Below are 461,373 nucleotides of genomic sequence, written 5' to 3' on the forward strand. Positions count from 1 at the left end.
GGCGCAGGCGGGGCAGCTCTTGTTTCGTTATTTGCCGGCTGGCCGTCATTAATTTCGTGGCAAGTAGTACTTGGAGGAGTGTTGTTTTCCATGACGATTGGCATTGTATTCGGCATGCTTCCTGCAAACAAAGCGGCGAAGCTAGATCCAATCGAAGCATTAAGATATGAATAAAGACATGCGTTCGCATGTCTTTATTTCAATTTAACAAGAACCAAGAAGATTTCTCGTTTTTCTTATTTATTACTTACTAGGGTTGATACGGGCTACGTTAATAATATCATGTATTTTCTCTACCAAATCGAGCATGAGAAATCCGTTTCCTTCAGAGCTTTTTCGATATCCAAGAGGAAGCGTTCTTCTTACAAGTTGAGCATAGATTTCGGCTTCGATTAGAGAGCGGCCAAATTCCTTCTCACATAAGTTAATTAATAAAGCTAAAGCTCCTGCCACGTGAGGAGTTGCCATTGAAGTTCCTGAAAGAGTCGCATATTTACCTTCTAAAAAAGTAGAGATGATGTTAACTCCCGGTGCCACTAAATCCACTTCTTCATTGACGTTGGTAAAAGGAGCCAAGCTTAAGCTGTTGTCCACTGCTCCTACTTGAATGACTTCGTTGTAACTTCCTGGATATGAATATTCAAAAGTTTCTTCGCGATCATCACCTTCATTTCCAGCCGCAACAACGACAGAAACATCTTTATTCACAGCATTTTGAACAGCTTCGTGCAGTTCTGGAACGTCTTGTGGTCCCCCGAGTGACATGGAAATAACTCGTGCTCGCTCATTGTTAGGACCTCGCCATTCGACGGCGTAGTTAATAGCGTCAATAATCCATTCGTAATTTCCCGATCCTTCACCGGTAAGTACTTTTAAGCTTAGGATTTTTGCTTTGGGTGCCACCCCTACTACCCCTTCATTATTGAGCGCAGCAGCAATGGTACCAGACACGTGAGTGCCGTGCCCATTATTATCTTCAAATACAGAAGAATCTCCGTCATAATCCGAAGTGAAGTTTCTTCCTCCGATAATACAATCTTTTAAGTCAGGATGATTTGTGTCAACACCAGTGTCGATAACTGCAATTACAATGCCTTCTCCTTGATTGCTTTGTTCCCAAATAGCAGGTGCTTGAATTAAGCTTACTCCTTTAGGCGTTTCGTTTGTTGAGTCGATAATCGACTCAATTGTATAAGGAATTAATTTGACTTGTAACGGTTGTTGAGTCATAGTCATCCTCCTTAAAATGAATTCCATAAAAAATGGAAGTTACTTAATTATAAATTCCCAACTATTGCTATAAATTAAACGCTTTTAATGCGAATCCTTTCTTTTTGAATAAAAAGACTCACAAAAGATGTGAGAAGAGGAAAAAAGACCCTGAAGACAAGCCCGATAGAGATTTTTAATGTTATCTGTGTATTCACTTTTAATGTTTATCTCACACTATAGAAGAAAGAAACTCCAAGAAAAATCACATAGGACTGGTGACTTTTGATATAATTACGAACGGTATGACATTCTCAAAATACATGATATTTATAAATATATATTAATTTGCAAATTACGAAGGGGCTGAGGATAGTGTCAACTTTAACGTCTCAATCCGTCATTAAATGCGGAAAGTATGAGCTGAATTATGCGGATCGTACGCTTATTATGGGGATTTTAAACGTAAACCCGGATTCATTTTCAGACGGCGGAAAATACTACGATGTAGATAAAGCAGTTGCTCATGCTGAGGAAATGGTAAAGCAAGGAGCAGATATCATTGATATCGGAGGAGAATCAACTCGTCCTGGTTATACAAGAATTAGCGATGAAGAAGAGATTAAACGGATTGTGCCCGTTATTTCTGAAGTGGCTAAGCGCGTAGAGGTGCCGATTTCCGTAGATACATACAAATCGGAAGTGGCCAAACATGCGCTAGAAGCAGGAGCACATATTATTAATGATATATGGGGTGCAAAAGCCGATCCTAAAATGGCTCAAGTTGCAGCTGATTATAATGTGCCCATTATTTTAATGCACAACCGTCATGAGCCCAACTATACAAATCTGATTACCGATATGATAAGTGATTTAAAAGAAAGCATCTCCATTGCAAAAGCTGCCGGAGTTCGCGACGATCAAATTATTTTAGATCCAGGCGTTGGCTTTGGAAAAACGGCTGCCCATAATGTAGAAGCAATTCAGCATTTAGATCAGCTGACGAATATGGGTTATCCGGTGCTGCTTGCTACTTCTCGTAAAGGATTTATTGGACAAATAGTGGATGCTCCTCCTACGGAAAGAATGGAAGGAACCGCAGCTACTGTATATGCTGGGATTGCACAAGGCGTTCAAATAGTTCGTGTTCATGATGTATTAGAAATCAAGCGCTTTGTAAAGATGGCAGATGTACTGGTAGGAAAACATGTCTTTCAGTTTTAATAATCATTAAAGCAGATGCGTAAGCGCTGCTTTTTTATTTTTCCTTGATTTATCCGGATAGAATACATGCCTTTAGATAAATTTAAGTAGCATCAAGGTTTTAAAACTGGAGGGTGAAAATGAAAGCGGTAACGTATCAAGGGCCTAATCAGGTAAAAGTAGCAGAAGTAGAAGATGCGAAATTAGAGAAGAAAGATGACATTGTCATTAAAATAACGTCAACGGCTATTTGCGGTTCTGATCTGCATTTATATCAAGGAAGCATGCTATTGCCTCACGGTTATATTATTGGTCATGAACCAATGGGAATTGTGGAAGAAGTAGGGCCGGATGTTACAAAAGTAAAAAAAGGCGATCGCGTTATTATTCCGTTTAACGTAGCGTGCGGACAGTGTGCCTACTGTAAGGATGATTTAACGAGCCAATGTGACAATTCTAATCCACATTATGATTCTGGGGGCTATTTTGGATATACTGAAAAGTTTGGAAATCATCCAGGAGGTCAAGCTGAATATTTAAAAGTGCCGTTTGGGAATTTCACACCGTTTGTGATTCCAGAATCGTGCGAATTAGAAGATGAATCGCTTCTTTTTTTATCAGATGTGCTTCCAACTGCTTATTGGAGTGTAGAGCATGCGGATGTTAAAAAAGGAGATACCGTTATCGTACTCGGCTGTGGGCCAGTGGGGTTAATGGCTCAAAAGTTTGCTTGGATGAAAGGTGCCAAACGGGTTATCGCAGTAGATCATGTTCCATACCGAATGCAGCATGCAAAGAAAATGAATGCCGTAGAAACCTTTGATTTTACAGAATACCCAGATATGGGAGAGCATTTAAAAGAAATCACAAAAGGCGGAGCTGATGTGGTGATTGACTGTGTAGGTATGGATGGCAAAAAGTCGCCCCTTGAATACATTGAACAAAAATTAAAGCTTCAAGGCGGAACGCTCGGACCTATTCAAATTGCGACAAAAGCCGTTCGTAAATGTGGAACCGTCCAAATCACCGGGGTATACGGAAGCAACTATAACAGTTTTCCGTTAGGAGCATTTTTTGCTCGAAATGTAACTCTCAAAATGGGGCAAGCTCCTGTCATTCCGATTATGCCAAAATTATATGATCAAATTGTAAAAGGAGAATTCGATCCAAAAGAAATTATTACTCATAAAGTCGCTTTAGAAGACGCAGCTAATGCCTACAAAATCTTTAATGATCATCAAGATAACTGCATTAAAGTCATTTTAAAACCTTAAAATGTCATGTCTATTAGATAAAAATTCCTGAGCAGTGAAGCTCGGGAATTTTTTATGTATGTAAAGTGGCGGAGGAAAATAATGAACGATTGGATGGTTGATTTTACATAATTTAGCTTTATGATAGAAAGAGAAGGTATAGCGCTTTCATATTCTGATTAAATTGTGCTGCTTAAAATGAAATCAATAATATCTTAGTATTCAGTCTTATTCAATCACCGAAATATGGAGGAGAGAGTGAATGAAATTAGCATTGCTTCTTGTCATTATTATCGGCGTTGCTGCCCTTGCAGGTACGATCAGTGCTGCAAAGAAAGTAGATGAAGATTACGGGAAATCTAAAAAGAAAAGTATAGTGAATTTATCTATTATTTACGGAGTTGTATTCATAGGATCAATCGTAGGAGTAGCATGGTATATTGCAGTGAGACCATAAATAAAGAGGTTGAGACATAACTAAATGAACCGAATCTAAAGACGAACAAATGAGATACATGAGTTGGACTGCTTATTACACCGCAGTTGATTTCCGGGCAAGGCTTCGCTTTCCGCGGGCGGACGCTGAGCCTCCTCGTCGCTTGCCCTCCAATCAACTACTAGAAAAAACGAAACAGATAAAACGATGTTCACCACAACAAAAAACGAACCATTAATCAAATATGTTGATTAATGGTTCGTTTTGCAATTGAGTTAAAATACTTTTGTCCTAGCCTCTTTATTTTGATTCCAAGGTTAATTCTCCGCTTGAAACAGCTATATCGATAGGGTATTTTCCATTTCCGTATTTTCCTTTTAATACATTCTCTGTTATCGTTGCATTGTTTAACTTAAAATTGTTGTTAATGTCACCGCTGCTTACTTTTCCATTCATTTTAAAACCAGCGCTTTTCGGAAGAACCAGCACGGCATCTCCGGATCCTACATCTACAGACACGGCCTCTTCTAGCTTTTTAAAATCCATATAGAGATCACCAGATCCAATGCGCGCCTGAAGTTTTCCTTGATAGTTTGTTCCTTTAATTTCCCCAGAGCCGACAGCAAATTTAGCCGTTTGGGTCTCGACATTACTCAGCTGTAAATCTCCAGAATTAACATCCGTACGAAGAGAGGTGCTCATCAAGTTTGAAATGCTTGCATTTCCAGAACCTACTTTAATCGAAACATCTTTCAGCTGAAGCGCTTGTTCAGGATGTGTAGCAATTTGAAGGTCCCCCGAACCTACGTTAAGCGCAAGGTTATGGTGATAATCTTTAGGAATGTAGATTGTTACTTTTGTGTTTGAAAAAATAGAAAGCCATTGAAAGGGACTTTTTTGATACGCGACAACTAGGGTGTCTCCATTTTGCTTTACATCTACTTTTCCTTTACCTTCTACTTTTGTTTTAATATCTTGACGATCTTGCGGAACGACCGTTGTACTAATGCTTGGAGAGTCGATTTGAATACGCTGAATATCACTTGATAATGCCGCTTCAGACTTGGACGTCTTGAATGAACTTAACGACCAGGAGGAAGGCGCAAACGCAGTAGAAAAGAGGACTGCCGTACCACCTATCACTAAAATAAAAGCCAATATTTTTTTCACGTTATAACCCGCTTTCTACCTATAATTAAATTTGTTTTCTTCTACCATAAAGTGTAAAATGAAAACCGGTTAATTTCAACGAACAGCAGGATTATTTTTTTCTACGTCTCAAGTCGTAAAAATGAAATGTTTTTTGTGAGGAGTTAAATGAAAAGCGAAGTAGAGATTTAAACATACTCATCAAAGAATTAATTTCTTTATTTCAAAAACAGGAAAATAATTGAGTTAAAAGGATGATTAAATTCACTTTTTTTGTGTGATTTTCCGATGAGTAGTTCAAAAGAAGTAATAAATAAATAGAATTTTCATACCAATTTTATTATTCCGAAAAACTTTTAAAGTGTTGATTATTGAAAAAATAAAGGGTAGAATTTGTTCATATCAATTGAATACAGCTAAGATTACGATCTTGTATATTATCAGTAATATGGTCTGATAGTCTCTACCTAGTAACCGTAAAAAACTAGACTACAAGAAAGTTTGGATATAAGCAGCAAAAAGAAGGGCGTATTATCATAGATACAGCCTTCTTTCAAAGCTCTTACTTTTCATACTTTCTGTTATTGTCAGAATTTATGAAAAGTAAGAGCTTTTTTTGTTTTTCAAATACACACCTGGGAGTGGCTTGCATGTACTTTTTATTAAATTTATTAGGCGTTTTTGTAGTAATGGGCGTCGTCTTCTTATGTTCTCCTAAAAAGAAAGAAATAAAGTGGCGTCCGATTGCTTCACTATTAGTCGTTGAAGTCCTCATTACTTGGTTTATGTTAGGAACTTCAATCGGAACATGGATCATTAATAAGATTGCTTCGTTCTTTACTTGGCTGATTTCCTGTGCCAACGATGGAATTGCCTTTGCGTTTCCATCCGTAATGGGAAATCAAACGGTTGACTTTTTCTTCAGTGCATTACTGCCTATCATCTTTGTCGTGACGTTCTTTGATATTTTATCTTACTTTGGTATTTTAACGTGGATTATTGATAAAGTAGGCTGGGTCATTTCGAAAGTTTCTCGCTTGCCTAAATTAGAAAGCTTTTTCGCTATCCAAATGATGTTCTTAGGAAATACGGAAGCATTAGCAGTTATTCGTAATCAGCTTTCTGTGTTAAAGGACAACCGTTTGCTTACGTTTGGAATTATGAGTATGAGCAGTATTAGCGGATCTATTATCGGTGCTTATTTAACGATGGTTCCCGCTACGTACGTGTTTACGGCAATTCCACTGAACTGTTTAAACGCGCTTATTTTAGTGAGCTTATTGAATCCAGTTCATGTTACAAAAGAAGAAGATATGATTTACGTACCGCCAAAGTCAGAGAAAAAAGACTTTTTCTCTACCATTTCAAACAGTATGTTAGTCGGAATGAACATGGTAATTGTTATTTTAGCGATGGTTATTGGATATGTAGCTCTTACATCTGCGCTTAACGGTATTTTAGGCGTTATTGTAGACGGCTTGACTGTACAAAAGATTTTCTCTTACATCTTTAGTCCATTTGCATTCTTACTAGGGCTAACGGGACATGATGCCATGTACGTAGCTCAGCTGATGGGTATCAAGCTAGCAACAAATGAATTCGTGGCGATGATGGATTTGAAGAAAAATCTAGATACACTTCCACCGCATACGATTGCAGTTGCTACAACATTCTTAACATCTTTTGCTAACTTCAGTACGGTGGGTATGATTTATGGTACGTATAATTCTACGTTATCAGAAGGTAAATCAACGATTATTGGAAAAAACGTATGGAAACTGCTTGTGAGCGGTATCGCTGTTTCTTTATTAAGTGCTATGATTGTTGGATTGTTTGTTTGGTAAAAAGTGAAAAAGCTGTGCTTTCGTCTTCGAAAGCACAGCTTTTTTCTTGTTGTATCATCTATTCATTTGAAGAAAAACGCTTATGAATATCAACAGTAAAAGGAAATCACACTATTCAAGAAAAATTCATTTTACTTTTGCAGAAAAACATTTTAAATCTAGTGAGCATTATGTTAAGATTACAAAAGGCTGTTTCATTTAAATTGAGAACACCGCATAAATATGTAAGTAAATATGCATAGAAAACAAAGGTTTATTAATTTTTTTCTAGGTAATATCTCGTAATAAATAGGTTGAAAGGAAATGTCGTTAATATGATAGAAGGACAACAGCAAACAAATGAATTAAAAAAGACGATGAAAAGCAGACATTTGTTTATGATTTCGCTCGGCGGGGTTATCGGTACAGGTTTCTTTTTAGGAACAGGATACACGATTAGCCAAGCAGGGGCGATTGGAGCTATCCTTTCGTTTATCGTAGGTGGCTTCATTATGTACTTAACAATGCTTTGCTTAGGGGAACTTGCAGTAGCAATGCCAGTTTCTGGTTCGTTTCAGACATATACAACAAAATTTATTGGCCCTGGCGTTGGTTTTGCTTTTGGATGGTTATATTGGTTGGGCTGGGCTGTAACGGTTGCATTAGAATTTTTGTCAGCAGGTCAGCTTATGCAAAGATGGTTTCCTGATTCTCCTGTATGGATCTGGTGTGCTATATTTGCGCTTTTATTATTTTCATTAAATGCACTGTCAGCTAAAGCGTTTGGTGAAGCGGAGTTTTGGTTCGCCAGCATTAAAGTGTTAGCTATTATTTTATTTATCGTACTTGGTGGAGCTGCTATGTTTGGTTTTCTTCCATTAAGCAATGGAGACAGCGCGCCGCTTTTCTCTAACTATACGGCTCACGGCGTGTTCCCTCACGGAATTAGTGCCGTGCTGATTACGATGATTACAGTTAACTTCTCATTTCAAGGTACGGAGCTTATCGGTGTAGCTGCTGGGGAAAGTGAAAACCCAGACAAGACTGTACCAAGAGCCATTAAACAAACGGTATGGAGAACGCTTGTATTTTTTGTACTAGCTGTAGCTGTCTTAGCGGGGATGATTCCGCTTGAAAAAGCAGGCGTAGTTGAAAGTCCATTTGTTGTTGTATTTGACCAAATTGGTATCCCATACGCAGCGGACATTATGAACTTTGTTATCCTAACGGCACTGTTATCTGTAGCTAACTCAGGTCTTTATGCAGCAACGCGTATGCTGTATTCATTGTCAAAAGATAACATGGCAAGTTCAGCTTTCATGAAAGTAAATAAACGCGGTGTGCCGATGAACGCCTTGCTTTTAACATTAGGCATTGCACTTTTATCTTTGCTTTCAGGATTCTTTGCTCAAGAAACAGTATTTGTATGGCTTATTTCTGCAGCGGGTTTAGGTGCACAAATTGGCTGGATTACAATCGCTGCATCACTGCTTGCATTTAGAAAAAGATATATAAATCAAGGAGGGCAAATCGAGGATTTAAAATTCAAAGTCCCTCTTTACCCGGTATTACCTTTAATCGCATTAGTATTAAATACGATTGTACTTGGAAGCATGGCATTTGATGCAGAGCAGCGAATGGCACTGTATGTCGGTATTCCACTAGCGCTGCTGTTTTATGCTTATTATCATGCACGTGTAAAAAAGAAAGTTGATTTATCTATCAGCCGTCAAGAAGTGCAGCTTAAAGACGACAAAAAGGTAATTTTATAAAAATCAAAAAGACGCAAAAGCCCAGGTTTTTGCGTCTTTTTTTATATTTTATTTGTAAACTTAAATTAAAATTAAGTTGACAAATAAAAAGAGATTATTGCAAACTTAAAGCAGCGAACAGAGAAAGGAGGGTGAACATGAAAACGAGAACAATGGCGTATGTTTCTTTATTTGCTGCTTTAACGGCGATTGGTGCATTTATAAAAATTCCTATTCCCTACATACCGTTTACTCTTCAAATTGTTCCTGTCTATTTAGCCGGGGCGCTGTTAGGACCGCGTTTAGGTTTGTATAGTCAGCTATGCTACATAGGTATTGGGTTAATCGGTGTTCCGGTTTTTGCAGAAGGAGGAGGTTTAGGGTATATCTTCAAACCAACGTTTGGCTATTTAATTGGCTATGCTGCAGGGTCATTTATGAACGGCTACCTTATTCAAAAATATGACTTAAAGAAACCTTTTTCTATCTTTTTAGCCAACTTATCTACATTGGTTATTGTGTACGTATTCGGGTGCGTTTGGCTTTACGGAGCAATGAAATGGATAATTGAAAAGCCACTTTCACTGAGTGATACACTTCTTTTTGGAGCTGTTTTGCCAATGCCTGGAGATCTTTTATTGTGCATTTTATGTTCAGTGCTGATTCACCGAATGAAGCCTCAATTTAGCCGTTTATCATCAAAGCGGGCTAAAGCGGGGTAATGAAGACATAGAAAAAAGAGGAGGAAAGAAAGTGGGCAAAGCGTATTTTATTACGGGAACTGGAACAGATATTGGTAAAACGCTGGTGACAAGCATTTTGTATAAAGTACTTAGCCGTCTAGGAATAAAAACGACAATTTGTAAACCGTTTCAAACCGGCTACCAAGATGAAATCGGAGGTTATCCAGATATTCACTTGTTTGAAACAAGGCTCGGAGTAGCAAATACAGGTATTTATCAGTTAAAGCCAGAGACGTCTCCTCACTTGGCTATTAAACTGAGCAATAGGCAAGTAGAGCCTTCAATCGTCTTAAAGCGCATTAATGAATTAAAAAAGGCATTTGACGTAGTACTCGTGGAAGGAGCGGGAGGACTTGCCGTACCTTTAATTGAAGAGGAAACAACGTTTTATATGACAAAAGATTTGATCCTAGATGCACAAATGCCGGTTATTGCTGTTGGAACAACGGAATTAGGAGCTATTCACGATGCGCTTTCTACCTTTTCATATGCAAGTGAGCATCATCTTAAAATCAACGGACTCATTTTTAATCGTTTTAATCACAGCAGTATCATTCATAAAGACAATGTTCGAACGATTGAAAAGCTGCTTCAAGTCTCTTCTTTAATGACTGTACCTGTATTTACTCATATCGATGAAGAGTTAGAAGCATATATTGAGAAATTGGTGAGGCAAAAAAGTGTGATTCAACATATTGAGGAGGTGTTTGACTGTGTCGTATCAAAAAGCTGAGCTGGAAAAATGGGATAAAGAATATGTATGGCATCCCTTTACACAAATGAAAGCTTACCGTGAATCGAATCCCCTTATCATTGAAAGAGGAGAGGGAAGCTATTTGTATGACGTAGCGGGAAACAAATATTTAGATGGATACGCTTCTCTATGGGTGAACGTGCATGGACATAATGATCCGGAATTAAATACAGCTTTACATATACAAGTGGAGAAATTAGCGCATTCTACACTGCTTGGATCGGCAAACGTTCCATCCATTTTGTTAGCTAAAAAGCTAGCGGAAATTACTCCTGGCAGCTTATCGAAAGTATTCTATTCTGATACAGGCTCTGCCGCTGTTGAAATTGCGTTGAAAATTGCCTATCAATATTGGCAAAATCTCGACTCTGCAAAGTACAAAAACAAAAGTAAATTTATCTCATTGAATGAGGCATATCACGGAGATACAATCGGGGCAGTCAGTGTAGGAGGCATGGATTTATTTCATCGCATCTTTAAGCCTTTACTGTTTGAACGCATTCCCACACCTTCTCCTTACATCTACCGTATGGACGGGTTCGAAACCGAAGAGCAAGCTTCAGCTTACTGTATTCACCAGCTGGAGAAGCTCTTGCAGAACAACGGAGAAGAAGTAGCCGGCTTGATTATTGAACCGCTTGTGCAAGGAGCAGCGGGTATTATTACTCATCCTCCCGGTTTTTTAAAACAAGTAGAGCGTCTGTGCAAAGCGTACGGGGTATTGCTCATTTGTGATGAAGTAGCTGTCGGATTCGGGCGAACAGGAACGATGTTTGCATGTGAACAAGAAGACGTAGTACCAGACATTATGTGTGTAGGAAAAGGGATCACAGGAGGATATATGCCGCTTGCTGCTACGTTAACAAGCGAACAGATATTTAATGCTTTTTTAGCTCATCCAGATGAAAATAAAACGTTCTTTCATGGACATACGTATACGGGAAATCAATTGGCCTGTACAGTAGCGCTTAGAAATATTGAACTGATAGAAGAAAGAGAGTTAATCCGTAGTGTAAAAGAAAGGTCGAAAGTTTTTAAACGTTATCTATTAAAGCTTTATGAACTGCCTAACGTGGGAGACATTAGACAAAGAGGATTAATGGCAGGAATCGAGGTTGTCAAAGACCGCCAAACAAAGTCTATTTTTGAAGATAAAAAAGTGATGGGAGATATTATTTTAGCGGCTCGCCAAAAAGGTTTAATTATCAGAGAGCTAGGTCCTGTAATTACGATGATGCCTATTCTTTCAATGACGGACGAAGAATTAAAAACAATGGTTGAAATTGTATATGAATCAATTAAAGAAGTAATCGCACGCTATACAGTGAGTTAAATAAAAAGAGACTAAGACAAAAATATTTTATTTAATTGAAAAAAGATCCGAACGATTTATCGTTCGGATCTTTTTTCAATCAATAAATGTTTTTAATACTTGATAGTCGCAGTGATCGCACATGCTGATTTTCATCTTTTAATAGAAGAGTTTGTTCGAGCAAGTTTAAGTTTTGAATATAACCTTTGACCGTTTGAACAAAACCGTTGTTTTGATAGTTAATAGTTAGTAATTTATTCGTTTTTAATGCTTTTAAAATCATACCTGTTTTCTCCCTTCTTATATCGCAGTTGACGAAAAACTACAAAATAATGAAGAAGCATAGGAGGCTTGTATTATTTATAAAAATTACTCTATTTTTTATAAATGCTCTCCTGCTACTAATAGTAGAGAATGATGGTGAAAAACAGATGAAAGATAAAGAATAAGGTTTGATTTATTGTAATGAACTGACTTTTCCTTTACAAATACCTATTTCAAATTTCTTTTTAGTGATAAAATACTGTTAGTGAAATAACTACTTCTTTTCATTAAAGGGTAAGAACGGGTTATATTGATAGAGTTTTAGTTCTCTATTTCTAGTAATGAAATAAGAGATAGAGAAATAGACTAATAAAAATCAATCAAGGAGTTTTTGTATGGATCAGAGTTTTATTTTAAATCTTTTAGAAATTTTACTCATTAACATTGTACTGAGTGGCGATAACGCAGTCGTGATTGCTTTAGCTTGTCGGAATCTTCCGGACGAGCATCGAAACAAAGCGGTTGTTTTCGGTACATTAGGAGCGGTTGTATTACGTGTAGGGCTAACGTTTGTCGCTGTATATTTATTAACAATCCCATTTTTAAATTTCATCGGAGGCCTGCTGCTTCTATGGATTGCGATTAGTCTTTTAAAAGGGGAAGATGACGGAGATATTAAAGCGAATTCAACTCTAGCAGGTGCTATTAAAACAATTATTATAGCGGATCTTGTTATGAGTTTAGATAACGTAGTAGCGGTTGCGGGTGCGGCCAACGGCAGTATTCTACTCATTATCCTTGGTCTTGTTATCAGCATTCCGTTAATCATTTGGGGAAGTCAGCTTTTAATGAAAATCATGGAAAAATTCCCGATTATCATCATTGCCGGAGCAGCGCTTCTTGGCTATACTGCTGGTGAAATGATCTTTAAAGACAAAGCGGTAGGACATGTATTAGAAGGGTTAAATCCGCATTTGCATACAATTGTTCCTATTTTGTTAGCTATTTTAGTTGTTGTTGTTGGGAAACTTAGCGGACGTTCTAAAAAAGAAACGCATTAATCCTAAAAAAGAGGCTGGGACAAAAGTATTTAAGATGAAATGAAAAAAGAACCACTAATCAATTTTGATTGGTGGTTCTTTTTTTTGTTGTGGTGAACGTAGGCTTCATTTGTTTAGATCCTTCTAGAAGTTGATTGGAGGAAAAGGCGAAGACTCCTGCGGGAAAAGCGGAACAGATGAGACCCCGCAGGAGCGTACGCGACGAGGAAGCTCATCGGCCGCCCGCGGAAAGCGAAGTCTTGTACGGAAATCAACTGCGGTGTCATAAGCGGTTCAGCTCATGTATCCCATTTATTCGTCTTTAGATTGGATTCATTTGGCTATGTCTCAACTTCTTTTTTATTATTTAGCTAATGGAGGTGCGGAATTAACGTCTTGTATCGTCTCTACAGGAGGATGAAATTCATTTTCCATTTTCGATACAACTACAGTTGCTACACCATTTCCAATTAAGTTTGTAATGGCACGAGCTTCCGACATGAAGCGGTCTACCCCGATTAACAGCGCGATTCCTTCAACTGGAATCATTGGGAATGCAGCAAGCGTAGCTGCTAGTGTAATAAATCCAGAGCCAGTAACTCCGGCCGCTCCTTTAGACGTTAGCATTAAAATACCAAGTAGCGTAATCTCTTGCATTAACGACAAGTCGACTCCATACGCTTGAGCGATAAAGATAGCAGCCATGGATAAGTAGATTGCTGTTCCATCTAGGTTAAATGAGTAACCAGTTGGAATGACAAGTCCTACTACAGATTTTGAACATCCGTACTTCTCCATTTTGTCCATCATTTTTGGCAGTGCAGATTCCGAAGAAGACGTACCTAATACAAGTAGAATTTCTTCTTTAATAAAAGCAATGAATTTAAAAATATTAAATCCATAAATCTTAGCGATGGTTCCAAGTACAAATACAATAAATAAGAACATAGTAATGTAAACAGATCCCATTAAGAAACCGAGTTTTTGAAGAGAGCCTATTCCAAAGTTACCGATCGTATAAGCCATCGCTCCGAACGCCGCAATAGGTGAAAGTTTCATAATCATATTAACAATGCCAAAGAAAATATCTGTACAGCGTTCAAAGAATGTAATGACAGGAGCCGCTTTTTCGCCGAGTGTAGCTGTAGCCATTCCAAATAGTACGGCAAAGAATAAGATTGGCAATAATTCACCATTTGCCATTGCGCCAAATACGCTGTCTGGAATAATTCCCATGATAAACTCCATAAAGCCATGCTCCGCTTCAGCTGCTTGCTGCGTATATTGAGTAACATCAGCTCCGCTTGCGCCATTGATATTAAAGCCAGCCCCAGGCTTGATAAAGTTTACAACGATAATTCCAATTGCTAAGGCAAAAGTAGTGACAATCTCAAAGTATAAAAGAGCTTTACCTCCAATTCGTCCCACTTTCTTTAAATCTCCCATGCTTCCGATACCGATGACCACTGTTAAGAAAATAATTGGGGCAATCACCATCTTAATTAATTTAATGAAGATATCAGCCAATACTTTTAATTTAGCTCCAAATTCAGGAAACATAAAGCCAATTGCAATACCAAGAAGGATACCAATGACAACTTGAACGGTTAGGTTTTTAAAACTTAATTTCATATGTAATGCTCCTTTCGAGAATGTTTTTGTTAACGCTTACATTATTCTTATCCTTATATTAACTGATAATTTTAACTATTTATATTTCTGGTGATAATGTTCTTTTTGGTCATTTTGGTCAAAAAAAGTGATGAACATATAGTCATCACTTTTTGCTTTCGATATTTTTTATTTGCTGAATGATATCAAGCGTTTGTTTTGTTGCATTGGCTTCAAACGATTGATAAAGAGAGTTAAACTGCTTTTTCCATTCGGCTTTCTGTGTATCATTTAAGTAATAAACGCGCATGCCAGATTTATTTTTTATTTGCTGCAGCTGTTCATCGTTCATCATTTTTGATTGAGTCCAAATCCAGTTCGTTGTTTCTACCATGGCATCACTTAATAGTTGTTTTACATCTTCAGGGAGGCTGTCCCAATATTTTTGATCCATTAAAACAGCATAGCCCAAGTATCCATGGTTGCTGATGGTCATATATTTTTGCAGCTCGTACAAACGTTTTGAATAAATATTAGAAATCGTATTTTCCTGTCCATCAAATTCCTGTCGTTCAAGGGATTGATATACTTTATTAAACGAGACAGCCTGAGGCTTAGCGCCAAGAAGTTCGAATTGTTTTTTGATTACTTCACTTGGCATAATGCGAAATGTTTGACCTTGAAAATCTGCTGGATGGAGCAAAGGTTTTGTATTGCTGGTCATTTGTTTAAAGCCGTTGCTCCATAAAGCAAGCCCTTTAATGTTTTTCTCTTGCAGCGTACTCAACAAATCCTGTCCGATTTTCCCGGTAAACACTTGTTTTGCCTCGCTGTAATCATCGAAAATGAAGGGGAGATCAAAAAGTTGCCACGTAGGGGAAAGGTCGGTTAGCTTTGAAATAGAAGGCGCAATCATTTGTACATCGTTTCGGCGCAGAGCGGCAAGTTCTTCGTCGTCTGAATACAACACACCGTTTGAATATACTTCAATTTTAACTTTACCATCCGATTTTTGATTAACGATTTCAGCGAATTTTTGAGCGGCTAAGCCTTTTGGAGTGTTCTCAGCTACAACGTGGCTAAAATTAATCACAATTTGCTTATTTAATCCTTTTTGCTCATCGTCATGATACACATTATCCTGATTTATAACCGTATACTGCAAAAAAACATAGATCATCAAGAAAACGCTAACAATGATACTTGCCCCTATAAACATCTTCAAAATGTCCAACCCCGCGATTCAATAATTTTTCTCTACAAATATTCTAACACGCAATTTCTCAACGTGGTAAAATTAAAATAAACTTCAATCAGCAGTAGGTGTTCCGCTATGATGCGCTTATCGATGCAAACGAAAATGACGGGGCTAATCTTTTTTATCGTGGTCTTTTCGTTGTTTTTAGCAAGTATTGTCGTGATTAATAATTTTGTGCAGTCAAAAGAAAATGATTTAGAGCAAAGGGCTTTGATCACTTCGAGAACAGTTGCTGAAATGCCTGAAATTCGAGAAAAAATTGAAAAAGATAGCAAGAACATTAATCAAATTGTAGAGCCGATTCGCATTATTCACGGTGCTTATTATGTAGTGGTGATGAATATGAATCACGAACGTTTGTCTCATCCTTTGCAAAGCATGATTGGGAAAATTTCTAAAGGAGAGGACGAGGGCCAGGCGTTTGCAGAACATACTTATACTGATAAAGCAAAAGGAGAAGGCGGGATGGTCATTCGTTCTTTTGTTCCCGTTGTAAACGATCAGCATGAACAAGTAGGAGTCGTTGTCTCAGGCTACCTTCTTCCGAAATTTACAGAGGTTATTTTAAGTTTGAAAAAAGAAATTTTTCTCATCTCAGGTCTCGCTCTTTTTTTTGGAGGATGGGGAGCGTGGGCGCTTGCATCTCGTATTAAAAAAGAGATGTTTGAGCTTGAGCCTCATGAAATTGCTCGTTTGTTTGTAGAACGAACGGAGACTTTTAATGCCATGCATGAAGGAGTCATTGCCATTGATAAAGAGGAGAACATCACTATTTTTAATCATAAAGCGAAAATTATGATGGATGTACCCGATGAGGTAATTGGGAAAAAGATCTATGATGTGATTCCAGATACAAGACTGCCAGAAATTCTGCAGCTTAATCAGCCTGTTTATAATCGAGAGCTTCAAGTTCGCAATTTAAATATTTTAAGCAATCGTGTGCCGATTAAGGTTAATAATCACACAGTCGGTGCGGTCGCTATTTTTCAAGACAGAACAGAAGTTAAAAAATTAGCTGAAGAGTTAACAGGGGTTAAATCATTTGTAAGCGCTCTTAGAGTTCAAAACCATGAATACATGAATAAACTTCATACCATTGCAGGGCTTATCCAACTTGGAAATAAAGACAAGGCTCTTCAGTACGTTTTTCAAGTGTCTGAACAGCAAGAAGAGCTCACCCAGTTTCTTCATAAACATATTAAAGATGAAAGTATATCGGGATTGCTGTTAAGCAAAGTCAGCCGTGCCAAAGAACTTGGAATTGAGTTAGCTATCGATCGCCACAGCGAGCTTCACTCATTTCCTCCTTACTTAGATCATCATGATTTTGTGATTATTATTGGTAACTTAATTGAGAACGCTTTTGATTCGTATCATCATATGGAGCGTCGTGAACGGAAGGTCTATATAAGTATGGAACAAAATGACGGCATTCTTTCTATATTAGTTGAAGATAACGGATGTGGCATGAATGAGGATCAAGCAGAGAGAATCTTTGATGAAGGTTTTTCAACCAAAGCAAAGGAAACTAGAGGAATTGGTTTGCATTTAGTAAAACAAATTGTTGAAAAAGGAAACGGTCAGATCGAAGTAGAGTCAGAATTAGATGTTGGCACGACTTTTATCATTACATTCTTTTTATAGGGGGAGTGGGAAATGAATAAAAAAGAATGGACGGTGCTTCTCATAGAAGACGATCCTATGGTACAAGAAGTGAACCGCCAATTTATTGAACAAGTTGAAGGATTCATCGTTATCGCTGCAGCTTCGAATGGTTTAGAAGGTATACAGCTCATTAAACAGCATCAGCCTGATTTAACGATTATTGATATGTATATGCCTAGTCAAGATGGCCTAACCACCTTACAGCAAATTCGAGCAAATGGCTATAAAACAGACGTGATAGCAGTTACGGCTGCAAGTGATATTGAAACCGTACGAAAAGTTCTTCAGTACGGCGCGGTGGATTATATTATGAAACCGTTCAAGTTTGAACGAATGAAGCAAGCGCTTGAGCAGTATCGTTCGTTTCAAGTTAAAATAAGTCAAAAAGAATATATTACTCAGTCTGAATTAGATTCTATGCTGTTTCAGCAATTCGAAGAAAAGGCCGATTTTCTTCCAAAAGGGCTAAATGCGGTTACGTTAAGGAGGATACAACAATATCTTTCCGAACAGAGGCATCCGATTTCTGCTGAAGAAGTGGCGGACGGCGTAGGAATTGCGCGTGTTACGGCAAGAAGGTATTTAGAGTTTTTAGAACAGGAAAACGAGCTGAAATTATCAGTTGAATACGGCAGAGTGGGGAGACCTATTAATCGCTATATGTTAAAAATAAATTAAATCATACAGAACAGCTTTTATTTGGAAAAGCTGTTTTTTTGCGTTAGAAAGTATATCTTTTTCTCTCCTAGAACAAATTAAGGTATACAGTTTTCGCTATCCAAAGAATACTTCGTGCGGTCATTAATTCATAAAATGTCCCTGAAAAAGGATTAATGGCGGAAAAATTGGGGAATATGCATTTTGACATTTAATTTTAGCACAGGAAGGTTTTGAAACATGGACATATTTTTAGCTGTCTTACCAGCCATATTTTGGGGAAGCATTGTGCTTTTCAATGTGAAACTAGGCGGAGGACCTTATAGCCAAACGCTTGGAACCACGTTGGGAGCTTTGATTTTCTCTATCGGTATTTATATTTTTGTACACCCTACGCTTACACCTTTAATCTTTGGCGTTGGAGTTGTATCGGGATTATTTTGGGCAGTTGGACAAAGTAATCAGCTGAAAAGTATTGATTTAATCGGAGTTTCTAAAACGATGCCTATTTCAACTGGGCTTCAGTTAGTTTCCACTTCATTATTTGGAGTAATTGTGTTTCACGAGTGGTCTACAAAAACTTCAATTATTCTTGGTGTGCTCGCTCTTATCTTTATTATTGTAGGGATTGTTTTAACATCACTTCAAAGCAAAGAAGAGAAAGAGGCTGAAGAAGGAAAAGGAAACTTCAAAAAAGGAATTGTTATTTTATTAATTTCAACCGTTGGTTATTTAGTTTATGTTGTAGTAGCCCGTCTATTTAATGTAGACGGATGGTCGGCTTTATTACCTCAAGCAATTGGTATGGTTATTGGAGGAGTATTGCTGACGTTTAAGCATAAGCCATTTAATAAATATGCAATTCGCAACATTATCCCAGGTCTTATTTGGGCCGCTGGTAATATGTTTTTATTCATCTCGCAACCTAAAGTAGGCGTAGCGACAAGCTTTTCGCTTTCTCAAATGGGAATCGTCATTTCAACACTAGGCGGGATCATTATTTTAGGTGAGAAGAAAACGAAGCGTCAGTTAGTTGGGATTATTATTGGAATTATACTGATCATCATAGCAGGAGTCATGTTAGGGCTCGCCAAAAGCTAACTAGGAGGGTATTAACAATGTATAAAGATTTAGAAGGAAAAGTAGTGGTCATAACAGGTTCATCTACAGGTTTGGGAAAATCAATGGCGATTCGTTTTGCGACAGAAAAAGCCAAAGTAGTTGTGAACTATCGTTCTAAGGAAGACGAGGCTAACAGCGTTTTAGAAGAAATTAAAAAAGTTGGCGGAGAAGCAATTGCTGTCAAAGGTGATGTAACAGTTGAGTCTGACGTTATCAATTTAGTTCAATCTGCTATTAAAGAGTTTGGAAAGCTAGACGTTATGATTAACAACGCAGGGTTAGAAAATCCGGTTTCATCTCATGAAATGTCTTTAAGCGATTGGAATAAAGTCATTGATACGAACTTAACGGGAGCTTTTTTAGGCAGCCGTGAAGCGATTAAATATTTTGTGGAAAATGATATTAAGGGAACAGTTATTAACATGTCGAGTGTTCACGAGAAAATTCCTTGGCCATTATTTGTTCATTATGCAGCAAGTAAAGGCGGTATGAAGCTTATGACTGAAACACTGGCATTAGAATACGCTCCAAAAGGTATTCGTGTAAATAACATTGGACCAGGAGCGATTAATACACCGATTAACGCTGAGAAATTTGCTGATCCTGAGCAGCGTGCAGATGTAGAAAGCATGATTCCAATGGGATACATCGGAGAGCCGGAAGAAATTGCAGCAGTTGCTGCATGGCTAGCTTCTTCAGAGGCGAGTTATGTAACAGGAATTACGCTCTTTGCTGACGGCGGTATGACACAGTACCCATCATTCCAAGCAGGACGCGGATAAGAAAAAACGCACTCTATGATAGAGTGCGTTTTTTTAGTTTTCCTGAGCTTTTTTTGGGTTCTTAGGAGCTGACTGGTGTTGAATTCGCAAAAAAAGCAAAATTAAAACGATGCAGCCAGTGATGCTGTACATCCCGAGAATAAGCGGCTGCTGTGTATCTGTTCCAGAAGTAATGCCGTGATACAGTGCTAGCAAATAGCCTGGAAAAGCAAGAAAATGAATGGCTTTCCATGTTTTTCTCCCAAGCTGTTTTATAAAGTCGGATGTACTAATTAGTACGAATAAAATGTAGAGTGAAATAGTACCAAGACCTGTGCTAATTGGTTTGTAATCGGAAGTGAACGGAATTAAAATGTCAGAAAGTGAAAAATGAATAGATTGATCAAATGATAAAACAAGTCCGTGAATCATTCCAAATAATAACCCGAACCACCCTGATGATTGATGAACCAGCAAAAGCTGTTTTTTTCGTTTTGGTTTAAAAAACGAAAAGCTGTGAGAAATGCCAGCGGCAACCGATACAAACATTAGTAAATAAGAAGTTAAGCCGGCTGCCCGAATGGTGTTCCATACGGGAAAATGAGCACTAAATTGCGCGAGGAGAGTAGCCATAATGGTATACCTGACCTTTCACATGTTTTTCGATTAGTACGTTGCCTTCTTTTGTAACCGCAATTACTTCTAAAGAAGGGTGATGCATTTTAGCTAACCTTAATCCAGCGTCCCAGCCGAGAATAAGTATGCACTTTGCATAGACTTCAGAAATGGTTAAGTCTTCTGAAACGACCGTTACTTGCAGAAGCTCTGATGAACTAGGCTTGCTGATTCTGCCGTCAATAATATGATGGTGAGTGTGTCCGTTCACTTTCCACGAACGCTTGCCTACACTGCTTGTGGCAATACCGCTGTTGCTTTTTACTTTAATGGTCGTGAGATTTTTTGATGCATCAAATGGATGAGAGAGAGAAATGGACCAGTGCTTGCTAGCGGGCCCCCACGTTACAATATCTCCGCCTCCATCGATTGCTCCAAGTGAAGTTCCTTTTTTCTTTAATTGATTCGCCATTTGCTGAATGCTCCAACCTTTTGCGATTCCTCCTAAATCCAGACCGATACTAGAAGCAAGCTGAATACTTCTCATTCCTTTATGAATCATAATAGGGTTAACAGCATCAAAAGCTGCTACTTCTTGAGGTAGCTGATTGTTAGGCAGTTGTTCAAAGCTTTGGTCATATCCTAGAGTTTGAATAGAATGATACAGAAATGGGTTGAAAATTCCGTTTGTCTCATTGTAATAGTAATAGGCTGCTTTTACAGCTTCATACAGCATTTTTGACGGTAGAAATAATCTTCCGTTCAGCGAATTAAGCTGTGAAAGCTCGCTTGTTGGAAGAAAGCGGCTTAGGGTTTCTTCTACAAGATAACACCAGCTCTCTACTTTTTGGCTGACAGGTGTTTCAAGCTGATATACATTAAATGTGGTATTCATCGCTTTAAATGAGTAGCTCATTTCATCACATCCTTAAGAAGGTCTTGTTTGCATAGAAGAATCATTATTGTTGCCCCAATTATCCTGACCACTTGTGGAATCATCATTTGACCACTGATCTTGCTGATTACTCGAATCATCGTCTGACCACTGATCATCTTCACTGCTTGAATTATCGTCTGACCACTGATCATCTTCACTGCTTGAATTATCGTCTGACCATTGATCACTTTGTTTGCTAGAACTGTCATTTGACCATTGATCTTGCCCGTTAGTTCCATTGTCCGTATTGGAGTCAGATCCTGAATCTGGAAATAGATCCGTCTCATCTTCCGTTTGAGTTTGCGATGAATTATTGGCGGATGTATCGTTATTTAGTGCTGTAGATGTTGAATTTGTTTGATCATATTTTTGAGAAAGCCCTACAAATGTTGTAAATGCAGCAACGCTCGATAAACCAACCATCCATTTTGTCCATTTATTAGTTGCCATTGATATGCTCCTTTTATCTTTCCTATTTTGCAACTGAACACTGAAGAAAAACTGAAGTGGAAGGTAACATACATCGTTCAATTGTTATAGTTCAATATAGACAGAAAAAATGAAAAAATAGTGAAATAGATGTAGGTTGGATTATTTTTGTGGGGAATTCAATGAATTATTAGAATAAAAAAGGGTTGTTCTTTTTAGAACAACCCTTTTTTATTCAGCGATAAATCTTACTAATCGATACGTAATAAACCGTTAACTGTACAAGAGAAAGAAGCAAAAGAACGGCAATGGGATAGAAGCTAAAAGAATTAGGTAACAGCGGATAAAAAGCGATTAAGATAGCGCCTATAGGAATAGAAAATAGAAGAAAAACAAAGGCTTTTTTACAAGCTTCTGCTGTTATCATCTTTTCACGTTCATCTTCCTCTGCAAATTCAAAAGGAAATAATAAAGGCGAAACGTTCTTCGTCTTTTTACGCGCTCGGTAGTAAAAAAAGGACACGATTAAAAGCACAATTAAAGAAGCGAAAGAGTCTATAGACATGGTAATTTCCCACGGGGGTTCAGGGTGGTTCATAACTTCACTAAATTGAATATTTAGGCTTAAAAAATCATATAAAAACCAACCTACGCATAGCAGAGACACTACATTCAACAAATAAGATTTAATAACATTACTCAACATTTTTCTCCTCCTTTTGAAGTGTAAAAACATCTTCCATTTTTAATTGAAAGACATCACAAATTGTTAAACCAAGTAGTAGGGAAGGAACGTAATTTCCCTTTTCAATAGCTGCAATGGTTTGGCGAGTGGCTCCAACTTTTTCAGCTAAATCTCCTTGCGTATATCCATGTTTAGCTCTAAGCTCTTTTACGTGATTAATAAGAGTCAATATGATCACCCGCTGCCTTTTTAATAAATTTGTTAAGTTGATTTAACATTATGTAAAGTTAATTTAACATCAATTGGATGATTTTTCAATATATAATGGATAAAAAATACAAAAAAGATCCTAGAAGAATTCTTCAGGATCTTTTTTGTTAATAAATTTCTTTAATGCCAGACAAACGAATGGAAAAAATGTTTTGTTTTTCATCTCGTAGGGAGAGGGTTTGGTCGGTTAGGTTTAAATTTTGGATTTTTCCTTTGAAGGTTTGAAGCAGGCCATTTTCGTAATAATTCACGGTTACATGTTTGTTTTTCTTTAACGCTTTTAAAATCATTTATTCATCTCCTTTCATGTGTGCATCTGTTATGAAAAGAAAGCTGTGGCTTAAGCATAAGAATTTGGAGAATGCTCAAGGCAGAATTATTATTATACAGCAAGATGAGAATAGTTTGTAGATAAATTGTGAAAAAATGCACAAGTTTGCAGTGCGGGTGTTGCAACAGAATACAGTATATGAGGAGAGGAGGGGTTTTATGATAAAAAAGGTGATTTTAGTTTATTTATTTGTGGGTATTAGGTAAACTAGTAGATGAATTTAAAGAATCTATCTATAGTTGTGAAGGCTAGGATTTCATTTAATTTTCATTTTCTATGAGTATAATGATAAAGGTTTTCTATATGTTCTTTGTGAATCTACTCATAAACTAATCGAGAAAGGAAAATCAAAATGAAGCGAATCGTTTCTAAGCCGCTGCACTATTTCATATTAGCCGCTGTTTTAATGTGGATAAAGTCGTATGTGGCTTATAAAACTGAATTTAACTTAGGCGTAAGCGGCGTAATGCAGCAAATGCTGCTGTTTATAAACCCTGTAAGTTCAGTGCTGATTTTTTTAGGAATCGGCTTATTTTTTAAAGGAAAGAAAGCAGGAGCTTGGATTCTTGCAGGCAGTTTCATCATGACGCTGCTGTTGTACAGCAACATTCTCTATTATCGTTTTTTTAACGATTTTGTAACTCTTCCCACACTGTTGCAGACAAGTAATGCAGGAAGTATGGGCGGAAGCATTATGGATTTATTAAAAGCACATGATGTTTTTTATTTTGTTGATTTTATTATTTATCTTTTCTTCTTTTTTAGTAAAAAAATTGACTGGCATAATGAAAAAGTATCGGTTAAGAATGCTGTAACCATTCTTTCTTTAGGATTCATGGTTTTTTCTGTCAACTTAACATTAGCAGAAATTGATCGCCCGCAGCTTCTATCTCGAACTTTTGACCGCAATTATCTAGTAAAGTATTTAGGCGCCTATAATTATACGATGTATGACGGTGTTCAGACTGCTCAAAACTCTAAACAGCGAGCTTTTGCAAGCAGCAATGACTTAACGAACGTCGTTAATTTTAAAAACAGTCACTATGCGGAGCCTAATTCCGTTTACTTCGGAAAAGCTAAAGGGAAAAATATTATTAAAATTCATTTGGAATCATTTCAGTCTTTTTTAATTGATTACAAATTAAATGGCCAGGAAGTGACACCGTTTTTAAATTCGTTGGCCCATGGAAATGACTTTACGTATTTTGATAACTTCTTTCATCAAACAGGACAAGGAAAAACATCAGATGCTGAGCTGATGATGGACAACTCTCTATACGGCCTTCCTCAAGGTTCTGCCTTTGTACTAAAAGGAAGCAATACGTATCAGGCAGCACCAGCTATTTTAGATCAAAAAGCTGGCTATACGAGCGCTGTACTGCACGGAGACTATAAGACGTTTTGGAACCGTAACGAAATTTACAAGCAGTTCGGTGTGGATAAGTTTTTTGATGCAAGTTATTACAATATGACGGGTGAAAATAAAATTAATTATGGCTTAAAAGACAAACCGTTCTTTAAAGAATCTGTTCCAATGCTGCAGTCTTTACCACAGCCGTTTTATGCGCATTTAATTACGTTAACAAACCATTTTCCATTTTTACTTGGAAACAATGAGGCAAGCATACAGCCAGCTAACACGGGCGATGCGACAGTTGACCGCTATTTCCAAACGGCTCGTTATTTAGACGAATCATTGCAATCTTTCTTCCAAGAACTGAAAGCTTCTGGGCTTTATGATAATTCTGTGATTATGATTTATGGAGATCACTACGGTATTTCTGAAAATCATAATGCGGCAATGGAAAAAGTAATGGGAAAAGAAATTACACCTTATGAAAATGCTCAGCTGCAGCGTGTACCTCTATTCATTCACGTTCCTGGAGTAAAAGGCGGAGTTAATCATACGTACGGTGGAGAAATTGATGTTGTGCCAACTCTTCTTCATTTAGTAGGGATTGACAGCAAAGAGTTTATCCAATTTGGTACAGATTTATTTTCTAAAGGTCATGATGATGTAGTAGCGTTCCGCAATGGCAACTACGTATCTCCGAAATATACACTAGTGGATGGAACGTATTATGATTCTAAGACAGGCCAAGCGCTTAAAGAAAATAATCAAATGAAAGCTTATAAACAGAAGGTAGCGAAAGAACTGGAGTTATCTGATCAAGTGCTTTATGGAGACTTACTTCGTTTCCACAAGCTGAAGGATTTCCAAACAGTCGACCCTTCGAAATATATGTACGGGAAAGAAGAAACAGAAACATCAGCTAAATAAAGCTAAAATCAAAAGAACATGATGACTTCTGCAAAGCAGAATGAGCATCATGTTCTTTTTTACTGTAAACTATTCATCAATAAATTTCTTTAATTCCCGATAAGCGAATAGAGAAAGTATTTTGCTGTTCATCTTTTAATGAAAGCGTTTGGTCTGTTAAATCTAGGCGCTGTACTTTTCCTTTAAACGTTTGAAGCAAACCGTTTTTATAATAGTTAATTGTAACGGCCCCGTTTTTTCTTAATGCTTTTAAAATCATTTTCAAAACTCCTTCCATATTTAAAATGTGTATGATTAACGAGCTGTAACATTCATTTTCATTTGCATATTTTTATTATACACAAAAATAGAAAGCGTTTTCACTGAAAGTTTGAACACTTTGTGAAAACTTTAACAGAGAATGTGACAAATACATACAGAAACTGATTTATTTGTCGTATTCATCATAAAACACATTTATGAAAGGAGTGTTAAGAACGTGTTAAAACTTTATGGATGGAAAAATATTATAAGATGTCGTTTGAAATGTCGTAGTGAATCCATTCACCGTTCGTTACATTTCCTCCCATTTTTCTGTAAAGCGTTTGAGCTCTTGTATTATCGTAAGCCGTTTCCCAAGACATGGCTGCATACTGATGTTCTTTTGTATACTGGTGACTAATCGAAAATAACTTTTCCCCAATTTTTTGACCTCTTGCTTTTTCAGTAACGTACAAGTCATTTAAAATCGCTACAGGCTTTACACGCGTGGTGCTAAATGTAAAATAAAGCGTTGAAAAACCTACTGCCTCGTCATTTTGAGTCGCGATAAACTGAACGCCAGTATCGGGACGTTGAAACAAGTGATCAATTAAATTTCTCAGCTGTTTTTTGGCAGGCTGAGGGCGCTTGTAAAAATCAACAATGTATTCGTTCATTAATGAAATAAGTGCTTCCATGTCAGCAGCATTAGCTTGACGAATTGTAATAGTAGTAGTCATTAAATCTTCTCCTTTTTAATTAGATGATCTACACTTATAGTAAAAGAAATGTATCCCCTCTAAAAGAGCCAGATTTAAAAAATAAGATAGGGACAGATGAAAGGAGCTAGCGTGAAGTTCACACCTTTATTAAACCGAAGGAATGATATGCCTTTATATCACCAGCTATATGAATATATAAAAAAAGAAATTGTATCCGGCAGGGTGAAAGTAAATGACAAACTGCCTTCTATCCGGTCTCTTGCTGATTACTTAAACGTAAGTCGAAATACTGTAGATATGGCCTATCAGCAGCTTTTAGCTGAAGGATATGTAGAAAGCAAGCCCAAAAGTGGACTGTACGTAACGAATACACAGTTTGATTTACTGCAAACAGATAGAAAGCCGACTATATTTTTACAACCTCACTCAGAAACAAAGTCGTGTACCTATGATTTTCGGTATGGAAAAGTTGATAGCCGTTTGTTTCCCTTGAATGAGTGGAAAAAACGATACAATGAAAGTCTTCAAACTTATAAAGAAGCGCTGTTCACGTACCAAGAAACTCAAGGAGAAGAATCACTGCGAGAAGAAATTGCGACGTACCTTTATCAGTCAAGAGGAGTGGTTTGTTCGAAACATCAAATTATTATCGGAACAGGTACTCAGCAATCACTCAGTTTGCTAGCGCAGCTGTTAAAGCCAAGCATCAGAGATATTGCCTTTGAAAATCCTTGCTATGACGGGGCTAGCTTTGTATTTAAACAGCATGGATTCTCCTTAAAACCTGTGTCACTTAATAACAGAGGCATAAACATCCAAGAGCTTTATGATAGCCAAGCACGCGCTGTTTATGTCACACCATCTCATCAGTTTCCATACGGAATGATCATGCCTGTTTCAAGAAGAATAGAGCTTCTTACATGGGCGAATGACTGCAGTGGATTTGTTATTGAAGATGATTATGACGGAGAATTTCGTTATAAAGGAAGTCCCATTCCTTCATTGCAAAGCTTGGATACTAAAGGGCGCGTCATTTATACAGGGACATTTTCAAAATCTTTTATGCCTTCTTTAAGAATCAGCTACCTTGTATTACCGGAAGTGCTTCTAAAGGAATATCATGAACGTTTCTCTTTATACGAGCAAGCTGTTCCAGCCCTTCATCAGTGGACGCTCGGACTGATGATGAAAAACGGAGAGTGGAGTAAGCATTTAAGAAGAGTGAGAACTGCTTATCAACTCAAACACGGTACTCTTTTAGCAGCTTTACAGAAGGAGTTTAACAAAAACATCACGGTGTCAGGAGAATATGCAGGTTTGCATATCCTTGTCCGCGTGCACAACGATATGAACGAACAGCAGTTAATTAACGCAGCTCAAAAGCAAGATGTCTCTGTCTACGGCACTTCTCGTTATTGGCTTACGGAATCACCTCAACAAAAGACTCATCTATTATTAGGTTTTGGAAGTTTGGAGAGAGAAGAAATAGAAGAAGGAATAAGGAGGTTGAAAAATGCTTGGTTATAAGCCTCTCCTCATTTCTTCGATTTCTTGACAAAAGCTGCCTAGTCCTTTAGACTTTTTTGCATATATTTTAAATTATCTGAAAGGAGGATAGGGTAATCGAAGCTAACTGCTAGTGGACAACCCTAGATCAAACAATGAATCCTATCCAACAAATTTTACATACATTTCCTGTGATTGTACTAGATGGTGCAATGGCAACTGAACTGGAGAGATATGGCTGTGATTTGAACGACAGCTTATGGTCTGCAAAAGTGCTTATGGAGCAGCCGGAATTGATTAAGAGAGTGCATCAAGATTACTTTGCAGCAGGAGCTGACTGTGCAATTACTGCAAGCTATCAAAGCACGTTTGAAGGTTTTGCAAAACGTGGTTTAAGTGAAGCAGAGGCGCGCGAGTTAATTCAAGCATCTGTAAAAATTGCGGCTGAAGCAAGAGATGAATTTTGGCAGAAAGAAGAGAATTGTCTTAATCGCCCAAAACCAATTGTCGCCGCTTCGGTAGGTCCTTACGGAGCATTTTTAGCAAACGGGTCGGAATATACTGGACAGTATGACGTAACAGAAGAAGAGTTAATGGAATTTCATCGTCCTCGTATGAAAGCATTAATTGAAGCAGGAGCAGATGTGTTAGCTTGTGAAACCATTCCTAATCTAATGGAAGCAAGAGCCATTGCGAGGCTGCTAGAAGAATTTGAAGGAGCGTACGCATGGATTACGTTCAGCGCAAAAGATGACCTGCACATTAGCAGCGGAACATTAATCTCGGAGTGTGCACGCTATCTGGATTCCTATAAGCAAGTAGCAGCTATTGGAGTTAACTGTACGCCGCCTCAATATATTTCTTCACTTATTAAAGAAATTAAATCTCAAACGGATAAGCCAGTCATTGTGTATCCAAATTCAGGAGAGCATTATGATGCTGAATCTAAAACATGGAACGGGACATCTGCAGGCGAAACGTATGGCTGCAGCGCTCACAGCTGGTATGAAGCAGGTGCTCAGTTAATCGGAGGGTGCTGTCGCACAACTCCAGATGATATCAAAGGCATTACAAAATGGGCTAGAAAATAACGGATTGAAAGAAAGAGAATGTGAGAAAAGCTGTTTCGCTAACCTTAAACACGAACGATCTATCAAAAATAGATAGTTCGTGTTTTTTTATGGTCATGGTGAACGTAGGTTTCGTGTGCGCAGTTCCTTCTAGCTGCTGGCTGGAGGGCAAGGCGAAGACTCTCGCGGAAAGCGGAGCCTTGCACGGAAATCCACAGAGGTGTCATAAGCAGTCCAGCTCATTTATTCCCTTTTTCCATCTTTAGATTGAATTCATTTTGTTATGTCTCAATTTCTTTTTTCTTGTAAAATAAAAGAATACAAGTTGAAAAATCTTTATTTGAACGAAAGAAGGGATGATGAAAGTGAAAGATATTAAAAATATTTATTGTGTGGGCCGAAACTACGCACTGCATGCAAAAGAATTACATAATGATATTCCAACATCACCTTTTTTATTTTCCAAACCTACTCACGCTCTTGTTGAAGCAGCTGGACAATCAATCACTCTTCCTCGCGACCAAGGAGAGGTGCACTTTGAAACCGAACTGATTCTTCATATTGGACAACTTTACAAAGAAGGCATAACAGTGGATGAACTTGTTGACGAGATGACGATTGGATTAGATTTGACGCTTCGGGATGTGCAGAGCGAATTAAAACAAAAAAAGCACCCTTGGCTGCTTGCAAAAGGATTTAAACATTCAGCGGTCGTGGGAAACTTTATTCCGTTTGAAGGAGTAGAAGCATCTAAGCAGAAAGACTTTTCGTTAGTGAAAAACATTGAACGCGTTCAGCTGGGAAATATCAAAGATTTGATTTTTGACTTACAAACGATTATTGATTTTACAGGAAAACATTTTGGTCTTGATAAAGGAGATCTTATTTTTACAGGTACACCTGAAGGAGTAGGTCCGCTTTCACATCAGGATCATCTTTCACTTAAATGGGGGCAGCAAGAGCTTGGTTCTTGCATCGTTTCCCTTCGTTAATAAAAAGAGCTTAAAACAAAGGTAGTTTAGTTGAAGGAAGATCCGAACGGTGAATCGAGATTCTTGATAGAGAATCCAACCCGTTCGGATTTTTTATTGTGATGGTGAATGTAGGATTCACGTATTTCGTTGTTTCTAGAGGTTGATTGGAGGGCGAGACGAAGACTCCTGCGGGAAAAGCGGAACAGGTGAGACCCCGCAGGAGCGGAAGCGACGAGGAGGCTCACCGGCCGCCCGCGGAAAGCGAAGTCTTGCACGGAAATCAACACAGGTGTAACAGGCGGTTCGCCTTATTTATCTCATTTGTTCGTATTTAGATTGGCTTGACTTCGCTATGTCTCCATCTCTTTTTTTATGAAGTCTTAATTTTTTAGCTTTCAGAATGAATTTAATATCCAATGGGAAAGCTGTTTCTATCTCCTTTAGAAAACGAGGTCCTCAGCATGGTGCTCTTAATCTTTACAACGGTGATTTCTATTTTGAGTGTACTAGTCATGCCAAAACGTATCAGCTGGATAGAAATGTACACAACTTCTTTGTTTGTTATGTTTTTAGGATCGGTAGCAGATATATATCTTGATGTTAAATATAATCTTTATGGCTTTTTTAAAACAGGAGTAGATTTTGAATATCTTTTAGTCTTTATTTTTATTTATCCTGCGACGAATAGTGTATTTTTAAATTTTTATCCTGGGAGCAAGAGTTTGGCTAAAAAAGCTTTATACATTACAGTGTGGGTAATTCTTACAACACTGTTTGAATACATTTCTGCCCAAACAGAAGTGTTTTATTATAACGAATGGAAGACGCTATACTCGTTTTTTTGCTATCCTTTTCTTTATATAGCAATGGCTTTAAATTTAAAAATGATACGCAGGCTCCAGGTTATCGATAAGCAAAAATAGAAATAAAAAAAAGTAATGATAAATCATAAAAAAATGATATTTTATTAATGGCTACATATGTAATATAGTAAAAATAGAAAATAAACGAGGCAGCATATAAGCAGGGTTAAAAAACATCAAAACGGGAATCTTGACATTAACTTCATGTTTTTAACCATGTATTGTGAATGAATATACTTAATGCTAAATAATATGTTGTAGAAGGAATTTAGTAAAGGAGGGAAGAAGATGTTTAAGCGTAGTGAAAAAATCCAAATTCATGGCGTAACGTTTCATGGAGTCATGAGTGCGAAGCAAAAAGCGGCCCTGCACGAAATTGCTAATGTAACAGACGAAAAAGACTGGGATGGGCTAAAAGGTGTGTACTGCTTAGGCAGTGTAAAGGTGCAAGGAAAAGATGTGTTAGGTGTGTACTATGGCCAATTTAATGATAACCTTCCAAAGGAGAAGCGCAAACTTCAGTTTGAAATTGACTATATTAAATATACAGTAACGGAATGTCCCATTGTCTTTATCGATACAACAAAAAACAAAAAGCCTCATCAATTTGCTTTTATCATTCTGCATGAATTAGGCCATCATGTGGATCGTATGACAAATGGAACGCTTTTAAAAGAAGGAAATAGAACGCAAGAAATGTTTGCTAATACGTATGCCTTAGAAAAATATTCAAAAATAGAAAAGTTCCAAACAAAGAAGTTAAAAAAGATTCCATTTTTAGAGGAATCTCTTACTCAGTGGAATAAAACTCCTCATCCTGGAGCGTATTCTCTTAGAGTTCAAATTGAATAATTCACGAGAATAGTTCCTCTCTCTCCGTTTTTTATTTTCCTACCTTTTTCCTCTTCCTGTCTTTTATCCTCCCAATGAACAAAAAGGATTTAATTACCCATAAAGTTTTAAAAGTTTTTATAGTACGAATTATTTACACTATACCCTCCTGTAAATTATGATTATTTTAAGAAAAAACAGAAAATTTTAAAGTTTTAAGGTACAACTTAATAGTGAACAAGCGATGTTGTAATCGTATAGACGAACTGGCATACATATGCGAGTCATACATACAAACGAATCGCTTCCACTGTTATGAAAGCGGATTCAAAAATAGGAGGGGTAATAATGTTAGCTATTCTTGGGTTTTTGATGGTTTGTACATTTATGTTTCTGATTATGACAAAACGATTAACGCCGCTTATTGCTTTAATGGTTATTCCAGTATTGTTTGCAATCATAGGGGGATTCACAAGCGGTATTGGAGAAATGGCTTTAAATGGTGTAAAAGAATTAGCACCTACAGGCGTTATGTTAATGTTTGCTATTTTATATTTTGGGATTATGATTGATGCTGGTTTGTTTGATCCAGTTGTAGGAAGAATTTTGAAAATCGTAAAAGGTGATCCACTAAAAATCACAATTGGTACAGCTATTTTAGTTCTTATTATCTCATTAGACGGAGACGGAACAACAACATATATGATTACGCTTTCAGCGATGCTTCCGCTTTATAAAAAGCTAAACATGAAGCCAATGATTTTAGCCTGTATCGCCATTATGGGTAGTGGAGTTATGAACTTAACACCTTGGGGTGGACCTACTGCTCGTGTGATGAGTGCATTGAAGTTAGATGCTTCACAGGTGTTTACACCACTGATTCCAGCCATGATTGGCGGAGCTGTTTGGTTGTTATTCACGGCTTACTATTTCGGGAAAAAAGAGCGCCAGCGCTTAGGTGTTATTGATATTCAAGACGTTACAAATGCTCAAGTAGCTTTTGCAGAAGCAGCAGCCGCTGAAGGAATCGAGTACAAGCGTCCGAAGCTTTTATGGGTAAACTTTGCTTTAACAGCTCTATTATTAGTAGGACTTATCACAGCAGTTATGCCGCTTCAAATTCTATTTATGATTGGATTTGCAATCGCTATCATGATTAACTATCCAAATTTAGAAGTTCAAAAAGAGCGTATTACTGCACATGCTGGTAATGTACTTGCTGTTGTGTCTCTTGTATTCGCAGCAGGCGTATTCACGGGTATTTTATCAGGTACCAAAATGGTAGATGCAATGGGTAATAGCTTAGTAGGATTAATTCCAGATGCGTTAGGGCCTTACATGTCTGTGATTACTGCCATCACAAGTATGCCATTTACATTCTTTATGTCAAATGATGCTTACTACTATGGGATTTTACCAATTATTGCTCAAGCAGCTTCAGCATACGGTATTGATGCTGCAGAAATTGGCCGTGCTTCATTGATTGGTCAACCTGTTCACTTACTAAGTCCTTTAGTTGCTTCTACGTATCTATTGGTCGGTATGGCAAAAGTCGAGCTTGGTGAATTTCAGCGCTTTACTTTAAAGTGGACGATTGGAACAGCTATGGTGATGCTTTTAGTAGCTATTATTACAGGAGTTATTACGCTGTAAAGATCAGGAAACTAAAAACTTATCAATTCCGCTTTTGGGATTGATAAGTTTTTTTGTCTAAAAAGCTTTTGGAATAAGGAGCGGATATACAAAAAATTTTGATAAAATAAAAGAAGAATAGAACTATAAGGTAAAGGCTAAAGGTGCGATGAAATGAAAAAATGGTTTCAAGTATCGCTGCAAACAAAAATCGTAGGTTTATCCGCAGCATTAATCATAACTGTTATTGTTCTTTTAGCGAGTATTTTCTCTTACATGCAGTTTGTAGAATCTAAAAGGCAAGCCGAGCAGCTGGCTCTTCAAGCAGCCAAATCAATATCATTTATGCCGGAAGTCAAAGCTGCTTTTCAAAAAAAACAGCCGAGTCGATATATTCAGCCGCTTGCCGAGCAAGTGAGGGAACAAATCGGAGCAGCAAGTATTGTGGTTCAAAACCGTGAGCAAATCATCTATTCTCATTCTAATCAAAAATGGATAGGAAAGAAAAACAAAGAGGCGGTTAACGATAGAGCACTATTATTCGGCGGATATTATACGCTGGACGGAGAGGGAACCACAGGTCCTGCTATTATGGGGAAAGCGCCTATTGTCATCAGTCACGGAAAGTATACGGAAGTCGTGGGAGTGGTGACGGTTGAGTTTTTAAAATCTCATGTTCATGCTCAGCTCATTACGCGTATTCAGCAAATTATCCTATTTTCACTAGCTGTTTTATTGCTTGGTATGATCGGGGGTATTTTTTTAGCTAAAAGTATTAAAAAAGATACTCTTGGTCTTGAACCCCATGAAATCGCTTCTTTGTACCGTGAACGAAATGCAATTTTACTTTCGATAAAAGAAGGAATTATTGCTATTGATCATCAAGGCTTTATTACGATGATGAATACATCAGCTAAAAATATGCTGGGGTTACAGACGGAATATTTACATCATCATATCATTGAAGTATTTCCTTATACGAATATGATTGAAGTGCTAGATACGGGAATAGCCCGAAGTGACCAAGAAATTTTTTTGAATGAAAAAACGTTTATCTTAAACTTAACACCCATTATTGAACATCAGCGAATTGTAGGAGTGGTCGCTAGTTTTCGTGATAAGACAGAATTAAAAAGCTTAATCAATACGATTTCAGAAGTACGAAAGTATTCAGAGGATTTACGAGCTCAAACGCATGAGTTTACGAATAAGCTGTATGTTTTGTCGGGTTTGCTGCAGTTAGGGCAGTACAAAGATGCATTGGAGTTTATTCAAAAAGAATCAGCCGTACACCAAACGCAAAATCGTATTCTATTTGATCAGATATTAGATTCCAAAGTTCAAGCAATATTGCTTGGGAAGATTGGAAAAGCATCTGAAAAGAAAATTCATTTTTCGGTTGATTCGGAGAGTACACTCGATACGCTCCCAGAACATATTGAAATTTCTCATCTCATTATCATTATTGGGAACTTAATTGATAATGCATTTGAAGCCGTGAGTCAGCGGTCTAAAAAAGAAGTGTCGTTTTTTATTACCGATATTGGTCATGATTTAATTATTGAAGTGATGGATAACGGACCCGGTATATCAGAAGAAGTACTAAATCAAATTTTCACAAAAGGGTTTTCAACCAAAGGTACAGACAGAGGGTACGGACTGGCAAATATAAAGAAAATGGTAGATGAACTTGGAGGATCTATTGAAGTGTATAATCAGCCAGAAGGAGGAGCCATTTTTTCAGTTTACCTTCCAAAAAACTGAATCATGAGAAGTAAGGGGAGAGTCGAAATGTTACGAGTCGCAATTGCAGAAGACGATTTTCGAATTGCTCAAGTTCAAGAGCGATTTTTATTAGAAGTAGATGGTGTAGAAGTCGTAGGCAAAGCGTTGAATGCAAAAGAGACGCTTGAAATGCTAAAGGAGAAGAAAGTTGATTTACTTCTTTTAGACATCTATATGCCAGATGAAATGGGAACAGATTTACTCCCAAAAATCAGAGCCCAGTTTCCACAAGTTGACGTTATCGTGGTAACGGCTGCAACAGAAAAAAACATTGTAGAAATCTGTTTGAGAAACGGCGTCGTTAATTATTTGATTAAGCCGGTTATGATGGAATCCTTCATTAATGCTATTAAACAGTATCAAGAGAAAAAGGAACTGTTTAGTACGCATGAAGAAGTTGATCAATCATTTATTGATGCGTACTTTGGACATGTCAGAACAAAGCCAAAAGCGGATAAATCTCTTCCTTCAGGTATTGATGGTATCACATTACAAAAGTCAAAAGACATTTTAAAAAGCATCAAAGGAATTACGATCGAAGAGATGGGGCAACACATGGGAGTATCTAGAACGACAGCTAGACGATATTTAGAGTATCTAGTATCAACCGGTGAATGTCACGTTGAATATGATTATGGGATTATTGGAAGACCGGAGCGCAAGTACTATTTAGCGTAGCATTAGCCTTGAAGGATGGTATATATGATCAAAAAGCTCATGATAGTGTTTATAAGTGCATTGCTTGTTAGCTGTTCTACTCCCTCTAAAAAAGACCGCATTAGTATGGAAAAAATTGAAATTGTGGCAGCCGGTGCAAAAGGCGGAGGAGCAGATGCAACAGTAAGAGCCATTCAACAAGTGCTAACGGAAAAGAAGATTGTGAAGGTACCCGTTTCTGTTAGTAATAAAATAGGTGGGCAAGGTGAAGAAGGATGGAAATATATTAAACAGAGAAAAGAAGGAAATATTGTTTCCGGGAATTCCAGTTTGCTGATTACAAATAATTTGCTAGGGCAAAGTCAATTAACCTATAAAGACTTTACTCCGCTCGCTATTTTAACATCTGAATGGGAGGTCATCGTAGTTCCTGTTAACTCTCCTATATACAATTTAAAACAGCTCATACGCACGTTAAATCAAAGTGAATCCAGTATGAAAGTGGGAATATCACCTCGATTAGGAAACGACGATCATTTATCGTTCATGCAGCTAAATAAAAAAGCAGGCGTAGACTCTTCCAAGCTTGAGTTTTTCGTTTATAACAGCAGTCATAAAGTAATTGATGCGCTCGTTCATCATCAGCTAGATGTAGCACCCATGTCATTATCAGAAGTAAAAAAGCAGTATGAACAAGGGCAGGTAAGGATACTCGCCGTTTCTTCTCCTAAAAGGCTAGAAGAGCTAAAAGAGATACCGACGTGGAAAGAAGCGGGAATTGACGTAACGTTTAGCCATTGGAGAGGTCTAATGGGACCGCCTAATATGACCAAAGAACAGGTAGCATATTGGAATAAGGCCGTGTATGAAATGGTTCATACAAAAGAATGGGAACAGCTTCTTAAAGATAATGATTTAACCTCTTTTTATAAAAATAGCAGCGGTGCTAAAGTCTTTCTTGAGCAGCAAAGCAAGCTGTATTCTGACTTAATGGGCGGAGCAAATGATGAATAAATACAATAGAAAAAGGTTGGGACAAAAGGATTTTAGATGGAGTGAAAAACGAACCATTGATTAAAGTTTTTAATTCTTGGTTCGTTTTTTTGTTGTGGTAAGTGTAGTTTCATCTGTTTCGTTCCTTCTAGCAGTTGATTGGAGAGCAAGACGAAGACTCCTGCGGGAAAAGCGGAACAGGCGAGACCCCATAGGAGCGTGAGCGACGAGGAGGCTCACCGGCCGCCCGCGGAAAGCGAAGTCTTGCACGGAAATCAACTGCGGTGTCTTAAGCAGTTCCGCTCATATATCCCATTTGTTCGTCTTTAGAATTAGATTCATTTCGGTATGTCTCAACTTTTTTCTGTCAGTGTACATCTTTTAAATCCAAGTTTTGAATGAACTCAATAAAAGCTTTTACAATGTTAATTTTTAAGGAGTCCTCATGATAAAACATCCATGTGCTGCGCGTTAAAGGTACTTGATCTTTAGTTTTTAACGTGTATCTGTAAATCTCTGCAGCATCGTCAAGCAGCATACTCGGCAAAATCGCATAGCCCAGTCCGTTTACAACCATCTTTTTACATGTTTCTGCTTTATCTACTTCAATGCTGACAAGGGGAGGCTGAGAGTAATTTTCAGCCCACCAGTTATCAACGGATGTTTTTAAAAAACGATCTTGATGATAATCAATTCGAGGTAGATTGGGAAGATTGTTTATGTCGACAGGCTGTGCAGACGCAATGCAAATTGTTTCTTTAAAAAGCAGCTCTTTTTGATCTTGCCAGTTATAATCACCTTTTACAAACGCAATATGAACATCGTGCTTATAAAGCAGATGAGCCATGTCGCTGCTCCATCCGGTTGTGACTTTGAATTCAACATCAGGAAATCGCTCTTTAAATAAACGCAATAGCCCAGGGAGCTTGTAGTCAGTGAAAAAGTTAGACACGCCTAGACGTAAAGTCCCGGTTAATTGATCATCCATGTTTAACACATTTTCTTTTATTTTTTGAACCGTAAGCAGCATTTCTTCTGCGCACTTCACTAAATATTCTCCCTGCGGTGTAAACTGAACTCCGCGGCGCCCTCTATTTACAATCTGAACATGAAATTCCTTCTCCATCTGCTGCAGTCTATGCGTAAGCGCAGGCTGAGATATAAATAGCTCCTTGGCTGCTTTTGTAATGTTTTTCTCACGGTACAATACTTGTAGAATAAGCCAATCTCGATCGTCCATACTACCCCTCCAGGAATAAAAAAAATGAATGGTTTATAATAAAATTTCGATATTTTAATTATTTCTAAAATTATACTATAGTTAAGAAGAGAAATGTTCGGTGTAAGAAAGAAAAGCCTTGTAGAAGGAAGGAAGTAGGTATGAACGCAAGAGTTGTTTTTTTACAATCTATATTTTTTATTCTATTAACAAGCGCGGGAGGATTTCTTTTATCGTTAACAGGCTTATCCATTGGCTGGATGCTTGGGACTCTCATTTTAGCTGCTATTCTAGCTTTTCGAAAGCCGCGTTTTTTATCTCAAACAAGCAAAAAAGGCATTCCAAAATATTGGCTGTACGCTGGACAGTGCATTTTAGGGATTGAATTAGGTCAAAAGATTAACTTATCTGTGGTGACTACGTTTCAATCTCACTGGTCCACCATTACGATTATGCTTTTGCTGTCCGTTGTTTTTTCTCTTTTATCCGGTTATTTGCTATGGAAGTTCAGTTCCACAGACTTATTAACAAGCTTTTTCGGTACGACTCCGGGTGGAATGAGCGCCATGCCAGGCATGGCTGAAGAAGTAGGAGCCAATACGGCAGTTGTAAGCATCATTCAAACGATGCGCGTGTTTTTAGTTGTGCTTGCTGTTCCTTTATTTGTAGTCTATTGGGGAAGTAATACAGGACGGCATGCAGTGTCCGTTACCCCGAGTGTTTTTGAGTGGGGATCACTGTTGTGGACAGGCGTTTTAATTGTTACAGCAGTAGTCGGCTATTATATAGGGAAAAAACTAAAATTTCCTGCTCCTTGGTTAGTAGGAGGAATGCTTACTGTTGCAATTGTTCAAACAGCTGCTTCATCGTACGTGGGGTATAATCTTCAAGCATACTGGCCTCATTCTGTGATGATTTTATCGCAAATTTTTATTGCTTCAAGCATTGGTTCTCGCTTTCATAAGGAAATGTTCATTGGAGTAAAAAAAATTATGGTTGTGGCGCTTATTAATACAATTGGTTTAATCGCCGCCATGTTTGTATGTGCACTATTCGTTTCCAAAATAACTGGAATTGAGCTTATCACGTCTATTTTAGCGTTTGCTCCTGGAGGCATTGCAGAAATGGCGACTACATCCATTGTACTGCAGGCTGATTCGACGTTAGTAGTAGCGGTCCAAGTGCTTCGTATTTTAACAATTTGGCTGCTTCTGCCTCCGCTGTTTCGCATGTTTCATCAGTGGGGAGAAAGAAAAAGAATACATTCACACGTTTCATAATAAATATGTGAATGCACTAGGTAGAGTAAGAGAGAGTTTTAAAGAGGGAAATGGGGGGAGAATAGATGAGTAATAAAGAAATGGTGGTCAGTCAGTTCGGGGGGAATGCCGGAAAGTATGTCAAAAGTAAAGGTCATGCAAAAGGCAAAGATTTAGCGGTTTTAGCGGAAATTGCTGAAGAAAATAGAGGAGGAAAGCTGCTTGATGTAGCGACAGGAGGAGGACACGTGGCAAATAAGCTAGCACCTGTCTTTCAAGAAGTAACGGCTTTTGACTTAACTCCTCAAATGTTGCAAAGTGCTGAAGGCTTCATTAAAGAAAATGGTCATGAAAATGTATCGTTTGTTCAAGGAGATGCTGAGGATATGCCATTTCAAGATGACGAGTTTGATACGGTAACGTGCAGAATTGCACCGCACCATTTTCCTAATATTAAACAGTTCATCAAAGAGGTATACCGAGTGTTAAAGCCAGGAGGACAGTTCTTGCTCATTGATAATGTAGCACCGGAAGTGAATGCTTATGACGAGTTTTATAATCGAGTTGAAAAGACAAGAGATCCAAGCCATTATCGTGCTTATAAAAAAACAGAGTGGCTTTCTATGCTTGAAATGCAAGGATTCCGTACAGAAGTGCTGACAACTTTTCCAAAGCGCTTTTTATTTGATGACTGGTGTGCGATGATGAATGTTCCCCAAGAGACAAAGCGTGAGCTTACTCAATATATGCTGAATGTACCAAGCGGATTTAAACAGTTTTTCGAAATCAAAACGAATCAACAGGGAATTGAATCGTTTCAAGGAGAAGCAATCTTTGTAGCGTGCTACAAACATAAATAAAAAGAAGCCAACTCCGGTGAGTTGGCTTCTTTTTTTACTTATGCTCGTTGGTTTGAACGATTTCCAAAATATTGCGTAATACGGTCTAAAATAATTGCTAAAATAACGATTGAAATTCCAGCTTCAAAGCCCGTGCCGACTTCAAGTCGAGAAACTGCACGATATACTTCTGCACCAAGTCCCGGAGCACCTACAAGAGAGGCAATAACGACCATTGAAAGAGATAGCATGATGCTTTGGTTAATTCCTGCCATAATTGTTTTTGTAGCTAATGGAAGCTGTACTTTAAATAATTTTTGTTTTGTTGTTGAACCGTAGGCATTTGCTGCTTCTACTAAGTCAGCGGGTACTTCACGAATACCTAGGTTCGTTAAGCGAATCGTTGGAGGCATTGCAAAGATAACAGATGAGATAACACCTGGAACCACACCAATTCCAAAGAAGAAAAGTGCTGGAATCAAATACACAAATGCCGGCATCGTTTGCATAAAGTCTAAGATTGGCGTAATAATCCGAGCTGTCTTTTCGCTTTGAGATGCCCAAATGCCTAGTGGGATTCCTACTATAATTGAAATTAATACGCTTGTTAAAACGAGGGCTAGTGTGTCCATTGTTTCTTGCCAGTAGCCAAGATTAAGAATAAATAATAGACCAATCATCGATAAAATAGTAAATGACCATTTTTTACTTGAAAACCAAGCAATGATTCCGACAATTAAGATTAAAATTAATGCTGGTGGAAAGGTTAGCACTAGTACAATAAAACTTACAATACCATCGACAATAGCTGAAATAACATCAAAAAACCCTTTGATATTATCATTTAAAAACGTGACAAAATGGTCAATCCAATTGCCAACGGGAATTTTAGGAATACTATTCATTTACGTTCACCTCATTACTATCAGTACCGGCAAGTGCTTCAATCACTCGCTCTTTTTTAATGATGCCGCGCAGACGATGGTTTTCATCTACAACCGGTAGCGGGAAACGGCTGATAACCATTTTGTCGTACAAGTTTTCTAGTAGCGTATCTGTCGTAACAGTCGGAATATCCGTATCTAATACGTCTGCTGTCAGTTTATCTTGTTTAATGGCGCGGCTGATATCATCTGCCGTTACAACTCCTAGAAGAGTTTTTTTCTTGTCTACGACGTAGATGCTTGAATAACCAGCTTCTTGCATAATTTTAAGAGCCACGCGCGGACCACGGTCTACGGTAATGGATTCGGCACGATTCATCACGCTTTCAGCTGTGTATACTTTAGCTACATTAACGTCTTCGACAAAGCGCTCTACATAATCATTGGCAGGGTTTGTCATAATTTCTTCAGGTGTTCCTACTTGAACAACACTGCCGTCTTTCATTAAAACGATGCGATCTCCGATTCGAAGAGCTTCATCAAGATCATGGGTAATAAAAATGATTGTTCGCTCCATTTTTTCTTGAAGCTCCAGCAAAAAATCTTGCATGTCTTTACGAATAAGCGGATCTAGTGCACTGAATGCCTCATCCATTAATAAAATGTCAGGGTCATTGGCAAGTGCTCGAGCTAGTCCGACGCGCTGCTGCATACCGCCGCTCAGTTCACCGGGATATTGATTTTCGTATCCTTTTAAACCTACTAATTCAAGCGCTTCTTTTGCTTTCTTTTCGCGTTCGGCTTTTGGTGTACCTTGAACTTCTAATCCGTATTCTGTGTTATCAAGAACCGTACGGTGAGGGAATAAAGCAAAGTTTTGGAAAACCATGCTCATTTTTTTTCGGCGCATGTCGCGAAGTTCCTCTTTGTTCATTTTTACTACATCGTCACCGTCTAAAATAAGAGATCCAGATGTTGGTTCAACAAGGCGGTTAAACATGCGAACTAAAGTGGATTTACCGCTTCCAGACAGGCCCATAATGACGAAGATTTCACCGGATTTGATTTCGAAGTTTGCTTGATTAACTCCAATTGTCATTCCTGTTTCTTCTAGAATTTCTTTTTTTGTTTTTCCTTTTTGAAGTAAATCAATCGCTTTTGACGGATTCTTACCAAACACTTTGGTTATATTTTGTACTTTTAATTTTACGTGTTCCATATGTCCACCTCAATTGTTGTTTTCTTTTACGTTCATTACTTTTTCGTCCAACTATCGATTAACTTTTTATGTTTTTTTACCCATTTCTGTGCTGCTTCTTCAGGGTTTGAAGATTTTTCAACTTGTGACAGAAGAGGACTGATTAATTTATCGTTCATCTGTGCATTATTCATCCATTTTATGACTTGAGGATTTGTCTTTTTAAATTCCTTGCTTGTCATTGTGTAAATGTTGTCAGGGTCTCCAAACGAGTTTTTAGGATCTTCTAAATATTTGATGTCAAAGTCTGCAAAAGCCCAGTGAGGATTCCACATAGTAACAACAATTGGTTTTTTTGCCTCATAGGCTTTGCGCAGTTCACTGAGCATAGCTGCCTCAGACGATTTTACAAGCGTATAGCTTTTAAGGTTATAATCTTTTAACGCTTGTTCGGCTAATCCGTTAATGCTGGAGCCTGGGTCAATTCCAATAACTTTGTTATCGACATCAGAAGCAACCTTAGCAAGGTCTTCTGTTGTGTTCACGTCTTTCATATAGGCGGGAACCGCAAATCCTAAGCGCGCATTTTTAAGCCAAGGGTCTTCAATGTTTACTTGATCTTTATACTTTTTGTAAAAAGGCGCATCTGTTGTAGGAAGCCATGGTGCAAACGAAATATCAATGTCGTTATTAGCTGTTCCTACCCAAACACCGGCTTTCTCTAAGAAAACAGTTCTAACCTTATAACCTCGATCTTCTAAAATCTGTTTCCATACGTACGTGTAGGCAATGTTTTCAGTATAGTTATTCATGCCGATGGTAATGGTTTTTTTATCTTTAAAGGCGCCATTACCGTTGCCGCAAGCTGAAGTAATAACTAGAAGAAAACAAATCATGCTGATTAAAAATAGTTTCTTCATGCAATGTAACTCCTTTATAAAGTTTTAAATCAATATGACTGATATGTAGAACGGATGCTAAACACAACGAAGTGTATACCCGGTTTTTTTAGGTGGTAAACATAAAAAATATAAAATGTGAAATAGAGTGGGTGATTTTTCGGCGTTATAAAGTTATTTTTAGCTAAAAATGTACATCGTAGTTAAGAGAAAATATGGGAAATAAATGGATAAAATAAGTGACTGTAGAATCAGTCTTACATGTTATCACTCTTTTTTTTACTCCGTCAACTTCAAGTCAAGAGTAATTCGGCAATTGAGCCGTATAAACCGATACGAAAAAATATCTTTTTAATAAAGTTATTTTTTAGGAAGAATAGGTGATTAAAGAGCTTTGCATCAGCTTTTACCTTGAATTGTAAAAGGAAGAAAGATAACAGTGAGACATATAAGAAACGTGAGAGGAAATTGATAAAATAAAAAAATATTTTTGAAGCCAGCATACGGATAAATTTTTGATTGAATTTAAAGATTCAGAAAATTTTATCTTGCATAATTTCAACTTCTTATAGTAAAATGAATGAAAGTCATTCATTTTATAGGTGGAGGGAAAAAGTTGGTTACAAGCACAAGTGAAAAATACGATAAGATTTTACAGGCAGCGATTGAAGTCATATCTGAAAAAGGACTTGATAAAACATCAATTTCAGACATTGTAAAGCGTGCAGGCGTAGCACAAGGGACTTTTTATCTTTATTTCAGATCTAAAAATGCTCTTGTTCCGGCTATTGCAGAAAACTTACTTTCTTTGTCACTTGAAAAAATCAAAGAACGAGCTAAAACAGCAACGGATTTTTTAAGTACATTAGAGGTAATGATTGACGAAACGTATAAAACAACAGATGAATATAGGGATGTTCTTGTTTTATGCTATTCAGGGCTCGCTTTTGACTATTCATTAGAAACATGGGAAGCTATTTATTTACCTTATTACAACTGGTTTGAAGAGGTATTAAATCAGGCTGTTAGAAAGGAAGAAGTCATCAAGCAGCTTAACGTTAAATGGACAGCTAAGACGATGATTAATTTGATTGAAAATGCTGCTGAACTTTTTTATATCGGGCGAGAGCAAGATGTCACACTTGAGCAATCAAAGGAAGAACTTTTTCAATTCTTAAAGCGTTCTCTTGTGCCATCCGTGTAATATTAGCACTGCTGATATTACATCTACTAAAATGACTGACATTCATTCAAAATATACAATTAATTATCAGAATTATAAGTTTTTTAAGGTTTAAAATGACTGACAATCAGTCGTTATTCGATAAGGAGGTATTTTATGGATCGTACAGCCGTTAAAACTTTAACCTTGAATATGTACATAAACGGAGAGTGGAGAAAAGCAGAGAAGCAGCGCTCTACTGTTAATCCAGCGACAGGTGAAGTGATTGGATATGCTGCAGAAGGCAGCGCAGAAGATATGAAAGCAGCAATTGAAGCAGCACGAGAAGCCTTTGACAACGGAATTTGGTCTGAGACTTCTGCATCTGACAGAGCAGCCATCTTATTCAAGATTGCCGATAAGCTTGAGGAAGCGAAAGAAGAACTAGCAACATTAGAAACAATGGATAACGGAAAGCCCTATCGTGAAGCTGAGGCTGATGTGGAAGATGCAGCTGCTTGTTTTAGGTATTACGCTGGGTTAATTACAAAGCCAGACGGTCAAACGTACAGCGTTCCTGCACCTATGCAAGCAATGGTTATAAAAGAACCAATCGGCGTGTGCGGATTGATTGTACCTTGGAATTATCCGCTATTAATGAGCGTGTGGAAAATTGCACCTGCTTTAGCTGCAGGAAATACGATTGTATTTAAACCTTCTGAAGTGACACCAGTTACTCCTACAAAACTTTTTGAGATCTTAGAAAGCGTAGGATTGCCAAAAGGAGTGGCAAACCTTGTTATGGGAGCCGGAGATACTGTGGGAAATACGCTTATTCAAGATAAGCGTGTTGATAAGATTTCTTTTACAGGCGGAACGGTAACTGGAAAACACATTATGCGTCAAGCAGCAGAAAATGTAACGAAGGTATCTTTAGAACTTGGAGGAAAGTCACCGAACATTATATTTGCTGACGCTGATTTTGAAACAGCTGTAGATTATGCCTTGTTTGGAATTTTTGCAGGGAGCGGCCAAATTTGCGCTGCAGGTTCTCGTATTTTAGTAGAAGAAAGCATTGCTGAGCGATTTATCGAACGTTTTGCAGAACGTGCTCAAAAAATTAAAGTAGGAAATGGAATGGACCAAGAGATTGAAATGGGTCCTCTTGTAAGTGAAGAACATATGAAAAAAGTATTAAAGTACATCGAAATTGGAAAGCAAGAAGGCGCCCGCCTTGTATGTGGAGGCAATCGAATCACCAGCAGTGGATTGGAAAAAGGATTCTTTGTAGAACCTACGGTTTTTAGTAGCGTTACGTCAAATATGAAAATTGTGCAAGATGAAATCTTTGGGCCCGTGGTTGTTATTCAAACGTTTAAAGATGAAAAAGAAGCTATTAAGCTTGCAAATGATACGGAATATGGTTTGGCAGGCAGCGTGTTTACAACTGACGGTGCAAAAGCTCTTCGGGTGATTAAAAAGCTGCGTGCGGGCATCACTTGGGTAAACTCGTATCATTTTACGTTTAACGAAGCACCTTGGGGCGGATATAAGCAGAGCGGAATTGGCCGAGGACTGGGCACGTTTGGATTGGAAGAATTTCAAGAAGTAAAACAAATTAATATTAATTTACAAGTAGAGCCAATCGGCTGGTTTAAAAATTAAAAAGTAGAGAAGGAGCGATATTAAAATGAATACAGTGACGAAAAATCAAGAGGTAAACAAAGCATATGGTGAAGTAAACGAATACATCAACAAAGTGCTGGGACTTATTGAAAAAAGCGAAGTGTCAGCTGAAGAAGCACAGTGGATTACGAAAGAAACAGTAGACGGATTTCGCGAGCATGTCAACCCAGGCTTTTTAGAATATCGTAAAACAGTAACGGTGGATACGCAGTTTGCAGCTGTTGAATGGTCAGATGAAGGTTCTTGTTTTACGGATGTAAACGGTAAAAAATACATTGATTGTTTGGGCGGGTTTGGAATTTATAACGTGGGACACCGTCATCCTAAAGTAGTCAAAGCTGTTCAAGATCAGCTTCAGCGTCAAGCCCTTCATAGCCAAGACTTATTAGATCCACTTCGTGCGATGCTTGCTAAAATTTTAGCAGATATTACACCGGGGGATTTGAAGTATTCCTTTTTCACAAACAGCGGAACAGAAAGTGTAGAAGCCGCTTTAAAACTAGCGAAAATGTATAGTGATCGAACAACGTTTATTTCCACAACACGTTCTTTTCATGGAAAAAGTCTAGGTTCTTTATCAGGTACGGCAAAAGGAATGTTCCGTAAACCATTTCTGCCGTTAATTCCAGGTTTCCGTCATGTACCGTTTGGTGATATTGACATGATGCGCAAAACATTTGAAACGTGCGCGCTTGTAGGGGAAGATGTGGCAGCTGTTTTATTAGAACCAATTCAAGGAGAAGGGGGCATTATTCTTCCTCCTGAAAATTATTTAAAAGAAGTGCGTGCACTATGTGATGAGTACGACGCTATCTTAATTTTTGATGAAGTTCAAACAGGCATGGGACGTACCGGTGAAATGTTTGCATCAGAATTATACGATGTTGTACCCGATATTTTATGTCTTGCTAAAGCGTTTGGAGGAGGAGTTATGCCTGCTGGCGCGGTTGTAGCAAAAGAAAAAGTGTTTTCAAGCTTCTTTGATAATCCGTTTATGCACACAACAACGTTTGGAGGCAACCCGCTTGCCTGCGCAGCGGCTATTGCAACTATTAACGTGTTGATTGAAGAACAGCTGCCAAACCGTGCAAAAGAGCTAGGAGAATATTTCCTTACTGGTTTAAAGAAAGCTGCTGAAAACCATGGAGATAAAGTACTTGAAATCAGAGGGCAAGGCTTAATGATTGGAATTGAGTTCCACCAAGATGAAATTGGCTACGCGCTTTCTAAGGGAATGTTTGATGAAGGAATTCTAGTAGCTGGGACGCTTGTAAACTCTAAAACAATTCGTATTGAGCCACCGTTGACTATTGCAGCTGAAGAAGTAGATCAAGTCATTTCTACATTTGAAAAAGTATTAAATGAGCTGAACCACCAATAAATGTAACAAGGAGCAATGAATATGAGTCGTCAAACGTTTCTTATTCCTGTATTGCTTTCAATGATTTTAGTAGTGGAAATGCCTAGCGACTAACTGAAATCATTGAAACGGAGGAGTAAATTATGAAATATCCATTGTCCCCAGATGTCAAACCAGAGTTTTGTACAACGGGCTCATTTATGAGGCTGCCAGCGGAAAGAAAAAATGCAAAAGTAGGGCTAGTAGGAATGCCGTTTGATACGGCAGCATCTTTCAGAGTAGGTGCACGCTTTGCACCTCAAGCCATTCGTCAAGCTTCCATGACGCTGTTTCCTTATCACCCGGTACACGACGTATACCCATTTGATGATACAAATGCCATTGATATTGGTGATGTGCCGGTTATTCCGCACAATATTCACAGAAGCTATGAATTGATGGAAGAAGCGGTAGGAGCTCTTATGGATAGAGGAATCGTTCCAATTGGAATCGGAGGAGATCATTCTGTTACTTTAGCAAGCCTTCGTGCTGCTGCTAAAAGATATGGCCCAGTGGCTATGATTCATTTTGATTCTCATACAGATACGTGGGATACGTATTATGATGAAAAATATTGGCACGGATCTCCTTTTATACGCGCATATGAAGAAGGGCTAGTAGATCCGAAGAAAGTTTTTCAAATTGGTATTCGCGGAACATTAAATCATCCGGGAGATGTTCAAGAAAGCAAAGATCTCGGTTACCATGTAGTAACGGCAAGAGAGCTTGAACATCAAGGGTTTTCATTGATTTTGGAGCAAATGAAGACAGCGATTGGAGATACCCCGTGCTTTTTAACATTTGATATTGATTTTGTTGACCCTTCGTGTGCACCGGGAACGGGAACGCTTGAAGTAGGCGGATTCAGCAGCAGAGAAACGCTGCAAATGATCCGTTCTCTGACGGGATTTAACTATGTTGGATTCGACTTGGTAGAAGTGCTGCCCGCTTATGATCCAACGCAGATAACCTCTTTGCTTGCAGCTACAATCATTCATGATTTTGCTAGTTTAGTTGCAGTGAAAACGAAAAGAGAGTCATTGGATACGATGATTAAATAACAGTTTGTAAGCAGAAATCCCTCTTATTCAGAGGGTATTTCTGCGTGGATATAGCAGGAGATTAGGAATATATAGCTATTTAAAATAAAGCGCTTTCATAATATGATAAAAGAAAAAGATAGTTTGTTAGCAACCCTTACCAACTTAAAGAAATAAATCATATATTTGCTTATAGTAAATGTAACAACTCTTTATATAAAAATGAATGAAAGTCATTCATTTTTATATAAAGAAATTAAATCATATGCATTTATGGGTTAAATTGTCAGAATGTTCTTAATAAAGTGAAGGGGGAAGATAAATGAAACATGAAACAGTAACATTAAAAAGGTCGTTGAAATTATGGCAGATTGTATTAATGGGGATCGGATATATGACTCCGATGGTAGTGTTTGATACGTTTGGGATTGCGTCTGATATGACGAATGGACACGTTCCCACATCTTATATCATAGCCCTTGTCGGGATGCTTCTCACGGCAGTAAGCTACAAAAAGATGATTCAAGTGTTTCCAAATGCAGGCTCAGCCTATACATATACGCAAAAGACAATCAATCCACATTTAGGGTTCCTAGTTGGCTGGTCTGCACTAATGGATTATCTCTTTTTACCGATGGTTAACGCACTTATTTTTCAAATTTATTTATCATCTATTTTTCCTTCGGTACCATCGTGGATTTGGGTTGTCAGTTTCGTCATTATCGTTACGCTGCTAAATTTACGAAGCGTTAATTTCACCGCCAATTTCAATACGTTTCTTGTTGTATTTCAAATGACGATTTTAGTATTGTTTGTTGCTGTTTCAGTCAAAGCGTTGCTAGGCGGAATGGGGGAAGGAACCCTTTTTTCTATGAAGCCTTTTTTTAATCAGAACATGACGTCATCAGGGCTAATAGCGGGAGCGACACTTATGTGTTTTTCCTATTTAGGGTTTGATGCAGTGGCCATGTTATCAGAAGAAACGCCCAATCCTAAAAAAACGATTCCGCGAGCTATTTTTTTAGTTGCGTTAATTGGAGGAGTCATGTTTACCGTGACATCTTATTTTATCCAAGCGGTTTTTCCAACGTTAGAAGGATTCAAGCATCCAGACGCTGCAGCTCCTGAAATTGCTATGTATGTGAGCGGCACGCTGTTTCAAATTGTCTTTTTAGCTGGAGGAATTGCAGGAACATTATCATCAGGCATGTCATCGCATGCAAGCGTTTCACGTTTATTATACGTAATGGGACGGGATCGAATTTTACCTCAGTCATTTTTTGGTTATGTTCATCCTAAGCTGCGCACTCCCTCGCGAAATATTGTATTGGTCGGAGTTGTATCAGCAACTGCCATTTTCTTCAGTCTGGCAACGGCTACTTCATTTATTAATTTTGGAGCACTCATTGCGTTTTCTTTTGTTAATATTTCGGTTATCGCGCACTATGCTGTTCATCAAAAGCAGCACCGGTCGGCTAAGGGATTTTTGTCATACATTGTTATGCCACTATTAGGAGCAGCAGCGATTGGCGTTTTATGGCTTAACTTGGAGCGCAATTCATTTTTACTTGGGATTGGCTGGGCGATTGCTGGTTTAGTTTATTTGGTGTATGCAACGAAAGGTTTTAGAAGGCAGCTGTCTTCCATTGAGTTTAAGGAAACAGAAGAAATGTCACCTTTGATGAAAGTCGGAGAAAAGTAAGGATAGAAACTACCTGTTTAAGCCTATCTTATTAAGGAAGCCACATTTATGGATTACGTATTTTGAACGTGTTACTATGTAAGAACGATAAGATAGAAAAAGGTAGGTAAATTATGATTAAAGCAGTTGTGTTTGATTTTGATGGATTAATTATTGATACAGAATCAGTGTGGTACGAGGTGTACCGCGAAATGTTAGAAGACAGGGGAGTAGATCTACCGATTGCAACGTTTGCTTCTTATGTGGGAACGGATGCTACGGCACTTTACGATTATTTGCTTCAGCAGTTTAACAATGAGTTCACGAAAGAGGAACTGGCTCAAGAATCGTTAAGACGTCATCAAGAAAAAATGAAATCATTAGTAGCCCGAGAAGGTGTAGCAGAGTACTTGGCAGAAGCAAAAGAACTTGGATTAAAAATTGGTTTAGCAAGCAGCTCATATCGCGACTGGGTAACAGCATTTTTAAAAGAGCTAGATTTGCTGCACTATTTTGAAGTCATTCAAACGCGCGATGATGTAGAAAAAGTGAAGCCAGATCCGGCTCTTTACCGAAATGCAATTGAAAAGCTAGGCGTAGAGCCTTCTGAAGCTTTAGCATTTGAAGATTCTTCTAATGGAGCAAGAGCTGCCATGGCAGCAGGCTTGCGCTGTGTGATTGTACCAAATCCGTTAACTAAACATCTGTCATTCGAAAGATATCACTTACATATCGAATCGATGAAAGAGAAAAGTTTAAAAGAAGTGATTCAGTATCTTTGTATTGAAGATTAAAAAGAAAGGACGCTCCTACTGCGTCCTTTCTTTTTTTATAGAATGGGTATAACTTTTTTAATTAAAAAATAACGAATCAGCTTGTTTAAATAGATAAAACTGATATAATGATAACGATTATCAGTTTCAAGAGTCAATTATCTACATAAAGATACAAGCAGGAGGAATGACATTTGAATAAGAAAAAAATAGGACTGCTGGCTTTTATTACAATGCTGGCAATCGGAATGCTTATCGGCTGCAGCAGTACGAACAAGGAAAATTCAGCCGATGAAAAAAATGAAAAAACAAGAGTGGTTAAACATGAGCTTGGAGAGACAAAAGTAAAAGAAAATCCAAAGCGAGTAGTTGTATTAGAGTTAGGTTTTATTGATGCATTGTTAGATGCTGGTATTAAACCTGTAGGAGTAGCTGATGATGATAAAGCAGAACAGCTTATTGATAAAGATGTACTAAAAGAAATCAAAGGATACAAATCAGTTGGCACGCGAGCACAGCCTAGCTTGGAGTCGATTAAACTGTTGAAGCCAGATTTGATTATCGCTGATTCAGAACGTCATAAAAATGTATATAAAGAATTATCGAAAATTGCGCCAACAATTGAATTAAAAAATTTAAATGCTAATTACGATGATTTACTAAATACGGAGTTAAAAGTAGGAGAAGCGGTTGGCAAGAAGGAAAAAGTTGAAAAAGTTGTAGAAGAGCATAAGCAAAAAATGAAAGATTTAAAAGCAAAAGCGCCAAAAAATCCGGGCAATGTACTTGTTATCGCTGATGCAAATGGTAATATTAATGCTAGAACTTCAAATTTCTTTACAACGGGTGTTCTTGAGCAATTAGGCTTCAAAAATGCATTAACAGATCCTACAAAAGAGTACAGTGTAAAAATGACAATGGAACAGCTCGTAAAAGCAGATCCAGACAAACTCATTGTTATGCGAAATGAAAAAGGTCATACGCCTTTAGCAAAACAGCCATTATGGAAAGAGCTAAAAGCGGTTAAAAATAATCAAGTGTATGAAGTTGATGTATTTAAATGGTCTCTTCGCCGAAGTGTACAAGGTGCAAATGGTATTGCAGATGAAGCAGAAAAGTTATTATTTGAAGGCAAATAATAACGAAGAAAAGAACAATCCAGCGGGGTTGTTTTTTTCTTTTTATTGAACTTTCAAATGGAAGGAGGCGCAGTCTACTATGAAAGCTGTTCACGGTTTATCCAAAAGAAACAAATCTCCACTTCGCATAATAGCTATTTTTCTTGCTGTTATCATTCTTTTACTGATTTCTATGTTTTTATCTATTTCCATCGGTTCTATACATATTTCTTTTGGGACGATTAAGCAAGCTTTACTAGATTTTGACGGATCAAAAGAACAATCGATTATTCAAACTGTCCGTCTGCCTCGCTTATTGGTCACGGCATTTGTTGGTGCTAATTTGGCTGTCGCCGGAGCGTTGATGCAAGCATTAACTAGAAACCCATTAGCTTCTCCTGGTATTTTTGGTATTAATGCCGGGGCATCAGCGGCAATGGTATTTTTAACGGTTTTAGTGCCAGGTGTAAGCATGATTGGCGGGGTGTTTGGAGCATTTTTAGGAGGCGCCTTTGCTGCTGTTATTGTCTACGTCATGAGTTCGTTGATTAAAGGAGGAGACAGCGATGTAAAGCTTGCTTTAACGGGTGTCGCTATACAAGGTATGCTTATGTCTCTTACACAAACGCTGCTAATTTTTAATGAAAGCAAAACAGAAGGCGTTATGTTCTGGCTCACCGGCTCAGTTATTGGGCGGGACTGGGGACATGTTCACGTGTTGCTTCCTTTTAGCATTGTAGGTCTGCTTGTTGCGTTTGGTCTGGGAAGAGCGTCTTCTTTGCTATCTTTAGGAGATGATGTAGCTAGAGGACTCGGGCAGCGAGTCTTTGCCATTAGAGCGTTCACTGCAGTTGTTGTGATTGTATTAGCTGGTGTTTCAGTGGCGATTGCGGGTCCCATTGGCTTTGTAGGGCTTGTTGTTCCTCATATGGTGCGCTATTTAATAGGTGTAGATTACCGAGTTGTTTTGCCAATGAGCGCGCTGCTTGGAGCATCTTTATTGCTATTAGCAGACGTATTGTCGCGATTTATTACATACCCGTATGAGACCCCTGTAGGTGCAGTGACAGCACTTCTTGGAACACCGTACTTTATTTACTTAGCGAGACGCAAAAAAACAGAAAGGAAGGCATGAGTATATATGCAGACTGTCAATAAAACAAAAAAGCAGCCATCTCGATTCAAGTCTGTCGGCCTGTTTATCATTCTTTCTGTCTTAATTATAGCGCTGAGCGTGATAAGCCTTAGCTTAGGAGACATTAACATACCTCCTTTAGATATTATTACGTCTTTTATTGGCATTGGCGATCCTGACTTGACGTCTATTTTGGTAGAATTTCGCCTGCCTCGTATTTTGCTGGCTATTTTAACCGGGACCGGCCTAGCTGTGTCCGGAGTCGTCGTACAGTCTATTATGAGAAATCCGCTCGCTAGTCCAGATACATTAGGTCTTTCAAGCGGATCAGGGTTAGCTGCTGTTGCAGTCACTATTTTACTGCCTTTAGCAAGTCCGTCTGTTTTATCAGTCGCTGCGTTTGCAGGAGGCTCCTTTGTCTTCGTAATCGTCTATTTGCTTGCTTATAAAAAAGGAGTAGAACCTATTCGATTTGCGTTAATAGGTGTAGCGGTCAGCGCTTTTTGTTCATCCGGTATTCACTTGTTAATTTCAAAAGCAAATCCAAACGTAAACGCAGCACTCATTTGGCTGAGCGGCAGCTTATGGGGAAGAACATGGGATCAATTGATTGGTTTACTTCCGTGGGTCGTTATACTAGTACCGCTGATTTGGCTGTTAGCTGCTCGGTTAGATTTAATTCATTTAGGCGATGAAGTGGCTCGAGGGCTAGGGGCTAGAGTAGAGCTAATTCGTCTAGTATTACTAGCAAGCGCAGTGGCAATGACGGCTGCTGTTGTATCGGTTGTTGGCACCATTGGCTTTGTCGGGCTTATTATTCCTCATGTGGCCAAACGGTTAGTGGGACCGAGACATAAACAACTGATTCCTACAGCCGCTTTACTTGGAGCTTTGTTTGTACTAGCAGCAGATTTGATTGGGAGAGGAATTGCTCCTCCGATTGAAATTCCGGCCGGATTAATCATTGGCATTATCGGCGCTCCGTATTTTCTTTATTTACTGTGGAGAGAATCTAAAAAATAAGCTCGCGCTTTAGCGCGAGCTTATTTTTATTCCAAGTGAATTTTGGGAAATGGAATATGCGGAGGCTCTTCTAGCCATCCTTGTTCAATACTTATTCTTGATACTTCTTTGGCATATTCCAAAATTTCAGTCGTGAAGTTTGTATAGTTTAAAGCGAGATCTAAACGGGGGCTTGTTGACATCGCAAGCCCGTAGCCACGTACATTTTCAGTAATCATCGCAGCTAGGTGAAACATCATGAGTTTTTCTGAAAATGGAGGAACAGAAGACTTTTCTACTCCGTAATCCCACTTCATTGTGACCGGTATGTTTTCTACCATTAGCGGTTGTGACAGGGATTCAATATGCTGCTGCACAAGCTCTCTACCCTTTAATAAAAAAGCCTGAATGTCCTGAGAAGGAGCTGTTTGAGCAAACCCTAAAATTAAATCCTTTGCAATTAAGTTCGTCTGTATGCTTGACACGATATGAGAAATTTCAATGACGGTTAACGGCCGCTTTTCATCAAAATAGCTTCCTAAGAAGAGTTCTTTATCGTTCATATCAGACGCATCTGCAATAGGAATGGGAGGCAGTTCTATAAAAATTTGTTTTTCTAACAACAAATCTGTAATCGTTTGGTTAAGCTTTTCTGCTTTTAACAGCAAGCTGCGAAAAAAAGATCGTACATCATTTCTTGCGGCAACATCGACGCCCGTAGTTGCTGACAGCAGAAGGACATTTGAAATATGCTTTAAATAAAGCAAATAAAAAGAATCCGAAAATAATTTTGGAGCTTCAGCGTCAAGGTCTTCTTCTCCGAAACCAAGCGGGATTGGCATATTTTCTTTTAAAAAGATAGCAGTGAGCGCATCACTGTTTTTTGTTGTGATATGCAGTGTACCTTGAATCGCTTTTTGAATCTCTAAATCGTCTACATGACAAAGAAATTGTTTGAGCATACAAGAAATCGCTTTATCGTTCATATATTGCTTCCAAATAACAGCCATCTCAGCGGCTGATAGTGGAGAAAATGATTGATTATTCATAATAAACTCCTCATGCTAAGTAATTAACAAGTTTCTAAAAGGTTACCAACTAGTATAAGTCAAAGGAAGTAAGATAAACACTATAGAAAGTAAAAAAGGTATCAACATTTTACTATAAGAGTAAACGTCATGCATAATTTAAAGGTTCTTTTAGCAAAAGAAGGGCGCAGCCGCTTCTTTCTTGCAAAGCAGAAATAAAACCGAAATAATAAATGAAGAAAGTTAGGCAAGAAAGGAGTTTCATTATATGCCAGAAGGTCCAGAAATTAGACGAGCAGCCGACGAAGTGGAAAAAGCGATTATCGGTCTTCCTGTTCGCGAGATATGGTTTGCTTTTCCATCTTTGCAACATTATGAAGAAGTATTAACAGGAGCTCGTATTGAGAGAGTAGATACAAAAGGAAAAGCTATGCTTATTCGTTTTGACAACGGCTATACCATTTACTCACATAATCAGCTTTATGGAAAATGGTATGTTCGTTCATCTTACAATTATCCATCTACAAACAGACAGCTGCGCCTTGCAATTCATAATGAAAAAAAATCAGCGCTGCTGCTAGACCAAAGCTTTATAGCTGGGATTGGCAATTACTTGCGCAGTGAAATCCTATTTGTAGCGGGAATTAACCCTGCAGCTCGTCCCATAGACTGCACGGAAGAACAGCTTAAAAAGGCAGCTGAAGCAACCATTTCTCTTGTAAAACAGTCCTATAAAACAGGTGGCATTACAAATGATGTAAAGCTTGCTGAATCGTTAAAAAAGAAAGGGCAAAAGCGCTCTGCATACCGCCACTGGGTTTTTAACCGTGAAGGAGAAGCTTGTCGAATTGACGGCACGCCTATTCTAAAAGTCCAAGCTGCTTCTAGAAGGCTTTATTACTGTCCTACTTGTCAGAAATAGCAGGATATATTTATTCTGCTATTTTTTTGATGTGAAAATGAATGACTGTTCATTTTTGTGATATAGTTAAAAAGTAAAGTCATAATCTTAAGGGGAGGGATAAGATGGAATGTAAAGCAGGAGATACATTTACGTGGCAAAGAACGTTTCAAGAGGAAGAAATCATGCAGTTTGCGGAGATGACTGGAGACCGGGGCAAACATCATATAGAACGTGACGAAAAAGGGCGGCTAATGGTACATGGGCTTATGACTGCTAGTATTGGGACAAAGATAGGGGGAGACTTAAACTACATTGCAAGAGAAATGGTGAGTGAATTTCTTCGTCCAGTTTTTGCAGGAGATACAGTTACCTGTGAATGTATATTAACTGAAGTAGAAAAAGCAGATGGTTTTCAAAAAGTGAAAATCAAATCAGTGTATCGAAATCAAGAAGGTAAAGAAGTACTGATAGGGACAAGTAATGGAATTATAAGAGATTGAAATAAAAGCGCTAACAAAAAATAAGTTATGAAGGTTGTTAAAAAAGTCACGGATTCGTGGCTTTTTTATTGTTCAATTTCCTTCTTTTGTTGGTTACCATTTACATGTAAACATGGTAATTTAGTAAAGTTGAGTTTCACAAATGGTAAAAATGTGTATTTACTAAGTACATAGATTCTTATTTTTGGAAAAATATTTAAAAAGGAGTTTCTTAGATGAAAAAAATAATGAATACCGGCTTAGCACTATCATTCGCTCTATTGCTTTCGGCATGTGGGATGCCGTCTTCAGAGGAATTAACGGGTGACGTGAAAGAAGCACAAGAAAAGGTGAAAAATGTTCAAGTGAAAGTCAATGGGAAAGAAGAAGGATCGTCTGATTACAAAGTCAACGGAGTACAAGAGTTTGATTTTAAAAGTAAAGCAGGTTACATTAACACAAAAATGAACGGCGAAGAATTGAAGATGTATCATGACGGTAATGAAACGTTAGCTGTGGCTGGAGAAGAAAGCACAAAAGTACAGGGAGAAGAAAAAAAGTACGTTAAGGCTTTAATTAATAACGCTAGGGAGCTTCAACAAAATCCAATACGCTACTACCAAAAATATGATAAAAATCTTCCAAATGAATTTGACGTCACCGAAAAAGGCAAAGAGTATGTATTAACATTTAACGGAGACAAAGACAAAAAGCAAAAAATTGTAGCAGGTGATGCTAAAGCTTATTATAAAATAACAAATCAAGGCAGCGATACTGCTGTAGACCTTGACCAAATTAAAGGAAAAGATTTTTCGCTTATTGTGACAATTGATAAAGAAACGAAGCAAATAAAGAAAGTAGTAAAAAATCAGTCGTATTCAGTTAAAGTAGACGGAAAAACAGAAAACTCAAAGTCTAAGCAAACGTATACGTATACATATAACCAATTAGACAATGTAACAAAACCAAAAGTGGAAGCAAAAGCGGCTGCTGCTTCTAATGGTAGCAGCACCGAAACGCCAAGTAAAGAAAAGCAGGCTGCCTATGCCAAGGAAGCGGGACAATACGTGGATGCTTTAATTCAAGCCACTGTTTATCAAAATACAGATCAATTTGTTGCTAAACATCCGAATCAGCAAGATAAGAAACAGGTAAAAGAAAAAGGGGAGTTCCAAAAGAGTTCGTTTGTAGAGTTTTTTGAAACGAATTTTAAAGGGGCTTTATCATCATTGAGCTCAAATATAACCGATGAGCAGTTAAACGAAGTAAGCAGCGCTTTTCTAAAAGCTCTTTCATCTACAAAATATACCATTAAAGATGCAGCGTATAGTGCTGAAGATGGTGCGTACGTCGTACAAGTCGAAATTCAAGGATTTAACGATGCAAGTGTATTAGCGGAAGTCATGACACCACTTGCAGAAAAATATCAGGCGGGTGAGCTGAGTAACGAGCAGTTAGTAAACGAACTTATTGACGGAGTAGCAAAACGCTATCGTGAGCCAGTTGAATTACTTCCGGCAAAAACAGTCCCTGTACACGTCGTAAGAAATGGTGAAAAAGATTACGAAGTTTTAATGCAAGATGAGTATCTGTTAACATTTGCTCAACAATCATAAATAGACATAAAAAAGGATTTCAGCTATATGCCTGAAATCTTTTTTTATTTTATTTTTTAAAATATAATTTTAAAAAATAAAATAAATTATTGAAATTATATTTTAAACGAATTATAATAACCATAACTTCACTACATGATGAAAAAGGAGCCGAAAAGATGAATGAACAGCTTACGTTATTAACAACAGAGTCTCAAAACGAGCAGACCATGAAGATAGATACGGCTAGTACAAAAGAAATTTTAAACGTAATGAATAAAGAAGATCAAAAAGTGGCGCTGGCTGTGCAAGAGGTACTTCCAGACGTAGAGGTAGCAGTTGAGTTTGTAAGCGAATCGTTTCAAAAGGAAGGGCGGCTTATTTATGTCGGAGCAGGAACAAGCGGACGGCTGGGAGTATTGGATGCTGTTGAATGCCCGCCTACTTTCAGTACCAATCCCAATCAGGTACAGGGACTAATGGCTGGAGGAGAAAAAGCATTTGTGAAAGCAGTTGAAGGTGCAGAAGATAAAGAAGAATTGGGAGCAGCAGATTTACAAAAAATACATTTAAATGAACGAGACACAGTCATTGGAATTGCTGCAAGCGGACGTACGCCTTATGTGATTGGTGCATTGAAATATGCAAAATCTGTAAAAGCTAAAACAGTGGCGCTGTCTTGCAATGGTAATTCACTTATTGGAAAAGAAGCAGATCATAGCATCGAGGTAGTAGTAGGTCCAGAAGTGCTAACAGGTTCCACAAGGTTAAAAGCAGCAAGCGCTCATAAAATGATTCTCAACATGATTTCTACCGCGGCCATGATTAAAGTAGGAAAAGCATATGAAAATTTAATGATAGATGTTCATGTGAGTAATGAAAAGCTTAAGGAACGAGCGATAGGTATTATTTGTAAAATTACAGGTGTTTCTTACGAGCGAGCAAGTCAAACGCTTGAAGAAGCAAATAATGAGGTAAAAACAGCAGTGGTTATGATCAAAACAAATGAAAATTACGACACCGCAAAGATGTTACTGAATAATGCGGGGGGGTATGTGAGAAAAGCGATTGAACATTACGTATAAAGGAGAGAAACGATGTCAACAGGCGGATTAACAATGATTAAAAACACGGTGGCTAAGCTTCCAGATTCGGAGCGGAAAATTGCTGAATATATTTTAAACAACCCGCATACTGTGTTAAACAGTACGGCTGGGGAACTAGGAAGACTAGCGAATGCGAGCAGTGCTGCTGTTATTCGTTTGTGTAAATCTATCGGGGTTAGCGGCTTTCAAGAATTAAAGGTTAGAGTAGCCGGTGATTTAGCTAAAGATACAGAACAAGGATACCGTGATATTGAAACAAATGAAACAATTCAATCTATTGTCAAAAAAACGGCAAGCAACAGCATTCAAAGTCTAAGTGATACGGCTGAGCTTGTGAATTATAAAGAAGTAGAGCGGGCTGTTTTGGCGCTGATTGGAGCAAAAAACATTCATTTTTTCGGAATTGGTGCTTCACATATTATTGCTATAGATGCGCAGCAAAAATTTCTTCGAATTAATAAAAATGCGACGGCTTTTGCGGATAGCCATTTAGCAGCTACACTCATCGCAAATGCAAGTAAAGACGATGTAGTTGTGGGTATTTCTTTTTCAGGAGAGACTCCTGAAGTAAGCAACGTCTTATCTTTAGCTAAAAATCGCGGAGTAAAGACGATTAGCTTAACTAAGTACGGACAGTCTACCGTTTCGTCTTTAGCAGATATTTGTTTGTATACGTCTTATTCTCAAGAAGCGCCGTTTCGAAGCGCAGCAACATCGTCTCGTTTAGCCCAGCTTTATGTGATTGATGTTTTATTTTTAAGTATTGCAGCGCAGCAGTACGACCAGACGATTGAGTATATTGACAAAACAAGAGATGCCATTCAGTTTTTGAAAGATAAGAAATAAAAAAAGAAAACGATTACAAAAAGGGGATTTTGTGGTCTGTTTCCTCAGTGGCGTATCCATCTAAGAGGAAAATACAAAGGGGGATTAACATGTCTTTAGATAATCATCAATTAGCAAAGGCTGTTTTGGAGATGCTTGGGGGAGCATCCAATATTGAAGCGTATACGCATTGTATGACGCGGCTGCGTGTGACTATAAAAGATGATTCAATTGTTAAAAAGGCAGATATACGAAAACTTGAAGGCGTGCTCGGATTAGTGGAAGAAGAAACGCTGCAAATCATTATTGGGCCGGGCAAAGTGAACAAAGTAACAGAAGAATTTGGAAAGTTAATTGATGAATCCGGCGGTATTAACTTAGAAGATCGTGCAGCACAGCGGAAATCGGAGCTGAAAGAAAAAAATGCAACTCCGTTTAAGCTGTTGCTTCGCCGAATTGCAAGTATTTTTATTCCGTTGATACCTGCTCTTGTAGCATCTGGACTTATTACCGGAGTGACAAAAGCAGCTGTGCAGGCGAAGTGGCTTCCGGCAGATTCACAGATTGCTATTCTTTTAACTGTTATCGGAAGCGGTTTATTTGCCTATCTGGGTATTTTAGTAGGTATTAATGCAGCAAAAGAATTTGGTGGTTCGCCAGCTCTAGGAGGCTTAGCGGGCATTTTAGTCATTAATCCTGCCGTAGCTGATATTAAACTTTTTGGTGAAGCACTTTTGCCGGGGCGTGGGGGCTTAATAGGAGTGCTGCTTGCAGCAATCTTTATGGCCGTGTTAGAAAAACGAGTACGTAAATTTGTCCCACAGTCACTGGATATTATTATTACACCAACCGTTACGGTGTTAATTACAGGAATTATTACGTATGTGGTATTCATGCCAATCGGCGGCTTCATTTCAGATGGAATCACAAAAGGTCTTTTAGGAGTTTTAGAGGTTGGAGGAGTTGTAGCAGGCTTTGTTTTAGGGGCAACGTTTTTGCCGCTCGTTATTACAGGACTGCATCAAGGTCTTACTCCGGTTCATTTAGAGCTTATTAATTCGATTGGAGATGATCCGCTTCTTCCTATACTAGCAATGGGCGGAGCCGGTCAGGTTGGTGCAGCTTTTGCTATTTATATCAAAACAAAGAAAAAACGCTTAAAGCGAGCAATTGGAGGCGCACTTCCTTCAGGGCTGCTGGGAATCGGAGAGCCGCTTATTTTTGGAGTCACACTTCCTTTAGGGCGTCCATTTTTAACCGCTTGTCTTGGAGCTGGAATCGGTGGAGCGTTTCAGGCGCACTTCCATATTGCAACTGTAGCAGTGGGAGTATCGGGTTTGCCGCTTACGTTTTTAGTTCATGCGCATCAAATTCTTCTTTATTTACTTGGATTAGTTATTGCTTACGCAGCAGGCTTTATTTGTACCTATTTCTTTGGATTTAACGATGAAATGGCGAGGGAGTTTGAATGATTGGCATTTCGTTTTATTTGAACGATAGAGATGCCAAACAAAGATTAGTAGAAGCGAGTGAATGCGGCGTTACACGCGCATTCACTTCACTTCACATTCCAGAGGAAAAAGGAGATTTGGCTGAACGGGCAAAAGAATTGCTTCATGTGGCTAGAGATTGTGGAATAAGCGTGTATGCAGATGTATCTAAGCATACACCGGTTCATTTAGGTATCGAAAGCCTTATGACTCTATCTTCACTTGGCGTATCAGGTATTAGACTAGACGATGGCTTTAGCGTAGAAGAAACGATTTTACTTGCGGATGAGTTTTATATTGCCCTTAATGCAAGTACAGTGTCAAAACTAGAAATAGAAGCGCTATTATCTGCAGGCCTTCATCATCATCAGCTGCTTGCTTGGCATAATTTTTATCCGCGGCCTGAAACAGGGCTTGAAGAAACGTTTTTTCAACAGCAAACAGATTTATTTAATGAACTTCGTATTCCAGTTTGTGCTTATATTCCTGGAGAAAGCGAAAAGAGAGGACCTATTTATCAAGGACTTCCTACTAGAGAAAAAGACCGTAATAAATGTCCTTTTACCTCTGCAGTAGATTTATACGGATGCGGAGTAACGGAGGTTTATATTGGAGATCCATACGCCAGTTCAAATCTATTAAAACGTTTAGTTCAATATCAAGAAAACCGCATTATTCCGCTACGCATTCGTTCACCTCATATACAGGGAACGTACAGCGTGCGTCCGGATGTATCAAGAGACATTCTGCGTTTGGTTGATACACGATCTGTAGAACCAGTGCTGCCATTTCATACAGTAGAACGCAGAATCGGAGCAATTACAATGGACAATGATGGCTACGGACGTTACAGAGGAGAGGTTCAAATAGCTAAAAGGAATTTGTCTGCAAATGCTAATGTGAATGTGATTGGGTATGTAATAGAAGAAGATCACGAGCTGCTTTCATTAGTGAGACCGGGACAAAAGCTTAAGCTTATCAATGTCTAAAAGGAAAAATGGATTCATCATCGAATCCATTTTTTTATTTAAGCGGAAGAAAAAAGAATTGTCAAACTAAAATGAAAGCGTTATACTGAGTTTAGTAAAACGTTAAACTAAAAATGGAGATGGTCATCTGGTTACAATTAAAGATATTGCAAAAGCAGCAGATGTTTCAATTACGACTGCCTCCCTCATTTTAAACAACAAACCGGGAGCAAGCAGAATTTCTGAAGCTACTAAACTGCGTGTAATTGCAGCTTCAAAAAAATTAGGCTATATCCCCAATATGTCTGCGCGTAACTTGCGGGGACAAGACAAATCAGCGCAGCTAACAATTGCTCTTATTTGGCCAATTGATACGCGCGTATCGTTAGTGGGACGCATTCTTACAGGTATTCAAAACTACATAGCTTCATTAAAAAGCGGCCCTACTATTAAATTATTAGTCGAAACGTTTCAAAATGAAGAAGGTATTTCCTCTGTAAAAGGTCTTCAAACATCTTCATATTTTAACGGAGCGATTATTGCGAATACAACGGCAGCTGATGAGGCTTATATTCACCGATCTAAACCTGGTGTTCCGATTGTTTTATTTAATCGTGTATCATCTATATACTCTGTTATACAATCCAAAAATTATGAAGCGGGCCAAGCGGTAGCAGATCATTTTATTCGTAATAATCATCAACATATCAGTATTTTAGTTCCAGACGTGTCTTCACAGGCTTTAGAAGCAGGAGTAAAAGGCGTAACAGATAGAATTGAACAGACTGATGTTACGTATTGTCACCATTACTGTTCATATACAGAACAAGGTGGGTATGACAGCATCAAACAGCTTATTGAACAAGGAAAAGTTCCAACCGCTGTGATTTGTTTGAGTGATCATGTTGCATTAGGAGCTCTTTCTGCTCTTAATGACTACGGCATCTCTGTGCCAGCTGATTGTGAAGTGATGGGATTTGATAACCAAGAGTTCTCTAAATTTACTAACCCAAAACTTTCGACTGTCAATTTGCCGGTAGAAAAAATGGCCTATTGTGCAGGAGAGCTTTTAGTTAAAACAATTTCTGATCCATATGGGGATGTGGACCAACAGATATTTGATTTGGAAATTATTCATCGTAATACAACGAGAATCAAATAAAAAGCAATGCCATTCATGAGGTCTCTTTAAAAAGAGACCGATTTACAAAAATATAAGAGCAAGCTTTTTATTTTTTATTAGTAAAACGTTGTACTAAAACGTTTTACTAAATATAGAGTAATTCACTACTAACAAAGGGGAGAAGGAAATGAAACATTTATACGGAGTTACAACAGCAATGGTTACACCGTTTACTAAAACGGGTGAAGTAGATTTAGAGAAAGTAGTAAATTTAACAGAGTTTTTAATTTCAAAAGGAGTGCACTGCTTGTATCCGCTTGGTACAACGGGCGAGATGCTTCGTCTATCTGTCAAAGAAAGAAAGCAAGTTGCAGAAACAGTAGTGAAACAAGCGGCTAATCGTGTAACCGTATTCATACATGTAGGAGCTATGAATGAAGAAGATACAATTGAGCTTGCAAAACATGCCTATGAAATTGGCGCCGACGGTATCGGAGTAGTTACGCCTATGTTCTTTGGAGCAAACGATAACGAACTAGAAACGTATTTTATAAAAGTAGCAAACAGTGTCCCGAATGATTTTCCCGTATATTTATATAATATTCCTCAGTGTTCAAGCAATGATTTAACGGCAGAGGTAGCTCAAAAAGTGGCAGATTCATGCAAGAATGTAATTGGTATTAAATATAGCTACCCTGACTATTTACGCGTAAATGATTATTTAAATATTAACGATGGAAACTTTTCTGTTCTTCCCGGAACCGATCGTTTATTTTTAGCAGCTCTGTCTATGGGATGTGAAGGAGTTGTCTCCGGTGTATCGGGCGTTTATCCCGAGCCTTTTGTAGAGACTTATAATGCCTTTAAAGCGAATGATTTAGAAAAAGCGAGAAAGATGCAAAAAGTTGCTATTCAATATTGTGAAGCTCTTTTAAACGGAAGCAACATGTCTTATTTTAAAGAAGCATTAAAATTGAGAGGCATTGATGTTGGTGGCATGAGATCTCCTCAAATAGATTTAACAGAAGAAGAAGTCAAAGAATTAGATGATAAACTAAATAGCATTCGTCCAAAGAGCAGTGTTTAATAATTGGTTCATGTTCTGAATAAACTCATGCATTTCTAGTGAACAGGGCTGTTTGATAATAAGCAAACAGCTCATTCACTATAACGATTAAGGTTATGGAGGGATATTCTATGGCGGTTACATCTAAATTAAATGAAAGCGTTAACAAAGATTTAGGTCCTGTAAAGCAAGATGTAAAAAAGACGAATATACGCTGGTGGCTTATTATTGTATTGCTAATTGGAGCAGTTGTTAACTATTTAGACCGCTCTAATTTAAGCATCGCTAATACCACGATTGCCAAAGAGTTTGGGCTGTCTTCTACACAAATGGGTCTTTTGCTTTCAGCTTTTCTCTGGCCATATGCCTTAGCAAATCTACCAGCAGGCTGGCTGGTTGACAAATACGGGCCGAAAAAAATGTTTGCATGGGCATCAGGCCTATGGTCTGTGGCAACGGTAGCAAGTGCATTTACTAACACGTATTCTGCTCTTTATGCCATGAGAATGCTTCTTGGTGTATCGGAGTCTCCTTTTTTTACTTCAGGAATTAAAGTGACGGAAAGATGGTTTAAAAAAGAAGAGCGCGGCCTTCCTACTTCGATTATTAATACAGGGTCTCAAATTGCTAATGCGATTGCTCCGCCACTTCTAACGGTACTGCTTTTAACAATGAGTTGGAGAGGAATGTTTGTTGTTATAGGAGCAGCAGGCTTTATTGTGATGTTTGTTTGGCTAAAGATATACCGAGATCCGGATTATGTTGCCAATAAAGTGAAAGCTGTCCCTAAAGAAGAAATAAAAATCAGTCATACCTCACAAGCAAAATGGTCACAGCTGTTTAAATATAAAAGCACATGGTTTATGATTATCGGGAATTTCGGAATTATGTTTACGATATGGGTTTATTTAACTTGGCTTCCTAGCTACTTAGAAACAGAGCGCGGTTTTAGCCTAAAACAAACGGGCTGGATTGCTGCTATTCCGTTTCTAGCAGGAATCATAGGAGTGTTGCTTGGTGGTGTAATTTCAGATAGATTTATTCGAAAAGGAATTAATGCAGTAACGGCAAGAAAAATACCAATTGTAGGCGGGGCAATCTTAGCCGCAGCATCGGTAGCACCCGTTCCTTTTATTGATAATGCAGCCTTAAGTATTGTCTTATTGTCGATTGGCTACTTCGCGTCACAGCTGCCATCAGGCGTCATTTGGACTCTAGCGGCGGATATTGCACCAAAGGAACAAGTTGCTTCACTCGGCGCTATTCAGAACTTCGGTGGATTTCTAGGAGCGGCAATGGCTCCTATCGTAACAGGGTTTATATTAGATGCAACGGGAACTTTTACGGCGGTTTTCCTGTTAGGAGCAGGACTGCTTTTAATTGGTGCTATTAGTTATGGCGTATTTTTAAAGAAGCCAATAGCTAACTAGTAATGTCACAAAAACAAAGAGCACACACTGCATGAAAAAGGTGTGTGCTTTTTCTTTTACTACTAAAAAGGAAACTATTTTCATTACCATATCATGAACCTTTCTATTGAATAAAACGCTTTACTATGATAAAACTATTACAGGTAAACATATGATAATAGATTAATTTCATAGAGATACAACACCACTAGGGGTGCTTTCGAAGCTGAGAGAGACGATAAGTCTTAACCCTTATAACCTGAACTAGGTAATACTAGCGTAGGAAAGAGGTATTGTAATGGATGTTTTGTATGGGATTTCCTTACGAACTCGTTATAATAATTTTGTGTACATAAACAAAAACACTTCTTTCCTGCGAAAGAAGTGTTTTTTTATGCGTAAAGGAAGGTGTCATACATGAAAGAAACAATTGATTTGCTTGTCAAACAGGTAGAGGAGCGCAAAGGAGAGTTAATCCAGTTATTAACAACGCTTGTTTCGTATAAAACGCCAGCGCCTCCTGCACGAAATTCTCATGAAGCGCAGCTGTACGTAGCGGATTTTCTTAAAAACTGCGGTTTTTCCATTGATATGTGGGACTTATATTCTAACGACCCTATCGTAGTGGGAACGTTAAAAGGACAAAAATCGGCTGACTATCAAAGCTTGATTATTAACGGCCATATGGATGTTGCTGAGGTACAAGAAAATGAAAATTGGGAAACCAATCCGTTTGAAGCTGTTGTGAAAGACAATATGATAATTGGACGCGGAGTTGCTGATATGAAAGGCGGTTTGGCGGGAGCATTATTTGCTGTGCAGCTTTTAACAGAAGCAGGAATCGAGCTGCCAGGAGACTTGATTTTTGAATCCGTTGTAGGAGAAGAAGTAGGAGAGGCAGGTACGCTGCAATGCTGTCAGAAAGGGTATACAGCTGATTTTGCGCTTGTAGTCGATACAAGTGATTTACATATTCAAGGTCAAGGCGGAGTGATCACGGGATGGATTACGATAAAAAGCAGTAAAACCTATCATGACGGTACACGCCGAAGTATGATTCATGCTGGAGGAGGGCTGTTAGCCGCAAGCGCTATTGAAAAGATGGCAAAAGTGATCGGAGGGCTACAAGAATTGGAGCGTCACTGGGCTGTTACAAAGAGCTATCCAGGATTTTTGCCAGGGACAAATACGATTAATCCAGCAGTAATCGAAGGCGGAAGACATGCTGCTTTTATTGCAGATGAATGCAGGCTGTGGATCACCGTTCACTATTATCCTAATGAATCGTACGACCAAGTATCAAAAGAAGTGGAAAAATATATTATAGCTATTGCAAAAGCAGATCCATGGTTAAAAGATAATCTGCCAACCTTTGAATGGGGAGGCACATCAATGATTGAAGACAGAGGAGAAATCTTTCCGTCATTAGAAATTGATGAAAATCATGCAGGAGTGCAGCTGCTTGCAAATACTCATGAACAAATGGAAGGGAAAAAGCCTCCAATTGATGTGTCAACTAGCGTAACAGACGGGGGATGGCTAGCTGATGCGGGAATTCCCGCCGCTATTTACGGTCCGGGAAATTTAGCAAATGCACATGCTGTGAACGAACAATTAGATATTAATCAGCTTGTTCAATATACAAAAGTGATAGTGCAGTTCATTTATACGTGGCTGCATACGCATAAGGAGTGATCATCATGAAATTTAGTGAACGATTATACGAAAAGCTGCAGCCTATTTGGCGTCAAAATCATAATCATCCCTTCGTACAGGGGATGGGAGATGGAACGCTTGAAAAGGAGAAGTTTCGCTTCTACATGATTCAAGATTACCTTTACCTAATTGATTATGCCAAATTATTTGCGATTGGAGCCATGAAAGCTACCGATCTTCAAACGATGGGGAAATTTGCAGCCCTTTTAGATTCTACATTAAACGAAGAAATGAGTCTGCACCGTGAGTATGCCAAGAAATTTGAAATCAGCGAAAAAGAATTAGAAAAAGCGCAGCCATCTCCTACAACGCTTGCATACACGCACTATATGCTGCACGTTGGTCAAAGTGGAACATTAGCTGAATTAGTAGCCGCTCTTTTGCCTTGTATGTGGAGCTACTGGGAAATAGGAAAAGAACTTAGTGAAAAGCCTGGAGCTAACAATGAGTTTTACCGTGAGTGGATTGAAATGTACAGCTCAGAAGAATTTGGAGAACTGGCGACATGGTGTATCAATTTATTTGACTCACTTACTGAAGATAAATCAGAAGTGGAATTAGAAAAGCTTGAAGAAATTTTCTTGAATACGACGCGTTTTGAGTATATGTTCTGGGATATGGCTTATAACGAAGCGATGTGGCCAATTCATGAATAGGTCTGTGTTATCTTTTCAAAACGTCAGTTTTACGTACAAGAACGGTGATCAAGCGATTTTAAAATCATTAAACTTAGACGTGAAAGAAGGCGAGTTTGTCAGTATCGTTGGAGCGAGCGGCTCTGGGAAAAGTACGTTGTTTCGTCTCATTACAGGTCTTGAACAGCAGAGTGAAGGCGATATCGTGATTAACGGAAAGTCTTATGAAAAGCGACTAGGAAAAGTAGGCTATATGCCGCAGCAAGATTTGCTGCTTCCGTGGCGTACGATTCTAGACAATGCAGCACTGCCTCTTGAGCTTCACAATGTATCAAAAGCAAGTGCTCATAAGCAAGTGTCTCAGCTGCTTGAAGAGTTTGGCCTAAAAGGGTATGAAAACCGTTTTCCAAGTGATTTATCCGGAGGGATGAAGCAGCGCGTTTCTTTTCTTCGGACGGTATTAAGCGGTTCTAACGTGCTGCTTTTAGATGAGCCTTTTAGTGCACTTGATGCAATCACACGTTTATCGATGCAGGAATGGCTGCTTGACCAATGGCAAAAGCGTAAGCATAGCATCTTATTTATCACTCATGACGTCAATGAAGCGCTTTTTTTATCAGATCGCATTTTTATCTTTTCAGACAAGCCAGTAAGTTGTCTTGAAGAAATTCAAGTGCCGCTTAGCAGACCTCGAACGCAAAAAGATCTGAATCAACAGCGAGTGCTTGATGTGAAAGATTATTTAATTGAACAGCTAAGATCGAAGGTGAACACATGAAAAAGTACGGGGCTTCAGTGATTTTAGTAGTCATTTTGATGGCTGCTTGGGAAATTGGAGCACGCATTGTAAACTATCCGTTTATTTTACCAACGCCCAGCGGTATTTTAACGAAGCTTTGGGAGCTGCGAATGGATTTATTGTTTAAGCATTTACCAGCTACGTTATCTATTGTCGTAATTGGGCTTGTAATATCCGTTGTGCTAGGGGTTCTGCTAGCTGTGTGGATGAATTGGAGTCCGCTTATTGAGCGTGCTTTTTATCCGCTTATTATTGCGTCACAAATGATTCCGACCATTGCCATTGCTCCTGTATTTGTGCTGTGGTTTGGCTACTCCATTTGGAGCAAAGTGATTGTGACCGTATTAATTACGTTTTTTCCCATTACCGTTAGCACATTTGACGGGCTTCGTTCTACAAACAAAGAGTTAAAAGAACTCATGTTAACGATGGGAGCAACAAAAAAAGATATTTTCTTTAAGTTGAACATTCCTTCTGCACTGCCTCATTTTTATTCGGGACTCAAAGTAGCGGTTACCTTTAGTATAATAGGTGCTGCCATTGGGGAATGGTTGGGTGCGCAAGCAGGCTTAGGATATTTCAGTCGTCGCATGATGACACAGTTTGATGCAGCTGGTGTATTTGCACCAATTGTGATTTTATCCGCGCTCGGTATTTTATTTTTTATTATTGTAGTAGGTTTCGAAAAACGTTCATTAAAGTGGAGGAAAACAGAATGAAAAAATGGTTTGCGATTAGCTTAAGCCTGCTGCTTGTTTTGATGCTCGCTGCTTGCGGTCAGGACAAGGAAAATAAAGCTGGTGACAGTAAAAAATTAAAAGACGTTACAATTATGCTTGATTGGTATCCAAATGCAGTGCACAGCTTCATTTACGCTGCACAAGAAAAAGGATATTTCAAAAAAGAAGGGCTGAATGTAAAAGTACAATTTCCTGCTAATCCAACAGACTCGCTTAATTTAGCAGCTGCAGGGAAAGTCACGCTTGGCCTTTACTATCAGCCTGATGTAGCAATGGCACGAGCAAATGAAGATGTGCCGGTAAAGTCGGTAGGAGCGATTGTAAGATCTCCGCTAAACCGGGTTGTGGCATTGAAAGATAGCGGTATTAAGCGTCCTAAAGATTTAGAAGGAAAAGTAGTAGGATACAGCGGAACACCATTAAGTGAATCTGTTCTAAAGAAAATGGTGAAAAGCGATGGAGGAGATCCGAATAAAGTAAAACTAGTAGACGTAGGGTTTGAGTTAAATTCATCGCTGATTAGCAAAAAAGTAGATGCTGTAATAGGTGCGTATATTAACCACGAAGTACCATTGCTTCACAAAAAAGGATACAAAACGGTTGACATTGATCCGTCAGATTACGGCGTGCCATCTTATTACGAGCTAGTGGCCGTTACAGGGGATCAAACGTGGGCAAAAGATGCTGATACGATTAAAGCGTTTTGGCGTGCCGCGACAAAAGGGTATGAATACACGGAGAAACATCCAAAAGAATCACTTCAAATTTTGTTAGATAATCAAGATAAATCAAACTTCCCGCTTGAAAAAGATGTGGAAACAAAAAGTTTGAATATCTTACTTCCAAAAATGAAGTCTGAACAAGGATTCGGCAGTCAAACGAAAGAATCATGGCAATCAAATGTTAACTGGTTAAAAGAGTCAGGGTTAATTAAGAAAAAGCCAAATGTAGATGAGATGTTTGAGAATATTGGGGAATCTCAGTAAATAATTTAAGACGAATTTAAAAAAACCTCCTTATACTGAACGTAACTTTCTGAAAGAGAAAGTGAAAAGGTCAAGGAGGTTTTTTTATGGCTTTTACGATAGTAGAGAAGGAAACATGTATTGCTTGCGGAGCATGTGGAGGGAGTGCGCCAGATCTTTATGATTATGATTCAGAAGGTCTTGCTTATGCCGTATTAGATAACAACGAAGGAACAAAAGAAGTTCCTGAACATCAGCAAGATGAGATGATGGAAGCGTACGAAGGGTGTCCAACAGACTCGATTAAAGTTGCAGAGCAGCCGTTTTATGGAGATGCAGCAAAATTCGAATAGGGCTTTTGAAAAAATAAATAATGATAAAGTACATTTAGTTATCTGATAAGTGAATATTTGGTTATATAGAAAGTTCCAAAACAAAAAAGGTCTTGCCTAGGCAAGACCTTTTTCTACTCTAAATTTGCATGCTTTCCGTACATCGTATGAGTATCAAGTTCTTTCTTCTCCATGAAGCGAAGAATCAGCGCATCGTAAAAAAGAAGAAGCGTTTGTTCAAACAGTGACGCCATAGGCTGTACGGTTTGATAACTGCTTTGTTCTTGATCCTTCGGAGCGCCGGGCAGCTTCACGATGAAGTCAGCCAGCTTGCCAAGCGTGGAATCGGGGGAAATCGTGACTACTCCAACTTTTCCTCCAAGTTCTTTTGCTTTTTGAGCAATAGGAATCAAGCTCTTCGTTTCGCCAGAACCTGATCCGATGATTAATAAATCATCCTGCGTGAAAGTGGACGTCACGGTTTCTCCAATGACATAAGCATCAATGCCCATATGCATCATACGCATAGCAAACGACTTGCCCATAAGACCTGAACGGCCTGCTCCTGTGACAAACACTTTTTTAGATGAGATGATGCCATTTACAAGCTGTTCAGCTTCATCGTCAGCGATTAGAGCTGTTGTTTGTAAAAGCTCATTCATAACCGTTTTTAAATGTTCGCTCGTCTGCATAGAAAGCTCCTTAATTTGTAATAAGCTCTTTCATTTGAGAAGCAACTGATTTTTTATCATCTTGGCTCGTGATGCCTCCGCCAACGATAACAAGATCAGGCTGTGCTTTTACTACTTCAGGTAAAGATTCTAATTTAATGCCGCCAGCAACGGCTGTTTTTGCATTTTTTACAACGCTTTTGATTGTTACTAAATCTTCAAAAGAGTTTTGACCAACTGCTTGAAGATCGTATCCTGTGTGTACGCAGATATAGTCAACGCCAAATTCGTCTAGCTCTTTTGCGCGTCCTTTAATATCTTTTACACCAATCATATCGACTAGAATTTTTTTACCTTGTTTTTTCGCTTCTTCAACTGCACCTTTAATTGACATATCTTCAGCCACACCTAAGATGGTAATGATGTCTGCTCCAGCTTGAGAAGCTTGCTGTACTTCATAACCAGCTGCATCCATGATTTTTAGGTCAGCTAATACTTTTAAATTAGGAAATGCTTCTTTAATTTCTTTAACGGCGCGAAGCCCTTCATTGATTACAACAGGTGTACCGATTTCCACGATATCAATATGTTCTTCAACTTCTTTTACTACCTCTTTTGCTTGAGAAATATTAACAAGATCTAATGCTAATTGTAATTCCATTCTACTCCACTCCTTACAGAAATCTATAGATACCTTTTGTGCCTTTTTACATAAAAAGCAGCTGGTGTAGTTATTGTACCCGCAGTTTGAGGTTCTTAAAAGTACGCACTTTTCCCACAAATAGTGTGGGGAATGATAGTATACAGAAGTATACTAATGGACATATCAGTCTTGTAACCGCTTAATTTTCATTAAAAATGCGGATGATATTGAGTAATATCATCCGCATAAAAAAATAAAAACTATGGAATAGAAGGATTCGTTTCCATCATTTAATTAACGTTTCTGCCTTTTGTTCTTGATTGACCAGCACTGTATCACGGTAATTTTTACCCCAATCGTACATGGCTGTCAAAATAGGCATTAAACTTTCTCCTTCTTTTGTAAGTGAGTATTCGACTTTAGGTGGTACGACAGGATAAACTTTACGGTTAACAATTAGATCTTCTTCCAGTTCCCGCAGCTGGTTAACCAGCATGCGCGGCGTAATATCAGGAATAAGCGATTTTAGTTCCCCGAACCGTTTTGTTCCTTCACGTCCTAAGTGCCATAGTATCAGCATCTTCCATTTTCCGCCGATAATAGCAAGCGTTAATTCTTTTTCACAGTTAAATTCCTTATTAAGCTGGCTCAATTGTTTCACCCCTATGACCAATAGTATAAAATTTCTTTTACAGTACTTCTTATTATACCGGTGCTGACAATCCTTTTACAAAAATCCGGCTTGTATCTTTCCATTAAAAAATTTAGCTTTTTTTACTATATAGTTATTCTTGACTAGTGAGATATAAAAGGTGGCCTTTAGTCATGTTTTTTATTTTTAACGAATTCAATTGTTTAAATATAAAAAAAGATGGGAAATCACTCAATAACGATGCTAAAGGAGGCAGTAAAAATGGAAAGAAACCGATCTGAATTACAAAACCCTGCTTTAAGCAACAGCGCAGGCATCAACAACGATGTAGGAATTAATAACAATCCACAGACAGCTAATAGCACTGCTGCTGTTAGCACCACGGGGAAAAGCTACAGCAGCAAGCTAGTAAAAGGTGTTGTTGTCGGGGCAGTTGTAGGTGGATGTATAACATTACTTGATAATAAAACTCGCTCATCTGTTAAAAGAAGAGCCGTTACATTAAAGGACTCTTCTGCAAACATGATTAATCAAGTAAAAGAGAACCCTCAAGAAACAAAAGAAAAAATGGTGCAGCAAATGAAAAATGCATCGAATCTTTTAAAAGATGCAATTAATGATGCCAAACATTTGTACGAGCGTGTAAATGAAGATTTCTTTAAGCAAGCAGAAGATGTGAAAAGCGTTACGTATGATGCAAAATCAACGGTAGAAGATGCTAAAAGTGATTTACAGCAAATTGGTGAAAAAGTGAAAGATGCAACTTCTGAAATAAGTAAGGAAAAGATGACGCCGGACGAAAAACCAGAATCTGAGCGTGAAAGAACATATCAGTCTATTCACTAAGAAGGAGATGTTAACTGTGAGTCAAATGAATGAAGGAACTACAAAAGACATGAATAAAATTGAAGAAACGGTAGATAATTTAGGGACGGAGAAAAAAGAAGCAATTTTGCAGAATTTTGATACGTTTACTGATTATTTAACTCAAAAAGTTCATGTCGGTAAAAAGCTCGGGTTAAATGAGGAACAATTAGCAGCTGCTACAAAAAAAGTGGCTAGCTATTTAGCCAAAAATGAGGAGCCTCGAAACCGAGAAGAAAAAGTCCTTCATGAGTTATGGAAAGTCAGCAGTGAAGAGGAAAAGGAAGTCCTTTCTCATCTCATTTTAAAACTAGTTGCGTAACATTAAAAAAGCATCCCGTCTATCAGGATGCTTTTTTAATGTATTAAGATGATTGATTTTGAGCCTCTTGAATCGTTTTATCCCAGTCAATACCGCAATCATCCGTTGCACAAGAAGATTGCTGTGCGCAGCTTGCACATTTTCCCTGAGTACTCTTGCGGAAGAATTTTGTCATATGATAAAGGGCATACCCAAAAATCAAAACCCCAATTAAAATGTTAATAATCAATGTTATTCACTCCTTTTAAGAAAAACCAAGTACTTTTCCAATAGTGTGTACAAGCAAAGCTACGAGATAAGCGACAACCAAAGGGTAGGCCACAGCAAATGCTGTCCATTTTAATGAGCCGGTTTCTCGTCGAATAACAGCGACGGTTGCTAGACACGGAACGTAAAGAAGAACAAACACCATAAACGTATAGGCTGTTAGCGGTGTAAAGAATGTCTTCATTGTGTCGCCAAGCTGTCCTTCTTGTACTTTATAAATGATGCTCATAGTTGAAACAACCACTTCTTTCGCTAGGAACCCTGTAATCAGTGATGCTACAGCTTGCCATGTCGCAAAACCTAAAGGGATAAATAGAGGAGCGATAGCACCTCCAATAATAGCCATAAAGCTATTTTCCATATCTACTCCAAAACCGCCAGGGCCAGCGTAAGATGATAGCCAGATAAATACAGAGCCAGCTAAAATAACCGTACCTGCTTTTCGGACGAAATTTCGGCCTTTTTCCCACGTGCTTCTCCAAAGAGTCTTGGCTTGAGGTACGCGGTAAGGAGGAAGTTCAACAATAAAAGTTGATTGTTCGTCTTTAAGAAGCGTTACTGATAAAATTTTCGTTACAACAAGTGCTAAAATAATGCCAAGCAAGTACATAGAAAACACCACAGCTGCTCCGTTTTGCACAAAAAACGCACCTACAAACAAAGCGTATACAGGAAGACGTGCTGAACAGCTCATAAATGGATTGACTAAAATGGTCATAAGGCGCTCTTTTCGCTGTTCAATTGTACGCGCGGCCATAATCCCCGGTACGTTACATCCAAAGCTAATAATCATCGGAATAAATGCTTTTCCGTTCAAACCGAAAAATTCCATTATACGATCCATTACTACAGCAATTCGAGCCATGTATCCTGAATCTTCAAGCAGTGAAATGAAAAAGAACAGGACAAAAATTTGTGGTACAAATACCAGTACGCCGCCTACTCCTGCAATAATGCCATCCACAATTAAATCATGAATAAATGGAGCAGCACCAGCTGCATTTAAAAGAGAATCAGCGCCTTCACTAAGCGTTCCGCCAAAGAAGCCGTCCAGTTTATCAGAAAGCGGAACGCCAATCCACGTAAACGTAATATTAAAAATCAAATACATTAAGCCAAGAAAAATAGGGAGACCAAGCCACTTATGCGTCACAATTCGATCGATTCGATCCGTGAAAGTTAAAGGTGTTTCGCTGCCCTTTATGATACACTCGCTCGAAATGCGTTCAATAAATGCTGTACGCACGTCGAAGAAATGCTCGCTAAGCGGCTTGTTTATTTTTTGTGCAGCGGCTTTTCGCAGCTCAAGCAGCTCTGAGTAACTCGCTTTTTCTTTTAATGTTGATTCGATTACGCTATTTTCCGCTAAGAATTGAATGGCAATCCATCTGCTGACGTCCGCTTTTGTTTGAATCATATGAATTGCTTGTTCAGCGGTTTCCCCATAATTTAATTGAAATGAAGGGGCTTTTAAATCTTGCTTCAAAGTAGAGAGCAGATCGTTAATTCCTTTTCCATTACGGGCAACAATCGCTGAAACCGGAATATGTAATGATTTGCTAAGCTTCTCCAAATTAAAAGTCAATCCGCGTTTTTCCGCTACATCAATCATATTTAAGCCGATTACTAATGGCTTTCCATATTCCAATGCTTGAATAGTGAGATGCATGCTTCTTTCAAACTGAGAAGCGTCTACAATATTCAGCATACTGTTAAATTCTCCGGTTAACAAAAAGTTAGTTACCACTGCTTCATCTGAAGAAAGAGGAGTAAAGTCATACACACCCGGCAAATCAACCAGCTGGCTGTTTTGCTTTTTAATAGATCCAACTTTCTTTTCAACGGTTACACCGCTCCAGTTTCCTACGTATTCATAGGAATCTGTTAATATATTGAATAAAGAAGTTTTTCCTGTGTTTGGATTTCCTAAAAGTGCAATTGTACTCATGCTGTCTCAACCTCAATTTTGGCCGCATCGCGTTTTCGGATGCTAATCATTTGACCTTGACATTCAATAATACAAGGTCCTCCTAAGATGGTTTTTTGCTTCATGCATAGTTCGCAGCCTTTTTTTACTCCAAAAGAAAGAAGGCGGCGTTCTAATGATCTATCTAAAAATTCAATGTTTTTAACTTTTACTTTGTCGCCAATACTCACGGTAGTTAAATTCATCATTCAGCACTCCTGTTAATGATAATCATTTTCAATTTGTATCTATCTCGATTATACATAAGGTTCTAAAATCAATCAATGCTTCTAGAGCGTTACAATTAAAAATATATATTTATAACTATATTTTTCAGGTGAAATTATGTACGATTTTAGCAGTAAATTGTCAGGAGGGATGTGAGTGGAGGTAATCATTCGCAAAATGAGAAAAGAAGATATTACGTCTGTTCAATACGTCGCAAAGATGAGTTGGTATGATACATATGAAGGAATTATTCCTAGAAGCGTTCAGAATCGGTTTCTTTCAGAAGCATACTCCAATAAAAGGCTGCTGTGGCGCTTGCGTAATTCGTTCATTTATGTAGCAACTATTGATGAGAAAATCGTAGGATACGCTAACTTTTTCCGACTACAAAACAGAGGGGAAATAGAACTAGGATCTATCTATATACTGCCTGCTTATCAAGGAAAAGGAATCGGTTCGCAATTGTTAGAAAAAGGAATGAAGCGCTCGAAGGAATTAAAAATCGTTTACATTAACGTAGAAAGGGAAAACGGAATAGGCCGTGCATTTTATCAATCAAAAGGTTTCCAGCTTGTGGATGAATTTGATGATGAATTTGACGGGCATTTATTAAGAACGATACGAATGAAACTCATGATTTAAGCCTGATATTTAGTGTGAACGTTATCTTAAAAAGCTGATTTTAAACTTTCTGCTAAAATCAGCTTTTAATTACAGAATAACGATTGACCTTATTCTTGTGAATATGGTAACATTAATCAGAACTTAATGACCGAAAATGTTTTTCGGTCAAACAGTCAGGCGGAAGTAAGGATTATTGGAGGCTAAAAAACATGAATATGATTAAAGGAGAATGGAAAAAAATCTTTTCCAAACCAATGACTATTGTTGTGATTTGCGGATTGTTATTTGTTCCATTACTTTATAATGTCATCTTTTTATCTGCTTACTGGGATCCATATGGAAAAACAGATCAAATTCCAGTTGCAGTGGTAAATGAAGATAAAGGTGCTACGTTAGATGGAAAGAAATTGAATGTCGGTCGTGATTTTGTTGATGATTTAAAGAAAAACGATAAATTTGACTGGAAATTTACGAACAAAGAAAAAGCGTTAGAAGGCTTAAAAAATGAGGACTACTACTTAGTTTTGGAAATTCCAAAGAATTTCTCCAAAAATGCAACAACATTAATGGATGAGAATCCTAAAAAAATGAAATTTATCTACCATACAAATGCCGGAAAGAACTATTCAGGCGCTCAAATTAGCTCAAATGCAGTAGCTAAAATCAATGATCAGATTAAAGAAGCAGTCACAAAGCAGTATGCTGAAACGGTATTTGACAGCTTTAAGCAAGTAGCGGACGGTCTTCAAAAAGCAAGTGACGGTGCAGGAGAGCTAGAAAATGGTTCAAAAACGCTGCGAGATAACATGAAGAAACTAGCAGACAGCACGGTTACGTTTGAAGACGGTACAGCTAAATTAGCAAGCGGGTTAACGGATGCACGAAAAGGAGCAACAGATTTAAATGCTGGTGCAGCTAAGCTACTAAACGGTGCGGACACAATTAATGAAAACTTAGGCAGCCTAAACAGCGGTTTAGGGAAGCTAGAGAATGGAAGCAGTCAATTATATAGTGCTTCTAGTCAATTAGAAACTGGAGCTGTTGGTGTTCGAGATGGGTTGTCAAAGCTACAAAGTGCAACCAAACAACTTAATGATGGAACACAGACACTTCAAGGAAAGCTTCCGCAGTTCACGAGCGGCTTAAACCAAGTGGATGCTGAAGTGAGCAGCGTTACGCAGCAAATTAATCAAGCGGAACAGGAAATCACTCAGATTAAACAGCAGGTAGATTCAAAAAAAGCGGAGTTTGAACAGCAGCAGCAAGCTCTCATTGACAGCATTAACAGCAACGAATCCATTCCCGATGAGCAAAAACAAACGCTGATTGCAGGAATTAAAAAGCTGACGTCTCAGCAGTTTATGGATGAACAGCAGCAAAAAGCAGAGCAGCTAAAAGCAAAAGTAGATAAAGTGCAAGAGTTATCTGCGGCGCTGCAAAAGCTTTCTAAAGGCGGAGAAGATATCCAAAGCGCAATTAATAAAATTGCTGACGGACAAAGTCAGCTGTACGATGGACAAACGAAAGTATATAACGGTGCTGTTAAACTAGCAGACGGAGAAAAGCAGTTCAATAGTAAATTTGCAGAGCTAAACAGCGGTATAGCTGACGCTCATACAGGAGCTGGAAAGCTTGCTGATGGGCAGCAGCAACTTGTGGATGGGCTTAAGAAGTCTGAACAAGGAAGCGCAGCGCTAGCAAATGGTTTAACGCAGTTAGAAAACGGGGCAACCAAATTAGCAAATGGTTCTAAAGAGTTAACAAATGGTTCATCCAAACTATATGACGGTTCATCTAAATTATCAGATGGAACAAGCGAGCTTCATTCATCTTTAGCGGATGGTGCAAAAGATGCAAAAGATGTTAAAGCAGATGATAAAACATACAGCATGTTTTCAAATCCAACGGATTTAAAATCAGATAAACAAAATAACGTAGATAAGTACGGTGTCGGATTAGCTCCATACATCTTATGTATTGGCTTGTTTGCGGGAACATTAATGTTTTCAGCGGTGTACCCAATGAAAGAGCCATCAATTCGACCGACATCAGGTATTTCGTGGTTCTTAAGTAAGTTTAGTGTCATCACTATTGTAGGTATGCTGCAAGCAGCGATTGCTGTTACAGCTCTTCTTTGGGGCTTGCATTTAAACGTAACAAGCATTTGGCACTTCTATATCTTTACCATGATTACAGGTGTAACGTTCTTTACACTGATCTTGTTCTTAACAACAGGGTTAGGAAAAGTAGGGCAGTATTTAGCCTTTATTATTCTGCTGCTTCAAATTGGCGGCAGTGCAGGTACATTCCCTAAAGCACTTGTGCCGGAATTCTTCCAGGCAATCAATCCATACTTGCCTATGACCTATGCAATTCGCGGTTTCCGTGAAATTATTTCAATTGGTGATGATTTCGGCTATGTATGGCATCAGGCTGGCGTACTTGGAATCTTTGCAGCAATCTTCATCACTCTTTCATTGATAATGTTTTATATCAATGCCAGAAAAGAGAAGCATCACACAGAGGAAGAGGCAGCAGCCTAATTTAACTAATAGAAAAAGAGAGTTCCAGTTTAAAAAGGAACTCTCTTTTTCTTTATGTTAGTATAGGTTTACGTGTAAAAGAGGGGAATGTGAATGCATGCAGCTTACAAAATTTGCGGTGTATGAAAGTGATCGTGTGAAAAAGTGGCAGGAAGGGCTGAAAGAATGGGACGGTTCAATATCGGAACGGATGATAAATGACAAAGCGGAAGATGAATTTTGGCAGCAATATCTAGAAAAAATGTCTTTTGATTCAGAAAACGATCCTGTAGTGAAACAGCTTCAGCAAGAACTTCTTGCTTTTTTGAATCCAAGTGACTCTGTCATGGAAATTGGCCCTGGCTGGGGAAATTATACGTTTTCAATTACGGATTATGTAAAAGAACTTACGTGTATGGATTGTTCGCCAAGCATCATCCGCTACTTACAAAAACAATCAAATGCCCGCTCTAATCTAAAGTTCATAGAAGGTAAATGGGAGTATGAGCGTCTAACAGATAACTATGACGTGGTAGTAGGAATAAACTGTTTTTACCGTATGCATAACATTGTCGATGGTCTCTTAAATATGAATGATTCGGCTAATCGTTTGGCGGTTATTGGCATGTCAGCGGGTCCAGAAAAGCCTCATTACGTAGATTTACATAGAAAACTTGGGTACGAGATTAAATGGCGCCGTAAGGAATATATTGACTTACTAAATATTTTATATGAACTGGGCATTTATGCAGATTGTAAGCTGGTTCCTATAACCAAAACGGTAACGTATGAGACGTACGAAGATCTCATCAAGAAGAACTCGACAAAGCTGCTTTCGAAAGATGTTGACAAATTAGAAACTGAGAAGATTATTTTACAGCATGTAAAGAAAATAAATGACACATATGAATATACGTATCAATATCATATGGCTTTTATTTATTGGAAACCGATAAAAAGAACCCGTTGATTTTTATTCAACGGGTTCTTTTTAGTAGTAATAAAGCTGTAATTTAGAATAAATAATATTAAAATCGTCGCCGCTTAGAAGAACTTTCAATTCCAGCTTCTTCACGGTATTTAGCTACTGTTCTTCTTGAAATTTGAATTCCTTCGCTGGAAAGAAGAGACATGAGCTTTTGATCTGAAAGAGGTTTTAATTTATTTTCTTCGGCAATTAATGTTTTAATTTTCTCTTTTATAAAGGCGGTAGAATTGCTTTGTTCTCCATCGGTTCTCTCTAAAGAATTAGTGAAAAAGTATTTTAGTTCAAACAGTCCGCGCGGCGTTTGAATATACTTTCCGTTAGTTGCACGGCTTACAGTTGATTCGTGACAGTCTACTTTTTGAGCAATATCTTTTAAGGTAAGCGGCTTTAGCCCCGAAATACCCATTTCAAAAAAATCTTGCTGATGTTCCACAATGGCTTTAGACACGTTGTAAATCGTCGCATTACGCTGCTCAATACTATTAATTAGCCAAGTAGCTTCATGGATTTTTTCCTGTACGTATCGATCGGTTGTTACGCATGCAGAGCGATGAACCAGTTTTTGGTAGGTGCTGTTAATCTCGATGGGCGGAAGCAGCTCGCTATGAAGAATAACATGATAGCGGCCGTCTATTTTTTGTACCGTTACATCAGGCGAAATGTACTTCGTAAGCGGAACGTAGAAATCTCCTGCTGGACGAGGATTCAATGTCCGCAAGCAGTCAACAATTTCTTGTACTTCGCGCATTGAAATAGAGTATTTTTTTGAAATGTTCCGATATTTTTTGTTAGCAATATCTTCAATATCGTGTTTCACCACATCATATAAAAGAGGAGGCTTTGACTTTTTGGCCTTAATTTGAATAAGCAGTGAATCGACAAAGTTTTGAGCGCCCACTCCGATTGGATCAAAGCTTTGTAAAACGTGAATCATATCGTTGACTTCGTCAATTGAAACGTTAAGCAGTTCGGCTGCCAATTTTGGTTCAATTGCTAAAAAGCCGTTTTTATTTAAGTTTCCAATTAGAAATTGAACGATGTGTTTTTGCTGTGAGTGTAAATGATTTAGCATAGACAGCTGCTCTAATAAATGGCTCTCTAATGTCACAGTTTGATCGGATATATAATTAAACGGATTATACTCGTCATCGGTGTGACCTTTTGAATATGAACGCTGTTCTCGAGTGTTAAATGAATTTTTTTGCTGAGAATCGCCAGCAGACAGTTTAATTACAGGATTTTCATTGACTTGCTCATGAAGATAATGAACTAAATCGGCCGTAGAATAATTTAAAATGTTGATAGACTGACGTAATTCAGGTGTCATGGCCAATTTTAATAGTTGTTTTTGAGATAAATCTAAACCTAATTGCATCATTGAATCACCTATCATTCTTGAGTTTTATTTCGACAATTCTGGCTGCATCGTTCGACATCATCATATATGAAAATGCGAAAGAATTCTATAGTGTTGTCAGATGTTCTTACACAAGGGCGACTCATAAGAAAGAGTAGGGAAATAGATAAAACAACCGAATAGCTCTTCCCAGCAGCTATTCGGTTATTTTAACAAAGCTGCTAGGAGAACTTAGCTGCAATTTGGGGTGTTTCCCATTCTTCTATCTCCCCATGCGCACATCATATTTAAAATTTCTCGTAAGGTTTCGCCTTCTTCACTGAGTGAGTACTCTACTTTAGGAGGAACTTCATTGTATACTTTTCTATTAACTACACCGTCTTTTTCTAATTCTTTTAGCTGTTGAGACAGCATTTTTTTAGTAATAGCAGGCATAGCTCGCTGAAGTTCGCTAAAACGTTTTTCGCCTTCTTTTAAGAGGCATAAAATAACGACTTTCCATTTCCCGCCGATTACTTCAAGTGTTGCTTCAACAGGTACATTGTAGTGGGGTGCTTTCACCGCTAATCCTCCATTCATAAACAGATATGAAATATGGATATAATAATTTAATATCCATAGACCTAGGTTACCGGGAAGGTACCTGGTTACATGAAAGTGCCGTCTTTTGTAAACAACATGTATTTATTATACTGAAAAAGAACTTTTAATTGAAGGAAGAAATGTAAAAGGGGAGATCTTGATGAAAGCTTTACTGCTAGAAGGCAAAGGGAAAGTAAGTGAGATGAAAGTCGGAAATATCCAAAAGCCGCATCCAGCTAAAGGTGAAATTTTAGTTAAAATTAAAGCTACTGCCTTGAACCCTGTAGATTATAAAACAGGAAACGGCGGTAATCCCAGTTGGACATACCCTCACGTATTAGGACTTGATTCAGCTGGCGTTGTCGAGGAAGTGGGAGAAGAAGTCACAACTGTCAAAATCGGAGACCGCGTTGTATATCATAGCGATTTATCAAAAAAAGGCGGGTTTGCACAGTACGGAGTGACAACAGCTCATACGGTTTCCCTTATTCCACAAGGAGTTTCATTTGAAGACGCTGCAGCTATTCCATGTGCGGGGTATACAGCATATCAAGCATTGTTTCACAAAATGAACGCTTCAAAAGGACAAACGATTTTAATTCACGCAGGTGCTGGAGGGGTTGGAGGGTTTGCCATTCAGCTTGCTAAAAATGCAGGTCTTACAGTGCTTACAACCGCATCTTCTGCCAATCATGAGTTTGTAAAAAGTTTAGGTGCTGACTATGCAATCGATTACCGTAAAGAAGATTTTGTGAAAAAAGTGCTGGAGCTTACCGATGGACTCGGTGTAGATTTAGTCTTGGATACAGTCGGGCGTAACAATGCAGACGAGTCGGTAAAGGCTCTTGCTTTTAATGGTCAAATTGCATTTATCGCAGGACCTCCTAATGTAAATGATGCGATTTCGTTTGCGCATCCACTATCGTTTCATCAAGTTGCATTAGGAAGCGTACATCAGTCTAACAACGTAAAAGAACAGCAAAAACTTGCGGAGATGGGAAATAAAATGCTTTTGCTTTTACAAGAAAATAAGCTGAATGCTCTTGTGGAAAAAGTCATTTCACTAGACGAAGTGCCGTCAGCTTTAGATGAACTGGCGACTCGTCGAGTAAAAGGGAAAATTGTAGCTGTGATAGATAAATGATAGAACGAAAAAGAGCTTGAGACAAAAGTATTTTAGTTGAAGTAAAAAACGAACTATTGATCAATAGTTCGTTTTCTCGTCTTTAGATTGGATTGGGTTAAGTTATGTTCCAGCCTCTTTTAAATCGTAAACTGCTGCGTATAGAGCTTGTGGTAAAAACCTTGTTTCTCTAATAGCTCGTGATGATTTCCTTTTTCAATAATCTGTCCGTCTTTTAAGACAAGAATTTGATTTGCATTTTCAATCGTTTTGAGGCGGTGGGCAATTACAAAGCTTGTTTTTCCTTTTAATAGATTACTCATTCCTTTTTGAATATCAATTTCTGTTTTTGTATCAATATTGGAAGTAGCTTCGTCTAAAATTAAAATATCACAGTCAGAGAGCATGGCTCGGGCAATCGATAAGAGTTGCTTTTGACCTTCACTTAAATTTCCTCCACCGGCTGAAATCACGGTATCGTATTGCTGCGGCAGGTGCTTGATAAAAGAATGAGCATTTGCCATTTTTGCTGCGCTTTTCACTTCTTCATCGCTGGCATCTAACCGGCCGAATCGAATGTTATCCGCAATCGTACCGGAAAATAAATAGGTATCCTGAAGAACAATGCCAATTCGGTTTCGTAAATCATGGATGTTATAGTCACTGATGGAACGGCCGTCAATTTTAATGTCTCCGTTTGCGATGTCATAAAATCGTGTGAGCAAGTTAATGATTGTTGTTTTACCAGAACCTGTAGGACCGACCAAAGCAACCATTTCACCTTTTTTTGCTGTAAGTGTAACATTTTTTAAAATCATTTTTTCGTCAGTATAGCCAAATGATACGTTCTCAAAAGCAACGTCTCCTGCAAATTTTGTAACAGAAAGAGCGTTTGGCTTGTTTGTGACGTCCGGCTGCTCATCCATAATCGCAAACACGCGCTCTGCGCCGGCAATAGCCGAAAGAATAGTGTTTACTAAGTTTGCCATTTGACTGATTGGGCGAGAGAACTGACGTGAGTAGTTAACAAATGAAGCGATCATCCCAACTGTAACGCTACCTTGAACAGCCATAAATGCTCCTGCTCCAATCACTAGTGCTAAGCCTAAGTTGTTAATAAAGTTTGTGACAGGACCTAAAAAGCCTGAAAATGTTTCTGCTTTTGTTGCTGAACTTCTCAGCTGTTCATTTCGTTCATTAAAAACAGTTAAAAAATCTTTTTCCTTACTAAAAAGCGTAACAACTTCTCCTCCAGAGATTGCTTCTTCTACAAAGCCGTTTAGCTCACCTAAGTCTTTTTGGCGTTTGACAAAATTTTCACTGCTTCGTTTTAATATTTGTCGAACGATTATAACCATTAATGGAATAACAATCAGTGTGATAATGGCAAGAATCCAGTTGAGCGAGAACATCGCAATGGTAATACCGACTAGAGATAAAATAGAGGACAGAGCCTGAATAACGCTTTGACTCAGAGCGTTATTCAGGTTATCAATATCATTCGTAACCCGGCTCATTAACTCTCCGTGAGCTCGCTTATCAAAAAAGCGAAGAGAGAGAGTTTGAAGCTTTGCAAATAAATCTTGGCGGAGCATTCCGATGGTCGTAAACGAAACGTTTACCATTAAATAGGTTTGCAGCCATGTTAACAAAGATGTCGTAATGTAAATTCCTGCAAGAGTGAGTGACATTCGTATCGTTCCGCTGATATCTTTGGGAATAATATGCTCGTCAATAATAACCCCAATTAAATAAGGGCCTAATAAATTAAGCAGGGAAGTCACAATAACTAAGATGATCGCAGCCACAAGCGGAGGCTTTCGTTTTCCCATATATGACCAGATTCTATATAGTGTTTTTTTCGCATTCTTTGGCTTCACTACAGGACCCTTCATCATGCCTCTAGGGCCGCGAATAGAGCTCATTTGATTTTTACCTTGATTATTCACTAGGCAACACCTCTTTTCCGCCTTGTGCTAGATAAATGTCGTAATAAAGAGAGTGGTGACGAAGCAATTCTTCATGAGTCCCTTGTTCAGCAATTTTGCCTTCATCCATGACGATAATATGATCAGCGTGAAGAAGAGACGAAATTTTAGACGCAATAATAATGACGGTCGCATCGGAAAACTCTTCTTTTAAATGTGTTAGTACCTGCGCTTCTGAGACAGCATCCAACGCGGAAGTTGCATCATCAATGACCAATATAGCAGGCTTTCTAACAAATGCACGCGCGATTGAAAGACGCTGCTTTTGCCCTCCTGATAAGTTGGTTGCTCCTCGCGTTAAAGGATACTCATATTTTTCTGGGAGTTTTTCAATAAACTCCGTTGCGCATGCAAAAGCTGCAGCATCTTCAATTTCTGAGGAAGAAGCATGATCGTTTCCCATTCGAATATTCATATCAATCGTTCCGGTAAACAGTGTAGCTTTTTGAGGAATAAACCCAATGGATGAGCGAAGCTCTTTTACGTCATAGTTTGTCAGATTTTTTCCATCTACAAAAATTTCGCCGCCATCAGGATCATATAAGCGCGAAATAAGTTTTGCAAGCGTCGATTTTCCGCTTCCAGTAGAGCCGATAATGCCAATAGTTTCCCCGTGTTTAGCAGTAAATGAAATATCTTTTAATACGTTTTCTCCATTTTTACTGTAGCTGTATGTAACGTTTTGAAACGATAGATCACCTTTAAGCCTGTTGATTTGAGCAGCAGAGTTTGCTGGAGGAATGTCTATTTTTGTTTTTAAAACAGAATCGATTCGTTCAGCTGAAGGGAATGCACGTGTAATTTGCATCAGCACCATGCTGCTTGACATAAGTCCGTTTAAAATAATCGTTAAGTAATTAATAAAAGCTAAAATCACACCTGCTTCAATTTTTCCTGCTTCAACTTGAAGTCCACCCAGCCATAGAGTAGCTACCATGCCGATATTTACTACAAATAAAATAACGGGCATTAAAAGCGAAATAAGCTGAACAGCACTCATATTAGCTTGCGTCAAGGAGCTGTTTGCTTCTTTAAACTGATTGATTTCATATGATTCTCTTACATACGCTTTTACTACGCGCATCCCTGATAAATTTTCTTGGACTTTTGTGTTTACACGATCAACGCTTCGCTGAACTTTTTTGAAAAGTTTTCCGGCATTCGTGATCACAAACCAAATGCATAAAAATAAAATAGGGACGACCACGACGATAATAGGAAACAAAGAACGAGCGGTTAATAACACGATCACAATACTTCCTGCAAAAAGTAAAGGTCCTCTAACTAATACTTTTAGCGTCATATTCAATGCGTTTTGAACACTCGTTACATCATTTGTCATGACGGTGATTAAGTGACCAGTCCCTAGTTTATCTCTGTTGCTGTTTGAGAGGTTTTCAATCTTTTCAAAAAGCGATTTTCGAATATCGGTAGAAAAATTTACTGCTGCTTTTGTGCTAAGGATGGCGCAGACGATACCAGCAGCTAAGCCAATGATTGCTAACATAAGCATAAGGATACTTCGGGTGATAACATATGTTTGATTGTTGTTTGCAATGCCATAATCAATGATATGCTGCATAATAGTAGGCTGAAGAAGGTCAGCTAACACTTCAATGACCATCAATAGCGGGGCAAACAGCGCGAGCCATTTGTAAGGTTTTAAGTAAGGGTATAAAGATTTAATTGTATTCACACATTGTGGCACTCCTTTCTGTAAAAAATATGGTAACATAGAATAAGTTTAGAAGTTTGTTTCAAGCACCATTTATTATACGCCAATGCAAGCAGAAATCCACTTTTTGAGAGGGTCAGGTATGCAATGAATCAAACATTACGAGTACATCATCCACTTTTTGGATCTTTGTTATATGACTCGGCCTGGGTTGGAGAAAAACAGGTCACTTTCTTTGGACAACAACAACATGTGTTGCTGACAATTGATGGAGATAAAGAGAAGCCATTTCAAAAACGGCAAGAAGAGGCTTTTCAAGCATTTTGGCTTCAAAGCGAATTATTGTTAAAGAGGACGGAAAAAGCTCTTTTTGATTATTATCAACAGGTGCGAGATGAATACAGAACTCAAGTTGAAAAAGACGTGGTAGACTTATTAGTTCCGAATGTAAAAAAGCGAAAAGACATCGGTTTTTTAGTTGAGTGTATTCAAATCTTTGTTCCTGAAGCACCCCATGATACAAGAGAAGTTGGTTTGTTTTTTGAATGTACGTGGGAAGAAGAGCATATGTTAGCTGTAAAGTTTAGAAATGAACAAATTGCCGCTATTGGCTTACAAGAAGATTTATTCTAGTAAAAAGCCTTGAAGCAACCTGCTTCAAGGCTTTTTGGCATTAATGTTTGACAGGCTCTTCGATTCCCATACCTGTATTTGCTTTTACTAAAATCTCATCAAATTTCTTTTCGTCTGCTTTTTTAGACGAAAGAAGTGTTCCTATAAAAGCAGCTAAGAAGCCTAGAGGAATGGAGATAATACCAGGGTTTGTTAATGTGATGAGCGGCTCACCTACAAAGATAGCAGCTCCAGGCTCAGGTGCCCACACGTTTGGACTAATGGCAACTAAAAACAGTGAGCTGAATAGTCCAACCAGCATGCCAGTGACTGCTCCTGCTGTATTAAAACTTTTCCAAAAAATGGTAAGAAGAATAATTGGCAAGTTAGCGCTCGCTGCTACGGCAAATGCAAGTGCAACTAAAAATGCTACGTTCATGTTTTGAGCAAATAATGCAAGAATAATAGATAGAATGGATACCCCAATAGAAGCCCATCGTGCAGCCACTACCTGTTCTTTTTCAGTTGCAGCCCCTTTACGGAGAATATGACTATAAAAGTCGTGAGCGAATGCTGAAGCTGCTGAGAGCACCAGCCCAGCTACAACAGCTAAAATCGTAGCAAAAGCTACAGCTGAGACAAACGCAAAGAGAAAGTCTCCGCCAAGAACTTGAGCGAGCAGGGGAGCTGCCATGTTTCCTGCTGCATTTGCTTTGATAATATCATCGTACCCTACGAATGCAGCAGCACCGAACCCTAAAAAGATTGTCATAATGTAAAAAACGCCAATGATCCACGTTGCATAAATAACAGACTTTCGTGCGGTGATGGCATCTTTTACTGTAAAGAAACGAATAAGGATATGAGGAAGGCCTGCTGTACCAAGAACAAGAGCTAAATTCAACGAAATCATGTCCAGCGGATTTTTGAATTTATTTCCTGGATTTAAAAATCCGTCGCCAAGAGGAGTTGCGGTTTTCATCTCAGAAAACATTTTAGCAAAGCTAAAATCAAATTTTGAAAATACAATAATGGAAATAATGAACGTACCAATCATGAGAAGCAAGGCTTTGACAATCTGCACCCAGCTGGTCGCCGTCATCCCGCCAAATACAACGTAAACCGTCATCAACACGCCGACAATCAAGACAGAATACACGTAATCTAGACCAAGTAATAAATGAATTAATGCTCCTGCTCCAACAAGCTGCGCAATCATATAAAAAATGGAAATGGTGATCGTGTTTAATGCGGCAACTCCCCGCACTTTCTTTTCGTTAAAACGAGCTGCTATCATATCTGCCATCGTGTACTTTCCTAAGTTGCGAAGTGGTTCAGCTACAATGTATAACACGACGAGATAGGCAACTAAAAAGCCGATGCTGTAAAAAAAACCGTCAAATCCAGAAAGCGCTACCATTCCAGCTATGCCTAAAAATGACGCAGCAGACATATAATCTCCGGCAATCGCCATGCCGTTTTGCCAGCCGGTTAAACTTCCATCTGCTGTATAAAAGTCACTGGTCGTTTTTGTTCGCTTGGATGCCGCATACGTAATGATTAGCGTAAGACCTACAATAGCTAAAAAAAGTGAGAAAGCTAGTACGTTCATTCATTTAACCCCCTATTCAATTTGCAGCTTCTTTTTTTATCGTGTCAACAAGTTCATCAAATTTCGAGGCTCTTTTTGTGTATAAAATGCATAGGGCCCAAGTCATCACAAACTGTGCAAAAGCAAATACCCACGCCCAAGTCATAGAAGCAAAAGCTGGTTTGTTTAAGACGGTTGTGTAAGCCGTTAAGATGGGCAAGGTAAAATAAAAAGCAAGAAAAAACAGAGAGAGCGGTAAAATAAAATTGCGTTTTTGTTTCAAAAGCTTTTGAAATGAAGCAGACTGTACAATTTCTGTGTAATCAGGAGAGGAAGAAGCATTGTTTACCTTCTTTAAAGAATTTTCATTCATCGCCAAGCGGAATTCCCCCTTTGATAATAAATAGATGAAGCAAAAAGCTCCATATCACTTGAATTATATTATTTTCGGAATAAAAAGTAAATTCTGTCTTTTTGTGAGAATGGTAACTTTGGAAGTTTTTTAATATACTAAAGCTTCAAACTAAATGCATACTGCCATAATAAAAAACGAACAACATTCAATATAAAGGAGAAATCGTTCACAATAGAAATATTGAAATTAACCCTTAGTTTCTTTTACATATAAGGCTTTTCTTTATTATTTAAACGTTATTTTTTTGTTGGATCTTTTGAAAAATAAAAGAAGATGATGATAAAATCATAAGCACACAATAATGTTAGATAGGAAACAGGTGAAGAAAGTACGCTATTATTTAGAGATGGTTATAAATAGATAAGATATTATGAAAGATTTCTATATGAATGATATTTTTTCTTTATAGTAAACAAACAATGTGACTACTTATATAAAAGAGAAAAGGTGAAATAATGGCATTTGGAATCAAACGCCCGGAACTAAACGCATGGAAAGCAGCTGTTAAGCGAGGAGAGATCGCATTTTTAACTCATTACTGGCTTGATGAGCGTTTTCCACACGCAACTACCGTAACAAAAGTAGGTTGCAGTGACTTAAATAAGCTGATTAAGTGGGGAGAAAAGTATGGCATTCCCGCTAAGTATATTGATAATCGATCCGGCTATCCTCATTTCGATTTACTAGGCGAGCGTCAGAAAGAAATTATGAAAAAGGAAAATCAGCTGGAGCAGCTGAAGCGATTTGAAGAAGTTAACGAATGAAAAGAAAAGTTAATTTTAAAAAACTGTAAAAAAATTCTATTGTTACGGCTTTTTTTATGTTTAAATAGAAAAAACAGTGGAATAGATTAAGAAGAACAATTACGTTATGTATTCTCTCATATAGGGAAAATAACTTGGTTTAGTTTCCTTATTTGATACGATAAAGAGCTTTGTTTTATAATAAAATTGTTGTTCGGATAAAAGGAGGAAGAAGGGCATGTCCGAGGTTGGAACTTTAAAAAAAGGATTAGATATCTTCTCTTTGCTTTTAAACCGTCCGAATATGACTATTCCGGAAATGATGGAAGCGCTCGGTTTTAATAAGAGTACGATGTATCGTCTTGTGAGCACGCTTGAACAAAACGGATTTATTGTAAGAAACCCGTCTAACCGCTATACGGTTTCACCACAACTGGTGCTGGCACTCGTACAAAATACGATGCATACGAACTATGAAATGAATTGGCTCTCTGTTCCTGCTATGCAGAAGCTGAGTGAAGAGACCAATGAGACCATTTACGCGGGAATTCTCCATCATAAACAGATGGTTACAACTCAGGTGGTGAACGGGCAATATAGCACTCGTACACATTCCGAAGTAGGAAATAAAAAGCCGCTTCATGCAAATGCTATTGGAAAGTGTATTCTTGCTTATCAAGAGGACAGCGTGCAAAAATCTATTCTTCACGAACTTTCGCTTGAAGCTTATACAGATCGAACGATCACCGAGCTGGACGAGCTGGAAGCTGACTTAGCTTTAAGTAAGGAAAGAGGATATGCTGTCGATGATGAAGAACGGGAGCCTGGCGTTCGCTGTATTGCAGCCCCTATTTTCAGAAAAGGAAAAATAATGGCAGCTATTGCTTTATCAGGTCCATCCGTTCGTATTTCAGAAGAGAAAGACGAAGAACATGCTGCACTTGTTAAACAGTGCGCAGAACAAATTTCACAAGCAATTACTCTTTACGAATAATTCAACAGTAAAAAAGGGGATGAACAGCAACATGGAAAACTTACAGTCAACGACGACCTTAGCAAACGGCGTGAAAATGCCTTGGTTAGGTTTAGGTGTTTATAAAGTAGAAGATGGTCAAGAAGTTGTAGATTCAGTTAAATATGCAATCAAAGCTGGATACAAAAGCATTGATACGGCTAAAATTTATGAAAATGAAGAAGGCGTGGGACAAGCGATCAAAGAATCAGGTGTTTCTCGCGAAGAACTATTTGTTACATCAAAAGTGTGGAATGCAGATCAAGGATATGACACAACTCTTCAAGCGTTTGAAACAAGCTTAAACAAGCTAGGTCTTGAATATTTAGATTTATACTTAATTCACTGGCCGGTTGAAGGTAAGTATAAAGATACGTGGAAAGCACTTGAAAAGCTTTATAAAGACGGGAAGATTCGTGCAATCGGCGTATCGAATTTCCAAGTGCATCATCTAGAAGACTTAATTGCAGATGCAGAAGTTAAGCCGATGGTAAACCAAATCGAATTTCATCCACTTTTAACACAAACAGAAGTGCGTGAATACTGCAAAAAACAAGGAATCCAAGTGGAAGCATGGTCACCGCTTGCACAAGGTGAGCTGCTTGATAACGAAGTGTTAACTCAAATTGCTGAAAAGCACGGAAAATCAACTGCTCAAGTTATCTTACGTTGGGACTTGCAAAACGAAGTAGTAACGATTCCTAAGTCAACAAAAGAACATCGTATTATCCAAAATGCAGACGTATTTGATTTTGAATTAAATGCAGAAGAAGTTGAAAAAATTAACGCATTAAATCAAAATCATCGCGTAGGTCCAGATCCAGATAACTTTGACTTTTAATGTTAAATTAAGACTAAAACGTCTTGTAAGATAAATAATAAACAAAGCGCTATTGTCATTCATGCAGTAGCGCTTTGTTTATTAATTAGGAAATGTGATGGTTGAACGAGGAGGAAAAGTAATGAAAATGTCAGGAAACACTATTTTAATTACGGGCGGAGCGTCTGGAATTGGATTGGCGCTTGCAGAACGTTTTTTAAAGGAAGGAAATGAAGTTATTATTTGTGGAAGAAGGGAATCAAAGCTGCAAGAAGCAAAAGAAAGATTCCCTTCGTTACATACAAAAGTGTGCGACGTATCAATAGAAGAAAGCAGAGTAGAGCTGGTAAAGTGGGCGACTGAAAGGTTCCCAAAATTAAATGTTATTGTGAATAATGCAGGCATTCAGCAGCGCGTAAATCTTTTACACATGCACGAAGAGTGGCAGTATTACGAAAAAGAACTAATGAGTAATGTAAGTGCTCCTATTCATTTAACTTCGCTATTGATTCCTCATTTCGTTCAACAAGAACGTGCTGCGGTTATTAACGTAACGTCGGGGCTGTCTTTAACACCTGGAGCATGGGTGCCAGTTTACAGCGCAACAAAAGCGGCGTTAAGGTCGTTTACGATTAGTTTAAGACATCAAGTAGAAGAAACAAATACCGAAGTGATAGAAATTCTTCCTCCAGCCGTGAACACGGATTTAGGAGGACCGGGACTTCATACATTTGGAGCACCGCTTGATGACTTTGCTGATTCAATATTTGAAGAACTGAAAAAAGGCAAAATCGAAATTGGCTATGGAGACAGCGCTAAAAGGCTTTATGCTTCTAAAGAAGAAATTGAGAAAGCTACAGCACAGGCTTGGAGGGGGTTTTTAAAGAACAACCCTGAATTTTAAAGTCAGAAAACACAAAGGTTTCTAAACCCTTCAATGGTAGCGGGTCATAAAAAGCGTGTGTCCATAAAATAAATGGACACACGCTTTTTATCATTAACGATCTACCGTTTGTCTAATTCGTTTTTCCATTTTCTCAAGCATGCGGAGGTACTCATCCTGTTCTTCTGGAGTTAGAGCAAAAAGCATGTCTTGCCAAAATAAATTTCGCTGCTCAATTACATAGTTCACTAATGTTTCGCCAGCCTCTGTTAAGGATATCCATACAATTCGGCGGTCTTTTTGGTCACGTACGCGCTTAATGAGTGCATCATCTTCTAATTGATTTAATAAAATGGTAGTAGCCCCGGAGGTTAGCTTTAGATTTGAAGAAATTTCGGCTACCATACGTTTAGAGCTGATTCCAATGAATTTTAGAATTAAAAATTTTGTAATGGTCAAATTATAGGGCTGCTCACTGATTTTATCTTCCAAGAGCTTTCGCTTGAGTTCAAATAATGAGGTTTTAACTTGGTCAAGTTTTTCTAGTTTATCTATTAACTGCTGATCCATCATAATCACCTTTTCTTTATCATTATAGGTGTTAAACAATTGCTGCTAGTTACCTATTGTGGTTTATGTATATAGGGAGTTTGTTCCAAAAAAAGGAGCTGTTTTTGTGTATAACCCTATGCTTATATATCTAACTTTAAAGTAAAGTAAAGTACTTGTAAAGAAACCAAAACTTTTAAGTTGTATTTCAGTTAAAGATGTAGTAAAGTATTCAGTCGGGAAAACTTTATGAAACATAAATGTTTAGTTTTAAAAATAAATTAAAATCAAAGTTATTTACAACTAAATATCTTTGTGATAAAGTTATCTAGCGTAATACTTAACTGAATGAAATATTAAGGAGGTAAAATAAATGTCAAGAGGGCGTTTAATTTTAATGAACTTTATCGGAATTATTGTAGTATTAGCTTTAATTATTGGTGGAGGATACTATTATATTCAGAAATCTAATTATGTATCCACAGACAATGCAAAAGTGTCGGGCGATCTTTATACAGTAGTAGCGCCAGCGGCAGGTAAAGTAGCAAGCTGGAATATTGAAGAAGGTAAAGATGTTTCAAAAGACGATGAGGTAGCTAAAATCCAATCAGAAGATGGAGAAAAAACAGTTACAGTACCAGAGGATGGTAAAATCATCAAAACACAGGTAAAAGAAAATCAAATGGTTCAAGCTGGTCAACAAATTGCTAGCGAAGTAGATATGAATAACTTATTCATCATTGCAAACATTAAAGAAGACAAATTAAAAGATATTGAAGCTGGCGATGACGTTGATGTAACAGTTGACGGAGATACTAAAACAACAATCGATGGAAAAGTAGAAGAAATCGGTTATGCAACAAACTCAATTTTCTCATTAATGCCAAGCTCTAATTCAGACGGCAACTATACGAAAGTATCACAAACAGTTCCTGTTAAAATCTCTATTTCTAACTACTCTGAAAACGTACTGCCAGGTATGAACGCAGAAGTTAAAATCTCTAAAAACTAAGAACGTACATGATTAAGAAGAGAAGAAAGGAGGAAGGAACTGATGTCAGCAAACACGATACAACCAGAGGAAAGCTCAGTTAAAAAGCATATCCCGCTACTAGTCGTACTTATGCTTGGATTGTTCTTAGCAATTTTAAACCAAACGCTGCTAAATGTTGCGATTCCGCATCTGATTACAGAGTTTGGCGTTACGGCTAATACCGCACAGTGGTTGCTTACAGGATATATGCTTGTAAATGGTGCACTTATTCCATTATCAGCCTATTTAATTGAACGTTTTGGCGTTCGTCGCTTATTCTTATTTGCGATGGCCTGCTTTACAATTGGAGCGCTTGTCTGCGGAATCGCGCCGACTTTCTCAATTATGCTAATTGGACGTCTGGTTCAAGCAGTCGGGGGCGGAGTGCTAGCACCTCTAGTTATGACCATTATCGTATTTATTTTCCCTCCTCATATGCGCGGAAAAGGAATGGGTATCTTTGGTTTAGCCATGATGTTCGCTCCGGCAATTGGACCGACGCTTTCAGGATGGGTTATTCAAAACTATGACTGGCACATTTTATTTACGGGAATGGTGCCACTAGGTGCACTCGTACTTATTATTGCAGCTTTTAAATTAAAAGATATTAAACCGCCTCAAAATGTAAAAGTAGATCTAATTTCTGTGTTTACATCTCTTGCAGGTATGGCTTTACTTCTATACGGCTTCAGTGAAGCTGGAAACGATGGCTGGACGGATTCAGTTGTATTATCAACGATGATCGGCGGTATTGTCTTATTAATCATCTTTGTTGTACAGCAGCTTCGACTTAAAAGTCCATTACTTGATGTGAGAGTATTTAAATACAATATTTTCTCATTATCTAATATCATCAGTATTGCCATTACAATCAGCATGTATGCTGGTATGTTCTTATTGCCGATTTATTTGCAAAACATCCGTGGCTATTCAGCGTTTGACTCAGGCTTATTAATCTTGCCTGGTGCACTTGTTATGCTAGTCATGTCACCGATTTCTGGTACGCTGTTTGATAAATTAGGACCGCGTCCACTAGGGATTGTCGGGATGTTGATTACGGTTGTGACAACATTTGAATTTACAAAATTAACGCTTGAAACACCGTTTAGTCATATTGTTATTATTTATATGATTCGTGCATTCGGTATGTCATTATTAATGATGCCAATTATGACAGCTGGTTTAAATCAGCTGCCGGCAAAATTAAGCAGCCACGGTACATCTATGTCGAACACGCTTCGTCAGGTGAGTGGTTCAATCGGTATCAGTTTAATGACTACAATCTTTACAAATCGCACAACATATCATGTGAATGAAATGAGCAGTTCAATGACTACATCTGATCCATTCTTTATGAATAACTTCCAGGTATTTGTGCAAAAGATTGCTCAAACGCTTCACCTTTCTCAAACAGAAGCGCAAAAACAAGCTTTAACAACATTAGCTGGAAAAGTTCAAGCGCAAGCAACTGTACAAGGAATTAACGACGCGTTTTACTGGACAGTTATCATTGCCATTATTGGATTGATTTTAAGTTTCTTCCTACGTGATGTTCGTAAAGATCCAGTGGTAGAAGTAGAAGAGACAGAAAAAGAAACAACAGACGATATTCGTATGTTACCGGCACCAAAAGATATGAACTCATAAGCAACGGAGGGATAAAGGATGAAAATTTGTATCGTATATGATAGTGAAGGCGGACATACAGAGGCATTAGCAAAAGCGATTGCTTCTGGCGCTGAGCTGTCTGGAGAAGCAACTGTATATGTAAAGCATGTCGAAGAAGCAGATGTACGTGAACTGCCTGAAATGGATGCTATTATTTGGGGCTGCCCAGGGCATTTTGGAACAATCAGTTCAGGGTTAAAAACGTGGATTGATAAATTAGGTTATTTATGGGCAGAAGGTAAATTAATTGATAAAGTAGGTGCGGTGTTCTGTACAACAGCTACAACGCACGGTGGCTTAGAAGCAACGCTTTTAAATTTAATTACACCGATGCTTCACCAAGGAATGGTTATCGCTGGCTTACCAGGTAACATTCCAGAAAATGCGCTGTACGGTACTTATTACGGTGTGGGAATTACTTGTCCAATCGAAGGTGACGAATTATTAACAGAGAACGACCAAGCGCTAGGTAAAGCGTTAGGAGAACGTGTTGTTCAAGTGACTAAACGAATGACACAAGGACAGTAGGTGACAGTATGTTAGGTATTTTACTGATCGTTGTAGCTGTGATTCTGGTTGTCCTAATTATTACAATGAATGCTAAAGCATCATCTTCTAAGCGCCAGCGTACAGTTCCACCTAAAAAAGAAGCGGCTGCTTCAAATGCTCCTAAAGAGCCAAAAGTAGAAGAGAAAAAAGTAGCAGAAGAAAAACCTGCAGCACCAAAAGAAACACCAAAAGAAGAGCCAAAAGAGCCGCAGGCGAAGACGGAAACAAGAACATCTAGACATAAGAGAGAAAAAGATGTCATGAACGATGATATGTATCGTCAAGTGCTGCAAAAGTTTAGAGAAGGCGAAAAAGACGACACGGTTTTTACAAAAGAAGAACGTGACGTTATGAATGATGACGCTTTTCGTAAAGCTTTAAGATCGTTTAAGAAAAACGATAATGAATGAGTTTCTTCTATTATAATAGTACGGAATAAAACAGATAGAAAATAGGTCATAAGCATTCCGCGAAACCAGCCGCTCTCCCCAGGTTAGGTTTCGCTTGGAGTGCAGCAGGGGGCTGACATGTTAACATCGACTCCCTGATTATAAGAAAGGGGACGTCAAAACATGGAACAGCTCACATTTATTGAAGAGGTCCAGAGAATTTCGATATCCCTTAACAAAAAGGTAATGACAGAGATAAAAGAAAGGTTACTTTCACAAGGGATTACGCCTTTTCAATATCATATCTTATTAATTATCGGTAAATGCAGTCATATTGGAGTAACCAAGCTGGCAGAGGAGATGCGTGTAAAGCCTAGTGCGATCACTCCTGTTATTACTCGTTTAATAGACTTAGAGTTAGTTTCACGCTATCACTCTAAAGAGGATCGCCGTAAGGTAAACATTGAGTTAACTGCTAAAGGTGAACAAGTGATTGAAGAAGCAAATGAAATTGTGCAAAAGATGATTGCTCATTTCTTTTCTTGCTATGAGCCGAAAGATCAAGAGCAATTTTTGAAATTATTTAAGAAACTAGACGCTAATATCTAATGAAAGAAACATCACTTCTTAATGGAGTGATTTTTTTTTTGATAAAAAGATTGTCAACTTCACTTTTCCATGATATCATTTGTGTAAACGGTTACATATATGGAGGGAGGGAAATAAAGTGGTAACAATTCGTGATGTAGCAAAAGAAGCAGGCGTGTCCGTTGCGACCGTTTCGCGTGTTTTAAACAGTACAGGGTATGTAAAAGAAGACACGCGTGTGCGAGTAATGAATACAATTCAAAGATTAAACTACAGCCCTAACGAAGTAGCCCGTTCGCTTTATACACGTGAATCACGTTTGATTGGTCTATTGCTTCCAGACATCACAAACCCTTTTTTCCCTCAGCTCGCACGAGGAATAGAAGATGAAGTACATAGCCATGGATTTCGTTTAATTCTTGGCAATAGTGATGAGCAGTTAGAGAAAGAATTAACATATCTCCAAACGTTTACGCAAAATCATGTAGTAGGAATGATTACGGCAACAACAAGTTTAGCTCAGAAACTATATGAAGGTCTTACATTTCCCGTCGTGTTTTTAGATAGAAGTTCTGATCAGTATCCATCCGTTTATGCTGATGGTTTTGAAGGCGGGAAAATCGCTGCAGAAGAAATAATCAAAAGAGGAAGTAAAAGAATTACTCTTATCAAAGGTCCAGTAAATGTAAAGCCTGCTCAGGAACGTTTTCAAGGCTCTCTTTCTGTCTTGAGTCAGTCTGATGCAGACTTTTACGTATTAAATACAAATTCTCTAGCATTTGACGATGCGCAGAAATGGGCAAAGGAAATCTTTCAAAAGTACCCTGAAACAGACGGGATTATCGCAAGTAATGACATTGTAGCCACAGCTGTTTTACATGAGGCGTTTCGATTAGAGAAAAGCGTGCCTGATGATCTTCAAGTGATTGGTTTTGATGATATTCCGCAAAGCCGCTTTTCGTTTCCAGCCCTGTCTACAATTCGTCAGCCTGCTTATGAAATGGGCAAGCAAGCAGCAGGTCTGTTAATGAAATGCATTAAGAAAGAACCTTTAATTCAAAAGCAAGTACAACTACCCGTTACGTTTATTGAACGAAATACGACACGAAAGGTTGAGGAACATGGCTAAAGTAACTGTGATTGGAAGTTCATCAATGGATTTAGTAGTAACATCAAATATTCGTCCTGGAGCTGGAGAAACAGTGTTAGGAGAATCATTTAAAACCGTTCCGGGAGGAAAAGGAGCGAACCAAGCTGTTGCAGCAGCCCGGCTTGGAGCGGATGTGAGTATGATTGGATGTGTGGGCGAAGATCATTACGGAAAAGCAATCCTGGAGAATTTCAAATCAAACGGTGTATCTGTAGAAAATGTGAAACCGGTTACAGGTTCAGATAGCGGAACAGCTCACATTATACTCGCTGAAGGAGACAACAGCATTGTAGTTGTTAAAGGAGCAAACGATTATATTACTCCAGACTACGTAGAAAAAGCAAAAGAAAAAATTAAAGAAGCTGATATCGTACTTATTCAGCAAGAAATTCCAGAAGAAACGGTTGAATATGTTGCTCAGCTTTGTCAGGAACTTAAAGTACCGCTTTTATTAAATCCAGCGCCTGCAAGACCATTAAAAGCAGAAGTGATTGAACAAGTTTCTTACATCACTCCAAATGAACATGAAGCAGCGCTTTTATTTGAAGGAAAAGAAAAAGAAGAAGTATTAAAACAGTATCCAAATAAATTGTTTATTACAGAAGGAAAACAAGGTGTACGCTATTTTAACGGCAAGAAAGAAGTATTGGTTCCTTCTTATCAAGTAGAAACGATTGATACAACAGGAGCAGGAGATACGTTTAACGCAGCGCTTGCTGTGGCACTTGCCGAAGGAATGGGTTTTGAAAAAGGAATTCAGTTTGCTAATCGCGCAGCTTCGCTATCCGTCACTAAATTTGGTGCGCAAGGCGGCATGCCGACTCGAAAAGAAGTGGAGGAGAGTCTGTAAATGAAACGTCACGGAATGATTAACAGTCATATTACGAAAATACTAACAGATCTAGGTCATACAGACACTATTGTCATTGCAGATGCAGGGTTACCTGTTCCGCGTGACGTGCCTAAAATTGATTTATCTTTAAAGCTAGGAGTGCCTAGCTTTGAAGATGTAGTAGTAGCTGTGTTAGAAGATATGGCTACAGAAAAAATAGTGATTGCTTCTGAAATGAAAGAAAGAAACCAAAAGGCTTACGAGTTGATGGAAAAGCAAAACATCTTAGTAGAAGAAGTATCGCATGAACAATTGAAAATGTTGACAAGTAAAGCGAAAGTTGTGATTCGTACAGGAGAAGCAACTCCTTATGCAAACTGTATTTTACAAGCGGGAGTTATTTTTTAAAAGAGGTGAACAGCATGCATATTGCAATGAGAGGGATTCATAAAGCCTTTGGAGCAAACCGTGTACTAAGAGGCGTGGATTTTGAATTACATGAAGGTGAAGTTCACGCACTAATGGGGGAAAATGGAGCGGGGAAATCTACGCTGATGAATATTTTAACCGGCCTTCATAAAAAAGATGAAGGGCAGATTCTGATTGATGGCAAAGAGACGTATTTTCAAAATCCAAAAGAAGCAGAACAAAACGGAATTACCTTTATTCATCAAGAGCTGAACGTTTGGCCTGAAATGACGGTGCTTGAAAACTTATTTATCGGCAAAGAATTAAAAACGCCTTTAGGTTTTTTAAAAACAAAAGAAATGAAAGCGTTAGCAAAGAAGCAGTTTGAAAAATTAGCTGTCACCATTCCTCTTGATCAAGAAGCAGGACTTTGTTCTGTCGGACAGCAGCAAATGATTGAGATAGCCAAAGCGCTGATGACGAATGCAAAAGTGATTATCATGGATGAGCCGACCGCAGCGCTTACTGAAAGAGAAATTCAAAAGTTATTTGACGTAATTAATGCGTTGCGAAAACAAGGTGTATCGATTGTCTATATTTCACATCGTATGGAAGAGATTTTCGCTATTTGTGATTCCATTACGGTCATGCGTGACGGACAGACGGTAGACAAAAAGCCGATTCCAGAAACCAGCTTCGATGATGTTGTTCGCAAAATGGTAGGAAGAGAGCTAACGGATCGATTTCCTGCTAGGACATCTCCTAAGGGAGACGTTGTATTTGAAGCAAAAGGCTTGGAGAGAAAAGGTGTATTTCAAGACGTTCATTTTTCAGTGCGATCAGGAGAAATTGTCGGCGTTGCGGGGCTAATGGGAGCTGGCAGAACCGAAATTATGCGCGCTATCTTCGGGCTTGATCCGTTAGAAAAAGGCGAAATTATCTTAAATGGCAAACGGGTCAGTATCACAAAGCCAGACCAAGCCATTAAATTAGGTCTCGGGTTCATTACAGAAGATCGTAAAACAGAAGGGCTCGTTCTGGATTTTTCTATTCGAGAAAATATTGCACTTCCAAGTCTATTCAGCTTTTCGCCAAAAGGCTTTATTGAACAAAAAAGCGAGCAGCAATTTGTAGATTTGCTTATTAAACGTTTAACGATCAAAACCGAGTCGTCTGAGACGAGTGCGGCTAACTTATCGGGAGGAAATCAGCAAAAAGTAGTTATTGCCAAGTGGATTGGCATTGGACCAAAAGTGCTAATTTTAGATGAACCAACTCGAGGAGTTGACGTCGGGGCGAAGCGTGAAATTTATCAGCTTATGAATGAACTGACAGACAGAGGCGTGGCTATTATCATGGTGTCTTCAGAGCTTCCGGAAGTACTCGGCATGAGCGATCGCATTTTGGTTGTGCATGAAGGAAAGATAACAGGTGAACTGACAAGTGAAGAAGCAACTCAAGAAAAAATTATGACATTTGCAACAGGAGGTCAGTAAAATGAAAGCAAACACAGCGATAAAAGAAAATCGCGTTGATAACGTGATGCAAAAGCTAGGTCCGTTACTAGGTTTATTTATTCTTATTGTCATTGTATCGATTTTAAATCCAAGCTTTTTAGAACCTTTAAATATTTTAAACTTGCTGCGTCAAGTGGCTATTAATGCTTTAATTGCATTCGGTATGACATTTGTTATTTTAACAGGGGGAATTGATTTATCCGTGGGCTCTATACTTGCTTTATCAAGTGCGTTAATGGCAGGTATGATTGTGTCAGGTGTAGATCCTATTTTAGCTATTTTAATAGGATGTGTGTTAGGAGCTGTAATGGGTATGGTTAACGGCTTACTTATTACAAAAGGAAAAATGGCGCCGTTTATTGCGACGCTAGCGACGATGACAATTTTTAGAGGATTAACGCTTGTTTATACAGATGGAAATCCGATTACGGGCTTAGGCGAAAACTATTACTTCCAGTTATTTGGCCGAGGCTATTTCCTAGGTATTCCTGTTCCAGCGATTACGATGGTACTAGCGTTTGCTGTCCTATGGGTGATTTTGCATAAAACACCGTTTGGCCGTAGAACATATGCAATCGGTGGAAATGAAAAAGCAGCATTTATTTCAGGAATCAAAGTTCCGAAAGTTAAGGTTATGATTTACTCACTAGCAGGATTATTGGCAGCGCTATCAGGAGCGATTTTGACTTCTCGCTTGAATTCTGCTCAGCCAACGGCAGGTACGTCTTACGAGTTAGATGCTATCGCCGCAGTAGTACTAGGTGGCACAAGCCTTTCCGGAGGACGTGGACGCATTGTTGGAACGTTAATTGGTGCGCTGATTATCGGAACATTAAACAACGGTTTGAACTTACTCGGCGTTTCGTCGTTTTACCAAATGGTCGTAAAAGGAATTGTTATTTTAATTGCGGTATTAATTGATCGCAAAAAGTCAGCTTAGGAGGGAAAAACATGAAGAAAATTTGGCTCGTGCTATTATCATTTTCATTATTACTGTTAGGGGCTTGTTCACTTCAGCCTCCTGAGTGGGCGAAACCATCTGAAAGTAAAAATTTAAAAGATATTAAAATTGGTTTATCCGTGTCTACATTAAACAATCCGTTCTTTGTTTCCCTAAAAGAAGGAGTACAAAAAGAAGCAAAAAAACTGGGCATGGAAGTAGTTGTAGTAGATGCTCAAAATGATTCAGCAAAACAAATTAACGATGTAGAAGATTTAATGCAGCAAGGTGTTAACATTCTGCTTATTAACCCAACGGATTCAGCCGCTATTTCAACAGCTGTACAATCGGCTAATAATGTAGGGATTCCAGTTATTACGCTAGATCGTTCAGCAGAAAAAGGAAAAGTGGAAACACTGGTAGCTTCAGATAATGTAAAAGGTGGTCAAATGGCTGCTGATTACATTGTAAAAAAAGTAGGTGAAAAAGCTCAGGTAGCAGAACTTGAAGGCGTGCCCGGAGCTTCAGCAACTCGTGAACGAGGAAAAGGGTTCCACAACGTTGCAGATCAAAAGCTAGATATTACGGCTAAACAGTCAGCTGATTTTGACCGTACAAAAGGCTTAAACGTTATGGAGAACGTTCTTCAAGGAAACCCTGGTATCAAAGCCGTATTTGCTCACAATGATGAAATGGCATTAGGAGCTATTCAAGCGATTAACAGCTCAGGAAAAGATGTATTAGTAGTAGGGTTTGATGGAAACGACGATGCAATTAAAGCAGTAAAAGAAGGAAAACTAGGAGCAACTGTAGCCCAGCAGCCTGTTTTAATTGGTAAACTTGCCGTAAAGTCTGCTAAAAATGTTCTTCAAGGCAAAAAAGTAGATAAGCAAATTCCAGTGCCTTTAAAACTAGTAACCTCTGAAAAATAATGGCTTTATACGTGTGAAGAAAAAAGACGCTCATTTGATTTATGGGCGTCTTTTTATATATATAAAGTGTAAAAAAGAAGTGAAAAAGTCACAACTTTATAAATAGTGCAGGAATTATGTAGGTGGAATTTATGTAATAAAAAGTAAAAAACACAGAAAAAAGGCGGTAAAACACATAATTTTCTGTGAAAAATTTGTAATATAGCTGTAATAATAAGCGTTTATTTTGATTTTTAAAGAGTAATTTTGCCCCCTTTGTGACAAAAATATATCTTTTTTAATAAACAGTAAACCTCTCTATCAAGGGATTTTGGTGGTAAATTCCCAGAAAGAGATTCTTGTTTATACAGATTATGGGAAACTTTTAACTGTATTGTAACATAAACAGCTAGTTTTTTATGGTATAACTATGTCTATGAGGAAAGGGGACTATTACTTTATGAAAATTTTTAAGCGTATGACTCTTGCAGCAGTCACAGGAATTTTCTTCATGACCGGCATTACAGAGACTCACGCCCAATCGAATGAAGAAGCGCTCCAGACTACTGAAAATAAAATTAAAGAAACAGAAAAGGCTGTTCAACAAAAAGAGAAAGAGAAACAGTCTATCAATTCAGATGTTCAAAACATACAGTCACAATTAAATTCATTACATACAGTAATCTCTAGCAATAAAAAAGAGTTAGCATCGACTGAAAAGCAGATTTCAGAAGCGAACAAAATGATTGAGAAAAAGAAAAAAGAGATCGTTTTGCTTCAGGAAAAAGTGTTAAGTCGTAAAGATATTATTGAAAATCGATTAGTTGCTTTACAGCAGGACGATAAAACAAGCGTTGTTATTGATACATTAATGAATGCTGATAACTTTGGAGATTTTGTTGCACGTATGGGTGCGGTCACAACTTTATTGTCAGCAGATAATGATATTTTAAAGCAGCATCAAAATGACTTAGATCAAATTGAAAAAGATAAAAAAGAAATTGATAAGCAAGAAAAAGTATTAGAAGCAGCAAAAAGTAGCCTAGCGGCTAAACAAGCTGAATTAGATAAAAACGTTGCGAAACAAACAGCAACGTTAACAACTATGCAAGAAAAATACAGTACGGTCGTAAATGAAATTGATGCAGCTTCTTCAGAAAAAGCAAATCTTCAGTCTGAACTAACAGGCATTCAAGATAAGATTGCAAAAGAAAAAGAAGCAGCTCAAAAGCAAGCTGAGCAAGTGGCAAAACAGCAGGCGGCTGAAAAGGCTGAGGCTGATGCAGAAGCAAAGCGTCAAGCTGAATTAGCAACAGCTAAAAAAGAAGTAAAAACAGAGCCGAAACAAGAAGTAAAAACAGCTGCGGCTACAGAGAAGAAAGCAGCCGTTTCTTCAGAAGCAAAAGAAACGAAAAAAGAAGAAAGCACACAAAAGCATTCTGGAAAAGAAATGTATGTAGAAGCAACAGCTTATACAGCTAATTGTGCAGGCTGCAGCGGCGTAACAGCCACTGGACAAAATGTAAGTTCAGGCACTCATAAAATTATTGCGGTAGATCCATCCGTTATTCCATTAGGTTCAAAAGTATATGTAGAAGGATACGGAGTGGCAACAGCAGGTGATACGGGCGGTGCGATTAAAGGATATCGAATTGACGTATTAGTACCTTCTGAGTCAGCTGCAAAAGCATTTGGACGTCGTACAGTGAAAGTAACGGTGCTAAACTAAAGAGAAGATCCGAACGATTTATCGTTCGGATTTTTTCATTTTGTTGGTTTTCAGATGAGATGGATGCAGCTATGTCTCACCCTCTTCTTTGCATGTTTGGTGAGCAAGTTGCTAGCTAATCTATGCTCTTTTCGTTACCATACAATAAAGTAAATGGAAGAAAAGGAGTGGGTAAAATGAAGGTAGTTGATCCAGCGGTACAAAGTGCAAAAGATAATTATCATTTGCTAACAGGTGTCGTCATTCCCCGGCCAATTGCGTTTATTACAAGTCAAAATGATGACGGTGTAGTAAATGCCGCGCCGTTTAGTTTTTTTAATGTAGTTGCGGCAGAGCCTCCGCTGATTGCCGTTTCGGTTTCGAGAAGTGAAGGTCAAATGACGAAAGATACGGCCAAAAATATTAGTGCATCTAAAGAATTTGTAGTTCATCTTGTAGACGAAAACTTAGTGGAACAGGTGAATCAAGCGGCATCTTCTTACCCTTCTTCCGTGAGTGAAGTCGAGGAAACAGGGTTAACACTAGCACCGAGCAAAAAAGTGCAGGTTCCCGGAATTCAAGAAGCCAGCATTCGAATGGAATGTAAGCTTCACCAAATTGTTCCATTAGGAACGGATGAGGCATACAGCTCAGATTTGTTTATCGGTGAAGTTGTGATGTTTCATATTAGTGAAAAAGTGATAGAAAACGATCGCGTTTCTGCAGAACGTGTGAAGCCAGTCAGCCGGCTTGCGGGTTCTAACTATAGTAAATTGGGGCAATTATTTTCCTTAGAACGTCCCAAATAAGCAAGAAAGTGTTACTTATGTAGCAAAAAAATAGTATACATTGGATTTTTTTAAATAAGCGATTGTGTTCTGTTTCAACAATAACAGTACATTCGCTTTTTTTTATGAACGAAAAAGTTAATAGAAACCATAATAACAAAATCAATTTACAAAAAGGCAAAAATGTAAGGTTTTTGCCTTTTATATTTACCATTGAGGAAAAGGGTATTCATTCATATAATTTAGATTAAGTAAATTGTATACGCTTTCAATATACAGAATTATTTTTCAATAATTCTATCTAGAAAGAGACGTGAGCGTTTACAAAAAAACTTGCCACACTAGGAGACGAGATCATAGGAGGGGTATTCATTGAAACGTTGGTTTAGTTTAATCAGTTTTGCACTCATTTTAACCCTAGTACTTGCAGGATGCGGAGGAAAGTCCGCTAATGAAACAAGTGGTAGCGGTGGAAAAGAAGTTGTTGCATGGGCTTGGAATATTAACGTACCGGTATTAAAGAAAGCAGCAGCAGAATATCAAAAAGAGAATCCAGGATTTAAATTAAAAGTAGTGGATATGGGACGTGAAGACGTTTATTCAAAACTAACAACAGGATTGCAGGCTGGCGGAAAAGGTCTTCCTGATATTGTATTAGTAGAAGACGATCGTTTCCAAGGATATTTGGATGCATTTCCAAAAGCATTTTTAAACCTATCTAAAAAAGGGTTCGATAAACAAGAAGATAAATTTCCAGAGTTTAAGAAAGCTCTTTTATCAAAGGATGGAGACATGTACGGCTTCCCGTTTGATGCAGGTCCGACAGGCGTTTTCTACCGCACAGATTACTTTGAAAAAGCAGGCGTAGATCCAAACAGTATCAAAACATGGGATGATTATATTGCGGCTGGTAAGAAAATTAAAGAAAAAGTTGGCGTTGATTTACTAGGTTTAGATTTTAATAATGACGATGGCTTATTCCGAATGGCACTAACGCAGCAAGGTACGTTCTATTTTAATAACAAAGGTAAGCTCAATTTAACTTCTAAAGAAGCGAAAAAAGCGATGGAGTTAAATAAGAAGTTAAAAGAAGCAGGCATTGTTAAAAATACAGTGGGCTGGGATGCTTCAATCAGTGCTTTAGCAGAAGGTAAAGTAGCAAGTTCACCATCTGGTGCTTGGCTATCTGGTTCTATTACGCAGCAGGCTCCAGATTTAAAAGGAAAATGGGGAGTATTTTTATTACCTTCGTTTGAAGAAGGAGGCAACCGTGCTTCTAACTTAGGCGGAAGCAACTATGTGATTTCAGCAAATAGCCAAAAAGCAGATGAAGCGTACAAATTTATGGAATATTTCTCAACAACAGATAAAGTTCAAGAAGAAGCGATGAAGGGCGGATTATTCCCATCATTAAATACCGTATATTCTTCAAAATTATTCACTGCACAAGATGAGTACTTTAACAATCAGACGATTTGGAAAACATTCGCAGATGAAATGAAAGATATTAAGCCGGTTAATTTTACAGGCAATTACTCAGTTGCAAACAGTGAAGCAGTCAAAGCTGTGTCAGAGGTAACAAATGGTAAGGGCGTTACAGACTCGCTTGAAGCAGCTCAAAAACGCTTAGAAAACCGAATTCAAAAATAATCAAGAAGCATAGAAGGTGATTTCTAGAAAATTGCCTTCTATCTCTTCTTCTTGCGGTACTAGGAGGTCATCATGAAGACAAATAAATCATTGCCTTACTTATTTATTGCTCCAGCACTTTTGCTGTTCGCGCTGTTTACCATCTATCCTATTTTTTCATCGTTTATTCTAAGCTTTCAGAGTATGGAAGGCGGAAAGTATGTATTTACCGGTTTATCAAACTATACACGTTTGCTCGGAGATGATATTTTCTGGAAAGCGCTTGGAAATACGGGGATTATTTTAATCGTTCAAGTACCCGTCATGATTTTATTAGCGCTTGTACTAGCTAACGCGTTAAACAGTCAGCTTTTAAGACTAAAAGGTTTTTTCCGAGTTTCATTTTTCTTGCCCGCAGTAACGTCGCTAGTTGCCTATTCTATTTTGTTTTCAATCATTCTTCAAGATGAAGGAATTATGAATACTATTTTAGGGTTTTTCGGTATCAATGCCATTCAGTGGCTGGGAGATCCTTTCTGGGCTAAAGTCTCAATCATCGTTGCGATGACTTGGAGATGGACAGGTTATAATATGGTTATTTTTCTAGCAGCTCTTCAAAGTTTATCTCATGAAGTTTACGAAGCAGCTGATTTAGACGGGGCAAATCGTATTCAAAAGTTTTTCCACGTAACGGTTCCACAATTAAAACCCGTTATCTTGTTTGCTACTATTTTATCAACAATTGGCACGCTTCAATTGTTTGACGAACCTTTTAACTTAACAAAAGGCGGCCCTGCTGATTCCACGATGACGCTAGGCTTATATATTTATCAAAATGGCTTTAAATATTTTGATTTTGGATATGCTTCAGCCATTGCGTACGTTGTTGTATTATTAGTCGGTATTTTAACGTTCTTCCAATTTAAATTTACGGGTGATAAATCATGAGTGTATTAGAGAGAGTAGAAGCAACCGCAGTAGCTACCGTGCCTAAGGTTAAAAAGAAAAGCAACATCATGCGTAAAATAGGATTATACAGCATGCTTGGGCTGTTCACGATTATCTCTATTTTTCCGTTTTACTGGATGATTATCGGCGCTACGAATGAATCGGGAAAAATGTTTACAAACCCTCCAACGCTGAAGCCTGGCGATCAATTTATGACAAATCTACAAAATTTAAATGCTTCAATTGATTTAGGGCGGGTCTTTTTTAACTCAGTATTTGTTTCAGTCGTGTATGTGATTGTAGCTTTAATGGTTTGTTCTACAGCTGCATATGCGCTATCTAAATTTGAATTCAAAGGCCGAAACGCAATTTTTACGACGCTTTTATTGTCCATGATGATTCCATATCAAGCAACGCTCATTCCGCTTTTTCAGCTGATGTCGAATTTTAATTTGCTTGATACGTATTTTGCTCTTATTGTTCCGCAGCTGTGCTTTCCGTTCGCTATCTTTTTATTACGTCAGAACTTTTTAGCTTTTCCAACGGAACTGATTGAAGCAGCACGTTTGGACGGTGCTGGAGAGATGAGAATCTTTTTAACCATTGTGCTTCCTTCTATGAAGCCTGCGATGGCTGCAGCAGCTATTTTCTTATTTATGACACAGTGGAATAACTTTATGTGGCCTTTAGTTGCGACTACATCAAACGAAATGGCTACATTGCCAGTTGCTCTTTCAAGCTTAATTGGATTATCGATTATTGATTACGGTCAAGTAATGATGGGGGTAACGATTGCAACCATTCCAATCATTGTCTTCTTCCTAGCACTTCAGCGTCATTTTATTTCAGGAATGCTTGGAAGTGCAGTAAAATAAAAAGCAGCAGATGTTGAGAAAAAAGTATGTTAGTTAAAGGAGGATCCGAAAGAATCTGATTGTTGATCGAGAATCAAATTCGTTCGGATTTTTCCCTTTCTAGGATGAACGTAGATTTAATTGTAGTTAATTGCTTCTAGGTGTTGATTGGAGGGCAAGACGAAGACTCCTGCGGGAAAAGCGGAACAGGTGAGACCCTGCAGGAGCGTAAGCGACGAGGAGACTCACCGGCCGCCCGCGGAAAGCGAAGTCTTGCACGGAAATCAACAGCTGTGTAACAAGTAATTCATACTAGTTCAATTTGTTCGTCTTTAGATTGGGTTGATTTAGCCATAGTTCAATCACTTTCTTAATGAACAGGGGGAGAGAAGATGGGAGAAATACCTGTAGGAGTACAGCTTTATACGCTGCGTGAAGAAACGAAAAAAGACTTTAAAGGAACTCTTCAAAAAGTAGCTGCTTTAGGATATCAAGGGGTAGAGTTTGCAGGGTACGAAGGATATACAGCGCAAGAAGTAAGAGCATGGTTAACGGATTTACAGCTGAAGGCAGCTTCTAGTCACGTGCCGCTTGAACAATTAGAAGCAAATTTAGAGCAAGTGATTCACTTTGAGCAGCAAGTTGGAAATTCACATATTGTTTGTCCTTATTTAATGCCTGAACGACAAACTGAAAAAGGATATTTCGAACTTATTGATTCTTTAAATTACATTGATGCTTATTGTAAAAAAGAAGGCATGTCGTTTAGCTATCACCATCATGATTTTGAGCTAAAAAAATTGTCAACTGGAAAGTCAGCTCTCCAAACGATTCTAGAAGAAACTGGGGTAAATGTAGAGCTGGACATTTATTGGCTCACTAAAGCAGGCGAAGATTCAGTTGAGTGGATGAAGCACTATCGAAATCGTACGCCTTTTATCCATTTAAAAGATATGACAACAGACGGCGAGCAATTTTTTGCTCCTCTTGGTACCGGAGGGGTAAATGTAAAGGCTGTCATGAAAGAAGGCAATAAAGCAGGCGTAAAATGGTGGATCGTTGAACAAGATCAGTGCATAGAAAGTCCTCTTAGCAGTATTAAAAAAAGCTTAGCATATATCAAATAAAAAAAACGAACAGACGCTGTCTGTTCGTTTTCTATTGATAAGCTGGAGTCCATTCAATTTCTCCGCACTTATTCGTATAATCAATATTTACTTCAAAGTTATGTTTTTCATAAAAATGAATTAATCTTTCGAGATGATCCCAGTCGCGCTCAGCGATATCTCCTTTAATGACATGAACATTTTGATCAACCGCTACTTCTTTTAAATAATTCATACATACAGAGCCATATCCCTTATTAGCGGGACCTTTAATATCACCAATAAAAATCGTGTGATTATCTTCATATACGCCATCGATGGCAAAATCCCAAGCCCCTCTATAGGCTTTTGTGCATTCATTTAGCATAATTTTACATGCGTTTCCGTCATTTTGTGCCGATACAATAACTAACTGATTATCTTCAGGCTGATCGACACCGATAACTTCGTACTTTTTAGCAATTTCTTTTAAATTATCCTGCATGCGAAATAGCTGAAACTCTAAATCATCAAGTGTTTCTTTTAGTTCTTCTGCATTCTGGTTTTTTTCTGTAAGCTGAGTAAACATTTTATACTCCTTTCCGTCTGTTTTCGGTCTAAGTGCGCCTATGACAAAGAGGACACGGTGTATAAAGCGAAACTTTATTTAGCAAAGTATCTGCCTTAGTAAAAATATAAAAAGGAAAGAACCTGATTTGATTGATCGTTCATCAAAACGGCTGCTTTCCTTAACATTCACTTTTAAATTTTTTACAACGTGTATAAGGGTAACAAAGACTCATTAATTTTGTCAATAAGGTTGCGGGTCTATTTGTAAAGAAGATAACAGGACATTTTACTTACCTGGAAAGAAAAATAATGAGTGAAAAAAGAATCATTTTAAAGTAAAATCATTGGAGGAAAAGTATGGTTAAAAAGGAATTGCTTTTCATTTGGAAAAAACATACTTAAAATAAAAGTAAGAAAATATTTCATTTACTTACAAAATATTATAGAAAAATGGATGGAGTAATATGGGGTAAGTGTTAACTATATCGAACAAAGGGTGTATAAGATGGATAAATATCAAATTACATTATTAGCTAATGTGCGTAAGCAGCTGCAAGAGTGGACTGATCAAAATAAAGAAATACCTCATGAAGAGGTGTACCGCTTTTTGCATTCAATTTCTGGAACGTCTGCGACTATTGGACTGCATTATTTAGGAGATCGTTCCCGCGCGTTAATGGAAGCTGTTGAAAAAAAACAGAAAAAAATCTGGGATTACACGGAGTTGAATACTTTTTTATTAGATATTATTAAAATTTGTTATCAAGATGAAATTCAATCCGCAGAAGATATAAATAAACCGCTAGAAATCAGTGAACAAACAGCTAGCATTTTACTTGTGGACGACGATCTTTCAATGCTGATGTATTTAAAAGAACAGTTTGAAAAGCAGGGATGGTACGTATTAGCAACTGCATCTAAAGAAAAAGCCATTACGGCTTTTTACGAATTAAAGCCGGATTGTTTTGTTGTTGATGTACATATGAAAGACTGTACAGGCTTTGACATTCTTTCATTTTTACGTGATAAAACAAAGCAACTGTTCGTCCCGATTGTCATGATGAGCGTTGATAATCAAAAAGAGACGCGTTTGAAGGCTTTTAAATTAGGGGCCGATGACTTTCTTGTTAAACCTTTCGATTTGGAAGAAAGTCTACTTCGAATTGGTCACCATATTGAACGAAAGCAAATGTTTAACTCCTATTTAATGTTTGATGAATTAACAGGAGCCTATAACCGAACGTATTTAAAAGAAATCTACAGTCAGCAGCTATCCAGCTACGACCGCTTAAAAGATCCTTTTTGTTTAGCGATTTTAGATTTAGATTTCTTTAAAAGAATAAATGATCAGTATGGACATCTTATGGGAGACCGCGTGCTGCAAGCATTTGTAGAGTATATGAAGCATGAAATTCGTCCAACAGATCACATTTTTAGATATGGAGGCGAAGAATTTATTCTTTTACTGCCAAAAACCAATATAAAAGAGGCAGAAACAGTATTAAATAGACTGTTGGATTCCTTTGTGAAAGAAGTGTTCACACATCAAAGCAATTCGTTTTATTGCAGCTTTTCCGGCGGAGTTGTAGAAGTTCATAACAATGAATGGCCGTTAGAAAAAGCGCTTCATCAAGCTGATGAAGCATTATATATAGCGAAGGAATCAGGACGTCAAAAAATTGTAGCTTCTTCTCAAAGCAAGCTGGTTAAAAAGCGAACGCTTCGTATGGCTATTATTGATGATGATTCTATCATTCGAACGATGCTGAAAGAGCTTTTAAGTAAGATTGATGTAGGAGATCGTTATGAAGTGAAAATAGAAGTGTTTAAAGACGGCATCGAATTTTTTGAGTCCCAATGGATTCACTCTAGCGATCACTACTTTGTTATTTTAGATGGAATGATGCCTAAGATGGATGGCTTAGAAGTGCTGCAAAAATTAAGGCAGCAGAAACGTCACGATCAGTACACGGTTATTATGCTTACATCACGAAACAGCGAACAAGATATTCAAAGAGCATTAGAACTTGGGGCAGACGATTACATGACAAAGCCATTTAAGTTAATGGAGCTTGAAGCGCGCGTACGTCATTTAATGAAGAAGGTGAAATAAATGGGGATGTCAATTCAAGTGGTATATGCCTTATTTGGCGGATTGCTATTGCTGTTGGTTTGTTTTCTAAGTTATTTACTTATTCAAAAAGCGCGTTTAAACGCTTTCCGGGCAAAAGTAGAATCCTATAAAGATAGTATAAAAGAATCTCTTTTTATTTATTTATACAGAAAAGATGAAGAACATCGGATAGAGCCTAAAAATAAAATAGAGCTGGCGGGTGTAGAGGAACTATTGAGCGGTTTTTCTGCAGCTGTGCAAGGTGATGACATTCGAAATAACATCACGCTCTATGCGGAGAAGGTTTTTACACCCAAATATAAAAAAGAGCTGCATCATTCTAGGTGGAGTGTCAGAATGAATGCCCTTTATGCTATTGAAGATTTTGGTCTTACTACGCTAACAGACCAATTAGTAGAAATGTATGAGAAAAAAAATAGTACAGCGGCTGAAAAAAATCAAATTTTAAAGATTTTAGTTAAGCTAAACCGTCCTGAGTTTGTTATATACATGACGAATGCCTCTAAACCGCTGTCTGAATTTATGTACCGCTCTTTGTTTGGAACTATGAACAGTGAGCAGTTTCAGCAATTTATTAATAAATTTGAAGACCTGCAAGAAGAAATTCAGCTGCCACTTATCGATATGGTCGGTATCAATCATAAGTTAGAGTATATCGATTTCTTAAAAATGCACATGAAAAGTTCATCAGAAGAACTGCGAATTCGTTCGTTGAAATCACTTAACGCTTTATCTTTTCCATTAAAAGTAGAGGAGCTCACGAAACATCTTCAATCAGATATGTGGCAAGAGAGAATGATGGCTACCAAACTAGTAGGCAAAACGAGAGATGAGAAGGGATTGTCACTTCTCGAGCAGTCGCTGAAAGATTCTCATTTTCTTGTGCGTTCGAATGCTGCTCAGTCAATGATGAAAATCCCAACGGGTACAGAATACTTAGTTCATGTATATGAAACGACTGATGACAAGTTTTCGAAAGATATGGCAGCAGAATGGCTTGAAAAGGGAGGAATTACGGTTGTGGAATAGTGTTTGGCATCTTTTTTTGTCCGTTTGCGGATGGGCTGTATTTGCTTATATGATTTTTGTGCTTTGTTTTTATTTTATGATGTTTATCATCTCTGCTTTTCAACTGCGAAAGCAATATCAATTAAATGATGAAGAACCTTATGAAGATTTGCTTGCGGTTAGCTATACAACGCCGTTATCTATATTAGTTCCCGCTTATAACGAATCTGTCGGGATTATTGGAAGCGTGCGTTCGCTGCTTGGAATTGAATATCCGGAATATGAAGTAATTGTAGTAAATGATGGATCTTCAGATGATACGTTAGAAAAGCTCATCGAAGAGTTTTCTCTTGTGAAAATGAATCGAGTTGTGAGAAAGCAAGTGGAGACGAAAGAAGTAAAAGCTGTATATCGTTCTAAATTATACGATTATTTATATGTAGTCGATAAACAAAATGGAGGAAAGTCAGATGCATTAAATGCAGGAATTAATTTATCCAACTATCCTTATTTTTGTTCGATCGATGGTGATTCAGTGTTGGAAAGAGACGCTTTTTTAAAAGTTATGAAGCCAATTATTGATTCAGACGGAGAAGTAATTGCTTCAGGAGGAAGTATTCGAATTGCAAACGGATGTAAAATCGAAAACGGTGCGGTCGTATCGATTGGACTTGATACGCAGCCGCTTGTTGTGATGCAGATTATTGAATATTTACGTGCCTTTCTTATGGGGCGCATTGGTCTCAGTCGCCATAATTTATTACTTATTGTGTCAGGAGCATTTGGCGTATTTTCTAAACGCTGGGTGATTGAAGCTGGGGGTTATTCTCATACAGTCGGCGAAGACATGGAGCTTGTTGTTCGCCTCCACCGACTGATTAAACAGAAAAAAGCCAACAATCAAATTGTTTATATTCCAGATCCTGTATGCTGGACAGAGGCACCTGATGAAATCAAATATTTGCGAAGACAGCGAAACCGCTGGCACCGCGGTTTATTTGATAGTCTTTGGAAGCATAAAGAGATGCTGTTTAATCCGAAATACGGAAGTATCGGAATGATTTCTATGCCTTATTTTGTGTTTATTGAACTAATCGGGCCGGTTATGGAAATGTTAGGCTATTTGTTTATTGTTATTTCTCTAGTTGTAGGCGGGATTTATGTGGAATTTGCGTATTTGCTTTTTCTCTTAATGGTTGTATATGGTTCTCTTTATTCAATGGCGGCTGTTTTGCTAGAAGAGTGGAGCCTTCGCAAATATCCAAAAGTATCTGATATCGCTAAGCTGTTTGTCTTTTCCCTGACTGAATCCTTTTGGTATCGCCCTCTAACTGTTATATGGCGCTGTCATGGATTGTTGGACGTTATTCGCAATAAAAAAGGCTGGGGAGACATGCAGCGAAAAGGAGTTTCACAATGAAAAAATGGTTATTAATCGGCGGCATTATTTTGGTTATGGCAGTAACGGCTTCGCCATTTCTTATTTGGCAGCTAAAGAAACCAACTGATTTGAATGTGCTTGTCATTGATAAAACAGTGCCAGATCAAACGTTTCGAGAGCATCAGGGCTTAATGTGGATGCTGAATCAAGCGAAAGTACGCAAAGACGGGAAGCCTTATGAAATCTCAAAAGATTATGCAGGGTTTTATCCGAATGGAGATAAAACATACAGCATTAAATCTCTGCCAAAAACAAACTCTGCAGATATGATTTATATCACGGACACGTATGGCGTATACAAAGAAGATTTAGGCGTAAAAGCTAAAAGAGGAGATCGTTCTCAGCTGGTGTATGGTGGCATGACTTCTGAAGACGTGAGCTACGTTAAGAAAGCACTGAATGGACGTACAAAAACGCTGATTGGAGAGTTTAATACATTTGGAAGTCCTACTTCTCTAGACGTTCGCAAAGAACTGTATGAATTGTACAATGTTACGTGGTCCGGCTGGATTGGTCGCTATTTTGATGAATTCGGCAGTGAAGAAGTTCCTGCTTGGGTGAAAAGTGCTTACAAAAAGCAGTACAACAAAGAATGGAACCTTACGGGCAAAGGCTTACTGTTTGTTAATGAATCCAATAAGCTCGTTATTATAACGGAAAAAGAATTAAAAGAAAATCCAGTATGGTTTCAATATACAAAACAAGGAAAAAAAACATTGAATTTACAGGATGAATCTGCTTATCAATATTGGTTTGACGTAATTACACCCCAGCAAAAAAGTGATGTGCAGGCTCAGTTTGTCTTTCACTTGGATTCTGAAGGAAAAAACAAGCTAAAGGAAAATGGTATTCCTTTGTCCATACCAGCAGTCGTTCATCATAATAAAGAGCGATATGATACTTATTACTTTGCAGGAGATTTTGCAGATCAAGGAGAAGTACCTTCCATTTATCAAACCTCTTTTTACCCGGTGTGGAAGAAATGGACAGAGAAAATCGGAAAAGAAGATGAGTCTTCTTTTTACTGGACTGTTTATCTGCCTCTTATGAATAAGATTATAGATCAACAGCAAAATGCATCGCAGCCTGCTTCTGTTACTTTTAATGAAAATATGGAAATCTATGAAGATGCTGACCGTAAAGTAGCAGGGAAAGTAGGAAAAGATTATTTGCAAGTTTATCAAAACGGCAAGTGGAAAGATTTGCTGATTAAAGGAGTAAATATGGGCATTAGTAAGCCAGGCCATTTCCCTGGTGAGACCGCTATTTCGAAAGAAGAATATTTGCGCTGGTTTAAAGAAATTGGCAAGATGAATGCAAACTCAATCCGCGTATACACCATTCACCCTCCCGGCTTTTATGAAGCGCTTGCTGAGTATAACCAAAAAGCCAAAGAACCCATTTATCTTTTTCATGGAGTATGGGTGAATGAAGAAGTTTTCTATGATTCACAAGATGCTTTTGCAAAGGAAAATACAAAAGAATTTGAAGCTGAAATGAAAAGGATTGTAAACGTTATTCATGGAAATGCAACACTGCCAAAACGGACGGGACATGCAAGCGGAACGTATACAGCAGACGTGTCTCCTTATGTTTTAGGCTGGATTATAGGAGTTGAATGGGATCCCACGGTAGCCCTTTCGACAAATGAAAAACATAAAGGAATGAAAGATTTTAAAGGGAAGTACATCTATACGGAAAAAGGCAATCCCTTTGAAATTTGGCTTGCGCAGCTTATGGAAAAAACAATTTCCTATGAGCAGGATAAATATGATTGGCAGCGGCCTATGAGCTTTACGAACTGGGTGACGACGGATTTATTGACTCATCCATATGAGCCTTCTGAAGACGAAGATAAAGTGTCTGTTAATCCTAATTTAATTCACACAACTAAAAAATTTGAGCCGGGATTATTTGCTTCTTATCATATTTATCCTTACTATCCTGATTTCTTAAACTATGAACCTCGTTATCTCGCTTATCGCGATCATCGAGGAGAGAAAAATAACTACGCAGGTTATTTGCAAAATATGAAAGAAGTTCATCATATGCCCGTGCTTGTTGCTGAATTTGGCATTCCGGCTTCGCGAGGACTCACCCATAGAAACGTATACGGATGGGATCAAGGCTTTCATACGGAACAAGAACAAGGAAAGATTCTGTCACGCTTGTACGAAGATATTGTTGAAGAAAAAATGGCTGGCGGTATGGTCTTTACATGGCAAGATGAATGGTTTAAGCGAACGTGGAATACGATGGAGTACGACAATCCGAATCGCAGGCCATTTTGGACGAATTTGCAAACGGGAGAACAGCATTTTGGCCTGTTGAGTTTTGATCCAGGAACAAAGCTGAAAGTCAAAGTAGACGGCAAATCAGATGATTGGAAAAAGCTGAACAGCAAGTCGGTATATAAGCCGTCTAAGAAGTTAAAAGCATTGAACATTACAAGTGATGAAGGTTATCTATATCTACACGTGAGTGCAAAAGAGCTGGAAGATCAAAAGCTTTATTTCTTGTTTAACACAATTAACAATCAGGGACAGTCAAAGATTCCTCAAATTCCTTCTTTAAAAACAAAAGGAATTGATTTTGTAGCAGAATTAAACGGGAAAGAAGACAGTCACTTGTGGATAGACAGCTATTACGATACGTATTATTTTTCGTATGCCCATCAGCTTCAAATGATTCCATCTGTAAAAGGAACCGATACAAAAGATAACGGCATGTTTAATCCAATCAGGCTCGCCCTTAACAAAGAATTAGCGATTGGAGAGGGGAAAAACAAGAGAACCATTCCTTTTGACGCCTATGAAACTGGGAAGCTCCAAGAAGGAAACAGCGATCCTAACTCTTCTTCATTTGATTCGCTGGCAGATTTTAAAGTGAATGAATCAAATGGAATTGCTGAACTTCGCATTCCTTGGGCGCTTTTAAATGTAAAAGACCCGAGTCAAAAAGAAATAATGGGAGATATTTGGTCCAAAAAAGGATTAGAATCCAGCGAGAAAATGAAAGGAATTCAAGTGGGAGTCGTAGCTGTTAATAAGAAGAGCAATGACGTGGAAGATACGTTTCCGACTCAGAAAAAAGGAGAACTTTTATTAAAAGATTTTTACTTATACAAGTGGAAAAATTGGGAGTATCCAACTTTTCACGAACGAATAAAGCCGTCCTACTTCATATTGCAAAAAACGTATGGACGACTACAAGCGGAGGAATAACAATGGCAAAAATTTTATTAGCGGAAGATGAAGAAGTGCTTCGTATGTTAGTGGTAGATACGCTTGAAGATGAAGGACATGAAGTGACGGAAGCAGAAAACGGCGAAGAAGCGTTGGAATTTATTAAAGAACGTGATTTTGACTTAATTATTTTGGATTATATGATGCCCGTGTTCACCGGGCTTGAAGTCATTCAGCAGCTGAAAGAAATGAAAGATAAGCGCCATACAAAAGTATTGATGCTTTCAGCTAAGAATCAAGCTGCTGATCAAAGCCGGGTGTTAGAAGCAGGGGCTGCGTATTTTATGTCTAAACCGTTTAGTCCCCTATTGCTAGCCGAACGTGTTGAGGAAATTTTAGATGAACAATAAACTAAAACGAAAAAGTATCTCAACCCAGTTCATCTTCTTAGCAAGTATCCTTTTACTTGCTTTTGCGGCGGGTTCAACTGTACTTGTTGTACGGCAAAAAGAAATTACAGCTGATTATGCCCAGTACAGGGCACAAGTACGGGAAAAGGCACAGCTGCTATCTACAATTGATAAATCAATGAACAGAGCTTTTTTGCAGGCTCGTGGGTTTATTGCATTTGATTCAGAGGATATGTATAACGAGGCTGCAAGTCAGCAAAAAAGTATCGAAGAAAATCTTGATCGACTTTCAGGTCTAGCGGCAGATAGACGTGAACGTACGTTTGTAAATGAAGCGACGGTGATGCTAAACACGTATTTTAATCAAACGCTTCCTTATTTTAAAGATATTTACGACAAAAAAGGCATTGAAGGAGTCCGCTCTAGTCCTGAGCGGAAGGCTGCTTCTAAATCAATAGAACAAATGCAAAAAGAACTTGATGACTACCAAAATGAATTAACTAAAGACTTAAATACACAGTACGATGACACGTCGAGTGACATGCAGAAAAGTCAAACGTTCTTTATTTTATTTTTAGCGTTTACAGTGGTCATTTTATTATTGCTTACACGGGTATTGCTAAATAAGTTTGTAAAGCCGCTGAGTCAGCTAGCATATACGGCAAGCGAAATTGCTGCGGGAAAAGAAATGCCTATGACATTTGATGAACATAGAAGAGATGAAATCGGTATGCTATCTCAGGCCTTTTACAAAATGGTATCGACTTTGCAAAATAACGAACAGGAGTTAACGGCTCAAAATGAAGAGCTGATTGCACAGCAAGATGAGTTGCACAGTCAGCAAGATGAACTTCAGCACGCATTGGAATTGACAAAGGAACGAGAAGGAGAGTTAGAATTGCGCAATTTATTTGTGCATGGACTAACAAATTCTCTTCACAAGCAAGAAGTTCTCACGAGTGCTGTCACAAACATGAGCCGAGTAATGAAAGCTGATCACGGTTTTATTATGCTAACCGATGAAAAGACACATGCTTCATTTGGTCTATCTTCATCAAGTGTTCAACAGATGATGAAAAACCTTCATAATAATTACATTGATCATGTGCAAAAGACGAAAAAATGCATGGTAGTAAAAAGAGAGTGTATAGAACATGAGCGCCTATATCATCGGCAAACATTTTATTTGTATGATGTTATCGTACCGGTGCTGTCTTCACAGGGAGATATGCTAGCCTATATGTTTTACAGCCGCTACGCGGATGAATACACAGAACATGAATTACAGACATTTGAAATATTGGCCAAACAAATTACGATTGCTCTTGAAAAAATTTATATTTACGAAGAGTCTGAGCACGACCGACTGCTATCTCAAGATATTTTAAATTCGATTCAAGAAGGAATGCAGCTTGTAGATACAAGCGGTACGATTCTACAGGTGAATACGAAGATTAGCGAATTGTTTCAATATGAGCATCAAAGCGGGCTTCTTCAGCTCTCTCGCAATCAATGGCTAGATGCTCTCTCTCAAAAAGTCGAAAATATAGGGCAGCTAAGACAATACGTTAAAGCCATTTGTAAGGGAGAGCAAGTAGAAAAGTCTTTTGTTTATTACCTGCACACGGAAGGTAAGCGAAAAGTTATAAAAGTTTATAGCGAATACGTATATCGAAACCGTCAGATGTTTGGCGTATTGTTCGTTCATCGTGATATTACGAAAGAATTTGAAGTTGATCAGATGAAGTCGGAATTTGTAAGCACTGTGAGTCACGAGCTGCGCACACCTTTAGCAAGTGTATTAGGGTTCACTGAGCTTATGCTAAACAAAACATTAAAAGAAGAAAGACAGAAGAAGTATTTAACTACTATTTATCAGGAAGCACAGCGGTTAACTTCTTTAATCAACGATTTTCTGGACGTCCAAAGAATGGAAGCGGGGAAACAAACCTACGATAAAAAGTATCAAGACATTCTGCCGCTTATTAAGCAGGTGATTGAGGTCCAGAACATACAAACAAGTAAGCATGAATTTAATATGATTTCCGATCAAGAGCATTTTACGGTAATGGGAGATAAAGATAAGCTTCTGCAATTGTTTAATAATGTAATTAGCAATGCAGTAAAATACTCGCCCGATGGAGGGAACGTTACAGTTAAAGTGTATCAAAAGGAACACGCTGTTTATATTGATATTCAAGATGAAGGAATTGGTATACCACGTGAAGCGCTAGGACATTTGTTTACCAAATTCTACAGAGTAGATAACTCCGATATGCGCAAAATTGGCGGAACGGGTCTAGGGTTAGCAATTGTAAAAGAAATTGTAAAAGCTCATGGTGGAGACATTACTGTACAATCAGAATGGAAAAAAGGAACAACATTCACGATTGTTCTCCCGCTTCTACATGAAGTTCAGTACGATGAAGAAATGATGATAAGTGCGAATGATAACCGTAAAAGCGTAGTGATTGTAGAAGATGATAAAAGTTTAGCGACGCTTTTACAGGTAGAATTAAAAGAAAGCGGCTTTCACGTTCGGTATTTTAATAGCGGAGAAGATGCATTAAACTCTATTCATCAGCAAAAGCCTGAAGTGGTTGTTCTAGATATCATGCTAGGAGAAAATAAGTTAGACGGCTGGGATGTTTTAAGGCATCTCAAAGAAAATACAGAGACAGAAAAAATTCCTATCTTAATCTCATCTGCTTTAGACGAAAGAAGCAAAGGATTAGAGCTTGGAGTGTGTGAGTTTCTGATTAAACCCTATCAGCCTAGTAAATTATCTAAAACGATTCTCCAGCTGCTTTTGAAAAAACAAGAGCATGAAGGAGAAATTATGATTCCATCAGATAAAGAAGAGTAGAAATTTGGTGAGGCTTCGTTATATGTACGGAGTCTCATTAAACGAAAAGAAAATTAGTAAAGTAATAAAAAAACATTGAAAACGCTATCAAAATGTGGTTTTATAGAAAGTAGGCATAACATGATGACCTTAGAATTACCTTTTTCCACCTCCTTACATGCGTAAGGAGGCTTTTTTGTATAAATATAGTAAGATAAGATAACAAAACCTCATGCAGAATCGTTTATTGACTTTCAGCTCGTTAACAAACTGCTCAAGAAAGTTTGATAGTGAAAGGAGTGAAGCTCTAGAAACGATTTCACAAAGGGAGGATAGTCTCTCCAAGAAGTGAAGGTAGTTCAATTTTTATAATCATAGTATAATAAAAAATACGGTTATAAAAGCTGTGTTTTTTATACATCTTTTATATAGAAGGTAAGATTGAATTTTATATTTTCTTAAAGGAGGTCTTTCCTTGGATATTGCGTATATAATTGCTGAAGAAAGAATTAGACAAGCAATAAAAGACGGTGACTTTGATAAGCTGCCTGGGGAAGGAAAACCATTAAAGTTAGAAGATTTATCACATATACCTGAAGAACTGCGCCAAGCGTATAGGATGTTAAAAAATGCAAATATGATAAGTGATGAACAAGAGCTAAAACGAGATATGGCTACAATAGAAGAATTGATTTCTATATGCACGGATGCTAATGAAGAACAAAGGCTAACAGAGATGCTTACGGAAAAGCGTTTGCGCTTTGAGCAGCTCGTTGACAAGAAAAAGATGACAAGTTCTGCAGCTTACAGGACGTATCAGAATAAAATTTACTCCAAATTTTTTTATTAATGAGTGTAATAGACGAGACGATCGGAGGGTGAGAACTTGCGGCTGTTAATTTTATTGATTAGTATCATATTATTTATTTCGCTTTGTTTTTATATTTTTGCCCCACAAATAAAACGAGGCGCCCAATCGAAAAATGTGCCGGTTTTATTTATTCATGGCTATTTAGGCAGTCAAAAAAGCTTAGGGAAAATGATTAAACGATTTGAACAAAACGGATGGGGAACTAAAGTAGCTTACTGCGTCGTTCAAAAAGATGGAGCTATTCAGTGGAAGCACATTATGAAAGCAAAAGAGGGAAAACTTCCGCTTATTCATATCGTCTTTAAAAAGCCAGATGCCAGTATTGCACAGCAGCAAAAATGGATTGAAGCTATTATGCAAGATGTACGTGATACATATAAAGCATCTTCTGTGGATTTAGTTGGACATAGTATGGGAGGAGTAACAGCAGCAGCAGTTAGTTTGGCTAACCCTCAATATATTCAAAAGTTAGTTACGTTAGGATCGCCGATTCAAGGATTAGATTATCAGGAATTAATGGAGATGTATCCTCATGCACGCAATCATATCGAATCTATGGGGGCTCGTGATTTAGCTTTTCACTCTATAGCGTTAAACAAGCTATACGAAAGTCGTCAAGATTTCTCAAAAGAGATCGACGTTTTTTCAGGAGCAGGAGATGTGGGAGATAAGACAGATGGAGTGGTAACAGTAGAAAGTGCATACGGACTGCAAGAGTTTACCGAACACATTCATCTCCAAACGTTTCATGAAGCACATTCGGATTTACATGAAAGCTCAGAGGTTGATAAAGCTGTTTATCAATTTTTAAAACGAGATTAAAGGGGGATTACGATGCTTTACTTAATTAGACACGGCCAAACAGATTGGAATAAAAACAAACTTATTCAAGGGCATGCTGATATTCCGCTCAACGAAACAGGAAAGCAACAAGCCAAACGCGTAGCGGAACGTTTTAAAGATATCCATATTGATGTAGTCTACACAAGCGATTTGCTTCGTGCGCAGGAGACGGCTAGGAAAATTGCCGCAGTCGCTAAAGTAGAGAAAGTCGAGGTTTGTGAGCAGCTGCGCGAGCGCTCTTTTGGAGAATTAGAATCAAAGAACGTAGAAGTTCTGCATGATCTTGTGCCAAACTATGCGACAAATTGGGGAGAAGAACCTTTATATAATATTGAAACACTCGAAGCCGCTCAAGAACGGATGGTTCGGCGTTTAACGGAAATTATGAAGGAGTCTATTGGAAAGAAAGTAGCAGTTGTTAGTCACGGGGCGGCAATTAATACATTCATTCATCATGTAACAAGCGGAGAACAAGGAACAGGGACTACTATTTTACAAAATACATCGATTACAACTTTTGCTTATGAAAGTGGAAAATGGCGTCTTGAAACAATCAATGATGCCAAACATCTTGAATAAATATACTTAAAGAGGCTGTGACAGTAGTATTTTAGTTGAGGGAGGATCCGAACGATTAATCGTTCGGATTTTTTTATGGTTATGGTGAACGCAGGTTTCATATATGTAAGTACTTCTGGCTGTTGATTGGAGGGAAAGGCGAAGACTCCTATGGGAAAAGCGGAAGGGATGAGACCCCGCATATTAATTTTATATATAAATATTTATACAATTGATTTTAATAAAAATGCATAGTAAAATAAGTTTTATTACTATTCTATTAAAGCGTTTAGTATAACTGGATTTCCTAATATTGTTTAATAAGTAACTATATTTCGGAATAAGATTAATTGATTTGTATAATTTCAAGGAGGATGTAGTATGTCTAAAGATTGGAGTCACTTATTTGAAAGAATGCCTGAATTGCTAGCACCGACAATGGCTAAAGATCATCCGAATTTGCCCGTTGTGAAAGAAGAAGGATGCTATTATTATGGATTGGATGGTAAAGAATATCTCGATTTTACTTCCGGAATCGCTACGACAAATGTAGGACACAGACATCCGAAAGTAGTAAAAGCAATCAAAGACGGAGCAGATCAATTATTGCACGGTCCCTCAGGTGTCATTATGTACGAATCGATATTAAAGTTAGCCGATGAGTTAGGAAAAGTAACGCCGGGCAATTTAGACTGCTTTTTCTTTGGAAATAGCGGCACAGAAGCAATTGAAGGAGCCTTAAAATTAGCGAGACATGTCACAAAGCGTCCGTATGTTATTTCTTTTTTAGGGTGTTTTCATGGACGCTCGATGGGAGCTTTAAGTGTTACAACATCGAAAAGCAAATATAGACAATTTCAGCAGCCTTCGGGACTGACGTATCAACTTCCATATGCCAATCCAAAAGAGTGCTCTGCGGAGCTAGACAGCGATGTATACTTCACTGAAAAGCTTGAAAAAGATTTTGAAATACTCTTTAAGCACCAAGTCACGCCTGAAGAAGTGGCTGCCGTTATTTTGGAACCAGTATTAGGTGAAGGCGGCTATATTATCCCTCCGAAAAGCTGGATGAAGAAGTTAAGAGAGATTTGTGATCGTCACGGAATATTACTTATTTTTGATGAAGTGCAAACAGGGTTTGGCCGTACCGGTGAATGGTTTGCTGGCCAAACCTTTGATGTTGTACCAGATATTATGGCTATAGCAAAAGGAATTGCTTCTGGAATTCCGCTTAGCGCAACGGTCGCTTCTCAAGAATTAATGAAGCAGTGGCCTCTTGGCACACATAGTACAACATTTGGAGGGAATCCTATCGGATGCTCAGCAGCTCTTGCAACTCTTGAAGTGATGAAAGAAGAACAGCTGCTGGATAACACGAAAAAAATGGGCGCTTATGCATTAGAAAAGCTGCATCTTTTAAAGGAAAAACATTCAGTTATTGGAGATATCCGTGGTTTAGGACTTATGATTGGAATTGAAATTGTTAATCCGCATACGGGAGAAGGAGATGGAGACGCTTTATTCGAGATTTTGGACTTAGCTTTAGAAAAAGGCGTGTTATTTTATTTTTGCGGAAATGCAAGTGAAGTTATTCGCATGGTACCTCCGCTTACTGTGACAAAAGAACAGATAGATGACGGCATTCGTATGCTAGATGAGGCTATTACTTCTTTTGAGAAAAAGTCAGCTGTAAAAGCGTAATAAAAAAATATAAAAAATTTATATATTTGTAACCTAGTTGTCATAGTAATGGTAGCGATATCATAGTTTTAGAGGGAAAACAATTTTCTGAAAAGTAGTTGACATCTGTTTGTGCAGCATGTAACATAATATTTATCTTATCAACAATTATCAACAAAATTCGACAAACTTCTTATCAAGAGAGGCGGAGGGATAGGCCCTGTGAAACCTCGGCAACGGACTTTATAGAACCGTGCCAACTCCCACAAGCAGTGCTTGAAAGATGAGAAGAGACCAGGCTTACTAACAATTGTGATCCCAACCTCTTCTTACAGGCACTTAGACACTGTAAGTGGAGGTTTTAATTTTATGACAAGAATATGACATTTAGATAAAAAACAGCAGGTGAAATTACCTGCTGTTTTTATATGCTGTAAAATGATAAATAACCTACCAGAATTCCTAGTAAAAGCACCCCGGCCGTAATACCAATAATCCACCACATCATTTTTTTCATCGTTTATTCCTCATTATCAATTGACTGTAGCTGTAGATCCGCCAGAAGCGCCGGAAGCCGTACCATAAGCGGTTTGTCTTTTGATTCCAGCATTTTTAGCTGCAACTTTCCACTGCCAGTCAATTCGCCCGTAGGCTCGATTATTTTGTACCCAAGATTTTGAGCTCTTTTTTGAAATAGACACAAGGGGGTTTACGTTTTTTGTGACCACACCTCGTACACTTTTGACTGAAGTTACTGAGGAGCTTTTTGTGTAATAATCTACATACACCGTTAGTTTTGTTGTTGTAAATCCAGCCGCTTTATAAGAAGCCGTATAAGCTGCTGTTTTGAATAAAGGTGAAGCCGTTTTTGCTCCGTATGCTGCTGTACTTGCAGCTTCGACCGTGCCGCTGCTCTCTTCAATATCCATTTTGAACAGAGATGGATCCCTTAGTGATTGTACAACTTTTTGTTTTTGTTGACGCGACAGTTTTGAAAATTCATACAGTGAACTTTTATCACCTTGCCCTTTCAAGAACTGCGTGTAAGAAGCAACCGTTAAATGAGCAGGTTTTTCACTAGCCTGAACAGAGTTTGGTACGACTAATAGACATAATAATGCACCTATCAGGGAAAAAGCAAAAAACGTTCTTTTTGTAGCCATATTCATATAAATCCTTTCTAGTACTCTATCTTTATAAATAGATAAGAAGTAATTTATCGTTTTGAAGAAGGGCTGTGTGCTGACATATTAACTGTCATCACGACACGAGCTTGCTGTACAGATTTCATAAAGCATTCGTATAGAGAAGCGAATACTTTGTCCACATCTCCTTCTAAAGCTGTTGCAAAAGGCACGGTTTCGGCAAATACTCCCTGTTGTTTAACTGCGCCAATTCCGCTTTTGATGATGTCTACATAATGCGGCGTATCTAATGGATACAAAGAAAATTGAGTGGATACAGGGAACGAAGCACAAAGCTGTTGGTTTAAAGGCATGTTTTCTTTTGAGTTTATTTTTCTTTCTTCGAAATATTCTTCGTGACGCCCTGTTGAAAACGTGGCATTCAGCACAATATGCTTTTCTGATTTTCCAGCACTTTTATAAATGGCCTGTACAACTTCAAATACGTCTTTGGCAGTTCCTTCAATAAACGTACTAACACGGTCCGTTTTTCGCTGAACTTTAGACATATCCACTTCGTTTAGTGCGCTTAAAATAATATTGATGAAGTTATCGCTCATAACGGAAAGCGTAAAACGACAGCCAACATTTATTTTTTCCAAGTTAATCACCCCTAAAATATAGATTTGTAGTTTTTTAATCATACAAATCATAAAATAACTTTTCTGTTTTGTATAGAAACAGAAGATAGATTCTTTATTTTTAGTAAATATTACATAGAAGAAACGAGAATAAATTGCATAACATGAAAATTAAGGGTGTCAAGAAAAGTCACATAGTGAAAAAGAATAAAAAAACAATGTTAGAACTTCTGACAAAAAGCTGGTATATAGACTGAAAACACCATATTATAAATACAAGATCACATTATTCTCCTGCGATTTCGTATAACCTCTTGAAAAAGGGACTTGGGATTTTATCATAAATCCAACCTCCTAGCTGTATAATCAGCTAGGAATTTTTTTTACCCAAAGTCTCTATCGCCCATGAGGTTATCTGCACTTATTCAACTCAGAGCATGCACCATATATATTTAAGACCAGTGTAAGAAAGATTGCTTGAAGATGTTAGTGTTCGGTTTGAGCTAGAAATAGATAGATGTTACGAAAGAGGGGAAAGAAGGTATGACGCACACATTAATTAAAAATGCAGAGATTATTACGATGAATGAGAAGAATGATATTATTTACGGTGACCTTTATATTGTTGGAAATCGTATTGCAGCCATCGGGAAAAATCTGCATCCGGAAAAGGTAGATAAAGTCATTGACGCAGCAAATAAAACGATTGTGCCGGGCTTTATACATACTCATATTCATTTATGTCAAACGCTTTTTAGAGGGCAAGCAGATGATTTAGAGCTGCTAGACTGGCTAAAGAAGAAAATATGGCCGCTTGAAGCTTCGCATGATGAAGAATCTATCTATTATTCAGCACTGTTAGGGATCGGTGAACTCATTCAAAGCGGGACTACAACAATTGTCGATATGGAAACTGTTCATCATACGGACTCTGCTTTTCAAGCTATATCTAAGAGTGGAATCCGAGCTCTTGCAGGAAAAGTAATGATGGATAAAAAAGGCGACGATCTGCCAAAAGCTCTGCAGGAGACAACGGCTGACTCGATTAAAGAAAGCGTAGAGCTGCTTGAAAAATGGCATAATTCAAATAACGGTCGTATTCGATACGCATTCTCCCCAAGATTTGTGCTGTCGTGTACGGAAGATTTGCTGCGTGAAGTGAGCCATTTATCAGCTGCCTATAATGTTCATGTCCATACTCATGCTTCTGAGAATCAAGAAGAAATTCGCATTGTAGAAGCTGAAACGGGTATGAGAAATATCATGTACTTAGACCATTTAGGATTAGCCAATGAGCGCCTTATTTTAGCGCACTGTGTGTGGCTAAACGATCAAGAAAAGCAAATTATTAAGAATCAAGGAGTAAAAGTCAGTCATTGCCCAGGCTCAAACTTAAAACTTGCATCGGGAATCGCAGATGTGCCCAGTTTATTAGAGCAAGGTGTATTTTTAAGCCTTGGCGCTGATGGTGCTCCTTGTAATAATAATTTGGATATGTTCAACGAAATGAGGCTGGCCGCTACGATTCATAAACCCTCTTACGGACCAACAGCCATGAATGCAAAACACGTGCTCGAAATGGCTACAATCGGCGGAGCGAAAGCAGTTGGGCTTGAAAAAGAAATTGGAAGTTTAGAGGTTGGGAAAAAAGCGGATCTTGCCATTTTAAATTTAAATCAGCTTCATACTTTTCCATCTTACGGCGTAGACCCTATTTCCAGAGTTGTGTATTCAGCAACGCGAGGAGATGTAGAACTAACAATGGTTGACGGTGAAATTGTGATGGAGAATCGCCAGTTAAAAACCATTGACCAAGGAATTGTGCTGAAAGAGGCAAATCATTCGATAGATCGTCTTTTAAAAAGAATTCCACTTTTAATTTCGTAAGATGTAAAACGAAGAAGAGGCTGGGATAAAAGTATTTTAACAAAAGTAAAGCTCGAATTATTAATCGGAGTTATTGATTAATAATTCGAGTTTTTTGTTGTCAAGGTGAACGTAGGTTTCATCTGTTTAGTTGCTTCTAGCTGTTGATTGAAGGACAAGGCGTAGATTCCTGCGATTATTCCATTTATTTGTCTTTAGAATGGATTTATTTAGTTATGTCTCAATCTCTTTTTTGTATAAATGAGTAAAAAGAGTAATCTTGCAACAGACTAAAAAGATAAGAGAAATAAATTTTCAAAATTCCAAACTAACGGAAGATAAAAATTTTTATAATGATAGCGTTTTCCACCTTTGCATATCTACAAATTAAGACTATAATAGGACAAAAGATTTTACTTTGAAACGTAAAATCCTCCTAAATCGTGTCCTTTTTAGGACATTTGAATAGGTAGGATTTTTTATTTTTTTTTAGAAGTAGGGAGGCGCGCGTGTTGGAGCGTAACGGAATATTAGAGCGCTTGTTTAAACTATCAGAGCGCAACACAACACCAAAACAAGAAATACTAGCAGGACTTACAACTTTTATGACGGTCAGTTATATGGTAATCGTCAATCCCATTATCATGTCTGACGCGGGTATCCCTCGAGAAGCGGCTCTTGCAGCTACCATTTATGCCATTGTATTTAGTACGTTACTGATGGCTCTATGGGCAAACTTCCCGATTGTAACCGGTCCAGGGATGGGTTTAAATGCGTTTTTTACGTATTCAGTAGTATTAGGACAAGGATTGTCATGGCAAACGGCACTTGGAGCAGTTTTTATATCCGGGGTCTTATTTTTTGTTTTAACGGTAACAGGAATACGCGGAAAGATTATTGATGCCATTCCGAACGTATTAAAGTCTTCAATAGCAGTTGGAATTGGTCTTTTTGTTGCGTTTATCGGTTTGAAAAACGCTGGATTAGTTGTGGCAAACGAGTCTACTTTTGTAGGGCTCGGAAATGTCATGGATAAAGGCCCGTTACTTGCTATTTTTGGGCTGATATTAGCAGCTGTACTGATGGCTAAAAATGTAAAAGGTGCTCTTATTATAAGTATTTTTGCTACGACAATATTAGCAATGATTGTAGGAGTACAAGCAGTTCCTCATTCTCTGAAAGACGTCTTTTCAGCTACGCCGCCAAGCGTTGGAGAAACATTCTTTCAAATGGATTTAAAGGGTGCAGTTGCCTACGGCATTTTTTCAGTTGTATTTTCTTTCACCATCGTAGAATTATTTGATACGCTAGCGACATTGATTGGACTATCTAAAAAAGCAAACTTAGTAGATAAAAACGGTAAAATTCCAGGTTTAAATCGCGCGCTTGCAGCAGATTCAATTGGTACAATGGCGAGTGCTATTTTTGGAAGCACTGCGTTAAATACGTATATTGAAAATGCAACAGGTATTGCAGAAGGAGGGCGTACCGGCTTAAAGGCATTAACGGTTGCCATCTTATTTATATTTACCTTGTTTTTTGCACCGCTTATTCAATTTATCCCAAGCGTTGCTACTGCTCCAGCACTCATTATTATTGGTTCGCTTATGCTAAGTGACATTCGAAACGTTAACTTCGACGATTTCACTGAAGTTGTTCCCGCTTTCTTAACAATTGTCATGATGCCGTTAACCTACAGCATTGCAGAAGGGTTAGCATTCGGCTTCATTTCATACACAGCGATTAAACTGTTTACAGGACGCCATCGCGAAATTCATTGGATGATGTATGTAATCACCATTGCCTTTTTTATCAATTTTTATATGAGTTCCCATTAGGGATGAAAAAAGACGTAGCATTAAGCTACGTCTTTTTTGTAAAGGCTTGTTGAGGGAACAAACCTTTATTTCATTAAGGTTGATAAATATCCCAAGCTGTTTTTAATGAATCAACGATGTAGTTAGCTACTTCTTCGATATCTAAATTATCAGTTTCAACTTTTGAATGGTGGTTTGAATAGATAGCTTGACGGTCGTAAAATAGCTTTTCAATATCTTCTAAGCTTCTTCCTTGTAAAACAGGACGGCTATCAATAATCAAACTGATGCGTTCTTTCCAAGAATCCCAAGACAAATCTAAAAAGAATACGATGCAGTTAGATAAACAAATCTCTTGAATTTCTTCTTGTAAAAAAGCGCCTCCCCCTAAAGAAATGATTTTTAAGCGCTGCTGTGAAAGTCGACTTATTACTTCTTTTTCTTTTTGTCTGAAGAAAGTTTCACCGTGCTCTTTAAAAATCTGAGAAGTAGGCATATTAAATTCTTTTTCGATTTCTTGATCTATATCAACAAAATCTCTATACAATTTTTTGGCAACCATTTCTCCAATAGTTGTTTTTCCTACCCCCATAAAGCCGATAAACACAATACTTTTCTCTCTAAGAGATATGTCTTTATATGCCATTTTTAAGCCTCTTTCTGATTTTTAAATACAAATCGGATGTTATAGTAAATACTGAAATTATAATATAAATCCTTTAGTTTGTAAAAGCTACTATTCTTCTCTGAAATAAAGAAGAAATTATTTTTTAGGATGCATAGAAAGATACACCCGAGTATCTTTTTTGTGCTCATATTTTGGATTAGCGCTTCGCGTATATTCTTTTGACTGATGTTCTATATGGTAGTTCTGTTCAAATTGTTTGATTACTTCATTAATTTCTTCTTGTGTTCCCATTAATCTTACTTGCAGCATTGTAATGTCTCCTTCCATACACTTTGCTTTTTGACTATATCATGAAATGAAAAAGAAGTAATTTTATTTTTGTTGACGAACTTGTATATACAGGTTAGAATAAAAATATAAAACTTGTATATACAGGTTTGTGGTGAGATTTATATGGGGGATAGGAGATATAGGAGTAAAATGAAAGCGGAAACAAGGGGGAAAAGACATGAATCGAGAATCTGTTGAACGCATTGTAGAAGCCGTTGGCGGAAAAGAAAATATCTCTGCTGCAACGCACTGTGTAACGCGCCTTCGACTTGTTTTAAAAGATGAAGGTAAAGTCAATCAACGTATGCTAGATGAGCACGAATTAGTAAAAGGATCTTTTTCTACAAACGGCCAGTTTCAAGTTGTCATTGGTCAAGGCACGGTGGATAAAGTATATAAAGAAATGGTGGCGCTTACAGGTATAGGCGAGCTATCAAAAGAAGAAGTGAAAAACGAAGCGGCTAAAAACTTAAATCCGCTGCAGCGCGCAATAAAAACATTAGCTGACATTTTTATTCCTATTTTACCGGCCATCGTAACCGCGGGTTTATTGATGGGAATCAATAATGTACTAACAGGAGCCGGAATTTTTTACGATGATAAATCAATCGTAGATGTTCATACACAGTGGAAAGACTTCGCAAGCATGATTAATTTAATTGCGAATACGGCTTTTGCCTTTTTGCCAGCTCTTATTGGGTGGTCAGCTGTTACGCGTTTTGGAGGAAGTCCTTTATTTGGAATTGTCCTTGGGCTCATGCTTGTACATCCTGACTTGCTAAATGCTTGGTCTTACGGAGAAGCATTAAAAAAAGGAAGTATCGATACGTGGAATTTATTTGGCCTGCATGTTGAGAAAGTAGGCTATCAAGGACAGGTTTTACCCGTATTAGTCGCTTCATTCGTCTTGGCAAAAATCGAATTATTCTTACGAAAACGCATACCGGATGGATTTCAACTTTTGATTGTAGCACCTGTAGCTCTTTTAGTAACAGGGTTTCTCGCTTTTATTGTAATTGGTCCAATTACATTTGCAATAGGAAATGTTATTACAGATGCAGTTGTATGGCTGTTTAAAACGGCTCCATTTATTGGAGGGCTTGTATATGGAGGTTTATACGCTCCTCTTGTTATTACAGGGATGCACCATACATTTTTGGCCGTAGATTTACAGCTGATTGGAAGCGTAGGGAGTACGTTCTTATGGCCAATGGTAGCATTATCGAATATTGCACAAGGCTCTGCGGCTTTTGCGATAATGATTCTTTCAAAAAATGATGAGAAATTAAAAGGATTGTCTTTAACGTCAGGGGTTTCAGCGTGGCTTGGCATTACGGAGCCTGCAATGTTTGGTGTGAATTTGCGTTTTAGATTTGCTTTTATTTCTGCAGTGATTGGTTCAGCTATTGCCGGTGTTGTCATATCTGTAGCCGGAGTAAAAGCAACATCGGTGGGAATCGGTGGTATCCCTGCTCCATTATCAATTGTTCCACAGAGCTGGCCGCCTTTTATTATTGGAATGGTCATCGTAATCGTTGTGCCGTTTCTTTTAACGTTAACGCTCGGAAAGCTTCAGAAAAAATCAACCGTTACATCAACGGTCGCGGGTACAGACTCGTTTCAACATAATTCTAAGAATTAAATGGTGGTGTTAAAGATGCAAGAACCTTGGTGGAAAAAATCGGTTGTTTATCAAATTTATCCAAAAAGTTTTTATGATACAACTGGAAACGGCGTGGGTGATATAGCTGGCATTATTGAAAAGCTAGATTATTTGAAAAAGCTCGGGGTAAATGTTCTGTGGCTAACGCCAATTTATAAATCACCACAGCGGGATAATGGATATGATATAAGTGATTATTTTGTTATTCAAGAAGAATACGGAACAATGGAGGACTTTGATCGTTTAATAACAGAAGCGCATAAGCGGGATCTTAAAATTATCATGGATATTGTCGTTAATCATACGTCAACTGAACATGAATGGTTTCAAGAAGCTAAAAAATCGAAAGATAACCCGTACCGAGATTTTTATATTTGGAAAGATCAAAAAGAAGATGGAAGTGCTCCGACGAATTGGGTTTCAAAATTTGGAGGATCAGCGTGGGAGCATGATAAGCTGACAGAACAATCGTATCTGCACTTGTTTGATGTAACGCAAGCGGATTTGAACTGGGAAAATGAGCGTGTGCGCCGCAGCGTGTACGACATGATGACGTTTTGGCTTGAAAAAGGTGTAGATGGATTTCGGCTAGACGTCATTAACTTAATTTCAAAAGATCAGCGCTTCTTAGATGATGATGGTTCGGTTGCACCAGGGGATGGCCGGAAATTCTACACCGACGGTCCTCGCGTGCACGAATATATGCGGGAAATGAATCAAGAAGTTTTTTCAAAATATGATAGTATGACCGTTGGGGAAATGTCATCGACAACCGTTGACGACTGCATTCAGTACTCTCATCCGGACCGACGCGAGCTTAGCATGACGTTTAATTTTCATCATTTGAAAGTTGATTACCCAAACGGAGAAAAGTGGGCCCTAGCAGATTTTGATTTTATTAAATTAAAAGAGATTCTATCAACTTGGCAAACGGAAATGAATAAAGGTGGGGGATGGAATGCATTATTTTGGTGCAACCATGATCAGCCTCGCGTTGTTTCACGCTATGGAGACGACGAACTCTATCATAATAAATCTGCTAAAATGCTCGCTACAACGATTCATTTGATGCAGGGAACGCCTTATATCTATCAAGGCGAAGAAATAGGTATGACAAACCCGAAGTTTTCCTCTATTGATGAATATAGAGATGTGGAGTCATTAAATGTGTATGAAATAAAACGTGCACAAGGAATGGACGAAAATGAAATTTTGGAAATTTTAAAACATAAATCAAGAGATAATTCCCGTACACCGGTGCAATGGAACGATAAGCCGAATGCAGGTTTTACAAAAGGAAAGCCATGGATTCATCCGGCCGATAACTACCGTAAAATTAATGTAGAAAAAGCGTTAGAGGATAAAGATTCAATCTTTTATTTTTATCAAAAGCTTATTGCACTGCGCAAGCAGTACGAGATTATCACTTATGGAAACTATGAATTGATTCTTGGAGAAGACGAGCAGATTTTCGCTTATATCCGAAATGGAGCAGATGAAAAGCTGCTCGTGATAAACAATTTCTACGGCAGCGAAACAGCCTTTGAACTGCCAGAAAATCTAACTTTTGAAGGATATCATAGTGAAATATTGCTGTCTAACTACGAAGATTCACCAAAGGAATTCAAGCGAGTCTTACTTCGGCCGTATGAATCAATCGTGTATCATTTAAAAAAATAGAGAAAAAGTGAAAAGAACGATGGGTGACAATCTATCGTTCTTTTTATACAATTGGGTATATATAGAAAGTAAAATAGGTGATGGCAATTGAAAGAAAATAAATTTATCAGCATTTACGAACAGTTAGTCGATAAAATTAAACGCGGTGACTGGCGTCCTAATACAAAACTTCCTTCTGAAAATGAGCTTGTTGAACAGTATCAAACGTCTCGTGAAACGATACGGAAAGCGTTAAATTTACTCTCGCAAAATGGGTACATTCAAAAAATGAAAGGAAAAGGTTCTTTTGTATTAGACGTATCACGCTTTGATTTTCCAGTATCAGGACTTGTTAGCTTCAAAGAAGTCGCGGAAAAGCTAGGACATACGTCGACTACTATTGTAAAAGAGTTTGAATTAATCAAGGCTGATCAAGATTTGTGCACACAGCTTGGCGCAACGAAAAAAGATCTCATATGGAAAGTAGTTCGAGCACGTGAAATCGATGGAGAAAAAATTATTTTAGATAAAGATTTTTTTCATAAAAAATATGTTCCTCACCTCACAAAAGACATATGCAAAGGCTCTATTTATGAATACTTAGAAAAAGATCTTGGGCTGAAAATCAGCTTTGCTAAAAAAGAAATTTCCGTTGACGAGCTGACGGACGAAGATAAATGTTACTTAGATTTGAAAGATTATGAACATATTGTGGTAGTAAGAAACTATGTGTATCTAGAAGATGCAAGCCTTTTTCAGTATACGGAATCACGTCATCGTCTTGATAAGTTTCGTTTTGTGGATTTTGCTCGCAGAGGTATATAATGGTTCACTGCCCATGAGTTTTTCCTTTTTGTAGATGTTTACAAAAAACTGCTTTGGTATAAAAAACAAAGCAGTTTTCTTATGGGGAAAACTGAAAAAACGTAATCCTTTTGACGATAAAATTCTAAAAAGGTTGAATTTTTATTTAGAGTTTGTTTTAGTAGAACATAAGATTATTTTATATTTGTATAATGTTATTCATACGGTATACAGATTTATTGATCTTTTTTTTATTAGATATATAAGAAAATGTTATTTGAAAATGATAACTTCATTAGTAATTCTAATAAACCTGTCTAACTACAGCATTAAAGGGAGCTGCTCAAACAATACTAAGTAAAAAGGAGGAGACGGAATGAGTAACGATTATCGACTTTATCCTCTTGGTGATAGCGGCATTGTCGTTTCATTTGGAGACGAAATTAATTTCGGTATACATAAACGTATTCAGCAATTTACTGAGGTGCTAGAGCAATCATTATGTAAGGGAATGATTGAATATGTGCCGGCTTTTACGACGGTTACAATCTATTATGATCCTTGGATAATGAGTGAAAAAGGAAGAAGAAATCCTTACACAGCAATATCTACATATATTGAAGAACTGCTTTTCCGCCAGGAAGAAAAATCTGAAGCGGTCGCTAGACAAATTGATATTCCGGTGTGTTACGGAGGAAAGTACGGCCCGGACTTAGAGAGAGTAGCTGCTTTTCATTCATTAACGCCTGATGAAGTTATCTCCGTTCATACAAACGGAGAATATTTGGTGTATATGATAGGCTTTGCTCCTGGTTTTCCTTACTTAGGAGGGATGAGTGAAAAAATTGCGACTCCAAGGAAAGAATCACCGAGAAACAGCATCCCAAAAGGGTCAGTTGGCATCGCAGGAATGCAAACCGGCGTGTACCCAATTGAAACACCTGGAGGATGGCAGTTAATCGGGCGTACTCCTCTTACACTATTTAACCCAGAAAAAGACTCGCCAAGCTTACTTCAAGCAGGTGATCGTATCCGATTTGTTTCCATTTCTGAAACGGAATATGAAGCACAAAAGGAGGTGGATGAAGATGAGTATTAAAGTGATGCGTCCTGGTTTATTAACAACGATTCAAGATATCGGCAGACATGGATATCAAAAGGACGGCATGATTGTCAGCGGGGCAATGGACAAAGTTGCTTTAAGGATTGCCAACTTATTAGTAGGAAATCAAGAAAATCAGCCGGTTATTGAAATTACGTTAATGGGACCAAAAATTGAATTTCAGCAAGATGCTTTAATTGCCCTGACAGGAGGGGATTTATCGCCAACTGTTAATGATGAAGCCGTAAAGATGTGGCGGCCTTTATATGTGAAAAAAGGGAGCGTGCTGCAGTTTGGTGTTCCGACTTTAGGTTGCCGTTCTTATTTATCGGTTTCCGGTGCCTTTAACGTTCCTGCAGTTATGGGAAGTACATCTACTTCGCTTCGCGCTCGGATAGGAGGGCTGCACGGTAAAGCATTACAGTCAGGTGACGAAGTATTAAGCCATCCTCCTACAGAAATAGGGGAAGCAATTATAAAGAAACTGGTGAAAAAGCAAACGGACCGCTCTTTTCAGCAGGCTTTTTGGACCATTCATCCTAAACTTCTTCCTTCATACGAGACGCCTATTATCCGCACGATGAAAGGTGCGGAATTTGATTGGTTTACGAAAGAAAGTCAACAACATTTCTTTAATCAAGAATTTGACGTTACGCCGCAATCTGACCGAATGGGCTATAGACTAAAAGGGAAGAAACTAGTCCTTCAGCAGGAAAAGGAGCTGCTTTCTAGCGCTGTGACGTTTGGTACAATTCAAGTACCAAAAGAAGGACAGCCCATTGTTTTATTAGCAGATCATCAAACGACAGGAGGATACCCTAGAATCGGGCAGGTAGCAACTGCCGATTTTTCGGCGCTGGCACAAGTTTCTCCAGGGCAAAAGGTTTCTTTTCAATTCGTTTCACTGGATGAAGCGCAGCATTTATATATGGAGCAGGAAAAGAAAATCAATCATATTAAAAGAGCACTTCGAATGAAAATATAAGGGGGAAGAAAATGGCTACCGTTGATTTGAACTGTGACTTAGGTGAGAGCTTTGGGAACTATAGATTAGGAAATGATAAAGAAATTTTACGCTATGTAACGTCAGCAAACATTGCTTGTGGCTTTCATGCCGGAGATCCTTCGGTTATGAGAGAAACAGTAAAGCTGGCTTTGAGTGAAAATGTGGCGATCGGCGCGCACCCCGGATTGCAAGATTTAGCTGGATTTGGACGTAGATATATGAAAATTACGCCTCGAGAAGCTTATGATTTGATGGTGTATCAAATGGGGGCTCTTTCAGCTTTTATACGTGCAGAAGGAGGGGCCCTTCATCATGTGAAACCTCATGGCGCTTTATATAATATGGCTGCAGGGGATCGAGACATAGCTAAAGCTATTGCTGAAGCTGTTTATAATGTTAGTGAGGAAGCTATTCTATATGGTCTTGCTGGAAGTGAATCGATTAAAGCTGGAAACGAAATCGGCTTGCGTACGTCTCAGGAAGTATTTGCAGATCGAACCTATCAACAGAACGGCATGCTGACGCCGAGAAACGTTGAAAACGCCGTGATTCAAGATGAGAAAGCAGCTATTTCTCAAGTAATTAAAATGGTCAAAGAAAAGAAAGTATTCACTGTGCAAAATGAAGAGATTCCGATTCAGGCAGATACCGTCTGTATTCATGGAGACGGTGCACATGCTGTTGAATTTGCCAAAGCTATTTGTGACAAGCTAAAAGAAGAACAAATCATTATTCAACCACAATGAGGTGACATCATGAAAAAAGAACGCAACTGGAGCGTGCTCCTCGGAGCAGCATTTTTAATGGCTACTTCAGCAGTGGGTCCAGGTTTTTTAACTCAAACAACTGTCTTTACACAAGCTCTCGCCGCAAGTTTTGGTTTTGTCATTTTACTGTCGATTTTATTAGACATTGGCGTTCAGCTAAACGTATGGCGTATTATTGCCGTCTCAGAAAAAAGAGCACAGGATATTGCTAACAGTGTTTTCCCAGGTCTCGGTTTATTTATTGCTATTTTAATTGTAATCGGAGGCTTAGCATTTAATATTGGAAATGTAGGAGGAGCGGGTCTTGGCTTCAATGCGCTATTTGGTATTTCTCCTAAAGTTGGTGCAGTTATTACAGCCATTATTTCTATTGCCATCTTTTTAGTCAAAGAAGCCGGAAAATTAATGGATCGTTTTGCTCAATTAATGGGCGGAATATTAATTATTTTAATGGTGTATGTTGCGGTTTCTTCCGCTCCGCCAGTAGGAGAAGCGGTATCTAAAACATTTTGGCCGGATCACATTGACGTAATGGCGATTGTTACTCTTGTAGGAGGAACGGTAGGAGGATATATTACATTTGCAGGAGGTCACCGTTTATTAGATGCAGGAATCAAAGGAAAAGCCGCGATTCCGGAAGTAACAAGAGGAGCAGTATCCGGCATTACGATCGCTTCGATCATTCGAATTTTTCTATTTTTGGCAACATTAGGTGTGTTGAGTCAAGGGTTAAAACTGAATCCCGATAATCCACCAGCCTCTGTTTTTCAGTTAGCCGCAGGGGATATTGGCTATAAATTATTTGGTGTCGTCATGGCAGCAGCGGCTATCACTTCAGTTATTGGTTCGGCATATACATCGGTTTCCTTTATTAAATCCTTCAGCAAAAGGATTGAGAAATATGAAAACTGGATTATCATTGCATTTATTACGATTTCAACCCTGGTTTTCTTAACGATTGGTCAGCCGGTCACGCTGCTCATTTTAGCTGGAGCATTAAATGGGTTAATCTTACCTATTACACTCTGTACAATGCTTATAGCGGCGTATAAAAAGAAGATAGTAGGGGATTACAAGCATCCGACTTGGCTTACCGTTTTTGGCGGTTTTGTGGTCGTTATTATGGCTGTGCTAGGAGTCTATACGCTTGTGACTCAAATGGCAAAACTGTGGTAAGAAATTCTATAACCAATTAAAAAAGGGCCAGAAGGCCCTTTTTTAATTGGTTATAGGCAATACATATAAAATGATTGCTAAAAAGTGAAGTACGGTTCCGCCAAGAACAAACATATGCCAAATCATATGGTGAAAACGAAATCCTCGCCATACGTAAAAAACGGCTCCGATTGTATACAACACGCCTCCAACTACAAGAAGGACAATTCCTTGATGGGCAATGTTTTGAGTTAACGAATCCCACGCAAACACAATCATCCATCCCATAAATACGTAAAGAATGGTGGAAATAAAAAGGAATTTCTTCACAAAAAAAGCTTTGAATACAATTCCTGCAAGAGCGATGCCCCATACAATTCCAAAAAGTGTCCAGCCGGTGGTTCCTTTTACTGCGATAAATAAAAATGGAGTGTACGTACCGGCAATAAACAAATAAATAGAAGAATGGTCAAATATCTCAAAAAGATCTTTTACCTTACCTTCCGGAAAGCTATGGACAAGCGTAGAGGAGACATAGAGAAGCAGCATGGTTACTCCGTAAATAGTAAAACTGATAACATGCCAAGGCGTTCCTTCTAACGAAGAAAGTACGATTAAAAGCGTTAATCCCACAATGCTGAGTACGGCTCCAACGCCGTGTGTAATCGCATTTGCAATTTCTTCTCCTCTTGTAAATGTGTGTGTAGTAGCCATTTACAAAATCCTTTCTTTACACAAATTTATCTTCTATTTTCTCAGAGGATCAGTTTTGAACATACCTGCTGAGAAAAAATCCGTAACGGTCAAAAACATGAGTGAAAAGTTCATTGGTTATTTCTTTATTATAGACCATTCTTTTGATTTTATCTATTTTGACTGGAGGTCCGAAAAGAGGAAAGATATATATGTGAATGTTCACTAGCTGTAAAAAGCATGTATAGAAGAAAAAAATGCTTTTTGAAAAAATGGCAGAAAAGTTGTCATGAAGGCATGATTTTGAAATACATATAAAATAAAACTTTTAACAGTCAAGGTTACGATTACTGCTTAGCTCATTTGCAATAGATAAGTAACAAGATTGTAAGAAGGCAGGGGGATGGAAGCAGTGAAAAAAGAAGTTATTTTTGATGAAACAGGCACATACAAATATTCTCTATTATGCAAATGGAGTGAAGTAAACGAACGTAAACTTACGTTTATCTTGTCCTTTCCAGAAAATACGTATGAATACAGCGATGATACAGCTGTATCCAAATGCATAGAACTGGCGCAAAAGTGGGGATTTGGAGTTTTAGAAATCGTTTATTTATTCAGCTATCAAACCGATCATGTTTCGTTTTTACGCATGCTTTCAAAAGAAGAAGCTGTTGGAACAAGAACAGGTGAATATATTCAAAAGGCTGTGGAAGATGCTGAACTAGTTGTGGTAGCTTGGGGTGATCATGGAAGCATTTATAACCGGCAAGAGGAAGTAGAACGCTTTTTGAAACACAAGCCGGTATACTGTTTTGGAAAAACGAAGCAGCAATTTCCTCGCCATATTTTATCCGTCGTGCACCGTACAGAATTACAGAAATACGAAGTGCCGGCTAATCGTGAAGAGTCAGAAGAAGTTTCTTCGTTTATTGAAGACATAGATCAAAGTTTTGGTGGAGAGGATTATTCTCCAATTAAACAACTAACAGAAGAAGAACCGCTTATGTTTATTGAAGACATTGCCAGTATGTATCGATAAAAAGGAAAAGCGAGGTTTATATTCCTCGCTTTTTCGTTAGTATAAAACACCAAGTTTTGTCATATGGTTGTATCAAGAAGCGTGTGTGAAGGGGGAACTTTATGAAGTTGAATGAAGTGTTGCACCGCATCACAACTATTTACAATGAGTTAGAAGAAGAGTGCTTTCAATATATAGGGACTGTGATCAATGAAAATGCAGAGCTGGATATTTCTCGTCTAGAAGAATTAAGTACGCTGTTAAACTTCGTATATGAATGCTCACAGGATGTATTAGTAGGTTCTATTTTAACAAAATTGGATTATGGACAACCCATTTATCAATTTGCTATGTTAAAGCCTATTTCCCTTGAAGGAAATGAAGATAAGTTAGATATTTTATATGAAGAAAAGGTAAAAGTAGAAAGAGCGATTCTAGATGTGTATACAGCTCAGCGAAAGAAGTTATTGACTCAAGCAGCTGAAGACTTAAAAGAACTGCACTACGAGCTGCAAACTTACGTGTATGCTTGCAACATATAAGTGAATCTGTTGAAATAGCAAGGCATATATACAAATAAAAGGGAACATGTTAGGATAAGTAAAAAGAACTCCTAATCAAAGAGTTCTTTTTACTGTAAAATATATGATTTTGAACTAGTCAAGCATAAAGACGGTGGTAATGGCAGTTACCCTTTTCTTTGTGCTTTTTTTATCCGATTGTGTTGATGATGCTGCTTACTGCGTTAAAAAAGTTCATAAGTACCTCGTTTAGCATGTAATATGCCTCCTCTCTTACTCAATATGTACAATCAAATTATCCAATTGTGTTAATGATGCTGCTTACCGCGTTAAATAAGTTCATTAAAACGTCGTTGAACATGTTTGCAACCTCCTTTATGATAGATTCATATAGTAATACGAGAAAACATAAAGTTTGGATCACATTTTTTTAATGTTTTTTTAGAAAAATAGTTAAAAAAAGAGTTTAATGGAGGTTGAAAAAGATGAATTCGTTTACAAACGACGAAAAGCAAGCGGTATACAAAGCGATTTACGGAAGAAGAGATGTACGCACATTTTTGTCTGATGAGATTCCGAATGAAACGGTTTATAACATTCTACAGGCTGCTCACAGCGGACCTTCCGTCGGGTTTATGCAGCCTTGGAATTTTATATTAGTATCTGATACAGAAGTGAAAAATAAACTTGCCTGGGCAGCAGATAAAGAGAGAAGAGCACTGGCTATTCATTATGAAGGTGAAAAGAAAGAAGATTTTTTAGAGCTAAAGATTCAAGGATTAAAAGAAGCGCCGTTAACTATTTGCGTAACGTGTGATCCAACAAGAGGGGGCTCTCATGTTCTCGGAAGAAACTCAATTCCAGAAACTGATATGATGTCAACTGCGTGTGCGATTCAAAATATGTGGCTTGCTTCATATGCAGAAGGACTGGCAATGGGATGGGTAAGTTTTTATAAAAAAAATGATGTACGTGACATTTTACATATTCCTCCTCATATTGATCCTGTAGCGCTCATGTCAATTGGCTATACAGATAAATACCCTGAGAAACCAATCTTAGAACAAGCTAACTGGGAAAAAAGAAGGGATTTAGACAAGCTAATTTATCATAATGTATGGGAAAATGAAAAAGAATAGCGGAGAGAAAATAAAGACATACTAAAAAGCGCTGAAATATAGTAAAATTTGAATATTAAATGATACACTATATATAGCGAAAGCGGATATGAGCGTCTAGCGTATCCGTTTTATTTATATGTATACAAATGACTTGGGAAAAAGAGAGATAGGAGAATTGAAGGTTTCATGAATATTGCAAGAAGTTGGCTTCACAACAAACTTACTGTTCGCATCATTACGCTTATTATTATTACAGTTTTACTTGTCAGCATTAGAAGTATGCTTCAGCTGCTGTTATTTACGTTTATTTTTACCTTTTTAATTGGTCGTCTTCAACAAACGTTAAGAAGAAAGCTTCCGCTTAATTCAACGCTTATACTCATCGTCATCTATATCGCACTGATTGGTGCTCTCGGTATTGTAGGATATGTATATATCCCGGTTATTATGACGCAAGTTACTGAGCTTGTACAGAAGCTGATGTATTTTTACAAGCACCCCCCTGATAATACATTCGTCACCTATATTATCGATAATCTAAAGAGATTTAAATCACCAGAAAATATTCAGCAGAATATTGATTTAGTATACAGCTATTTATCTAATATTGGAAAAGTAAGTGCACAAGTTTTCTTAGCACTCTTGTTAAGCCTATTCTTTTTACTTGAAAAGTCGCGGATTCACCGATTATTTGTCCAACTGGAACAATCTAGGCTGGGCTGGTTTTTCAAAGAAGCTGGCTATTTGGGGAGAAAATTTGTTAATTCCTTCGGCAAGGTAATAGAAGTTCAGTTTATTATCGCTTTTGTGAACAGCATTTTATCCGTTATTGCCCTGTGGGTGTTAGGGTTTCCTAATTTGCTTGCGCTTGGCGTTATGGTCTTTCTACTAGGGCTAGTGCCGGTTCTTGGGGTATTTGTTTCACTCATTCCGCTTTGTACAATCGCTTACAGTTTAGGAGGCGGTGTAAAAGTACTATCTGTGTTAATTATGGTGGTAGTACTTCACGCACTTGAAAGCTATGTATTAAATCCAAAGCTTATGTCATCTAAAACAAACTTGCCAACATTCATTACGTTTATCATTTTAGTATTTGGTGAACATTTCTTGGGCGTATGGGGGCTGATTCTTGGTATTCCTATTTTTATTTTCTTTTTAGATCTCGTAGGAGTAGATTCAGCACAGCAGCTGTCAAAAAAAGAAGAGACTGGGACAAAATGATTTTAGACGAGGTGAAAAACGAACCATTAATCAAGATGTTTGATTAGTGGTTCGTTTCTTTTTTTAACGAGCGTATCGTTTTTTGAATGACTGGATGATCTCGATGCTTAAGTTTATAAGCAAGAAAGATCTGATTTTTTACCGCTAAATGTTCAAGTTCGATTTTCACCTTTTTTTCTTGGAGCGCTTCTTGAATCAAATAGCGGGGAAGCAGGCTGATTCCCATGTGATGCTGAATGGCTTTTAACACTGTTTGAAGATTTGGAATCACATGATGAGGCTGAATTTCAGGCCGTTTTTTAAAATGCTGTCGCCAAAAACGCCTGATAATAGGAAGTTCAAGGCCATAGCTAATCCACCGCTGATTGTATAAAAAATCCTCTATGTCTTCATTGGGTGTCATTTCAAAAGAAGGAGGGACGGTTAAGACAAACTCTTCTTCTTCAATGACCGTATATTCGACTCCTGGTATTTGCAATCTTTGGGTTGTAATCGCAATATCAATTTCGTCGTTTTGTATCTTTTCAAGTAAAACAGAAGCAATACCAAACTGGCTGTAGCAGCGGATACCTGCATCTTTTATTCTTTCTAAAGCTTGTTCGGTAAAATACTCTACGGGAGAACCAATTTTTACGACCGGCAGCGCGTCGGGAGATGAAGCGGTCATTTTTAATTCAATTGAAGCAGCTTCTAGACTTTCAATTAACGGGACAATACGCGTGTACAGTTCTTTACCTTTTTCTGTTGGAATCATCTTTCTTGGTGCACGGATAAATAAACCTTCGCCTATTTCAGCTTCTAAAGCAGCTAAGTGCTGACTCATGGCCGGCTGCGTTAAGATCCTCGCTCTGGCTGCTTCAGAAACGGATCGATATTTGTAAATGCTAATAAAGCTGCGATACCATTCAAAATCAATCATTTATGCTATCCTTTCTTATAAATTTATTTATGGATATCTATTTATTTTCTAATTTGTATTATAGACAAGCTCTCTTTAAAATAAAAATAGTAAGCAAATCATTTTTAGATAAAATAATAAAAGTAACGCTAAGCAAATGATTTAAAAAGGAGAGTTAGACTGTGAAAGCATTATTATTGCAAGATAAAAATAAATGGACAGAAATGAAAGTAGAAGAAATAGAAAAACCTCTTCCAAATAAAGGAGAAGTAGTAGTTGAAGTTCACGCAGTGGGACTTAATCCAGTGGATTATAAAACGGCTACTAATGGAAATCCTCATTGGACATATCCTCACATTCTAGGTTTGGATGTAGCTGGGACAATTGATGAAGTTGGAGAAGGAGTAGTTGACTGGAAAAAAGGAGACCGCGTTGTCTATCACGGGGACTTTATGAAAAAAGGCGGATATGCTGAATATGCGGTCACAACTGCTCATTCAATTTCGCGCATTCCTGATGCTGTTACATTTGAAGAAGCTGCTGCTTTGCCTACTGCAGGTTACACGGCGTATGAAGCACTATTTCGTAAATTTCCAATGAACCATATTCAAACCATCTTAATTCACGGAGGAGCTGGAGGCGTAGGGGGCTTTGGCGTGCAGCTTGCTAAAAACGCTGGAAAAACCGTTTTCTCAACAGCTTCAGCACATAATCATGAGTATGTGAAGTCGTTAGGCGCTGATTATGTAATTGATTATCGCGAGGAAAATGTCGTGGAAAAAGTATTGGAGCTGACAAATGGCCGCGGCGTAGATGCTGTGCTTGACACGGTGAGCGCAAAGAACGCAACGGATTCTTTAGATATGATTGCCTATAGAGGACATTTAGCACATATTGCTGGTGCACCTGACTATACAAAAGTAAAGCCTTTTACAAAAGTGATTTCTTATCATGAAGTAGCTTTAAATGCTGCACACCACATTGATGACATGATGGCGCAAGCGGATTTAGCAAAAATGGGCGATGAGCTTTTAGCATTAGTAGCAGAGAAGAAAGTAGCTCCGATGATTGAGCGCATCATCTCGTTAAAAGAAGTGCCAAGTGCATTAGAAGAGCTTTCAAAACGCCATGTGAAAGGGAAAATCATTGCTAAAATTAAATAATAGCAGGACAGAAAAGACTCTTTTATTACAACTAATAAAAGAGTTTTTTTCTGCTATTTTCTTTTTTTGCGTTACTTCACTTATGAACTGCATATGATAGAAGATAATCAAATATAGCAAACCGGTGCATATAAGCTTTTTTTACTAGTAAAATTGCTTTGAAATCGTGAAATTTTGAATAGTTTGAGTTATGATGAAAGAACGTGAAATTTGTATGATTGAAAGGAGAAAAAAGGTGCAAGGGTTTATTGATTTTGTACAAAACTTAGGCATAGTGGGCATCTTTATTGCTACAGCAATCGAAGCTGCGGCAATTCCTTTTCCGTGTACGTTATCGATTTTGCTCATTGGCTCGGTGCTGCAGCTTTCAATATGGAAAATCCTTATTGTTTCAGCTGTCAATACCGTTATTTATATCGCATTCAACTATATTCCGTTCGTTATGGGATACAGGTTTGAATCTATTACCAAACGCTGGTTTGGTGAAAAAAATATAAAGCGTGCCCAAAAATGGTTTCATAAATACGGAAAATGGAGTATTACGATTTCTCGTCCCATCAGTATCGCAAACTATATAACCTATTTGGCAGGCCTTAGTAAAATCAAATCTAAGGACTTTGTTTTATACAGCACCTTAGGCATTTTTCCGTGGTTTGTTTTTTTGCTCTATGTAGGAGGACTTGGAGATATTGAAAAAATCCAAAAATATTTGCATGATGTAGACCGTTTAATATTTGTTATTCTTATAATCGGAGTGATAGTTGGTGCAGGCTGGTGGATGAAAAAGAGAAAAAGTACATAAAAAAGACCGGACCAAATAAGTGATTCCTTAAAATAAGAGCGCTTTTATAGTAAGGTTTTTATAACTCAAAAGAGCCGCCTCTAAGTCGAAACCCTGACTTAGAGGCGGCTCTTTTATTCAACTATAAACAGCCCGCCAGCTTCTATAAGACGTAATATCCTCCGCATCTTCTGTCGCGTGAGCTTCACAAAGAAAACCCGCTACTTCACTGTCGTCTTCGAGAGTGATTTTGCCTAGTCCAAGAGGAGAAGGGATAGAATCGGTAAAAGAGCCGAGTAGTGATAAAGGCATTTCCCAAAGTTCAACTTCAATTTTTTCTCCTTGTTGATGTGTTCGCAGCAGCCCCGGTTTTGCTGGAGAAGTAGGCAGTTTAAAAAGCTGGTAATAAGGAGCGGTTTGGTCTTTTCGTACGAATGAAGCTCCGTGTTCACGCATTTGAAATTCAAGTGGAAACCCGCGCATATGCAAACCGCAAACAGCTACTAAGGTTGTATCTTTTTTTGAATCAACCGTTCGTTCACCATTTAAAAACAATTCGCTAAGCCCACAAATAAATTGTTCGCCGTCAAATGTAGAGAAAAATGAAATGCCAAACGGTAAATCAAGATCTGCATCTTGAGATGGAAGAGAGACAGCACATAAATCGAGCAAGTTACAATGGTTTGTAAAACGCCCCATGTCACTGTTTGTTTCAATTGGATTTTCTCTTACTTGTTCCCGCGTCCACGTCCCGCCTGCTGTCGGCATAACAAGAACAGCATTTTTAAGCTGATGATATGCTTGGTGTTTAAAGGATTGAAGCTTATGTGAAGCTTGAAATAAAGCCGCAGCATCATATTCTGATTTAGCTCCTGAACGAAGGACTTGCTCGGTTACAGGAAATGCTGTTTCTTCATGAGAAGTAATAAATTCTCCTAAGTCAGCCCAGCGCTCCGCTACGTATGGGCCGTCATACAATAAAGCAGCTGCTTCGCTTAAATACGAGCCGTCAATGTATTCAATGGGAATAGATAAATCTTCAATCTTTTTCACTGCTTGCTTCCAAGCTTCCTCGTACTGTTCAGCAAACGGTCCGTAAAATGAGAGCGGTTCTTTTACCATACAAATTTTTTCAGGGAGAGCCGAAGAAGCCCGAACAACAGAGCGTGACCATGGATCTTGATCGTCTACTCCTCTAATAATAGAATCTACAAGTACTACATCATTCCATTCATGAGCAAAAGCAGTGACGCAGTCTAAGCTTTTACACGCCGGAACTACACCTGCAGATGGCCACGCTCCGAGAGAAGGTTTATAGCCAATTAAACGGTTTAAACCGGCTGGAACGCGCCCTGAACCTGCTGTATCGGTACCTAAAGAAAAAGCAGCGTGCCCGCGAGCTACGGATACAGCTGACCCTGAGCTCGATCCGCCGCTAATGAGCTCGGACTTTAACGCATTGTGCGTTTCGCCGTAAGGGCTTCGTGTACCGACCAGCCCTGTAGCAAATTGGTCCAAGTTGGTCTTTCCAAGAGGAATAGCACCTGCATCAATAAGACGTTGAACAACCGTAGCATGTGCAGAAGGGATATACGTATATTCTTTACATCCGGCTGTCGTTGGTACATGTGCTATATCAATATTATCTTTAACGGCGAATGGAATTCCCCATAAAGGTAACGCTTCAGGGCTTAGGGTAGCTAAGCGATCGAGATAAGATTTTAACTCACCGAGTGTAGGAGGGGTAATCCAAATGTTCATATCTTTGTCAGCTTCTACACGCGTAAGAATTTGATGTACTACATCTTCCGGAGTTAATTCTTTTTTGATATACATATCACGTAACCATTGAACCGAAAATGTTTTAGGCAAACTAACTGTTTTCATTGTATCCACCGTCCTTAATGAGTAATTGGAGAAAAGGCTTTTATACCGGCAATCAGCTGTCCAGCCTGTACTTCATCGCCGGGTTTTACATGAATAGAACTGATATATCCATCCATAGGTGCTAGCTGTGGAAACTCCATTTTCATGCTTTCTTCGATAATTAACGTATCGCCTTTTTTAACTTTTTGTCCTTCTTCAACAAGAACTTTCCATACGCTTCCCGGCATTGTACAGCGGGCGGCCTCCGTACCTTCAGGCAGTTCTTGTTCCGTAATTTCAGCTGTTTCATGTTCAGAGACGTACTCAGCTAAGCCGAGTGCTTTCCAATCTTCTCGCTCTGTTTGAAAAGCAGCCTGCTGGGTGTGACGAAAAGCAGCCGTGCTTTCTTCAATAGATGAAAGAAAATCTAAATATTCTCCAAGTTTAAACGTTGTCTCCGTAATATCTGCTTCAAATCTCCCGCGAAGAAAATCTTCGCGCAGTTTTAAAAGCTCATCTGCTTCTACTGGGTAAAATTGAATTTGATCAAAGAAACGAAGAAGCCACGGTTTTCCTGCTTCAAAACTTTCCGTTTGACGAAGTCGGTTCCACATTTGAATCGTGCGTCCCACAAATTGATAGCCCCCAGGACCTTCCATTCCGTATACGCACATATACGCACCGCCAATACCAACTGCATTTTCAGGTGTCCATGTACGAGCGGGATTATATTTCGTTGTCACTAAACGGTGACGAGGGTCTAGAGGCGTAGCAACAGGCGCGCCTAAATATACATCTCCAAGCCCCATTACAAGATAATTAGCGTCAAATACAACTCGTTTCACATCTTCAATGTGATCCAGACCGTTTACTCGGCGAATAAACTCTAGATTGCTTGGACACCAGGGTGCATCTGGACGAACGTTTTGCTGATAGCGTTCAATAGCCAATTGAGTCGCAGGATCATCCCATGAAAGCGGAAGTTTTACAATACGAGACGGAACTTCCATTTCTTCAAGTGGAGGAAGTGCGCGATCTATAGCTGAAATGTGCTGGCAAAGTTCAAGAATAGACATCTTTGTTGCATCAATATGAATTTGAAGAGAACGGATACCAGGCGTTAAATCTAGAACTGGTAAATCCTTATGCTTTTGAATAGCTTCCATTAAAGCATGCACTTGGAAGCGAAGCAGCAGATCCAGCTCCATTTCTCCGTATTCTACAAGTATATTTGCATCGCCTGAGCAGCGGACGGAAAATGGGAAGCGTCTATTTTCCGTTTCGTTAATCAGCAGCGGATAATCGCTTTTGAGCGGCTGTGCTACTGGATTTGTAAGCACAGGAAGTGATGCAGATGTTCCGATATGCTGTAAAAAGTCTTCCTGCGTACACTTGAGTTTTTCAGATTGTTCAAGGTCAATTAATTTAAACGAAATTTTATCTCCGGGATGAAGCTGTCCTATTTTCCAAAATTCTGCTGAAGCAGTCGTAACAGGGCAAACAAAGCCGCCGAGGCTCGGACCGTCTGGGCCAAGTAAAATAGGCATATCTCCGGTTAAGTCTAAGGTGCCGATGGCATAGGCATTATCATGAATATTTGATGGATGCAAACCGGCTTCTCCTCCATCTTCACGGGTCCAAAAAGGAGCGGGACCTATTAACCTAACGCCTGTTCTAGAGCTGTTAAAATGAACTTCCCATTTTGTATCTGTTAGCTGCTGTAAGTACTCTGGCTGCAAAAACTCTTCTGTACAATGAGGGCCGGGAATCACTCCGATTGTCCATTCTTTAGACATGGTCGGCTGGTAGGAAAGAGCAAGTTCATTTTCAACGTGAGCGTAGTCAGAAACACGCAGTACATCTCCCGTGCGAAGTGCTCTTCCGCCGTGTCCTCCGAAACTTCCTAGTGTAAAAGTAGAAGAACTGCCTAATATTTTAGGCATATCAAGTCCGCCGCCAATCAGTAAATACGTGCGCATTCCTTCGGTTGCTTCACCAAATGAAAGAATTTGTTCCGGCTTTGCTTGAATGGTTTTATACATGGGAATTTCAGCGCCGTCTAATGTAGCATGCATGTTAGCACCGGTAATACAAAAAGATACATCGTCTCTAAATTTATAAGAGCCGCCTCGGAGAGTCATTTCAATTCCCGGGGCATCCGGTGAATTTCCGAGAAGTTTGTTTCCTATGCGAAAAGCAAAAGGATCCATTGGGCCGCACGGAGGAACTCCTACATTCCAGTGCCCGGTGCGTCCCGGGTAATCTTGAACAGTAGACTGAACGCCGCCGTCTAAAACTTCAATTGCTTGTTCGCTCGGAGTATATGAGTTAAGCATTTGAGTATACACATCGCCTGTTTTACACGCTTTTTCTTCTAACAGTCCCTGCAAGTATTGAAGATTAGTAGTAACGCCGTATAATCTTGTCTCTTTTAAAGCAGCGCTCAATTTTAGAAGAGCTTCTTCTCGTGTTTTTCCATGAACGATAATTTTAGCTAGCATAGGATCATAAAGTGATGTTACAGTAATGCCGTCTCGCACCCATGTTTCAACTCGAGCACTTTTAGAGAAAATGGCTTGGTCGATTTGCCCGCCGCTTGGACGAAAATCATTTAAGCAATCTTCGGCATAAATACGCGCTTGGATACTGTGACCTGAAGGAACAGGAAGCAAAGAAGGAAGGTTTACCAGCTCATCGCATGCTTCTTTAAGCATCCATTCTACTAAATCGATGTTTAACACTTCTTCTGTAACGCCGTGTTCTACTTGAAGACGAGTATTTACTTCTAAAAAATAAAACTTCTCCGCTTCGGCGTCATATAAAAATTCTACTGTTCCTGCACTTCGGTATCCCACTTCTTTAGCTAGTCGAGTAGCTGCTTGCAGCATATTTTCCCGTATATATGAAGGGAAGTTTGGAGCTGGACTTTCTTCAATTACTTTTTGATTTCTTCGCTGAATAGAGCAGTCGCGTTCCCCTAAAGCTACTACTTCTCCAAAAGAATTCCCGAAGATTTGAACTTCCACATGGCGAGCTTTTTGAATGTATTTCTCTAAAAAAACACCGCTGTTTTTAAAGTTTGTTTGTGCTAAATGGCAAACTGAGTCAAAAGCGGCTTGAAGCGCTTTTTCATCCTGGCAAACACGCATTCCAATTCCGCCGCCGCCAGCTGTACTTTTTAACATAACGGGATAGCCAATCTCTTCAGCAGCACGTACAGCTTCTGATACATCTGTAATAAGAGGTGTACCAGGAAGCAAAGGCACGTCCGCTTTTTGCGCAATTTCCCGAGCTGAATGTTTCAATCCGAATATTTCCATTTGCTGAGGTGTAGGACCAATAAATACAATTCCTTCAGCTCGACAGCGACGAGCAAATTCCGCGTTTTCGCTTAAAAAACCGTAGCCTGGATGAATAGCTTCTGCTCCTGTTTTCTTTGCGATATCTAGAATAAGGTCTTCGTTTAAATAACTTTCTTTGACCGGGCCGCTGCCAATTAAAATGGCTTCATCTGCTTCATCAACGTGCAGGCTGTCTTGATCAGCTTCTGTATAAACAGCCACAGATTTCACTCCGAAATGTCGTAATGTTCGCTCAATTCTAACGGCAATTGCTCCTCGGTTCGCAATTAATACTTTTGTAAACATAGATGAACACTCCTTTTTATAATGAATCCCAAATAACTAAGCGAATAGGGGTAGGGTTATAATCGTTGCACGGATTATTAAGCTGAGGGCAGTTGCTGATCAATACAAGTGTAGGATTGATCGCTTCCATTTCTACATAGTATCCAGGTGCAGACACTCCGTCATTAAACGTTAATCCGCCGCTTGGCGTCACGGGTACATTCATAAAAAAGTTTACGTTCGGTGCTAAATCTCTTTTAGTGTAGCGGCTATCATATTTTGATAGCTGCAGCATAAATGTATCTCGGCAGTTATGCATCGGAAGCGTGTCATGTGCATAACGTACGGTGTTGCTTTGTGCGGAACAAGCTCCGCCTAGGGTATCGTGGCGTCCGCACGTGTCAGCTACAATTTTGACTAGTTCTTTGCCAGATTGAGAAAGCAGCACCGTGCCGGTGGATAAATAAATATTTCCTTGATTAGCAATCGTCGATACTGCACTGTAATGATCTTCTGGATTTTCTGCATCAAAGAATAACGTATCCGCTGCTTGATTGCCTTCTACATCTATTATTCTAAGAGTTTGTCCTGCTTTAAGTTCGTGCATCCAGCCGTCCCCAGCCAGTACCGTTTCATCATAAATTGCGTTCTCTATTTTTCTGCTACTTTCCACTCGGTTAAATACAGCCATTATAGAAGCCTCCTTCATTTTTAAATCGTTGATAATGTTTTATTTCCAAGCAATAGGTCATAAGACCATGTGTTTTCAAACGCTCGTTTATTTTCAGGTCTAAAATTTAAACAGTAGTCATCTGAGCTAACAGGAGCTGCTTCATCTACGGTTATCTCAATCGGAACAGAAGGATACGTTTTACTTGGGTCTAAAGGGTTAGGGGTATTAGACAGTAGAAAAAGTAAATCCATTTCTGTTCTAAGCGTAATAAAATCTCCTTTTTTACAATGAGAAGAAACAAAATTCATATTGCCTTCTTCGTCGCAGTATACTTTTGAAAATAAGTTAAGATTAGGGACTAAATCCCGTGTTGTTAAACCGTTGCGCAGAAGCTCCATTGAGAAGTTTTCTTCTCCATTCCTTCTCCATGCGTTTCGGGATTCTTGATAAGTAGATGCACCGTATTTTTGCTGAGTGAAGCTGCGCGTAGTATAGCCTGAAATGGTATCATGCCAGCCGGTGGTGTCAGCAGTGATGCTTGCAAATGCTCTGCCGTTGTCACTCATCAGAACGTGTCCTTTTGTTAAATGAGCAGTATGCTGAGCTTTTAAGGTATCAGGCATGTTGTATCGTTCCGTTAAATCATAAGCGTTGTACAATAGTAGGGATGCGTTTGCACCGGATTCTTGTGCGGTAAACGTCACTGATTTTCCTCTCCCAATTCGTCCTGACCATTTTCCGCCCGCTGGGATGGTTTGCTTCCAGATATAACTCATAAAATAACCTCCTTAGAATAAAAAAAGGATAAAAGCTTGGGAGAGTAGTCTCCCAGGCTTTTATCCTTCCGTGTTATACAGCATAGCGCTATATCGCTCTCTCTCGGACCAGTCTTTAACATATGTTAAACGGAACCCTAGACAGCTTTTTTGTTCTTAACATCTGTAAGAACCTTTATCCATTTGTGGCTTTCGATTAATCGTAGTATAGTATGTTTGAAAATAAGTTGACAAGCAGTTTGTTAGAATACCTGACACAAAAACTGATTTTTCAGTTTATTTTTCAGGAACCGTCACTTTTGAATGATCTCTCTTTGCAAAAGGAGCCGATAGTCGAGATTTTACAAATAAATAGAGAAATCCAACCGTAAGCCAGGCGACACCAATCAAAAGAGTGTCTTTGTTTAACAGTGTGAGCAGCCATCCGATAAATGCCGCTCCTATCAAAGGGAAGATTAAATAAAGTATTGTTTCAGTAAACGATCGTTTCTTTAACTTAATATAAAAATGGGCAATGACTGATAGATTAACAAATGTAAAAGCGGTTAAGGCACCGAAACTGACAAAAGTAACGGCTGTGTTTAAATCAATAAACATTCCCAAAAACGAAAAAGCGGTAACAAGCAAGATATTCACCACGGGCGTTTTAAACGTTGGATGAATATATGAAAATACCTTCTGAGGCAGCACGGATTCACGGCCTAAAGCATATAAAAAGCGAGTCACGCTTGTGACTGAAGAAACTCCTTGAGTAAAGGTTGCGATAATTAAGACCGTAATAAATAGACTGCTTAAAAGATTTCCGCCCACTAATTTTACAAGGGTGTAGGCAGCATTATCAGGATTAGTAAATGTGAATCCCGGATAGGCAATCTGTGTAAAATACGAAATAGCGATGTACATAACAGCTGCAATACAAACAATAAGAAAAATGGCTTTTGGAATGGTCCTTTCCGGTTGAATCGTTTCTTCCGCCATTGTTGTAACGGCATCAAATCCTAAAAAGCAAAAGCAAATGAGCGCAGCTCCAGAAAAGATAGTCGTAAACGGTACATCTGAAGCCAAAAAAGGATGAAGTGAAAAAAGAGTAGAAGAACTAGCTTGACCTGTTGCAATATCTTTGATGATAAATAAACAAAACAAACTTATAAATAGAATCTGAACTACAACAGAGATGCCGCTTATACGAGCGACAGATTTAATACCAACAATATTGACTAAAGCTAAGATAATGTTCATGACAATGACCCATACGTATACAGGAATAGAAGGAAATTCTGTATGCATAAAAATACCAAATGTTAAAATAGCGATAATAGGGGAGAAAATATAGTCTAAAAGAAGTGCCCAGCCTACTAAAAAGCCAAGGCGAGGATGTATAGCTTTTTTCGTATACGTATAAGCAGATCCTGCTATTGGATATGCTTTTACCATTCGGCTATAGCTATATGCGGTAAAAAAGATAGCTAAAAAAGCAATTAAATAAGCAAGGACCATTTGCCCTCCAGCCGCATCGTAGGCTACTCCGTAAACTGTAAAGAAAATCATCGGAGTCATCCAGGCAAGACCCAAAAATACAATTTGATATACCTTTAGCGATTTACTTAACGCTGGTTGGTTGTTCATATAAATCCCTTCTTTCCTCTATTTTATACTAGTAAAAAAGAAAAGCCTGGGAGAATGATGTCATTCTCCCAGGCTTTTATCCTTCCGTGTATACGGACCGTTCCGTACGCTCTCTCTCGGACCAGCCTTTAACATGTGTTAAACGGAACCCTAGATCGCTTTTTGTCTTCAAGAGAGTGAAGACCTTTATAGATAATGTAAGTAGTTCGAAGTATAAGCAGGATTATAAGAAGATGCAACTACTGTGTTAGATAGTTTAACAAACTTTTTAAAAAAGTAAACTTTTGTAAAAGGCGAACTATATATAATTTTATTAAAAAGATTATTCGCTTATATTTGACTTATAGAGAGACCTATAGTATATTTGTAGACAAGAAAAAGCTAAATACGGTTCACTCATATATGTTTGAGAATATGGCTCAGACGTTTCTACCTTATCACCGTAAATGATAGGACTATGAGTAAAAAGTGAATCTAGGTTCCCATTTTTACGTTAGTAGAAAGTTTGGTCCAAGCGATTCACATATTCATTTTTGAAAAGAAGTGGATATGACACCGAAGGGATAAAAGCCCAGGCGGGTAGGTTTTTGCTCATTGTATTTGAGAGACCTGCCTTTGTTTGGGCTTTTTCTTATGTGTCTATTTACAGTGTGAGCGAGTGGTGGAAATTTTTTGCTTGTATCTGCATTGCTTTCTGGGGAGAATAGCGATGCAAAGCATGAAATCACTCACTGAAGCTTTATCTGTAAGCCCTCATTTAACCATGGGAAGTACATTCTATCTATTTTCTAGCATTTTTTCTTTGATGAGCAGCGTGGGGACGCTGCTCCTTTTTTTTGTTCTTGCTTTTTTCTCTGTAAATAAAGGCCTTTAGAGAGAAGGTGATTCGCGAAATTTGGCGAATTAATGCTTTAAACAATAAATGATAAATAAGATAAAGCGGTCTATGAAAAATGAAGAAGTTGAAAAATTGAGGAGGGAATTATATTGCTTCACTTAATTAATGTTCGCTTGCCAATTATGCACGATCACGCTCTTTTTGAAGTGAAAATTTCAAATGGAATGTATACTTCTATCGTTTTACAAAACGGTTATCTTGAAGGTGACGAGTTTTTTCCGCTACACGCGGCCGTGTTAGGAAAAGAAACGTCACTTGATGCACAGGGGCGTGTACTATTACCAGGATTTGTAGATATGCATATGCATTTAGACAAAGCTCATTCGCTTCCTCAGGTACCCAATCTATCTGGAACTCTTCAAGAAGCCATTAAAAATTACAGCAGCAGCCTGCCGGCATTTCCAGAAGAAGAAATTAAGCAGCGAATGTTAAAAACTGCTTTGCAGGCATTAGCTAACGGTACGACTACGATTCGAACGCATATTGATTTTGACTGCAGCATGGAAGAAGATAGCTTATTTCGAAGTTTACAAGCGGCTGTCGAAGTGAGAGATGAATTAGGCCCGTATATGGATATGCAGGTTGTTCCGCTATTCTCTAACTTAGACATTGATGATATGCATAAGATGACTAAAATTGAACGAGCATTCGACCTTGAAATTGATGCGATTGGAGGCTGTCCTCATTTAGCTGGAAATCCAGAAAAAGAGATTGATGCTCTGTTTTCGCTGGCTCAAGCCTATAATAAACCTCTTGACTTACATGTGGATGAAAGCGATGATCCATCTGTTGATACGATAATTAATATTGCTCATAGAACAATTGAATTGAATATGGAAGGAAAAGTGGTAGTGGGGCATCTTTGTTCGCTTGCAGGAATGACTGATGCAAAAGTGAAAGAAATCTTAAACCTTTTGAAACAGGCGAAAATTGGAGTTGTCACATTACCTGCTTCTAATTTATATTTACAGGGAAGAGAAGATAAAGGAATTGTAAGACGAGGCGTAACGCGTATTCGCGACATACAAAAAGCAGCGATTCCGATTGCTACTGCATCTGATAACGTGAACGACCCCTTTCATCCGTTTGGAAAAGCAGACTTGCTGCAAGTAGGGTTACTAACTGCCTATGCTGCACATATGGGAAGTCCAGATGATCAGCGGCAGTTGCTCCGAATGATTACAAGTATACCAGCCCGGCTGATTGGAAAAGAAAAGTATGGAGTGGAAGAAGGAAACGAAGCAAACTTTGTTCTGTTAAATGTCCAGTCTGTACAGGAAATATGGACTGAACTTCCTGAAACTCGCTTTGTTTTCAACAAGCATCGCTGGCTTAGCGTAAAAGAGACGCATCAGCGGCTCGCGGATACGAACTTGACTAATCTTTGGCAGGAAAATCAAATTTTAATTGGTTAAATAGACATAAAAAGAAGCTGTCACTAAAGTGACAGCTTCTTAATCAATTACTTTTGAACGTTAGCAGCTTGTGGTCCACGAGCTCCATCTTCGATTTCAAATGTAACTTCTTGACCTTCTTCAAGTGATTTGAAACCTTCGCCTTGGATAGCTGAGAAGTGTACGAATACGTCGTCTTGTCCTTCTACTTCGATGAATCCAAAACCTTTTTCTGCATTAAACCATTTTACTTTACCTTGTACCATTGTAGTACCTCCTGTGTGGAAAATCCACGAATATATTACTATCTCTGCTCAATTTCAATAAGAATCACTTTAAAGAAAGTCTTTCTATTTGTTAACACCGAACAAGAAATAATATACCTAGTATAACACTTTTTTATAAAAAAGAAACCTTTTTTCATAAAAAAGTACTCTGAGATAAAAATAAGTTGAAAATATGGGAATATTTTGAAATAGTAAATAAGCTATTGTTTTGTGGATTTTTTAGCGATCCCTAAAATCTTTTATCTCGTAAAAAAATGAATAGTGAGGTTGACAAATTGAATAACGTGTAACTATAATGGTTACAACGAGCTGAAAAGAAATAGCAGTGTTATAAAAGCTCAAATTTTTTTGTGTAATGTGTAACTATTGTGGTTACAACAAAAATAAAAGGAGAGAATAAAAATGAAAATTGGCGTTATTGGAGCAACAGGAAAAGCAGGTCAATTAATTATGGAAGAAGCAAAACAGAGAGGACATGAAGTAACAGCCATTGTTCGAAATGCTTCTAAACTAAAAAATCAAACAAACGTAATTGAAAAAGATATTTTTGTCATTACTTCAAAAGACATTGAACAGTTCGATGCTGTGGTAGACGCATTTAATGCACCTCCCGGAAGTGAACAGATGCACGTTGAGTCTATACAATCACTTATTAAAGCATTTCAAGGTGTTCAAACGCGACTCGCAGTAGTGGGCGGAGCAGGAAGTTTATTTGTAGATGAAGAAAAAACAATGCCTTTAATGAGCACAGAAGGTTTTCCAGCAGCTTATTATCCAACGGCTTCAAATATGGGCAAAGGTTTAAAAGAACTAGAAAAATCAACTATAGATTGGACTTATTTAAGCCCAGCCGCTTTTTTTGACCCAGAAGGTGCTCGCACTGGAGCCTATCAATTAGGAAAAGATCACGTGATCACAAATAGTCAAAATGAAAGCTATATTAGCTATGCTGATTATGCGATTGCTTTAATAGATGAGTTAGAGAATAAAAACTATGTAAACGAACGTTTTGCTGTAGTGGGTGAGAAAGCATAAGCTTACGTTTGAGTCATATAAAAAAACAGCTTACATTTGTTGTGAGCTGTTTTTTTATATAGAACAAAATAGATATAAAGCAACGGAAAATGGTATAGATTTTTTATTATTTCTTCGTTTTTCTTTTTAAAAACGATACAATACAACATAGATGATAAAAAGGAGATGAAAAGATGATTCGTTTTGGTGTAATAGGAACAAACTGGATAACAGATCGACTGTTAGAATCAGCTCAGTATGTAGACGACTTTCAGCTTGCAGCTGTTTATTCTCGAACCATTGAAAAAGCAGAAGAATTTGCAGGTAAATATGATATTCCTCATATATTTACTGATTTAGAGGAAATGGCAGCAAGTGCTGAAATTGATGCCGTGTATATTGCTACTCCAAATGCTTATCATGCGGAACAAGCTATCTTATTTTTGAAAAATAACAAGCATGTACTGTGTGAAAAACCGCTCGCAGCCAATGCAGCAGAAGTAACTCGCATGATTCAAGCAGCCAAGAATCACAATGTGTTACTAATGGAAGCGATGAAATCAACCCTTCTTCCTAACTTCAACGTGATTCAAGAGAACTTACATAAAATTGGTCCAATTCGAAAATACGTGGCATCTTACTGTCAGTATTCTTCTCGTTACGATAAATACAAAGAAGGTATCGTGCTTAATGCCTTTAAGCCAGAGCTTGCCAACGGTTCACTGATGGATTTAGGTGTATATTGTCTGTATCCTCTGATTACGTTGTTTGGAGGGCCTCATAAAATAAAGGCAACGGCGTTTATGCTAGAATCTGGAGTAGATGGAGAAGGGTCAGTTGCTTTAGAGTACGAAGATCGCGACGCGGTCATCATGTATTCTAAGATTACAAATTCGCATTTACCAAGTGAAATTCAAGGAGAAAAAGGCAGTATGATTATTGACAAAATACATACTGCTGAAAAGGTAGAAATTCGATACAATGACGGACGGGTAGAAGAGTTAACGGTCGATCAGCCTTACCCTGCTATGTACTATGAAATAAATGAATTCGTAGAGCTGTTAAAGCAAGGAAAGATGGAATCGGACACAAATTCTTATGAAAATTCGTATCTAACAATGCATGTGATGGATAAAGTGCGAGAGCAAATCGGTCTTGTATATCCAAATGATAAGAAATAAATAAAAGAGGCTGGACAAAAGTAGTTTAGTTGAAGGAAGATCCGAACGAGTTTGATTCTTGATGGAGAATCAAACTCGTTCGGATTTTTTTATGGGTAGGGTAAAAGCAGGTTTTAAGTAACAAGTAGTGACCCTTATTAGATGATTTATACCATTTGTTCGTCTCTAAATTGGATTTAGATCGTTATGTCTCATTCTCTTTTATTGTAGTTATAAAGAGCATAATTGAGATTTGAAATCTTGTTTCAGCACACTGCAAAAGCAAATATGTTGAAACAAGGGAAGTTTTTTAGTATCTTCTATGTTCCTTCATCCCTGCATACATAGGATTAATCAAAGGAAAGAATAAAAAGAGTGAGAAATATTCGATAATCAATCCTAGATTAAAATGATTATAAAAAAGTATTGACTATAATAATAGCTCGTGTATAATAAAGAATGTAATCAATAGTTATTACTAGTTTATAATGATACTAATAATCGTTATCAAATAGTGAATAGTGCTGATTGCATTAAAAATAATACATACAAGCATAGGCTTGTTAAATACATTGTACAAGGAGAGGTTTTGACATGGCAGAACGTATGGTAGGAAAACAAGCACCACGCTTCGAAATGGAAGCTGTACTTGCAAATAAGGAATTTGGAAAAGTAAGTTTAGAAGAAAATATGAAAAACGGTAAATGGACAGTATTGTTCTTCTATCCAATGGACTTTACATTCGTATGTCCAACAGAAATTACAGCCCTATCAGATCACTACGAAGAGTTTGAGGATCTAGATGCTGAAGTGGTAGGTGTTTCTACAGATACAATTCATACTCACTTAGCTTGGATTAACACAGATCGTAAAGATAATGGGCTTGGAGATTTAAATTATCCATTAGCTGCAGATCCAACTCATGCAGTAGCACGTGATTACGGCGTATTAATTGAAGAAGAAGGCGTAGCGCTTCGCGGATTATTCATTATTAATCCAGAAGGTGAATTACAATATGCAGTTGTAAACCATAACAACATCGGCCGCAGCGTAGAAGAAACATTACGTGTACTTCAAGCACTTCAAACTGGCGGACTTTGCCCAGCTAACTGGAAACCAGGTCAAAAAACACTTTAATAAATAACGGTAGAGTAGAGGAGAACTTCCTCTACTGCTGCCATTAAAATAGAAAAGATAGTTTTCTAACTGTAAAATACAGAATATTCAGTTTAATTAATGTAGAGGAGGATTTTAACATGAAATTACGTGAACAAATGCCTGAATTAACTGGAGCAACATCTTGGATTAACGACGAAGTGACAAAGGAAGATTTAGTAGGTGATAAAGCAACGCTTATCCACTTTTGGTCAGTAAGCTGCCATTTATGTAAAGAAGCAATGCCTGAAGTTAATGATCTTCGTGATGAGTATGATGATCAATTGAATGTTGTAGCGGTTCATATGCCTCGTTCGGAAGATGACTTAGATATGGGTGTTATTGAGGCAATGGCAATGGGACACGATATTACTCAGCCAATTTATGTAGACAGTGAGCATAAGTTAACAGACGCTTTTGAAAATAAATATGTACCAGCATATTATGTATTTGATAAAGAAGGTCAGCTTCGTCATTTCCAAGCGGGTGGAAATGGAATGCCAATGCTTCGCAAACGTATCAACCGCGTTTTAGGAGAAGAATAATCTATACATGAAGAAGAAATAAAAAGGGCCGGGATAAAAATATTTTAGCCGAAGTGAAAAACGAAACACTGATCAACATGTTTGATTAGTGTTTCGTTTTTTTGTTATGCAGAACGTAGATTTCATCTGTTTCGTTCCTTCTAGCAGTTGATTGGAGGGCAAGCGACGAGGAGGCTCAGCGGCCGCCCGCGGAAAGCGAAGTCTTGCACGGAAATCAACTGCGGTGTAATAAGCAGTCCAGCTCATGTATTCTATTTGTTCGTCTTTAGATTGGATCCATTTCGTTATGTCTCAATCTCTTTTTTTTATTTTTACTGAGTCGTTTTGATTATTAATGAGCATTTCATCATATTGACATAAAAAACCTAATATAGTTAAATTTATATAAGAACAAACGTTCGTTTTTGGTGTTGTTATTTTACTCTTTTCTCCCTTTTTAATAAGTATAAGAAAAAAAGGAGGAGATTTGCACAATGACTCAGCTCTATTCGCAGCAAGAAAAGCGGCACGACAAAGAATGTACCTTTCATACATTTCTTACAAACCACAGCGCAACTCTTCAGACTCATATAATGAATACATTTTTGACACCAGAACGCTATGAGCGATTACAAAAAGCGGTTGTTAAAAATGATACAAAAGAACAAAGACTTCTAAACAAAGAATTTCATCAGTTTTATAGTGAAGTTAGATTGCTTCATTATATTAACAAGCTTTGCAGACATTATTCCAGAGATGTTATGCGTGTAAAAGAAAAAGAGCGTTCATATATTCCTCTTCGCCTGCAGCAGCCGGCTGCGCTAGATGGAAATCGAACAGTTGAAGATATGCTAGGAGTACAGGACGGAGCTGTATGGGAGCATGAATTTTTAGGAAATCAACTTGAAAATCGTATTCTTCATCATGCATTTCGCCAATTAACGGCCAAGCAGCAGTGTATGCTGCACTTGATTATTGTCGAACGCTGGACTCATAAAGAAATCGCTGCTTATTTTTCTATTTCTCAGCAAGCGGTTTCTAACCATTACCAACGTGCGCTAAGCAAGTTGAAAAAAATTATGAAGGTGAGTGATAGATATGTTTGATCCTCAATGGCTTCAACTTGTTGGAAACGTAGGATTTCCCGCTGTCCTTTCTTTTTATTTATTACTGCGTGTAGAAAACAATATAAAGCGACTCGAAGAAAAAGTGGAAGAATTAACAACTGACTTAAGAAAGAAGTGAAGAAATGGAAACTCTATATGAGCTTGTAAATAAAGTGAAATCCGGAGATGAAGAAGCGTCAAGGCGTTTATTAAAAAAGCTGGAACCAAAACTAAATAAAGCTGTCCAAAACTTTTCACTGCATGAGAGAGAAGACGTAAAGCAAGATTTAAAGATTAAAATTCTTTCCGCTGTTAAGACCTTCGATTTTTCTCAAACGCCAGGTCTTTGGGAATTTTTACATCAAAAATAAAAAAGAGCGCTCGTTTTATCGACGCTCTTTTTTTATTTTTGTCGCATTTCGACTACGTACCTTTCAGTGAAAAATACAAAAAATAGAAAATGGATAAATATTTTAAAAAAGGTAAAAGGTGATGTGTACACATAGAGTTTAGTAGTATACTAACAAGTAGAATTTCTTGTAGAAAAGGAAGATAAACACTCTTTATATAGTGAGGATCGTCGGCAACAAATAGAGTATAGAACAGTTTTATTTAATGAAGGAAAAAAATGATAGTACTGTTCGATAAATCAAACAGTACTAGTTATAAAAAAGCAGCTGTAAACAATATGTAAGCTAAGAAGCCTATTGTTTTTGTTTTAGCTTTTGGAAAGAGGTGAAGAATAGAGTGAGTCAACTTCTCTTTAATATCACGTTAATTATTTCTTTCTTGTTTGCTGCGAGTATAGTTCGAGAGCAAATCATTTATAGAGTAGAAGGAATAAAACGGTATAAAATGTATCGCTTAATTTATTACGGATGTTCTTATGGACTATTAGGCAGCATTTTAATGATATATACAATTAAAATAGATTCTACTATTATTCTTGACCTTCGCTTTTTAGCGGTGACAATTGTTTGTCTTTATGCAGGAATGGTACCGGCTATCATTGCAGCTTGTATTATAGGAGTAATGCGTTTGCTTTTATTTGGAATTACGGAAAGCGGAATAATAGGCGCTGCTACAATTATCGTAATGGCTTTACTGTCTGGGTGGACGGTTCGCTTACCTTATCGTCCATTTATTCGTTTTCAATTAATGAATTCTATTAGCTTGCTTTGCATATTTTTCTCCTTGTCCTTTCTTTTTAAAGATATGAAGCACGCCGCTGCGACTATCGTCTATTTACTCCCTGCTTCCTTTATAGGCGGGTGTTTAGTGTATCTAGCAGGTAGATATATATATGTATCTCGCGTAACGACAAGTCAGCATAAAAAACTGTCTAAAATGTTTTCGGTTATGGTTCAAAATGCAAAGACAGGTACCATGATTGAAACGCCGGAGCGCGAAGTAGCCGTTATTAATCAAACTTTTTGTGACATGTTTGATATACCCGGGCCTCCTGATCAATACGTTGGACTGGAAAGTAATCAGCTGTTTTTATCTCACGCTCCTATGTTGAAAGATCCTGCTAGGTTTTTAAAAACGGTAGAAAGCACCGTTTATTCAAAAGAGTCAATAGTAGATGAAGAAATTACGTTTATTAACGGTAAAATTTATGCGCGTGACTACATTCCAATCTATGAAGGTCATGTGTATATTGGCCACTATTGGGAATATCGAGATATTACGGAGAAAAAGAAGGCTGAGTGTGATCTTCGCAAAGCTAATAAAAAGCTTGAAATGCTGTCTATGAAAGATGGCTTAACGGGTCTGAACAACCGCCGATCTCTTGATAAACAGCTGGAAATCGAGTGGGAATACGCACGGAAAGAAAAAGAGCCGCTTTCTTTTCTTTTATTTGATATTGATTATTTTAAAGCGTATAACGATACCTATGGCCATATTCAAGGAGACGAATGCTTAAAAGAAGTAGCGAATATCGCTAAAAGCGTTGTCTTTGACGAATCGGTTTTTGTCGCAAGATACGGAGGAGAAGAGTTTGGTATATTGCTTCCTCGAGCTAATCAATATGAAGCGATAAAAATGGCAGAAGCTATTAGGCAGCAAGTGGAGGACCGTGGAATTGTCCATCAAGCTTCTGAAGTGTTTAAGTGCGTCACTATCAGCGTTGGAATAATGACAGTCGTTCCATCCGAAAACATACAGCCCATTTCAATTGTTCATCAAGCAGATCAGGCTTTATACGAAGCAAAGCGTACGGGTCGAAATCGAATTTCAGTATATTCCCACCACAAAGAAGCTGACTCAAACGTTTGAGTCAGCTTTTAAAAGAGATATAAGCCTCTTATTTAGGAGGGGCTTTTTCTTTTTCGTCTTCTTCCATAATTCCTTTTGTAGCGTTTTTAAACTCTTTTAACGTTTTTCCAGCAGCTTTGCCTAATTCCGGCAGTTTCTTTGGACCAAAAAGCAATAGAGCGACAAATACAATTAAGGCAATTTCTCCAAACCCAAGGTTCATTGTCATCGTCTCCTATTTTTTGAAAGTGTTTACAAGTTTAGTATAGCACGAAAAGAGGGGAAGTAGTACACCCTTATCCGGTGATTTTAAGGCCGATTACACCTGCTACAATACAAAAAATAAATAGAATTTGACGCATATCTTTTGCTTCGCGAAAGAAAAGCATGCCGAGAAGTACACTTCCGGCAGCGCCTACTCCCGTCCATATACCGTAAGCTGTTCCAAGAGGTATTTCCTTTAACGCTAAGGAGAGAAGATAAAAACTTCCTGCACCAAAAAGGATAAATCCAATTGAAGGAAGCAATCGCTTAAATCCATCCGAAAGTTTTAAGAAAATCACAAATCCCACTTCGCAGAAACCGGCAGCTATTAATGCAATCCAGGCCATGTTAAGATTCCTCTCTTTCTGTTTCTTCAGTAGAAATTAACTTTAAACCGATAATTCCAAAAATCATTAATCCTAAAAATAAAATCTTTCCAATATTTACGCCTTCGTCTAAAACGGTCATACCGAGTATCGCTGTACCAGCAGCTCCTATACCAGTAAACACTGCATAAGCTGTTCCCACAGCAATTTTTTTTAAGGCATTTGAAAAGAAATAAAAGCTGATGACAATTGTGACGATCGTAATGATTGTTGGAGTTAATTCAGTAAATCCGTGTGAATATTTTAAGCCGATTGCCCATACAATCTCGAGCAAACCAGCGATAATAAGGTAAATCCAAGCCATTTTAATTCCTCCTTACATAATAATAAGCCCTTTTTACAGGGCCTATTTAGCGCGTATGCCTTCCCAAAATATTGTCCAAGCATCGTGGATTTTTTGATCATAATACTCTGGTTCATAGTAAAAGCGCTGAATGAACAGTCCGTCGGTTAAACAATAAAAGCTATTGATATACAAATCAATCGGACGTTCAATTATTTCGCCTTCAGCCATTCCCTGTGTAAAAATAGCATGCAGAATTTGATCAGACAATCGTTCGCTTCTTAAGAAAATAGCTTTTACTTCCGGCTGCAAATGCTCAGGTGGAAACAAAATAAGACGACGGTACATCTGGCCAAAAGAATCTTTTTCAATCATCGTGCAGAAATCTACAACAAAGCAGTGAAGCTGTTCTTTAGCAGACTTTGTTTTATGCTGTTCGTATATAACAGATAACTTTGTTAAAAATAAATTCATTAAATCATGCACGGTTAGTAAAAATAAGTCGTCTTTGTTCTTAAAATGAGCGTACAGGGAAGGTTTTTTTATGCCTACTTTTGATGAGATATCAGCAAGTGATGTTTCTGTATAGCCTTTTTCTCCAAAGAGCTCCATTGCGGCAGCTCTAATTTTTTCTACAGTTGATAATTCACTCAAAAAAAAGCTCCTCCTCAATCTAACTAACGGTCGTTAGGTAAAAGATATCAAATATAAAAAAAAGAAGCAAGGGAATCGCTTCTTTTTAATGTATTTTTACTAAATGACGCTGAGTTAAAAATAAAGAAAAGATAAAAATAAGCTCAAACGTATTTGTTACGGCTGTGCTTGGTATAGGAATTGACACGGCACTTCCTACAATCATCAGGGCTACTCCAATCATCATGCTGCTCCACCTGGTCTTGCGAAATAAAGAAATTCCAACAAAAAGCAAAATAATCGCCACAATAAGAACCATAAGAGGGGGACCGGATGATCCCACTAATGTATAGCGAACAATGCCATATTCACGTACAACTTCCATACGCTGACTAATCGTCTCGATTATTTCATAGCTAATTAAGGCAAACGTAGTCAGCAAAAAAACAATGCCGGCAACAGGTTTTTTAGCCCATGTGATCGTCGAATATTTCGCTACGCCATACGCAAAGAGCACCAAAGTAGGGGTAAATAAAGCGTGAAACCAAAAGCGAAGCATGCTGAGTGAACGTAAAGTATCGCCTTCACCGATAAATGAACCAATCCCAATCATTACATTATCGTAAATTAGTCCAGCTATTACTAAAGGAAGAAATAGCATGTAAAACGGCGAAGTGTTTTTTCGTACTACATATATGCTAAAGAAAAACAGGACAATGTAGCAAAAAGAAAATAGAAAATAAAGGATTGTATCAACCATTGTTTTCCTCCTTTTGATGATACTTCTTCTTTTTATGATAACATCATATGCCAAAAAAGTGAGAAATCATGCATTTTTCTAGGCAATCTTAACGGACAAAAGATGCCTTTATCGGTAGAAAGATTCAGAAAATATTGAAATGAAAATAGGAAAAGAGGCCATAGTCAAGAGATTTAGATTTACTGAATTGATTATTAAATAAAGGGAATCTATAAAATAACAACAAAAGAACTAGGTGCATATGGAGTCTAAATGCTTATAAAATTAGAAAAAAATATTCAATGTCCTTTCTATTTAAGTAAGTTAAATGTAAGCAGAAAATGATAAATAAATGTATTTTTCTTACTTTTATATCTATCTATCATCCTCACAAGTACGGTTGTTAGACAAATTCAATTGGTATATCCATAAAAAGGAAATAATGGGATAAACTATTTTTTATTCCACCTTTATATTACAAAACGTTTTCTAAAGTTAAGAAATTTTTAATTACGTAATATTTCCGTGTGTTAATTGTAAGAGTGATGTATAAAATATTCCTGTTGTTATGGTAAAAAAAGGTATGGATGGGATTTTTCTAGGTAAATAAACTTTAGACCTATTCTGTAAATTTTAAATAAAACGATGAGTTTTTAATTCTGTAAATAGACAATCGGAATTGTAAGAATATATAACATTTGAGCTATTGACCACTAATGAGCGCAGATGATAGTTTTAGAGCTGTTGAAATTGGTACTCGAGTCCATTTTTCAAAGCAGGTGTTTTAGCAGCATGCTAGCGCTGTTAATTGATTAGCTCCCATACATATATAAAGGGAGTGAAACTATGAAATCGTATATCTATCATTATGAATCAAAAGCATTCATAACGTATCCAACAGGAGAAGTTTGGAAGGAGAAGAATGAAACATGATCTTAATTATCCTATGCTGCCTATTTTTAGTAGGGTATGGCGTTTGGGAGTATCGCAGACATTTACGCAAGCTGCATTCAATTCCTGTACGAGTGAATGTTAATGGTATTCGCGGAAAATCCACGGTTACACGATTGATTACAGGTATTGTAAAAGAAGCAGGTTACAAAACAGTAGGGAAAACGACAGGAACACAAGCGCGTATGATCTACTGGCATACAAGTGAAGAAGAACCAATTATTCGTCGTAAAGAAGGTCCGAACATTGGAGAACAGCGACGAGTGGTAAATGAAGTTGCCGATATCGGCGCGGAAGCTCTTATTTGTGAATGTATGGCGGTACAGCCTGATTATCAAATCACATTCCAAAATCAGCTGATTCAAGCCAAGGTAGGCGTTATTGTAAACGTACTAGAAGATCACATGGATGTAATGGGTCCAACTCTAGATGAAGTTGCTCAAGCGTTCACTGCTACTATTCCTTATGATGGCCACCTTGTTACAATCGAAGGTCCATATTTGGAATATTATAAAAAAATAGCTGCAGAGCGCAACACAAAGGTTATTGTAGCTGACAATGATAAAGTATCTGAAGCGTATTTACGTGAATTTGATTATATGGTTTTCCCTGATAATGCTTCCATCGGTTTAGCAGTAGCAGAAGCACTTGGCATCGATGCTGAAACAGCGATGAGAGGAATGTTAAATGCCCAGCCTGACCCAGGAGCTATGAGAATTACAACGTTTGGCGATGAAAAAAATCCAGCATTTTTAGTGAATGGTTTTGCTGCCAACGACGCTTCTTCCACGCTTCGTATTTGGGAACGTGTAGATTCAATGAACTATAGTGAAAAGCTTCCTATTGTCATTATGAACTGCCGTCCGGACCGTGTAGATCGCACCGAGCAATTTGCTGAAGATGTAATGCCATACATTGAAGCGGATGTAATGATTGCAATTGGTCAGACGACCTCACCAATCGCTGCTGCACACCAAAGAGGCGAATTGCCAACAAAAGAATTCTGGGATATGGAAGGCGCTTCTACAGAAGAAATTTTAGAGCGCATGAAGCCTTATTTAAAAGATCGTATCGTATACGGTGTCGGAAATATCCACGGTTCAGCCGAGCCGCTTGTTGAAGCTATTATTGAAATGAAAAAGATGAGAAAAGCAGTTTAATCTAGGAGGCCATTTCATGTTCGGATCAGATTTATATATTGCCCTTGTGTTAGGGGTTACATTAAGCTTAATTTTTACAGAAAAAACGGGCGTATTGCCAGCCGGTCTTATCGTACCGGGGTATTTAGCTCTTGTATTTGATCAGCCAATTACCATTTTAATGATTTTCTTAATTAGTATTTTAACGTATGTTATCGTCGTGTACGGAATCTCAAAAGTAGTTATTTTATATGGACGTCGCAAATTTACAGCGATGTTAATTACGGGTATTGTGATTAAAGTTGCATTTGATTATTTCTTCCCGATCTTGCCGTTTGAAGTGTTTGAATTACGCGGAATTGGTATCATTGTACCGGGCTTAATTGCAAATACAATGCAAAAGCAAGGTCTTCCTTTAACAGTTGGAACAACGGTTTTATTAAGTGGTGTAACATTTGGAATTATGCAAGTTTATTATTTATTTTAATACACAAACAAACCGCAGCTGGTAAAGGAAGGTGAAAGCGTTGAAAGAGAAAAAATTAAACTTTCAAGAAAAAGTATTGATGTTTATAAAGAAAACAAAGCCTACAACGGGCAAGCAAGCTCTTATCTTAACGCCAATTTTAATCGTAATTTTAGCTCTTTCAGGATGGATGGAGCGTTCGGACGCTCTTGAAAACCCTGAGACGGCTAATCCAGAGGCCAATAATGATTTAACGATGACTATGGTCGGAGACATTATGATGGGTCGCCATGTAAGAGAAGTAACTGAACGCTACGGAGAAGATTTTGTATTCCGCAACGTGGAGCCGTTCTTTAAAAATTCGGATTACGTAAGCGGGAACTACGAAACGCCGATTTTAACAAACGACGTAGATTCATATAAAGCAATGGAAAAAGGTATTCATTTATATAGTAAGCCTGCTGATCTAGCGACCGTTAAAAATGCAGGTTTCGACGTATTAAACTTAGCGAACAACCATTCAATGGACTACAGTGCAAAAGGGTTAGAAGATACGATCTCTACTTTTGAAGCAAACAAATTAGATTTTGTTGGTGCTGGCCGTAACTCTGAAGAAGCAAAGCATATTTCATATAAAGATGCTGACGGCATCCGCATTGCAACCGTAGGGTTTACGGATGTACATTCAGACGGAATGTCCGCTGGAAAAAACAACCCAGGTATTTTAAAAGCAGATCCGGATCTTATTTTCAGCACGATCCAGCAAGCGAAAGCAAATGCTGATTTAGTTGTAGTAAATGCCCACTGGGGTGAAGAATACGATGCACAGCCAAGTCCTCGTCAAGAAGGACTAGCAAAAGCGATGGTAGACGCTGGTGCGGACATTATCATCGGTCACCATCCGCACGTTCTACAGTCATATGACGTATATAAAGGTTCGGTTATTTTCTATAGCCTAGGAAACTTTATCTTTGACCAAGGGTGGTCAAGTACGAAAAATACAGCGATGGTTCAGTATCATTTAAACAAGCAGGGCCAAGCTAAAATTGATGTTATTCCAATGGTTATTAAAGCAGGTACACCAACTCCAACAGATAACCCTTGGCGCATGAAGCGTATTTATAACGATTTAAACAAGTTTTCTTCAAACCCTGAACTGTTAGAAAAAGAACGAAACAAGTTTGAATTAAACTTAGATCATTCTCGCATTATAAAACATGCAGAGGAGCGCAAAAAGAAAGAAGCACAAGCTAACTAATAGCCCGTCATACACAGAGGAGGTAAAAGATGATAAATAAACGTAATACGATTATTGTTTCCATTGTCATCTTTTCACTCATAGTAGGTGTATGTGTTTATCAATTTATGTTTCCAAAACAAGAATATGCAGTAAGTACTTCAGATCCTCGCGCCACAAAAGTAGGTATGGAAATTCTTAAACAAGGCGGTACAGCAGTTGATGCAGCTATTGCCATTTCCTACACGCTTGGTGTTGTGGAACCGTACGGATCAGGACTTGGGGGAGGCGGCGGAATGCTGATTGATCCAGCAGATGCCTCTCCAACATTTATTGACTACCGAGAAATTGCACCTAAGAATGATAAAGAAGATGAGATTGGCGTACCAGGGTTCGTCGCTGGTATGGATTATATTCAGCACCACTACGGATCTCTGTCGATGAGCAAACTAATCGACCCGGCCATTAACTATGCCGAGAAGGGGTACAAAGTGGACAAAGATTTGCACGATAGGCTGGTTTCATACAAAGGTAATGTGAATGAAGATGAAATTCCTAGCTTTTACCCAGATAAAGACGCCATTAACACAGGTGAAATTGTCAAACAGCATGAATTAGCGAACACGCTGCAAAAGATTAAGGAAGAAGGGCCAAATGCTTTTTATAGAGGGAAAATTGCAGACGATATTACAGAAGAAACGAAAGTAAGTCACAAAGACTTGCGAAAGTATGCGCCTGTTGAGCGCAAACCTCTATCAACTAATTATAAAGGTCATCAAATTATTTCAGCACCTCCTCCTTTTGCTGGTGCTACGCTCATTCAAATGTTAAAAATGACGGATCAAGAAGATATTTGGAAGCTGAAGGAATCGCATCCTAGTCTTTATTATCATTTTCTTGGTCAAATTTCAAAAGTAGCTTATCAAGACCGCTTGAAGAAAATTGCCGATCCGGCTTTTATAAAAGAAACGCCAAATGATTGGATCGACGATCACTACGTGCATTTACTTCGTAATAAATTAAATAATACTGAAACAGATCACACCAAAGTAAGCGACGTCGAAGAACATGAAAGTACCACTCATTTTGTTGTGATGGACGGTGACGGAACCGTTGTATCGACAACGAATACGCTGAGTAATTTCTTCGGCAGCGGTGAATATGTAGATGGATTCTTTTTGAATAATACGCTCAATACGTTTGGACAAGGAATTAACAAGCGTGAACCTGGTAAGCGTCCAAGAACATTTACAGCCCCTACCATTATTCGTGAAGGTGATGAATGGGTAATGTCGATTGGCACACCGGGAGGAAATCGTATTCCGCAAGTGTTAACGCAAGTAATTGGGGATTATTTTGAGGACAAAGATTCCATTAAAAAGGCAGTAGAAAACAAGCGTGTGATTTTTGATTCTCATAAGTTTTATTCAGAAGCTAAGCTTAAACAGTCAACTAAAGATGGTTTAAAAACGTACGGCTATGACTTAAAAAACAATGATAACGCGATGTTTTACGGAGGCGTTCAAGCTCTTGTGAAAGACTTAAAGAAAAATAAAATTCAAGGTGACGCTGATCCGCGCCGCCACGGTTTATGGGAAAAAAGTACAGACTAATTTAATTGGAGGAATAGAAAATGATCGCAAAACGTATCGTAGGGATTGTAGGACCAATTGCTATTGTAGCAGGAGTAGTAGCAGGACTTGGAGCTTTAAAACATCCGGCTACTCTTTCAACAGATGAACAGCAAAAAATCGAAAATAACGTAAAAATGATTGAACAAACAAAATCTGCTGCTACAGATGCAGTAAATGATGCTGCAGCAGCTTCTGGGAAATAAAACATATATAGTAATAAAAAGGCATCGTCCGGGGCGATGTCTTTTTTGTGTGCAATTTAATTTATGGATAAAAATGAAAGCGCTTCACAAAATATACATATGAGTAAAAATGGAGGGGAATGTGTGAATAAAAAATTACTGTTATTTAATATTGTTGCTGTTTTGTTGTTAATCGGGGTTATAGCCGCTTTTTTTATGACTCAATCGAGTACAGATCTTAGTCCTAAAAAGCTGCTTAAAAAAAATAATGATCATTCTTATGGTGTGAGTTCATCGAATTCTCTGGCAGCAAATGTAGGGATGGACGTATTAAAAGAAGGCGGGAATGCAGTAGATGCGGCCATTGCTATTTCGTATGCCCTCAATGTAGTGGAACCTTTTGGATCCGGAATTGGCGGAGGTGGAGGTATGCTGATTGCCAAAAAAGATCAGCCTGCTACCTTTATCGATTACCGGGAAACCGCTCCAACTTCTATGAGCGGTAAAAACGGCGTGCCGGGATTTGTGGCTGGCATGGAATATATTCAGCAGAAGTATGGCACAAAATCAATGAGTGATTTAATTCAGCCGGCCGTTGAATACGCTGAAAAAGGGTTTGAAGTAGACTCTCTTTTATCTTCGCGATTGTATTATTCTAGAGGAAGGATGGATGTGGATGATCTATCTGCTTTTTATCCGAAGGGAGAAGCAATCGAAGAAGGAGAAACGCTGTCCCAGCCAGTGTTGGCTAAAACGTTAATTAAGATTCAGCGAGAAGGTGCATCTGCATTTTATAAAGGAGATTTGGCACAAGATCTTGCTGATGCAACGCCTATTTCTAAAAAAGACCTATCTTCCTATCAAGTGACAGAAACCAAGCCTGTCGTTTCTGATTACAATGGAACGGAAGTGATTTCAGCGCCTCCGCCTTTTTCCGGGATTACACTGATTCAAATGTTAAAAATGGCAGAGAAAGAAAATCTTGAAACAATGCCTGACAAAGACTATTACGAAACGATGAACAGAATTAAAAAAGCAGCTTACTCCGACCGGTTAAAACAAATCGGCGATCCTGACTTTCATAATCAAAACTCAAGTGAGTTAGTTAGTGATGATTATATAACAAACCTGGTCAATCACCCGACAAGTTCTTCAGGTGAAGGGGATGAAGAACACGAAAGTACAACACATTTTGTAGTTATTGATTCAGAAGGAACCGTCGTATCAACAACCAATACGTTAAGTAACTTCTTTGGTACAGGCGAACAAGTTGACGGTTTTTTTCTTAATAACAATGCTGATACGTTTGGAAGCAAAGAACCGAATAATCGTGAGCCAGGAAAAAGAGCAAGAACCTTTACAGCTCCAACTATTATAAGAGAAAAAGGCGAGTGGGCGATGGGAATAGGTTCTCCTGGCGGAACGCGGATTCCTCAAATTTTAACTCAGGTACTTTCTAAAAATCTTGAAGGAAATGAACCGCTTCAAGAAGCTGTAAATGAACCGCGATTTATTTTTGACGATTCGACTATTTATATAGAGCCTGATTTAGATACAAAAAATATCCCTTCTGCGTTTCGGATAGAAACAAAGGAAAGCGACGTCTTTTATGGAGGTATCCAAGCGTTAACCATTAATTTTCAAGATAAACAAATGGAAGGGGCGGGAGACCCTAGAAGAAATGGAGTTTGGAAAACAGGAGATTAACGAAGTAAAGATCCCTTCTCATATGCTTAGGCATAGTGAGAAGGCGTTTGAAAATATCGAATGGAATGAAATTCTTTGTCACTGGAATGAAAATGTACGTAAATGGGGGAACGATCTAAAGCAGGGTGAGCGTTGAAAAACGTGGCATCACCGTAGCGCAATGCTTTTAGTAAGTAAGGCATTTCTTGTTTGAAAATAGCATACCGTATGGCTTGAACAGACTTTTCCGTGTGTTCATTTCCAATAAATACGTATACATACAGCGTATCAACACCGTCTTTGTGGAGCCATTCGGCAAAAAGCTCATTTCGCTGTTCATTTAATTGATCAACAGCAAACTTTTCGTCGATCCAAAGAAATAAATCGTCTGTTTGTTCAGAATGGGTGAGCGTATAGCGGCGCCCAATAAAAGGAAAGGTGGGCGTGCTTCCTTGCCGGTATGTGACGCTAAATTGCTGAGGATTAAAAGCAGACAAAGGGCATCTTCCTTTCACGCTTTTAAGTAGTTTATGCATAAAAAAGAGAAATTTCACACATTCGTCAAGAATTTTAAGCTGCTTTTTTTACATGCATACTTATGAAAAAGTTGTTACACTGAAGAAAAGAAATAGTGGGTGATAGAAGATGGAGCCGCTGTATATTGTTTTAACGATTTTTTTAGCAGCCATGCTATCGTATGATATTGCTAAATTTGTTCGAGGAGACCGGCCAGATTGGAAAGAGGGTCTCGTGACGGGCCTTGTGTTCGTGGGCTTTTTAGCAGCCATGCAAATGGCTTTTCACATTGTATAGCGCAGAAAGAGGCTGGGACAAACGTAGTTTAGTTGAAGGAAGATCTGAACGGTGAATTGTTCGGATCTTTTATGGTTAAGGTGAACGTAGATTTCATGTGTGTAGTTATGTCTCAATCTCTTTTTTGAGGATATGTCCGATAAGTTTAGTTCGGCAATACTAAAAAGCCCTGATATCGAATAAGCTGTTGTATACTGCATTTTTGATAAAGGGGCTTTTTACTTGTATCGAAAAAAAACACTGCTTTTGAAGCGAAGTTTAGGAGTAGCTGTGTTTCTTGCTTTGATTGCGCTGGGAATTTGGATGTTTCAATTTACATTCTTTTCTCCGAGTCATCAAGCCAAATCTGCTGTAAAAGAATTTTATACGCTAGAACAGGAAGGGAACTTTTCGGAATCATGGAACCTTTTTCATTCGTCCATGAAAAAGAAGTGGACAAAAGGTGCATACATACAAGATCGAGCACACGTATTTCTCAATCATTTCGGAGTAGACACTTTTACGTATTCCATTGAAGATGTTGAAAAAAGAAAGAGCTGGAAGATGGAAAATGATCGTAAAGCGTTTCCTGTTGTTTACGAAATGACCGTTATCCAAACGTATAAAGGGAAATATGGAAACTTTGATTTGGTACAGAAAGTGTATGCTGTTCGTGAAAAAGGAGAATGGAAAGTCGTGTGGGATTATAAACAGTAGGAGAGCCTGCTGTTTTTTTATCTTCATAAGAAATGAGCATACTTCAGCTGGTAATATGCCTCTTTTTTAACAGAAAAAACGTTATGTTTTTTTACGAGTGGGTAAAATGAAAGAAGGAGGCGAACACAGATGAAATTTAAAACGATTTTATTTGATGCATATGGAACACTGTTTGATGTACATACCGTTATTGAAACGTGTGATAAGCTGTATCCGGAACGAGGAGAAAGTATTAGCCATTTATGGCGTTTGAAGCAAATTGAATATGCAATGCAATATCAGCTGATGGGACGATACGTTGACTTTTATACATTAACAAATCAATCCCTGAAATATGCAGCAGAAGCAAATGATATTGATTTAACGGAACATGAAGAAAAAATGCTGATGAGTGCTTACATGAAGCTGAATGTCTACGATGAGGTCAAAGAGGTGCTCGCCTATTTAAAAGAAAAAGGATATCGTCTGGCTATTTTTACGAATGGTCCTAAGCATATGATTGATCCGCTTGTTTCTTATCACAATATGAATCATTTATTTGAAGACGTTATTTCCATAGACGAAATCAAACAGTACAAGCCTACAATGGCAAGCTATCATTATGCAAAAAATAAAATGAATGCAAAAAGAGAAGAAGTATTGTTTCTGTCATCGAATACATGGGATATTGCCGGTGCTAAAAACTACGGGTTCGCAACGGCTTGGGTTAACCGAAAAGGAAATGTAGCTGAGCATAAAGAGTTGCAGCCAAACGTAATGATTAAAAGCTTAAATCAGCTTATTAAATAAAAAAAGAACGAGCATTAAGCTCGTCCTTTTTTATTTATTGCTAAATGTATCTTTTGTTTCGCCTACTGCTTTTTGAGCATTTCCTTTTGCTTTCTCAGCTTTTCCTTCACGCTGAAGATCGCGGTTATTCGTTGCATTTCCGACTTGATCTTTTACTTCACCTTTAGCTTTTGATACATTTCCTTTAACTTTATCTCCTAAACCTTTACTCATTTTAATCTTCCTTTCTATTAGTGATTAAGTAGTGTTACTTGTCTATTCCACCTTTAGAAAGAAATTAAACATATTTTCTGATTTTGGCCTAAACAGAAGCTAAGCCTGCGATATTTAGAAGTACTGTTTAGTCACTATCATCATTCGGAGGTTTTAAGTTTCCATTCATCATAAATCTGAGAGTCATAAGGCCATGATAATAAGCTTAAAGATTCCACTGCTTTTAGAACAAGAGGAGAAGCATTATCGATGTTAAGATCTTGCGGTGCAATCCACAATGCTTCCAAAGAATCTTGTCCTTCAAACTGGACGGGGTTGGAAAGAAGCTCACCGCCGGCAATGTCTACGTAATAAAAAACAGCAATGTGATGTACATGGGTAAATTCTTTCCACTTACAGGGATACTGAAAATCCGTTGTACCGGCTTGAGAAATAATAGTAATTTCAAAGCCAGTTTCTTCACTAAATTCTCTTTTCATCGCATCTGTTAATGTTTCACCGTGTTCTAGCTGTCCGCCTGGCAAATCAAAGCGATGAATATACGGCCCTCTATTTTTTCGAATAACAAGCAGCTTTTCATCTCGCATACAAATTCCATATACGCCAAAGGCGCGATCATAGTTTGGTTCCATCTTTTTTCACTACTTTCTATAACAGAATGGCTTGGTAAAGCATCATTTGATTTCTTTATCCTACCATACATTTTGTTATAGAACCTTTTTTAATGAGGTGCTTTTACAGTAAGCGTACGGGAAACAGCACTTTCGTTATGCAAACGGTCAACAGAGGTTACAACATATGTGTATGTTTGATTTTTGAGTGCGCTTTGATCTACAAATAATTGTGTTTCTCCTGTTTTCCGAACGGTTGTCAGTAAGTTTTCTGCGTTGTTGATGTCACCTCGTTTATTGCCTTGGAAGCGATAAATGGCATAATAGGCGGAATCATTCTGCTGATGATCTCGAATTTCAAACGCCGCTTCTTTTGTATGAGGGCCCGCGTTTTTTAATTTTGGTGCTTTTGGAGCCGTACCATCAAGCCAAGGCATTGCCGGAATAAGAGCAGGATGTTTATAAATATCGTTTTGCAGCTTATCTTTTATTCCTAGCGGGTTTCGGTTCAAATCTTTCAGGCTAAAATGCATGCTCCCGTGTATTTCTGGAAATTGATGATTCAGAGCAATTTGCCTTGGATACTCATCGGGATCAGACCATGCTTCCACCGCGTTGTTATTAATTTTATAAGCAGCTTGTCCAATATAAAGGTGAACTGGCTTTCCGCGAACTTCATCTCTCCACCAGTTGAGCAGCGTATCGTAAGCAGCGGGTTCAAATCCAATATTCCAATAAATTTGCGGAGTGATGTAATCAATATATCCATTTTGAATCCACGTACGCGTATCAGCATACAAATCATCGTAGTTTGTTTGTCCAGCAGTCGTCTCAGAGCCAGTTGGATCATTAGCGATGTTTCTCCACACGCCGAACGGACTGATGCCAAACTTCACGTATGATTTTGTTCTTTTAATAGCCGTATTTAAATCTCGAACAAGCTGATTAACATTGTCTCGGCGCCAGTCTTCAATATTCGAAAACGTTTGAGCACCGTAGGTTTGATACGTTTTTTGATCAGGGAACGTTTGACCTGCAATTTTGTAAGGATAAAAATAGTCATCCATATGAACAGCATCAATATCATAGTTTCTTACGACTTCGAGCACTTCTTCAATAATAAAGTTTTTTACTTCGGGAATACCTGGGTTGTAGTAGAGTTGTTTTCCATAGGAGACGACCCAATCAGGATGTTGTTTGGCAGGATGATTATCGGCAAGTTTGTTTAAATCAGTATGATTCATGGTAATGCGGTAAGGGTTAAACCATGCGTGGAACTCTAAGTTGCGCTTATGTGCTTCCTCCACCATAAAAGCTAGAGGATCGTAGCCGGGATCTTTACCTTGTGTACCCGTTAAATATTCTGACCACGGGCCATATTTCGACGGATAAAAGGAATCAGCGGTAGGTTTAATTTGAACGACCACAGCATTCATTCCCATCTTTTGTACTTCATCTAGCAAATAGGTAAACTCTTTTTTTTGCTGCTCAACCGGAAGACCAGGCTGAGAAGGCCAGTCAATATTGTATACGCTTGCAATCCAAGCCGCTCGAAGCTCCCGTTTTTGATACGTAGTAGGTACGTCTGCTTTAGCAGGTAATGTGCTCGAACAAAACAGCAGCAAAAACAAGATGCCTCCAATCCATTTTTTTATATGCATGTTCGTTCCTCCTTCTTTTTTGGTTGAGATAAAATTTCTTTCATAATATAGCATGCGGTCGTTATATTCACAATAGGTTTTAATAAAATATTCTGAAAAATAAAATAAAGTTTTAAAAATATCAGAAAAATATTGAAATTAAACTTCAGAAAAAATATAATAATGGTAATTTAAAGAATATTTTAGAAATACGTTACTTAACGATGGAGGAATTCATGCGCCAATTTTCCGTACTTACTTTAATCGATGCACAAATGAATCATTACAGTCCTGCTGAAGGAAGAGTAGCTGATTACGTGTTAGAAAATCCTACGACCACGTTGAACTTAACGACCAAACAGCTAGCTAAGCAGTGTCAGTGCAGCGAAGCTACGATTATCCGCTTTTGTCAGCGTGTAGGGATTAATAGTTTTAAAGAATTAAAGATTGAATTAGCAAAAGATGCCCATAAGGTGAATAACGAGCAGCTGCCGAATCTTCCGGTTAATTTTGAAGACGAGACCGAAGCTGTGCTTGAAAAAGTCATGAGCAAAAGTATGAGCGCACTTATGAACACGAGTCGTTTAGTGAGCTCTTCTGCAATTGATGCAGCTGCGGAAGCTATTCATAGAGCGAAACGAGTGTTTTTATACGGAGCAGGGGGATCATCTGTAGTTGCGCTAGATGCGCAGTATAAACTGCTTCGAATTGATATTTCAGCGCTGTTTTCATTAGATAGTCATGTTCAAATGGTGATGGCTACGAATATGACAAAAGATGATGTGCTGTTTGTAGTATCGACTTCTGGTCAAACAAAAGAAGTGGTGGAACTGATGCAAATAGCCAAAGATAAAGGAGCAACGGTTATTTTGCTAACGCAGCACGGATCATCTCCAGCTTCTAGATTAGCTGATATTCTGCTGACTATTTCAGTAGAAGAGCAGCATATTCGAATTGGAACGATGAGCGCTCGTATTGCTCAGCTAGCCATTGTAGATGCGATGTTTATACGGTTATGTATTCAAAAAGGCAATCAAGTGTTTGAACGCATAATCGATACACATAATGTAATTCAAAAAATCAAGAGGTAGGGGGAAACGAGAAAATGAAGGTATTGTTTGTATGTTCTGGAGGAATGTCAAGTGCGATTGTGGTGAAAGCATTAAAAACAGAAGCACAAAAGCACGGAACGGATATGGAAGTGCTGGCAATTGGGACAAATGAAGTGGCAGAGGAAATTCAAAAGGGCTGGGACGTTGTAATGGTTGCACCGCAGATTCGTCACCGGTTTAACGCAGTGAAAGCGGAAGCGGATAAAGCTTCTGTTCCATGCGGGCCCATTCCGCCGCAGGCTTATACGCCGCTTGGAGGTCCGACGCTTTATAAAACGGTTCAACAGCTCGTTAGCTAAGGAAAGCAGGTTTCTTCCTGCTTTTTAAATAAATAAGGGGTTTATTACACAAGGGGAGAATATAGAGGGGGAAAGGGTATATGAGCAAATTTGTGTCGTTTTTAGAGAACAATTTATCGGGACCCATGGCCAGGTTATCAGAACAGCGGCATCTTCAAGCCATTCGTGATGGTGTTATTTCCGCTTTGCCGTTTATCATTATCGGAAGTTTTTTCTTAATTTTAGCATTTCCGCCTGTGCCCCAAGATAGCACAATTGCGAAATGGGCAGCTGATAACAGCGCCAACATTTTAATACCGTATCGCGTAACGATGTTTATTATGTCTTTATATATAGCCTTTGGGATAGGGTATAACTTGTCCAAAAGCTATAATCTCGATCCGCTGTCAGGAGCACAAATTGCAGTTGCTGCACTACTTCTTACGGTGACTCCAAAGCTGATTGAAGAAGAAGGGTTTATGCTTCCAATGACCAACCTTGGAGGACATGGTTTATTTGTGACGATGATTGTATCGATTTTATCAGTCGAGATTCTCAGGTTTTGTAAAGCAAAAAATGTCACCATTAAAATGCCGGAGCAAGTGCCACCTTCAGTATCGAGGTCTTTTGAAGCGCTAATTCCAGTTGCGATTGTTGTTGTACTTATGACCATTATTACAATTGTTTTAGGTATCGATCTTCATCATTTAGTTGATAAACTAGTTGCTCCGCTTGTAGAGGCAGGAGATAGTTTAGCAGGAGTATTAATACCGGTTTTCTTAATTACGTTTTTCTGGTCATTTGGTATTCACGGCGTCTCAGTTGTTGGGACAGTGGCACGGCCTGTATGGGAAGTATATTTAGCGAAAAATGCTGAAGCGGTAGCAGACGGAGCTTCAACGCTCCCGTATATTGCACCCGAAACGTTCTTTCAATGGTTTGTTTGGATAGGAGGATCTGGAGCAACGCTAGGCCTTGCTTTAGCAATGCTGTTTTTCTCAAAATCTAAATATTCGAAAGCGCTTTCTAGGACATCTTTTATTCCAGCGGTTTTTAATATTAACGAACCAATTATTTTCGGTTTGCCAATTGTCTTAAATCCTATTTTAATTATTCCTTTTATTATCATCCCGATTATTACAACGATCATTTCATACGCAGCAACGGCGACAGGCCTTATTACTCCAACATACGTAATGGTTCCTTGGACGCTCCCGGCGCCGATTGGGGCATATCTATCGACCGGAGGAGACTGGCGGGCGGTTGTACTGGTCGTTGTCAATATTGCTATTTCTGTTGTGATTTATCTTCCGTTCTTTAAAATGTACGACCGAAAGATGGTTGAAATGGAACGAAGCGATGAAGCAACGGTTACACCATCCGATAGCTCAGTTCAAATGTAAAGAAAGAGAAGCCAACTTGTTTGGCTTCTATCTCTTTAATAGGAGTGAAGATCAATGTTTGTTCGATTTCGATATAAAACCGTGTTTTTATTTCTGTTGACCATGGTTCTTTGTAACGTTGTTTTTACACCTTTGCTGCAGTATGCTGGTTTGTCAGCGCAGCATAGTTTATTTGCCATTACAAGTCTGTCAGCAGCTTTGCTTACAACATTTATTTCTATTCGGCTTTCAACAGCAGCTTTATCTAAAACCGCTGTTTGTATACGCTTTGTTTTGCTCGGGGCAGGGTGCACAGCCGTTACATATTTAGCCGTTTTTTAACAAGGAGGGGCAAGGAATGAAAGTAGTGACAATAGGGGGAGGATCAAGCTATACACCTGAATTGGTCGAAGGGTTTATTAAAAGGTACAATGAGCTTCCAATTCAAGAGCTGTGGCTTGTAGATGTTGAAGAAGGAAAAGAGAAGCTTGAAATTGTAGGAGCACTTGCTAGAAGAATGGTCAAAAAAGCAGGTGTTGATATGGAAATTCATTTAACGCTTGATCGAAAAAAAGCGTTAATAAATGCTGATTTTGTAACGACACAGCTTAGAGTAGGCCAGCTTGATGCGCGTATTCAAGATGAACGCATCCCTCTTAAGTACGGAATGATTGGTCAAGAGACAAACGGGGCGGGAGGATTATTTAAGGGCTTGCGAACAATCCCGGTTTTGTTGAAAATTGCCGAGGAAATACACGAAATTTGTCCAAACGCCTGGCTTATTAATTTTACAAACCCTGCCGGTATGGTAACGGAGGCGCTGCTTCGCTACGGAAAGCATTCTAAAGTAGTAGGAGTTTGTAACCTGCCTGTACATATGACAAACTCAATCGCCAGCTTGCTTCAAATCGAAAAAGAAGATGTGCACATTGAATTTGCAGGGTTAAATCACTTGGTATACGGGCTGCATGTGTATGCCAAAGGAAAGGAAGTAACAAAAGAAGTCATTCAGCGATTAAGTGATCCAAAGTCTCAAGTAACAATGAAAAACATAGCTCCTATTCCGTGGCAACCGGATTTTTTGGAAGCTCTTGGCGTGATCTTGTGTCCTTATCACCGCTACTACTATAAAACAAAAGAAATAGTAGCAGAAGAGCTTTTGGCCTTTCAGTCAGGTACTACGCGCGCTGAAGTGGTCAAAGCATTAGAAGCCGAGCTTTTTGAACTCTACAAAAACCCAAATCTAGAAAGTAAGCCTCCGCAGCTGGAAAAACGAGGAGGCGCTTACTACAGCGATGCCGCATGTAATTTAATTTCATCCATTTATAACGATAAAGGTGATATTCAAACATTAAATGTAAGAAATAATGGCGCCATTTCTTCACTGCCAAACGAATCTGCGGTTGAAGTAAACTGTGTTGTAACAAAGCAAGGACCAGTACCACTCGCTGTCGGTGAACTTCCGGTAGAAGTGAATGGACTCGTACAGCAAATTAAATCGTTTGAACGAGTAGGAGCAGAAGCCGCGGTTACAGGATCTTACGAAAAAGCGCTGGTTGCCCTGACCATTAATCCGCTTGTTCCAAGTGACGAACTGGCTAAGGCGGTCTTAGACGAACTGCTTCAAGCTCATCGCAAGTATTTACCCGCTTTTTTTAAGGAAGTGAAAGCATAATATGTATGCCGTTGGACTTATGTCGGGAACGTCACTGGACGGAATTGATGCAGCTCTTGTGGAGATTGAAGGAAGCGGCTATGAAAGTAAAGTTAAACTTCTTCAGTTCATTACCATGCCGTTTTCACCGCCGTTAAAAAAAGAAATTGAACAGGCGCTTTCTCTCGAACATTCAAATGTACAGCTGATCTGCAGCTTGAATTTTAAACTTGGCTACGCGTTTGCAGATGCAGTGAAAAGAGTGTGCCAAGAAGCCGGGTTTTCTCTTGAACAAGTAGATGTCATCGGATCGCATGGTCAAACCATTTACCATCAGCCGTATGCTTCAGGAAATACAGCGATGTCTACACTCCAAATTGGAGAGCCCGCTGTTATTGCCTATGAAACCAAAACGAAGGTAGTGGCAAACTTCAGAGTGATGGACATGGCAGCGGGCGGGCAAGGTGCTCCGTTAGTTCCTCACACCGAACGAATTTTGTACAGCCACGCTGATCGTACAAGGCTGCTTCAAAACATTGGAGGTATTGGGAATGTAACGTTGATTCCGCCAAAACACTCTCCTATACCCGTAGTAGCTTTTGATACGGGGCCGGGAAATATGATGATAGATGAAGCGTGTCAGCAGCTTTTTCATGTTTCATTTGATGAAAATGGGTGTTTAGCAGCTGGAGGAACTATTATTTCAGAGCTTTTAGAAGACTGTATGAACCATGATTACATGAATCTTTCTCCTCCTAAATCGACGGGAAGAGAGCTGTTCGGTACACAGTACACAAGGAGACTGCTAGAGAAATATAGCAACCATAAAAAAGAAGATTTGCTAGCTACGATTACCATGTTCACGGCATCATCCATTGTACATCACTATGAAACATTTATTTTTCCCGCCTATTCTATTGACGAAGTGATTATTGGAGGAGGCGGAAGTTATAACAATACGCTGATGAATATGATTAAAGCCAAGCTAGGGAAGCGTTGCAGCGTGTATACACAAGAAGAAATAGGGATGTCTTCAGAAGCAAAAGAAGCCGTAGCTTTTGCGGTGCTCGCAAATGAAACACTTGCAGGCTATCCAGGCAATGTACCAAGTGCAACCGGTGCTTTGTCTCCTGTAATATTAGGAAACATTACGCCTGCACCACTATAAAAAAGGGGATGGAAGAAATGACAGAAGCAACAAATATGGAAAATGAAATTTTTGAACTTATTGCATACGGAGGAAATGCTAGGTCACTGGCATATGAAGCGTTAGAAGCAGCTGAAGATTATGATTTTAATAAAGCTGACGAACTTTTAAAGCAGTCTCAAAAAGAGCTCAGTCATGCTCATAAAACGCAAACTGCGCTTATTCAACGTGAATTGAACGGAAAAACAATTGAAAAGTCGCTGCTTTTAATTCACGCACAAGATCATTTAATGACGGCTATTTCAGAGCAAAAATTAATTGAACATATGATTAAGCTTATTAAAAAATTTAAAAAAGAAGGCGAAAATCAATGAAAAAGCTAGGTATTGCGATTTATCCGGAACATTCGACTGTGGAAAAAGATAAAGCGTATATAGCACTTGCGCATCAATACGGATTTACCCGCATTTTTACGTGCTTGCTTTCGGTTGAAGGCGATCAGAAAAAAGTAATGGCAAATTTTAAAGAAATCATTGAGTTTGCCAATGAGCTAGAGATGGAAGTAGTAGTGGATATCGCTCCTCGCGTATTTGGAGCGCTTGGCATTTCTTATGATGATCTATCTTTTTTTCAAGAATTAGGGGCTTATGCTATTCGTCTTGATCTAGGCTATACGGGAAATGAAGAGTCCATTATGACCTTTAATCCATACGGCTTAAAAATTGAAATTAATATGAGTAATGCAACAAAGTATGTTGATAATATTTTAAGTTACCAGCCGAATCGAAAACAGCTATTGGGGTCGCACAACTTCTATCCTCATCGATATGCGGGATTGTCGTATGATCACTTTATGAAGTGTTCAGCGTTGTTTAAAGAACATAACCTTGAAACAGCAGCGTTTATTAATTCACCAAGCGCTACTTTTGGACCGTGGCCTGTTACTGAAGGGCTTTGTACGCTTGAAATGCATCGCACGCTTCCAATCGACGTGCAGGCTAAGCATCTTTTTAAAACGGGATTAATTGATTGTGCAATCATTGCGAATGCTTATGCATCGGAAGAAGAAATGAAGTCGCTGCGTGATGTTGTTCAGCAAGAGCGCTTTACCTTTAATGTGAACCTGTATGATACGATTACCGAGCTTGAGAAAAAAATTGTGCTAGAAGAGTTTCATTTTTACCGCGGAGACGTATCGGATTATTTAATTCGCTCTACGCAAAGCCGAGTAAAATATAAAAAAGAAGAATTCAAGCCTACGCATACTCCTTCCATTCGAAGAGGCGATATTTTAATAGAAAATGAACTCTACGGTCAGTACAAAGGAGAGCTGCAAATTGCGCTGTTAGACATGGAGAACTCAGGTAAAACAAACGTAGTAGGCCGCATTGCGGAAGAGGAAATTTTCTTATTAAATGAACTGCAGCCATGGGATAAATTTGCTTTTTGTGAGCGGTGATGAAATGGACTATATTATTGGTATTGACGGCGGGGGAACAAAAACAGAAGCCGTTGCGTACAGCTTAGACGGCCAACAGCTCGCTGCTTCAAAAAGCGGTTACGGCAATTTACTCATTAATTACAACACGGCTATTACTCATATTGATGAATGTATTATGGCGTGCAAAACTGAGCTTGCTGGTCATACATGTAAAGGCATTTCACTAGGACTTGCTGGAAGTAAAGCATTATCCAAAGAAGAAATAAAACGATATTTTTATAATCGTTATCAAGTAGAAGTAGGTTTATATGATGACGCCATGATTGCACATGAAGCACTACTGCATGGAAAAGAAGGGATTTTAACCATTGCAGGAACTGGAGCTGTCAGCATTGGTAAAAAAGATGGAGTGTATGAATACGGTGGAGGGTGGGGACACCTTCTTGGAGATGAAGGCAGCGGATATTGGATTGGTCTTCAAGCACTGATATTGCTGACGAAAGAGCATGATCAAAACCGTCCGTACAGCAGCCTTAGTCAGACAATCTTGCAACATGTAAAAGCAGACACCATACACGACATAAAAAAGTTTGTCTATTCATCTCCTAAATCAGAAGTTGCTTCACTCACTCCGCTTGTTGTAAATCAAGCGAGAAATTATAAACAAGAAGCAAGTGACATTCTTCAATGGGCTGGAAAGAACCTTGCAAACATGACTCTTCATTTGTATAAGAAACAGCGGTTTGAAGGGAGCTGCTTGCTGGCATGCAAAGGCAGCATTTTAACGGAAGTTCCAGAAGTGTTTGATGTTTATAAAAAAACATGTGAAAAAGAAATAAAGCATATCCAGTGGGCAACACAGCGAGTATCATCTGCTAAAGGAGCTTATCAGCTGTTCATAAAAGAGTATCAATAGAGAAAAAATGATCGTGGAAAAGGCAGGGGATCACAGTGAACTTAAATCATATCTTAACAGAAAAACGCAATCCGCAAACGTTAAACATTGATGAATTATCAAGCCTGGAAATTGTAAAAAAAATTAATGAAGAAGATCACCAAGTGCCTCAGGCAATCAATAAGGTGCTGCCTGTTATTGCTTTGTTAGTAGATGAAATTGTCAGTGCTTTTAAACAAGGCGGACGTCTGATTTATATCGGAGCAGGTACAAGCGGGCGGCTAGGCGTGTTAGATGCATCTGAATGTGTACCAACATTCGGTACACCTGCCGAACAAGTAGTTGGGATCATAGCCGGGGGAGACAAGGCGCTCCGGCATGCGTTAGAAGGAGCAGAAGATAATAAGAAACAAGCGATAGAAGATTTGAAAGCGATTAATTTATCAAATAAAGATATTCTTGTAGGGATAGCTGCAAGTGGAAGAACCCCTTATACACTCTCAGCACTTGCGTATGCAAACAGCCTGGGGGCAGTAACAGGCTGCGTTGTAAATTCTCCTCAATCAGCTATGGAACAAGAAGCAAACTATGCGATAGTAGCAGAATCAGGCCCGGAAGTTGTAACAGGTTCTACAAGAATGAAAGCCGGCACTGCTCAAAAGCTTGTTCTTAATATGCTGACGACGGCTTCTATGATTCAAATTGGTAAAGTCTACAGCAATCTGATGGTAGACGTACAGCCGACTAATGATAAACTCGTCCAGCGTGCTAAAAATATTATTGCAGAACTAACTGGCATCTCATCAGAAGAGGCAGCCGAAAGTTTACAAACATACAAAACGCCAAAAGCCGCTATCCTTGCGCTTCTTACTTCTATAGAAGGTGATGAAGTGCACCGGCTGCTTGATAAACATGACGGACATTTAAAAAAAGCCATTGCAGAAGCAAAGGAACAGCAGATTAAAGATTAAGCCGCCAGCAAATTAAATTATTTACGTAAAGATAAAAAACTCATGTTACGCTAGTAGCATGAGTTTTTTATGATGTTGGAAGTGGAGGAGCAATGAATGAAAATTGGGTTAGCGCAAGTGAGATTTCCAAAGTCAGCCGCAGAGGGTGTAGCAACGGTAGAAAATTGTATGAAACAAGCAGCAGAAGAAGGATGTAACCTTGTATGTTTTCCAGAATCAATTGTGCCAGGACTTAGAGGAGTGGGTTTTGAAGTTGAGACATACAATCACGAAATTCAACAAAATGCGCTTTATAAAGTTAAGTTGCTTGCCAAACAGTTAAAGCTCAACGTAATTTTACCACTGGAATGGCGTGACGAACTTGGAATGCATTTAACTGCTTTTGTAATTGATGAAAATGGAAAAGAATTAGGGTATCAAACTAAAAACCAAATTGATCCAGCAGAAGATCAATTTTGTTATAAGCCTGGAAATGGCCGCCAGTTGTTTGAAATAAACGGCGTGAAATTCGGTATTGTTATTTGCCATGAGGGATGGCGCTATCCTGAAACTGTCCGATGGGCTGCTGTAAGAGGAGCAAGCATTGTGTTTCATCCACAGTTTACTGGTGAAGTACCAGATCCGAAGTTTTATGATTATGCAATGATTGCAAGAAGTACGGAGAATGGTATTTATTTTGCAAGCGTGAATTATGCCTTAGAGAGCCAAAAAAGCACGACTTCTCTTCTTTCTCCAACGGGTGAATGTTTGATAAAAGCGAAAGCTGAAAAGCAGGAACTACTAACGTATACGATAGAGTCCGGTGAGGCTAACCGGCTGTTAGCTCAGCGTCTGTTATCAAATTTACTATTGTAAAAAAGTTTATTTTCTCTAGTTAAATTAGCATGTGCGCTTTGATAATCCTTTGGTTATTTCTCCTTATGACGATGTAAACATGAATATGGTATTATCGAAAGTTAAAGGGGTATTAAAAGGTGTGTGGAAACAATGGATCGAAAAAAAGCCGCATCAGTAGCTGGAGCATTGGTCATTGCCGTAGGAATTTGGCTGTTTCAAAGCGGGAAATTTAAAAGTGAAGCCCAGGCAGATAAGTTTACGAGTACGTTTTTGGTCGATCATGAACAAACAGACAATGGATTTGAATTATTTACTTCGGATACCAATCAATATAGCATGTGGTTTCCGCTTCAGTATGTTATTCATAAATCTTCTTATAAAAGCAGTGAAGATGAAAGTGAAGTATGGACAGCATCAACGAAGGAAAATGATTCATACAATGCTGGGAAAATAACGGCTTTATTTTCTAAGAAAAAAAGCAAAGCAGCTCAAAAAAAAATGGATGCGTTTCAGCCTGATTACATGTTAAAAGGTAAAAATGCAACGATTTATGTGAAAAAACAAACGAGAGATGGAAAGCATAGCATTTATCATGCTTATGTGAATGATGATTATTCAAGCAGGTATATTTACTATACGTTTGAACTCAGAAGCAGCGAACAGACAAACAGTACAAAACAGCAGTATTGGGTAGAAAAAATTCTTCTAAATACACAGTTTCAAAAAAACTCAGCTGAATAGTCAGCTGAGTTTTTTCGTAAGGATTCATAATGCTTTTGCTTTTTTATGTAAACGGGTACAATATGAGTAAGGAGGCCTTCGTATGATTGAAAAACAAGCAGTTGGTGAAAAAGCAGCACAATTTGTTGAAGATGGAATGATTGTAGGGCTAGGAACAGGTTCAACAGCTTATTATACAATTGTCAAACTAGGTGAACGAGTAAAAAATGGATTAAACATCAAAGCGGTTCCTACTTCTCAAAAAACAGAAGAACTGGCAAGGAAACTAGGTATTCCTATTGTTACCTTAGCAGATGTTGAATATATTGATATAGCAATTGACGGAGCGGATGAAGTGGATAGCGAACTTTCTTTAATTAAAGGAGGAGGCGGCGCGCTGCTTCGCGAAAAAATGATTGCGTACGCAGCGAAGCGGTTTATCGTGATTGCGGATTCTAAGAAAATAGTGAAGACGCTAGGAGCTTTTCCTCTTCCTGTTGAAGTTATACGTTTTGGCTGGGAAATGACGGCGAAGCATATTCGCAGTGCAGGTTGTGTACCGCAGCTTAGGCTTTTAGATGATCATACGCCGTTTATCACTGATAACGGAAATTATATTCTAGACTGTCATTTTTCAGAAATTGAAAATCCTGCTGTGCTGGAAAAACAGCTTACAATGATTCCAGGCGTAGTAGAAAGCGGTTTGTTTGTAGGAATGACGGAGGAAGTCATTACCGTACAAAATCAAGAGGTTCATATCATAAAAAAATAGAAGCTTTGGCGTCGGGCCTAGGCTTCTATTTTTTAATTGGAAAGAACGTTCCAATTTTTCTCTAATTGGTATATGTATTGAGACGCGTTCAGTACATTTGGATGAACGAAGGTATCAATTGTTTTTTGCGGACAAGCAGATCCGTATAATGAAAAAATGACAAGCTTGCTATGCTCGATCGGTGATACAACGTGAGATAAACAGCGATAAGAAGGATTTATCAAGCTTTTTACCATTTCATGAATATCTTCTTTGTCGTAAAAATCGACTTCAATTTCTGTCTTTACTAAATAACGGCTTTCAATCGCGCTGCTTCTATAATAATTGTAGCGTGCTCCGATGAAGTAGGAAGGATCTGATGTTGAAACGTCCAAATTCGTATATGTTTGATCCTGCTTGCTTTTATAAAAAATAGAATCATGAGTATGCTTCATGAATTCTTGATAAGTTGTTCCATCTTCCCACAGAGCTAGAATACAAGCATCTGTTTCATCTTCCACGTTCCAACCCCCTAATTGGCCAATGAAACCATTCACGTGTGCAAGAGCAGCCCAATGCTGTTGCGTATATGAAAAAGATGCTTTTTTATCAGTCGGTATGCTGCATTTCACAATTTTTGTCAACATTCTCCCATCACCTCAATTAATTACTTCGATAAATGCAGGAAAAATCCTTCTAAAAAGAGGAAAATGATAGACATATCCCCCCTTTAAAAGCCATACATTTCAAATAGGACAATGTTAGGGAAAGAAGGGGAAATGAATGAAAGTTTTTCGTGCAAAAGCCTGTCAGTCTCCTACGCGAAAAGGCTGGTCAATTATGTTTCAGCATCCGTTTAAAAAAGATGAAAGAGGAAGATCGCACCCGTTTGTTAAACGGTTTATGTATACAGAGCAACACGATGAAATTGACATGTTGGTTGAAGAGATGAATGAACTGCTGAGAGTGCAGGATTTTTGGACAAGTACTGCAAAAGGAAGAGCAAAAGCAAGGTATGATGAACGAGTAGTGAATGCTTTTTATAACGATATTGAAAAAAAGACAAGCGAACAAATTGACAGCGAGTATGAGTACGTTCATGTAATAGGAGAACAAGGAAGCGGCAAAACATCTTTAATCCGCCAGCTTCTTGGGATAAAAAAGGAGTGCGGCTTTCTAGGAATAGGCAGTAAAGGCGCTTATTCTGCTACGTATAAGGTGAAGGATTCTCAACACTATGAAGCTGCCGTCTCTTTTTTTACGCGAAGTGAAGTGCAAAGGCAATTGGAGAATATCCTACTAAGAAGCGCTGAAGTGTATGCTGAAGGAGGCACGGATTATGACTTGGTCTTTGAGTTATTACACGGAGATTCCTCTTTTAATCTGCGCGCTCTTTTGGGAGATATCCCATACAAAGCCCGTTATTTTAATGATGATGTTCCTTTAAGAATGAGCGACGAAAATAGTTCATTCAAACAATTTGTAGATGCAATTAAACGAGAAAGTGAAATAGTAAAAGACGCTGTTGATCAAGAAGGAAGAGATTTTGCAGAGGTATGGCATAAGCGGCTTGAATGTAGGAAGATCACTGAGCAAATGCTTCTGGCAATTGAATCTCGGTTGAGAGAATACAAGGAAGGAACGTGGGAAATAGGAGAAGACGACTGGCCAATATCCTGCCGTCTCACAGCAAAAGAGCTGTCTTTCTTTGATCCGCTAACAAATGAAGAAGAAGAAAATAACGGACGCCTTATTTATCCATTGTTTCGTAGAATTGAAGTTTCCGGCCCTTTTTCTTTTAAAAAAGGGGTAGCGATTTGCGAGCATCCAGCTGTTGAATATACGGGCACCATCCACGATTCTTTTAAACAAGCAGCTTCTATTTTATACGTACATCATGGGCTTCAAGAATTAGATATTCAATTTCTTCAGCAGCTCATCGTACATGGGCACGGTGCTAAGGTAAACGTTTGTGTTACACACGGAGATTTACTTACCTCTCCAAGCTGCCGTACGGGTTATGCTAAAAAACATGCCATGGCTAAAATGATAGATGGTGCGCTTAAAAGCGTTTCATCTCTTATGAGAAAGCAGCTTCACTACTATTTAACAGTAGGGAATACGTCTATTTTAGAATGTGTACACGAGGAATCCGAAGAGAGTCACTTTCTGTATAAAGACTTAAAGACAGCTTTAGTATCAGAAACGAGAAAAAAGCAGCAAGAGCTGCATCCTATTTATTTAAACTTGACTGTCTCGCAGGCTTTTTATGAAGCAATGGAGTCGCTGAACATTCCTTATATGGACAGAGAAACGTGTTTAAACATTTCCTTAGGAGAGAATGAAGGACCGGTACCAGCTATTGCGTCCGCCGTTATTTCATCTGTGTATGAGCATTTTTTAAGTCAGCCGTCTGGATGGTCAAGTACTTATCATTCGGTCACCGACCGACAGCAGGTTATTCAAGAGTTGGCAGGTGAGTTCGCAACCGTCGTTTATTCCTATTTCAACGAACAGCTGCTTGAAAATCCCCGTAAGGACTGGCTAGCTCTTTATAAAGAAAAAGAAGACGATCAGCCGTATAAATATAGCAGGGTCATAGAAAGTGTGATTCCTGCCAAAAACGATATCTATCAGCAGCAAATTCTTATGAGAACGGTTTATCAATTGATTAAGTATGTGGTAGAAAAGAAAGACGGCGTAATGGTTCATTAAGGAGTCCGTGTAAAAAGAGGTTTATAAATAAAAAAAACAGAGCCTGATTTCAGGCTCTATTAGCGTTTGGAAATAGCAGTTAACGTATTAGGTCCGGCAACGCCGTCCACTGCTAGCTTATTGTCTTTTTGAAACTTACGCACAGCAGCTTCAGTATTGGCGCCGAAAATACCGTCCGTGCCTTTTGTATCATAGCCAAGCGCCGTTAATTTCTTTTGAAGAGCTTGAACATTGCTGCCTTTGCTGCCTTTTTTAAGCGTTTGTTTTGTGTTAATTGTTGTATCCGCTGGTGGGTTTGTTGGCTTTGGATTTGTCGGATTTGTTGGTGTCGGGTTGGTTCCAGGGTTTCCTAAAGCTTTATACGTTGATGGACCAACAATACCGTCAGCCGTTAAGCCGTGGTCTTTTTGGAACTTACGCACAGCTGAATCTGTATTGGCACCGAACACACCGTCTGTACCTCTTGTGTTATAGCCAAGTGAAGTTAGCTTCTGCTGAAGTTCTTTAACTGCATTTCCTTTACTGCCTTTCTTTAAAACAGTTCCTGTAGAAGGAGCTGGAGTAGAACCTGAGTTTCCAGAAACGTTGTACCCGTTTGCTGCTGCAATGTCATTAAATGATTTAGAAGAAGTTGTAATCACAACCGGTGTACCGACGGTCACTTTACTAAATAACCATGCCACTTCTTCATCGTACATACGAACGCATCCGCTGCTTACATATTTGCCAATGGAAGCAGGATTATTATTTCCATGAATAGCATACGTCGTGCCGTATGTACCTCTCGCATTTAGACCCAGCCAGCGGTTGCCAAGAGGATTTCTAGGGTCTCCACCAGGAATGTTCCCTGAGTAATAAGGGCGATTGACAATTTTATTCACTACTTTGAAATGCCCTTCTGGTGTAAGAGACTGCGTGCGTCCTGTTGCGACTGAAAACGTTCGGACAAGTGAACCATTTTGGTAATAAGCGAGTTTATTTGTTGCTTTGTTAATGATAATTAAATGAGATGGTGTTGAAGCAGCTTCTGTTTTTGGAACGCCTACCAACAAGCAGGCTAGAGCTAGAATAGCCGCTATGAGTACGATTGTTGTTCTTGATATTCTATTTGCCATGTGCTGCGCCTCCTTAGGCTGCATTAATGAAAAACGTATGGTGCTTTGAGCAGTGCTATAAATTCTTCACTAATAAAATAAAAGACGAATAGCTGCATTTTCTATACCTGTATGTATGCGCTTAATAAGGAAATCATTAAGTAGAAAGACTTTACTAGCGGGAATTTATAATAATAAGAATAACTAAGTTTTTCTTGATGATTTGTACAACTTTAAGAATATAAGTTTACTAATCTAGCGGATTCACATTTACATAAGCAGCACATCCTTTCCAGTTCTTCATTTTCGTGTAAAGAAATGAAAGCGTTGTATAGATTGTTTTGTAATCATATTGTAACATAGTTGTATTTTTTATACCATAAAAAGACATAAAATAGTATAAAAATACTTTATATGGGTTTTATGTACAAAAAATTCAAAAGTTCAGGAGAACGAAGCTATTATTAGATATACGAAACTGGAAAAGAAGTATGCGTAGTTTTGTGGAAATAGATAAATATTCTTATTCGAATATAGGGAGGGAAAGAGTAAAAAAACTACTTGCAAAGAGACAAGTAGTTTTTAAACCGTTATTTTTGAGCATACATTACAACAAAATTAAAAAATTTATAGATGCAATCCACCGTGCTAAACCCGCTTGCTGTTAGCCAATTTAACTGATCATGTAAAGTTGCCATTTTATCTAACTTCGTACGTTCATGAGCAGCCTTAATTTGCTCATGCGTTAATCCGCTTGCGGCAATTCTTTCACTCCAGTCTTTTTTATATAACTCTTCAATAATAGAAGAATGGCCTAATACTTGATCCGCATTAATAAATATTCCTCCTGTATGCAGTAAATTATGAATTTGCCCATACAGCTTTTGCTTTTGTTCGTCTTCTAAATGATGAATAGCAAGTGAAGAAATCACAATGTCGAATGAGTGCTCAAATTCGTAGCTTGTTATATCTGATACAATAAATTCCATATGCTGTTCGTTTTTAAAGCGCTCCTTGGCTTTTTCAAGCATTTGATCTGACACGTCAATCAACGTGAAATGAGCATCTGGGTATTTTTCTTTGACAAAAGAAGAAAACAATCCTGTACCTGCTCCGATATCAAGTACGCGAAGCGGCTTATTTGAAAAGTGAAGAAGAGAAACGGGAATGGAATAAAAATCAAAAAAACAAGGAATAAGTTTGCGGCGCTGCTCATCATACTGAGAAGCATGAGCATTAAATTTTTCTTTCACGTTATTTTTCATTTTTACAGCTCCTTTATTTGGTAATATTGAGATACATATATCGTATAGAAGTTTGGTAGAAAAGAAAATAAACAAAAATAAGCAGTATTGATTCCAGTTTGTTATGAATAGAAAGAGATGGAGAGAAGAAAATGGAGATCAAATGGTTAAAAACATTCATCATAGCGGCTTCTTATGAAAATTTCAGGCAAGCGTCTGAAGATTTATTTTTAACACAGCCTGCTGTATCAAAGCATATTCAGCGACTGCAGCAAGAGTTAGGTGCTGAGCTTTTTGAAAAAAAGGGTAAATACATCACGCTGACTGAGGCAGGATGCTTTTTTTTGCCTCATGCTCAAAAAATGGTGAGGGCATATGAAGAAGGAGTAGGAAATTTTAAGTTATGGAAGCAAGGATATAACCGAAAACTGGCTATATCCGCTGCTCCTCAAATAGCAGCATCTGTTTTACCAAGCCTCATCAAACAATTTGTAGAGAGATATCCCCATATTGAAGTAACGGTTAATATCACAAATTCGTTTCAAGTGGGAAAAGACATCAGCGACAGAAGGTCAGATATTGGATTAACAAGGATGCTTCCGGGTCAGGCAGACGTTTTTTATGAGTTAATTCATAAAGAAAAAGCAGTCTTAGTTGCCCCGTTTTCTGCAGAGGCACGTACGGAACAGGAGCTGTTATCTTCCTACCGGCTGCTTACGAATAATCATCCTGTTTATTGGGAAGATTTACTCCTTCAAATCAAGGCTTGTTATCCTCACATTCAGCTGCTTCCTGTGACGCAAGTAGAAATTACAAAGCGCTTTATTGAAGAAGGTTTAGGCGTATCTTATTTGCCATTTTCTATGGTGAAAAAGGAAGTTGAAAATCAAACGTTAAGCGTCATTTCACAGCAAAAAATTATCCGGCCTTCTTCACATACGTATATCGTAACAAAAGGTGAAACGGAAGAAACAAAGCAGTTTAAGCACTTTGTAGCTGAGACCTTAACAGAAACGAGTTGAAATGATACCATAAAAAGGAAGGGGGGATGGCAATGTATATATTAATAATACTTGTAGCAGCAGCGGTCTTAGCAGACGTTATCTTGAGAAAAGTCCTTGATATCCCTCGCAGCAAATTTTGGGGAAAATATGAGTATGAAAGTCTAGCTTTAGGCCGATGGGATAAATATGTGACGATAGCTTTTGTTCTTTGTCTGTTATTTGATATGATCTTTATGTTTGTAGAGCCTTATATCGTATCTTTCCTATTTTTAGTCGTGAATATTTTGTTAAAAAGTATAGATGAATGGAAATACAAACAAGAAACGAAAGAGTACGTAACAAGCTTTGTACAGATGGGATTCTTCTTTACAGCTTTTGTTCTATTAGTCAGCGGAATTGTATAGAAAAAAGAGCTTTACCTATGGCAAAGCTCTTTTTATATTATTTAAAAATATGATCAATGTCTTTAATTTCAGAAGAAGTGAGCTGAACATCTAATGTTTTTAAGTTATCAAGTACTTGATCAGCGCGTTTTGCTCCTGGAATTAATACATCAATTGAATCGCGCGTTAAGTACCAAGCCAGAACAAGATGAGCTACTTCTACGCCTTTTGCGCTAGAGATTTGACGAAGACGCTCTACTTTTTCTAGGTTTTGCTGAAATGCTTCGCCGATAAAATGAGGCATATCTTCGCGCAGGTCATTAAACTTTGTATTTTTATCATATTTCCCAGCAAGTAAACCAGCAGCTAGCGGAAAGTATGGAATAAATGAAATGCGGTTTGCAGCCGTATAAGGTAAAATATCGTTTTCTGCTTCTCGCTGAATTAAGTTATATTGGCCTTGTACCACGTCTACATAACCATCTTTATTTGCTTCTTTTAACTGATCTAACGAGAAGTTTGATACGCCAATAGAACGGATCTTACCTTCATCTTTTAATTCTTTTAACGCACCAACCGCTTCGTCTTTAGGTGTGTTTTTATCTGGAAAGTGAATATAATACAAATCGATATAATCTGTTTGAAGGCGTTTTAAGCTATCTTCAACCGACTGTTTTAAAAATGCAGGAGAATTGTCTAGCAGTACTTCATCTCCAACAATTTTATGTGCTCCTTTTGTAGCGATCACCGCTTCTGCACGATTTCCGCGTTCTTTTAGTACTTCGCCAATTAATTCTTCAGAACGTTTAGGACCATAAATGAACGCTGTATCAAGTAGGTTAATGCCATTATCTAACGCCTTATGAACAAGGTCTTTGCCGACTTCTTCGTTTAGGTTAGGATATAAGTTGTGTCCTCCTACAGCGTTTGTTCCAAGTCCAATAGGGTTAACATATAATTCGGATTTTCCAATCTGCACTTTTTCTGCCATGTCTAACGTCCATCTCCTTTTTTTATATCTCCTTTTTTTATATCTTCTTTTTTACTATAGCAAAATATACCATGAATCGAAAATAGTACGCTCATATGAAAAGCAGCTTTAAAAAAATATGTGAACTTGAGTTACATGTAAATAAGGAGTATATTCTACAGGGCTCTATTTCAATAGCAGAAATAAAAAAAGAACCTCTTTTAAATAAGAGACTCTCTTTTAGTCATGGTAATATGATAGCTTTTTGACAGCTGAAATGTTTCAGCGAGCTGCCTGCGTCCTTGCGCTCCTTGTTCGCGCACATAGTCTAATTCGTTTGGTGTAAGAAGCTTCATGCTAATCAGTTTAATAGATTCGTAAGGTAAAGAGAGGCTAGCTGAAACAGAAGGAGACTGAACTCCTAGCAATACACCAATATCTCCATTTTTATTTACAAAATGAGGCGGTACGTCCAAATCCGTAAATTCAATTGAAAGAACATCATGTTTCATGAATAGTTCTAGCATATTAGGGTGAGCGGCAGCATTTTGACTCATTTGATAAAGAAGGTCAAATGCCCAGTGATCCTGAATATCCGATAAAGGTCCGCGAAGAGATTCATCATCGCATTCGATATAGAATTCTAATCCCTTTCCTTGTCTTTGGCTCTTTTCTTCAGGTAGTTGAAACGGATCGGACAAGCCGTCGCTTGCTAAAATAACCGTCTCTGTTTTTTGAACACGAATAAAAGTTTGACGTCCAGACGGCCAAGCAGGCCCGCCAAAAAACATGGGATTTAACAAATGAGTTAATACGTCTCCGTCTACATGTCCAATTGTGTTCCAGTAGTCTTTTCTTTTTGAGATTGATTCCTCAAGAACACGCTCTACTTCTTTTTCCTGCTTCTTTTGCTTCCACTTTAAAAATAATGACAAGTATCCCACACCTCTTTACGACTTCATAGTACCCAATATATACCTCATTTAGGGAACTCGTAAACCATTATTTAGTGTATAAAAGTAAATTATTCCTTTAAATTATAAAATTCCCAAAGTTTTCTCGGGGGATTACAGAATTTTGTCTTTAATAAATCAGGTGAAAAATCAAATAAGCCACATAAACGGCCTGTGCGAAAAATAAAAATCCCCAAAAGCGTGCTGAAAGATGGGTAAGCTGCTTTAAACTTGTAGCGTCACCCGCATCGTTTGGGTATTTGATGCTTAACACAAAAATAATAAAGGAGGAAAATAGAGATTCTACAAGTAACAGTGCACCAACAAACATCATGCTGTAGCGCATAAGCTGTGGATCTTGCAGATAATAGATGCCTCCGAGGATCAAACCGATAGAAAATAGCCATACAATTCCGTATCCGTTACGTACCCAAAGCAGTAAATTAATAACAACAACACTTCCTAACCCGTAAAAAAGCCAGTCGTAGTGGTTGTGAACGAGCAGGTAGAAAAACAAATAAGCCATTGCTGAGCTGAACGGGTAGCCGGCTAAGGCAATAATGACGCGCGGCAGCCATCCACGGGATCCCGCGTAGGTGGCAGTCACAGCTACACCTTCATTATTGGTGTAAAGCTCAATGCGATTGACGCCTTTTCCGACAATAAGCCCCATTAACGCGTGGCCATCTTCATGAAACATCGTATTTAAATTTGAAAAATAACGTCCAATATGCCTAAGCAGTGTATTAATGCTAGGAGCAAATGAACCTATAAATGGAATGCCTCTTGTTAGCACAAAAGCTAATAAAATAAATAAGAAAAGCGTAGTAGATTGTTCCATCGCGATAGTCCTTTTCGTAAAATGATATGTTTCTACTTTACTCGCAAACGTGCTAAAAGGGAAATGAAACGGCTAGTTTCTCTAGGAAAAGAGAAGTTGGGAGACTTACATAATATTAGTGTAAACAGACCTGACACATTCATTGACCAACTTATTCCAAATTTTATATTCTAAACAGATATAAGAAATGAGGAGATGGTTGAATGAAAGATACGTGGAACGCATTTGTAGACAGTGATCTTTACGTACCTCCAACGGGAACGGGGATGTTAAATAACTTGAGTTTTGCGTTAAAAGACGTATTTGATGTACAAGGACATATATCAAGTGCAGGAAATCCGGATTGGCTCGCCACGCATCAGCCTGCAAGCGAACATGCAGATGTAGTAGCTGCTCTTTTAAAAGAAGGAGCTGCACTGAAGGGAGTTACGCACACGGACGAGCTTATGTACGGACTAAATGGAGAAAACGCGCATTATGGAACACCGGTAAACCCAAAAGGCGCAGATCGAATTCCGGGAGGCTCTTCGAGCGGATCAGCGGTTGCTGTCGCAGCGGGAATAACTGATTTTGCGATTGGAACAGATACTGGAGGATCGGTTCGAATTCCGTCAAGCTACTGCGGTATTTTTGGGTATCGTCCTTCTCACGGACGCATTTCTACAAACGGTCTAATTCCACTGGCTCCAAGCTTTGATACAGTTGGTGTAATGGCTAGAGACGGCCACACTCTGCAAAAAGTAGGAGCGGTTTTATTGAACTCAACGTCGCGTGCTAGCGGTTTTACAAGACTTTATGTAGCAACAGACGTTATGGAACTTGTGGATGAACAAAGCATGCAAGCTCTTGCACCACCTATTAAGCACGTAATGAAGTCTTTTTCTACTACAGAAGAAATAGTAATTGCCCCTCAGGGTTTTTCTACATATATGGAAACTTTTCGTTTGCTGCAAGGAAAAGAGATTTGGCAAACGCACGGAGAATGGATTCAAAAAGAAAATCCAACCTTTGGAGACGATATCGGAAGCCGCTTTCAATGGGCGAGCACTCTTACCTTATTAAATATGAATTATATAGAAGAAAAGCGTCGTGAACTTCGCTATTTTATGTACTCACAGCTTGGAGAAGACGGAATATTAGTGCTTCCTACAGCTCCAGGACCCGCGCCTGTAAAAGATGCAAAAGGACCGGAGTTAGAAAACAGAAGGTTGCGAACACTTCAAATAACATGTATTGCCGGACTAAGCGGACTTCCGCAAGTTACGATACCTGCGGGAGAACTAGAAGGTTTGCCAATCGGCTTATCTTTTATTGCGGGATACAACCAAGATGAAAAATTATTAAATTGGGTAAAAGAAAACAGCGATCATATCATTCAAGCATCGGTAAGGAGCGTATCATGAAGTTAGTAAATATAATAGAGCAAGGGAAAGAACAAGCAGCTATTTTAGACAATGACAGCATTCTGCTTATAGAAGATATTAATGCTAAATATTTAACAAACTGGTCTACAACAATTTGGGATCTTATTCAATATAAAGAACTTCGCCACCTTGAAACATGGTACGCCCATAATAAATTTGGTATGAACAGCTCTTTTCCCGCACTGCACTTGCAGGGCAGAAAAACAGCTCCTATCATTAGTAATCCGTCAAAATTGTTAGGCATTGGATTTAATTATGCAGCTTCTGAAGAAAAACTAAAAGACTACGACCGTGCCATTGATCCAGTTAGTTTTTTAAAACCCGCAACCGCCATTATTGGACCAGATGACAGCATTCGTATTCCAAAGCAGTCCTACAAAACAACGGCTGAAGCGGAACTAGCGGTGGTAATCGGCGAAACGTGTAAGGATATAGAGCCAGATGAAGCCATGAACGTAATTGCTGGCTATACGTCAGCCATTGACGTAACCGCAGCTGATATTCATGCGGCGAATCATCGCTACTTAATGCGAGCAAAAAGCTTTGATACATTTTGCAGTATAGGCTCAGAGTTTATCACAAAAGAAAGCATATCAAACGTGAAATTACTTCAAGTGCGCACATTGCTAAACGGAGACATGCAGCATGAAAATACCGTGTCTAATATGATTTACGACATCGCATACTGTGTTTCATTTTTCTCAAAAGTCATGACGCTGCACCCGGGAGATATCATTCTAACCGGAACGCCGGGATCCGCTGTTATTGAAGACGGGGACTGTATTGAATGCCATATTGAAGGCATGCTTCCATTAAAAAATAAAGTGAAAGATATGAAGAAAGTGCCTCAGCAAATCTAAGAAGAAAACCCGTTGCTTACATGCGCGGGTTTTTAAGTAGAAACGAATATCTTCACACTCAGTTCACAATTAGTAGATATACTAATTGAAAGATAGCATTTGTGTTATCATATACTGAAAAATGAAATATTTACAAATGGAAAAGAAACGGGTACGATATCTGTAGCGACACTTAATAAAAAGGAGCTGACTGACAGTATGATTTTAGTCATCGGAGGAGCAGGCTATATCGGAAGCCACCTAGTAAAAGAATTAGTAAAAACAAATGAAGTTGTGGTACTTGATAATCTATCAACGGGTCATCGCTGGGCAATCGATGAGAAAGCGGTATTCGTAGAAGGAAATCTAGGTAATGAGAAAGATTTAGAAAGCGTATTCACAAATCATAAAATTGATGCTGTCATGCATTTTGCTGCTAATAGTTTAGTAGGGGAGTCAGTAACAGATCCTCTTAAATATTATCAAAATAACGTAGCTGCGACGTTAACCCTTTTACAAACGATGATGAAGCACAATGTGAAAAAGTTTATTTTTTCATCTACTGCTGCTACATACGGGATTCCTTCTGTAGATATTATTACAGAAGATACGGCAACAAACCCAATCAATCCGTACGGACGTTCAAAGTTAATGATCGAACAGATTTTAGCTGACTTTGCAAGTGCTTACGACATGGAATATGTTGTGCTTCGTTACTTCAACGCAGCGGGTGCTTACGAAACAGCAGAAATTGGCGAGTGCCATGATCCTGAAACGCACTTAATTCCAATTATTCTTCAGCACCTGCTCGGTGAACGTGAAAACATCTCTGTATTCGGCTCAGACTACGATACTGAAGACGGAACATGCATTCGTGACTACATTCACGTAACGGATCTAGCAAATGCTCACATTTCAGCGCTTCAGGCACTGTTAGACGGCACGAAGAAAACAGCAACGTACAACCTTGGAAACGGCCTTGGCTACTCTGTAAAAGAAGTGATTGAAACGTGCGAAAAAGTAACGGGTAAAAAAGCGAATGTCGTAATGGCAGACCGCCGCGCTGGAGATCCGGCACGCTTAGTCGCATCTTCTGATAAAATTCACGCAGAATTAGGCTGGAAAGCGCAAATTTCATTAGAAAAAATTATCGCATCAGCTTGGAACTGGCATCAAAACAGCGCAAAAGTAACAAATTAATAAAAAGTGCCTCTTTTTTCTTTAAAAGAGGCTTTTTTATTAAGATTAAACTGATTTATGTTCTAAATAATCATTTTTAAAATCCAGTGTTTTAGCCCACGAACAAGCCTTCTTCTTTTCGGACATTTTCCCTAAACAAGCACGACTTTTGTTCTTTTCCATATGATGTAGGTAAATATACCATTCACAACTATCCCCGTTTATAAAATAGCCCGCAAGGAGGTTATGATATGTATTACTGTGTAAGATGCTCCAAATTTCATGACGAACAGGAAAAAGAAAACATCTTTCAAAATGGTTTTTACATTGATCCCTATTTGCTTCAAAAAGTCCATCTAGGCATGTGCGTCCACAAATCCCCGTCAATCAAACAAATGAGAGCCGTAGAACGATTCGAAACGAAAAAAATGTAGAGTTCACATTCACCGATAAGAAGCTAGATCTAACCAGGTCTAGTTTTTTCAGTGAATAACAGCTTTCTTCAGCTATCTTTCATGTAATATTAAGAGAAATTTAAGACAAGCCCGCTATACTAGTTAGTAGACGTATACATAGGATATGGTACGTTAAGAAATTGAAACAGCAGTCCGTTTTATAAACTAGAAAGGATGGCGTCAAATGATTTCTGAAAAACGATCACTTTTGTTGAAAGAACAAGCAAAGCTTCTCGCGTTAAAAGAATATAAAGGCATTGTCAAATCCATATCGCTGAGTAAAATACTCTCTCTTCCTATTTATATAGTAGACATCCTTACGTTAAACGGAGAAGAGCACAAAGTAAAAATTAACGCCGAAACCGGCAATGTTTTGAAAGAAAAAACGATTCCTTTAACTAAAAGCCGTGCAAAAGCATACGCATTAAGACAGCATAAAGGTATTATCGAATCGGTTGTTCTCACTAACAAGCAGTACGAAATTGTCATCCTTGGACTTGATGGAAAAACCCACAGCGTGAAAATTGACGCTGAAATGGATGTGCTGGCGCAAGAAGAGCGAAACATTCAGTAAATGGCTTATATTATGTAATCAACCTCACTTTGTTGAAAGTGGGGTTTTCTTTATTTGGAGAAGCCTTTAGCAAAGGTAACAAATAATAAAAAAGAAACGATTACTTATCTAAAAGAAAGGGTAAGTGATAGTAAAAAATAACCACTTCCTAATTATGGTTCTTTGATTCGTTCTGCTTATGACTCTCCCATTATAAGTATGGTAGTATCGAAAGAGAATTTTTAAGTTTTTTTTGAAAGTAGTAGAGTAATTATGGAGGTCTTAAATGTTTGATGAATTATTGGTAAAAATGCTAACGAACAATGTTTCTCATTTAGAAGAAGAAATGGCACTAAATAATAAAAAAATTATGCAATTACAATCAGCTCATGATGAAATATCGCTTGAACAAGAGGAATTGATGAATAATGCGAATTTAGTGAATAATCCTCAATTATCTTCAGAGAGTTGGGCAGGTAAATATGCAACAGAGTTTAGTGAAAATAGATCTAAGTTAGAACATGCCTTTAAAGAAATTGGCAATAATCAAGTTGAAAAAGTACTGCAAACTATCGAAACTAAAATTACATACCTTCAAAATCAAAATAGATCTTTAGGAGAGTCTATCAGTTCCGTTAACAATAGAATTAATCAATTAAATATTGAAAAAGAGTAAAGGAGGATAAATATGTCAGAAATCAAAATTGTGAAGTCTGAAGTAGAAGTAGCTTTTAAGAGTTTTAAAAATGAAATACAATCTCTTGATACTTCTGCTGGCAAAGTAGAATTTACTGAAAGCAAACTTGATGTAACTAAAAAGATTGAAGAAATTGAACAAACCTACTATGAATTACTTACACAATATAAAGAGATTTTAACTCAGTTAGAGTTAAATGCGTGGGAAAGTGTAGAAAAAATGATTCAAACTGATGAAGAAATTGCAACAAAAATGAAGTAGAATAGCGAGGTACATAAATAATATGAAAGTTATAAAGGTTGCAGAAATATTACCAGAGTTAGCAAGCTCTATTTCTAGTAAGGAAAAAGAGAAGAAACAGATATTAGCCGTTCGTGATTCAATGAACAGAATAATTGGTCTCAACTCTTTAAGTGGTAAAGGAGCAGACGCTATTAAAGAAAACCTAGTGAATCTTCACTATCCTACAGTTATATTAATTAATTATTTTTTAGAAGAGTACACAAAACAACTAAAAGATATCAAAACAAAAATTAAAGAATATGAAAATGAAGATGGATTGGTTAGAGAGAATTTTATCGAAACTGAGGTTGAAAATAGCTTAAAACGACTTGAAGAGACCACCCAAACTATAGTGGAAAGCATTAATAAACATATAGATAGTATTAAAACTGTGGCAATGGTGGAGTCTATTTCTACAGGAGAGCTTAATGTACATCTCCATAAGGCAAGAGCCATAAATAAAGAGACGCTTACTAAGTTGAATGAACTAGATGCAGAGGTTGTTAAGGGGCTGAAAGACCCTGTAGATACACTAAGTGAGCTAAAAAAACTGATTAATCAAGTTTCTAATTGGAGTAAGGGTGGTGTGAATTTAACCACTTCTACTTTGGAAGAAATTAATGAATACATGAATAAGGGCTCGGTTAATGAAGCTATGGAAAATGCTCTTGAACAGTCGGCAGATGATGGTGAAGGAGATATCTTGACTGGGACAGCAGGCGTTTTAGATAAATTAGGCAAGGTGACGGCATATAAAGATATTGCTAAAGGTGTAACCGCAGCTACAGTGTTGTTATCAGGTAAGTTAAAAATAACAAAGGGTACTAATGGATTATTTAAATTAGTAGCAGGACAAGGGTGGAAGAAACAAAATGGAAAATACCCTTCTATGCTAGCTAATATTATTCATAAAGTTCTAAAAAAGGGAGCTAGTAGTAATATTAAGTTCGTTCAAAATAAATTTGAAAAATTCAAAAATCAACCAGTGAAATTTTTGAAGCATTTAGCTGGCTTTAAGGAAGGTACTACCAAGCGAGCGTACCGTACTATTCTGGAAGAACATTTTTCCTTTTTGAAGTTTAACCCTGAGAAGGTTAACGCTTATAGTAAGTTTCCAGTTGATGTAAAGGCTACATTAAAACAGGCTACACATGCAAAGGGAGTATCGACTTTATTGAAAAAAATTCCATTGGCTGGTATAGCAGTTTCTGTAGTTATGAATTCAGGAGAAATTATCGGTCCTAAGGGTAGAAATAAATCTACCGGTGAAAAGATAGGACGCTTTAGTGCTGGATTAGGTCTCGATGCAGGTGTTACTGGAATTACTCTAGCAGGTGCTGCTATAGGAACTGCAATTGCACCTGGACCAGGCACCTTTATAGGAGGAGCTATCGGGGCTTCAATCGGTGTTGTGACTTCGTTAAAGGTAGAGGATAAAGTAAAAGCTGCAGGTGAAAAATTAGGAAGGTTTGCTGAAGAAAAATCTAAAAAACTAGGTGATATATTGACAAAATCAGTTGATAATTTATCTAATGCAGGTAAGTTTGTTACAGGAATATTCAGGTAAAATATGGGGGTATCAAAAATTATGAAGCCGTGTTATACACTTTCAACTACTGAACTGGGATGTGCTCTTGCCCTTTGTGGTTATGAAGATATGGCAAACGATGTGTTAAGTAATTTAGAGCTGCTAGAAGATGAATTAAAATTTGAAAAATTTATTAAGCAAACAGAGTATACCTTAAAAGATAAAGGATACTGGGACGAAAGTAGTAAGAGCTTACTTTTTGCTGAAATAGAACACTTTATTGATAAATTAGTACATACAAGAAGAAAGATTCGGTGTATTAGAGAAAACGAGGTGTTTTTTCTTCATTTTGTAAATTCAAACGAGTTTATTGTACAAGTAATAGAGGAGCAACGTCATTATTTCTATACGAAATTTCTTATGGAAGACGTTAAAGAACTATTAATTAAAAAGTTCGAATTAGGAAAATCTACATCTGAAGATTTAGACGGAATTGAACCACTGATGTTATCTGAGGATATCTATAACAATTTACTACAATTGAAACATGTAGAGTTGGATAATCTCATTAATAAAGCCGATATAAACGATTCTCTAAAAAATTTTCTCAAGGATTTTAAAAAAAATGACTGTAAGTTTAATAATATTTCTCTTATAGACATGAACTATTTAGACAATGAGATAGAATTTGATAAAATTTTATTTTTTATGCCTAGTGAAGACTTTATATGGTATGTAATGTACGATAATATCTCTGAAGATGAGATATTTATCGTTCCTCTTTCAACAGATGGCTTTTATTTCAAAGTTAAAGATCTACTAGAAGAGAAAAGCTATAAAGGTTTGTTGAAAAATAGTAGGTAATTAGCGAAGAGGGGTAGCGCGTTAAATGAAGAAAGTTATAGGATTTGCTTTAGCTGTTAGTATATTAGCTGTAGGTACAATGTTTTTTTGGGGAAACGGAAGAGGTTTCCCTTTCTTGTCAGCATATTTATTTGCCATGTTTTTTTGTAATGCTTTATATGGGCTATTATCGTTAATTTTCCAACGAGCGTCTATTTATCAATATGAGCAATTTGTCTATGATTACAAGCCAACGATAAGAGGTTATTGCGCTAAATATTTAGTTATGGCTGTATTTACACCTAACTATTACGTGCAAAAAAGGATTAACAGAGCTCCATTTATTGTGAATCGTTTATTAGCCTTAATTTTTGTCATTTGCTTTTGGATATTAGGCTTTACAACGGGGATGATTTATAACATTTGATAAAGGAAGGTAGTTTAAAAAATGACACAGAGCCCTATTACTTTAAGCACGAATCAACTAATCGCAGCCTTAACCTTATGCGGATATGAAAAAGAAGCGCAAAGTGTAGGAAAACAACAAAAAATCAAAAAAATGGAGCTTGACCAGATATTATATGGGCCGGACTTTATTATGCAAAAATCTAACTTATGGGATGACGAAACTGATGTAGGAATAAATGAAACAATGGTCAGCCTCATTCAACACATAGTAGAGGCACCTAAGAAAATTAAGTTTGTGCACAAAAGTAAGAGTCTGAATTTCTATTGGGTAAATAATAATCATATAATCATAGAGCAACAATTCCAGAAAAAACATATTTTTTCGTTTACTCATTCTCTTCTAGGTTTTGGAGAAGAGGTTACAAATTTTTATAAGTTAAATCAGGGAGAGAATTGTGTTTTCAAAACTAAAGTTAGTTTATCTGATAGTACATATGATTCTCTTCATCATATGTCATCAAAAGCTTTAAATAAGATGATTGAGGATGATTCAGTAGAGGTACAAATGAAAAAGTTTTTACAAGACTTTAAGGATAATGGTCAAGAAATTGTCCACGTTATGTTCCAAAACGATCAGCACGTCCAAACTGTCCTTTCTTTTATTCCTGGGAACCGTTATTGCTGGCTTCCAGATGTTCAAAAAGAAAGTAAAGAAGTTCATTTTGTAAGTGCTAAATTGGATGATTTTTTAAGTTTGATTGAAAATGCAAAAGTTGAGCTGCTTAAAAAGGAAGTATCCTCGTATTCTCCTAATAAAGTAAAACGAACGTCGTTATTAAAAAAATTCTCAGTATATCGCGGCTTGAAAAGCTTTATACAAGCAAACTTATTTCTTGTATTAACGTATATGATGCTATTAGTTTCTAAGCAAGAATGGGAACCTAACACAAACCAAATAGCTGTTTACATATTTATTTTTGAGATCGGGGCCCTTATTGTTTCATTCATGGCTTGCTTCAGGCCTCGAGTGTATAAAGATTAACACGTAAATCCCGCTTTTTTTAAAGAGGCTGGGACAAAAGTATTTTAGTCGAAGAGATATTCGAACGATTAATTAATCGTTCGAATTTTTTTGTTGTTATGGTAAACGTAAATTTCACATATTAGGTGCTTCTAGCGATTGATTGGAGGGCAAGGCGAAGACTCCTGCGGGCTCAGCGGCCGCCCGCGGAAAGCGAAGCCTTGCACGGAAATCAACCGCGGTGTCACAAGCAGTCCAGCTCCTTTATCCAATTTGTTCGTTTTAGATGAGATTGATTTCGCTCTTTTTTGAAACATCCTTTACAGCTTATCTATCAAAAGCATAAAAGTCTCTAAAACACTTCTTTGTTGCTATCATAAGCCTCCAGCAAGTCTCAAAATACCTAAATCGCCTAATGGAATATCTTACTTTTAATGGACAATTATCTGTTTTTAGGATATATTTTTATAAGTTTAGGTTATGGAAGAAATAGTATATTGAAAACGAAAGGTGATTAAACGAAAGAATGGATGCTCATGCTTTAAAGGAACTGACGTATGAAGACTTTCAGTTTGTATATCAGCCTATTTATGCGCTGGATTCGTGGGAGACGCTGGGTTTTGAGGCTTTGCTGCGCACAGCTTTCGCAAAAGGGCAAATTGAAGAGTTGTTTTCACTGGCAAGACGCCATAATTATTTGTACAAGCTTGATACGATGGCAATTGAAGGGGCTATAAAGAACTTTCCGTTTGAGGTATTGAAATCTGAAGATTTATTTATCAACGTGTTTCCATCTACTCTTCTCCACCCGCATTTCCAACGGTTTTTAACATATCTGTTGAACACCTATAAAAACGCGAAACATCGTATTGTATGGGAGTTAAATGAAACGCTTCATGAAAAGATTTTATGGGAATCACCTGCTCTTTTTGCCCGAGTAATGAGTTTGAAAGAGGCCGGTTTCAAAATTGCGATTGATGATTTTGGAGCAGGAGCCGCAGCGATGAGACAGGTGAGCATGTATGAGCCTCACTATATGAAATTGGACCGAAGCTATGCGGAAGGGCTAGCAGACTGCAAGCAAAAGAAAGATCTGATTGATTTGCTTGTTAACTATTATCCGCATACGAATCTCATTTTAGAAGGCGTTGAACGAGATAAAGATTTAGCCGCAGCGATTTCGTTAAACCTACATGCTGCTCAAGGCTATTTGCTGGGCATGCCGCAGTCGATCTCTTCCTACTTAACTTATAATAAGTACCGCAGTTTATTCAGACGAGAAAGGCTGCTGAACTCTTAAACCATACACTTCACTAAATAGATAATTTATCGTAATATAAAAGCGAGTAATTAGACCTATATGAAACATAGATGCCTTGAATTTTTATAAAATTATGTGATTTTGTGCGATTGTTAAAATATTTTAAGAGGTAAAGAAGACGTGTTGGTTTGGGAGAATGAGTGAATTGTATATCAAAACAAGACGTTTAGTGAAATTCCAAAGGCAGATGGAGGATATTTAGTATGTATAGTGAAGGGGTATTCCAATTTTATTTTATGAATATGCCGCAGCCTGTTATTTTAATTCAGCAAGAAAAACATCAGCTGTATTATAAACAATGTAACAAAGCAGCTCAGCAATTCTTTGACAAAATGGAAGACAAGATAATCAATAAAGAAGAAAATCTGCTTTTTTACACACTTTGTGAAAAAGCCATTGCCACGAAAGAACCGATTCAATATCAATACATACAGCTTTTTCAGCCCGACCGGCATGCATATGAAGTAACTTTTACTCCTCTTTTTAATCAAGCGACAGCCCCTTCACATGTCCTTGTCATGGCTCAAGAAATTCATTATAAAAAAACACAGGAAGAGAGCACGCGTTTACTCGATGCGTTTCTAGAAAATACGGTAGACGCCATTCTAATTGCTGATTGTGATGAGAAGGTCTTAACAGTCAATGGAGCATTCGAAAAGCTATTTCAGTGGAGAAAAGAAGAAGTTATCGGAAAAAGCCGTCAAGAGATGAACATCGTGTCAAAGAAAGAGGAACAAGAAAACCTTAAATTAATCGAAGAATTAAAAAATGGTAAGACGCTGTCTCCTTATGAAACAGTCAGGTACACAAAAAGCGGCGAAGGCGTGTGTGTATCTGTCAGCTGTTCACCGATTTATGACTATCAAAATCAACTAGTCGCCTATTCAGTGATTTACCGAGATATCACAGCTATTAAAAAATTAGAATTAGAGCTCATAAAAAGCAAACAGTGGTACAAATCGCTATTTACAAACCACCACCACGCGGTTTGTATGCTGAATTTGGACGGCACGATTTTAAATATCAACAGCGCATTCTTAGAAACGCTGCAGCTTTCTGCAAGCGATGTGCTGCATAAAAATTACCGAGACATTGCTAAAAGACTGGGAGCCTGTAATTACAAACGTTGGAATGTATATGAAGAAATTAGTTATAGTACAGAGCTAACATTCCGAAGAAGCCAACATTCTATACAACATGTGTATATTACAACGATTCCTGTTAAAGTAAATAATCAAACGGTTGGCGCCTATGCAATCCTACACGATATCACGCCTCAAAAAGAAGCAGAAGAACAGCTGGCGTATACGCTGAAAGAACTTGAAAATATAAAATATGCGCTTGATGAATCAGCTAGCGTTATGATTATAAATGCAAGTGGAACTATTACCTATGTGAATGATATGTATGTACAGTATTCAGGTTATGAAAAAGAAGATTTAGTAGGGAAGTATTATCGAGATGCAGGGCTTAATCATGACCACCGTGAGCTGCTTGAAACAATAAAAAGCGGAAAAGTATGGCGAGGACAGCTTGAAATGGGGACGAAGCATCATCAGTCATACTGGGTATCGAAAACAATTGTGCCGTTAAAAGATATAGACGGAAATATTACTCATTATGTATCCATTCATAATGATATTACTGAACAAAAAGCGCTAGAAAATAAACTTCATTTTGAAGCCACTCACGATAGTTTAACAGGTCTTCCTAATCGGGCGATGTTATTAAAAGAGTTAAACAAAGTAATTGAAAAAGGGCAGCAAAAAAGCGATGAGTTTTTTGCGCTTTTGTTTCTTGACTGTGATAATTTTAAGCAGATTAACGATGAATATGGCCATCATATAGGCGACGAATTTCTAAAAGCATACACGAAGAGATTAAAGAGCTGTGTGAGGAAAGGCGATTGTATTTATCGTTTGGGCGGAGACGAGTTTATCATTATTTTAAACGTAACAAACCGACGAGAAATTGAGCAAATTGCTAGGCGAATTCACGTATCTCTTCAGCAAAGCTGGAATGTACGGGGCTATTGTTTGCGCACCACAACTACCATCGGCGTCTCTATTTATCCAGAAGACGGGGAATCGGCTGCTTCATTATTAAAAAATGCAGATGATGCGTTATATAAAGGAAAAAGAGAAGGGAAAAATAATTATATCCTCTATCAAACGTAAAAAAAGCCTCCAAAGAGGCTTTTTTATTTTATCCATGTTTTTGCCCACTTGCTGACGGGTCCTAAGATCATACCAAGCTCTGATCCTTTTTTAGTTAAGATATATTCAATACGAACCGGACGTTCAGGAATAACGTGCCGGATTACAATTCCTTCTTCTTCTAACTCTTTCATTCGTTCGGTTAACATTCGTTTACTTAAAGAGGGAATGCTGCTGTGAATTTCACTAAAGCGTTTAGGACCGCTCATCAGGACATAAATAATTAACCCGTTCCATCTTTTTCCTATTATATCAAACGTTTTCCACACTTTTGGACATAACTCATCAAATTCATTCATTCATGCCACCTACTTTATTGTATATAGGATATTAAAAGTAACCCTTATAATGTTATTATATACTAGCATTTGGATAATGAAAAGGCTATCTTTTTTTATTTTCAAAACTTTCAGTAGCTTGGAAACGCTGTATTGTAAAGTTTTAAAAAAAAGTCACAGAATCGACATATTATTATTGACGTATCAAGAAAAAAGGTCTAAGATTGGTTACATAAAGTTACCTAGTTAAATAAAAGGTACTTTAAATTTACAATTACATCAAGAGTTTGAGAAAGAAGGTTAGTATCAAATGGATATCCTTTTGGCTATTCTTCCTGCGATTTTCTGGGGAAGTATTGTCCTGTTCAACGTTAAATTGGGCGGAGGTCCTTACAGTCAAACGCTTGGGACTACAATTGGTGCGCTGATCTTTTCAGCCGTTATTTATTTCGTAGTTCATCCAGTGTTGACGCCGCTTATTTTTATTGTCGGAATCGTTTCAGGATTATTTTGGGCAGTTGGGCAAAGTAATCAGTTGAAAACGATTGATTATATTGGTGTTTCAAAAACCATGCCAATTTCAACTGGTATGCAGCTTGTGACAACATCACTATTTGGTGTTATCGTGTTTCACGAGTGGTCAACAACAACAACCGTTATTTTAGGCGTGTTAGCTCTTATTTTCATTGTTATTGGTATCGTGCTAACATCACTAGAAAGCGAAAAAAATGCAGAGCAATCTGGACAATTCAAAAAAGGGATTATTACCCTTATTGTTTCAACAATTGGATACTTAGTGTATGTAGTTGTCGCTCGTTTATTTAATGTAGACGGCTGGTCGGCACTATTCCCACAAGCTATTGGTATGTTAATTGGTGGACTTATACTTACTTATAAACACAAACCGTTTAATAAATACGCAATTCGCAACATTATTCCAGGCCTTATTTGGGCAGCTGGTAACATGTTCTTATTTATCTCTCAACCTAAAGTAGGGGTTGCAACAAGCTTCTCATTATCACAAATGGGAATCGTTATTTCAACGCTTGGCGGTATCTTCTTACTTGGAGAAAAGAAAACAAAGCGTCAGCTTATTTCAATTACGATTGGTATTGTGCTCATCATTTTAGGTGGCGTATTCCTCGGAATGGCTAAAAGTTAACGTTTACGTAAAAGTTAATGATAGTATGTATGAATAAATGAAAACACTAGGAGGATTTTATTATGTATACAGATTTAAAAGATAAAGTAGTTGTAATTACAGGTGGATCAACAGGTTTAGGTCGCGCAATGGCTGTTCGTTTCGGTCAAGAAGAAGCAAAAGTTGTTATTAACTATTACAACAATGAAGAAGAAGCTTTAGATGCGAAAAAAGAAGTAGAAGAAGCAGGCGGACAAGCAATCATCGTTCAAGGCGACGTAACAAAAGAAGAAGACGTTGTAAATCTTGTTCAAACAGCTATTAAAGAATTCGGTACATTAGACGTTATGATTAACAACGCTGGTGTTGAAAACCCAGTTCCTTCTCATGAGCTATCTTTAGACAACTGGAACAAAGTTATTGATACAAACTTAACAGGTGCATTCTTAGGAAGCCGTGAAGCAATTAAATATTTCGTTGAAAACGACATTAAAGGAAACGTTATTAACATGTCTAGTGTTCACGAAATGATTCCTTGGCCATTATTTGTTCACTATGCAGCAAGTAAAGGCGGTATGAAACTAATGACGGAAACATTGGCTCTTGAATATGCGCCAAAAGGTATCCGCGTAAATAACATTGGACCAGGTGCGATGAACACACCAATCAACGCTGAAAAATTCGCAGATCCTGTACAACGTGCAGACGTAGAAAGCATGATTCCAATGGGTTACATCGGTAAACCAGAAGAAGTAGCATCAGTTGCAGCATTCTTAGCATCATCACAAGCAAGCTATGTAACAGGTATTACATTATTTGCTGATGGTGGTATGACGAAATATCCTTCTTTCCAAGCAGGAAGAGGCTAATATAGTTTAGAATCGATGTAGAAAAAAGAGACATGGCAAAAAGCGCCATGTCTTTTTTTTCTATACCTAAGAGAATTTCACCCCCCTTTCGGGGTTGGTGAAATTCTCCTAGGTAAAAGCTTTTAAGAACTTTTTAAAACCTTTTTGGGAAGGTTCAAGGGAGCTTTTTGTGCTTCCCTTATAAGTTTATTGTATTAGCCAGCCATTTTTTTGTTAGACGATGGCTGGTTTTTGTCTTTTAGTTTGCTGAAGATAAAGGCTAGCACTGAGCCTGAGATGTTGTGCCAGACGCTGAAGATGGCGCTTGGGACAGCGGCTAGTGGCGAAAAGTGAGTGGAAGCAATGGTAACGCCGAGCCCTGAGTTTTGCATGCCAACTTCCATTGCGACCGCTTTTTGTTTGGCTAAATCCATTCCGCATAAGCGGGCAAAGAAGAAGCCGATTGTGAAACCAAGAATGTTGTGAAGCACGACTACGGCAAAAATGATACCACCCGTTTTAGCAAGCTGCGCTTGGCTTCCTGCCACAACGGCAGATACAATCAAAACAATTGCGACTACTGAAACAAGGGGAAGAGCTTTGGAACTCGCTTCTGCAGCTTTTCCAAAAAACTTTTTGATCGTAAATCCAAGAGCAAGCGGAATGATGACAACTTGTATAATGGAAATAATAAGAGACATGATATCAATATCGACCCACTTGCTTGCAAATAATAAAATGAGAAGCGGTGTAACGATCGGTGCTAAAATGGTTGAAACAGAAGCGATGGCAACTGCGAGCGCAACGTTTCCTCGAGCCAAAAAGACCATTACGTTTGATGATGTGCCGCTTGGACAGCAGCCTACTAAAATAACGCCCACTGCTATTTCTTTTGGTAAATCTAAGCCAATCGCCAAACCGAATGCGAGAAGCGGCATAATGATAAAATGTCCTACCACGCCTAGTGCTACTTCTTTCGGTCTTCGAAATACTTCGCTGAAATCAGACGCTGACAGCGTTAATCCCATTCCAAACATGACAATTCCTAAAAGCGGAACGATATACTTTCCAATCCATACAAAGTGCTCTGGGAATGAATAGGCAATAACGGAAATTAAAATAACCCAAAGCGTAAATGTTTTTCCTGCAAATGTACTGATTTTCTCTATTGTTTTCATCTGTACGATACCTCCTGCGAACTATAAGAAGAAATTATACTATTTATTCAGAAAAATGAAAACAGTATTTTTGTAAAATAGTACAGAATATTTTATCTTTTGGAGATTATTTCAGTTTAAATGCAAGCATTCCTTCATTGAATGGACAGAATATGTGGTAATATAAAGAAGTTAGTTTTAGAAAGTCGGAGGAGTTTAGTCATGAAATTTATCTATATTTTGTCTGTCCTTCCGTTCGTAGGCATATTAGGGTTTCTTCCTTTTGTTAATCGAGTGACTCCGTTTGTTCTCGGTATGCCGTTCAATATGTTTTGGATGGTGATATGGGTGGTGCTTACGTCCATTATTTTAGGGGTTATGTATAAGCTTGATCCCAGAAATCGGGAAGGGGAAGAAGAATGAATAGTGCACTTATTATTATTTTACTATTTTTAGTGGCAGCTATTTTTCTGGGCATACGATCAACCAAAGGCAAGGATATGAACTTGGAGCAGTGGACGGTAGGCGGACGCGGTTTCGGGGCTATTTTAGTTTTTGTGCTGATGGCCGGAGAAATCTATACAACGTTTTCGTTTCTAGGCGGAAGCGGATGGGCTTATGGAAAAGGAGCTCCTGCACTTTATGTCTTAATTTATATTAGCTTATCATATGTCTTATCATACTGGCTTCTTCCTGTTATTTGGAAGTATGCAAGAGATCATAAGCTCGTCTCGCAGCCTGATTTTTTTGTAAGCAAATATAAAAGTCCTTACCTTGGTGTGCTTGTAGCTGCTGTAGGAGTGATTGCGGTCATTCCTGTTATTGTTGTGCAGTTAAAAGGATTGGGAATTATTGTATCACAAGCATCATACGGCGCCATTTCAATGCCGGCAGCCATTTGGATGGGGGCTATCAGTTTAACGCTGTATGTGATGATATCCGGTATCCACGGTTCTGCATGGACGGCCGTTATTAAAGACATTATGATGCTTGCTGTGATTGGATTTTTAGGTATTTATTTACCTTTTCATTATTACGGAGGATACGGTCCAATGTTTGAAGCGGTGAATACAGAGAAGCCAGGATTTTTAAAGTTTCCTGAGCAAGGATTAAGCGTCTCGTGGTTTATTTCGACCGTTATTTTACTAGTACTTGGTTTTTATATGTGGCCGCAGGTGTTTAGCTCAAGCTATACAGCGAAAAATGCAAAGGTATTTCGCAAGAATGCAATCATTAGTCCTCTTTATACCTTAATGCTGCTCTTTGTATTTTTTGTTGGATTTGCAGCTATTTTAAAAGTTCCTGGTTTAAGCGGAGGAGACGTGGATCTTGCGCTATTACGGATTTCGATCCAAACCTTTGATCCTTGGTTTATTGGAATTATAGGAGGAGCCGGTTTGCTGACAGCGCTTGTGCCGGGATCGATGCTGTTAATGAGTGCGTCAACGCTGCTGGCTAAAAACATATACAAACCGTTTGCGCCTCAAGCAAGCGAAGCGCGTATTGCTCGTTTAGCGAAAAGCTTTGTACCGGTTGTGGCACTCATTTCCGTTTACTTTACGCTAAACGGGGGAACGACGCTATCAACAATTATTTTGATGGGCTATAGTCTAATGACACAGCTGTTTCCATCTCTGCTTTTCAGTTTGAAGAAAAATAACTTTGTAACGAAACAAGGAGCAGCGTGGGGGATTGTTGCTGGAATTATTGTAGTGGCCTATATTACAATCAGCGGCTCTACGATTGGTACGTTATTTCCATCCCTGCCTCAGCAAATGAAAGATATCAACGTCGGATTTATTGCGCTGCTTATCAACTTTATCGTAATGTGGGCAGTCAGTATGCTCACAAAGCAAAACGAAGCTGAGACAAAAGTATATTAGACGAAGTGAAAAACGAACCATTGATCAACACGTTTGATTAGTGGTTCGTTTTTTTGTTAGGGTCAACGGTAGACCCTTCTAGCAGTTGATTGGAGGGCAAGACGAAGACTCCTACGGGAAAAGCGGAACAGGTGAGAACCCACAGGAGCGCAAGCGACGAGGAGGCTCAACGGCCGCCCGCGGAAAGCGACGTCTTGCACGGAAATCAACTGCGGTGTCACAAGCGGTTCAGCTCATGTCTACCGTTTGTTCGTCTTTAGATTAGATTCATCTCATTATGTCTCAGCCTTGTTTTTTCTAATCAAACAGCAAAGAGCCAAAGGAATAGGATCATCCTTTGGCTCTTTACGTGGCTTTTAACCGATAATTTGTAAAATTTCCTACATCAACTGATTTACGCTAAAGCGGGAACTCGGTCGTTATAGTAAATAACTTCCGATAGGATCTTACACCCTTTAATCTCCTGAAATGTCTTTTTCGCCTCTACCTCTGATTCAAATTCAAACATAGTCGGACTTTGGTTTTTCGAGTAAACGGTAATGATCCACATTGTAAAATAAGCTCCCCCTGTAAAATAATAGTTTTCCTTTTTAGTGTAGCTATCAGGTGATGTAATAATAATTGAATAGTTGTGATACAGCCTCACATTTTAAAAGGTACTTCTACTATACAACAAAAATTACAAAATAAAACAAGAAAATCTAAAAAACTACAAAGAATAATGAAAGAGAATAAATAACCGTTTATATATGGGCTATATTTATAAATGGAAGTGGGAGTGTAAAAAATATAGGAAGAGCGATTGTCTTTTAGATTGCTAAACTATATACTTATGTTCAAAAAGTGCAGGACGTGAACGATGAAAGTTGATACGGTAGTAAAAAAAGATGTTTTACTCATTTTGGTGATGATAGTTGTTGTGCCGCTAGCAGGAGAGCTTAAATATTATCCTTTTCATGATACGTATAGAGTCAGCTTTGCTGTGCCCATTTTTTTCTTTTCACTGCTGCTTTTAAGAAAGGTATCTCCTGTAATACCAGGTATTTTAGTTGCGAGTGCTATAGTGGGCTTTCGAATGTACCTTGATTGGTATAATTACGAATCATTTGATTTTCTGCATTCTTTGCAGATTCGATGCTCAGCAGGGATTTATTATCTTGTTTATGCCATTGCTTTTTCTTGGTTTAAGATTAACGATTTTCATTCAAAGCCGTGGATTATTGGCATATGGAGCATCATCATCGAAACGGTTTCAGGTGGCATGGAACTGCTTTGTATGTATGTGATGGTTCACCATCATATTGTGTTTCCGGAGTTCATGCAAATTTTTATTGTAGGCGTCTTTCGAAGTTTCTTTGTTTTATGTCTGTTTAGCATGATCAAGCTTTACGAAGGGCAGCTGAGAGAACGGCAAATCTCTCAAAAAAATGATCAGCTGCTTGTTGTGCTTTCAAATTTGTATGAAGAATCCATTCATTTGAAAAAAACGCTGCAAGACGCTGAGAGAATTACGAAAAAGTCGTATGATTTATATGAAGAACTACACGAAGCAGATATCCACCAGCTTACTTCGCTGCACGAATTTAGCCAAAAAGCATTACAAATTGCAGGAGAAGTACATGATATTAAAAAAGACAACCAGCGGATATCAGCAGGACTGTCCAAGGTCATTACAAAAGAGGAATTTTCTGAGTATATGGAAATCGAAAGTCTGCTTCAAATCGTCATGCGCAGCAATGAAAAGTATGCGGCGATGTTAGCAAAAGATATTCATTTTTCATATTCGGTTCTAGGAGAGCATCCTCGCTATCACGTGTACTTGTTTTTGTCATTAATTAATAACTTAGTAACGAATGCAGTCGAAGCGATTGAAAAAGAAGGCGCGATTATTATCGACGTCTGCCGAGAAGAAGACCGCATTTTACTATATGTAAGAGACAGCGGTCCCGGTGTAAAAAAAAGGCATGAACGTCTCATTTTTAAAGCGGGATTTACATCCAAATACGCAAAGGACGGGACGCCTTCTACAGGTCTTGGGCTTGTCTATGTTAAGCAAATGACCGAGAAGCTGGGCGGGAGTATTCAATTTATTAATCTGTCTCCAAGCCCCGGTGTTCAATTTACTATAGATTTACCTATTTCTACGTTAATGGGGGATAAGGACTAATATGCGATTTTATATCATAGATGATGACGAAGTCTTTCGTTCAATGTTAGCTGAAATTATTGAAGATAATGATTTAGGAGAGGTTATAGGGGAGGCAGAAGACGGAATTGTCTTAAATGATCAATCTTCTCTATTGCAGCAGATCGATATTTTATTTATTGATTTGTTGATGCCCATTCAAGACGGAATCGAAACCGTGCGCAAAATAAAGGATACTTTTAAAGGCAAAATTATTATGATGTCACAGGTAGAAACAAAAGATTTGATTGGAAAAGCCTACTCGCTTGGCATTGAATACTATATCACGAAGCCGCTTAATCGTATGGAAGTGCTCATGGTCATTCAAAAAGTAATTGAACGAATTCATGTTCAACAATCAATGGAGAAAATTCAAGAATCGTTAAATACCGTACTTAATATAGGAAACCAGCAAAAAACGCCTTCCGTTGATAAAAAAGAAAGCGATCCGGCAGAAGCGTGCAGGTTTCTTTTAAGAGAACTTGGGATTTTAGGAGAAAGCGGAAGTAAAGATTTAATCGAAATCATCAATTACCTGCATCAAACGGAAAAGAGCACGATGTATGAACAGCATTTTCCTTCTCTCAAAGAAATTTTTGAGAAAATTACCGTTAGAAAGCTTGGTTCATCTTTTACAGAAGACGTGCTGCAAAAAGAAATGAAAGCAGCTGAGCAGCGAGTAAGAAGAGCCATTTATCAGTCTTTAAATCATTTGACCTCTCTTGGGATGGTTGACTTCTTTAATCCTAAATTTGAAAATTACGCTTCTAAGTTTTTCGATTTTTCAATGGTGCATCAGCGCATGAGAGATATAGAAAAAGGAACGGGAAAAAGCAGTACTCCGAGCCGTATAAATGTAAAGAAATTTATCCAAATGCTCTATTATGAAGTCAAACAAACGCTGTAGTAAAAAAACTATAGCGTTTTCATTTTGTAATTTTCTAAAAACTTTTTTGTTAGTTTCAGTAGGTTTGTGTTAGATTTTGTGATGCCTATGATAATGTAATCTTATGAATAAAAGAACTACTTAATAAACAGTTCTTAATGGAATTGTATCTGTTGAATACAGTAAGTGCAAATAAACAGCTTCGAGCTGTTAGAAAAAAGAAGGAAGGTGCAAAGATATGTTCAAAAAGCTTGGATTAGCAGGACAAATTTTAATTGGTTTGATTGCAGGTATTATTGTAGGGGCCATTTTTTACGGAAATCCTAAAGCAGTTGAAGTACTGCAGCCAATTGGAGACGTATTCATTCATTTAATTAAAATGATCGTGGTGCCGATTGTTATATCTAGTATCATTGTGGGCGTTGCGGGTGTTGGTGATATTAAGAAGCTTGGTAAATTAGGCGGAAAAACAATTCTTTACTTTGAAATCATTACAACGGTTGCCATTGTTGTAGGCTTATTGGCAGCTAACTTGCTTCACCCTGGTACTGGTGTGGACCGCAGCGGTCTTGAAAAATCAGATATCAGCAGCTACACATCAACGGCAGAAGCTACAGAGCAAAAAGGATTTGTAGAAACATTTGTTCACATCGTTCCAACGAATGTATTTGAATCAATTGCTGCAGGCGACATGCTGCCAATTATTTTCTTCTCGGTCCTATTTGGACTTGGAATTGCATCAATCGGTGAAAAAGGAAAGCCGGTTCTAAGATTTTTTGAAGGCACGGCAGAAGCGATGTTTTGGGTAACGAATTTAGTTATGAAGTTTGCACCGTTTGGCGTATTTGCATTAATCGGTGTAACCGTATCAAAATTTGGACTAGCGTCTCTGATTCCGCTTAGTAAGCTTGTAATTGTTGCTTACGGCACAATGATTTTCTTTGTATTAGTGGTACTAGGACTTGTAGCTAAATGGGCAGGCGTTAACATCTTCCATTTATTAAAAGTGCTAAAAGATGAATTGCTGCTAGCATTTTCAACTGCAAGTTCAGAAACAGTATTACCGCGTATTATTGCAAAAATGGAAAAGTTCGGATGTCCTAAAGCAATTACATCTTTTGTTATTCCGACGGGATATTCGTTTAACTTAGACGGATCTACTCTTTATCAAGCGCTTGCTGCGATCTTTATTGCGCAAATGTACGGTATTGATATGAGCATCACACAGCAAATTTCACTGATATTAATTTTAATGGTTACATCTAAAGGAATTGCAGGAGTTCCGGGCGTATCGTTTGTTGTACTGCTTGCAACGCTTGGATCTGTAGGACTTCCAGTAGAAGGCCTTGCTTTTATCGCTGGAATCGACCGTTTGTTAGATATGGGACGTACAGCGGTAAACGTAATTGGAAACTCACTTGGTGCAATCGTCATTTCGAAGTGGGAAGGTCAATTTAACGATAAAGACAAGGAAGCTTATATTAACGAAGTAACGAAAAAAGTATCGTAATTACAAACGTATTTTAGTTGAAGGAAGATCCGAACGAGTAATGGTTCGGATTTTTTCGTTTGAATTTGCTTTGAAAAGTTGGGAATAGTAACTAAAGATGAAAAACAAATGATTGATACAAGGAGGTCACAACATGGGAAGAGCAAATAATCACAAATCATCACATAACAACAAAGGGTCACTGCCTCAAACACCAAAAGAGTTAAAAATTGCTCCGGATCAAGGAAATGAAGAATTTTCACGCGAGTTAGCGCAGCATCATGATGCTAAAGCGAAACAGGACTTAATTTTGAAACAGCAAAAAGAAAAGTAAAAGAAAAAAAACTGAGACATAATGAAATGAATCCAGCCTAAAGACGAATAAATGAGATACATGACCTGGATTGCTTGTGACACCGCAGTTGATTTCCGTACAAGGCTTCGCTTTCCGCGGGCGGGCGCTGAGCCTCCTCGTCGCTTTCTCTCCTGCGGAGTCTCACCTGCTCCGCTTTTCCCGCAGGAGTCTTCGCCTTATCCTCCAATCAACTGCTAGAAGGAACGAAACAAATAATACTATGTTCACAATCACAAAAAAACGAACCACTAATCAGACATGCTGATTAGTGGTTCGTTTTTCCCTAAGTGAAAAATGCTTTTGTCCCATCCTCTTTTTTATAAACAACTAAAGATAAAAATTCCTAAGTACCATTTTGTAACATTATTTAATCATAGCGTAATAGTTTTTGAGGCTTTTTTCATTATAATTAAACCGAACACATTGAAAAATAGGTTCATAGAAACGTAACGTTCGGTTACATAATGGAGGAAAAAAATGAAAAAAGCCATCATTGGGTCTATAACGGCAGCTGCAGTTTTATTTAGCGGAGCCAGTCCGTTTATTGCACCTGCTCAAACAGTGGAAGCAGCGTCATATTCATACAAAGACACGGCTATTGCTACTGGTAAAAAATTAATAGGTGTTCCTTATAAATGGGGAGGCACAACAACAAAAGGTTTTGACTGCTCTGGATTTATTCAATACATTTTCAAAAAAGCTGGAAAAACACTTCCGCGCACAACGGAACAAATGTATCGAGTAGGGACAAGCGTTTCAAAAGCAAAGCTTCAAAAAGGAGATTTAGTTTTCTTTCAAACGTATAAAAAAGGTCCTTCACATGTAGGCGTGTACTTAGGAAATAATCAGTTTCTTCAAGCTTCTACGTCTAAAGGCGTGACGATTACATCTCTTAGCAACAGCTACTGGAAAGCACGTTATATTGGTGCAAAACGGATTTAACCATCCGTCATTTTTTTAGAAAACAACACTACATTATGTAGTGTTGTTTTTGTTTGCATATACATAACGTATTGCCAATATTATTTTTAACGTTTTATACAAAAAAAACCATATTCTGTGAGATAATAACGTTAACACATTTTGTACTTTAACATAAGGAATATCCCACTCTATTCGAAAGTTTGGTGAGCGAAGATGAAGCGCTTAGTATGGAGTTATGGAATAGGTATTGTTGCAATAGTAGCAGTACTCTCATTTTTCTTTATGATGAAAGGTCAAACAGAGAAAGCCGTCGTTAGCGGAGATGTACCAAAAGCTCATGCGCAGGGAGAAAGAGTGAAGCAGCCCATCTCACAGTTCCAAGCAGTACAGCCTCATGAAGCAGGTAATGAAGTAAAAAATGTAAAAAACAACATGCCTGAAAAAGCCGATCCTCCTCCGTTTTTAGTCTACATTGACCCTGGTCATCAAGCTCACGCTAACCTAGAGAAAGAGCCAATCGGGCCGGGAGCAGCAGAAACAAAAATAAAAGTTTCCGGAGGTACATCAGGTGTGGTGACCAAGAAGCCGGAATACAAGCTGACGTTGGAAGCCTCTATGATATTAAAACAGCTTCTCGAAGAAAAAGGCATAACCGTAAAGCTTACTCGCAGTTCTCACGATGTGAATATCAGCAACCGGGAACGAGCGGAGCTTGCGAATAATTCAAAAGCTGACTTACACGTACGTATCCATGCAGATGGTTCTGAAAATACTTCTGTAAAAGGATTTTCTGTGCTCACTCCTGCAGAAGATAATTCCTATACAAAGTCTATTTATCAAAGCAGTTTACAAGCATCTCAAGCTATTCTGACAGAGGTGGAAAAAGATCAGTTTGTCGAAGTGGACGGCATTCGCTATCGCAGTGATCTTTCAGGATTTAACTGGTCGACTGTACCCGTAACGCTAGTTGAACTGGGGTATATGACGAATTCAGAAGAAGACCGGAACCTGTCTGATCAGGCTTACCTTACAAAGCTGATGAATCATATTGCAGACGGTATCGTGGCATATGAAGGAATGACAAAATAAAAGGTGGAAAGACCTATAAAAGCGTGTGACTAAATCAATTGATTTATGTCACACGTTTTTTTTGTCGTTCATATGATATAAAAAAGCGTTTTTTCGACAAAAAAATGGACGAGCAGAAAAGAAAACTAGGTAAAATGCTTTAATTTTTATAGAACTGTGTCGATATAACGAGAGATATTAAAATGCGTTAGACAGTACATGAAAATGGGGGAACAAGATGAGAAAGTTAACGGCATTAGCTTTAGTACTAAGCGTACTGCTGTTTCAATTCACGCCGCTTGCTAGCGTGAAAGCTGAAACGGTAGAACCAGTTGTGTCTGTAAAATTAGTAAACTATTTAGGAGATCAGCATGCAATTACAATTAAGCCGTCTTATTTATACACTATTAAAAACTCGGATTTGGTCTTAAATGCAAATACAGAGTATACGGTAACCGCAACAACTCAAGGTGTCACTTTAAAACAAGGAAGCACTGTCTTAGGTGAATTTACAAGCTTTGAAATTACACCGTCTCTTTATAAAAATCCCGTATCTATTAACGGCAGACAGTATTTAGGGGACGTGGCGTTTACAAATGAAAAGGGAACGTATGTCAGACCTGTTAATACGCTCCCGATTGAAGACTATTTAAAAGGCGTTGTGCCAAATGAAGTCTATACATCTTGGAATCTGCAAGCTTTAAAAACTCAGGCGGTAGCAGCAAGAACATACGCAATGAGCTATGCAGGAAAAGTAATCAATGACACGGTAAGCTATCAAGTATACGGTGGCTATACGTGGTATGACAGCACAAACCAAGCAGTAGATCAGACATTCGGACAAGTAGTTACCTACAACAATAAATTAATCAACGCCGTTTTCTCATCAAGCAACGGGGGAAGAACCGAATCAAACAGCAACGCTTGGGGAGGGACTCAGCTTTCTTATTTCCCGGTGAAAGAAGATCCATACGATAAGCAGACGCCGTGGACGTTAGCTATTCAAAAAACGCAAATTGATTTAACAGGAAAAGATTTAGCTAACTATAGCGCTTGGTGGAATACGGTTTCTGAAAAAGATAAAACCGTTACAGATAATGTGAAGTCATGGTTAGTAGCCAATAAGCATCCTGGTAAAACGATTAAAATTACGTCTATTCCAAAGGTGAGTTTTTATGCTCCTTCATCAGGAGGCCGTGTGACTAAAGGTGCGATTACAGTGGACTACCTCGTTAAAGGAGATGTAGACAGTTCGCAAAAACTAGTGGTTCATCATTTGGAATTAAAAGATTTAACATCGACGAAGCTAAAATCAATGTTAAACAGCCGTGCGATGCTTAGTCTGCTTGTAACGGAAACAAATGAAACAAGCACATCAACAACTTTTAATGGGAAAGGAAATGGACACGGTGTTGGAATGAGTCAATACGGTGCTCAAAAAATGGCAAGCCTAGGCAAAGACTATCGTGAAATTTTAGATTTTTATTATCCAACGACTACTCTTTTAAGTTTTTATACAACAAAATATCCGCGAAAAGAGCAGGAGCAAGAACCACCGAAAGATACGGTTGCACCTGATGCACCTTCAGTTAATGCATTAGGAGATAACCAAACATCGCTTACGGGCGTGACAGAACCAAATGCTTCTGTTATTGCAAAAGTGGAAAATGAAGTAATTGGAACGGGTCTTGCTGATGAAACTGGAAAATTTGCAATTACGATTGCCAAGCAGCCAGCAGATACAAAAGTGTCTGTAACGTCTAAAGATGCAGCTGAAAATGAAAGCACGGCTACAGTAGTGAGCGTAACGGATCAAACGCCGCCTTCTGTTCCAATTGTAAATGAAGTAAGTGACCAAGATACGACCGTAACGGGCGTAACAGAAGCAAACGCCGCCGTGACGGTAAAAGCAGGCGATGCAACGTTCTCTGCAGTAGCGGATGGTAACGGTACATTTACTGTTTCAATTCCAGTACAAATAGGCGGAACAACAATAGCGGTAAGTGCAAAAGATAAAGCAGGAAACGAAAGCCAAGCGCCTTCTTTTGCGGTTAAATCTACGTTAAAAGCACCGCTTGCACCCAAAGTAAATGAAGTAAGTGATCAAGACACAATGATCAAAGGAACGGCTGAAGCAAATGCGACGGTCATCGTTAAAAACGGAAGTCTTCAGCTTGCAGCAGGCAACGCAGATGCGAAAGGAAATTACAGCATCTCGATTGCGAAACAAAAAGCAGGAAGCACGCTGTACGTGACGGTTCAAAATGCAGGTGGAACAAGTTCAGCCGCTGCGGTGACCGTACAGGATAAAACGGCACCAGCTGCGCCAAAAGTAAATGCAGTAAGTGATCAAGATACAAAAGTTACAGGTGCAGCAGAAGCAAATTCTACAGTTACGGTAAAAGTAGGAACTACAACTGTAGGAACGGCTAAAGCAGGTGTAAATGGAGCGTTTTCTGTTTCCATTTCTCATCAAAAAGCGAATACAAAGCTAAGCGTACAAGCAAAAGATGCAGCAGGAAATAGCAGTACTGTATCGACTGTAACTGTTATGGCAAAGCAAAAAGCTCCGGTAAAACCAACAGTTAATGAAGTGAGTGATCGAAGTACAGCCGTTACGGGTACCGCAGAAGCAAATGCAACGGTTGTCATTAAAAACGGAAGTCTTCAGCTTGCAGCTGGTAAAGCAGATGCTAAAGGAAATTACAGCATCTCGATTGCGAAACAAAAAGCAGGAAGCAATCTGTCTGTAACGGCTGGAAACACAGCGGGCGTGAGTCCAGCTGTAACTGTAACCGTGCAGGATAAAACAGCACCCGTTACACCAAAAGTGAACGCTGTAAGCAATCAAGATACAGTCGTAACGGGAAGCACAGAAGCGGGCGCGGAAGTGCATGTGAAAATTGATAAAAAAGTAATTGGCAAAGGAAATGCCAAATCGGATGGAACGTTCAGCATCACCATTCCAAAGCAGCCTGCTGCTACAAAATTAGCTGTTATTGCAAAAGATGCAGCTAATAACTATAGCTCCAATGCGTTTGTAACGGTTAGTGCCGTACAGACAAAACCAGCGCTTCCAACCGTTAATACGCTTACTGAAAAAAGTACAGCAGTAACGGGAACAGGAGAAAAAAATGCGTCCATTTATATTAAAGTAGGCGGAAAAATTATTGCAAGTGGGAAAATTGATGGAAACGGCAAGTTCAGCGTGAAAATTCCTGCTCAAAAAGCAGGAACAGAAGTGACGGCGGTACTGCAAAATAAAGTAGGATACAGTCCGTATAAAATTGTAAAAGTGCAAGATACAACGCCGCCGGCACCTCCGGCAGTTGATGCCGTTACGTCTTTGTCCACATTTATCTCGGGAAAAACAGAAGCAAATGCCGTGATTACGATTAAAAGCGGTACAAAGCTAATCGCGTCAGGCAAAGCAGATACTAAAGGGCAATTTAAAGTAACGATTCCAAAACAAACAGCAGGCGTAAAGCTGGCTGTTACAGCAAAAGATGCAGCCAATAACTACAGCTCCAATACGTTTGTAACGGTTAGTGTCGTACAGACAAAACCAGCGCTTCCAACCGTTAATACGCTTACTGAAAAAAGTACAGCAGTAACGGGAACAGGAGAAAAAAATGCGTCCATTTATATTAAAGTAGGCGGAAAAATTATTGCAAGTGGGAAAATTGATGGAAACGGCAAGTTCAGCGTGAAAATTCCTGCTCAAAAAGCAGGAACAGAAGTGACGGCGGTACTGCAAAATAAAGTAGGATACAGTCCGTATAAAATTGTAAAAGTACAAGATACAACGCCGCCGGCACCTCCGGCAGTTGATGCCGTTACGTCTTTGTCCACATTTATCTGGGGAAAAACAGAAGCAAATGCTGTAATTACGATTAAAAGCGGTACAAAAGTAATCGGATCAGGCAAAGCAGATAGCAAAGGACAGTTTAAAGTAACGATTCCAAAACAAAAAGCAGGCGTAAAACTGGCTGTGACGGCAAAAGATGCCGCTGGAAATACAAGTTCAGCAGTCAATATAAATGTTAAATAAAAACAAAAAAGAATTCTCTGCGGAGGATTCTTTTTTTTAGTGATTTTTAAGTGGGATAAAAGGTTACTAAAAAGTTACCTTAGAACTTTGAAGTGCCTAACTTACTTTAAAGTGGGTTCTATCTTTTTCTTTTTTTCTGTTTCATAATAACAAATGTAAAGAAATTAGCAGGGGGTTTTTTATAATGAGTAATCATTTGCAAGATACAGTAACACTTCAAAACGGAGTCAAAATGCCTTGGCTTGGATTAGGTGTATTTAAAGTAGAAGAAGGGCCTGAATTAGTGAACGCCGTGAAAACAGCTATCGTCAAAGGCTATCGCAGCATCGATACGGCAGCTATTTATGAAAATGAAGAAGGTGTAGGAGAAGGAATTCGCCAAGGTCTGAAAGAAGCAGGTCTTTCACGCGAAGACATTTTTGTTACATCAAAAGTTTGGAACGCAGATTTAGGCTATGAAGAGACGCTAGCTGCTTACGAAACAAGCTTACAAAAGCTTGGCTTAGAATATTTAGATCTATACTTAATTCACTGGCCGGTAGAAGGCAAGTATAAAGAAGCGTGGAAAGCATTAGAAACGCTGTATAAAGAAGAAAAAGTAAGAGCTGTGGGCGTAAGTAATTTTCAAATTCATCATTTAGAAGACTTAATGAAAGATGGAGAGGTTAAGCCTGTTATTAACCAAGTGGAATATCATCCTCGTTTGACGCAAAAAGAGCTGCATGCTTTTTGTCAAAAGCACGATATTCAGCTAGAAGCATGGTCTCCGCTTATGCAAGGAGAATTGCTAGATAACGATGTGTTAAAAGAAATTGCTGAAAAACACGGCAAATCAGTTGCTCAAATTATTCTGCGATGGGATCTGCAAAACGGAGTTGTAACGATTCCAAAATCAACAAAAGAGCATCGTATTGTTGAAAATTCATCGCTATTCGATTTTGAATTGGATACTGAAGACGTAAGTAAAATTAATGAATTAAACCAAAATCACCGAGTAGGTCCAGATCCGGACAACTTTGATTTTTAATAGAAGAACTAAGAGGCTGGGAGAAACGTATTTTAGCCCAAGTGAAAAACGAACCATTGATCAACAAGTTTGATTAGTGGTTCGTTTTTTTTATGGTGAATACAGCTTCATCTGTTTCGTCCTTCCAGCGGTTGATTGAAGGGCAAGGCGAAGACTCCTGCGGGAAAAGCGAGACAGATGAGACCCCGCAGGAGCGTAAGCGACGAGGAGGCTCAGCGCCCGCCCCCGGAAAGCGAAGCCTTTCATGGAAATCAACGGCGGTGTCAAAAGCGGTTCAGCTCATGTATCTCATTTGTTCGTCTTTAGGTTGGATTCAGTTAGTTCTGTCCCGGCCTCTTTTTATGCATTATTACATAAATTTAACATTTTCTTCACAGTAAGCTAAAGGACGAGCCGTATCATAAAGAAAGGTCGTGAAAGATAGAGAAATCATTTCATTTTTAAGCGTAAAATAGGCGGTGTAACGATGACGAAACAAGCTTACTCTCACATACAATGTAAAAAAACATCAATGATTGATTTATTGCTGGATGCAGGAGTTTATAAAAAAGGAAACAAGCAGCTATACGAGCTTACGCTTCAAGAGCTAGAATCAGAATACGAAGCTGTTTCACAGCAGCGCATATCTCAATGAAATTTTGATACATTGCTAGAATTTGTTATAATAGAGGAAAGGATAGGAGTTGATTTATATCGAAAAGCACCCGACAGACTCGCAGCCCATCCGTATGGATATCCTCGATTCTATATTTGCTAAAATGGTATTAAATAAGGCTATCCGAGATTTTAGAAGAGACCAAATTTTACGTGAAGTCGATCAAACATTAGAAGAAAGAAACAAAGAAAAATTTTTTCAATTAATTGAAGAATTAAAATCAATTTCGTAAAGGGCGTTCGCGCGATAGAATTTGATTTTATCATTTTAGCATATAAAAACAGGTAAGAAGCGGCATGCTTAGTTACCTGTTTTTTTGTCGTTTTATTGTAAAACAAGGCCTGATATAAGAAGTGCACCTTGCTAGTAAACAGACAAAAAGAGCAAGTCTAATGTACTCACTCTTTTCAGAAAGGTATGGGTGTTAATGAGAAAATGAATGTCACTCTCTAAATGTTGCGTGTGGGGTTTAGAAAGTTCTATGCATCTGCATATTTTCTACTTCATTCGCTCTATGTATTGTTAAAGTAACAATATAACCATATCTTATCACATGAAGGAAATTCGATTCAATATATTTATTGATTTTCTTTTTAAATTGTTCTAAATAATTAGTGAATGTAAAAAATTGTTTTTATTGGGTGAATATGTATCTATGAAAAAACAATAGAAAAACCTAGTGGGTTTTTATGGGAGACATTTGTTTATTTCTGACGGACTGTAAGCTTCAAAAGAGTACAATCCGTCCTGTAAATCAGTATTAAGAAAAAATGAGCTGAACCCAGTAGAATAGGAGGAAAAGAGTAACGATCGTGGTAAGCGGGATAACAATAAGTGATACTTTTAAATAATCTTTCCATTTTACCTTGATATGATTTTCTTTTAAAATATGCATCCAAATAAGAGAAGCCAGTGTTCCAATCGGCAATAAAAGCGAGCCCATATCACTTCCAATAATATTAGCAAGATAAATGGTTTTAAGAGTAATAGGATCGAGCCCCATTTCAGTCAAGGTAATGGTTCCGACCATCAGGGCAGGGTGATTGTTAAACAAGTTAGAGAGAATAGAAACAAGTCCTCCCATGATAAAGCTTGCTTCAAAAAGTCCTCGATTTACGATTGGTTCGCAAACTTTTACAAGCAGCTCCGTTAACCCTACGTTATGCAGTCCGTAAATAATAACGTACATCGAAAAGGCAAAAACAAAAATGTGCCACGGCGTTTTCTTTAAAATATCAATCGGGTTTGTACGTAAGTGATACCATCTCCAAACAAGCAAGATCAGTGAGCCCAGTACAGCAACCAATTCGATTGGTATGCCGAAATAAGAGGCGACAAATAGGAGACAGCGCATAACAAACACAAATAATAAAACTTTCAGCATAAATTGTGTGCGTTTACGTTTTGTTTCAACAGAAATGCTTCCTTTTAAGGGGTGAAACTGTTTCGTAAAGAAACTTTCTTCTATATCTTTTGAAGCATGCGGCAGTTTTTTTGGCAAATGGCGTTTTACGACCGTATACATGAGCCAAGACATAAATAATAAACCAAGTGTCGCCGGTACAAACATCATCGCTGTGTGCATATAAAGCGACATATGAACAATTTTTAAGGCAATCAAATTGACAATATTACTTACACCTATAGGCGCACTGGAAGCGGTAGCAATAAGCGCTCCACTTAAAAGGTAGGGGATCTGCTGGTGGGGTTTTAGCTGAAGGTTTTTCAAAAGTAGAATTAAAATTGGAGTGGTAATTAAAATACTGCCGTCATTATTAAATAGTAAAGTCATTAAAAAGCAAAGCAGTTGAATGTACCAATATAATCGGTACCCTGAGCCCTTGGATAAACTCACTAGTCGTGCAGCAGCCCAGTGGAAGAATCCGAAACTTTCTAATATGACGGCCATGACAATGGTGGCAATAATGGTGATAGAAGCGCCGCTTATCTTTGCAAAAATATCAACAATGTCTGATTTGGATACAATCCCTGTAAGCAGGATAATGGCTGCTCCTATGGCTGCCGGCCATGCTTCGTTGATGCCGTTTGGCCTCCAAAAAATGACGAGCATTGTCATTGTAAACACGAAAATGGCAATTCCAATTTCAATATTCATCAGTATGCTCCTTTCTTCTAAAATTTGTAATGAATATACCCTTGCATGTCCCTTACACTCTATTTATATTCATTTATTACTAGAAGGATTGTGCATAAGACCATTTTTGCTAATATGTTTGTTTATCTTGCCAAGGCACGTATCATCTCGGGAGAGGAGCCTATAAAAAAGAGGCTGGGACATAACTAAATCCATCCAATCTAAAAAGAAATCAATTGAATAAAGGAGCTAGTATGCGTTGCTTTTTACACCGCTGTTGATTTCCGTGCAAGACTCCGCTTTCCGCGGGCGGTAGAGCCTGGCCCTCCAATCCACAGCTAGAAGCCACTACATACATGAAACCTACGTTCACGTTTATCATCACAATGAAAAGATCCGAACGGTGTACCGTTCGGATTTTCCTTCAACCAACTAACATACTTTTGTTCCAGCCTGTTTAAGATTAGCAAGTATAGGTTTTTTCGTGTAAAGTTAGCGCTTTTATCTGATCGTGATCAGGTTCATAGCCAATGCCTGGTGTATCGGGAACGGAAATAATACCGTTGTCGACCGTGATTTCCGGATGAACAATATCACGCGGCCAGTATTTAGATGATGCGGCCGTATCTCCGGGAAGTGTAAAATTAGCAAGTGTGGTAATGGCAATATTATGTGCTCGCCCTACACCTGATTCGAGCATGCCGCCGCACCATACGGGAATACCGTGAGTTTGACAAAGATCATGAATTTTTTTGGCTTCGGTTAGTCCGCCTACCCGGCCAATTTTAATGTTAATAATTTGCGTGCTTCCAAGTTTAATAGCTTTTCGAACGTCTTCAGCTGAATGAATGCTTTCATCCAAGCAAATAGGCGTGCGCATGCGGGCCTGCAGTTCAGCGTGATCAATTAAATCATCATGAGCTAACGGCTGTTCAATCATCATTAAATCAAACTCGTCAAGCTGAGCAAGGTGATCAGCATCTGCAAGCGTATAAGCAGAGTTCGCATCAACCATCAGCGGAATAGAAGGGAACTCGTTTCGAACGGCGCGCGTCAAGTTAAGATCCCAGCCCGGCTTAATTTTAATTTTGATTCGCTTATATCCTTCATTCAAGCCGGCTTCAATTTTGCGAAGCGTTTCGTCAATCGTAGGCTGAATGCCAACGCTAAGACCAACTTCAATTCGATTTTTACTGCCTCCTAGCGCTTTAGATAGAGAAAGGTTTTGCCTGCGCGCATACAAATCCCAAACTGCGCCTTCTAACGCCGCTTTTGCCATGTAATTGCCTCGAATATGAGCAAAGCGTTGAGATACTTCATCAGGATGCTGAATGTCTCTCTGTTGAAGCAAAGGAATTAAAAAATCCTCCATGATGTGCCAGTTTGTTTTAAGCGTTTCTTCTTTATAAAAAGGGTCGGCGCACGCTACGGATTCAGCCCAGCCCGATCGTCCGTCTTCGTCTTGAATTTCTACTAAAATAAAATCTCGATCCACTTCTTTTCCAAGACTTGTCGTAAATGGATGAAGTAAATCCATTTTTAAATGGCGTAAAATGACGCGTTTGATCTTCATTTTTGCACCTCTTTTTTCGTTAAAATGTAAAAATGAACGGGCGCGCTGCTTTCTGGATGCTTCATAAAATCTGTTACTTGGAATCCTTTTGCAAAACACGTTTGAAATACGTATCTTGTACGCATCCGCCAGTCCAATGCGAGAGAAGGAGAGACTTCTTTCATTTGCTGAAAAGCAGACGGAATAGCTACAGACACGACGTCACGACCCAACCATTTTTCATCAATACCTGTAACAGAAGGAAACCCTTTATCCGTTAATGTCCATTGAATGAGCGATGCGTCCATTATTTGATCTGGCGTATAGAGAGGCTGAGCTCGCTTTGTATCCTCTAAAGATGCCCATTCTACAACGAATCGATCAGAAGGCAAGTCAGCATTTAACGGATCATTCATGTCTCCGTAGCAGTTTTCAATATATGTAGAACAAACGGCTCCAAGCTTTCCAATATTTAAATACCCGTTGGCGCTTTCTAAAGGATCATACGTCCAGCTGATATATGAATAGCCCTTTTTTTTACTTTCCTGGCGCTGCGCATGCTTAAGTTTGGCACCGATACCCATGCTGCGATAGGCAGGGTCAACTGCTAATATATGAGAACATAAATACACGCAATTTCCGTCAAACCCTGGAAAGCTATATTGAAAGCCAATCAGCTTTTCATCTAAAAACGCACCGAGAACAAGACCTCCGTTTTTAACAGCGGTCAAAGTTTGATGGACAGGCGTTGCTTCTTCTTCTCCCCAGACGCGGCTTTCTAATGCGCGTACGTCTTCTAGTTCAGTGGTTGTTGTAAGTGAACGAATCGTTAAGGCTTCAGTCATTTGTTTCCTTCCTTTCTATTATCTATTCTAAAAAGATGCCTCGCTCGGCATAGAGTTTTTCCAAGCGTTCCTGTCTTTTTCCAGCCGTTTTTTCATCTCTTTTTTGCATGCTGCTAATGACAACTTGTGATAGGGCAAGAAGCGATAAAATATGTTCGGTTGTGCCGGCTAAAAGCGTGATATCAGCGATTTGACCTACCGGAGACAGCCGGCGGTCTGTAATGGCAATTACTTTCGCTCCTTGGTTTTTAGCCTGCTGAGTTACTTCAAGCGCTTCTTTTGTATAGCGCGGCAGTGAAAATACCACAACGGTTGATGCGCTCGTGAGATTGCATAGCGTTTCAAGCAAGAATCCAGTTGGAAAAGATAAAAGAACATGATTGCGAAGCTGATTCATTTTATAATACAGCCAGTAGGCTGCCGTATGAGATTCGCGGAAACCCGCAATATACACTTGATCACTTTTGATAAGCGCATCTACAGCTTGAGATAAATCCTTTTCGTCAACGGGGGAAAGCCATTCACTAAAAGGTTTCTTTTCTTCCGCTGCAGAATCAGCTGCATGCTTGTTAGCTGCTTCTTTTGATTCGGCAGAAGAAAGCCATTCTTTTCGCATTAGCTCCTGCAAATCTGAAAAACCATTTAACCCAAGTGCGTAAGCTAGGCGAATAACGGTTGTTTCACTGACACCTGCTTCTTTACCAATTTGCCCAGCAGTGTACAGCGAGCCTTTTTCCATAAAATTGACGAGAAACTCCGCCACTTTTTTTTGACCGCGAGAAAGGTCACGGAATTTATGTTTAATTAATTCTTGAAATGATGGATTCATATAGCCTCCTAAAAAAGAAGTTATAACTTCATAAAAATATATTAATGCATTTTTAACTTCATTTCAATTGCTGTTTCAAAATAAAAAGAAGCCCTCGTGATATAATAAATTGATTATTCAAAAATAAATGCCGTTATTCAAAAACGAATTGTATTTTATTCAAAAGTGAATAGAAAGCGGGGAGCATACATGAATTCAGAATGGAATGAAAATCAGTGGATCCTTCATTCATTAAAAGATGATTTGCTTGTGACGGATGAAAAAGGCATCATTGTCCGAATACATGAAGGAACGGGAAACATTTACGATGTAAAAGCTGAAAAACTGCTGGGAAAGTCTGTGTATGAACTTGAAAAACAAGGACTGTTTACCCCAATCGTTACCCCAATTGTGCTTGAAACAAAGAAGAAAATTACGCTTGTACAAACAACTAAACAAGGCAAGCAAGTGCTCGTTACGGGCATTCCGGTCAAAGATGAAAAAGGCGAGATTAAAAGAATCGTCAGCTATTCTCACGATGTGACGGAGCTGATGGAAATGAAAACATATCTTGATGCGATGGAAGGCGAAATGCAGCGCGTAAAGAGCGAGCTTATGCTGCTGCGGAACCAAAATCTATCAACAGAAGGAATTGTGTGCAACAGCGATAAAATGCAGCACGTTCTTCGTACGGCCGTTCACGTTTCGAACGTAGACGTAAATATTTTGCTTTTAGGGCAGTCCGGAGTAGGAAAAACGCATTTAGCCAAGCTGATACATAACAAAAGTACAAGAAGCAAAGGGCCGTTTATTGAAGTGAACTGCGGGGCGATTCCAGACCATTTATTTGAGGCTGAACTGTTTGGATATGAGGCAGGGGCTTTTACCGGTGCATCTAAAAATGGAAAGGTGGGGCTGGTCGAATTAGCAGACGGGGGCACGCTTTTTTTAGATGAAGTGGGAGAGCTGTCACCGGCGCATCAAGTGAAAATTTTAAAGCTCATTCAAGAAAAACAGTTTTATTCCGTTGGAGGAAGAAAGCCCAAAACCGTGGACTTTCGCTTAATTGCAGCGACGAACAAAGATTTAGAAAAAGCCGTCGCTGAAAAAGAATTTCGAGAAGATTTGTATTTTCGTTTAAGCGTTGTACCGATTACCATTCCATCTTTGAACGAGCGTCCTGAAGATATTTTTCCGCTGCTCACACATTTTGCCGAGCAGTTTGAAAAGAAATACAACCGAAAAAGAACGTTTGATAATGCGGTTATTCACGCACTGCTTGCACATGAGTGGAAAGGAAACGTACGAGAGTTAATCAATGTGATTGAACACGCGGTGGTTGTGTCTTCACAAACGCTGATTACAATGGAGCATTTGCCGCATTCTCTGCATAGGAAAAAACGGATTCAACACGTTGAAGAACATGGGGAAATGAAGCTTAATGACGCGTTAAACGAGCTGGAAAAAGAGATATTAGTAAGAGCAAAAAAACAGTATAAAACGACAACAGAAATAGGCGAAGCACTCGGAATCAGTCAGCCTTCAGTTGTTAGAAAATTAAAAAAACATTCCGTTTTTTAACGTCTTTGGCACGCTCTTTGCATGTAAAACAAGTACAAACACATTACTTGATAGATTGCGAGGAGGAAGTCAGATGACGCAGGCATCACTTACACAGTTAATGAACAGTTTACCGGATTTACTAGCACCAAGCATGGCGAAAGATCACCCTAATTTACCCGTGGTAAAAGCAGAGGGCTGCTACTACTACGGAGCGGACGGAAAAACGTATTTAGATTTTACATCAGGTATTGCAACAGCGAATACAGGTCATCGTCACCCTAAAGTTGTACAAGCGATTAAAGATAGCGTTGATCATCTTATGCACGGCCCGTCAGGTGTGATTATGTATGAATCCATTTTACAGCTGGCGGAAGAATTAAAAACAGTATTGCCAAGAGGCCTGGACTGCTTTTTCTTTGCTAATAGCGGAACTGAAGCAATAGAAGGAGCGTTAAAACTGGCAAAATACGTGACGCAAAGACCTTATACGGTTTCATTTACGGGCTGCTTTCACGGCCGTTCTCTCGGAGCGCTTAGCGTGACGACATCAAAAAGCAAATACCGGAAATTTCTTCAGCCATCGGGCTTAACGTATCAAGTGCCTTATGCAGACGTGACTCAGTGTCCAAAAGGAGAAGATCCGGAAATCTACTGCGTGGAAAAGTTAGAAAAAGATTTTGACACGTTGTTTAAGCATCAAGTAACGCCGGAAGAAGTGGCGTGCATGATTGTAGAGCCGGTTCTTGGAGAAGGCGGCTACGTAATCCCTCCGAAAGCATGGCTGCAAAAAATAAGAGAAGTATGTGATAGACACGGCATTCTGCTTATTTTTGACGAAGTGCAAACAGGGTTTGGACGTACCGGCGAGTGGTTTGCAGCTCAAACGTTTGACGTGACGCCTGACATTATGGCAATCGCAAAAGGCATAGCATCAGGGCTTCCGTTAAGTGCTACTGTAGCTTCTAAACAGCTCATGGAAAAGTGGCCGATTGGTACACACGGAACAACTTTTGGAGGCAACCCCATCGCTTGTTCAGCAGCACTTGCGACGCTAGACGTACTAAAAGAAGAAAAGCTGATTGAAAACTCAAAAGCAATGGGGAAATATGCAGCGGATCAGCTTCAGCATTTAAAAGCGAAGCATGAAGTGATCGGAAGCATTCGTTCAGTAGGACTAATGATTGGAATTGAAATTATTAATCCAAAAACAAAGCAAGGTGACGGAAATCTTCTTCTTGAGATTTTAGACAAATGTTTGGAAAAAGGGGTGCTGTTTTACCTTTGCGGAAATAGCGGAGAAGTGATTCGAATGATTCCTCCTTTAACGATTACAAAAGAAGAAATTGATGCCGGGCTTCGCGTGTTAGACGAAGCATTAACAGAAATCACAAGTCTTCACGTGATCTAAAGCTTTAAGAAGCTCTTTGTTTCAACGAAAGATAGATTGACCCATAATAAGGAGGAATCTGTTATGAACGGACTGGATATGACGGTTATGTTTGTCTATTTTGGCGTATTGGTTGTAGCTGGTATTATTGGCTCGTTAAAAGCAAAGTCATCAGAAGATTTTATTTTAGCCGGACGAAACTTAGGGATGTTCATGTATTTAGGGTGTTTGTCTGCCGTTATTTTAGGCGGAGCGTCGACGATTGGAACCGCTCAGCTTGGCTACGAGCACGGGCTGTCTGGCATTTGGTTTGTGACGATGATTGGACTTGGAATCATTACGCTTGGCACGATTTTTATTAAGCGGATTTCGTCGTTGAAAGTGACCACTATCAGCGAACTGCTAGGAAAAAGATATAACGCTCAAGCGCAAATTATCAGCGCGGTTGTTGCCGCTATTTATACACTCATGGTATCAGTCACTCAAGTGATTGGAATGGGAACGATCATTCATGCATTGCTTGGATGGAACATGACGGCATCGATGTTAATTGGCGGTTCGATTGTTTTGTTTTATACGATTCTAGGCGGAATGTGGAGCGTAACGGTTACTGATATTATTCAATTTGTTGTGATGACGGTGGCGATTTTTGGATTTATGCTTCCGATGAGTGTATCAGAAGCAGGAGGTTTCAAAGCCCTTACCGGAGATTTACCATCATCGTATTTTGATTTTTCATCGATTGGATACGGTCAAATTTTTCAGTATTTCCTTCTATATACGCTTGGTATGGCAGTTTCTCAAGATATTTGGCAGCGAGTATTTACGGCGCGAACAGAAAAAATTGCGCGAAACGGCTCTATTTTTGCAGGGGTGTACAGCATTGCCTACGCAATTGCGGGAAGTGTAATTGGAATGTGTGCGTATTTGCTGCTGCCAAACGCAGAAAGCAGTCAAAGCATTTTTGCGACGCTTGCGATTCAAATTCTGCCTCAAGGGTTATTAGGTCTCGTACTTGCAGGCGTTTGTTCGGCGCTAATGTCAACTGCTTCAGGAACGCTGCTTGCGTCTTCTACGCTGATTAGTAACGATATCATTAAAAAAGTGTGGCTTAAAAATATTTCAGAGAAAAACTATTTAGTTTTAACCCGTGTGAATACACTTATTGTCGGCGTGCTTGCTATTATTTTTGCTCTTTGGATTCAAGACGTACTTGTTGCGCTAGACGTTGCGTATGCCATTTTATCAGGAGCGATCTTTGTTCCGTTTGTTGTCTCGCTGTTTTGGAAAGACATTCATCCAAAAGCAGGAGTTTCAGCGATTGTTGTCAGTACGCTAGTAGTACTTGGAGGTCTATTGATTGAAGGGCTTTCTTCTACCACGCCAATCCTATACGGAATTTCAAGCAGCATCATTGTAATGGCTGGATTTGCGGTTATGGCTCGAAATAAAGAACTGTCTGATCAAGAAAAGGTTCAAGAAGATATGTGAATAAGGGGGTAAAAAGCTTCTCATAGTAAAGTGAGAAGCTTTTTAGCATTTTGTATGCATAAGTATAGACAACGAACGGCAAGGAGGAGTACACTAGACGCTCAGATTATAGAGATAAGGAGATTGGTACATGAAAAGCAGAACGTCCGTAATGGTTAGTATTGTGCTGGCAATGCTAGTGGCTTCGCTTGATTCAACGATTATGAATACGACGATGCCCGTTATTGCAAAAGAGCTTGGAAGATTTGATTTGTACGCGTGGTCGTTTGCTTCGTACATGATTGCAAGTACGATTTTATCTCCGGTAGCGGGAAGATTATCGGATTTATTTGGCCGCAAAAAAGTATTTGGGTTTGGAATTATTGCTTTTTTAATTGGTTCGATGCTTTGCGGCGTGGCAAATACGATGATTCAGCTTGTTCTTTTCCGTGCGGTTCAAGGAATAGGAGCCGGGTTTATGGTGGCCTTTCCCGCTATTATTGCCGGAGACTTATTTCCAGTGGAGAAACGAGGGAAAATTCAGGCGCTCTTTACAACGATGTGGGGATTATCAGCTGTGTTAGCACCGCTTTTAGGCGCTTTTTTTGTGGATTATTTAACGTGGAGATGGATTTTCTTTATTAATTTACCGGTATGTATCGTTTCGTTTCTAGCGTTAATGCCGTATCAAGAAAGCTATGAGCCGAAACGAGCAAAAGTCGATTACATCGGTGCCATTTTGTTTGGAGCGGGCGTTACGTCGCTGCTGCTCGTAACAGTAGTGGAACAAAACCGAATTGTGTATGCAGTAGCGGGACTTATTTTATTGGTCATTTTTTATCTCCATGAACGAAAACATGCTTCTCCGATTGTACCGTTGTCTATGTTCCAAAACAAAACGCTGTCATGGATTAATATTAATGCGTTTATTGGAACGGTGGCTTTATTCGGAACGTCAAGCTACATTCCGTTATTTTTACAGCGAGTAGCGCATTTGTCACTGTTTATGAGCGGAGTGGCGCTGTTAGGAACAGCGGTTGGATGGATGTCTGTGTCCGTGCCGGCAGGTAAATGGATTTTAAAACACGGCTACAGAAAGCTGTTGTTAATCGGGAATGTGCTGCTGGTTGGTTCGGGAACACTTCTGCTTATGCTAAATGAAAGTCACGGCTTCTTTTATGTGTTTTGCGTCATGATTGTACAAGGACTGTCGTTTGGTCTGCTTTCTACGGTTGGAGTCATTGGTGTACAGCAATTAGTAGGAGGACATGAAAGAGGTATTTCAACGTCATTTTTTATGTTTTGCCGAAACATGGGAACAGCAATCGGCGTTACGATTATGGGTGCGTTGCTCACTTCAGGCGGAAGCTTCATGGCAGGCATTCATCACTTGTTTTTATTTGGATTTGCCGGAAGCATCGTGGCGTTATTAACGTCGTTAAAGATTCAAAACGATACGGAAACAAAGCACAATCGAGCTGCTAGTTGAGGGAATTTATGCTAAATATGTTTATTTCATAAAAAAACGGGAAGAAACCAAATAAGGTCATAGAATTGCCTGAGAAATCGTAGGCATATTCTTCTTCTTCTTTCACTTACTACATGTGGGACGCCGGGTATCGGCGTCTTTTTTTTGTGCTGTAAAGAAGCTGCTTATATTATCCATAAGTAATCTTGTTCAAATAATGGGACTTTTTACAAAAATAAGTCTTTAAATGGTAAGTGACATTAGGTATAATTTAGTGGTTATTTAGCATATTTTAGAAATGTTTGACTGAGTTTGTACGAAAAAGTGAAAGGGGATATTTCATGTCATGGCTCACCAAATGGTCGTTCAAAAATAAAGCGGCTATTACCATTATGTCTATTTTAATTTTAGCTTTAGGAGTCATTAGTTATTTTACACTTCCGATGGAGTTCCTGCCGACCGCTGATCAGCCTCAAGTGTCAGTAGTAGTTATGGGGCAAGGAACGGATGCAGACTCGATGGAAAAACAAGTTACGTCACCAATTGAAGAAGCGGTAGCCGGTGTTAAAGGAAAAAGCAACGTGTATTCAACAACGGGAGACGGCTATTCCAAAATCGATATTTCATTTGAATCCAAAACGGATATGAAAGAAGCAAAAACAAACGTCCAAGAAGCGCTGTCTTCGGTGCAGCTTCCAGCCAGCGTATCAAAGCCTAATGTTATTCAATTAAATACCTCTATGATTCCCATCGCAGATATTTCACTCACATTTAAAGAAGGATTGACAAGAGATAATCTGGATCTTGCAGAGAAAAAACTGATCCCTAAATATAAAGACATTAAAGGCATTGCGAGTGTTCAAACGTATGGAACAGCGGATTCCTACGTATCTATTAAAGTTGACAATAAAAAATTGTCACAAAAGAACGTAACGATTGATAAAGTCATCAGCGTGTTAGAAGGAAAAAACACGTCCCTTGCAGTTGGAGAAAAAGTCATTAATAACAAGTCGAGCAACATCAATGTAACAGGTAAAGTTGACAGCTTGGACAAAGTGAAAAAGCTGCCGGTTGCACAGGGTGTAACGCTAGGCGACCTTGCAAAAGTAGAGGTCAAAAAGCCTGAAGGCGTCGTGACGCATATTAACGGAAAAGATGCACTTTTACTTATTGTGACAAAAGACAGTCACTCAAACGCCGTTAGCATTACAAAAGAAGTAAAAAAACTGTCTCAGCAAATTAGCAAAGACTATAACAATGTGGACGCTTCTGTATTTTTTGCAACGGGAGACAGCGTACAAAACTCTGTTCATTCCATGATGAAAGAAGTGTTGCTAGGCGCACTTTTTGCGACCGTTGTCATCATGCTGTTTTTACGCAGCGTTCGCTCTACGTTTATTACGATTGTATCCATTCCGCTATCGCTTTGCTTTACGCTGTTCTTACTGTCTAAATCAGGCGTAACGCTCAATATTTTAACGCTTGGAGGAGTAGCCGTAGCGATTGGGAGATTGGTAGATGATAGCATCGTTGTTATTGAAAACATCTTCCGGAAAATGCAAAAAGAAAAGTTTTCGCTTGGGCTGATTATTGATGCCACAAAAGAAGTAGGCTCTGCTATTACCGCTTCTACGCTAACGACAGTAGCCGTCTTTTTACCAATCGGTCTTGTAAATGGAGGGCTTCAGGACTTTATGCTTCCTTTTGCTCTAACGCTGACGTATTCGCTGCTGTCTTCATTAATTGTGGCGCTTACCGTTGTACCGTTAATGAGTGCAGGATTATTAAAAAATGAAAAACTTCGCAAGCACAAGCAGCCGGTTCGTTTTACAAAGGTCATTACGTGGTCGCTTAATCATAAATGGGTGGTGCTGCTGCTTTCGCTGCTTTTATTTGTCGGATCTATTGGCGCCTACACGATGATGCCTAAAGGAGCGGTTGATAACTCTTCATCTGACTTTGTAGGCACAACGTTAAGCTATCCAAATAACACGCCAATTAAAACCGTAGAAGAAAAATCACTGCAGCTTGAACGCTATATTTTAGCTCAAAAAGAAGTAAAAGAAGTATACATGCAGCTTGGTAATACGGACGAAGGAGCCAAGTGGGGAGACGTTGGTTCGCCTACTGAAGCTACGTATACGATTACCGTAAAAGACGGTGGAAACACTGATTCGCTAATGAAACGAATTCAAAATCAAAAGAAACTCTATGACGGAGGAGATCTTAGCGTCAGTGCAGCTTCACTAATGGGAGCGTCTACTACTTCCATTACCATTGATGTAATTGGAAACGACATGAACAAGTTAGAAAAAACGGCAAGCAGCATTAAGAAAGAAATCAGCGATATAAAAGGAGTAGACAAAGTTTCTACGAACCAAGACGAAAAGAAAACGATTTACTCTTTAGACGTAGATCCAACAAAAGCGAATACGCAGCAAGTAGCGCAGCAGCTTGGCGTTATGCTGAATAAAACGCCGATTGGAGCGATAGATTTAGAAGGCAAGCAAGCAAACGTACTTCTTGAATCTGTCTTAAATCCAACGTCACCAAAAGAGTTAAAAGATATTTCTATTATGACAGAGACAGGACCGTCACCTGTTTCAAAAGTGGCTTCACTAACGCAAGCTGAAAAGCCAACAAATCAGTTTCATAAAAATGGAGACCCGTATATTCAAGTAACAGCGGATGTCAATCCAGAAAAGCTTTCAGAGATTAATAAAAACATCCAAACAGCGATCTTTGGAGACGGTAAGAGTAAAGGGTTATCCATTTCAAAAGATGTTGACGTTGTAATCGGCGGAGCAAGCACTCAGCAAGGTGAAGATTTCTCTGACTTGTTCATTACGATGCTCGTGTCGATCGGTATTGTGTTCTTAATTATGGTGATTACGTTTAAAACGATCCGTACGCCGTTTGCCATTTTATTCTCACTTCCGCTTGCAGCCATCGGTGCCGTTTTAGGATTATTAATTAGCCGTATTCCAGTAGACGTAACGGCTTTACTTGGAGCATTGATGCTGATTGGTATTGTTGTAACCAACGCCATTGTACTATTAGACCGCGTGAAGCAAAATGAAAAGAAAATGATTATGCGCGATGCCATTGTAGAAGCAGCCGCTACGCGTATGCGTCCAATTGTCATGACGTCTGCTGCTACGATTTGTGCAATGCTGCCGCTTTTATTTAAACAAAGCGAAAGCGGAAGCCTCGTTTCTCAAAGTCTTGCAGTCGTTGTAATCGGAGGATTGGCCGTTGCGACTCTGCTTACACTTATAGTCATTCCAGTTGTGTATGAACTGCTTCACTTCAGAAAATCGAAAAAGCAAAGAATACAGCAAAAACAGCAAGAAGACGTAATGCCGCTATAATGTTTAAAAGAGGTTAGGACATAAGTAATTTAGTTGAAGGAAGAGGCTGGGACAAAAGGATTTTAGACAAAGTGAAAACCGAACCATTAATCAAGATGTTTGATTCGTGGTTCGGTTTTTTTGTTAGGGTAAACATAGGTTTCATGTGTGTAAGTCTTTCTAGCAGTTGATTGGAGGGCAAGGCGAAGACTCCTGCGGGAAAAGCGGAACAGGTGAGACCCCGCAGGAGCATATGCGACGAGGAGGCTCAGCGGCCGCCCGCGGAAAGCGAAGCCTTGCACGGAAATCAACTGCGGTGTCACAAGCGGCTCAGCTCATTCTCTCATTTGTTTGTCTTTAGCTGGAATTGATTTGGTTACGTTCCAGCCTCTTTTTTATGAAACTTTTTGGCTAGTCAAACGTATAGTTAGATAAAGAAATGGAGGGATAGTATGTTTCGAATAAAAGAGCGATGTTCCGTTTGTCAAAAAGAAATTCAGCCGAATGAAGAAGTGTGGATGCGAATGAAGTATCCGAGTAGAAGAGGGATGACCGAAATTAAAGCTTTTTTACATCAAGAGGCGCAGTTTGTATGCATGGACTGCTTTGGAAAAACAAAAAAATGAGTCAAATGCACGTGTTCTCTTTTCAAAATATTGACATAGTATACTTTATAGTTTAATATTTAGATAATTATCTAAATACTTAAATATGATGGAGATGAACTTCAATTGAATGAAACGTTTAAAGCCTTAGCGGATCCCACTCGCAGAAAGATTTTAGAGCTGCTAAAAGAGCGGGATTTAACCGCAGGAGAAATTTCCGAGTATTTTAATATGACCAAACCAAGCATCTCAAATCATTTAAAAATCTTGAAGCAAGCGGACCTCGTTCAAGATGAAAAAAGAGGGCAGTTTGTGATTTATTCATTAAATACAACCGTTTTTCAAGATTTAATCGGCTGGTTTTTCAGCTTTCAGAAAGGAGAGAGTTAAATGAAAAAACACGTATTTCCTTTAAGCATTACCCTTTTCACACTAATTGCATGGCTGGTTGCACTGCCGCACCTTCCAGCTACGATGCCCATCCACTGGGGAGCAAATGGAGAAGCAGACGGATTTGCAACGAAGATAAACGCAATGATCTTAACAGTAGGCATCATGCTACTTATCTATTTTATCATTGCATTTGTTCCGCGAATTGACCCTCGTAAAGAAAATTATAAGTACTTTTCAAAAACGTATAATATCCTGTTAAACGCCGTACTGCTATTATTCTTTTTTGTAAATATGAGCACTATTTTACAGGGGCTGGGGTATAACGTGCCGATGTCGTACATTGCTCCGATTATGGCTGGACTCGTTTTTATCATTATCGGAAACTACTTGCAGCGCGTACGCTCTAACTATTTTATGGGGATTCGCACACCGTGGACATTGAGCAATGAAAACGTATGGAAAAAGACGCATCGTTTATCTGGAAAGATCTTTTTTATCGGCGGACTGCTAATTCTTATTAGCGCTTTTTTACCTGATGGATACAAGTCAGTTATCTTGTGGGGTAGTATCGTTCTGTGCGTGGCGGTTCCTTATCTGTATTCGTACGTGGCGTATAAAAAAGAAATGAATATGTAAGCACACAAAAAAATCCGGTGAACACACCGGATTTTTTTATGGGTAACATATCAGCCGTAACGCCACCGTTCGTGTCACGCCGGCTGATGAGAATAAATACAGCATAAAGTATGAAACGCGTTTCAGGTCAAGAGCTGTTATAAAAAAACTTACATTTGCTTACGATCGCTTGCTTCAGGGGGCTTTTCAATCCACCCGTTTTTAATCATCACTTCGCTGCAGCGCCCCGCTACTTTTAAGTCCCGTAAAATACACGCTTCACAGTGACCGACAATATCAAGTCTCATGCTAGTGGTCATTGCCGTTGCGTAATAAGTAATGGCTACTTTAAACATTGCGCCTGCATGAAACGTCATCAGCTTTTCTGAAAAAGGCGCGTGCGTAGACGTTGTGATTTCATTATCCAAAAGCGGAGGCGTATGAAGGTTTTCTTCGTGCATGATGGAAGAATAAAGTTCAATATGCTTGTGGGCCACATCAAGTCCCGTCTCCATGACTTTCTTCACGTCTTTTCGTTTGCTCACTTGTTTAAAAGCAATTAAAAGCGCTTTGGTTGCCATGCTTTTTCGTAAATTAAAATAAATATTCCCAGCTTCCGTTGCGTTTAAAAGGCGCTGCTTTCCGACAAAATCAAGAGCGTAAGTCAAATCTGTGATCGGCTCTTGTTTTTTCGGATTTAAAAAATAAGGAGCCGGCACATAAAGATTTTTTGCTAAAAGCAGGTCGAGAGACCGATTATATACTTCCATCACGTCCAAATTACACTGATGATAATAATCTCGAAGATCTCGGCGAACTGACACGCTAAATGAAATGCCGTATCCTGCCAAGCCGTGAATCGTCATGTCGTGAAGATACTTGAGCCAAAACGAGTCTGTAAAAAGCGGAGGTGCGTGCAAGTCCACATCTTCATCTGTAAAACCTTTTGGCAGCGGAAAATGCTCGGCATGAAAAATGGCAGTCAGCAGTTCAATATGCTTTTTCGATAGCTCTAGCGAAAAGGCAAACAGCGACCGAATCTCTGCATCCGTGACCGTTGCAAGAACGTGTTTTGCTACACAAACCGCCAGCGTATCCTGCTGATACTGCGCGCATAGACTCGTTATTTCAGGCGAAGTCAAACGCTTGCTTTCTGCGTTCAATTGGCTTTCCTCCTATCTATAAAAATGGTACGTATCTATGAAAAAACAGATAAGTATAGTGTGGACAAGGGTGTGTTAAATTATTCCATGAGCAAAACGCTTATTAATGAAGAGTTAAAAAAGGTGCTCGCTGATTGTTAAGTAGATAAATTATTTTTTCTAGGTGATGTAAGAATATAAGAAGGAAGTTTGTTCTTGATTAAGATCAATATCTGATTGAACACGACATTTGCACTAATTAGTGGATATTTATCGAAAAAATGTTCTTTATTGAGGTTTACTTTTTGTAGTTTGTTCTCTATAATAGTCATTACTTGGTGATTATTTAGTAAAAAAGAATTAAAAACAAAGTTTGATTAGATATATATGACAAATAACAGGGTGTAGTGGTTATCTTTGTTCTTAATAAAGAACAAGGAAGTCGTGAGAGGAGAAAATATGAGTGCAATAGCTGGAATTTACCATTTCAATAACAATCCCGTATCTCATGAAGAGGTAGCTAACGTTCTTCAAGCTTTATCCAAATATCCAGTTGATGACATACAGGTATGGAAAAAAGAAAGTGTTGCACTTTTGAGCCATACTCAATGGATTACGTCAGAATCTGTTGGAGAAAAATTACCTTATTATGACTACGAGAAGCAATTAGCTATTACCGCAGATGCGATTATTGATAACCGTGAAGAATTGGTAGATCAGTTGCAAATCAAGGATATCTATAAAACGAAAATTACAGATAGTGAACTGATTTTGCTTGCGTATCATAAATGGGGAGAAGAAGCTCCGAAATTTCTAGTGGGAGACTTTGCTTTTGTCATTTGGGATGAGAAACAGCAAAAGTTATTTGGAGCAAGGGATTTTTCAGGAAACCGTACTCTATATTTTTTCAAAAATGCTACAAGCATGGCTTTTTGCACCGCTATTAATCCGTTATTTTCGCTACCTTATATAAAAAAATCTTTAAATGAAGAGTGGCTTGCAGAATTTTTAGCCATTCCAATAACATTTGAGTCAACGGATGCTGCATCAACTGTTTATAAAGAAATTCAACAAATACCGCCTTCCCATTCAATAACCATTTGTCATAATCGGCTTGAAGTGAAAAGGTATTGCATAGTGCGAGAAGAGAAAAAGCTAAAACTAAAATCAAACGAAGAGTACGAAGAAGCATTTCGCGATGTATTTCAGCAAGCTGTAGATTCTAAGCTAAGAACCCGATTACAGGTCGGCGCTCACTTAAGCGGAGGATTGGATTCAGGATCAGTAGCTGGTTTTGCTTCTAAATCTCTTTATAAAGAAAACAAAAAATTACATACATTTAGCTATATCCCAATAAATGAGTTTGAGGATTGGTCGCCTAAAAGCAGAGTGGCAAATGAAAAGCCCTTTATCAAATCAACTGTTAATTACATAGGTAATATAGAAGATAATTATTTTAATTTTGAAGAAAAAAGTCCTTTTTCCGAAATTGATGAATGGCTTGAAATATTAGAAACACCTTACAAGTTCTTTGAAAACAGCTTTTGGCTTAAAGGTATTTATGAACAAGCCTCTAAAAAAGGAGTAGGAGTTTTACTAAATGGGCAGAGGGGGAATTGGACAATTTCCTGGGGGCCAGCGCTAGATTATCAGGCACAGCTTTTAAAGAAGGGAAATCTAGCTAAATTTTTGCGAGAGCTACGTTTGTATAGCAGGAATTTAGGAGTAGGAAGATCTCGTGTTCTTCCAGTAGTAGCGAAAAAAGCTTTTCCAAGGTTGCATTCGCTCATCTCATCAAGGCAGGGTACACCATATCCACCTATCATTAATCCTGACTTTGCCCAGAGATTTGATGTATATGCCAGACTAAAAGAACATGACATCAATACGGATGGCTTACTTACTAAAAGCGCTTATGAAATAAAGAAAACACAGTTTTTACAGCCATATTACTGGAGTATTAACGGTACATATACGACAAAGCTTTCGTTATATCATTCTTTATGGGATCGTGATCCGACAAACGATTTAAGAGTTATTCGTTTTTGTTTATCAGTTCCTGAAACGCAGTTTGTTCAAAATGGTCAAGATAGATCTTTGGTTAGAAGAGCAACTAAGAATGTTCTTCCCGACGATATAAGGCTTAATCAAAGAACAAGGGGCTTGCAAGGAGCAGATGGTATTCAGCGTATGATACCAGAATGGAATTTGTTTATAAATGAAATGGAAAAAGTAACAAACTCTGATTTTATAGCTGAATATTTTGATGTGACCTTAATAAAGGCCGCTTTGGCAAATTTAAGGGACAATCCTAAACCGGAATCTGTATTCAGCACTGACTTTAAACTGTTAATGCGAAGCTTAATAGTATATCGATTTATAAATAAGTTTCTTTGAAGGGGGGTGAAACTATGAAAAAAGAGTGGAAAAAGCCAGTACTAGAAGTACTTGATGTAAATATGACGATGGCCGGTCCAGGAACTAGTATTCCTGATGCGGTACAGCCAGATCCAGACGAAACAGTTCATTACAGCTAATTTGAATAAATGATTATAGACAATAATTGCCCTGATACACATTAAGTTGTATGAGGGCTTTTCAAAAAATTAATAACATCTGGAGTGAAATTAATGATTAGTATCAAAAAAAAATATACTTACGATGCTTTTGGGCTAAATATTTTGAGTGAGCTGTCTTTGCCAGAATTAAATCGTCCAGTTTTTCCAGGTGATCATATAGACGTTTCTATTAAACTTTCAGACTTATTAATAGACAAAATTGAATTAGATCAAAAAAACGGCTTTACGGTCCGAAGTCATTACGTAGCGTTTGAAGTTCCTAGTCTAGCTATATTTTCTATAAAGAACGGAAAAGAAATTATAGTAGCACCCCTTAATGACTTTGATGAAGCTAAAGCAAGGCTATATGTGCTAGGAACTTGTATGGGAGTCATTTTAATGCAGCAGCAAACTTTGCCTCTCCACGGCAGTGCAATAGCTATAGATGGAAGAGCTTATGCTATCGTTGGCAATTCTGGAGCCGGAAAGTCTACCTTGGCGTCAGCTTTTATTCAGAAAGGATATAAGCTTATAAGCGATGATGTCATTCCTCTTACGTTTTCAGATGAGCGTATTCCGATGGTTCAACCAACATATCCTCAGCAAAAGCTGTGGGAAGAAAGCTTAAACGAGTTCGGGATTGATTCCAGAAAATATAATCCTTTGTTTGAAAGAGAAACAAAATATTCAGTGCCCGTAAAAGACAGTTTTTATAATCAACCAATTCCTTTAGCTGGCATCTTTGAGCTTGTAAAAGGGAGCGGGGAATCTGTAGAAATTCGTCAAACAAATGGATTAGAAAGCTTTCGGATTTTACTTCACCATACGTTTCGAGGTTCACTTTTGCAGAGGCTAGGGTTAAAGGAGTGGCATTTTATTTATTCTTCAGAGATTCTTAAAAGCGTAAATACGTTTCAAGTAACGCGATCTTCTTCGAACTTTACCCCGTATGAGTCGGTCTCCAAAATACTAAATATAGTGAAAGAAGGGAATTTAATTGATTAAATCAGAGCAGATTCTACCTAAGCATGTTGTAACACAGAGTGAGGGAAATATCGTAAGTGATATGGGAAATGAGAAAGTTATGCTAAATATTGAAAACGGTAAGTACTACAACCTAGGTGAAATTGGAGGAGATATCTGGGAAGGTATTAGTAAACCCACACAAGTAAACGAATTAGTGAATCATATTGTAAAAAAGTACGATGTTCAAACGGATAAATGTGAAAAAGAAGTTATTTCATTTTTAGAGAACATGTATCAAGAAAATTTGATTGAGCTGGTTGTGGAAGACTAAATTTTTATGTGTATTTTATATGAATAATATTGGAGTAGCTGTAATGAAATTGATAAAAAAAGCTAAAAATTTTTTATGCTTAGATACCAGTCAAAAGCTTTTGTTAATCGAAGCATTTTATTATCTTGCTTACGGAAGAATACTTAAAGCACTGCCATTTTCAAAGGTTACCCCTATGTTAGGAGAGCATATGAAAGAAAGCAGCATGGATGAAGATAGCTATGAAACTAAAACGTTAAGGCATATTTCGAACGCTATCTATCAAATGAGCAGATATACTTTGTGGGAAAGTCAATGTCTCGTAAAAGCCTTCGCAGGTATGAAGATGCTAGAAAGGCGCCGTATTGAGAGCACGCTGTATTTAGGTACGGGAAAAGATGAAAACGGGAATTTTATTGCGCATGCCTGGCTGCGAAGCGGCTCAACATATGTAACAGGGTCAGAGGGAATGGAAAGGTTTACAGTCGTAGGGAACTTCTCTAAAACCTTGAATAATAAAGGGAATCGAAAGGAAAAACGATGATAGATAAACAACCAATAATTGATACAAGTCAGTCCAAAGAGCTTCATTTTTTATTGATGCTGTTAAGAGAAGAGAACACATCTGAAGAAATCATACCCTTAAAAGAGCTTGATTGGAATCATTTTCTTGAGCTAGTAAAGCATCATCGAGTTTGTCCTTTAATTTATATAAGGTTAAAAGATAGGCCTGATGTTGTTCCGACGCATGTGATAGAAGCGCTGTTTCAAGAATATAAAAAAAATACCTTTAAGATGCTTCAGCTAACTGGAGAAATGGAAACTTTAGATAAGGTGTTTAACGAAAATAATATTGAAACTTTATTTTTAAAAGGGCCGCCGGTTGCTAATGATCTTTTTGGAGATATTTCTCTTCGAATGTCCAAAGATCTGGATATTTTAGTGAGAGAGGAAGAACTGGAAAAAGGAGAAAATATTCTTCTCAGCCTAGGCTACGAAAAGGAAGAAATACCAACTGTATTAAATGAAATAAAATGGCGCCATCACCACATTGCCTATTATCATCCAGAAAAAAAGATTCAGGTTGAAGTTCATTGGCGGCTGCACCCTCGTTCAATGAAAAGAACGAGGTTTGAAGAACTGTGGAACGGAAAAAGAGAAAGTCAATTAACCAAGCATCCTATATCTTTTATGGGTACAGAGGATTTGCTGCTGTATTTAATTTCTCATGGGGCTCGTCACGGCTGGTTTCGCCTACGTTGGTTAAAAGATATTGACCAAATGGTAAGGAACAAAGATATCAACTATGTGCGTTTTAAGGCACTGGCAATCAGGCATCAGCAGAAGCACTTAGTAGGGCAGGCATTTCAATTATCTACTCTGTTTTTTCAAACGCCGGTACATGAAGAGATTCAGGATATTGTAAATACGAGGAGAGCTAATCGATTAGCAGAAAAAGCAATTCCTTATATAAAGAAAATGGTTCAATTACATGTGCATCCTCAGCCGAAAAATCTAGAAAAGTCCTATAAAAACTATTTATTCTCAATAAAAACCAAACGACAAAAATGTAAATTTTTCATTATTTCATTTTATCCCAACCCTCTAGATGAACGAACCTTTAGGCTACCGAAAAATTTGTATTTTTTATATTTCTTACTAAGACCATTTTTGTGGTCGTGGAGAAAACTAAAGAAGCCAGTGTTATTTTAAACTTTTTCTTGCAAAATGGTTAGCACATGTGAATTAAGCGCGGGTGGGATAGATATTTTATAGGTCAAACTGATAGGAGGCAGAAGAACGTATATTGGAACCGCTACTGTATTATATTAAGAAACTGCATTCTTCAGCAGGGAAAATTATATATTTTAATGTTTTTGGTATGGCAATTGCTAGTTTAATGGAGGGACTCGGCATCTTGCTGATTATCCCGTTGTTAAGCATTGGTGGAGTAATAGAAGCAAATACTGCGTCTAGCAAGCTCAGTCAGCTGTTTTATTTCCTTACCGCATTGCCGTCGTCTTTGTATTTACCGTTAATTTTGTGCATGTATGTAGTAATTATTATTGTGCAGAATCTCCTGCAGAGAAGCCTAGCTATTCGAGATGTTAAGATTAGAGAAAAATTCAGCAGAGGCTTAAGAATTGAAATTTACAGCTTGCTGCTGCACTCGAAGTGGGCGTTATTTTTAAAAAAACGAAAGTCAACACTTATTAACCTATTAACTTCGGAGCTGGCACGTGTGATAGGCGGTATTAATTTTGCTCTTCAGCTGCTGTCTAATACTATTTTTATGATTATACAATTAGCTATTGCCCTGTGGCTGTCTGTCAAAATGACTCTTTTTATCGTGCTGTTTGGTTTGATACTAGGGTATCTTTCAAGAAAGTTCGTACAAAAATCTAGACACTTAGGACGTAGAACCTCTCAATTAGGGGAAGACTACATGGCTGGAATCACAGATCAGCTTAGTGGCATTAAAGATATTAAGAGTAATAAATTGGAATACAGCTATATTGATTGGCTGCGTTCTTTAACCTCGAGAATGAATGCAGAACAAATTGAATATGTAAAACTTAAGTCAAGCTCTCAGCTAGTATATAAAGTGAGTGCGGCTCTTCTCGTTGCAGTATTTATATTTATATCTGTAAAAGCTTTTCATGCTCAAGGCGAGCAGCTTTTGTTAATTATTCTTATCTTCTCTCGGTTATGGCCGAGATTTATTGCGATTCAATCAAACTTTGAACAAATAGCAGCGACTCTTCCCGCTTGTCAGGCTGTTAAGAAGCTCATAGAGGACTGCTCTAAAGAACAAGAATTCAAGCAAGCAGACGCACTTTCGCCAATTACAGAGACGCAAATAGAGTGTAAAGACGTTTATTTCCGCTACAAAAAAGACAGTTATACGTTAAAAGATATTAACTTGACTATTCTTCCTAACCAAATGACCGCTATTGTAGGTCCTTCTGGAGCTGGAAAAAGTACGCTTATTGACTTATTAATGGGACTGAACTCTCCTGAAAGAGGCGAGGTGCTTGTAAATGGTCACCCGCTTAAAGATGAACTCCTACTGTCTTTAAGACAAGCCATCAGCTATGTACCTCAAGACTCGTTCTTATTTAACACTACCGTAAGAGAGAATTTACTGACGGTGAATGCACAAGCTAGTGAAAGAGAATTATGGGAAGCATTAGAATTTGCGATGGCAGATCAGTTTGTAAGAAATTTGCCTCAGGGTCTAGATACTGTTATCGGAGATAGAGGAATGAAGATATCGGGCGGAGAACGTCAAAGGCTTGTTTTGGCAAGAGCAATTCTAAAAAAACCAGCTCTTCTCATTTTAGATGAGGCTACGAGCGCTTTAGATACTAATAATGAGAATAAAATTAAAGAGTCAATTGACCGGTTAAAAGGGAAAGTAACGATTGTTGTTGTAGCTCACAGGCTGTCCACTATACAAGCTGCAGATCAGGTTCTTGTGTTGGAAGAAGGAAAAGTGATTCAAAAAGGGAGCTTTAATCAGCTGGCCTTTGAAGAAGGCGCGTTTCATAAATTATTAGAAGGACAATTTCAAACTGTTTAATAAAGGTAAGCGCTCTTAATTTATCAGCATAATCTATTTGATGTTTAACTCACAATAAAATAAAGGCGCAATATTATTAAAAATTTCACTTATAACTATTAACGGTGTTCCTTAAGCTAAATCTACATTTTAATAAGGAGAGTGCTTAATAATAATGATTGGTCCTCGTGTAAAAGAAATAAGAATGCAAAAAAAGCTGTCGCTTTCACAGCTTGCCGAACGTGCTGACATTGCTAAATCTTACTTAAGCAATATCGAACGTGATATTTGTATTAATCCAACAATTGATGTAGTTGAAAAGCTGGCTCAGGCCCTTAAAGTGCACCCCGCTGTTCTTTTAAGCTGGGAAATAAAAGAGTTGGGTTCTGAGAGTATGGATGATTCTTTCAGCTGTATAAAAAGCCATATCAGTACTTTAGACAGCTTACAGCTTAAGGAACTAAGAGATTCTATTGATATCGTCGTCTGGAAAAGAGAAAAAGTTCCTTTAAGTGACTTAGGTAATTTAATATAAGTGTGTTAAAAAGAAGATAGTGCCAAGATACCTTCGCAGCTTAAAAGAAAGTTAATCTTACGAAAAAGACAAATTTTATCCATTGATATTTTTGAAAAAACAGATAGAATATTATAAGAATATAAAATTATTCTATCTGTGTAAATAAAAGTTTTTATATTGAATTATTTTACATATTTTTTTGAGAGTAACCAACCGCATCGGTTGGTTTTTTGCATGAGTTGATTATTTTGTGAAAATTAAAATAAATATACCGCTACACAAAGAAATTTATTATATATTTAAAAATATAAGAGCGTTTTGGTACCAATGGGAGGCCAGCACTTGTGTCTATAAAGAAAAAAATATCGCTGTTCTTTACGTTGCTAGTGTTGTGTATTTTACTGGCGAATAACACTTTGCATTACATTAGATCTAAAAATAGATTAATAGATTTTAATCAAAAAGAAATTACTCTTGTAACGGAAGAAATTGCATACGAGGTAGAAAACTCTAAAAATAGCGCTTTGTATATGGAAGATAGAATGGCACAGGAATTAAGAACAGCTTCAATTGCTATACAGCGTTCTCTGCCTTCTAAATATCAGGATATAAGTAATGAGCAGCTTAAGGAGTTAGCAAAGCAGCTCAGGGTATCTCATATTACATTATTAGCTCCTAGCGGAGATGACATTATTGGTGTGAGGTCGTCAGACTCAAAAGAAATTAATATGTCTACTAAAGAATGGGGGTATTGGTACACGTCTTTTCAAGAGCTTCTGGCTAATAGACCGGTCACTACAAAAAAAGGTATGGCTCTGCCCGACTTTTGGAGCGGTCCAATTGAAGTAGCTTCTAGTAATCCAAAGCATGTTGATAAATGGGGATATTATTATGATGGTTCGACTAACTATATTATTAACCCATATTTTCGTGATAAGAATGTAATAGATATTGAAAAGCAGTTTGGCCCTACTAATGTTATGAATCGCTTTACGAAGAGTTTAGAGGGTGTTCTTGAATTAACAGTGTTTAATCCCAATAATTTTGGGAAACAAAATCAAAGCGTCTATTTGAATGGAAATCGATACGTGAAAATGAAAGATCAGCCAATTTGGTATGGAACATATACATATCAAAATACGAACCGCGATAAAACAGTTATTAAAAATGCCTTGAAAACAGGCATGTCGCAAAGCTATCTTTCAGAAATCAACAAGAAAAAAGTACTGAAAACATTTGTACCAATCAAGGAAGAAAAATCTGCTTCCTACGTCATAGGGGTCGTCTATGATTATGATTTGATTGAAACAGAGCTTCATGATGAATTAGTGAAGCATCTGCTTTTATCTCTCCCTTTTATCACCCTTGTACTGATCGTCAGCATTATCTTTTCTACGTCTATTACACGCCCTATTAAAAATTTGGTGGAGCACGTGAATTATATTGCAAAAGGGAATTTCGGTGAACTATCGACTGTAAGAAGAAGGGATGAACTGGGAGGTCTTATCGAAAATATTAATCATTTATCACATTTCTTGAAAACATATTTGAATGATTTGAAAAGCAGTCAAGAAGAAAGTGAATTTCATGCGTATCACGATTTTTTAACAGGACTGCCCAATAGAAGGTATTTCAAGGAAGAACTCAATAAGCGTTTAATGGAATCAGAGCAAAAATCAATTAAACATGTAGCCGTACTGTTTATGGATATAGACCGGTTTAAAGACATTAATGATACGTTGGGCCATTCAAAAGGCGACCAGCTGATACAGCTTGTAGCGAATAGAATTAAAGCTTGCCTGCCTCCATACAATAGCTTTTTGACAAGGCAGGGAGGAGATGAATTTGTAGTTTTATTCAGCGATTTTCAACCTGTAGAGGTCGAAAAGTTTGCCAAGAAAATTATTTTAGATGTTCAGCAGCCTTGCTATATCGAAAGTGATGAGATAGTTGTAAGTATAAGCAGCGGTTTAAGTTTTTATCCGGAGCATTCTACAAATCTGGATACACTCATTACGTATGCTGACATGGCGATGTATGCTGCTAAAAGACAAGGTGGCAATAAAGTCGTGACCTACCATCAGCTATTAAATAAAGAACAAACTGAAAAAATGCAAATTGAAAAACGTTTGCGTAAAGCTATTCAAAAAGAAACAATTGAGGTATACTACCAGCCGAAAGTAGATGCTAGACATAATACGGTAACAGGAGTAGAGGCTCTTGTGCGCTGGCATGATGAAGAGCTTGGATTTGTTTCGCCTGAGGTATTTATTGGTATAGCGGAAGAGGCGGGTTTGATTCATTCCTTATGGGGAAGTGTGATGAATATAGCCTGCTGTCAAATCAGCAAGTGGAATAAAATGTTCAATCAAGAATTAACATTGGCAATGAACTTTTCACCACGCCAGTTTCAGGACTCTTCTTTACTAGTTCATGAGGTTAAGGGGGCTCTCTCCTTGTATAACCTTAACCCAGGAAGCTTTGAAATGGAAATCACTGAAAGCACACTGCTTATTAACACTCAGGAAACAATTAAAGCTTTACATGAACTAAAAGAATATGGTATATCAATTTCTATCGACGATTTTGGTACAGGTTACTCTTCGTTGAGTTATTTGAAAAACTTGCCTATAAATTGTTTGAAAATCGATCGATCTTTTATTATGGATATGAACGAAGATGACAGCAACCGTAAGATTATACAAGCAATTATCAGCTTATCTGAAAGCTTAAATTTAAATGTAATTGCAGAAGGCGTCGAGCTAGACTACCAAAAAGATTTTCTACTTAAAAATGGCTGTGTGCATATGCAAGGATACTTATTTAGTCGGCCGCTATGCGCAGAAGGCTTTGAATCATTTTTTTGTAGAGGCGATGATCAAAGTATCGATTGAGATAGAAAATTAATTAAACAGGAAAGAGGAAATAGAAACATGGCACTTAGTACACAAAATTTAATTGCTCAAAAATTTTTAGAAACAGTAGGCACTAATTCAACTGAAATAGATAAAAAAATATGTCAAGCTGACACATTTATGAATGCGGTGAAAGAACTGATTGATTTATGCGGAGATAATCCGGAAAGAGACGGTCTTGAAGAGACGCCGTACCGCGTGTTAAAAGCATTTTTAGAATACACGGAAGGCTACCGAGAAGATCCGAAAGCTCATTTGGAAAAAACATTTGATGTGAATCACAATGAACTGGTATTAATACGCGACATTGAATTTCACTCAATGTGTGAACATCACTTTGCGCCGTTCTTTGGCGTTGCTCACGTTGGGTATATACCGGATAAAAAAATCACAGGTTTATCTAAAATCGCTCGTACGGTAGAAGGGTACGCAAAGAGATTTCAAGTTCAAGAACGTCTAACAAATGAAATTGCAGATGCGATCGAAGAAGTGTTAGAACCAAAAGGAGTTATGGTGATTATTGAAGCGAAGCATATGTGCATGTGCGGAAGAGGAATTAAAAAATCTTCAGCTTCTACGGCCACTTCATCCGTTCGAGGCACATTTATGGAAAAACCAGAAGTTCGAGGAGAATTTTTATCTCTTTTACAGAGACAAATGTAGTGATAGAAGCTGAGAAGTAGAAGCGAGGTAAGCTTTATGCGACACGTTGATGTACTAATTATTGGTGGAGGACCGGCCGGCATTTCAGCTGCTATATGGTGCAAGAGGCTTGGAATTGACTGTTTGCTTCTTGAAGAACAGTCACAATTAGGAGGTCAGCTGTTTAACATCTTTAATGAAATTATTGACTACCCTGGAATGCGTACAAAGAATGGAATAGAAATGCAGCGTGAAATGGTGAAGCACTTTGTTGAGATGGACTGCCTATATGCAGTAAATACAAAAGTACTTTTCATTGATGAACGTTCCAAAACTGTGAAAGTTAAGAAGCAAGCTAAAGAACAGGAAATCTGCTATACGTATCTCATTTTAGCCACCGGTTCTAGTCAGCGAAAGCTTGGAGTACCCGGTGAGCAGCAAATGATTGACCGAGGAGAAGTATATTCAGCTTCAGCAGACGGCGAACGCTTAAAAGGTAAAACAGTTGCTATTATTGGTGGAGGAGACCGCGCTTTTGAAGGAGCACATCTTTTATCATCAAAAGCAAGAGAAGTATATCTTATTCACCGTTCTACGCGTTTTAAAGCAAGAGAGCAGTATGTTGAAAGAGTTATTTCTAACCCTTGTATTAAAGTCATGACTGATACCGAGGTGACAGCAATCCATGGGGATCGTCATGTTACATCCATTGATTTAGAGTGTAAGAACAAAGAGTATAAGAGCAAGAACTTGTTAGTAGATGCGGTCCTAATCAGGCTGGGCGTAGCACCTAACGTTGATCTTATTAAAGGCAAAGTAGCTACGGCACAAAATGGGCTTATTGTCACCGACGATGTCCATCAAAGCAGTAATCCATTTATTTATGCAGTCGGAGATGCGTGTACGACTCCTTTGTTTTCAAGTATCAGCTCCTCAGCTGGCCAAGGAACAATTGTAGCCAAGCACATATCAAATCTGTTAAACGAGGCTTAACAAATTAAAAAGCATCTATCAGCTTGATAGATGCTTTTTTACGTACTGTAATAAAAAAAACACAAGAGAACAATATTTATAGGCAGACAAATTATTAGGAAAAAAGGGATGTACTTTTGAGGAGCAATACTTATTTTTTTAATTAGAATATACTCAGTGGTCGCATTAAAAAGAAACATGATCGAAGATAATATTACATAAGATCCTACGTCTTTCTGAAATGAACGAGTAAAAAGAGGTGAGAAAAGCAATAAAAAGGTAGCGATTTGAAAAGAACCTCTAGAAAATAGGTAATGTTTTTTAGCAATGTAGTTCAAGTTATCCCTCCTTATATGTGTTATTTTACCAAATTAAAAAATAGAAATGAAGCGTATAAAGATATTTGATTGTAAAGCTGATAAAGAAGTAAATAAAATCTATTAACGTATTAACCAAGAATATAGACCATAGAAAATTAGCTTATCTGTTATATACACTAGCGATAAGCTAATTTTCCAACATTTCTATCATGCCTGAATGGGTTTCTTAAGCGTCCAAATTTGATAAAGCATGTATAGTGACTGGTAAATAGCCAGATATGTTAGTAATACCCAGCCGTTCATTAAGTACGGATAAATGGCTTGCGGTACAAAAGGGCTCGTTAAGTAATCACGGAATTGAACTACCCCCACTTAGCAAGCTTGAAGTGGGGATTCCTAAAATCTCTAAAGATTTAGGAACCCTTCCCGTTCAACGGGGTCGGTTAGCCATACAAATTACGGAAGTGTCCCTTCAGGACAACCACGCATACAGCTCTTTCTATATAAGCAAGCGCGTGAAGAGTCGTTAAAAAAGAACGTTCTTTCTTTAACCTTTAACTTTTTCTTTATTTTTTCATCTGTTTGTTTGATGTACAGTTTATTAAGTTCGGATTGGGCTTTTAGGAGAGCTTGAGATTCGCTTACAATGCTGTTTGCAATGTAATCATTTACGCCAAACTTTTTCTTTACGACTAAATGGATACTTTCCTTATGAAGCTCGCGGTTCCAACGTTTTTGCCGAACGAGCGTTTGAAATACAAATCGTTTGGCACGATTAAATAATTCACTCAACGATGCTATTTCAACTAACGTAAGGTCGTTTATCTCCTTTTTCCAAATACGCTTTGAAAAATACGCTTTCTTCATATTTCCCCCTCCCTCTATCGAACTTATGTTCTTATAATTATTTAATAGTTTATAATAAGAGAGAGGATAATTGCAATTAAAAGTTAAAAAGTAGCAAAAAAAGACCGATTTACCTTTATCTACTCGCTGGGCTATGCTCGTCTCTTTCCCTGAGGTGGAGGCTTTCTCGACTAAAATGAAAAATTCCACAATGCGTGGCCTCATATACAAAGCCACTGATTGTTCATGTTTTTCTTTACCTCCGTATGTGTCAGGAAACCCGGCCGTCATAGTCATAAGACCTTCGACCCGAAGTTTTGCGTCCCAGCTTTTCACCTCGTTTGCCCTTATCTGTACAAGTATCGAATTGTTTCTTTTAGAGAACATAAAAGTCAAAAAAGAAACTTTATAATGAATATCATTTTATATTTTACCATATAAATAGGTATTTTAACTTAAAAAAACACAATGACATTCGACTGGTTTTTTTATTTGATTTAGGTTTTTGAGACTATAGATGAAGTAATTTGCTTAGGGGGCATCAAATGCTGTAATAGCAGGAGGTCAAAGAGGTTTAATTACTAGTAAATAACATAAATTACATTTAATTCTCTTATTGATAAACTTAGCTAGGTATGATTAACTATAAAAGTTAAGTAAAAAAATTGAAATATAGGGCTAAATTATAATTATTTTTATGGTTGAAGCTTCCTATTAAAAAAGATAGTCGAAATAAGGAGGAAACAATCGAAATGGTGCTTAGTATTATTTTAATCTGTTTATTTCTAGTATTTGCTTATGGAGCATGGGAACAGGTTAAACATCAAAAAAATATCGATTCTATTCCGGTGAGGATAAATGTTAATGGCATTCGCGGAAAATCAACAGTTACTAGATTGATAACTGGAATCGTAACAGAAGCTGGATATAAAACTATTGGAAAGACTACGGGAACTTCAGCCAGGATGATTTATTGGTTTACAGATGAAGAGAAGCCAATTGTCAGACGACCTGAAGGGCCGAATATAGGAGAGCAAAGACGCGTCGTAAAAGAGGCAGCAAAACTTGAGACTGAGGCACTAGTCAGTGAATGTATGGCGGTGAATCCCGATTATCAAATTACTTTTCAAGAAAAAATGCTTCAAGCAAATATTGGAGTTATTGTAAATGTATTAGAAGATCATATGGATGTTATGGGACCAACACTGGACGAAGTAGCAGAAGCTTTTCTACCAACGATTCCTTACAAAGGGCATTTAATTACGATCGATGGTCCGTATCTTGAGTATTTTAAAACAGTTGCGGCAAAAAGAAGAACAAAAGTAATTGTGGCAGATAATTCAAGAATTACAGATGAGTTCTTAAGAAAGTTTGATTATATGGTATTTCCAGATAATGCATCGCTTGCATTAGCCGTAGCAGAAGCGTTAGATATCCCAGAAGAAATTGCTTTTAGAGGAATGCTGAATGCTCATCCGGATCCTGGTGCAATGAGAATCACTCAGTTTGGTGATCCTAAAGCGCCTGCATTTTTGGTAAATGGATTTGCTGCAAATGATGCTGCTTCCACATTACGAATTTGGGAAAGAGTGAGAGAGATTGGTTATTCAGTAGATTCGCCTATAGTTATTATGAACTGCCGTCCTGATCGTGTAGATCGTACAGAGCAGTTTGCACGAGACGTTTTACCTTATATTAAAACTGATATTTTGGTGTTAATTGGAGAAACGACTAGTCCTATTATGGATGCTTACAACGAAGGTATCATTCCAGCAAAAGAAATTTGGGACTTAGAAGGTTATAGCACAGAAGGAATATTTGATAAGTTAAGACCAGAATTACATAATCGAATGATTTATGGAGTAGGAAATATCCATGGTGCTGCTGAACCGTTAATTGAAGCAATGAAGAATTATGAACATATTGAGGAAGTTGTCTAGGAGGAAAGTGCATGTTTGGCTCGGATTTATATGTAGCATTAGTATTAGGGGTTATTTTAAGTTTAATTTTCACAGAAAAAACAGGGATTATTCCTGCAGGGTTAGTTGTGCCAGGTTATATTGGCTTAATTTTTGATCAGCCGGTTTTTTTAGTTATGGTATTAATTATTAGTCTCTTAACCTATGTCATTGTAAAACATGGAATTGGAAGGTTTGTAATTTTATATGGTCGTCGCAAATTCGCTGCGATGTTAGTGGTGGGAATTTCGCTGAAGCTAGTATTTGACTACTTTTACCCCATTATGCCTTTTGAAATTTACGAATTTCGCGGAATCGGTGTCATTGTTCCTGGATTAATTGCGAACACGATTCAAAAGCAGGGGCTGGCAATGACGATGGGAAGCACGCTGTTAATAAGCGGTGCTACATTCAGCTTAATGTTTGTATATAACTTTTTTATTTAGGGTGATTTGATGGATAGAAAACTGGATTTTAAAGAAAAGTTATTAAAATTTATAAAGTCGACAAAAAAGAAAACAGATCAACATGTGTGGATTACACTGGTAATCCTTGTAATTTTCATGTACGGGATCATTTTTCTAAGTAAACCAAGTGAAGCAATTGAAAATAATATAACAGATGATACGTTAATTAATGCGACAATGGTTGGAGATATTATGTTTGGGCGTAATGTAGAAAAAGCGTCGAGCCGTTATGGTCAAGAAAATTTATTACGCTATGTGAAGCCATACTTTAAAAATGCGGATTATTCAACAGGGAACTTTGAGCATCCAGTTACGCTTAGTGATAAGTATCCAGAACAGGAGAAGTATATTCACTTGCAAACTGATAAGCAATCGGTGGAGACTCTAAAGAATCTCAATCTCTCTGTTTTAAATGTAGCAAATAATCACTCGATGGATTATTTGGAAAATGGACTAAATGATACAATAAAGACATTTAATCAGTCGGATTTGGATTTTGTAGGTATTGGAAAAAATATTAAAGATGCTAGTAAAATTAATTATCAGGAAGTCAATGGAATTAAAATAGCTACCCTTGGTTTTACGGATGCATACGTTGCTGATTCGGAAGCTAACCAAAATGATCCAGGGATACTTCCGGCTAAACCAGAAATTTTCATTCCACTAATTGAGGAAGCAAAAGAAAACGCAGATTTAGTCGTAGTGCATGCGCACTGGGGACAAGAATATGACACGACTCCTTCTCCTAGACAAAAAGGATTAGCCAAAGCAATGGCGGACTCAGGAGCTGATATTATTCTTGGTCACCATCCTCATGTTTTACAATCTGTTGATGTCTATAAAAATACGGTTATCTTTTACAGCTTGGGGAATTTTGTATTCGACCAAGGATGGTCAGCATCACGAGAAAGTGCGCTCGTTCAGTATAAGCTAAAGAAAGATGGAACAGCCCGTTTTGAAATTACACCTATGCTTATAAAAGAAGCTACGCCAACTCCCTTAGGAAAATGGGATACGTACTATAGAGAAAAAATCTTCAAGCGTCTAACTAAAAGTTCTTCAAAATCACTTGTAATCAAAGAAGAAAACAATAAGTTAGTCTTTACAGTGGACCACTCTCGAGTAGTAAAAAAAGGGGTTAACTGAAGAAATGAAAAGAAAATGGATGTACTCGCTAATCTTCCTTGCAGTTCTGCTAGTCGGCGGCTACGCAGTTGTACAGCAGTTTAATAGTGAAACAGATAACAAGCTCTATAAAAAAATCAATAAATTTGAGTCTAGCAAGGAGATTAATCATTCTTCTGGTGGATACGGTGTAAGCTCTTCAAATCCGATAGCTGTTGAAGTCGGAATGGATGTATTGGAAGAAGGCGGAAACGCCGTAGACGCTGCTATTGCCGTTTCTTATGCTTTAGGAGTCGTAGAATCTTATGGGTCTGGTATTGGCGGAGGAGGAGGAATGCTTATTCTTCCTGGAAACCAATCAGACAAGCCAACTTTTTTCGATTACAGAGAAACCAGCCCTTCTTCAAATAGTAGATCTGAAGAAGGAATAGGCGTGCCTGGATTTGTAAAAGGAATGGAAACAATTCATGAAAAATACGGAAGCAAAAAGATGGCTCAGTTAATAGATCCTGCTATTAAATTAGCTAGTGATGGTTTTCCAGTGGGTCAGCAGCTTTCAGAACGTTTGAAAGGTGCACAATATCGCCTATCAGAAGATGAAATCCCTAATTTCTTTCCAGGAAACAAACCTATTGAAGAAGGTGAAAAGCTTAAACAGCCTGAACTTGCCAAAACGCTTGAGCTAATTAAGAAAAAAGGTTCTGACGTATTTTATAATGGAAAACTCGCAGAGAAAATAGCAGAGGAAGTACCAGGAATACAAAAAACTGATTTAGAAAAGTATTCTGTGGAAGAAAGAGAACCCGTTCACGGAGAATTTGCGGGTTATGATGTCATCTCTGCACCTCCTCCTTTTGCAGGAATTACGTTAATACAATCTCTACAAATGGCTGAAATGTTAAACATTCAAAAGACAGAACAAGATACGGCGCTTTTTACACATGTTACTTCTGAAATTACAAATAGAGCTAATAGTGATCGTGTCGCCCATATTGGAGACCCAGCTTTTTCTGATATAGATGACGAAGCGCTAACGACAAAAGAATATTCAAGGAAGCTTGCACAAGATCTTTCGTTAAATAAGCTATCCGATAAGTATAAGCTTAAAGGCGATGAACTTGAAGAAGAACATATTAGTACCACGCATTTTGTTGTAACAGATAAAGAAGGAACGGTTGTATCCGTTACAAATACACTCAGCAACTTTTTTGGTTCAGGAGAAAATGTAGAAGGGTTTTTCCTTAACAACAATTTGAATAACTTTAATAACGTAAAGACCTCTCTTAATTATTACGAGCCTGATAAGCGTTCAAGAACGTTTACGGCACCTACTATTCTTAAAAAAGATGACGAGGTCATTGGGATTGGAACGCCTGGAGGAAGCAGAATACCTATGATGCTTACGGAAGTTCTGGTTCGCCACCTTTTATTCAAGGATTCTTTACAGGATGCAATTGATGCACCAAGGTTTTCAATAGAAAATAACCATCTGTACACCGAATTTCAATATCCTACGAGTGTAAGAGAAGACTTAGAAGGAATGGGATATGACGTGAAGGAGAAGAGCTCCGCTATTTATTATGGGGGTATACAAGCGATTGTTATTGATCAAAAAGACAATCGTATTTACGGAGCAGCAGACCTTAGAAGACAAGGAACTTGGAAAGTTAAATAATTATATATTCAAAGGAGAGTACCATGAATATTGTAAGAAATCTTATGAAAATATTTGTTCCTATTATTATCGTGGCAGGATTCTTTTTTATTATGTCTAACTTCAAACATACACAAACATTAAGCAGTGCTGAAGAAAAAAGAATTAAAGAATACGCAAGCCTTATGCAACAGGCTAAAGCTAAAGAAGAAGATAAAACTCAAATTCTATCGCTTAGCAGTGTAGCAGCTCTTGGCAAGGGTTCAGCAGGAGAAGAAGTTAAAACAGTTCAAAAATCTTTAGGTCTTAATCCAGACGGTTACTTTGGTTTGGAAACAGAACAAGCGGTAAAAGAGTTTCAAGTGAAGAACGGTTATACGGCAGATGGAGTAGTAGGACCTCAGACGTGGGATGCACTAGTAAATACAGGTACTAGTACAAAAAACACGGAGGATAAAGCCGCAAGCATTAGTAGTAGTTTATAATTAACTAGAATTGGTAAATGGTTATTTTTTTACAATCATTTACCAATTCAATTAATGTTTTTTAATAGTACAAATCTGAAAGAAGTTTTGTTTCCCCTTGTGTTTATTTATAAAAGCAAAATGTTCTTATTTTTTGAAAAATAATGCATGAGAAATTCAAAACGTTAGACTAGATAAAAGATAAAGCCTTCCTCCTCAACTGGTTGGTAAAAGGGATCATTAATCAGTTTTGTAGGAAAATAATAACTAGACGTAAGTGCATAATTATGGAATTAGGAAAAGTAGAGATCAATAAAGTTGGGCATTTATCGCAAAATAATAAAAAACCTCCAAGAAGCTTAATGTGTTAAGTTTTCTTTTTTAGAATTGTTAGAAATGGTTGATAAACAAGAAAACTCCTGTACAAGGGTTAGTATAACAGACAAAAAAATGTGTGGGTACCGTTATCATCCGCGTACGGCATCACTTTTAACTAAATAGTTAGCTGGAGATACTAGAGTTAAAGTTTTCTGATTTTTATATTTGCACAAAAGTATGATCAGAAATTGTGTATGCCTTAATTGTAGATGGAAAACTAGTTACTTATTACTGTTTAGATATTACTAAGCGAAGTTATCGCACAGGTAACAACAACAGAATTAATCTCGGTATCTGTGTTATGGTCAATTATTGTACCAATTAACTTGATATAGAAACTCTTGAAAATCTTAATGTATGTACTATTATAAAAAATTATTTAAAGATACAACATATTTATCAACCTTCTTTTAAAAGGTCAAGCAGCACCACTTATTCTAGATTTATACACATTACAAGAAGGGAATACGTTCTAGAGTATTGCTTTAAAAGATAGAAAAGAAGGCACCACTGTGTGGGTTTTAATTGGTGCTAATCCAGATGTAAAACCATCCGTATTGAGAACTAACTGATTAAATTTTTTACAGTGAAAAGCAAAAATACACCAACGTTTGATTATAAACATTCATTATCTGCAGTTATTCTTAAAGCTGTATTAAAAGATAAATTAGCAGTTTAGCAACTTCGAAATGCATTAAATTCTGTTGACTTTAAATGTGGTGCAGATAATACTATTTAGGGTACTAAAACAAAGTAAGTCCCGATAGGTTTTTAAAAGGTTTACTTATCATATGAAGTGATAGTACATATAGCTAGTTTAACCACAAAGAATTGTTATAAGCAGCATAGATAAATTAAAACCCCTACTCTCTGGAGCGGGGGTTTTGATTTATCTATGCTGATATTATAAATAAGAATCTGAGATATTTACATAGGAAATTCGAATAGGCATCAAGTATAATTAATTTAAGGTGTTATAAAATTGTTGTTATAAATTTCTATATCTGGTGAATTCCTGTCATCATTGATGACAATAGAATTAACGATAAGGTTATTTTTATTAATGGTATTACCCTCAATTATGTGACCTTTCCCCTTGCTTAATATGATACCTCCACTTGGTCTTTCCTCTCTTGTATCAAGAACATTATTATTCGCTATTTTTATATTATTGCTTATTGTTTGTAAATTGTTGGGATCTCCAGGGCGAACCGCAATATTATATTGATTATTAAAGCTTCGGTTATTTTTAACAATAATACTTTCAGATCCATTCTTTATATCAATACCGTAATAAAAACCTGTAACTACGGTATTCTTAATAGTACTATTCTTTTCACTTTCAATAGTTATTCCTTGTTCACTTTTTCGATTTTTACGATCCTCAAGGATGGTACAATTAGAAACCTTATTATTTTCACCCCCACCATATAGAGATAAATGCCCATCACTTGAGTTTCTGATTAAACAGTCTTTAATTAAATTATCATTAGATCGAAAACTTATAATACCTGAACCCCTGTTATACTCTGTTGAGATATTTTTAAGTTTATTCTTACTTGAAAAATATAGGTTTATTCCCTGAGTAAAATTCCGCAAATAAATATCTTTTAATAAACAGTTCTCACTATTTTGAATTAATATTCCTATTCTAGACGTAAGGCTACCTTCTTCAGGGAATTTTTTTCCGATTATTTTCCCGCCTTTTATTGTTACGTCAGATGTATTATATATCCAAAAAATCCCATATTCTTCAGAAGAATTAGTTTCTATAATAGCATCTTCAAGTACTACATTTATAGATTTATCTATTTTAAGTGCAGAGTAACTTGTTCCATAGCCAGTTACCACTTTATGTTTTAAAATATTACTTACTTTGTATACACCTTTTGGAAATATAATAGTAGACCCTGTTGGGACCTCGTCAATAGCTTTTTGTATATTTTGGGTATCATCAGTGATTCCATCTCCCTTGACCCCAAAATCATTTTTTACGTTGTATACATTTTCTTTCTCTGGAGTTATAAATAATACACTAATAACTGATATAAGGAGTAAGAAAAAAGCTAACAGAAGCTTTTGAAACTTCCCAGATAGCCTTATGTTTATTTTTGATCTTGCCATAAATTGGTCCCCTTTAGACTAAGAGTCATTTCTTATATTATATGAATTTTATTCCAAATGGTGTGTACAAGTTTTAAATTTACAAACAAAAATATAAAAATAAAATGCTATTCGATATACCTAATAAATTAAACTGTGTTAGTCTTACTAGCCATCGGTGTTAGTTTTTTACCACCAGCAATTTTAACCAGCATTGTATGAACTAACATAACTATTAGATATAATACAGAGAATAATAGTACAGGTCTAATTAGACTAAGAGGAGTGTACATATACCAGCGGGGTGTTGAAAAAATAATTAACACTGTAACTAACCGCCAATAATCATTTTTTCCTGTACCTACTTTATTGAAAATAAAAACAACAATTAGCGATATTAGTATAACCCCTGCCAATCCTAACCATAAATAAAAGAAAGATGTAATGAATCCACCTCCGACATTCATAAAGTAGTGTGTAGATACATATCGACTGACGCTTCCTATTTCGCTAGAACTTTCACCAGCGAAAATTGAACCTATGAAACCTTCAAATGAATTTAATCTATCACTTATGGACATTACTTTACTTGCAGCTATTTGTGTTGCTGAAGAATAATATGCGAATACTGGGGTATCGAAAACAAAAAGGTTGTCTTTTATATTGATAAACACATCTATAATGTTTAGCGAATCTAAAGAATAACTTTTTCTATAAGCTCCGACTAGACTATTGAGAAATATACCTATAAATCCATTGACTAGTACGAGTTTTACAGACAATCTTTTTAAGAATACTGTTACTAAAAATAATAATATGAGCTGTAAAGATGTAATTCTCCCACCGTAATAGAAGTCTTGTAGAACATATGGGACTAATAATAAGGCTAATATACAAATTCTTATCTTTGAGTTTCCTGAAAAATAATACGCCAGAAGAAAAAGAATGGATGAGTACTCATACAATGGAGTAATACTTACACTATAAGATGATAAGTCAGCTCTATTTACTCCAAACGCTAAGATATATAATAAAATAAGTAATAACCCTAAGAAGATGGCAATATTGTCTTTAACAACTAATGAGTAACTATTTTGTTTAACATTTCTACTTTTATAAAGTAGAGCTACAATACTTGTGAATATAAGTAAAATTCTTATATTTAGTCCATAATGCTCTATTGTCTTAACTTGTAATAGCGGTACTCCTAGGCTTCCTCCAATAAAATATTCGCCCATAACAACACTGTAGTTACAATATAAAATGAAAAAAGAAACTAAAAACATCGGTAAATTTTTTCTACTTTTAAATAAAAGTAGAATTGAAAATCCTAATGTTAAAGCAGCATAAAATTTATTGTTTGATAATGTTGCATTTGATAGGTATGTATAAGTAAGTAAAATTAAAAGAAAAGCTAATTTAAAAGCAACATTTGCTCTTTTTGTCATTGTAATTCACGTCCTATATTTTGTAATTAGAGAAACATCATAACACAGTTGAGTTGAATAATAACCAATTATTCAACTATGAGACATATCTATGCGTTGAACCGACCTCTATTAATCCGCCGGAATCGCCTAACTTTTTATAATATCTACTTTTTTATCTTATTTAATCACCTCTACACATTTTTCTACAGCTCTTTTAGCTTACTCTACAACTAGATAAAGGTAATATAGTTGTTAGTGTGTCAACTAACAATCGATTTTCACTGTAACTTCCTTCATTTTAGTTAATATTACCTACTGGAATAATTCATATTATAAAACTTTTTAGATGAATTGTAACTATTTTTTGGAACTTCCTTTTTATATACACTCTTAAACTCTCTTAGATAGACAGTTATCAACTTCAGTATTTAACAAGATTTGACGGGGGATTAATAAGAAGAAATAAAAAACAATGCTAAAATGTATTTTGGAATTAAAGGGTACGACGGATAAGACTAAGAGCCTGTAGTGGAAACAATTCACGCATAAAAATCGTTTGATATGACATAAATCCCTTCTCGACTAATTAAATGGGTTCTGTACAAAGACCAACGTGCATGGGTGATATTTCCTGAAGAAACGGTTGATCAAGAAAATGTATCAAAGACTATGGGATAGATTATTGCACCATTCATTAAACAATTTCAGCCTGAACTTATCATAATATCAGCGGGGCAAGATGCAACTGCACTGTATCCTATTTCACGTTTAATGGTGACAAGAGAAGGGTTTAATTAAATATATGGTGAACAAAATGCGAGAATTAGAAGAAACATATTGCTATGGAAGGCTCATCGTAGCACAAGAAGGAGGTTATAACTGAGCATATCTTCCTATTGCAACCATGGGAGTTATTGAAGGCCTTATCGATGTAAATGTGAACTGGAAAGATTCGCGCGTTTTTCCACACAGAAAAACACAGTCTGCTTTATTTGAAGCGGTAGATAGCGTTATAAATCAGCAGAAAAGTTTTTGGGAATTTGCTGAGCAAGAAAGCTTTTGTTAAGAAGAATAGACTTCAACAATTAGTAAAGTTAATATGTTAGAAACAACTAAATAAAGTCGCACGGCAGAAAAGAGTCTCCGTTACGGAGACTCTTTTAAAATACCAATTAACGTAACAGTTGAAGTACGCCTTGTGGCTGCTGATTAGCTTGACTTAGCATAGCTTGAGAAGCCTGAGATAAAATTGAATTCTTTGTTTGTTCCATCATTTCTTTCGCCATCGCGCGAACATTTGCTTTCACAAATGACTAGACTATATCTTCACCCTTTAAAAAAGCAGGGGCCGGGCACTTCGGGTATCAATATACGGAACGATATATTCATTACCTACGGATTTCATCGTCATAGCACACTGCCTTAGACGGTTTATCCTAGTCGTTGAACTTTCTCCAGAGTTTCCTCACAGGAGCTTAGCTGCTGATTGCCCAATCTTTTCTTTTTTCAAACCGTTACGCCTGTCGTTTCCAACTGCGCTGTGGTAAGAAAAGCTCTCAGGGGTTTCCAGCAATTCACCCGATTATACTCACTAGCCGTTACCAGCTAGGACGACTGTGCTTTTTACTGCTTATGCAGCTAAAGCATAATCTACGTCACGAATTCGTGATTCAGAAGCTGTTAAGTTTTCAGACGATGTACTTAGGTTATTGATAGTATGATCCAAACGATTTTGGGTCGCACCTAGGCCAGAACGCTGCTCTGAAACTTGGTTAATAGCACCATCAATAGTTGCTAATTGTTCATCAAAAGTTGCAGCAGAAAAATCGGTTACATCAATGCTATTAACACTTAATGCTTCAGCACTCATATTGCCAATTGTCAGATTCACTTGTTGTCCTGCATTTGCTCCAATTTGTAGTGTAACATTTAGAGTACCATCTAACAGGTTTCGGCCATTAAATTGTGATCGATCAGAAATTCCTTTGCTTCCATCTTCTCCACCAATTTCTTCGATTAACGAACCGATTTCATCCTGAATAGCATCTAAATCTTCGGTTTTGTTTGTACCGTTGCCTGCTTGAACTACTAATTCACGCATACGCTGAAGGATGTCATGTGTTTCATTTAAAGCACCTTCTGCAGTTTGAATTAACGAAACACCATCTTGAGCGTTACGAGAAGCTTGATCTAACCCGCGAATTTGTCCACGCATTTTCTCCGAGATAGCTAGTCCAGCTGCATCATCAGAAGCACTGTTAATACGCTGACCTGAAGATAACTTCTCCATTGATTTTGCCTGAGCGTTATTCGCATTGTTAAACTGACGGTACGTGTTTAAAGCTGTAATATTGTGATTAATTCTCATTTTCCTTACCTCCGTATAATAAGTTTTACTTCTTGGCTTACATCCTTGTATGCAAGAAGTGTCCCGCTTTGAAACGGGATAAAAACGATCGAACATCTTTGGGAAATATGTTCATACTATATATCGACTGAGAGGAGAGGTTGTTTATACTTTCCATTAATTTATTAAATAAAAAATTTGTGCATGTATAAAAAGAAAAACCAGTTCTCTACACGAACTGGTTTTTAGCATTAATGAGTAGCTCCGCCTGAAACTAAAATATCATCTTCAGTTACAATTGTGGTTTTTACCACAGAAAGCAATCCCTGCACAATCAAATCCAACGACATACTAGCTTTCCCCGGATGATTTATTGCTTGTTCAGGAAGGTAAGGAATATGCACAAAGCCCCCTTTAATACAACAGTTTTGAATCATGTTCATGAGTCCGTAAAACACGTGGTTACAGACAAAGGTTCCAGCAGTTTGAGAGACGCTGCTTGGGATGCCTGCTTGGCGCAGGTCTTCGACAGCAGCTTTGATCGGCAGTGTCGAAAAGTATGCGGCAGGGCCGTTTTCGATAATAGGGCGATCAATAGGCTGCTGGCCGATGTTGTCAGGAATCCGCGCGTCGTCCACGTTAATAGCAATGCGTTCTACGGTAATTCCTTCTCGGCCGCCTGCTTGTCCAACGCAAATGACGATAGAAGGGCTGATTTCTTCTATATACGTATGAAGCTTCGCCATTGATTCGCCAAAAACAGTAGGAAGAGGCTTAGCAACAATATGATAGTCTTCAACAGCAACGCCGTCCAAAGCTTTTACAGCTTCTAAAGACGGATTAATGCTTTCACCTTCAAATGGTTCAAAGCCAGTTAGTAATACGGTTGTCATTCTACTAGTCTCCTTTAAAAGTGATATACAAGGTAGTACATTAATAATGTGTTAACAACAAAAACGGATAAAGCAATCGGCACTTGAGCTTTAATCACGGCATTTTTGTCTTTTAATTCAAGCAGCATGGCAGGTACGATGTTAAAGTTGGCCGCCATTGGCGTAAGAAGCGTCCCGCAGTAGCCAGCAAACATGCCAAGAGCTGCCATAATCGCCGGGTTTCCGCCGTGCATATGTACAATCAGCGGAAGTCCAATACCTCCTGTAATAACGGCAAACGCAGCAAAGGCATTTCCCATGACAATCGTAAATAACAGCATTCCTAGACAATAAGCCAGCACAGCAACAAACGCATAGTTAGTCGGCAGTATGTCACTCACAATATCAGAAACGACTGTTCCAACGCCTGATTTTGAAAAAATGCCGCCAAGCGCTGCGAGCATTTGCGGTAAAATAACCGCCCAGCCGACGGCTTGAAGCAAGCGGCTTCCTTCTTTAACAGGCACGTCCATTTTGGCTTTGGTGACGCCCATTGAAGCGATAAACGCAATGACAGCTGCGATTGCTAGTGAAATTAACGTGACTTTTTCTGGGTCGATCAAAGCCCAGTTTCCAAACTTGATCTTTCCAAAAAGAAGAGTACCGATAATCGTAAAAATAGGAATAAATAAAGCCGGTAAAAAGATTTTGTTTTTTAATCGCTGCGCGTGAGCCAATCGTTCTTCAGCAGGTGTTTCCGCTTCATTGGATTTAGTCACGCGGTTAAAGGAAGCAAGCAGCACCATGATAATGACCAAGCACCCTATATAAAAAGGCGGAATGACGTTGCCAAATAAAAACGTAATAGAAAACAGTGCCCAGAATAGAGAAGACCCTAAACGGTTAGGATGGTTGCGGTCGCGTGCGATTCGAATCGCGATAAAAGCAACAATAATACCGAGTAAGTAGTAAATCGTATCAAGAGTCAGAATGCTTTTCATTTAGCTGGCCTCCGTCTTAGAAGATGATGTTGGTTTGTGTTTCGTCATTTTTTTATGAATACGTCGGTCTAACTGACGGAAACGAATGGCGCTGATCAGCAGCGCTGCGATGGCTGTTGGAATACCCCAAAGCGCCATATCCCAGACGTCAACGTGAATCCCTACAGAGTCAAAAAATCCTTTCATTAAAAGAATTCCACCCGTTGCAATAAAGATATCTTCTCCGAAAAACCAGCCCGTATTTTCAGCTGCTGCTGCGTGAGCGCGAATATCTTCTTTGACTTTAGGAGGAAGCTCTCCGTACTTGGCACGAGCTGCGCCTTCGGACATAGGTGCCACTAATGGACGCACGGATTGAGCATGTCCTCCGATATTTAAGCCGACTGCCGCTGAGATTTCACGGATAAAAAGATATATAAGTAAAACATTTCCAGAAGAAGCGTTTTTCGCTTTTTTAATCAACACTTCCGCTTGTTCCTTTAACCCGTATTTTTCTAATACGCCAAAGATAGGAAGAGTAAGTAAAATAGCCATAGACATATAGCGGTTATCGACAAAAAACTGACCAAACATCGTAATTACTTCGTGCAGTGACAAACCTGACACAAGACCCGTCACGATGCCTGCAACAGTGACCACAAGCAGCGTGTTTAAACGAAATAAAAATCCCACTGCCACTAGCAAAACCCCAATTAATTTCAACATGAAAATCCCCCTCCAGTATGTATAGACCGTGCTGCAAATTCACCTCCTTTGTTTTTCTAGAAAAACAAAGATGTTTCGAGTATAAACAATTCTGAAAATTAAAACAAGATTCTTAAGGCATAAAATAGTTTTATTGGTGAAACAAAATTATAAAAGAGAGATTTACATAATGTGTATGGACTCAGAAGTAAAAGAAAGAATTCTGCCAGGGAGTTTGGGTAGTAATTTTTTTAGTTGATCCGCTGAAAACATTTATCCTAAAATACCAAAAATGGTGTATAATGCTAAAAGGTATGAATATAGAATTATATATATTTCAACAAAATAAATCTATATGACTATATTTTAAACAATTTATTGAAGGGAGAAGGGGTATTTGAATTGCTCAAATTGCGGTCATTTTAATGATGGCGGGAAGTTTTGCGTGAAGTGCGGTGATAAATTACAAGAAGAGGCAGCTGTCAGCCAGGCGGCAGCTGCATCCGAATATCAGTCTCATCCTGAGCCGCAAACTGCGTATGCGCCTCAACAGCCTAATCAGCGTGTTCGTCAGGCGAAAAAAGTGTCAAAATCATTTTTTAGTTATTTTGCAGAAGGAATTAAAAATCCAACAGCTACAGCACAAGCAGCAGGCGAAAGCCAATTCGTTAATGCTCTTATCACAGTCATTCTTTATGCTCTTAGTATACCTATTATGCTGTATGTAGGCTGGAAGCTATTGTTGATTCAATTTGTTCGGAGCATGTTCAAGCTTCCTATTATCAGTGAAGAGCTGGCTCCATCTGACATGGAGGATTTTAATACAGGCGTTGATTTGATAAAAGCCACAGATATCAACAGCATCATTCACTTCAATTTTACCGATTTTGTTTTTAAGCAAGGGATTTTTATTTTTATTGGACTCGCAGTTATTATTGGAGCAACATATGTTGTAGCAAAGTTTGGAAAGGTAGACGTTTCCTTTAAAGAATTTTTCTCACGCTTTGGCACGTTTTTAATTATTCCAACAGCTCTTCTTTTAATTGGGCTTGTGCTTGCATTTCTCCATGTTGAATACTTCTCTTATTTTATGAATTTTGGTTTGCTGAGCATTTTCCTTGTAGTTCCATTTACGATTGCTAGCTTTAAGCAAAGCGGAACAAATGGGCTTGATCGTATCTATAGCACTCTTATTGTATATGTAGTCATTACGATTGTACTGACGTTCATTGCGAATGGTTTAGGAGAAGAAGCCAAAACCATTATTACAAGAATGGGAAACAGCAGTGAATTAAATGATCTGTTTTAAGTCTGCAGAAAGCATCGTTTACAGCGATGCTTTTTCATAACACTATAAAAGGAGTGTAGAAATTGGGATATTGTAAAGAGTGTGGACATCAGTTAACCAATGAGCATCAATTTTGTCCAGAGTGTGGACATCCCGTCGAAAGAAAAGAGACTTCTAGCCAAGGAGCAAAATCACAGCGTTATGTAGAACCTGCACCTTCAGTAGAGGAAGGGAAAGAATCGGTAAAACCTTCAAATAAAAAAATAAAGGTTATAGCCATTTCAGTTATAGCAGCAGCTGCTATACTTGGCGGCGCTTATTACGGAATAGATAAAACAATGATGTCGCCTAAAGCTGTGTCAGAAAAATTTATTGCTTCAGTAAAGGGCAATGATGTTGATAAAGTAAAAAAATATGTAAATGATGGTCAAATTCAATTAGAAGCCAACGATGAGCAAACAAAATCATTTATTACATATTTGCACGAAAATCCGGATGTAATGAAATCAATCTCTGAAGGGTTAGCGGCAGATAGCAGAGCGCTTGAAGCAGGGGTTCCAAGCGAAGATCACTCTTCATACGCTAAGCTAGAACAAGACGGAAAGAAGTGGGGAATCTTTGATCATTACACGGTACAAATAAACCCTGTATATGCAAAAGCTCAGTCTACAGAAGATGCGACAGTAGTATATATTGACGGTCAAAAAGCTGGAACGGTAAGCAGTGACTCTTCTAAAAAGATTGGTCCATTTTTACCTGGTACACATACTTTAAAAGGTGAAGTGCAAAATGATTACGGAAAAGTTGAAAACGAACAAGAGATTGAAGCCACCAACGGAGAAGATGTAAACGTTGAGTTTGATTGGTCAGATCATGCAGTATACATCTCTTCAGATTATGATGACGCGACGCTGTTCGTTAATGGTAAAGACACAAAAACAAAAATTAGCGATATTGATTATTTAGGGCCACTCCCGATGGACGGTTCAGTAAAACTATATGCAAAACGCGGAGAAAAGAAAACGGAAGAAGTATCAATTAAAAAAGGCATAGAAGATGTTGCGCTTAATTTTGATGAAAAAAATACGACAGCAGCTACAGCAAAAGCATCGGCTCCTTTTAAGAATCAAGAGACGACGGACAAAGGTTTGGAAGTCAATTCTGGAGTATCTACTAGTGAAGTTTCTAGTTTTATCGAACAATATATGTACGCTACAATTTCCTCAATTAACAGTGGAGACTTTTCTGTTGCAGCGCCTTATATCGATACTAACGGACCAAAATACAAGGAACAAAAAGATTATACCGCTTACCTAATCAAAAAAGGTATAACAGAGGATTTATTAAGCTTTAACGTCAATAGAGTAACAAAACTCGATGATTCTATGTATAAAGTATATACAACAGAAGAGTATGATATTTCGTACGGAGACAGCTCTGTTAAATATAAAAAATTCAACAGTGTTCATAAAGTAAAAGAGTTATCTGATGGAAGTTTGGGAGTTTATCAGCTTATTAGTTCAACGGAAGTAAAGTAAAAGCTAATAAATAGACCCTGAAACAGCAAAAAAGACGTCCTCCTTGAAAAGACGTCTTTTTTATGTATCAAACCCAATACCTGGGGTACTGCCTGTCTTGAAATAAATTGTTATAAACGGTAGAAATCAATACAACCACACATGCACAAATCATAATAATACCTAAATATCCCCAGCCTGCTTGGGTATTAATTGCGACAATCGCGCTAGCTGCAGCGGGAGGATGAACGGTTTTTGTAAGAATCATTAAAATAAGAACAAAAGCAAGCACAATCGCTATGGTAATAAGACTTCGATGAAATAAACTCCAGATAATAAGTGCAGAAACCGTTGCTAGTAAGTGCCCTCCAAGCACGTGGCGCGGCTGTGATAAGGCCCTTTATGAGCGCCAAAGACAAGCACGCAGGTTGCGCCAATCGGAGCGAGTGCCATTGGATAACCAAGCGCTAGTGCAATCGCGCTGCTGATGATAATCGCAATTAAGCCTCCGATAGAAGAAACGACTGCATCTCTATAATTGATTTTCGGTTCTTCTTTTAATTCTCCTTTCATCTTTTTCGTATAAGAGCTTAAGTAAGACAGAAAGGGGCTTTTGCTTTGAGAAAAACTTTTTTCAAATTCCATTTCTTATTTCCTTTCTTTTGTGTAAAAGTTATATGTCAAGTTGTATGTCAGAACATCTGCTATAATAAGTTAGTTTATAAGAAAAGAAGGATTACTGGAAGAGGAAAAATATCTTTTTTTAGTGGAAATTCTTTTGATGAACGAAAAAAGGCTGGGTAGGCGGGAGAAGGGTCTCTATGTGCAGTAAGAGCAAGAGAAATGTATAATAGATTTAGAGGTGACTAAATTATGTATCTAGTAGACTACCATCATCACACGAACAATTCATTTGACTCACAGGCAGTCATGAAAGAAGTGTGCGAACAAGCTGTAAAAAACGGAGTGAACGAAATTTGTTTTACCGAGCACTTTTCATTAAATCCATTAGCGCCAACGTATGGTCATATGGATTTTGATAAATATGAACGAGAATTAGTGGAATGCAGAGATAAATTTCAAAATCAGCTAGTGATAAAAAAAGGAATTGAAATTTGTGAGCCGCATTATTTAAAAGAGAAGTATCAGGAAACGATCAAGCAAGAGAACTTTGATTTTATTTTAGGTTCGGTGCATAACATTAATAACATCAAGCTTCGCAAACATTTAGAACTCAACGACAAAGAAGCGATTTACCGCGCTTATTTTAATGAAATGTATAAGCTAGTAAGCGATGCCGATATTGACGTATTGGCTCATTTAGATTTAATGAAGCGCTATGCGTTTGAGCAATACGGCATTTACGACTTTCATCAATTCAAAGATATTCTTGCCGATATTTTGAAAAAAGCCATTGATCGCAATATTGGAATTGAAATTAATACTTCAGGTATAAGAGGGAAGCTGGGCGAAGCGCTGCCGGCACTTGAAGTTGTTGGGCTGTACCGCGATTTAGGCGGAGAAATCTTAACAATTGGATCTGATTCACACTTTGCAGAAACCGTAGGAGCTCATATGAAAGAAGCAGTTGAAATGGCAAAACAGTGCGAATTTACGGAGATTTATACGTTTGATCAACGTCAGCCAAAAGGAATAAAAATATAAGTGATAGTAAAAGCACGCTTCAATATAAAAGAAGCGTGCTTTTACTATTGGTTGTTCTTATTCGTTAATAAGAATTCTCGGACGTCTTCTATTTTTAATCCGAGTTCATGAGCGGCTTTTATTAGATCAATCCATTCCTGATCTACTGCTAATTTTTTATCTGTGTTCATCACTATTCATCCACCCTTGTCAGGGAACCCAGCCATCTTAGCATGTTGTAAACATTACCTTAGACCTGAAGCTTTGCGTCACTGCTTTTCAGCAGCTTTGCCTTTATCTGAATAAATTTTTTTAATAACTATTATTATTTTAGTGGAAAACTAGCAGAAATGGTGTCGAAATAGGTCGAGGTTTTAAAAAAACATTTTACATCCATCTTTATATCCTAAAACGGGTGGATAGTAAAATGATTGAACTTAAAAAGTAACGTTTTGCTGCTAATTTATACGCAGTTCATAAATAGCATTCACAATAGAAGAGAAAAGCATAGGACAAGGAGAGGTAGATATGAGCTGGATGAATACCTACAAAGTATAGAGGGACTTCAGAGACCTGCAGTCATATTTAAAAGAAGACCTGCTAAGCGAATAGAGAACAATAAAATCATAAAAAAATGAACCCTGATAGGAAGGGTTCATTTTTTTATAGAAGAACTATATTCATTTCGCTTTGCTCTTCTATGCTTTGTTTTATTTTTATATAGAAGAAACAAAAACAAAGCGCCTCCAAATGAATCAATCAGTACATCTACAATTCGACCGTCTCGACCAATAATAAAAGCCTGGTGAACCTCGTCCAAAAAAGCAAAGCAAGCAAGCAGTAGTCCAGCTTTTACATAACGCCCAGGCTTTTCTTTTAAGTTCCAATAAATTAAAACAGCTAATACACCAAAGAAGGAAATATGAGCAATTTTACGAAGGATAAACTCTAGATTAAATCCGTAGCTGTAGGAAGTATAAAACTCACTGCCCGATTTTAAAATAGACCAAAGCGTGGCATTATGATCCCAAACAGAAGAGTTACTCCAGCTGCTTGGATCTGTGACCTGTAAATGAGGTGTGTGGGAAAAATGAGCGATGCCAAGCATCATTAAGATAACAGCGATTTTTTTTATCATGATGACATTTCCTTTATTTTACTTGATTGTATTAGCTTAAGAAAAAAAAGAGAAAAAAGCAAGAAATTTAAGAGCTGATAATAAATTTTTTAAAATATCAGATATAAAAAAAATAAAATTCAGTTAATTCTGTTTGCTTGTTTGGACAAAATTCTTTACCTCATCAATTGACAAGCCCATTTCATAGGCCTCTTTCATCAATAAAATCCACTCTTTCTCTAAATCTATTTTTTCTTTTAATTTGTCAGTCATGACTATTCCTCCCCAGACCTTAAGGAGTAAAGCTGTCGTGGTTGAAGAAGCTCTCGATACTAGCTTTACTTACTTTTATTAACAATTATACAAACAATCAAATTTACTTTGCAAATATTATACAGAATATAGTTATAAAGGATTATTTACACATGAATAAGAATAGGTAAAAAGAAGTTAATCAGAGTAGTGTCGCGCAGTGTTTTTACTTAATGCTTAGAATCCTTCACTGCCTGCAGATTTTTTTTGAAGGACAGGTACTGATAAAATTCAATAAAATCCTCTTTTGTCATGCCTTGGCCTATAGCTCTGCTTAGCAACTCCAGCCATTCTTCCGTAATATATGGATCAGCTTGCATCTGTTCATTTGTTTCATCAATTAAATAATCAACACTTGTACCCAAAGAAGCAGCAATTTTGTGAAGCATCTGCAAGGAAGGGTTTGAGTTTGAACCCTTTTCAATTTGTGAAAGGTAGGATTTTGATATTTTTGCTTTCTCCGCCAATCTAGTAATAGAATAACGTTTTTGCAGTCTCATTTCTTTAATGCGATCACCGATCACGTGAAAACCTCTCCTTTATATGTAGCATCTGTTGTTCATTATAAAGGAATTTATAGGGTTTTCAAGATAAAAACGTTAAAAAATATGTCTTTATTTCGGAAATAGTTCTTTATAAAGAACTATTGGGTATTTGGAACAATTAATAGAAGATATACCTCAAACTGTTCTAAATGAAAGTACAATAACTGTTATTAGATGCTGATAGTGGGGTTAATATAGTTTATCAATACTATTACGAAGAAGTGATGTAGTTCTTATTACTCAACATGAAAGGTGGAACACCGAACCAATCTGTTAGAAATAGATTTTTTTACACAGGTGATTAAGGAAACCATGTAATAGACATTAAATGTGTTTTACCATAAGTAATAGTGGGTGGTATTTAATGACCATACTAATTTTATATTCATTTAAAAGAATTTAGGTATTCTTTTTCGTTTAATGACATCTGGACAGGTTATTGAAGTACTTCAGGATGTGCATACTACTCAAGAGGTTGGACTGCTTTTTTTATGATATCCCTACATCGAGTAGTTATACATATACAATGTCCAACTATTTAGCTGACAAAGCAATCATATTTCAGCATATAGAACGGTTCTATAACCAGAATAAAATCCATAGTAATCTCCGCCATCTATGTTTAAATTATTAACTACAACTCAATATTTCAAAATTGCTTTGATTAATAATTAGGATTTACTAACTGAAGTAAAATATGCGCCGTTTTAAGTGATATATATATAGTGAAAATCATATGTTTTTCGTTTAATTATTTGTAATTATTACGTAATAGACTCTTGTTGTATCAAATTGTGAAAAAGTATGTGAAATAAGAAAGTACCAAAATATCAAAGTTTTAAATGATAGTTTGAGATTCTAGAGGATATGACTATCAAATGAGAAAGTAATAATATTAAAAAAAGTTAATATACTAATTTATGTGTATTATGACCTATAAAGGGGGCTGTTTACTGTGAACGAAATTCCAATAAATAAGAATGATGTTTTAATTGAAAATGTTGATTCCACAAAGGGCTATCAAACTCAAGGATCTGTAAAGAGACTAAAAATAAAAAAATCGAAAATTAATTCTATCCAACACGGAATTCACATTAATTCAGCTAATGTTGAAGACATATATATTTCGGGAAATCAAATCATAGCTGAGAAGTATGGGGTTTTGACAAATATTGGTTCAGAGAACGGAAAAAACTTAAATATTTATTTTAATAAAATCTACTCTCGTGTAGCTGATGCTGTCCAATTGAATAACCCAACAAATACATTAGATCGCACATCGTGCTCTTTCAAACAAGTAAAAATTATTGGTAACACACTTATAGCAGATGAGTATGGGTTAGGAGATAGTGCAGGTATGGCAATTGGAATAGCAAATACTAGAGATGTAGTAGTGATTAGCAATATAACAGAAAAATCAAGGCGAGAAGCTTTACATATTGAAGCTTCTCAGAAAAATGTCCTTGCAATCGGTAATATATTTAATGGTTGTATTTCTGATGGTTGTCGAATACTTACGAAAGGTGGGGCAAAGCCACCTACAATTTCTAGTAATCATTTCATAAAACATAATATCGCTAAAAAAGATATAGGGATTTGGCGGGTGTATGATGGAAATGGGAGTTTAGAAGTCAATATATCTCAAAACTATGTACGTGGTTTTGACATAGGCTTATGGATGGATGGTGCTCAATGGGTCAATGCTGATGGATGTATAATAGATGATTGTAATGTCGCAGTGAAAACTGGAAATAATACTCTAATTTTAGGGACTATTATTTCTAAGAATTCCCCGGTTCTGATTCAAGGTAAAAGTGGAAGCGTAGTCGAAAAGGTGGTTTCTGAAATACCGCCTACTAAGGTACTAGAGTATATTGGAACATCAGGACAATTAGGAGCAACATTAAAGAGTTTAATTTCACAAACAGGACCAGTTCTAACAACAAAGGGCATAACTAACACTTTCACGCTATTTCCCTTAGCTAATATTATGCAAGGTAAATTAACAATAAGAAATGGCGGAATTAACAAACTAATATTAATATGTGATATAACCTGGGATGGAACAAATTTAGCGGTAAATAACATTGTGAAAAAAATATCTGGTAGTTTTGGTGATGGTGTGACGTTTACGAATAACAGCAACCAATTGTCATTTTCAATTTATTGTGCTAATGCGTTTACAACTAACTTTAATTATGAGTTTGAAGGAATGTATTATGTAGAGTGATTCCAAACAAATAATTTTTATTTAAAATAGAGACATAAAGGTTGCAGTGCTGATATTAGCTGTTACTTATGTGAACGAGACATAACTTCAGAATACATCTTTCAGTTCTTAAGTTAGGAAAGACTATGAGGGTAGTAATAATGGATCTTTAATTCATTAATGTGAGCCTAATATACACCCTCTTTTTAACTCTGTATTCTATTTAAGTACTTTCTTAGCCGATGTATCCTTAAGAGAAAATTTATACCTCATTATTTCTAAAAATTTGAACACGATAGCTCCTTATAAATTTAGTAGCCCCATCTATTATACCGTGTACTAAGATATTTTTTAGGGACATGGACGTTACTAGTATGGATAAAGAAATAATCATCTTTATTTTTATGTTGTTGATATGTTCTGTTCTAATAGTAAATAATATCTTCTAGCTCTTTTTCAATGAATAGCTGTAATTTTCATAACTCTATTTATGAGAAAAACAAAAAGATGCACAGGTGTTTTTCTTATGAAAAGGAAAACTTTGACGATAAACAAAAAGAACAAATATTGATGGCTATACGAGAGACATGGAAAAATATTTATGTAAATCTTGTGAAGGACTTACCCTCGTTTCCGCCTAAACACAAGTACAAAACGCCAAGCGAATCGTACCATCCTATAAAATTGAGTGTCTTAAGATCAGAGAGAAAAACAAGGAATTACATAATGAGTTTATACAAGTATCTTGCTTGGGAAGGTAAACGATGTGGATATATTTAGTGGTGTTTAATAAAGAATAAATTCTAGAGTTCTTCATCTTTGAAGAAAGTGATAGTAGTTCATTAGTTATCTGGAAAATAAAGCAAGGTGAATTTTCTTACACTTCACCTTGCTTTATTTTTTAGTGCTTTACCGCACTCTCTAATGAACTTTAATGTTAAATTATAGCAGTACTTTGTCTATTACCCTTAATGTTTTTCTTTATTATATGCTGTTTTTTGGAGACATTTTCTATTTTTATATTAGAAATAAATTTAGTCTGTAACAAAGCAACCCATATATATATTTGGATAAATGCTAACGAGTCGAATTGCAATTGAGAATATATAACTAGAATCACTATCATTTTAGCTAGATTTTTGCCTTTAATACTACAAATAAAGTAAATAGACAACAGCAATATTAATAATCCTATTACACCTAATTCTGATAACATGCGTGTAAACATATTATATTGTGCTAGACTGTAATTGTTAACTGCATTTCTTAATTCTTCTGATTGTTTCAAAGCAGTAGCATCTACTTCGCTCAAATGATCGACATAAGCATAATGGAAGTTTCCCAATCCATATCCTAATAATGGTCTATCGGAGAATGATTCGAGTCCCACTTCTGTATAGGTGGATCTTATAACAAAAGATGTATCCTCTAATACAGTGCTAGGCTTATTAATAATGTTAGAGAGTCTATAAAAATGATCAGAGTTTAAGTGAAAAACATTCTGCACAAACACTACATTTAATATTAACAAAATAGAGAAAATTGCTAGCATAAAAGCGAGAAATCTTTTAACGAATATTTTTTTATGTGTTGTAAAAATAGAATATACTATAAAAAATATAAAAATATCCAAAAAATATCTTATGGAAAGAGAGAATAATGAAATTGTAAAAAATGAAAGAACAATTATTTTATGATTTTTAGTTAAATATCCTTTGTTTTTTAATATAATTACAGCAGGTAGCAGCAATAAGTTTGTATGAAGACTTATAAAAGAAGGTTCTGAGAATGTAAAGTGAACTCTGCTGGCACTTGCGTAAGCATCTCTGTTAACAAATAGATGGATTACTTCTCTTAAAGCACCGTTAGGGAAAATGTATATATAAATTAATTGAAGTACCCCCACAAATAGTGCTAATCCATACCCACGCACAATCCACTGGAAAACCTTTATAAATTTAGTCTCATCTTGATGATGCTTTTGTGTAAAAATTTTAAATCCTAGGTAAACAACTATTCCAGCCATTAATGATGTAGTTGCATCAATTAACCCATCAAAATTATAATTATTTTTCATATTTTCAAATACTGTAATAACAATAGAGAAGGTTAGTATAACAAAGATAATAATTTCAATTCTTTTAAATTTTAAGTAAAGTAGCTTATGGATATTAAAGAGAACATAAAGTGTTATGAATAAAAGGGACAGTGGCTTGTAGCCTCCTCCAAACATAAAAGGAAAATTATCAAGAGAAAGTAAAAAGGCAGCTGCATAAATAAAAAAAATCATTGTTGGGTCATCCTTTATTTGTATTATTTCCATTATATTCTATCAGTTATATTTAAATTTTAATAGGGAGAAAATAATTATGCAAAGTATATTGATAAAAGTCTTTAAGTTCATAGTTTTCATTGTCGTCGCACTAGTTTTTATTCTAACAGGCTGTATTAATGAAAAAAAGAAAATTGACGACAATAGTGAGGAAATGGATAGAAGTATTAAAGCGGCTTTTAATGTTGAAAATTATGGAGCAAATGGCGACGATAATAAAGATGACACATCTTCAATATTGAGTGCAATCGATGCTGCCAAAAATGTTGGAGGAGGAACTGTTTTTATAGACTCAGGTAAATATTTGGTTAAAAATTTTATAGATGTACCAAATAACGTATCTATCATAGGAGCAGGTAAATCAAAAACTATTCTTGTTAGAAAAGATGGTAAAAGTGAAAGAGTATTATCATTACATGGTGACCAATTGTTACAAGGTTTAGGGTTTAATTCTAAAATTGGAATATTAGTTGTTGGGAATAATGTTACTGTTTTAAACTGTAAGTTTAAAAGTACTGTGCAAGGAATTCAGAATTCTATCTCAATTAACAATTTGTCTATAATTAATTCGATCTTTGATGGTTGTGGTTATGGAATACTCTCTAATAAACAACCTAGTTTCAATGTTAGAATTTTTAATAGTCATTTCATTAATAACACAGCTGATGATATTGAAATTAATTCTCCTAGCAGAGGTTGGACTATTGAAAATTCTACGTTTAAAAATAACAAAAGTCAGTCAAGTTGGTCAGGGTTTGGTGTAGGAGTTGCTGTTTCAGCTAAAGATATTAAAATAAAAAATTCTTATTTTAATAATATAAAAGGTCAATGTGTCCATGTGGAAGACTATTCAGAAGTTAATATTACAAATTCATACTTTAAGAATTGTGGATCTAATGATTATAAAGGTAGCCCAAAAGCAGATATAGCAGTTTTATCTAATGCTAATGTAGAGGTGTCTAATAGCATTTTTGCCGAATCTGACAAAAGCTTTAGTAAACTTGCTATCTATAATACTGATAAACCTATTGGTGGAGATGTAAAAGTTAGTGCATCGAAACTTTATAACAAAAGAGTAAGTATACATGTTATTAAAGATAATGTTAAATTTTTAAGGTGAAAATAAACTAGTATTTTGATTCCTTTGTAAATATTTATATGTATATAAGCAAAAGTATATAGAAAGGATATGGACTTGAGTCAATAATTTGGACACAAAAAAGTTAAGTCTTAAGCTGTTTTTCTTATTTGATCCTCAATCGCTTGAGGGGTTTGATAGCCGAGGCTACTATGGATTCTGTTTCGGTTATACCATCCTTCTATAAACTGAAACATGGCTACTTTGGCAGCTGAATAATCTAGGTATTGCGTATGATAGATTTCCTCTTTTTTTAATATGGCATGAAACGACTCGATACAGGCATTATCATAAGGGCAGCCTTTCTGGCTGAAAGACTGTTCCATTTGATACTTGTGGACATGCTGAGTAAACTCACTGCTTGTGTATTGTGAGCCAAGATCCGTATGAAGAAGTAAGCCCTTTCGGGGCTTTTGATTAGTGTAAGCGTTTTGAAGTGCTTCAATGACTAGTTCAGATGTCATGGAACGAGAAAAAGAATAGCCCACGATTTTTTTAGAATGTAAATCTAATACGGATGCTAAATAACACCAACCATCTTTTACTGTAGGAATGTACGTAATATCTGCCTTAATGGTCTGTGTAGAAAAATCTCGTTTTAACAGATTCGTCAGTTGTATCACCTTTTCTTTTGACGGATAGAGACGGTATTTTTTCTTTGTAATTGAACGAATTCCTGCTTGTTTCATTAAGCGCTGAACACGCTTTAGACTTAGATCACACCCGTTATTTACTAACATCTTATGAATTTTTGGAGCGCCATAACGCGCTTTACTTTTTACATGAATTCGTTCGATTTCTTTCGTTAGCTTCCAGTTTTCCTGTTCGCGGTTTGATACTGTCTTTTTGAGCGAATGGTAGTAGCTACTTCTTGGAATCGTTAACACTTCGCACATTTCCTGAACACTGTATTGTTCTTTATATTTCTCGATAAAATGGTTGAGCTCTGCTTCCGTTACTTTTTCACGAATATGGCCATAGCCTTTTTTAGAATGTCTAACTCTTGTTTTAACCGAAGGTTTTCCTTCTGGATCTCAGCTAATTCTTTGGGTGTTAGAGATCCTTCTTCTGAGCTGATAGGTGTAAATGCCTTCACCCACTTATAGATTGTTACTTCTGATACGCTATATTCGCTGCTTAAATTTTTAACAGAGTTTCCTGCATGATATAAATCCACAATCGTTTTCTTAAACTCATCATTGTATGTTTTGCCTGCACGTTTACGTTCCATTTCGGACACATCCTCTCAAAAATCATTGTAAAGACTTAATTAAATGGTGTCCATGAAACTATACTAACTCCAATATTTATAGATTTGAGTCAATGTCTTAGGTATAAAAAAAATTAAGCATTGAATTTTTTTCAGATATTTAACCACTTGATTACTATGATAGCGAAGAATACTGTAAAACTTTGTTGTAGTTATAGAATCCCTCTAAGTACTGAAATATGACTACTTTACCAGCTAAATAGTTTGGGTATCACATATAAATATATAATACACTCCTCTTTTTGTATGATATAGAACTACTTGTTACAGGAATTATCATAAAAGCACCCTTGAGTAACGGAAATATCCCAAAGTGACTTAATGAGGAGCTTAAATATAATTGAAGGAATAGTATGAATTCACTGGGTGTGAATTTAGTACCAAAGCCAAATAGCCCAACTATCTCTTATCGTGAAATGTATGTAATATCTACCCATGTATTTTCTAACCTGTAGAAAATACTTTTTTTACAGGTTAGGAATTTTTTTGAGATTAGTCGGTTGGATCCCCTTTTTAGTGAATATGTACTATAGTTCTTATTCACAATCAAACTGATTCCTGGTTAGTTCATTTAGATACTGAAAAAGCTTATTTTTATATAAATTCATTAGATTCTTTTGTGCGCGGTTCAATTATTTTTTTGAACAAGTTGTAACAGATACTCCTTGTACTATATATCACCTGTTTAATTCTTTAAACGAGTTTCTAGCATAATATAAAATGCAATTGTTTTCTGGCAATTATCGCTGTATTTCTTGTCTGTATGTCTTATTTCAAATAATGGCATCTGTAAAGCAGTTCTGAGAATCTCATTAAATGTCATCTGTGAAAATATACACAGTCCAATGTTTGTAATGAAATTTGGAAAAATATAAAAATGTGCATAAAGAACTGTTTTATAATGAATTTTATGATTAAATTCATGTAGATTGTATAAAAGATAAAATGAAAACGTTATCAAAGAAAAGTGTGAGGAAAAATATATTAGAATATTTAGAATAAATAATTCTTACGAACTAGTTAAATTATTGGGTTTTATGTTATAATTTTCTGGAATGTATGACTATCCAAGAAAGTGCTTTTTCTATACTAATATAGTTAAGGATAAAGTTTTTAAAAATATTGATCCGAAAAATAGACATTATAGGTATATCTATGGGGCATTTGGCGGATTTCGACAAAATAAGACATTGAACCTAGGGAAATAGTATGCTAGTATTCTTTAGTGTTATAAAGAATATTGGAAAATTTTTTTTGAAAATACATCATATGAGAATAATTATTAGAAGATATATTTGTCAACTTAAACCTTTGCTTTGATAGATATAAAAAAATATTTGTTTTCAATTTTCGAATTATATTTATAAATTAAAAATATCTCAGTTTGTTTATGGTATTAAAAAAGTTGTAATATTCAAAAGATGTTTTTGGTTATTCATTACTGGTAATGTCTCCTAACCTTTATCAATGGAGATACTCGGCTATACTGTGGGTGGAGAGGCACCTTAGACACATCCGTTGTCGATAGTTTAGTGTGAGGATGGGTTAGATGCCCAATAATTCTATAAATACTTACGGAAAAATTATAGATGTCTATAATTTTTCCGTAAGTATTTATATCTAGTGTATACATGGCATTATATAAAAGTTGAAAAAGGAGATGATTTGTTAAAGGAATGTATTACGATGTTCGATAAGGTTTGAGATTTACTGGGAGAACTGAGTTTAATTTATAGTATGAGCAGTTAAGGGAAATACAATTGGAAAGAAACTATAAAACTCTGAGAATATATTAAAGTAAAGGTGGGAAGTGTTTTGTCAACAATTGCTGAAGCAGAATCAGAAGTTGCTACTCAAGTACCTCAGAAAGAAAAGAAAATTAAACCTAATAATAGACAAACATATCTTTTGCTTAAACGTGCTATGGATATCATAGGGGCAACTACTGGTTTAATTGTATTAATGATAGTATTTATTGTCATAGCTCTGCTAATTAAATGGGAAGATCCGAAAGGCTCAATTTTCTTTTCACAAAAACGTATAGGTAAAAATGGAAAAGAATTTAATATGTATAAATTTCGTTCCATGGTTTCAGATGCAGAAGAAAGGCTAGTAGAATTGCTTGAACATAATGAAACCACGGGTGCTATGTTTAAAATGAAGAACGATCCACGGGTTACAAGAATAGGACGATTTATACGTAAAACAAGTATTGATGAATTGCCTCAGTTAATCAACGTCTTAAAAGGCGATATGAGTCTAGTAGGTCCACGGCCGCCGCTTGTAAGAGAAGTAAACGAATATACAGAATATCAAATGCAAAGATTGCTTGTCACTCCTGGCTGTACAGGACTTTGGCAAGTAAGTGGAAGAAGCAACGTAGGGTTCGAAGACATGGTTGAATTAGATTTAACATACATAACAACACGCTCCCTAACAGCCGATATTAAAATTATACTTCAAACCATTTTTATGTTGTTTGGTTCTAAAAATGCTTATTAAATAAAAGGGAAAGCTGGTGTCTTAAAATGAAGAGAAATTCAAAGATTTATGTAGCTGGCCATAGAGGCCTTGTAGGATCAGCTATTGTACAAAAACTGCAAGAAAAAGGCTATAGCAATCTAGTATATCGTACAAGTGCTGAGCTAGATTTGCGAGACAAGCCGCAAGTAGACGCATTTTTTGCTGAAGAAAAGCCGGAATTTGTTTTCTTAGCAGCAGCTAAAGTAGGCGGTATTGTCGCAAACAATGAATATCCAGCGGAATTTATTCATGACAACTTATTAATTCAGTCAAATATCATTGATGCAGCATACCGCAATGGCGTGGAGAAACTATTATTCCTAGGAAGTACATGTATTTATCCAAAATTAGCGCCTCAGCCACTAAAAGAAGAATACTTACTAACAGGTGCGCTTGAACCAACAAATGAACCGTATGCGATTGCTAAAATTGCCGGTATTAAAATGTGTGAATCTTACAATCGTCAATATGGTACAAAATATATTTCAGCCATGCCGACTAACCTATACGGTCCAAACGACAATTTTGATCTTCATACATCACATGTTCTTCCTGCACTGCTTCGTAAATTCCACGAAGCTAAAGAAAGCAATTCACCGTTTGTTGAAATGTGGGGAACAGGCACACCAAAACGTGAATTCCTTTACTCAGATGATTTAGCAGATGCGTGCGTGTTCTTAATGAATACATACCAAGGCAATGAAATTGTCAATATTGGTGTAGGAGAAGATATTACGATTAAAGAGCTTGGCGAAAAAGTAAAAGCAGTTGTCGGGTATGAAGGAGAGATTCAATTTGATACGTCAAAACCAGACGGAACGCCTCGTAAACTAGTAGACGTAACAAAATTGAATGGTCTTGGCTGGAAAGCAGAAACAGCTTTAGAAGAAGGTCTTCAAAAAGCATATCAATGGTTTTTAGATAACGAGCTAGCTGCAGCAAAATGATTAACCACTTTTACTTAAACTAAATACTAAAATAACAGTGGATATATATGGAGGATACAATGAAAACAGCATTAATTACAGGTGTAACAGGACAAGACGGATCATATTTAGCAGAATTTTTACTAGAAAAAGGCTATGAAGTGCACGGATTAATTCGCCGCAGCTCTTCTTATAACCAAGAGCGTCTAGAAGATCTTTTAACGGAGGAAGCAGCGAGCGCATTATTAAACAACTCAAACTTCCACCTTCACTACGGTGACGTAACGGATGCACTAAACGTTACACGTATTATTGGTGACATTCAACCAGATGAAATTTATAACTTGGCTGCACAATCACATGTACGCGTGTCTTTTGATATGCCTGGATACACATTAGATGTTGATGCAAAAGGTACATTAAACATTCTTGAAGCTGTACGTATTTTAGGGTTAACAGATAAAACGCGTGTGTACCAAGCTTCTACATCTGAACTGTACGGAAAAGTTCAAGAAGTACCGCAAAAAGAAACGACACCTTTCTACCCCCGTTCTCCATACGGCGTAGCAAAAATTTACGGTTTCTGGATTACAAAGAACTACCGTGAATCTTATAACATGTTTGCAGTAAACGGCATTTTATTTAACCATGAATCAGAGCGTCGCGGTGAAACGTTCGTAACGCGTAAAATTACGCTTGCTGCTTCACGTATCGCACAAGGAAAACAGGAAAAATTAACGTTAGGAAATTTAGATTCTTTACGCGACTGGGGCTACGCAAAAGATTATGTAGAATGCATGTGGTTAATTCTTCAACATGACAAGCCGGAAGATTTCGTTATTGCGACTGGTGAAATGCACTCAGTCCGTGAGTTTGTACAGCTCGCATTTAAACACACAGGTATTGAAATTGAGTGGAGCGGTGAAGGTTTAGAAGAAAAAGGAACAAATAAAGCAACAGGTGAAGTGGTTGTGGAAATCGATCCTAAATTTTTCCGTCCTTCAGAAGTGGATCAACTGTTAGGTGATCCAACTAAAGCGAAAACATTATTAGGATGGAATCCAACGAAGACCTCATTTGAAGAATTAGTCCGTATTATGATTGCGGAAGATATGAAAAAAGTTGAAAAGGAAGAGAAAATTAAAGTGATGTTTGATTGAATTCTTTAAAATAACGGAAGCAATAGAAAGTCAATATCACTATATTTAAAGTTGAAGAGAGTGGAGTAACGTTATACTATGGAAGAATTAATTTCAGTATTGATGACAACATATAATGAAAAAACTGAATGGATTAAAGAATCTCTAGACTCACTAATTGCTCAGACTTATACAAATATAGAAATAATAATAGTAGTAGATAAACCAGATGAAACGTCAATAGTTAATCTACTCAGAGAGTATGAAAGAAATTATAAACAAATAAAAGTAATAATCAATAAGAATAACATTGGATTAGCATCAAGTTTAAATAAGGCTTTTGAAATTTCCACTGGAATGTATATAGCACGTATGGATGCTGATGACATAAGCGAGAGCAATAGATTAGAAAAACAAATTAAATTATTAAAAGAAAATCCAAGAGCACAATTAATTTCTACTAGATGCAAATATATTGATGAAGAGGGACTGCTGTTAGGAGAGCAGTCTATTAAATACAAAAGTTATTTTCAAATTAATCGTGGCTTAAAGTATATCAATTTTTTAATTCACCCATCATGGCTTATGAGAAGAAAAGTTTTCCTTCAACTCAATGGCTATAGGGAATTTGAATGTAGTCAGGATTACGATTTTTTACTGAGAATGGTCAGTAATAATCTAAATATTATGTTATGTGATGAGTATCTAATTAGATATAGGGTAAGAACAAACAGTTTATCATCTTCACGAGGCTTTAAGCAGTATTTAATTGCGAAATATATTAGGTTTTTATACAAAGAAAGATTAAAAACTGGAAAAGATAGTTTTTCTATTGAAAACTTAAATAGTTTCTTAAGGAAGAATAAATATCAGGAAAAAATAAACGACTATAATAATTATAGTAAAAGATTTATGGATTTGAGAGCTGCAAATACTAAATTTCAAAAACTAAAACAAGCTATTCAATGTATGGTAGTTTCAAAGTACAGTAGGAATTTATTAGTCAATTCAATTTTGTTTAAAATAAATACTAAAATATAGGTAAGGTGATAAAATTGTCTACAATATTAGTAACTGGAGGAGCTGGCTTTATAGGCTCACATGTATGTGATTTTTTACTGAATAATGGAAATGAGATCATAAATATTGATAATTTTAATGACTTTTATGATCCAAAGATAAAGGAGAAAAATGTTAGTCACAATTTAAGAAATCCTAATTATAAATTAATAAGAGGAGATATAAGAGATTTAGACTTGTTAGATAATGTATTTAAGAATAACGAAATCAATGTTGTAGTTCATTTGGCCGCTATGGCAGGAGTAAGACCGTCTATAAACGATCCTTTGCTATACGAAGAAGTCAATGTTAAAGGTACAATTAATCTAATGGAAATGTGTAAAAAATATGGAGTTAACAAATTTGTTTGTGCATCTTCATCTTCTGTATATGGCAATAACAAGAAAGTTCCGTTTTGTGAGACGGATGTAGTGGATTACTCAATTTCTCCATATGCGGCAACTAAAAAATCTTGTGAAGTTTTTGGACATACGTATCATCATTTATATAATATAGATATGATTATGTTACGGTTTTTTACTGTTTATGGACCTAGACAGAGACCAGATTTAGCTATTCATAAATTCACTAATCTAATTTCCGAAAATTCAGAAATACCTTTTTATGGTGATGGATCTTCGGAGAGAGATTACACTTATATTGATGATATTGTTGATGGTGTATTTCAATCTATTCGCTATTTGACAGACAACGATAAAGTATATGAAATTGTCAATTTGGGAGAGTCAGAAACCATATCTTTATCTAGTATGGTAGAAACTCTTGAAAATGAATTGAATCTTGACGCTAAATTAAAGTTACTACCGATGCAGCCTGGAGATGTGATTAGGACGTTTGCAGATATCTCAAAGGCTAAAAATTTATTAGGTTATAACCCAAAAACCAGTTTTAATAAGGGAATAAAAGAGTTTGTTAAATGGTATAAAAAAGAACAAGGAAAGAGTAATAAGTACTTACCCCTTTAAAGGGATAAGTATTTTTTATTACTCTTATATAATTTAAATGCTGTTGAGGAGAGAAAGTATGAAATTTTCATATTATTTACGACTCATTGAAGAAGATTATCTAAATAGGTATTCTAGTAAAATGACTTTTTCTAAACTACTCATTTCTTATATTACTGATATTAATTTTAGGGTAACTGTAAGATTTCGAATACAAAGTTATTTTAATTCTAAAAGCAAAAAATTAAAAATTTTTGCTGTTTTTATAAGGAATGGGAATATAAAAAAATATGGCGTAGAGATAGGAATAAATACTAAAATTGACGGTGGAGTTAATCTTCATCATGTGAACGGTATTGTCATTGGAGATGGAGTAGTAATTGGAAGAAGGGCTAACATTTTTCAACAAGTTACAATAGGTAAAAAAAACAATGCTTATCCTTATATAGGAAATGATGTTACTATTTACCCAGGTTCAAAGATTATAGGTGATATAAATATTGGAAACAATGTAACTGTAGGTGCTAATTCAGTTGTCAACAAAAGTGTAGTCGACAACATGGTGGTAGTTGGTATACCGGCCTCTGAAATAAATAATAAACGTCAAGTGGTGAGAATTTAAATAAAAATGAAAAATAAAAGCTTAATAAAGACTTTTTTTAGTTTCTCTATAGGTCCGTTGGGAGCAGCTATAATAAATTTTTTAACTGTACCTATTACTACATGGCTAATTAGTCCTGAAGAATTTGGAAAAACATCTTTGTTTTTACTAATGCAAGCTCTAGCAACTGCAGTAATGTTTTTGGGTCTAGATCAAGCTTATGTACGAGAATACAATGAAAAGACGAATAAAAAAGAATTATTGTTTAATTGTATGTTTTTTCCTTTCTTTCTTTCTTTATTAATTTCGTTTCTACTTATATTTTTTTCGGAAAATATTACGAATAATTTCCTTCAAAACCAAAGTCAGTTAGTTATAATAATGTTTGCAGTGTGGTTACCTTTCATTACGTTGGAAAGATTTCTTCTTCTTAGCATAAGAATGGAAGAACGTGGATTAGTGTATTCTGTTTTTAATATATTAGTAAAGTTTTTAATAATGATTTTTACTATAGTACTTTTAATATGCTGGTCTAAAAGTTATTTAATGGTAATAGCAGCAAATGTAATAGGGCAGATCATCACAGATTTTCTTCTAATATTATATTGTCGAAGCAAAATTATATTAAATTTAAAATATTTAAATTTAAATTTATTGAAAAAAATGATTAAATTTGGATCTCCTTTTGTGCCAACTGCCATAATTATGTGGTTTTTAAATTCTACCGATCGTTTAGCTTTGGAGAAATTTAGTTCCTATGATGAGCTAGGAATTTACTTCGCAGCTTTGAAAATTGTAGGAGTATTGACTATCTTTCAAAGTATTTTTGCTACGGTATGGCTTCCTATTGCTTACAAGTGGCAAAAAGAAAATGTAAGTACTCAAAAATTCACTCAAGCTAGTCGCTATATCGCATTTTCAATGTCTTTTGTGTTTATATTTATTCTATTAATTAAAGATATTTTTGTATATGTACTTTCAGTTGAATATAAAGATGTTACTTTTATCATCCCATTCTTATTGTTTTATCCAATCATGTATACATTAGGTGAAACTACTGGGCTAGGAATTTCGTTCTCTAGAAAAACGCACTATAACATATGGATTTCTATAATACTTTCTATAGTAAATGTAGCATTAAATTTTTTATTAGTGCCGTATAAGGGAGCTATTGGGGCATCTATTGCATTAGGATGTACATATATTGCTTATTTTTGGATCAGAACTCTAGTCTCTAGAAAATTCTGGTACGAATTTAATCTAACATATTATTTCATTCTAAATGTAGTATTAGTTATCGTAGCTGTAGGAAATCTATTTATTCACAATTATGTTATATATTTGTTTAATGGCTTTTTTCTGATTCTTATTTCAATCTATAATCGTAATATTCTAAATGAAATTTATATGAAATTGAAAGAACGTTTAAAATGGAAAAAATTAAAATTGTCTGATTGAAATAATCTTTGACTTTTGTTTTATATTATTTTTTAAAAAGTAGGTAGGTTTAGGTGACTAAAAATAGAGTATGTATAATTGGGCAATTCCCCCCACCGTTGCACGGCTTGTCAATTGCTTTACAGACTATAGTAAATAGTGAAGAAATAAAAGAAAAATATGTAGTGGAAAACATAGATATTAAAAATAATAAAAGAATAATAAGTAACCTCTTTAAGATTGTTAAAACGGATGCTGATTTGTACTATTTTACAATTTCTCAATCATTGTTTGGAAACTTAAGAGATATGCTAATACTCAAATTAATCCTTATTAAAAAGAAAAAAGTAGTTATTCATTATCACGGTGGCTATTATAAAAAACTTTACGATAAAATGAATATTTTTCAAAAGAAAATTAATAAAGTTTTAATATCTAAGATTGATATAATGATAGCTTTAAGTAACGGACTAAAAAAATTATTTGTAGATGTTATTAATCCAGAAAAGGTTAGAGTTTGTGAAAACTATATCGAGGACTCTAGTATAATGAGTGATGATGAATTTAAGGATAAACTAGCAACTATAAAAAATAAAGATAAAATTGAAGTATTATACCTGAGTAATTTTATTGAATCTAAGGGCTATAAGGAAGTGTTGAAAGCTGCATCCAACTTTAAAGACCAACAAGTATTATTCCATTTTGCAGGAGCTTTTTTCGAAAAAAAGGATGAGGTAGATTTTATGCAATTTATTGAAGAAAATAGATTGCAAAGCGTTGTTAAATATCATGGAGTTGTTAGAGGTGCACATAAAAAAACTTTATTAATGCAGTCAAATATTTTTGTGCTACCTACCTATTACCCGAATGAAGGTCAGCCTATATCAATTATTGAAGCAATGGGAAATGGTTTAATGATATTAACAACAAGTCATGCAGGTATACCTGATATAGTCAATGAGAATAATGGATTTTTAATCAACCCAAAAGCTCCAGATGAAATTGTTAATTGTTTAAACCATATGCTATTAAATAAAGATACTCTAATTTCATTCGCAAGAGAAAATAGAAAGGTTACTTTGGAAAAGTTTCGAGAAATTCACTATCTTGAAAGAATCCAAAGTATTTTTGATGAGGTATTAGAAAAATGAAAGTTGATTTATCAAAATACAATCAAGATGATTATGATCGTGGTAAAAATGGATTAGTAGTGATACTTTGGTGGTTTATACAAGGAACCCTATTTAGATACTCTATTCATAATATGTATGGGTGGAGAAGATTTTTATTAAGATTATTCGGAGCTAAGATTGGTAGAGGTGTTAAAATTCGATCTACTGCCAAATTTACTTATCCTTGGAAGATATCTATATCACACCACTCTTGGATTGGAGATGATGTAGTATTCTACAGTCTAGACAGTATTTTTGTTGGGGAGAATTGTGTAATATCTCAGAAATCATATCTATGTACAGGAAGCCACAAAATTAATGATCCATATTTTAGTCTAGTTACTCAACCTATATTTGTGAAGGGTGGAGCATGGTTAGCAAGTGATGTTTTTGTGCATCCGGGTGTTACCATTAACGAAGCAGCTGTTGTAGCTGCAAGAAGTACCGTTATAAAAGATGTTCCTGCTAACGAAGTACATGCAGGCACACCTGCAATATATGTAAAAAAACGCTGTGAGGAAGAGGAAGATGAATTATTGTGAAGAAGAAAAAAATTGCTTTTGTTATTAATTACTTTTATCCAGACCTTGCATCAACTGGACAGTTGCTTACTGAGTTATGTTTAGACCTTCAAGATGATTTTGAAATCGTTGTAATAGCAGCTCAACCCGGTTATGCAGGTGAGCAAGCTAAAACTACTAAATTATTTCAAAGGGATTATTTAGAGAATATAAAAGTCATTCGTATTCGTTTACCAAAAGTCGATAAGACATCTAAGGTGAGTAGAATGAGTTATATATTCTCTTATTTTGTATTAGCAAACCTTGCTTTGTGGAAGGAAAAAGGCATAGACGCAATTTATACAATTTCACAGCCTCCTATATTGGGTGGGTTAATTGGTACTATTGGTAAATTCTTTAAAAAATCTAAGCATATCTACAATATCCAGGATTTTAATCCGGAGCAAGCCGCTGCTGTTAGCTATACGAATAAACAATACATTTTTAAATTTGCTAAGCAATTAGATATGCTAAATTGCAGGTATTCGGACTGTGTTATTGTTGTTGGAAATGACATGAGTGAAACATTAAAAAAGCGCTTTGAGAATAAAAAAATTCCTCATCATGTGGTGATTAATAACTGGACAAATGAAGCTGAAATTCTTCCTTTGTCTAAAGAAGATAATCATATTCAAAATTTCCTTAATAAAAATAACTTAAGCAATAAATTTATTATTATGTACTCAGGAAATATTGGCCTTTATTATGATTTGGAAAATATTATAAAGATAACTAAGTATTTCGAAGATTACGAAAACCTCGCATTTGTTTTTATTGGAGAAGGTGCGGTTAAGCAAAAAATGCAACTATTTGTAGAAGAAAATAAAATCAGCAACGTTTACTTTCTACCTTATCAACCGAAGGAATTTATTAAATATTCTTTAAATGCTGGAGATGTACATTTAGTTGTTAATCAAAAGGGTATTAAAGGTGTATCTGTGCCCAGTAAAATTTATGGAGTTATGGCCGCTGGTAAACCTATTTTAGGTGTGTTAGAGCAAGGAAGCGAAGCTCAAATGCTGATTGAGAAAAGTAAATGTGGTGTTGTTGTAGAACCTCAAGATTATGAAGGGATTACTGCGCAAATTGAATACTTATATAAACTAGAAAAAGATAAATTGTTAAATTTAGGATTTAACGGCCGGGATTATTTGGATCAACATCTAAAGAGAGATATTTCAATTAACAAATACCGGGAAACCCTAAATGATGTTTTACAATCTTAAATAAAATGTGAAGGGGTACTTGAAAATGAAAATTGCAGTTGTAGGCACGGGTTATGTTGGGTTAGTAACGGGGGTAGCTCTGTCACACATCGGTCATGATGTAGTATGTATTGATATCAACGAAAATAAAGTACAAAAGATGAGACGAGGTATTTCCCCTATTTATGAACCAGGCTTAGAAGAGTTAATGATTCACAATATAGAAGAGGGAAGACTGCGCTTTACAACTGAACACGAAGAGGGATTTGCTAAAGCAGAAGCTATTTATATAGCTGTCGGCACACCCGAGAAGGAAGATGGATCAGCAAATTTAGTCTTTATTGAACAAGTAGTAAAAGATATTACAGATCACGTTAAGCATGATGTTGTTGTTGTCACAAAGAGCACGGTACCTGTTGGGACAAATGATTATATTAAAAGCTTGTTAGTAAAACACATTCCTGAAAACATTCGAGTGGAAGTTGTTTCTAATCCAGAGTTCTTACGAGAAGGTTCGTCTGTACATGATACATTTCATGGCGATCGCATTGTTATTGGAGCGGAAAGTGCAGAGGCTTCTAACTTAATAGAAGAGATTAATAAGCCTTTTGGTATTCCGATATATAAAACAGATATTAAAAGTGCTGAAATGATTAAATATGCTTCTAATGCATTTTTAGCCACAAAAATTAGTTTTGTTAATGAAATTTCTAATATTTGTGAAAAGCTTGGAGCTAATATCGAAAGTGTATCTAGAGGTATGGGAATGGATCAACGTATCGGAGGAATGTTTTTACAAGCAGGTATTGGGTACGGGGGATCATGTTTTCCTAAAGATACCAAAGCTTTAACACAAATTGCCGCGAATATTCATCACGATTTTAAGCTGTTAAAAGCAGTTATTGAAGTCAATAATAAACAGCAAGATTTGTTAGTAGTCAAAGCAAAAACTCGTTTCGGAAGCTTAGATGGAAAGAAAATTGCCATATTAGGTTTGGCATTTAAACCAAACACAGATGACATGCGTGAAGCAGCTTCCATTGTTGTTTCTCAGCATTTAATTGAAGAAGGTGCCAAGGTTACGGCTTATGATCCAATTGCGACTGATAATGCTAAACGAATCTTACCAGGAGCTGTTGAGTTTACTGATACTTTAGAACAGGCAATTCAAGGTGTTGATGCTGTATTTATTTTGACAGATTGGACCGAATTCAAGGAGTTAAATAGAGACGTATATAAACAGCATATGAAACATGCTGTGATTTTTGATGGGCGAAATTGTTACGACCTAGAAGATATGGAGCAATACAACATTGAATATCACTCAGTTGGAAGAAAAACTATTTATGTAGAAGAAACGCAGTCAGTCTTAAAATAATCCACGCTAAGTGTAAATAAACAGATCTTTTATTTGGAGGGAAATTAATGAAACTTGTCTTATTATCTGGTGGATCTGGTAAACGTCTATGGCCATTATCAAATGATACGCGTTCCAAGCAGTTTTTAAAAGTCCTAGAAGGGCGAGATGGAAGCAAAGAGTCAATGGTTCAGCGTGTATGGAATCAGATTAAAGAAGTCGGCTTACATGAATCTACAGTTATTGCCACGTCTAAGCTTCAGCGTGATATGATTCAAGGACAGGTGGGCATAGACATTCCGCTTATTATTGAACCTGAGCGTCGTGATACGTTTCCAGCTATTGCGCTAGCGGCTTCTTATCTTCATTCTGAAAAACATGCATTAGAAAACGAAATCATAGTGGTTTTACCAGTTGATCCTTACGTAGAAGATGGATTTTTTGAAAGAGTGAAAGATTTAGAAATTGCCCTTCGTGATTCTAATGCAGATTTAGCTTTAATGGGGGTAACACCTACCTACCCTTCTTCTAAATATGGATATATTGTGCCTGAGTATAAAGTAGATGATTATAGTCATTTCAAAGTAGAATGTTTTACAGAAAAGCCGACTGAAGAAGCAGCCGTGGAGTTAATTAAACAGCGCGCTCTTTGGAATTGCGGCGTTTTTGCATTCAAACTGGGATATTTACTTAAGATTTTAGAAGAAAAAAACTTACCTCTTCAATTTGAAACACTGTATAAAGAATATACAACATTGCCTAAGATTAGTTTTGATTATGAAATTGTCGAAAAAGCCAATCATATCGTAGCTCTCCCTTATGATGGATATTGGAAAGACCTTGGGACATGGAATACACTAACAGAAGAAATGGTCACTTCTCAAATTGGAAAAGGTGTCCTCACTGAAGATTCCGCTAATACACATTTAGTCAATGAGCTAGATATTCCTGTGACAGTACTAGGTGTAAAAGATGTAATTGTGGCAGCAAGCCCAGATGGTATTTTAGTTGCAGATAAAGCATCAAGCCCTAAAATCAAAGAAATCATCGGGGACTGGAACTATCCTCCAATGTATGAAGAACGTATTTGGGGATGGTCGCGTGTCTTAGATTATGCGAAGTATGATGAAGAAACTGAAATGGTCACGAAACGCATTCACATTTCTAAAGGAAAGAATTCTACTTATCATTATCACAACATACGTGATGAAGTATGGACAATTGTAAGAGGTGAAGGGGAACTTGCTTTGGATGACTATATTCGTCGTGTAAAGGCAGGAGATATTATTCATTTGCCTGCTGGTAAAAAGCATGGTATTCGTGCGCTTAGTGATCTAGAATTTATTGAAGTACAAACAGGAAAAGTAATTTCAAATGAAGACAGTATTCGTCTAATTTACGATTGGAACGAGGTAATCAAACAATTCCAATTATCTAGACCACAAGTGATTTTGTAAGAGGAAGAAGTTTCCTTAATGATAAAGGATTCTAATTGTATGAACAAACAGGGAGGTGCCGCTGACTGGAAACAATAGCTTATTATATTTCAGATTATGGATATGGGCACGCTACCAGAAGCACTGCCATTATTCGTGAATTACTAAAACAGAATGAGCAAATTAAGATTATTATTTGTCATTCGTTTGCTATTCGCTTTCTTCAGCAATCATTTAAGAATGAGCAGCGCGTACAGTTTCGGAATGTTTCAACAGACATAGGTTATATTTTAAAAGAAAATTCGTTAGAGCCCGATAAAAATTTGTTAAACCACAAACTTGTTTCCTATGTTTCAAGCTTCGATACAAGAGTTGAAGAGGAAAGTGCCTTCATGGAGAAAGCAAAAATCTCTTTTGTCATATCGGATATCTCACCTTTAGGAATTGCTAGTGCGTCAGCCTCCGATATTCCATGCTTAGGAATATCGAATTTTACATGGTTTACTGCCTATGAGGGGTTAGTAGAAGATGAGTTACTTTCTTTTCTAAAACAGCAATATAAAAAGATGATGTATTGGTTCTCATTAGCATGTAGCGCAGAGGGTAATTGGATTATAGAAGAAAAACAAAGTTTTGGGTTTTATTCGAGAAACATAGACAATCTAGAAGTGCAGCGTATTCGCAAGCACATTGATCCTATAGGCAAAAGCCGTATCATCTATTTCGGTTTAGGTATGAAAGTAGATGTTGAAAAACTTAGTGAACTTCCTATATGGAAAAGTTCAAACTGCAAATTTATTGTTTCATCTAACTTAAATATCCAGCATTCAAATGTATATAAAATTCCCAAAAACGAAACAGAAACGCAGTACCATGTAGCTGCAGCTGACCTTGTTATAACAAAAGCTGGATGGGGAACGATTAGTGAAGCAATCTGTGCTGGAGTGCCACTCCTAGTTATGAATCGTAGCAGTATGAAAGAGGATAAAAATACGACTGATTATTTAACTAAACATAATCTATGTGAGTTAATAAATTGGGAAGAATTACAGTCAATAGTGGTAACCGATAATCTCATTAATAAGTGTAGAAAACAAAGTGGCACCCGATATCAAAACGAAACACTCAGTATTGCTAAAGAGATAATAAAAAAAATAAACAGTAAGTAAGGGGTTCATTTGAAATTATGAAAAAAGCACCCATCTATTTAACTCCTCTGTTTCAAAAACGCATTTGGGGGGGAGTAGAGTTAAAGAAAAAGTACGGGTATAATATTCCTTATTCTCAAACGGGGGAGTGTTGGGCAATTTCAGCTCATCAAAATGGTCAAAGCATTGTTCGTTACGGAGAATTAGCAGGAAAGTCATTAGGAGAGTTATGGGAAGAATGTCCTGATCTGTTTGGTCATTTTGAAAGTGACCGTTTTCCGCTTTTAACAAAAATTTTGGATGCCAATGATGATTTATCTGTACAGGTGCATCCAAATAATGAATATGCAAGTGAATTTGAGAATGGAGAGCTTGGTAAGACAGAATGTTGGTATATTATTGATTGTGACGCTAATGCAGATATAATCTTTGGACATCATGCTAAATCTAAAGAAGAATTTATCCATTTAATTGAAGAAGGAAATTGGGAAAGTTTGTTGCAAAGAGTAAAGATTAAGCCGGGTGATTTCTTCTATGTACCTAGTGGAACAATACATGCTTTATGTAAAGGGACGCTTGTCCTAGAAACGCAGCAAAGCTCAGACACTACATATCGCGTCTATGACTACAATCGTCCTGGACAAGACGGCCAGCTCAGAGAGCTTCATTTAAACAAAGCAATCGAAGTAACGACTGTTCCACATGCTGCGGTAAATATAGAGCCTGCAATTGCAAAAACCTCTGGAGGTAGTATCACAACGTTTGTTGAGGAAGATTATTTTACCGTATACAAGTGGGATATTAAAAGTTCTCTGTCATTAACTCAGGAAGCCCATTTCACATTAGCAAGTGTTATCAGCGGTGAAGGTAAAATAATTTCTGAAGGTGAAGAATTTTTAATTAGTTTAGGGGATCATTTTATTATTCCAAATCAAATGCAGTCATTCACGATTACGGGTAATGTTCAGTTGATAGCTTCGCATCCTAATAGTAAAGGAGGTCGTCAACGTGACGTGGAAAGCACAGCTAGACAAGTGGCTAACGTTTGATGATTTGAACAAAGAATTAAAAGATGAATTACTAACAATGAAAGAAAACTCAAAAAAAGCAGAAGATGCTTTCTATAAAAATTTGGAGTTTGGAACGGGTGGAATGCGAGGAGAGCTTGGTCCGGGGACAAATCGTTTGAACATCTACATGATTCGTAAAGCAACAGAAGGGTTAGCCTCTTATATAGAAGAAAACGGAGAAAAAGCTAAGGATCGAGGAGTGGTTGTGGCCTATGACTCTCGCCATAAATCTCCTGAATTTGCACTAGAAGTAGCGAAAGTATTAGGACAACATGGTATTAAGACATATATTTTTAAGGAGTTGCGTCCAACGCCTGAATTATCCTTTGCGGTTCGCTATTTACATGCTTTTGCTGGTATTGTTATTACAGCAAGCCATAATCCTCCTGAGTATAATGGGTACAAAGTGTATGGAGAAGATGGAGGACAGCTTCCTCCAGCTGCTGCTGACACTATTATTTCATATGTGAACGCAGTGGAAAATGAGTTAACCATTCCTGTTCAAGAAGAGCAAGAGGTTCTTCAAAACGATTTGTTAACTTACATCGGCGAAGAAGTAGATGCTGCTTATATTGAACAACTGCAGACAATTCAGTTAAATCGTGAAATTGTTGAAGAAGTAGGGAAGGACTTAAAAATTGTCTTTACACCTTTACACGGCACAGCTAATAAACCTGTTCGTGATGGGTTAAAAGCATTTGGTTTTACGAATGTGACAGTTGTAAAAGAACAAGAGCTTCCTGATGCTAATTTTTCAACGGTAACATCACCTAATCCCGAAGAACATGAGGCTTTTGAATTAGCTATCCAATATGGTAAAGAAATTGATGCTGATATTCTTATGGGAACAGACCCTGATGCCGATCGATTAGGAGTTGCTGTGAAGAACGAAAAAGGTGATTACGTAGTACTAACAGGAAATCAGATGGGAGCTTTAATGCTTCACTATTTATTAAAACAAAAGAAACAACAAGGTACTTTACCTGAAAATGGAATTGTGTTAAAAACAATTGTGACATCTGAAATTGGGCGTACCATTGCTTCGAGCTTTGGTCTAATAACCATTGATACATTAACAGGCTTTAAATTCATTGGTGAAAAAATTAATGAATTTGAGCAGACAAAAGAATATCAATTTCAATTCGGATATGAAGAAAGCTATGGTTATTTGATTGGTGACTTTGTGCGTGATAAAGACGCTGTTCAGTCTGCAGTTTTTGCGGCTGAAGTTGCAGCATATTATAAAGCGCAAGGTAAATCATTACATGACGGTTTAGTAGAAATCTTTGAAACATATGGATTTTATAAAGAATCCCTGCAGTCTTTAACCTTAAAAGGAAAAGATGGCTCGGAACAGATTGCTAGTATCTTAACTGAGTTTCGTCTTAATCCTCTAACACAAGTTGCTAATTTAAGAGTAGCTACTGTCGAGGATTATCTTATTAGTGAAAGAAAAAACATGGTAAATCAAACTGTTGAAGCTATTCAGCTGCCAAAGTCAAATGTACTGAAATATCATTTAGAAGATGGCTCTTGGTTTACGATCCGCCCTTCTGGGACAGAACCAAAAGCAAAGTTCTATTTCGGTGTGAAGAAAGGTTCGTTAACAGAAAGTGAAAAAGCTCTAAAAATATTAGAGGAAAAAGTAATGGAAAGTGTAAACAATCTTTTATCGACACCGATATAAAAGAAACAAGTAGTAAAATAATGACTATATTGACGAAAGCATATAGTAATTGTATATTTTGTCAAGTATAATGAAAGGTATGTCTATGTTACTACAAGCTATTACGTTCGGAGGTCAATCATGGAAGAAACAATTAGTTTGCGAGATTTGTTTCAAGTATTGCGTAAGCGTTTGTGGCTTATTGCGTTAATAGCAATTGTCGCAGCAACCATTAGTGCAGTTATTAGCTTTTTTATATTAACACCTGTATATCAAACAAGCACGCAAATTCTTGTAAATCAGGCAAAGTCAGAGCAACAGTTGTATAATGCAGGGGCTGTGCAAACCAATGTTCAATTAATTAGCACGTATAACGATATTATCAAAAGCCCCGCTATTTTAGATACAGTTATTGAGAAGCTAAAATTAGAGGGTTCAGCCAAATCTTTAAGCGGACAAATCCAAGTAACCAGTGCTCAAAACTCGCAGGTTGCTCTAATTACCGTTCAAGACACAAATGCAAAGCGTGCAACGGAAATTGCTAATACGACAGCATCCGTTTTTCAACAAAAAGTACCTAAGATTATGAATATGAATATTGATAATGTTAGTATTCTATCCAAGGCGGATCTTGCAGCAAGTAAAAGCCCCGTCAAACCCCAGCCTGTCTTAAATATTGCAATTGCGTTGGTGGTAGGTTTAATGGTAGGTATCGGATTATCGTTCTTATTAGAGTACTTAGATAATACGGTTAAAACAGAGCAAGATATTGAAAATATTCTGGAGCTTCCAGTAATGGGTGTCATTACAAATATTAAGGACGTACCTAAAGCAACAAACATACAGCGTCCTGATATGAAGGCTCGTGTACCGCAAAGAGGTGAGACATTTGGCTCGTAAAGAAAACAAAAATGATAAGATGCTAACATTAAAACGACGACTTCTTGCGCATAACAGTCCAAAAGATCCGGTTGCTGAACAATATCGTACAATTCGTACAAATATTCAGTTTTCAGGTGTAGATCAAGATATTAAGTCGCTGCTTTTAACTTCGAGCGGAACTGCTGAAGGCAAATCAACTACTGCTTCAAATTTAGCAGCTGTTTATGCTCAGCAGGGATTAAAGGTATTATTAGTTGATGCGGATTTACGCAAGCCGACGGCTCATTACACATTCCATTTAGAAAACCACAGTGGTCTTACAAACGTTCTAACCAGACAGTCTAGTTTGGGACAAGCGGTTCAGGGGACAGAAGTTAGTGATCTGTATGTTTTAACAAGTGGCCCTGTTCCACCAAATCCGTCTGAGCTTCTTGCCTCTTCTCAAATGGAAGAGCTGTTGAAAGAAATGAAGCAGCAGTTTGATATGATTATTTTTGATACGCCTCCTATCTTAGCGGTCGCGGATGCGCAAATTTTAGCAAATCAATTAGATGCTTCTATTTTAATAGTAAGCAGCGGGAAAACAGAAAAAGAAGCGGCTTTGAAAGCAAAAGAGTTGTTAGTTCATGCAAAGTCAAAGCTGCTTGGCGCAGTGTTAAATAACCGTAAAGCAGACAGTGGAAACTACTATTATTATTATGGAAGTAACTAATTTTTTTGTGTATTTTAGATCTTGGTTATATGAAATAAGACCTCGGAACGTAATCGTTTCGAGGTCTTATTTATATATGAATCTAGCAAATGAAAATTTTAAAATATGAAGAATTTAACAAAAAACACATAGGAATAACGACAAAAATATGCTACTATAACACTACTTTAATCAGGTCTTAAGATAGGGTGTTGGAAAGGAGGATAATAGATGATTGATTTACATTGTCACATTCTATCTAGTATAGATGATGGGGCTTTAAATGATGAGATAAGCTTAAAAATGGCTCGAAAAGCTGTTTCAGAAGGTATTTATACAATTGTAGCCACACCTCATCATCAGAATGGACGATATCTTAATGAGAAAAAAGATATCGTACAATATGTTCAGAAATTAAATGAGCTATTGAAGAAGGAAAAGATTCCATTAACAATCTTACCTGGACAGGAAATACGGCTTTACGGTGAGATCCTTGATGATTACCAAGCAGATAAAATTTTGACGCTTAACGATACAGGGAAATATTTATTTATAGAATTTCCATCTAGTCAGGTGCCGCATTATGCAGAGCGATTGTTGTTTGATATTCAATCACAAGGGTTAATTCCAATTATTGTGCACCCTGAAAGAAATAGTCGTTTGCTTGAAGAACCTAATCTTCTCTATAAATTTATAACGAATGGAGCTCTCGCTCAAGTAACAGCTGGAAGCGTGACAGGCCGTTTTGGGAAAAAAATTAAAAAGTTTTCTCATCAGCTAATTCAATCAAATCTCGTGCACTTTGTATCCTCTGATGCTCATAACCTTGAAGGCCGCTCGTTTTATATGAGAGAAGCTTTAGAAGCTATAGAAAGTGAGTATGGACAGGATACAGTATATACGTTTCTAGAAAATGCTCAGTATGTGATACAGGGTCAAATGTGTTACAAAGAACCCCCAGAGATGATTAAAAAGAAAAAGTTTTTAGGCATCTTTTAAAGTGCTTTATTTATACTAAACTACGTATCTAAAAGGAGAAATGAACATGCAAAAAGTTAAAAAGGCCATTATTCCAGCAGCAGGATTAGGAACTCGATTTTTACCAGCAACAAAAGCCATGCCAAAAGAGATGCTTCCAATCGTCGATAAGCCAACGATTCAATATATTATCGAAGAGGCAATTGAATCAGGTATTGAAGATATTATCATTGTAACTGGTAAAGGCAAGCGTGCAATTGAAGATCATTTTGACAATGCACCTGAGCTAGAGCAAAACTTAGCTGAAAAAGGAAAGTTTGAGCTGCTAGAGAAAGTTCGTCAGTCTTCAAATGTGGAAATTCACTACATTCGCCAAAAAGATCCAAAAGGATTAGGGCACGCAGTGTGGTGTGCGCGTAACTTTATTGGCAATGAGCCTTTCGCGGTATTGTTAGGAGATGATATCGTACAAGCAGAAACGCCGGGCTTACGTCAGTTGATGGATGAATACGAACAAACATTATCATCTGTTATTGGTGTTCAAACTGTTGCTGATAATGAAACGCACCGCTATGGTATTGTTGATCCAACTTCAAGTAAAGGCCGCCGTTACCAGGTTAATTCGTTTGTTGAAAAGCCAGCGCCAGGAACTGCACCTTCTAATCTAGCAATTATGGGCCGCTATGTGTTTACACCGGAAATCTTTAAGTTCTTAGAAGAGCAGGAAGTAGGAGCGGGCGGTGAAATTCAGTTAACAGATGCGATTCAAAAGCTAAATGAAATTCAGCGCGTATTTGCCTACGATTTTGAAGGAAAACGTTATGACGTAGGAGAAAAGTTAGGCTTTATTCAAACATCTTTAGAATTTGCTCTTCAGCATGAAGATCTACGTGAAAATCTTCTTGTATTTATGGAAGAGTTGCTGAAGCAAGAAAAAGTACGCGCATAACATTTATTTTTTATAAAAAAAGTGATGAAGTTTCCTTCATCACTTTTTTTATTAGTTAAGATTCAAATGCTGTTTTAACTTGCTAGAAAGCGCTTCGCGCGTAGCATCTGATACGGCATAGTAGTAAATGCCGTCGATTTTTTCACCTTTACCATCCACTTGCAGCTGTTCTACGTTATGACGTGCATCTTTGTAGTTAGACTGAATTTGTTTCATATCATCAAATGTAAGGTTTGTTCTAACGTTCGTTCCGATTGTATCTAGAATTGTACCGTAATTAGCAAGAGATTGAACGCTTGCTCCTTCTTCAATAACTCCTTCGATAATTTGACGCTGACGCATTTGACGTCCAAAGTCTCCGCGAGGATCTTGTTTACGCATACGTGAGTAAGCAAGAGCTTCTTTTCCATCAAGCGTAAGCTTTCCTTTTTTAAAGCTGTATCCGTCATAATCAAAGTTCAGATCGTTGTTAACTGTAACTCCTCCAACTGCATCTACAATGTCTTTAAAGCTTTCCATGTTAACCTGTACGTAATAATCCACAGGCACGTCTAAGAATTTCTCTACCGTATTAACAGCCATATCTACGCCTCCAAATGCATAGGCATGGTTAATCTTATCCGTTGTACCTTTTCCTACAATTTCTGTACGTGTATCACGAGGGATACTAACCATTTTCATCGATTGATCTTTTGGATTTATCGTCATTAAGATTAATGAATCTGAACGGCCGCGATCTCCAGCGCGCTGATCTACTCCTAGAAGCAGGATGGAGATCGGATCACGCTTACTAAATGAGACTTTTTCTGAGCGTTTCTCTGAAACATCACGGTTTAATGGCTCATGTGTTTGTGTAAAAGTCTTTTCAACCGAATGCCAAATGCTATAAGCATAAGCTCCTACTCCAAGAATTAGTACTAAAATAATGGCCATGGTAATTTTTAAAGCGCGTTTTTTCTTCGGTTTTCTTCTTTTACGTCGTCGAGTTTGAGGCTCTGTCATAATCGGTTTCTCTTCCTTTGCTTAATATATTGATAAAACAAATGAACTACTTATGTACTTCATTAATTCTTATCTCTTTTTTATACGTAACAGAAAGCCTATAAAAATATGACATATTGACTTATTTTTATCCACTTATTCTCAAATTATATTATAATAAAGGCAAAAAAGAAAGATATAGTAGAGGAGACAATTTATGAAAATATGGGTCAATGTTCTAGCTTTGCTTGTGCTTATAGCATCTTTAGTAGCGGGTAAAATGTATTGGAATCACCAAGCTTCTGAGCAGTCAGCGGTAAGGCCAATCAAGATAGAAAATTCTAGTTATGTAGAAGGTGAAGAAGCTTCGTGGAAACAGTATACGCAAAACCTTCCGAAATCGGTGATAGCAAAAATAGAGCAAGCAGAAAAAACGAAAAAACCTATGAAGCTAGTGATTGTAGGCTCTGCTCCTAAAGAAAAGGTACAGAAAACTTGGGGGACTTTACTGAAGGAAAACCTGAAAAGCACTTATGGTGAAGATTTAATGGATACACAAGTATATGAATATTCAGATATGACGACGTTGAAATTTATAAACAACGGAACTTATAAACAAATTTTGGATGAAAAGCCAGACGTTTTGTTATTTGAGCCGTTCCTATTAAATGATAACGGAGTAGTAGGTATCGATAATACGCTAGAAAATATTAATGTGATTATGAGCCGTTTAAAAGAGAAAAATAGTGAACTAGTTACTATTCTACAGCCATCAGCACCTGTATATAAAGCAGAAAATTATCCAAATGATGTAAAGGCGTTAGAGGAATTTTCTAAAGAAAATGGATACGAGTATCTTAATCATTGGAATGTATGGCCGGATTATCGTTCTAAAGACATTTTAACATTTTTAGGGGAAACTTCTGGTCAGCCTAATGACAAGGGAGAGCAGCTATGGGCACAGTATTTGGAAGCGTATTTTACTAATTCACCATAAGAATTATAGAAACAAACAGGTTACCTCTTCGGCTAATCTGTTTAAATGTTTATAGGTATAATGAACTAAAAATGAAGAAATTGTGCATTTTAAGACAGAAATATAGCTTTTTAGACTCGAAACATGCACATAAGAAGATGTCTTCCTGTATGTGGAAAAGTTCGTGCAGTACGTATGTTATAATATAATTTATGGAATATTACCCATGAATTGAGACATAGAAAGAGGAGACAAACGAATGATTGACATACATACATACATTTTGCCGGAGATGGAAAATGGACCTAAAAGCCACGATGAACTTTTGCAGATGGCAGACGCACTAGTGAAGCAAGGAATAACAAAAGTGGTTGCGACTCCTAAATATGAAGGACCTGCTTCAAGCTGCACATCAGCGGTAGGATTTGCAAATGAATACCTGCGAAAAGCTTCTATTTCACTAACTATTTTACCGGGACAAAAAGTAACTGCAACCAATCATATGACTTTGTTTAATCAAGATTTCTATAAGATGACTATAAATGAAAATGAAAAATATATGTTTTTGGAGATTCCGCAAGATATGGAAATTGAAGTAGTAGAAAATATTGCATATGAGCTCCAGCTAAAGGGAGTTGTGCCGGTCTTAAATGAACCTGAATGCCATCCGTTATTTATAGATAATCCTGCCAACTTATATATGCTTGTAAAAAATGGAGCAGTCGTTCAGCTGTCTGCACAAAGTGTGCTGGGCGGCAACGGCAATAAAGCTAAAAAAGCAGCTTATCAGTTCATTGATCACGGATTAGCACACGTGATTGCATCAGGTGTGAATCGTGAAAACTACCAGCAGTACGGCCTGCAAAAAGCCTATTCTGCTGTTTCTAAAAAATACGGCAACAGTAAGCTCTATCATTTCATGGAAAATGCTGAGGCTATTGCGAACGGGGAGGCTGTTTATAAACAAGAGCCTGAGCGCATCAAAAAAACAAAATTTCTAGGAATTTTTTAACTTTTCCCTTTGTACCCTGATTAACTTCTGTTTAATCGGGGTATTTGCATACAAAGACCTATTTCAGTCCCTTCTTTTATCATCATTACTTGGATTTATTTTACAAATTATGTTTACGTTTTCATAAATAAAAATAGTAAAATATTGTCAGTTAAGTAGATGACAGGAAAGTACGCGGTTTTCCGGGGTTCGTGGAGGTAAATGTCGAGAAGAATACATAGTTTCACACTAGAAATCGTCGTAGAATAGAGCTATACAAAACGCAGGGAGGGAAATAAAGTGATTGATATTCATACGTACATATTACCTAATATCGATAGCGGACCTGAGGAAGTAGACGGCTTTTTGAAGATGGCACGCTCCTTAGCGGATCAAGGCGTTCAGTCCGTTGTGGCGACGCCTCTTTATGACAGCGATCAAGAGTTTATGAAACACCATTTATTTCTCTATGTAAATGCAGCTAATGAATGGCTCACAAATTCATGTGTTCCTCTACAAGTATTACCAGGTCAGCTTGTCCCTTTATCGCCTCAACTTCTGCGAAACTATGAGCGAAATCAGCTTCTTACGCTTAATCACACCGATAAATATTTGTTTCTTTCACTGCCTGAATATGATATCTCACCTTATTTTGAAAAAACGCTGTATGATCTTCTCACAAAAGGCGTTGTGCCTATTCTACGTTCACCAGAATGTCATCCGATTTTCCGAGATCACCCTGAGCGTTTGTATGAGCTTGTTAAAAAAGGCGTGCTCGTTCAGCTAAGCGCTGCTAGTATTCTCGGTTTAAACGGAAAAAAAGAAAGAAAAGCGGCCTGTACGTTTATTAAATACCGCTTAGCCCACGTGATTGCCTCTGGCGTTCATGCTCGCAATTACCACGACTATTCACTTTCAAAAGCGTATGATTACATTTCCGATATGTACGGTGCGTCAGAACTTTATTTTTTTATTGAAAATGCAGAAGCGATTATCGACGGTCGTCCGGTGCATCAATTAGATCCTGAGCCGATGAAAAAATTTAGTTTATTTAAATTATTCAGCTGAAAACAAGGGACTTTTCCATAAAAACGGGAAAGTTCCTTGTTTTGTCTTTCTTTCATTGTGGTATGGAATAGAAACAAAGTTAAAGAAAGGAAGGCTGAATATGATAAAAACTACAGCTGGCAAAGCAGCCATGTCGGTATTAAAAGAATGGAAGATCGATCACATTTTCGGTATGCCGGGAGATTCTATCAATCATTTTATGGACAATCTGCGCAGTGAAAAAGATGAAATTGAGTTTATTCAAGTCCGTCACGAGGAAGTAGGCGCACTTGCCGCATCTTCTTACGCTAAAATCACGGGTAAAATCGGCGTGTGTCTGTCAATTGGAGGACCGGGTGCGATTCATCTATTAAACGGTTTGTATGATGCTAAAGCAGACGGTGCACCGGTGCTAGTGCTAGCCGGACAGGTGCCTCGTGCGAAGCTTGGCAATGAATCGTTTCAAGAAGTGAACTTAGAACGTGTTTTTGACGATGTGTCGGTGTTTAATCACCGCGTAGATTCACCTGAATCATTTCCACATCTGCTGCAGCAAGCGATTCGAACGGCTTACGCGAAAAAAGGCGTCGCGGTTTTAGTTATTCCAGATGATATTCCTTCTTCAACGATTAAAATTGATTCAAAAACGCCAATTGCTAATGTATCAAAAAGCATTTCTCACAGTGACCCGGAAGATGTAGCTAAAGCGCTTTTAGCCATTAAATACGCAAAGAAACCGGTTATTTTAGCAGGAACAGGTGCAAAGCACGCAAAGCTCGAATTAGCGCAGTTTGCGGAAAAAATTGCGGCACCAATTATCTTTACGCTTCCGGGTAAAGGGATACTGCCTGATCATCATCCTTATAACCTAGGGCAGCTCGGTCAAATTGGGACAAAGCCGGCGTATGAAGCGATGGAAGAAACCGACTTATTGATTATGGTGGGAACATCGTTTCCGTACCGTGAGTTTTTACCGGACGGGGTTGAAGCGATTCAACTGGACTCTGACGCCACACAAATTGGCAGACGCTATCCTGTATCGATTGGCTTAGTCGGAGACTCGAAAACGACGCTGTCACAGCTTGCGCATAATTTAGATTATCAAGAAAACCGCCGTTTCTTAGAAGAGTGTCAAGTTAATATGGAAAACTGGTGGAAGCACGTAGAAAAAGAAGAAAACGAAGTGAGTACGCCAATCAAGCCGCAGCAAGTCATTCCTAAGCTGCAAAAAATTGTTGACGATGATGCGATTGTATCTGTTGATGTCGGGAACGTGACGGTATGGATGGCGAGACATTTCCGTATGACAAATCAAAAATTTGTCATTTCAAGCTGGCTGGCAACGATGGGCTGCGGACTTCCGGCTGCGATCGCAGGAAAGCTTGCTCATCCTGAAAAACAATCGGTAGCCGTTTGCGGTGACGGAGGCTTTACGATGGTCATGCAAGATTTTGTGACGGCTGTGAAGTACAAGCTGCCGATTGTTGTCGTCGTCCTTAATAACAGTGAAATCGGCATGATTAAATACGAACAAGCCATTCAAGGTCACTTGGATTATCAAACGCAGCTCGGTGAAATGAACTTTGCGAAGTTCGCTGAATCGTGCGGAGGAATTGGCTACCGCGTTGAAAAATACGAAGAGCTCGAAACCGCTTTTGAAAAAGCAGCGCTTGCGAATGTCCCTGTGGTAATTGATGTCGTTATTGCGGATGAACCGCCGCTTCCAGGCAAAATTTCATTCGGACAAGCGGCCAATTATTCGAAGCACATCATGAAAAAGTTCTTTAAAGAACATGAGCTCGAAATGCCGCCGCTTCGAAAAGGACTAAGCAGAATGCTTTAATCAGTGACTCTCCTTACAGGAGAGTCTTTTTAGGAGGGATATCATGGGAGTGTTTGAAGTCATTTTACTTATTTTTGGTGCGGTCATGATGCTTGTGATTGTAGTGCCGGTTATTATTGCTGTTATTCTTTGGATGAAAGATGAAAAACAAGAAGAGCATTCGGTTTTGAGAAACTATCCGCTGCTTGGGAAAATGCGCTATATTTTTGAGAAAATGGGGCCTGAACTGCGTCAGTATTTATTTTTAAATAATAACGAAGGCAAGCCGTTTTCTAGAAATCAATATGAACAAACCGTTAAGTCAGGTAAATACCTCAACCGAATGATGGGGTTTGGCTCAGAGCGTGATTTTAACGAACCGGGCTATTATATTCGAAACGCGGTGTTTCCAAAGCAGCGCGATGAAATGAAAGCGGATAATACGCCAAAAATTAAAACGAAAGTATATAAAATGGACGCCGATAACTTATTCAGCCGAAGAGAGCACCGCGAAGAAAAAGAAGCGGATCCGTTTTATTTGCGAGATGAAGATGCGGTCGTGATAGGTCCTTCATGCAAAAATCCCTTTGTTGTAAAAGGATTAATCGGTCAATCAGGCATGAGCTTTGGAGCGCTTGGTGACCACGCGATTACCGCTTTATCCCTAGGATTAGGACGAGCAGGCGGCACGTGGATGAACACGGGAGAAGGAGGCCTGTCACCGTATCATTTGAAAGGAAACGTCGATATTATTTTTCAAATTGGCCCTGGGCTTTTTGGCGTTCGGACAAAAGAAGGCGAATTTTCATGGGAAGAATTTAAAAAGAAAAGTGAAATGAAGCAAATCAAAGCGTTTGAAATTAAGCTCGCCCAAGGAGCCAAAACGCGAGGCGGTCACGTAGACGGTTCCAAAGTAACGGAAGAAATCGCAGAAATCCGCAACTTAAAGCCAGGAGAATCGGTAGACAGTCCAAATCGTTTTAAAGAGTTCGCGTCGTATCCTGAAATGTTTCAGTTTATTGAAAAGCTTCGAGATGTGGGCGGCAAGCCAGTAGGCATTAAAATGGTTGTAGGAAACACAAATGATCTTGAAGAAATGGCGGCGTATATGAAAGAGACCGGAAGCGGTCCTGACTTTATTACGATTGACGGAGCAGAAGGAGGAACAGGCGCATCGTTTCAAGAATTAGCGGACGGAGCGGGGGTACCGCTGTTTTCAGGACTTCCTTTTGTAGATGAACTGCTTAAAAAGTATGGCGTTCGTGATGAAGTGAAGCTTTTTGCATCGGGGAAGCTGTTAACGGCTGATAAAATTGCGACGGCTTTATCACTGGGTGCCGACTGCGTAAATATTGCCAGAGGCTTTATGTTTTCCGTTGGCTGTATTCAAGCGCAGGTTTGTCACAATAACAGGTGTCCCGTGGGCGTAGCGACAACAGATCCAAAGCTGCAAAAAGCGCTTATTATTGAAGAAAAATCATATCGGGTGTGCAACTACGTGCTGTCATTACGTGAAGGGTTGTTTAATTTAGCAGCAGCTGCCGGCATTGATTCACCAACGAAGTTTTCAAAAAAACACGTGGTGTTCAAAAACAGCAGCGGACAGTTAGCTGATATTTCTGTAAAAGAAAAGATGTACGTATAAAAAAGCTGCCGATCGGCAGCTTTTTTATTGTCTTCGCTGAAGCAAATGCAGGCAAAACTCTAAGTCTTTTTGTAGGTGCTCTTGCATTAATGCTTCCGCTTTTTCAGCATTGCGTTCTTTAATAGCGTTATAAATGTCTTCATGTTCGTCAATTAAAAACGGGCGGTTGTAAAACACCACAGTGTGACGGAATAAGTAAATGATCGACTGCATGCGGTCGATAATATTAATCATTACGTCATTGTTGCTTGCGTTCACAATAATGGCGTGGAACCGTTCATTTGCGCTCATAATTTCTTCAAACGAGCCGTTCCTTCCGATGTCTACGCATTCCTTTAATTCTTCTAATTCGTTATCAGATAAAAAAGTCGCGGCAGCTTTGGAAGCTGAGCCTTCTAGCAGCATTCGCACTTCAAACAAGTTGCGCAAATCTTTTTCTGTCGGCGACACCACTTTTTTTCGGACAATCAATCCTTCATATTCTAAGCGTCTAATGGAGTCACGAATCGGCGTTCGGCTGAATCCAAGCTCGCTCGCTAATTTTTCTTCGACGATTTTTGTACCGCCTTCAAGCTCACCGTTTAAAATTTTATCTCGAATCATCTCATAAGAAGGGTGATGAGACGAACGAGATCCTTGATTTCTTAACATACTCTACTTCACCTCTAGCATTCGACACGAGGAAATCTCGTCTCTTTTTCTCTTTATTTTTTATCATTTTGTACGCGTATACCCAAATCATACTATAACTTGTGAAAAGGTGGGACGGAAAGTTTCGCTTTTAGAAATAAATTTCATTTAAAAAAAGGCTAGACAAATAAATAAAATGCGAATATGATGAGTGTATACAAAATTATCAGAAATGTATACAAAAAATATTTTAACGTATACATTCTTTTTTAAACACTATTTGAAAACGTATACAACAAGGGGAGGAAACGAAAATGACAAAACGCGTTGGATTTATTGGACTTGGAATTATGGGAAAACCGATGACGCTCAATTTATTAAAAGCAGGCTTTGAGGTAACGGTTTACGATATTAATAAAGCAGCAGTAGAAGAAGTGAAAGCAGCAGGAGGATTTGGAGCAGAAAGCCTTGCTGAAGTTGCAGTGAACAGCGACGTGATGATCACGATGCTTCCGGCTTCACATCATGTAAAAAGCGTAGTGCTTGGAGAAGAAGGGTTAATTCATAGCGCAAAAGAAGGAAGCGTTATCATCGATATGAGTTCCATTTCGCCGGTAGCATCAAAAGAAATTGCCGCTGAACTTGCACAAAAAGGAATTCACATGCTAGACGCACCTGTTAGCGGAGGAGAGCCCAAAGCAATTGACGGCACGCTTGCGATTATGGTCGGAGGAAATGAACATATCTTTGAAAGCGTTTCACCTATCCTTCATGCGATGGGAGCAGAAATAACGCTTGTTGGAGACAACGGAAGCGGCGTAACGGCTAAGCTTGCAAATCAAGTCATTGTAAACTTAAATATCGCAGCGATGTCTGAAGCACTTGTACTAGCAGCCAAAGCAGGCATTGACGTTGAAAAAATGTATCAAGCGATTCGCGGCGGGTTAGCAGGAAGCGCTGTATTAGATGCAAAAGTACCGCTGATTTTAGACCGCAACTTTGTAGCAGGCGGACGCATTGATATTAACTTAAAAGATATGACAAACGTGATGGAAACGGCTCATGACATTGGCGTACCGCTTCCGCTTTCAAGTCAGCTTGTGGAAATTTTCCATGCGTTAAAAGTAGACGGAAAAGCAAGCGATGATCACGGCGGAATTGTACAGTACTATGAAAAGTTAGCAAACGTTGAAGTGAAAAAGAAGGTGGAAGCATGATTAAACAACAAGAAAAACGCCTTGTAAGCGACGTGTTTAAAAACATTCCAGCGATCGATGAAGCACTTGTGCAAAAAATGCTCGACGAAGAGCTTCTGACGTTTAATCAAAAAATTATTGTACTGGATGATGATCCAACGGGTGTTCAAACGGTTAACGGCATTTCCGTCTATACAGACTGGAGCAAAGAGAGCATTAAGCAAGGATTTTTAGAAGAAAACTCCATGTTTTTTATTCTAACGAATTCACGCGGATTTACCGCTTCTGAAACGGAAAAAGCGCACGCGGACATTGCGGCTGTAATTACAGAAGTGGCTGCTGAAGTAGATAAAGAGTTTTTAATTATCAGCAGAGGTGATTCAACTCTTCGCGGTCACTATCCGTTAGAAACAGAAGTGTTAAAGAAAACGGTTGAACAGCACTCAAACCAAGTGCTTGACGGCGAAGTGATTTTTCCTTTCTTTAAAGAAGGCGGACGATTCACAGTTGATAACATTCACTACGTGCAGGATGAAGACTACTTAGTGCCGGCAGGAGAAACAGAATTTGCAAAAGACCGTACGTTTGGCTACAGTAAGTCTCATTTAGGCGAATGGGTGGAAGAAAAGTCAGAAGGGAAATTCAAAGCAAGTCATACGACGTATATTTCGCTTAGGAGCATCCGTGCACTTGATTTAGTAACGATCACAAATCAGTTAATGGAAGTGAAAGACTTTAACAAAGTCGTTGTGAACGCAGTGGATTATGTAGACGTGAAAGTTGTGACGATTGCGCTTCTTCGGGCTATGAAGCTTGGAAAGCACTTTATGTATCGAAGCGCTGCGGCTCTAACAAAAGTGATGGGCGGCGTGAGCGACAAAGATCTTTTAACAAAAGAAGAGCTCATTAAAGAAAAGTCGTCAAACGGCGGATTAATTATGGTTGGTTCGCATGTTAAAAAAACAACGGAGCAGTTAGAAGAATTAAAGAAATGCAGCTTCATTGAATTTATTGAATTTGATTGTCATCTTGTCTTAGAACCTGAAAAGTTTGAAGAAGAAGTGAACCGTATTATCAATGAAGCAGAGGAGCTTATTTCCAAAGGTCAAACGGTAGCTGTGTATACAAGACGCGAGCGCTTAGATCTTGGTGAAGGTAAAAAAGAAGAAGAGCTTAAATTATCGGTGAAAATTTCAGATGCGGTTACAAGCATTGTTCGCCGCTTGAACGTTCGTCCAAACTTTATCGTTGCAAAAGGCGGCATTACGTCAAGCGATATCGGCGTAAACGGCTTATCCGTAAAGCGCGCGACGGTTGCTGGACAAATCAAGCCGGGCATTCCGGTATGGGTAACGGGAGACGAAAGCAAGTTTCCAGGCATTGCGTACATCATTTTCCCAGGGAACGTTGGAGCCAAAACAACGCTTCGTGAAACGGTTGAATTACTAAGTAAATAGAAAAAAGTGAACGTACGAGGTGCGTTCACTTTAGAAATTATTTGAAAGCGTATACATTATTTGGATGTACGTACATGAAAAATGGTCACACTAAGGGGATGAACATATGAATTCAGTATTCGGATTAAGTCATGAAGCAAGTCTTTTGCTGTATGCGGTTGTATCGATTGTTGGACTGATCTTTTTAATTGCTAAGTTTAAAACAAATCCGTTCGTAGCGCTGATTGTTGCGGCTTTGTTTATGGGTCTTATTTCAGGAATGAAGCTGCCTGATATCGTAACGGCTTTCCAAGAAGGCGTAGCGAGCGTCTTAGGGTTTATCGCGATTGTTCTTGGTCTTGGAACGATGTTAGGCAAAATGATGGCAGAGTCAGGCGGAGCTGAGCGTATTGCCCGCACGTTAATTAAAGTATTCGGTGAAAAGAACGTACACTGGGCCATGATGGTTGTAGCCGTTATTTGCGGGATCCCGGTCTTTTTCCAAGTTGGGGTTGTACTATTAATTCCACTTGTGTTTGTAATTGCCAAGCATACGGGTACGTCACTTATTAAAATTGGTTTATCATTAATTGCCGGTTTAGCCGTTGTTCACAGTTTAGTACCGCCGCATCCGGCAGCGATGCTAGCGGTAGATATCTTTAAAGCAGATTTAGGTAAAACGATTTTGTATTCATTAGTTGTGGCATTTCCAGCTGCAGCCGTGGCAGGTCCTATTTACGGATCGTTCATTTCACGCCGTGTTCACGTAGAGCCAACGGGTGAAATTATGGAGCAGTTCACAGAGTCGAAGCATAAAGACCTTCCTGGCTTCGGAATTACGTTATTCACGATTTTACTTCCAGTACTATTAATGCTTTTAGCAACGATTACTGGGTTCGTTTATCCAGAAACAAGTACGATTCGCTACGTAACAAACTTTATCGGAAGTCCAATCGTAGCGCTGTTAATTTCGCTAGTGTTTGCTTTTTATTCGTTCGGTTTTGCAAGAGGATACAACAAAGACGATTTATTAAAATTCACAAACGAATGTCTTGGACCCGTTGCTTCGATCATTTTAATCATCGGTGCAGGGGGCGGTTTTAACAAAATTTTAACAGCAAGCGGTGTAGGTGACGCGATTGCAGGATTTGCTCAAGATGCACATCTTTCTCCTATCGTGTTAGCATTTGTGATTGCCGGGTTAATTCGTGCAGCAGTTGGTTCAGCAACAGTAGCCATGACCACAGCAGCAGGTATTGTCGCACCAATTGCAGCAACAATGCCAAACGTAAGCCCAGAGCTATTGGTGCTAGCAACAGGCGCAGGTTCTGTGATGCTATCGCACGTAAATGATTCTGGCTTCTGGTTAATCAAAGAATTCTTCAATATGTCAGTGGCCCAAACGTTAAAAACGTGGACAGTGATGGAAACGATTCTATCATTTGCAGCGTTTGCAATGGTTCTTATTTTAGACATTTTTATTTAAAAGAAAAGCGCTGGCTTCAGCGCTTTTTTTGCTTGTTGATATGAAAATATAAGAAATTTCAAATAATGAGAAAAAAAAGACTAGATTTTCCTTATTTCGATAGTATAGAATAGTGATAAAGTAGCAAAAGGGGGTAGATGTATGACAAGTAATGAAAATTATCGAATTAGTTTGACAACAAAAGCACTGGTTCCGGTGAATGATCCTATTTACCGAACGCAGGTGCTAGATGAAGCAGGAGAATACATGCTAAGCAAGACCTGTAAGCAATTATTAGAAGAAGCATGTATTCGAGAATTAAGTACGTTCAATGGTTCTATCGCTGCCGTGCGAAAAATGTTTCCGTACAAACAGCTTACACCTCTTGTCATTAGTCGTTCACAAGCTATCATTGCGTTTCCGACATCTTCACCAAACGACTATAGCTGCGCCTGGATTTTTTCCTCTCATGTTCATACTTCACATACGCTTGCTTCAGTTAGTTCAAATTCTACGGTGATTTACTTCAAAGATGACACGTTCATTACTGTCAAACTTTCCTATTACAGTTTAGAAAAAAAGCTAGCGAGAGCAGCCGTTATTCGAAACTATTGCTTAGAAAGTCAGCTTTTTTTTTCTTAATCTGTTCGTTTTATCAAACGCACTTGTTTACATACGGTCAATATTTTGGTCCCGGTGTGTTGAGAGGAAGCTTAAACAAGCTTCCTCTATCTTATTCTTTTATTCTTGAAGAAGCAGGACCTTTAGTTTTTTACGGGCTGTCTTTCCCCAGTTCTTAACGGCTCCTGTTGATACGTGATATTTGTAAGCAATTTCTTTATAAGAATATCCTTCAAGCAAATATTCTATTACATAGATTTTTTCTCTAGGGGTGAGATGTTCAATATATTGGTTAATTGTATCAGCTTCTAACGGAACAATAGGAGCTGGGTCTTCATTTAACGCAAGTAAATCATATTCAGCAGGAGTTTCTCGTTCTTCACGCAATGCATTTCCTTTTAAATAAGAAAGGATCGTACCGCGCACGGTTGTGTAGGCATAGGCTGAAAAAGAACCTTTGCTTTCATCAAATTTTTGGTGTGCTCTCCATAAACCAATCAAAGCAACCTGATAATATTCATCAAAGTCTTTGTAAATGTGAAATCTCTTAATCATTGACACAATTAATGGATGGAAAGATGAAGCAACTTGATCAAACGAGCTTTTTTGCATATAGCATTCCTTTTTCAAAAACGCGTTTTTGCTGTATTCCGCCGGTATCTCTACTGTACAAGGGACATGTCATATGCGCGAATGAACGTACATTATGTTTTCTTTTTAAGAAACGTGACGTAATTTCCCCGGAAACTTCACGTTTCGCTAGGAAATATGCGAAGTATACGTGTATTTGTAGAGATTTTACGTACGAAAGGTCCCCCATTCCAAATTCTACTAATCTATAATTATTTTTATATCGATGTAGCAACTCTACCATCACCAAAGAGCGGTGATGGTAGAGTTGCTAGACCTAAGCGGCAGTCACCCTCCCTTGCGGGTTTGCGCCTGCCGCATAGGTGAACCTTCTAGGGTACATTCAGTGAAGTATTTTCTTATTGTCCATTTGTTTATTCTATTGAATGTGAGTTTGGTGCAGAGAATATAGTTGTTTTTTTAAAACGGGTAAAGGGGAGATTGAATGAAGGCGATGGTTGGGGTAAATGTGGCGGCGGCTGTTTTGTGCGGGGCAGTGATATATGGAGGGACGCAGCACTGGCAGGAGAGAGCGGAGGCACAAGTTCAAGCAAGTGAAACGAAAGCGAATGTTGTACATAAAGAAAAACAGTTTTCTGATGTGTCTGCTTATACAAGAAATCTTCCAGACTTTATTACAAGGCAAATTGAGTCGGCGATTGCAACTAAAAAACCTTTGACTCTTGTGCTTGCTACTTCTGCGAAGGAAAGCGGATGGCCACAGCAGTTAAAGAAAGAGCTAGAAGCTACATATGGAAGTGATGTATTCACTGTTAAAACACTCTCATACGGCAGCCAAACAACTGGTGAGCTTTTATCCTCACACATTGCGGATCAAATTAATCAACTTCAGCCAAATATTATTTTATTTGAAGCACCTCTTAAAAATGATTATCAGAAGCTTACGTTAGACGATACGCTTAAAAATACAGATGAGGTGATTTATCAGCTTAAAGACTTGAAAAAAACCCTGATCCTTCAGCCGTCCCAACCGTACATTTCACAGACGGAGTCCTATGAAGAAGGCGTAGAAGCTATCAGGGGAGTGGCAGAAAAAAATTGGGTGTATTATCTAAATCATTCGCTCATTTGGCCGTTTCATTTAGGAGAGTATATTAATAAAAATGACGGAAGATTAACAAAAAAAGGAGGTGAAGTGTGGGGAGACTATTTAGTGAATTGGTTCACCGATACTAAAAAAGAGATTAAATAATAGATTTTCTGATGTTATACTAAGCAGCTACTAGGTAAAAATAGCTGAACGAAGCTTTCTATGATAAAGCTAGAAAACTTCATTCACGTTATTGTGTTATTTTACTTTTTTTAAGTGCCTGTTTGCTCTGCTTTTATAATAATAAGAGCCGGTGCTTGGGCATTTATAAAGCGTAATACCAAAAAACTGCAAAGGTGTTTTAATTCGTTTTAAAGAATAAGATAAGGGCATTATGGTCCTCCTGAATAAAATGGATTAATATTACAAAATTTGAGTTAATTATACAAAAAAATCCTCGGTTGGTAAACCTTAATAACGAACAAAATAAAAAAATGTTCTTTATCAGAAACAAAAATGCGTTTTTTCTCTAGAATAATGTCTGTTTTACTGACATAATAGTTTAGGGAGTTTAGTATAATTTTATTAAATTAACGTAAAAAAATAGGTATGAGGGTTATATTGCAACAGAATTTGATTTATAATTAGAAAGGTTGAAAGAAGGGATAAAATGGATATTAATGAAAAAAATGATAGATTGCTTCCTCCAGAATGGATGGCCCTTGTTAAGGAAGCAATGGATTCAAATATAACGAAGAATCAGTTTGAAGAGTTTCTTAAACAAAAATCTCTAGAAAACAAAAGTATACGTAGCAGCAAAAAAACCATTAGAACCTAGGTTCTAATGGTTTTTTTATTATCGTTCTTTATTTTGTTGTAAAAAATCCTTAATTTCTTTGCTAGATAAGCCCAGCTGTTTTGCTTCGTAAATAAGTTGTAGCCATTCTTTATCTAGTTCGTTATCAAATACTTTGTTCAGCTTTTCCATCAAGTCTGCTCCTTTAGTAAAGGAAACTCAGCCATCATAGTGTAAAAACCGTAGATCTGTAGTTTTGCGTCCTAACTTTTCAATTAGTTTGCCTTTTTCTGTAGTAATATAATTTAAGTTATATTTTACTATATTTAGTCTGTAAAAACATGTAAAAAATAAGTTTTTGAGACTGAGTTTCCGTTATTTTAAGCATCTTCAAAAGCATTCCATTCCCTATGCGAGACTTTTCGTATAAATATTTTTTCTTTATATTCCAATATTGTAATCGTATACATAAAACTATTATGTTAGATAACCTAACACATGAGTTGAACGATTCAGAAAATTCATATATCTTAAATATATCTTTAAAGATGCATAGAAAATATATCTTTGAAACAAGCAGGTATAGACGCCAGGGGAGGAATGGAAGATGCAAAAAAAGAAACTCGTATTGATTGGAAATGGAATGGCTGGAGTTCGAGCGATTGAAGAAGTATTGAAGGTTTCAAACGAAGCGTTTGAAATTACGATTTTCGGAAGCGAGCCGCATCCGAACTATAATCGTATTTTGTTATCAAAAGTGCTGCAAGGGGATACAAATGTTGAAGACATTACGTTAAACGATTGGAACTGGTATCAAGAAAACAATATTACATTATATACAAATGAAACGGTTACGAGTATCGATTCGATCAAAAAAGAAGTAGCGACAAACAGCGGCAGAGTAGAATCGTATGATGAGTTGATTTTAGCAACGGGCTCTCTTCCTTTTATTCTTCCGATTCCAGGGTCTGATAAAAAAGGAGTTACTGCTTTTCGAGATATAAAAGATACGGATGAAATGCTGCAGGCCTCTCAGCAGTATAAAAAAGCAGCGGTTATTGGAGGCGGACTGCTTGGATTAGAAGCGGCGCGCGGACTGTTAAATCTAGGGATGGATGTATCTGTGATTCATTTAGCTCCGTATTTAATGGAACGTCAGCTCGATCCAACAGCGGGCAAATTGCTTCAAAACGAATTAGAAAAACAAGGCATGAAGTTTTTGCTTGAAAAACAAACGGCGGAAATCGTCGGCGATGAGCGAGTTGAAGGATTATCTTTTAAAGACGGTGCGTTTTTAGAGGCTGATTTGGTCGTGATGGCAGTCGGAATTAAACCAAATGTCCAGCTTGCAAAAGAAGCGGGACTTAATGTAAACCGAGGAATTGTCGTGGATGATTATATGCAAACGGATATTCCAAACATCTACGCGGTTGGAGAATGTGCAGAGCATAGAGGAATGGTATACGGACTGGTGGCACCTTTGTATGAACAAGGAAAAGCATTAGCAAAAGCGATTTGCGGGGCAGAAAAAGTGCCTTATGAAGGATCGGTTTTATCCACGCAGCTAAAAGTATCAGGTGTTGAAGTGTTCTCAGCAGGAGACTTCACGGAAGATGAAGAGAAAAAAGCGATCAAAGTGTTCGATGAACAAGACGGCATTTATAAAAAGCTTGTTTTGCGAGGCAATCAAATTGTAGGAGCCGTTCTTTTTGGAGACAGCAGCGACGGAAATCGACTGTTTTCAATGATTCAAAAGCAAGAAGATGTATCCGATGTCGCAAAAGTTTCGATTTTACAGCCATCTGGCGGTAATGCGGGTGAAAGCTTAGTAGCAAGCATGAGCGCCGATGATATTATTTGCGGCTGTAACGGCGTCACAAAAGGTACGATTGTGGAAGCTATCCAAAAACAAGGATGCTCATCGGTTGATGAAATCAAAGCTTGTACAAGTGCCTCTCGCTCTTGCGGAGGATGTAAACCGCTTGTAGCGGAAGTGCTTCAGCATACTCTTGGCGCTGACTTTGACGCGGCAACTCAAAAAGAAGCGATTTGCGGCTGTACGACTCTGTCACGAGATGAAGTTGTGGAAGAAATCAAAGCAAAAGGACTTTCGCATACGCGTGAAGTGATGAATGTGCTCGGATGGAATAATGAAGAAGGCTGTTCAAAATGCCGTCCGGCTCTGAACTATTATTTAGGTATGGTGAATCCGACCGGATACGTTGATGAACGCGAATCACGATTTGTGAATGAACGCATGCACGCAAATATTCAAAAAGACGGCACGTATTCTGTTGTTCCTCGCATGTACGGAGGCGTCACAAATGCAGAAGATTTACGAAAAATTGCAGATGTTGTTGATAAATATGAAATTCCCCTCGTAAAAGTGACGGGTGGTCAGCGTCTTGACTTGTTTGGTGTTAAAAAAGAAGATTTGCCTAGCGTATGGGAAGAATTAGATATGCCTTCTGGCTACGCGTACGGCAAGTCGCTGCGGACGGTGAAAACATGCGTCGGCGAACAGTTTTGCCGTTTTGGCACGCAGGATTCAATGGGCGTTGGAATTGCGCTTGAGAAAAAATTTGAAGGACTATGGACGCCTCATAAAGTGAAAATGGCTGTATCCGCTTGTCCAAGAAGCTGTGCTGAGTCAGGTATTAAAGATATTGGCTTTATTGGAATTGACGGAGGCTGGGAAATTTACGTGGGCGGAAATGGAGGTACGCATCTTCGCGGCGGAGATTTGTTGTATAAAGTAAAAACAGACGAAGAATTGATGGACATCACAGGAGCGTATTTGCAGTATTACCGAGAAACGGCTAATTACTTAGAGCGTACGTCTGCATGGATTGAGCGCATGGGACTTTCACAAATTCAATCAGTGCTTGATGACGCCCAGACGAGAAGAGAGCTGAATATGCGTATGGACGAAGCGTTATCTACGTACCGTGATCCTTGGAAAGAAATCGTCGAAAGCAAAAAAACGAAAAAAGAGCTGTTCGAAACAGTTGTCACATCATAATGCTGGGGGGAAATAAAGATGGTGAATAAAAACATTACAAAAGTATGCGTAGGATCGATTCATGATTTTCCGGTAAGCCTGGGTAAAACAGTGAAAGCAAACGGAAAAGAAATTGCGGTGTTTAAGCTATCAAGCGGAAAAATACGGGCAATTGAAAATCGCTGTCCGCATAAAGGCGGAGTGCTAAGTGAAGGAATCGTGAGCGGCGACTCGGTGTTCTGTCCGATGCACGACTGGAAAATTTGCCTGCATGACGGTAACGTGCAAGAGCCTGACAGTGGCTGTGTAGACACGTACGAAGCGTCTGTTGAAGGAGATTTGCTGTATCTTTTAATTGAAGAATAAGTAACGTGGCGCGTTGATTTTCAACGCGCCACAAAAATTCAAGGGGACACACTAAAAGGAGCGAAGCAAAAATGAGAACAGGAAAAGTGTACATTGTAGGAGCCGGACCAGGAGATCCAGATTTGCTAACGATAAAAGCAGCCAAATGTTTAGAAAAAGCAGACGTTATTTTATATGACCGACTAGTGAACCCTGTTCTTCTTCAGTATGCAAAAGAAGGAGCCGAACTCGTCTACTGCGGGAAAAAGCCTGGTGATCACTGCGTTTCTCAAGAGGATATTCATGATTTGCTTGTATGCTACGCAAGAAAAGGAAACACCGTCGTGCGGTTAAAAGGCGGAGATCCGTTTATTTTCGGAAGAGGCGGGGAAGAAGCAGAAGTGCTCGTTCAAAACGGAATTCCGTTTGAAGTCGTTCCAGGTATTACAGCAGGCATCGCGGCACCGGCCTATGCTGGAATTCCTGTGACGCATCGTGAGCTCAGCCGTTCGTTTGCCGTTGTGACGGGACACTGTTTGAGCGGCAAGCCGGAAAGTATTCGCTGGGAGCATTTAGCAAAAGGAGTTGATACGCTTGCGATTTATATGGGCGTTAAAAACTTACCGTATATTTGCCGTCAGCTTTTAGACGCGGGGAAAAGCGCAGGTACGCCAGTCGCTCTTATTGAACAAGGCACGTCGGTTTATCAGCGCACGGTTACAGGAACGCTTGGCACAATTGTAGATACGGCTGCGGAGCAGCAAGTCAGCAATCCCGCGATGATTGTGATTGGTGAAGTGGTGAAGCAAGCTTCTGTTCTTTCGTGGTTTTTGGAAAAAAGAGAAGAAAAAGTATGCGTCTAGTATGAATAAAAGGAGGAAACGCTTTTGTTTAAGAATTCACTGCAGTCAATGAATGAGTTAGCCCGCGAAAAAACGAAGCTTGTGAATGATCATTTACCGAGTTATTTGCTGTTAGCTGTACTAGCGGGTGCTTACGTGGGACTTGGCGTTATATTAGCTCTATCGGTAGGAGCGCCTTTAGCTTCTGCTTCTTTACCGGTCATTTCTCTTGTGATGGGGTTATCTTTTGCTGTTGCTCTCCTGCTTGTTGTATTTGCAGGAGCTGAATTGTTTACGGGGAATCATATGGTTTATACGGTCAGTACGCTATCAGGAGTCACCACATGGAAAGATACGTTCAAAAACTGGACGTGGTGTTTTATCGGAAATGCGATAGGAGCGTTTGGGCTTTGTTTGTTAATTACGGGAACCGGTTTGTTTAAAGGAATTGAACCGAATCATTTACTCATGACGCTGGCAGCTAAAAAAATGAATTTGCCGGTCAGTGAATTGTTTTTTCGCGGCATCCTTTGCAACTGGCTTGTTTGTCTGGCGATTTGGACCGCTTCGCGCACTAAAAGTGATGCAGCAAAGATCATGCTTATTTTTTGGATGCTGTTTGCATTTGTTGCTTCAGGATACGAGCACAGCGTGGCAAATATGACGTTTCTTAGTCTGGCTTTATTGCTTCCGCATCCCGATGCGATTTCGGCTGCTGGGCTATTTCATAATTTAATTCCTGTTACACTTGGAAACATCGTAGGGGGAGGACTGTTTGTAGGAAGCATTTACTGGTTTGTGAATGCTAGGCAGCTAAAAGAAGTTAAAAAACAGCCGGCTGCTCTCTCAGCTGATTTGGATTCTGCTAAACTGTCTAAATAGCAAAAAAACCGCTCTTTGTACCATATAGTCTGCTTTTAAAGCTATCATCACGGTATTTTAGAGCGGTTTTCTTCTATATAATATAAACTGCTTAAAGCGTATTCACATCTATACGTATCGAACAAGCAGTATTGTTCTTCATTTTATAGAAACAGGATGTCTGTGAGAATTGAATCCGAACAGATTCTGTTGAAATGAATGTGTGAGGGTGCAGATATCATCGAAGAGGCAGAGGGCATCTTAGAATTTTAATGTTGTTTGGCATTTTATGCTCTTTTTGAGCTTCCTTAAAGCAGTTGTACATTGCTTTGCTGCCTAAATGATTAGCGGAGTGAATCGTGATTCGATCGGCATATAAATGGTGTTTTACCATAAAATGCACGAGCATTAATCCATTCCGTGTCTTGCTGAGTAAATCGTGATCGAGTGACAAATGTTCAACCTCGAATGATCTTAGCAGATCAATACATTCGTCAATCGTTTCGGCTAAAACATGACCGTCAGGGCACTTGCGATAGTCGTCTAGAAAAACATTGATTTTCATGACTGATTCTCCCTTCCTTGCCTTGTATTTAGTGTAACATACATAATGTCATATACCTACCTAAGTCTATTCGACACGTTTTAAGCTATTCCTTCTTAAATAGGGGTAAAAACACGAATTTTTATCATTATTTGCATATTCACGGCGAATAAACAGGAAATAAGGAAAGAGATGTCGAACGAAAAATCAATAGAGAGACAGTTTAAACTGGAAATTAACTTTTTTTATTTTGTGATCTTTGTTTAACAAAGTCATTTAAATCCCAGATTTGACAAGGGATGGAAAAGGTTTAATGAATAAAAGATTGTGAGAAAAAAACGATAATTTGCGATTTTTTTAAAATAAATTGGAAATTTCTCTTTACGAAAAAGATGTTTGGGACGTATAATTTGATTTAAGGATTTTTTGGAACATAGTATGACAATATGACAAAAAAGAAAAGTAAGGTGAATAGAATGGGTAAGTTATTTAGTATCGGTGAAGTATTAATTGATATGATTCCAGCTCAAAAAGGTCTTCAATTGAAAGAAGTGGAATCGTTTACGCGTGTGCCAGGCGGAGCGCCGGCAAACGTTGCAGCAGTTGTTGCTACATACGGTAATGAGTCAGCGCTTATTACAAAAGTTGGAGAAGATGCGTTTGGAGACTTTCTAGTAGATACGCTTCGTGAAGTAGGAGTAGGTACTGATATGGTCTATCGTACAGAAGAAGCAAACACAGCTTTAGCTTTCGTTTCTCTGCGTGAAGATGGAGAAAGAGATTTCAGCTTCTATCGTAATCCTTCAGCAGATTTATTGTTAACGGAAGACGAAATTAACCCTGATTGGTTTGCAAGCAACGATCTTCTTCATTTCTGTTCGGTTGATTTAGTTGAAAGTCCTATGAAATACGCTCATATGAAAGCGATTAAAAGCATGAAAGAAAAAGGTGGAGTTATCAGCTTTGATCCAAATGTACGTCTTCCACTGTGGAAAGACCATGAGCTATGCCGTCAAACGATTTTAGAATTTATTCCTCAAGCGCACATTGTCAAAATTTCAGACGACGAGCTAACGTTTATCACAGGCATTGAAGATGAACAGCAAGCGATTCAGTCTCTATTTACAGGTGACGTTCAAGTAGTCGTGTTCACAAAGGGTGCAGAAGGCGCAACGCTTTATACAAAAGAAGCTGTCTATGAATCAAACGGTTACAAAGTAGCGGTTGTTGATACAACAGGTGCAGGAGATGCGTTTATTGGCGGATTCCTTTATCAGCTATTAAGCCGCGATGTGTCACAAGAAAACTTAACGGCTATTCTTGACTCAGACCACGATGCTATTTTGCGCTTTGCCAATGCAAGCGGTGCCTTAACGACAACTGGAAAAGGTGCGATCAGCTCCATTCCAGCCAAAGAAGTAGTCGAGCAATTTTGTAAGCCTGTAGCTAACTAAAATGAAAAGGCTTTATCTCTTCTTATTTTCAATCAGCAGAGGCGCTAGTTTCTGCTGATTGCAGATCACATAAGAGGAAAAAGCGAGCTGCGGAGCGAAAAGAAAAAAATTTTTTCTGTTTTTAAAAAATAATCAAAAAAATTTCTAGCTAAATAATAAATGTTCGTGTTAGTATAATACGAGCAGCAGGAAATAGCAGTTTTACCACCATTTATGAAAACGTTATATATTTTTATCGATGTAGAAAATTTGATAGGACTAAAGAGCAGTCCTATCAAATTTTCTAGACCTAAGCGGATGATGCCCCCCTTGCGGGGTAGGCATCATCCGCATAGGTGAACCTTTGGGGGAATATTCGAGGGGGAACAAGTCTGTAGCCCTTGGTGAAAGAAAAGCAGTAAGTTATTACGTACTACGTACATAGATTAGAAATAGGAAAGTAGGTTAAGAGAAAGATGGATATTTTGCTAGGTGTTCTTCCTTCCGTTGCGTGGGGAAGCATGATTTTAGTTAGTATGAAGATGGGCGGTGGACCTTACAGTCAAACGCTTGGAACAATTATTGGAGCTTTGATTCTTTCATTTGTTCAGTTTATGATTGTTCAGCCGGTGTTAACGCCAACGCTTGTTATTGTCGGAATTGTTTCAGGTTTGTTTTGGTCAGTAGGTCAAAGTAATCAGTTTAAAAGTGTTCCATACCTTGGGGTTTCAAAGTCAATGCCAATTTCAACGGGTATGCAATTAGTATCAACAGCTCTTTTTGGTGTTATTGTATTTAAAGAATGGTCAACGCTTCAAACGATTGTGCTTGGATCTATTGCGATTCTTTTAATACTAGCAGGCGTTGTGCTTTCTTCATTAGACGGTAAAAAAGAAGGAGCACAAGGGACTCCAGGACAAACGAAAAAAGGAGTTATCACTCTTATCATTTCAAGTCTTGGATTCTTAGTTTACGTAGTTATCGCACGTATTTTCAACGTAGACGCATGGGCAGCACTATTCCCGCAAGCAATTGGTATGTTAATTGGCGGTTTAATCATTACATACAAACATAAGCCATTTAACAAATATACGATTCGTAATATCTTACCAGGTCTAATCTGGGCATCTGGAAACATGTTCTTATTCTTATCTCAATCAAGACTAGGCGTAGCAACAAGTTTTTCATTATCGCAAATGGGTATTGTTATTTCAATTTTTGGCGGTATTGTCTTCTTGGGAGAAAAGAAAACAAAGCGTCAATTGTTCTATGTATCTCTTGCGAGTGTGCTGATTATTTCAGGCGGTATTTGTATCGGCCTCGCAAAAGCCCACGCTTAATATATCGATGTAGAAAAACCCCCATGGCTAGAGTGCAGCCATGGGGGTTTTTCTAGACCTAAGGTTTTGAGGCACCCCTTGCGGGGTAGCCTCAAAACCTTAGGTAAAGTCAAATTCAAAGTCAAATCCATAGTGCTCTTGGAGATTTCCAAGCTGTACGTTTGTGTGAGTGTTTCTCGTTCTTAAGTATGATTGTTTTTCATTCTTTGTTAGGAAGCTGTTTGGTGTGAAATGGCTTATAGTAGTAGGAAAGGATGGGGGAGAGGCTATGATTAAGAGTATTTATGAGACGCATGTACAGGTTCGGAGTTTGGAGGATTCGATTGAGTTTTATAGACATCTTGGGCTGACGTTTGTTCATAAAATTGAAGAGCGGCGCTGTGCTTTTTTCTTTGTTGGGGAACAAAAGCAAATGCTTGGTCTTTGGGAAACAGACGAAAAAGAGTTGAAAAGAAGTCACTTTGCTTTTGGAATTGAAGCCGCAGATATTCATGAAGCGTTAACGTGGCTGTGTTCAAAAGGTATTGAACCTGAAGAAACGTCGTTTGGAAAGCCGCAGACAGAGCCAATTGTTCATACGTGGATGCCGGCGGCTTGCGTGTACTTTAATGACCCTGACGGTAACAGCTTGGAGTTAATTACGCTTTTGAATGATGAGCCTGTCGTATCTAAGGATTTTCCGTATTTAAGTGAATGGAACATGAAACAGCAGTGAAAACTGCTGTTTTTTTGTGTATCATAAACGTAAGATTGACATAATAATGAACATATAATATATTTGTTTATAAATTAATAAACAAAATAGAAAGGTGTCTATTTAAATGGTAAACGACTTGTTTTGGGAATCATCTTTTGAAGATATGAAAAAAGGATACGGGGAAAGCGAAGATCACTACCACTGCTTACTGTGCGGTGAAAGTATTGAAAAAGGCATTATTTATCCGGTGGAAGGTGTTTTTTATGAAGCAAAACGCTATATGAAGCTTCATGTAGAACAGCAGCACGGATCTGTGTTTCATCATTTAATAGGGCTAGATAAAGAGGTAACCGGTCTTTCTGATCATCAAAAAAATTTAGTGAAGTTTTTTAAAGAAGGAAAAAGCGATAGTGATATTCAAAAAGAAATGGGAATCGGCAGTTCATCCACCATTCGGAATCACCGCTTTACGTTAAAGAAAAAAGAGCGTCAGGCAAAAGTGTTTTTAACGCTGATGGAACTGTTAAATGAAGGGGAAGAAGAGAAGGCGGTACCCGTAACAAATACTGCGACTAGAAGAAGTCAGCGCTACAGCGTCAGTGATGAAGAGCGTGAAAAGATTTTAGCGAAGAATTTTCCTCAAGGTTTAAACGGACCGCTTCGTACTTTTCATTTGCAAGAAAAACACCGTCTTGTTGTTCTTGAAGAATTAAGCGGGCATTTTGAGTTTGGCGCAACGTATACCGAAAAAGAAGTAAATGATAGGTTAACACCTTTTTATGACGACTATGCGGTGCTGCGACGCTATTTAATTGAGTACGGGTTCTTAGAGCGCAGCGCAGACGGAAGCAGCTACTGGAGAAAAGGAGAGACAGAGATGAGTATGGACTCAAAAGACTATAAAAAACAAATGAAGCAGCTAGCGAAAGAAGTAAAAACAGAAGGCGGCGTGTATCAAATTAAAAACCTTCACAACGATAAGATTTATATTGGCTCTACGCCTAACATCAAAACGTTAAACGGCGTAAAGTTCACGTTAAAGACGAACACTCATCAAAATAAAGAGCTTCAAGATGAGTGGAATACGTATGGTGCGGATGCTTTTTCAATTGAGATGCTGGAAACGATTAAAAGAGAAGAAGAAAAAGCACTTTCAAAAAAGGATTTGCTAAAACTAGAAGCGAAATGGTTAGAGAAGCTGCAGCCTTACGGCGAAAAAGGCTATCATTCGCCGAAAGCTGATACAAAGGAGAAATAGGTGTGAAGAATCAAGATGTGAAAAGTGAAGTAGTGGAATCAGAAAAATCCGTCAGTAAGCTGATGCTTGTGTTTTTGATTCCGCTCATGTTAAGTAATGCCATGCAGTCCGTTGGGCAGCTGGCAGGAAGTATTATTGTCGGAAGAGCGCTTGGCGTTGATGCGTTAGCCGCTATTTCCGCTTTTTTTCCTCTGTTTTTTCTGCTCGTGTCGTTTTCGATTGGAATTGGTTCAGGAAGTTCCATTTTAATCGGGCAAGCGTACGGGGCACAAAATGAAAAACGAGTGAAAGAAATTATCGGTACCACGCTCACGTTTACCTTTTTAGTCGGAATTGTGCTTGCTGTTTTGGGAAGCATATTTGCTCCGGATATTCTTCGGATTATGGGAACGCCGGCTAATATTATTGACGTAACGGTTCACTATGCGCGCATTTTGTTTGTGGCAATTCCTGTTTTGTTTTTATACTTTGTTTATACGACGTTTATGCGCGGAACCGGAGACTCTAAAACGCCTTTTTACTTTTTAGTTGTGAGTACGGTCTTAAACCTCATTTTTCTTCCGATTTTAATTTTTGGATGGATCGGAGTGCCAAAGCTTGGCGTATACGGCGCTGCGTACGCAACGGTGTTTTCAACCGTATTAACGTTCATTATTATGATCATTTATTTACGCAAGAAAAATCATCCGCTAAAGTTTGACTCATCTATTTCATTAAAAATGGACGGAACGCTGTTAAAGCTGCTTATGCGTTTAGGAATTCCCGCGAGTATCAATATGATTTTAGTTTCTCTTTCTGAAATTGCGGTTATTACGTTCGTAAACGGATTTGGCTCAGACGCTACAGCGGCCTACGGAGCGGTGAACCAAGTAGCGAGCTATGTACAAATGCCGGCAATCAGCTTAGGAATTGCGGTTTCTATTTTTGCGGCGCAGTCGATTGGTGCCAATAAATTTGAGCGTTTAAAAGAAGTGATTCGCTCTGGAATTATGCTGAATTATGTTATTGGCAGCGTGTTGATTTTATTTATTTATCTCTTTTCCAATCAAATTTTAGCGCTGTTTTTAACTAGTCAGCATACGCTCCATATTGCCGAAGAGCTGTTAGTGATCACGCTTTGGAGCTATTTGATTTTCGGCCATGCGCAAATTATTACCGCTACGATGCGAGCAAGCGGTACAGTGCTTTGGCCTACGGTATTTAGTATTATGGCGATTTGGTGTGTGGAAGTACCCGTAGCCTACGTGTTATCGCAGTTCACGTCTCTTGAAATCAAAGGGATTTGGATTGGATATCCAGCGGCGTTTGTTGTCAGCTTAATCCTGCAGTACAGCTATTATCAATTTGTATGGAAGAAAAAGAAAATTGAACGTCTTGTCGGATAAAAAACGAGCGGAAACGCTCGTTTTTTATTTTTTCTAATTAAAACACCCTTAGCAAAGAGTTTTAATAGGATAGTGCATATAACTTTTTAATGAAAAGAGGGTATGACACTATGAGTAAATCTGGATTTGTACCGGATAATTCAAATATTAAAAAAAGCTCAGGAACGCCTAATCTGTCAGTGAATTATAAGCAAAACGTCCTGTTCAAACGAAACGATCAAAATATAGCGTATCAGCTAACCTCAACTCAGCTGCCGGCCATGCTCGGAGGTGCGTTTGTTGATTTATATATGACGAAAGGGCATATGAGAGAGCCGCACTGGCATCCAAACGCGTGGGAATTAGATGTCGTCGTTTCAGGTGAAGTGCAGGTGTCTGTCTTGGACCCTGATACAAGCAGCATGCACAATTACCGAATAAAAGAAGGCGAAGTTGTTTTTATACCGATGGGCTGGTGGCATTGGATCGAACCGCTATCGGAAGAAGCGCATCTGCATCTTTTTTTTAACAACGATCAATTTGAGTCTACAGAAGGATCCGACGTGCTGCGCTTAACGCCTCCTATTGTGTTTCAAAAAGCATACGGAGTAAGCGCAAATGAAGTAGCAGAAGCCGTTGCTCCGATTACGGATACGGTTGTGATTGGGCCGCCTCATGATCATTCTTTTTATCAAAAGAGCTATCTCAAGGATGAACGGGATGAAAGAATTGTGGTTAAAATAAATGAAAAAGTGGTGCCTGCTGAAGATAAGTAATATAAAAAACCATTGAGCCTGCGGTCAATGGTTTTTTTGATAAGTTTTATAAAAACAGCTCGCTGCGTTCTAAGTGCTTATACAGCCGCGTTGTGACTTGTTTTTGATTCCATTCGTTTTGCGGAAATTGCTGCTTGTCTACGTGAGCAACGGCCGGCTTGTAGGTTTTTTGAATCCGTTTGATATCATTAAAGGTTGCGTTGGTTTCAATGTGATCAGCCAGCGTAAATACAAGAGAATGCAGCTTTGTAACATTGGGAATCGTAGCTGCTTGGCTGAAAATGGCTTTCGCGACGGACAGCTGTCTTTCATGCGCCGTAAAGACGTCTTGTTCATTCCGCTCCTTTAAATAAACAAGTGCTTCTTTTCCGTTAAGGCGAATCGCTCCTTTTGGAAAAACAATGTTGCTGTGTTCAAAAGCACGTTTGTTTGTGACGATAATGCCGCCTAATTTATCTACAGCATCGACGACTGACTGCTGATCCATTTTGACATAATAATCAACAGGAAGCTTTGCATACGTTTCGACTTTCTTTACAACAGCATTCATATTTCCTTGGTGATAAATAGTTCGCAGGGTTTCATTGCCGAGCTGAGTTGACCCTGGCAAGTGGGTCATCTTTATTGATTCATGCTGCTTATTAACAGTCATATACACAAATGACGTATTTGGATGGTTTTCTTGAATTAAAAGCAGGGAAAACGGTTGTCCTTTTTTTAAATTGACATGTGTTTTGTTACCATGCTCAAGCGGTACATATGTTTGATCAACGGCAGCTTTCACCGTATGATAGCCTGCAAATGTGATGCTGACAAAACTGACGAGTAAAAACAGTACGAGACCGCCAATCCACTCTTTTTTTGCTTTGCTGCTCATCGTCTCACCTTTTTTCTATCGAAGTCGTTCGTAGTATTGCCATCTTAAAAGGGGAGTAAAACAAATGAGCGCTATTTTTATTGCGTATCTTGCTTTTTCTTGGCGTAGGTTTTGAGTTCTGTAATTAAGATTGCTTGTTCTTCCACATCGTTAAACGCTTCAATGCCATAAAGGTATTCGGTGTGCCGTTTTTCTTTCCACACGCAAAGTCCAGTAATATGGATCGGTTTTTCATTTAAATAAAAGCTGATTTTTAGCTGAATTTGATGGTTAAAAATAGGTAAATCAAGCGGCGTAATTATTTTGATTCCTTTTGGTGAAAGGTCGATAACAGACAAAGGACCTGGCTTAGAATCGATTTCTTTGTTGTCGTATTTAGCAATGGAAAACGTTCCAACAATGGGGGTCTCAAATAAAAAGCGAAACGGTTCTTCACGTTTAAAATGCATGTATCATCAGTCCTTTTCGTAATCTAAGTTTGTTAAGTAAGTATTCGATGAAAGTCTAAAAATTCCTACACGTTTTTCCCCATCCCCCATATAATGTTTATCGATGTAGAAAATCTACCATGGCCATAGACCGGCCATGGTAGATTTTCTAGACCTAATCGTAGGCGATCCCCCTTGCGGGGTTGATCGCCTACGATTAGGTGAACCTTTGTGGGAGGATTCGAGAGGTCTGGGGTAGCGCATACTGTTTGTAAGTACTGTTGCATTATTAAATAGTGGATACACTAGTAGAGCTTTTATAAAATAAGGGCATAATAACTTGCTTTTATAGTATCGGAAGTTTTGTTTGAAACTTTAAATAGCGAGGAAAAGGTTTTGAAAAAAGCGCTACGCTAGAGTTGGATTGTATGTTAGAATTAAACTTTGTGAAGTAGCTGTATTACAAGTCAGCGTTCCTTCAACTAATTAGGAGGTGAGATGAATGGGCACTGATGACCCCATTTCGATGAAGGTTACTGCAAAACAAGATAGGGGCAACAAAGGTGTATGTGTTCCTCTCATTTCAACGAAGGAAAATACTCCTTAATGCCTCAATGATGTGAGGTGAAAAATCAATGATTAAAACATACTTATATGATGATGAAACAAAAGAAATGGTAACGAATCTTGATTTAGGAGACGTGCATGAAAAATTGCGCAATCCTGATAATTTGCTGTGGATTGATCTGTATGATGTCCACGGACAAGAGCTTGCTCAAATTGCTAAATTATTCGATTTTCACCCATTGGCGATTGAAGACTGCTTACACGACAGTCCTCGCGCTAAAATGGATGATTACGAAGACTATAAATTTTTCGTTTTTCACGCCCTTCGCTATAACGAAGAAAGTGATGACGAGATTACGACGCTTGAGTTAAATGCCTTTGTCGGATCAAATTACGTAGTGACGATTCATAAACATAAAATGGGCTGGCTTCGCAAAATGGATGCTGTGTGCTCACGCTATCCAAAGTTTATGAACCGCGGCGCCGACTTTTTGCTATATGCTTTGATTGATGGCATCACGGACGAATATTTTCCGATTTTAGACCGAATTGACATGCGTATTGATGAATTAGAAGATGAAATCTACAACAAAGAAGTCCGCGGAGTGACGGAAGAGTTCTTGGCGTTAAAAAGAACGATTATCTTAATCCGTCGCGTTATTCTGCCTCAGCGCCGAATTTTCTTAACGGTTAATGGAAAGTGGAAATTCGACATACGAGAAGAAAATGTTCCTTTCTACATTGACTTGCTTGACCACTTAGAGCGTATTGTAGACTCTGCCGAAACGTTTAGAGACCTCGTAAACAGTGCGCTTGATACGTATTATTCTATTACCAATGCAACTTCATCTGAAAAGCTGAATGTCTTAACGTTAATTTCAACGATTATGCTTCCGCTAACGTTCGTAACCGGATTTTTTGGAATGAACGTACCGATTCCATATCAAAATTCCCACTGGGCTACTGCTGTTATTATTGTTATGTTAATTGTGTTAACGTGGGGAATGTGGAAATACTTTAAAAACAAACAGCTGTTATAACAAAAAGGCACTTGGCTATAAGCCAAGTGCCTTTTTCTTTCTTTATTTTGTCACCGTTTTTGTTGTTGCTTTACTCGTATTGTTCGCTTTGTCTTTTGCCGTTACGCTTAAAACTGTTTTTTCTTTTTGTTTTTTAATTTTTACTGAGTATTGTCCTTTGCTGTTAGCAGCAGCAGAGCCAATGCTTTTTTTGTTTACGATTGCTGTTACGGTAGCATTTGCTTCTGCTTTACCCGTTACAGCCGTGCTTTTTGTTGTGACAGCATTTACGCTTGGTGCAGCAGGGGGTGTTTTATCACTTACTTTTACAGTCGTAGCTTTACTTGTGTTGTTAGCTGCGTCTGCTGCTGTTACGCTGATTGCTGTACCCGCTTTTTGTTTTTTAATCGTTATGCTGTACTGACCTTTTGCGTTAGCTTTTGCTTTGCCGATTTCTTTGTTGTTCACTTTGGCTACAACAGATGCATTTGCTTCTGCTGTTCCTTTAATAGCTGTATCCGCGTCGCTGACTGGATTCACTTTAGGTGCATTTGGAGCAATAACGTCACGCACCGTTACTTTTAATTCTTCACTTTCTTGTTTTTGGCTGTTTGTAGCCGTGATGTACAAGACTGTGTTTTCTTTTTGTTTTGGAATTTTTACTTTGAACGCGCCTTTTGCGTCAGCTTTTCCTGAAGCAATCACTTTCTTAGCGCTGTTTTTAACATTTACCGTAAAATTCGCTTTAGATGTTCCTGTTACGTATTCATCTTTATTCGTCACGGCTTTTACCGCTGGTTTGGCAGGTGCTTTTTGAACAACTGCACGAATGCTTGTGCTTGCTTTTCCGTTTGTGACAACCACTTGTAAAACGGTATCAGCTTTTTGAGCTGGAATGTTCACAGAGAACGTATTTTTTGCATCAGCTTTGGCAGTGCCAAGTGTTTTTGAGCCGTTCATTACTTTAACAGTTGAACCGCTTTGAGCTTTACCTGTAACAACTTTTTGCGTGCTGACAAATGTATTTACCTGCGCTTGCAGCTGCTGTGCACTTACCGCGCTGTACGCATTTAAACGTCCCCATCCTGATACGTAATCGTAGCCTGGAGCAGGAGGTTCTGCTGGACTTTCTTCGTCATCATATACAGGAGCATCTTTCTCGTCAAACTTAATATCTTTAGCTGTATCCGTTAGGCGTTTTTCAACGTCTTTTGGCTTTAAGCCTGGGTTTTGGGACAGTAATAATCCCGCAACGGCTGCCACGTGAGGTGTCGCCATTGATGTTCCGCTTAAATAAGTAACGTTTCCGTCTGGAACAAGACTTGGAATATCAGAGCCTGGAGCTGTAATATCTAATCCTTTTCCATAGTTTGAGTAGTCAGATACGATATCTAAACGGTTTGATGCGCCTACTGAAATCGCATAGGCAGATGAAGCAGGGTAAGAGAGCTCTTCCATACCGTCGTTTCCACTTGCTGCTACAACCGTTACGTTATGGTCGTATGCATATTTTAATGAATATTCAAGCACGCGGCTGTAAGATCCGCCAAGGCTTAAGTTAATAACTTTTGCACCGTGATCAACCGCGTATTTAATACCGTACGCAATTTGTTCTGTATCTCCGCTTCCAGATGCGTCTAGAATTTTAACCGGTAAAATTTTCGCATGAGAATTAATGCCGGCCATTGAATAGTTATTGTTTGCAGAGGCTGCGATAATACCTGCTACGTGAGTTCCATGTCCATTGTCATCAGTTGCATTCGACGAACGATCCACGTAGTTGTATCCAGTCTTTGTATCCACTACGCCTTTTAAATCAGCTAGTGATGAATCGACGCCCGTATCCGCAACAGCAATAACCGTATCTTTTAATTTTTGCCCGTTTAGTAATTTTTCAAGTGATTCGTATTGAATATCGGCATGCTGCGTACCGTCATTTTTACCCGTGTTATTTAATGACCATTGATACGGATATTGTGAATCCATTGAAAGAGCGTGGTACTCTTGAACCGGCTCGATAAATTCAGTTTCAGGAAGTGCCTGAATTTGTTTTGCCGTCATTTTACCTTGAGCAGACGACGTGCTGAAGCTTTTTCCATTGCTATCATCTAATTGAATAACAAACATATTATCAAAAGAAGCAGCTGATTGTTTTAATGGATTAATAGATTCAATGCTTGCTGATTTTGACTGTGCTTTTGTTTTAAATGACTTTGCATTTGCACCATCTTTTAATTTAACAATATAGCGAGTTTCCGCTTTTGTTGAAACGCTGTTTGCGCTGACTAATTTAGCTCTTACTAATACAGACGATACGTTTAAGTCCGTTACGTCTTTTAATTTTGTCTGTGCTGCTACTTTTTCTAAGTCTTTCTTTAAAGCAGCCGGAACAGATTTATAAGCGATGTTGTATAAATCATTGATTGCTTTTTGATCAGCACTTGTAATCATATATGTGCTTGATGCGCCGTTTTTCGCTACATCTGTAAATAGACCCTTTAGCTGAACTAAATCTTTGTATACTTGTTCGCGCATCGATTTATCGATGATCATTTTAGAGCTGATAAACGGAGCGGCTTTGTAGTAAAGAGAAGAAAGGTCTTTTCCGCTTGCTGTTTTTGAAAGCACAGCGTCACGAATCGTACGCAAATCTTTTAAAATACCTTTTCCGTTTTCTTTTTGGCTTGTACTTAATTCAGCCGGGCATTCTTCTTCCATCATTTGAGAAGGAGGAAGTGAAGCGCCTTCATAGCTGATTGTATATGGAACTTCTGTTTTTTCTTCCGGCTGTGGTTCTGGAGAAGCTGAACCATCTTCCGCATCTTCTTCAATCATGTCGTCTTCGCTTCCATAATACTCAACTTTCACATAATAAGGGCCAGTCCAAGCGATTGGAAAATCAAGCTGAGCAGGCTCGTCTTTGTAAGAGTATCCCATATAACGGTCAAATGCCACGTTGTTTTTGGCATTTTCAAGGCTAGAGTAAACCGTGATGTTTACTTCATCATCACTTTGAAGCTTAATTCGGTAGTGTGAAAACTTTGCTACCTCTTGCTTAGAAGGATTAATTTTGTACCAATGTGTTTGTTCTGGTTCTGTAAATGTTCCTTTTGCTGCTTTACCAATGCTTAATGTTTTTTCATTAGCAGGAGGATTGCCTGCTGCTTGTGTTTTCAGTAAGCCTAATTGGCTAAAACACAAGGTGAACATTAAAGCAAAAGCAATAAAACGATAAATTGACCCTTTTTTCATGTTAAACCTCCAAAAAAATATAGTAAAAAACAGGAATTACATACCTATTAAACCATAAAGTTTAAAAACTTGTAAATAATTACTGTTGCTTATTTTAGTATTTTGTCAAGTTATTAATCTCGCATAAAAAATGGTGAGATAAGTCCTAGTTGCAAAAAGTAGAAAAAATTGGAATAATAAAGATTGAGCCTATTTATAAGAGGCGAAAGTACGCTGACAAGGGAAGAAGGGAATGAGAATTATTTTTAAAAGCAGAATCTGTTGGAGAAAATCTGATCGGTTTCTTTTTACCTGTGTTTATAAAGAGGAAATCGGGCTATATAAATAAAGATTGGAAAAATTTTCAGTCTAATTAAGTTCATTTGTAGCATATAATACGAGCTGGATTTCTTTTATAATAAACAAAAGCAAAGAAAGAGCAAATGGTGAAAAGGAGTGAAAGAAGTTGTCAAATGTGATGCAACGACAGGAAAAACGAATGAAGTTTGATGCCGAACAGCTTGCACCCCTTGATATTGATAAAGAGACAAAGAAGTTGCTAACAGAAAAAGGATTGCCCAAAGAAGCTTCACCATTTCTAGAGTTCGTTTCATCCAAAGGAAAGCTAACAACGCTATGCGAAACATTTGAGTTATCATCTCGCTACCAGCACTATTGGTTTTTAGGAACAACAGGGGCTGGAGATCCAATTTGTCTTCATCAAAAAAACGGTTCGGTTGTGCTGCTCGATACGTCCAACGATGACTGCGAGCGTTTCGTGAATACAACTTTTCCGCAGTTTTTAGCATGCTTAGATGTGTTTGAAGAGCTAGTAGAAGAAACGATTCAAGCGAACGGAGAATCTGCATACTTAGAGCGACACATTCCTGCTGAGGTGCTGCAGCGATGCAAAAAACGTATGAATGAAATTGATGAAGCTTGCTTAGCCCCTTATTCTTTTTGGTTCAAAGAACTTTCTTTTTAATAATATAGTAGAAAAATAGACATGGCCGTTTTGGTCATGTCTATTTAGTTGTGGCTGCAGGACTATTAATATAGATAGAATAAATAAAAATGATAGTATATAATGGATATAAATTCCTTTTTGGAGAGGGAGGAGAGTGTAAATGATTTCTTTATTTGGATTAATGGGTGCTTTCTTCGTGCTGCTTTTTGGTGCGTCGTATTTCTTCTATAGAAGGAACTCGCCCGTGCAGTACGGAATTTCACTTAGCAGCATGCTAATAAGCATATTTCTATTTCTATATAGCATATTTGGAGTTGGCGGCTTTGAAGGAATGGGTCTTGGTGCTTTAGCGGCTGCTTTGTTTTTGGCGTCGGTTCTGAGCTTGTTCGTCAGCGTTCTTTTTAATATCATAAATGGACGAGGGAAAGGTGCTGTATAAAATGGGAGAGCTAACCTTTAGAGAAGCAGTGCGAGAAGATTTGGATCAAATTGTTGAAATGCTCGCGGATGATATGCTCGGAAGCAAACGAGAGCGCTACGAATTACCGCTTCCAGACTGTTATGTCCAAGCATTTCAGGCAATTGATGCGGATCCAAACAATGAACTGATTGTCGCATGTAAAGATAGTGAAGTAATAGGTGTTCAACAACTAACCTTTACGCCCCACATTGCAAGACAAGGCGGGTGGAGAGCCACGATTGAAGGAGTTCGAACCGCTTCGTCACAGCGCGGAAAAGGGGTTGGCTATCAGCTGATTACATGGGCGATTGAACGAGCGAAAGAACGTAATTGTCAGTTAGTACAATTAACAACCGACAAGGAACGGTCAGAGGCTTTACGTTTTTATCAAAAGCTTGGATTCACAGCTTCTCATGAAGGATTAAAGCTCCATTTGTAATTGGCTGTTAATGGTTGTATCCCCGTGGTAAGAATTTTTTGATTAAAATGAATTTTTTCGTTTAGTTCAATTGAAACGTGGTATACAGATAGTACAGAGCCGATAGAAATTTTTCTAAGGCTACTGTGAATGGTAAATACTTAGCTTCATGAAGGGACTGGTTTAGTTTTGGAATACTTAACAGCAACTTCAGCAAACGTATTACCTCACATGAAAAGCAGATATTCTGATCTGACAATTGGCACTCTCGTTATGAACCGATATACGTAGCGAAAGGGCCCTACAAGGGCAAATGAACATGAAATAATTAGCATGATACGAAGGGAAGAATCTGCATCAGTTTTGATGCAGGTTCTTTTTTGTGAGATGCGGCAAGAAATCTTATACAAAACTTTGGCAGGAATTTATATGTAAAATCTATAAGTTAAGTATGGTAAATTATTTTAACATTACGGATGAAATCATACATACGATAATTATGAAAGAAGCTAAAACCCAGCTAGAACATTACTGAAAAAAAATCTTTAAATGAATGCACTACGAAATTTCTTATAACTTATTTGACACCTAAGGTATAAAAGAGTATACTTATGTTAAACATAGTAATTATGTCGGATAAGTAGGTTATGGTGCTGTGAACAAGACTTCTACTGATAAAGAGGAGATCTAGTCCAAATCGTACAGTCCGACTTTGATGAGATGCTTTTAAGCATCTTTTTTTTGTGCAAAAAAACAGCCGCAGGGGCTGTTATAGGGCAGTAATTCTTCCTTTGTAAGCATCAATCAACCGCTGGTTATGTTCATCTGAACCTTCCATGTTTCCGCTTAAAAAGACAGGAGGCGTGATGCCGCGGCTGAGCAGTTTTTGAATGGTTCTAGATAGGATATCGTTTAAGATAGCGCCTCCAATTACAGTAGAACCAGAAGCGAAGGAAATGTCTTGCTGATGAAGAAGAACGTCTCCTTTTGGAATATGATTATTAATAACAAGATCCACGACATCATGTAGGTATTTTCCGCTTTTATGTCGCGAAGCCCGGCTCGTGGCATAAGAAGGAGAGGTAAGCCCGATAACAAAGGCGCCTTTTTCTTTTGCAATTAAGGCCACGTCAATTGGAACGGGATTTACGCCCGACGTAGAAATCACAATCATGATATCGCCTGGTACGATATCTTCTTTTTCCATAAAGGTGGAGGCATAGTCGTTTTTACGCTCTAGCTGTGAAGAGCGCGAAGCTCCTTTATGAAGCATCAGTTCTTCTACAAAAATAGGATGAATCGGCGCAAGCCCTCCGGAACGGTAAAACACTTCTTCCGTTAAAATATGAGAATGACCGCACCCAAATAAATGAATGAGGTGATGAGAAGCTAATTGCTGTGAGATTTTCTCGGCTGCGGATTCCATTGCCTGCTGTTCATGCGCCTCCACTTTAGCAAGCAGTTTTGTTAGTTCCTGTAGATATAAACTAGACATAAAAAAACTCCTTAGTTAAGATCGTGTCATGTTAATCGTAAACTTATAGCGGTCTGCTCGGTACGAAGACTTCACCACTTCAAGCGGCGTGCCGTCTTGCAAATACGTATTTCTTTGAATCAATAGAACGGGTGAATATGAGCTGATTCCAAGATGCTTCACTTCGGTTTCAGAAGCTAAAATGGATTCTAACGTTTGATTGGCTTCGCCAATTTTCAGCCCGAGCTCTTCTTCAATATAGCGGTAGAGAGAGTCATTAACAATGGATTCCGTTAATCCTTTGACTAAGTTAGCGGATACATATACGCTTTCGAGCGCCATTGGCACGTCGTCAGCTAAACGAATACGCTTGATTTCATAAACAGGCGCATGAAGAGAAATTTGCAGCTGCTCGGCAATTTTTTCTGAAGCCGCAATGATTTCAAAACTTAGCAATTTACTGCTTGGCACCATTCCGCGCGCTTTCATATCTTCTGTAAAACTCGTTAATCCAACGAGCTGCTGCTCAAGTTTTTTTTCAGATACAAAGGTACCACGGCCTTTTTGACGATATAAATAACCGTCGTTTACTAAATTGTTAATTGCTTGGCGAACGGTCATTCTGCTGATTTCAAATCGTTCTGCAAACTCTCGTTCAGAAGGAAGCGAATCATTTGGTTTTAACTCTCCGTTTTCAATTTGTTTTTTTAACTGTTCTTCAATTTGATAATAAATCGGAAGAGGTGAGCTTTTATCAATCACGTGATTTCTCTCCTTTATGTAAACCCCCTCATCTAAAAGAGACGAGGAGGCTATAAATTAAACCATAGTCGATACTTTACTTAAAGCTTCTTGGTCCGCAATAATTGTAACACTGTGATGCTTCTTTAAAATAGAAGCAGGAAATTTTTCTGTGATTTCTCCGTTAAGCAGCTGATACATCGCTTCTGCTTTGGCTTCACCGGAGATAAGCAGTAAAATTTCTTTGCTTTTCATAATCGACTCAATTCCCATTGTAATAGCTTGAGTAGGCACTTCGTCAAGAGAATTAAAGTAGCGCGCATTCGCTTTTCGCGTTGACTCTTCTAATGTCACAATATGAGTAGGAGAGTTGAATGACGTACCAGGTTCGTTAAAGCCAATATGTCCGTTTTGGCCGATTCCAAGAATCTGAAGGTCAATGCCTCCGTGATTTTGAATCATCTCATCGTAGCGGCGGCATTCTTCTTCAGGCGTATCAGCTAGGCCATTAGGAACGTGCGTGTTGCTTACGTCAATATCAATGTGATTAAATAACGCATCTGCCATATAGTAGTGGTAGCTGTTTGGATCTTGCGGCTTCATTCCGACATATTCATCTAAGTTAAAGGAAGTAACTTGTTTGTAAGACGTGCCGTGCTCTTTATGATCTTGAATTAAACGATCATATAATCCTTTCGGCGTGCCTCCCGTTGCAAGTCCCAGATTCATATTTGGCTTTTCATGAAGTTTGCTAATCAGCATATCAGCTGCTTTTGCACTCATTTCACTGTAGTTTTTCACTTGGATGATATTCATTGTTAGTCCTCCTTTTGAAAGCTCAATGTGCCTCGGCAAAATGTCATTTCAACATCTAGGTTTTCATTTAACACCACGATATCCGCATCTTTTCCAATTTTGAGGCTTCCTTTTGTATCGAACAGATTAAGCTGTTTTGCTGGGTTTTCAGCAGTCATTTTTACGATGTCTTCTAATGAGCAGTTCGTAAAGCTCATCGTGTTTTTAATTGCATCGTTCATCTTTAAGATGCTTCCTGCTAACGTTCCATCTGCAAGGGTAGCCGTTGTGTCGTTTACGTGAACAGGCTGTCCGCCTAAATCATACGTACCGTTTTTTAGCCATTTGGCACGAAGAGAATCCGTGATAAGAATCATGCGTTCACTTGTAATTTGATCGTACGCAAGCTTGACCATTTCAGGTCGGCAGTGGATGCCGTCTGTAATCAGCTCTACAAATAATTCATTTCTCAAATAAGCGGCGCCTAATACGCCGGGCTCTCTATGGTGAAGACCGCGCATGCCGTTATATAAATGCGTAATATGAGAAGCTCCTGCTTCAATAGCTTCACCAACTTGATCATATGTGCTGTCGGAGTGGCCAATAGAAGCGACGACGTTTGTTTCTTTTAAATAAGAAGTAAGAGATAAGCCGTTTGGCTGCTCTGGAGCTAACGTAACAAGTTTAATATGTCCTCCGGCTGCTTTTTGCCATTCTTGAAACAGTGCCACATTCGGATCTTGAATGTGAGTAGGGGGCTGCGCGCCCGCACGTTTTGGTGAAATAAACGGACCTTCTAAGTGAATACCAACTACTTCAGCATCCGCATCTGTTTGCTCTTCGATATAAGTGCCCGCGTTGCGAAGTGCTTTTTCAACCGCTTCATTCGACTGCGTCATAGTAGTTGCTAAAAAGCTCGTTGTACCTTCTTTTGGAAGCGTGCGCGCCATTGTTTTTAATGCTTCTGCCGTACCGTCCATCGCATCGGCATTGTTAACGCCATGAATATGCACGTCAATGGCACCAGGAATCACTTTATAGGAAGGAGAAAGCTCAATTACATGGTCTTTCGGCTGACGTACGTATTGATGGATCTCTCCGATTTCAGTAATTTTCTTGTTCGTTAGTTTAATATACCCGTTTTTTAATGTCTGATTTTCACTATAAACGGTTACATTATAAATAATGATGGATGAATGTGTATCCATACATACACTCCTTTGCTCGTTGTATTGATTTAAGTGTAACGCTTTTTGGAATAGTTGTCTAGACCAGTTAATTCTTTTTTGTGAATTAGAAAGTTTTGTAAGGGCTTTTAACATTGATATAGAGAGGTTTTTAAAAAGAAAATTGGTATAGACAACTATATATTTTGTGTGCTAGTATGAGTCCATGCAGTAAAACCGCCTTCATTTCAGCTGATGATGTAATCATAGGCCGGGGATGAATGCGGTAACTTGTCATCCGATAAATATTGTTACGAAAATCCTTGCTCGTAACATCGGGTTAAATACGTTATACAAAGGGGATAGAAACATGCTGAATTTTTTACAACGTATTGGTAAATCGCTTATGCTGCCAATCGCAGTATTACCTGCTGCGGCATTGCTTCTTCGTTTGGGTCAAAAGGACTTATTAGATATTCCATTTATGGCTCAAGCCGGAGATGCGATTTTTGCGAATTTAGCACTACTGTTTGCACTCGGTATTGCTGTAGGGCTTTCAAAAGATGGAAGCGGCGCAGCAGCACTTGCCGGAGTGGTCGGTTATTTTGTGTTAACAAAAGGAACTGTAGCTATTGATAAAGATATTAATATGGGTGTACTCGGCGGGATCGTCTCGGGGGTAACGGCTGGTTTACTATACAATCGTTTCTCAGCGATTAAGCTGCCCGAGTGGCTCGGCTTCTTTGCAGGAAAGCGGTTTGTACCGATTATTACTTCAGTCGTTATGCTTGCGCTTGCAGGAATTTTCGGGGTTATTTGGCCGCCGATTCAAGATCAAATTAACAACTTAGGAACGTGGATTACAGGAGCAGGAGCGCTTGGTGCAGGTATATACGGATTTTTAAACCGTCTGTTGATTCCAATTGGACTGCATCACGTGTTAAACAGCTTAGTATGGTTTGTATTCGGGGACTATCACGGCGTAACGGGAGATTTGAATCGCTTCTTTAAAGGAGATCCAACGGCAGGAACGTTCATGTCTGGATTCTTCCCGGTTATGATGTTTGGTTTACCGGCAGCTGCGCTTGCGATGATTGCAGCAGCTAAAAAAGAAAAGCGCAAACAAGTCAGCGGTATGTTAATCGGACTTGCGGTTACATCTTTTTTAACAGGAATTACGGAACCAATTGAATTTCTATTTATGTTCGTAGCACCGCTATTATACGTTATTCATGCCGTTTTAACGGGAATTTCGATGGCTTTAGCCGTTGCTCTTGGCATTCACGCTGGATTTGGATTTTCAGCAGGTGCCATTGACTTCTTCTTAAACTACGGAATTTCACAAAAACCGCTGCTGTTAGCGGGAATTGGAATTGTATATGCGGTCATTTACTTTGTCATTTTCTACACGCTGATCAAAGCATTAAATTTAAAAACACCGGGACGTGAAGATGATGAAGAAGTAGACACATCAAACGAAACGGTTGTAGCAACAGGCGATAAATATGTGGATATGGCATCGTATTTTATTGAAGATTTAGGCGGAAAAGAAAACTTAACCGTAATTGATAACTGTGCGACTCGTCTTCGCTTACAAGTAGCTGATGCTAGCAATATTAATGAAGCTGCCTTAAAGCGCCACGGAGCGAGAGGAATCATGAAGCTCAATAAAACAAATGTTCAAGTCATTGTCGGAACAGAAGTAGAGTTTGTTGCAGACGCAATGAATCAATTAGTTAAATACGGCACAGCGTCAACCGCTGCGCCTGTTGAACAACAGGCTGTTCAAGCAGATGCACACACAGAGTTTGTTTTACCGTTTGAAGGCGTTGTAAAGCCGCTTAGTGAAGTGGAAGATCAAGTGTTTTCACAAAAGATGATGGGCGACGGCTTTGCGATTGAACCGATTGAAGGAACGCTCGTATCACCGATTAACGGTGAAGTCATGACCGTGTTCCCAACAAAACATGCGATTGGCTTAAAAACAGTAGAAGGAATTGAAATTCTGATTCACGTTGGATTAGATACTGTGAATTTAAAAGGAGAAGGATTTCAAGCGCTTGTTCAAGAAGGTGACAGCGTTCAACAAGGAACACCTCTTTTACAGGTGGATTTAGAGTATGTTAAAAAGCATGCACCGTCGATTGTGACACCGGTTGTATTTACCAACTTGCCAGCGGATAAAGAAGTGAAGCTGTTAAAAACAGGCTACCAAAAGCAAGGTACAAAAGACGTTATTACATTTTAATAAAAAGTCTGGAACAAACCTGTTCTAGTTAAAAGAAGATCCGAACGATTCATAGTTCGGATCTTTTTATTGTGATGGTGAACGTAGATTTAATCTATTTAGTTACTTCTGGCTGTTGATTGGAGGGCAAGGCGAAGACTCCTGCGGGAAAAGCGGAACAGGTGAGACCCCGCAGGAGCATAAGCGACGAGGAGGCTTACCGGCCGCCCGCGGAAAGCGAAGCCTTGCACGGAAATCAACAGCGTTGTTGCAAGCAATCAGCTCATGTATCCTATTTGTTCGTTTTTATATGGAGTGATCTAGTTACGTTTCAATCTCTTTTTCTTTTCTTCATAATTGAAAGAATTTTGTGTTAAAATTTAGGGTGTTTGATACAGCTAGTGCGCAGCAGAGAGGGAGTAGAACAAGTGAAAAAAGAAGTGGCATTATTCAAAGTAAAGGTGACAGCATGTTTATTATAGGAGCATTAGTCAATGGATTAGCAATTGTTGTCGGAACATTAATGGGCAAGCTTGCTCACCGCATTCCTGAAAAAGTAAGCGTGACGGTGATGCAAGTGATGGGTTTATCCGTTATCACCCTCGGTTTGCAAATGGGCTTTAAAAGTCATCAGTTTTTAATTGTAATTTTGAGTTTAGCCATTGGAGCGGTTATTGGTGAGTTCATTGATTTAGATGAAAAGCTAAACCTTTTAGGCAATATGATTGAACGAAAATTTCAATCACAGCAAAATGACAAGCAAACATTTAGTATGTCACAGGGCTTTGTGACAGGAACGCTAATTTTTGTTATTGGAGCGATGGCGATTGTAGGGGCATTAGACAGCGGAATACGAGGCGATCACAGCGTATTGTTTACGAAAGCGGTGATGGATGGGTTTATCTCATTGTTATTAACGACTACGCTTGGAATAGGCGTCATTTTCTCAGCGGTGCCCGTATTTCTGTACGAAGGTATCATTGCGTTATTTGCTACGCAAATTAATGCGGTTGTGCCGCAAGATTTAATGAATAGTATCATTGCCGAAGTCACAGGAGTAGGCGGCGTGTTAATTTTAGCAATTGGAATTAATTTATTAGAAATTATTAAAATTAAAGTTGCTAATTTACTGCCTTCGATTTTAATTGCGGTTGTGATTGTAGTTGTACAGCATACATATTTTTTATGAAGAAAAAGCTTGTGAATAGTATTCGCAAGCTTTTCTGTATATATGAGCAAAAGTTAAGGAAGTAGCAGGTATAAAGTGATACGTGGATAATGGTATAGGATGAACAGAAAAACAAAAAGGAGGATTAAAAATGCGGAGTCCTGTTTTCAACAAAATGAATACGGTATTTATCCACGTCTCCAATTTAAAGTCTTCAGTAAAATGGTATAGCGAGCTACTGAGTCAAGAATACAAGATGAGCGAGGTGAAGAACCCCGTTTATAATCTTAAAATTGATGGAGAAACAGGATTAACGCTAGACGCAGGACCTGAAAGAACAGAAAAACAAATAGTGGCTAGTCTCCATCCAATTTTTAATTTCCATACGGAAGATATTAAAGAAGCCTATGAATTTGTTAAAGGAATGGACTATACGATTGATTCTCCGATTACTTCTTTTGATGATTTTTCGTTTTTTACGATAAAAGATCCGGATGGACATGTGGTCATGATTTGTACAGGATAAGTAGTTAGCTCCAGAAGTTTAAGGTATAGTATACTAATAATAAAACCCTAATGATATGAAGTAAGGAGAAATACTGCTTATGAAAGACAATCAACAGATTACAGCTCTTATTGCTGCACAAGTGGAGAAGTTAGCACGTCAATTTGGCTATGACTTTTTATCTGAAAAACAAGGGAATCAAACGCTTTGTCAAATTCTTCAGCGAGATGAAGACGGATCTATTTTGGCAACGCCGCTTAGTTTTCATTTACATATGAATGAAGACAAAGGAACGGGAGATATTATTTACTACCATGAACAAGGGGAATTTAAGCGTCAGCAAGTGAATGTATATGAAGAAAATAGCCTTGTGAACGTGTTGTTGTTTATCCAAGAGCGGTTGAAAGTCAATCGATAAAAGACATATGCAAGAAAAAAAGCAGGGAGCTCCCTGCTTTTTTCTATGAATTGATATAGCGTAGTCCTACGCGATTATTAAAAATTTGGTTGTGATTTTTGAAGATAAAAGCACCTGCTGCGTGATCGATCACCAGCTCATTGTCGTACACTTCTTCCATGTCATCGTCAACAATAAACTCTAAGTCTTCAACCGTTACCACTTTTTCATAGGGTTGAAGGCTGCGCTTTGAGATGATCTTCATTTCGTAAATCGTATTAACAATATCGCAGCTCCCCCGATCAAAAGAAAGCTGAATCATTTGATTTTGTTCTACGTTCTGCAACGCTTCTTTTGCAGAAGGAGTGACGCGTATATTCATAAATGATATCCTCCTTTTTCTATCCTCAAATTAAATTGTGTGAAATGTATTTAGGAATACTTTATTCGATTTTTATGTCACGGGCAAGAAAAAAGCTTTCTCACTATTATTATTTCCCTTTCAAAACAGAACAAAACGCTGATGTTTTTATCATGTTTTCATAAAGACGTACATAGATATCACCTGTATGTGATGAAAGGAAAGAGGAAAAAACTGCGCTTTGTAATTCTTAGGTGTAAATACTTAATTATAGGAATATATTGTAAAAATACAAGAGGATAAGTCATTTACGTATTTTAATAGTTATTGAGATAGTTTTGAATAATTGGTTTTATTTTCAATATATTGGGTACTTAAGTAGAGTACTTTGCACACGATATTGCACCGAAAGACATCGGTTTATCGGACTAATTATTGTCTTATTTTGTCGAAGTAGTAGAATTTATGGAAACCATTCCTTATCATGTACAAAGTGACTAACAAAATACATAGGAGGTTCTGGTGTAGATGAGTGAGAAAGATCAAAACAGAACAACAGACGAAACAGCGGCTTCGCTAGAAACAGCGCCCGCTCCCAAAAAAGCGCCGGCTAAATGGATTATCATTTTGGCAGCTTTAATTGTGATTATTGGAGGAGTAATTACATTTGCTACGGTATTTAAAAAATCTCCTAAGCAATTATACTTAATTTCTGAAGTAAATACGTATCAAAAAGCAGCAGATGAATTAGAAACGAAGTACAGTGAAACGATGGCTTATCAGGAAAAAGCGATGAAGCAGCCTTCTACCACAAATGCTACTATCAAAGGCGGCTTTAACATGGATTCACTTTCGTATGATCCAAGCTTTAAAATGATTCAAGATCTTATCAGTAAAGCTGAAATTAAAATTAAAGCGGAACAAGATCCGAAAAAAAGTGAAGCATACGGTTCACTGGCTCTTAATATCGGCGGTTCAAAAGCGCTTGACCTAGAAGGCTTTCAAACGAAAGAAAGAATAGGCTTTAAAGCCCCGATTCTAGCAAACGAATATTTCTATTTAAACTTAGACGAATATGGACAGGTAGCGCGTAAGTTCGATCCTTCTTATTCAGGTCCTGAAACGCTTGATATTAACACAAGCAACGTGAGTTTAGAAGACTTAAAGTTAACGGAAAAAGAAAAGACCTACATTGCAAAAGAATACGGAACGTTCATTTATGATCAGCTAGACAGCGATTATTTTACAAAAGAAAAAAATGTAGATTATAAAACAAATGGCAAAACGCTTCAGTTAACAAGCGTGACGCTTAACATGTCTGACAAAGAAACAAAACAATTTATGGATAAGCTTATTGCGAAGGTAGCAAAAGATGACAAGCTTCATACTATCTATGCAAATCACGTGTCTAAGCTGTTTAAATCTTCAGCAGCGACAAATCCAGAATTAAAAGATATGGCAGATCCAAAAGAATTGAAAAAATCAGTAAAAGAAAGTCTTCAAGACTTCCAAAAAGAAGCAAAAGATACGACTTACCCTGGCGGTGTTAAATCAACTGTGTACGTTCAAGATGATGTTGTTGTAGCTCGTGATATGAACATGGGCGTAAAAAATACTTCTAACGATAAAGGAAAACTTAACGTCGTAACTAAAAATATTCCGTATGAAGATAACAAAACGGCTAAGCAGTTCAAAGCAGTCCTAACCGATAGCACTACCGATGATGCATTTACGTTTGATATGAAAAATGACGTAACAACGGAAAGTGAAAAGAGAAAAGAAAACATGTCTATTCATTTGTTAACAAAAGATTCAAAAGATGAAGACACGAATATGACGTTTAAAATGAATTCAGTAATCAACGGTAAAACCGATGCAAAACAGACGGCTGACCGTACTTTCTCTTTAGACTTAGGTGATCAAGAAGATCTAGTAGTAAACGGAGAAGTAAAGCAGAATCAAGCAATAAGTGCTTCAAAAGGAAAAGCAGATTATTCGTTTGATATTCGTACAAAAATAGGACCAAAAGCAGATCCTGCAAACGTTACGTTAAAAATTGACTCTGCTTCTCAATTAAAAAAATCAGCCTCTATTCCAGAGCTTGACGCATCTAATGCGACAAACGTAAAAGATGTAACGCCTGAAGATATGCTGTCGATTCAAGAAAACTTCGCTAAAAATGTTCAAGGTCTCATGATGAATATGGGAACCGCTGGTTACTAAAAGGTGCAAAGCAGATGAAGATATATTTCTCTTTGACTCTTTTTACATGTAAAGCTCTATTGAAAAATATAAAATCTCTCATACTGCTAATAATGATCCCTGCTCTGTTTTTACTTGGAGCAGGGATCATTATTAGTCAGACCATGCAAGGTGAGGAGAAAGTAAATCGGTTCCCCGTGGCCATTGTGGATAAAGATGATACTGCACAAACGAAGTACGTCATCGAACAGCTGACCGAAGGTAAGCTTCGCAAGATCATGAAGCCGCTTTATACGAATGAAGAGAAAGCTAAACAGCTGCTGCGAGAAAATAAAGTGGCAGCCATTGTAACGCTGCCAAAAGGTTTTAGTCACGATATTGCTCATGGGAAAAATCAGCCTTTACACGTCATTGGAAACAACAATAAGCCGCTTCAGTCACAGCTGTTTCGCTACGTGATGGAAAGTGCAGCCGACTACACGTCAGCTGCTCAAAGCGGTATTAATACGGTTGATGCCTTTTTAGAAAAAGAAAATGTTTCCGATGAAAAGAGACGCGCAGAATTTAAGAAGAGCTTAGTAACGTTTGGGCTTCATGTATTAGATAGAGGAAGTTTATTTGATGAACAAGTAGAAACGAGTTTCTTTCAGCAGGATATGAATCAATATTATGTGCTGTCTTTTGCTGCTTTGATGCTTATGATTTGGAGCTACGGCGGATGGCTGCTTGCTAGTGAAACGCAGACTTCTCCCGTGCTGGATCGAATGAAAACAAGAGGTGTATCGTTTCTTCGCATTTATTTAGCGCAGCTGACGGCTCTGTTTGTTCTTTTGCTACCGGTATCTGTCGTTTTGTTTGGAAGCCTCATTAAAGGACTGAAACTGCCTGTAACCGGTACGTACGGAGAGCTTTTTCTAGGGATAAGCGGAAGTTTGTTTGCTTTTTTATGTTTGTTTTTACTTCTTCGGGTTCTTTTTTTATCACAAAAAGCTTATCAACTAACCGGCATGCTGTTTATTTTGCTGAGTGCGATTTTAAGCGGACATGTTGTGCCGGTCGTCTATTTACCAGACTGGGCGAGTGGTTTTCAGAAATGGTCACTCAACACCCGCGTCTTGGAGCTGTTATTTTATGAATTTGATGGATATAACACAAACGAAGCTTTTCTTTACCTTAAGCCTATTCTCATTACGGCAGCAGGAAGTTTTGTTTTTGCTGTTGGCTACGTGATGACTTTGCAAAGGCGGTGGAGAAAATGATCAGTGAAAAAATAAAGCAGCTGCTGAAGCGTCCTATGCTTATTGTCATGATCTTCTTTTTACCTTTAATAGGAACGGTCATCAGCAGCTCATTTTTAGCAAAAGTACAAAGTGATTCAAAAATACCCGTTGCTCTTGTCGATCAAGACCACAGCAACATGTCTAAACAAGTGCTGGATCGACTGCGGAAAACAACAGAAATTCAGTTTCTTTCTATGAATGAAGAACAAGCGAGAAAGCAACTGGCAAAAAATAAAATTGACAGCATTTTTGTGTTTCCTAACGGATTTCAGCAAGAAGTAGAAGCGGGGAATTATCAAGGAGTCATTGATTTGCTTACGCTGCCTTCTTCCGTTGCGACAGAAGCGGTTCGAGAAGTCGTGGCCAGTGAAGTGACACGGTTAACGACAAATGTTAAAGCCGCAAATGAAGTGCGTTTTTTATATAAAGTCTATCACATTCATGTAGGACCGGATTTATGGAAAGAAGCGTATCACTATACCGATAACCAGTGGAAACCAAAGCCGCTGATGACAATTGATTACGAGGCGCAAGGAACGAAGAAGCATAAGAAGCAAGGGAGCGTTCAAATGACCGGATACGTGCCGCTATGGGGATTTTTTACGCTTTTACTTTGCTGCATCACATCAGATTGGATGATTAAAGAGCGGAGTCATCTTTTTAAACGAATGAAGACGATGCAAAAAGGACTTTATGGTTATATTCGAAGCGTCAGCGCCGCTTATGCTGTTTTGTACGTGCTTCAAGCTCTCATCAGTTTTGCTCTATTTAAATGGCTGTATGGAGCAGAGTCTTACGGTGTGCTGCTGTATATGTGTATCTATGTGATCACATGCGTTGCTTTTAGCACGTGGCTTGCAAGTGAAAGTCAGCGAGTTGGCTCTTATTATATGATCAGCGTCGTCATGGTCACAGGACTCAGCATAATAGGAGGGAGCTTTTTCCCGGTAGGAGAGCTTTCTGCAACGATTGAAAGAATAAGTCAGTGGCTTCCGCAGCATCTGCTTCTGTATCAGCATGCGCTGCCGCTTACGCTCATTTGGAAAGAGATAGCTGTTTCCATTGCATGCATATGTTTGTGCGCGTTTAAAATAGTGTGGAATGTGAGGAGCATCAAATGATTGAAATTAACAATGTTAGCAAAACATACGGAAAAAAACGTTCGTTAGCAAATGTTACGCTGACCGTAGAAAGTGGAGAAGTCATTGGTCTTTTAGGACCAAACGGCGCTGGTAAGTCAACGCTTCTGTCTATTTTGTCTACCATTACGGCTCCTTCAAGCGGTAATGTCACGATTGGAGGCTTATCGCTTAAGAAAAATCAAAAAGCGATACGAGAAGTCATTGGCTACGTTCCACAAGACATAGCGCTGTGGGAAGAGCTTAGCGTAAAAGAAAACATGAAAATGTGGAGCAAAATGACTTCACGCTCTCTGTCGAATGAACAGCTTCAGTCTCTTTGCTCAGCTGTACAGCTCGAAGGAAGATGGAAGGAAAAAGTGAAAAATTTATCAGGAGGCATGAAGCGAAAGCTAAATATAGCCGTTTCGCTTATTCATGAACCGTCCGTTTTGTTAATGGATGAGCCAACAGTCGGAATTGATTTGCAGTCAAAGCTTGAGATTATCCGCTATATCAAACAGCTGGCGGCAAAAGGAAAGACGATCATCTATATTACCCATGATTTGAATGAAATCTTAGGCGTGTGTGATCGGTTTGCGGTCTTAAAGGAAGGAAAGCTGGAGTTTGTCGGCACGATGGACCAAGCGAAGGAAAAGACTGGAGAAGAGGCAGAAGAGAACGTTGTGTATAAGCTGCTGCATGATTAAGAGTAAGCAATCATAAAAAAAGAGCCGCTTCGTGAAGAAGCGGCTCTTTCTATTATGCTTGTGTAACTTCTTGTTCTGGTGAATGGCTTTCAGGCTGCACGCGTTCTTCCTCAGGAAGGGCACGTACTTCCACTTCTTTCATTTGGTGACCGTCCATTTCTTTTGCAATAAACTCGTATCCAAAAAGTTTGAACGATTCGCCTTCTTGAATATCGATATTTTGCATCAGCATCCAGCCGCCGATTGTATCGATATCATCGTTTTCAATTTCGATATGAAGCACTTCGTTGACTTCTTCAAGCAGTACTTTTGAGTTAAAGACAAAGTGCTGATCGTTGATTTTTTGAACAAGCGGCTTTTCATCTGTATCAAACTCATCTCGAATTTCTCCAACGATTTCTTCTAAAATATCTTCAACGGTAACGATACCAGCCGTACCGCCGTACTCGTCAATCAACACGGCCATATGTGTACGTTTCTTCTGCATCGAGCGCAGTAGGTCTTGAATCGCTACGGTTTCAATTACTTGAATAATAGGATTCATATAAAGCTTCACGCTTTGCTTTTTTAACGCATCGTTAATTACGACATCGTTTAGAATCTCTTTGACGTTGACTAAGCCGATAATGTTATCTTTATCTCCGTCAACGGTAACAGGGTAACGGGTGTAGCGATCTTCTACAGCAAGCTTTAAGAAATCTTCAATGCTGTCGTCTTCAGAAACAGCTGAAATTTCTGTTCTTGGTACCATGATTTCGCGAGCAACACGGTTATCGAATTCGAAAATGTTGTTCACGTACTTATATTCAGACTGGTTAATTTCCCCGCCTTTAAAACTTTCTGATAAAATAATGCGCAGCTCTTCTTCACTGTGCGCAAGTTCATGCTCTGAAGCTGGCTTTAATCCAAACATACCAGTTAATAAACGGGCAGAACCATTTAGTAACCAAATGAAAGGGAACATGATTTTATAGAATAAAATTAACGGACGAGCAAACAATAACGTAACTGTTTCAGCTTTTTGAATCGCAAATGTTTTTGGCGCTAATTCACCAACGACTACGTGAACAAACGTTACAAGCGCAAATGCGATAATGAATGAAAGAATATGTGTTAAAGATGCAGCAACACCAAGTTCTTCAAACAGAGGTTCCAAAATCTTCGCAACAGTCGGTTCTCCTAACCAACCGAGTCCTAAAGCAGTAATCGTAATACCAAGCTGACACGCAGATAAATACTCATCTAAGTGTGTCGTTACGGTTTTAACCGCATTCGCTCCTTTTTTGCCTTCAGCAACAAGTTGATCTACCCGTGAACTACGAAGCTTCACAATTGCAAACTCTGAAGCAACGAAAAAAGCAGTGAGTACAATTAAAATCGCAAAAATAATTAAGTTAATGGTTATCAATGAATATACTTACTTTATAGTGCTATAAAGTAAGTAAACACCTCCTGTAAATAATAAATTTACGACAGCAGCAGCAGTAAAGAGTGCAAAAGAGTGACGCTTTCTGGTGAAAGCCGATTCATCATTACTTTTCGATCTTCTTCGTTAAGCTTTTCCATAAGCGGTGCAACTTCTTTTAAACTGTCGTTTAGTACGTAAAATTTGGATGCTAATTCGTCTTTGGAGTGGCTATTCTCGGATTGCTCTACAGAAAAGAGAGAAGAAATCTCTTCAAGAGAACGGCCTTCGCTTTTTAATTTTTCAATTAAGTAAAGACGTTTCAGCGCCTCTTCGTTATAAAAGCGATAGTTAGAAGCAGAGCGTTCTGCTTTTAACAACCCAATGTTAGTATAATAGTCAACCGTGCGCTTCGTTACATGTGCCATCTCTGCAAGTTCGCCAATTTTGTATGTCGCAACCCCATCAGAATACCACCTCCTTTAACTATGTCAACCATCACGTGATGGTTTTTATCTACGCAACTATTTATCTTTTATCCTATCGTAATTAAGTATACGCACGTAAGATCAAAAAGTTTCATTTTTTTATTAGCATTCAGTATATCTCAAAATAAGGTAGTTTGACAAAGATTTTATAAAAAAAACTCGCTTATATTAAGCGAGTTTTTTAGTAGGATGACGTACGATAATGTGCATGCGTTCATACACATATTGAATACGTTCAGTATATTCTATGAACTCAGAGCTCATTGGAGATAGCTGATCAGCAATACGGTGCATAATAGCAGCTTCTTCTTTTAACGAATCTAAATTTTGAGTTCGGTCAATTCTAGATTTAAATGTTAACGAAATCATGTTATTCACCTCGTTGTTATATTACTTGTTATGAGACACTATGTCCGTGACTTTTATCACTCTAGTCAAAGGTGATAACGTAATTATTTGATGTTTGCCGGCATTTTGTGTAGGATGATTAGAAAAGGGTTTTTATGGGAGAATGAAATGAATTTAAAACGAATGCACCACGTAGCCATTATAGGAAGTAATTATGAACGTTCAAAAGCTTTTTATGTAAATGTGTTAGGATGCAAGATTATAGAAGAAACATATAGAAAAGAAAGAGATTCATATAAGCTAGATTTAGAAGTAGCTCCTGGCTATCAAATTGAGTTGTTCTCGTTTCCAAATCCACCACAGCGTCCTTCAAGACCTGAAGCGTGCGGCTTACGCCATTTAGCTTTTGCGGTTGAAAGCGTAGAGGATTCCAAGCGTGAACTAGAGCAGCAAGGGATTGATGTGGAACCTATTAGGGTAGATGAACTAACGGGAAAAAAATTCACATTTTTTGCTGATCCGGACGGGTTACCGCTAGAGCTTTATGAAGAGAAAGAGGGGGAATAAGGAGTATGTGCAATTATTTATTCGTATACGGAACGCTTCTTGAAGGAGAAGGTAATCACGGGTTGCTGCATCATGCGCGCTCAATTGCCAAGCAGGCAAAAACGAAAGGAAAATTATATGATACTAAGCAAGGCTATCCGATGCTTGATATCGACAGTGAACACATTGTATACGGAGAAGTATATGAAGTGACCGATCAGCTTATGTGGAAGGCGCTTGATGAATTAGAAGGGTACATTCACGAAGGTCATAAAGACAATGAATATGATAAAGTTGTGCAAACGGTTGAAACGGACCAAGGTGAATTTGAAGCCGTTGTATATGTAGCAAGAGACCGTTCTCTGCTGCAAGAATTTATCCCAGGCGGAAACTGGCGCGTATGGAAAGAAGATTTATTAGAAGGCATGCTGTATTTTGCTTACGGTTCATGTATGGATAACGATCGTTTTATTAAGCACGGCGTTGATCAGCATTTCCAAGACTGTCTTGGCAGAGCTGTTTTTAAAGGCTATACGCTTCGGTATAACCACGTTATTCATGACGGAGGACGTGCAGACATGGTTGAAGAAGGCGGAGTTGTTGAAGGCAAACTGTACCGCGTGCCGCCCGAAGCAATTACGTATTTGTATGGCAGAGAAGGGGTAGATAATAACGGCTATCGTCCTGCTATTATTTCTGTCGAGCATGAAGGTAAGATGGTGGATCATGTTCTTACTTTTTTTGTGTTAAATAAAGAAAAAGAAGTCGCACCTCCGGATCACTATTCGACTGAAATTATTCGAGGAGCAACAGGTGTACTCAGCGAAGAATACGTTCAGAAGCTAATAGAGCAAGTACATGCGCTAAAAAATAGCGATGTTGTAAATAATTAATATAAAAAGACGCAGGGACAAAAGTAGTTTAGCTGAAGAAAGCTCCGAACGAGTAATCGTTCGGAGCTTTTCATTGTTATGGTGAACGCAGTCCAGATCATTGATCCCATTTGTTCGTCTCAAGGTTGGATTGATTTTGTTATGTTCTCTGTTGCATTAGCTAAAGGAAACAGAGAATTCTGTTTGAAATACACCGTCTTTTGATAAACGGTTGATGCCTAATTTTTCTTTGAAATTTCCGTTGTGGTCATGCGTATCTGCAATTCCAAACCAAGGTTCGATGCAAAGAAAAGGAGCGATTGTATGATTTTCTGCATCATACTTTGACCAAATACCGACATACGGGAAATCATTAAACTGAACGTTAATTTGATTTTCATTAACCGGTGATTTAATTGTAATTCCGTCAATATGGCTAAAAATTAACGCGTCATTTGCAAATAAATCTGCGCTTAGCGGCAGCTTGTGCAAGTTTTCTGCAGCCCCTTTTTCATGAATAAGAGCGTCTTTTAATACAAATTCCTTCGGCGTAGTTTCAGAAGGCTCTATTTCTAAAAAGTAATCAGAAATCTGCTCGTTTTCACGTAACGGAATACGAAAAGCAGGGTGGGCTCCAATTGAAAAATACATATCCTCTTTATCTTCATTTACTACTTTCCACTGAAACGTTAATCGATTGTTTTCCAGGCGGTAGCTAATTTCAACTGAACATTCAAATGGATATACGTCTTTAAACCGGCCGTTTGTGGCAAATTTCAGTCGTGCTGTTTCGTTTGTTTGCTCAATCACGGTGAAAGTAGAATCACGTAAAAAGCCGTGCTGAGGCAAAGAGTATTCGTGCTGATCAACGGTATACTGATCATTTTTTAATCGGCCTACGATTGGAAACAATACGGGCGATACTCGTCCCCAATAAGCGGGGTCTCCGCTCCACATAAACTGCAGGCCTTTTTCTTTATGAAATACTTCTACAACTTCCGCTCCTTTTTCTTCAACGCTGACTTTCATTTCGCTATTTTCTAGTACAATCATTACAACATCTCCCAAATCATTGTTGTACGCTAGAGCTGTCTCAAACGTACTGGCTTTGCTTATATTATACCCTTCTTGGCAAAAAAGGTATTAATTTCCCTATTTTTGTTCAAATTAATATAGAAAAAGGAGGGTTCAAATATGAATCATGCAACATTATTGCTCATTAAATTTGCAGCGGCACTTATTGCGTTTGGTATAGGCCTTGATTTATTTTTTGATGCAACCATCGGAGACATTATTTCTTTTAGCTTGCTAACGACAGTTGTGACATATCTAGTAGTGGATCGAATTGTACTGCCTCGAGTGGGCAACCGTGATGCCATTATTGTTGAATTTGTTCTAACATATATGAGCGTATGGATTTTTGGCACATTGTTATTAGACAGTTACGTTCAAATTGCTTGGGGAAGTATTATTTCTGCAGCAATTATTACATTTGCCGAGGTTTTTGTTCACCGCTACTTATTCAACCATATTGAAACAAAGCATACAGCGAGAACGCGCCCGGCTTTTAAACGAAAACTAGCGTATGACACAGAATTTGCAGAAGAACAGCATGTAGAAAACAAAGAAAATCCAAAATAAAAAGAGGCTGGAACAAAAGTGTTTTAGCTGAAGTGAAAAACGAACCACTAATCAACATGTCTGACTGATTAGTGGTTCGTTTTTGTTTGTTATGGTGAACATAGGTTTCATTTGTTTCGTTCTTTCTAGCAGTTGATTGGAGGGCAAGGGGAAGACTCCTGCGGGAAAAGCGGAACAGCTGAGACCCCGCAGGAGCGTGCGCGACGAGGAGGCTCAGCGCCCGCCCGCGGAAAGCGAAGTCTTGCACGGAAATCGACTGCGGTGTCACAAGCGGTTCAGCTCATGTATCCCATTTGTTCGTCTTTAGGTTGGATTCATTTGGTTATGTCTCAACCTCTTTTTATGTGTTAATGCATAAAAGTCATTTCGTTTAAAGGCCAATATTTCATGTTGACTTCTCCCATGATTGAAGAAATGGGAGTGAGGCCAAAATGTCTTCCGTCCCGGCTTATGCGTCTGTTGTCACCTAGCACTAATACGTATCCATCCGGTATCGTGCCGTCTGGAGACAGTTCGTACGTGGAAAAGTTTTCAGTGAGTCGCTCGTAAGCAGGTACTTTGGATAAATATTTATGAAGATGCGGCTCTTTTTTGACTTTGTTATTTATATACAGAACATCATCTTTGTATTCAACCGTTTCTCCAGGTAAGCCGACAATCCGCTTTACTAGAAAATCACTGCTATAGGGAGCTTGCAAAACAACAATGTCAAAGCGCTCCAGCTTGCTGTGTTTGTTAATAATAATTCGATTGCCTTCGTGCAAAATAGGCTTCATAGAATCGCCTTTTACAGTGTAGGGCTGAAACCAATAGTGCTGAACGACAACAGAAAGCAAAACGGTGCCGAGGATGACGCTTGTGTATGTAAGAATTTCACGCTTTATTTTTTTATTGATCATAATGGATGAACACCTTCTTAACGGTAAGACTATCAATTTAGGTTTTTCATAGAGATATAACAGTGTTGATTGTACCATTCAGAACTAAAGTTTTCCATATCTATCTGTTTATGCGTGTATCCCGAAAATATGCTTGGCGGAACAAAAAATGAAAAAAGCCGTTATTCTAGAAAATAACGGCTTTTCTTTATTATAACTGAGCGCGCTCAGTTCGAGTAGCTGGTTGATTTGGTTCTTCTTCCACAACAGGCTCAACAGGCTTATGCTGCTTGATTTCTTCTTCCAGTTCAGCAATTCGCTTGTTTTTCTGTTTCACTTGTCCTCTTAGTTGAACAATTTTCACAAAGCTCAATGAAGCAGCAACAACTCCTCCAAACACAGCCGTTGTTAAGATGATTAAAATAAGAGGCCATTTTTGTGAACCAAATACATAGTTAAATTGTACAGGATCGTTGTTAATTACAGCTAAAACAGCAATGATAAGAGCAAATATAAGTCCTAAAATAAAAAAGCTCTGTCCTTTCATAAGCTGCACTTCCTTTCTTTTACAACTTTTATAGCAAAACTGCTTACCTTAAGTGTTTGCCATCTTGCTTATAGGTATACGTATCCACATTTAAACAAAATCAAACATTTTCTTGATTATATATATCTTTCTTTTAAAAGACAATATATCGATTGGTGTAGAAAGTTTGACATGTCCAAAGACCTGGTAGAGTGGAATTTCTGAGGGGAGGGAGTGGGTATAATACTTCATTGTCATAAAAAAAGCACGCGTTCGCCGCGTGCTTTTTTTATGTATAAACTTAAAATGCGTTTAGGGTGTTATCGCTTAACCACTGTTTGCGTTCAGCTGCATCTTCGAATAACTCATCTGCATTTGTAAATTGAGAAGCAATGACATATTCAATTGTTGCAAGAGGAGCTGTTAGCAAACGCCAGTTTAATACAATTGTATTATCTTGAGTCGTAGCGTATTCTTCACCTAACTCGTCCCACTTAACAGATTCAGGAGCATTGTCAGCTGCTTTTTTAACAGATTTCAAAGCTTCTTGGAATTTTTCACCTGCGCGGCCTTGGTACCATTCTGTTAATAGTTGTCCAATACCTTCATTTGTTTGCTGCTCGTTCCAGCTTTCAGGTACTGTAGCAATGAATTTTGCACGGAATGTCATTTCAGCCTTTGCTACATCTCCACGAACGATGTTTAAGCGGTATTGACGCCCTAGGTAAGGGAATTTGTCTCCTTCTTCAAAAGAACCAGTTTTAGCTGCAGAAGCTGCTGCTTTAGGAGCCTCTTTTTTAGCTGTTTCTTTTTTTACTGCTTCTTTCTTTGGAGCAGCTGGCTTTTCCTCAGCTGGTTGTGAACCGTTTAGTTGTTTTAAAATCCATGTTGCTTTGCGTGCGATGATTGAACGCACATTGTTTTCATTAAGACCTCTTGGGATAATAACTTTTACCCCTTCTTTGTCACAAATTTGCACCGTGATATCGGTTCTATTTGGAACGACTTCAATTTTGTAGTCAATTGTTTGATTGCCTGTTTGATACGTATACATAAAATTTTTCGTACTCCTTTCTACAAATCTTCATTTTATAAGCAAAGGTAGAGTTTGGTCAAATGAAAGAATAATCAGACAGTTATCAACTGCTGTTGCAGCGCCTTGCAGGAAGATATGTATTCCAATATTTAGTGGAAAAGCGCCAATAATAATTGTTTCAATTCTTCTTTAGTTTTTACAAAAAAATATAAAAATATGCCGATACTACTAATATAGATTAGACATTCTATGTCTTTAGATTGTATAGGGGATGAAAAAATGAAAAAAGCTTTTCAAAGTTTACGCATGAAAATGCTATGTATGATTGCAGCCATGATGGCCATAACATCTACTGTAATTGAAGTAACCAATTATTATCTTATTGTGAAACAAGAGCAAGCAGCTTCGATTACGCTAGTGATTACATTTCTGTTTGTTTCTTTTACAACTACCGTGTTCTATTTTATCATACGTCGCTACATAATTGCGGTTGAAAATTTGTCAAAAACAATGAAAGGGATTTCAAACGGCGATTTATCTGTAGATGTTGTTCCTTTGAAAGGGAAAAATGAGATTAGTACACTCATATCTTCATTTAATGAAATGATGACTCACATGAGAATGCTGCGTCAGAAAATAAGTAAAACAAAGAGCACGGTCAGTCATTCCTCAGAGCAATTGCTTGTAAGCATGGAGGAAACAAAAACAGCTGTCACAGAAGTTACGATGTCTATTCAAGAAATTGCTGCGGGTTCTGATAAGCAGTTGCTAAGTGTGGTTGAAACCGAGCAAGCTATGGTGGATATGGCCAAGCTGCTTCAGAAAATGACTGATCATTCTTCAAAGGTACAACAATCGATGAACAGAGCCTCTGAACATGCTTCTACCGGAAATGTTGCGGTGAAAGATGTGACGAATCAAATGAATAAAATCTATGAAACCGTTAAGATATCGACCAGTGAAGTAAAGGGACTCGAAGATCGTTCCGCAGAGATTGGCCGCATTATTAATACGATTACAAGAATTGCTGAACAAACAAATCTTCTTGCACTTAATGCTGCTATTGAAGCTGCAAGGGCTGGAGAACATGGAAAAGGTTTTGCTGTAGTGGCAGGGGAAGTACGTAAGCTAGCGGAAGAATCTAAAACGTCCGCTATACAAATCAGTCATTTGTTAAAAGAAATTGAAGTACAGGCAAAGCGGGCTTATCGAAACATGGAAGTGAATACGGAAGAAGTCACGCTTGGTATTGCCACTGTCGAAGATGTAACGCAACAGTTTTCCACAATTATGGAAGATGTCTTTGCCGCTCAAGAACAAATGAACAAAATGACAAAGGCAACAGGAGAGATTGATGGGTATTCGTTTAAGGTAATGGAGTCCGTCATGGCCCTTTCAGAGGTTGCTAAACAAGCAGCTGCTTACGCTGAAGAAGTAGCTGCGGCTTCACAAGAGGAGTTAGCATCTATAGAAGAACTTGTGATGTTGGCAGCTAATTTAAAAGCTACGGTAAGTGAGTCCTGAAGTCTATCTTGATATGTACGTAATACGCGCAGTTTTCTGCGTGTATTCGTTTTATTTATATCTTTTATAGAAAACGATAAATAGAATTGACACGTTATCAAAGCAGTTGTATAGTGAGTACGCAAGGCGGCAGTCTGTCTTTTTTAATTCTTAGTAAACTTATAAGTTAAATAAAATATTTAAGTACTATATAAGGAGACAAAGAGATGAAAAATGAATTCCGTTTGGCAACAAATGACGACGCGGATAACTTATTGAACTTAACTCTACAAGCATATAAGCCTATCCGAGAGCTAGGCATTCCTTTCTTAGCAGCTACTGCTGATCTTGCCCTCGTTAAGAAAAATATTTCTCAAAACCTTTGCTATGTATATGAAGAAGAGAAAAGAATCGCTGCTACTGTGTCGATACGAATGCCTTGGGGAGAACATCCAGGTCCGTTTGCTGTTCCGCACTTTTGGTGGTTTGCAGTGGACCCGTCGTTTGCCAGGAAAGGCGTTGGATCTAAGCTGCTTCATCTAGTAGAGGAAGAGGTAATAAAAAATACGTTTAAATCGCCAGGTGTGTCTTTAGGAACAGCAAAAGAACATCCTTGGTTAGTTGAGATGTATGAACGAAAAGGATATGTTCAAGCTAAAGAAAAGCACCTTGCAGAAGGCTATACGACCGTATTTCTTTATAAAAAATTCAATGAGGTACACTCTTTGTCATAAAAGATAGAGAAGTGGTCTAAATTAAGAAATGTGAAAGAGTGATAAATATGACAGATCAATTACTACTAAATACGCTAATAGACATACGCCGTGAGCTGCACCGGTTTCCAGAGCTTTCAATGAAAGAATATGAAACAACTAAACGTATTAAAAAGTGGTTAAAGCACTACGATATTTCTATAGCGGATGCATTCCATTTAGACGTGGGAGCAGTAGCGGAAATTGTGGGAGGAAAGCCGGGACCTACTATCGCTATTCGAGCTGATATTGATGCGCTGCCAATTGAAGAAAAAACCAATCTGCCATTTGCTTCTGAAGTGAACGGTGTTATGCACGCATGCGGACATGATTTTCATACGGCTTCTATAATCGGAGCAGCCATTCTTCTCAAAGAGCGTCAGCAGGAGCTTTGCGGTACGGTTCGATTTATCTTTCAACCGGCCGAAGAAACGGCTTCTGGGGCAAAAATGCTCGTTGAAAAAGGTGTGCTCGAAGGAGTAGAAGCGATATTTGGGATGCATAACAAACCGAATCTTCCTGTAGGAACCATTGGTGTCAAATCGGGACCTTTAATGGCAAGTGTTGATCGTTTTGAAATTGACGTCAAAGGAGTAGGCGGTCACGCAGGTATTCCAGAAAAAACAGTAGATCCGATTGCTGCTGCTGGTCAAATTGTTACTAGTTTACAAACCATTGTCAGCCGTAATCTCAGCCCATTTCAAAATGTTGTTGTCAGCATAACTCAAATCCACGGAGGGAGCTCGTGGAACGTCATTCCTGACAAAGTAACGCTTGAAGGAACGGTGCGTACCTTTCAAGAAGAAGCGAGAGAAAAAATACCGGCTCTTATGAAACGATCTGCTGAAGGGATTGGAGCAGCTTTCGGGGCTTCAGTAGACGTTAAATGGTATCCGTATCTTCCTGTAGTAAACAATGATGATACGCTGGAAAAATTGGTTATTAACGCTGCAGAGAATCTTAGTTATCAAGTCGTAGAAGCTGAACAATCGCCTGGAGGAGAAGATTTTGCCGTATATCAGCAGCGTGTACCAGGATTTTTTGTATGGATGGGTACGGCTGGAGAATATGAATGGCACCACCCTTCTTTTTCATTAAATGAAGAGGCATTACTTGTAGCAGCTTCTTATTTTTCTAATCTAAGCTTTGACTTTTTGAATTCATTCCATTACCAAAAAAATTAAAATATTTTTATTTTTCTATTTACGCGGATAGAATTGTTTGATAAAATAAACTTTAAATTAAAAAAGTTATCACGAGTGGACGAGAGATCTGGCTCTTTGACTCCACAGCAACCTACGAATGTAAGGTGCTCCTACCAGCAAAGCATGTGCTTTGGGTGATAAAACGGGTGAAAAACTCATTTTGCATCAAAGCAAAATGAGTTTTTTTTATTTTTCTAAAAGGAGAGGGTTTTATGAGTCATACAGCAGTTGCAGCACATACAGGAGAGAAAGCATTAAAGGAAGCCGTAAAATTATTAGGAAAGCATTATCAAGTAGCTTATCGTGAATTAGAAACATTTTATGAAATTGTGGTCGAAAACCATGTTCGTACATATGCTGTAGGCATAGATATTAAAGATGTACAAAAAGCAAATGAACTAGAAATTTATTCATCATGCTGTTCCAAGCTTGAGCGAGTAGGCTGTCTTTTATAGAAGAAGTTTGCTCGCGCCTCTATTTTTTTAGTGTTTTTAAATAGAAAGCATGTTTTTTGACAATTGAAGAATCTGGTGGGTATAATCATTACTCACTAGGTTTTAAAATTAATCATAAATTGTCGAAATTTTTACACAAATTAAAGGTTACATTCGAAATGAATTGTGGTATGTTATAAAACAAGAATATTTTATGAAAGGAGCATTGAAATGGAAATGTCTCTTGAACATGGAAACGATGCAGGAAGCGAACAGCTTATTGATCGTATCCTAGACTTTTTAGAAGATGACGAAAAGTAAAAAAAAGAGTGTGCGGTGCTAGCCCTAGCCGCGCACTCTTTTTTTATCATGTGCGTCAAGGAAGCGCATACTATGATACATAGGGATAGAATGAAAGGGTCTCTGTCAAAGGGATTGACGAATCGTTTTGTTTGATGAAAAATTTAGAAAAAGGAAAGAGATGAAGGGTATGTCGAACAAAACATCTTTGTATCAAACAAAAGAACAGTTAAAGAAGCTTGTAAGCGAATTGGTTTCTATACCTAGCGTGACAGGAACGATGGCAGAAGTGGAAATGGCTGAATCGATAGCGTCGTATTTATTGAAGCTGCCTTACTTTCAAAAAAACGAGCAAGTTGAGCTTCATTCAACAGGAGACGGGCGATCGATTGTCACAGCTTTTGTTGAAGGAAAAAATACGAATAAAACAGTTGTATTAGTCAGTCATTACGACGTAGTGGATGTACAAGATTATGGACAGTGGAAAAAGGATGCTTTTCACGCTGATACGTTAACGAGTACTTTTTATAATGATATGGAACAAGTTCCGGCGCACGTACAAAAAGATATGATAAAAGGAGACTGGCTTTTTGGCCGAGGAACGATGGACATGAAAGCAGGTATTGCTCTGCATATCAGTATGATTGAACGAGCATGCAACGGAGAGTTTGACGGAAACATCCTGCTTCTGTCGGTACCGGATGAAGAAGTAAATTCGCTCGGAATGAGAAAAGCAGTGCCTGTTCTTTTAGAACTTGCGTGCAAACATCAGCTGGATTTTTCTCTCATGCTAAATGCAGAACCAGTATTCAGCCGCTATCCTGGTGATCAAACGAACTATGTGTACTCAGGATCGATTGGCAAGATCATGCCAAGCTTTTTGTGTTATGGAAAAGAAACTCATGTAGGGGAACCGCTAGCTGGTTTAAATGCTAATTTACTAGCTTCTTATTTAACAAAAGAAATAGAACTAAACGTTGATTTTTGCGAAAAAGTAAGAGATGAAACGAGTCCACCTCCTACGGTACTGATACAAAAAGATTTAAAAGAAGAGTATTCCGTTCAAGTTCCGCACTCTGCCGTTGTATTATTTAATTTATTTATGTTAAACCGCTCTCTTAAAGAAGTAACAGATCTGCTGTTGAAATCGGCTGACAAAGCGGCTTTGAATGTAAAAAAACATTATAATAAAGCTGCTAGGCAGTACGCTGCGGGAATGGAGGGTTCATCCCTTGACGTGAACGTATGGACGTATGAAGAACTTTATACTCATGCAGTCAAACAGCACGGTGAAAAATATGTGCAAGAAATGGAAGCAGCACTTTTGGCACAAGAAGATGATGACAGAAATAAAACCATTAAATTAGTAAACTCTTTAGCTGGTTTATGTAAAGAAGCAGCTCCGATGATAGTCTTATTTTTTACGCCGCCTTTTTACCCGGCCGTTTGTTCACATGATGATCCGTTTGTACAAAGGATTTTGTCAAACGTACAGGCAGCTGCCAAAGAGCAATTCCAAGTGGAGCTAGTTGAACAAAGTTATTTTGGCGGAATTTCGGATTTAAGCTATGCCAGCCTGCAGCACCCGCTTCATACATTTAACACGTTAGTAGCCAATATGCCTCTATGGAATAAAGGATATCATATCCCGCTAGAAGAGCAAGAGGAGCTGAAGATGCCGGTGCTGAACATTGGACCGCTGGGAAGAGATGCGCATCAATGGACCGAAAGATTAGACGTTCAGTATTCCTTTGAGATTTTGCCTCACTTCATTTATCAAGCTATAAAAGAAGCACAGAAATAAACATCCGCCCGCGGATGTTTATTTGTTGAATTTAAAAGAAGCTCCTTGTACGGTAATTTGTTGCGGTGTTAGAGCGTGATCCAATTCAACCAAAAATGGACGCTCTCCAACTTTTTTTAATGTATTATGGACAACACCTTGTGTTCCGCTGCAAAAAATAAGGTTTCCTCCATTGACATATAGTTTTTGACAACGTGCATCAAGTAAAGAGTCTTTGTAGCTTTCGCCAGCCTGAACGTCCAGCAGTTTTGTCCATTTGCTGATGGATTCTTCAAGGTTATGTACAGCACAGTAAATGTTTTTTAGCTGCAGCTGACCGGCTTGATGGGAAGAAAGAGCCGCTAGCTTTGGCTTGCGTTTTTCTTCTGGTTCACCCCACTCAATAAAGAAAGGAAAAGGGAGGGCATCATGGTCACCTTCAATAAAACACATTTGCCATTGAAGTGTTTCTCCATTATTAGTTTGACGAGACCCCGCTACAGGGCCTTTTACAGTGTAGCCCTTGTCTTTCAGCTCGGTTATGAGCAAATCCATATCATCTGTACGAAGGGCAAATCGCCCAAAATGACCAAACGGCGTATGTTCGTTAACAAGCTGCTGAATAAGGTCATTATCTGTAACTGTTTGAGCTAATGCGATATCTGTAAGCCCAAGCCACTCAATATAGCTCAGGTGAAAATAAGCCAACGTGTTAAAAGTGCCCCATTTTTCATGGGTACCGCCTTTAATAACATTGATTCCGTATTCGTTTAGTTCTTTCTGAGCTTTAATAGGATCAGGTGAAAAATGAACAAGGTGATCAAAAGATAGGCGCATGGATAGTCCTCCTTTTAAGAGAGAGTCTTTCCTATTATTATACTTTGTTTTCTCCTTCAAGAAGAATGAAACGAATAATTATGTAAAATAAAAAACAGAAATCGTTAAAAAAAGCAAGCCGCGTATGTTTTAGACTCGGCTTGCTTTAGAGTTAGTTAGCGACGGCAGCCATGCCCTTTAAAGCAGCAGCCAAATGATTTATTAAACCATGGATATGAGCAGCAAGGTGAACCGCAGCGACAGCGGCGACGGCTAGAACGGCGAGTAGAACGGCGAGTAGTGCAGCGAGTAGAACGGCGAGTAGTGCGACGAGTAGAACGGCGAGTAGTGCGACGAGTGGTGCGGCGAGTAGAACGGCGAGTAGTGCGGCGAGTAGAACGGCGAGTAGTGCGACGAGTAGTGCGACGAGTGGTGCGGCGAGTAGAACGGCGAGTAGAACGGCGAGTAGAACGACGACGAGAGCGTCTGTGAAGAGCAGTTGGCTCTTGGTACATAAATGTTTCAAGCTCAGTAGAAGCAAGTGCTTCTGTTGCTTCTCTAATTCTTTCAGCAGTGATATGCATATAAACACCTCCTGGCTAATTCGGTACATAATACAATATGTACAAGGAAGGTGTTTGGATATAGTGAAAACATGGAATTTGTCTAAATTTGTGAAAGAAATGGAGTGGTTTTCATGCTTCAAATCCTCGAACATCAAAGAGTGGATATCGCTCTTCAAATAGTAGCTGTGCAAGTAGAAGCTTATCAAGAAGAAGCAAGGCTCATTAGCTTTTCAGATATTCCTCAGCTTACAGAAAGCAAAGAAGATGTTATGAAAAGCAAGGAAGTGTTTATCGGAGAAATAATTGAAGGTAAGCTAGCAGGCGTGCTGTCGTTTGAAAAAGAAAATGAGCGATTAACGATTTGCCGCCTTGTTGTGCGTCCTCGTTACTTTCGAAAAGGAATCGGAAGCCGTCTTTTAACATATGTACTTCAAAGATATTCAGAATGTGAGTGTATGGTTTCCACAGCCGAAAAAAATACACCTGCGATTAAGCTATACGAAGCTCATCGGTTTTCAATTATAAAACACACTGCAGCTGCGGATAATCTTGTGTTAGTAACGATGAAAAGAGATTGAGACATAGCTAAATTAATCCAAAGACTAACAAATTGGCTACATGAGCTAGTAGGAATCGGCTGTTGATTTCCCTACAAGGCTTCGCTTTCCGCAGGAGTCTTCGCCTTGCCCTCCAATCACCAGCTAGAAGTACCTACATACATGAAACTTACGTTTACCATAGCAATAAAAAAATCCGAACGCGTTGGATTCTTCATCAAGAATCTCGATTCATCGTTCGGATCTTCCTTCAGCTAAAATACTTTTGTCTCAGCCTCTATGATGATAGTGTTTGCTCAGAATAATCTAGAGCTGTATGGCGCTGAATCAGCAGTAAAGCAGCTAAAGTGACAACCGCTCCAATAATAAAAGGCAGCGTCATATTTAGTTTAAAAGCAAATGCACCAAGCAGAGGGCCAAAAATACGCCCTAAGCTATCCATTGAAGCAGTTAGCCCCGAAGCAGAGCCATATCCTACTTTGGTTCTCATCGTAATTAATGAGAGGACACAAGGGCGAATAAGGGCATTTCCTGCTGTAAATATGCACAGAAATAAGGTAGCGTTAGCTGCACTAGAAGATAACAAAATAGACGTGAATCCTATTGCTGAAACCAATAAGCCAATGGCCATCAGCTTTTTTTCCTTTCCTTTTTTAAATCGCTGTAGCACACCGCCTTGAATCAACGCTTGAGTTAAACCGCTCGCCATAAACATCCATCCGATTGTCGTGGGAGTAGCATTAATTTTCGCTATTTGAAAAAATTGAAAAGTAGCTTCTAATCCAGCGAGCGTAAAAGTCGCTAAAAATGAAAGAACATATAAATACTTCATAGCTCCTTGAAAATCTGACGTGAAGTCATGCCATCTGGATGTCTGTACTTTAGCAGCAGGTTCTTTTCGTAACGATTCTTTTAACGTAAAGAATGAGAACGCTGTCATAATCAGTGACAAGATACCAGAGATAACGAAGGGAACAAACAAACCGAAAGATGAAAGGATGCCGCCTAATGCCGGTCCAAAAATAAAGCCTAAGCCAATCGACATTCCTAACAGTCCCATTGCTTTCGTACGGTTTTCTTCATCTGTACTATCAGAAGCGTATGCAAAAGCACAAGGAATAACAGCTCCTGCAAACAAACCTCCGATGATGCGTGACGTATACATCAGAGTCAGAGAGTTTTCTGCCACCGAAAAAAGAAAAAAGCTTGCGCTAAAGCCAAGTAAGCCCCAAAGTAAGATGGGACGGCGGCCTTTTATATCGGAAAGCTTCCCCCAAAAAGGTGCGGTAATAAAAGATGCGATCGAATAGCTAGCCATTAGTATCCCTAAATTGACCGTGCTTGCACCCGTGGCACGAATAACTTCAGGTACGATGGGGATGATCACTCCAAAGCCGACAAATACCATAAAAATAACAAACATTAACGTTCCAAGCTGTTTGTTCATATGCAATTAAGCCCCTTTCTCTGTAGAACATGCCGTGAGTTTAGTATACCAAATACAAAGACGTTTTTTACGTATATTTGGTAAAAAGCGCTTTATTTATAAATGGATAACTATGTTAATATTTACCTGTTGCGCTGAAGCTGATAAAATTAAAAGAAAAGGGACGTGAAGCGATTGCCAATATGGATTGTATTTGCTGGGATTATAGGCGGTCTTTTAGGATTTGGGGCGCTAGTGGATTATATAGCTAAAAAGAGAAGTATCGAGCTAGATCCAGAAGAAGGGATAAAGAACGCTTCTGAGGCAGAACAAATCTATGTAGAAAATTATCTTTATCAAACAAAAGAAAATAACAATCACTTTCAATAAAAAAAGCTTGGAGAGAAATCTCCAAGCTTTTTTAATGAGGTAAAAAGATGAGCTGATAGAGAAATAAAACAGCAAAGACATACACAAGCGGATGAACTTGTTTGCCTTTTCCTTTTACCAGCTTCATTAACGGATAAGAAATGAAGCCAAGCGCAATTCCTGTTGCAATACTTGATGTAAGAGGCATCGCTAGAACAACTAAAAAGGCAGGGAACGCTTCATCAAAGTCATTCCAATTAATTTTAGCTACAGCACCCATCATCAAGCTTCCGACAATAATTAATGCAGGTGAAGTAATAGCTGCTACACCAGAAACCGAGCTTACAACCGGGCTAAAGAACGCTGCCACGATAAATAGAATGGCTACCGTCACGCCCGTTAGACCTGTACGTCCGCCTGCTGCTACACCAGATGAAGATTCAACGTAAGCGGTTGTTGGGCTTGTACCAAATAAAGCGCCAATCGTTGTACCAAATGAGTCAGCAAGCAATGCTTGACGCACGCGAGGCATCTTATTACCTTTCATAAGACCGGCCTGTTGAGCTACGCCTACCATTGTACCTGTTGTATCAAAAATCGTCACAAGTAAGAAAGAAAAAACAACTGTGTACAAATCATGATGAATAACATCTCCAAAAGCAGCAAAAGGATTTGAAATCATTAAGCCATCTGGAAGGTGAGGGGAAGCAAACAAACCTTTATCAAATGAAAGCTGTCCTCTAAAGAAAGCAATTAATCCGGTAATAATCATACCGAAGAATAAAGCGCCGTTTACATTTAGCGTATATAAAATGATTGTAATCGCAAGTCCAATCAGTGTTAAAACTACTTTTTCAGACTGCAAATCACCAAGTCCAATTAAATTTGATTTATTTGCAACAATAATACCGGCTGAACGAAGCCCGATAAAAGCAATAAATAAACCGATACCAGCACTGATTGCGTGCTTTAAATTGTTTGGAATAGCTTCAATTAATTTTTCACGAAACGATGTTAACGATAGGATGATAAAGATAATACCCGCTACGAATACAGCTGAAAAAGCAGTAGCATAGTCGATACTTCCATTTGAACCGACAACTAAAGCAGCAAAGTATGCATTCATTCCCATACCGGGAGCAATAGCGATTGGATAGTTAGCTGCAAGAGCCATCCATAGCGTAGCTACGACTGCTGAAATAATAGTAGCTGTAAATACTTGATCAAAAGGAACGCCGGCGCTGGACAAAATAACTGGGTTCACAATGACGATATAAATCATGGTTAAAAACGTTGTAATACCAGCTAAAATCTCCGTTTTAGCATCCGTGTTATATTCTTTTAACTTAAACATAAGTAACCTCCAAAAATAACGAACATTAAAAGCAACATGATATATAATATTCGTTTTTTACTCGAAATGCAATAGATTTGCATATAAAAAATCAAAAACTAAAAAAGTGACGATAAAAGAGCTAAAACAAGTGTGAAATATTTCTTTTTTTCGGTGCTTTTTATAGTGTGTGCGTATAGAAGAGGCTCATACGAAAAAAAGCCGCTTAGGCTATAGCGGCTATGTTGCTTGTTTTGATGAAACGACTATTGGAAATTTTATTTTAATGGAAAGAGTTAAATCGTGATACGTATATTCCAAGCGTCCGTGGTAGTTGGAAACAAGTTCAGAAATGATCCACGTGCCAAGGCCTTCGTGGCGTTCTTTCTTTTCTGTCACATGAAAAGAAGTAAACAAGTGATCTTGACGCTCTCGTGATAAAGGAGCGGTAGAATTGCTGACTTCTAAAATGTAAATGCCACTTCGAATCATACTCGAAACGGTTATCTCTTTTTTCTCAGAAGAATGAGCGGCTTCTAAAGCATTATGCAGTAAATTCATGATGAGATTCATTTGGTCAAGGTGCTTTAAAGGCAGCTGTGATAACGGTGAATCTAATTGAACATTCATATGTATTCCCCACGTATGTGCTTGATTCTTGCTTTGATGTACAACAGAAGCAACGTGCGAATGTTCACCTTGAATATATGAATGGGTATCATTCAAAGCTTCAACGTAATCTTGAATATACTCTTGTGCCTGCTGTCTTTGGTTTGTTTCTAGAAGATAGGATACGGCGCTGACATGTTTAATAAAATCATGTCTTTCAGCTCTTAACGCTTGAAAAAGCTCATTGTTTTTTTGAATTTCACGTGAAGCACTGCTTTCCCGGTTAGCTACGAATATGTATTGTTGATAAGACGAAAACATGTCGGTCATGTAACCAATCATTGTGATAACGGTAAGGCCAATACTAAGAGGTGAAGATAGGCTAAATAAAAGCAGAAAAAAAGACGTCAGTACGATTGCTTTTTTTATCGTTAGTGAAGGAGCCGTTTGATATTTCTTTCTCCATATAAAAAATGAACCAATTATAAAAGAACTAAGTAGGAGATGTAAACTAACAGGCAGGTCTTTAAAAAAGAGGAGCACGAAAACAGTTAGTAAAACTAGTGTGTAAAATAGTTTCATTTTAGATAGTCCCTCCTTTAAAAGTACTCTTTTTGCAAAATGTCTAAATTTGTTTTCGTGATTAAAGCTGTTTTTTCGGTGCTTTGAAACATCACGGAGTAGGAGTGCTTAGTATACAGGGAGAAATTTTGAATATAGGAAATGTTGATAATAAAAGCTCGATGCGACCTTAGAAAATGACTCGCTGTTAATTCTTTTTCAATTTCGTTTAATGATTGATAGGTACTAAATTCTCCATTTGTCGTTATGATGGTGGTAGAGCGACCCGTTCGCTCTGCAAATATAATATCTTGTTTGTTCAGCACTTGCATTTCGGTTTTTTGTTTTAAAATAAGCTTATCTCTTGTATCAGTTGATTGTTTTTTTTGATGAAAACGCTGAATGCCTTTTAACAGACGCTCTTTAGAATAAGGCTTCATAATGTAGTCCAAAACGTTGAGTTCAAATGCATGAACGGCAAAGCCGCTGTGCCCAGTGACAAAGATGACTTGAATATCAAGTGCGTAAGCATTGATAAAGTCTGCAAGCTCATAACCTGATAGCTTTGGCATTTCAATATCTGTAATTAATAAATCAATTTCATTTTTTTTAATTTCGTTATAAGCTTCCTCCGCGCTGCTAGTCGAAAAAAGTATGTCTATATCATCTTCTCTTTCTAAAGAAATCCTCAATTTTTCTAAATCATATGAATGATCATCCACTAATCCTACCTTCATAAATAAAAACCCTCTTTGTTTTATTCTATTGGATATTACCACACTATTTTACCATGATTTACAAGATAGAAAGGACGTTTCGCGACATAAAAAACCCTCTTTATGACAAGATGGAAGATGCTGTATAAAAAATAAGCTAAGATAGAGTCAATCACAGTAAAAGGGGAGAGCGGATATGATTGAAATCAAAGGTGTGACGAAATATTTTAAAGAGAAAAAGCAAACAATTACAGCTGTTCAAGATATTCATGTAACCATCGCACAAGGAGAAATTGTAGGACTATTAGGGGAAAATGGAGCGGGGAAAACAACTCTTTTACGTATGCTGTCGACTGTACTTGAACCATCGGAAGGTAATATGTTCATTCACGGAATAAACATTCATAAACAGCCTGATAAAATAAAGAAAAAAATCGGCGTGCTTTTTGGCGGTGAAACAGGTTTATATGACCGTTTGACTGCGCGTGAAAACTTATCTTATTTTGCTAAGTTTTATGGAATGAGCAAACATGAAACAAAGATAAGGATTGAGGAACTGGCCAAACGTTTTGGAATGAAAGACTACTTGGACCGTCGCGTCGGAGGCTTTTCAAAAGGAATGCGTCAAAAAGTAGCCATTGCACGCACTATTCTTCATAACCCGGACGTTATCCTATTTGATGAACCGACTACAGGATTAGACATTACATCAGCAAACATGTTTCGCGAGCTTATTAAAAGTCTGCAAAGAGAAGGAAAAACGATTGTTTTTTCCAGTCACATTATGGAAGAAGTGGAGATGCTGTGTCAATCTATCATTATGATTCATAAAGGAAAAATGATTTATCAAGGAACAAATGAACAGCTGTATAAAGAAGAGGAAAGTACAGACTTAAACTACATCTTTATGTCGCGTATCGTGAGGGGGGCTTAATATGATTTGGCATATTTATAAAAAAGAGTTAATAGATTGTTTGCGAGATCGCAAAACGATTATCTTTAGCGTGTTGATTCCGATTTTATTAAATGTAGGGATTATCTTTTTTGCAGACAAAATGATGGCTAGTGATCAAACAGATTCCATGTCTGTAGCTGTTACAAAAGATTCTGATGCCAGTGTGATCGACTGGTTAAAAAACGATGACAATATTAAAGTAATTGAAAGCAGAAATCCACTCAGTGCTGTAGAACAAGGGAAAGCGTTAGCGGCGTTAAAGCTACCAGACGATTTTTCTTCAGAAGTGCGTAAGATGAAATCGCCAGAAGTTACTGTTTATACGGATTCAGCGAGCATGAACTCAGGTGCTACCGCAGAGTATATACAAAATATACTGAATAAAAATCGAGAAGCTATAGTTAGCGAACGCTTAGACCAACTAAATGTGAATAGTCAAACGATAGCTCCGTTTAATGTGGTTGAAAAAGGAGTGTCTAAAGAAGATGACGGCTCTTTAACAATGATTGCAATGTTTGCGCCAATGATTATCATTATGGGCGTTTTTGGGGGGATTCTTCCTTCAGCAAATGATATTTTTGCAGGTGAAAAAGAACGGAAAACAATGGAAGCTTTATTGATGTCTCCTGTAAAACGAACGCAATTACTGGTTGGGAAATGGCTTACTATCTCTACATTTGGTATATTGAGCGGTCTTTTGTCCACATTTACATTTGTTTTGTCTGTACGTTATTTAACAACCGTATTAAATAATGCACTGCAGCTCAACGGTCATGTTACAACCTTTATCTTCTCGTTTTTAGTCACCCTTACCCTGCTAGCACTTCTAGGAGCTATGGTATTATGTATTCTTAGCCTTTTAGCAAGTTCGGTTAAAGAAGCGCAGAGCTATACATCTCAAATTGTGATGGTAGCGATACTTCCATACTTTTTACTGATGGGAAAATCCGTACATGAACTGCAACCAAGCGGATTTTTAATTCCTATTTATAACGTATTTGCACTTATGAAACAGCTTCTCTACGGTGTCTATGACATGCAGAGTCTCGTTTATACAATAGGAAGCTTATCGGTTTGTACGGTTGTTTTATTATCAGTTGGTTATACGATGTTTACCAAAAGCCGCTGGGTGCTTGGTAAAGGGTAAGAGACTGGGCAAAAGTAGTTTAGTTGAAGGAAGGTCCGAACGAGTAATCGTTCGGATTTTTTTATTGGAATGGTGAACGTAGGTTTCAAGTATGCAGTTAGTTGCTTCTAGCTGTTGATTGGAGGGAAAGACGGAGACTGCTGCGGGGAAAGCGAAGTCTTGCACGGAAATCAACAGCGGTGTCACAAGCGCTTCATAATAGCTCATTTACCCCATTTGTTTGTATTAAATTGAAGTGATTTCGTTATGTCTCAACTTTTTTGTAGGGAAAGAGTAACAAAAAGAGAATGTAGAAAGAAAGGGGAGTGGAACAATTGCATCCTATTATAGTAGAAGAAATTCCTCATTCGATAAAAGAGTATGTAAAGCAAATCGAAAAAGTGACGTTTCCGAAGCAAGGGTGTACATCGGATGTCGGTATTCTTCATACCGCTAAAGGGAGATATGTTTTAAAGCGGGCAAAAAGGGAAAAGTACAGAAAATGGTTATATAAGGAATATTATGTATTAAAAAATATACGCGCTCTGGAAGAATGTCAAAGCCCGATCGCTTACAAATTCGTTCAAACAGCAGAAGAGAGCTGGATGCTGCTAGAATTTTTTGAAGGAAAGACGGTAAGAGAGTATTTAGAGAAGGAAGATAATGAAAAAAAGCGTGAGCACGTTGTCTATGAAATGGGGCATCTTCTTGCTCGTATTCACAATGCTGAGTGTCCAGAACGATTAGTGAGTAAGCAGCCGTGGATCCACCGAATGCTGCAAGAGGCAGAGTACAATTTAACTCACTATGAGGTAGACGGAAATCAACGGCTGCTAAAACAACTGCAGAAGCAAAACATGATATGCAAACAAGAGGTACTTATTCACGGAGACTACACGATTGATAATGTACTTGTACACGACGGTCAGATAACAGCTGTTATTGACTGGAGCGGAGGAACTTTAGGAGACGCTCGTTATGATATGGCGCTGGCTGTTCGTTTTGAAGACGGAATCTTTACAGGTAAAGAGCGCGCGTGTTTTTTTAAGGGATACGGCAAGAGGATTTCACAGAGCGAATTTTGTTATTTTGCAGAAGGTTTATACGAGTTTTTCTAGGGAATAATGACATCATTTTCTTCATTTGTTGAACGTCCACTTTCTTTGACGAATTCATACTAGTTTTGTCACGTATGAAGGGATTTAAAGATTTCTCTCGAAATGGCTAGTAAATGAAAAAATGGAGGGATGGAACATGACGATGAAAACGGTGGATGTGGCAAAGTCGCTGGGAATACATCCAAGTACGGTATTAAAATGGGTTAAAATGGCGGATATCGAGCTAGAGAGAAATGAATCGGGACACTGTGAGTTTACAGAAGAAAATATTGAAGCACTTAGAGACTTTCAAAAAAACCGCAATCGTCAAGCCGTCGTCAAAGTGGTAGAAAAAGTAGTAGAAAAAGAGGAAGTCGTTATATCTGATGAACGTGCACAAGATATGCAAAAGCAGCTTGATCAGCTTTTTTTAAGACTGATTGAAAATGAAAAGCGTACAGAAGAAAAAGCGGGAGAAGTAGTGACCTTTCAAATTTTAGAGCATCGTTCAGAAATCGATCGGTTAAATAAAGTTATTACGAAATTAGAAAATCGAGTAGCGGAACTTGAAAGTCAGTTGAAAAGTGAAGACAGCTTAAAAGGTAAAAAGCCTGTTCCAAGATGGAGAAGCTTTTTAACCGGTATTTTTAGCTACTAGCAGCGATTTACCATAACGGTAAATCGCTTTTTTTATGGAATTTTATGAAAAATACATCAATTCGTACAGGTTTGTGGAAAAAAATCTCAATAATAGTTGACGAAACGCTTAGTAATTTGATAAAACTAATTAAGTTAAGAAAGTGAAATACTTTCGTAAATACATATTCGTTATCATGTGATAGCGTTAAGGAGAGTGACAAGTGAAAAAAAGAGAAGAGCTCGTTCAAGAAATGGAGACGCTGTTTCGCTTTGTGTTCAGACAGCTTCGCCAAGAAATTAATGAAGTATACAATTCAGAGCTATCAACAAATGAATTTATGGTGCTTCGTATGCTGGTTGATTCCGGCAGGCAGCGATCAACTGATTTATCAAAGTATCTTCAAGTGTCAGCAAGCCACATTACGGCGGTAACCGACTTGCTTTTGTCAAAAGGCTACATTGCACGCAAGCGGTCTGAAAACGATCGGCGTATTATTGATATTGAACTGACCAAGGAAGGACAGGATATTTTTAATGCTATTCAAGAGAAGAAACGAGCGTATTTTATCGAACGGTTTGAGCACTTTACAGATAAAGAAATTGAAACGATGAATAAACTGTTCCACAAAATTAAAGGTGATCAAAAATAAAGCGCTTTAAATATGGAAGAATAATCAGTGAAGATGAGCTTCACTGATTATTTTTTTGTCTTAAAACAGAAAGAGTACAAGAAGCAAGTTAGTTGGTGAGAACATCAAATCAGCGTATAATAATAGAAAGAATACATGAAGGAGGTCATCTTTTTGACAGAACAATATGAAGTAGCAACTTTTGCCGGCGGCTGTTTTTGGTGTATGGTGAAGCCCTTTGATGAACAGCCAGGCATTATAAAAGTTGTATCTGGCTATACAGGCGGTCACAAAGAGAACCCGACGTACAAAGAAGTATGCTCAGAAACAACGGGCCACTATGAAGCGGTCCAAATTACATTTGACCCAGAAGTTTTTCCATATGAAAAGCTTTTAGAACTATACTGGCCTCAAATTGATCCAACGGATGCAGGCGGACAATTTGCGGATCGAGGCGACTCGTATCGAACAGCTATCTTTTACCACAACGAACACCAAAAGGAACTAGCCGAAGAATCGAAGCAGCAATTAGAAGCAAGCGGTCGTTTTTCTGAGCCGATTGCTACACAAATTCTACCGGCAAAACCGTTTTACGAAGCGGAAGAATACCATCAAGGTTATTATAAGAAAAATAAATTCCGCTATGCTATGTATCGACGAGGATCTGGACGTGATCGTTTTATTAAAGAAAACTGGAAAGACTTTGGCCGCGACGAGCAGCTGAAAACGACATTAACGCCTATTCAATATGAAGTTACTCAAAATGACGTAACGGAACCTCCGTTTCGCAATGAATTTTGGGATCATACAGAAGATGGTATTTATGTAGATATCGTGTCAGGAGAGCCGTTGTTTAGTTCAACTGATAAATATGATGCCGGATGCGGATGGCCGTCTTTCACAAAAGCGATTAATAAAGATGAAGTAAAAGAAAACATGGACGTTAGTCATAATATGGTTCGTACAGAAGTACGAAGCAAAACGGCTAACTCTCATTTAGGTCATTTATTTGATGATGGTCCGCAAGATGCAGGCGGCTTGCGTTACTGCATCAACTCAGCAGCTCTTCGATTTGTTCCGAAGGAAGATTTAGAAAAAGAAGGATACGGGGAATACGCTGTTTTATTTAACAAATAAAATAATATGAAAAAAAGAGCGTGATTCAACTTAAAGTTGGCTCACGCTCTTCTTTTTGTGCTTTCTTTTGTTTTATTTTGGCTCGAATGAGGCTATAGAGAAAAAGGAAAGGAATGTAGCCATAAATAAAGTAAAAGCCGGTCATGGATAATCGTGTATTAAGATGATCGATAGTTTCTCGATCGTCAAAGAAAATAGAAAAACCAAGAAGGGCAATAAGAACTAATATGAGAAAAATCGTAGGCGGCTTATTAAATGTTTTACTAAATCCACGAATTGTACACCATACGCTGACAGCAATAGTAGGAAGAACGACTAAAAGCCACAGAGAAATTAAAATATATTCAAAACGCTGTAAAAATGGAATTTCAATAATTTTAGCCATTGTTAAAGTTGGCCAGATTGTATGCATTAACTGTCCTTGACTAAAGTAAGCAAATGACACTAATGCCGTGCACAAATATAAAAAAGTACTGAACAAAATGCCATATTGCCCCCACTTCTGACTAGTAGCGCCATTTTTTATAAACGGATAGAAAAAAAGCACGGATTCAAACCCCAAATTCTCAAAGGTCATCATCTTAGTCGAAATTAAAAATTCCCATATCGTGTGATCAAACAAAGGAAATAAATTATTAATGTGCCCATACTTCAAAGGGTAAATTAAGGCAAATATGAGCGGCAAGGGAAGCATGACCCCAAAAAAGGCAATTCCAGTAATCACACGAAACCCACCGGAAACCGTGTAGTAAATAATAGGCAAGTATACAAGTGATACGATCCATGTTTCTAACTGTGGAAACATCCATATTTGTAAAATCTCTACGTAGGTTCGGTAAATCGTTAGCGCAAAGATAAAATAATAAATGGAAGCGGCAAGGGTTAAAGCTCCTCCAAGGTATTTACCGAAATATAACCGGTGAATATCAACAATATCGCTGTTTTCACGAGTTAAGATATTAAAGATCATGGCTAATAAAATACAAACGCTGATTGCAGCAAGGAAGATGGATATCCATGCTTCATATCCGGCACCTTTAATAATATAACGCTGAAACCCTAGTATTCCAACGCCAATCTGAGTAGAGTGAACTAAGAAAAAAAGAAAAGAAGGGGAAACTTGATTTTCTTCTTTAATTGTATTGTGCATCTTTTCTTCCTCCTAGTTGCTAATACCGGTTTGAATAAGGTGAACGCGAGCTTTTACTTCAATATTCATATCCGGATATTGCGCTTTAAATTCTTCACTGTTAAACCTTCTCGTTTTACTTCGAACATAATCTGTAAAACAAATGGGGTCGATCCTATGTTGCTGAAGTTTCTTAATAAAGGCATCCCCATCTTTTTCAATATCTTTTTGGAGCATTTTTTCAACCATTTTAATACGAGCCGGATCAGTTAGGTCCACCCATCCAGGAAATTCTTTTACAAGGCCATCGATAGTTAAGTGCGCAACAATACTTGGATGTTGATGATTTCCTTTAATTTCATACTTTGTTTTGGTGCGCAAGTTTTGCAATATAATTTCGCCTTTACGGTCATTCTCTTTAATTTTTACTGCGTAGCGTCCGTGCTTTGTTCCGCTTGTTAGCAGCTTAAATAAAAATGTTTCTTTCATTCCAATGGTTGTAACGACTTTTTGTTCTTTGAAAAGCGCCAGCCCCTTTAATTTAATAGCATCTTTTTCTTGTGCTAAAACAGGAAGGTACGGGTCACGGTCGTCGCTAAAAAAACTGAATAAAAAAATTTGTAAATTGGTGTTAGGCAAATTTTCTGTGCGGATATTTTGTTCGATTAAATTAGAAATAAACTGATAGTCCTTAATTTTCTTTTTTGTAACGGAGCTTAATAATTCATGTGCGTTGCCGTCTACAATGCTTAATTTAATATTACGTCCAAGGTCTGGATTTCTAGCAATTGTATTTACTAACTCATCTACTCCATGTGTCGCAAATTCTTTTCCCATAACGATGCTTCTCAGCTGCCCAAACGCGACGGGAAGAGATGATTTATTGTTTAAACGGAGTGGAATATCAAATGATGAATTAGCAGTAGCCGCAATAATACTCGGTTCTTCCGTTGGTCCGTATTTATAGATAGGGTATAAAATTGTTCCTCTGACTTTATTGCTTTGAGGAATATAATCATATCCGATGGAGTTGACTACTTGAATTTCGTCAATCGTTTCACGGTCTGCACAGCTCGTTAAAAAAGTAAGGCAAGTGCATAAAATTAGTATTCTTTTCATGACGTTTCCCCGCTTTACTCATTATCTAAATTACTTTTTCGTTTCATCTTATTCGCTTTATTAGGGTTATAGCGGAAGCGTTCTAAAGGACGTAAGTAGCTTGGACGCTTTGCTGTATGACTATAGGGCAATCGCAGAAATGTATCCCTGTACTCTGTGGGGCGAAACGGAAAAAGCGGAACAAGATAAGGCATGCCCAAAGATTTTAAACGAAGCAAATGAACCAGCAAGAAACAAAAGCCAAATGTGATGCCGACTAAACCGAACGCAGTGGCAAACAAAATAAACGGAAAACGTAGCAGCCGGATCGTGTTAGACATTTTAAAAATAGGCGTTGTAAAAGAGGCTAAAGCTGTCAGTGAAACAATAATAAGCAAAATATTGCTTGTTAACGCAGCTTCTACCGTTGCTTGCCCAATAACAATCCCGCCTACGATTCCCAGTGTTTGCCCTACTTTTGTTGGAAGTCTGGCTCCTGCCTCCCGAAGCAGCTCAATGGTTATTTCTAAAAAAAGCACTTCGATAACAGGTGGAAAAGGAACGTTTGTCCTTGAAAAGATAATAGGCCCCAGCAAATCTTTTGGAAGCATCTCATAATGATACGTAACAATGGCTACATAAAGAGGCGTAGCAAAAATAGAGAAAAAGACGCCCAAAATACGAATAACTCGGAAAAATGACCCTAGAACCCACGGTAAATAGTAGTCTTCGGGTGAAATAAAGAAGTCAAGCAACGTTGACGGTCCGGTAACTGCGTAGGGTGAACCACTCGAAAAGAAGGCAGCTTGCCCGTTTAACAGACTAAACAGAACTCGATCAATCCGCTCTGTTGTTAAAAAAAGCGGAAATGCCGTAGAAGAATTATCGGAAATCAATTGATCAAGCATTGTACTATCAAAAATGACGTCAAAATCTATTTCTTCAAGGCGCTGGGTCATGGTGTCTACGTGCTGAGGATTCGTTACGCCTTCTAAGTAAACAAGCACCACGCGCGTTTTCGATTTATTTCCTACGGTGAGTTCTTTAAAAATAAGGTTTTCGGAAATGACCGTTTTTCTCATTAAATAGAGATTGACATCTAAATCCTCTACAAAACCAATTTTAGGACCGACGACGCTGAACTCATTTTCCGTTTCATTTTCTTTGCGAAACCCTGTATCAAAGCTTTGAACTTTAATAAGAGCTACTAGCTTATCGTCTTTATGCAATTGAAACATCACATAGCCGCGCAGCATCTTTTCTAAAATTTCTTTTGTATCTTTTGTAACAGAAATATCTTCAATCGGCAGAACGTTTTCGACTTCATATACACTGCTTAACGTGAAGTCTAGTTTTTGAAAAGGCTCAAGTATTTTATCTTCAACACTTTGCATGTTTACGAGCTGCTTAAAATAAGTAATGATGTATTTTCGATGCTGCGAACCAATAGCTAATGTTGTAAAATCACTTGATTTTTTAAATTGTTTAATCAGTTCGTCCAATGATTTTTTGGGCTGATCGTCTGCATTCTTTTTTTTAAATAAATGTTTAAACATAACCGTGCCCCTCGCATGACTTTCTATTACTGGTAGTTTGTTCATGTACTTCCTTTTTATTCGACTATTTTTTCTTAAGAAGAAAGGAAGAATATAAAGACAAACTTTACACTCTTTTACAGTGGATAAACAGTAGATTTACGTTTGGATGGTAACTTTAGACATGTCGAAGATAATGAAATAAAGGAGCGGGTACATTTATATGAAGAAAAAATTAGCAGGTATTACACTGGCAGGAGCAGTAGCATTGGCCTCGTTTGGCTTAGGAAACTCTCTTATTCAAACGGAAGCAAAAGTGGAGCATAAGTCAGCTAAGAAACCTCAAAATGTCATTATGATGGTAATGGACGGGACGAGCTCAAATGCTACTACACTTGCAAGATGGTACAAAGGAAAACCGTTACATATGGATCAGCTGATGGCCGGGGGAGTACGTGCGTATTCGGCAGAATCTGCTATTACAGATTCCGCTCCGGCAGCTACTGCTTTAGCAACAGGAAATAAATCAAATTCTGGTTATGTAGGTGTGCTCCCTTCAGTAGTGAATACACCTGGGGTTAAACCCGTAGAAAAAGAAGATCAGTTTCGTCCCGTAGCAAACGTTCTAGAAGGAGCAAAGCTTTCGGGGCGCGCGACAGGAATTGTGGCTACTTCTGAAATCCAGCACGCCACACCAGCTGGTTTTTCAGCCCACAACTACAGCCGTGATGATTTTCAAACGCTAGCGGAGCAGCAAGTGTATCAAAACATTGATGTAGTACTTGGAGGAGGTAAGCAATCTCTTCTGCCAGGAAAAGAAGAAAAAAGCCGAAAAGACGGTGAAAACTTAGTCAATGTATTGAGCAAAAGAGGATATGACTTTGTAGAAAATAAAAAGGAATTAGAGCAGTCACGCGCCAAAAAAATCTGGGGGAGCTTCGCTGACCGAGACTTAGCGTATGATATGGATCGACCGCAGACAAAAGCAGAACAGCCAAAGCTGTCTCAGATGACAAATAAAGCAATAACAACACTCTCCAAAGATAAAGACGGTTTTTTCTTATTTGTTGAAGGAAGCAAAACGGATTGGGCAGCTCATGCGAATGATCCAGTAGGTATGATTAGCGATGTATTAGCGTTTGATGAAGCAGTGGGCAAGGCAGTAGAGTTCGCTAAAAAAGATGGAAATACGATGGTTATTGCGATTGCTGATCACGGAAACAGCGGTCTTTCAATCGGTAATGCAAATACAACAAAAGGATATGATACCACACCTGTTTCTGCTTATATTGATCCATTAAAAAAAGCAAAAATGACGTTAGAAGGTGCTACGTCTAACTTAAAAGAAGATTTATCAAATAAAGAAGAAGTAGCTGCTTTGTATGGTTTATCAAACCTAACTTCAGAGGAAAAAGCGCAGCTGACTAAAGCAAGAGATAAAAAAGAAATGAGTGCTACACTATCGAAGTTATTAGCCAACCGAGCAAACCTTGGATTCACAACGGGCGGTCATACGGGTGAGGATGTATTTCTGTATTCATACGGCGTCAGTCGACCAACGGGGCACTTTGATAATACGGATATTGCCAAACATATGGCTAAGTCAATGAATATTAACTTAAACGAGTTAACAAATGAATTATTTATTGAAGCAAATAAAGCTTTTAAAGGCTCAAATGTAGCGGTGGACTCAAAAGATAAAAACAACCCTGTGCTCGTTGTTACAAACAATAAGCGAACGGTACGTTTTCCGGTAAATAAAAATATTGCGATTGTAAATGGAAAAGAGATGCAGATGGACAGTGTGGTGGTACAGGATAAAAAAGGTCGCTTCTTTGTATCTAAACAGGCACAGCAAATTGTAAAAAATGCAAAATAAGAAATGAAAGTAAAACAGGCCGAAGTATAACTTTAGGCCTGTTTTTTTACAGATAATAGATGGATAATTAGATGTATTAGCCTTTAGAGAGGAATGAATTGATTTATTTTACAAATAAATAGCTTTGAACTCTTAAAGGAATGGAAAGTCTTCACCTTTAAATATATGTGATTTATACTATGAAATGGTATAATAATCATAGTTCTAAAAGGAACTAGTTCGGAATACATATGTAAGTTCATAGCGTTATATGCTAGAATTTTTATAATAAAATGAATAAAAAATACATAAATTTCTTCAAGTGAAATTACAAATACAGGGTTATTAAGGGTTGTATGTAAGTAATTACCTTGAATAAAAAGTAAAAAATGAATAAAAGTATGGGTGGAAGAACGTAGAACATGTTTTAATAGTAAGAGAAGACAAAATGATTGAAAATAGCGTGTCGCCTTTATTAAAAATATTAAATAAAGATTCTGGCATGCTGATTTACAGATTATAAAAAGGGTATTAAATCATTGTTAGGAAAATAAATGATAATAGATAAACGGTTTTATTTCTTCTTCTAGAAAACCTACAATTATTGCAATATTCCCCATGAACAATCGTTGTGCGTTCCATTAACGATTAGCGTCCGTGTAGATCATTCATCTCAACATAAAAACACTATAAAGATGTGTAGACATGCATAAAACAGAATGGGCAATAGTTCGTACTATACTTTAACATTGTATCCTAGGGGGAGTCAGGATGAACAAAATCAACTTAATTATTGCCGATGATAACGAAGATTCGGTTGAAATTTTAGATTATTTTATAGAACAGCTTCCGGAATTTGAAGTGATTGGCATCTGCAAAGACGGAGAGCAGCTTGTACAGGAAGTGATGGCTAAGAGTCCAGACCTTTTGCTCGTAGACATTAATATGCCTACGATTAACGGTGTAGATGCCATAAAAAAGTGCCTGCGCATTAAGCCGAATTTAAACTTCATTTTTATCACCGGTTATGATGAATTTGCTGTGAAGGCATTCGAGTTGTCAGCATTGGATTACATTGTAAAACCAATTGAAAAAACCAGACTTTATATGGCGCTAGAGCGGGCAAAAAACTCCATTGGAATTGATAAAAATCAGTCAAAAAAGCCAGGTGAGCAATTAAAAAGACTGCCTGTAAAATTTAATGGATCTACTTATTACATTCCAATTGATCAAATTATTTTTATTGAAAAGTCCGGAAAAAAATGCTTAATCTATACTCAATCACGTGTCTATGAGACATATGAAAATATTAGTGATATCTATATGTATTTGAACCCTTCTGTATTCAGTCAAACACATCGGTCTTATATCGTAAATTTGCAGAAAGTTTCGCACATCACACCAAAAAACGAAACATATCTTGTTTATTTCTTAGAAATTGATGAATATGCTCATATCTCAAAATTAAAAATCCAAGACGTTCAAAAACAGCTGCATCAGTTAATGACAAATTAAGAGATGCTGCTTCTTCTAAAATAGTTACGCTGATGAGGGGACGAAGCTTATGTAAGTTTCGTCTATTTCATGTGTCTGCTTTCGGAATAAATGATCGTAATATAGTTCTTATAAGGAAAGTTAGATAGAAGAAGTAACGTTAAAGTGAAAGGAAAGAAAATGATTTCAATTACTGGTCACTATAATGAATTTACCGTATTTCTTGCTGTCATTGTAGGGATTCTTGCCTCTTATACAGCACTTGATATTGTGAGCAAAATGATGAAAAAACAGCGGAACAATTATTTGTGGCTTACACTGTCAGCAACTTCAATGGGGCTTGGAGTGGGGGCGATGCATTATATTGCTATGCTTGCTTATTATGTTCCTGTTAGCTTTCATTTTGATGCTGTACTTTCTGTTCTTGCTTTAATAATAGCAATTAGCGGGTCATTAGTTGCGTTTTGGACATTCTGGAAATGGCGCACGTCGGTATGGTCAGGGCTTATTTTAGGAAGCAGTATTCTGGGTACGCATTACATTGCAATGGCAGCAATCGAAACAGAAGCACACATTCATTATGCGATGCTATCTGTTTTGCTTTCCATCATCATCGCCCTGGTCGTTGCCTTTTATGCGATGCACTTGTTTTTTCGTTCGAAAAGCGTGAAAGCTAATCCATTTCTTAAACTTGTTAGCTCTATTTTACTGGGTATTGGTATTTCAGCTATGCATTTCATCAGTATGTATGGAATGAAGCTGCATATTGCACATTCAGTTGCTAGAAGGTGGGGCCAGTGGCTGCCGTATCAAGCGCCGTTTTCCAATATTATTGCAAGCATCACAATTACGCTACTGATTGTCTTCCTGCTCGTTGCTGCTTTTAAGCGTCAGGAAGAAGTGAGGGAAAGTCAATTAAAAGAAGAGTATTATCAATCTCTTTTTAACTACAATCCCAATATTGTGTGTGCGGTTGATTTGTACGGCAATATTCAAACGATTAACCCAAAAGGAATCGAGCTAACAGGATACACGTTAAACAAAATGGAGACAATCCCGTTTCCTTCTATGTTCAGAGAAGCTGAAAGAGCTGAAGAATATATGTGGAAATCCCTGAGCGGAGACTCTGTATATTATGAGGCAACGCTGATTCGCAAAGATAATCAGCCTGTATACGTTGAAGTAACGCAAATGCCCATTATTGTTTATGATCAAATTAAAGGAAGTTACGTTATCGCCAAAGATGTGACAGATCGAAAAAGGGCTCAACAGCAGCTTCTGGATTTACAAAAAGATTTAAAACGCACGCTTTCACAGCAAGATGGTACTATTTTTAAATTTGTGAAGAACAGTAAAGGATATGTCTATACGATGTGCGAAGGCAAAATGATTCGTGAAATGGGATATGAGGAAATAGATGTTGTCGGAAAAACACCTGAGGAATTTTTACCTGAATCCTACGCAAGAGATAATAGGAGTTACTATGATAAAGCATGGGCGGGAGAGAAAGTGTCGTATGAAGTACTTTTGAACGACTTTGCTTACTATACGAAATTAACACCTCATATCTACAAAGGAGAAGTACAAGAAGTTATTGGTTCTATAGTAGATATTACTGATCTTCACGAAGCAAGAGAAAAGCTGGCTAAAAGTGAAAGCATGTATCGATCCGTTCTTTCTACAATGTCAGAAGGCGTGGTGTTTCATGACCTTGAAGGTAACTTAATTGCTGCCAATGCATACGCTGCTAAGATTCTAAACGTGCCTTATGACCAAATGTTATCGGTTAACCCGTTTGGTTTAGACTGGGAAATTATTCATCCTGATGGCACAGCTTTTGCACTCGAAGATATTCCATCTGTCCGCTGTCTTCATACAAAAGAGCCTGTGCGAAATACAGTCATGGGCATTTATTTAAATGAGAAAAAGTTGACTTGGCTTTCGGTGAATGCTGAACCTCTGCAAGAAAGCAAATATTATAAAGGCGTAGTTGTCACATTTTATGATATTACAAAGCAGCAGGAACAAGAACAAGATCTGCTTCATTCCAATCAGCAAATGATTATAGCCAAAGAAGAAGCCGAAAAAGCAAATCAGGCTAAGTCAGAATTTTTATCAAAAGTAAGCCATGAACTTCGAACGCCTTTAAACAGTATTTTAGGCTATGCACAGATATTGGAAGAGCAAGGAGAAAAAGATTTAACAGAAAAACAATTGAATCGTATACGAAAAATTTTAAAAGCAGGTAATCATCTTCTTTATTTAATAAATGAAACGCTTGATTTATCGAAAATTGAATCAGGTCACTTAGCGATTAACCTTGAACCAGTGTCGGTAAAAGAAGCAATTGAAGACGCGCTTAAAATTATGAAACCATTAGCAAAAGATAAGCATAGTATATTTTATACTCGCTTTCACGCATACCAAGAAGTCTTTGTTGAAGTAGATGAACTTCGGTTTCAGCAGATCTTATTAAATCTGCTTACAAACGCCATTAAATATTCGCCCGCTTATCGCGATATCATTATCTATACCGATATTGCTCAGCATCACGTAACCATATTGATTGAAGATAGGGGCTTTGGAATTCCAGCTTCAGAATTAAATCGGATTTTTGAGCCTTTCTATCGTGTGAATAGACTAGAAAAAGACGGAACAGGGATTGGGCTGGCGCTTGTAAAGCAGCTTGTTGTCTTAATGAATGGAACGTGCGGAGTGCGAAGTGAAGAAGGAAAAGGCAGTACATTTTGGGTTCGTTTTCCCTTAGTACATCCACCTGTTCCTAAACGCTTATCCAATGAAAGGGAAGCCGAGTCATTTTTAGGTTTTTCCATGCCAATCTCAATTGTGTATATTGAGGATAACGATACAAATATTGAGCTTATGCAATCGATTCTTTCTCCATATAAAAACGTTAAGCTCTTAGTTGCCAAAACAGGAGAAAACGGCATCGGGCTAATCAAGTCCATTTCACCGGATATTGTTTTAATTGATATTGATCTACCTGATATGAATGGTTTTGAGGTATGCACACAGCTTCAACTGGAAAAAGAGTTGAAGCATATTCCGCGAGTCGCCTTGAGTGCAAGCGCGATGCAAAGCGATATCGATCAAGCTTTTTTAGTCGGTTTTAGTGAATATGTAACAAAGCCAATTCATATTGCCACGTTTTTGAATGTATTAAATCGCTTTACAAAAGCTTAACAAAAGTTTAGAAGGCTTTTCATTGACTTATTAGTGGACCTTTTGTAAAATAAAAACAACTTAATACATTTACTTCTTACGGAGTAAAGGGGAGTAGCGTCAGGGAAACCTGAAACAAAGTCGTCATTACATGGAGTATTCCATCGGCTTTGTTGGCATAATGATTATGCTTAGCAAGACCTTTGCCATATTTGGCAAAGGTCTTTTTGTGTTTTATTCCGGTAATGAGAATAAATCAACTTATACAAAGAAACGAGAGGGGATTTTTATGGATGCATCGCTTTTGTTAGAATATGGATGGGTATTGCTGGTGCTGGTTGCATTAGAAGGAATTTTGGCGGCGGATAATGCTCTTGTAATGGCCATTATGGTCAAACATTTACCGGAAGAAAAACGCAAGAAGGCATTGTTTTACGGATTAGCCGGTGCCTTTATTTTTAGATTCGGTTCATTGTTTTTGATTTCATTTTTGGTAGATGTATGGCAGCTTCAAGCAATAGGAGCCATTTACTTATTGTTCATTTCCATTAATCATATTGTGAAGCGATATGTGAAAAAAGGTGATCATGAAAAAGTAAAAGAAGGGGACGGAAAAAAGGGCTCAGGTTTCTGGATGACGGTCTTGAAAGTAGAAGTAGCGGACATTGCTTTTGCAGTTGATTCAATTTTGGCTGCTGTGGCTCTTGCCGTTACGTTGCCAACAACCAATCTTCCTAAAATTGGCGGACTCGATGGCGGACAATTCTTGGTGATCTTTGCCGGAGGAATTATGGGACTAATCATTATGCGTTTTGCTGCAACTTGGTTCGTCAAGCTATTAAATACGCGCCCGGGGCTAGAAACGGCGGCTTTTGCTATCGTAGGCTGGGTAGGGGTTAAGCTAGCAGTTTACACTCTTGCTCATCCGGAGTTAGGTATTATTAATGAACACTTCCCTGAATCAAAAGTATGGAAAATTACGTTTTGGGTTGTGTTACTTGGCATAGCAGCTTCAGGCTGGTTTTTATCTAAAAACAAAGAACAAACTGATCTTGAAGGTTCAGAGAAAGAAAAAGACTCATTAAAGAAAATTGAAAATCAATAATACAAAAAAACGCGCTTTTAATGCGCGTTTTTTTTGTATTAAGATAAAATACCTAGTTTAAATTGTTTTGAGAAAGGGTAAAAGAACTAACTGATGTTTAATTACTGTATATCCGAATGTTTTGCTTTTTCGTTCATATTCTGTAAAGAACAGAATCAGCGTTGGATAATTCAGTTCAATGAAGTTTATTTCAGTTCATAAACATATATTTCAAATGTATGTTAATTGGTAAAATTGAGCTATTATGGGTTATAATAAAGAGAATTAAAAGGAGCAGAGCGCTTCTTTACCCTGTTCGTCATCAAAAGAATGGATATTAACATGGTATAAAGCAACTGAGTATAGTAAAAGAGGTGAAGCCAATGCTCACAAAAGTTCAAACGCCTCCATCGCTTGAAACGCTTGTACTGACGATTCAGCAAGGGGATAAACAATTACATAACGAAATGATTCAACAATATAAACCGTTTATTGCTAAAGTTGTTTCAGCTGTATGTAAACGTTATATAAGTGAAGCTGACGATGAATTTAGCATTGGTCTGATTGCGTTTAATGAAGCCATTGAAAATTACACAATCCAAAAAGGAAGATCCCTTCTTGCATTTGCGGAACTGATTATTAAAAGAAGAGTCATCGACTATATTCGAAAAGAAAAGCGAAACCAAACGCTGCTCTATAGCCGAATTGAAAATGAAGGTTTTATGCAAGGTAAGGTAGAAAGGGATATATCGCTTTCTAACTATAAAAGGCAAAGTGAAACTTCATATATTCAAGAGGAAATGACTTATTTTTGTCAGACGCTGGAACTGTTTAAATTAACTCTTGAAGACATTATTAACACGTCTCCTAAACATAAGGATGCAAGGGGAAACGCAGTGGAAGTTGCATCTTTTATCGTCAATGAAAAAGAATTAAAAGATAAGCTGTTTTTAAAGCGGCAGCTTCCCATTCGCTTGATTGAAAAACATGTCAAAGTGAGCCGGAAAACAATTGAAAGAAACCGGAAATATATCATCGCAATGGTTATTATATTAGCGGGGGACTACGTGTATTTAAAAGACTATATTATGTAAGAAAAAGGCACACGCAGGTGCCTTTTTTTTAGCCATGTTATGAAGTTATGTTTTATTTTTGTGTGCTGCCGCTTAAGTGAGCTTGAGCTTGTTGCACCAAGCGTTTTGTGATTTCTCCGCCTACTGAACCGTTGCTGCGTGCAGCAGTGTCAGAACCTAGAGTTACCCCAAATTCTTGAGCGATTTCGTATTTATATTGATCTAAAAATTGTTCTACTCCTGGTGTTAATAGTTTATTTGTTCTAGCCATGATTAGTCATCTCCTTTTTTAGTTGTACAGCAGTTCACTGCTGTACCTGTATTATTTGCTGTTTACTATTTTGCATACTGGTAATGGTTTGCAAGAAAGTATAAAAAAGCCCAGCTTTCAAAGAAGCTGGGCTTTTTTATATATTATTTTACAACCGCATATTGCTCAAGAGACTGAGCAAATGATTTTTGAAGAGATTTTACTTGCTCTACGTATGCATCAGATACGTGTTGGAACTCTTGACGCGTTTTCTTTTGCTCTTCTACTAATTGTGTTACTACTTGATGATATTGTTCTTGAGCTTGCTTTACTAAAGAATAGCTTGATTTGCTTTGGTTAAGAGAAAGCTCTTGTAATTTATTTAATGCTTCATGCGTGCGGTTTGTCCATTCTTCATAAGAATCGGCAACAGCGTTACCAGCTGTTTTACGTAAGTTTTCAACTGTTTTTTGTTGAAGATCTTCTAATTCAGCTTTCCACTGTTTGTCTGTTGCTTGAAGTTGTTCAACTGCTTTTGTTACAAATTCTTGCTGTTGCTCAAGTGCTTTTAACGTCCATTGCTCAATTTGTTTGTTTCCGTCTGCAATGTTTTGTAACCCCTTTGTCCATTGTTCCCACATTGCATCAATTACTGTATCATACTTTACTGTTGACATAATCAAATTCCTCCTTGAATAATTTGGTCTGGCGAACAGTTATCGTAATGAACAAAACGTTAAAGAAGAAATTCGTAGTTGTGTAATAAACCTAACATTCCGCGCTCGCTGGTTGACCGTGAAATTTATTTAACATTATATTAGGAAACGCAGATGTACTGCGTGAATCCCTTTAATCGTTTTCTTCCTCTTTTGATTCTTTTGACTTTTTAGAAGAAGAAGAGCTAAAAGGGAACAACATGTCGGTATACATGTGAAAAAATGAATCTAACATGTTTTGATACTGTTCAAGTGAATTAGCCCACATGCTTAAATATTGTTCACCGGCATCTGTTAATGAGTAAATCCGGCGTGCAGGTCCTTCAGCTGACGTATCCCATTGCGATGTAATCAAGTTGTCTTTTTCAAGCTGTCTCAGCGTGCGGTAGACATTTCCTTGATCAACTGATGTGAATCCAAAGCTCATTAGTTGCTGAATGAGCTTGTAACCATGTAGATTCCAACCTCTTAAACTTAAAAGAAGAAAAGGAACCATCAAGTTTTTTGGTGCACCGCTAATCGATTTTTCTAAGTTGTTTGAATTAGAGGTGTTATCTTTTTCACTTGATCCCAAGGTAATCACCCCTTCGAAAAAAGAGAATTTGTTTTCTATATGTGTAATTTACACCTAGATGAAAAAATTGTCAACACTTTAAAACAGGTCTTTCAAATACAGGAAAAAAGAACGATTTTTTGATTTTCGACAAAAAGCGTCAAAAAAATTCAAAAATAAACAAAGATTTAGAATTGTTTATTTTGGAAAACGAATTTATAATAGTACATGTAGGTAATTTTTATAACATTTATAATTTGTTGGTAAGTGAATTGTGAAAAGATTTACATTATCCAATAAATAAACGCAAAATTGGTTGCGTTTACTTAGAGCTTCTAATATGTCGCTTGTCACATTAAGTGTCCATATTGAAAGCCATCACTTTTAACGTACACAAGAAAGGAGATGGAGTTTTGGAACAGCAAAAAGTATTTGATCCGTTTCAAGCATGGAAAGACGTATATGACAAAACCGAATCTTACTGGGGTAAAGTTATTGGGGACAATATGAATCGTGAAGAATTTTCCCAGCTCATGGGAAATGTGCTAAATATGAACCTTCAATATCAACAAGCAGTAAATGAAGTAACGGGGCGCTATCTGCACCAAGTAAATGTACCCACAAAAGAAGATGTAGCAAACGTTGCGTCATTAGTCATCAATGTGGAAGAAAAAGTAGAATTATTAGAAGAGCAATTTGATGATCGTTTTGATGAATTAGAAGCACAGCAAGAAAGTGCATCCGCTTTGAAAAAAGATGTAACTAAGCTGAAATCTGATGTCAAATCATTAGACAAAAAACTCGACAAAGTTTTATCTCTTCTTGAAGGGCAGCAAAAAACACAAGACGAGTTAAAAGAAACGATTCAACAACAAATTAAAACTCAAGGTGAGCAGCTTCAGGCTCAGCTGTTAGAAAAACAAGAAAAATTAGCTGAAAAGCCAAAGGCAGAAGCTAAAGCTGAAGCAAAACCATCAAACGCTCAAAAAACTGAGCAGCCGGCTCGCAAGTAGGGCATAGGGGATTTTAAAACAACATTAACTGCTGTATTTACAGTAAAAATCATCGCTGAAGAAGCAAGGGGGAAATTTTTCATGACAACATTACAAGGTAAAGTAGCAATCGTAACAGGCGGATCTAAAGGTATCGGGGCAGCAATTACACGTGAGCTTGCTTCTAATGGAGTAAAAGTAGCAGTAAACTATAACAGCAGTAAAGAATCTGCAGAAGCAATTGTAAAAGAAATTAAAGACAACGGCGGCGAAGCTATTGCGGTTCAAGCTGACGTGTCTTATGTAGATCAAGCAAAACACCTAATCGAAGAAACAAAAGCTGCGTTTGGTCAATTGGACATTCTAGTAAACAATGCTGGAATTACGCGTGACCGTTCATTCAAGAAGTTAGGCGAAGAAGATTGGAAAAAAGTAATTGATGTAAACTTACATAGCGTATACAACACAACATCAGCTGCGCTAACGCATCTTTTAGAATCTGAAGGCGGTCGTGTTATCAATATTTCATCAATTATTGGTCAAGCGGGCGGATTTGGTCAAACAAACTACTCAGCTGCTAAAGCAGGTATGCTAGGATTCACTAAATCATTAGCTCTTGAACTTGCTAAGTCAGGCGTAACAGTTAATGCAATTTGCCCAGGATTTATTGAAACGGAAATGGTAATGGCAATGCCGGAAGAAGTTCGTGCAAAAGTTGTTGCGAAAATTCCAACTCGTCGCTTAGGCCACGCTGAAGAAATTGCACGCGGAGTTGTTTACTTAGCAAAAGACGGCGCGTACATTACAGGACAACAGTTAAACATTAACGGCGGCTTATACATGTAATAGATGCTGGCCCTGACTTTTGTCGGGGCTGTGCTTGTTAACTAACTACTAATGAAATGAAAGGGTGTGTATATTCGTGGCAATTCCTTACGTGCAAGAGTGGGAAAAATTAATCAAATCAATGCCAAGTGAATATAAAAGTTCTGCAAGACGTTTTAAGCGTGCATATGAAATTATGACAACAGAAGCGGAACCGGAAGTTGGATTAACACCAAAAGAGGTTATTTGGAAAAAGAACAAAGCGAAATTATATCGCTATACGCCAGTAAAAGATAACCTTCATAAAACACCAATTTTACTCGTATATGCACTGATCAATAAACCGTATATTTTGGATTTGACACCTGGAAACAGCCTTGTTGAATACTTATTAAACCGCGGTTTTGACGTGTATTTACTTGACTGGGGAACTCCTGGACTTGAAGACAGCAATATGAAGCTAGATGATTATATTGTGGATTATATTCCAAAAGCGGCGAAAAAGGTGCTGCGCACTTCTAAATCTCCTGATTTGTCTGTTCTTGGTTACTGCATGGGCGGAACTATGACATCTATTTTTGCTGCATTAAATGAAGACTTGCCGATTAAAAACTTAATTTTTATGACAAGTCCATTTGATTTCTCGGATACAGGTTTATACGGGGCATTCCTAGACGACCGCTACTTTAATTTAGATAAAGCAGTAGATACATTTGGAAACATCCCTCCAGAGATGATTGACTTTGGAAACAAGATGCTAAAGCCAATCACAAATTTTTACGGTCCGTATGTAACGCTGGTGGATCGTTCGGAAAATCAGCGCTTTGTTGAAAGCTGGAAGCTAATGCAAAAGTGGGTTGCTGACGGAATCCCATTTGCTGGTGAAGCTTATCGTCAGTGGATTCGCGACTTCTATCAACAAAACAAATTAATCAATGGTGAACTTGAAGTTCGCGGACGCAAAGTAGATTTGAAAAATATTAAAGCTAATATTTTAAACATTGCTGCTAGCCGTGATCATATTGCGATGCCGCATCAAGTGGCAGCTTTAATGGACGCTGTTTCAAGTGAAGATAAAGAGTACAAATTGCTGCAAACAGGTCACGTATCTGTTGTATTTGGTCCAAAAGCAGTGAAGGAAACATATCCTTCAATCGGCGATTGGCTAGAAAAACGTTCTAAATAAAATAAAGACGCGGCTGGGACAAAAATATTTTAGCCGAAGTAAAAAACGAACCACTGATATCAGTGGTTCGTTTTTTGTTATGGTGAACGCAGGTTTCAAGTATGTGGTTGCTTCTAGCTGGTGATTGGGGGGCAAGGCGAAGACTCCTGCGGGGAAAGCGGAACAGGTGAGACCCCGCAGGAGCGTAAGCGACGAGGAGGCTCAGCGGTCGCCCGCGGAAAGCGAAGTCTTGCACGGAAATCAACAGCGGTGTCTCAAGTGTCCATACGAGCTCATGTATCCCATTTATTTGTCTTTAGATTAGATTAATTTAATTATGTCTCGACCTCGTTTTTTTGTATAAACAGACAATATTGAGTGACGGTTCTTGATGCAGGCTGCTGGGATTTATGATATCTAATGACAAGTGAGGTGACTTCTTTTATACTAATGTAGTCACCTTCTTGAACATGGGATTTTTTACATGGATATTGCGATCCATGTAACAATGAGTATGCTTTGGGAAGAAAGAAGAAAACTATTAGTATTATAACAAAAAAGGAATGTCAGATTATGCCGCAACCATGGAAACGACGAGTAAGGCAGATGTCTTCAGCTCAAATTATTGTTACATTTTACATAGTGGCTGTTACGCTTGGATTTCTATTGCTTAGTATTCCAGAAGCTTTAAAGCCGGGAGTGAAGTTAGCATTTATTGATCGCTTATTTATTGCCGTTAGTGCGGTAAGTGTAACAGGGCTGACACCTGTTTCTACTCCGGATACATTTAGTACGACGGGCTATTTTTTGCTCGCTTTTATCTTTCAAATCGGTGGTATTGGTGTGATGACACTCAGTACATTCATTTGGATGATTTTAGGTAAAAAAATTGGTTTAAAGGAACGTCAGCTCATTATGACAGATCATAACCAATCCCGTTTATCAGGATTAGTTGACTTGATGAGAAATATTTTATTTATTATTTTTGCTATTGAACTAGTTGGTGCCATTATTTTAGGATTACATTTTCTCCGTTACTATTCGAGCTGGACAGATGCGTTTCTGCATGGTTTCTTTGCTTCTGTCAGCGCTACAACAAATGCCGGCTTCGATATTACAGGATCTTCATTTATTCCGTATGCCCATGATTATTTTGTACAAGTGGTAACTGTTATTTTAATTACGCTTGGAGCGATTGGATTCCCTGTGTTAATTGAGATTAAGCACTATTTTTTAACATTTAAAGATAAGCGTAAATTTCAATTTTCTCTATTTACGAAGCTAACGACCATTATGTTTTTTCTGCTGTTAGCAGGGGGAACAATTTTAATTCTTGTGCTAGAGCATTCAGGTTTTTTAGCAGATAAGTCTTGGGATGAATCGTTCTTTTATGCGTTTTTCCAATCCGCTGCTACAAGGAGCGGAGGAGTGGCGACCATGAATATTAATGAGTTTTCACTTCCTACGTTAATTATGATGAGCGCGATGATGTTTATCGGGGCTTCACCGAGCTCAGTAGGAGGAGGAATTCGTACGACGACGTTTGCATTAAATATTCTTTTCCTGTTTTATTACGTAAGAGGAAATAAGACGATTAAAATCTTTCGCCGCGAAATTCATGAAGATGACATTATCAAATCAGTAGCCGTGTCGATGTTAGCCGTGATCATTTGCTCGATTTCTCTTCTTATTTTAAGTGTTACAGAACATTTTTCTCTCATTGAGCTTATTTTTGAAGTGTGTTCAGCTTTTGGGACAACCGGTTTATCAATGGGCATTACAGGAGGGCTTTCTGATATCGGTAAATGCGTTATTATGATTTTAATGTTCATTGGCCGAATTGGCATGTTTTCATTCATTTTAATGCTTCGCCGTCCAACGTCTGGACCGGATTATCACTATCCGAAAGAACGTATTATTATTGGATAAAAGAGGCTGGGACAAAAATATGTTAGTTGAAGGAAGATCCGAACGAGTTTGTTTCTTGATTAAGAATCCAACTCGTTCGGATCTTTTTATTATGATGGTGAACGTAGGTTTCATGTAGCTGCTTCTAGCTGTTGATGGGAGGGCAAGGCTTATCGACCGCCCGCGGAAAGCGAAGCTTTGCACGGAAATCAACAGCGGTGTCACAAGCGGTTCAACGCATTTATCCTAGTTGCTCGTATTTAGAGTAAAGTGATTTTGTTATGTTTCAACCGCTTTTTTACAGCTTTTTCTGCTTATATTGCTTAGCAAAAGGCGCATTCTAAGAAAAGGAAGTTCAATGGACTTCCAAGCATAGGAGGGATAGATGATGGCAAAGCGTAAAGTAGGGTACAAATCAGCACTAACTAACAACAATACACCAAAAGAGAGCCTTTCAGATGCAGAATTTGCTGCTGAATATGCTGGCGGCGAGGAGCCGGCTAAAGGCGCGAATCGCAATTCTAAAAAAGGAAAGCAAGGTAAGTAACGATGAGCAAACATAAACAAAATAATAAGCACATCGCGAGCACCGAAGCAAAACAAAAACAATTACTGCAAGAAGAGTTTGGAACGGAAATGGGCGATCCGAACGCAGCTAAAATATATGAATCCCTTGGAAAGACAAAGTCTGATAAAGAGCATGAAAAGAAAAAAGAATGCTAAAGAAAAAAACCTCGGATATCCGAGGTTTTAGCTTACAACTGGAAGACCAAATGCTTCTACAGGTGCTGAATAAAGTTTTGTATCATTTGCTTTTTGATCATAATAAGCAAGAAGAACAGATGGTTGTTCATTGATTTGTCCTGTTTGTTTATAATACATATAATCAAATGGAAGAATCTCTAAAACAGTGTGCTTGTATAATTCTTTTTCAGCAAGCTGTTCAGCTTCAAAAGCCTGTCCCATGATAGAAGGATTAGCAAGCATTTGCTGATAGTAATGAGAACGGACTTGTTTTTCTACTTTATCGTCCCACCAAGGCTTACGAGGCTTATGCTTTTGGTTTTGTAAATAATCAATTTTCATAAACCCTTCAATTACTTCTTCATTTGAAAAACTTTCTGTTTGAATATACTGTTTAAGGCGTCTGAATAAATCTTCAAGCTGATGACCGATTCGAACCCAGCCCATTTCATCCCAATACGTCCCAAAGTTTTGGAAAAAATCAAAAGGCGTATCATAGCAGTATTCTACTAAAAACTCGATCGTTTCATCCATTCGGTGGTCATTCCAAAACTTTTCTAAAATATCTTCTACATGCTTGATGCGTACGACATCTGAAAATGGCAAGACGTTATTGCTTAAAATTTCATAAGGCGACTGATCCATGTATTGATAATTATAGCGAGGCGCACTTAAACGTAAGCCAGTGCCGCGAAGCATTTTTAAAAACCCTAGCTGAAGCTCTTCAGGACGAAGTGCAAATACATCATTAAACGTATTTTTAAATGAGTTGTAATCTTCGTCTGGCAGTCCGGCGATTAAATCTAAATGCTGGTCGATCTTTCCGCCTTCTTTTACCATTGTTACGGTACGCGTTAATTTTTTGAAGTTTTGTTTGCGTTTGACTAGCTCATTAACGGCATCATTTGTAGATTGAACGCCAATTTCAAAGCGGAATAATCCTTTTGGCGCGTTATCGTTTAAGAACTGAATAACTTCTGGGCGCATAATATCGGCAGTAATTTCAAACTGAAATACGGTACCTTCACGATGTTCATCAATTAAAAATTGGAACATTTCCATGGCGTAGCTGCGGCTGATGTTGAACGTGCGGTCTACGAACTTAATTGTGCGCGCTCCGTTATCCATCAAATAGCGAATATCTTCTTTTACTTTTTCTCGGTCGAAATAACGAACGCCTACTTCAATAGAAGAGAGACAGAACTGACAGCTAAACGGACAGCCGCGGCTTGTTTCAATATACACAACGCGTTTTGAAAGTTCTTGGCGGTCTTCTTCAAAACGGAAAGGAGAAGGCATTTCGCGCAAATCAATTTTATTGCGCTGTGGGTTAACAACTGGTTTTCCTTCTTTTCGGAAAGCCACGCCGCTTACGTTTTCAAACTGACGCTCGCCGTGAAGTTCATCTAACAGCTGCTTGAATGTTTCTTCACCTTCACCAATAGCGATAAAGTCAGCTTCAGGAATACGCTCTAACCAGTGAGTTACATCATAGGTTACTTCTGGTCCACCGAATATAATGATGAGCTCAGGATTGATCTTTTTAAGCATTTGTGCGACTTTAATCGTTTCTTCAATATTCCAAATGTAACAGCTGAAACCAATAATATCTGGGTTGCGTTTATATAAATCCGTGACAATGTTCATAGCAGGATCTTTAATCGTATATTCGGCCATATCCACTTTATAGTCAGGCTCGGCATAGGCTTTTAAACATCGAAGGGCTAAAGAAGTATGAATATACTTCGCATTCAATGTACTGACAACAATGTTCATTCAAAAAGCTCCTTTTAACTCGTAATATGAAATCAATTTACTATTTTAGCACATTTGAGAAATAAAGTATAAATACCTTTGCACTTTTGTTGTGGCGGGGAAAAGATTTCGGTAAAATGTAACAGAAACGTAAAAGAAGAAAGAGTCTCGGTTAATGTGAACCTTGGTGAACGAAAAAAATGAGGTGGAAAACGTGGAATATAAGCGAATTAAGCCAAAAAAAATATACGAAGAAGTAGCCGAAACGCTTCTTGAGAATATAAAAGAAGGCAGCTTGAAACCTGGAGACCGTTTGGATTCAGTGCAGCAGCTGGCGGAAAACTTTCAGGTAGGACGCTCAGCTATTCGTGAAGCTCTTAGCGCTTTGCGGGCGATGGGGCTTCTGGAGATGAAGCAAGGAGAAGGCACATTTGTACGCGAATTTAACTCAGATATGCTGTCTTTGCCTGTAACTAGCGCTGTATTAATGAATAAAAACGATATTGAGCATTTGCTTGAAGTGAGAAAAGTATTAGAAATTGGAGCTGTTCGAGCGGCAGCTCAAAAGAGAACGGATGCGGACCTTAAACAGCTGTCTAATAGTCTGGAACAAATGAAAGGAGCGTTTGGCAATGAAGAACTGGGAGAGAAAGCAGATTTTGCTTTTCATTTAGCCATTGCCAAAGCCTCACAAAACCCTCTTTTAGTGAAGCTTATGAATAACGTATCAGAAATGATGATTGAAACGATGAAAGAGACAAGACGCATCTGGCTTTATGCAGAAGAGAAAACGGCTGAACGGATTTATAAAGAGCATCAGCAAATTTATGAAGCTATTCTTTCTCAGCATGCAGAAGATGCTCAGCATTTTATGATGAGTCACCTTGATAATGTTGAACATGTACTAATGAAATACATACCGGAAGAAAAATAACGCCATTTCAGGCAGAAAAGTGCGCTCTAAACAACAGAAAAACTAAAATTCAAGCACCTTCCGATAATTTATGCTTGCTCTATTGTGAAAAGATTTACATAATAGAAACTAGGATTGTCAAATGGAGGGTTACAAAGTATGAAAAAGCAATATAGAGATGATAGTCTAGCTTTGCATACAGATCTATACGAGCTGAATATGGCGCATACGTATTTTAAAGACCAGATTCATAAACGTCGTTCTGTATTTGAAGCTTACTTTCGTCGGATGCCGTTTGAAAGCGGTTATGCGGTGTTTGCCGGGCTAGAAAGAGTAATTGATTTTATTGCTAATTTCAGATTTAGCGAAACGGACTTAGATTATTTATATGAAGAATTACATTATGAAGCGGAGTTTATCGACTATCTAAAACAGGTTCGATTTAGCGGTAATATTCGTTCGGTCGTAGAAGGCGAAATGATTTTTGCTAATGAACCGATGCTGCAAATTGACGCTCCTTTAGCAGAAGCGCAGCTTATTGAAACGCCGCTTTTAAATATTTTAAATTTCCATCCGCTGATTGCCACAAAAGCATCGCGTATTCGCTTAGCCGCGGGAGAAGATAATTTATATGAACATACGGGTACAAATCAGCTTATGGAATTTGGTTCAAGAAGAGCACATGAGCTGGATGCTGCTTTTTACGGGGCAAGAGCTGCTTATATTGGAGGCTTTGACGCAACCAGTAATGTAAGAGCGGGAAAAGTGTTTGGGATTCCTGTGTCCGGCACTCACGCCCACGCGCTTGTTCAAGTCTATCGTGATGAATATAGTGCGTTTAAAAAATATGCCGAATCACACCGTAACTGTATCTTTTTAGTAGATACATATAATACGTTAAAATCAGGTATTCCAAATGCTATTAAAGTAGCAAAAGAAATGGGAGAACGAATTAATTTTATCGGTATTCGATTAGACAGCGGAAGACTTCCATATCTTTCTCAAGAGGCAAGAAAAATGCTTGATGAAGCGGGCTATCATGATGTGAAAATTTTCGCTTCGAATGACCTTGATGAGTACAGCATTCTAGATTTGAAAGCGCAAGGTGCCAAAATTGATGGATGGGGAGTTGGAACAAAGCTCATGACGTCCTTTGATCAGCCGGCGCTAGGAGCGGTGTACAAGCTGGTTTCGATTGAAGATGATCATGGAAACATGGTGGATACGATTAAGCTGTCAGAAAACCCGGAGAAAATTTCAACTCCTGGTCTAAAAGAAGTATATCGAATTGTAAATCAAGTGAATCACAAATGGGAAGGCGATTATATTACGATGCAAGACGAAGTGCCGAATGAAGAGGAGCATTTAAAAATGTTTCATCCTATTCATACGCACGTCAGCAAGTTTGTCACGAACTTTAACGCACGTAAAATTCACCAGCCAATCTTTGCACAGGGAAAGCTTGTGTATGAGCAGCCTACCATTGAAGAAATGAGAGCCTACTGCTTACAAAACTTAAAGCATCTATGGGATGACTACAAAGTTATTACAAAATCGAACGAAGATGTATTTCGTCCTACAGAGTATCCAGTAGACTTAAGTACAAACTGCTGGGATAACAAAATGCAAAATATCGAAGAGACTAGAAGCAAGTTACTATCTGATACCGTACTTGTGTAGACTCCGTCAGCTAGTAATGAGAGGAGAGTTTTTTTATGAAAGAGCTACAAAAGCAAATTATTGAAGAAATGCATGTGCAAAAAGAAATTAATCCCGCGGAAGAAATTCGCCGCAGCGTTGATTTTCTGAAATCCTACATGAACAAATATCCTTTTTTACGTTCGTTTGTACTAGGTATTTCCGGCGGCCAAGATTCTACGTTAACGGGAAAGCTGGCGCAGCTAGCGGTTAATGAGTTGAATGAAGAAGCCGAAGAAGAGCGCTATCAGTTTATTGCTGTTCGTCTTCCATACGGTGTGCAGGCAGATGAAGCAGACTGTCAAGATGCACTTGCTTTTATTCAACCAACAAAATCTATTTCTATTAATGTAAAACCAGCAGTAGATGCGATGCTTTCTGCTGTTGAAGAAGCGGCAGATGATAAAGTTTCCGACTTCAACAAAGGAAATGTAAAAGCACGTGAACGAATGATTGCGCAATATACGGTAGCAGGCATGTACAGTGGAGTCGTACTTGGAACGGATCACTCCGCTGAAGCTGTTACAGGATTTTATACAAAATTTGGTGACGGAGGAGCTGACTTAGTGCCTATCTTCCGTCTAAACAAGCGACAAGGGAAACAAATGCTAAAAGAATTAGGCTGTCCCGAGCATCTATATATGAAAAAACCAACGGCTGATTTGGAAGAAGATCGTCCACAGCTTCCGGATGAAGAAGCGCTTGGCGTAACGTATGAGCAAATCGACGATTATTTAGAAGGCAAAGATGTAGGTGAACATGCAAGTAACGTCATTGAAGGTCACTTCTTAAAAACGCAGCATAAACGCCAATTGCCAATCACAGTGTTTGATGATTTTTGGAAATAAATAAGTAAGAAGCTGAGACAAACGTAGTTTAGTTGAAGGAAGATCCGAACGGTTTTGATTCTTGATGGAGAATCAAATTCGTTCGGATTTTTTTAATAATAGGGCAAACGTAGGTTTCACGTGTCTCAATTTCTTATTATTTTGTGGGAAAAATATCAAACAAAGAAATGTATTTTTGAAAAACTAGTGAAATTAGAAAAACATAGGAGTATAATAGCATTAAGTCATCTGATGACCTGTTAACTAAAAGAAGTAAAATGATCAGCTTGGAGGGAGCAAATGATGAAAGTATCTTTATTTGCCACATGTTTGATTGATATGTTTCAAACAAATGTAGGAAAAGCGACGGTAGAATTGTTAGAACGATTAGGATGCGAAGTGGATTTTCCAAAGAGTCAAGTATGCTGCGGGCAGCCTGCGTATAACAGCGGTTACGTAAAAGAATCAAAAGAAGCAATGAAAAACATGATAAAAGCGTTTGAGCATGCAGAGTACGTTGTATCTCCATCAGGCTCGTGTGTGACAATGTTTAAAGAGTATCCCCATCTTTTTAAAGGTGATGCTGCATGGCATGAGTCTGCCGTGAAGCTTGCTGATAAAACGTATGAGCTAACGGATTTTATTGTAAACGTTTTAAAAGTAGAAGACGTGGGAGCCAGCTTAAATGGGAAAGCCACTTATCATTCTTCCTGTCATATGACGCGTTTGCTAAACGTAAAAAAAGAACCTTTTACACTATTAAACAATGTAAAGGGTCTTGAAATGGAGAATCTTGAAAACAGTCATAACTGCTGCGGATTTGGCGGGACGTTTTCGGTTAAGATGGGGCAAATCTCTGAACAAATGGTCGATGAAAAAGTGGGCTGTATAGCTAAAACAAACGCGGAGTACTTAATTGGAGCTGACTGCGGCTGTCTTATGAATATTGGAGGAAGAATTGAACGAAAAGGACAGCCTGTAAAAGTGATGCATATCGCTGAAGTGTTAAATAGCAGAATGTAAAGAAAGGAGAATACCGAATGTCTATGAAAATAGGAAACGATCAGTTTAAAAAACGCGTCGATGACGGAGTCAATAATGCGTTTATGCGCTTTGCGGTTTCAGGTGCTCAAGAGCGCTTAAGAAGCCGTAGATTAGATGCGGCGGAAGAATTAGGGAACTGGGAAGAATGGAGAGCGCTTGGCGAAGAAATTCGTCAGCATACGCTTGAAAATTTAGATTACTATTTAGAGCAGCTCACGGATAATGTAGCTAAACGCGGAGGCCACGTTTTTTTCGCTCAAACAGCTGAAGAAGCGAATGAGTACATAAAAAATGTAGCGAGGCAAAAGCAGGCAAAGAAAGTCGTTAAATCCAAGTCAATGGTTACAGAAGAAATTCATATGAACGCTGCTTTAGAAGAACTGGGCTGTGAAGTTATTGAAACGGATTTAGGAGAATATATCCTGCAAGTAGATGATCACGATCCGCCTTCTCATATCGTAGCTCCTGCACTTCATAAAAATAAAGAACAAATTAGAGATGTATTTCAAGAAAAGCTTTCTTATAAAAAAACGGAAAAACCTGAAGAACTAGCTCTTCACGCCCGGGAAATGCTGCGAAAAGAATTTTTATCAGCTGATATTGGCATCACGGGATGTAATTTTGCGATTGCAGAATCTGGGTCTATTTCACTTGTAACCAATGAAGGAAATGCAAGGTTAACAACTGCCCTTCCTAAAACGCAAATTACGGTTATGGGAATGGAACGAATTGTGCCAACGTTTGAAGAGTTTGAAGTGTTGGTAAGCCTTTTAACTAGAAGTGCAGTAGGTCAGCGGCTTACAAGTTACGTAACAGCGCTTACAGGGCCTAGACTTCCAGGGGAAGTAGACGGACCGGAAGAATTTCACCTAGTGATTGTGGATAACGGACGATCTGCGATTTTAGGAACTGAGTTTCAATCTGTTTTACAGTGTATTCGCTGTGCGGCATGTGTGAATGTATGTCCCGTGTATCGCCATATTGGAGGGCATTCATATGGATCTATTTATTCAGGTCCGATTGGAGCTGTATTATCTCCTTTGCTTGGAGGCTATGAAGACTACAAAGAGCTTCCATATGCCTCAACGCTATGCGCAGCCTGTACGGATGCCTGTCCGGTCAAAATTCCGCTGCATGAGCTATTGCACAAGCATCGTCAGCGAATTGTCGAGAAAGAAGGAAAAGCACCTATTTCGGAAAAGCTGGCGATGAAAGCATTTGGCTTGGGAGCAGCTTCTTCTTCTCTATATACAGTGGGCGCTAAAGTAGCACCGGCAGCTCTTACTCCTTTTATGTCAGGAAGCAGTATTTCCAAAGGACCTGGTCCATTAAAAGCGTGGACGGAAAGCAGAGAGTTTCCGGCGCCTACAAAAGAGCGCTTACGAGATTGGTTTGATAAAAGGAGTGATGATGATGAACGGAAGCATTCAAAATAGAGACAGTTTTTTAGATAATATTGCAGCTAATCTTAAGCGAAGCAGGCGAACAAGCGGCGTAGTAAAGCCCCAATGGAAGCATGCTCCTCAGCATGAGGTCTACCGCAGCTATTCGCCAGATCAATTAAAGAAAGAGCTTGAAAACCATTGCGAACGTATTCATACTCGCTATGTAGAAACATCATCACAACACTTGCCAGCTGTCCTTGAGGAAGCCGTAGCGAACTATGGAAATGGTCTTGTGAGCACGTGGGATGATCCTAGGTTTTCCGAATATGGATTGAATCTGCTGATGGAGAAATGGGAAACAAGCAGTAGCCTTCACGTATGGAATTCTGCAAAAGGCGATGAGAATATTAAACTAGCTGAACAAGCAAATGTAGGCATCACATTCAGTGATTTGACGCTAGCGGAATCCGGCACGGTTGTTTTGTTCAGCAGCGCTGCAAAAGGACGATCGGTCAGTTTGCTGCCGGCCACTTATATTGCGATCATTCCTCAAAGCTCCATTGTCCCTCGCATGACACAAGCTGCTGAAATGATTCATGAAAAAGTAGAGCGAGGAGAAACGATTGCTTCTTGCATTAACTTTATTACGGGACCGAGCAATTCAGCTGATATTGAAATGAATCTAGTCGTTGGCGTGCATGGACCTATTCAAGCCACTTATATTGTAGTGAATGATCGATAGAGGCTGGGGAAAACGTATTTTAGCCGAAGTGAAAAACGAACCGTGAATCAAACATGTTGATTCACGGTTCGTTTTCTTTGTTATGTTGAGCATAGGTTTCATTTTGTTATGTCCCAGCCTCTTTTATTCATGCTCCTTTTTTAAATAACGGGAGAATGTGAAGAAATGTCGCATTTTGAATAAACGTGACTAATTTTAAAAAGGTAAAAAGCAAATCTTGTAGAATACTAAGTCTATAGATAAAAGGTGGGGAAATGGGAAGTGCAAAAGAAAGGAGCAATGAGCATGTCACCACACAGAGAATTAACATCTGAAGCTGCGCAAAAGCAGCAAGGTGAATTAGAGCAGCTACGAGCTATTTTTAATGACGTATTAGATGCCATTGTCGTATTTGATGAGTATTTTCAAGTTATAAATGCAAACGAATCAGCCTGCGGGCTGTTTGAAAAAACAAAGGATGAGCTATTAACGTATCAAATGAAAGATTTTCTCATGTATTTTCCGTATGACATGATTGAAGCGTACTATCCAGCGCTTTTAGAAGAAAGCTATTTCAAATATGAAGGCGCGATGACGCTTCAAAGCGGCATGATGAAACATGTTGAATTTACTTCACACAAACATAGTCACATGTCGGGCATTATTGTGTGTACATTTCGAGATATTACGCAGCACAAGATGATGGAAAACGAACGGTTTATTAGTCATCATATGTTTATGGATGTATTTAATGAAGCGGTAGATGGAATTGTTATTTTTGATCGAACTGGTCAGCTTATCGACGCGAACCCTTCATTTTGCGAGCGATTAAATTATACAAGAGCACAGCTTTTAACTAAAACGTTAGAAGAGCTTGTAGAACCTACTTATCATTATAAAGTGAAAAAATTATGGAGAACTCTGCATCAAGAAGGAAAGACAAGCGGCGAGCTGCCGATTAAGCTCGAAAATGGAGACGTTACTTTTTTTGAATTTACCACAACGGCTAATATATACAGTCAATACTATATGTCCATTATGAGAGACGTGACGGAAAAACGGCTGATGGAGCAGCAGCTGTTGAGAAGCGAAAAAAATTTCAGGGCTATTTTTGAAAATGCGATTGAAGCCATTTTGATTTGGAAAGACGATGGGGAAATCTTAAACGCTAATCTTGCTTCGTCCCGTACATTCGAGCTGCCGTTGAACAAATTGATTGGAAGTAATTTGTATACGTTTATCGATAAGCAAAGCTTTAGTGCATTAAAAATGCTGCAAACATTTCAAAAAGAAGGAGAAATTCGCAATCAGCTTCCTTTTTACATGCCAAATGGAGAAATCAAACAGTTGGAATTCACAGGGAAAAAAGGCATTATAGAAGGAGACCATTTAACCATTTTTCGAAACATTAGTGAACGTACAAAAATCGAACAAGAGCTTCGGAATAACGAAGAGAAATTCAGACAGATTTTTAATGGTTCGATCGATGGGTTAGTTTTATGGGACGGCAAGCGAAATATTATTGATGTGAATTCTTCTCTTTGTGATATTCTCGAACTCAGCAAAGAGGAGATTTGTGCGCATTCCATGGAGGATTTTATTTCTTCAGCGAATTTAGATGCGGTCATTGAGCATAAAGAAACAATTGAGCAAAAAGGGGAAGCTGAAGGAGAGATTACGTACGTTACGGGGAACGAAAAAGTTAAAAATATCGAATTCTCTACGAAAAAAGATATCTTGCCAGGTCTATATATGACGCTTTTAAGAGACGTAACGGAACGAAATCAAATGCAGGAGCAGATTCGGAAATCGGATACGCTTCAAGTAGTCGGACAGTTAGCAGCTGGGATTGCGCATGAAATCCGCAATCCGATGACGGCTTTAAAAGGGTTTGTTCAGCTGCTAGAAAGCAGCATTCAAGAAGATCACTCTCTTTATTTTGATATTATTAAATCCGAATTAAAAAGAATCGAAACCATTATTACAGAGTTTCTAGTACTCGCTAAGCCACAGGCCGTAAAGTTCGAAAAGAAAAATCTAGCTGCGGTTGTTAAAGAAACGATTGATTTATTAAATGCTCAAGCGCTTTTAGAAAATATTCAGTTTGAACTAAGTGTGTCCCCTCAGCTGCCAATGGTATACTGCGAGCCGAACCAAATTAAACAAGTACTAATAAATGTAATTAAAAACGCAATTGAAGTCACGTCAAACGGGGGAAGAATTTTTGTTGAAGTCTATTCTACAGAGCCGCACTACGTGACGGTCTCCATTCGAGATCAAGGAGACGGAATGCCCGAAGAGCGCATCAAGCGCTTAGGAGAACCATTTTATACGACAAAAGAAAAAGGAACGGGGCTTGGTTTGATGGTCTCATATAAAATTATCGAAGAACATAAAGGGCGAATTGAAGTGGAAAGCAAAATAAGAGAAGGAACGGCTTTTCGTGTTATTCTTCCAGCCTAAACAGAAAGGATAAGCGAGTATGTACTATGGAGAAATGAACTTATTTTCTGATTTGAAAATTTATATTGTAGCCTCGGAAAAAGGGGTTCAACATATTTGGTTTGATAGCGATGATCACAACGAGCAGCTTAAAAAACTTGTCCATGACGAGAATTATCACCTTGTGAAAGAAGCGAAGCGGCAGCTTCAGGATTATGCTGAAGGGCGCACGCTAACATTTGATGTGCCTTTGGATATAAAAGGAACAGACTTTCAAAAAGAAGTGTGGTTAACGCTTAAAGGTATACCTTATGGACAAACGTGGTCTTATAGTGATGTAGCGGAGTCTGTTAATCGCTCTAAAGCCGTAAGGGCTGTGGGACAAGCGAATCGTCGAAATCCACTGCCTATTATTTTACCTTGTCACCGTGTTATTGGTAAAAATGGAGCTTTAACAGGTTATGCAGGTTCCCAAACTCATATAAAAGAAAAACTATTAATGCTTGAAAGAAATGTAGCAAAAGGCGCTCTGGAGTTAAAATAACTATTCACCGTCTAATTTCCAGCCTTCTCCTTGCACAAACACACCGTCAATTTGCTGAGGAGAAGGGAGGGAATTTAGTTCTTCATCTTTGGATAAATCGAATAGCTGATATTGCTGCTTGCGATTCAACGCTTTGTTTTTATCCGTTTTTTGCTCTGCACTCATTTTTACTCCTCCTTATTCAAAAAGAATCCCCTATAATATATGTAGAAAAAGCAGAGAGTACTGTTACAATTGTGTTACAAATGCAGCCAAAAAGCACTGTTTAATAAAAAAGGTTGAGACATAACAAAATCAATGTCATCTAAAGATGAACAACTCGTATACATGAACTGAACCGCTTGTGACACCGCAGTTGATTTCCGTGCAAGACTTCGCTTTCCGCGGGCGGCCGCTGGGCCTCCTCGTCGCTTGCGCTCCTGCGGGGTCTCACCCCTTCCGTTTTTCCCGCAGGAGTCTTCACCTTGCCCCCCCAATCAACTGCTAGAGGGAACGAAACAGATAAAACGATATTTACCATCACAAAAAAACGAACCACTAATCAACATGTTGATTAGTGGTTCGTTTTGCAGTGGGGCTAAAATACTTTTGTCCCAGCCTCTTGTTATTGAGCAGATTGCAGCAAAACTTTTTGAATGGATTCAAAAGACGGGGAATGGATAACTCCATGCTCTGTAATAATAGCCGTAATCAGTTCGCTTGGCGTCACATCAAAAGCTGGATTGTACACAGAGATTCCGTCTGGAGCAATTTGCGTATCTCCAATGTGCGTTACTTCTTTAGGTGAACGTTCTTCAATAGGGATGCTGCTTCCGTCTTGAATAGATAAATCAAATGTGGACTGCGGCGCTGCTACGTAAAATGGAATACCGAATGCTTTCGCTAAAAGAGCAAGTCCATACGTTCCAATTTTGTTAGCCGTATCGCCATTTGCTGCAATGCGGTCAGCACCTACAATGATCCCATTAATTCCTTTTGTTTTAATGGTATGAGCAGCCATATTATCCGTAATCAGCGTAACGTCTACTCCCGACTGCTGAAGTTCCCATGCTGTTAAGCGAGAACCTTGAAGAACGGGTCTTGTTTCACAAGCAAATACTTCAAGCGGAATATCGCGCTGCTTAGACAAGTGAAAAGGTGCTAATGCTGTTCCATAATAAGCTGTAGCAATTGAACCAGCATTACATATTGTCATGATTTTATCTTTCTTTTTAAATAAAGAAAGGGCATGATCTCCAATTCGGTAGCACGTTTCTTCATCTTCTACTTGAATTTGAATCGCTTCATGAACAACTTTTGTTTTAGCTTCATTAACGGACGAAGCGGATTCAGCGCTTTTCGCTACGCGGTCCAATGCCCAAAATAAATTGACGGCAGTCGGGCGTGAACTAGCTAAATACTGTTGATCTAGAGCTAGCTTTTTGTTGAATTCCTTGACTGAATCCGTGTCATAGCTAAGCGCAGAAAGAGCAAGACCAAAAGCCGCCGTAATGCCAATTGCAGGGGCTCCGCGTACTTTCAAGGTAGTGATAGCATCCCATACGTCTTTAATGGTTTGCAGCTTAATATATTCAACTTTGCCAGGAAGCTGCTGCTGATCTAATAAAGTAATATATGATTCATTCCATTCCACTGAGCGCGGAAGTGATAGTGTATTTGTCATGCTGATACCGATCCTTTCATTGTGTACATTATTCGTTATCGAAGTAAATGTTCAAATTCATTTGGTGAAACGTCTTGTTGGTGCAGAAGTAAATAGCGTCCAATTTTTAACGCAGTACGTTTAGCGTTAATTTTTCTTTCCTCTGAAGAAATTTCGTCTAAGTCCGCCACGTGAGCTAAGCCAATCGTACGTCGAATGATTTCACACCCTGCATATCCAACAGCATCTTGCCACGTTTGCGTTAAAATTTCATGTAACAAGCGCTCATCTTTAGCGAAAGGTTCAGTGTTTTCAGAATGCCAAAGCGCAGTAAAGGTATCTTTAAATACGTTCCATGTGTTCGTAATGTGTGCAAATAACGGTTCGCGATCTGTTTTTCGAGAAAGAGCATTTAAAAATAAATTCGCAACAAATTGGCCTAAATCGAATCCAAACGGACCGTAAAAAGCAAACTCTGGATCAATCACTTTCGTTTCTTGACTGCTAGCAAATATGCTTCCTGTATGTAAATCACCGTGAATTAGCGTTTGGGCATTTGTTAAAAATTTATATTTTAATTTTGCTGCTTGTAGCTTTACATCTCCATCGTTCCACAATTCTTCTACATCAGGACGCAGCGCTTCTTCAAATTCATTTGTATCGATATCAAAAAAAGGATCTGTAAAAACTAAATCTTCCGTAATATTGCATAAGTCCGGATTGCTGTACTTGACGACTTCTTCTTTTTTATCCTGAGGCTTTAAGGCAAAATCCGACGTTTTGAACGCAATATGTCCTAGAAAAGAACCGATATGCTGTGAAAGCAGGGGATAACTTTCTCCTTGAATAAGTCCGGCGCGGGAAATCGTTAAATGAGACAGATCTTCCATGACCGTAACAGCAAGCGTTTCATCGTGGTAATACACAGCTGGTACGAGTTCAGGGGTAAATGCACCGAATTGCTTGAGCGCATTGCTTTCAATCGTGGCACGGTTCAAGGATAGAGGCCAGCTCTCGCCTACAACTTTTGCATAAGGAAGTGCTTGTTTGACGATAATGGATTTATTCGTTTGATCATTTATGATGTGAAAGACGAGATTTAAGTTGCCATCACCGATTTCACGGGCAGTCAGTGCTTCTGTGGCATCAAAGAGACCTAGCTTTTTCACAAGTTTGATTGCTGAAATTTCTGTTAAAGGCTGATACTTCTCTGTTTTTGTTGTTGACATTAGAATCCCTCCATAGTTTATTAAACTGATTTGTTTACTAAGTTAATAGGTTTAAGAATGTATGGAGGCTTTTATAATTTTAGAAAATATAAAAGCCTCTTTCGTTGGAAAGAGGCTTGATTGTAGTGTTCAAACCTCTTATCTGCCAGAAAGAATTACTTTCTGTTGGAATTAGCACCGTGCCTTTGTAAAAACATGTTTTACGGGTGTGATCCATCTTAGGATGGAATGACGGTCGGTTGCTGGGCTTCACAGGGCCAAATCCCTCAGCCAACTCTTGATAAGAGTACGATTACTTATTCAATTTTGATTTGTTTGAAAATTTTATGTTATCTGGTGAAAATCGTATCATGCAAAAAAACGGCTGTCAATACATAATTAATAAAATTCTGTGCGGCGATCTGTAAAGACAGGAATTTGTTTACGAATTTCTTTTACAAGTTCCAGGTTAACGTCGGCACTTAAAAGTTCTTCGCTATCGCCAGCTTCAGCGATTATTTCTCCCCACGGATCGATGACTAAGGAATGTCCGGCAAATATGTTATTAGGATCTTGGCCTACACGATTACACGCGATTACATAGCATTGATTTTCGATTGCGCGGCTAATGAGCAGTGCTTTCCAATGGGCAAGTCTTGGAGCCGGCCACTGAGCAACAACAAATAAGACTTCTGCTCCGCTGCTAGTATGCACGCGAATCCATTCTGGAAAACGAATATCGTAACAAATAACTCCTGCGCATAAAGACTGTTCAAGTGTAAAAAGATTTTTTGCTGTTCCTGCTTCTAGATAGAGGTGCTCATCCATTAATTTAAATAAGTGCAGCTTACTGTATTGTGACACTTCACGACCTTTTCGGTCGAAAATATACATCGTATTTGTGACGCCTTGCTCTGTTTTTTTCGCGATCGAACCTGCCACAATATTTACTTCGTTCGTTTTAGCAAATTGAGAGATTAATTGCTTGGCCTGCTGTCCTTCATCATCGGCAATTTCGTCTAGCCGCGTCAAATCATAAGCTGTATCCCATAGCTCAGGAAGCACAAGGATGTCAGGGTTTTCTTTTAGAGCTTCCGTCATTTTTTGTTGAATATATTTTCGGTTTTTAGTTGGGTTTCCAAACGCAATATCAAGCTGCAAACACGTGATTTTTACACTCACTTTATCATCCGTCCTTTTTTTAGTAGTTGAAAAAAATGACTTTACAAGTTGAGTATTACAATATATTATTTGTGACTAGAATTTCAAGAATTTTTTGAGAAGGTGTGCGATGATGAAACAATTTGAGCAATCGGAACTATTAAAAAGTTTACCAAAACAATTTTTTGCATCACTTGTAGGCAAGGTAGGAAAAGTAATGGCCCAAGGGCACGACGTTATTAACTTAGGGCAGGGAAATCCTGATCAGCCTACTCCTTCACATATTGTAGAAACACTCCAAAAAGCAAGTGCTAATCCTATGCATCATAAATATTCTCCATTTCGGGGGCACCAGTTTTTGAAAGAGGCCGTTGCGACTTTTTATAAACGAGAATATGGCGTTGATGTGGATCCTGAAAAAGAAGTAGCTATTTTGTTTGGCGGGAAGGGTGGACTTGTTGAAATCCCGCAGTGCTTATTAAACCCTGGAGATACGGTGCTGGTTCCGGATCCTGGATATCCTGATTACTGGTCTGGAGTAGAGCTTGCAAAAGCAAAGATGGAAGTGATGCCGCTCACGGCTGAAAATCATTTTCTGCCCGTATACGAAGAGATAGGTGAACGTGCTAAAGAACAGGCAAAGCTCATGTTTTTAAACTATCCGAATAATCCTACCGGTGCAGTGGCAACGGCAGAATTTTTTGAAGACACCGTGGCGTTTGCTGCCAAGCACGATATTTGTGTGGTACACGACTTTGCCTACGGAGCCATTGGATTTGATGGTAAAAAGCCAATCAGCTTTTTACAGACTCCTGGTGCAAAAGAGACGGGAATTGAAATTTATACTCTTTCTAAAACGTATAACATGGCGGGATGGCGAGTTGGATTTGCTGTAGGAAATGAAAGTGTAGTAGAAGCTATTAATCTTCTTCAAGATCATATGTATGTCAGCCTCTTTGGGGCGGTTCAAGAGGCAGCAGCGGCAGCTCTGTTAGAATCTCAACAATGTGTGAATGATTTAGTTAAGCGCTATGAATCTAGACGCAATACCTTTATTCAAGGGCTTCAAGAAATTGGTTGGGACGTTACATCTCCAGCGGGTTCCTTTTTTGCATGGCTAAAAGTTCCTAAAGGATATACTTCTGAACAATTTTCAGATTTACTTCTTGAAAAAGCCCACGTTGTAGTGGCACCTGGAGTAGGCTTCGGAACATATGGTGAAGGCTATGTGCGCGTAGGACTGCTGACGGATGAAGAGCGCATAAGAGAAGCTGTATCTCGAATAAAAAAATTAAATTTATTTTAAAAACGCATTGACAATCCTTTTTGAGTTGGCTTAATATGTAAGAAGTTAACGAGATTAATAACCGATAAATCCTAGCGGTATTTTTTATTTAGTATATAATCTACGAATTCAATTTAAATAAATAGCAACTTTCTTATTAAGAGTAGGTGGAGGGACTAGCCCGATGAAGCCCGGCAACCGACTTAACGCATGTTAAGCACGGTGCTAATTCTTGCAGCAGCAGCTGAGAGATAAGAAGAGCAACGAAAGCCTCTTCTTAATCACAGAAGAGGTTTTTTTTATTAACGATATTAAACAGCAAGGGAGTTTTTAGCATAATGAGTGAAATCGTTGCAAGCTACTTACTACATGACAATAAAGGAAATTTTCATAAAAAAGCGGAAGGAATTGCTTTAGGACTAACCGTCGGCTCATGGACAGATCTGCCGCTTTTAGATCAACAACAGCTTCAAAAGCATAAAGGGCGCGTCGTATCCGTAACTGAGCTTCAAGACTGCGAACGTGTTAACGGATATTTAGGCGGAGAGGTTAAGCAGGCTATTGTCAAAATTGCTTATCCAACTGCCAACTTTTCAAGAGATTTACCGGCTATTTTAGTTACGGTTTTCGGAAAACTATCACTTGATGGAAAAGTGAAATTATTAGACTTGGATTTTCCTGATGAATTATTAGCTGAATTCCCAGGACCGCGCTTTGGAATAGAAGGTATACGAGAGAAACTAGGCGTTTATGACCGTCCGCTTGTGATGAGTATTTTTAAAGGCGTGATTGGAAGAGACATGACGTACTTAACAACTCAGCTGCGTGAGCAAGCGCTTGGCGGAGTGGATTTGGTTAAAGACGACGAGATTTTGTTTGATAGTGAACGAACACCTTTTGAAACTCGCGTTACAGAAGGAAAAAAAGTACTGAATGAAGTATACGAAAAAACGGGACACCGCACGCTGTATGCTGTTAATTTAACGGGACGAACGTTTGAATTAAAAGAAAAAGCGAGAAAAGCAGCTGAGCTAGGAGCCGATGCTCTTTTATTCAACGTATTTGCTTACGGGTTAGACGTACTGCAGGCACTTCGAGAAGATGATGAAATTAACTTGCCGATTATGGCACACCCAGCTGTTAGCGGAGCGCTTACGCCATCAGAGTTTTACGGTTTTTCAAATTCATTACTGCTTGGAAAACTATTGCGCTTAGCCGGAGCAGATTTCTCACTGTTTCCATCACCATACGGAAGCGTAGCGCTTTCTCTTGAAGATACGACAGGCATTGCCTACGAATTAACGCGTCCTGTGTACAAATATAAGCAGACTTTCCCCGTTCCTTCAGCAGGAATTCATCCTGGAATGGTACCGCAGCTTGTGAAGGACTTTGGAATCGACAGCATTATTAATGCAGGAGGCGGAGTTCACGGTCATCCAGACGGCGCTATCGGAGGAGGAAAAGCATTCCGTGCGGCGATAGATGGAGTACTCTCTCATCAAACACTAGCCGAAAAAGCGGAAGAATCAAAAGAGTTGCAAAAAGCTTTGCAACTATGGGGAACAGTAGAGGTGAAAGCATGACATCGTTAAAAATCTTTTGTGACTTTGATGGAACAATCACAAATAGCGATAACATTATTGCTATTATGAAACAATTTGCTCCTCCGGAGTGGGAAAGTATTAAAGACGACGTGCTAGCACAGCGCGTCTCCATTCAAGAAGGAGTAGGGCAAATGTTTGCCTTGCTTCCCGTGGAATTAAAGGAAGATATTATTTCTTATATTTTAGACACGTCTGCTATTCGAGATGGATTTGATGATTTTATTGCCTATACAAAAGAGCATCATATTCCGCTTTATATTGTAAGCGGAGGAATTGACTTTTTTGTAAAACCGCTTTTGGGAAATCGAGTTGCAGAGGAAATGCTCTACTGCAACGGATCTGATTTTTCCGGTGAGCATATTTCCATTACGTGGCCTCATACATGTGATAAACAGTGCACAAATGACTGCGGCTGCTGTAAGCCAACGATTATTCGCCATCTTGCAGATGAAAGAGATCATACGGTTGTTATTGGCGATTCAATTACAGATTTGCAGGCTGCCAAATTAGCTGACACTGTCATTGCGCGTGACTTTTTAATTAAAAAATGCGAAGAGCTATCTCTACCGTATCGTCCTTTTTCTACTTTTTATGATGTGATTCACCATTTACAAGAATTAACAGAAGAGGTGAAAGCATGAGTATTATGGCTCAGCAAAGATTACACGAGCTTGCAGATATAAAAGATGAGTTGGCAGAGCGCGATTGGTTCTTCGGTACAAGCGGAAACTTAGCGATTAAAGTGGATCAAAATCCGACAACTTTCTTTGTATCAGCAAGTGGAAAAGATAAAAGAAAACGCACAAATGAAGACTTTTTGTTAGTTGATCAATACGGGAAGCCTGCAGAAGAAACGCATTTAAAGCCTTCTGCTGAAACGCTTTTACACGTTAAGATTTACGAGTCAACGAATGCTGGGTGCAGCCTTCATGTACATACAATCGACAACAACGTGATCTCTGAACTGTACGGAGATGAAGGGTTTATTTCATTCAAAGGCCAAGAAATTATTAAGGCACTGGGTATTTGGGAGGAAGATGCGGAAATTACTGTTCCGATTATTCCGAATTACGCGGATATTCCGACACTAGCAGAAGAATTTTCTCACCATATAAAAGGCGATCAAGGCGCGATTTTAATTCGTAACCACGGGATTACGGTATGGGGGAAAAATGCGTTTGAAACAAAAAAAGCGCTAGAAGCCTATGAATTTCTATTTAGCTACCATGTGAAATTACTATCACTTAAAGGCATTAAGCCAAAGGTGCATTTATAAAAGGAGGAAATAAAAATGGCGCAAATTCGCTTACATGTAAATAATAAAAGAATTGAAACTCAAGAGGAAGTATCAGCTTTTCTGGCAAACAATGAAGTTATTTATGAAAACTGGGATATTACAAAACTTCCAGAAAATCTTCGTGAAAAATATGATTTAACTGATGAAGAAAAAACAGAAATTTTAAACGCTTTTGGTGAGGATATTAAAGATATTTCTGAACGCCGCGGCTATAAAGCTCAAGATGTTATCTCGTTATCGGAATCTACACCAAACATTGATGAATTGTTAAAAAACTTTCAGCGCAAGCATATTCATACAGATGACGAAGTTCGCTTTATCGTAAGCGGTCATGGAATCTTTGTTATTCAAGGAAAAGACGGTGAATTTTTTGATGTTGAATTAGAGCCGGGCGATTTAATTTCAGTACCAGAAAACATTCTTCATTACTTTACACTAATGGAAGATCGTAAAGTAGTCGCTGTGCGAATTTTCGTGACAACTGAAGGATGGGTACCTATTTACGCATAACAACTACTTGTAAAGCATAGGTCATGATCACCCCGCTTTTACATCTAAAAGCGGGGTATTCTTTGGATTATTATAAAACTAACTATTTTTATATGAATAATAAGTTTAATAGGAGGAACACCATGAAAAAGAGTAAAAAAATGCTGTGGCCACTTACTTTGCTCGTGCTTCTAGTTTTTGCGCTGGCTGCCTGCACGAAAGAACAGCCAAGTCTAAACGAGAAAGCACAGGCAGCTCCAGCGCAGCAAGCGGCTTCTGCTAAGCCTGTACAGCAAGAAGGAAAAAAGATTACGAAAGATACAAAAATTGCTCTTATTTCTGAATTTACGTCAGGCACTCACGCTGCTCAGTACATAACAGGTGTGACAAAAGCGGCTAAAAAAGCAGGAGTACAGCTATCCGTTTCTGATTCTAATAATGATCAATCTAAAATGGCGGCGTATTTAGATACGGCTATTAACCAAAATGTTGACGGTATTATGATTGACCACGGCCGGGCTGAAACCCTTGAACCTGGCGTGAAGCGCGCGATTGCAAAAGGGATTCCCGTTATTGCAACAGACGTAGAATTAAAAGTAGAAGGCGTTACAACGATTGACCAAGATGATTATATGCTTGCGCTCCAGGGGCTAAAGCAAATGATGCAGGACATTAACGGAAAAGGAAATATTGTATATGCGTTTGTTGGAGGCTTTGCACCGATGGAAAAACGCGACAGCATTTATAAAATTATGATGAATCGCTATCCAGATGTAAAACAAATTGCCACGTTTGGAAGCGCAACAGACAACACCTCTCTAGACACTCAAAATAAAATGGCGGCTGTATTAAAGCAGTATCCAAATAAAGGAGACATTGCAGCCGTTTGGGCACCTTGGGACGAATTTGCAAAAGGAGTCACAAGAGCGATTAAAGAAGCAGGACGAGATGAGATTAAGGTATATGGAGTGGACTTATCTGATGAAGACCTGCAAATGATGCAGGCAAAAAACAGCCCGTGGAAAGCGTCAGCTGCTGTAAACCCAGCTTCAGTAGGAGAAAAGCAGGTTGATCTGCTTCTTAAAAAGATTTCCGGTCAAGAGATCCCTCGTTATTATTCCTTTGATCCGGTTTTAGTCAAACAAACTGACTTGCCTAATCAAACGATTAATATGGACCAGCTTAGTCAGTACGTAGAAGAATGGGGTAAAAAAGAGTAGAAGTGGAGGGACAGACATGACGAACGAGCTTTCAATGAAGAACATTACAAAAAACTTTGGTTCTTTTCAAGCGCTGAACAAAGTTGATTTTACTGTTCAAAAAGGGGAAATTCATGCTTTATTGGGAGCCAATGGTGCCGGTAAAAGTACGTTGATGAAAATATTGTGCGGAGCTTACGACGAGTACGAAGGAAAGATTTACAAAGACGGAGGAGAAATCTCTATTTCTTCTCCTAAAGAAGCGAAGAGCCACGGCATCGGCATTGTACACCAAGAAGTCGATGTAGCGCTGATTCCTTCGCTATCAGTAGCTGAAAACATTGTGTTAGACGTGCAGGTTTCTAAGAAAAGTAAGACATTTGTAAACTGGAAATCTATTTATAAGAAAGCGGAAGAAGCTCTTTCTTTACTTGGTTCTTCTTTATCCGTTAAAAAAAATGTTGTTGATCTAACTCTATCAGAAAAACAGCAGGTGCTTATTGCACGTGCAATTGTACAGAATGTTGATTATTTAATTTTGGATGAACCAACCGCACCTCTTAGTGTGGAAGAGACGAAACAATTGTTTTCTGTGATGAGAGAGCTGAAGAAAAGCGGAGTAGGCATTATTTATATTTCACATCGCCTTCAAGAAGTGGTTGATATTTGCGACCGCTTAACGGTTTTAAAGGACGGACGCTATGTAGCTACAAAAGAAACTTCACATACATCAATTGAAGACGTGATTACGCTCATGTTAGGAACGTCTTCTGTAAAACAGTGGGTCAAAAAATCAGTAGAAGTTGGAAATGAACTTTTACATGTAGAAGCATTATCCCTTCCAGGGCGCCTTTCGAATATCTCTTTTCATGTAAAAGAAGGAGAGGTAGTCGGTATTGCAGGGCTTGTAGGAGCAGGGAAAACGGAGCTTTGCCGAAGTCTATTTGGTTTAGAGCAATATGTCAGCGGCAGCGTTCGGTTAAAAGGCAAGAAACTAAAGTTGAATAAGCAGCCGTATTATTATATTGCACAAGGTCTTTCTCTTGTTCCTGAAGAACGAAGAAAAGAAGGAATTTTTGTTCATGAATCGATTGCCGATAACTTAGTTTTGCCAAGTCTGTCCCGCTTTACAAATTATTCGTTTCTAAAGCGAGGAAAGATCAAAGAAAAAGCGCAGAAAACGACTGGGCAAGTTGGCGTAAAGTCTCATTCTATCGAGCAGTCAGTTGGAACGTTAAGCGGTGGAAATCAGCAGAAAGTAGCAATCGGAAAATGGCTTGTTACGGATTCTGACGTACTGTTGTTCGATGAGCCAACTAAAGGGGTTGATGTGGGCTCTAAGCGAGAGATATTCGACTTAATTACAGGGCTTGTGTCACAGCAAAAAGGCGTTGTTTATGCAACCTGTGAATTCGAGGAGCTGCTAGGGGTAGCGGATCGAATTTATGTTATGTACAACGGGAAAATCGTGAAAGAATTATCCAAAGAAGAAGCAACTAGTGAAAAATTATTTTATTATACAGCAGGAGGAGTAAAAGGATGAGTGCGGAGTATGTAACAGAACCTGTAGCGAAACCAAAGAGAAAAATAAGCGTTTTCGACTTTTTTTACAAATATGGGACAGTCTTAATGATTTTTGTTATTATGATTATTTTTTCCATTGCCACACCTAACTTTTTAACAGGAGAAAACATTAGTGATATTCTGCGCTCTATTTCCATTGTTACCTTAATTGCGCTTGGTGTAACGATATCGTTAACGGTCAACGGACTCGACTTATCTGTAGGATCTACGGCTGGTTTAGCCACTATTTTATCAGCTTCTATGCTCGTTTTACACAGACAAGAAATTGCAGTTGCGATCATTGTTCCGATTATTGCATCGCTTCTCATCGGGTTAGTGAATGCTTTTTTAGTAGTGAAAGTAAAGATTCCTGATATTTTAGCCACGCTTTCAATGATGTTTATCGTACAGGGGATTTTATTAACGTATACAAAAGGCTCAGCTATTTATACCAATATGCCTTTACCAAGCGGAGAAAGAGCTCCGGGAATTTTCATTCCTTCTTTCCTTGCGCTGGGGCAAGGTCACTTTCTAGGTATTCCCGTCCCTGTGATCATTATGCTGCTGACTGTGCTGCTTGTTCATATCGTTTTTTCCTATACAAAGTTTGGTCGTTTTTTCTACGTAACAGGAGGTAACATAGAAGCAGCAAGACTTTCGGGTGTACCAGTTAATCGTTATCGTATGTATGCCTATATGTTTTCAGGTTTGCTTGCTGGAATTGGAGGAGTCGTTTTAGCTGCCCGTATTGGAGTAGGAGAAGTGAACGCAGGCTCACCATTTTTAATGGATGCCGTAGCTGCGACATACATTGGCTTTTCCGTATTTGGAGCAGGGAAACCGAATGTATTCGGGACGCTGATTGGCTCTATTTTAATTGGTGTGCTGTTAAATGGATTAACGATGCTAAATGTTCCGTATTATATGCAAGATATTATTAAAGGAGCTGTATTAGCAGGAGCCTTGGCTTTAACGTATTACCGCTCGAAACAAACATCTACGGCTGTGTAAACAGCCGTTTTTTTTCGTTTGAAATCGGGAAGAATAAGGAAAAACAATAGTATAATCTATTATTTATGTAGAAAGAGGGAGTATAGATGAAACGTGTCGTCATTATAGGAGGAGTAGCCGCCGGAATGAGCGCAGCTTCACAGCTTCGCCGGATGAAAGAAAAAGAAGAAGTGGAAATCCTTGTGTTTGAAAAAGGTGGAGATATTTCTTACAGCGCATGTGGCATGCCTTACTATCTGTCAGGTGTTGTAAAAGAAAAAGACGATTTGATTGCTCGTACGAAACAAGAGTTTGAAGAGCGAAATATCTCCGTCCATCTTTTTCACGAAGTTAAAGAAGTAAACCATACAAAGAAATACATAGTAGCACAAGATGTCAAAACGCACGCTGAAAAAGAGATAACATATGATGAACTCATCATTGCAACTGGAACAACGGCTGTTAAACCTAATTTTATGAGTGATAACATGCCGAATGTATGCACATTAAAGTCATTAGAAGACAGCGAAAGAATCTATACATATCTACAGGCTCACTCCGTAGAAAAAGTCACTATTATTGGTGGAGGATATGTCGGAATGGAAGTAGCTGAAGCAATGAAGGCTTTGGGAAAAGAAGTACGGGTCATTGAACAGGGAAAGCAGATTCTATCTATTTTAGATCAAGACATGGCAGAGCATTTACAAAAGCAGCTAGATGACGATATTTTATTTCATTTCGAAGAAGAAGTGGAAGCATTGCTGCATTCAGATGGTTCCGTCACTCACGTTCAAACAAACCGTCAAACGTACCAAACGGATTTAGTGATTGTAAATGTAGGAGTTCGTCCGAATACGCAATTCTTAGAAAGAAACGGACTAAGAATGCTTGAAAATGGAGCTATTTTAGTAAACGAGAAGTTGGAAACCAACGTGCCTCATATCTACGCAGCGGGAGATTGTGCAACGAGCTATCACCGCGTATTAAAAAAAGACGTTCATATTGCTCTTGGAACCATTGCCAATAAGCAGGGAAGGGTTCTTGGTTACCGATTAGGGGGAGAAAATAGAGAATTTCCGGGTGTTCTAGGTACAAGTATTGTCAAAGTGATGGACTATGAAATTGGAAAAACCGGCATCTCAGAAAGAGAAGCAAGAGAAAATTCTCTTTTATACAAAGCCATCACAGCCGAGGCTCCGAGTCATGCTTCTTACTATCCAGGAGCTGAGAAGATGGTCATAAAACTTGTTTATCATCCTGAAACAAAAGAGATTTTAGGAGTTCAAATGATTGGGAAAGAAGGAGTTGCAAAACGAATCGATGTATTTGCGACAGCTATTACTTGCCGCCTCACAACAGATGAAATAACCATGCTAGATCTTTCATATGCCCCTCCTTTTGCTACGGTATGGGATGCTGTACAAATCGCTGCTCAAAAAGCTGAATAAAAAAGAGGCTGGGACAAAAGTAGTTGAGTCCAAGTAAAAAAAGAACCATTCATCAACCTGTTTGATGAGTGGTTCTTTTTTTTTGTGATGGTGCACATCGTTTTATTTGTTTCGTTCCTTCTAGCAATTGATTGGAGGGCAAGGAGAAGACTCCTGCGGGAAAAGCGGAACAGGTGAGACCCCGCAGCAGGAGCGAAAGCGACGAGGAGGCTCAGCGGCCGCCCGCGGAAAGCGAAGCCTTGCACGGAAATCAATTGCGGTGTCATAAGCAGTCCAGCTCATGTATCTCATTTGTTCGTCTTTCGATTGGATTTATTTCGTTATGTCTCAACCTCTTTTTTATTCGACAAGCAGCATCTTTTGTCGAAAAACAACTTGTAAAAAAAAGATAAACGGTATTCCTATAGTAATGTAAGCGTTTGTAAATTCCGACAAAATAATTTTTTTGCGAAAAAAATGTCTATTATTGCGACTCTATTTACATATTTAGTAGAATTTGTAATAATGCGTTATAAGCTAATTTCTTTGTCATAGGAGAGGATTTTGTGTTTGGAGTGAGAAATAGAACGAAATCAGAGAGATTATTAGTGGAAATCGTCCAAAAAAGACAAAAGATGGTGCAGCTCGGAGAAGAAAAAGGTCTGACTAATGAAGAAACCGTTACCTGTAGTCAAGAGCTTGATCAGCTCTTACTAGTTTATCAAAAGCAGCGTTTAAAAGAAGAGGAAGAAAAGACATCGTTTGCCACACTGATTAGCCGCTTTTTATCTTTTTCAAAGCTGTAATGCAGGACAAGCATTCGGGATCGGGCAGTGAAACAATTACGCTGCCCGTGGCCTCTCTTCAGCTTTAAAAAATGTTTATTAAAAAAATCATAAACAAAATACCAAAAATAAACGAATAAGTAGCAAATCTTTCGTTTCCATCGCCGTGACTTTCCGGAATTAACTCTTTATAAATAATAAAAAGCATGGCTCCGGCAGCAAACGCTAATCCATATGAAACGAGAGACTCCACAAAATTAGTTAAATAAAACCCGAGTAAAGACGTTACAATTTCAACTGATCCTGTAAGGGTAGCAATTAAAAATGCTTTTATTTTACTGATATTTTGCTGAGCTAAAAATAGCGCGACCAACAGTCCTTCAGGTGCATTTTGAAGACCGATTGCAAGGGCAATTAAGTTCCCTGTATTTTCAACATTTGAAGCGTAGCTCACACCAACAGACAGTCCTTCAGGAAGGTTGTGCAACGTAATAGCGGAAACAATTAAAAGTGCTTTTTCATCAAACTGTATGCCGGTTTTAGAATGCTCAAGATCAATGTGAGGAATATTCTGCTCCAAGAGTGTTAATGTTACCACGCCAAGCAGTAAGCCAATCGCTAAGGAAAAAAAACCGCCGCTTTGAAGAGATTCTGGAATTAAGCTCATAGTAGAAGCTGCTGTCATAATGCCTGCAGTGAGCGCAAGAAGTATATCTTTCCAGCGATGAGTGAGTTCTTGATTCAAAAATAGAATAGGCAAAGCGCCTACTCCAGTCGATAGCGCAGAAAGAATGCTTCCAATTAGTACCTCAGTCATAAACCGTCTCCTTTTACGTATTCTTCTTTTTATCCTCAATTCACATCGTTCTTTTAGTGTATGTTTTTTTGTTTTCTATGAGCATGACTATTTTAAAAATGAACAGCTTTATGCAATAATTTTACAAAAAAGTTGAACCAGTGAAGGTTCAACTTTTTAGGTGAAGTACAGCTCCTGAACTTGGTTAGCAATGTGCTCAAGCTTATTGGAAACTTGAGGAATGCCATATCCTACATACAAAGGAGATGTGGCAAAGCGAGGAATGATTTTCGCTGCAATTTTGCCGTTTTTAAGATTATAAAAAAACAAGTTGTAGCTCGTGCAGCTACGATGAAAATGATTTAATAAATAGTGAGCAGCCGTTTGAAGATAATCTGCAAACGTGTGCAGCTCTTTGTCAAGCTGATCTGTTATCACGTTAAATTCAAAAAAGCCCATTCGAGGTTTTACAGATAAATTAAATGTGACGTGTTCATTTTTGGCAATTGTGACTCCTTCAAACTGCTCTAGCTTCACATTTTCATTTACATCCATCTCATTTAAACCAATAATTTGCATATGAGGATGTCGTAATGATCCTCCGGACATGGGGCCGTGGTTTTTAAAGAAAAGAACAGAAGCATATTCTCCGCTGTTCATCATCGATATCCATCGTTCAGTAGCAAAACTCAGCAAGGTATACAGATGTTCTTTTGGATAAATAGATAGTTCTGAAGAACACTCATCGGTCTCAATAATAACCGTCTGATAAGCATCTTGCAGAACGGGAAACTTATTTTTTAGCCAAATGATAGGTCCTTGTTTTTCAATGATGCCTGTAAGAGATTCTACGTCGCAAAAGGGACAGGGGTTTTGCCGGTTAACGATTGTTTCAGGCTTTTGCGAACCAATCGCGGAATTAAATAATAAATGGGTTGGTTTCATAATCATTCACCTTTTTATGTAATGTTCATATGTTTATTGTATTAAAAGCATATGTATAAATCCACTTATATACATTTTTTATCAAAAAAATTGTACAAGCAGAGAGAATAACCGATGAAATAAGCCTGCTTTGATTGACTTTGAAGGGAAATTTTAGTATTATCTTGATATCAAGATAATATCAAAGGAACTGATTAAAATGACGAATGATGTAACTAGAGAAGAGTTAGACCAATCTCTTAAATTATTTATTGTACTATCTCGTGCCAATCGTTCAATTAATGATCATGTGCATAAATTTATTCAACAGCATGGAATGAATCCAACCGAATTTGCTGTCCTAGAGTTATTGTACCACAAAGGCCAGCAGCCTCTTCAGCAAATTGGCGGAAAAATTCTGTTGGCAAGCGGCAGTATTACGTATGTAGTAGACAAGCTTGAGAAAAAAGGCTTCTTGGAGCGCGTTGCTTGTCCGAACGATCGTCGCGTAACCTATGCAGCTATCACCAAGCAAGGCAAGGAAATGATTGAAAGCATGTTTCCGAGTCACGAAAAAAGAATTCATGAAATTTTATCCGTTTTATCTAGCGAAGAAAAGGAAGTTGCCATTTCGATGCTTAAGAAACTAGGGCACTATGCAGATGAATTTTTGCCGGAATCGACTAATTAAGTAAGGAAAGCTCGTTTGTTTCTGTTGAACAAACGAGTTTTTTCTATGACTTCTTTCATGACCAATCGACATAAAAAATAAAAAGTGACAAAAAATTGAAATTAACAGGAATACAGCTGGATAAAAACGAATTAGGTTACATACAGACATATAGAGGAAGGGGAATAAATGATGAAATTTGAGAATTATACATATACGCGACCTGATATGAATGAAATTGAAAAGCAGTTTGAAAAGGCCATTACACATTTTACGGAAGCAGGGTCAGTCAGTCAGCAAAATGAGGCAATTCGTCTAGCAAACGATGCGTATTCTCAGTACAGTACAATGGGGAACATCTGCTATATTCGTCATTCTATCGACACAGCCAATGAATTTTATAAAGAAGAACAAGACTATTTTGATGAAACACAGCCGCTTTTAGAAGGATACGTAGAGAAATTTTACAAAGCCTTAATCTCTTCACCTTTTAAACCGGAACTAGAAGAAAAGTGGGGAAAGCAGCTGTTTTCTCTTGCTGAAATGCAGTTAAAAACGTTCTCTCCTGAAATAGTAAAAGAGCTGCAGGAAGAAAATAAGCTATCATCTCAATATACGAAGCTAGTGGCGTCAGCTAAAATTGTATTTGAAGGAGAAGAAAGAACGTTAGCTCAGCTCGATCCGTTTATGGAGTCATCTGATCGAGAAATGAGAAAAAAAGCAGCAGAAGCGAAGTTTCAATTTTTTACTGATCATGAAGAGGAATTTGATGATATTTACGACAAGCTTGTAAAAGTGCGGACTAAGCTTGCTGAAAAATTAGGCTATAAAAATTTCGTAGAAGTGGGCTATGCTCGTATGTCTAGAATAGGGTACGATGCTGAAATGGTTGCCGCTTTTCGCCAACAAGTGAAAGAGTATATTGTTCCCCTTACTGAAAAACTAAAAAAGCGTCAGCAGGAAAGAATTCAAGTAGAGAGCTTAACTTATTATGATGAACCGTTTCAGTTTGAAACAGGAAACGCAGTGCCAAAAGGTGATGAAAAGTGGATTATTGAAAATGGACGGGTTATGTATAAGGAGCTTTCTAAAGAAACGGACGAATTTTTTTCCTTTATGCTTGAAAATAATTTAATGGATTTAGTCGCTAAAAAGGGCAAAGCAGGCGGAGGCTACTGTACGTTTATTGAAGAATACAAAGCGCCGTTTATTTTTTCAAACTTTAATGGAACATCAGGCGATATTGATGTGTTAACGCATGAAGCAGGGCATGCTTTTCAAGTGTATTCCAGCCGAGATATGGAAACCAATGAGTATCACTGGCCTACGCATGAAGGAGCTGAAATTCATTCGATGAGCATGGAGTATTTTACATGGCCTTGGATGGAGTTGTTCTTTAAAGAAGACAAAGATAAATACCAGTTTTCTCATTTAAGCTCAGGCTTAACTTTCTTGCCTTACGGGGTAGCAGTAGATGAATTTCAGCATGCTGTATACGAACGCCCTGAGATGACGCCTTCGGAACGAAAACAAACGTGGCGAGAAATTGAAAAGAAATATATGCCTTCTAAAAACTATGATGGCCATCATTATCTAGAAAGCGGTGGCTTCTGGCAGCGCCAGCTTCATATTTACACGTCTCCGTTTTATTATATTGATTATACGCTCGCTCAAATTTGTGCATTTCAATTTTGGAAAAAGGATCGAGAAAATCATGAACAAGCATGGCAAGATTACGTTCATTTGTGTAAGCTTGGCGGAAGTAAGCCATTTTTAGAATTAGTAGAGGAAGCGAATTTGATCTCTCCATTCGAAGAGGGCTGCGTGCAGTCTGTAGTAGATGAAATTGAAAACTATTTAAATAGTATTGATGATAAAAAGCTATAAAAACAGGGCTTGAGACATAACAAAATCAATCGAATCTAAAGACGAACAAATGTGAGAAACAATCTAGTATGAATCGCTTGTTACACCGCCGTTGATTTCCGTGCAAGGCTTCGCTTTCCGCGGGCGGCTGGTGAGCCTCCTCGGCGCTTATGCTCCTGCGGGGTCTCACCTATTCCGCTTTTCCCGCAGGAGTCTTCGCCTTGCCCTCCAATCAACAGCTAGAAGCACCTAGATTAAACCTACGCTCACCCTCATAATAAAAAAATCCGAATGAGTTTGATTTTTAATTAAAAAATAAACTCGTTCGGATCTTCCTTCAACTAACATACTTTTGTTCTAGCCTCTTTTTTTAATGGTTCACTCCTTGTTCCCATAAAGGAATCGTAAGGGTAACGCTGGTTCCTTCGCCCACAGTGCTTTTAATTTCAAATGTTCCTTTATGCTGATACAGAATGTTTTTAATCACAACAAGTCCAAGACCGGTGCCTGATGGCTTCGTGGTAAAAAAGGGCTTTTGAATGTGCGTAAGCAAATTTGAGGGAATACCTACTCCTGTATCTTTAATGAAAATAGTAAGGCCTTTAGTATGCTGAGTAACGTTTAAATGGATTTCTCCTCCGCTAGGCATAGCTTCGAGCGCATTTTTTAATAAATTAATGAGTACTTGCTTAATTTGATTGGCATCACAGCAGATGTATGTATGCGGAGCTTCCACCTGCGTTTTAACTACGACGTTTTTTAATACACATTCTGATTCATACAGAAGAATAACGTCATTTAAAATAGTAGAGAATGCATGTTTTTTCATAACCGTATCATGAGGTTTAGCGAGCAATAAAAATTCTCCAACGATTGAGTTAATACGATTCAGTTCACTCAGCATGATGGTTGTATAAGAATGATAGCGGCTGCTGTCTTCATGAATAAGCTGAATAAATCCATTCAGGGAAGTAAGCGGATTTCGAATTTCATGAGCGATGCCCGCTGCCATTTCGCCGGCTAAAGATAATTTATCGGTTTGGCGAAGAAATTTTTCTGTTTCCTTTTCTTCTGTAAGATCGCGTGAAATACCAAAAAGCGCAACGACTTGCTGATCACGATTAAAAATAGGTGAAACAGTAATTTCTACTTCAATTATTTTTCCGTCTTTTCGCTTATCTTGGGTTTCAAAGGCTACCAGCTTTTCTCCTTTTTTAACCCTTTCTAATCGGTTTTCAGCGTCGCCTTTTAAGCTAGCAGGAATAAATGGGATGGCTTTTCCGACAATTTCTTCCGCTTTCCATCCGTATATTTGCTCAAAAGCATCGTTTACTTTAATCACTTTGCCGTCTAGACTGAACACGGAAATGGCGTCGCGATTGTATGTGAAAAAAGATTGTAAATACTCTTGAGCTGAGTAAAGTTCATCTTCGGTTTTGTTCATTTTGACCGTCGTAATAGCAATCAATTTTTTAGAGAAATGAGCACAATACAACAAAATAATCATTGTGATCAGCGTAAACAAAATGAAATAAACGATATCTAATTTCACGAAAGTCACAGATGTAAAAAGAGTGTTGCTTACATAAAAGTACAAAACAATTATTATGGACATTAATGTAGAAGTTACAATAGCGATATAGCTATAGTAAATAAAGCTAACAATTATTCCAAGAAACAAAAACAAATAATTAATAACAGCAGGTTCAATAGATGTTATGTACGCAATATAGGCATAATAGCATATAAAAAAAGAATACATAATGATAGCAGGATGAAAATGAAAGTAATACATAGCCGTCACTACCAATAATAAAATTCCTCCGCTTATAAAAACAATCGGATGAGGATCAGCTGCAATAAAGTGATATAACACAATGTGGACAAAATACAGCAGCCAAAAAATAAGTAAAAGAATAAAATTACGTTTTTTTATGAGGTTGTGTGATTCCATAAAAAATCCCTTTCTTAAATGGTGAATAATTTTATAGGAGAATAACTTCATAGTCAGCTAGTCGCACGATACAGTAATATATCACTCATATTAGCATAGTTACAACTATGTGAATAGCCGAATTGAGCACTTAGACCAAGGAAGATAGATCTAGAATGTGGCTGGTCATAAACTATTAAGGAAATATGAGGGGAATATGAACGAAATGAAGGAGATGTAAAGCTTTTGTGATAACCTTGTAAAAGTGAACTTTTTTCCAATTGGATAGGCTATACTGCAAGTAGAGCCATATGAATGGTGACTACATAGAGGCTCAGATGATTCGAAAGGAGACGGTAAAATGAACAAAAGTTTATTAGTCAAGTTATTTGGATCACTTCTAGCAATTATGTTAATCACAGCATGCAACTCACAAACGGATGAAAAAGATGCAACAGAACAGCAAACCGAACAGTCGGATGATACTCAATCGGAGGATACAACGACAGATGATTCACAGGAAACAATGAAGCAAGACGAAGCAGATGACTCATCTGGGGATGAAGCAGCTGATGATCAAGAAGAATCAACGGATAGTGCGGACGAAAAAACAGATGAAAAAACAGATGAAAGTAAATAAACGAAAGTATTTCTATAAAAAAAGCGACTCAAGTAGAGTCGCTTTTTCTATTAGTTTTGTACGGTGATTTCGCTCGCTTCATTTAACGTTACGTTCACTGATGATACGTCCGCATCATCTAACAGTAAATCTGTAATTCGATCTTCAAGCTGTTCTTGAATTGCTCGGCGGAGTGGTCTAGCACCGAATGCAGGGTGATAGCCAAGTTCAGCCAGTTTTTCTTTTACCTCATCTGCTACGCTCAGCGTGATGTTTTGTTCTTGTAATGTTTCTTTCAATTCAGCAAGCATAAGGTCAACGATTTTAATCAAGTTATCTTTTTCAAGGTGATTAAATTCAATGATTGTATCAAATCGATTTAAAAACTCTGGTTTGAAATAAGATGAAAGTGAATCTAAAACGGATGCCTGCTTAAGCGCATCATTTTCTGCGTCAAACCCAACCGTAATTTTCTTTTCACCTACACCAGCGTTACTTGTCATAATGATAACCGTGTCTTTGAAGCTTACTGTGCGACCTTGACTATCCGTTAGACGTCCATCTTCTAAAATTTGCAAAAACATATGCTGAACGTCTGGATGAGCTTTTTCAATTTCATCTAGTAAGATGATGGAATAAGGGTTACGGCGTACTTTCTCTGTTAATTGTCCTGCCTCTTCGTGACCTACGTAGCCAGGAGGTGAACCGATTAATTTAGACACCGCGTGTTTTTCCATGTATTCACTCATATCTAGACGAACCATTGCATCTTTTGAGCCGAACAGTTCTTCAGCTAATGTTTTGGTTAACTCTGTTTTACCGACACCTGTTGGACCGACAAATAAGAATGAACCAATTGGGCGATGCTTCGCTTTTAATCCAGCGCGAGAACGTCGAATTGCTTTTGCTACTTTTTCGACAGCTTCCTGCTGTCCGATTACTTTTTGAGCTAAGTGCTCTGCTAAATGCTTCATTTTTGCTGATTCATTTTCTTGAAGTTTACCAACAGGGATACCCGTTTTCTTTTCAATAATGGCTTGAATGTCAGCAATATCCACATTCATTTTTTGCTGTTCTTCGTTTAGTTGTTTTTCAAGAGCAGCTTCTTCATCGCGCAGTTTTGCCGCTACTTCATATTTTTCATCCTTTAGCGCCTGCTCTTTTTCTTTTGTAATTTCTTTTAAGCGAGCGGCTGCGTCGTCTTTATTTGTAATGCCTGCCTGTAAGTTCATTTTTGAACCTGCTTCATCTAGCAAGTCAATTGCTTTATCAGGCAAGAAACGATCTTGAATGTAGCGGTGTGATAAATTTACACAAGCGCGGATCGCTTCATCTGTATAGCTAACGCCGTGATAATCTTCATATTTACTTTGAATTCCTTTTAGAATTTCAACGGCTTCTTCTACAGACGGTTCGTGAACCATAACCGGCTGGAAACGTCGTTCAAGAGCCGCATCTTTTTCAATGGAACGGTACTCTTTTAAAGTTGTAGCTCCGACTACTTGAAGTTCACCTCGTGCAAGAGCAGGTTTTAAAATATTGCTTGCGTCCATTGAACCTTCCGCTGAACCTGCTCCTACAAGAAGGTGGATTTCATCGATAAATAAAATCACATTTTTTCGCTGTTGAAGCTCGGAAATTAACTGTTTCATACGCTCTTCAAATTGACCTCGCACGCCCGTATTAGCTACGAGTGATGCTACATCTAACAGATATACATCTTTATTTAGCAGCTTTGCAGGAACTTTTCCTTCCGCAATTTTTAAAGCTAACCCTTCGACTACAGCTGTTTTACCAACACCGGGTTCTCCAATTAGTACCGGGTTGTTTTTGTTTCTTCTATTTAAAATTTCAATGACGCGCTCTACTTCTTCTTCGCGGCCAATAACAGGGTCAATTAATCCCGTTTTCGCAATTTGAGTTAAGTTTCGACCAAATTGATCTAAAAAGCCTCCGCCGCCGTTTCCTTGCTGTGGCTGCTCCGGTGCAGCTTGTTCGTGCGCCATTTGCTTGAATAAATCATCGATGTTCATAAAGCCGCCACCTCCAAAGCCTGATGGGATTTTATGTTCTTTCATTAGTGCTTGATAACATGTATGACATAAACGATATTGAGATTTTTGATTATTTGTTTGTACATTTAATTGAATAGATGCTTCACGTTTATTACAGTTTTGACAAATCATTTAATTAGCCTCCCTAAATGATTTTAATCGAAGATCAGCAGGTGTTTGACCTTTCTTGACCTTTCGTAATCTCATTATACTTTGACCTTTTTTGACTTTCAAGTCTTTTGCTTAAAAATTTTTTGAGGGAAGTTCTTCGCTTATGTACAAAAGGTAGTACATTAAAAAAACGTGTGTTTTGTGTGTACCCGTTTTATATATATAAAAACATTAGAAGCATTTTGTACAATGATTTGCTTAGATAGAGAATAAATATTAATAAGAAGAAAAGTGGAAAAATGAGTGCAGAGCCTGCCGTTGGATAAAATAAGTTATTGACAGCAAGAAGGATAAAAATTATACTCAAGAAGGTTTGCACTTAACTGCGTAAAAGCATAAAAGCGTTTAAGTGAAAAAGAAAGATAGAAAGGGAATACCTCATGAAAAAAGAAATTTCATTTATACAATCAATAGCGGTGGTTTTGGTGCTATTAGCTATTATTTTTGTTTCATTATTTATGTTAAAGCTGCCGCCTCATATTCCGCTAATATTTGGTGTAGCATTTATTAGTGTGATTGGCTTTTTGTTGAAATATAAGTGGACAGAAATGGAGAAAGGCATTTTAGACGGTGTTAGACTTGGCATTAAGCCTATCCTTATTCTAATGCTGATCGGGATGCTCATTGCGATTTGGATGGTAGGAGGAACGATACCGACGATTTTATCCTACGGCTTCCACTGGATTTCACCGCAGTACTTTTTAATTAGTGCTTTGGTTATCACCGTGTTAGTTTCAACATTCACGGGAAGTTCATTAACAACCGTCAGTACGGTAGGAGTCGCTTTATTTGGCGTGGGAACTGCTATTGGTGTACATCCAGGGCTAGCAGCAGGGATGATTGTTTCAGGAGCTGTGTTTGGAGATAAGATGTCTCCATTGTCTGATACAACAAATTTTGCTTCTGGTATCGTTGAAGTACCGCTCCCTAAACATATTCAGCATATTACGTGGACGACGGTTCCAAGTATTGTTATTACAGCAATCATTGCATTGGTAATCGGAATGAACGGAAATCATGAAAGCGTCAATTACGGAGAAATTCAAGGAATTCAAGAAGCATTAAAACATACGTTTAATTTACACGTGTTAACGTTGCTTTCTCCACTCTTAGTTCTTATTTTTTCGATGAGAAGAGTCGATGTATTGCCAACGTTAGTTTTAGGGATTGTAACGGCCATTATTACAGGAATGATTACACAGCATGAATTTACGCTGAGTCAATTGCTAGGGGTTCTTCAAAGCGGGCCAGCAATCGAGTCAGGAAATAAAGTAGTCGATGCGATTGTAAACAAAGGCGGATTACAGTCCATGATGTTTTCTATTTCTCTTATCATGATTGCCTTGTCGCTAGGTGGCTTGATGAGAGCGGTTGGAATTATTGATGCTTTATTAGAAGGATTAGCAAAACAAATCCGCCGCAGCGGAGACGTTATTTTTGCTACGCTTCTATCTTCAATTGGAGTGAACGTTATTACAGGAGAACAGTATTTATCAATTCTTCTGCCTGGGCAAACGTTTAAGCCGCTGTATGAAAAGTGGAACTTAGACCCGAAAAACTTATCACGAACGCTTGAAGACGGTGGAACGGTTATTAATGCTATTATTCCGTGGGGTGTCAGCGGAGCTTTTATTTCAACTGCATTAAATATTCCAGCGGCTGACTATATTCCATTTACATTCTTTAGCATTTTATGTCCGATTTTTTCAATTATTTTAGCATATACAGGCATTGGTATTGCCAAGAAAAAAGCTCAGTCTTAACTGGGCTTTTTTCTTTTTAAAAAAGGACAGGTAAAAAACGACAAAAAAAGTATCATTCCACTTTTCAAATCTATAATTTAATAATACAATTTACTATACGTCTTTCCTGTTCATGTACTTGTATGAATTCTTATTTCTTTATTAATGAAGAAATTTGGGTTTTGCGGTATGATAAATAAGCTGTATTGGCGATGGGATGAATGCCCTTTTTAGCAAACATTTAAGAAGGGTAAAGGCAAATGAAAACACTCATTATAAAAGAGAAAAGATATTTATTGAGGAGAGGGTTTCTGTTGAAAAAATGGGGCATCATTGCATTAATCACTGTAGCTGTGCTCGGTGTGACAGCGGTTTTTAACCGAGCTGAAAGTGATGATGTAAATAAAGAAAAATTGAATTTATTATCGCCTTATTCAAATAAAGTAGATGTATATAGCATTACGTATCCTAGTGATAATTTAAAGATAAAAGGGTTTTTAGTACAGCCTAAAGACATTGCAGACAAACATTATCCGCTTTTAGTATATAATCGCGGAGGAAATCGAGAACATGGCATGATTCGCGCAAAAACACTTCAGTATTTGTCATACTGGGCAAGTAAAGGCTACGTCGTTGTTGCGACTCAATACAGGGGAAATGGCGGAAGTGAAGGAACAGAGACGTACGGCGGTAAAGATATTGACGACGTATTAAATCTTATTAAATGGGGAGAACAGCTTCCTTATGTAAATCACCAGCAAAAGGTAGCGCTAGGATATTCACGCGGCGGTATGATGACGTATTTAACGATGAAAAACGGCGTTAAATTTGATGCTGTTGTCGTACAATCAGGTATTACAGACATGTTTCAATTCTACGACCAAAGAGGGCCTGAAATGAAACAAGTGCTGCGGACAATTGTAGGAGATCCGGCGCAGTATCCAGAGAGGTATAAAACTCGTTCTGTTGTCTACTGGAGCGATAAAGTAAATTCACCTCTTTTAATTTTACAGGGCGATCATGATCGTAAAGTTCACCACACTCAGGCTGAAAAACTTGTGAAACAGCTAGATGAGCAGGGAAAAGAATACAAATATGTACTGTACAAAAATGGAGACCATCCGCTAACTGCTTATTATGATCAATACAACGCGGAAATTGATAAATGGTTTAAAATACATTTAGCTAAGCAGTAAAGAAATTGGAAGCAGTTTTGATGAATGGAAATAAGCAGCTTGTTTTATCCTACTACATGTAAGCATATAAAAAGGGGATGAAGCAAAATGACTCAGTCTAAAAGTCAAAAAGAGCGTCAGTGGAACGTACGAAAGCAATCACAAAACCCATCGCATGGAAAAGTAAAGTCTTTTGAAGAACTATCAGAAGAAATCACGCCTAAACGTAAATAAGCTAACCATCATATAAAAGAAGACACAAAAAAGGAGAGCTGAAGCTCTCCTTTTTCTATGTTTGTTTATGGATTTGTAGACCACATGCCCGCAGATTTGATAAAAATACGCGGATGCAGCTTTAATTGTGCTACCATAATTTCTGCTAGGTCTTCAGGCTGCATCACTTTATCAGGATTGCCATCCGTTAAGTTTTCTTTATATGCTAATTCCGTTGCTACTGTACTTGGTGTTAGAGCTGTTACACGAATATTGTGTTTGCGCACTTCTAGCGCTAAAGATTCAGTTAAGCCAAGCACGCCAAATTTTGAAGCGCTGTAAGCACTTGTAACGGGAGCGCCTTTTTGACCAGCAGTGGATGAAATATTGATGATGTCTCCACCATTTTTTTCGATTAATTGAGGTAGAACGGCGCGCGTTACGTAGTAAACGCCCATTAAATTCACATCAATGATTTGTTTCCACTCAGCTGGGTCTAGCTCTAAAAAGCCTCCGAATTTACCGATTCCCGCATTGTTGATTAAGATATCCGTTGCCCCTAATTTTGTATGTAGATGCTCAACTGCTGCGTTTACTTCTTCCATAGAAGAAACGTCTGCTGTTGCATAAGCAACTTGTACATCAAATGCTTCCAGTTCAGAAGCCACAGCCTTTAAATCTGCCTCTGTACGAGCAATTAAACCGATATTTACGCCTTCTTTTGCTAATTCAATTGCAGTTGAACGACCGATGCCTTTTCCTGCTCCTGTAATAAGAGCTACTTTGCCTTTAAGTGATTGTGCCATGTATAGACTCCTTTCAATGTTCCGTATAAACATTCTTCATAATAACGAAGAATTATCCATTACTATCCTATAGAAATGCACAAATGATGTCAAAAATAAAGATTATTAAAATGGCTTCAAGTATAAATTTCCTTTTCATACAAAAACTATAGAGACTAAAAAGAAGAAATTCCGTTTCTTTTCGTTCAATGTAGTGGAGGATGAACAATGCGTATTAAAAAACTATCGGAGTTAACGAATAAATCCAAACAGCGGAAAGAAAAAGCTGGTGAATCGAAGGACTCTAAGGCAACTAGTGCTTCTTCCACTGAGGAAGAGCAGAAATTGTCGGAGAGAGTGGGAGATAATATATTCCACATGAAAAAAGCATTAGGACAGAGCACGGACTTAGTGACAAGAGAGTTTCGAATTTCAATTGAAGAAAAATTCACTTTAGGTGTTGCTTACATCGACGGATTGGTAAATAAAGATGAAGTTGAACACTATGCGCTGGACTCCATTATGCATTATCACGATGAGCATTTAACTCATGATGACGGTGTCGTTAATATGTACGAATTGATTAAAAGCTATAGTTTGGCGGCCGGTGAAATTATGGAAGCCAAAACATTGGATGATGCTCTTCTTCATGTTTTATCAGGAGATACCGTGCTGTTTTTAGAAGGGTATCAAACGTGTATTGTGGCAAGTACAAGAGGGTGGAGAGACAGGGCTGTTTCTGAACCACAATCTCAGACCGTTGTAAGAGGACCTCGAGACAGTTTTACAGAAACACTGCGAACGAATACCGCATTGATTCGGCGCCGAATAAAATCTCCAAAACTTTGGATTGAATCTCAGCAAATAGGAGAGTTTACAAAAACGGATATTGCGCTCGTTTATATAGACGGCATTGCGGATGAACAGGTCATTCAAGAGGTAAAAGAGCGTCTTTCTAAAATTGATATAGACGGTATTTTGGAGAGCGGATATATCGAAGAGTTGATTCAAGATGAAGATTATACACCTTTTCCTACTATGCATAACACGGAGCGTCCAGACTCCGTGGCAGCAGGTCTTTTAGAGGGGCGGATAGCCATTTTAGTAGACGGTACACCTTTTGTATTGATGGTTCCTGCCCTATTTATTCAATTTTTTCAGGCGGCCGAAGATTATTACCAGCGCGCAGATATTAGTACATTGATTCGCTTAATGCGCTACATGGCATTTTTCTTAGCCCTTTTAACACCTTCTGCTTATATTGCTTTAACTACTTTTCATCAAGAGATGCTTCCTTTTGCTTTGTTAATTAGTATTGCAGCTCAAAGGGAAGGTGTGCCTTTTCCAGCTATTATTGAAGCGTTTATTATGGAAATCACGTTTGAAATTTTGCGAGAAGCGGGAGTCCGATTGCCTCGAGCAGTAGGTTCAGCTATTTCAATCGTGGGAGCACTCGTTTTAGGAGAAGCCGCCGTACAAGCTGGATTAGTATCGCCTGCAATGGTTATCGTTGTATCCATCACCGCTATTAGTAACTTTGTTTCACCGGTGTATGATATGGCCATTGCAGTAAGGATGCTGCGCTTTATTTTAATGGTTTTAGCAGCTACTTTTGGCTTGTTCGGTATTATCCTCGGGCTAATTTTAATGATTTTACATTTATGCAGCTTAAGGTCATTTGGAGTCCCTTATATGACACCTATGGCTCCCTTTGTGAAGCGTGATCAAAAGGATGTTCTAATTAGACGTTCAATCAAAAAAATGAAAACAAGGCCAAAGCTTATTAACGAGAAGAATATTTCACGTCAAAAGACGCAAAAAAACTAAACTGTGCAAAGGTGGCCGGTTACTATGAAAGCATTTCTGATGTTATGTATCTGTTCATTGCTGTTAAGCGGCTGCTGGAGCAGTCGAGAGTTGAATGAGCTAGCCATTACGGTTGCTGTCGGAATTGATAAAGCAGAAGATGGCATTATTGTTACAGTTCAGCTGATTAACCCTGGTGATATTCAGGCCAAAACCCCTACAAACGGGCCTTCTGTTACCACATTCTCTATTAAGGCTTCGTCTGTAATGGAAGGGTTAAGAAAAATAACGACAAAATCCCCGCGGAAAATTTATCTTTCTCATTTACGAATGCTAGTCATTAGCGAAAGCATGGCGGAAGAGGGTATTGCTGAAGTGCTTGATTTCTTTGCTCGGGATCATGAAGTGCGTACCGATTATTTTGTTGTTGTTGCTAAAAACACGAAAGCATCGAGCGTTCTGAACGTATTAACAACAATTGAAAAAATACCAGCTAACCATATGTTTGCTTCATTAGACGTCTCTCAGCGTATTTGGGCACCCACTAGAGGCGTAAAGTTAAATGAACTGATCAGTAACTTAACGAGCGAAGGAAAGCAGGCGGTGTTATCGGGAGTATTGGTCAAAGGCGACGTGAAAAAGGCAGGAGATATGTCGAGCATTTCCCGGACCAATCTGTCCACCCTGCTCAATTTTAAAGGATTAGGTGTCTTTCAAAATGATAAGCTGATCGGCTGGTTCAATGAAGACGAAAGTAAAGGATATAACTATATTACAGGAAATGTAAAAAGTACGTTAATTGTTATTCCATGCGAAGGAGAAGAAAAACAGCACGATATCATCGGAGTAGAAATGCTTCGAACGAACGTGAAGGTAACGGCTTCTATGAAAAACCATAAGCCTCATATTCACGTGGATTTAAAAGGTGAAGCAAACGTGGCAGATGTAGAGTGTCAAGTAAACTTACAGGACCCAGCTGTAATCAATATGCTCGAACGAAAAACAGCAGCGGACGTAAAAGAAAAAATGAATGACGCAGTGGAAAAAGCTCAAAAAGATTATAAAAGTGATATCTTCGGTTTTGGAGAAACGTTTTACAGACAAGATGTAAAGAGATGGTACAAAATGAAAAGAGACTGGAACAGAATTTACGCAGAAGATTTAACCGTCGATTTAGATGCCAAAGTTCAAATCCGTCGCTTAGGCACGTTAAATAACTCATATATGAAGCAAATGAAGCATTAAGGAGAAAGAAAATGGAGGGATTTATCGCCTTACTCGTACTTCTTGCTTATTTGACTAAAAAAATTATGATTAACTTCCGAAAGGAAAAGTATTACCGTGAAATCGTTGTCTATCTTTGTCTTATAGGTATGGGTTTATTCTTTTGGGGAGCCATTACACTCCGTAAAGAAGTACCTACGCCTCTGTACTTTTTAGAGGAACTCATTAAGCCTCTTACTAAAACCGTTCATCATCTGTTATTTACGTAAGCATGTAGGAGAGAAGGGGTGTATGATGCAAATAAAAGAATTTATTACTCCGAAACAACTTCTTTTTCTCATTTATTTTTTTTGTATCGGAAGCGCTATTTTGGCAGTTCCGGCTACGTTATTAGAAACGAATAGACAAAATGCCTGGGTATGTAGTGTGCTTGCTATTGGCTTTGCCCTTTTAATTGTTGCGGTGCTGTTATGGCTGATGCACCGTTACCCTCAGCAAACGTTCATTGAAATAGCTAAAAAAGCGCTAGGTCCTTACGCCGGAGCGTGTATGTCTCTTATTTACATTTTTTTTATGTTCATTCAATCTACGTTTTCCCTTCGAGATATCAGTACATTTATGACGACGCAAATTGTCCCTGAAACTCTGCCTACGTGGATTCATGCTCTTGTGATTTTAGCGGTTATATACGGAGGGTATTTAGGCATTGAAGTGATAGCGAGAACCGCGGAAATCTTTTTACCGTGGATCGTCGTCCCTTTTTTATTGTTAATTTCGTTAAATATTCCTCAGATGAAACTGGATCGTCTTTACCCTTTGTTTGAATTCCGCATGGATGATTTAGTGTTAGGGACCACGTATTTCTTAGGAAATCCGTTTATGGAATTGATTTTTGTGCTAATGATTACGCCTCATATAAAAGATGGCAAAAAGGTAAAAAGAATGATTGTTATCGGCACTGTGGCATCGGGCTTGACGATTACGATTGCAGTTGCGGCTTGTATATTAGCTCTTGGCGCGAATATTGCATCAATGCACAGCTACCCAGTTTATTTATTAGGAAAAATGATTTCGTTAGGTGCAACGATACAGCATGTTGAAGTATTAGTAGCTATTATTTGGATGTTATCTATCTTTTTTAAAGTTGTCATTGTGTTCTATGCTATTCAGTTAAGTATCGCTCAATTATGTAATTTACGGGTGCGCAATTTTTTGAGCTTTCCTTTAGGTCTAATCATTACAGGCGTGGCGTATTACATTATTCCAAATACAGCATACTTCAATTATTTTGAAAAATATTACTGGCCGTTTTATTTATTTGTACTAAGCGTCTGTTTTCCGTTGTTATTTATTGCGCTTTCTTATATAAAGAGAAATAAGGCAGCTAAAGGTGATAGAAGCCAACAAATATAGCATTATTTATACGTATGTGGTATAGTATACGATGACAATTCAAGAAGAAACGCCGTACACGTTTGTATATGTACGGGAGAGGTTCGAAAACTCCCTCTATAAAAAACTAAGATCATCGTTGATGACAAAAGACACGGTTTTAGCGTGTCTTCTTTCACGTGCTTTTCTATCAACACGTCTTTTTGACGTGTATGCTGGCGAGGACGTGTATCTTAGTTGCTTTTTAGGGAGATTGCTGGAAAAGAGCAGTCTCTTTTTTGTGTTATAAAATTAGTCACAAAGGGAACGAACGGTTCAATAAAGTTTCTTCTTCTTTTGATTTCAATCAAAAAGGAGACGAACAATAATGATGAAAAATGAAAAAGCTATTGTTGTATTTAGCGGCGGTCAAGATAGTACAACATGTCTATTTTGGGCTTTGAAAAACTTTAAAGAAGTAGAAACGGTTACTTTCCAATACGGTCAGCGTCATAGTCAAGAGATAGAGGTAGCAAAAGCTATCGCAGCTGATTTAGGTGTGAAGCATACCGTCCTAGATATGTCACTTTTAAATCAATTAGCACCAAATGCCTTAACGCGAGATGATATTGAAATTGAGCAAAAAGAAGGAGAGTTGCCTACAACGTTTGTGGATGGCCGCAATCTGTTATTTTTATCATTTGCTGCCGTACTGGCTAAAAACAGCGGAGGCCGTCATATCGTAACAGGCGTTTGTGAAACTGATTTTTCGGGATATCCAGACTGTCGAGACGTATTTGTGAAATCGTTAAACGTCACGCTTAATTTATCAATGGACTTCGAGTTTGTGATTCATACGCCGCTTATGTGGATTGATAAAGCAGAAACGTGGGCGTTAGCGGATGAGCTAGGAGCGCTTGAATATGTGCGTGAAAAAACATTAACGTGCTACAACGGTATTGTTGCTGATGGGTGCGGCGAATGTCCCGCATGTCAATTGCGAAAACGCGGGTTAGATCAATACTTGCAAACAAAAGAAGGAGGAGAAAAATAATGCTGCAACAAATGTATCCTCAAGTCTTTCATGACTATGAATATGAATTGAACAAAGATATGCAGTTTGCTGCGGCACATTTTGTTCCTCATACAGAAGCAGGAAAATGCCGTCAAGTCCATGGACATACGTATTTTGTAAATTTAACTGTTGCCGGAGATACATTAGACGAAGCGGGCTTTTTAGTAAACTTTGCGCTATTGAAAAAAATTGTTTCTGGTCAATTTGATCATACATTATTGAACGATCATTCTATCTTTAACGAAGAAAATCCAAATGATTTTCCTACAACTGAAGTTGTTGCTCGTAAAATTTATGAGTTGGTTCAAGAATATCTAGACACACTACCAAATAAGCCTTCTTGCGTACAAGTATTCGTGCGGGAAACGCCGACAAGTTACGTAGTTTACCGCCCAAAGAAGGTGAAAAAACGTGGCTAATACAATTCCAGTACTTGAAATATTCGGCCCAACGATTCAAGGGGAAGGAATGGTTGTAGGACGTAAGACGATGTTTGTTCGTACCGCAGGCTGTGATTATTCCTGCAGCTGGTGTGATTCAGCTTTTACATGGGATGGATCAGCTAAAAACGATATTCGTCAGCTAACAGCAGAACAAATTTGGACGGAGCTTAAAGAAATTGGAGGAGAGTGCTTTGATCACGTCACCATTTCTGGAGGAAACCCTGCGCTTATCAAGGCGATTGGTTCACTTGTAGAGCTTTTGCACAGTCATGGGGTAAAAGCAGCTCTTGAAACACAGGGAAGCCGTTATCAGGATTGGTTCCTAAAGATCGATGATTTAACGATTTCTCCTAAGCCTCCAAGTTCATTAATGAAAACAAATTTCTCCGTATTAGACGATATTATAGAGACATTAATAAAGGAAAAACGCATGGCGCACATAAGCATAAAAGTCGTTGTATTTAATGATGAGGACTTTGAGTATGCAGCGTCTGTTCATGAACGTTATCCTGAGGTTCCATTTTTTGTTCAAGTAGGCAACGAGGACTTAACGACAATCGATAATGCGTCGTTAACACAAGAATTGCTTAAAAAGTATGAGTGGTTAATCGACAAGGCAGTGGCAGCTAAAAACATGAACGATGTAAGAGTTCTGCCGCAGGTTCACGCCCTTGTTTGGGGAAATAAACGAGGCGTGTAAGCGCATAGCAAAAAATTTACAAAGAAAAATAAAAACAGATATATACAAAATAAAAAAACGCTGTTAGAATGACAATCGTAGAAAGAGAGGAAATGCAAATGAGCGGTCGAAAAGATGAAGAATTAGAAGGTGTATCACTCCTTGGAAATCAAGGAACAAACTATTTGTTTGAATATTCACCAGAGATTCTAGAAGCATTTGATAACAAACATCCAAATCGTGATTATTTTGTGAAATTTAACTGTCCGGAATTTACGAGCTTATGTCCAAAAACGGGTCAGCCGGATTTCGCAACCATTTATATTAGTTACATTCCAGATGAAAAAATGGTGGAAAGCAAGTCGTTAAAGCTTTATTTGTTCAGCTTCCGTAACCATGGAGATTTCCATGAAGACTGTATGAATATTATTATGAATGACTTAATTAAACTGATGAATCCAAGATATATTGAAGTATGGGGAAAATTCACACCACGCGGCGGGATTTCAATTGATCCATATACAAACTATGGCCGTCCTGGTACGAAGTATGAAGAAATGGCTAATTATCGCCTGATGAATCATGATTTATACCCAGAAACAATTGATAATCGTTAATTCGAACAAACAGGTTGTGTATGCAACCTGTTTTCCATTGCAAAAACAACAGATGAGAAGGTGAAAGAATGTCACAGAGATCAGCATTAGTATTAGGTGCAAGCGGACTTGTTGGTCAAGAACTTTTAAAAATGTTATTAAGCAACAGCTTATATAACCATGTGACAGTGTTTGTTCGAAAAAAGCTACCAATCGAACACACAAAGCTACGTCAGCTTGAAATTGATTTTTCAGAGCTTGATAAGCACGAAGAATGCTTTGCAGTTGATGATGTATATTGCTGTTTAGGCACGACAATGAAAAAAGCAAAAACAAAAGCGAAATTCATTAAAGTTGACTACGAATTTCCTTTAAAAGCGGCTAAATGTGCAGAAAAATATCGCTGCAAAAACTTTTTAACGATTACAGCAATTGGTGCTGATCTTCGTTCGCCATTCTTTTACAGTAAAGTAAAGGGGCAAGTAGAAGAAGATATCGCAAGCTTGTATATCCGTTCTACTCACTTTTTCCGCCCATCGTTATTATTAGGCAAGCGCCAAGAGTTTCGCCTATTTGAAAAGCTTGGGGGATACACGTTAAAGTCGTGTTCATTTTGCCTTGTAGGAAAGTGGAGAAAATATCGTCCAATTAAAGCGTATAACGTAGCCAAATCCATGATGAAAGCTGCACTTGAAGATAAATGTGGTGTTCATGTACATGAAAGCCAAGACATTTATACAGGTGAATGCTATTATTCGTTTACCAACGGCAAGCGCGTGTTATCAAAATAAAAAAAGCCTCTTCATAAGAAGAGGCTTTTTTCTATCTTCCGTCAGCATCCGCGTTCCCATCACCATCACCATCACCATCGTGATCGTGATTAGAAGCAGATTCACTCCAGCTTGTGTAGGAGTTAGAATCTTCTTCGGCATAATTCATGGGTTCAGCGGATGTTTTTTTATTTGAAGTTTGCTTGCGTTTAAAAACGAACTGCACGATGAAAAAAAGAATGACAATAAGTGCAACGATAAACAATACAGTATCAAACATGCTAGTAATTCCTTTCAGTAAGTAGGTAGTAGTAGCTTGTTCTTATTGTCACACGAAAATAAGACCCTTTCAAGAAAAAATGGGGCCTGGTTTTGTTTCTTTAAGGAAACTTTTTTTATCTTAGCCATATATTATTGTATGAAGAAACATTTTAGAAAAGAGGGAGTACAGTGAAAAAAAGTTCGAAGGATGTTAAGGTTCAACAGTATATTTATCTCATGTATAAGCTGGGAATTATTACAGAAGAACAAAAGAATCAGTTCTTTCAAAACCACTAAAAAAGCAACCGTTTTTGCGTTCCGGTTGCTTTTTCCCTTTACATAGCGGGATTAATAATCGTGTAGTTTTTGTGGTTGACAACAGTTCGCTGTTCTAAGTCTAAATCCCGGTAGTTTGTCATGTAAGTCAAATCAACAATCACGGAGTTTTCATTTACTTTTTCGACAATGCCCTGTAAGCCATTTTTAAATTCTATCAAGTTTCCTACCTCTGCTATTTTCATCATTCATCGCTCCTTTGTTTTAAATTAGTTCATTATTAATTTTTTAAATAATTTTAATTTTGAAAATAGTAAAACTAGTTAGCGTTTTCTTTTTTTACAATTTTGCCTTAAAACTGGGAATTAGTAAAGGGTTTTTTGAAAAAATATAAAATAAAATTGAAAAAACAAGTAAAATGTGCTGAGGAATAAAAGGAATTGGTAGCTTTAACGAAAGAGAGAAGCAACACAGTTCCATCTTTGTTCATCTTTCGTTATAATAAACGAGGTATAATCTTGTCATAAATTATAAGAATTAGAAGGTGTAGAAATTGAAAGATACTGGACTCGTGCTCGAAGGAGGCGGTATGAGAGGCCTTTATACAACCGGAGTTTTAGATTACTTTATGGAAAGAAATCTGTACCTTCCGTATGTAATTGGCGTTTCAGCCGGCGCTTGTCATGCCACTTCTTATTTATCTAGACAAATAGGAAGAAGTCGCAAAGCTAATTTAGATTTTTTAGAGGATCCTCGCTACTTGTCGTGGAAAAATTATTTTAAAACAAAAGAGATATTTGGAATGGATTTCGTTTTTGATGAAATTCCTAATCAGCTTCTTCCATTTGACTTTGAGGCATTTGCTGAGCGTACAGAGAAGCTTGTAGTAGGAGCAACGGACTGCGTGACGGGAGAACCCGTTTATTTTGATGAGTATGATCGGGATATTTTGACAGCGGTTCGCGCTTCTAGTTCCCTTCCATTTTTAGCACCTGTCGTTACATATAAAGGAAAAGAGCTGTTAGATGGAGGAATCAGTGATCCGATTCCAATCAAAAAAGCAGTGCAGGATGGATATAGAAAAAATATTGTTGTGCTAACGCGAAACGAAGGATATCGAAAAAAGAAATCAAATATGCTTTGGTTATTGAAGCGCAAATATCGTCATTATGATGGGCTGACTCGTGCGCTTGAGAACCGCTATAAATTGTATAATGAAACATTGTCATATATTGAAGAGCAGGAAAGACAGGGGAATATCTTTGTGATTCGTCCGCAATCCCCTCTTGTAGTAGGGCGAATTGAGAAGAATCGTGAGCGTCTCGACGCTCTTTATAACCAAGGATATAAAGAAGCTGAAGCTCAATTTGCGTCTCTGCAAAATTGGCTGAACAGCTAAAAACGAGGTGGAACTGAATGGATGAACAAACAGTAATCAATATGTTAAATGAGTTAAGTGAAGGAAAAGTAACCGAAATTAAAGTTAAAAAAGAAGACTTTCTTGCTTTTCGCCCTTTTTTAGTAAATCGCCCTGATTTCAAACATTTTCGTGGAATCGCCGGACGCGGAGGCGATTTTACCTATACGTATCTAGAAATTCCTAGGAGTTAAACGAAATGATGGCATTATTTGATTATGCCTTATATAATGGATGTATGAGCCTGTACAGTAGAGAATATACTGTTACAAGTGCTTGTGCGTTTATTTAGTAACGTATAGTAAGAGCGAATAAACGTGTTTAGTTATAGGAGGGATATTATGGATGAGTTTCGAAAAAGTACAGCACCTTTTTATTTTGCAGATCATATATGGAAAGATAAAAATGGAATGACGACTTATGGGATGCTGTTAACGAACCGGCCCGAAGATGACGGGGACTATGACCTCCATTCGTTATTAGAAGAAGCATATGTAGATCATAAAAAAATTCTAATTACTACTGTTTACGACAACAGTGAACAGCAGTTGACCGGATACGTGATACATTTATCAGATGATCAAGACGTTTTTACGTTTATGGATGATACGGGTGCTAAACTAGTGATTGATTTCTATGATGTTGTAGAAATTGAGATCGAAGATTAAAAAGAGCTGAATGTTGATTACAACATTCAGCTCTTTTGTGTAAAAGTAGATGAATTTAAATGTTTATCATAAGAATTATAAGGGAAAAACGAATGAATAAATTTCTGATTAAACTGAAATAAGGCGGGAAAATATACCTGTATTTTAGAAAAATTACCGTGATTATGACAAAAAATAAGGTACAATGTCATATTTGTGTTCCGAACGTAATTTTGTTCATCAAACTTAAAGAAATGTAATTGAATCGTTCGGTGAAACCCCCATATAGCTATGATAGAGTAATACCATACGAAATTTCAGGAGGTATTACCTATGAAACATAGTTATATGAAATCAATGGTAGTAGCTTGTTTAGCTACTCTTTCATTTATAGGTTTTAATGCAACAGCTACGGCTGCAACTAATTATAAAGTAGTCAAAGGCGATAGTCTTTGGAAGTTAGGTAAAAGATATAGTGTAACAATTGACGATATTAAAAAATTAAACAATCGTCAAGGAGATATGATTTATATTGGTGAAACATTAGCTATTCCGAGTAAGACAAAAGTGCTGGCTGCTGAAACAACGGAACCTTCAACGGCAGCACCTGCTAATACGGCTAAGCCAGAACCAAAACCAGAAGCCAAACCTGCGAACCAGGAAACACCTGCAGTTTCGATTTCGGCAAGCGAAAAAGATTTATTAGCTCGCTTAGTAGAAGCCGAAGCAAAAGGCGAATCGTATGAAGGAAAAGTAGGGGTAGCAACAGTAGTGTTAAACCGTGTAGATTCTCCGAAGTTTCCAGATACGGTAACAGGAGTTATTAAACAAGTTGTCGGAAAAGCATACGCTTTTTCACCGGTTCAAAACGGATCAATTAACAAACCTGCTTCAGAAGATTCGAAAAAAGCAGTAGAGCAAGCGTTGACTAGAAAAGATCGTTTAGACGATTCCATTTACTTTTATAATCCAAAAACAGCTACCGATAACTGGATTCGTTCACGTGCTGTAATTAAAACAATTGATCATCACGTGTTTGCTAAATAAAAAAGAGGCTGCAACAAAAGTATTTTAGACGAAGTGAAAAACGAACCATTGATCACATGTTGATCAATGGTTCGTTTTTTTTTGATGGTGAATATAGTTTTATCTGTCTCGTTCCTTCTAGCAGTTGATTGGATTCATTTCGTTATGTGTCAACCTCTTTTTTTAGTCTAAAAAGATATCTCGTTCCAAACTGCCTTCAGAACCCGTTAAAACTAGACCAATATCGGTATCAGCTTCTAAGTTCTGAACGATGGTAAAAGGCACTTTATGTTGGTTAGCCACTTGAATATAAGGGGAGAGGTATGAATAAGACAAAGAGCCATTTAAAAACAAATGACCGTCTTTCACTTTTTTTAAAAGAGGCTTTATTTTTGCTGCATCCTTTTTCATGACTTGCCCTTTTTTTAGCGCAATTTCAATATTCTCACGTAGAGCAGTTAAGAAATATCTTCTTTCGTCTCTTTTTGTTTCCTTTGCTCCGTACATTCCTCGTTCTAAGTATTCTTCTAGTTGATCAGACATTATGTCACTTCCTTTCGTTATAAACTATAAACGATTATGGATATAAGTAAAAGGGACAGGAAAAAAGGAAAATCATTGTGCTATATCACCTGTTTTTTTGCTGAGTACAAAGAAAAACAAAAAATGTGTTGAAATTTAGCCTAAAATATTGTTTAATGTAAATAGATAGAAAATCATATCGGTTTTTTATTAAAGGTTTGTAAGCGATTACAGATATACATACATAGCAGCGTTTGGGGAGACGCTCCTATGATTTTATGTTCAAAGCGCATTGTATAAAAAGGGGATTATATAGCTTTAGGGCATATACGGTCAAGCAAAGGGTCAGATAAATTAATAAAAAATCGCTATGTATTTTCATAAGAAGAACGGTCAACATGTTTGTTGAGCGTTCTTTTTATGCGTTCATATTATATTTATTCCTCATTGCAGCAGCTGCTGAAAATTATAAAGGTACATTCCTCCTTTGCTCTCTCTTATTTTACATAAGTTACATGTAGTATGTTTCAAAGCCTTAAAAAATATATGGCTGTACGCTTGTTTGATCCTAACGAGGTGATAGAAAAAGAATATTTTTTAAGAAATCACAAAAAAAGAGGCGATTGCCTATGCAAGAAGTAGGTGAATAACATATGTAATAAAGAGAATGAAATATAATTTGAGGAGGCATGTATCATGCAAGAATTTGATATTAATGACATAAGAAGACCATTTGGTGGTTTTGGAGGCTTTGGCCGTCCAGGATTCGGTTTCGGTCGCCCGGGTTTTGGTTTCGGTCGTCCTGGTTTTGGCTTCGGCCGCCCGGGGTTCGGTTATGGCTTTGGTCGCCCTTGGGGTTGGGGCTTTGGAGCTCCATTTCTTGGAGGATTAGTTCTTGGAAGTGCATTAGGAGGTCCAGGTTATTACGGTTATCCAGCACCATATTATCCGCCGTACCCACCATATTATTATTATTAAAACAGTGAGCGCTGATAAAGCGCTCTTTTATTATGTCCAATTCAAGGTATATATAGAATGCATGCAAGACGCTACGTTTAGAAAATGATAACAGTTTTAAATAAGGAATGAACGCTTAAGCTAAAGGAGACAAGTTTTCCTTGCAACAATTGTTGATTTTGCTATAATAACTTCGGTGGCATTTTTGGTCACTGGGTGGGCGAGGGATAGATGAAAAGAAGGAAATTAGATTGAACGCATTATTTGAAAAGTTGTTTCGTTTAAACGACCACCAAACAACTGTCGGAAAAGAAAGCTTAGCTGGGGTCATTTCATTTCTTTCCATCGTGTATATTATTGCTGTTAATTCAACCATTTTG

454 protein-coding genes, 2 pseudogenes and 14 riboswitches (2 of these 470 running past the window's edge) are annotated in these 461,373 nt (G+C 38.1%); of the genes and pseudogenes, 326 read left to right on the plus strand and 130 right to left on the minus strand.

Annotation, left to right across the window (positions count from 1 at the left end; genetic code table 11):
- On the plus strand, positions 1–174 hold the end of the coding sequence (locus tag ACMX9J_RS14680) for an ABC transporter permease (RefSeq protein ID WP_311265054.1). It extends 1,023 nt beyond the left edge of the window; only the last 174 of its 1,197 coding nucleotides appear in the window; its start codon lies beyond the left edge, outside the window; it ends in the stop codon at positions 172–174.
- Positions 175–243: 69 nt separating this feature from the next.
- Here the strand turns inward: ACMX9J_RS14680 and ACMX9J_RS14685 are convergent, their stop codons facing one another.
- Positions 244–1,230 (minus strand): S8 family peptidase, encoded by a 987-nt coding sequence (locus tag ACMX9J_RS14685; protein WP_080754379.1) that lies wholly within the window; start codon positions 1,228–1,230, stop codon positions 244–246.
- Positions 1,231–1,584: 354 nt separating this feature from the next.
- Here ACMX9J_RS14685 and folP point away from each other — a divergent pair, with 354 nt between their 5' ends.
- The 3 genes from folP (at position 1,585) to ACMX9J_RS14700 (ending at position 4,122) form a co-directional block, all read left to right on the plus strand.
- Positions 1,585–2,433: a dihydropteroate synthase gene (folP, locus tag ACMX9J_RS14690; RefSeq protein WP_080754380.1), complete on the plus strand. Its 849-nt coding sequence runs from the start codon at positions 1,585–1,587 to the stop codon at positions 2,431–2,433.
- A gap of 119 nt (positions 2,434–2,552) precedes the next feature.
- Entirely contained in the window at positions 2,553–3,686 is a 1,134-nt protein-coding gene (locus tag ACMX9J_RS14695) for a zinc-dependent alcohol dehydrogenase (RefSeq protein WP_098625979.1), read from the plus strand.
- Positions 3,687–3,927: 241 nt separating this feature from the next.
- The gene (locus ACMX9J_RS14700) at positions 3,928–4,122 is read left to right on the plus strand and encodes a hypothetical protein (protein ID WP_013055532.1); all 195 of its coding nucleotides are present in this window, start codon (positions 3,928–3,930) and stop codon (positions 4,120–4,122) included.
- 279 nt (positions 4,123–4,401) lie between these two features.
- On the opposite strand, the gene ACMX9J_RS14705 is transcribed toward ACMX9J_RS14700, so the two are convergent.
- The gene (locus ACMX9J_RS14705; protein ID WP_033578114.1) at positions 4,402–5,271 is read right to left on the minus strand and encodes a DUF4097 domain-containing protein; all 870 of its coding nucleotides are present in this window, start codon (positions 5,269–5,271) and stop codon (positions 4,402–4,404) included.
- 389 nt (positions 5,272–5,660) lie between these two features.
- Positions 5,661–5,762, plus strand: a riboswitch (purine riboswitch).
- Between the two features lie 138 nt (positions 5,763–5,900).
- Here ACMX9J_RS14705 and ACMX9J_RS14710 point away from each other — a divergent pair.
- The 5 genes from ACMX9J_RS14710 (at position 5,901) to bioA (ending at position 11,654) form a co-directional block, all read left to right on the plus strand.
- Positions 5,901–7,094, plus strand: coding sequence for a NupC/NupG family nucleoside CNT transporter (locus tag ACMX9J_RS14710; RefSeq protein WP_028412102.1), 1,194 nt, complete (start codon positions 5,901–5,903; stop codon positions 7,092–7,094).
- Between the two features lie 314 nt (positions 7,095–7,408).
- Positions 7,409–8,845 (plus strand): amino acid permease, encoded by a 1,437-nt coding sequence (locus ACMX9J_RS14715; RefSeq protein WP_013055535.1) that lies wholly within the window; start codon positions 7,409–7,411, stop codon positions 8,843–8,845.
- Positions 8,846–8,982: 137 nt separating this feature from the next.
- The gene (locus ACMX9J_RS14720) at positions 8,983–9,546 is read left to right on the plus strand and encodes a biotin transporter BioY (protein ID WP_033578115.1); all 564 of its coding nucleotides are present in this window, start codon (positions 8,983–8,985) and stop codon (positions 9,544–9,546) included.
- A gap of 31 nt (positions 9,547–9,577) precedes the next feature.
- Positions 9,578–10,300 (plus strand): dethiobiotin synthase, encoded by a 723-nt coding sequence (gene bioD / locus ACMX9J_RS14725; RefSeq protein ID WP_416225903.1) that lies wholly within the window; start codon positions 9,578–9,580, stop codon positions 10,298–10,300.
- A complete protein-coding gene (gene bioA, locus ACMX9J_RS14730) occupies positions 10,281–11,654 on the plus strand; it encodes an adenosylmethionine--8-amino-7-oxononanoate transaminase (RefSeq protein WP_028412105.1) in 1,374 nt (457 codons plus the stop codon). The genes bioD and bioA overlap by 20 nt, the downstream gene beginning before the upstream one ends.
- A 79-nt stretch (positions 11,655–11,733) precedes the next feature.
- Here bioA and ACMX9J_RS14735 read toward each other — a convergent pair whose 3' ends face one another.
- Positions 11,734–11,916, minus strand: a complete 183-nt coding sequence (locus ACMX9J_RS14735) for a YolD-like family protein (RefSeq protein WP_013081858.1) — start codon at positions 11,914–11,916, stop codon at positions 11,734–11,736.
- Positions 11,917–12,292: 376 nt separating this feature from the next.
- On the opposite strand from ACMX9J_RS14735, the gene ACMX9J_RS14740 reads away from it, so the two are divergent.
- Both ACMX9J_RS14740 and ACMX9J_RS14745 read left to right on the plus strand, forming a co-directional pair.
- A complete protein-coding gene (locus ACMX9J_RS14740) occupies positions 12,293–12,958 on the plus strand; it encodes a TerC family protein (protein ID WP_028412106.1) in 666 nt (221 codons plus the stop codon).
- A gap of 130 nt (positions 12,959–13,088) precedes the next feature.
- Complete coding sequence (locus ACMX9J_RS14745) at positions 13,089–13,226, plus strand: hypothetical protein (RefSeq protein WP_165635495.1); 138 nt, start codon at positions 13,089–13,091, stop codon at positions 13,224–13,226.
- A gap of 74 nt (positions 13,227–13,300) precedes the next feature.
- On the opposite strand, the gene ACMX9J_RS14750 is transcribed toward ACMX9J_RS14745, so the two are convergent.
- The gene (locus ACMX9J_RS14750; RefSeq protein WP_013055541.1) at positions 13,301–14,569 is read right to left on the minus strand and encodes a dicarboxylate/amino acid:cation symporter; all 1,269 of its coding nucleotides are present in this window, start codon (positions 14,567–14,569) and stop codon (positions 13,301–13,303) included.
- A gap of 145 nt (positions 14,570–14,714) precedes the next feature.
- Positions 14,715–15,773, minus strand: coding sequence for a DctP family TRAP transporter solute-binding subunit (locus tag ACMX9J_RS14755; protein WP_033578117.1), 1,059 nt, complete (start codon positions 15,771–15,773; stop codon positions 14,715–14,717).
- A gap of 108 nt (positions 15,774–15,881) precedes the next feature.
- Here ACMX9J_RS14755 and ACMX9J_RS14760 point away from each other — a divergent pair, with 108 nt between their 5' ends.
- The 4 genes from ACMX9J_RS14760 to gdh (ACMX9J_RS14775) all read left to right on the plus strand — a co-directional run bounded on the left by ACMX9J_RS14760 (position 15,882) and on the right by gdh (ACMX9J_RS14775) (position 20,032).
- A complete protein-coding gene (locus ACMX9J_RS14760) occupies positions 15,882–17,450 on the plus strand; it encodes an ATP-binding protein (RefSeq protein ID WP_098113700.1) in 1,569 nt (522 codons plus the stop codon).
- Positions 17,451–17,462: 12 nt separating this feature from the next.
- Positions 17,463–18,149, plus strand: coding sequence for a response regulator (locus ACMX9J_RS14765; protein WP_416225904.1), 687 nt, complete (start codon positions 17,463–17,465; stop codon positions 18,147–18,149).
- Between the two features lie 219 nt (positions 18,150–18,368).
- On the plus strand, positions 18,369–19,229 hold the full coding sequence (locus ACMX9J_RS14770) for a RhaT/GlcU family sugar-proton symporter (protein WP_098113702.1): 861 nt from the start codon (positions 18,369–18,371) through the stop codon (positions 19,227–19,229).
- Positions 19,230–19,246: 17 nt separating this feature from the next.
- Positions 19,247–20,032, plus strand: a complete 786-nt coding sequence (gene gdh / locus ACMX9J_RS14775; protein ID WP_033578120.1) for a glucose 1-dehydrogenase — start codon at positions 19,247–19,249, stop codon at positions 20,030–20,032.
- A gap of 33 nt (positions 20,033–20,065) precedes the next feature.
- Here gdh (ACMX9J_RS14775) and ACMX9J_RS14780 read toward each other — a convergent pair whose 3' ends face one another.
- From ACMX9J_RS14780 to ACMX9J_RS14805, 6 genes are all read right to left on the minus strand, one after another.
- Positions 20,066–20,644 (minus strand): ferric reductase-like transmembrane domain-containing protein, encoded by a 579-nt coding sequence (locus tag ACMX9J_RS14780; RefSeq protein WP_416225905.1) that lies wholly within the window; start codon positions 20,642–20,644, stop codon positions 20,066–20,068.
- Positions 20,619–21,542 carry an FAD:protein FMN transferase gene (locus tag ACMX9J_RS14785; RefSeq protein ID WP_416225906.1) on the minus strand — a complete coding sequence of 308 codons (924 nt, stop codon included), beginning with the start codon at positions 21,540–21,542 and terminating at the stop codon, positions 20,619–20,621. The genes ACMX9J_RS14780 and ACMX9J_RS14785 overlap by 26 nt, the downstream gene beginning before the upstream one ends.
- A 12-nt stretch (positions 21,543–21,554) precedes the next feature.
- Complete coding sequence (locus ACMX9J_RS14790) at positions 21,555–22,013, minus strand: hypothetical protein (protein ID WP_416225907.1); 459 nt, start codon at positions 22,011–22,013, stop codon at positions 21,555–21,557.
- 214 nt (positions 22,014–22,227) lie between these two features.
- Positions 22,228–22,698: an MFS transporter gene (locus ACMX9J_RS14795; RefSeq protein WP_416225908.1), complete on the minus strand. Its 471-nt coding sequence runs from the start codon at positions 22,696–22,698 to the stop codon at positions 22,228–22,230.
- Complete coding sequence (locus ACMX9J_RS14800) at positions 22,688–22,906, minus strand: helix-turn-helix transcriptional regulator (protein WP_013081870.1); 219 nt, start codon at positions 22,904–22,906, stop codon at positions 22,688–22,690. Before ACMX9J_RS14800 ends, ACMX9J_RS14795 begins: the two co-directional genes overlap by 11 nt.
- A 148-nt stretch (positions 22,907–23,054) precedes the next feature.
- Positions 23,055–23,237 (minus strand): YolD-like family protein, encoded by a 183-nt coding sequence (locus ACMX9J_RS14805; protein WP_013081871.1) that lies wholly within the window; start codon positions 23,235–23,237, stop codon positions 23,055–23,057.
- A gap of 393 nt (positions 23,238–23,630) precedes the next feature.
- Here ACMX9J_RS14805 and ACMX9J_RS14810 point away from each other — a divergent pair, with 393 nt between their 5' ends.
- Positions 23,631–25,559 carry an LTA synthase family protein gene (locus tag ACMX9J_RS14810; protein WP_033578131.1) on the plus strand — a complete coding sequence of 643 codons (1,929 nt, stop codon included), beginning with the start codon at positions 23,631–23,633 and terminating at the stop codon, positions 25,557–25,559.
- Between the two features lie 76 nt (positions 25,560–25,635).
- Here the strand turns inward: ACMX9J_RS14810 and ACMX9J_RS14815 are convergent, their stop codons facing one another.
- Complete coding sequence (locus tag ACMX9J_RS14815; protein ID WP_074893948.1) at positions 25,636–25,836, minus strand: YolD-like family protein; 201 nt, start codon at positions 25,834–25,836, stop codon at positions 25,636–25,638.
- A gap of 229 nt (positions 25,837–26,065) precedes the next feature.
- A complete protein-coding gene (locus ACMX9J_RS14820; protein ID WP_047751599.1) occupies positions 26,066–26,539 on the minus strand; it encodes a GNAT family N-acetyltransferase in 474 nt (157 codons plus the stop codon).
- Between the two features lie 147 nt (positions 26,540–26,686).
- Between ACMX9J_RS14820 and ACMX9J_RS14825 the strand changes: the two genes are divergently transcribed.
- The 10 genes from ACMX9J_RS14825 to ACMX9J_RS14870 all read left to right on the plus strand — a co-directional run bounded on the left by ACMX9J_RS14825 (position 26,687) and on the right by ACMX9J_RS14870 (position 36,853).
- On the plus strand, positions 26,687–28,048 hold the full coding sequence (locus tag ACMX9J_RS14825; RefSeq protein WP_289578727.1) for a PLP-dependent aminotransferase family protein: 1,362 nt from the start codon (positions 26,687–26,689) through the stop codon (positions 28,046–28,048).
- Between the two features lie 134 nt (positions 28,049–28,182).
- Positions 28,183–29,118, plus strand: a complete 936-nt coding sequence (mmuM, locus tag ACMX9J_RS14830; RefSeq protein ID WP_098999800.1) for a homocysteine S-methyltransferase — start codon at positions 28,183–28,185, stop codon at positions 29,116–29,118.
- Between the two features lie 338 nt (positions 29,119–29,456).
- A complete protein-coding gene (locus tag ACMX9J_RS14835; protein WP_063248276.1) occupies positions 29,457–30,089 on the plus strand; it encodes a fumarylacetoacetate hydrolase family protein in 633 nt (210 codons plus the stop codon).
- 142 nt (positions 30,090–30,231) lie between these two features.
- Positions 30,232–30,366: a hypothetical protein gene (locus ACMX9J_RS14840; RefSeq protein WP_257041451.1), complete on the plus strand. Its 135-nt coding sequence runs from the start codon at positions 30,232–30,234 to the stop codon at positions 30,364–30,366.
- A 166-nt stretch (positions 30,367–30,532) separates the two neighbouring features.
- Positions 30,533–30,994 carry a CBO0543 family protein gene (locus ACMX9J_RS14845; protein ID WP_033578135.1) on the plus strand — a complete coding sequence of 154 codons (462 nt, stop codon included), beginning with the start codon at positions 30,533–30,535 and terminating at the stop codon, positions 30,992–30,994.
- 228 nt (positions 30,995–31,222) lie between these two features.
- The gene (locus ACMX9J_RS14850; protein ID WP_028412123.1) at positions 31,223–31,786 is read left to right on the plus strand and encodes an ImmA/IrrE family metallo-endopeptidase; all 564 of its coding nucleotides are present in this window, start codon (positions 31,223–31,225) and stop codon (positions 31,784–31,786) included.
- Between the two features lie 327 nt (positions 31,787–32,113).
- Positions 32,114–33,418, plus strand: a complete 1,305-nt coding sequence (locus tag ACMX9J_RS14855; protein WP_028412124.1) for a CitMHS family transporter — start codon at positions 32,114–32,116, stop codon at positions 33,416–33,418.
- A 153-nt stretch (positions 33,419–33,571) separates the two neighbouring features.
- On the plus strand, positions 33,572–35,161 hold the full coding sequence (locus ACMX9J_RS14860; RefSeq protein ID WP_028412125.1) for an ATP-binding protein: 1,590 nt from the start codon (positions 33,572–33,574) through the stop codon (positions 35,159–35,161).
- 27 nt (positions 35,162–35,188) lie between these two features.
- A complete protein-coding gene (locus ACMX9J_RS14865; protein WP_028412126.1) occupies positions 35,189–35,860 on the plus strand; it encodes a response regulator in 672 nt (223 codons plus the stop codon).
- Between the two features lie 24 nt (positions 35,861–35,884).
- Entirely contained in the window at positions 35,885–36,853 is a 969-nt protein-coding gene (locus ACMX9J_RS14870; RefSeq protein ID WP_028412127.1) for a tripartite tricarboxylate transporter substrate binding protein, read from the plus strand.
- A 346-nt stretch (positions 36,854–37,199) separates the two neighbouring features.
- Here the strand turns inward: ACMX9J_RS14870 and ACMX9J_RS14875 are convergent, their stop codons facing one another.
- Positions 37,200–38,072 carry a LysR family transcriptional regulator gene (locus tag ACMX9J_RS14875; RefSeq protein ID WP_028412128.1) on the minus strand — a complete coding sequence of 291 codons (873 nt, stop codon included), beginning with the start codon at positions 38,070–38,072 and terminating at the stop codon, positions 37,200–37,202.
- Between the two features lie 140 nt (positions 38,073–38,212).
- Between ACMX9J_RS14875 and ACMX9J_RS14880 the strand changes: the two genes are divergently transcribed.
- Complete coding sequence (locus ACMX9J_RS14880) at positions 38,213–39,331, plus strand: AbrB family transcriptional regulator (protein ID WP_416225909.1); 1,119 nt, start codon at positions 38,213–38,215, stop codon at positions 39,329–39,331.
- Positions 39,332–39,396: 65 nt separating this feature from the next.
- A complete protein-coding gene (locus ACMX9J_RS14885; RefSeq protein WP_028412130.1) occupies positions 39,397–40,170 on the plus strand; it encodes a class I SAM-dependent methyltransferase in 774 nt (257 codons plus the stop codon).
- A 38-nt stretch (positions 40,171–40,208) separates the two neighbouring features.
- On the opposite strand, the gene ACMX9J_RS14890 is transcribed toward ACMX9J_RS14885, so the two are convergent.
- The 3 genes from ACMX9J_RS14890 to ACMX9J_RS14900 are packed head-to-tail and all read right to left on the minus strand — an operon-like array spanning position 40,209 to position 43,151.
- The gene (locus tag ACMX9J_RS14890) at positions 40,209–41,054 is read right to left on the minus strand and encodes an ABC transporter permease (RefSeq protein WP_013081885.1); all 846 of its coding nucleotides are present in this window, start codon (positions 41,052–41,054) and stop codon (positions 40,209–40,211) included.
- Positions 41,047–42,252: a quaternary amine ABC transporter ATP-binding protein gene (locus ACMX9J_RS14895; RefSeq protein WP_013081886.1), complete on the minus strand. Its 1,206-nt coding sequence runs from the start codon at positions 42,250–42,252 to the stop codon at positions 41,047–41,049. The genes ACMX9J_RS14890 and ACMX9J_RS14895 overlap by 8 nt, the downstream gene beginning before the upstream one ends.
- 35 nt (positions 42,253–42,287) lie before the next feature.
- Entirely contained in the window at positions 42,288–43,151 is an 864-nt protein-coding gene (locus ACMX9J_RS14900) for a glycine betaine ABC transporter substrate-binding protein (RefSeq protein WP_028412131.1), read from the minus strand.
- A 595-nt stretch (positions 43,152–43,746) separates the two neighbouring features.
- Between ACMX9J_RS14900 and ACMX9J_RS14905 the strand changes: the two genes are divergently transcribed.
- The 9 genes from ACMX9J_RS14905 to ACMX9J_RS14945 all read left to right on the plus strand — a co-directional run bounded on the left by ACMX9J_RS14905 (position 43,747) and on the right by ACMX9J_RS14945 (position 54,147).
- Positions 43,747–44,334: a TetR family transcriptional regulator gene (locus ACMX9J_RS14905; protein ID WP_028412132.1), complete on the plus strand. Its 588-nt coding sequence runs from the start codon at positions 43,747–43,749 to the stop codon at positions 44,332–44,334.
- Between the two features lie 135 nt (positions 44,335–44,469).
- On the plus strand, positions 44,470–45,957 hold the full coding sequence (locus tag ACMX9J_RS14910; protein WP_325077101.1) for an aldehyde dehydrogenase family protein: 1,488 nt from the start codon (positions 44,470–44,472) through the stop codon (positions 45,955–45,957).
- 25 nt (positions 45,958–45,982) lie between these two features.
- Entirely contained in the window at positions 45,983–47,359 is a 1,377-nt protein-coding gene (locus ACMX9J_RS14915) for a putrescine aminotransferase (protein ID WP_416225910.1), read from the plus strand.
- A 122-nt stretch (positions 47,360–47,481) separates the two neighbouring features.
- Complete coding sequence (gene speB, locus ACMX9J_RS14920) at positions 47,482–48,438, plus strand: agmatinase (protein WP_416225911.1); 957 nt, start codon at positions 47,482–47,484, stop codon at positions 48,436–48,438.
- Positions 48,439–48,739: 301 nt separating this feature from the next.
- On the plus strand, positions 48,740–50,119 hold the full coding sequence (locus ACMX9J_RS14925; protein WP_033578140.1) for an APC family permease: 1,380 nt from the start codon (positions 48,740–48,742) through the stop codon (positions 50,117–50,119).
- 113 nt (positions 50,120–50,232) lie between these two features.
- Complete coding sequence (locus ACMX9J_RS14930) at positions 50,233–50,892, plus strand: HAD family hydrolase (protein WP_416225912.1); 660 nt, start codon at positions 50,233–50,235, stop codon at positions 50,890–50,892.
- Between the two features lie 173 nt (positions 50,893–51,065).
- On the plus strand, positions 51,066–52,010 hold the full coding sequence (locus tag ACMX9J_RS14935; RefSeq protein ID WP_416225913.1) for an ABC transporter substrate-binding protein: 945 nt from the start codon (positions 51,066–51,068) through the stop codon (positions 52,008–52,010).
- Positions 52,011–52,089: 79 nt separating this feature from the next.
- Complete coding sequence (locus ACMX9J_RS14940; RefSeq protein WP_033578146.1) at positions 52,090–53,124, plus strand: FecCD family ABC transporter permease; 1,035 nt, start codon at positions 52,090–52,092, stop codon at positions 53,122–53,124.
- 6 nt (positions 53,125–53,130) lie between these two features.
- Complete coding sequence (locus ACMX9J_RS14945; protein ID WP_416225914.1) at positions 53,131–54,147, plus strand: FecCD family ABC transporter permease; 1,017 nt, start codon at positions 53,131–53,133, stop codon at positions 54,145–54,147.
- Between the two features lie 26 nt (positions 54,148–54,173).
- Here ACMX9J_RS14945 and ACMX9J_RS14950 read toward each other — a convergent pair whose 3' ends face one another.
- Positions 54,174–55,175 (minus strand): DUF3231 family protein, encoded by a 1,002-nt coding sequence (locus tag ACMX9J_RS14950; protein ID WP_033578148.1) that lies wholly within the window; start codon positions 55,173–55,175, stop codon positions 54,174–54,176.
- Positions 55,176–55,422: 247 nt separating this feature from the next.
- Between ACMX9J_RS14950 and ACMX9J_RS14955 the strand changes: the two genes are divergently transcribed.
- The 17 genes and pseudogenes from ACMX9J_RS14955 to ACMX9J_RS15035 all read left to right on the plus strand — a co-directional run bounded on the left by ACMX9J_RS14955 (position 55,423) and on the right by ACMX9J_RS15035 (position 71,327).
- Positions 55,423–56,076 (plus strand): DNA-formamidopyrimidine glycosylase family protein, encoded by a 654-nt coding sequence (locus ACMX9J_RS14955; protein ID WP_416225915.1) that lies wholly within the window; start codon positions 55,423–55,425, stop codon positions 56,074–56,076.
- 104 nt (positions 56,077–56,180) lie between these two features.
- Positions 56,181–56,558 (plus strand): FAS1-like dehydratase domain-containing protein, encoded by a 378-nt coding sequence (locus tag ACMX9J_RS14960; RefSeq protein WP_221817883.1) that lies wholly within the window; start codon positions 56,181–56,183, stop codon positions 56,556–56,558.
- A 215-nt stretch (positions 56,559–56,773) separates the two neighbouring features.
- Complete coding sequence (locus ACMX9J_RS14965; protein ID WP_165635504.1) at positions 56,774–58,153, plus strand: DUF6612 family protein; 1,380 nt, start codon at positions 56,774–56,776, stop codon at positions 58,151–58,153.
- Between the two features lie 158 nt (positions 58,154–58,311).
- Positions 58,312–59,217 carry an N-acetylmuramic acid 6-phosphate etherase gene (murQ, locus tag ACMX9J_RS14970; RefSeq protein ID WP_028412145.1) on the plus strand — a complete coding sequence of 302 codons (906 nt, stop codon included), beginning with the start codon at positions 58,312–58,314 and terminating at the stop codon, positions 59,215–59,217.
- Between the two features lie 12 nt (positions 59,218–59,229).
- Complete coding sequence (locus ACMX9J_RS14975; protein WP_416225916.1) at positions 59,230–60,084, plus strand: MurR/RpiR family transcriptional regulator; 855 nt, start codon at positions 59,230–59,232, stop codon at positions 60,082–60,084.
- An 89-nt stretch (positions 60,085–60,173) separates the two neighbouring features.
- On the plus strand, positions 60,174–61,535 hold the full coding sequence (locus ACMX9J_RS14980) for a PTS transporter subunit EIIC (protein WP_033578151.1): 1,362 nt from the start codon (positions 60,174–60,176) through the stop codon (positions 61,533–61,535).
- Positions 61,532–62,542 carry a MupG family TIM beta-alpha barrel fold protein gene (locus ACMX9J_RS14985; RefSeq protein ID WP_416225917.1) on the plus strand — a complete coding sequence of 337 codons (1,011 nt, stop codon included), beginning with the start codon at positions 61,532–61,534 and terminating at the stop codon, positions 62,540–62,542. Before ACMX9J_RS14980 ends, ACMX9J_RS14985 begins: the two co-directional genes overlap by 4 nt.
- A gap of 145 nt (positions 62,543–62,687) precedes the next feature.
- Positions 62,688–62,810, plus strand: a pseudogene (locus ACMX9J_RS14990) (LacI family DNA-binding transcriptional regulator); the annotation flags it as partial.
- A 12-nt stretch (positions 62,811–62,822) separates the two neighbouring features.
- Positions 62,823–63,683 carry a LacI family DNA-binding transcriptional regulator gene (locus ACMX9J_RS14995; protein ID WP_028412149.1) on the plus strand — a complete coding sequence of 287 codons (861 nt, stop codon included), beginning with the start codon at positions 62,823–62,825 and terminating at the stop codon, positions 63,681–63,683.
- A 148-nt stretch (positions 63,684–63,831) separates the two neighbouring features.
- Positions 63,832–64,731, plus strand: coding sequence for a dihydrodipicolinate synthase family protein (locus tag ACMX9J_RS15000; protein ID WP_416225918.1), 900 nt, complete (start codon positions 63,832–63,834; stop codon positions 64,729–64,731).
- A 110-nt stretch (positions 64,732–64,841) separates the two neighbouring features.
- Positions 64,842–66,140 (plus strand): MFS transporter, encoded by a 1,299-nt coding sequence (locus tag ACMX9J_RS15005; protein ID WP_028412151.1) that lies wholly within the window; start codon positions 64,842–64,844, stop codon positions 66,138–66,140.
- Positions 66,141–66,319: 179 nt separating this feature from the next.
- Positions 66,320–66,422, plus strand: a riboswitch (TPP riboswitch).
- A gap of 114 nt (positions 66,423–66,536) precedes the next feature.
- Positions 66,537–67,814, plus strand: coding sequence for an acetylornithine deacetylase (locus ACMX9J_RS15010; protein ID WP_416225919.1), 1,278 nt, complete (start codon positions 66,537–66,539; stop codon positions 67,812–67,814).
- A 5-nt stretch (positions 67,815–67,819) separates the two neighbouring features.
- Positions 67,820–68,491, plus strand: a complete 672-nt coding sequence (tenA, locus tag ACMX9J_RS15015) for a thiaminase II (protein WP_028412153.1) — start codon at positions 67,820–67,822, stop codon at positions 68,489–68,491.
- Positions 68,484–69,248 carry an ABC transporter ATP-binding protein gene (locus tag ACMX9J_RS15020; protein ID WP_028412154.1) on the plus strand — a complete coding sequence of 255 codons (765 nt, stop codon included), beginning with the start codon at positions 68,484–68,486 and terminating at the stop codon, positions 69,246–69,248. The genes tenA and ACMX9J_RS15020 overlap by 8 nt, the downstream gene beginning before the upstream one ends.
- On the plus strand, positions 69,245–69,988 hold the full coding sequence (locus tag ACMX9J_RS15025) for an ABC transporter permease (protein WP_367032955.1): 744 nt from the start codon (positions 69,245–69,247) through the stop codon (positions 69,986–69,988). The genes ACMX9J_RS15020 and ACMX9J_RS15025 overlap by 4 nt, the downstream gene beginning before the upstream one ends.
- Positions 69,985–70,995 (plus strand): ABC transporter substrate-binding protein, encoded by a 1,011-nt coding sequence (locus ACMX9J_RS15030; protein ID WP_154991693.1) that lies wholly within the window; start codon positions 69,985–69,987, stop codon positions 70,993–70,995. The genes ACMX9J_RS15025 and ACMX9J_RS15030 overlap by 4 nt, the downstream gene beginning before the upstream one ends.
- Before the next feature lie 86 nt (positions 70,996–71,081).
- Positions 71,082–71,327 carry a ferredoxin gene (locus ACMX9J_RS15035; protein WP_028412157.1) on the plus strand — a complete coding sequence of 82 codons (246 nt, stop codon included), beginning with the start codon at positions 71,082–71,084 and terminating at the stop codon, positions 71,325–71,327.
- Between the two features lie 113 nt (positions 71,328–71,440).
- On the opposite strand, the gene hxlB is transcribed toward ACMX9J_RS15035, so the two are convergent.
- The 3 genes from hxlB to ACMX9J_RS15050 all read right to left on the minus strand — a co-directional run bounded on the left by hxlB (position 71,441) and on the right by ACMX9J_RS15050 (position 73,272).
- Entirely contained in the window at positions 71,441–71,998 is a 558-nt protein-coding gene (hxlB, locus tag ACMX9J_RS15040) for a 6-phospho-3-hexuloisomerase (RefSeq protein ID WP_013055598.1), read from the minus strand.
- 10 nt (positions 71,999–72,008) lie between these two features.
- Entirely contained in the window at positions 72,009–72,638 is a 630-nt protein-coding gene (hxlA, locus tag ACMX9J_RS15045; RefSeq protein ID WP_013055599.1) for a 3-hexulose-6-phosphate synthase, read from the minus strand.
- 268 nt (positions 72,639–72,906) lie between these two features.
- Positions 72,907–73,272, minus strand: a complete 366-nt coding sequence (locus ACMX9J_RS15050) for a winged helix-turn-helix transcriptional regulator (protein ID WP_028412158.1) — start codon at positions 73,270–73,272, stop codon at positions 72,907–72,909.
- 261 nt (positions 73,273–73,533) lie between these two features.
- Between ACMX9J_RS15050 and ACMX9J_RS15055 the strand changes: the two genes are divergently transcribed.
- The gene (locus tag ACMX9J_RS15055; protein ID WP_047751583.1) at positions 73,534–74,118 is read left to right on the plus strand and encodes a hypothetical protein; all 585 of its coding nucleotides are present in this window, start codon (positions 73,534–73,536) and stop codon (positions 74,116–74,118) included.
- A gap of 16 nt (positions 74,119–74,134) precedes the next feature.
- Positions 74,135–74,458: a DUF3243 domain-containing protein gene (locus ACMX9J_RS15060; RefSeq protein WP_013081917.1), complete on the plus strand. Its 324-nt coding sequence runs from the start codon at positions 74,135–74,137 to the stop codon at positions 74,456–74,458.
- A gap of 43 nt (positions 74,459–74,501) precedes the next feature.
- Here the strand turns inward: ACMX9J_RS15060 and ACMX9J_RS15065 are convergent, their stop codons facing one another.
- From ACMX9J_RS15065 to ACMX9J_RS15075, 3 genes are read right to left on the minus strand one after another with little or no spacing between them, the layout of a single operon-like run.
- Complete coding sequence (locus tag ACMX9J_RS15065) at positions 74,502–74,687, minus strand: FeoB-associated Cys-rich membrane protein (RefSeq protein ID WP_013081918.1); 186 nt, start codon at positions 74,685–74,687, stop codon at positions 74,502–74,504.
- A gap of 15 nt (positions 74,688–74,702) precedes the next feature.
- Positions 74,703–76,673, minus strand: a complete 1,971-nt coding sequence (feoB, locus tag ACMX9J_RS15070; RefSeq protein WP_416225920.1) for a ferrous iron transport protein B — start codon at positions 76,671–76,673, stop codon at positions 74,703–74,705.
- A complete protein-coding gene (locus ACMX9J_RS15075) occupies positions 76,670–76,897 on the minus strand; it encodes a FeoA family protein (RefSeq protein ID WP_025749730.1) in 228 nt (75 codons plus the stop codon). The genes feoB and ACMX9J_RS15075 overlap by 4 nt, the downstream gene beginning before the upstream one ends.
- Positions 76,898–77,075: 178 nt before the next feature.
- On the opposite strand from ACMX9J_RS15075, the gene ACMX9J_RS15080 reads away from it, so the two are divergent.
- The 3 genes from ACMX9J_RS15080 (at position 77,076) to ACMX9J_RS15090 (ending at position 81,035) form a co-directional block, all read left to right on the plus strand.
- Positions 77,076–77,561 (plus strand): GNAT family N-acetyltransferase, encoded by a 486-nt coding sequence (locus tag ACMX9J_RS15080; RefSeq protein WP_080754381.1) that lies wholly within the window; start codon positions 77,076–77,078, stop codon positions 77,559–77,561.
- A gap of 191 nt (positions 77,562–77,752) precedes the next feature.
- Positions 77,753–80,086: a YhgE/Pip domain-containing protein gene (locus ACMX9J_RS15085; protein ID WP_154991691.1), complete on the plus strand. Its 2,334-nt coding sequence runs from the start codon at positions 77,753–77,755 to the stop codon at positions 80,084–80,086.
- Between the two features lie 97 nt (positions 80,087–80,183).
- Positions 80,184–81,035, plus strand: a complete 852-nt coding sequence (locus ACMX9J_RS15090; RefSeq protein WP_416225921.1) for a class I SAM-dependent methyltransferase — start codon at positions 80,184–80,186, stop codon at positions 81,033–81,035.
- 58 nt (positions 81,036–81,093) lie between these two features.
- Here the strand turns inward: ACMX9J_RS15090 and rpoN are convergent, their stop codons facing one another.
- Both rpoN and ACMX9J_RS15100 read right to left on the minus strand, forming a co-directional pair.
- Entirely contained in the window at positions 81,094–82,431 is a 1,338-nt protein-coding gene (gene rpoN / locus ACMX9J_RS15095; RefSeq protein ID WP_224979863.1) for an RNA polymerase factor sigma-54, read from the minus strand.
- Between the two features lie 210 nt (positions 82,432–82,641).
- Positions 82,642–82,989: a winged helix-turn-helix transcriptional regulator gene (locus tag ACMX9J_RS15100; protein WP_014461394.1), complete on the minus strand. Its 348-nt coding sequence runs from the start codon at positions 82,987–82,989 to the stop codon at positions 82,642–82,644.
- Positions 82,990–83,152: 163 nt separating this feature from the next.
- Here ACMX9J_RS15100 and ACMX9J_RS15105 point away from each other — a divergent pair, with 163 nt between their 5' ends.
- Complete coding sequence (locus ACMX9J_RS15105; RefSeq protein WP_311265067.1) at positions 83,153–84,136, plus strand: zinc-binding dehydrogenase; 984 nt, start codon at positions 83,153–83,155, stop codon at positions 84,134–84,136.
- A gap of 119 nt (positions 84,137–84,255) precedes the next feature.
- On the opposite strand, the gene ACMX9J_RS15110 is transcribed toward ACMX9J_RS15105, so the two are convergent.
- Both ACMX9J_RS15110 and ACMX9J_RS15115 read right to left on the minus strand, forming a co-directional pair.
- Entirely contained in the window at positions 84,256–86,040 is a 1,785-nt protein-coding gene (locus ACMX9J_RS15110) for an ABC transporter ATP-binding protein (protein WP_028412166.1), read from the minus strand.
- Between the two features lie 16 nt (positions 86,041–86,056).
- Positions 86,057–87,799, minus strand: a complete 1,743-nt coding sequence (locus tag ACMX9J_RS15115; protein ID WP_416225922.1) for an ABC transporter ATP-binding protein — start codon at positions 87,797–87,799, stop codon at positions 86,057–86,059.
- A 126-nt stretch (positions 87,800–87,925) separates the two neighbouring features.
- Here ACMX9J_RS15115 and ACMX9J_RS15120 point away from each other — a divergent pair, with 126 nt between their 5' ends.
- Positions 87,926–88,411 (plus strand): DUF6985 domain-containing protein, encoded by a 486-nt coding sequence (locus tag ACMX9J_RS15120; protein WP_028412168.1) that lies wholly within the window; start codon positions 87,926–87,928, stop codon positions 88,409–88,411.
- A 40-nt stretch (positions 88,412–88,451) separates the two neighbouring features.
- Here ACMX9J_RS15120 and ACMX9J_RS15125 read toward each other — a convergent pair whose 3' ends face one another.
- Both ACMX9J_RS15125 and ACMX9J_RS15130 read right to left on the minus strand, forming a co-directional pair.
- Positions 88,452–90,002 carry a cation acetate symporter gene (locus tag ACMX9J_RS15125; RefSeq protein WP_416225923.1) on the minus strand — a complete coding sequence of 517 codons (1,551 nt, stop codon included), beginning with the start codon at positions 90,000–90,002 and terminating at the stop codon, positions 88,452–88,454.
- A 16-nt stretch (positions 90,003–90,018) separates the two neighbouring features.
- Positions 90,019–90,354 carry a DUF485 domain-containing protein gene (locus ACMX9J_RS15130; RefSeq protein WP_033579473.1) on the minus strand — a complete coding sequence of 112 codons (336 nt, stop codon included), beginning with the start codon at positions 90,352–90,354 and terminating at the stop codon, positions 90,019–90,021.
- A gap of 497 nt (positions 90,355–90,851) precedes the next feature.
- Here ACMX9J_RS15130 and ACMX9J_RS15135 point away from each other — a divergent pair, with 497 nt between their 5' ends.
- The 4 genes from ACMX9J_RS15135 to ACMX9J_RS15150 all read left to right on the plus strand — a co-directional run bounded on the left by ACMX9J_RS15135 (position 90,852) and on the right by ACMX9J_RS15150 (position 93,875).
- Positions 90,852–91,160: a hypothetical protein gene (locus tag ACMX9J_RS15135; protein ID WP_034269656.1), complete on the plus strand. Its 309-nt coding sequence runs from the start codon at positions 90,852–90,854 to the stop codon at positions 91,158–91,160.
- A 217-nt stretch (positions 91,161–91,377) separates the two neighbouring features.
- Positions 91,378–92,133 carry an IclR family transcriptional regulator gene (locus tag ACMX9J_RS15140; protein ID WP_028412172.1) on the plus strand — a complete coding sequence of 252 codons (756 nt, stop codon included), beginning with the start codon at positions 91,378–91,380 and terminating at the stop codon, positions 92,131–92,133.
- Between the two features lie 31 nt (positions 92,134–92,164).
- Positions 92,165–92,992, plus strand: a complete 828-nt coding sequence (locus tag ACMX9J_RS15145; RefSeq protein ID WP_028412173.1) for an aldo/keto reductase — start codon at positions 92,165–92,167, stop codon at positions 92,990–92,992.
- A 121-nt stretch (positions 92,993–93,113) separates the two neighbouring features.
- Positions 93,114–93,875 carry an SDR family oxidoreductase gene (locus ACMX9J_RS15150; RefSeq protein ID WP_047751580.1) on the plus strand — a complete coding sequence of 254 codons (762 nt, stop codon included), beginning with the start codon at positions 93,114–93,116 and terminating at the stop codon, positions 93,873–93,875.
- A gap of 93 nt (positions 93,876–93,968) precedes the next feature.
- On the opposite strand, the gene ACMX9J_RS15155 is transcribed toward ACMX9J_RS15150, so the two are convergent.
- On the minus strand, positions 93,969–94,424 hold the full coding sequence (locus ACMX9J_RS15155; protein WP_025749716.1) for a MarR family winged helix-turn-helix transcriptional regulator: 456 nt from the start codon (positions 94,422–94,424) through the stop codon (positions 93,969–93,971).
- Positions 94,425–94,776: 352 nt separating this feature from the next.
- Between ACMX9J_RS15155 and ACMX9J_RS15160 the strand changes: the two genes are divergently transcribed.
- The 18 genes from ACMX9J_RS15160 to ACMX9J_RS15245 all read left to right on the plus strand — a co-directional run bounded on the left by ACMX9J_RS15160 (position 94,777) and on the right by ACMX9J_RS15245 (position 111,442).
- Positions 94,777–95,415 (plus strand): HlyD family efflux transporter periplasmic adaptor subunit, encoded by a 639-nt coding sequence (locus tag ACMX9J_RS15160; RefSeq protein ID WP_028412179.1) that lies wholly within the window; start codon positions 94,777–94,779, stop codon positions 95,413–95,415.
- A gap of 42 nt (positions 95,416–95,457) precedes the next feature.
- Complete coding sequence (locus ACMX9J_RS15165) at positions 95,458–97,083, plus strand: DHA2 family efflux MFS transporter permease subunit (RefSeq protein WP_028412180.1); 1,626 nt, start codon at positions 95,458–95,460, stop codon at positions 97,081–97,083.
- 18 nt (positions 97,084–97,101) lie between these two features.
- A complete protein-coding gene (locus ACMX9J_RS15170) occupies positions 97,102–97,632 on the plus strand; it encodes an NAD(P)H-dependent oxidoreductase (RefSeq protein ID WP_014461382.1) in 531 nt (176 codons plus the stop codon).
- A gap of 8 nt (positions 97,633–97,640) precedes the next feature.
- Positions 97,641–98,063: a hypothetical protein gene (locus ACMX9J_RS15175; protein ID WP_071276653.1), complete on the plus strand. Its 423-nt coding sequence runs from the start codon at positions 97,641–97,643 to the stop codon at positions 98,061–98,063.
- A gap of 162 nt (positions 98,064–98,225) precedes the next feature.
- Positions 98,226–98,651, plus strand: coding sequence for a MarR family winged helix-turn-helix transcriptional regulator (locus tag ACMX9J_RS15180; RefSeq protein ID WP_028412182.1), 426 nt, complete (start codon positions 98,226–98,228; stop codon positions 98,649–98,651).
- A 118-nt stretch (positions 98,652–98,769) separates the two neighbouring features.
- A complete protein-coding gene (locus ACMX9J_RS15185; RefSeq protein ID WP_028412183.1) occupies positions 98,770–99,759 on the plus strand; it encodes a LacI family DNA-binding transcriptional regulator in 990 nt (329 codons plus the stop codon).
- Complete coding sequence (rbsK, locus tag ACMX9J_RS15190) at positions 99,752–100,630, plus strand: ribokinase (RefSeq protein ID WP_416225926.1); 879 nt, start codon at positions 99,752–99,754, stop codon at positions 100,628–100,630. The genes ACMX9J_RS15185 and rbsK overlap by 8 nt, the downstream gene beginning before the upstream one ends.
- Positions 100,631–101,020 carry a D-ribose pyranase gene (gene rbsD, locus ACMX9J_RS15195; protein ID WP_034269677.1) on the plus strand — a complete coding sequence of 130 codons (390 nt, stop codon included), beginning with the start codon at positions 100,631–100,633 and terminating at the stop codon, positions 101,018–101,020.
- 14 nt (positions 101,021–101,034) lie between these two features.
- A complete protein-coding gene (locus ACMX9J_RS15200) occupies positions 101,035–102,516 on the plus strand; it encodes a sugar ABC transporter ATP-binding protein (protein ID WP_028412185.1) in 1,482 nt (493 codons plus the stop codon).
- Between the two features lies 1 nt (position 102,517).
- Complete coding sequence (gene rbsC / locus ACMX9J_RS15205; RefSeq protein ID WP_033578167.1) at positions 102,518–103,477, plus strand: ribose ABC transporter permease RbsC; 960 nt, start codon at positions 102,518–102,520, stop codon at positions 103,475–103,477.
- Between the two features lie 11 nt (positions 103,478–103,488).
- The gene (gene rbsB, locus ACMX9J_RS15210; RefSeq protein ID WP_014461376.1) at positions 103,489–104,409 is read left to right on the plus strand and encodes a ribose ABC transporter substrate-binding protein RbsB; all 921 of its coding nucleotides are present in this window, start codon (positions 103,489–103,491) and stop codon (positions 104,407–104,409) included.
- Between the two features lie 439 nt (positions 104,410–104,848).
- Positions 104,849–106,117 (plus strand): 3D domain-containing protein, encoded by a 1,269-nt coding sequence (locus ACMX9J_RS15215; protein WP_034269680.1) that lies wholly within the window; start codon positions 104,849–104,851, stop codon positions 106,115–106,117.
- A gap of 176 nt (positions 106,118–106,293) precedes the next feature.
- On the plus strand, positions 106,294–106,905 hold the full coding sequence (locus tag ACMX9J_RS15220) for a flavin reductase family protein (RefSeq protein WP_016763208.1): 612 nt from the start codon (positions 106,294–106,296) through the stop codon (positions 106,903–106,905).
- 351 nt (positions 106,906–107,256) lie between these two features.
- The gene (locus ACMX9J_RS15225; protein WP_028412189.1) at positions 107,257–108,534 is read left to right on the plus strand and encodes an ABC transporter substrate-binding protein; all 1,278 of its coding nucleotides are present in this window, start codon (positions 107,257–107,259) and stop codon (positions 108,532–108,534) included.
- A gap of 72 nt (positions 108,535–108,606) precedes the next feature.
- Positions 108,607–109,461, plus strand: a complete 855-nt coding sequence (locus tag ACMX9J_RS15230) for a carbohydrate ABC transporter permease (protein ID WP_034269685.1) — start codon at positions 108,607–108,609, stop codon at positions 109,459–109,461.
- Between the two features lie 68 nt (positions 109,462–109,529).
- Positions 109,530–110,336: a carbohydrate ABC transporter permease gene (locus ACMX9J_RS15235; RefSeq protein ID WP_013055640.1), complete on the plus strand. Its 807-nt coding sequence runs from the start codon at positions 109,530–109,532 to the stop codon at positions 110,334–110,336.
- Positions 110,337–110,479: 143 nt separating this feature from the next.
- Complete coding sequence (locus tag ACMX9J_RS15240; protein ID WP_416226062.1) at positions 110,480–110,614, plus strand: hypothetical protein; 135 nt, start codon at positions 110,480–110,482, stop codon at positions 110,612–110,614.
- 93 nt (positions 110,615–110,707) lie between these two features.
- On the plus strand, positions 110,708–111,442 hold the full coding sequence (locus tag ACMX9J_RS15245; protein WP_416225927.1) for a sugar phosphate isomerase/epimerase family protein: 735 nt from the start codon (positions 110,708–110,710) through the stop codon (positions 111,440–111,442).
- A gap of 31 nt (positions 111,443–111,473) precedes the next feature.
- Here ACMX9J_RS15245 and ACMX9J_RS15250 read toward each other — a convergent pair whose 3' ends face one another.
- Positions 111,474–111,989: an N-acetyltransferase gene (locus ACMX9J_RS15250; protein WP_013055642.1), complete on the minus strand. Its 516-nt coding sequence runs from the start codon at positions 111,987–111,989 to the stop codon at positions 111,474–111,476.
- 486 nt (positions 111,990–112,475) lie between these two features.
- Between ACMX9J_RS15250 and ACMX9J_RS15255 the strand changes: the two genes are divergently transcribed.
- The 10 genes from ACMX9J_RS15255 to ACMX9J_RS15300 all read left to right on the plus strand — a co-directional run bounded on the left by ACMX9J_RS15255 (position 112,476) and on the right by ACMX9J_RS15300 (position 126,966).
- Complete coding sequence (locus tag ACMX9J_RS15255; protein WP_416225928.1) at positions 112,476–114,083, plus strand: response regulator; 1,608 nt, start codon at positions 112,476–112,478, stop codon at positions 114,081–114,083.
- The gene (locus ACMX9J_RS15260) at positions 114,084–115,133 is read left to right on the plus strand and encodes a HEAT repeat domain-containing protein (RefSeq protein WP_165635520.1); all 1,050 of its coding nucleotides are present in this window, start codon (positions 114,084–114,086) and stop codon (positions 115,131–115,133) included. It abuts the gene before it with no gap.
- Complete coding sequence (locus ACMX9J_RS15265) at positions 115,123–116,532, plus strand: glycosyltransferase family 2 protein (RefSeq protein WP_033578173.1); 1,410 nt, start codon at positions 115,123–115,125, stop codon at positions 116,530–116,532. The genes ACMX9J_RS15260 and ACMX9J_RS15265 overlap by 11 nt, the downstream gene beginning before the upstream one ends.
- A complete protein-coding gene (locus ACMX9J_RS15270) occupies positions 116,529–119,777 on the plus strand; it encodes a hypothetical protein (protein ID WP_416225929.1) in 3,249 nt (1,082 codons plus the stop codon). The genes ACMX9J_RS15265 and ACMX9J_RS15270 overlap by 4 nt, the downstream gene beginning before the upstream one ends.
- A gap of 2 nt (positions 119,778–119,779) precedes the next feature.
- Positions 119,780–120,148 (plus strand): response regulator transcription factor, encoded by a 369-nt coding sequence (locus tag ACMX9J_RS15275; protein WP_028412195.1) that lies wholly within the window; start codon positions 119,780–119,782, stop codon positions 120,146–120,148.
- Positions 120,138–123,014: an ATP-binding protein gene (locus ACMX9J_RS15280; RefSeq protein WP_416225930.1), complete on the plus strand. Its 2,877-nt coding sequence runs from the start codon at positions 120,138–120,140 to the stop codon at positions 123,012–123,014. Before ACMX9J_RS15275 ends, ACMX9J_RS15280 begins: the two co-directional genes overlap by 11 nt.
- Positions 123,015–123,468: 454 nt before the next feature.
- Positions 123,469–123,843, plus strand: coding sequence for a DUF1992 domain-containing protein (locus ACMX9J_RS15285; protein WP_014461362.1), 375 nt, complete (start codon positions 123,469–123,471; stop codon positions 123,841–123,843).
- Between the two features lie 36 nt (positions 123,844–123,879).
- Positions 123,880–124,686 (plus strand): alpha/beta fold hydrolase, encoded by an 807-nt coding sequence (locus ACMX9J_RS15290; protein WP_033578176.1) that lies wholly within the window; start codon positions 123,880–123,882, stop codon positions 124,684–124,686.
- 12 nt (positions 124,687–124,698) lie between these two features.
- A complete protein-coding gene (locus ACMX9J_RS15295) occupies positions 124,699–125,286 on the plus strand; it encodes a histidine phosphatase family protein (RefSeq protein WP_034269720.1) in 588 nt (195 codons plus the stop codon).
- Positions 125,287–125,646: 360 nt separating this feature from the next.
- A complete protein-coding gene (locus ACMX9J_RS15300) occupies positions 125,647–126,966 on the plus strand; it encodes an aspartate aminotransferase family protein (protein WP_034269726.1) in 1,320 nt (439 codons plus the stop codon).
- Positions 126,967–127,135: 169 nt separating this feature from the next.
- Positions 127,136–127,235, plus strand: a riboswitch (SAM riboswitch).
- A gap of 243 nt (positions 127,236–127,478) precedes the next feature.
- Here the strand turns inward: ACMX9J_RS15300 and ACMX9J_RS15305 are convergent.
- Entirely contained in the window at positions 127,479–128,108 is a 630-nt protein-coding gene (locus tag ACMX9J_RS15305; protein ID WP_034269729.1) for a hypothetical protein, read from the minus strand.
- Between the two features lie 53 nt (positions 128,109–128,161).
- Positions 128,162–128,731 (minus strand): YkoF family thiamine/hydroxymethylpyrimidine-binding protein, encoded by a 570-nt coding sequence (locus tag ACMX9J_RS15310; protein WP_328179857.1) that lies wholly within the window; start codon positions 128,729–128,731, stop codon positions 128,162–128,164.
- A gap of 522 nt (positions 128,732–129,253) precedes the next feature.
- On the opposite strand from ACMX9J_RS15310, the gene ACMX9J_RS15315 reads away from it, so the two are divergent.
- On the plus strand, positions 129,254–130,597 hold the full coding sequence (locus tag ACMX9J_RS15315; RefSeq protein ID WP_028412202.1) for a 5'-deoxyadenosine deaminase: 1,344 nt from the start codon (positions 129,254–129,256) through the stop codon (positions 130,595–130,597).
- A 491-nt stretch (positions 130,598–131,088) separates the two neighbouring features.
- A complete protein-coding gene (locus tag ACMX9J_RS15320) occupies positions 131,089–132,414 on the plus strand; it encodes an NCS2 family permease (RefSeq protein ID WP_016763224.1) in 1,326 nt (441 codons plus the stop codon).
- A 73-nt stretch (positions 132,415–132,487) separates the two neighbouring features.
- Here the strand turns inward: ACMX9J_RS15320 and ACMX9J_RS15325 are convergent, their stop codons facing one another.
- Together ACMX9J_RS15325 and ACMX9J_RS15330 are read right to left on the minus strand one after the other, a co-directional pair.
- Positions 132,488–133,039, minus strand: coding sequence for a shikimate kinase (locus ACMX9J_RS15325; RefSeq protein ID WP_416225931.1), 552 nt, complete (start codon positions 133,037–133,039; stop codon positions 132,488–132,490).
- A gap of 117 nt (positions 133,040–133,156) precedes the next feature.
- Positions 133,157–133,330, minus strand: coding sequence for a YvzF family protein (locus ACMX9J_RS15330; protein ID WP_080963424.1), 174 nt, complete (start codon positions 133,328–133,330; stop codon positions 133,157–133,159).
- A gap of 199 nt (positions 133,331–133,529) precedes the next feature.
- On the opposite strand from ACMX9J_RS15330, the gene treP reads away from it, so the two are divergent.
- From treP to ACMX9J_RS15365, 7 genes are all read left to right on the plus strand, one after another.
- The gene (treP, locus tag ACMX9J_RS15335; protein WP_416225932.1) at positions 133,530–134,993 is read left to right on the plus strand and encodes a PTS system trehalose-specific EIIBC component; all 1,464 of its coding nucleotides are present in this window, start codon (positions 133,530–133,532) and stop codon (positions 134,991–134,993) included.
- Between the two features lie 15 nt (positions 134,994–135,008).
- Positions 135,009–136,694, plus strand: a complete 1,686-nt coding sequence (gene treC, locus ACMX9J_RS15340) for an alpha,alpha-phosphotrehalase (RefSeq protein ID WP_047751567.1) — start codon at positions 135,009–135,011, stop codon at positions 136,692–136,694.
- A gap of 87 nt (positions 136,695–136,781) precedes the next feature.
- Positions 136,782–137,498 (plus strand): trehalose operon repressor, encoded by a 717-nt coding sequence (treR, locus tag ACMX9J_RS15345; protein ID WP_028412210.1) that lies wholly within the window; start codon positions 136,782–136,784, stop codon positions 137,496–137,498.
- Positions 137,499–137,853: 355 nt separating this feature from the next.
- Positions 137,854–138,576, plus strand: coding sequence for a 5-oxoprolinase subunit PxpB (gene pxpB, locus ACMX9J_RS15350; RefSeq protein ID WP_416225933.1), 723 nt, complete (start codon positions 137,854–137,856; stop codon positions 138,574–138,576).
- On the plus strand, positions 138,566–139,564 hold the full coding sequence (locus ACMX9J_RS15355) for a biotin-dependent carboxyltransferase family protein (RefSeq protein WP_028412212.1): 999 nt from the start codon (positions 138,566–138,568) through the stop codon (positions 139,562–139,564). Before pxpB ends, ACMX9J_RS15355 begins: the two co-directional genes overlap by 11 nt.
- Before the next feature lie 11 nt (positions 139,565–139,575).
- The gene (locus tag ACMX9J_RS15360; RefSeq protein WP_034269755.1) at positions 139,576–140,331 is read left to right on the plus strand and encodes a LamB/YcsF family protein; all 756 of its coding nucleotides are present in this window, start codon (positions 139,576–139,578) and stop codon (positions 140,329–140,331) included.
- Positions 140,332–140,340: 9 nt separating this feature from the next.
- A complete protein-coding gene (locus tag ACMX9J_RS15365) occupies positions 140,341–141,528 on the plus strand; it encodes an NRAMP family divalent metal transporter (RefSeq protein WP_416225934.1) in 1,188 nt (395 codons plus the stop codon).
- 42 nt (positions 141,529–141,570) lie between these two features.
- Here ACMX9J_RS15365 and trhA read toward each other — a convergent pair whose 3' ends face one another.
- Positions 141,571–142,221 (minus strand): PAQR family membrane homeostasis protein TrhA, encoded by a 651-nt coding sequence (gene trhA / locus ACMX9J_RS15370; RefSeq protein ID WP_013055671.1) that lies wholly within the window; start codon positions 142,219–142,221, stop codon positions 141,571–141,573.
- Between the two features lie 382 nt (positions 142,222–142,603).
- Here trhA and ACMX9J_RS15375 point away from each other — a divergent pair, with 382 nt between their 5' ends.
- The 4 genes from ACMX9J_RS15375 to ACMX9J_RS15390 all read left to right on the plus strand — a co-directional run bounded on the left by ACMX9J_RS15375 (position 142,604) and on the right by ACMX9J_RS15390 (position 146,084).
- Positions 142,604–143,242 carry a DUF1643 domain-containing protein gene (locus ACMX9J_RS15375; protein WP_217916040.1) on the plus strand — a complete coding sequence of 213 codons (639 nt, stop codon included), beginning with the start codon at positions 142,604–142,606 and terminating at the stop codon, positions 143,240–143,242.
- A 101-nt stretch (positions 143,243–143,343) separates the two neighbouring features.
- Positions 143,344–143,763, plus strand: coding sequence for a hypothetical protein (locus ACMX9J_RS15380; protein WP_016763238.1), 420 nt, complete (start codon positions 143,344–143,346; stop codon positions 143,761–143,763).
- 464 nt (positions 143,764–144,227) lie between these two features.
- The gene (gene bluB / locus ACMX9J_RS15385) at positions 144,228–144,881 is read left to right on the plus strand and encodes a 5,6-dimethylbenzimidazole synthase (RefSeq protein ID WP_013055676.1); all 654 of its coding nucleotides are present in this window, start codon (positions 144,228–144,230) and stop codon (positions 144,879–144,881) included.
- A gap of 168 nt (positions 144,882–145,049) precedes the next feature.
- On the plus strand, positions 145,050–146,084 hold the full coding sequence (locus ACMX9J_RS15390; RefSeq protein ID WP_028412216.1) for an AI-2E family transporter: 1,035 nt from the start codon (positions 145,050–145,052) through the stop codon (positions 146,082–146,084).
- 43 nt (positions 146,085–146,127) lie between these two features.
- On the opposite strand, the gene ACMX9J_RS15395 is transcribed toward ACMX9J_RS15390, so the two are convergent.
- On the minus strand, positions 146,128–147,003 hold the full coding sequence (locus ACMX9J_RS15395; RefSeq protein ID WP_033578188.1) for a LysR family transcriptional regulator: 876 nt from the start codon (positions 147,001–147,003) through the stop codon (positions 146,128–146,130).
- A gap of 161 nt (positions 147,004–147,164) precedes the next feature.
- On the opposite strand from ACMX9J_RS15395, the gene ACMX9J_RS15400 reads away from it, so the two are divergent.
- A complete protein-coding gene (locus ACMX9J_RS15400; protein WP_033578189.1) occupies positions 147,165–148,145 on the plus strand; it encodes a zinc-binding dehydrogenase in 981 nt (326 codons plus the stop codon).
- A 235-nt stretch (positions 148,146–148,380) separates the two neighbouring features.
- Entirely contained in the window at positions 148,381–148,947 is a 567-nt protein-coding gene (locus ACMX9J_RS15405; RefSeq protein WP_223260295.1) for a DedA family protein, read from the plus strand.
- A gap of 117 nt (positions 148,948–149,064) precedes the next feature.
- Here the strand turns inward: ACMX9J_RS15405 and atzF are convergent, their stop codons facing one another.
- From atzF to ACMX9J_RS15430, 5 genes are all read right to left on the minus strand, one after another.
- Positions 149,065–150,813, minus strand: coding sequence for an allophanate hydrolase (gene atzF / locus ACMX9J_RS15410; RefSeq protein WP_416225935.1), 1,749 nt, complete (start codon positions 150,811–150,813; stop codon positions 149,065–149,067).
- A gap of 14 nt (positions 150,814–150,827) precedes the next feature.
- Positions 150,828–154,439, minus strand: coding sequence for an urea carboxylase (gene uca, locus ACMX9J_RS15415; protein WP_416225936.1), 3,612 nt, complete (start codon positions 154,437–154,439; stop codon positions 150,828–150,830).
- Positions 154,440–154,455: 16 nt separating this feature from the next.
- Positions 154,456–155,109 (minus strand): urea amidolyase associated protein UAAP2, encoded by a 654-nt coding sequence (locus ACMX9J_RS15420; protein ID WP_098999763.1) that lies wholly within the window; start codon positions 155,107–155,109, stop codon positions 154,456–154,458.
- A gap of 20 nt (positions 155,110–155,129) precedes the next feature.
- Complete coding sequence (locus ACMX9J_RS15425; RefSeq protein WP_176344541.1) at positions 155,130–155,867, minus strand: urea amidolyase associated protein UAAP1; 738 nt, start codon at positions 155,865–155,867, stop codon at positions 155,130–155,132.
- Positions 155,868–155,914: 47 nt separating this feature from the next.
- A riboswitch (guanidine-I (ykkC/yxkD leader) is annotated at positions 155,915–156,019 on the minus strand.
- Between the two features lie 124 nt (positions 156,020–156,143).
- Positions 156,144–157,493, minus strand: coding sequence for an APC family permease (locus tag ACMX9J_RS15430; protein WP_155010407.1), 1,350 nt, complete (start codon positions 157,491–157,493; stop codon positions 156,144–156,146).
- 63 nt (positions 157,494–157,556) lie between these two features.
- Positions 157,557–157,658: riboswitch (guanidine-I (ykkC/yxkD leader) on the minus strand.
- A gap of 211 nt (positions 157,659–157,869) precedes the next feature.
- Positions 157,870–157,971, plus strand: a riboswitch (purine riboswitch).
- A 509-nt stretch (positions 157,972–158,480) separates the two neighbouring features.
- On the opposite strand from ACMX9J_RS15430, the gene ACMX9J_RS15435 reads away from it, so the two are divergent.
- Positions 158,481–159,806 (plus strand): amidohydrolase family protein, encoded by a 1,326-nt coding sequence (locus ACMX9J_RS15435; protein ID WP_255219834.1) that lies wholly within the window; start codon positions 158,481–158,483, stop codon positions 159,804–159,806.
- A gap of 47 nt (positions 159,807–159,853) precedes the next feature.
- On the opposite strand, the gene ACMX9J_RS15440 is transcribed toward ACMX9J_RS15435, so the two are convergent.
- Positions 159,854–160,051, minus strand: a complete 198-nt coding sequence (locus ACMX9J_RS15440) for a cold-shock protein (RefSeq protein WP_013055689.1) — start codon at positions 160,049–160,051, stop codon at positions 159,854–159,856.
- A 423-nt stretch (positions 160,052–160,474) separates the two neighbouring features.
- Here ACMX9J_RS15440 and ACMX9J_RS15445 point away from each other — a divergent pair, with 423 nt between their 5' ends.
- The 8 genes from ACMX9J_RS15445 to ACMX9J_RS15480 all read left to right on the plus strand — a co-directional run bounded on the left by ACMX9J_RS15445 (position 160,475) and on the right by ACMX9J_RS15480 (position 167,311).
- The gene (locus ACMX9J_RS15445) at positions 160,475–161,107 is read left to right on the plus strand and encodes an NAD(P)-dependent oxidoreductase (RefSeq protein WP_033578197.1); all 633 of its coding nucleotides are present in this window, start codon (positions 160,475–160,477) and stop codon (positions 161,105–161,107) included.
- 173 nt (positions 161,108–161,280) lie between these two features.
- Positions 161,281–162,267 carry a Gfo/Idh/MocA family protein gene (locus ACMX9J_RS15450; RefSeq protein WP_047751559.1) on the plus strand — a complete coding sequence of 329 codons (987 nt, stop codon included), beginning with the start codon at positions 161,281–161,283 and terminating at the stop codon, positions 162,265–162,267.
- Between the two features lie 573 nt (positions 162,268–162,840).
- Positions 162,841–163,383, plus strand: coding sequence for a peroxiredoxin (locus ACMX9J_RS15455; RefSeq protein ID WP_014461319.1), 543 nt, complete (start codon positions 162,841–162,843; stop codon positions 163,381–163,383).
- Between the two features lie 119 nt (positions 163,384–163,502).
- A complete protein-coding gene (locus ACMX9J_RS15460; protein WP_013055693.1) occupies positions 163,503–163,946 on the plus strand; it encodes a TlpA family protein disulfide reductase in 444 nt (147 codons plus the stop codon).
- Positions 163,947–164,419: 473 nt separating this feature from the next.
- On the plus strand, positions 164,420–165,031 hold the full coding sequence (locus tag ACMX9J_RS15465; RefSeq protein ID WP_048020133.1) for a sigma-70 family RNA polymerase sigma factor: 612 nt from the start codon (positions 164,420–164,422) through the stop codon (positions 165,029–165,031).
- Complete coding sequence (locus ACMX9J_RS15470) at positions 165,024–165,170, plus strand: YvrJ family protein (RefSeq protein ID WP_013055696.1); 147 nt, start codon at positions 165,024–165,026, stop codon at positions 165,168–165,170. Before ACMX9J_RS15465 ends, ACMX9J_RS15470 begins: the two co-directional genes overlap by 8 nt.
- Before the next feature lie 4 nt (positions 165,171–165,174).
- The gene (locus ACMX9J_RS15475) at positions 165,175–165,402 is read left to right on the plus strand and encodes a helix-turn-helix domain-containing protein (RefSeq protein WP_416225937.1); all 228 of its coding nucleotides are present in this window, start codon (positions 165,175–165,177) and stop codon (positions 165,400–165,402) included.
- Between the two features lie 376 nt (positions 165,403–165,778).
- Positions 165,779–167,311 carry a diguanylate cyclase domain-containing protein gene (locus tag ACMX9J_RS15480; RefSeq protein WP_416225939.1) on the plus strand — a complete coding sequence of 511 codons (1,533 nt, stop codon included), beginning with the start codon at positions 165,779–165,781 and terminating at the stop codon, positions 167,309–167,311.
- 28 nt (positions 167,312–167,339) lie between these two features.
- On the opposite strand, the gene ACMX9J_RS15485 is transcribed toward ACMX9J_RS15480, so the two are convergent.
- The 5 genes from ACMX9J_RS15485 to ACMX9J_RS15505 all read right to left on the minus strand — a co-directional run bounded on the left by ACMX9J_RS15485 (position 167,340) and on the right by ACMX9J_RS15505 (position 169,616).
- Entirely contained in the window at positions 167,340–167,513 is a 174-nt protein-coding gene (locus tag ACMX9J_RS15485; protein ID WP_013055701.1) for a twin-arginine translocase TatA/TatE family subunit, read from the minus strand.
- Positions 167,514–167,586: 73 nt separating this feature from the next.
- Complete coding sequence (locus ACMX9J_RS15490) at positions 167,587–167,901, minus strand: DMT family transporter (RefSeq protein WP_098999759.1); 315 nt, start codon at positions 167,899–167,901, stop codon at positions 167,587–167,589.
- Between the two features lies 1 nt (position 167,902).
- Positions 167,903–168,244 carry a quaternary ammonium compound efflux SMR transporter SugE gene (gene sugE / locus ACMX9J_RS15495; RefSeq protein ID WP_028412237.1) on the minus strand — a complete coding sequence of 114 codons (342 nt, stop codon included), beginning with the start codon at positions 168,242–168,244 and terminating at the stop codon, positions 167,903–167,905.
- 42 nt (positions 168,245–168,286) lie between these two features.
- The gene (locus ACMX9J_RS15500) at positions 168,287–168,877 is read right to left on the minus strand and encodes a TetR/AcrR family transcriptional regulator (RefSeq protein WP_328171667.1); all 591 of its coding nucleotides are present in this window, start codon (positions 168,875–168,877) and stop codon (positions 168,287–168,289) included.
- 85 nt (positions 168,878–168,962) lie between these two features.
- Entirely contained in the window at positions 168,963–169,616 is a 654-nt protein-coding gene (locus tag ACMX9J_RS15505; protein WP_176344537.1) for a hypothetical protein, read from the minus strand.
- 908 nt (positions 169,617–170,524) lie between these two features.
- Between ACMX9J_RS15505 and pgsB (ACMX9J_RS15510) the strand changes: the two genes are divergently transcribed.
- The 6 genes from pgsB (ACMX9J_RS15510) to ACMX9J_RS15535 all read left to right on the plus strand — a co-directional run bounded on the left by pgsB (ACMX9J_RS15510) (position 170,525) and on the right by ACMX9J_RS15535 (position 176,911).
- Entirely contained in the window at positions 170,525–171,706 is a 1,182-nt protein-coding gene (gene pgsB, locus ACMX9J_RS15510) for a poly-gamma-glutamate synthase PgsB (protein ID WP_014461310.1), read from the plus strand.
- Between the two features lie 16 nt (positions 171,707–171,722).
- Positions 171,723–172,172, plus strand: a complete 450-nt coding sequence (gene pgsC, locus ACMX9J_RS15515) for a poly-gamma-glutamate biosynthesis protein PgsC (RefSeq protein WP_013055707.1) — start codon at positions 171,723–171,725, stop codon at positions 172,170–172,172.
- 40 nt (positions 172,173–172,212) lie between these two features.
- Positions 172,213–173,409 carry a CapA family protein gene (locus ACMX9J_RS15520; RefSeq protein WP_028412240.1) on the plus strand — a complete coding sequence of 399 codons (1,197 nt, stop codon included), beginning with the start codon at positions 172,213–172,215 and terminating at the stop codon, positions 173,407–173,409.
- A 29-nt stretch (positions 173,410–173,438) separates the two neighbouring features.
- Positions 173,439–175,001: a gamma-glutamyltransferase family protein gene (locus ACMX9J_RS15525; RefSeq protein ID WP_028412241.1), complete on the plus strand. Its 1,563-nt coding sequence runs from the start codon at positions 173,439–173,441 to the stop codon at positions 174,999–175,001.
- Between the two features lie 20 nt (positions 175,002–175,021).
- Positions 175,022–175,225, plus strand: coding sequence for a CapE family protein (locus ACMX9J_RS15530; RefSeq protein WP_014461308.1), 204 nt, complete (start codon positions 175,022–175,024; stop codon positions 175,223–175,225).
- A 123-nt stretch (positions 175,226–175,348) separates the two neighbouring features.
- Positions 175,349–176,911 (plus strand): gamma-glutamyltransferase family protein, encoded by a 1,563-nt coding sequence (locus tag ACMX9J_RS15535; RefSeq protein ID WP_310877461.1) that lies wholly within the window; start codon positions 175,349–175,351, stop codon positions 176,909–176,911.
- Between the two features lie 26 nt (positions 176,912–176,937).
- Here the strand turns inward: ACMX9J_RS15535 and ACMX9J_RS15540 are convergent, their stop codons facing one another.
- A complete protein-coding gene (locus ACMX9J_RS15540; protein WP_028412243.1) occupies positions 176,938–177,387 on the minus strand; it encodes a staygreen family protein in 450 nt (149 codons plus the stop codon).
- A gap of 148 nt (positions 177,388–177,535) precedes the next feature.
- Between ACMX9J_RS15540 and ACMX9J_RS15545 the strand changes: the two genes are divergently transcribed.
- The 3 genes from ACMX9J_RS15545 (at position 177,536) to ACMX9J_RS15555 (ending at position 179,188) form a co-directional block, all read left to right on the plus strand.
- The gene (locus ACMX9J_RS15545) at positions 177,536–177,703 is read left to right on the plus strand and encodes a hypothetical protein (RefSeq protein WP_014461305.1); all 168 of its coding nucleotides are present in this window, start codon (positions 177,536–177,538) and stop codon (positions 177,701–177,703) included.
- Between the two features lie 222 nt (positions 177,704–177,925).
- Positions 177,926–178,399, plus strand: a complete 474-nt coding sequence (locus ACMX9J_RS15550; protein WP_028412244.1) for a hypothetical protein — start codon at positions 177,926–177,928, stop codon at positions 178,397–178,399.
- 129 nt (positions 178,400–178,528) lie between these two features.
- Positions 178,529–179,188: a haloacid dehalogenase type II gene (locus ACMX9J_RS15555; protein WP_033578203.1), complete on the plus strand. Its 660-nt coding sequence runs from the start codon at positions 178,529–178,531 to the stop codon at positions 179,186–179,188.
- Between the two features lie 30 nt (positions 179,189–179,218).
- Here ACMX9J_RS15555 and ACMX9J_RS15560 read toward each other — a convergent pair whose 3' ends face one another.
- From ACMX9J_RS15560 to ACMX9J_RS15570, 3 genes are all read right to left on the minus strand, one after another.
- Entirely contained in the window at positions 179,219–179,401 is a 183-nt protein-coding gene (locus ACMX9J_RS15560) for a CsbD family protein (RefSeq protein ID WP_014461302.1), read from the minus strand.
- Between the two features lie 140 nt (positions 179,402–179,541).
- Positions 179,542–180,033 (minus strand): NUDIX domain-containing protein, encoded by a 492-nt coding sequence (locus tag ACMX9J_RS15565; protein ID WP_176344533.1) that lies wholly within the window; start codon positions 180,031–180,033, stop codon positions 179,542–179,544.
- Positions 180,034–180,122: 89 nt separating this feature from the next.
- Positions 180,123–181,673, minus strand: coding sequence for a glycoside hydrolase family 10 protein (locus ACMX9J_RS15570; RefSeq protein WP_416225941.1), 1,551 nt, complete (start codon positions 181,671–181,673; stop codon positions 180,123–180,125).
- A gap of 215 nt (positions 181,674–181,888) precedes the next feature.
- Here ACMX9J_RS15570 and ACMX9J_RS15575 point away from each other — a divergent pair, with 215 nt between their 5' ends.
- The 13 genes from ACMX9J_RS15575 (at position 181,889) to rpiA (ending at position 192,861) form a co-directional block, all read left to right on the plus strand.
- Positions 181,889–182,743 carry an SIS domain-containing protein gene (locus ACMX9J_RS15575; protein WP_176344522.1) on the plus strand — a complete coding sequence of 285 codons (855 nt, stop codon included), beginning with the start codon at positions 181,889–181,891 and terminating at the stop codon, positions 182,741–182,743.
- Between the two features lie 14 nt (positions 182,744–182,757).
- Positions 182,758–183,063, plus strand: a complete 306-nt coding sequence (locus ACMX9J_RS15580) for a PTS sugar transporter subunit IIB (RefSeq protein WP_028412249.1) — start codon at positions 182,758–182,760, stop codon at positions 183,061–183,063.
- 80 nt (positions 183,064–183,143) lie between these two features.
- Positions 183,144–184,445 carry a PTS sugar transporter subunit IIC gene (locus ACMX9J_RS15585; protein ID WP_033578207.1) on the plus strand — a complete coding sequence of 434 codons (1,302 nt, stop codon included), beginning with the start codon at positions 183,144–183,146 and terminating at the stop codon, positions 184,443–184,445.
- A 54-nt stretch (positions 184,446–184,499) separates the two neighbouring features.
- Positions 184,500–184,766 carry a hypothetical protein gene (locus ACMX9J_RS15590; protein ID WP_176344520.1) on the plus strand — a complete coding sequence of 89 codons (267 nt, stop codon included), beginning with the start codon at positions 184,500–184,502 and terminating at the stop codon, positions 184,764–184,766.
- A gap of 16 nt (positions 184,767–184,782) precedes the next feature.
- Positions 184,783–186,099: a 6-phospho-beta-glucosidase gene (locus ACMX9J_RS15595; protein WP_416225942.1), complete on the plus strand. Its 1,317-nt coding sequence runs from the start codon at positions 184,783–184,785 to the stop codon at positions 186,097–186,099.
- A gap of 1 nt (position 186,100) precedes the next feature.
- Positions 186,101–187,246 (plus strand): anhydro-N-acetylmuramic acid kinase AnmK, encoded by a 1,146-nt coding sequence (gene anmK / locus ACMX9J_RS15600; protein WP_176344516.1) that lies wholly within the window; start codon positions 186,101–186,103, stop codon positions 187,244–187,246.
- A 17-nt stretch (positions 187,247–187,263) separates the two neighbouring features.
- A complete protein-coding gene (locus ACMX9J_RS15605; protein ID WP_416225943.1) occupies positions 187,264–187,599 on the plus strand; it encodes a PTS lactose/cellobiose transporter subunit IIA in 336 nt (111 codons plus the stop codon).
- Positions 187,596–188,684: a DUF871 domain-containing protein gene (locus tag ACMX9J_RS15610; RefSeq protein ID WP_028412254.1), complete on the plus strand. Its 1,089-nt coding sequence runs from the start codon at positions 187,596–187,598 to the stop codon at positions 188,682–188,684. Before ACMX9J_RS15605 ends, ACMX9J_RS15610 begins: the two co-directional genes overlap by 4 nt.
- Positions 188,685–188,688: 4 nt before the next feature.
- On the plus strand, positions 188,689–189,582 hold the full coding sequence (locus tag ACMX9J_RS15615) for a BadF/BadG/BcrA/BcrD ATPase family protein (RefSeq protein ID WP_285851757.1): 894 nt from the start codon (positions 188,689–188,691) through the stop codon (positions 189,580–189,582).
- 35 nt (positions 189,583–189,617) lie between these two features.
- A complete protein-coding gene (murQ, locus tag ACMX9J_RS15620) occupies positions 189,618–190,532 on the plus strand; it encodes an N-acetylmuramic acid 6-phosphate etherase (protein ID WP_416225944.1) in 915 nt (304 codons plus the stop codon).
- A gap of 96 nt (positions 190,533–190,628) precedes the next feature.
- Positions 190,629–191,387 (plus strand): nitrilase-related carbon-nitrogen hydrolase, encoded by a 759-nt coding sequence (locus tag ACMX9J_RS15625; protein ID WP_176344512.1) that lies wholly within the window; start codon positions 190,629–190,631, stop codon positions 191,385–191,387.
- A 132-nt stretch (positions 191,388–191,519) separates the two neighbouring features.
- Positions 191,520–192,110 (plus strand): hypothetical protein, encoded by a 591-nt coding sequence (locus ACMX9J_RS15630; RefSeq protein ID WP_047751546.1) that lies wholly within the window; start codon positions 191,520–191,522, stop codon positions 192,108–192,110.
- Positions 192,111–192,192: 82 nt separating this feature from the next.
- Positions 192,193–192,861, plus strand: coding sequence for a ribose-5-phosphate isomerase RpiA (rpiA, locus tag ACMX9J_RS15635; protein ID WP_028412258.1), 669 nt, complete (start codon positions 192,193–192,195; stop codon positions 192,859–192,861).
- A gap of 32 nt (positions 192,862–192,893) precedes the next feature.
- Here the strand turns inward: rpiA and ACMX9J_RS15640 are convergent, their stop codons facing one another.
- The gene (locus ACMX9J_RS15640; RefSeq protein ID WP_013055735.1) at positions 192,894–193,487 is read right to left on the minus strand and encodes a YdbC family protein; all 594 of its coding nucleotides are present in this window, start codon (positions 193,485–193,487) and stop codon (positions 192,894–192,896) included.
- A 136-nt stretch (positions 193,488–193,623) separates the two neighbouring features.
- Between ACMX9J_RS15640 and ACMX9J_RS15645 the strand changes: the two genes are divergently transcribed.
- Positions 193,624–195,555: a hypothetical protein gene (locus tag ACMX9J_RS15645; protein WP_176344511.1), complete on the plus strand. Its 1,932-nt coding sequence runs from the start codon at positions 193,624–193,626 to the stop codon at positions 195,553–195,555.
- Positions 195,556–195,614: 59 nt separating this feature from the next.
- Here ACMX9J_RS15645 and ACMX9J_RS15650 read toward each other — a convergent pair whose 3' ends face one another.
- Complete coding sequence (locus ACMX9J_RS15650; RefSeq protein ID WP_416225945.1) at positions 195,615–196,670, minus strand: L,D-transpeptidase family protein; 1,056 nt, start codon at positions 196,668–196,670, stop codon at positions 195,615–195,617.
- A gap of 569 nt (positions 196,671–197,239) precedes the next feature.
- Positions 197,240–197,914, minus strand: coding sequence for a class I SAM-dependent methyltransferase (locus ACMX9J_RS15655; protein ID WP_154991666.1), 675 nt, complete (start codon positions 197,912–197,914; stop codon positions 197,240–197,242).
- Between the two features lie 131 nt (positions 197,915–198,045).
- Here ACMX9J_RS15655 and ACMX9J_RS15660 point away from each other — a divergent pair, with 131 nt between their 5' ends.
- Both ACMX9J_RS15660 and ACMX9J_RS15665 read left to right on the plus strand, forming a co-directional pair.
- A complete protein-coding gene (locus ACMX9J_RS15660; RefSeq protein WP_416225946.1) occupies positions 198,046–198,915 on the plus strand; it encodes a LysR family transcriptional regulator in 870 nt (289 codons plus the stop codon).
- A gap of 32 nt (positions 198,916–198,947) precedes the next feature.
- Entirely contained in the window at positions 198,948–199,301 is a 354-nt protein-coding gene (locus ACMX9J_RS15665) for a DUF4181 domain-containing protein (RefSeq protein ID WP_034269866.1), read from the plus strand.
- Between the two features lie 37 nt (positions 199,302–199,338).
- On the opposite strand, the gene ACMX9J_RS15670 is transcribed toward ACMX9J_RS15665, so the two are convergent.
- The 3 genes from ACMX9J_RS15670 to ACMX9J_RS15680 form a co-directional block, all read right to left on the minus strand.
- On the minus strand, positions 199,339–200,271 hold the full coding sequence (locus ACMX9J_RS15670) for an aldo/keto reductase (protein WP_328171656.1): 933 nt from the start codon (positions 200,269–200,271) through the stop codon (positions 199,339–199,341).
- Between the two features lie 200 nt (positions 200,272–200,471).
- Positions 200,472–201,185, minus strand: coding sequence for a suppressor of fused domain protein (locus tag ACMX9J_RS15675; protein ID WP_034269869.1), 714 nt, complete (start codon positions 201,183–201,185; stop codon positions 200,472–200,474).
- A 148-nt stretch (positions 201,186–201,333) separates the two neighbouring features.
- Positions 201,334–202,044: a M50 family metallopeptidase gene (locus tag ACMX9J_RS15680; protein WP_034269872.1), complete on the minus strand. Its 711-nt coding sequence runs from the start codon at positions 202,042–202,044 to the stop codon at positions 201,334–201,336.
- 203 nt (positions 202,045–202,247) lie between these two features.
- On the opposite strand from ACMX9J_RS15680, the gene ACMX9J_RS15685 reads away from it, so the two are divergent.
- The 14 genes from ACMX9J_RS15685 (at position 202,248) to ACMX9J_RS15750 (ending at position 214,771) form a co-directional block, all read left to right on the plus strand.
- Positions 202,248–203,447: an amidase gene (locus ACMX9J_RS15685; protein WP_416225947.1), complete on the plus strand. Its 1,200-nt coding sequence runs from the start codon at positions 202,248–202,250 to the stop codon at positions 203,445–203,447.
- Entirely contained in the window at positions 203,444–204,328 is an 885-nt protein-coding gene (locus ACMX9J_RS15690) for a fumarylacetoacetate hydrolase family protein (RefSeq protein WP_416225948.1), read from the plus strand. Before ACMX9J_RS15685 ends, ACMX9J_RS15690 begins: the two co-directional genes overlap by 4 nt.
- A 198-nt stretch (positions 204,329–204,526) precedes the next feature.
- Complete coding sequence (galE, locus tag ACMX9J_RS15695; protein WP_013055746.1) at positions 204,527–205,507, plus strand: UDP-glucose 4-epimerase GalE; 981 nt, start codon at positions 204,527–204,529, stop codon at positions 205,505–205,507.
- Positions 205,508–205,737: 230 nt separating this feature from the next.
- Positions 205,738–205,920 (plus strand): DUF3973 domain-containing protein, encoded by a 183-nt coding sequence (locus tag ACMX9J_RS15700; protein ID WP_013055747.1) that lies wholly within the window; start codon positions 205,738–205,740, stop codon positions 205,918–205,920.
- A 205-nt stretch (positions 205,921–206,125) separates the two neighbouring features.
- Entirely contained in the window at positions 206,126–206,515 is a 390-nt protein-coding gene (locus ACMX9J_RS15705) for a PepSY domain-containing protein (protein WP_416225949.1), read from the plus strand.
- Between the two features lie 265 nt (positions 206,516–206,780).
- Entirely contained in the window at positions 206,781–207,170 is a 390-nt protein-coding gene (locus ACMX9J_RS15710; RefSeq protein WP_182420874.1) for a YwqH-like family protein, read from the plus strand.
- 12 nt (positions 207,171–207,182) lie between these two features.
- Positions 207,183–207,452: a DUF5344 family protein gene (locus ACMX9J_RS15715; RefSeq protein WP_182420873.1), complete on the plus strand. Its 270-nt coding sequence runs from the start codon at positions 207,183–207,185 to the stop codon at positions 207,450–207,452.
- 22 nt (positions 207,453–207,474) lie between these two features.
- Positions 207,475–209,040 carry a T7SS effector LXG polymorphic toxin gene (locus ACMX9J_RS15720; protein ID WP_311265091.1) on the plus strand — a complete coding sequence of 522 codons (1,566 nt, stop codon included), beginning with the start codon at positions 207,475–207,477 and terminating at the stop codon, positions 209,038–209,040.
- Positions 209,041–209,061: 21 nt separating this feature from the next.
- Positions 209,062–209,865 carry a hypothetical protein gene (locus ACMX9J_RS15725; RefSeq protein WP_182420871.1) on the plus strand — a complete coding sequence of 268 codons (804 nt, stop codon included), beginning with the start codon at positions 209,062–209,064 and terminating at the stop codon, positions 209,863–209,865.
- A 25-nt stretch (positions 209,866–209,890) separates the two neighbouring features.
- The gene (locus ACMX9J_RS15730) at positions 209,891–210,271 is read left to right on the plus strand and encodes a hypothetical protein (protein ID WP_140451569.1); all 381 of its coding nucleotides are present in this window, start codon (positions 209,891–209,893) and stop codon (positions 210,269–210,271) included.
- Positions 210,272–210,292: 21 nt separating this feature from the next.
- On the plus strand, positions 210,293–211,294 hold the full coding sequence (locus ACMX9J_RS15735; RefSeq protein ID WP_140451568.1) for a hypothetical protein: 1,002 nt from the start codon (positions 210,293–210,295) through the stop codon (positions 211,292–211,294).
- Between the two features lie 138 nt (positions 211,295–211,432).
- Positions 211,433–211,585: a hypothetical protein gene (locus tag ACMX9J_RS15740; RefSeq protein WP_181170517.1), complete on the plus strand. Its 153-nt coding sequence runs from the start codon at positions 211,433–211,435 to the stop codon at positions 211,583–211,585.
- A gap of 214 nt (positions 211,586–211,799) precedes the next feature.
- A complete protein-coding gene (locus tag ACMX9J_RS15745) occupies positions 211,800–212,573 on the plus strand; it encodes an EAL domain-containing protein (protein WP_416225950.1) in 774 nt (257 codons plus the stop codon).
- Positions 212,574–212,797: 224 nt separating this feature from the next.
- Positions 212,798–214,771, plus strand: a complete 1,974-nt coding sequence (locus ACMX9J_RS15750) for a diguanylate cyclase domain-containing protein (RefSeq protein ID WP_416225951.1) — start codon at positions 212,798–212,800, stop codon at positions 214,769–214,771.
- A gap of 23 nt (positions 214,772–214,794) precedes the next feature.
- Here the strand turns inward: ACMX9J_RS15750 and ACMX9J_RS15755 are convergent, their stop codons facing one another.
- On the minus strand, positions 214,795–215,109 hold the full coding sequence (locus tag ACMX9J_RS15755) for a winged helix-turn-helix transcriptional regulator (RefSeq protein ID WP_013055757.1): 315 nt from the start codon (positions 215,107–215,109) through the stop codon (positions 214,795–214,797).
- A gap of 289 nt (positions 215,110–215,398) precedes the next feature.
- On the opposite strand from ACMX9J_RS15755, the gene ACMX9J_RS15760 reads away from it, so the two are divergent.
- Both ACMX9J_RS15760 and gdh (ACMX9J_RS15765) read left to right on the plus strand, forming a co-directional pair.
- The gene (locus ACMX9J_RS15760; RefSeq protein WP_034269910.1) at positions 215,399–216,250 is read left to right on the plus strand and encodes a RhaT/GlcU family sugar-proton symporter; all 852 of its coding nucleotides are present in this window, start codon (positions 215,399–215,401) and stop codon (positions 216,248–216,250) included.
- A gap of 62 nt (positions 216,251–216,312) precedes the next feature.
- A complete protein-coding gene (gdh, locus tag ACMX9J_RS15765; protein ID WP_014461262.1) occupies positions 216,313–217,098 on the plus strand; it encodes a glucose 1-dehydrogenase in 786 nt (261 codons plus the stop codon).
- A gap of 194 nt (positions 217,099–217,292) precedes the next feature.
- On the opposite strand, the gene ACMX9J_RS15770 is transcribed toward gdh (ACMX9J_RS15765), so the two are convergent.
- Positions 217,293–218,255: a bile acid:sodium symporter family protein gene (locus ACMX9J_RS15770; protein ID WP_013055760.1), complete on the minus strand. Its 963-nt coding sequence runs from the start codon at positions 218,253–218,255 to the stop codon at positions 217,293–217,295.
- Between the two features lie 201 nt (positions 218,256–218,456).
- Between ACMX9J_RS15770 and ACMX9J_RS15775 the strand changes: the two genes are divergently transcribed.
- The 15 genes from ACMX9J_RS15775 to ACMX9J_RS15845 all read left to right on the plus strand — a co-directional run bounded on the left by ACMX9J_RS15775 (position 218,457) and on the right by ACMX9J_RS15845 (position 232,989).
- Complete coding sequence (locus ACMX9J_RS15775) at positions 218,457–218,657, plus strand: DUF3311 domain-containing protein (RefSeq protein ID WP_013055761.1); 201 nt, start codon at positions 218,457–218,459, stop codon at positions 218,655–218,657.
- Entirely contained in the window at positions 218,654–220,117 is a 1,464-nt protein-coding gene (locus ACMX9J_RS15780; RefSeq protein ID WP_310877453.1) for a sodium:solute symporter, read from the plus strand. Before ACMX9J_RS15775 ends, ACMX9J_RS15780 begins: the two co-directional genes overlap by 4 nt.
- An 85-nt stretch (positions 220,118–220,202) precedes the next feature.
- Positions 220,203–220,382 (plus strand): hypothetical protein, encoded by a 180-nt coding sequence (locus tag ACMX9J_RS15785; protein ID WP_416225952.1) that lies wholly within the window; start codon positions 220,203–220,205, stop codon positions 220,380–220,382.
- Between the two features lie 594 nt (positions 220,383–220,976).
- Complete coding sequence (locus tag ACMX9J_RS15790; protein WP_165635548.1) at positions 220,977–222,284, plus strand: sensor histidine kinase; 1,308 nt, start codon at positions 220,977–220,979, stop codon at positions 222,282–222,284.
- 1 nt (position 222,285) lies between these two features.
- Positions 222,286–223,209: a response regulator gene (locus ACMX9J_RS15795; RefSeq protein WP_088567766.1), complete on the plus strand. Its 924-nt coding sequence runs from the start codon at positions 222,286–222,288 to the stop codon at positions 223,207–223,209.
- Between the two features lie 217 nt (positions 223,210–223,426).
- On the plus strand, positions 223,427–224,698 hold the full coding sequence (locus tag ACMX9J_RS15800) for a cation:dicarboxylate symporter family transporter (RefSeq protein ID WP_028407730.1): 1,272 nt from the start codon (positions 223,427–223,429) through the stop codon (positions 224,696–224,698).
- Positions 224,699–224,831: 133 nt separating this feature from the next.
- Positions 224,832–225,011 (plus strand): YfhD family protein, encoded by a 180-nt coding sequence (locus ACMX9J_RS15805; RefSeq protein ID WP_416225953.1) that lies wholly within the window; start codon positions 224,832–224,834, stop codon positions 225,009–225,011.
- Positions 225,012–225,062: 51 nt separating this feature from the next.
- Positions 225,063–225,230 carry a hypothetical protein gene (locus ACMX9J_RS15810; RefSeq protein ID WP_416225954.1) on the plus strand — a complete coding sequence of 56 codons (168 nt, stop codon included), beginning with the start codon at positions 225,063–225,065 and terminating at the stop codon, positions 225,228–225,230.
- Between the two features lie 279 nt (positions 225,231–225,509).
- Positions 225,510–225,974, plus strand: a complete 465-nt coding sequence (locus tag ACMX9J_RS15815; protein ID WP_013055770.1) for a C40 family peptidase — start codon at positions 225,510–225,512, stop codon at positions 225,972–225,974.
- A 195-nt stretch (positions 225,975–226,169) separates the two neighbouring features.
- Positions 226,170–227,045 carry an N-acetylmuramoyl-L-alanine amidase family protein gene (locus ACMX9J_RS15820; RefSeq protein ID WP_416225955.1) on the plus strand — a complete coding sequence of 292 codons (876 nt, stop codon included), beginning with the start codon at positions 226,170–226,172 and terminating at the stop codon, positions 227,043–227,045.
- A gap of 217 nt (positions 227,046–227,262) precedes the next feature.
- Entirely contained in the window at positions 227,263–231,075 is a 3,813-nt protein-coding gene (locus ACMX9J_RS15825; RefSeq protein ID WP_416225956.1) for an Ig-like domain-containing protein, read from the plus strand.
- 184 nt (positions 231,076–231,259) lie between these two features.
- The gene (locus ACMX9J_RS15830) at positions 231,260–232,102 is read left to right on the plus strand and encodes an aldo/keto reductase (protein WP_416225957.1); all 843 of its coding nucleotides are present in this window, start codon (positions 231,260–231,262) and stop codon (positions 232,100–232,102) included.
- A gap of 92 nt (positions 232,103–232,194) precedes the next feature.
- Positions 232,195–232,482: a hypothetical protein gene (locus ACMX9J_RS15835; protein WP_416225958.1), complete on the plus strand. Its 288-nt coding sequence runs from the start codon at positions 232,195–232,197 to the stop codon at positions 232,480–232,482.
- Between the two features lie 86 nt (positions 232,483–232,568).
- Positions 232,569–232,736, plus strand: a complete 168-nt coding sequence (locus tag ACMX9J_RS15840) for a Fur-regulated basic protein FbpA (RefSeq protein ID WP_080754385.1) — start codon at positions 232,569–232,571, stop codon at positions 232,734–232,736.
- 49 nt (positions 232,737–232,785) lie between these two features.
- Positions 232,786–232,989, plus strand: coding sequence for an IDEAL domain-containing protein (locus ACMX9J_RS15845; RefSeq protein ID WP_016766443.1), 204 nt, complete (start codon positions 232,786–232,788; stop codon positions 232,987–232,989).
- Positions 232,990–233,517: 528 nt separating this feature from the next.
- Here the strand turns inward: ACMX9J_RS15845 and ACMX9J_RS15850 are convergent.
- The 4 genes from ACMX9J_RS15850 to ACMX9J_RS15865 form a co-directional block, all read right to left on the minus strand.
- Positions 233,518–234,873 carry an arsenic transporter gene (locus ACMX9J_RS15850; protein ID WP_033578244.1) on the minus strand — a complete coding sequence of 452 codons (1,356 nt, stop codon included), beginning with the start codon at positions 234,871–234,873 and terminating at the stop codon, positions 233,518–233,520.
- Between the two features lie 442 nt (positions 234,874–235,315).
- Positions 235,316–236,425 (minus strand): o-succinylbenzoate synthase, encoded by a 1,110-nt coding sequence (gene menC, locus ACMX9J_RS15855; protein WP_416225959.1) that lies wholly within the window; start codon positions 236,423–236,425, stop codon positions 235,316–235,318.
- Positions 236,422–237,249: a GNAT family N-acetyltransferase gene (locus ACMX9J_RS15860; protein ID WP_416225960.1), complete on the minus strand. Its 828-nt coding sequence runs from the start codon at positions 237,247–237,249 to the stop codon at positions 236,422–236,424. Before ACMX9J_RS15860 ends, menC begins: the two co-directional genes overlap by 4 nt.
- Positions 237,250–237,271: 22 nt before the next feature.
- Entirely contained in the window at positions 237,272–238,078 is an 807-nt protein-coding gene (locus ACMX9J_RS15865; RefSeq protein WP_416225961.1) for a MurR/RpiR family transcriptional regulator, read from the minus strand.
- Between the two features lie 189 nt (positions 238,079–238,267).
- On the opposite strand from ACMX9J_RS15865, the gene ACMX9J_RS15870 reads away from it, so the two are divergent.
- The 9 genes from ACMX9J_RS15870 (at position 238,268) to ACMX9J_RS15910 (ending at position 248,929) form a co-directional block, all read left to right on the plus strand.
- Entirely contained in the window at positions 238,268–239,638 is a 1,371-nt protein-coding gene (locus tag ACMX9J_RS15870; RefSeq protein WP_028407737.1) for a sigma-54 interaction domain-containing protein, read from the plus strand.
- A gap of 73 nt (positions 239,639–239,711) precedes the next feature.
- Positions 239,712–241,028 (plus strand): aspartate aminotransferase family protein, encoded by a 1,317-nt coding sequence (locus tag ACMX9J_RS15875; RefSeq protein WP_014461245.1) that lies wholly within the window; start codon positions 239,712–239,714, stop codon positions 241,026–241,028.
- Between the two features lie 63 nt (positions 241,029–241,091).
- Positions 241,092–242,498: a sodium:solute symporter gene (locus ACMX9J_RS15880; RefSeq protein ID WP_033578249.1), complete on the plus strand. Its 1,407-nt coding sequence runs from the start codon at positions 241,092–241,094 to the stop codon at positions 242,496–242,498.
- 130 nt (positions 242,499–242,628) lie between these two features.
- Positions 242,629–243,966 carry an MFS transporter gene (locus tag ACMX9J_RS15885; RefSeq protein WP_328171279.1) on the plus strand — a complete coding sequence of 446 codons (1,338 nt, stop codon included), beginning with the start codon at positions 242,629–242,631 and terminating at the stop codon, positions 243,964–243,966.
- 320 nt (positions 243,967–244,286) lie between these two features.
- The gene (locus ACMX9J_RS15890; RefSeq protein ID WP_416225962.1) at positions 244,287–247,316 is read left to right on the plus strand and encodes an efflux RND transporter permease subunit; all 3,030 of its coding nucleotides are present in this window, start codon (positions 244,287–244,289) and stop codon (positions 247,314–247,316) included.
- Positions 247,317–247,482: 166 nt separating this feature from the next.
- Entirely contained in the window at positions 247,483–247,656 is a 174-nt protein-coding gene (locus ACMX9J_RS15895; protein ID WP_182028386.1) for a hypothetical protein, read from the plus strand.
- 91 nt (positions 247,657–247,747) lie between these two features.
- The gene (locus ACMX9J_RS15900; protein ID WP_047751510.1) at positions 247,748–247,921 is read left to right on the plus strand and encodes a hypothetical protein; all 174 of its coding nucleotides are present in this window, start codon (positions 247,748–247,750) and stop codon (positions 247,919–247,921) included.
- A gap of 105 nt (positions 247,922–248,026) precedes the next feature.
- On the plus strand, positions 248,027–248,290 hold the full coding sequence (locus tag ACMX9J_RS15905; protein ID WP_013082079.1) for an autorepressor SdpR family transcription factor: 264 nt from the start codon (positions 248,027–248,029) through the stop codon (positions 248,288–248,290).
- Positions 248,291–248,929: an SdpI family protein gene (locus tag ACMX9J_RS15910; RefSeq protein WP_047751509.1), complete on the plus strand. Its 639-nt coding sequence runs from the start codon at positions 248,291–248,293 to the stop codon at positions 248,927–248,929.
- Positions 248,930–249,078: 149 nt separating this feature from the next.
- Here the strand turns inward: ACMX9J_RS15910 and ACMX9J_RS15915 are convergent, their stop codons facing one another.
- Positions 249,079–250,071, minus strand: coding sequence for a DUF3231 family protein (locus tag ACMX9J_RS15915; protein WP_416225964.1), 993 nt, complete (start codon positions 250,069–250,071; stop codon positions 249,079–249,081).
- A gap of 438 nt (positions 250,072–250,509) precedes the next feature.
- Between ACMX9J_RS15915 and ACMX9J_RS15920 the strand changes: the two genes are divergently transcribed.
- The 11 genes from ACMX9J_RS15920 (at position 250,510) to ACMX9J_RS15970 (ending at position 262,513) form a co-directional block, all read left to right on the plus strand.
- On the plus strand, positions 250,510–252,447 hold the full coding sequence (locus ACMX9J_RS15920) for an asparagine synthase-related protein (protein ID WP_416225965.1): 1,938 nt from the start codon (positions 250,510–250,512) through the stop codon (positions 252,445–252,447).
- A 14-nt stretch (positions 252,448–252,461) separates the two neighbouring features.
- Positions 252,462–252,587 carry a paeninodin family lasso peptide gene (locus tag ACMX9J_RS15925; protein ID WP_014461234.1) on the plus strand — a complete coding sequence of 42 codons (126 nt, stop codon included), beginning with the start codon at positions 252,462–252,464 and terminating at the stop codon, positions 252,585–252,587.
- Positions 252,588–252,680: 93 nt separating this feature from the next.
- Positions 252,681–253,613, plus strand: coding sequence for an aldolase (locus ACMX9J_RS15930; protein WP_416225966.1), 933 nt, complete (start codon positions 252,681–252,683; stop codon positions 253,611–253,613).
- Positions 253,606–253,905 (plus strand): lasso peptide biosynthesis PqqD family chaperone, encoded by a 300-nt coding sequence (locus ACMX9J_RS15935; protein ID WP_416225967.1) that lies wholly within the window; start codon positions 253,606–253,608, stop codon positions 253,903–253,905. The genes ACMX9J_RS15930 and ACMX9J_RS15935 overlap by 8 nt, the downstream gene beginning before the upstream one ends.
- Before the next feature lie 43 nt (positions 253,906–253,948).
- Positions 253,949–254,428 carry a lasso peptide biosynthesis B2 protein gene (locus ACMX9J_RS15940; RefSeq protein ID WP_416225968.1) on the plus strand — a complete coding sequence of 160 codons (480 nt, stop codon included), beginning with the start codon at positions 253,949–253,951 and terminating at the stop codon, positions 254,426–254,428.
- Positions 254,425–255,597, plus strand: coding sequence for a nucleotidyltransferase family protein (locus ACMX9J_RS15945; protein ID WP_416225969.1), 1,173 nt, complete (start codon positions 254,425–254,427; stop codon positions 255,595–255,597). The genes ACMX9J_RS15940 and ACMX9J_RS15945 overlap by 4 nt, the downstream gene beginning before the upstream one ends.
- Positions 255,598–255,691: 94 nt before the next feature.
- Positions 255,692–257,467: an ABC transporter ATP-binding protein gene (locus ACMX9J_RS15950; protein ID WP_416225970.1), complete on the plus strand. Its 1,776-nt coding sequence runs from the start codon at positions 255,692–255,694 to the stop codon at positions 257,465–257,467.
- A 154-nt stretch (positions 257,468–257,621) separates the two neighbouring features.
- Complete coding sequence (locus ACMX9J_RS15955) at positions 257,622–257,981, plus strand: helix-turn-helix domain-containing protein (RefSeq protein WP_416225971.1); 360 nt, start codon at positions 257,622–257,624, stop codon at positions 257,979–257,981.
- A gap of 326 nt (positions 257,982–258,307) precedes the next feature.
- The gene (locus tag ACMX9J_RS15960; RefSeq protein WP_416225972.1) at positions 258,308–260,857 is read left to right on the plus strand and encodes an EAL domain-containing protein; all 2,550 of its coding nucleotides are present in this window, start codon (positions 258,308–258,310) and stop codon (positions 260,855–260,857) included.
- 39 nt (positions 260,858–260,896) lie between these two features.
- Positions 260,897–261,541: a GTP cyclohydrolase I FolE gene (gene folE / locus ACMX9J_RS15965; protein WP_416225973.1), complete on the plus strand. Its 645-nt coding sequence runs from the start codon at positions 260,897–260,899 to the stop codon at positions 261,539–261,541.
- 36 nt (positions 261,542–261,577) lie between these two features.
- Entirely contained in the window at positions 261,578–262,513 is a 936-nt protein-coding gene (locus ACMX9J_RS15970; protein WP_337050309.1) for an NAD(P)/FAD-dependent oxidoreductase, read from the plus strand.
- A 755-nt stretch (positions 262,514–263,268) separates the two neighbouring features.
- Here the strand turns inward: ACMX9J_RS15970 and ACMX9J_RS15975 are convergent.
- The gene (locus tag ACMX9J_RS15975) at positions 263,269–263,679 is read right to left on the minus strand and encodes a hypothetical protein (RefSeq protein ID WP_416225974.1); all 411 of its coding nucleotides are present in this window, start codon (positions 263,677–263,679) and stop codon (positions 263,269–263,271) included.
- A 250-nt stretch (positions 263,680–263,929) separates the two neighbouring features.
- A riboswitch (cyclic di-GMP riboswitch) is annotated at positions 263,930–264,014 on the minus strand.
- Between the two features lie 396 nt (positions 264,015–264,410).
- Here ACMX9J_RS15975 and pgsB (ACMX9J_RS15980) point away from each other — a divergent pair.
- From pgsB (ACMX9J_RS15980) to ACMX9J_RS16000, 5 genes are read left to right on the plus strand one after another with little or no spacing between them, the layout of a single operon-like run.
- The gene (pgsB, locus tag ACMX9J_RS15980; RefSeq protein WP_098112731.1) at positions 264,411–265,598 is read left to right on the plus strand and encodes a poly-gamma-glutamate synthase PgsB; all 1,188 of its coding nucleotides are present in this window, start codon (positions 264,411–264,413) and stop codon (positions 265,596–265,598) included.
- 11 nt (positions 265,599–265,609) lie between these two features.
- Entirely contained in the window at positions 265,610–266,062 is a 453-nt protein-coding gene (pgsC, locus tag ACMX9J_RS15985) for a poly-gamma-glutamate biosynthesis protein PgsC (protein ID WP_013082090.1), read from the plus strand.
- 9 nt (positions 266,063–266,071) lie between these two features.
- On the plus strand, positions 266,072–267,229 hold the full coding sequence (locus ACMX9J_RS15990) for a CapA family protein (protein ID WP_416225975.1): 1,158 nt from the start codon (positions 266,072–266,074) through the stop codon (positions 267,227–267,229).
- 4 nt (positions 267,230–267,233) lie between these two features.
- Positions 267,234–268,883 (plus strand): gamma-glutamyltransferase, encoded by a 1,650-nt coding sequence (gene ggt / locus ACMX9J_RS15995; protein ID WP_416225976.1) that lies wholly within the window; start codon positions 267,234–267,236, stop codon positions 268,881–268,883.
- A 23-nt stretch (positions 268,884–268,906) separates the two neighbouring features.
- Positions 268,907–269,347 (plus strand): peptidoglycan-binding protein, encoded by a 441-nt coding sequence (locus ACMX9J_RS16000; RefSeq protein WP_416225977.1) that lies wholly within the window; start codon positions 268,907–268,909, stop codon positions 269,345–269,347.
- 1,323 nt (positions 269,348–270,670) lie between these two features.
- Here the strand turns inward: ACMX9J_RS16000 and ACMX9J_RS16005 are convergent.
- Together ACMX9J_RS16005 and ACMX9J_RS16010 are read right to left on the minus strand one after the other, a co-directional pair.
- The gene (locus ACMX9J_RS16005) at positions 270,671–271,828 is read right to left on the minus strand and encodes a NosD domain-containing protein (protein ID WP_416225978.1); all 1,158 of its coding nucleotides are present in this window, start codon (positions 271,826–271,828) and stop codon (positions 270,671–270,673) included.
- A gap of 128 nt (positions 271,829–271,956) precedes the next feature.
- Complete coding sequence (locus ACMX9J_RS16010; protein WP_416225979.1) at positions 271,957–273,255, minus strand: hypothetical protein; 1,299 nt, start codon at positions 273,253–273,255, stop codon at positions 271,957–271,959.
- 663 nt (positions 273,256–273,918) lie between these two features.
- On the opposite strand from ACMX9J_RS16010, the gene ACMX9J_RS16015 reads away from it, so the two are divergent.
- The gene (locus ACMX9J_RS16015) at positions 273,919–274,035 is read left to right on the plus strand and encodes a hypothetical protein (protein ID WP_416226056.1); all 117 of its coding nucleotides are present in this window, start codon (positions 273,919–273,921) and stop codon (positions 274,033–274,035) included.
- A 374-nt stretch (positions 274,036–274,409) separates the two neighbouring features.
- Here the strand turns inward: ACMX9J_RS16015 and ACMX9J_RS16020 are convergent.
- From ACMX9J_RS16020 to ACMX9J_RS16040, 5 genes and pseudogenes are all read right to left on the minus strand, one after another.
- Positions 274,410–274,523 (minus strand): annotated as a pseudogene (locus ACMX9J_RS16020) (flagellin); the annotation flags it as partial.
- Positions 274,524–274,867: 344 nt separating this feature from the next.
- Positions 274,868–275,605, minus strand: a complete 738-nt coding sequence (locus ACMX9J_RS16025; protein ID WP_416225980.1) for a flagellin — start codon at positions 275,603–275,605, stop codon at positions 274,868–274,870.
- A 230-nt stretch (positions 275,606–275,835) separates the two neighbouring features.
- Entirely contained in the window at positions 275,836–276,477 is a 642-nt protein-coding gene (gene pcp, locus ACMX9J_RS16030) for a pyroglutamyl-peptidase I (RefSeq protein ID WP_416225981.1), read from the minus strand.
- Positions 276,478–276,491: 14 nt separating this feature from the next.
- Positions 276,492–277,457: a DUF979 domain-containing protein gene (locus ACMX9J_RS16035; RefSeq protein ID WP_416225982.1), complete on the minus strand. Its 966-nt coding sequence runs from the start codon at positions 277,455–277,457 to the stop codon at positions 276,492–276,494.
- Positions 277,458–278,162: a DUF969 domain-containing protein gene (locus tag ACMX9J_RS16040; RefSeq protein WP_016766474.1), complete on the minus strand. Its 705-nt coding sequence runs from the start codon at positions 278,160–278,162 to the stop codon at positions 277,458–277,460. It abuts the gene before it with no gap.
- A 376-nt stretch (positions 278,163–278,538) separates the two neighbouring features.
- On the opposite strand from ACMX9J_RS16040, the gene ACMX9J_RS16045 reads away from it, so the two are divergent.
- Positions 278,539–279,450 carry a zinc ribbon domain-containing protein gene (locus ACMX9J_RS16045; RefSeq protein ID WP_416225984.1) on the plus strand — a complete coding sequence of 304 codons (912 nt, stop codon included), beginning with the start codon at positions 278,539–278,541 and terminating at the stop codon, positions 279,448–279,450.
- A 62-nt stretch (positions 279,451–279,512) separates the two neighbouring features.
- Positions 279,513–280,967, plus strand: coding sequence for a zinc ribbon domain-containing protein (locus ACMX9J_RS16050; RefSeq protein ID WP_416225985.1), 1,455 nt, complete (start codon positions 279,513–279,515; stop codon positions 280,965–280,967).
- A gap of 67 nt (positions 280,968–281,034) precedes the next feature.
- On the opposite strand, the gene ACMX9J_RS16055 is transcribed toward ACMX9J_RS16050, so the two are convergent.
- Entirely contained in the window at positions 281,035–281,322 is a 288-nt protein-coding gene (locus tag ACMX9J_RS16055; protein ID WP_416225986.1) for an HPP family protein, read from the minus strand.
- Positions 281,301–281,591 carry a hypothetical protein gene (locus ACMX9J_RS16060; protein ID WP_416225987.1) on the minus strand — a complete coding sequence of 97 codons (291 nt, stop codon included), beginning with the start codon at positions 281,589–281,591 and terminating at the stop codon, positions 281,301–281,303. The genes ACMX9J_RS16055 and ACMX9J_RS16060 overlap by 22 nt, the downstream gene beginning before the upstream one ends.
- 228 nt (positions 281,592–281,819) lie before the next feature.
- Between ACMX9J_RS16060 and ACMX9J_RS16065 the strand changes: the two genes are divergently transcribed.
- On the plus strand, positions 281,820–282,611 hold the full coding sequence (locus tag ACMX9J_RS16065; RefSeq protein ID WP_416225988.1) for a histidinol-phosphatase HisJ family protein: 792 nt from the start codon (positions 281,820–281,822) through the stop codon (positions 282,609–282,611).
- A gap of 44 nt (positions 282,612–282,655) precedes the next feature.
- On the opposite strand, the gene ACMX9J_RS16070 is transcribed toward ACMX9J_RS16065, so the two are convergent.
- The 4 genes from ACMX9J_RS16070 to ACMX9J_RS16085 all read right to left on the minus strand — a co-directional run bounded on the left by ACMX9J_RS16070 (position 282,656) and on the right by ACMX9J_RS16085 (position 284,543).
- On the minus strand, positions 282,656–282,781 hold the full coding sequence (locus tag ACMX9J_RS16070) for an anti-repressor SinI family protein (protein ID WP_102055986.1): 126 nt from the start codon (positions 282,779–282,781) through the stop codon (positions 282,656–282,658).
- A 19-nt stretch (positions 282,782–282,800) separates the two neighbouring features.
- Positions 282,801–282,893, minus strand: a riboswitch (cyclic di-GMP riboswitch).
- 352 nt (positions 282,894–283,245) lie between these two features.
- Positions 283,246–283,728 carry a VanZ family protein gene (locus ACMX9J_RS16075; RefSeq protein WP_416225989.1) on the minus strand — a complete coding sequence of 161 codons (483 nt, stop codon included), beginning with the start codon at positions 283,726–283,728 and terminating at the stop codon, positions 283,246–283,248.
- Positions 283,729–283,851: 123 nt separating this feature from the next.
- Complete coding sequence (locus tag ACMX9J_RS16080) at positions 283,852–283,980, minus strand: anti-repressor SinI family protein (RefSeq protein ID WP_416225990.1); 129 nt, start codon at positions 283,978–283,980, stop codon at positions 283,852–283,854.
- 209 nt (positions 283,981–284,189) lie between these two features.
- Positions 284,190–284,543 carry a helix-turn-helix domain-containing protein gene (locus ACMX9J_RS16085; RefSeq protein ID WP_416225991.1) on the minus strand — a complete coding sequence of 118 codons (354 nt, stop codon included), beginning with the start codon at positions 284,541–284,543 and terminating at the stop codon, positions 284,190–284,192.
- A gap of 976 nt (positions 284,544–285,519) precedes the next feature.
- Between ACMX9J_RS16085 and ACMX9J_RS16090 the strand changes: the two genes are divergently transcribed.
- On the plus strand, positions 285,520–286,794 hold the full coding sequence (locus ACMX9J_RS16090; protein WP_416225992.1) for a hypothetical protein: 1,275 nt from the start codon (positions 285,520–285,522) through the stop codon (positions 286,792–286,794).
- 916 nt (positions 286,795–287,710) lie between these two features.
- Here the strand turns inward: ACMX9J_RS16090 and ACMX9J_RS16095 are convergent.
- A complete protein-coding gene (locus ACMX9J_RS16095; protein ID WP_416225993.1) occupies positions 287,711–289,063 on the minus strand; it encodes an O-antigen ligase family protein in 1,353 nt (450 codons plus the stop codon).
- 79 nt (positions 289,064–289,142) lie between these two features.
- On the opposite strand from ACMX9J_RS16095, the gene ACMX9J_RS16100 reads away from it, so the two are divergent.
- Positions 289,143–290,225 carry a glycosyl hydrolase family 28-related protein gene (locus tag ACMX9J_RS16100; protein WP_416225994.1) on the plus strand — a complete coding sequence of 361 codons (1,083 nt, stop codon included), beginning with the start codon at positions 289,143–289,145 and terminating at the stop codon, positions 290,223–290,225.
- Positions 290,226–290,335: 110 nt separating this feature from the next.
- Here ACMX9J_RS16100 and ACMX9J_RS16105 read toward each other — a convergent pair.
- A protein-coding gene (locus tag ACMX9J_RS16105) for an IS3 family transposase (RefSeq protein WP_416225995.1) occupies positions 290,336–291,474 on the minus strand; the annotation gives its coding sequence in 2 pieces (ribosomal slippage) (positions 290,336–291,234 and positions 291,234–291,474; 1,140 coding nt in all).
- Between the two features lie 1,917 nt (positions 291,475–293,391).
- Between ACMX9J_RS16105 and ACMX9J_RS16110 the strand changes: the two genes are divergently transcribed.
- From ACMX9J_RS16110 to galU, 19 genes are all read left to right on the plus strand, one after another.
- The gene (locus ACMX9J_RS16110) at positions 293,392–294,015 is read left to right on the plus strand and encodes a sugar transferase (protein WP_416226057.1); all 624 of its coding nucleotides are present in this window, start codon (positions 293,392–293,394) and stop codon (positions 294,013–294,015) included.
- 26 nt (positions 294,016–294,041) lie between these two features.
- Positions 294,042–294,983, plus strand: a complete 942-nt coding sequence (fcl, locus tag ACMX9J_RS16115; RefSeq protein WP_416225996.1) for a GDP-L-fucose synthase — start codon at positions 294,042–294,044, stop codon at positions 294,981–294,983.
- Positions 294,984–295,042: 59 nt separating this feature from the next.
- On the plus strand, positions 295,043–296,122 hold the full coding sequence (gmd, locus tag ACMX9J_RS16120; RefSeq protein ID WP_416225997.1) for a GDP-mannose 4,6-dehydratase: 1,080 nt from the start codon (positions 295,043–295,045) through the stop codon (positions 296,120–296,122).
- A 78-nt stretch (positions 296,123–296,200) separates the two neighbouring features.
- Positions 296,201–297,142: a glycosyltransferase gene (locus ACMX9J_RS16125; protein ID WP_416225998.1), complete on the plus strand. Its 942-nt coding sequence runs from the start codon at positions 296,201–296,203 to the stop codon at positions 297,140–297,142.
- Positions 297,143–297,156: 14 nt separating this feature from the next.
- Positions 297,157–298,146, plus strand: a complete 990-nt coding sequence (locus ACMX9J_RS16130; protein WP_416225999.1) for a GDP-mannose 4,6-dehydratase — start codon at positions 297,157–297,159, stop codon at positions 298,144–298,146.
- 58 nt (positions 298,147–298,204) lie between these two features.
- The gene (locus ACMX9J_RS16135) at positions 298,205–298,747 is read left to right on the plus strand and encodes a serine O-acetyltransferase (RefSeq protein ID WP_416226000.1); all 543 of its coding nucleotides are present in this window, start codon (positions 298,205–298,207) and stop codon (positions 298,745–298,747) included.
- Between the two features lie 6 nt (positions 298,748–298,753).
- Positions 298,754–300,184, plus strand: a complete 1,431-nt coding sequence (locus ACMX9J_RS16140) for an oligosaccharide flippase family protein (RefSeq protein ID WP_416226001.1) — start codon at positions 298,754–298,756, stop codon at positions 300,182–300,184.
- A gap of 53 nt (positions 300,185–300,237) precedes the next feature.
- Positions 300,238–301,314 carry a glycosyltransferase family 4 protein gene (locus ACMX9J_RS16145; protein ID WP_416226002.1) on the plus strand — a complete coding sequence of 359 codons (1,077 nt, stop codon included), beginning with the start codon at positions 300,238–300,240 and terminating at the stop codon, positions 301,312–301,314.
- Complete coding sequence (locus tag ACMX9J_RS16150; RefSeq protein ID WP_335403108.1) at positions 301,311–301,877, plus strand: WcaF family extracellular polysaccharide biosynthesis acetyltransferase; 567 nt, start codon at positions 301,311–301,313, stop codon at positions 301,875–301,877. Before ACMX9J_RS16145 ends, ACMX9J_RS16150 begins: the two co-directional genes overlap by 4 nt.
- A complete protein-coding gene (locus ACMX9J_RS16155) occupies positions 301,874–303,121 on the plus strand; it encodes a glycosyltransferase family 4 protein (RefSeq protein WP_416226003.1) in 1,248 nt (415 codons plus the stop codon). Before ACMX9J_RS16150 ends, ACMX9J_RS16155 begins: the two co-directional genes overlap by 4 nt.
- 25 nt (positions 303,122–303,146) lie before the next feature.
- Positions 303,147–304,478, plus strand: coding sequence for a UDP-glucose/GDP-mannose dehydrogenase family protein (locus ACMX9J_RS16160; protein ID WP_335402737.1), 1,332 nt, complete (start codon positions 303,147–303,149; stop codon positions 304,476–304,478).
- A 47-nt stretch (positions 304,479–304,525) separates the two neighbouring features.
- Positions 304,526–305,914 carry a sugar phosphate nucleotidyltransferase gene (locus tag ACMX9J_RS16165; protein ID WP_416226004.1) on the plus strand — a complete coding sequence of 463 codons (1,389 nt, stop codon included), beginning with the start codon at positions 304,526–304,528 and terminating at the stop codon, positions 305,912–305,914.
- Positions 305,915–306,000: 86 nt separating this feature from the next.
- Entirely contained in the window at positions 306,001–307,062 is a 1,062-nt protein-coding gene (locus ACMX9J_RS16170; RefSeq protein ID WP_416226058.1) for a glycosyltransferase family protein, read from the plus strand.
- 17 nt (positions 307,063–307,079) lie between these two features.
- On the plus strand, positions 307,080–308,090 hold the full coding sequence (manA, locus tag ACMX9J_RS16175) for a mannose-6-phosphate isomerase, class I (protein WP_335402733.1): 1,011 nt from the start codon (positions 307,080–307,082) through the stop codon (positions 308,088–308,090).
- On the plus strand, positions 308,050–309,798 hold the full coding sequence (locus ACMX9J_RS16180; RefSeq protein ID WP_416226005.1) for a phospho-sugar mutase: 1,749 nt from the start codon (positions 308,050–308,052) through the stop codon (positions 309,796–309,798). The genes manA and ACMX9J_RS16180 overlap by 41 nt, the downstream gene beginning before the upstream one ends.
- 120 nt (positions 309,799–309,918) lie before the next feature.
- The gene (locus ACMX9J_RS16185; protein ID WP_416226006.1) at positions 309,919–310,677 is read left to right on the plus strand and encodes a YveK family protein; all 759 of its coding nucleotides are present in this window, start codon (positions 309,919–309,921) and stop codon (positions 310,675–310,677) included.
- Between the two features lie 19 nt (positions 310,678–310,696).
- Positions 310,697–311,371: a CpsD/CapB family tyrosine-protein kinase gene (locus ACMX9J_RS16190; protein ID WP_416226059.1), complete on the plus strand. Its 675-nt coding sequence runs from the start codon at positions 310,697–310,699 to the stop codon at positions 311,369–311,371.
- Positions 311,372–311,581: 210 nt separating this feature from the next.
- Positions 311,582–312,349, plus strand: a complete 768-nt coding sequence (locus ACMX9J_RS16195) for a tyrosine-protein phosphatase (protein ID WP_310876786.1) — start codon at positions 311,582–311,584, stop codon at positions 312,347–312,349.
- A 46-nt stretch (positions 312,350–312,395) separates the two neighbouring features.
- Positions 312,396–313,277, plus strand: coding sequence for a UTP--glucose-1-phosphate uridylyltransferase GalU (galU, locus tag ACMX9J_RS16200; protein WP_042992268.1), 882 nt, complete (start codon positions 312,396–312,398; stop codon positions 313,275–313,277).
- 51 nt (positions 313,278–313,328) lie between these two features.
- On the opposite strand, the gene ACMX9J_RS16205 is transcribed toward galU, so the two are convergent.
- Entirely contained in the window at positions 313,329–314,279 is a 951-nt protein-coding gene (locus tag ACMX9J_RS16205; protein WP_416226007.1) for a LytR family transcriptional regulator, read from the minus strand.
- Positions 314,280–314,475: 196 nt separating this feature from the next.
- Here ACMX9J_RS16205 and ACMX9J_RS16210 point away from each other — a divergent pair, with 196 nt between their 5' ends.
- The 5 genes from ACMX9J_RS16210 to ACMX9J_RS16230 all read left to right on the plus strand — a co-directional run bounded on the left by ACMX9J_RS16210 (position 314,476) and on the right by ACMX9J_RS16230 (position 320,739).
- On the plus strand, positions 314,476–315,255 hold the full coding sequence (locus ACMX9J_RS16210) for an SGNH/GDSL hydrolase family protein (protein ID WP_416226008.1): 780 nt from the start codon (positions 314,476–314,478) through the stop codon (positions 315,253–315,255).
- A gap of 238 nt (positions 315,256–315,493) precedes the next feature.
- Positions 315,494–316,246, plus strand: coding sequence for a tyrosine-protein phosphatase (locus ACMX9J_RS16215; protein ID WP_416226009.1), 753 nt, complete (start codon positions 315,494–315,496; stop codon positions 316,244–316,246).
- 279 nt (positions 316,247–316,525) lie between these two features.
- Positions 316,526–317,293 (plus strand): tyrosine-protein phosphatase, encoded by a 768-nt coding sequence (locus tag ACMX9J_RS16220; protein WP_338705309.1) that lies wholly within the window; start codon positions 316,526–316,528, stop codon positions 317,291–317,293.
- 100 nt (positions 317,294–317,393) lie between these two features.
- Positions 317,394–319,115: a pyruvate oxidase gene (locus tag ACMX9J_RS16225; RefSeq protein WP_416226010.1), complete on the plus strand. Its 1,722-nt coding sequence runs from the start codon at positions 317,394–317,396 to the stop codon at positions 319,113–319,115.
- Positions 319,116–319,200: 85 nt separating this feature from the next.
- Positions 319,201–320,739: an FMN-binding glutamate synthase family protein gene (locus tag ACMX9J_RS16230; protein WP_416226060.1), complete on the plus strand. Its 1,539-nt coding sequence runs from the start codon at positions 319,201–319,203 to the stop codon at positions 320,737–320,739.
- Between the two features lie 24 nt (positions 320,740–320,763).
- Here the strand turns inward: ACMX9J_RS16230 and ACMX9J_RS16235 are convergent, their stop codons facing one another.
- The gene (locus ACMX9J_RS16235) at positions 320,764–321,390 is read right to left on the minus strand and encodes a GntR family transcriptional regulator (protein ID WP_047751465.1); all 627 of its coding nucleotides are present in this window, start codon (positions 321,388–321,390) and stop codon (positions 320,764–320,766) included.
- A gap of 293 nt (positions 321,391–321,683) precedes the next feature.
- Here ACMX9J_RS16235 and garR point away from each other — a divergent pair, with 293 nt between their 5' ends.
- The 4 genes from garR (at position 321,684) to ACMX9J_RS16255 (ending at position 326,108) form a co-directional block, all read left to right on the plus strand.
- On the plus strand, positions 321,684–322,586 hold the full coding sequence (gene garR / locus ACMX9J_RS16240) for a 2-hydroxy-3-oxopropionate reductase (RefSeq protein ID WP_028414246.1): 903 nt from the start codon (positions 321,684–321,686) through the stop codon (positions 322,584–322,586).
- On the plus strand, positions 322,583–324,022 hold the full coding sequence (locus tag ACMX9J_RS16245) for a four-carbon acid sugar kinase family protein (protein ID WP_416226011.1): 1,440 nt from the start codon (positions 322,583–322,585) through the stop codon (positions 324,020–324,022). Before garR ends, ACMX9J_RS16245 begins: the two co-directional genes overlap by 4 nt.
- A 106-nt stretch (positions 324,023–324,128) precedes the next feature.
- A complete protein-coding gene (locus ACMX9J_RS16250) occupies positions 324,129–325,487 on the plus strand; it encodes a gluconate:H+ symporter (protein WP_416226012.1) in 1,359 nt (452 codons plus the stop codon).
- Positions 325,488–325,628: 141 nt separating this feature from the next.
- Positions 325,629–326,108 (plus strand): competence protein ComK, encoded by a 480-nt coding sequence (locus ACMX9J_RS16255; RefSeq protein WP_416226013.1) that lies wholly within the window; start codon positions 325,629–325,631, stop codon positions 326,106–326,108.
- A 99-nt stretch (positions 326,109–326,207) separates the two neighbouring features.
- Here ACMX9J_RS16255 and ACMX9J_RS16260 read toward each other — a convergent pair whose 3' ends face one another.
- On the minus strand, positions 326,208–326,699 hold the full coding sequence (locus ACMX9J_RS16260; RefSeq protein ID WP_098966404.1) for a sigma-70 family RNA polymerase sigma factor: 492 nt from the start codon (positions 326,697–326,699) through the stop codon (positions 326,208–326,210).
- A gap of 463 nt (positions 326,700–327,162) precedes the next feature.
- Here ACMX9J_RS16260 and ACMX9J_RS16265 point away from each other — a divergent pair, with 463 nt between their 5' ends.
- Complete coding sequence (locus ACMX9J_RS16265) at positions 327,163–327,930, plus strand: SGNH/GDSL hydrolase family protein (protein WP_416226014.1); 768 nt, start codon at positions 327,163–327,165, stop codon at positions 327,928–327,930.
- A gap of 96 nt (positions 327,931–328,026) precedes the next feature.
- On the opposite strand, the gene ACMX9J_RS16270 is transcribed toward ACMX9J_RS16265, so the two are convergent.
- Positions 328,027–328,161, minus strand: coding sequence for a hypothetical protein (locus ACMX9J_RS16270; RefSeq protein ID WP_014461171.1), 135 nt, complete (start codon positions 328,159–328,161; stop codon positions 328,027–328,029).
- Between the two features lie 277 nt (positions 328,162–328,438).
- Here ACMX9J_RS16270 and ACMX9J_RS16275 point away from each other — a divergent pair, with 277 nt between their 5' ends.
- A complete protein-coding gene (locus ACMX9J_RS16275) occupies positions 328,439–328,606 on the plus strand; it encodes an anti-repressor SinI family protein (RefSeq protein WP_014461170.1) in 168 nt (55 codons plus the stop codon).
- Between the two features lie 18 nt (positions 328,607–328,624).
- Here the strand turns inward: ACMX9J_RS16275 and sinI are convergent, their stop codons facing one another.
- A complete protein-coding gene (gene sinI, locus ACMX9J_RS16280) occupies positions 328,625–328,756 on the minus strand; it encodes a DNA-binding anti-repressor SinI (protein WP_014461169.1) in 132 nt (43 codons plus the stop codon).
- Between the two features lie 18 nt (positions 328,757–328,774).
- Positions 328,775–328,859: riboswitch (cyclic di-GMP riboswitch) on the minus strand.
- 312 nt (positions 328,860–329,171) lie between these two features.
- Between sinI and nirB the strand changes: the two genes are divergently transcribed.
- The 4 genes from nirB to ACMX9J_RS16300 all read left to right on the plus strand — a co-directional run bounded on the left by nirB (position 329,172) and on the right by ACMX9J_RS16300 (position 333,634).
- Positions 329,172–331,586, plus strand: coding sequence for a nitrite reductase large subunit NirB (gene nirB / locus ACMX9J_RS16285; RefSeq protein ID WP_416226015.1), 2,415 nt, complete (start codon positions 329,172–329,174; stop codon positions 331,584–331,586).
- A gap of 18 nt (positions 331,587–331,604) precedes the next feature.
- On the plus strand, positions 331,605–331,931 hold the full coding sequence (gene nirD / locus ACMX9J_RS16290; protein ID WP_047751458.1) for a nitrite reductase small subunit NirD: 327 nt from the start codon (positions 331,605–331,607) through the stop codon (positions 331,929–331,931).
- Between the two features lie 71 nt (positions 331,932–332,002).
- Positions 332,003–332,773: a uroporphyrinogen-III C-methyltransferase gene (gene cobA, locus ACMX9J_RS16295; RefSeq protein ID WP_416226016.1), complete on the plus strand. Its 771-nt coding sequence runs from the start codon at positions 332,003–332,005 to the stop codon at positions 332,771–332,773.
- A gap of 24 nt (positions 332,774–332,797) precedes the next feature.
- Entirely contained in the window at positions 332,798–333,634 is an 837-nt protein-coding gene (locus ACMX9J_RS16300) for a formate/nitrite transporter family protein (protein WP_416226017.1), read from the plus strand.
- 217 nt (positions 333,635–333,851) lie between these two features.
- Here ACMX9J_RS16300 and ACMX9J_RS16305 read toward each other — a convergent pair whose 3' ends face one another.
- Entirely contained in the window at positions 333,852–334,178 is a 327-nt protein-coding gene (locus tag ACMX9J_RS16305) for a cyclic-phosphate processing receiver domain-containing protein (protein ID WP_057241663.1), read from the minus strand.
- 455 nt (positions 334,179–334,633) lie between these two features.
- Here ACMX9J_RS16305 and ACMX9J_RS16310 point away from each other — a divergent pair, with 455 nt between their 5' ends.
- From ACMX9J_RS16310 to ACMX9J_RS16335, 6 genes are all read left to right on the plus strand, one after another.
- On the plus strand, positions 334,634–335,611 hold the full coding sequence (locus ACMX9J_RS16310; protein WP_048020222.1) for a carbohydrate kinase family protein: 978 nt from the start codon (positions 334,634–334,636) through the stop codon (positions 335,609–335,611).
- Between the two features lie 455 nt (positions 335,612–336,066).
- Positions 336,067–336,930 (plus strand): GRP family sugar transporter, encoded by an 864-nt coding sequence (locus ACMX9J_RS16315; RefSeq protein WP_014461163.1) that lies wholly within the window; start codon positions 336,067–336,069, stop codon positions 336,928–336,930.
- A gap of 268 nt (positions 336,931–337,198) precedes the next feature.
- Positions 337,199–337,645, plus strand: a complete 447-nt coding sequence (locus ACMX9J_RS16320) for a VOC family protein (RefSeq protein ID WP_416226018.1) — start codon at positions 337,199–337,201, stop codon at positions 337,643–337,645.
- A 106-nt stretch (positions 337,646–337,751) separates the two neighbouring features.
- Positions 337,752–338,885 carry a DUF2087 domain-containing protein gene (locus ACMX9J_RS16325; protein WP_416226019.1) on the plus strand — a complete coding sequence of 378 codons (1,134 nt, stop codon included), beginning with the start codon at positions 337,752–337,754 and terminating at the stop codon, positions 338,883–338,885.
- 62 nt (positions 338,886–338,947) lie between these two features.
- The gene (locus tag ACMX9J_RS16330) at positions 338,948–340,270 is read left to right on the plus strand and encodes an MATE family efflux transporter (RefSeq protein WP_226313320.1); all 1,323 of its coding nucleotides are present in this window, start codon (positions 338,948–338,950) and stop codon (positions 340,268–340,270) included.
- 110 nt (positions 340,271–340,380) lie between these two features.
- Entirely contained in the window at positions 340,381–341,025 is a 645-nt protein-coding gene (locus tag ACMX9J_RS16335; protein WP_416226020.1) for a cupin domain-containing protein, read from the plus strand.
- A 46-nt stretch (positions 341,026–341,071) separates the two neighbouring features.
- Here ACMX9J_RS16335 and ACMX9J_RS16340 read toward each other — a convergent pair whose 3' ends face one another.
- Both ACMX9J_RS16340 and ACMX9J_RS16345 read right to left on the minus strand, forming a co-directional pair.
- Positions 341,072–341,902: an LCP family protein gene (locus tag ACMX9J_RS16340; RefSeq protein WP_416226021.1), complete on the minus strand. Its 831-nt coding sequence runs from the start codon at positions 341,900–341,902 to the stop codon at positions 341,072–341,074.
- Between the two features lie 77 nt (positions 341,903–341,979).
- Positions 341,980–342,351, minus strand: a complete 372-nt coding sequence (locus ACMX9J_RS16345; RefSeq protein WP_034270461.1) for a PilZ domain-containing protein — start codon at positions 342,349–342,351, stop codon at positions 341,980–341,982.
- Positions 342,352–342,965: 614 nt separating this feature from the next.
- On the opposite strand from ACMX9J_RS16345, the gene corA reads away from it, so the two are divergent.
- Entirely contained in the window at positions 342,966–343,937 is a 972-nt protein-coding gene (corA, locus tag ACMX9J_RS16350) for a magnesium/cobalt transporter CorA (protein WP_013055874.1), read from the plus strand.
- A 42-nt stretch (positions 343,938–343,979) separates the two neighbouring features.
- Here the strand turns inward: corA and ACMX9J_RS16355 are convergent, their stop codons facing one another.
- A complete protein-coding gene (locus ACMX9J_RS16355) occupies positions 343,980–347,168 on the minus strand; it encodes an Ig-like domain-containing protein (protein ID WP_416226022.1) in 3,189 nt (1,062 codons plus the stop codon).
- A 454-nt stretch (positions 347,169–347,622) separates the two neighbouring features.
- Between ACMX9J_RS16355 and ACMX9J_RS16360 the strand changes: the two genes are divergently transcribed.
- The 3 genes from ACMX9J_RS16360 (at position 347,623) to ACMX9J_RS16370 (ending at position 349,013) form a co-directional block, all read left to right on the plus strand.
- Positions 347,623–348,132 (plus strand): SUKH-4 family immunity protein, encoded by a 510-nt coding sequence (locus ACMX9J_RS16360; RefSeq protein ID WP_223546654.1) that lies wholly within the window; start codon positions 347,623–347,625, stop codon positions 348,130–348,132.
- Positions 348,133–348,274: 142 nt separating this feature from the next.
- Entirely contained in the window at positions 348,275–348,553 is a 279-nt protein-coding gene (locus ACMX9J_RS16365) for a YesK family protein (protein WP_274863452.1), read from the plus strand.
- A 1-nt stretch (position 348,554) separates the two neighbouring features.
- Complete coding sequence (locus ACMX9J_RS16370) at positions 348,555–349,013, plus strand: GNAT family N-acetyltransferase (RefSeq protein WP_416226023.1); 459 nt, start codon at positions 348,555–348,557, stop codon at positions 349,011–349,013.
- A gap of 748 nt (positions 349,014–349,761) precedes the next feature.
- Here the strand turns inward: ACMX9J_RS16370 and ACMX9J_RS16375 are convergent.
- From ACMX9J_RS16375 to nagA, 4 genes are read right to left on the minus strand one after another with little or no spacing between them, the layout of a single operon-like run.
- On the minus strand, positions 349,762–350,487 hold the full coding sequence (locus tag ACMX9J_RS16375; RefSeq protein WP_014461150.1) for an SIS domain-containing protein: 726 nt from the start codon (positions 350,485–350,487) through the stop codon (positions 349,762–349,764).
- 15 nt (positions 350,488–350,502) lie between these two features.
- Positions 350,503–351,228, minus strand: coding sequence for a GntR family transcriptional regulator (locus ACMX9J_RS16380; protein WP_013055880.1), 726 nt, complete (start codon positions 351,226–351,228; stop codon positions 350,503–350,505).
- A 57-nt stretch (positions 351,229–351,285) separates the two neighbouring features.
- Complete coding sequence (gene nagB / locus ACMX9J_RS16385) at positions 351,286–352,023, minus strand: glucosamine-6-phosphate deaminase (RefSeq protein ID WP_228307592.1); 738 nt, start codon at positions 352,021–352,023, stop codon at positions 351,286–351,288.
- 2 nt (positions 352,024–352,025) lie between these two features.
- The gene (gene nagA, locus ACMX9J_RS16390; RefSeq protein ID WP_416226024.1) at positions 352,026–353,210 is read right to left on the minus strand and encodes an N-acetylglucosamine-6-phosphate deacetylase; all 1,185 of its coding nucleotides are present in this window, start codon (positions 353,208–353,210) and stop codon (positions 352,026–352,028) included.
- Between the two features lie 328 nt (positions 353,211–353,538).
- On the opposite strand from nagA, the gene nagE reads away from it, so the two are divergent.
- From nagE to ACMX9J_RS16415, 5 genes are all read left to right on the plus strand, one after another.
- A complete protein-coding gene (gene nagE, locus ACMX9J_RS16395) occupies positions 353,539–355,416 on the plus strand; it encodes an N-acetylglucosamine-specific PTS transporter subunit IIBC (protein WP_028414222.1) in 1,878 nt (625 codons plus the stop codon).
- A gap of 115 nt (positions 355,417–355,531) precedes the next feature.
- A complete protein-coding gene (locus tag ACMX9J_RS16400; protein ID WP_416226025.1) occupies positions 355,532–355,714 on the plus strand; it encodes a hypothetical protein in 183 nt (60 codons plus the stop codon).
- A 150-nt stretch (positions 355,715–355,864) separates the two neighbouring features.
- On the plus strand, positions 355,865–356,584 hold the full coding sequence (locus ACMX9J_RS16405) for a DUF554 domain-containing protein (RefSeq protein ID WP_033579488.1): 720 nt from the start codon (positions 355,865–355,867) through the stop codon (positions 356,582–356,584).
- Positions 356,585–356,714: 130 nt separating this feature from the next.
- Entirely contained in the window at positions 356,715–357,089 is a 375-nt protein-coding gene (locus ACMX9J_RS16410) for a VOC family protein (RefSeq protein ID WP_217599496.1), read from the plus strand.
- Between the two features lie 79 nt (positions 357,090–357,168).
- A complete protein-coding gene (locus tag ACMX9J_RS16415) occupies positions 357,169–357,486 on the plus strand; it encodes a hypothetical protein (RefSeq protein WP_013082157.1) in 318 nt (105 codons plus the stop codon).
- A gap of 43 nt (positions 357,487–357,529) precedes the next feature.
- Here the strand turns inward: ACMX9J_RS16415 and ACMX9J_RS16420 are convergent, their stop codons facing one another.
- Positions 357,530–357,847 (minus strand): iron-sulfur cluster biosynthesis family protein, encoded by a 318-nt coding sequence (locus ACMX9J_RS16420; protein ID WP_028414219.1) that lies wholly within the window; start codon positions 357,845–357,847, stop codon positions 357,530–357,532.
- 507 nt (positions 357,848–358,354) lie between these two features.
- Here ACMX9J_RS16420 and ACMX9J_RS16425 point away from each other — a divergent pair.
- From ACMX9J_RS16425 to ACMX9J_RS16440, 4 genes are read left to right on the plus strand one after another with little or no spacing between them, the layout of a single operon-like run.
- Positions 358,355–360,049, plus strand: a complete 1,695-nt coding sequence (locus ACMX9J_RS16425) for a hypothetical protein (RefSeq protein WP_416226026.1) — start codon at positions 358,355–358,357, stop codon at positions 360,047–360,049.
- A 14-nt stretch (positions 360,050–360,063) separates the two neighbouring features.
- Positions 360,064–361,287: an ABC transporter permease gene (locus tag ACMX9J_RS16430; protein ID WP_416226027.1), complete on the plus strand. Its 1,224-nt coding sequence runs from the start codon at positions 360,064–360,066 to the stop codon at positions 361,285–361,287.
- Positions 361,284–362,429 carry an ABC transporter permease gene (locus ACMX9J_RS16435; protein WP_228307600.1) on the plus strand — a complete coding sequence of 382 codons (1,146 nt, stop codon included), beginning with the start codon at positions 361,284–361,286 and terminating at the stop codon, positions 362,427–362,429. Before ACMX9J_RS16430 ends, ACMX9J_RS16435 begins: the two co-directional genes overlap by 4 nt.
- Positions 362,426–363,136 (plus strand): ABC transporter ATP-binding protein, encoded by a 711-nt coding sequence (locus ACMX9J_RS16440; protein WP_228307602.1) that lies wholly within the window; start codon positions 362,426–362,428, stop codon positions 363,134–363,136. Before ACMX9J_RS16435 ends, ACMX9J_RS16440 begins: the two co-directional genes overlap by 4 nt.
- 52 nt (positions 363,137–363,188) lie before the next feature.
- Here ACMX9J_RS16440 and ACMX9J_RS16445 read toward each other — a convergent pair whose 3' ends face one another.
- The 3 genes from ACMX9J_RS16445 to ACMX9J_RS16455 form a co-directional block, all read right to left on the minus strand.
- Complete coding sequence (locus ACMX9J_RS16445; protein ID WP_028414214.1) at positions 363,189–364,544, minus strand: hemolysin family protein; 1,356 nt, start codon at positions 364,542–364,544, stop codon at positions 363,189–363,191.
- A 59-nt stretch (positions 364,545–364,603) separates the two neighbouring features.
- Positions 364,604–364,969 carry a MerR family transcriptional regulator gene (locus ACMX9J_RS16450; RefSeq protein WP_033578339.1) on the minus strand — a complete coding sequence of 122 codons (366 nt, stop codon included), beginning with the start codon at positions 364,967–364,969 and terminating at the stop codon, positions 364,604–364,606.
- A 228-nt stretch (positions 364,970–365,197) separates the two neighbouring features.
- Complete coding sequence (locus tag ACMX9J_RS16455) at positions 365,198–365,398, minus strand: hypothetical protein (RefSeq protein WP_028414212.1); 201 nt, start codon at positions 365,396–365,398, stop codon at positions 365,198–365,200.
- 147 nt (positions 365,399–365,545) lie between these two features.
- On the opposite strand from ACMX9J_RS16455, the gene ACMX9J_RS16460 reads away from it, so the two are divergent.
- Both ACMX9J_RS16460 and ACMX9J_RS16465 read left to right on the plus strand, forming a co-directional pair.
- Positions 365,546–365,944: a VOC family protein gene (locus ACMX9J_RS16460; RefSeq protein WP_014461134.1), complete on the plus strand. Its 399-nt coding sequence runs from the start codon at positions 365,546–365,548 to the stop codon at positions 365,942–365,944.
- Between the two features lie 5 nt (positions 365,945–365,949).
- The gene (locus ACMX9J_RS16465; RefSeq protein ID WP_140450289.1) at positions 365,950–366,816 is read left to right on the plus strand and encodes a gamma-glutamylcyclotransferase; all 867 of its coding nucleotides are present in this window, start codon (positions 365,950–365,952) and stop codon (positions 366,814–366,816) included.
- 156 nt (positions 366,817–366,972) lie between these two features.
- Here the strand turns inward: ACMX9J_RS16465 and ACMX9J_RS16470 are convergent, their stop codons facing one another.
- The gene (locus ACMX9J_RS16470) at positions 366,973–367,848 is read right to left on the minus strand and encodes an aldose 1-epimerase family protein (protein WP_228307604.1); all 876 of its coding nucleotides are present in this window, start codon (positions 367,846–367,848) and stop codon (positions 366,973–366,975) included.
- Positions 367,849–367,989: 141 nt separating this feature from the next.
- On the opposite strand from ACMX9J_RS16470, the gene ACMX9J_RS16475 reads away from it, so the two are divergent.
- Positions 367,990–368,436 carry a YndM family protein gene (locus tag ACMX9J_RS16475; RefSeq protein WP_016763336.1) on the plus strand — a complete coding sequence of 149 codons (447 nt, stop codon included), beginning with the start codon at positions 367,990–367,992 and terminating at the stop codon, positions 368,434–368,436.
- A gap of 132 nt (positions 368,437–368,568) precedes the next feature.
- Positions 368,569–368,787: a hypothetical protein gene (locus tag ACMX9J_RS16480; RefSeq protein WP_223546435.1), complete on the plus strand. Its 219-nt coding sequence runs from the start codon at positions 368,569–368,571 to the stop codon at positions 368,785–368,787.
- On the opposite strand, the gene lepB is transcribed toward ACMX9J_RS16480, so the two are convergent.
- From lepB to ACMX9J_RS16495, 3 genes are all read right to left on the minus strand, one after another.
- Positions 368,784–369,335 carry a signal peptidase I gene (gene lepB, locus ACMX9J_RS16485; RefSeq protein WP_223546437.1) on the minus strand — a complete coding sequence of 184 codons (552 nt, stop codon included), beginning with the start codon at positions 369,333–369,335 and terminating at the stop codon, positions 368,784–368,786. The two genes, ACMX9J_RS16480 and lepB, sit on opposite strands and share 4 nt — an antisense overlap.
- 190 nt (positions 369,336–369,525) lie before the next feature.
- Positions 369,526–369,861, minus strand: a complete 336-nt coding sequence (locus tag ACMX9J_RS16490) for a LapA family protein (protein ID WP_014461129.1) — start codon at positions 369,859–369,861, stop codon at positions 369,526–369,528.
- Between the two features lie 280 nt (positions 369,862–370,141).
- Complete coding sequence (locus tag ACMX9J_RS16495; protein WP_028414208.1) at positions 370,142–370,894, minus strand: M48 family metallopeptidase; 753 nt, start codon at positions 370,892–370,894, stop codon at positions 370,142–370,144.
- Positions 370,895–371,155: 261 nt separating this feature from the next.
- Here ACMX9J_RS16495 and ACMX9J_RS16500 point away from each other — a divergent pair, with 261 nt between their 5' ends.
- From ACMX9J_RS16500 to ACMX9J_RS16520, 5 genes are all read left to right on the plus strand, one after another.
- Positions 371,156–372,400: a methyl-accepting chemotaxis protein gene (locus ACMX9J_RS16500; protein ID WP_186819738.1), complete on the plus strand. Its 1,245-nt coding sequence runs from the start codon at positions 371,156–371,158 to the stop codon at positions 372,398–372,400.
- Positions 372,401–372,606: 206 nt separating this feature from the next.
- Positions 372,607–373,113, plus strand: a complete 507-nt coding sequence (locus ACMX9J_RS16505; protein WP_155010302.1) for a GNAT family N-acetyltransferase — start codon at positions 372,607–372,609, stop codon at positions 373,111–373,113.
- Between the two features lie 47 nt (positions 373,114–373,160).
- The gene (locus ACMX9J_RS16510; protein WP_416226028.1) at positions 373,161–374,315 is read left to right on the plus strand and encodes an amidohydrolase; all 1,155 of its coding nucleotides are present in this window, start codon (positions 373,161–373,163) and stop codon (positions 374,313–374,315) included.
- Between the two features lie 63 nt (positions 374,316–374,378).
- Positions 374,379–374,480, plus strand: a riboswitch (SAM riboswitch).
- A 68-nt stretch (positions 374,481–374,548) separates the two neighbouring features.
- A complete protein-coding gene (locus ACMX9J_RS16515) occupies positions 374,549–374,791 on the plus strand; it encodes a hypothetical protein (protein WP_028414204.1) in 243 nt (80 codons plus the stop codon).
- A gap of 469 nt (positions 374,792–375,260) precedes the next feature.
- Positions 375,261–376,874: a M20/M25/M40 family metallo-hydrolase gene (locus ACMX9J_RS16520; protein ID WP_155010301.1), complete on the plus strand. Its 1,614-nt coding sequence runs from the start codon at positions 375,261–375,263 to the stop codon at positions 376,872–376,874.
- Positions 376,875–376,892: 18 nt separating this feature from the next.
- Here the strand turns inward: ACMX9J_RS16520 and ACMX9J_RS16525 are convergent, their stop codons facing one another.
- The gene (locus ACMX9J_RS16525; RefSeq protein ID WP_155010300.1) at positions 376,893–377,690 is read right to left on the minus strand and encodes a VOC family protein; all 798 of its coding nucleotides are present in this window, start codon (positions 377,688–377,690) and stop codon (positions 376,893–376,895) included.
- 155 nt (positions 377,691–377,845) lie between these two features.
- Positions 377,846–378,253: a CotG/ExsB N-terminal domain-containing protein gene (locus tag ACMX9J_RS16530; RefSeq protein ID WP_416226029.1), complete on the minus strand. Its 408-nt coding sequence runs from the start codon at positions 378,251–378,253 to the stop codon at positions 377,846–377,848.
- Between the two features lie 113 nt (positions 378,254–378,366).
- Between ACMX9J_RS16530 and ACMX9J_RS16535 the strand changes: the two genes are divergently transcribed.
- Positions 378,367–378,813, plus strand: coding sequence for a GNAT family N-acetyltransferase (locus tag ACMX9J_RS16535; protein WP_033578349.1), 447 nt, complete (start codon positions 378,367–378,369; stop codon positions 378,811–378,813).
- 256 nt (positions 378,814–379,069) lie between these two features.
- Here ACMX9J_RS16535 and ACMX9J_RS16540 read toward each other — a convergent pair whose 3' ends face one another.
- Positions 379,070–380,239, minus strand: coding sequence for an MFS transporter (locus ACMX9J_RS16540; RefSeq protein WP_416226030.1), 1,170 nt, complete (start codon positions 380,237–380,239; stop codon positions 379,070–379,072).
- A gap of 174 nt (positions 380,240–380,413) precedes the next feature.
- Here ACMX9J_RS16540 and ACMX9J_RS16545 point away from each other — a divergent pair, with 174 nt between their 5' ends.
- Positions 380,414–380,608, plus strand: a complete 195-nt coding sequence (locus ACMX9J_RS16545) for a hypothetical protein (RefSeq protein ID WP_098112672.1) — start codon at positions 380,414–380,416, stop codon at positions 380,606–380,608.
- A 31-nt stretch (positions 380,609–380,639) separates the two neighbouring features.
- On the opposite strand, the gene ACMX9J_RS16550 is transcribed toward ACMX9J_RS16545, so the two are convergent.
- The 3 genes from ACMX9J_RS16550 to ACMX9J_RS16560 form a co-directional block, all read right to left on the minus strand.
- Positions 380,640–381,941 (minus strand): NCS2 family permease, encoded by a 1,302-nt coding sequence (locus ACMX9J_RS16550; protein WP_013055916.1) that lies wholly within the window; start codon positions 381,939–381,941, stop codon positions 380,640–380,642.
- Positions 381,942–382,160: 219 nt separating this feature from the next.
- Complete coding sequence (locus ACMX9J_RS16555; protein WP_034270359.1) at positions 382,161–383,111, minus strand: sensor histidine kinase; 951 nt, start codon at positions 383,109–383,111, stop codon at positions 382,161–382,163.
- Between the two features lie 17 nt (positions 383,112–383,128).
- Positions 383,129–383,827 carry a LytR/AlgR family response regulator transcription factor gene (locus tag ACMX9J_RS16560; protein ID WP_016763353.1) on the minus strand — a complete coding sequence of 233 codons (699 nt, stop codon included), beginning with the start codon at positions 383,825–383,827 and terminating at the stop codon, positions 383,129–383,131.
- Positions 383,828–384,002: 175 nt separating this feature from the next.
- Here ACMX9J_RS16560 and ACMX9J_RS16565 point away from each other — a divergent pair, with 175 nt between their 5' ends.
- The 6 genes from ACMX9J_RS16565 (at position 384,003) to msrA (ending at position 389,389) form a co-directional block, all read left to right on the plus strand.
- Positions 384,003–384,740 (plus strand): ATP-binding cassette domain-containing protein, encoded by a 738-nt coding sequence (locus ACMX9J_RS16565; RefSeq protein ID WP_028414196.1) that lies wholly within the window; start codon positions 384,003–384,005, stop codon positions 384,738–384,740.
- A 1-nt stretch (position 384,741) separates the two neighbouring features.
- Entirely contained in the window at positions 384,742–385,908 is a 1,167-nt protein-coding gene (locus tag ACMX9J_RS16570) for an ABC transporter permease (RefSeq protein WP_155010297.1), read from the plus strand.
- A gap of 305 nt (positions 385,909–386,213) precedes the next feature.
- Entirely contained in the window at positions 386,214–387,005 is a 792-nt protein-coding gene (locus ACMX9J_RS16575) for an aminoglycoside phosphotransferase family protein (RefSeq protein WP_416226031.1), read from the plus strand.
- Positions 387,006–387,141: 136 nt separating this feature from the next.
- Positions 387,142–387,642, plus strand: a complete 501-nt coding sequence (locus ACMX9J_RS16580) for a MerR family transcriptional regulator (protein WP_033578357.1) — start codon at positions 387,142–387,144, stop codon at positions 387,640–387,642.
- Positions 387,643–387,844: 202 nt separating this feature from the next.
- On the plus strand, positions 387,845–388,273 hold the full coding sequence (locus tag ACMX9J_RS16585) for a MarR family winged helix-turn-helix transcriptional regulator (RefSeq protein WP_047751420.1): 429 nt from the start codon (positions 387,845–387,847) through the stop codon (positions 388,271–388,273).
- Positions 388,274–388,426: 153 nt separating this feature from the next.
- Positions 388,427–389,389: a peptide-methionine (S)-S-oxide reductase MsrA gene (gene msrA / locus ACMX9J_RS16590; RefSeq protein WP_416226032.1), complete on the plus strand. Its 963-nt coding sequence runs from the start codon at positions 388,427–388,429 to the stop codon at positions 389,387–389,389.
- A gap of 25 nt (positions 389,390–389,414) precedes the next feature.
- Here the strand turns inward: msrA and ACMX9J_RS16595 are convergent, their stop codons facing one another.
- The 3 genes from ACMX9J_RS16595 to ACMX9J_RS16605 are packed head-to-tail and all read right to left on the minus strand — an operon-like array spanning position 389,415 to position 393,172.
- On the minus strand, positions 389,415–390,539 hold the full coding sequence (locus ACMX9J_RS16595; RefSeq protein ID WP_047751419.1) for a GerAB/ArcD/ProY family transporter: 1,125 nt from the start codon (positions 390,537–390,539) through the stop codon (positions 389,415–389,417).
- 12 nt (positions 390,540–390,551) lie between these two features.
- Positions 390,552–391,637: a Ger(x)C family spore germination protein gene (locus ACMX9J_RS16600; protein WP_014461105.1), complete on the minus strand. Its 1,086-nt coding sequence runs from the start codon at positions 391,635–391,637 to the stop codon at positions 390,552–390,554.
- A 14-nt stretch (positions 391,638–391,651) separates the two neighbouring features.
- On the minus strand, positions 391,652–393,172 hold the full coding sequence (locus ACMX9J_RS16605) for a spore germination protein (protein WP_047751417.1): 1,521 nt from the start codon (positions 393,170–393,172) through the stop codon (positions 391,652–391,654).
- 202 nt (positions 393,173–393,374) lie between these two features.
- On the opposite strand from ACMX9J_RS16605, the gene ACMX9J_RS16610 reads away from it, so the two are divergent.
- The 5 genes from ACMX9J_RS16610 (at position 393,375) to sigI (ending at position 401,864) form a co-directional block, all read left to right on the plus strand.
- Positions 393,375–395,030 carry an alkaline phosphatase gene (locus tag ACMX9J_RS16610; RefSeq protein ID WP_176344402.1) on the plus strand — a complete coding sequence of 552 codons (1,656 nt, stop codon included), beginning with the start codon at positions 393,375–393,377 and terminating at the stop codon, positions 395,028–395,030.
- 750 nt (positions 395,031–395,780) lie between these two features.
- The gene (locus tag ACMX9J_RS16615) at positions 395,781–396,524 is read left to right on the plus strand and encodes a LytR/AlgR family response regulator transcription factor (protein WP_028414187.1); all 744 of its coding nucleotides are present in this window, start codon (positions 395,781–395,783) and stop codon (positions 396,522–396,524) included.
- 159 nt (positions 396,525–396,683) lie between these two features.
- Entirely contained in the window at positions 396,684–399,707 is a 3,024-nt protein-coding gene (locus ACMX9J_RS16620) for a PAS domain S-box protein (RefSeq protein ID WP_416226033.1), read from the plus strand.
- A 76-nt stretch (positions 399,708–399,783) separates the two neighbouring features.
- Positions 399,784–399,878: riboswitch (yybP-ykoY riboswitch) on the plus strand.
- Positions 399,879–399,975: 97 nt separating this feature from the next.
- Positions 399,976–400,791 (plus strand): TerC family protein, encoded by an 816-nt coding sequence (locus ACMX9J_RS16625; protein ID WP_099000166.1) that lies wholly within the window; start codon positions 399,976–399,978, stop codon positions 400,789–400,791.
- 362 nt (positions 400,792–401,153) lie between these two features.
- Positions 401,154–401,864 carry an RNA polymerase sigma factor SigI gene (gene sigI, locus ACMX9J_RS16630; RefSeq protein ID WP_033578364.1) on the plus strand — a complete coding sequence of 237 codons (711 nt, stop codon included), beginning with the start codon at positions 401,154–401,156 and terminating at the stop codon, positions 401,862–401,864.
- 52 nt (positions 401,865–401,916) lie between these two features.
- Here sigI and ACMX9J_RS16635 read toward each other — a convergent pair whose 3' ends face one another.
- The 3 genes from ACMX9J_RS16635 to phaQ all read right to left on the minus strand — a co-directional run bounded on the left by ACMX9J_RS16635 (position 401,917) and on the right by phaQ (position 403,383).
- Complete coding sequence (locus ACMX9J_RS16635) at positions 401,917–402,114, minus strand: alpha/beta-type small acid-soluble spore protein (protein WP_013055933.1); 198 nt, start codon at positions 402,112–402,114, stop codon at positions 401,917–401,919.
- Between the two features lie 143 nt (positions 402,115–402,257).
- On the minus strand, positions 402,258–402,770 hold the full coding sequence (phaP, locus tag ACMX9J_RS16640; protein ID WP_014461097.1) for a polyhydroxyalkanoic acid inclusion protein PhaP: 513 nt from the start codon (positions 402,768–402,770) through the stop codon (positions 402,258–402,260).
- Positions 402,771–402,942: 172 nt separating this feature from the next.
- On the minus strand, positions 402,943–403,383 hold the full coding sequence (phaQ, locus tag ACMX9J_RS16645) for a poly-beta-hydroxybutyrate-responsive repressor (RefSeq protein WP_013055935.1): 441 nt from the start codon (positions 403,381–403,383) through the stop codon (positions 402,943–402,945).
- Positions 403,384–403,775: 392 nt separating this feature from the next.
- On the opposite strand from phaQ, the gene phaR reads away from it, so the two are divergent.
- The 7 genes from phaR to ACMX9J_RS16680 all read left to right on the plus strand — a co-directional run bounded on the left by phaR (position 403,776) and on the right by ACMX9J_RS16680 (position 408,975).
- Positions 403,776–404,375: a polyhydroxyalkanoic acid synthase subunit PhaR gene (gene phaR, locus ACMX9J_RS16650; RefSeq protein ID WP_028414183.1), complete on the plus strand. Its 600-nt coding sequence runs from the start codon at positions 403,776–403,778 to the stop codon at positions 404,373–404,375.
- 81 nt (positions 404,376–404,456) lie between these two features.
- Positions 404,457–405,200, plus strand: coding sequence for an acetoacetyl-CoA reductase (gene phbB, locus ACMX9J_RS16655; protein WP_014461095.1), 744 nt, complete (start codon positions 404,457–404,459; stop codon positions 405,198–405,200).
- Between the two features lie 76 nt (positions 405,201–405,276).
- The gene (locus ACMX9J_RS16660) at positions 405,277–406,365 is read left to right on the plus strand and encodes a class III poly(R)-hydroxyalkanoic acid synthase subunit PhaC (protein ID WP_013055939.1); all 1,089 of its coding nucleotides are present in this window, start codon (positions 405,277–405,279) and stop codon (positions 406,363–406,365) included.
- 120 nt (positions 406,366–406,485) lie between these two features.
- Complete coding sequence (locus tag ACMX9J_RS16665; RefSeq protein WP_080963408.1) at positions 406,486–406,674, plus strand: hypothetical protein; 189 nt, start codon at positions 406,486–406,488, stop codon at positions 406,672–406,674.
- A gap of 219 nt (positions 406,675–406,893) precedes the next feature.
- On the plus strand, positions 406,894–408,273 hold the full coding sequence (locus ACMX9J_RS16670; RefSeq protein WP_255285406.1) for a TrkH family potassium uptake protein: 1,380 nt from the start codon (positions 406,894–406,896) through the stop codon (positions 408,271–408,273).
- Positions 408,274–408,640: 367 nt separating this feature from the next.
- A complete protein-coding gene (locus ACMX9J_RS16675) occupies positions 408,641–408,799 on the plus strand; it encodes a hypothetical protein (RefSeq protein WP_025749458.1) in 159 nt (52 codons plus the stop codon).
- Between the two features lie 2 nt (positions 408,800–408,801).
- Complete coding sequence (locus ACMX9J_RS16680) at positions 408,802–408,975, plus strand: hypothetical protein (protein ID WP_014461091.1); 174 nt, start codon at positions 408,802–408,804, stop codon at positions 408,973–408,975.
- Positions 408,976–409,002: 27 nt separating this feature from the next.
- On the opposite strand, the gene ACMX9J_RS16685 is transcribed toward ACMX9J_RS16680, so the two are convergent.
- Positions 409,003–410,772, minus strand: a complete 1,770-nt coding sequence (locus tag ACMX9J_RS16685) for a B12-binding domain-containing radical SAM protein (RefSeq protein ID WP_176344399.1) — start codon at positions 410,770–410,772, stop codon at positions 409,003–409,005.
- Positions 410,773–410,965: 193 nt separating this feature from the next.
- Here ACMX9J_RS16685 and ACMX9J_RS16690 point away from each other — a divergent pair, with 193 nt between their 5' ends.
- The 8 genes from ACMX9J_RS16690 (at position 410,966) to ACMX9J_RS16725 (ending at position 420,325) form a co-directional block, all read left to right on the plus strand.
- Positions 410,966–411,685, plus strand: a complete 720-nt coding sequence (locus tag ACMX9J_RS16690) for a FadR/GntR family transcriptional regulator (RefSeq protein ID WP_028414180.1) — start codon at positions 410,966–410,968, stop codon at positions 411,683–411,685.
- A 138-nt stretch (positions 411,686–411,823) separates the two neighbouring features.
- Positions 411,824–413,344, plus strand: a complete 1,521-nt coding sequence (locus ACMX9J_RS16695; RefSeq protein WP_416226034.1) for a nicotinate phosphoribosyltransferase — start codon at positions 411,824–411,826, stop codon at positions 413,342–413,344.
- A 35-nt stretch (positions 413,345–413,379) separates the two neighbouring features.
- The gene (gene nadE / locus ACMX9J_RS16700) at positions 413,380–414,210 is read left to right on the plus strand and encodes an ammonia-dependent NAD(+) synthetase (protein ID WP_028414178.1); all 831 of its coding nucleotides are present in this window, start codon (positions 413,380–413,382) and stop codon (positions 414,208–414,210) included.
- 282 nt (positions 414,211–414,492) lie between these two features.
- Positions 414,493–415,212, plus strand: a complete 720-nt coding sequence (locus ACMX9J_RS16705; RefSeq protein WP_028414177.1) for a (Fe-S)-binding protein — start codon at positions 414,493–414,495, stop codon at positions 415,210–415,212.
- Positions 415,213–415,229: 17 nt separating this feature from the next.
- Positions 415,230–416,669 carry a LutB/LldF family L-lactate oxidation iron-sulfur protein gene (locus ACMX9J_RS16710; protein ID WP_028414176.1) on the plus strand — a complete coding sequence of 480 codons (1,440 nt, stop codon included), beginning with the start codon at positions 415,230–415,232 and terminating at the stop codon, positions 416,667–416,669.
- Positions 416,647–417,360 carry a LutC/YkgG family protein gene (locus ACMX9J_RS16715; protein WP_028414175.1) on the plus strand — a complete coding sequence of 238 codons (714 nt, stop codon included), beginning with the start codon at positions 416,647–416,649 and terminating at the stop codon, positions 417,358–417,360. Before ACMX9J_RS16710 ends, ACMX9J_RS16715 begins: the two co-directional genes overlap by 23 nt.
- 261 nt (positions 417,361–417,621) lie before the next feature.
- Entirely contained in the window at positions 417,622–419,802 is a 2,181-nt protein-coding gene (locus ACMX9J_RS16720) for a PAS domain S-box protein (RefSeq protein ID WP_028414174.1), read from the plus strand.
- Positions 419,803–419,821: 19 nt separating this feature from the next.
- Positions 419,822–420,325 (plus strand): methylated-DNA--[protein]-cysteine S-methyltransferase, encoded by a 504-nt coding sequence (locus ACMX9J_RS16725; RefSeq protein WP_028414173.1) that lies wholly within the window; start codon positions 419,822–419,824, stop codon positions 420,323–420,325.
- On the opposite strand, the gene ACMX9J_RS16730 is transcribed toward ACMX9J_RS16725, so the two are convergent.
- The 5 genes from ACMX9J_RS16730 to ACMX9J_RS16750 all read right to left on the minus strand — a co-directional run bounded on the left by ACMX9J_RS16730 (position 420,326) and on the right by ACMX9J_RS16750 (position 424,357).
- Positions 420,326–420,490: a hypothetical protein gene (locus ACMX9J_RS16730; RefSeq protein ID WP_014461081.1), complete on the minus strand. Its 165-nt coding sequence runs from the start codon at positions 420,488–420,490 to the stop codon at positions 420,326–420,328.
- A 74-nt stretch (positions 420,491–420,564) separates the two neighbouring features.
- Entirely contained in the window at positions 420,565–420,801 is a 237-nt protein-coding gene (locus tag ACMX9J_RS16735; RefSeq protein WP_416226035.1) for a hypothetical protein, read from the minus strand.
- Positions 420,802–420,929: 128 nt separating this feature from the next.
- A complete protein-coding gene (mtnA, locus tag ACMX9J_RS16740) occupies positions 420,930–421,988 on the minus strand; it encodes an S-methyl-5-thioribose-1-phosphate isomerase (protein ID WP_028414172.1) in 1,059 nt (352 codons plus the stop codon).
- 35 nt (positions 421,989–422,023) lie between these two features.
- Positions 422,024–423,196, minus strand: coding sequence for an S-methyl-5-thioribose kinase (gene mtnK, locus ACMX9J_RS16745; RefSeq protein ID WP_028414171.1), 1,173 nt, complete (start codon positions 423,194–423,196; stop codon positions 422,024–422,026).
- Positions 423,197–423,331: 135 nt separating this feature from the next.
- A riboswitch (SAM riboswitch) is annotated at positions 423,332–423,483 on the minus strand.
- A gap of 91 nt (positions 423,484–423,574) precedes the next feature.
- Positions 423,575–424,357, minus strand: a complete 783-nt coding sequence (locus tag ACMX9J_RS16750) for a carbon-nitrogen family hydrolase (RefSeq protein WP_034263980.1) — start codon at positions 424,355–424,357, stop codon at positions 423,575–423,577.
- A gap of 112 nt (positions 424,358–424,469) precedes the next feature.
- Between ACMX9J_RS16750 and ACMX9J_RS16755 the strand changes: the two genes are divergently transcribed.
- The 11 genes from ACMX9J_RS16755 (at position 424,470) to ACMX9J_RS16805 (ending at position 434,996) form a co-directional block, all read left to right on the plus strand.
- On the plus strand, positions 424,470–425,642 hold the full coding sequence (locus ACMX9J_RS16755; protein WP_034263982.1) for a pyridoxal phosphate-dependent aminotransferase: 1,173 nt from the start codon (positions 424,470–424,472) through the stop codon (positions 425,640–425,642).
- A gap of 130 nt (positions 425,643–425,772) precedes the next feature.
- Positions 425,773–425,879, plus strand: a riboswitch (SAM riboswitch).
- Positions 425,880–425,959: 80 nt separating this feature from the next.
- Complete coding sequence (mtnW, locus tag ACMX9J_RS16760; RefSeq protein WP_034263978.1) at positions 425,960–427,204, plus strand: 2,3-diketo-5-methylthiopentyl-1-phosphate enolase; 1,245 nt, start codon at positions 425,960–425,962, stop codon at positions 427,202–427,204.
- Complete coding sequence (locus ACMX9J_RS16765) at positions 427,201–427,866, plus strand: 2-hydroxy-3-keto-5-methylthiopentenyl-1-phosphate phosphatase (RefSeq protein ID WP_034263976.1); 666 nt, start codon at positions 427,201–427,203, stop codon at positions 427,864–427,866. Before mtnW ends, ACMX9J_RS16765 begins: the two co-directional genes overlap by 4 nt.
- On the plus strand, positions 427,863–428,501 hold the full coding sequence (locus ACMX9J_RS16770) for a methylthioribulose 1-phosphate dehydratase (RefSeq protein WP_028414166.1): 639 nt from the start codon (positions 427,863–427,865) through the stop codon (positions 428,499–428,501). Before ACMX9J_RS16765 ends, ACMX9J_RS16770 begins: the two co-directional genes overlap by 4 nt.
- A gap of 15 nt (positions 428,502–428,516) precedes the next feature.
- On the plus strand, positions 428,517–429,032 hold the full coding sequence (locus ACMX9J_RS16775; protein WP_013055961.1) for a 1,2-dihydroxy-3-keto-5-methylthiopentene dioxygenase: 516 nt from the start codon (positions 428,517–428,519) through the stop codon (positions 429,030–429,032).
- A gap of 122 nt (positions 429,033–429,154) precedes the next feature.
- A complete protein-coding gene (locus tag ACMX9J_RS16780; protein ID WP_028414165.1) occupies positions 429,155–430,231 on the plus strand; it encodes a sugar ABC transporter substrate-binding protein in 1,077 nt (358 codons plus the stop codon).
- Between the two features lie 16 nt (positions 430,232–430,247).
- Positions 430,248–431,753, plus strand: a complete 1,506-nt coding sequence (locus ACMX9J_RS16785) for a sugar ABC transporter ATP-binding protein (protein ID WP_028414164.1) — start codon at positions 430,248–430,250, stop codon at positions 431,751–431,753.
- Positions 431,750–432,784, plus strand: a complete 1,035-nt coding sequence (locus ACMX9J_RS16790; protein WP_028414163.1) for an ABC transporter permease — start codon at positions 431,750–431,752, stop codon at positions 432,782–432,784. Before ACMX9J_RS16785 ends, ACMX9J_RS16790 begins: the two co-directional genes overlap by 4 nt.
- Positions 432,785–432,870: 86 nt before the next feature.
- Positions 432,871–434,211 carry a CoA-disulfide reductase gene (locus ACMX9J_RS16795; RefSeq protein WP_098112866.1) on the plus strand — a complete coding sequence of 447 codons (1,341 nt, stop codon included), beginning with the start codon at positions 432,871–432,873 and terminating at the stop codon, positions 434,209–434,211.
- A gap of 127 nt (positions 434,212–434,338) precedes the next feature.
- The gene (locus ACMX9J_RS16800; protein ID WP_416226063.1) at positions 434,339–434,479 is read left to right on the plus strand and encodes a hypothetical protein; all 141 of its coding nucleotides are present in this window, start codon (positions 434,339–434,341) and stop codon (positions 434,477–434,479) included.
- Positions 434,480–434,756: 277 nt separating this feature from the next.
- Positions 434,757–434,996, plus strand: a complete 240-nt coding sequence (locus ACMX9J_RS16805) for an aspartyl-phosphate phosphatase Spo0E family protein (protein ID WP_013082228.1) — start codon at positions 434,757–434,759, stop codon at positions 434,994–434,996.
- Positions 434,997–435,060: 64 nt separating this feature from the next.
- Here ACMX9J_RS16805 and ACMX9J_RS16810 read toward each other — a convergent pair whose 3' ends face one another.
- Both ACMX9J_RS16810 and ACMX9J_RS16815 read right to left on the minus strand, forming a co-directional pair.
- Complete coding sequence (locus ACMX9J_RS16810) at positions 435,061–435,792, minus strand: ZIP family metal transporter (protein WP_028414161.1); 732 nt, start codon at positions 435,790–435,792, stop codon at positions 435,061–435,063.
- A gap of 156 nt (positions 435,793–435,948) precedes the next feature.
- On the minus strand, positions 435,949–436,716 hold the full coding sequence (locus ACMX9J_RS16815; protein ID WP_028414160.1) for a DUF4931 domain-containing protein: 768 nt from the start codon (positions 436,714–436,716) through the stop codon (positions 435,949–435,951).
- A gap of 199 nt (positions 436,717–436,915) precedes the next feature.
- On the opposite strand from ACMX9J_RS16815, the gene ACMX9J_RS16820 reads away from it, so the two are divergent.
- Positions 436,916–437,386, plus strand: a complete 471-nt coding sequence (locus ACMX9J_RS16820) for a MarR family winged helix-turn-helix transcriptional regulator (RefSeq protein ID WP_034268232.1) — start codon at positions 436,916–436,918, stop codon at positions 437,384–437,386.
- 171 nt (positions 437,387–437,557) lie between these two features.
- The gene (locus tag ACMX9J_RS16825) at positions 437,558–439,252 is read left to right on the plus strand and encodes a M3 family oligoendopeptidase (protein ID WP_034268228.1); all 1,695 of its coding nucleotides are present in this window, start codon (positions 437,558–437,560) and stop codon (positions 439,250–439,252) included.
- An 80-nt stretch (positions 439,253–439,332) separates the two neighbouring features.
- On the opposite strand, the gene ACMX9J_RS16830 is transcribed toward ACMX9J_RS16825, so the two are convergent.
- Positions 439,333–439,467, minus strand: a complete 135-nt coding sequence (locus ACMX9J_RS16830; protein ID WP_014461068.1) for a hypothetical protein — start codon at positions 439,465–439,467, stop codon at positions 439,333–439,335.
- Between the two features lie 134 nt (positions 439,468–439,601).
- On the minus strand, positions 439,602–441,185 hold the full coding sequence (locus tag ACMX9J_RS16835; RefSeq protein ID WP_098112867.1) for a PAS domain S-box protein: 1,584 nt from the start codon (positions 441,183–441,185) through the stop codon (positions 439,602–439,604).
- Between the two features lie 340 nt (positions 441,186–441,525).
- Between ACMX9J_RS16835 and ACMX9J_RS16840 the strand changes: the two genes are divergently transcribed.
- Positions 441,526–441,804: a hypothetical protein gene (locus tag ACMX9J_RS16840; protein ID WP_033578378.1), complete on the plus strand. Its 279-nt coding sequence runs from the start codon at positions 441,526–441,528 to the stop codon at positions 441,802–441,804.
- Positions 441,805–441,854: 50 nt separating this feature from the next.
- Here the strand turns inward: ACMX9J_RS16840 and ACMX9J_RS16845 are convergent, their stop codons facing one another.
- Positions 441,855–443,969: an ATP-dependent Clp protease ATP-binding subunit gene (locus tag ACMX9J_RS16845; RefSeq protein ID WP_098112868.1), complete on the minus strand. Its 2,115-nt coding sequence runs from the start codon at positions 443,967–443,969 to the stop codon at positions 441,855–441,857.
- A gap of 419 nt (positions 443,970–444,388) precedes the next feature.
- Between ACMX9J_RS16845 and nhaC the strand changes: the two genes are divergently transcribed.
- The 3 genes from nhaC to ACMX9J_RS16860 all read left to right on the plus strand — a co-directional run bounded on the left by nhaC (position 444,389) and on the right by ACMX9J_RS16860 (position 447,159).
- Positions 444,389–445,771, plus strand: coding sequence for a Na+/H+ antiporter NhaC (gene nhaC / locus ACMX9J_RS16850; RefSeq protein ID WP_154973291.1), 1,383 nt, complete (start codon positions 444,389–444,391; stop codon positions 445,769–445,771).
- A 293-nt stretch (positions 445,772–446,064) separates the two neighbouring features.
- Entirely contained in the window at positions 446,065–446,946 is an 882-nt protein-coding gene (locus tag ACMX9J_RS16855) for an alpha/beta hydrolase family protein (protein ID WP_028414154.1), read from the plus strand.
- Positions 446,947–447,033: 87 nt separating this feature from the next.
- On the plus strand, positions 447,034–447,159 hold the full coding sequence (locus ACMX9J_RS16860; protein ID WP_013082238.1) for a DUF6254 family protein: 126 nt from the start codon (positions 447,034–447,036) through the stop codon (positions 447,157–447,159).
- A 65-nt stretch (positions 447,160–447,224) separates the two neighbouring features.
- Here the strand turns inward: ACMX9J_RS16860 and ACMX9J_RS16865 are convergent, their stop codons facing one another.
- Positions 447,225–447,944 (minus strand): 3-ketoacyl-ACP reductase, encoded by a 720-nt coding sequence (locus tag ACMX9J_RS16865; RefSeq protein WP_028414153.1) that lies wholly within the window; start codon positions 447,942–447,944, stop codon positions 447,225–447,227.
- Positions 447,945–448,151: 207 nt separating this feature from the next.
- On the opposite strand from ACMX9J_RS16865, the gene ACMX9J_RS16870 reads away from it, so the two are divergent.
- The 9 genes from ACMX9J_RS16870 (at position 448,152) to ACMX9J_RS16910 (ending at position 455,908) form a co-directional block, all read left to right on the plus strand.
- Positions 448,152–449,750 (plus strand): spore germination protein, encoded by a 1,599-nt coding sequence (locus ACMX9J_RS16870; protein ID WP_028414152.1) that lies wholly within the window; start codon positions 448,152–448,154, stop codon positions 449,748–449,750.
- 24 nt (positions 449,751–449,774) lie between these two features.
- On the plus strand, positions 449,775–450,974 hold the full coding sequence (locus ACMX9J_RS16875) for a Ger(x)C family spore germination protein (RefSeq protein WP_416226036.1): 1,200 nt from the start codon (positions 449,775–449,777) through the stop codon (positions 450,972–450,974).
- An 11-nt stretch (positions 450,975–450,985) separates the two neighbouring features.
- A complete protein-coding gene (locus ACMX9J_RS16880) occupies positions 450,986–451,222 on the plus strand; it encodes a hypothetical protein (RefSeq protein WP_033578382.1) in 237 nt (78 codons plus the stop codon).
- A 22-nt stretch (positions 451,223–451,244) separates the two neighbouring features.
- On the plus strand, positions 451,245–452,366 hold the full coding sequence (locus ACMX9J_RS16885; RefSeq protein WP_416226037.1) for a GerAB/ArcD/ProY family transporter: 1,122 nt from the start codon (positions 451,245–451,247) through the stop codon (positions 452,364–452,366).
- A gap of 72 nt (positions 452,367–452,438) precedes the next feature.
- Positions 452,439–452,482: riboswitch (PreQ1 riboswitch) on the plus strand.
- A gap of 230 nt (positions 452,483–452,712) precedes the next feature.
- The gene (gene queC, locus ACMX9J_RS16890; protein ID WP_028414148.1) at positions 452,713–453,378 is read left to right on the plus strand and encodes a 7-cyano-7-deazaguanine synthase QueC; all 666 of its coding nucleotides are present in this window, start codon (positions 452,713–452,715) and stop codon (positions 453,376–453,378) included.
- Entirely contained in the window at positions 453,378–453,818 is a 441-nt protein-coding gene (queD, locus tag ACMX9J_RS16895) for a 6-carboxytetrahydropterin synthase QueD (RefSeq protein ID WP_013055983.1), read from the plus strand. The genes queC and queD overlap by 1 nt, the downstream gene beginning before the upstream one ends.
- Entirely contained in the window at positions 453,811–454,542 is a 732-nt protein-coding gene (queE, locus tag ACMX9J_RS16900) for a 7-carboxy-7-deazaguanine synthase QueE (protein WP_025749424.1), read from the plus strand. Before queD ends, queE begins: the two co-directional genes overlap by 8 nt.
- Before the next feature lie 98 nt (positions 454,543–454,640).
- Positions 454,641–455,138, plus strand: coding sequence for a preQ(1) synthase (gene queF / locus ACMX9J_RS16905; RefSeq protein ID WP_013055985.1), 498 nt, complete (start codon positions 454,641–454,643; stop codon positions 455,136–455,138).
- 68 nt (positions 455,139–455,206) lie between these two features.
- The gene (locus tag ACMX9J_RS16910) at positions 455,207–455,908 is read left to right on the plus strand and encodes an NAD(P)H-binding protein (RefSeq protein WP_028414147.1); all 702 of its coding nucleotides are present in this window, start codon (positions 455,207–455,209) and stop codon (positions 455,906–455,908) included.
- Between the two features lie 31 nt (positions 455,909–455,939).
- On the opposite strand, the gene ACMX9J_RS16915 is transcribed toward ACMX9J_RS16910, so the two are convergent.
- Positions 455,940–456,167: a hypothetical protein gene (locus ACMX9J_RS16915; protein ID WP_033578383.1), complete on the minus strand. Its 228-nt coding sequence runs from the start codon at positions 456,165–456,167 to the stop codon at positions 455,940–455,942.
- 316 nt (positions 456,168–456,483) lie between these two features.
- On the minus strand, positions 456,484–456,669 hold the full coding sequence (locus ACMX9J_RS16920) for a YkvS family protein (RefSeq protein WP_013055988.1): 186 nt from the start codon (positions 456,667–456,669) through the stop codon (positions 456,484–456,486).
- Positions 456,670–456,977: 308 nt separating this feature from the next.
- Here ACMX9J_RS16920 and ACMX9J_RS16925 point away from each other — a divergent pair, with 308 nt between their 5' ends.
- From ACMX9J_RS16925 to ACMX9J_RS16940, 4 genes are all read left to right on the plus strand, one after another.
- Complete coding sequence (locus ACMX9J_RS16925; protein WP_028414145.1) at positions 456,978–457,823, plus strand: patatin-like phospholipase family protein; 846 nt, start codon at positions 456,978–456,980, stop codon at positions 457,821–457,823.
- 17 nt (positions 457,824–457,840) lie between these two features.
- Positions 457,841–458,035: a hypothetical protein gene (locus tag ACMX9J_RS16930; protein ID WP_033578384.1), complete on the plus strand. Its 195-nt coding sequence runs from the start codon at positions 457,841–457,843 to the stop codon at positions 458,033–458,035.
- Between the two features lie 147 nt (positions 458,036–458,182).
- The gene (locus tag ACMX9J_RS16935) at positions 458,183–458,509 is read left to right on the plus strand and encodes a hypothetical protein (RefSeq protein WP_013082248.1); all 327 of its coding nucleotides are present in this window, start codon (positions 458,183–458,185) and stop codon (positions 458,507–458,509) included.
- 312 nt (positions 458,510–458,821) lie between these two features.
- Positions 458,822–459,535 (plus strand): cell wall hydrolase, encoded by a 714-nt coding sequence (locus tag ACMX9J_RS16940; RefSeq protein WP_165635670.1) that lies wholly within the window; start codon positions 458,822–458,824, stop codon positions 459,533–459,535.
- Positions 459,536–459,697: 162 nt separating this feature from the next.
- Here the strand turns inward: ACMX9J_RS16940 and ACMX9J_RS16945 are convergent, their stop codons facing one another.
- Entirely contained in the window at positions 459,698–460,057 is a 360-nt protein-coding gene (locus ACMX9J_RS16945) for a YueI family protein (RefSeq protein ID WP_033578386.1), read from the minus strand.
- A 675-nt stretch (positions 460,058–460,732) separates the two neighbouring features.
- Between ACMX9J_RS16945 and ACMX9J_RS16950 the strand changes: the two genes are divergently transcribed.
- A complete protein-coding gene (locus ACMX9J_RS16950; protein ID WP_033578387.1) occupies positions 460,733–461,014 on the plus strand; it encodes a hypothetical protein in 282 nt (93 codons plus the stop codon).
- 230 nt (positions 461,015–461,244) lie between these two features.
- Positions 461,245–461,373: the beginning of an NCS2 family permease gene (locus ACMX9J_RS16955; protein WP_048020028.1), read on the plus strand. Its footprint extends 1,170 nt past the window's final position; 129 of the gene's 1,299 nt are visible here — the first part of the coding sequence; its start codon is at positions 461,245–461,247; its stop codon lies off the right edge, out of view.

Origin of the sequence: Priestia sp. RMT2NF4 (genome assembly GCF_047872835.1) — a bacterium.
Lineage (GTDB): Bacteria > Bacillota > Bacilli > Bacillales > Bacillaceae_H > Priestia > Priestia zanthoxyli.

Excerpts from the sequence above, each read along its gene's own strand:
- ACMX9J_RS16310 (WP_048020222.1), top strand. The coding sequence starts at position 334,634 with ATGGGTAAGTTATTTAGTATCGGTGAAGTATTAATTGATATGATTCCA.
- folE (WP_416225973.1), top strand. The coding sequence starts at position 260,897 with ATGGCACTTAGTACACAAAATTTAATTGCTCAAAAATTTTTAGAAACA.
- ACMX9J_RS15235 (WP_013055640.1), top strand. The coding sequence starts at position 109,530 with ATGCGTAAAATAGGATTATACAGCATGCTTGGGCTGTTCACGATTATC.
- ACMX9J_RS16675 (WP_025749458.1), top strand. The coding sequence starts at position 408,641 with ATGGCAAAGCGTAAAGTAGGGTACAAATCAGCACTAACTAACAACAAT.
- ACMX9J_RS16725 (WP_028414173.1), top strand. The coding sequence starts at position 419,822 with ATGTACTATGGAGAAATGAACTTATTTTCTGATTTGAAAATTTATATT.
- ACMX9J_RS14760 (WP_098113700.1), top strand. The coding sequence starts at position 15,882 with ATGATGCGCTTATCGATGCAAACGAAAATGACGGGGCTAATCTTTTTT.
- ACMX9J_RS15170 (WP_014461382.1), top strand. The coding sequence starts at position 97,102 with ATGAAAATTTGTATCGTATATGATAGTGAAGGCGGACATACAGAGGCA.
- ACMX9J_RS15360 (WP_034269755.1), top strand. The coding sequence starts at position 139,576 with ATGGCTACCGTTGATTTGAACTGTGACTTAGGTGAGAGCTTTGGGAAC.
- ACMX9J_RS15860 (WP_416225960.1), bottom strand. The coding sequence starts at position 237,249 with ATGACTGAAGCCTTAACGATTCGTTCACTTACAACAACCACTGAACTA.
- ACMX9J_RS15625 (WP_176344512.1), top strand. The coding sequence starts at position 190,629 with ATGAAAATTGGGTTAGCGCAAGTGAGATTTCCAAAGTCAGCCGCAGAG.
- ACMX9J_RS16870 (WP_028414152.1), top strand. The coding sequence starts at position 448,152 with ATGCGTATTAAAAAACTATCGGAGTTAACGAATAAATCCAAACAGCGG.
- ACMX9J_RS16570 (WP_155010297.1), top strand. The coding sequence starts at position 384,742 with ATGATTTGGCATATTTATAAAAAAGAGTTAATAGATTGTTTGCGAGAT.
- ACMX9J_RS15000 (WP_416225918.1), top strand. The coding sequence starts at position 63,832 with ATGAAACATTTATACGGAGTTACAACAGCAATGGTTACACCGTTTACT.
- ACMX9J_RS16425 (WP_416226026.1), top strand. The coding sequence starts at position 358,355 with ATGAGTGAGAAAGATCAAAACAGAACAACAGACGAAACAGCGGCTTCG.
- ACMX9J_RS15220 (WP_016763208.1), top strand. The coding sequence starts at position 106,294 with ATGAAGGTAGTTGATCCAGCGGTACAAAGTGCAAAAGATAATTATCAT.
- ACMX9J_RS14955 (WP_416225915.1), top strand. The coding sequence starts at position 55,423 with ATGCCAGAAGGTCCAGAAATTAGACGAGCAGCCGACGAAGTGGAAAAA.
- ACMX9J_RS15275 (WP_028412195.1), top strand. The coding sequence starts at position 119,780 with ATGGCAAAAATTTTATTAGCGGAAGATGAAGAAGTGCTTCGTATGTTA.
- galE (WP_013055746.1), top strand. The coding sequence starts at position 204,527 with ATGATTTTAGTCATCGGAGGAGCAGGCTATATCGGAAGCCACCTAGTA.
- ACMX9J_RS15530 (WP_014461308.1), top strand. The coding sequence starts at position 175,022 with ATGATCGCAAAACGTATCGTAGGGATTGTAGGACCAATTGCTATTGTA.
- gmd (WP_416225997.1), top strand. The coding sequence starts at position 295,043 with ATGAAAACAGCATTAATTACAGGTGTAACAGGACAAGACGGATCATAT.
- ACMX9J_RS15955 (WP_416225971.1), top strand. The coding sequence starts at position 257,622 with ATGATTGGTCCTCGTGTAAAAGAAATAAGAATGCAAAAAAAGCTGTCG.
- ACMX9J_RS15255 (WP_416225928.1), top strand. The coding sequence starts at position 112,476 with ATGGATAAATATCAAATTACATTATTAGCTAATGTGCGTAAGCAGCTG.
- ACMX9J_RS14780 (WP_416225905.1), bottom strand. The coding sequence starts at position 20,644 with ATGGCTACTCTCCTCGCGCAATTTAGTGCTCATTTTCCCGTATGGAAC.
- ACMX9J_RS15890 (WP_416225962.1), top strand. The coding sequence starts at position 244,287 with ATGTCATGGCTCACCAAATGGTCGTTCAAAAATAAAGCGGCTATTACC.
- ACMX9J_RS15780 (WP_310877453.1), top strand. The coding sequence starts at position 218,654 with ATGAATAGTGCACTTATTATTATTTTACTATTTTTAGTGGCAGCTATT.
- ACMX9J_RS16835 (WP_098112867.1), bottom strand. The coding sequence starts at position 441,185 with ATGGAATCACACAACCTCATAAAAAAACGTAATTTTATTCTTTTACTT.
- ACMX9J_RS14790 (WP_416225907.1), bottom strand. The coding sequence starts at position 22,013 with ATGGCAACTAATAAATGGACAAAATGGATGGTTGGTTTATCGAGCGTT.
- ACMX9J_RS15580 (WP_028412249.1), top strand. The coding sequence starts at position 182,758 with ATGAAGGTATTGTTTGTATGTTCTGGAGGAATGTCAAGTGCGATTGTG.
- rbsK (WP_416225926.1), top strand. The coding sequence starts at position 99,752 with ATGGCTAAAGTAACTGTGATTGGAAGTTCATCAATGGATTTAGTAGTA.
- ACMX9J_RS15380 (WP_016763238.1), top strand. The coding sequence starts at position 143,344 with ATGAAGTTGAATGAAGTGTTGCACCGCATCACAACTATTTACAATGAG.
- ACMX9J_RS16345 (WP_034270461.1), bottom strand. The coding sequence starts at position 342,351 with ATGCATTTTAAACGTGAAGAACCGTTTCGCTTTTTATTTGAGACCCCC.
- uca (WP_416225936.1), bottom strand. The coding sequence starts at position 154,439 with ATGTTTACAAAAGTATTAATTGCGAACCGAGGAGCAATTGCCGTTAGA.
- gdh (WP_014461262.1), top strand. The coding sequence starts at position 216,313 with ATGTATACAGATTTAAAAGATAAAGTAGTTGTAATTACAGGTGGATCA.
- ACMX9J_RS16635 (WP_013055933.1), bottom strand. The coding sequence starts at position 402,114 with ATGGCTAGAACAAATAAACTATTAACACCAGGAGTAGAACAATTTTTA.
- ACMX9J_RS16215 (WP_416226009.1), top strand. The coding sequence starts at position 315,494 with ATGATTGACATACATACATACATTTTGCCGGAGATGGAAAATGGACCT.
- ACMX9J_RS14805 (WP_013081871.1), bottom strand. The coding sequence starts at position 23,237 with ATGATTTTAAAAGCGTTAAAGAAAAACAAACATGTAACCGTGAATTAT.
- ACMX9J_RS15145 (WP_028412173.1), top strand. The coding sequence starts at position 92,165 with ATGGAAAACTTACAGTCAACGACGACCTTAGCAAACGGCGTGAAAATG.
- nagA (WP_416226024.1), bottom strand. The coding sequence starts at position 353,210 with ATGGATACACATTCATCCATCATTATTTATAATGTAACCGTTTATAGT.
- ACMX9J_RS15175 (WP_071276653.1), top strand. The coding sequence starts at position 97,641 with ATGTTAGGTATTTTACTGATCGTTGTAGCTGTGATTCTGGTTGTCCTA.
- ACMX9J_RS16815 (WP_028414160.1), bottom strand. The coding sequence starts at position 436,716 with ATGAAACCAACCCATTTATTATTTAATTCCGCGATTGGTTCGCAAAAG.
- rbsC (WP_033578167.1), top strand. The coding sequence starts at position 102,518 with ATGAAAGCAAACACAGCGATAAAAGAAAATCGCGTTGATAACGTGATG.
- ACMX9J_RS15030 (WP_154991693.1), top strand. The coding sequence starts at position 69,985 with ATGAAAAAATGGTTTGCGATTAGCTTAAGCCTGCTGCTTGTTTTGATG.
- ACMX9J_RS16595 (WP_047751419.1), bottom strand. The coding sequence starts at position 390,539 with ATGCACAATACAATTAAAGAAGAAAATCAAGTTTCCCCTTCTTTTCTT.
- ACMX9J_RS15465 (WP_048020133.1), top strand. The coding sequence starts at position 164,420 with ATGACTCAGCTCTATTCGCAGCAAGAAAAGCGGCACGACAAAGAATGT.
- ACMX9J_RS14995 (WP_028412149.1), top strand. The coding sequence starts at position 62,823 with ATGTCTGCGCGTAACTTGCGGGGACAAGACAAATCAGCGCAGCTAACA.
- ACMX9J_RS15990 (WP_416225975.1), top strand. The coding sequence starts at position 266,072 with ATGGATAGAAAACTGGATTTTAAAGAAAAGTTATTAAAATTTATAAAG.
- ACMX9J_RS15865 (WP_416225961.1), bottom strand. The coding sequence starts at position 238,078 with ATGAATCCATCATTTCAAGAATTAATTAAACATAAATTCCGTGACCTT.
- ACMX9J_RS16245 (WP_416226011.1), top strand. The coding sequence starts at position 322,583 with ATGATTAAACAACAAGAAAAACGCCTTGTAAGCGACGTGTTTAAAAAC.
- ACMX9J_RS16065 (WP_416225988.1), top strand. The coding sequence starts at position 281,820 with ATGTATCTAGTAGACTACCATCATCACACGAACAATTCATTTGACTCA.
- ACMX9J_RS16840 (WP_033578378.1), top strand. The coding sequence starts at position 441,526 with ATGAACAAAAGTTTATTAGTCAAGTTATTTGGATCACTTCTAGCAATT.
- ACMX9J_RS15130 (WP_033579473.1), bottom strand. The coding sequence starts at position 90,354 with ATGAATGAAAATTCTTTAAAGAAGGTAAACAATGCTTCTTCCTCTCCT.
- treC (WP_047751567.1), top strand. The coding sequence starts at position 135,009 with ATGCAAGAACCTTGGTGGAAAAAATCGGTTGTTTATCAAATTTATCCA.
- ACMX9J_RS14865 (WP_028412126.1), top strand. The coding sequence starts at position 35,189 with ATGTTACGAGTCGCAATTGCAGAAGACGATTTTCGAATTGCTCAAGTT.
- ACMX9J_RS16495 (WP_028414208.1), bottom strand. The coding sequence starts at position 370,894 with ATGTATACGTATCAAACAGGCAATCAAACAATTGACTACAAAATTGAA.
- ACMX9J_RS14765 (WP_416225904.1), top strand. The coding sequence starts at position 17,463 with ATGAATAAAAAAGAATGGACGGTGCTTCTCATAGAAGACGATCCTATG.
- ACMX9J_RS15790 (WP_165635548.1), top strand. The coding sequence starts at position 220,977 with ATGAAAGTTGATACGGTAGTAAAAAAAGATGTTTTACTCATTTTGGTG.
- pcp (WP_416225981.1), bottom strand. The coding sequence starts at position 276,477 with ATGACAACCGTATTACTAACTGGCTTTGAACCATTTGAAGGTGAAAGC.
- ACMX9J_RS15455 (WP_014461319.1), top strand. The coding sequence starts at position 162,841 with ATGGCAGAACGTATGGTAGGAAAACAAGCACCACGCTTCGAAATGGAA.
- ACMX9J_RS15660 (WP_416225946.1), top strand. The coding sequence starts at position 198,046 with ATGGAGATCAAATGGTTAAAAACATTCATCATAGCGGCTTCTTATGAA.
- ACMX9J_RS15440 (WP_013055689.1), bottom strand. The coding sequence starts at position 160,051 with ATGGTACAAGGTAAAGTAAAATGGTTTAATGCAGAAAAAGGTTTTGGA.
- ACMX9J_RS16865 (WP_028414153.1), bottom strand. The coding sequence starts at position 447,944 with ATGGCACAATCACTTAAAGGCAAAGTAGCTCTTATTACAGGAGCAGGA.
- nirB (WP_416226015.1), top strand. The coding sequence starts at position 329,172 with ATGCAAAAAAAGAAACTCGTATTGATTGGAAATGGAATGGCTGGAGTT.
- ACMX9J_RS15665 (WP_034269866.1), top strand. The coding sequence starts at position 198,948 with ATGTATATATTAATAATACTTGTAGCAGCAGCGGTCTTAGCAGACGTT.
- ACMX9J_RS16325 (WP_416226019.1), top strand. The coding sequence starts at position 337,752 with ATGGTAAACGACTTGTTTTGGGAATCATCTTTTGAAGATATGAAAAAA.
- ACMX9J_RS16540 (WP_416226030.1), bottom strand. The coding sequence starts at position 380,239 with ATGAACAAACAGCTTGGAACGTTAATGTTTGTTATTTTTATGGTATTT.
- ACMX9J_RS14685 (WP_080754379.1), bottom strand. The coding sequence starts at position 1,230 with ATGACTCAACAACCGTTACAAGTCAAATTAATTCCTTATACAATTGAG.
- ACMX9J_RS15750 (WP_416225951.1), top strand. The coding sequence starts at position 212,798 with ATGTATAGTGAAGGGGTATTCCAATTTTATTTTATGAATATGCCGCAG.
- ACMX9J_RS16335 (WP_416226020.1), top strand. The coding sequence starts at position 340,381 with ATGAGTAAATCTGGATTTGTACCGGATAATTCAAATATTAAAAAAAGC.
- ACMX9J_RS15155 (WP_025749716.1), bottom strand. The coding sequence starts at position 94,424 with ATGGATCAGCAGTTAATAGATAAACTAGAAAAACTTGACCAAGTTAAA.
- ACMX9J_RS15395 (WP_033578188.1), bottom strand. The coding sequence starts at position 147,003 with ATGATTGATTTTGAATGGTATCGCAGCTTTATTAGCATTTACAAATAT.
- ACMX9J_RS16450 (WP_033578339.1), bottom strand. The coding sequence starts at position 364,969 with ATGGCACATGTAACGAAGCGCACGGTTGACTATTATACTAACATTGGG.
- ACMX9J_RS15920 (WP_416225965.1), top strand. The coding sequence starts at position 250,510 with ATGAGTGCAATAGCTGGAATTTACCATTTCAATAACAATCCCGTATCT.
- ACMX9J_RS15640 (WP_013055735.1), bottom strand. The coding sequence starts at position 193,487 with ATGTTGACAAAAATTGTGAAATGCAGCATACCGACTGATAAAAAAGCA.
- ACMX9J_RS16375 (WP_014461150.1), bottom strand. The coding sequence starts at position 350,487 with ATGTCTAGTTTATATCTACAGGAACTAACAAAACTGCTTGCTAAAGTG.
- ACMX9J_RS16525 (WP_155010300.1), bottom strand. The coding sequence starts at position 377,690 with ATGCGCCTATCTTTTGATCACCTTGTTCATTTTTCACCTGATCCTATT.
- tenA (WP_028412153.1), top strand. The coding sequence starts at position 67,820 with ATGAAATTTAGTGAACGATTATACGAAAAGCTGCAGCCTATTTGGCGT.
- ACMX9J_RS15475 (WP_416225937.1), top strand. The coding sequence starts at position 165,175 with ATGGAAACTCTATATGAGCTTGTAAATAAAGTGAAATCCGGAGATGAA.
- ACMX9J_RS15670 (WP_328171656.1), bottom strand. The coding sequence starts at position 200,271 with ATGGCAGAAAAAGTGCAGATTGGAAAATCCGAATTATATGTTAACCCT.
- hxlB (WP_013055598.1), bottom strand. The coding sequence starts at position 71,998 with ATGCAGACGAGCGAACATTTAAAAACGGTTATGAATGAGCTTTTACAA.
- ACMX9J_RS16210 (WP_416226008.1), top strand. The coding sequence starts at position 314,476 with ATGAAAATATGGGTCAATGTTCTAGCTTTGCTTGTGCTTATAGCATCT.
- ACMX9J_RS15505 (WP_176344537.1), bottom strand. The coding sequence starts at position 169,616 with ATGGTTGATACAATCCTTTATTTTCTATTTTCTTTTTGCTACATTGTC.
- ACMX9J_RS16275 (WP_014461170.1), top strand. The coding sequence starts at position 328,439 with ATGGATATTAATGAAAAAAATGATAGATTGCTTCCTCCAGAATGGATG.
- ACMX9J_RS16520 (WP_155010301.1), top strand. The coding sequence starts at position 375,261 with ATGTCGAACAAAACATCTTTGTATCAAACAAAAGAACAGTTAAAGAAG.
- ACMX9J_RS16950 (WP_033578387.1), top strand. The coding sequence starts at position 460,733 with ATGCAAGAATTTGATATTAATGACATAAGAAGACCATTTGGTGGTTTT.
- ACMX9J_RS16705 (WP_028414177.1), top strand. The coding sequence starts at position 414,493 with ATGAAAGTATCTTTATTTGCCACATGTTTGATTGATATGTTTCAAACA.
- ACMX9J_RS14950 (WP_033578148.1), bottom strand. The coding sequence starts at position 55,175 with ATGAATAATCAATCATTTTCTCCACTATCAGCCGCTGAGATGGCTGTT.
- pxpB (WP_416225933.1), top strand. The coding sequence starts at position 137,854 with ATGAGTAACGATTATCGACTTTATCCTCTTGGTGATAGCGGCATTGTC.
- pgsC (WP_013082090.1), top strand. The coding sequence starts at position 265,610 with ATGTTTGGCTCGGATTTATATGTAGCATTAGTATTAGGGGTTATTTTA.
- ACMX9J_RS15355 (WP_028412212.1), top strand. The coding sequence starts at position 138,566 with ATGAGTATTAAAGTGATGCGTCCTGGTTTATTAACAACGATTCAAGAT.
- ACMX9J_RS16205 (WP_416226007.1), bottom strand. The coding sequence starts at position 314,279 with ATGACAGAGCCTCAAACTCGACGACGTAAAAGAAGAAAACCGAAGAAA.
- ACMX9J_RS15595 (WP_416225942.1), top strand. The coding sequence starts at position 184,783 with ATGAAAGTAGTGACAATAGGGGGAGGATCAAGCTATACACCTGAATTG.
- ACMX9J_RS15295 (WP_034269720.1), top strand. The coding sequence starts at position 124,699 with ATGCTTTACTTAATTAGACACGGCCAAACAGATTGGAATAAAAACAAA.
- ACMX9J_RS14855 (WP_028412124.1), top strand. The coding sequence starts at position 32,114 with ATGTTAGCTATTCTTGGGTTTTTGATGGTTTGTACATTTATGTTTCTG.
- ACMX9J_RS15180 (WP_028412182.1), top strand. The coding sequence starts at position 98,226 with ATGGAACAGCTCACATTTATTGAAGAGGTCCAGAGAATTTCGATATCC.
- ACMX9J_RS15925 (WP_014461234.1), top strand. The coding sequence starts at position 252,462 with ATGAAAAAAGAGTGGAAAAAGCCAGTACTAGAAGTACTTGATGTAAAT.
- ACMX9J_RS16420 (WP_028414219.1), bottom strand. The coding sequence starts at position 357,847 with ATGAATATACGCGTCACTCCTTCTGCAAAAGAAGCGTTGCAGAACGTA.
- ACMX9J_RS15730 (WP_140451569.1), top strand. The coding sequence starts at position 209,891 with ATGAAGAAAGTTATAGGATTTGCTTTAGCTGTTAGTATATTAGCTGTA.
- ACMX9J_RS16615 (WP_028414187.1), top strand. The coding sequence starts at position 395,781 with ATGAACAAAATCAACTTAATTATTGCCGATGATAACGAAGATTCGGTT.
- ACMX9J_RS14985 (WP_416225917.1), top strand. The coding sequence starts at position 61,532 with ATGATTGGCATTTCGTTTTATTTGAACGATAGAGATGCCAAACAAAGA.
- ACMX9J_RS15150 (WP_047751580.1), top strand. The coding sequence starts at position 93,114 with ATGAAAATGTCAGGAAACACTATTTTAATTACGGGCGGAGCGTCTGGA.
- ACMX9J_RS15940 (WP_416225968.1), top strand. The coding sequence starts at position 253,949 with ATGAAATTGATAAAAAAAGCTAAAAATTTTTTATGCTTAGATACCAGT.
- ACMX9J_RS16230 (WP_416226060.1), top strand. The coding sequence starts at position 319,201 with ATGATGCTTGTGATTGTAGTGCCGGTTATTATTGCTGTTATTCTTTGG.
- lepB (WP_223546437.1), bottom strand. The coding sequence starts at position 369,335 with ATGATCAATAAAAAAATAAAGCGTGAAATTCTTACATACACAAGCGTC.
- ACMX9J_RS16930 (WP_033578384.1), top strand. The coding sequence starts at position 457,841 with ATGGATGAACAAACAGTAATCAATATGTTAAATGAGTTAAGTGAAGGA.
- ACMX9J_RS16330 (WP_226313320.1), top strand. The coding sequence starts at position 338,948 with ATGCTTGTGTTTTTGATTCCGCTCATGTTAAGTAATGCCATGCAGTCC.
- ACMX9J_RS15820 (WP_416225955.1), top strand. The coding sequence starts at position 226,170 with ATGAAGCGCTTAGTATGGAGTTATGGAATAGGTATTGTTGCAATAGTA.
- ACMX9J_RS16845 (WP_098112868.1), bottom strand. The coding sequence starts at position 443,969 with ATGATTTGTCAAAACTGTAATAAACGTGAAGCATCTATTCAATTAAAT.
- ACMX9J_RS16315 (WP_014461163.1), top strand. The coding sequence starts at position 336,067 with ATGGATATTTTGCTAGGTGTTCTTCCTTCCGTTGCGTGGGGAAGCATG.
- ACMX9J_RS16505 (WP_155010302.1), top strand. The coding sequence starts at position 372,607 with ATGAAAAATGAATTCCGTTTGGCAACAAATGACGACGCGGATAACTTA.
- ACMX9J_RS16185 (WP_416226006.1), top strand. The coding sequence starts at position 309,919 with ATGGAAGAAACAATTAGTTTGCGAGATTTGTTTCAAGTATTGCGTAAG.
- sigI (WP_033578364.1), top strand. The coding sequence starts at position 401,154 with ATGCTCACAAAAGTTCAAACGCCTCCATCGCTTGAAACGCTTGTACTG.
- ACMX9J_RS16555 (WP_034270359.1), bottom strand. The coding sequence starts at position 383,111 with ATGAAACTATTTTACACACTAGTTTTACTAACTGTTTTCGTGCTCCTC.
- ACMX9J_RS15140 (WP_028412172.1), top strand. The coding sequence starts at position 91,378 with ATGTCCGAGGTTGGAACTTTAAAAAAAGGATTAGATATCTTCTCTTTG.
- ACMX9J_RS15470 (WP_013055696.1), top strand. The coding sequence starts at position 165,024 with ATGTTTGATCCTCAATGGCTTCAACTTGTTGGAAACGTAGGATTTCCC.
- ACMX9J_RS16785 (WP_028414164.1), top strand. The coding sequence starts at position 430,248 with ATGACGAACGAGCTTTCAATGAAGAACATTACAAAAAACTTTGGTTCT.
- ACMX9J_RS14695 (WP_098625979.1), top strand. The coding sequence starts at position 2,553 with ATGAAAGCGGTAACGTATCAAGGGCCTAATCAGGTAAAAGTAGCAGAA.
- ACMX9J_RS16620 (WP_416226033.1), top strand. The coding sequence starts at position 396,684 with ATGATTTCAATTACTGGTCACTATAATGAATTTACCGTATTTCTTGCT.
- ACMX9J_RS15805 (WP_416225953.1), top strand. The coding sequence starts at position 224,832 with ATGGGAAGAGCAAATAATCACAAATCATCACATAACAACAAAGGGTCA.
- ACMX9J_RS15485 (WP_013055701.1), bottom strand. The coding sequence starts at position 167,513 with ATGAACCTTGGGTTTGGAGAAATTGCCTTAATTGTATTTGTCGCTCTA.
- ACMX9J_RS16005 (WP_416225978.1), bottom strand. The coding sequence starts at position 271,828 with ATGGCAAGATCAAAAATAAACATAAGGCTATCTGGGAAGTTTCAAAAG.
- ACMX9J_RS15025 (WP_367032955.1), top strand. The coding sequence starts at position 69,245 with ATGAAAAAGTACGGGGCTTCAGTGATTTTAGTAGTCATTTTGATGGCT.
- ACMX9J_RS15760 (WP_034269910.1), top strand. The coding sequence starts at position 215,399 with ATGGATATCCTTTTGGCTATTCTTCCTGCGATTTTCTGGGGAAGTATT.
- corA (WP_013055874.1), top strand. The coding sequence starts at position 342,966 with ATGATTAAAACATACTTATATGATGATGAAACAAAAGAAATGGTAACG.
- ACMX9J_RS16605 (WP_047751417.1), bottom strand. The coding sequence starts at position 393,172 with ATGTTTAAACATTTATTTAAAAAAAAGAATGCAGACGATCAGCCCAAA.
- fcl (WP_416225996.1), top strand. The coding sequence starts at position 294,042 with ATGAAGAGAAATTCAAAGATTTATGTAGCTGGCCATAGAGGCCTTGTA.
- ACMX9J_RS15525 (WP_028412241.1), top strand. The coding sequence starts at position 173,439 with ATGATAAATAAACGTAATACGATTATTGTTTCCATTGTCATCTTTTCA.
- menC (WP_416225959.1), bottom strand. The coding sequence starts at position 236,425 with ATGAAGATCAAACGCGTCATTTTACGCCATTTAAAAATGGATTTACTT.
- ACMX9J_RS14750 (WP_013055541.1), bottom strand. The coding sequence starts at position 14,569 with ATGAAATTAAGTTTTAAAAACCTAACCGTTCAAGTTGTCATTGGTATC.
- feoB (WP_416225920.1), bottom strand. The coding sequence starts at position 76,673 with ATGAGTACAATTGCACTTTTAGGAAATCCAAACACAGGAAAAACTTCT.
- ACMX9J_RS16695 (WP_416226034.1), top strand. The coding sequence starts at position 411,824 with ATGAAAAAGCAATATAGAGATGATAGTCTAGCTTTGCATACAGATCTA.
- ACMX9J_RS16715 (WP_028414175.1), top strand. The coding sequence starts at position 416,647 with ATGAACGGAAGCATTCAAAATAGAGACAGTTTTTTAGATAATATTGCA.
- ACMX9J_RS16730 (WP_014461081.1), bottom strand. The coding sequence starts at position 420,490 with ATGAGTGCAGAGCAAAAAACGGATAAAAACAAAGCGTTGAATCGCAAG.
- ACMX9J_RS14825 (WP_289578727.1), top strand. The coding sequence starts at position 26,687 with ATGCCTTTATATCACCAGCTATATGAATATATAAAAAAAGAAATTGTA.
- ACMX9J_RS15575 (WP_176344522.1), top strand. The coding sequence starts at position 181,889 with ATGCGCCAATTTTCCGTACTTACTTTAATCGATGCACAAATGAATCAT.
- ACMX9J_RS15560 (WP_014461302.1), bottom strand. The coding sequence starts at position 179,401 with ATGAGTAAAGGTTTAGGAGATAAAGTTAAAGGAAATGTATCAAAAGCT.
- ACMX9J_RS15825 (WP_416225956.1), top strand. The coding sequence starts at position 227,263 with ATGAGAAAGTTAACGGCATTAGCTTTAGTACTAAGCGTACTGCTGTTT.
- ACMX9J_RS16135 (WP_416226000.1), top strand. The coding sequence starts at position 298,205 with ATGAAATTTTCATATTATTTACGACTCATTGAAGAAGATTATCTAAAT.
- manA (WP_335402733.1), top strand. The coding sequence starts at position 307,080 with ATGAAAAAAGCACCCATCTATTTAACTCCTCTGTTTCAAAAACGCATT.
- nagB (WP_228307592.1), bottom strand. The coding sequence starts at position 352,023 with ATGAATATCATCCAAGTGAAAAACTACAGTGAAATGAGTGCAAAAGCA.
- ACMX9J_RS16610 (WP_176344402.1), top strand. The coding sequence starts at position 393,375 with ATGAAGAAAAAATTAGCAGGTATTACACTGGCAGGAGCAGTAGCATTG.
- rbsD (WP_034269677.1), top strand. The coding sequence starts at position 100,631 with ATGAAACGTCACGGAATGATTAACAGTCATATTACGAAAATACTAACA.
- ACMX9J_RS15900 (WP_047751510.1), top strand. The coding sequence starts at position 247,748 with ATGTTTCGAATAAAAGAGCGATGTTCCGTTTGTCAAAAAGAAATTCAG.
- ACMX9J_RS16270 (WP_014461171.1), bottom strand. The coding sequence starts at position 328,161 with ATGCCCTTATCTTATTCTTTAAAACGAATTAAAACACCTTTGCAGTTT.
- ACMX9J_RS15705 (WP_416225949.1), top strand. The coding sequence starts at position 206,126 with ATGATTTCTGAAAAACGATCACTTTTGTTGAAAGAACAAGCAAAGCTT.
- ACMX9J_RS16190 (WP_416226059.1), top strand. The coding sequence starts at position 310,697 with ATGCTAACATTAAAACGACGACTTCTTGCGCATAACAGTCCAAAAGAT.
- ACMX9J_RS15870 (WP_028407737.1), top strand. The coding sequence starts at position 238,268 with ATGAATTCAGAATGGAATGAAAATCAGTGGATCCTTCATTCATTAAAA.
- ACMX9J_RS15690 (WP_416225948.1), top strand. The coding sequence starts at position 203,444 with ATGAAGTTAGTAAATATAATAGAGCAAGGGAAAGAACAAGCAGCTATT.
- ACMX9J_RS15700 (WP_013055747.1), top strand. The coding sequence starts at position 205,738 with ATGTATTACTGTGTAAGATGCTCCAAATTTCATGACGAACAGGAAAAA.
- ACMX9J_RS16490 (WP_014461129.1), bottom strand. The coding sequence starts at position 369,861 with ATGAAAGGACAGAGCTTTTTTATTTTAGGACTTATATTTGCTCTTATC.
- ACMX9J_RS15880 (WP_033578249.1), top strand. The coding sequence starts at position 241,092 with ATGAACGGACTGGATATGACGGTTATGTTTGTCTATTTTGGCGTATTG.
- ACMX9J_RS16530 (WP_416226029.1), bottom strand. The coding sequence starts at position 378,253 with ATGCATATCACTGCTGAAAGAATTAGAGAAGCAACAGAAGCACTTGCT.
- ACMX9J_RS16265 (WP_416226014.1), top strand. The coding sequence starts at position 327,163 with ATGAAGGCGATGGTTGGGGTAAATGTGGCGGCGGCTGTTTTGTGCGGG.
- ACMX9J_RS14890 (WP_013081885.1), bottom strand. The coding sequence starts at position 41,054 with ATGAATAGTATTCCTAAAATTCCCGTTGGCAATTGGATTGACCATTTT.
- ggt (WP_416225976.1), top strand. The coding sequence starts at position 267,234 with ATGAAAAGAAAATGGATGTACTCGCTAATCTTCCTTGCAGTTCTGCTA.
- ACMX9J_RS15055 (WP_047751583.1), top strand. The coding sequence starts at position 73,534 with ATGGAAAGAAACCGATCTGAATTACAAAACCCTGCTTTAAGCAACAGC.
- ACMX9J_RS14740 (WP_028412106.1), top strand. The coding sequence starts at position 12,293 with ATGGATCAGAGTTTTATTTTAAATCTTTTAGAAATTTTACTCATTAAC.
- ACMX9J_RS14945 (WP_416225914.1), top strand. The coding sequence starts at position 53,131 with ATGCAGACTGTCAATAAAACAAAAAAGCAGCCATCTCGATTCAAGTCT.
- ACMX9J_RS16915 (WP_033578383.1), bottom strand. The coding sequence starts at position 456,167 with ATGTTTGATACTGTATTGTTTATCGTTGCACTTATTGTCATTCTTTTT.
- ACMX9J_RS15910 (WP_047751509.1), top strand. The coding sequence starts at position 248,291 with ATGAAAAAACACGTATTTCCTTTAAGCATTACCCTTTTCACACTAATT.
- ACMX9J_RS16910 (WP_028414147.1), top strand. The coding sequence starts at position 455,207 with ATGTCACAGAGATCAGCATTAGTATTAGGTGCAAGCGGACTTGTTGGT.
- ACMX9J_RS16320 (WP_416226018.1), top strand. The coding sequence starts at position 337,199 with ATGATTAAGAGTATTTATGAGACGCATGTACAGGTTCGGAGTTTGGAG.
- ACMX9J_RS14845 (WP_033578135.1), top strand. The coding sequence starts at position 30,533 with ATGGTGCTCTTAATCTTTACAACGGTGATTTCTATTTTGAGTGTACTA.
- ACMX9J_RS15260 (WP_165635520.1), top strand. The coding sequence starts at position 114,084 with ATGGGGATGTCAATTCAAGTGGTATATGCCTTATTTGGCGGATTGCTA.
- ACMX9J_RS16040 (WP_016766474.1), bottom strand. The coding sequence starts at position 278,162 with ATGTTGAAATTAATTGGGGTTTTGCTAGTGGCAGTGGGATTTTTATTT.
- murQ (WP_028412145.1), top strand. The coding sequence starts at position 58,312 with ATGAATGAACAGCTTACGTTATTAACAACAGAGTCTCAAAACGAGCAG.
- ACMX9J_RS15755 (WP_013055757.1), bottom strand. The coding sequence starts at position 215,109 with ATGAATGAATTTGATGAGTTATGTCCAAAAGTGTGGAAAACGTTTGAT.
- queD (WP_013055983.1), top strand. The coding sequence starts at position 453,378 with ATGCTGCAACAAATGTATCCTCAAGTCTTTCATGACTATGAATATGAA.
- ACMX9J_RS15615 (WP_285851757.1), top strand. The coding sequence starts at position 188,689 with ATGGACTATATTATTGGTATTGACGGCGGGGGAACAAAAACAGAAGCC.
- ACMX9J_RS16780 (WP_028414165.1), top strand. The coding sequence starts at position 429,155 with ATGAAAAAGAGTAAAAAAATGCTGTGGCCACTTACTTTGCTCGTGCTT.
- rpoN (WP_224979863.1), bottom strand. The coding sequence starts at position 82,431 with ATGATGCAATTAGGTTTAGATTTATCTCAAAAACAACTATTAAAATTG.
- ACMX9J_RS14980 (WP_033578151.1), top strand. The coding sequence starts at position 60,174 with ATGTCTTTAGATAATCATCAATTAGCAAAGGCTGTTTTGGAGATGCTT.
- ACMX9J_RS16535 (WP_033578349.1), top strand. The coding sequence starts at position 378,367 with ATGCTTCAAATCCTCGAACATCAAAGAGTGGATATCGCTCTTCAAATA.
- ACMX9J_RS15725 (WP_182420871.1), top strand. The coding sequence starts at position 209,062 with ATGAAGCCGTGTTATACACTTTCAACTACTGAACTGGGATGTGCTCTT.
- ACMX9J_RS15120 (WP_028412168.1), top strand. The coding sequence starts at position 87,926 with ATGAATCAAACATTACGAGTACATCATCCACTTTTTGGATCTTTGTTA.
- rpiA (WP_028412258.1), top strand. The coding sequence starts at position 192,193 with ATGATTGAAAAACAAGCAGTTGGTGAAAAAGCAGCACAATTTGTTGAA.
- ACMX9J_RS16060 (WP_416225987.1), bottom strand. The coding sequence starts at position 281,591 with ATGGAATTTGAAAAAAGTTTTTCTCAAAGCAAAAGCCCCTTTCTGTCT.
- ACMX9J_RS16775 (WP_013055961.1), top strand. The coding sequence starts at position 428,517 with ATGGCGCAAATTCGCTTACATGTAAATAATAAAAGAATTGAAACTCAA.
- trhA (WP_013055671.1), bottom strand. The coding sequence starts at position 142,221 with ATGGCTACTACACACACATTTACAAGAGGAGAAGAAATTGCAAATGCG.
- ACMX9J_RS15230 (WP_034269685.1), top strand. The coding sequence starts at position 108,607 with ATGAAGACAAATAAATCATTGCCTTACTTATTTATTGCTCCAGCACTT.
- ACMX9J_RS16415 (WP_013082157.1), top strand. The coding sequence starts at position 357,169 with ATGAAAGACAATCAACAGATTACAGCTCTTATTGCTGCACAAGTGGAG.
- mtnA (WP_028414172.1), bottom strand. The coding sequence starts at position 421,988 with ATGACAAATACACTATCACTTCCGCGCTCAGTGGAATGGAATGAATCA.
- ACMX9J_RS16935 (WP_013082248.1), top strand. The coding sequence starts at position 458,183 with ATGGATGAGTTTCGAAAAAGTACAGCACCTTTTTATTTTGCAGATCAT.
- ACMX9J_RS15390 (WP_028412216.1), top strand. The coding sequence starts at position 145,050 with ATGAATATTGCAAGAAGTTGGCTTCACAACAAACTTACTGTTCGCATC.
- ACMX9J_RS14910 (WP_325077101.1), top strand. The coding sequence starts at position 44,470 with ATGGATCGTACAGCCGTTAAAACTTTAACCTTGAATATGTACATAAAC.
- galU (WP_042992268.1), top strand. The coding sequence starts at position 312,396 with ATGCAAAAAGTTAAAAAGGCCATTATTCCAGCAGCAGGATTAGGAACT.
- ACMX9J_RS16565 (WP_028414196.1), top strand. The coding sequence starts at position 384,003 with ATGATTGAAATCAAAGGTGTGACGAAATATTTTAAAGAGAAAAAGCAA.
- ACMX9J_RS15715 (WP_182420873.1), top strand. The coding sequence starts at position 207,183 with ATGTCAGAAATCAAAATTGTGAAGTCTGAAGTAGAAGTAGCTTTTAAG.
- nadE (WP_028414178.1), top strand. The coding sequence starts at position 413,380 with ATGAAAGAGCTACAAAAGCAAATTATTGAAGAAATGCATGTGCAAAAA.
- ACMX9J_RS16140 (WP_416226001.1), top strand. The coding sequence starts at position 298,754 with ATGAAAAATAAAAGCTTAATAAAGACTTTTTTTAGTTTCTCTATAGGT.
- ACMX9J_RS16790 (WP_028414163.1), top strand. The coding sequence starts at position 431,750 with ATGAGTGCGGAGTATGTAACAGAACCTGTAGCGAAACCAAAGAGAAAA.
- ACMX9J_RS15815 (WP_013055770.1), top strand. The coding sequence starts at position 225,510 with ATGAAAAAAGCCATCATTGGGTCTATAACGGCAGCTGCAGTTTTATTT.
- ACMX9J_RS15090 (WP_416225921.1), top strand. The coding sequence starts at position 80,184 with ATGCAGCTTACAAAATTTGCGGTGTATGAAAGTGATCGTGTGAAAAAG.
- ACMX9J_RS15035 (WP_028412157.1), top strand. The coding sequence starts at position 71,082 with ATGGCTTTTACGATAGTAGAGAAGGAAACATGTATTGCTTGCGGAGCA.
- ACMX9J_RS15165 (WP_028412180.1), top strand. The coding sequence starts at position 95,458 with ATGTCAGCAAACACGATACAACCAGAGGAAAGCTCAGTTAAAAAGCAT.
- nirD (WP_047751458.1), top strand. The coding sequence starts at position 331,605 with ATGGTGAATAAAAACATTACAAAAGTATGCGTAGGATCGATTCATGAT.
- ACMX9J_RS16235 (WP_047751465.1), bottom strand. The coding sequence starts at position 321,390 with ATGTTAAGAAATCAAGGATCTCGTTCGTCTCATCACCCTTCTTATGAG.
- ACMX9J_RS16880 (WP_033578382.1), top strand. The coding sequence starts at position 450,986 with ATGGAGGGATTTATCGCCTTACTCGTACTTCTTGCTTATTTGACTAAA.
- ACMX9J_RS16075 (WP_416225989.1), bottom strand. The coding sequence starts at position 283,728 with ATGATAAAAAAAATCGCTGTTATCTTAATGATGCTTGGCATCGCTCAT.
- ACMX9J_RS16225 (WP_416226010.1), top strand. The coding sequence starts at position 317,394 with ATGATAAAAACTACAGCTGGCAAAGCAGCCATGTCGGTATTAAAAGAA.
- ACMX9J_RS15135 (WP_034269656.1), top strand. The coding sequence starts at position 90,852 with ATGGCATTTGGAATCAAACGCCCGGAACTAAACGCATGGAAAGCAGCT.
- ACMX9J_RS14785 (WP_416225906.1), bottom strand. The coding sequence starts at position 21,542 with ATGAGCTACTCATTTAAAGCGATGAATACCACATTTAATGTATATCAG.
- ACMX9J_RS16160 (WP_335402737.1), top strand. The coding sequence starts at position 303,147 with ATGAAAATTGCAGTTGTAGGCACGGGTTATGTTGGGTTAGTAACGGGG.
- ACMX9J_RS16365 (WP_274863452.1), top strand. The coding sequence starts at position 348,275 with ATGATTTCTTTATTTGGATTAATGGGTGCTTTCTTCGTGCTGCTTTTT.
- ACMX9J_RS16770 (WP_028414166.1), top strand. The coding sequence starts at position 427,863 with ATGAGTATTATGGCTCAGCAAAGATTACACGAGCTTGCAGATATAAAA.
- queF (WP_013055985.1), top strand. The coding sequence starts at position 454,641 with ATGAGCGGTCGAAAAGATGAAGAATTAGAAGGTGTATCACTCCTTGGA.
- ACMX9J_RS15975 (WP_416225974.1), bottom strand. The coding sequence starts at position 263,679 with ATGAAGAAAGCGTATTTTTCAAAGCGTATTTGGAAAAAGGAGATAAAC.
- ACMX9J_RS15800 (WP_028407730.1), top strand. The coding sequence starts at position 223,427 with ATGTTCAAAAAGCTTGGATTAGCAGGACAAATTTTAATTGGTTTGATT.
- ACMX9J_RS15605 (WP_416225943.1), top strand. The coding sequence starts at position 187,264 with ATGACAGAAGCAACAAATATGGAAAATGAAATTTTTGAACTTATTGCA.
- ACMX9J_RS14975 (WP_416225916.1), top strand. The coding sequence starts at position 59,230 with ATGTCAACAGGCGGATTAACAATGATTAAAAACACGGTGGCTAAGCTT.
- ACMX9J_RS15460 (WP_013055693.1), top strand. The coding sequence starts at position 163,503 with ATGAAATTACGTGAACAAATGCCTGAATTAACTGGAGCAACATCTTGG.
- pgsC (WP_013055707.1), top strand. The coding sequence starts at position 171,723 with ATGTTCGGATCAGATTTATATATTGCCCTTGTGTTAGGGGTTACATTA.
- ACMX9J_RS16685 (WP_176344399.1), bottom strand. The coding sequence starts at position 410,772 with ATGAACATTGTTGTCAGTACATTGAATGCGAAGTATATTCATACTTCT.
- rbsB (WP_014461376.1), top strand. The coding sequence starts at position 103,489 with ATGAAGAAAATTTGGCTCGTGCTATTATCATTTTCATTATTACTGTTA.
- ACMX9J_RS15160 (WP_028412179.1), top strand. The coding sequence starts at position 94,777 with ATGTCAAGAGGGCGTTTAATTTTAATGAACTTTATCGGAATTATTGTA.
- ACMX9J_RS14880 (WP_416225909.1), top strand. The coding sequence starts at position 38,213 with ATGAACGCAAGAGTTGTTTTTTTACAATCTATATTTTTTATTCTATTA.
- ACMX9J_RS15610 (WP_028412254.1), top strand. The coding sequence starts at position 187,596 with ATGAAAAAGCTAGGTATTGCGATTTATCCGGAACATTCGACTGTGGAA.
- ACMX9J_RS16095 (WP_416225993.1), bottom strand. The coding sequence starts at position 289,063 with ATGATTTTTTTTATTTATGCAGCTGCCTTTTTACTTTCTCTTGATAAT.
- ACMX9J_RS16710 (WP_028414176.1), top strand. The coding sequence starts at position 415,230 with ATGTCTATGAAAATAGGAAACGATCAGTTTAAAAAACGCGTCGATGAC.
- nhaC (WP_154973291.1), top strand. The coding sequence starts at position 444,389 with ATGAAAAAAGAAATTTCATTTATACAATCAATAGCGGTGGTTTTGGTG.
- ACMX9J_RS15655 (WP_154991666.1), bottom strand. The coding sequence starts at position 197,914 with ATGAAAAATAACGTGAAAGAAAAATTTAATGCTCATGCTTCTCAGTAT.
- ACMX9J_RS15770 (WP_013055760.1), bottom strand. The coding sequence starts at position 218,255 with ATGAAAACAATAGAGAAAATCAGTACATTTGCAGGAAAAACATTTACG.
- ACMX9J_RS15720 (WP_311265091.1), top strand. The coding sequence starts at position 207,475 with ATGAAAGTTATAAAGGTTGCAGAAATATTACCAGAGTTAGCAAGCTCT.
- ACMX9J_RS14835 (WP_063248276.1), top strand. The coding sequence starts at position 29,457 with ATGAAAGTGAAAGATATTAAAAATATTTATTGTGTGGGCCGAAACTAC.
- ACMX9J_RS16010 (WP_416225979.1), bottom strand. The coding sequence starts at position 273,255 with ATGACAAAAAGAGCAAATGTTGCTTTTAAATTAGCTTTTCTTTTAATT.
- ACMX9J_RS15930 (WP_416225966.1), top strand. The coding sequence starts at position 252,681 with ATGATTAGTATCAAAAAAAAATATACTTACGATGCTTTTGGGCTAAAT.
- ACMX9J_RS15375 (WP_217916040.1), top strand. The coding sequence starts at position 142,604 with ATGGAAGCAGTGAAAAAAGAAGTTATTTTTGATGAAACAGGCACATAC.
- atzF (WP_416225935.1), bottom strand. The coding sequence starts at position 150,813 with ATGAAAACAGTTAGTTTGCCTAAAACATTTTCGGTTCAATGGTTACGT.
- ACMX9J_RS15835 (WP_416225958.1), top strand. The coding sequence starts at position 232,195 with ATGGTGAATACAGCTTCATCTGTTTCGTCCTTCCAGCGGTTGATTGAA.
- ACMX9J_RS16125 (WP_416225998.1), top strand. The coding sequence starts at position 296,201 with ATGGAAGAATTAATTTCAGTATTGATGACAACATATAATGAAAAAACT.
- ACMX9J_RS14925 (WP_033578140.1), top strand. The coding sequence starts at position 48,740 with ATGAAACATGAAACAGTAACATTAAAAAGGTCGTTGAAATTATGGCAG.
- ACMX9J_RS15680 (WP_034269872.1), bottom strand. The coding sequence starts at position 202,044 with ATGGAACAATCTACTACGCTTTTCTTATTTATTTTATTAGCTTTTGTG.
- ACMX9J_RS15365 (WP_416225934.1), top strand. The coding sequence starts at position 140,341 with ATGAAAAAAGAACGCAACTGGAGCGTGCTCCTCGGAGCAGCATTTTTA.
- ACMX9J_RS16430 (WP_416226027.1), top strand. The coding sequence starts at position 360,064 with ATGAAGATATATTTCTCTTTGACTCTTTTTACATGTAAAGCTCTATTG.
- ACMX9J_RS14850 (WP_028412123.1), top strand. The coding sequence starts at position 31,223 with ATGTTTAAGCGTAGTGAAAAAATCCAAATTCATGGCGTAACGTTTCAT.
- ACMX9J_RS16410 (WP_217599496.1), top strand. The coding sequence starts at position 356,715 with ATGCGGAGTCCTGTTTTCAACAAAATGAATACGGTATTTATCCACGTC.
- ACMX9J_RS15110 (WP_028412166.1), bottom strand. The coding sequence starts at position 86,040 with ATGAGCTCTATTCGCGGCCCTAGAGGCATGATGAAGGGTCCTGTAGTG.
- ACMX9J_RS16580 (WP_033578357.1), top strand. The coding sequence starts at position 387,142 with ATGACGATGAAAACGGTGGATGTGGCAAAGTCGCTGGGAATACATCCA.
- ACMX9J_RS16035 (WP_416225982.1), bottom strand. The coding sequence starts at position 277,457 with ATGAAAAGCATTCTGACTCTTGATACGATTTACTACTTACTCGGTATT.
- nagE (WP_028414222.1), top strand. The coding sequence starts at position 353,539 with ATGCTGAATTTTTTACAACGTATTGGTAAATCGCTTATGCTGCCAATC.
- ACMX9J_RS16500 (WP_186819738.1), top strand. The coding sequence starts at position 371,156 with ATGAAAAAAGCTTTTCAAAGTTTACGCATGAAAATGCTATGTATGATT.
- ACMX9J_RS16755 (WP_034263982.1), top strand. The coding sequence starts at position 424,470 with ATGAAACAATTTGAGCAATCGGAACTATTAAAAAGTTTACCAAAACAA.
- ACMX9J_RS14820 (WP_047751599.1), bottom strand. The coding sequence starts at position 26,539 with ATGACTACTACTATTACAATTCGTCAAGCTAATGCTGCTGACATGGAA.
- ACMX9J_RS14930 (WP_416225912.1), top strand. The coding sequence starts at position 50,233 with ATGATTAAAGCAGTTGTGTTTGATTTTGATGGATTAATTATTGATACA.
- ACMX9J_RS15445 (WP_033578197.1), top strand. The coding sequence starts at position 160,475 with ATGAAAATTGGCGTTATTGGAGCAACAGGAAAAGCAGGTCAATTAATT.
- ACMX9J_RS16465 (WP_140450289.1), top strand. The coding sequence starts at position 365,950 with ATGTGCAATTATTTATTCGTATACGGAACGCTTCTTGAAGGAGAAGGT.
- ACMX9J_RS16305 (WP_057241663.1), bottom strand. The coding sequence starts at position 334,178 with ATGAAAATCAATGTTTTTCTAGACGACTATCGCAAGTGCCCTGACGGT.
- cobA (WP_416226016.1), top strand. The coding sequence starts at position 332,003 with ATGAGAACAGGAAAAGTGTACATTGTAGGAGCCGGACCAGGAGATCCA.
- phaP (WP_014461097.1), bottom strand. The coding sequence starts at position 402,770 with ATGTCAACAGTAAAGTATGATACAGTAATTGATGCAATGTGGGAACAA.
- treP (WP_416225932.1), top strand. The coding sequence starts at position 133,530 with ATGAATCGAGAATCTGTTGAACGCATTGTAGAAGCCGTTGGCGGAAAA.
- ACMX9J_RS16405 (WP_033579488.1), top strand. The coding sequence starts at position 355,865 with ATGTTTATTATAGGAGCATTAGTCAATGGATTAGCAATTGTTGTCGGA.
- garR (WP_028414246.1), top strand. The coding sequence starts at position 321,684 with ATGACAAAACGCGTTGGATTTATTGGACTTGGAATTATGGGAAAACCG.
- ACMX9J_RS15545 (WP_014461305.1), top strand. The coding sequence starts at position 177,536 with ATGGAGCCGCTGTATATTGTTTTAACGATTTTTTTAGCAGCCATGCTA.
- ACMX9J_RS15840 (WP_080754385.1), top strand. The coding sequence starts at position 232,569 with ATGACGAAACAAGCTTACTCTCACATACAATGTAAAAAAACATCAATG.
- ACMX9J_RS16560 (WP_016763353.1), bottom strand. The coding sequence starts at position 383,827 with ATGAAGGTAGGATTAGTGGATGATCATTCATATGATTTAGAAAAATTG.
- ACMX9J_RS16340 (WP_416226021.1), bottom strand. The coding sequence starts at position 341,902 with ATGAGCAGCAAAGCAAAAAAAGAGTGGATTGGCGGTCTCGTACTGTTT.
- gdh (WP_033578120.1), top strand. The coding sequence starts at position 19,247 with ATGTATAAAGATTTAGAAGGAAAAGTAGTGGTCATAACAGGTTCATCT.
- ACMX9J_RS16025 (WP_416225980.1), bottom strand. The coding sequence starts at position 275,605 with ATGAGAATTAATCACAATATTACAGCTTTAAACACGTACCGTCAGTTT.
- ACMX9J_RS16455 (WP_028414212.1), bottom strand. The coding sequence starts at position 365,398 with ATGATTTCGTTAACATTTAAATCTAGAATTGACCGAACTCAAAATTTA.
- ACMX9J_RS15645 (WP_176344511.1), top strand. The coding sequence starts at position 193,624 with ATGAAAGTTTTTCGTGCAAAAGCCTGTCAGTCTCCTACGCGAAAAGGC.
- ACMX9J_RS15020 (WP_028412154.1), top strand. The coding sequence starts at position 68,484 with ATGAATAGGTCTGTGTTATCTTTTCAAAACGTCAGTTTTACGTACAAG.
- ACMX9J_RS16460 (WP_014461134.1), top strand. The coding sequence starts at position 365,546 with ATGAATTTAAAACGAATGCACCACGTAGCCATTATAGGAAGTAATTAT.
- ACMX9J_RS16080 (WP_416225990.1), bottom strand. The coding sequence starts at position 283,980 with ATGACTGACAAATTAAAAGAAAAAATAGATTTAGAGAAAGAGTGGATT.
- ACMX9J_RS15775 (WP_013055761.1), top strand. The coding sequence starts at position 218,457 with ATGAAATTTATCTATATTTTGTCTGTCCTTCCGTTCGTAGGCATATTA.
- ACMX9J_RS16100 (WP_416225994.1), top strand. The coding sequence starts at position 289,143 with ATGCAAAGTATATTGATAAAAGTCTTTAAGTTCATAGTTTTCATTGTC.
- ACMX9J_RS15490 (WP_098999759.1), bottom strand. The coding sequence starts at position 167,901 with ATGGCCTGGATTGCATTAATAGCTGCCGGTTTCTGCGAAGTGGGATTT.
- ACMX9J_RS16475 (WP_016763336.1), top strand. The coding sequence starts at position 367,990 with ATGAATCATGCAACATTATTGCTCATTAAATTTGCAGCGGCACTTATT.
- ACMX9J_RS14810 (WP_033578131.1), top strand. The coding sequence starts at position 23,631 with ATGAAGCGAATCGTTTCTAAGCCGCTGCACTATTTCATATTAGCCGCT.
- ACMX9J_RS14795 (WP_416225908.1), bottom strand. The coding sequence starts at position 22,698 with ATGTTGAGTAATGTTATTAAATCTTATTTGTTGAATGTAGTGTCTCTG.
- ACMX9J_RS15125 (WP_416225923.1), bottom strand. The coding sequence starts at position 90,002 with ATGAACGTACTAGCTTTCTCACTTTTTTTAGCTATTGTAGGTCTTACG.
- mmuM (WP_098999800.1), top strand. The coding sequence starts at position 28,183 with ATGAATCCTATCCAACAAATTTTACATACATTTCCTGTGATTGTACTA.
- ACMX9J_RS15945 (WP_416225969.1), top strand. The coding sequence starts at position 254,425 with ATGATAGATAAACAACCAATAATTGATACAAGTCAGTCCAAAGAGCTT.
- ACMX9J_RS16165 (WP_416226004.1), top strand. The coding sequence starts at position 304,526 with ATGAAACTTGTCTTATTATCTGGTGGATCTGGTAAACGTCTATGGCCA.
- ACMX9J_RS15100 (WP_014461394.1), bottom strand. The coding sequence starts at position 82,989 with ATGAATGGAGGATTAGCGGTGAAAGCACCCCACTACAATGTACCTGTT.
- pgsB (WP_014461310.1), top strand. The coding sequence starts at position 170,525 with ATGATCTTAATTATCCTATGCTGCCTATTTTTAGTAGGGTATGGCGTT.
- ACMX9J_RS16875 (WP_416226036.1), top strand. The coding sequence starts at position 449,775 with ATGAAAGCATTTCTGATGTTATGTATCTGTTCATTGCTGTTAAGCGGC.
- ACMX9J_RS16625 (WP_099000166.1), top strand. The coding sequence starts at position 399,976 with ATGGATGCATCGCTTTTGTTAGAATATGGATGGGTATTGCTGGTGCTG.
- ACMX9J_RS15565 (WP_176344533.1), bottom strand. The coding sequence starts at position 180,033 with ATGGAACCAAACTATGATCGCGCCTTTGGCGTATATGGAATTTGTATG.
- ACMX9J_RS14715 (WP_013055535.1), top strand. The coding sequence starts at position 7,409 with ATGATAGAAGGACAACAGCAAACAAATGAATTAAAAAAGACGATGAAA.
- ACMX9J_RS15590 (WP_176344520.1), top strand. The coding sequence starts at position 184,500 with ATGTTTGTTCGATTTCGATATAAAACCGTGTTTTTATTTCTGTTGACC.
- ACMX9J_RS16945 (WP_033578386.1), bottom strand. The coding sequence starts at position 460,057 with ATGTCTGATCAACTAGAAGAATACTTAGAACGAGGAATGTACGGAGCA.
- ACMX9J_RS14870 (WP_028412127.1), top strand. The coding sequence starts at position 35,885 with ATGATCAAAAAGCTCATGATAGTGTTTATAAGTGCATTGCTTGTTAGC.
- ACMX9J_RS15105 (WP_311265067.1), top strand. The coding sequence starts at position 83,153 with ATGAAAGCTTTACTGCTAGAAGGCAAAGGGAAAGTAAGTGAGATGAAA.
- ACMX9J_RS16515 (WP_028414204.1), top strand. The coding sequence starts at position 374,549 with ATGAGTCATACAGCAGTTGCAGCACATACAGGAGAGAAAGCATTAAAG.
- ACMX9J_RS16600 (WP_014461105.1), bottom strand. The coding sequence starts at position 391,637 with ATGAAAAGAATACTAATTTTATGCACTTGCCTTACTTTTTTAACGAGC.
- bluB (WP_013055676.1), top strand. The coding sequence starts at position 144,228 with ATGAATTCGTTTACAAACGACGAAAAGCAAGCGGTATACAAAGCGATT.
- ACMX9J_RS15270 (WP_416225929.1), top strand. The coding sequence starts at position 116,529 with ATGAAAAAATGGTTATTAATCGGCGGCATTATTTTGGTTATGGCAGTA.
- ACMX9J_RS15300 (WP_034269726.1), top strand. The coding sequence starts at position 125,647 with ATGTCTAAAGATTGGAGTCACTTATTTGAAAGAATGCCTGAATTGCTA.
- mtnW (WP_034263978.1), top strand. The coding sequence starts at position 425,960 with ATGAGTGAAATCGTTGCAAGCTACTTACTACATGACAATAAAGGAAAT.
- ACMX9J_RS14720 (WP_033578115.1), top strand. The coding sequence starts at position 8,983 with ATGAAAACGAGAACAATGGCGTATGTTTCTTTATTTGCTGCTTTAACG.
- ACMX9J_RS14960 (WP_221817883.1), top strand. The coding sequence starts at position 56,181 with ATGGAATGTAAAGCAGGAGATACATTTACGTGGCAAAGAACGTTTCAA.
- ACMX9J_RS16370 (WP_416226023.1), top strand. The coding sequence starts at position 348,555 with ATGGGAGAGCTAACCTTTAGAGAAGCAGTGCGAGAAGATTTGGATCAA.
- ACMX9J_RS14900 (WP_028412131.1), bottom strand. The coding sequence starts at position 43,151 with ATGAAGAAACTATTTTTAATCAGCATGATTTGTTTTCTTCTAGTTATT.
- phbB (WP_014461095.1), top strand. The coding sequence starts at position 404,457 with ATGACAACATTACAAGGTAAAGTAGCAATCGTAACAGGCGGATCTAAA.
- ACMX9J_RS14770 (WP_098113702.1), top strand. The coding sequence starts at position 18,369 with ATGGACATATTTTTAGCTGTCTTACCAGCCATATTTTGGGGAAGCATT.
- ACMX9J_RS16820 (WP_034268232.1), top strand. The coding sequence starts at position 436,916 with ATGACGAATGATGTAACTAGAGAAGAGTTAGACCAATCTCTTAAATTA.
- ACMX9J_RS16765 (WP_034263976.1), top strand. The coding sequence starts at position 427,201 with ATGACATCGTTAAAAATCTTTTGTGACTTTGATGGAACAATCACAAAT.
- ACMX9J_RS15875 (WP_014461245.1), top strand. The coding sequence starts at position 239,712 with ATGACGCAGGCATCACTTACACAGTTAATGAACAGTTTACCGGATTTA.
- ACMX9J_RS14895 (WP_013081886.1), bottom strand. The coding sequence starts at position 42,252 with ATGGAACACGTAAAATTAAAAGTACAAAATATAACCAAAGTGTTTGGT.
- ACMX9J_RS14700 (WP_013055532.1), top strand. The coding sequence starts at position 3,928 with ATGAAATTAGCATTGCTTCTTGTCATTATTATCGGCGTTGCTGCCCTT.
- ACMX9J_RS16070 (WP_102055986.1), bottom strand. The coding sequence starts at position 282,781 with ATGAACACAGATAAAAAATTAGCAGTAGATCAGGAATGGATTGATCTA.
- ACMX9J_RS16860 (WP_013082238.1), top strand. The coding sequence starts at position 447,034 with ATGACTCAGTCTAAAAGTCAAAAAGAGCGTCAGTGGAACGTACGAAAG.
- ACMX9J_RS16260 (WP_098966404.1), bottom strand. The coding sequence starts at position 326,699 with ATGCAAAAAAGCTCGTTTGATCAAGTTGCTTCATCTTTCCATCCATTA.
- ACMX9J_RS16355 (WP_416226022.1), bottom strand. The coding sequence starts at position 347,168 with ATGAAAAAAGGGTCAATTTATCGTTTTATTGCTTTTGCTTTAATGTTC.
- ACMX9J_RS15810 (WP_416225954.1), top strand. The coding sequence starts at position 225,063 with ATGAGATACATGACCTGGATTGCTTGTGACACCGCAGTTGATTTCCGT.
- ACMX9J_RS14885 (WP_028412130.1), top strand. The coding sequence starts at position 39,397 with ATGAGTAATAAAGAAATGGTGGTCAGTCAGTTCGGGGGGAATGCCGGA.
- ACMX9J_RS15970 (WP_337050309.1), top strand. The coding sequence starts at position 261,578 with ATGCGACACGTTGATGTACTAATTATTGGTGGAGGACCGGCCGGCATT.
- ACMX9J_RS15570 (WP_416225941.1), bottom strand. The coding sequence starts at position 181,673 with ATGCATATAAAAAAATGGATTGGAGGCATCTTGTTTTTGCTGCTGTTT.
- ACMX9J_RS15850 (WP_033578244.1), bottom strand. The coding sequence starts at position 234,873 with ATGAATATTGAAATTGGAATTGCCATTTTCGTGTTTACAATGACAATG.
- ACMX9J_RS15005 (WP_028412151.1), top strand. The coding sequence starts at position 64,842 with ATGGCGGTTACATCTAAATTAAATGAAAGCGTTAACAAAGATTTAGGT.
- ACMX9J_RS16440 (WP_228307602.1), top strand. The coding sequence starts at position 362,426 with ATGATTGAAATTAACAATGTTAGCAAAACATACGGAAAAAAACGTTCG.
- ACMX9J_RS15420 (WP_098999763.1), bottom strand. The coding sequence starts at position 155,109 with ATGGCTGTATTTAACCGAGTGGAAAGTAGCAGAAAAATAGAGAACGCA.
- ACMX9J_RS15650 (WP_416225945.1), bottom strand. The coding sequence starts at position 196,670 with ATGGCAAATAGAATATCAAGAACAACAATCGTACTCATAGCGGCTATT.
- ACMX9J_RS14940 (WP_033578146.1), top strand. The coding sequence starts at position 52,090 with ATGAAAGCTGTTCACGGTTTATCCAAAAGAAACAAATCTCCACTTCGC.
- ACMX9J_RS16795 (WP_098112866.1), top strand. The coding sequence starts at position 432,871 with ATGAAACGTGTCGTCATTATAGGAGGAGTAGCCGCCGGAATGAGCGCA.
- ACMX9J_RS15425 (WP_176344541.1), bottom strand. The coding sequence starts at position 155,867 with ATGAGTTATATCTGGAAGCAAACCATCCCAGCGGGCGGAAAATGGTCA.
- ACMX9J_RS14875 (WP_028412128.1), bottom strand. The coding sequence starts at position 38,072 with ATGGACGATCGAGATTGGCTTATTCTACAAGTATTGTACCGTGAGAAA.
- ACMX9J_RS15305 (WP_034269729.1), bottom strand. The coding sequence starts at position 128,108 with ATGGCTACAAAAAGAACGTTTTTTGCTTTTTCCCTGATAGGTGCATTA.
- ACMX9J_RS15885 (WP_328171279.1), top strand. The coding sequence starts at position 242,629 with ATGAAAAGCAGAACGTCCGTAATGGTTAGTATTGTGCTGGCAATGCTA.
- speB (WP_416225911.1), top strand. The coding sequence starts at position 47,482 with ATGAAATATCCATTGTCCCCAGATGTCAAACCAGAGTTTTGTACAACG.
- pgsB (WP_098112731.1), top strand. The coding sequence starts at position 264,411 with ATGGTGCTTAGTATTATTTTAATCTGTTTATTTCTAGTATTTGCTTAT.
- ACMX9J_RS15280 (WP_416225930.1), top strand. The coding sequence starts at position 120,138 with ATGAACAATAAACTAAAACGAAAAAGTATCTCAACCCAGTTCATCTTC.
- ACMX9J_RS15630 (WP_047751546.1), top strand. The coding sequence starts at position 191,520 with ATGGATCGAAAAAAAGCCGCATCAGTAGCTGGAGCATTGGTCATTGCC.
- ACMX9J_RS16150 (WP_335403108.1), top strand. The coding sequence starts at position 301,311 with ATGAAAGTTGATTTATCAAAATACAATCAAGATGATTATGATCGTGGT.
- sinI (WP_014461169.1), bottom strand. The coding sequence starts at position 328,756 with ATGGAAAAGCTGAACAAAGTATTTGATAACGAACTAGATAAAGAATGG.
- ACMX9J_RS14710 (WP_028412102.1), top strand. The coding sequence starts at position 5,901 with ATGTACTTTTTATTAAATTTATTAGGCGTTTTTGTAGTAATGGGCGTC.
- ACMX9J_RS15250 (WP_013055642.1), bottom strand. The coding sequence starts at position 111,989 with ATGTTTACTCAGCTTACAGAAAAAAACCAGAATGCAGAAGAACTAAAA.
- ACMX9J_RS15430 (WP_155010407.1), bottom strand. The coding sequence starts at position 157,493 with ATGAACAACCAACCAGCGTTAAGTAAATCGCTAAAGGTATATCAAATT.
- ACMX9J_RS15085 (WP_154991691.1), top strand. The coding sequence starts at position 77,753 with ATGAATATGATTAAAGGAGAATGGAAAAAAATCTTTTCCAAACCAATG.
- ACMX9J_RS15745 (WP_416225950.1), top strand. The coding sequence starts at position 211,800 with ATGGATGCTCATGCTTTAAAGGAACTGACGTATGAAGACTTTCAGTTT.
- ACMX9J_RS15075 (WP_025749730.1), bottom strand. The coding sequence starts at position 76,897 with ATGAATTTAACTACCGTGAGTATTGGCGACAAAGTAAAAGTTAAAAAC.
- ACMX9J_RS16885 (WP_416226037.1), top strand. The coding sequence starts at position 451,245 with ATGATGCAAATAAAAGAATTTATTACTCCGAAACAACTTCTTTTTCTC.
- ACMX9J_RS15585 (WP_033578207.1), top strand. The coding sequence starts at position 183,144 with ATGAGCAAATTTGTGTCGTTTTTAGAGAACAATTTATCGGGACCCATG.
- hxlA (WP_013055599.1), bottom strand. The coding sequence starts at position 72,638 with ATGGAATTACAATTAGCATTAGATCTTGTTAATATTTCTCAAGCAAAA.
- queC (WP_028414148.1), top strand. The coding sequence starts at position 452,713 with ATGATGAAAAATGAAAAAGCTATTGTTGTATTTAGCGGCGGTCAAGAT.
- ACMX9J_RS15710 (WP_182420874.1), top strand. The coding sequence starts at position 206,781 with ATGTTTGATGAATTATTGGTAAAAATGCTAACGAACAATGTTTCTCAT.
- ACMX9J_RS14860 (WP_028412125.1), top strand. The coding sequence starts at position 33,572 with ATGAAAAAATGGTTTCAAGTATCGCTGCAAACAAAAATCGTAGGTTTA.
- ACMX9J_RS15450 (WP_047751559.1), top strand. The coding sequence starts at position 161,281 with ATGATTCGTTTTGGTGTAATAGGAACAAACTGGATAACAGATCGACTG.
- ACMX9J_RS16550 (WP_013055916.1), bottom strand. The coding sequence starts at position 381,941 with ATGTTTAAGTTAAAAGAATATAACACGGATGCTAAAACGGAGATTTTA.
- anmK (WP_176344516.1), top strand. The coding sequence starts at position 186,101 with ATGTATGCCGTTGGACTTATGTCGGGAACGTCACTGGACGGAATTGAT.
- ACMX9J_RS15325 (WP_416225931.1), bottom strand. The coding sequence starts at position 133,039 with ATGGCATATAAAGACATATCTCTTAGAGAGAAAAGTATTGTGTTTATC.
- ACMX9J_RS14965 (WP_165635504.1), top strand. The coding sequence starts at position 56,774 with ATGAAAAAAATAATGAATACCGGCTTAGCACTATCATTCGCTCTATTG.
- ACMX9J_RS16510 (WP_416226028.1), top strand. The coding sequence starts at position 373,161 with ATGACAGATCAATTACTACTAAATACGCTAATAGACATACGCCGTGAG.
- ACMX9J_RS15315 (WP_028412202.1), top strand. The coding sequence starts at position 129,254 with ATGACGCACACATTAATTAAAAATGCAGAGATTATTACGATGAATGAG.
- ACMX9J_RS16000 (WP_416225977.1), top strand. The coding sequence starts at position 268,907 with ATGAATATTGTAAGAAATCTTATGAAAATATTTGTTCCTATTATTATC.
- ACMX9J_RS16195 (WP_310876786.1), top strand. The coding sequence starts at position 311,582 with ATGATTGATTTACATTGTCACATTCTATCTAGTATAGATGATGGGGCT.
- ACMX9J_RS16920 (WP_013055988.1), bottom strand. The coding sequence starts at position 456,669 with ATGAAAATAGCAGAGGTAGGAAACTTGATAGAATTTAAAAATGGCTTA.
- ACMX9J_RS15215 (WP_034269680.1), top strand. The coding sequence starts at position 104,849 with ATGAAAATTTTTAAGCGTATGACTCTTGCAGCAGTCACAGGAATTTTC.
- ACMX9J_RS15555 (WP_033578203.1), top strand. The coding sequence starts at position 178,529 with ATGAAATTTAAAACGATTTTATTTGATGCATATGGAACACTGTTTGAT.
- ACMX9J_RS15200 (WP_028412185.1), top strand. The coding sequence starts at position 101,035 with ATGCATATTGCAATGAGAGGGATTCATAAAGCCTTTGGAGCAAACCGT.
- ACMX9J_RS15795 (WP_088567766.1), top strand. The coding sequence starts at position 222,286 with ATGCGATTTTATATCATAGATGATGACGAAGTCTTTCGTTCAATGTTA.
- mtnK (WP_028414171.1), bottom strand. The coding sequence starts at position 423,196 with ATGTCAACAACAAAAACAGAGAAGTATCAGCCTTTAACAGAAATTTCA.
- ACMX9J_RS14815 (WP_074893948.1), bottom strand. The coding sequence starts at position 25,836 with ATGGAAGGAGTTTTGAAAATGATTTTAAAAGCATTAAGAAAAAACGGG.
- ACMX9J_RS15735 (WP_140451568.1), top strand. The coding sequence starts at position 210,293 with ATGACACAGAGCCCTATTACTTTAAGCACGAATCAACTAATCGCAGCC.
- ACMX9J_RS14915 (WP_416225910.1), top strand. The coding sequence starts at position 45,983 with ATGAATACAGTGACGAAAAATCAAGAGGTAAACAAAGCATATGGTGAA.
- ACMX9J_RS16435 (WP_228307600.1), top strand. The coding sequence starts at position 361,284 with ATGATCAGTGAAAAAATAAAGCAGCTGCTGAAGCGTCCTATGCTTATT.
- ACMX9J_RS16680 (WP_014461091.1), top strand. The coding sequence starts at position 408,802 with ATGAGCAAACATAAACAAAATAATAAGCACATCGCGAGCACCGAAGCA.
- ACMX9J_RS15330 (WP_080963424.1), bottom strand. The coding sequence starts at position 133,330 with ATGCTGCAAGTAAGATTAATGGGAACACAAGAAGAAATTAATGAAGTA.
- ACMX9J_RS15830 (WP_416225957.1), top strand. The coding sequence starts at position 231,260 with ATGAGTAATCATTTGCAAGATACAGTAACACTTCAAAACGGAGTCAAA.
- ACMX9J_RS15245 (WP_416225927.1), top strand. The coding sequence starts at position 110,708 with ATGGGAGAAATACCTGTAGGAGTACAGCTTTATACGCTGCGTGAAGAA.
- ACMX9J_RS15010 (WP_416225919.1), top strand. The coding sequence starts at position 66,537 with ATGAAAGAAACAATTGATTTGCTTGTCAAACAGGTAGAGGAGCGCAAA.
- ACMX9J_RS15685 (WP_416225947.1), top strand. The coding sequence starts at position 202,248 with ATGAAAGATACGTGGAACGCATTTGTAGACAGTGATCTTTACGTACCT.
- ACMX9J_RS16825 (WP_034268228.1), top strand. The coding sequence starts at position 437,558 with ATGAAATTTGAGAATTATACATATACGCGACCTGATATGAATGAAATT.
- ACMX9J_RS16470 (WP_228307604.1), bottom strand. The coding sequence starts at position 367,848 with ATGATTGTACTAGAAAATAGCGAAATGAAAGTCAGCGTTGAAGAAAAA.
- ACMX9J_RS16250 (WP_416226012.1), top strand. The coding sequence starts at position 324,129 with ATGAATTCAGTATTCGGATTAAGTCATGAAGCAAGTCTTTTGCTGTAT.
- ACMX9J_RS16940 (WP_165635670.1), top strand. The coding sequence starts at position 458,822 with ATGAAACATAGTTATATGAAATCAATGGTAGTAGCTTGTTTAGCTACT.
- ACMX9J_RS16810 (WP_028414161.1), bottom strand. The coding sequence starts at position 435,792 with ATGACTGAGGTACTAATTGGAAGCATTCTTTCTGCGCTATCGACTGGA.
- ACMX9J_RS14735 (WP_013081858.1), bottom strand. The coding sequence starts at position 11,916 with ATGATTTTAAAAGCATTAAAAACGAATAAATTACTAACTATTAACTAT.
- ACMX9J_RS16255 (WP_416226013.1), top strand. The coding sequence starts at position 325,629 with ATGACAAGTAATGAAAATTATCGAATTAGTTTGACAACAAAAGCACTG.
- sugE (WP_028412237.1), bottom strand. The coding sequence starts at position 168,244 with ATGGCTTGGATTTACCTTATTATCGCTGGTTTGCTCGAGATTGTATGG.